Source organism: Moorella thermoacetica, from assembly GCF_001267405.1.
Lineage (GTDB): Bacteria > Bacillota > DSM-521 > Neomoorellales > Neomoorellaceae > Neomoorella > Neomoorella thermoacetica.
Genome location: NZ_CP012369.1, coordinates 1751707 through 2213079, shown reverse-complemented (window position 1 = coordinate 2213079; position 461373 = coordinate 1751707). Strand labels below are relative to the sequence as shown.

The window sequence follows — 461373 nt, the reverse complement described above, 5'->3', positions numbered from 1 at the left end:
GAGGATGTCTGGCGGTCCTGGCAGCCTGTACTCAGGGAACAGGAAGCCGGCCGGGCGCCGGGAGAAAACGCCGGCCTTTTTGCCGGCCCGCTGGAATACGCCATCCATCGCCACGATAAGTTTATCTTCCGGGTACCCCTGGAAGGCTTTTACTTCAACGAGAACGACTGCTGGGTGCAAGTAGAGGGGAACAGGGGCCGCGTAGGCATCAGCGACTACCTGCAGCAAAACCTTTCCGATATTACCTTTGTCACGCCCCCCGATCCGGGTACGGAAGTGGAGCAATTCGGCGAAATGGGTACCATCGAGTCGGCCAAAGCGGTTTATGAACTGGTTTCCCCGGTTACAGGCAGGGTGGTGGCCGTTAATGAAGCCATCCTAGAGGCGCCGGAACTCATCAATGAAAACCCCTATGAAAAGGGCTGGATTACCGAACTGGAACTGACCAATTTTGAGGCTGACCGCGAATTTTTACTGGACGGGCGGCGCTATATGGAAGTATTAAAGGAAAAGGTGGCTGATTTCAATGCCAGTAAATAGCTCCCGCAAAGTTTACGTCATCCCCTGCAGCGGTATCGGCAAGATGTACGGCCTCCTGGGCCGGGAAGCAGTACTGAAGACTGTAAAAGAGCTGCGGCCCGATAAAGCGGCGACCATGTGCCTGGCCCTTCTGGTTTATGGCGACAATGAGGCCAGGAAGGAGATCGCCGGCGCCAGGTGCATTACCGTGGACGGCTGCCCGAAGCTCTGCGCGGCCAAGAATGTCGAGCACGCCGGCGGCCGGGTGGTGGAAATGATCCGCGCCGTGGACGCTTTTCGCAACCACCGGGGCGTCGATGCCGGCACGGCCGCCCATCTGACGGCGGCAGGGTGGCAGATTGCCGACGAGCTGGCTGCCGACCTGGCCGGTAAAGTCGATCGCTGGTATGACGCCGGAGAGGAGCAATAAACGCCTGTTGGGGAGGAGAAAGCATGAGTGAAGAAGGAAAATTATCCATCGGCCTGATTTCCTGCAGCGGCGAGGCCTGCCCCGGGGGGACCATTTCCCGCCTGGCCACCCAGAAGGTGCTGCGGTCCATCAGGCCGGGCTATAATTTCGTAACTATTTGCCTGCCTCTGTTTATGGCCGGTGGCGAGGAAGAGCGCAACTTCGCCCGTGATTATCCCACGATAACCATCGACGGGTGCGAAAAATGTTGCGCTTTAAAGGCCACCGAAGCCCTGAGCGGGCCGGTAAGCGGCAAGGTGGTGGTTACGGACTTCAGTGCCGGGGAAAAGCTCGGCGAGGGGACGTTATCTACCGGGGAGCTTACAGCGGAGCAAAAAGCCATGGTCGACCAGGTGGCGGCAGCTATCTTGGAGCAAGTCGATAAAATTAACCGGGAGGAGTAAACAATGGCTAAAGTTAAGGTGGAGATTTATGATTACCCGAGTAGCGGGGGTGGCTGCGGTTGCGGTTGTGGCGGCGGTGCGGCCATGACCACGGCGGCGATTAAAAAGCAGGTTGGCGAGTTGCAGCAGCAGCTTGAGGAAAAGTTCGCCGGGCAGGCGGAGGCTGTTTACATCGACCTCCGGGCAGTACCCCGGGATCAGGTGCCGTCAGAGCTGCGGGCCCTTACTAACGGCCCTTACCCGGCGCCCCTGGTGGTGGTCGACGGCACGCCCCGCTATGCCGGTGATATTCCCTGCGAGGAGATAATAAAAGAAGTAGGAAATATTCTTGCTTAGTTGTCCGGGGTCGGACAGGGAGGATAGTAAGTTATCCCCCCCTTATCAGATTCCGGAAAAAAGTTGAGGCCGAATAAGAATGCCCTGGTAGGGGGTGTAAATAGTGGCCATTTACCTGGATAACGCCGCCACTACCTTTCCCAAGCCGCCGGCGGTCTGGCAGGCCATGGAGCATTTTATGAAGAATATAGGAGCCAGCGCCGGCAGGGGCGGCTACCGACGCGCCCTGGCGGCGGAAGAGATAGTCTTCCAGTGCCGGCGGCTACTGGGGAAGTTATTTAACATTAATGACGCCACCCGCATCGTTTTTACCGCCAATGCCACTGAGGCCATCAACCTGGCCCTCAAGGGCTGGTTGAACCCCGGCGATCATGTCATTACTACGGCTATGGAACATAATGCCGTCTGGCGCTGTTTGAAAACCCTGGAGAAGGAGCGCGGGATAAGCATTACCGTGGTGCCCTGCCGGGAAGACGGCGAACTGCTACTGCCAGAGCTGGATGCGGCCTTCCGTAAGGAAACGCGCCTGCTGGCCTGCACCCATGCCTCCAATGTTACGGGAACGGTGATGCCGGTGCAGGCAATTACTGCCGCAGCCCACCGGCACGAGGTGCCTGTCCTGCTGGACACCGCCCAGACAGCCGGAGTATATCCCATAGATGTCCAGGAACTGGATATCGATTTCCTGGCCTTTACCGGTCACAAAGGCCTGCTCGGACCCATGGGTACCGGCGGCCTCTATATACGTCCCGGTTTCGATCTGCGTCCCCTGAAGGAAGGGGGTACCGGTTCGGTGTCCCGCCTGGAGTACATGCCTGAGGGCCTGCCGGATCGCTTCGAGGCCGGGACGCTGAATGTTGTCGGCATTGCCGGCCTTAAAGCCGCTGTGGAATATGTCCTCAACCAGGGGATCAGCCGGATCCGTTCCCACGAGGAGGTTCTGACGGCCAGGATGCTGGCCGGGCTGGAAGAGTTACCTGCGGTGACCGTCTATGGTCCGAGGGAAACGGCACCCAAGGTGGGCGTGGTTTCCTTTAACATTAAAGAACTGGCCCCGGAAGAGGTAGCCTACGCCCTGGACGAGGGCCACGAAATTATGGTCCGGGTGGGCCTGCACTGCGCGCCTCTGGCCCATAAAACCATAAGCACTCTGGAGCGGGGAACGGTGCGGGCCAGCGTAAGTTATTTTAATACCACGGAAGAGATAGACGCCTTTTTAACGGCGGTAAGGGAAATTGTAGAATTAACAAGCTGAAGTATTGAGAGTACTTGTTATCATAAGGCCCGAGCATTTCTTTCCATTTCTTATGGTGCAGGATTTAGGCAATATTAGAAATATGGGAGGCGGCACCCGTGTTTCTGGAAATGATTGACGTCACCAAAGTGGAAACCTGCCTGGCCGATGCGGAAAAGATCCGCCTGCAGGCGGTTTTGAGCCAGGATATTGAGGAGTTATTACCTTACCTCAATACCGTGATTAAAAATGCCGTATATAACCATTACACTAAAAACTTGACCTTTTTGAAAGAATTCCGCTTAATTACCCTTTACCCCCGCAAGCTTACCATGGCCAAAGCGGTCAATATGACGGACGCCCTCCAGGTGCTGGATTGGCTCAAGGATTTAATCAACGATACCCACCGGCGGCAAAAGGAAATCCAGCCTTCCTTCGCCAAAAAGGATAGGCCCACAGCGCTCAAAATATACAAATGGCTGCCCGGGACTAACTGCCGCCGATGCGGCCAGTTGACCTGCCTGGCTTTTGCCGCCAGATTGCTGAGCGGTGAAAACACTCTGGCGGATTGCCCGCCCCTGGCGGAGGAGGAAAATAGTGAACGCTTCAACGCCCTGCAGGGGATGCTGGGGTAAGCCGTTATAGATTTGCCATCTGCCGCCGGTAGAATTCCGCTTTGTTTTCCTCTCCGATGAGGCGGTCGATAATATAAGCAATCGCCAGTATCCCGGGGATATTGACCAGCCAGCGGGTTAGGGCGAACTTTATGCCCAGGGCTGACATTTCAAACAGGAACATGGGGATTTTTAAAGTCGACCAGGAACAGAGGAAAATAATAATGTTGCTGTATTTGGTGCCTTTCTTCGCCATGACGGCGGCCACCGGGAAGGCGCCGTAGAGTGGCCCGGCGGCGGCCGCCCCCAGTACTATGCTTAGGACAATGCCCTCTAAGCCGGATCCTTCACCCAAGTAGCGGATAATCGTTTCCCGCGGTACCCAGACATCTAAGAGGCCCAGGAGAAGAAAAATCGGCGGGATAATGGAGAGCATTTCGGCAAAGTTACCGGCGGTGTATTTAAAAATTGCTAAGCCTGTGCCGGGATAAAAGACGGTTATTACCACATCAAAGAAGATAATTAGTAAAAAGTAATGGTAAGTCTTAATTAAGTTAAGTAAGTTCACGCTCCCACCACCATCCCGATGATAATAGCCACGATAAAGGAAAATACATAGCTCAAAGAATTGCGGAGGATAGTTTCTTTTTTACCGAAATACCTGCTTTCCAGGGGAGCGGTTACAACCCCCACCATCATCAGGGTCGAAACAAAGACGGCCATTTGCATGATACCTGCCCCTCGGTCCAACAGGGATTTGGCCAAGGGGAAGGCAACAAAACCGGGTATGAGGGTGATGGAGCCAACTATGGAGCTTGCCAGCATGCCCGGGAAGCCGCTGTTTTTGCCCACCAGGGCGGCAATGGTATGAGGTGACAGGTGGGTCAACATAATCCCTATCAAGGCCAGGACGACAGCAAAGTCAGGCAAGATGTTGGTAAAGGCCTTCCACCCCTTGATTAAAGCCAGCCGGGTTTTATGCCGGTCTTTCCCGAAAGAAATTAACAGCCCGCTCAAGGCCAGCAGGTAAAGAAGCAGGGTAAACATGGCATCTCTCCTTTAGGGGTTATAGCGTCTTGTTGACGGGATGGAATTATTGGTTTATCCTATTACTGTATATTAACACACATATGTAATTAGCAGATAGGGAGTGAGCCCATGTGCGGTCATGGGTCCGGCGGGCATCACAGTCGCTGCGACTGTCGCGGCGCCCGCATGGAAGGCTTTTTGCAGCCCTGCTTATTGTTGCTGCTCTATGAGAAATCCACCCACGGTTACGAGCTGATGGAAAGCATGAACCGGCTGGGATTATGGGAAGGCGTCCCTGATGCCGGGGCTGTTTACCGCAACTTACGCCGCCTGGAGGAAGACGGCCTGGTACGGTCCCACTGGTCGACCGGCGGCCCGGGACCGGCCCGGCGCCGGTATGAGATAACCCCGGAAGGGGTAGATTACCTCCATGACTGGGCGGTGACCATCCGGCGCAATAAAGCCGCCCTGGAAACTTTCCTGGCGCGATATGAAAAACTTTTTAGCGGGCACGACACGGATGTGGCGAAGGGGTATTAAGCCCCTTCACCCAGTTCCTTCAGCCTTTCCTCCACGGCTTTTACTTCGGCCTGCAGTTCCTTGAGATACTCTTCCAGCCGGTCTTTTTTCTCCGCGGCGGTTAAAAAGTGGCGGCGGAAGCCGCCGGCGTGATGATTGTGGCAGCAGCCTCCCCCCTGCGGGCCCCAAGCATGGCAACGGTTATGACTGTAAGTGGCAGAGCTACACATTTTCCTTTTCCCCTCCTTTTTAATTAGCCTATATATGTCGTTAACATATATAGGCTAATTACATGATACTACCGGTCAATGCCTGTGTCAAGGGGTATTGGTCAACCGGCAAAACTTACGGCGGCCCCCTTGAATTTTCTTGACAAAGCCTTTAATTTTAATATAATATAATTAATTACTTATATATGGAGGTGAAGGGGGTGACATTGAAGGAGTGGGAAAAGGCTTTTAAAGCCCTGGGCCAGCATTTGCGGCTGCGGATTATCGCCCTGCTGGCCGAACAGGAACTGTGCGTCTGCGAGCTGGAAGAGATTTTGGGCATCACCCAGCCAGCTATCTCCCAGCACCTGCGGGTCCTGAAGGAAGCGGACCTGGTCTGGGAGGAAAAAGTGAGCCAGTGGGTATTTTACCACTTGAAAAAAGAAAAACTGGCCGCGGTCCTTCAGAGCTGGCTGGCCTACCTGGATGTACCCCTGGCGGAAAAGAAAGAGTTTACTGCCGACTACGATAAGCTGCAGCAGCTCCTGGAAAACCCCAAGGTTGCCTGCCGCCCGCCCCGGAAGAGGTATAAGTAAAGACGGCAACTGTTAGGGCGCGTTTATGAAAATAGGGCTATTTTCGTACTAACGTAGCAAAGAAAGGATAAGAAGGAGGATTTCAGTTAATGGCACCAGTAAATAATTATCAACCCGTGGCCAGGTTATCCCTCCTGGATCGCTTTTTGACCCTGTGGATCTTCCTGGCCATGGCCCTGGGCGTGGGCCTGGGTTATATGGTGCCCGGGGTAGCGGATGCTCTGAATAAAATGTCTGTGGGCACAACTTCCATCCCCATCGCCATCGGCCTTATCGTCATGATGTACCCGCCCCTGGCCAAGGTCAAGTACGAGGAACTGGGCAAGGTATTCCGCAACGGCAAAGTTATGGCCTTATCCCTTATCCAGAACTGGATTATCGGTCCCATCCTGATGTTTGTCCTGGCCATTCTCTTTTTGCACAATTATCCGGAATACATGGCCGGCCTCATTTTAATCGGCCTGGCGCGCTGCATCGCCATGGTCATCATCTGGAACAGCCTGGCCCGGGGCGACGCCGAGTACGCCGCCGCCCTGGTGGCCTTGAACTCCATCTTCCAGGTTATCTTTTATTCAATTTACGCCTATATTTTCATCACCCTGCTACCTTCCTGGCTGGGTTTTCAAGGAATGAAAGTCCACGTTTCTATCGGCGAGGTGGCCACCAGCGTGGCCATCTACCTGGGCATCCCCTTCCTGGCCGGGGTGTTTACCCGTTTTACCCTCATACCGGCCAGGGGCAAAGAATGGTATGAGAAAACCTTTGTCCCCAAAATCAGCCCCCTGGCTTTAATCGCCCTGCTATTTACTATTGTGGTCATGTTTTCCCTGAAAGGCCAGTATATCGTTTCGTTACCCATGGATGTAGTCAGGATCGCTGTACCCCTGATCTGCTACTTTGTTATTATGTTTCTCATTTCATTTTTCGTCAGCATGCGCCTGGGGGTCAACTACGAGCAAACCACGACCCTCTCCTTTACGGCCGCCAGCAATAATTTTGAGCTGGCCATCGCCGTGGCCGTGGCCGTCTTCGGCATTAATTCCGGCCAGGCCTTCGCAGCGGTCATCGGGCCCTTAATTGAGGTGCCAGTGATGATCGGCCTGGTGAACGTCGCCCTGGGTTTCCAGCGGCGATATTACGGCGTAGGGGGATAGAGAAAGCTAAAAAAGTTATGAGGTCTCGGGAAATCGGAGCCTGGCTACCCCCCGGACCTGCTCCATTGAGATGTCGACCGGGCAAAGGTCAGGCGCCGGGAAGCTCCTCTGGTAATAAGGTAAAGTTATTGGCCTTCAAGGCCTGCCAGAACTTTTTATCCCAGCAAGCTACGGTTATATTATCCTTTACCTGTTGCTTTAACATCAATACTGCTGCCAAATGAACGGCATCAAAACCACGCAGTTGATGCCGTTCTGCTAACTCTCCGGCCTTATCTATCAAGGCGTCGGATACTTCTATGGCGAAGTAATTACGCCAATCATCCTTGAGAGCTGTAACGGCTTGGGTATATACTGCATCATCGAGAGCTCTTTCCCGGTGACCGCGGGCCAGGGCGGCTCTTGCTTCAGCGTAGGCAATTTTACAGGTAGCCACAATGAGGGAATTGGCCGCGAGTTCTTTGACCTCCGGGGTGCCTTCCTCATAAATATACAGCTTCACCAGGGCGCTGGTATCAAGGTAAGATATCACCGGCGATCTTCCTCTACTATTTGGGCAATGGAAAAGCCTTTTTTAATTGGCAAATATTGTTTGGTTCCTAGTGGCTTGCCGCCAGCCCACGATGCCAGGCCTTTATCTAACATGGTAGTAATACCGGAGGGTAGTTTATTTTCTATCGGCACCAGCCTGGCCACAGGACGGCCACGAACGGTAATAATCAGGGTTTCCCCTTCTTTAACTCGCTTGATATACTGGCTCATGGATGCCTTCATCTTTCTAATACCGATCTGTTCCATTTTTCCACCTCCATGTGGTCATATTATAGCGCCGGCGAGACTACCTTTCAATATATTGCCATGTTATTCCTCTGCCGTTTTCATCCTCTACCGGTATCGAATTAGCAGTATGGTCGAACACCTGATGTGATTACTATGCTGTTTAAAGACGAATGGGCCATCAATGAGCGGCCGTCACATATGTTTCTAGTTCCCCGGTAACTAACACCTTTACCGTAGTCATTTGCCTGCACGGCCTTTGGCGGGGCAAATACGACGGAGGTACCGGCAACCTGTTTTGCAGTCCATCCCATGATGTTGTGGTGGAAAATGGGGTATAATAAAAGCGAAGCTATTTGAAAGGAGTTGGTTTCATGAGCACTGCCGAAATTTCCCGCGCCCTGGGCAAGATCACCTGCCCTTGCGGCCTGGTAGGGGTGAAACAGGGGGAAAAGCACGATCTGACCACTGTGGCCTGGTTTAGCCAGGAGTCGTCCAACCCGCCCCAGGTAATGGTGGCCCTTCACCCCAACCGCTACGTGCTGGAACTCCTGGATGCCGCCGGAGAGTTTGTCCTCTCCATTCTGGCTGATGATCAGGAGAAAATCGCCGTCTTCTGCGGTAGCCATTCAGGCAGAGACGTCGATAAAATCAAGGAACTGGGCCTGGCTACCGTGCCGTCGGCGGTAGTTACCACACCGGGGGTGAAAGACGCCCTGGCCAACCTGGAGTGTAAAGTGAGTAATCGCTTCCAGAGCGGCGATCATATCATTATTACCGGCCAGGTGGTAGCGGCCCAGGTCAACAGTGATAAAAAACCCCTTCTTTATTACGAACATAATATCACCCACTGGGGCCGATAGGGACCGGGCTTCGTCCACCGGGTGGCGGACCGAGCTCGGCTGGCAGGGAGTCGTTTAACGCCCGTCTGGAAATAACAGTATAATAAAAGCCCTGCAGCTTTGGGGTTGCTGCAGGGCTGTATTTTTAGACGAAGATGCCGGCAGTATCAATGGCCATTAAACGTTCCAGGTAGGCGCCGCTGCGGGCCAGGGCTTTTTTAAGTTTTGCTTCAACTCGCCGTGGGTGCGGTCGCTGGCAGTGAGCTTGCCATCGGCCATCGCTGGCCATCGTGGACCAGCCTTAACTCCAGGTCGGCACCCATGTCCCTTGCCCCCTCACTCCGTGCAGACGGCTAACGCCGTTTCCGCCAGGTGGTCCGGGCCAGGGTCAGCTCCAGATCCCTTTCAGGACAGGAGAGACGGTGGAGGTAACACCTGTCGCCCTCTACGGCCGGTATTTCCTGGCATTCGCAGTGGATATGCTCACCGTAGCGGGCATCTTTTTTATATAAGACTTCAATGGTAGCCGGGAAGGCCGTCCGGTGGACCTCCAGGGGGACACCCTCCAGGATCCAGCCGATATACCTCTTGTTATTGGCATGATGATTAGTATCCAGGTCGGCCATCCGGACGGTGAATTCCCCGGCTGTCGCCGGTTTTTCCAGGGACGGCAGGTCGGTGAAGACGCCGGGGACGGCTACTTCCGGGTAAAGGCCGTAGGCTCCGGTTACCTGTGGTGGTATGCGCAGGGGTTTCTTTTTGTGTATATCCAGGAAGACCCAGACCGATGCGGCCCGGCCAATGAGGTTTCCCCCGGCGTCGTGGATATAAAAGTCACGGTGGGCGAAGCAGCGCTGGAAATTCTCCACCCAGGTGGTTATGGTGATATGTTCCCGCCAGCGGGGATAGCGCTCCATCTGCAGGTGATAGCGATAGACAACCCAGCCCCGGCCGGCAGCTTTTAACTTATTAATCCCTATGCCTGCTGTTTCTGAATGTAAAGTGGCTGTTTCTTCCAGGTAACCCAGAATAGTTACTGGTGAGGCCTCAAGCAAAAAATTAGTTTCATAATAGCGCACTTCGTAATCTCTCTGGTAGGTGCTGGTTGGCATGGCAATCACCAGGTCTATTGTAGCACATAATCGCCCCCGGGACTACCTGTACAACAAACAGATGGCCTCAGGCGGCACCATTAATGGAAAAATTAACAGGCCGGTATTTTTTAAAGAAAGGATTAGTAGGAGTTAATTATAATGTTGAGGGTCGATAGCGCAGGGTCCTGCTGGCGTTGAAGATGGCTGCCAGGGCCACGCCTACATCGGCGAACACGGCTTCCCAGATTGTCGCCACGCCCAAGACCCCCAGGATCAGGAAGAAGGCCTTGATACTCAGGGCCAGGACCACGTTCTGCCTGACGATAAGGCCGGTATACCTGGCGATCTCGATAGCGTCGGCCAGCCTGGAGGGTGCGTCCTCCATGAGAACCACGTCGGCAGCTTCAATGGCGGCATCGCTCCCCAGGCCGCCCATGGCCACTCCCACGTCGGCCCGGGTAATAACCGGGGCATCGTTGATACCGTCACCCACAAAAGCCAGCTTCTGCCGGCGGCGGTCGGGGAGGCTGGCCTCCAGCTCTTCCACCTTTGCCACTTTATCCTCCGGTAACAATTCCGCAAAGTAAGCGTCTATACCCAGGTCCCTGGCAACCCGGCGGGCCACGGCCTCCTCATCGCCGGTAAGCATCACTATTCTCTTTACCCCTAATTCCTTGAGCCGGGCAACGGCCTCACCGGCATCGGGCTTCACCTCGTCGGCAATGACGATGTAGCCGGCAAAGGTCCCGTCAATGACGACGTGAACGCCGGTTCCTTCCACGCTGCACACCTCATGGACAATCCCTTCCCGGTGTAGCAGGCGGTCGTTCCCAGCCAGGACCTGTCTCCCCTTGACCACGGCCCTGATGCCGTGGCCGGGGATTTCATGGTAGTCTTTTACCTGGTCGGGAGAGATCTCGCTGCCCCAGGCCTCCCGGATGGATTGGGCAATGGGATGATTGGAATAGAGTTCGGCAGCGGCGGCTGTGTACAGGAGTTCCTCTGGCGTAAAGCCGTTGTAAGGAACTACCCGGCTGACCCGGAAGACGCCCCTGGTCAGGGTTCCCGTTTTATCAAAAACGACGGTATGCAAAGCCGGAAGGGCGTCCAGGAAACTGGCACCCTTGACCAGGATGCCCCGGCGGGAAGCGCTGCCAATACCACCGAAGTACCCCAAGGGAATTGAAACCACCAGGGCACAGGGGCAGGAGATAACCAGCAGCACCAGGGCGCGGTAGATCCACGTTGAAAAAGCGGCCTCAGGCAGGACCAGGGGAGGGATTACGGCCAGGGCCAGGGCTCCCAGAACTACCGCCGGGGTGTAGTAACGGGAAAAGGCGGTGATGAATTGCTCCGTCGGGGCTTTACGTGTCGCAGCGTTTTCCACCAGCTCCAGGATGCGGGCCACCGAGGATTCCTCGAAGGGCCTGGTCACCCTGACCGTTAAAAGACCATGACCGTTGATCATCCCGGCCAGGATTGGCTCACCCTTTTCCACCTTGCGGGGGACAGCTTCCCCTGTCAGGGCCGAAGTGTCGACAAAGGAAACGCCGTCCACCACCTCGCCGTCCAGGGGCACTCTTTCGCCCGGCTTGATGACAATAGCCTGTCCTACCTCCACCTCTTCCGGCCGTACCCGTTTGGTTTCCCCGTTCAGTTTCAGGTTGGCGTATTGCGGCCGGATATCCAGCAGGGCGGCGATAGAACAGCGGGAACGATTGACGGCCCGTTCCTGGAAATATTCACCTACGGCGTAGAAAAGCATGACCCCCACCGCTTCGGGCAACTGGTGGATGGCAATGGCCCCGGCGGTAGCCACGGTCATCAAAAAGGTTTCGTCGAAGAATTGGCCCCGGGCCAGGTTCCTCAGGACCGTCCGTATCACCGGCCAGCCTACCAGGAAATAGGCTGCCAGAAGGACGGCATATTCCGCCCAGAAATAGGGGGTACGGTGGAGCCGTTCATTAAAAATAAGTCCCGGCACCAGGAGTAACGTAGCAATTATGATGCGATAGAGGTTTCTCCTGGCTTTCTCATTTTCCTCCCTGGTCTCATCCCCGTCCGTTTCAATTAACCGTACTTCCGGTTCCACCCGAGCAATAACCTCCCGGGCTGCCGGCAGCATCTCCGGGGGTAGGTCCAGGCTCCGAGCGGCAAAGTTAATGGTTGCTTTTTCCAGACCTTTAACCCGGCGCAATTCCTGTTCCAGCCTGGCGGCACAGCCGGCGCAGTCCAGGCCGGCCAGTTTGTAACGCATAACTTTCAACTCCCGTCCTTCTTTAATTTATGTCCGCGTTTTTAGTTTATCTGTACTCGGCAAAGTGTTCCTGGGCCTCGCGGATCAGGTGGACGATATGCTCGTCGTCGAGGGAGTAATAGACCATCTTGCCGTCCCGGCGGTACTTGACCAGGCGCAGGGCTTTTAGCAGCCGCAGGTGGTGAGAAATGGCCGGTAAACTCATGTCTAAGATGGTGGCTATATCGCAGACGCACAATTCCCGGAAGGAGAGCAGGTAAAGGATCTTGGTCCTGGTTTCATCCCCCAGCACCTTGAAGATTTCCGACAGCCCGGCGACCTCCACCACCTTCTCCCGCAGCCCCTCCGCCCCTCCGGAGGGACAAAAGGTATCACATAGATCATGGTTCGCTTCCGGCATAGCTATCACCCTATCATAAAATACGATTAAGCAATTGTTTAAACGTATTATATTACCTGTCTTCCGTGCCGTCAAGGAGAAAATACCCGTTCGGCCCCGCTGGCCAGATTCAACTTCCGGCTTAGTTTTACCAGGCGAGTCACATAGAAAACCAGTATTTAAGGCATGCTATTTTCCGGAGGTGGTCCTGTGCCTGGACGTAAAAAAGCCAGGGGCGAGGAGAAAAGCAAGGATAACCCCGCCGCCTGGCAGAATATCGAATCCGAGGAAGACCTGGCCCTCGAGTTTATGGACGCCCTTTTAGACAGGTGCTGCCGGGAGGATGGCAAGCCTGTTTAGGAGCCCCTTGCTGGGGCTTTTTTGTTTGCCACTTTGCAGCCGCAGCGGTTGGACACGGTCATTACCAGGACTGCTTCGCCCCGGCCTGCCGCTACCTGGAAGAGTTGCCTGGCCGCCCGCCAGACGGCTTCCTCCTCACCGCGGATAATAGTGCCCATGGCGTTGACCTCTATTTCCACCCCGCACTGCTCCAGCACCGCCATGGCTTCCTTGATCACCGGCGTATAGGCCGGGGTTCCCAGGGGATAGAGGGACAATTGACAGGCAATCATGATGACTGATACCCCCTTGGTCCCAATCAGTTGATTATAGCTTAAACGCCCTCCGGCCGCGTCTTTTAAGGGGAACCGGAGATCGCCCTAAACGTAACTGTGCAAACCTGACAGGAAGAGGTTGACGCCAAAGTAGGTGAAGAGGACCGCCAGGAAGCCGATAACCGCCATCCAGGCCGCCCGGTGTCCCTTCCAGCCATAGGTTAAGCGGGCATGGAGGTAAACGGCATAGATGAGCCAGGTGATCAGGGCCCAGGTCTCCTTTGGGTCCCAGCTCCAGTAACTCCCCCAGGCCCGCTCCGCCCAGACGGCCCCGGTAATGAGGACCAGGGTCATAAAGGGAAAGGCGAAGGCTATGGCCCCGTAGATCAGCTCATCCAGGATCTTTAGATCAGGTAGCAACTGGTAGAGGCGGCTGGAAAAATTCCCGGCCGTTTCCTTGCGTTCTTTAATAAGATACATGATAGCCAACCCGAAGGAGATACCGAAACCACCATAGGCCAGGATGGCTGTCAAAACGTGGATCTGCAGCCAGTAACTCTGCAGGGCCGGCACCAGGGGCCTGATCTCCCGGGGGAGAACGGCGGCATAACCCAGGAGAGCGAAGATAAGGGGGAGAACAAAGGCCCCCAGGGCTTTAATGGCGTAGAGCCTTTCGACAACCAGAAAGACCAGGGCTACACCCCAGGCAAAGAGGGAAGTGAACTCATACATATTACTGGAGGGCAGCCGCCCGGCGGCGATGGTCCGGGCGACCAGGGCCATGGTATGCAGGGCAAAGGCGGCAGCCGTCACGAGAAAGGCCAGGCGGCCGGTTGTTTCCCGGCGTCGGGTGAGGGCGATAAAATAAAGGACCGTGCCCAGGAGGTATAAAATCACCGCCGGGATGAAAAAAAGGTTTTCCCAGGTACTGACCATCACTGGCCCCCCTCTGTTTTCTCTGGTGTTAATCTAAGCCAGCCCGTCTTTTTATGTACCTCAGCCGGGATTTACCGGCCGGTTGCTTCCGCCAGCAACTCCTTGATATCTGTTTCCAGGCGTGCCTGTGAGCGGGGAGCGGCCCCGGCGAGCGAAACATGACAACCGCCATCGGCGGGGATAGCCAGGGCCCATATCTGCCGCCTCCGCATGTAAAACACTAGGAAAAGTCCCAGCAACAGCAGGGCTGCTCCGGTATAAACAACGGGAATGCCCGGGTCATGGGCAATTTTTAAACCCGTATACTGGCGGTAGCCGGTAAAGGTAACCTCAAGGCCGTCCCCGAGGGACACCGGTTCGCCCAGTCTGGTCACACTATAATTAGCCACCCTGGTACCCTGCATCAGAATATAGCCCACCCGGGGGTTAACGGGCCGGGGGCTCTTACTGCCGGGGTGGCCGGCAGGGTCGACGGTGTAGTCGGGGTAAAAGATAGGTTTCAAGCGCAGGTCTCCCGCCAGGCTTATGGTCTGCCGGTCCGGGAGCGCGAACCTGGTCGTTTGTCCCCGGTTTACAAGTACCCCATCTATGACCCAGCCGTAGCTGGCCTGGTAAAGGGTGACTCCCTTATAGGTCAGGGGTGCATTGACGGCAATAACCCGGCCCTCGACCTCCCGCCCGCCCTCGATGACTGTTAGGGTGCTATAATACTGCCTGGGGGTTAAACCGTCACTGTAATAATCAATCCGAAAATCATCCAGGCGGACGGCAAAACCGGCCCGGGGTATTGGCACCGTAGCACCGGCGGGGATGTTTACATAACCTCGATACCCCGCCAGGCCGCTGTAGAGGCCGCCGGCAACAATAAGCACCACGCTGAGGTGGGTAAGCAAAGAACCCAGGACCCCGAAACGGCCCCGGTCGGCGTATAGATAAAACCTGCCTTCCTCCTCCGAGGTAAAGACCCGGTAGTGCCGCCGCCGGCAGCCGGCCACCAGGGAGGCTACCGTTTCCCCGGCGCTCCGGGTAGAAAAGCCACTGGCACCGGCGGGTGCGCCGGTATAATCATCTTCCCGGCAACGATAATGAAAGGTAGTAACCTGGCGCCACAAGGGGTTCCACCGGTTCACGACGCAGGCCAGGAGGCTGGCCGTCAGGAGAAAGGTCAGACCCAAAAATATCCAGGACCGGTAGACCTTATCCAGCTGGAAGAAGCGGATAATCCCGGCACGCCACGGCCCATAGGCATACTGGTAGAAGGCCGGGGGATTCCCCTGGGGGATAATGGTCTCCAGGACCGCGACCCCGGCCATAACCAGCAGGAGCACGAGGGCCAGGCGCATAGAGATCAGGCCCTGCCAGACTTTCCGGATGATACCAGACAGGTTGGTTGACGGCATTTTACGGGCTTACAGCCCCGGTTACCCGGTACCCGAAAATCCGGGCGGGGGTAGTCTGCTGCGGGTAACCGGCAGCGGGCAAGGCCCTTCCTCCCCTCAGAATTAAAATTCCACATTCAGCCGCCGGAATCCTGCAAAACGGGGCTAATAGTTTCCTGACTGGCGGCTGGCAGTAAATAACGACCGGCAAGATGCCCCTGTTATCAGTTATCTCGCCGGGAAGGGGTGTTATCCCTTTATGGCCGGCCCGGTCCGGGTCCGGATAAAATCCTGCCCCGGATATTTCCTAAAAGGATTTTTTAATGCTGGTCGCGAATAAACCATCAATAATCCGTAGTATTATCATTTGTGGAGGAATCCTGTTGGACCAACTCGACCGCCGGCTCCTCAACCTCATTCAGAAAGAATTCCCCCTGGTGGCGCGTCCCTACCAGGAGATCGGGTGCCGCCTGGGCCTCAGCGAGGACGAGGTTATCCGGAAGATTAGAAAGCTAAAAACCGAGGGCATTATTCGCCGCCTGGGCGGCGTCTTCGAACTCCGCCAGCTGGGCTATACCAGCACCCTCTGTGCCCTCAAGGTGCCACCCGGCCGCCTGGAAGAAGTGGCAGCGGTGGTCAATTCCTTCCCCGGCGTCACCCACAACTATCTCCGGGAACATGACTATAACATGTGGTTTACCCTGATTGGCCCCGACCGCCGGCACCTGGAAAATGTTATCAGGGCCATTAAAGAACGTACCGGTATAACCGAGCTCCTGGAACTCCCGGCCGAACGCCCCTTTAAGATTCGCGTCAATTTTGACCTGGAGGCTGAGGATTAAAAATGCCGCGCCAGCTCTCTGAAGTGGAAAAAAATATTGTCCGCATCTTCCAGGGAGACCTGCCCCTGGAGCCCTACCCCTTCCGCCGGGCGGCCCGGGAGCTGGGCCTTAAGGAGGAAGAACTGCTGGCCCGCCTGAAGGCCCTCCAGCGGGAAGGTATCATGCGCCGTTTCGGCGCCGCCCTGCGCCACCGTAAAGCAGGCCTGGTGGCCAATGCCATGATCGTCTGGCAGGTGCCGGAGGCCGAGGTTGCCGCTGCCGGTCGGAAACTGGCCTCTTTCCGGGAGGTCACCCATTGTTACCAGCGGCAAACCCGGCCGGAGTGGCCTTACAATCTCTATGCCGTGGTCCATGGCTACAACCGCCAGCAGTGTGAGGTGCTGGCCCGGCGGCTGGCGAACGCCATCGGCCACTACAACTACCGGCTCCTTTACAGTACCGCCGAACTAAAAAAAGAGAGTATGCGCTATTTTGTAGAAGACTGAGGGCAGCCTTCAGTAACGGAACCCATTTATCCCAGGATAATATTAAACAAATAACCTACCAGCATGATAGCTACTGTTATAATCCCGATAAAAATAGCAATCAGCCGCCGTTTTAAAACCTTGCGCAGGATTATCATCTCCGGCAGGGACAGGGCGGTAACGGACATCATGAAGGCCAGGACTGTTCCCAGGGACATACCCTTTTCCATCAGGGCCTGGACAATGGGGATGGTGCCGGCGGCGTTGGAATATAAAGGCACCCCTATGGCCACGGCCACCGGTACGGCCAGGAGGTTACCGGGGCCGGCATAGCGCAGCAGCAGCGTTTCCGGCGCGTAACCGTGGATAAAGCCACCGATGCCAATGCCGATGAGGACAAAAAGCCAGACCCGCTTCAGGATCTCTTTCACGTACCCCCGGGCATAGTTGACCCGGTCCTGCCAGGTTAAGGTGGCTAAAGTCGCCGTTTCCCCCAGCTTAATTTCGTAGACATAATCTTCAACCTCGCGTTCCAGGTGCAGGCGGCCGATGACCAGGCCCCCGGCTATGGCCACCGCCAGGCCGCTGGCAATATAGATAAGGGCTATCTTCCAGCCAAACATCCCCCACAGCATGACCAGGGCCACCTCGTTTACCATGGGTGACGAGATCAAAAAGGAGAAGGTAACCCCCAGGGGTACCCCGGATTCCACGAAGCCGATGAAGACCGGCACTGCTGAACAGGAACAAAAGGGGGTGACGATCCCCAGAAGGGAAGCCAGGATGTTACCCACATACTCATGCCTGCGGCTCAAGATGGCCCGCGTCCTTTCCGGCGGGAAAAAGCTGCGGATAACGGACACGATAAAGATAATCACGGCCAGCATGATAAAGATTTTGACCGAATCGTAGATAAAGAAATTCAGGGCCTCGGCCAGCCTGGTGCCGTGGGCCAGATTGAAAAGGCGGTAGACAATATAATCCGCCAGGGCCTTGAGCATAATCTTTCTTCCCCTCTTTAATGGCTATTCTTCTGCAACTCCGCCATGGTCGAAGCTATTTCCTGGGTAAGGATAGTCCCCACCAGGTCCAGTACCTGGAAGATCTCCGGATGCTTCACCCGGTAAAGGACCTTTAACCCCTCTTTGCGGGAGACGACGATGTCCTGCTTGCGCAAAACGGCCAGATGTTGGGAAATATTGGGTTGCTCCAGGTCCAGGTCCTCTATAAACTCGCAGACGCACTTTTCCCCCTGGCGGAGTTGCTCCAGGATCTTCACCCTGGTCGGGTGGGCCAGGGCTTTAAAAAACTCCGCTTTCATACTATATATCCTTTCAGCCAAGGTTGCTCCTCCTTTTATATTAGAATATATGCATATATAGTTTAATCCCCTTCCCGTTACCTGTCAAGGAAGAATTCTGGGCGTTATGACCTCGAGAAGGCAACGGAGGCCTTTTTAAGACCATCCCTGTAGCTGCGCAGGTTACCTTGATACGGTAGTGTAGGTGCTTAAGACTTCTAAATTTAAAATTCACCCAATAGCAACTATAACCTGTTTATCACCGTGAAACTTAAATGTTGGTTGATGTTGCTCTTTGTATCTCTTTCCATCTTCGTGATGTCGTTTTTTGAGGTTTTTAGGTGGTTTTTGTACCGGAATCCATGGAAATATGCTATAATAAATCATGAAATATGTTGTATGAAGTCGAAATATGTTATAATAAATAATGAATGTAATGTACGAGGAGGGTGACAGGGCTTGGCTACTTAGATAATATGCGGGAAAATGGGGTCGCGGAGGATGTGTCGCTTGGGTGCGACTTAATAAAATGGATTAAAGCAATTTTACGCGAAACGGATAACGTGAAAGAAATATTTTTTGCTATTATATTGTAGCCTCCCTTGACATGGGGCCTCATGTCCGTGTATCTATGGGTGGGAAAGTGGCGGCCGGTTTTGCTTGCTGCCCCTTGCCAGACCAGAGAAGGTTAACACGGGCATTATTCATGTCAAGGGTCTCCGCTCCGCCCCGATAAACGGCTGCAACATAAGTCATAGCTCAGGGTCATGAACTAAACACGCAGGACTAATTCAAACTTGCTTTGCGGGAGGAAATAAAGCTCAATGGCCTTCAAACTACCAAAAGAAGTAGCTATGGATATAGTTCAAGCAGGAGTAAAGAAAGCCGCTTTGCCTGTTAACAAAACCCTGGTCCTTGGCTTTCTGGCAGGAGCCTATATTGCCCTGGGAGGATTACTTGCCGTTCGCGTAAGCGGTGCAGTCCCTAATGAAGTGTGGGGCAGCCTGCAAAAACTTATTTTTGCCGGCGTTTTCCCGGTTGGCCTGATGATGGTCATTATCGCTGGGGCAGAGCTCGCTACCGGTAACTTCATGACTCAACCTTTAGCCTTGCTGGAAAGGAAAATTGGAGTTAATGGTGTTTTCAAGAACTGGGTTCTTGCCTACCTGGGTAATTTCATCGGGTCTATTTTTGTTGCCTTTTTCCTTGCGTACATGACGGGGTTGACTCTGGAACCTGTTAAGACCGGAGATGTAGTGGCCAAAATGCCCTGGGCGGCATTTATAGTTAATCTTGCTAATGCCAAAACCGCATTGAACTGGTGGGAAGCTTTCTGGCGAGGAGTTGGCTGCAATTGGTTGGTTGCCCTGGCCGTTTGGATGGCCTTCAGCGCCAACGACATTGCTGGCAAGATTTATGCCATGTGGTGGCCGATTATGGCCTTCGTGGCTGTGGGCTTTGAGCACTCGGTGGCCAACATGTTTTTCATACCTCTCGGTATTTTTGTCGGTAACAATCCCGCCTATGTAGCCTTTACGCATACTGCGCAAGGTATCGCCACCCAGGCTCCCGTCTTAAAGGCGACGTGGGAAACATTCTTTGTGAACAACCTCATCCCGGTAACTCTGGGTAATATCGTTGGCGCGGGTTTATTTGTTGGAACGGTATACTGGTATGTTTATTTAAAAGCAGAAAAAGAACGTTCTGTGAGGTTTTCCAAAGCCGCTTAAATTAATCACCGTTGCAATCATAGTAGGCAGCCCCATTCAGTCTAACTGGTCTGACAAGCATAACACCTGATATCTAACCCTAATATGTCTATACATCTTTAGGTCTATGTATCTAGCCTACTCCGGGCTCAACGCGGGGGGTCAAGGAATAAGGGATTAACAATACCGCGGCTCTTTCCCGTGGAGTTCATAAGAATTATTAGGAGGTTGCTCGATGAAAAAAGTGGAGCCAGAACAGGTATTGACAGTATGTCCATACTGCGGCACTGGCTGCGGCCTGAACCTTACCGTTCAGGATGGCAAAATTACCGGCGTCGCTCCGGACCGTCTCCATCCAGTGAGTGAAGGTGAGCTCTGTGTAAAGGGCTATTATGGTTACCAGTACGTTCAGGATTCCCGGCGCCTGACTGCTCCTTTAATAAAGAAAGACGGCGGATTTGTTGCGGTTTCCTGGGATGAAGCGCTGGAGTATGTTGTCAGCCGCCTTAAAAAGATTAAAGAAGAGTCCGGTCCGGATGCTTTTGCCCTGTTTACTTCGGCGCGAGCCACCAATGAGGACAATTATGCCGCCCAGAAGTTTACCAGGGCGGTAATGGGTACCAATAATATCGATCATTGTGCCCGCCTCTGACACGCGCCTACTGTCGCCGGTCTGGCGATGACACTGGGCAGCGGGGCAATGACCAACTCTATCGCCGAAATAAGCACTTACTCGGATGTTATTTTTATCATAGGTTCCAATACTGCTGAATGCCATCCCCTGGTGGCCAGGCATGTCCTAAAAGCCAAGGAGCGTGGGGCAAAGCTCATTGTAGCCGATCCGCGTCTGACAGAAATGGCCAACAAAGCCGATATTTGGCTCAGGGTACCTGTCGGTTATAATATTCCCCTTATCAACGGCATGCTCCATCTCATTATAAAAGAGGGGCTGGTTAAAAAGGACTTTATCCAGAAACACGCCGAGGGCCTCGACGAACTGGTGCGGGCAGTGGAACAGTACACCCCGGCTTATGTGGAGGAGCTTACCGGAATTCCTCAAAGGGACCTGATTGAGGCGGCGCGCCTTTACGGTCGCGCCCAGGCAGCAATGATTTTGTACTGCATGGGCGTTACGCAGTTTAGCCACGGTACGGGTAACGTAGTCTCCCTTTCTAACCTGGCCGTAGTCACAGGCAATCTGGGACGTCCCGGCACCGGCGTGTGCCCCCTCAGGGGTCAGAATAACGTCCAGGGCGCCTGTGATATGGGCGGATTACCAGATGTTCTCCCCGGTTACCTTAACGTCACCCGGGAAGAGTGGCGGCGCCGCTTTGAAAAAGAGTGGAAGGTGAAGTTGCCCTCCAAGCCGGGTATCCGGATCCCGGAAGTCCCGGAGGCCATATTAGAGGGAAAGATCCGGGCCCTGTATATCTTTGGTGAGAATCCTATAATGAGCGATCCCGATAGTGACCACCTGCGTCATGCCCTGGAGCATCTCGACCTCCTGGTCGTACAGGATATTTTCCTCACAGAGACCGCCCGCCTGGCGGATGTGGTACTGCCGGCTGCTTCCTGGGCGGAAAAGGACGGCACTTTCACCAATACCGAGCGCAGGGTGCAGCGGGTACGTAAAGCGGTGGACCTACCCGGCGAGGCACGACCGGACTGGCAAATCTTTGGAATGTTAGCTCAGAAAATGGGGTATATGGGATTAAATTACAGTAATTCCCAGGAAATCTGGGATGAGGTAAGACGCCTGGTGCCGGAGAAGTTCGGCGGCATAAGCTACGCCCGTCTGGAGAGTGTCCGGGGCATTACCTGGCCCTGCCCGCAGGAGGAACATCCAGGAACGCCCATCCTTTACGAGGGAGGTAAATTCCTCACACCGTCCGGTAAAGCACGGCTTTATCCAGTAATATTCTATGCGAAAGCCTCCAATGGCGCGTCGAAGGAGAAGGCAAAAGCTGGCAATCAGGTCATTGTTGGCACTATTGCCGAGTTGCCTGACGAGGAATATCCTTTTATCCTGACCAACGGCAGGCGAGTATATCATTATCATACGGGTACTATGACCCGTAAATCATGGCTCCTTGACCAAATTGGACCTAACGAATTGGTGGAGATCAATCCCCAGGATGCCAGGAAAATGGGCATCAACGACGGCGACTTTGTCAAGGTATCCACCAGGCGAGGCTATGTGGCAGTACGGGCATGGGTGACCGAGCGGGTACCCGAGGGGACTATTTTTATGACCTTCCATTACTGGGAAGCCTGCTGTAATGAATTGACCAATACAGCCAATGATGCTATTTGCTCTACGCCCGAGTTTAAGTTGGCGGCTGCCAGGATGGATAAAATATCACCGGAAGAAGCCCGAGCTATTTATCTAGAGAAGAAGGCCAAATACCTCGTTGATCTGGAAAAAGCTAACGTACCAAAAACGGTAATAGGGGAGGGAGGAAGGGTCGATGCCTAACCGTTTTGTAATTGCCGATCCCGAACGTTGCTTGGGTTGTTATACCTGTATGGCAGGATGCGCTCTTGCCCATAACAAGCAGGGGCTACAACCCTTCCCGAGACTGTTTGTTACCCACACCCCGGATGGTACCATGCCCGTCCAGTGCCGCCATTGCGAGGACGCTCCCTGCGCCAGGGTATGTCCTGTTAAGGCTATTGAAATTAAGAACCAGATGGTTTATTTAAATGAGGGCCTCTGTATCGGTTGCAAGATGTGTGCCCTGGTCTGCCCTTTTGGCTGCATCGACATTCAGGGGACACCGGCTCCCTCGGTCGAAAAAGATGGTCTGCTGAACTCTTATTTGATACCTCTACTGGCCGGGGCTACAGGGCAGAAAACCATTGCTACCAAGTGTGATCTCTGTTATTTCGATGCTGAGGGTCCCGCCTGTGTAAGAGTTTGTCCGACGCGAGCTTTGCGTCTCGTTGAAGGTGAAGAAATTGAACGGCTGAGCAAGTTAAAGAGGCGTACCAGTATTGTGGGCGTGACCTCCATCTTAGCAGAAGGGAGAAAAAGTTGATGCTTACGCAACAGCTTCTGCTACTCTCTGTGCTCTTGTACGTTGCCGGAGCCCTTGCCTCCCTGGCTCTTAATCGGGCCGGTAAAATTGCCAACTATGCTTCAGGTATAAGTGCCCTTGCAGCAGCAGGTACCGGGATGGCCTCGGCCGTCCAGGTACTTGCCGGCGGAGCAGCTTTTACCTGGGAAGCGGCGGGGTTTATACCCTTTGCCAAGTTTATTATAAAGGTTGATCCCCTCTCTGCCTTTATGTTACTGGTTATTTCCCTTCTGACAGGGGCTACGGCTCTATATTCCCTCTCGTACCTGGATGAGTATACCGGTAAAGGCGCAGGGGTTATGGGTTTTTTCAATAACCTCTTTATTGCCTCTATGGTATTAGTGGTCATTAGTGGGAATGCTTTTTATTTTCTAATTTTCTGGGAACTGATGACGCTGGCCTCTTATTTCCTGGTTAGCTTTGATCAGGAAGACAGTGAAGCTGTCAAGGCCGGGTTCATCTATCTTTTTATGGCCCACGCGGGAACGGCTTTGATTATGCTGGCTTTTATCTTATTCTTTGTCTATACAGGTACCTTCGATTTCGCTTCCTTCCGTGGGGCGAACCTCCCGGTGTTTACAAAGAGCTTGATCTTCCTGCTAGCTTTCCTGGGATTCGGGGCCAAGGCCGGTATTATTCCGCTCCATATCTGGCTGCCGAAGGCTCACCCGGCTGCTCCGTCCAACGCTTCCGCTCTCATGTCGGGTGTCATGATTAAAACCGCTATCTATGGTATTCTCAGGGTCAGTGTCGATTTCCTGGGGGCTTCTGTTTGGTGGTGGGGATTTATTGTCCTGGCCTCCGGAGCGATTTCAGCAGTTCTGGGTGTTCTCTACGCCCTGGGGGAGCACGATATAAAGCGGCTGCTGGCCTATCACAGTGTTGAAAACGTTGGGATTATATTGATGGGAGCCGGCGCCGGCATGATCGGCATCGCTGCCGGCCAGCCTGTTTTAGGAGTACTCGGGATCCTGGCAGGCCTCTACCACTTGTTAAACCATGCCGTCTTTAAAGGCTTGCTCTTTCTTGGGGCAGGTTCGGTAATATATCGAACCCATACGAAACATATGGAGGAACTTGGCGGACTGGCCAGGCGCATGCCCTGGACGGCACTCGCTTTTCTGGTTGGTGCTGTAGCCATCTCAGCCATCCCTCCCCTCAACGGATTTGTCAGTGAGTGGTTTACCTACCAGTCGTTGTTTATTGCGAGCACCAGCAGCATCCTGGCTGTGAGAGTGTTTGCGCCCCTGTTTGTTGTTATGTTAGCCCTGACGGGCGCGCTGGCGGCGATGTGTTTTGTGAAGGCATATGGGGTTACTTTTGGCGGTCCCTGTCGCAGCGGGCATGCCCGTGAGGCCAGGGAGGTTCCCATACCGATGCTTGCCGGGATGGCAATTCTGGCAATTAGCTGCATTATCCTCGGTGTGGGTGCACCGGTTGTTGCTCCTTATATTGGAAAGGTGGCTTCGGCATTATTAGCCATTACTGCGGTCCAGGTAAGCGACGGTTTGCTGGTATTTCCTGCAAACAGCATGCAGGCCATGCTCTCCACACCGCTCATCGCCATTCTCCTCGTTGGTCTTGCTACGTTACCCTTGTTAATTATCGGGATCCAAGGTGGTTTCCAGGCCGGACGGCGTATCGATGCTGAGCCGTGGGCATGTGGATACAAGTATTCACCGCGGATGGCCTATACCGCAACTGCCTTTGCTCAGCCGTTGCGCGTACTTTTTCGGCCGGTTTATTCGCTCAGGACCACCCTCGATGGACCTGGCTATACCGTTGCATCGTATTTCAAAGGAGCAGTGGTCTACATCGCCAGTGTAGAATCGTTGTGGGAACGTTACATTTACGCTCCTCTGGCACGGGGCACGGTATATCTGGGTAAAAAATTGCAGGCCTTCCAGATAGGGAACGTCAGGCTATATTGTCTCTATATAATCATAACCCTCGTAGTCCTGTTATTAGCGACGGTTAGATAGGAGGAGAAAGAAATGCCCGGTATCAAATTGTTCCTCGTCGGCCTGATGCAGGCCCTGTTAGTCCTGCTGGTAGCACCTCTTTTCGCGGGCCTTACCCGTGTCTTAAGGGCAAGGCTGCATTCCAGGAAAGGGGCCAGTATTTTTCAGGACTACCGGGATATTTTTAAGCTCATAAAACGGCAAGAGGTGGTCCCCGCACAGGCCAGCTGGGTTTTTCGTTTTACCCCCTATGTAGTGATGGCAACCACGTTGCTCATTGCCATGGTGATCCCGATTTTAACTCTTCAGTCGCCCCTGGGAATGGCCGGTGATTTGATCGCGGTTGTTTACCTGTTCGCCCTGTTGCGCTTCTTTTTTGCCGTCGCAGGTCTGGATTCCGGTAGCGGGTTCGCCGGCATAGGAGCCAGCCGGGAGATGGTGCTGGCCATTCTGGTGGAACCTACCATTATTTTGGTGTTATTCGTGCTTGCCCTTCTGACCGGCTCGACCGATCTGGGAGCCATCAGCCAGAAGGTGGCGTTCGGTTCGATATCATACTATAGACCGGCAGTCTGGCTTGGCATGCTGGCCTTTGCTGTCGCCACTTTCATCGAGACCGGCAAGCTGCCGTTTGACCTGGCGGAAGCAGAACAGGAGCTTCAGGAAGGCCCCCTCACGGAGTATTCCGGGCGCTCCCTGGCCATCTTGAAGTGGAGTTTGAGCATGAAGCAGGTTGTGGTAATCGCCCTGTTTCTCGCCGTCTTCTTCCCCTTTGGGAGCGCCGCGGCGGTTAGCACTTCCTCTCTCCTGGTGTCTGCGGCTGCCTTTTTATTGAAGGTTACTGGTTTTTACGTGATCGCTGCGTTGATGGAAAACAGCTCGGCCAGGTTGATTATTTATAAGGCCCCTGAAGTGACCTGGCTGGCTTTCGGTATAGCCCTGCTGTCCTTCGTTTTCTACCTGGTCAATGTTTAAGAGTGGAGGGGATAAGGTAGTGTCCGGCACTAGTGTAGTCAATACCCTGGCTGTACTGCTCATCCTGACCTCGATGCTGGTGGTGGAAACCAGGAAGCTCCGGATGGCAGCATATATGTACAGCATCCAGTCCCTGGTTCTGGTGGCGATTTTTCTGTCCCTGGCGGTATTTATGCATGCCGAACCATTGTACATCTGGTCGATTACGGCACTCATCACCAAGACCTTCCTGGTGCCATACCTAATACTCAGGACTATTAAAAAGGTAGGAGACCAGGAGGAAACCGGGCTGGCCCTCACAACAGCAACGTCTGTTTTTCTGGCGGCGTGTATGGTTGCTTTATCTTTTGTTATAGTAGAACCTTTCCAGGTCCAGGCCATACTGAAATTGAAGGTTGCCCTGGCAGTTTCGTTAGCTCATTTTTTACTCGGCGTTCTCTGTATACTTGCCAGGAAGAATGCGCTCAAGCAGATTTTGGGCTACTGCCTGATGGAGAACGGATCCCATTTGACCCTTGCAATCATGGCCTATAACGCGCCTGAAACAGTGGAGATAGGTATCCTGACTGACGCTGTTTTTGCCGTGATTATCTTGACGATTATTGCCAGGAGACTCTTTAAAGCCTTCAACACCCTGGACACGGATAAACTTACATTATTAAAGGGTTAGGTGATAGGAGTGGGGGAGAATATTTTATTCTACTTGCCCGCGGTACCGCTAGGAATAGCCGTGCTGGCTTTTGGTATAAGGTCGCGCCGTATTGTAGAGCTTTTGCACCTTGCGGGGATAACTATCGTAGCTTTTCTCTCTTTGTTGCTGGTACGCAGCGTTTTAAGGGGTCAAACGCTCTTTGCTCTTAATCAAATGCTCTATGCAGACAGCCTGACGGCGATTCTGGTCCTTATTATTGGGGTACTGGGATTTCTAGATGGATTTTACTCTATAGGATACCTGCGACACGATCTAGAACATGGTGAAGCAGATGAGAGGAGCGTCTGCTCTTATTACGGTTTCTTTCATATATTTTTGTTCACCATGCTTCTGTCCGCTATATCGAACAATATTGCCATTATGTGGGCTGCGGTTGAAGCAACCACCTTGGGCTCGGCCTTTTTGGTCGGGTTTTACAAGTACAAGACTTCGGCTGAAGGTGCCTGGAAGTACGTCCTGATTTGTAGTGTTGGCCTGGCCTTTGCTTTATACGGAACTATCCTGACTTATTCCGATGCCTTTACCATATTGCAAGATGCTCACCGGGCGATGCTGTGGACGGAGATAGCGGGGATGGCCCATAGCCTTGATCCGCAGGTAATGAAACTGGCCTTTGTGTTTATTTTACTCGGTTTCGGCACCAAGGCCGGCCTGTTTCCTATGCATACCTGGCTGCCCGATGCCCACAGCGAGGCCCCGAGCCCTGCCAGTGCCATGCTGTCGGGTGTGCTGCTAAAGTGTGCCCTGTTTGCGATAATAAGATACTATGCCATTGCCTTACAGGTTCTAGGGAGGAGCTTCCCCCAAACCCTACTCCTTATTTTCGGTCTTCTCTCTGTATGCGTAGCGGCCTTCTTTATACTGGTGCAAAACGATATCAAGAGGAAACTGGCTTACAGCAGTGTCGAGCATATCGGTATCATCACTACAGGTTTGGGCGTGGGCGGTGCTCTGGGTATATTTGCTGCCCTTCTTCATGCCATCAATCATAGTATTACCAAGTCCCTTTTGTTTTGTGCCTCAGGAAATGTTGTTATTAAGTATGGCACCAGGGATTCCCAGAAAATCCGGGGTCTGCTTAAGGTGGCTCCCTTTACCGGGTTGATGTTCATGGCAGGGCTCCTGACAGTAGCAGGTTCACCACCCCTCAATATCTTCGTCAGTGAGTTTATGACCCTGACGGCCGGGCTCAAGGGTGGCTATCTCTGGCCGATGATACTGTTGCTTATCGCCCTGGTGATTGTTTTTGCCGCGCTAGTTATCCTGATAAGCGGTTCGGTTTTCGGTTCCCCTCCGGAAGGTCTATCCCGGGGTGAGGTCGGGTGGCTGACCCTGCTGCCTTTTGGGATTCTGTTCCTGCTGATGGCCGGATTGGGGATATATATACCTGCACCGTTGAATCAATTGCTGCAGAGTGCAGTTAACGTTGTCCTGGGAGCGAGGTAATAAATATGGTAGAATATGCCGTAGCAAGCATTTTAATCCCCATACTGGGAAGCGTCTTGGCTGTAATCATGCCAGGCAGCTATGTAAAGAGAATAAGCCCGCTGTTTGCTTTCCTGACTTTTGCCAGTAGCCTGCTTCTAATGATTGATTTTACCCGGGCGGGAGGAGCCAGCATCACCCAGGGGTTGTTACAGTTTGGCGGCATGCAGGTACTCGGCGTTACAATCGACAAGGTCAGTGTCCTGATCGGTTTTGCCGTAATCTTTATGGGCCTGCTGGTCTGTGTTTATTCCCTGGGGTATATGACCACCAGCAATAAGGAACACCCTGTTCACGGTGGCACCAAGAGATATTACGCTTTTTTGCTGCTCTTTATCGGTTCCATGGCGGGGCTGGTATTTTCTTCCACAATAATCGGGCTGCTGGTGTTTTTTGAGCTAACCGGTGTTTGCTCATGGGGTCTGATAGGATTTTATGACACATCAGCAGCACGCCGGGCGGCCCTCAAGGCCCTTATAATAACCCACGTGGCTTCTATTGGTCTGTATGTGGCGGCCATCTATTTATTCATTAACAGTGGCAGTTTTGAGCTGGCGGCCCTCGCTGGATTGAAGGATACAGCCAAGGTTGTAGTATTCCTGGGTATACTTGTTGCCTCCTGGGGCAAGTCGGCCCAGTTACCTCTTCATTCATGGCTTCCTGACGCTATGGTTGCACCTACACCTGTCAGCGCCTATTTACATGCAGCATCAATGGTGAAGGTCGGGGCCTATATTTTTGCCCGGACCCTGTTATCAGCAGGAAGTGTACCCCAGGTCATCGGCTACATCGGTGGGATTATGGCAATAGTTACCCTGGCGTACGGCTTTGCAATGTATTTCCCCCAGCAGGATATGAAAAAACTGCTGGCCTATTCTACGATAGCTCAGCTTTCATATATATTTCTTGCCCTGTCCATTTCGGTTTTCGGTTCGTCCATGGCCTACAAAGGGGCAGTGGCCCACATTTTCAACCATGCCTTTGCCAAGGGACTGTTCTTCCTCGTGGCAGGGGCCCTCAGCTATACAACCGGTACCCGGATGCTACCTCAGCTGCGCGGGATATTGAGCAAAATGCCGCTGGTGGGTGTTAGTTTTGCTGCCGCTGCTCTTGCTGTTGGAGGAACGCCGCCTTTTAACCTCTTCTTTAGCAAGTTTAGCATTTTCGTAGGCGGCTTTGAGGCGGCGAAAAACCATCCCATCGTGCTCCTGCTCGTCCTGGTGGCGGTTGTTGAGTCAGTCGGGAGTTTTGCCTGGCTTTTGCGGTGGTTCGGTACCTGTGTAATGGGTAAACCTTCAGAGACAGTTGCCGGCGCGATTACTCTCCCCCTGTCAATGAAAATAGTACTCCTGTTGCTCGTGGTTATGACGCTAATCTCTCAGTATATCGCCCTGGTATTCCTGGGATAGGGGAACATTTATCATGACCAAAACGGCTGAGATGCCCTTGAAGATTGATTTGGCAGTTTTTTGGGGGAAATTATATCGGGAGGTAGATGAAGATGGGACAGGGTTCTGAGTCCAAGCGGGCACAAAAATATATAAAAGATTTGCGGTCGAAATTCCCGGGGGCGATCCTGGAGGAAAGCTCCCAGGCTCCAGACCAGATTACTGTGACAGTGAAACTTAACGACCTTCCCGGCATCGTGGAAGAGCTATATTATCGTCATAATGGCTGGCTATCCACCATGCTCGGTAACGACGAGCGCGAGCTTAACGGTTGTTTCGCCCTCTATTATGTCTTGTCCATGGAAGGGAACAGCAACAAAAGGGAGAACACCTGGATAACCGTCAAAGCCCTGGTACCCGAGAAAGAGCCGCAATTTCCATCGGTAACTCCCCGGGTGCCGGCGGCGGTGTGGTATGAGCGGGAAGTGCGGGACATGTTCGGCCTGGAACCGGTGGGAATCCCAGATGCGCGGAGGCTGGTCTTGCCTGATGATTGGCCGGACAACTTGCATCCGTTGCGAAAAGACGCCATGGATTACCGGTACCGCCCGGAACCTGTTGAGGAGAACTACAATTTTATCGAAGTCGAAGGGGAGGGAATTGTGGAAGTTCCACTGGGACCCCTCCACATCACCTCCGATGAACCCGGACATTTCCGCCTCTTTGTTGACGGGGAGTACATCGTGGATGCTGACTACCGGCTCTTTTATGTACACCGGGGTATGGAGAAACTGGCCGAAAACCGTATGGATTACGACCAAATTACCTTCCTGGCCGAGCGGATTTGCGGCATCTGCGGCTACGCCCACAGTGTGGCGTATGCTGCGGCGGTGGAAACGGCCAACGGAATTGAGGTGCCGCCGCGGGCTCAGTATATCCGCACCATTTTGCTAGAAGTGGAGAGGTTGCACAGCCACCTCTTGAATCTGGGGCTGGGGGCCCATCTGGTGGGTTTCGATTCGGGTTTCATGCATTTCTTCCGGGTACGGGAGAAGGCCATGCAGATGGCCGAGATTCTTACCGGGGGCCGGAAAACCTATGGAATAAACCTGATTGGCGGCGTTCGCCGGGATATTTTCAAAGAAGAGCGGGACCAGGTCTTACGGCTGATTGCGGAGATCCGGACCGAACTGGATGAACTACTTGATATCCTGATAAACACCCCCAACTTCATCTCGCGGACCCAGGGGGTAGGCCGCCTGGAACGCCAGGTAGCCCGTGACTTCAGCCCGGTTGGTCCTAATATGCGGGGTTCCGGGTACGCCCGTGATACCAGAGCGGACCACCCCTACGGCGCTTACGACCGGGTATCCTGGGAGGTCATTTCCAAGGACGGTTGCGACGTACTTTCCAGGGAACTGGTCCGGGCAGCAGAGCTGTATGAGTCCTTCAATATAATCGAGAGGTGCTTGACCGAAATGCCCCCCGGCCCGGTTCTCACGGAAGGGTTTGCGTATAAACCGCATACCTTCGCGTTGGGATATACTGAAGCCCCGAGGGGAGAAAATGTCCACTGGCTGATGACGGGCAACAACCAGAAACTTTATCGCTGGCGGGTACGGGCTGCCACCTACAATAACTGGCCGGCGTTACGGTATATGTTTAGAGGCAACACCGTGTCTGATGCCCCCCTGATTGTGGCCAGCATCGATCCCTGCTATTCCTGCACCGAAAGGGTCACTATGGTCGATGTGCGTAAAAAGAAGGCGAGAACGATTGAATACAAAGAACTGGAGCGTTACTGCCGGGAAAGAAAATACTCGCCGCTTAAATTTTAGCCTCGTTGATATACTGGCGGAAGAAGGGGGATATATGAATGCTAAAACTGCTTAAAAAAGCACTGCAGGTCGGGGAAGCCACGGTTGAGTATCCCTTTAAGCCAGTAGAAGTGGCTCCTGGCTTTCGCGGTAAACCGGAATATAACTTTGACAGGTGTATAGCGTGCGGTGCCTGTGCTACTGCCTGCCCGCCCAATGCCATTACTATGGAGTATGATCTTAAGCAGGGCACGAAGACGTGGAATATCTTTTACGGTCGCTGTATTTTTTGCGGCCGCTGTGAGGAAGTCTGTCCCACAGGGGCAATAGCCCTTACAACCGAGTTTGAACTGGCCGTTGCCAGCAAGGAAGACCTCTACTACCGGGCTGAAGTTCAACTTCGCAAGTGTAGCTGTTGTGGTGAATACTTTGCCCCTTCGCGCGAGCTGGAATATGTAATGTCTACCCTGGAGCAGTCAGGATTACCGGAAGGCGACCGGCAGGGCTGGAGGCAGCTTCTGGAAAAATGCCCGCAGTGCCGGCGCCGGCAGGCGGCGGTGAGCGTAGCTGAAGCCACCGGTTCTAGGGACAGGGTGCAGGGAGGTGGACAATAGGATGGAACAGGAAGTAAAGCTGGCCGAGCTGAAGGCGAAGCTAAAAAATGTCATTAAACGCTCCGTCTACGTGTACCGGGTGGATTGTGGCGGTTGCAACGGGTGCGAGATTGAAATTTTCGCCACTATCTCACCTGTTTATGACCCGGAAAGGCTGGGGTTCAAGGTAGTAGCCTCCCCACGGCATGCCGATATCCTCCTTTTTACCGGCCCCATGACCAGGGCCATGCGTTTGCCGGCCATTCGGGCGTATCAGGCGGCACCTGATCCCAAGATAGTAGTGGCTTACGGAACGTGTGGCTGCAGCGGCGGTATCTTTCACGATTGTTACTCTGTATGGGGTGGGACCGGGAGTATCTTTCCTGTGGATGTATATATCCCCGGCTGTCCTCCAACTCCCGGGGCAACGATCTACGGTTTGGGCCTGGCCCTGGATCTACTTCAACAAAAAATGAAGGGTGAACAATACACAGAAAAGGAGGTGGCCCGGATCACGTCGCAATATGCGGGAGTTTCTCCCGACCTGGCCAGAGATATCGAGAGGGAGGCCCGTCGTTTAAGCGGTTACCTCCATGGCCGGCGTATAACCGAGAAATACCTCCAGTTCGTACGCGAGGATCCCCTGGCGGTCGACCAGAAAATTAAAGAGCTGGTAAAGCAGGAGAAGGATTCACGGCTGGCTGAAGTTTATTTGAGCCTGCATAAAATTTATCTGGACTATTTAGGTAAGACGGAGAAGGCGGGCCATCATGCCGGGTAGGGTCGAATTTTATAAGCTATGTAAGAGATTTGTGGATGAAAAGGACGTTCCGGCTGAGGTTCAGCAGCTGGAGTACTATGCCCTGGCTATTGGCCACCATATAGGAGTTGTTGATTGCCTGGCATCCATTATGGCTATGGATAAAGAGGCCTATTTTAAATGGATCAGCAAACTTCCCCGGGGAAAAGCCAGGAGCAAGCTGGAGGGCCTGGCCAGGTGGGGAGAGCTGGAGATAAATAAAGAGCATGTCCCTGCATTGATAGCGGCCCTGGAAGAAGCTAATGCCAGTTTTCTCCCGGAAGAAAAACAATGGACCGACTGCCTGCTCCGGCTTCTTTATGCCATGGAGAAAGAACCGGCTATATATCTGGTGGTGAGGCTGAGTGAAGGGGCTAGTGATTACTGTAGGCAACGAACTGATGGGCGATGATGGAGCCGGGCCGTTGCTGGCCCGGCTCTTGGAACAAAAACGCATTCCCGGTTGGGAGGTAATTAACGGCGGGCCGGCGCCGGAAAATTACCTGCACCAGGTACGGGATCTCAAACCGGGAGCGGTTGTGGTAGTGGATGCCTGCGAAATGAATCTGCAGGCCGGGAGCATACGCCTCATATCTGAGAAGGATATTGCCTGTGAGTTTTTCCTGACCACCCACCGGTTACCCCTGTCATTTTTCATCTCGGCTTTGAAAGAATTGGTGCCGGAAGTCTATTTTATAGGTATCCAGCCGGCGGTAGTCGCCTTCGGTTTGCCGGTTTCGCCTGAAGTAAAACAAGCCGTTGAGACTGTATATCAAAAGCTGCAGGCCGGGAAGCTCGATTTTCAATGTCTTGGACAGTTAGGAGAGAAAGAAGATGCATGAGCTGGCCCTGACGGCGGAGTTACTCAGGTTGTTAGAGAACAATGCGCGCGAGAAAGGTATAAAGCATATCAAGAGAGTAAAGCTGGTGATAGGAGCATTGAGTTCAGTGCTGCCGGAGGCCGTAGAGTTTTCTTTTAACACCCTGAAGGAAGGACCATTATTTGAAGATGCTAAGTTAGAAATTGAGGAAAAGCCGGTCCGGATCCGCTGCAGGGACTGTATGGCTGAAAAAGCCGTGGATCACTTTTATCCTCTATGCCCTTCCTGTGGGTCAGGAAGGGTTTCTATCATTGAAGGAAAAGAATTTTATATTGACTTTTATGAAGGGGAATGAATTCAAGGGGAACCCTTTAAACGGATGGAGGGAATATCAAATTGAAGGTAGTAATGGCTCAAAAAATTCTCCAGGCTAACGAAGAAATCGCGGAACAGAATCGCAAGCTTCTCGACAGGATATTAACCGTTAACTTGATTAGTTCGCCCGGTGCGGGTAAAACCACCCTCCTGGAAAGAACGATAGCTTCGTTAAAGAAGGATCTTGCCATAGGAGTAATTGAGGGTGATATATCCACCACCCTTGATGCCGAGCGCATTGCCGGGCAAGGGGTGGAAGTAGTCCAGATCAATACAGAAGGAGCTTGTCACCTGGATGCCAGGTTGATTTCTAAAGCACTGCAGGAGCTCGACCTCTCCGGCCTGGACCTTATATTTATCGAAAACGTAGGCAACCTGGTATGCCCGGCCGAATTCGACCTGGGAGAGGATTATAAGGTGGCCCTGCTGAGCGTTACTGAAGGCAGCGACAAGCCCGCCAAGTACCCCCTGGTGTTTCACGAAGCCAGGGCAATGGTCATTACCAAAGGGGACCTCTTGCCGTATACTGACTTTGACTTGAAAGCAGTCGAAGAAGAGATTAAGGCAGCCAATCCTGCTGCGAAGTTTTTCGTAACCTCAGCTAAAACCGGCGAGGGCCTGGAGGCTTGGTGTTTATGGCTCAAAGAAGCAATGCAGAGAAAAAGGGGATTGTCCGCTATCGGATAATCGTCAAAGGGATCGTCCAGGGCGTAGGGTTTCGCCCCTTTATTTATAACCTGGCGAGGCTCTATCGCCTGAAGGGCACTGTTGCCAATACCAGCCAGGGCGTGCTTATCGAAGCCGAAGGCCAGGAGGAGACAGTACACGCTTTTCTGGCCAGTTTAAAGGAAAAGCATCCCCCGTTATCGCGAATAACAGCTTTAGAATGGGACGTCCTGGAACCCTGTGGCTATAGTTCCTTTGCTATTATCCCCAGTGGTGAAGGGCTCGGAAAAGAAGCCTTGATTCCCCCTGATGTAGCCCTGTGTGCTGATTGTGCCCGGGAAATAATGGACCCCCGGGACAGGCATTACGGCTACCCCTTTACCAACTGTACCAATTATGGACCGCGATTTACCATTGTACGGGGCGTACCTTATGACCGTGCGAAAACCTCCATGGCCCGGTTTCCGATGTGTCCGGAATGCGCCCGGGAATACCACGATCCGGGCAACAGGAGATTCCACGCCCAGCCGGCCGCCTGCCCGGCCTGCGGGCCGCAGGTGGAGCTGGTGGACAGGCAGGGGCGAAAGGTGGAAGGCAACTGGTTGGAGCTGAGCTGGAGATTCTTGCAAGACGGCAAGATATTAGCCGTAAAAGGGCTGGGAGGCTTTCACCTGGTATGCGATGCCAAGAATAGGGCAGCTTTAAAGACCCTCCGCCGGCGCAAGGGCCGTGAAGCCAAACCCCTGGCGGTAATGTGCCTCCTGGAGACGGCCAGGAAGTACTGTTACGTTGGTCCGGAGGAAGAAAAACTCCTGTCTTCTCCTCAAGCACCTATTGTTATCCTTACCAAGCGGGCCGACTGTAATTTGCCGGATGAGCTGGCCCCGGGGATGAAGACCCTGGGTATAATGTTACCTTATACACCGCTGCACCTGATGCTTTTAAACGGCCCCCTGGAAATTTTAGTCATGACCAGCGGTAATCGCAACGGTTTGCCCCTGGCAAAAGACAACGGGAGAGCCCTGGAGGAACTGGGCGGTATAGCCGACTATTTTCTCTGGCACAATCGCGAGATTGTCAACCGCTGCGACGATTCCGTCGTAGCGGTGATAGGTGATACGGCTCAGATTTTGCGCCGCTCGCGGGGATATGTCCCCTCGCCCGTTAAGGTTGCGGTTAAATCCAGTTCCCCTGTGCTGGGCGCCGGTGGGGACATGAAAAACACCTTTTGCCTTTTAAAAGGCAATCAAGCCTTTGTCAGCCAGCACATCGGCGACCTGGGCAGCAGGGAAGGTGAAGCACACTTTTTCGCCAGCCTGGAGAATTTAAAAAACCTCATCGGCTCCGAACCTGAAGTGGTCGGTTATGACATGCATCCCGGCTATCGTTCCTCCCGCCTGGCGGCAGGAATTCCGGCCAAGGCACACTTTGCCGTTCAACACCATCACGCCCATATGGTTTCTTGCCTGGCCGACAATGGCGTGGATGAGGATGCAATCGGGGTAATCCTTGATGGAACCGGATACGGAACCGACGGACGTCTCTGGGGTTTTGAGATCCTTACCGGGGATTGTGCCGATTTTACCAGGGAGTATCACCTGGCCTATGTACCGTTGCCCGGTGGCGAGCAGGCAGTACGTTACCCATGGCGGACAGCAGTAGCCTATTTAATGAAATACCTTTCGGCGCAAGGCGAGTCGCTTGCCGACCGCCTTTTTCAAAGCAGGGGGCAGGAGCTTGAGGTTATCAAACGTCTCGTCGCCACAGGCTTTAATTCACCTTTAAGCTCGAGCTGCGGTCGTCTTTTTGACGCCGTATCGGCCCTCCTCGGCCTCTGCTACCATAATAGTTACGAAGGACAGGCGGCAATCGAGCTAGGAGAAATGGTCCTGGACCCGGCGGAGGGCAAAAGATTAATACCCTATCCTTTTTTTATCGAGGGGAAAGTTATCCATCCGGGCGGGGTCATAGCCGGCGTGGCGGCCGACCTGGAACGGGGAGTTGCCAGGGAGATTATTGCCACCCGTTTCCACAATACGGTCCTGGCGATGGTACGCGAGGCGGTACGCCGGGTTGCTGAAAGAACACATATAAAAACTGTAGCCCTTAGCGGTGGTGCCTGGCAAAACCGCTATCTTTTCAGCCTTGCTAAAGAAATCTTGCCTGGCGACGGTTATCGCCTGCTGGTCCACCGGCAGGTACCGGCCAATGATGGGGGGCTTTCCCTGGGCCAGGCAGTAATCGCTTGCCGGAGGTGGCAACAATGTGTTTAGGTATTGTGGGTAAAGTAATTAAGGTATCTGCGGCTGATGAAACCGCGATAATTGATGTTCACGGCGCCCGCAGGGAGATATCCATAGCTTTACTGGGGCAGGTAAAGGTTGGCGATTATGTGCTGGTTCATGCCGGATTTGCCATTGAAAAGATTGATTTAAAAGAAGCCGAACAGATGGTAAAAATGTGGGAGGAACAATTAAACGATGTCACCCCTGGACAGGTTTTGTGATACGGAACTAAGCAGGAAACTCATGGGCCGGGTTGCCGCCCTGGCAGATGAGGTTGCGGAACGCCTTGGGCGGCCGGCAGTTTTTATAGAAGTATGCGGTACACACACAGTGGCTATTTCCCGGCTGGGATTGCGGAGCTTGCTGGCAGGTCGCGTAGAATTGCGAAGCGGCCCCGGGTGTCCTGTTTGTGTAACTGATCACCAGGAAATCGATATGATGGTCGATCTGGCCCGCCTGCCCGGGGTTACGCTGGGAACCTTCGGGGATATGTTACGCGTTCCCGGCAGCCGGTCTTCCCTGGAGAGGGAACGCGCCGGCGGTGCCGACGTGCGCATTTTTTACTCGCCCCTGGACGCAGTGGCCTTTGCTGAAGCCAACCCGGAAAGAGAGGTCGTGTTTTTAGGGATTGGTTTTGAAACGACTGCCCCGGCAGTCGCTGCAAGCCTTGCGAGGGCCCGGGCTAAAGGGGTGAAAAACTTTAGTCTATTTTCGGCCCATAAACTCATCCCCCCGGCCCTTCGCGCCGTTCTCAGTGACCCCGAATTAAAACTGGACGGGCTTATCTTGCCGGGTCATGTTAGCGCCGTTACTGGCAGGCGGGCGTTTGACTTTATCGTTAAAGAGTATGGCCTGCCGTCAGTAATCAGCGGCTTTGACCCCATGGATATTCTGATTGCCCTTCACGAGCTTTTGCTTCAATTGCTCCGGGGCGAGGCCCGGGTTGCCAACAAGTACACGCGGGTAGTGCGGGAAGAAGGTAACCTGGATGCTCGCAAGCGCATTGCGGAGTGTTTCGAGGAGGTCGATGTCCCCTGGCGCGGCCTTGGAGTTATTCCTGAAAGCGGACTTTCACTACGGGAAACTTTTCGGGATTTTGATGCCCGATTTAAACTAAATATAGAACCGGCCCCGCCAACACCTCTTTACCCGCCAGGTTGTGCCTGTAAAGAAATTTTACGGGGAAAACTTTTACCCCCGGAATGCCGGCTATTTAGTAATGTATGTACACCTGTCCATCCTGTAGGCCCCTGTATGGTTTCCAGTGAAGGGGCCTGCGCGGCTTACTATCGATTTGAACGTTTTTCTCCAGTTGGAGGTGGCATTTAGGATGAAAGAGAATGGCAGGGATATTGTTTTGCTGGCTCACGGTGACGGGGGTGCCCTTACCCATGAACTCATTAATAACCTTTTTCTTCGTCACTTTGAAAGCAATATCCTGAAAACGCTCACCGATGCGGCGGTTTTTTCCGGAAATGAAGGGAGAATGGCCATCACTACGGATTCCTTTGTTGTCGATCCGCCTTTCTTCCCCGGGGGGGATGTGGGAAAACTGGCGGTTTGCGGTACGGTAAATGATCTGGCGGTCAGCGGCGCCCGGCCCATCTATCTCACGGCTTCTTTTATTTTAGAAGAAGGACTGCCCCTTGCCGATCTTGAAAGCATTGTCCAATCTATGGCCGGGGCCTGCGGGGTCGCGGGCGTAGAAATTATCACCGGGGATACCAAGGTGGTTGAAAAAGGTCATTTAGATAAAATTTTTATTAACACCACCGGTGTCGGTTATATTTTTCCAGGAGTAGATTTGGGTTACCACCGGATTAAACCCGGTGATAAAGTTTTAGTCAACGGCAGCCTCGGGCAACACGGTATCGCGGTACTTTGTAAACGGTATGGCTTTGATTTTGCAGGACAGGTCGTGAGCGATTGTGCCCCGCTGAACGGCATAACCAGCCTGCTTTTAAAGGAAATCCGGGGGATCAAGATAATGCGGGATCTTACCCGGGGTGGCCTGGCAACAACCGCCAAAGAAATTGCGTCAGCCTGCGGTTTAGATATCTGGCTGGACGAAAATTGTATTCCTGTCGATGCCGGGGTAAAGGGTGCCGCCGAGATGCTGGGACTGGATCCCCTCTACCTTGCCAACGAGGGGAAGTTTATGGTTATTGTCAGCCCGGAAGAAGCAGAAAAAGCTGTAGCGGTAATGCAAGGGCATGAATTGGGAAGGGATGCTAGTATTATAGGCGAAGTCAAACCTGGCAAGGGGAACGTTTATCTCTCCACCTCCCTTGGAGGTACTAAACTCTTAGATCTTATGGCTGGAAGTCCTCTACCACGAATTTGTTGAGTATTGACCTGCCATCCAACGGAACCTCTCCAGGTTTGTCTACCCGCAGGTTCTGCCTCCGGTTATGATGGACTGCTGTAGCAGGAAGAAGTAAAATCGGTTGAGGAAAAGCGTCAGGAGGGATACCCTGATGACAGTTGAAATGCCATTTATTGATTATCCAGTGACCTTAATTAGTCGCGGTGAAGTCCAACGAGAAAAAAGCACTGTTACCGTAGAATTTCCGTTGCAAATAGTAGTAAACGGCCAGCTGCTTGTAAACCTCCTCTGTACCCCGGAACATATGGAGGAGCTGGTGACGGGCTTCCTTTATTCTGAAGGCATTATAACATCGTTAGCGGATATACTCCATCTTAAGATAGAAAATGGAAAGGCTGAGGTCCAAATCAAAGGCGAGTTCAGAGGGGGTGAAGGGTGGATACCCACGCTTACCACGGGTTGTGGCCAGAACGTAAGCTGGCAAAATAAGAAAACAAGGGACTGCATATTTGAAACCCGGATCAGTTCGCAAATAACTGTAGCCGCCGAAGATATCACTGGCTTGATTGATGAACTCCAGAGAATATCAGTCCACTATCGCAAGACCCATGGGACGCATGGGGCGGCACTGGCGGATAAAAGTGGTATTATCATTTTTAGGGAAGATATCGGTCGCCATAATGCCATTGACAAGGTAGCAGGTAGTGTTTTATACCAGGGATTAACTACCGATGATAAACTGCTTCTTACCACCGGTCGAATTTCATCTGAAATTCTCACCAAAGCAGCCAGGCTAAAAGTACCGTTCCTTATTTCCCGTTCAGTTCCCACCGACTATGCAATTCAGCTGGGCGAACTTCTGGGGATTACAATTGTGGGTTTTGTCCGGGGCAAAAGTCTCAAGGTTTACAGCCACAACTGGCGAGTGAATTAGCTATATGGTAACTACTGTTAATGAAGTTGTGGCCTTTTCATGCTGCGGGTTGACTGAGCTTGCGAACTGGTTTAGTTGAATAAAGGTAGGTGGTATATAATGAAAGCCGGCGGTATAATTTTAGCAGGCGGAAAAAGTTCGCGGATGGGTACTAATAAAGCTTTACTGCCTGTTGGCGCGAAAACGATGATTGAGACGATAATAAGCGTGCTCCGTCCTCTTTTTCCGGAAATAATTGTTGTTACCAATGAGCCGGAATTATACCAGCATTTGGAGGTGAGGCTGGTCAAGGATATAATTCCGGCCAAAGGACCTTTAAGCGGTATTCACGCCGGGCTCTCGGTCTCTCCTTACAAGTATAATTTTGTAGTGGCCTGCGATATGCCCTTTATCGAGCCCAAGCTGATATCGTATATGGTTGAACATGCAGATGGTTATGACGTGGTAGTACCCAGGGCAGGAGAGTACCTGGAACCTCTGCATGCCGTTTATTCCAAAAATTGTATTCCCTTTATCGAAGATTGCTTGAAGAAAAATGTTACTAAAATCATTGCTTTTTATCCTGAGATCCGTTTGTACTGCCTGGACGTGGAAGTGTTAAGGCGTTTTGGTGATGTGACCAGGATGTTTTTTAACCTCAATACTCCGGCTGATCTGGCACAGGTTTCTATGAAGAAAGCCAGTAAGGATTGGTAACAGGGATCGTGAAGTCATTTGCGGATATGCCTCAAGCTTCCCGCTGACAGGCTACGAAACGCTCAATGCTGCGATCATACGTCCGTTCTACTTCCGGCGGGAACAGGCAGCCCGGTAACTCGCCGTACTGGCGGTGAAAGGTTATACACTCACAACATTTACCCTTACGGCTGCACGGTTCATAAGTGCAGGTGCACTTTTCCGTATTGGCTTTAATGCTGCACTGGGCCACTTGCATCAACCTCCCTGGCAATTATAGCATACGCTGCCCTATCCCCGCTACTGCCTCAAAGAGGATTATTGCAGCAGCAGGGTATGGCCTTTAATTCCTGCCGGATGGATTAGTTAATACCCAGGAGGCTCTTTAGCTTCCGGGCCTGGTTGCGGCTCACAGGGACCTCGCTTTGCTGTTTGTCGGCCATGATCAGGGTATAAGTACCGTTAAAGAAGGGGACCAGCTCGCGCACCCGGTTCAGGTTGACAATGTAGCAGCGATGGCAGCGGAAGAAACTCCGGGGGTCCAGGCGGCTCTCCAGCTCCTTGAGGGTGAAACGGGTCAGGTACTGATCGGTCGAGGTCTTCAGGTAGACGTTATCCCCCTGGGTACAGGCGTAAATAAGGTCATCCTGGTCCAGGAGGATGGTCTTGCCTTCCTTTTCCACCGGGAGGCGGTTCAGACGACCTTTGCCACCATGAGCGGCCTCGCCGGCCGGTACCGCCGGCTGCTGGCGCTGTTCCACCAGGCGCCGGACCTTATCGATAGCCTGGCGCAGGCGTTTTTCATCGAAGGGCTTTAAGAGATAGTCTACAGCATTGACCTCAAAGGCCTGCAGGGCGTATTCCTCATAGGCCGTGACAAAAATAATAAAGGGCGGGTTGGGTCGTTTCTGGATGGCCCGGGAGAGCTCCAGGCCGTTCATCCCGGGCATGTTGATATCGAGGAAAAGGATGGTATAATCAAGGGCGCTGACCAGGTTTAAGGTCTCCCGGGCATTGGTAGCCTCGCCGACAACTTCGATATCCTTAAATTCCTGGAGCATAAAACGGAGTTCCTGGCGTGCCGGGTATTCGTCATCGACAATCAAGGCTTTAAGCGTCATTGGCTAGTAGCTCCTTTGCCGGGGTTTCCGGGACGGTTTCTTTGACCATGGCTGCTTTCAGAAGTGGTACCCGCAGGATCACCGTGGTACCTTTACCAACCTCGCTCATCAGGCGCAACCCGTAATCCTCACCATAAAGGCTCTGAAAACGCAGGTTAACGTTACTGAGCCCCACGCCGTTGCCTGACCCGTATCCCGGTTGCGTCACCAGGTTGATCTTTTCGGCCGGGATGCCGACGCCGTCGTCCTTGACGGCCAGGTGGAGTTCGTGCCCCGCCAGGCGGCCGGATACCTTGACCGTGCCCCGCCCTTCTTTGGCCAACAGACCATGGTTAACGGCATTTTCCACCAGGGGTTGCAGGCTGAGGACTGGAATATGGTACTCCAGCAGTTCCGGCGGCACGTCCTCAAGGTAGCGGAATTTATTGCCGAAGCGTGCCTTTTCCAGTACCAGGTAGGTACGAACACAATCCAGCTCTTCCTGCAGGGTAGTCAAGCTGCCGTGGCGGCTCAAGGTTTGCCGGAAGAGTTTGGCCAGGCGGATGAGCAGGCGCCGGGCCCGCTCCGGGTCCGTCCGGCTGAAGCTAATGATGGTGTTCAGGGTATTAAAGAAGAAGTGAGGGTTAATCTGGGCGTTGAGGGCCTCCAGCCGCGCCTCGGTGAGGAGCTGGCGCTGGCGGTCCAACTCGGAAAGCTCTATCTGCAGGCTCAACAAATTGGCCAGGCCGACGGCCAGGCGGACAATCTCCGGCTGGAAAACCCCCTCCCTGGTCTGGTAGAGTTTGAGGGCGCCGACAATCTCATCCCGGCACTTCAGGGGGACGATAACCGCCGATTTCAGGGGACAATTGCAGCCTGTACCATACCGGGGGCAGCAGAGGCCCTGGGGAGTGTGGACAACCTTCATGCGCCCGGTGGCAATGACCTCTTTGGTGGCTTCCGTGAGAATCCGGTCCCCCGCCTGGTGCTGGTCGCATCCTACGCCCAGGAAGGTCAGGACCCGCTCCCGGTCGGTTATGGCTATGGCCGGCACTTGGGTGAGGTCCTGGATTATATCGGCCGTTTTGGCCGCCGTAGTTTTATTTAACCCGCCGCGTAAAACCGGCAGGGTCTGGTCGGCAATCTGCAGGGTGGAGACAAAAATACTGTCAGTATTAAAATTGGCGTCTTCCTCTATCGGCCGCTGGGGTAAAGAACAGGATAGCCCCTGGAAGTATATTGCCAGGCCTGCTCCCAGGGCGTTCAAAACCACGAAGGCAAGGAAAACCGGGAAGGGCGGTACGCGGAAAAAAAGTACTGCCGTCAGAACTTCGCTGATGGTTAAAGTAGCAAAAAGCAGGTAAACCTTACGGCCCATACCCGCCCTCCTTAATATTAGATAGATAATAAGAAAATTTAGAAAGAAAATCCTAACCTTTGTAATTTCATGCTACACCGAAGCGGCCTTTTTGTCAATCGGGCATAAAAACCTCCCGGGTTACCGGGAGGTTCGGTTTCAGGCCTCATCGGCGTATGGGAAGTGGTGGCTGTACCTACCAGATAGCCGCCCGTGGTATGGACCACACCTTTGGGTTTGCCGCTGGTGCCGCTGGTATGGAGGATAAAGAGGGGGTCCTCAGCCTCCATGTGTTCCGGCGGAGTGTACAGGGGAGCCGCGGCCATGAGTTCGTGCCACCAGAGGTCCCGGCCCGGATGCATATTTACCCTTTCGCCGGTACGCTTGGCGACAATGACCCGCTCGATACTGGGGGCTCCGTCCAGGGCGGTATCGGCGCTCTCCTTTAATCCAACTATCCGGCCTTTACGGAACCCCCCATCGGCGGTAATGAGTATTTTGGCGCCAGTATCATTGATCCGATCCCGCAGGGCGGCGGCACTGAAGCCGCCGAAGACCACGTTATGGACGGCGCCGATGCGGGCGCAAGCCAGCATGGCGATGGGTAGTTCCGGGATCATGGGTAAATAGATGGCAACCCGGTCGTCCCGTTTAACCCACAGGGAGCGCAGGACGGCTGCAAACTTGTTTACCTCCCGGTAGAGGTCGCGGTAGGTAAGGACTACAGCATCCCCGGGTTCCCCTTCCCAGATAATGGCAGCCTTGTTCCGGCGCCAGGTCTCTACATGCCGGTCCAGGCAGTTATATGAGGCATTTAGGGTACCGCCGTTGAACCACCAGGCCAGGGGGTAATCCCATTCCAGCACCCGGTCCCAGCGGCGGAACCAGTGGAGCCTGGCGGCCTCCCGGCCCCAGAATTCTTCCGCACTTTCACCTTCCCGGTAGAGGTCGTTATCCCTGGCGTTGGCCGCCGCCGCAAAGGCCGGCGGGGGCGGGAAGGAACGGTTTTCCTTTAATAAAGCTTCAATGGTCCGGGCGTCTTTACCCATTGAGGTCACTCCCTTCGTGTATTTCTATCTTAAGACCGGGACTAAAAAAAGGAAAGGCTTTCGGCGTTAAAGGTCGCCCGGACGGCCTTAAATGTAAATAGGGGGGACTGAGCGGGCAGGGGAGGAGGTAACGGCCCTGGCTTACCTGTCCGCGGCCTTAGCCGTCCTTTTCGGGGCGCACCCGGGTTGTTTCGCCGCCCGGACCGGGTCCCTGGGCCGCACAGATGCATGTAGCGTTGTTAGTGGTCCTGCCGGCCAGTTAATTTCTACAAAAAGAGAAGGTTTTTCAACATTGTTGCCGAATAAGCTTTAAGGGAATTAAGGAGCAGGTAAATGGTTAGGATGGGATTATGCTAGAGGCCGGGATAGACATCATTGAAATCAGCCGTTTGGAGCGCTCTATAAAACGCCACCCCCGCCTCCTGGCCAGGGTATTTACACCGGCGGAGGTAGCCTATTGCCTGGCCCGGCACCGGCCCGGGGCTTCCCTGGCAGCTCGTTTCGCGGCCAAGGAGGCGGTAATGAAGGCCCTGGGGATAGGGCTGGGCCGTTGTTCCTGGCAAGATATTGAAATCACCAGGGAACAGGGTGGGCGACCGCGGGTAATCCTCCATAACCGGGCCCGACAGCTGGCCCGGGAACTGGGGGTGGGTGAGATAACCGTCAGTCTCTCCCACTGCCACGCTTACGCCGCAGCGGTAGCTCTGGTTGAAAGTTCATTTTCGGAAGAGGGTTAAAGCCATGTACCTGGTAACGGCAGCAGAGATGGGACAGCTGGATCGCCTGGCGTCCAGCGAGTACATGATACCCAGTATCGTCTTAATGGAAAACGCCGGCTTGCGGGTGGTAGAATCCATCGAGCGCCACTTTCAGGGCCAGGTAGCCAACCGCCGGATTTTAATCTTCTGTGGTAAAGGCAACAATGGCGGCGACGGCCTGGTGGTCGCCCGCCATCTCCTGAACCGGGGGGCCGAGGTCAAGGTCTTTCTTCTGGCCCGGCCGGAGGATATAAGGGGCGACGCCAGGACCAACCTGGAGATTTACCAGAAAATGGGCGGCAAGCTGCTATTGCTCCTCGGGGAGAGCCACCTGCAGCGGGCCGACATCGCCCTGCTCTATGCCGACCTGGTGGTGGACGCCATCTTTGGTACGGGCTTTAAAGGGGCGGCCATGGGGCTGCCGGCCGCCGTCATTAATATGATCAATAAAGCCCACCGGGAGACGGTGGCCGTGGACCTGCCCTCCGGGCTGGAGGCGGATACGGGGCGTTGCTTCGGACCCTGCATCCAGGCCACCTGGACGGTTACCTTCGCCCTGCCTAAACTCGGCCTGGTCGTCGAGCCAGGAGCCAGCCTGACCGGCCGCCTGGAGGTAGCCGATATCGGCATTCCCCAGAAACTCGTAGCCACCCAGCATTTTAACCGGCGGCTCCTGACGGCCGCCTGGTGCCGCTCCCAGTTGCCACGTCGGGAGGCCAGCGGCCACAAGGGTTTATATGGTAGGGTCCTGGCGGTGGGCGGTTCACCGGGTCTTACCGGCGCTATTACCCTGGCGGCTACGGCCGCTTTAAAGGCCGGGGCCGGCCTGGTAACGGCTGCCGTCCCCCGGGGGGTTCAGGGTATCCTGGCCATGAAAACTACCGAGATCATGACCATGTCCCTGCCGGAGACGCCGGCGGGGGCCTTAAGCCGTGACGCCCTGGACCCGCTCCTGGAGCGCCTGGCAGAAGTCGACGTCCTGGCCATCGGCCCGGGCCTTTCCCGGGACCCGGCTACGGTAGACCTGGTAAAAGAGTTGCTTCCCCGGGTACAGGTGCCGGCGGTGGTAGACGCCGATGCCCTGAACGCCCTGGCGACAGATACGAGGGTCCTGACCGGCGATCATGGCCCCCTGGTCCTGACCCCGCACCCCGGAGAAATGGCCCGCCTGCTGGGAACTACCGCCGCCAAGATCCAGGAAGACCGCCTGGAGATAGCCGCCAAGTACGCCCGGGAATGGCAGGCGGTCCTGCTGTTGAAGGGTGCCCGGACAGTTATTGCCTGGCCGGACGGGCAGGTATATATCAATCCTACCGGTAACCCCGGCATGGCTACCGCCGGCAGCGGCGATGTATTGACAGGGATTATTGCCGGGCTTGCAGGTCAGGGGCTTAAGCCCGGGGTGGCTGCCGCCCTGGGAGCCTATCTCCACGGGGCGGCCGGGGATGAAGCAGCCAGGCAGCGGGGCCAGCGGGCCATGATGGCCGGGGATCTGTTGGACTTTTTGCCATACGTCTTGCGTAACCTGGAGGAGGAGGTAGAGACTATTGTCGCGGCCGGTTTGGGCCGAGATTGACCTGGAAGCAGTGGCCCGCAATGTCCGGGCCATTAAAAAGATACTGGCGCCGCAAACAGAAATTATGGCCATCGTTAAAGCCAATGCCTACGGCCACGGGGCCGGGCCGGTGGCCAGGACAGCCCTGGCTAACGGCGTCAGCTGGCTGGGTGTAGCTACCCTGGGTGAAGCCCTGGACCTGCGGCGGGAAGGAATTACTGCCCCGCTTCTTATTTTGGGCTATACCCCGCCGGAGGATGCCGGGCGGGTGGTAGAGGCCGATATTTCCCAGACGGTCTTCAGCGTTGACCAGGCCCGGGCCCTGAACGCCGCCGCCGCCGCTGTAGGTACCAGGGCCCGCCTGCATTTAAAGATCGATACCGGTATGGGCCGGCTGGGTTTTCTGCCCCGGGAGGCGGTGACTGCGGCCCGGGCTATAGCGGATCTGCCCCATGTCACCCTGGAAGGTATTTTCACCCACTTTGCCGCGTCCGATGCCGCTGATAAGACCTACACCCAGCGGCAGCTGGGCTTATTTCAACAAGTGATTGCCGAACTGGAGAAACAGGGCATAACCTTTCCCTGGCGCCATGCAGCCAACAGCGGGGCCATCATCGATCTCCCCGGGACCCACTTTAACCTGGTCCGCGCCGGGATTATCCTTTATGGCCACTATCCCTCGCCGGAGGTCCAGCGGGAGAGGCTGGCGTTAACGCCGGTGATGACGCTAAAAACCAGGGTAGTCCTGGTAAAGGAGGTGCCGGCCGGGTCGTATATCAGCTATGGCTGCACCTACCGCACCCCCGGTCCGGCCAGGATTGCCACCCTCCCGGTGGGTTATGCCGACGGCTATTCCCGTCTCCTTTCCAACCGGGCCGAGGTCCTGGTCCGCGGTCGCCGGGTACCGATCGTCGGCCGTATCTGTATGGACCAGTGCATGATAGATGTTACAGCTATACCGGAAGTCCGGGTTGGTGATGAAGTAGTCCTCTTCGGTCGCCAGGGAGGACAGACTCTGACGGTAGAAGAGGTGGCGGCCTGGATGGGGACCATTAACTACGAAATCCTGTGCCTGATATCCAAGCGCGTGCCACGTGTATATCTTCATAGTTAAAAAATAGCAGCCTGAATGTTTCTTGCGACCTTGCACTGGTAATCCTTTACCGCTATAATTAGTTATATCGTGCCGGTAATAAAACCATTTGAGGGGGTGCCCTTTTTTGCCAGGTGTCAAACGGATTATGATCAGCTTGCCGGAGAGCCTCCTGGCCGAGGTTGACGGCCTGGCGAACCTTGAAAAGCGTAACCGCAGCGAGTTTATCCGGGAAGCTATGAAACTATATATTACCGAGCGTAAAAGGCGCAATATCCGGGAACAAATGAAACGGGGATACCAGGAAATGGCACCTATCAATTTAGCCCTTGCAGTGGAAAACTATGATGTAGAGAATGAAGTACAAAGATACTACGATAAAAGCCTGGCGGAGTGTAAATAAGATGCTGGTACGGCGCGGGGATGTCTTTTACGCCCATCTCAATCCGGTGGTCGGTTCCGAGCAAGGCGGAACCCGCCCGGTACTTATCATTCAAAATGACATTGGCAACCAGTATAGCCCCACTACTATTGTGGCCGCTATTACTTCCCAGATTGCCAAGGCCAAACTGCCCACCCATGTGGAAATCAGCGCTGCCAAGAGCGGCCTGGAGCGCGATTCTGTTATTCTGCTGGAACAGATCCGCACCATAGACAAGAGCCGCCTCAAACAAAAGGTGGCCGTCCTGGATGATGAGATCCTGGAAAAGGTGAACCGGGCCCTGGAAATAAGCCTGGGACTGGTGGAAGTATAAACGGGAGGAGATCATGGCAAAACCCAGAATCGGGCTTACTTGCGATCTGGATCCCGAAAGGGGCAGGATTGTCCTGCGGGAGGGTTACTGCCGGGCGATCCTGGCTGCCGGGGGCCTGCCGGTTCTTTTGCCCAATGTTCCCCCGGAAAAGGCGGCAGGATACCTGGAAATAGTTGACGGGCTCCTTTTAACCGGCGGCGGCGATATTGAGCCGTCCTTTTTTGGTGCCCGAGCAACGGCCAGTCTCCATAAGGTCCTGCCCCAGCGCGATGCCTTCGAACTGGCCCTGACCCGGGCCGCCCTGGCCGGAGGGAAACCCATCCTGGCCATTTGCCGGGGTATCCAGGTGTTGAATGTGGCTGCCGGCGGTGATCTATACCAGGATATCCCCACCGAGGTACCGGAGGCCCTCAACCATGACCAGGAGCAGCCCCGGCACGAGCCATCCCACCTGGTCACTACAATACCCGGCACCCGCCTGGCGCGGCTTTTAGGGCCGGAGGCCGGGGTCAATAGCCTGCATCACCAGGCGGTGCGGCGGGTGGGGGATGGCTTGCGGGTCGCGGCCCTGGCGCCTGATGGTGTGATCGAGGGTATAGAAGGCCAGGGAAAAAGTTTGGTCCTGGGCGTCCAGTGGCACCCCGAGGACCTGTATCCTGGGGATGGTCGTCAGAAAGCTTTGTTTGAATATTTTGTCGAGATAGCCGGGGGATAACGTTTGCCCCAGATATTTTTTCCATAAGTTTGCAGGAAATTGGTCACTGGTTGTCGAACCATATATAAGGAAAGGGAGGTAAAGCTCTCCACGGCTGTTTACTGGAACCGATCACTAATATTTTTTTAACAGGGAAGGCGTATCGAACTTGCCACGGTTGCTGGTAGTTGATGATCAAAACGGGGTTCGTGCCCTTTTGCAGCTGGTTTTCGGGGAAGAGGGTTACCAGGTGGCCCTGGCCGTCAATGGCCGGGACGCCATCCGCCAGGTGGAACACTGGCGCCCGGATGTGGTGGTAATGGACGTTAAGATGCCCGTCATGGGGGGGCTGTAGGCCCTGACGAGGATTAAGGCCATGGCGCCGGGAACGGCAGTGATTATTATGACGGCCTATGTGGAGGAGGCTTCCCTGGAGGAAGTCTGGAGCCTGGGAGCTGATGATTTTATTTATAAACCCTTCGACCTGGAGGAATTAAAGGCCAAAGTCCGGCGCGTCCTGCCCGTTGAGGAACCAGATTGCAGGAAACTGGCACCCTGATAACGAAGTATAAAGCCGCCTGGCTATCCCACCGGGTGGCTTTTAAATTGCTGGGAGCGGTTAAGGAGGAGACCAGGATGATGCCACAATGGGACCTTTATGTAGTCATCACCACCAAACTCGGTGGCGGCCGGCCGACCCTGGAGCTGGTGCGCGGGGCCCTGGCCGGCGGGGCTACAGCCATCCAACTGCGGGAAAAGGAATTGCCGGCCCGGGAACTGGTGGAACTGGGCCGGGCCATCAGGGAATTGACCAGGGATGCCGGGGCTACCTTCATTGTCAACGACCGCCTGGACATAGCCCTGGCAGTCGAGGCCGACGGATTGCATATCGGTCAGGAAGATCTGCCCGCTCCGGTGGCCCGGAAGCTACTCGGGCCGGAAAAAATTCTTGGGGTATCAGCGGGAACGACAGACGAGGCCCGGCAGGCCGAGGTCGACGGTGCCGACTACCTCGGGGTGGGCAGTATTTTTGCCACCGGCAGCAAGGGGGATGCTGGTAGCCCTATTGGCCTGGAAGGATTGCGGGCCATTCGGGCTGCAGTTAAGATCCCTATAGTCGGCATTGGCGGTATCAACCCTGATAATGCCGCCGGGGTAATAGCTGCCGGAGCCGATGGCGTATCGGTGATCTCGGCGGTTATAGGGGCCGCGGACGTAGCCGCCGCCGCCCGCCGGCTTCGTGAGGTGGTAACCAGGGCCAGGGGAAAATAAATCAGCCGGCAGGATTATGGCTGCCGGGGGCGAAGAAATTAACCGGTGATCATTATGGACCTTAAGGGTCTTAAAGCAAAAAGCCCGGCCTGCCGGGGCTGCAGCCTGCGTACCGGGACCAGGCAGGTAGTCTCTGGCAGCGGAAACCCCGGCGCCGGCTTGATGCTGGTGGGCGAAGGGCTGGGGGCCCGGGAAGACCGGGTGGGCCGGCCCTTTGCTGGCGCCGCCGGACAGCTCTTGGGACGGTTGCTGAAGGCCGCCGGTTTCCGGCGGGAAGAGGTTTATATTACCAATATCGTCAAATGCCGCCCGCCGGGAAACAGGATGCCCGAATCGGCAGAGGTTGAAGCCTGCCGGCCGCTTCTGGACGCCGCGATCGATTTCGTCAGGCCGCAGATTATCGTTTGCCTGGGAGCCCTGGCGACCCGTACTTTAGTGGCACCCGGCGCGAGCATTACCCGCCTGCGAGGCCGATGGATTGAGAAGGACGGTATTCGCTACCTGCCGACCTTTCACCCGGCGGCTCTCCTCCGGGACGGTGGTAAAATACCACTGGTGGAGGAAGACTTCAGGAAACTCAGGGCTGCCTACCAGGCCCTGCACACGAAACAACTGGCCCTGACTTTTTAGGGGAACCCTGAAGGGGCTAACGCCCCCCTGAAGCTTGTACCCCCAGCCAGCAGGAAGCCAACCAATAATCGCCCTGATTTGGCCGAAATCTATCTCCGGAGGAGGTCGGTTTACACTCCGGTGGGGAGTGTAATAATAAGGTACTGGGTGAGAGATATGGAAATATGGTTAAAGGATGCCGGAGCGACCCGGAAACTGGGAGAGGAACTGGCCGGTATCCTCAATCCCGGCGACATTCTTATTCTAAACGGGGAGCTGGGGGCCGGTAAAACCACCTTGACCCAGGGCCTGGCGCAGGGGCTGGGGGTAACCACGCCGGTTACCAGTCCTACCTTTACCTTGATTCAGGAATATCGGGGCCGTTACCCCCTTTACCATATCGACCTCTATCGCCTGGAGGACCCGGAGGCCATGCTGGACCTGGGCCTGGAAGAGTATTTTGGCGGTGAGGGTATAACCGTGGTCGAGTGGGGAGGACGCCTGGACCCTTATTTGCCGCCGGCCTTCCTGGAAATTAAACTGGAGTATGCGCCGGAGGGGCGCCGGGCCATTATCAAGGCGCGGGGACCGGCCTATGAAAGAGTGCTGGAGGAGTTGAAAAAGATTGTTGGTCCTGGGGGTTGATAGTGCCACCCAGGTTGCCGCGGCAGCCATTGTCGACGATAAGCAACTGGTGGCTGAACTTTTTTTTAATACCCGCAAGAATCACTCCCAGCGTTTGTTACCCATGATCGCTGCCCTGCTGGCGGAAACCGGGGTCGAACTGGCGGACCTGGATGGCCTGGCCGTAAGCCTGGGACCCGGGTCCTTCACCGGCCTCCGCATCGGCCTGGCAACGGTTAAAGGCCTGGCCCAAGCGGCCGGTAAACCCCTGGTTGGTATACCGACCCTGGATGCCCTGGCCTGGAACGCCTGGGGAGTGCCGGGGTTGATTTGTCCCGTAATCCAGGCCCGGCGCCTGGAAGTATATACCGCCCTTTTTCGCTGGCAGGAGGGAGAGTTATGCCGTTTAACCCCGTACCAGGCAGTAGACCCGGACTCGCTGGTATCATTGCTAAAGTCCTGCACTACACCGGTTTACTTCTTAGGCGATGGAGTAGCCCCCTACTGGGAGGTATGGCAGCAACTGGGATCCCGGGCTCACTTTCTCCCGCCGCCAAACAATTTATCCAGAGCGGCACCGGTCGCCATCCTGGGAGGGGAACGCCTCCGGACCGGCCGGCCCGACGATCTTTCCCGATTAAAGCCACTCTACCTCCGGCCGGCACCGGCGGAGAGGCAGGCCCGTTGACCGTCCAGATTTTGCCCATGATCAACGAGTATCTAAACGGGGTGCTGGCCATCGAGCGGGTTTCCTTTCCCACACCCTGGACGCGCCACTCCTTCCAGAATGAGATTTATAATAACGATTTTGCCTATTATTATGTGGCCCTGGACGGCCAGAAGGTCATCGGTTATGCCGGCATGTGGATCATCCTGGATGAGGCCCACATCACCAATGTAGCCGTCCACCCGGACTACCGCGGCCGGCGCCTGGGCGAAGTGCTGCTGCGGGTCCTGATGCAGGAAGCCGTCTACCTGGGTGCCGACCGGATGACCCTGGAGGTACGGGTCTCCAATCACTCCGCCCAGCGGTTGTATGAACGCCTGGGTTTTGTCAGGGCCGGGGTCCGCAGGGGCTACTATAACGACAACCGCGAAGACGCCATTATCATGTGGAAACACCTTTTTGAGGAGAATGGTAAAGGAATTGGCGACAGAAACGAATATCCTGGCCATCGAGAGTTCCTGTGATGAGACGGCGGCGGCCATTGTCAGCGACGGCACCAGGGTTCGGGCCAACATCATCGCCTCCCAGATCGCCGTTCACCGCCGCTTTGGCGGCGTGGTGCCGGAAATAGCTTCCCGCCACCATATGGAGAATATAGTACCGGTGGTATCGGAGGCCCTGGCTACAGCCGGCCTGGCCTTTAGCGATGTGGACGCCGTGGCGGTGACCTATGGTCCCGGACTGGTAGGGGCCCTGCTGGTGGGTGTCGCTTACGCCAAGAGCCTGGCCTACGCCCTGGGTAAGCCCCTCATCGGTGTCCACCACCTCCTGGGGCATATCTATGCCGGTTTTCTGGCCTACCCTGGCCTGCCCTTGCCGGCGGTCTCCCTGGTGGTCTCGGGCGGGCATACCAACCTGGTCTACCTGGAGGATCACACCACCCGTCGTATCCTGGGGTCAACCCGGGATGACGCCGCCGGGGAAGCCTTCGACAAGGTGGCCAGGGTCCTGGGGTTGCCCTATCCGGGCGGGCCGGAGCTGGAAAAACTGGCCCGGGAAGGCAATCCCCGGGCCATTCCTTTCCCCCGGGCCTGGCTGGAGGAAAACAGCCTTGATTTCAGCTTTAGCGGCCTGAAATCTGCGGTCATCAACTACCTGCACCACGCCCGCCAGGTGGGCCAGGAGGTTAACCGGGCCGACGTGGCTGCCAGTTTCCAGGCGGCGGTGGCCGAGGTCCTGGTGACCAAGACCCTGCTGGCGGCTACCAGCTACCGGGCCAGGTCTATCCTTCTCGCCGGTGGGGTGGCGGCCAATTCGGTCCTGCGCCGGGAACTTCGTTCAGCCGGGGAGCAGGCGGGCCTCCCGGTCTTTTTTCCACCGCGGGAACTCTGCACCGACAACGCGGCCATGATCGGCTGTGCCGCTTATTACCAGTACCTGCGCCGGGATTTTGCCCCTTTAAGCCTCAACGCTATCCCCGATTTACCCCTTAATTGAGAATCTCGCCATTTCGGGGGCAAAAACCCAGCAAAATCAAGGCCGGACGGGATTTGACATAATAAGGAAGTCAAAAATAGTCCAGGTTAAAACCTAGTAATTTCAAGGCTTCAAAAACAGTCCGTTAGCAAACGGTTAGCAAAGCGAGCATGGGGCGGTCGTATGGACAAAGCGACGATTTGACCGCCGGGCGGCGGCTCCGGGGTAGGAGCGCCGGCCGGCTTTTTTATTTTTTGGAGGTCAATTTCGCGAGGCTAAAATACGGAAGGAGGAACTCCTATGAATAACATTCGCCACACCACCTCCTTTTCCTGCCGGGTGATCTCATGTTAAGGCTAAAAGATCCGCAACTCACCCTGTGGGATGTCCTGTTGCCATCTGACCTGGTCCAGCTCAATCCAGAACTGGCCAGGGTGGATGAACTCCTGGATGACGATAGGTTTATGGCTCCATTCATCAGCCGGTTTGAGGCGCGCCTGGGCAGGCCAACTATCCCCATGGAAACCTACCTGCGCCTGATGTATCTGAAGTACCGTTATGGCCTGGGTTATGAAGTTTTAGTCCAGGAAGTAAATGACAGTATTAAGTGGCGGCGCTTCTGCCGTATTCCCTTAACCCAAAAGGTACCCCATGCTACTACTTTGATTAAACTCACTAAACGCTGTGGTCCCGGGATTGTAAAAGAACTCAATGCCGCCCTGGTTCAGAAAGCCAGGGAGGAAAAGATTATCCGGGGAAAGAAGCTGCAGGTAGATACCACGGTAGTGGAAGCCAATATTCACCATCCCACGGATGCCGGCCTGCTGGCTGATGGAGTACGGGTTATCACCCGTACCGTAAAAAAGATCCAGGAGGCAGGTATAGCTGTAGCAGGGGCCTTTCATAACCGGCAACGTTCCATTAAAAAACGCATTTATGCCATCAATAAAGTGTTAAAACGCCGCAGTAACGAAGCCTATCAAGAAGTCCGGGAAATTACCGGCACAATCCTTAAAACCACGCGGAGGTTATTACCGAAGCTGCCAGTATTGTCAGGGAGGCCAAGGATACCCTCCAGCAGCAAGGGGATCAAATTAAAGGGAAAATCCATGCCCTGGTCCAGACGTTAGCAGAAACTATCAGCCGCACGGAAAAGATTGTAACCCAAACGGCAGCCGTCCAGGAGGGGAATTTGCATCTTCCCGACCGAGTGGTGAGTATCTTTGATACCGAAGCCCGGCCTATTAAAAAGGGTAAGGCCAATGCCCCGGTAGAGTTCGGCTATAAGGTGTTGCTCCAGGAAGTGGAACACAAGATCATCATCGGCTATAAGGTGTTGCAGGGGAACCCCGCGGATGACACCTTACTCCTTGGCGCAGTAGAGGATCATATTAAAACTTTCAACCATCCACCCCGTGCCCTCGCTGCCGATAGAGGTTTCGGCGGTTCAGGAAAAAGTGGTTGCCATCAACTTGGGGTAAAGCAGGTCAGCTTACCCCGGAAAGGTAAAATCAGTAAAGCTCGCAGAGCCTATCAATTGCAAAGCTGGTTCAAACGCCTCCAACGTTGGCGCGCTGGAGGGGAGGCTACTATTAGTCTTCTGAAGCGCAAATATGGATTACGCCGTAGCCTTTCCAGGGGATATGAGGGTACCACCACCTGGGTCGGTTATGGAATTTTGGCCTATAATTTACACCGGTTGGCAACAATGGTATAACAAGATGGGTGAAACAGTTAGAATTCTACTCGATCTACAGTCCGGAAATAACATTTCCCCTATGTGATGCAAAAAGTGGACTTTTTCAGGGGGAGCTATGTAGGTAACCTTAGTATGCAGCCTTAGAAGGCAACCTCTCAAAGTAAGAACATAACCTTTCCGGAAGGATATATGGCAGGGATTCTCAGGAGAACCGACACACCAGCCCTATGCAAAGTCTTTCGCCACTTAAAAAATGCCTGAGCGTATGCAGAAATTAGGTTAAGAGACCGGGTTTCTGTTCCTAAACCCTTTCCTTTCAGACTTCACGTTAACGCCAAACCCGACGAGTTTGAAACAGTTCTTGCACATAGCCCCAAAGTGAAACCGGAGAGCTAATCAATTGATAGATCAAAACATAAGCAAAAAAGCCCAGCCTGTTTTTCCTGACGCGGAGGTCGAGCTGGCCAAACACTCTTAGTTGGTAGGTATACATAATAAGGCTCACGCCTATATTGAGGGGCAAGACGAAGAGGGTATAAGGTCCGACGATATAATATTTACCAAAACATGCGAGTATGAGGCCAGGAATCCATACCAGCGTGTAAAAGAGGTCAATAACCGGAATTACCAAGTCTATTCCGGTCAGAAACTTTTTTAAGTAGCTCGGCTGGTACCAAGGGGGGACATTCTTCATACCTTCGACCATCCCCCTTGCCCAACGGCTCCTTTGCCGGACAAAATGCCGCACGACTTTAGGAACGGCTGTAAAGGCCACTGCCGTGGGCTCGAAATAAACTCTGTAACCGGCTTGCTGTAACTTCCAAGTGAGCACAATATCTTCTCCAATAGTGTCCGGCCACCCACTGACTTGGCGCACAGCCTCGGTTTTGTAGAGACTGAAGGCTCCTTGGGCAACCAGCGTTCCCTGGTATAGCCCCTGCGTCCGCTTAATGGAAGCAATACCCAAAAAATAATCCCATTCCTGGATCCTTGTTAAAAAGTTGTCCCTGCTATTGCGAACGAGAACGTGGCCGGCCACTGCCCCTACATCCAGGGGCGAACTCAGCAACCTGGCTACTATGTGTTTAACCGCGAAACGGTGAAGCAGGGTGTCCGCGTCCAGAGTTATAAAATACGGCGTTACTATTTTGGCTAGCCCGGCATTCAATGCAAAATTCTTGCCCGGGCTTTCTTCCCGGAGGCACAAAAGGTTTAACTTGAGTTCCCGTGCTTTTGCCAGCGCAACATCGGCTGTCCCGTCTGTAGAACCGTTGTCGACCAAAACTACTGAAATTGGCCCCCTGTAATTCTGATTAGCAATATATTGGAGGGTCATCCCAATGTTCGATGCTTCGTTACGAGCAGCGATTAATATCGTTATTGGTAAATCAGGGTCGGACACTTTGAAAGGAGGCTGACGGTCAACCAGTAAACTGACGGCCAGAAAAGCAACCAGGTAACCTGGGACGTAAGCGATAAAAGTGATTACCAGAATCGCAGACACAAAACCTATTACTTCGCTCAAATCACGTAACCAGGGCAGGGACAAAATTACAGATAGGCTAACCCATACAAGAGCACCAGTTTGACTTATCCAGAACTTTTGAGCGACCGATATGTACCTCCGGGTTGATGGAGCAGGGCGAACACCAAAAGTTTTACCTTTTACCGGTGCTGGAGAAGGATTTTGAGTTAAATGAGTGTAAAGCACCACTGAATTTGTGGTCACTGCAGAACTACTCCCTCACGATAACTCCATCAGATAGCCGAAGTAGGATTATTTTATTCTTCTGGTGAGGTACCTGTAATTCCTATAAACTTGTAGACATGGCCCCTCCATTTCCTGAAGCTACTTCATTCTACAAATTCCTTCCATTTTCCTGCTTTTGGAGCTAAATTTTGACATGGTTACCTTAAAGGCAACCCCTCAAGGCAATGTGCCTTGCCTTGATGCATGCCCCCTTCATGCGCCGGAGATGCCTCTGATAACGTTGGGCTAAGACGGGGAAAAACGCTCAAGACAACGCGGAAGGTCCGGCAGGAACTTCTTTCCACTGCAGGGCGACGGCGGCAAAATGCCTTGTCCTATAATACTTGATAAATATTTCACATTCTTACCTTTAACAGCGGTGGAATAAAAATTTAAAGAAAAATGGGTTAAACGCATATTTTCTTAAGGCAGCCTCTGTCGTTTGGTGCAAGTGCCGATTTTTGCCGAAGGTATAAAAATATTTCCCCGGGCATAGATGACCCTTCAAAAAGCCAGCAAGCGGCTTTAAAAAGGGTTATACAGGGTTGATATTTCCTGGAATACTCCTGGGAAAACGAGGGCAAAATTGCCGGCAAGGGGCGGCACGGCTCCGGCAAGTTATAATAACAAGGCCCGCCCCGGTGGATAAGGCGGGCCTTTTCCTGAATTTACGGCCAGCAAAAAATCACTGTTCCAGCTGTTTCTTTAACACGGCGATCTCGTCCGGAGTAAGCCCCGTAGCTTTAACAATGGTCTCTATATCGACGTTGAGCAGTAGCAGGTTCCGGGCTACTTCTCGTTTGCCCTCCAATTTCCCTTCCAATTTCCCCTTCTGTTCGCCTTCTTTTAAGCCTTTTAACAAAGCCTGCTGTTGCATCTCTTCCAGGGTTAATTCCAGATTGTAAATCATCCGTTCCACCTCCCAGGGATTGCTTGCGTCCAGGATGCGGTCAACCTTTTCCTTAAAACCTTCAGGCATTCTGGGCTTGACGACGTTCTTCAGCCAGCTGGTGATATGGCGGAACTCGTCAGGCGTGAGCCGCCTTAAGACCCCCGCCAGTTTCTGCAGCCGTCCAACCAGCTCTTCCGGCCGCATCTTTTGGTCCAGGAGAAAGACACCGGCGATCAGGTTTGCCGCTCTGATCAGCTCTTCTTCGCTGTAACGGTTGACATCAAACAGCAGGTAATGAAAGTCCAGGAGATGCCCGCTGAAATCCTGGTAACTGTCCAGCATTTCTTTGAAGGAGAGCGCCGCCGTCCAGGATCCGGCCCCGTTGTAGAGCACCGCCGGGATGATGGGCGGCAGGCGGAAATGCTTGCTCTCCCGCTCGTGCTGCGGGGTGTTGGTGTAGATTTCCCGCCAGATCTCGACCATATAGAGCAGCAGCCGGAAGGGTATCAGGTAGTCTACCGTTGACTGCAGTTCCAGCAGGACGTAAAAGATGACGTTTCTATCTTTCGTCTTAAGCCGGTAAACGATATCGGCTTCTTTCTCGCTGAAATCCTGGAGGACGTAGGATTTGTTCACCAGGATGAGATCTTTTTCGTCGATAGCCTCTACCCAGGTTTCCCGGACGAAGGTTTTCAGCAATTCCAGGAAAACTCTCTTGTCGGAAAGAAGCTGCCTGTAACCCTTGTCGTGGGGGTGGTGGGGAGGCCGGAGCTGCCCTGCGTTTTCCGGCAAGGGATCACCTTCTTCTGAATTTTATTATAGCATATTTTTGGAACAAGGGGATACTTTTCGGAAAGCCGCCTTCAACCCTTTCCAGGGCCGGAAGGAACTTTTTTAACCTGTAGTAATAACGGCCACAAAAGCCCGGTTACTGTCCTCTTGACAGTTCCCGGCAAAATAGAGGATTAGTCCGTGGCCTATTACCTGGAATACCGGGTAAGGAAAAGCATACTTCTCCTGGCAGTTAAACGTAGATGGTAAGAACTTTTTTGTGAAGATAGGATAACCTTGGAGGAAACTGGCAGTTTGTGTCGAATTTCTAACTTTGATTAGAATAGTGGGAACGGAAGCATAGCAAGTATGATAGCTTTTAGAGTCGGAAGCCGGGGCAAATATTTCGGTCCGGCCTTTGTCCTTGGTTAAACAAAGGGAGAAAACTCTTTGATAAATTCGGAATAGATTCCGGAACCGAAAACAGTCTCAAAGGGAGAGGTGAAAACCTTGCTAGCCTTGCCGGAAAAGAGCGTCCTGCTGGTGGAAGACTCGACCCTCACCAGGTTTTCCTCCAGGAGAACACTGGAGGAGAAGGGCTACCTGGTGGACGAAGCCGCCAGCGGCCAGGAGGCGCTGGTTAAGGCCAGGGGAAAAGGAGAACCGTACGACTTGGTGATCCTCGACATCCACCTCCCGGGAATGGACGGCCTGGGAGTGCTAGAGAAACTTAAACGCCTGCCGGAGTATCGCTACGTCCCGGTCATGGTGGTAACGGTCGAGAGCAACGCCGCCGTGGTCAAGAAGGCGATAGATCTGGGGGCGGTGGAATACCTCTGCAAGCCCTACTCGGTAGAGGAGCTGGTGCGCCGCGTAGAGAAACTGATAGGTCCTGGCGCCAGAGGAGAGGTTGCCCCCGCGGAGCTGCTGCACAAAGTACTCAGGAATGAGATCAACCGGGCGAACAGGGGCGGGCTAAAGGTAGCCCTTGTTCTGGCCCGGTATGAAAGGTTGGGCAAGGGAAAGATTGGTGAATGCGCCAGGCAGGCGCGACGGCGCCTGCGCGAGATAGACACCGTCATAGAGCTCAGTAAGAGCACGCTGGCGTTGATTCTCCCTCATACGGGGAAAGAAGGCGCGCAGGTGGTGACAACGAAACTGGAAAGCTTCCTGCCCGGTACGTGGAGCTACGGGATTGCGGTATATCCCGACAACGGGAAGGACGGGGAAGAGCTTTTCGCCTACGCCGAAGTTGCCCTTAAAGAGAGCTGGGAGAAAAAAGAGCCGGGTGCGCCAGCACAGCAGCAGACCTCTGACACTTAGCACCCCAGGACTTATTTCGCAGTCCAGGCTCTCAGCCCCCGGTCAACGGCGCAGTGTTACAATTAAAGAGAGTTATGGAGATAGATACTTAAAAGCTGTATTGGGTCAGGCCATCATAGAATCACAAAATTATACGCATTTAACTGCAAGGCTTAACCCTCCACCAAATGCCCGAAGCGTGGGTTGCATGGAAAAATATGTACTGAAACGGCAATGGGGGAGTTTAAAAAGCCTTAACCGTCTTTAAAGCGACTGTATAGCGATAAAATTTTCTGCTGGGGAAAGGGAATGAGCGTCGAAAGGGTCTATCTCATCGACTGGCTGCGAGTGGCCTGCAAAGGGAGTAAGTTTTTTATTTACCTCCTAGTACTCACCTGGCTGGTATATTTTATCCTTACCTCTCAACTGAGAGCTAGAACGAGAACGGCCGCGATACTGCTTTTTATCGGCCTGCCCTTGGTGCTGGCCGGCATTTCCCTGGACCTTCTGGGAGAGTTTTTTCACCTCTCTACATTGCTCAAAAGAATCGTGGGCGAACTTATTCTTTCCAACACCGGTACCTTTTTAGTCCTATATTCGATGATGTTGATGATCATGGAACTGGTCCAGGCTTCATGCCGTTACCAGCGCGAGGCCGAAAGCGACCCCCTTACCGGCCTATACAATCGGCGGACCTTTTTTGCCTCGGCGGAGAGCGTGCTAAAGGAGGCCCGGGAAGGGAAGCGCAGCCCGATGTTGGCTATTTTAGACCTGGATAACATGAAAAAAATCAACGACACCTGGGGACATCAGTATGGGGATGAAGCCCTGAAACGGGTAGCTCAGGCCATCCAAAAAAGCGTTCAGGAAGGGGATGTAACGGCCCGCTATGGGGGCGACGAATTTGTCATCCTCTTCCCAGGCAAAGGGCCGCGCCTGGAAACACTCCGGGCCCGACTTAAGAAGCATCTGCAGGCGCTACGGTTGTCCGGTGCGGAGATACCCTTGAGCCTGTCGGTGGGGCTGGCGCGGTTCCCGGCAGACGGGAAAGACGTAGATACGCTGCTCGCAGTGGCCGACGCCAGGATGTATGCGGACAAGGAGGGAAAGAAAGGCCGCCGAAGGGCCGGCATTTAGCAGTCCTGCGTGATTGCCGGTCCGGCAAGCAGGCCTTTTCTGGCAACCACTCCCAGCAGGAGGTATGTGGGTCCTTTCATGGAAAGAGGAAAATTAATGCAGTACTACGAAGAACTGAAACACATCGGCTTACAAAGACTGCAAGAGAGCATGAGCCAGGCCCTGGGGCTGGCAGCTTCGGTCACCTACCCGGACGGACAACTCCTCACCAAAACCTCCAACCTATGCTCTTTCTGCGCCCTCCTTAATGCTAATTCAGAAGGAAGAGCCAAGTGTGGGGCTTCACGTGTAATCTTTGCCAGGGCTGCCGTGGACGCAGGGAGAGCGATTCTCGACACCTGCCATGCCGGGCTGGTACATGTGGCAGTACCCCTCCGGGTAGCAGGAAAAACAGTAGCGGTACTGGTGGGCGGCAGCGTAGCACTTAAGCCGCTCACAGAAGAGGAAGTAGCCGAACTTGCCCGGGAGACAGGCATAGACCAGGAAGAGCTCTGGGTAGCGGCCCAAGGGGTACCTTTGTGGTCTGAAGAACGGCTGCGGACAGCGGCGGAGATGATAAGGGCAGTAACGGAAACTTTGGCCCAGCTGCTATACACCAAGCAGGAACAGCAGAAAAAGGCAGACGAACTCAGCGCTCTCTTTGAATTCAGCAAAACAGTTTCAGGTAGCCTGCAGGTGGCCGAAGCTGCCCGGCAGGGACTTCAGGCGGTGCTGGAATTGACTGGTGCCACCAGCGGGTCGGTGATAATGCTGGGCGAAGCGGAACCAGGGGCGGCGACTCTTGAGGTGGCGGCTACCCTGGAGCCGGACAACGAATTAAGGGTTATACCTGCAGGGGAAATAATAGCCGCGGTTGAGCGGGAAGCTGTCGCCGCGCACTTTGAGAGCCGTCCCGGAGAAAGCACGCCCGAAGAAAAGCGGCCGGCAGTTGCAGTACCTCTTACAGCTGGGGGCAAGGTGACGGGGGTACTCACCTTAGCAGGCAAGTCAGGGGGGCAACGCTTCACCGGAGAGGAAGCCATCTTTTTGACCACCCTGGGCACCATTCTGGGGCTGGCGCTGGAAAATGCCCGGCTTTTCCGGAAGGTGCGGGAAAGGGCAGCGATGCTTGAACGGCTAATCGAAGTAGGGCAGGTGTTATCGAGCCACCTTGATGTGGATCTAGTGCTTGAATCGGCCCTGGCAAGTGTAAGGGACGTGCTGGATGCACGGTGGTGTGCGCTGCGGGTGCTTGACGAAAATACCGGCGAACTGGTGCTGAGGGCTAGCCTGGGTATGAACCAGAAGTTGCAGGCGAGGGTAGCCCGCGTTCGGCCGGAGGATAACTTGCTGGGTGAAGTGTTGCAAAAAGGGGAACCTGTAGTGTTGGAGGACCTGGCTACAGACAAATCCGGAAGGCATCTACCTTACTGTGCCCTGGAGATGCGGGCCCTGGTTGTGGTGCCTGTGAAAGCAGGCGGAAAGATCCTGGGCACACTGAAGCTTTATTCTCCTGTACCGCGTCGCTGGTCGGAAGAGGAAGTTGAGTACCTGGGTACCGTGGCAGCTCAAATCGGGCTGGCGCTGGAAAACACCCGCCTTTATTCATCCCTGCGGGAGTACTACTTGAGTACCGTACAGTCGCTGGCAGCGGCATTGGAGGCCAAGGACGTATACACGAGGGGGCATTCCATCCGGGTAGCCAAATGGGCACGCTCCTGCGCCCGTATGCTGGGACTTGGTGCTGAAGTGGAGGAACAGGTTTATCTAGCCGGACTTTTACACGACCTGGGCAAAATTGGTGTACAAGAGGACATTCTTCTTAAACCGGGCCCCCTCACCCCGGAAGAAAGAAAAGAGATGCAGGGTCATCCCGAAGTAGGAGCCAGGATCCTGGAACCGGCCCGGTTCCCTGCGGCGGTCATTGCAGCCGTACGTCACCATCACGAAGACTATGAGGGTGGGGGTTATCCGGCTGGCCTTTCAGGAGAGGAGATCCCGCTTCTAGCGCGCATTATTCGTGTTGCTGATGCCTACGACGCCATGACCTCCGCCAGGCCATACAGAAAAGCGTTCGCCCCGGAGAAAGCGCGGAATGAATTGAAAAGGTGTGCAGGTCAGCAATTTGACCCCCAGGTGGTAAAGGCATTTTTACGGATTCCGAAAGAGGAAATGGAGAATATTTCCATGGGGGGGGGGGTACCCTAATAGCTTTGCTGGGCGAAATACTTTTTTTACTGAGGCGGCTGCACTGACCCAAATTGGGTCATATCATGGCGGGGAGAACAACGACCGTTTGGGCTAAGCAGGCGGGATGGCTTATACTGGAGAGCACACGTGCAACCGCGGCGGTAACAAACAAAAGCCTACCTCCCCAACAAGCTGAGTTCTTGGCGCGCGCTGCCAAATTGGTCAGCTCTAAAAATTGCGAGGTCATCTGAATAATGAGTGTAGAGCAGGCTAAGGCCTTGTCTGAGTTCTGTAAAACTGTGATATATTTTCTATCAGCCATAGGCATGGGGATTTGCCTTCATAAAGGGCGTAACCGGAAAGGACGCGGGCCAGAGAAATTGTTGCTGCTAGGACTATTAACTATGGGTACCGGCACTTTTCTGAGTGCGTACTGGGTCAAACTTGGTCTTCCCGAAAGCTGGGGAAGGATCCTGGGCGACCTGGTGCTGGTGAACGCCGGCACGGCAGTGACTATATTGGCCATGTACTTCCTGACCCTAAAATTCCACCTGGTAGCCCTGGCGCTCAAGAAAGAAGCAGTTACCGACCCTTTAACAGGCCTTTACAACCGCAGGACCTTTTTCCGGGAACTGGACTGCAGGTTAGAACGAGGCGGCAGTTTTGCGGTGGCCGTCCTCGACCTGGATAACATGAAACAAATAAACGACACCCTGGGCCACCAGATAGGGGATGAAGTTTTGCGAGCAGCTGCAAGAGCCCTTAAAAAGGCAACACGTGAAAAAGACATAGCTGCCCGGTACGGGGGAGACGAATTTGTAGTTCTGTTTGCCGGTAAGGGCCCGCGAGTAGAAAAGTTCAAGGCCAGGCTTAAAGAGAACCTAATGGCGGAGCTGCCTTATACTGGGGAGATTGAGGTTGGCCTTTCTACCGGGGTAGCCTACTGCCCCGAGGACGGCGAAGATGCCCGCTCTCTTCTTTCCGCTGCTGACGCACGCATGTACGCTGAGAAAGAAGCCAAGAAGAACCGCTATTATGCGTTTGGCCTGCTGGCTGAAAACAGTAAGCCATAGGAATTCGGAATAACCCGGAAGAGACCCTTTACAGTAGTGGAAGGGAGAAGGGATCTATTTTAGCAAGTCCGCTCGGTCACGCGCTACGGGTATGTTCTGAAGGGTGCCCCGGAACACGTGCTGGTGTCCACCGTAGAGATGGCCCTGAAGCTCCATGAAGCCCTCTCCCTGGCGCAAATGTACCGCAGGATAGTCGAAGACTCCTTGACGGAGGTCTATATCTTTCATCCCGATACGTTGAAGTTCCTGGCGGTCAACCGGGGGGCCAACGAGAACCTTGGCTACGCCGAAGAAGAACTTTTGGACATGAACATCCTGCAGCTAATGCCGGAATTTGACCGGGAGAGCTTCAGAGCCCTTTTGACCCCTTTACAGCAGGGCCAAAAAGAAAAGATCATCTTTGACGCCAAGCACCGCCGGAAAGACGGCTCCCTCTACCCGGTGGAAACGCACCTGCAGCTCTTCGGCCATGGGAAAGGCAGCATATGCGTGGCCTTTATATTAGATTTGACAGAACGCAAGAAAATGGAAGAAAAGCTGAGGGAGCAAGGAGAGTTCCTGCGGTCGCTCCTGGCCGCCCTGCCCGTCGGGATCTTTATCATCGACCCCGTCTCCCACCGCATCGAGAAGGTAAACCTGGAAGTGGCCGCCATGATTGGAGCCGCACCCGAAGAGATCGAAGGCAGATCCTGCTGGGAATTTTTCATACAATCCGCAGGAAGCTGTCCTATTACTGCCTCGAATGAAGAGGTTGACCGCTCCGAACGGCTTTTACGCCGGAAGGACGGGCTGGAGATCCTCGTGCTAAAGACGGTCAAGCGCGTGCGGACGGACAGCGGGGAGAAACTGGTGGAAACCTTTATAGACATCTCCGAACGCAAACACCTGGAGGAAGAGCTTTACCGCCTCTCCATCACCGACCCTCTGACCGGCGCTTACAACCGCCGCTATTTTTTAGAAATGCTGGAAAGAGAAGTTGAGCGTATACGGCGGACCGGGAATCCCTTCTCCCTGATCATGTTTGACCTGGATCACTTCAAAAGTATAAATGACCATTTTGGACATGCCGCAGGAGACCGGGTGGATTCAGGTGGCCGCGCCGGCATAATTGAAAGCCGCGCTGGTGTATGATATATTGGTCATATAAGCCTTTAAAGCATGTGGTGGAGAAATAGACTTTTCCAGGCAGAGCAACCCCCAGGTTGGGAGGGAAACGGATTGGACAAGAAGATAATCTTCTTAGTCGAGGAAGCCCCGGAAGGCGGCTATACGGCACGCGCCCTCGGCCACTCCATATTCACGGAGGGCGAGGCCCTGGACGAAATAAGGAGTAACGTCCGTGACGCGGTCCGCTGCCACTTCGGGGACAAGGACGTGCCGCGGGTGATCCGGTTGCACATCGTGAAAGACGAGGTTATGGCGGTGTGAGGCTGCCCAGGGACGTAAACAGGGTGCCGCTGCACAGCCCCCTAAAAGTCGGAACGTTAAGCGGCATCTTGGCCGATGTGGCCGATCACATGCAAATTTCCAAGGAAACTTTGGTCAGGGAACTTTTCCACAAGCGATAATAACCCCGGCACCTGGGAAAATTGCCGCGCCCCCGGGAGAGACAGACACCCCCCTCCGGGGGTTCTGCTTTTATTTGGGAGAAAAAAGGACAAGCCGCCAATTAAAACGGAAAGGAGCGACCACCATGACCGAAGCTCTCAATAGCTATTTTTTCTACCTCAAAGAGACCGACTCCTCTCACCATACCATCACCGGCTACCGCAAAGACCTCCAAGCCTTCGCCCGGTGGTACGGCGAAACGTGCGGGGAGGAACCGGAGCCGGAGAAAATAACCAGCATCGACCTCCGCGAATACCAATCCTGGATGCGGAACGTGAGAAACCTCAAACCCAACACGGTCAACCGCAGGATGAAGGCCCTAAAGTCCTGGCTCTCCTGGTGCGTTAAAGAAGGCCTGGCCCCCAGGCTGCCGGACTTCCCCAGGGGCGTGCTGGAAGCCAGAGGCGCGCCGGAGGCCCTGGACAGGGCAGAAGTGAACAGGCTTCTGCGGGAGGTGGAGAAGGAAGGGAACGCCAGGGACGCCGCCCTGGTGAGGCTCATGCTCTCCTGCGGGCTGAGGGTGTCCGAAGCCGTATCCCTGCGGGTTGAAGACGTGGACGTGGGGGAAAGGCACGGGATTATTACGGTGAGGAGCGGTAAAGGCGGCAAGTACCGGGAAGCGCCGGTGCCTCCGGCCGCCAGGAAGGCCGTCAGGGAATGGCTGGCCGCCCGGGAGAAAAAGCACCCCGGCTCGCCCTGGCTCTTCCCGGGGTCTTGCCCGGAAAAACACCTTACCGCCTGCGCCGCCTAGCGGGTGGTGAAAAAGTACGCCTGGAAAGCGAGGATACCCGATTTGCACCCCCACACGTTGAGGCACACCTGCGCCACCAACATGCTGCGGGCCGGGGCGAACCTGGTGGAAGTGGCATCTGTCCTGGGGCACGCCCGGCTGGACACCATGGCGGTCTACACGAAGCCGTCCATGGCCGACCTGGCCAGGGCCCTGGAGAGGGGGGAGGCGTAGGCGCCCCTTCCCTCGGGGTCCCAGGGTGTGCCGCCTTGGTATCTGGCCTGTTTCTGCGTGAAGGAAGAAATCGACCTTTGAGTCGAGAAGTACGGCAGAAAGGGGAAGGCATCATGGGCGACTTTTGGAAGGAAAAAGGGCAGAACGCCCACGGAATGGCGGCGGTCGGTACGGCTTCGTTTGGCGGAGGTCTCTGGAAGGTTAATACCTTAAGGCCGCCATGGCGTCAGCGGTAGGCGAGAGGCAGGTCGTGGCGTTGCTGCTCGCGGTCATATTTTTCTTGTTTCCGGCTGGGTTCCCCGCGGGCTGGGCCGTAAGGTCGAGGTGAAGTACGGGCGCGAAGACAAGGGTTTGCTCGTGATCGCGGTGCGGTCGATTGCTTGACCAAGCCGCGCTTCTGCCTTTATATTCTGCCAAGCACCCTTAGGAGCCGCAGGATCATTACCGCAGCCTCCGCACGGGTGACATGGTTCTCTGCACGGAAGGTATTGTCGGGATACCCGACAACGATGCCTTCCGCCACAGCAACGCCGACGTCCGATTTGGCCCAAGCCGGGATCATGACAGCGTCGGTGAATTTAAGCTCCATCGGGGTGACCTCCCCGAGTTTTTTCCGGAGGACGCGCGCCACTAATACAGCCATTTCTGCTCGTGTGACGGGGCGGTCGGCTTCGAAGGTCATTGTCCCATCCGGCTGAAGGTAGCCCTTAACCAGGCCTTCCTTAACCGCTATACTTACCGCGTCCTTGGCCCAGGTCGGGATGGTTGCATCATCCTTGAACTTTAGCTCCTGATTGTTGGTTGGTGTGAGCTTTAGGGCGCGCACCAAGATAGCCGCAATTTCGGCACGGGTCACTTCCAGGTCGGGCCTGAAAGTCCCGTCTGGGTAACCGGAGACAACCCCCGTCTCAACCAGCCTGTCCACCGCGTCGGCCGCCCAGTGGCCCTGCATATCCTTTAAACTTACCACTGGAGGCTGGTTTGCGGGGGGAGTTTCGGGTTTAAGTTTGATCAAGTAAACATCACTATCGGTACTGCGAGAGAATGTGTAACCCGCAATAATGTAACCACCGTCGGTCGTCTGCTGGACGGAACGTCCTTCCCCTCTTAAGGTCTTTTTCCAGAGCAAGTTACCGTCGCCATCGGTCTTGATCTGAGAATAATCGCCTACACCTGCAACAATGTAGCCGCCGTCGGTCGTCTGCTGGACGGAATAGCCTCCCTCCCAATAATTTCCCCCAAGGTTCTTTTCCCAGAGCTTGTTACCGTTGGCATCAGTCTTGATCAAGTATACGTCATCGTTACCGACACCGTAAGAGCGCGTGAAACCTGCAATAATATAGCCACCGTCGGTCGTCTGCCGGACGGAATAGCCTTTATCCCAATTACTTCCCCCGAAAGTCTTCTCCCAGACCATGTTGCCTTTAGCGTCGGTCTTGATCAGGTAAACGTTACCCTTCCCGACACTACCAGGGTCTATGTAACCTGCAATAATGTAGCCACCGTCGGTCGTCTGCTGGACGGAATAGACTTCAGTATAATTACTCCCAAAGATCCTTTCCCAAAGCGTGTCGCCATTAGTATCAGTCTTGATCAGATAAACGTTGTAAGTGTTTGTGTAACCCGCAATAATGTAACCCCCATCGGCCGTCTGCTGGACGGAACGCCCTTTTCCTCCTAAAGTCTTTTTCCATAGCCAGTAATTGTTGGTAGTATCCTCGTTAATCAGCTCTGCCCCTAACGTCTCTGGCCAATACTTTTCCCAATCCTTGGTGATATCGATCTCTTTAATCAGCTCTCCCTTTAAGGTCTTTATCCGGGCTATTCCGCCTTTGACCTCAATTAGCTCTTCTCCCTTAAAAACCTTTTCCCAGAGCTTGTTACCGTTGGCATCAGTCTTGATCAAGTATACGTCATCGTCACCGCCACCGTAAGAATGCGTGGAACCTGCAATAATGTAGCCGCCATCGGTCGTCTGCTGGACAGAATAACCTTCATCCGAACCGCTTCCACCAAAAGTCTTTTCCCAAAGCTTATTGCCATTGGCATCAGTCTTGATTAGATAAACATCGCCAGCGCCGCGAAATTGTGTGGAACCTACAATAATGTAGCCACCATCCGATGTCTGCTGGACGGAATAACCTATCCCTTTTCCGAGGGTCTTTTCCCATTCAACTTCCGGACTCTGCATTGTACTAGTTTCATCCGCGCCCCACGCAAGGCCAAAACCCGAAACAAGGAAGAAAACCAATAAAGGCACTATAAATAACCTGTATCTGCAAACCCAAAACATTACCTTTACCCTCCTTTGAACCTTTCTATAGGTTTTACTTACGGACGCCTCGCATGTTGGTGTCTCGTCCCACCTCACAGCGTAAAATTTCGGTTTCGGCTACCTTACACCATAGTATTAGTCGAAGGCCTCGTTGTAAAAGCTGGGGTTTAAAATTTCTATTCTACACATTCCTTCTTTTTCCTTCTTTGGACGTTTAAGATAAGACAATAATACTATTCCCTCCATGTAGCTCATCCGATGGGTACTTTAGGAAGGAAGTATGGCACCTCTATTTACTCCAAGGTCCTGTGGCGTGTCACCTCGGTGTCCGGCCTGTATACTACCGAGAACAGGAGATAGATTGCCAATGGAGAAGTCCGACAACCGAACCAAACTAAGCGGCAGAGGAGGAAGTCTCACGAGCGAGTTTTAGTTAGCACGAAAATAGACCTAATCAAGTGATCTTTATCAAGTAAATATGTCTACCGAGCAAGGCGCAAAAGGGTAACAAGAAATATAGCAGATGCATGAGCTTGCATCAGCTGGGTTAATTTCTTCTGGGGATATAACTGTTAAACGACCTGGTTGACTTCCCTTATCTCAAGCCCCAGCTTCCGGGCCTCTGCAATAATTTTTTTGATCCGAAACCTTTCTTGCTTTTGTTTGGCTTTCTCAAATGAAGTCTCGTCGTAGTCTGTACCGTTTTTTAGTAAGTTGTAAATGATCACCAGGAGCTTTCTGGCTAGAGCGATAAGGGCTTTCTTGGCCCCGCGGCGTTGCTTGACCTTCCAGTACCAGGACGATAAATAGCTGTTGCGTACTCGGGTGATGCACCAAGCAACTTCGCAGAGGATTCGCTTTAGATAGGTGTTACCGTGGGTGGTGCGAGTGGACTTTTTTTCCTGCACTTTCATTATTGCCGGGACTTAAGCCCGCCCAGGAACAGATATGTTCCGCAGTTTTAAAGCGGCTCATATCAATGCCGATTTCCGCCAGAATAGCGGCGGCAGCGGTTTTGTCAATCCCCGGGATGCCGTCTAGTTGCTCCAGTTGTCTTTGGTATTGGCCCAATTTTTCCTCCAGCTTTTGCTCTACCTGGTGAAGATGCTTGTAGTGCTGATCCAGCCAGCCCAGCAAAAGCTTGAGGAACTCCCTTTGGTGAACATCCATTTTGCCATTGACAGCCTGCTTGATTTCCTGGAGCTTGCACTTGGCACGACCCTTTACTAAAGTCTCTACTTCCCGGGGGATATCTTCCCATGACGGCAAAGGTGATCCATAATCGCCCGGCCCGATACCCCGAAGATATCGGTGAGGAAAGTGGAGAGCTTGAAACCGCAGCTTTGTAAGTGCTTTTCGATGCGGTTCTTTTGCGACGCAATCTCTTCGATAATACTTTTGCGGTACCGGGTTAGATTACGGAGTTCCCGGATAGGTTTGGAGGGAATAAAACTTCCTTCCAACAATCCGGCGCGCAAGAGGGTGGCTATCCATTCGGCGTCTTTCATGTCAGTCTTTTTACCGGGAACGTTTTTCATGTGCCGTGCGTTGGCAACAATCAAAACTATACTGCCGTCAAAGGCTTCTTCCAGGACGTTATATACAGGCTGCCAATAAACCCCGGTGCTTTCCATGGCCACATGCCGGCAGTCCTCCGCTTCCAGCCAGGCTTTCAGTTCTTCCAGTCCGGCCAGAAGGGTGGAAAAGGTGCGGATAATTTTTGTCGGTTCCTCGCCAACATTGCCTTTTAATAGGCAGGCGACGACAGTTTCTTTGTGGACATCGAGACCGCAACAGATTTCCAGGATGTCTTGCATGAGCTTCCTCCTGTCTCATTGGATTTCAGGGATGATTGCCCGAGAAAGTAAGAAGTTTAGCACCCGTGCTGTTCCCAAGTCCTTAAGAACAAGGGGCGACAATTGGCTGTGCTCAAAGGCAATCAGGTTAGGTTAGAGTCCGAGGTTATACCATCAAAATATACTCAACCTTTGTCCCTGATAAGTCCAATGTGGCAGAAAATCAGGCCGTTGTAATCACTTCTTCCTATTTTCATGATTGGTTGTGCCCCACTGGGCATGGCCGGTTAGAAGGAAAAAAGCCAGATCACGCTGGGGATGACGGCGCTCGGTACGGCTTCTTTCGGAGGGGCCTCTGGCTGGCCGACCTGAAGGCGGCCGCCTCGGCGGCCGGGGGAGAGAGGCAGGCCGCGGCGTTGTTGCTGGCGGTCATGTTCTCCCTGTTCCTGGCCGGGTTCCCAGCGGGGTGGATGGCAGGGGGCCGCTTCGAGGAGACGCCCCTTCCCATGTGGCTCTCCATGGCCGGGGGGTGGGTGGCCCCAGTCGCGGCCTGGTTCGCGGGCCTGGAACCGGCCTGGCCTTCCTGCTGGCCGGCGGCGTTTGCCCTGGCCTTCGCGGGGAGCTGGGCCGGGCTGGGGCTGGGGCTGCTCCTGGGGCGGAGGCGCCGGGAACAGTAAATAAAGCCCTGCGGCAGGGTACGTATTTACGTTCTGAGAGGAATTTTCACTCATACTCCCAGGGTGGCTGCACGCTGGCGGCCGGCGGAACGTGGGCGCGGGAAAATTTTTTCCCGTGCCTTTTTATTTTTTTAGAAGGGGAGGGGAAACCCCAAAAAACGGCCTCAATATCTAGAGCTTTTGAGGTATTCCAGCGTTTCTCTCATTTTTGGCTCTTCTACGGACCTTCAGGGAGCCAGACGGCTACCCGGAAGGGCTTTTTTTATGATAAAACCTTTCGGGCAAGCGAGGTGAAGGCTTACATGGACGAGGAACTGAAGAACCTGCCTGTATTCCTTACGGTCGAAGAAGCGGCTAAAACCCTGCGGTTGAAGCGGTCTACGGCGTATGAGTACGTCCAGCAGGGGTTCATCCCTTCAATCAGGCTAGGGCATTTCATCCGAGTGCCGAAAGCCCGCATCTTGGAGATGGCTGGACTTCTGGAGACAGAGAACCGACGGAAGGAAAAGGGCCAGGGGGCGGCGAATTTATAAGCCGTCCCCGTCCGGCCTTGAAAGGAGGATAGCGTCATGCGGGGACACATCAGGAAGCGGTCCGAAAATTCCTGGACCGTAGTAGTGGAGATGCCCCGTGACCCGGAGACCAAAAAGCGGCGGCAGAAATGGGTGACCGTCCACGGGACCAAGAAGGAAGCCGAAAAAGTGCTGGCGGAATTGTTATTAGAGGCTGGACAGAGAAATTATAGCGTTGAAGCAGAAAAAATAACGGTGGAAATGTATTTAAAACGGTGGCTGGAGGCGATAAAAAGCACTATCCGGGAAAGCACTTACGGCCACTATGGAAACGCAGTTGCGGCCTTCATCCCTTACATCGGCCAAATCACTCTTGCAAAGCTTAACCCTCTGCATATTCAAGAGGCTTTAAGTAAGATTTTGGATACCCGAAGCTCGGGTACCGCACGCGAATATCTGGCAATAATTAAATCCGCTTTTAATCAAGCGGTAAAATGGGAAATATTAACCAAAAGCCCTGCTATGGGCATAAAATTGCCTAAGTATGAAGTCCCGGAGAAAGAAGTATGGACTGAAGAAGAAGTTAAATACTTTTTTGCAGTCAGCCAAGGAATATAGATACTTTCCAGTTTTTTGGCTGGCCCTGTACACTGGCATGAGAATAGGGGAAATTTTAGCTCTTCGTTGGACCGACGTTGATTTGAGCAAAAAGATTATTTATGTCCGCCGCACTGTATCAGGGACCGGTTATCAGCCTCCAAAGAACAAAAGAAAAAGGCATCTCCCTATTGACCAGGATACCGCAGATCTTCTAAAAAAACATCGCAAGCGCCATATGGAGGAATGCTTGCGTTTTGGCAGAAATGGACGCCAGACATATTGGTTTTTATGACCAAAAGCGGCAGCCTCGTTTTCTAGAGATTGTTACAGTTCATTCCAATCTGCTGTTAAAAAGGCAGTGAAAAAATTTAAGATAAAACCTTTAACTGGTTTACATTAACTTCGACACACTCACGCCACAATCCTGCTTAGGCAGGGCATAAATCCAAAAATTGTGGCCGAAAGATTGGGACACGCCAGCGTAAAAATTACTCTAGACACTTATTCCCACGTCTTGCCGGACACCCAGGAAGAGGCGGTGCAAGCCATCAGAAATGCCTTAAAGAATGATGGTTAGCAACGGTTAGCAAAAGCGGTTTTTCGATCCTAAAACCCCTTGCAAATCAAGAGGTTTAATAGTATCCCCGATTTACCCCTTAATTAACAGGGACCGGGACCGTCCCGGGACCGGAATGTTTGTTTCTGTGGACGATTCTACCTGTGGATAATGTGTATAAATCTGTGATTAACCTGGAATCATGCCCTCCCCTGCTGTGGATAATTTTCCAGGGATTCCGGTGCCTATGCAAAAACCAACAGTGGATAACTGCCTTTATGCCTTGATACATAAGGATTTTAACTGTGGAAAAGCTTGTTGATAATTTTCCCGGCTCCATGTTTTTCTCATATAGTTTTTAAACTCCGGGAAGGAATTCGCCGGGGGAATGTCTAAATCCTATGAGTAGACTTTTGCCCGTTCAGGCGGGCCCGGGGAGCGCCGAGACTTGAAAAAGCAACTGCGGCGGCAAATTATCACCAGGCGTAACTCCCTGTCCCAGGCGGCCAGGGAGGAAAAAAGCGCTGTTATCACCCGACGGGTCCTGGGACTACCTGCCTGGGAAAAGGCGCGCCTTGTGATGTGCTACGTTTCCTTCGGCAGCGAGGTACTGACACCATCCCTTATCCAGGCTGCCCTGAGCCAGGGCAAGAGGGTAACCGTACCCCTGTGTATACCGGAGGGTAGACGCCTCCTGGCTTCAGAAGTCCTTGATTTCCCGGGGGATTTACAGCCCGGGACCTGGGGCATCCTGGAACCGCGGCCGGAAACCTTGCGCCCTGTAGACCCGGGGGACATCGATCTGGTCCTGGTACCCGGGGTGGCCTTTGATCGCGCCGGCAACCGGCTGGGCTACGGGGGCGGCTACTATGACCGCTTCCTGGCCACCCTGCGCCCTGGAGCCCTGACTATCGCCCTGGCCTTTGCGGAGCAGATAGTCGCCGACGTTTATCCCGAGGTCCACGACCGGCCGGTGGATATGGTGGTTACTGATCAGGAAATTATCAAACCTGGGAAGGATGAAGGTATTTGCGCAGATGGACCTGGGTTGTCTTAACCGCCATCCTCCTGGTGGTACTGGTAGTGACCGGGCGCCTGGACAAGCAGGATAGACAGCTTTCCTTCTTGATCCCGGGGGTGGCGGGGAACTCAATCTCGGGTAGTGATGATAAAAGTTGGAAAGAATACCAGAATAATTATGACGGTTTTAGCCTGGCTTATCCGGAGGACTGGCAGCAAGAAGTCATTCCCGGAGTGGCTACTATCCTGACGAAGGCCGGTTATGTCAAGCTTACCGTCCTGGCCCAGCCCCTGGGGAAAATTAGCGCCGAAGAGTACGTCCTTTACAGTAACCGCAGCCTCCAGGAGGGATGGGGCGGTATCAAACTTCAGGACCAGAAAAAGTTGAATCTAAGGGGTTACAGCGCCTGGCAGTTTGACTGGACCCGCCCGCAGCTGGGACCCGGGGATTTAAACTACTACCGCGAATACGACCTGGTGGACGGGAAAACGGTTTATACCTTTATGTTAAAGAGCAACCAGGCTAATTTTGCGGCGGCAACAAAGGATTTAAACCGGATTATCCTGACCTTTAAGCCCCTGCCGGCTGCGGGAGCCCCTCCCTTGCCGCCGGCACCGCCGGTGCGGCGGGAGGTTGCCATCGAAGGCCAGCACCACCGCCTGGTAATCCCAGCCGACAAGACCCTGTGGGGGATTCTCAATCCCCACAAGCTGGGCCAGATGCAATACTTTGATAAGTTGCTGCCCCTGGAGAAACAACTGGACTTCAAGTTCCAGTTCTTGATTACCTATGCCGCCTTTGATACCAAATTCAACACAGCGGAATTACAAAAAATCTATAACGACAACCGCGTCCTTATGGTTGCCCTGCAGCCCTGGTGGTACGGTAAGAAGAACGATACTTCCTTGATTGGTCTCGTCCAGGGCAAATACGACTCGATTTTACGGGTGTGGGCGCGGCAGTTTAAGAACCTGGGCGACCCGGTCTTTGTCCGTTTCGGCAACGAGATGAACGGCGACTGGTCTACCTGGTCGTCCTGGTACACCGGCAAGGATACGGATATTTATAAAATGGCCTGGGAACATGTCTATAACCTCTTCAAGGCTGAAGGGGCGAACAATGTAATCTTTGTTTTCAACCCCCACGACCGCTCTTTCCCCAACTTTAAGTGGAATAACTACCTGCTTTACTATCCCGGGGATAAAACTGTGGACTGGATCGGCTTGACGGGTTATAACAACGGTACCAGCTATGCCGCCGACGTCTGGCGGGACTTCGACGCCATCTATGACCCCCTTTACCGGGAGTACATGCACTACTTCCCGGACAAGCCCTTTATGATTACGGAGTTCTCGAGCAACGAGGAGGGCAGCGATAAAGCAGCCTGGATTCGCCAGTGCTTCCAGCACATGGCCACCCGCTACCCAAACATCAAGATCGCCGTATGGTTTAACCAGGTCGATGGCAAGTGGCTGTACAACCTGGATTCTTCGCCCCGGAGTTTTGCCGCCTTTAAGGAAGGCCTGAAGGATCCCCACTACCAATTCCAGGCGGTAGTCCCGCGGTAGGCAGGAGAGACATTCATGTCGTGTCCGGGCGGCGCTGTCAGGGACCTAGAGCTACAGTTGGCCCTCCCGGGCAGCAAGGGGCCCGGCCAAAATCGAGGGGCTATAGGGGATTTAAGGACAAGGGATGTGATTTCTTGCAGGGTAAAAAGAGGTTATTCTTTTCCCTGGGTACAGTTATACTGTTAGTTGCCCTGGCGGGCTGGCGTGTCTGGGCCTGGCGGGCCACAACATCTTCCGGGCCGGACCCGTCCCAATTCCCGCCGGCGCCAGCGCCGGCGGCCGGGGCCAGCTACGACGTCCTGGTCGTTGGCGGTCAGCCGGAAGGGGTGGCGGCGGCCATCGCCGCCGCCCGCCAGGGGGCGAAAGTCCTCCTGGTGGAGAAACGTGACGGCCTGGGCGGTCTCTTTACCTACGGCTGGCTGAACTTTATTGATATGAACTACGGTCCCCATTATGAACTTTTGACCCGGGGGACCTTCCAGGAGTTTTACCGCCGGGTCCACGGCAGCGTTTTTGATGTGGCCGAGGCTAAAAAGGTCCTGGCGGATATGGTCGGCCGCTACCCGAACCTGGCCTTAAGCCTCAATACCTCTTTTAAGGAACCTATTCTCGAGGACAACAAGCTGGTAGGCATCAAGGCCGTCAAAGACGGCCGGGAGCTGCCCTTTTACGCCAGCCGGGTCATTGACGCCACCCAGAACGCCGATGTCGCCGCCGCCGCGGGCGTGCCCTACACCGTGGGCGCCGAGGATATTGGGGAAAAGGACCGGCGCCAGGCGGTAACCCTGGTCTTTCGCCTGGGCGGTGTGGACTGGCAGGCCCTGGCGAGGGCCGTGGGCAGCCAGATCAAGGACGCTAAGATTTCCGACCGGGCGGCTTGGGGATTTGGCAGTATCGCCAGAGGTTACCAGCCATCCACCCCCCGGTTGCGCCTGCGGGGGTTTAATATTGCTCGCCAGGACGACGGCAGCGTCTTTATCAACGCCCTGCAGATCTTTGGCGTTGACGGCTTGAGCGCTGCTTCCCGGGAAGAGGCTATAAAGCTGGCCCAAAGGGAACTGCCGGCTATTACCGATTTTTTACGGTCCCACATGCCCGGTTTTGCCGGCGCCCGGCTCCTGGGCGCGGCGCCGGAACTCTATATCCGGGAAACCCGGCATATCAAGGCCCTTTACCAGCTGGACTTGAACGACGTCCTTTTTAACCGTTACTTTCCCGATGCCATTGCCCTGGGCTCCTACCCGGTGGACGTCCAGGCCACCTCGCCTGAGGATACGGGTTATGTCTACGGCCGGCCGGAGGTCTACAGCATTCCCTTCCGCTCCCTGGTGCCGGAGAAAATCGATAACCTCCTGGTGGTGGGGCGTTCGGCCGGCTACACCCACCTGGCTGCCGGCAGCGCCCGGGTGGTACCCATTGGCATGGCTACCGGCGACGCCGCCGGGGTGGCGGCCGTTTATTCTCTGCAGGTAAATAAGAACTTTCGGGAACTGGCGGCCAGCCCCCGGGACATTAAGGCCATCCAGGACAAACTGGTGAAGATGGGGGCCTACCTCAAGGATTATCATATAAAGAACCCCCTGGAGAATCACTGGGCCTTTGAAGGTTTAAAATTTGTCAACCACTGGGGCCTGATTGTCGCCGGTTATAATAACGACTGGAAGCTGGACACCCCCATCAGCCGTATCAGTTTTTATTATATGACGGCCAATGCCTTAAAGAGGGCGGCCGGCCGGGCCAACCTGGTGGCAGCCAGGGCGGAGGTTTTAAAACCCTACCTGGAAGGCGGCAACTTGAACCGGGGTGACGCAGCCAAACTTCTCTTGACCTACCTGGGGGTAGACGCCAGCACTCTGGACCCCGGAGCAGCCGTGGCCATGGCTGGAGAAAAGGGACTTCTGCCCCTGGAGCATACGAGCAGCGATCCGGCCGGGGCAGTTACCGGAGCCGAAGCTTACTACGCTACGGAAAGATTATGCGCCCTGCTGGCCAAGGGAAGCTCCAGGTAAGGCTTGATTGATTTTTTGCAGGGCATGAGAAATTGCACCGTTCCACCGCGGAAAGAAGGCCGACAGCCCCTCACCGCCCATAAATTGTAAGAGCCGGGATTGACAGGCATTTGGAAAGAGCGCCCTTGTCACTCGTTTTAGGTTATGCTAAAATGAACATAACTCTATAAACCTCCGAGCCAGTGGGCCTAAGGTTTTCGGCTATGGCTGCTGGCCTCCTGCCTGCTTGCCAGGCAGCGACGGGGTAGGCGGGGAAACCGGCCTGCCTCCCGGAATGGGAAAGGAGTATTTGACCCGGTGGTCAACCGGGCCGGATAGCTTCAGCACCCTTTCCGGGTGCCTTTAATTTTTTGCGAGCCGTTTAAACGGCCCTGCTACGAACGAAAACCCCGGGCTGGTATGTGCTGGTAGGAGGCGATCCCGGCTCGAAGGCAAACAGGGCCAGCCAAGGAGGAGTTATTTTAGAGGAGGCTTTTTATCATGGTCAACCAGGACGCCATTCGAGCGGCGGTAAAAGAAGCAGCGGACGGCCACGGCGGCAAGCTGCCCTGCGCCGTAGCCCAGGAGGTTGCCCGCCGCCTTAAGGTACCAATGCGGGAAGTAGGCCGGGCAGCCGATGAGTTGAAGATAAAAATTATCCAGTGTCAGCTGGGGTGTTTCGAGTAGCAGGGGGAGAGGCATGGAACTTTTTCAAGTAATAACCCTGGCGGAGGCCCGCAGGCAATTGGGGCGCTACTGGCCCCTACCTGGGCGGCGGGAGATGGTTGTACCCCTGACGGAAGCCCTGGGACGGGAACTGGTACGACCGGTGGTGGCCGGGGAAGATGTCCCCGGTTTCGACCGCGCCACCATGGACGGCTATGCCGTCCGGGCGGTTGATACCTTTAGCGCCCGGGAAGGTGAACCCGTCCTTTTGCGCCTGGCCGGGGAGGTACCCATGGGGCAAAAAGCCGGAGTCAGGGTTAACCCCGGAGAAGCCGTAGCCGTGGCCACAGGAAGTATGCTACCGCCCGGGGCGGATGCGGTGGTTATGATCGAAAACACCGAGGTCCTCGAGGACGATCGGGTCGCCGTCTATAAGCCGGCAGCCCCCGGCCAGGACCTGGTACGGCAGGGATCCGACGTCCGGGCCGGTGCCACCGTCCTCGAGGCCGGCCATCGCCTGCGCCCCCAGGACCTGGGCGTACTGGCCAGCCTGGGCATCAACAGGGTTCCGGTATACGAACCCTGGCGGGTGGGCATCCTGGCCACGGGGAATGAAATCGTCCCCCCGGAGGTCCAGGCTGGTCCCGGCCAGGTGCGGGATATTAATTCCTATACCCTTTACGGCCTGGTACGTGATTGCGGTGCTGAAGCCACCCTCTACGGCATCGCCCCCGACGACCTGGAAACCTTGACAGCCCGGGTCCAGGAAGCCCTGGCGGAAAACCACCTGGTGCTCCTCTCCGGAGGAAGTTCCGTCGGCACCCGGGATTTAACCGTGCAGGTCCTGGCTGGCCTGGGACAGCCGGGTATCCTCTTCCACGGCTTAGCCATTCGCCCGGGTAAACCAACCCTGGCGGCCCTGGCCGGCACAAAGATGGTCTTCGGCCTGCCCGGTCACCCGGTTTCCGCCATGGTGAGCTTTAAGGTCCTCCTCGAACCCCTGCTACGTTACGGCGGTTATGAGGGCCCGGCCGGCAGGGGGACGGTCACGGCGACCCTGGGCAGTCCAATTCCTTCTACTCCCGGCCGGGAGGACTATATCCGCGTCCGCCTGGAAGCAGGCCCGGATGGGTTCCTGGCCGTACCGGTACCAGGAGGTTCGAGTATAATCTCATCCATGATCCAGGCCGACGGCCTGGTAACCATTCCCCTGGAGGAAGAGGGCCTGGAAGCCGGTACGAAGGTAGAGGTGGAACTCTTTTAGGTACTTGATGCCGTTAAAGTTGTTAAATTTTACTTTATGATACAATGGTCCATAAAACGGAGAGAAAGCGGAGAGAAACCGGAGAGGGTCCGGAAAGTCTGATTAAGTTGTATTAAACCCCTGGAGGAAGGGTTGCTATTGGCACGCAAGGTCTTTGTCCCCAGCCGGCCCTGGCAGGAGGCCCTGGAGGAATTTCTGGGAGCTTTAAGGTCCAGCGGCTACCTGGCCGGGTTGCCGACTGAAGAAATAGACGTTACCCAGGCCCTGGGACGGGTGACGGCGGCTCCTGTCTATGCCGCCATCTCCTCGCCCCATTATCCGGCCGCAGCCATGGACGGCATCGCCGTCCGGGCGGAAACGACCTTTGGCGCCAGTGAACAGGAACCCCTGGAACTGGCCCTGGACCGGGAAGCCGTGGTTGTAGATACCGGCGACCCCCTGCCGGAAGGCTTTGATGCCGTCATTATGGTGGAAGAGGTTGCCTTCCAGGATAAAACTACCGCCATTATCAAGCGACCGGCCGTCCCGGGGCAGAATGTCCGGCCTGTGGGGGAAGATATCACCGCCGGGGAGATGCTGGTGCCGGCAGGCCACAGCCTGACCCCTTATGACCTGGGTGGCCTCCTTGCCGCCGGGGTTACCAGGGTGACCGTCCGGCCCCGGCCGCGGGTGGCCATCCTGCCCACGGGTACGGAGATTGTACCGCCGAATCCCAACCCGGCCCCCGGGGAGATCCTGGAATCCAACGGCACCATGCTGGCCGCCCTGGTGAGCCAGTGGGGCGGCGTGCCGGAGGTTTACCCTATCACCCCTGACGATTACCAGCTTTTAAAAGAACGCCTGGACCGGGCCCTGGAGGAAAAGGACCTGGTGCTCATCAATGCCGGTTCCTCAGCCGGCCGCGATGATTATACGGCCCGCCTGGTAGAAGAAACGGGACACCTCCTGACCCACGGTGTGGCTACCAGGCCGGGCAAACCTGTAATCCTGGGGATCGTCAGGGATAAGCCGGTGATCGGCGTGCCCGGTTACCCGGTATCGGCCGCCCTCTGCGCCGAACTCTTCGCCAAGCCGGTCCTTTATTACCGCCAGGGTATCAAACCACCGGCACGGGAACAGGTGCGGGCCGTCCTGGGCCGTAAGATCCATTCCCCCCTGGGCCGGGAAGAGTTTGTCCGCGTCCGCCTGGAATGGGAGGGGGACAGGCTGGTGGCTACTCCTACTTCGCGGGGGGCAGGAACGATCATGGCCCTGGCCCGGGCCGACGGCATAGTGGTGGTCCCGCGTTTGTCCGAAGGTTTCCCCGCCGGGCAGGAAGTAACGGTCAATCTCCTGCGGCCCCTATCAGGCCGCTAGCACCCTGCCCGGTACATATATTGGGGGCTGGCAGGTTGCATTTTCAGGGAATGCGTTAGCAGGGAGGCCCCGGGCGGTATTTGTCTAGAGGCAGGACCATGGAGCCCGGGCAAGGATCATTTCCGGCAGAAAGAGGGAAAACCGGTGCAGGACACCTTTCAACGCCAGATAAACTACCTGCGCATCGCCATTACCGATCGCTGTAACCTGCGCTGCCGTTATTGTATGCCGGCCACGGGGGTGCCCTTGAAGGGTCACGAGGATATCCTGCGCCTGGAAGAGATCGCCACCCTGGCCCGGGTAGCTGCCGGTACTGGTATCAGCCGGATTCGCCTCACCGGGGGCGAGCCCCTGGTCCGGAAAAACGTGGTGACCCTGGTGCGGGAACTGGCGGCCATTCCCGGCCTGGAGGAGATCTCCCTGACAACCAACGGCATCTTCCTGGGGGCCCTGGCCTTTTCTTTAAAAGAGGCCGGACTGAAGCGGGTGAATATCAGCCTGGACACCCTGAAGAAGGACCGCTACCGCTATATCACCCGCCGCGGCAACATCACCAGCGTCTGGCAGGGCATCCGGGCGGCCCTGGCCGCTGGCCTGACGCCGGTTAAACTCAATGTCGTCATTACGCGGGGCTTTAACGACGATGAGATCCTGGATTTTGCCCGGCTGGCCAGGGAAGAACCCCTGCATATCCGTTTTATCGAGCTCATGCCCATTGGTACGGCGGCCGCCTCCGGTACCGCTTATGTGCCGGCGGAGGAGATTAAGGGCCGGATCAGCCGGGTTTACCCCCTGGAACCCTTCCCGGACCTGGCAACCAACGGGCCGGCAGCCAATTTCAGGCTGGTCGGCGGCCGGGGAAGTGTGGGATTTATCACCCCCATGTCCAATCACTTCTGTTCCCGCTGTAACCGCCTGCGCCTGACGGCAGACGGCAAGCTCAGGCCCTGCCTCTACTGGGACGGGGAGATAGATATCAAAGGGCCTTTGCGTGCCGGGGCTCCGGAGACCGAACTGGCGGCTATTTTTGCCCGGGCCGTCAGCTTGAAGCCCGCCGAACACCACATGGAGAACGGCTGGCGCCAGCCCCGGGCCATGTCCCAGATAGGCGGCTGAAACGTGGGAAGTGAGAGGGAGGAACTTCCGCTATGAGCAATCCTCTTACCCACCTCGATACAAAAGGGCAGGCGCGCATGGTTGACGTCGGCGCCAAGGCAGTCACCGAAAGGATGGCTGTCGCCAGGGGTCGGGTGCTCATGAGCAAGGATACCCTGAGCCTGATCATAGAGGGTGGGATGCCCAAGGGTGACGTCCTGGCCGTGGCGCGGGTGGCCGGCATTATGGCCGCCAAACAGACAGGGAGCCTGATCCCCCTCTGCCACCCCCTCCCGGTGAGCGCTGTCAGCGTCGATTTTCGCCCCGACCCGGAGGCCGGGGCTGTCGAAATCGAAGCCCGGGTGAAGACGGTCAGCCAGACGGGGGTGGAGATGGAAGCCCTGACGGCAGTGAGCGTGGCCGCCCTGACTATCTATGACATGTGCAAAGCCGTTGAGCGGGGTATGGTTATCGATAAAATCAGGCTAATCGAAAAGACTGGTGGCCGCAGCGGCCACTTCTTGCGGGAAGGGGAGCAGCCATGGGCAGAATCGTAGCCGTCTGTACCTCGGCCAACAAGGGTGAGCGAAAAAAGAATATCGGCCGGGGGATGCTCATTGCCAACTACGGCCTTAAGGGGGACGCCCACGCCGGGCCATGGCACCGCCAGGTGAGCCTGCTGGCCATGGAAAGCATCGCCAAAATGCAGGCTAAAGGCCTGAAGGTCGGTCCCGGCGACTTCGCCGAGAACCTGACCACCGAAGGCATTGACCTGGTTTCCCTGCCGGTGGGCACCAGGTTAAAGATCGGCCCGAGTGTCCTGGCCGAGGTTACCCAGATCGGTAAACAATGTCACAGCCGCTGCGCCATTTACCAGCAGGCCGGCGACTGCGTCATGCCCCGTGAAGGTATCTTCGTGGCCATCCTCACGGGCGGACCGGTTCAGGTGGGCGACCATATCGAGGTGGTGGCCTCGTGATCCGGGTAGCAATCCTTACGGCCAGCGATAAGGGCTCCCGGGGCGAGCGGGAGGATAAGAGCGCGACCATTATACGGGAGATGGTGGCGGATCTCGGCGAAGTGGTGGCTTATGCGGTCGTTCCCGATGAACGCCAGCTCCTGGCCGCTAAACTGCGGGAGTTCTGCGATGAGGTGGGAGCCGACCTGGTCCTCACTACCGGCGGTACCGGTTTTAGCCCCCGGGACGTCACCCCCGAGGCCACCCGGGATGTCATCGATAGGGAGGTACCGGGCTTGCCTGAGGCCATGCGGGCCGCCGGCCTAAAGGTAACCCCCCAGGCCATGCTCTCCCGGGCCATAGCCGGCATCCGGGGGAAGTCCCTGATTGTCAACCTGCCCGGCAGTCCCAAGGGGGTGCGGGAAAACCTGGCGGCAATATTGCCGGCCCTGCCCCACGGCCTGGCCATCTTAAAGGGCGAGGCCGGCGAGTGCGGGCAGCCTTAAGGGAAGGGCGCCGTAGCCACTTCCGGTAATTAAGAAGCCTCGCTATGCCATGGGCATAGCGGGGCTTTTTTATTTGATATAACAGGTTTAAAGTACTACACAACGGTTATCACTAAAAATGTTTGGCAAAGGAGGATATAAATTTCTTATGTCGAATAAAAAAATAAAATAAAATAAAATTTTGAGAAGGCTTGCAGGCATGATTGAAAACGCCGTTGTTACCAAAATAAATACCAATAGAGGAAGTATCTCAATATCACTGTAAAAAATACTAATCCTCTAGCTCACACATACAAAACCCCTTTTCGCGTACCTTACCTAGCCGGGACTGCCCTTCGTGGATTTTTCTGCTGGTTATTAGAGGGAGAGCCCCCTTTTCCCTGCGCCATCAAAGTTTTTGGTTACACTACCCCGTGCTCGTCCACGGTCGCTGGTTGTGAACACCCGCTGGCTCTGAGATATGAGCCTTGCCGGTTGTAAATCAGGTAGCTAGTATTTACAGCTATATTTCTTACGGGGGGCGTTTAAAAATGGGCAGAAGTGCAGGCCTGTACAGCGATGGTATCATTGATAGGTTGGCTATCAATCGCCTGAATTTAGCCACCCCGGCAGTAAAGACCCTTTTCCGGTGGGCGGCGGTTTTATCTCTAGCTATTATTACGATTTTAAACCATTATGCCCGGGGCCTGCCTTTCCACTTTCTCCTTGACTTCCTCTACCTCGTCCCGGTAACCGTCGCCGCCCTCAATTCTTTACTCGAAGGCCTGGCGGTTGCCCTGGTGGCTGGTAGCCTGCGTATGCTTACGAACCCTTTAGTTTTTTCTATTATTAAACCCAGCGATTATGTTGATTTTCTAGTGGTAACCGGCTTTTACCTGGTCGACCCGGTGACTATAGAGCTATTGAGACGCCTGGCATGGCAGCGGCAGCAGCTCCAGCGTAATCTGCAACTGACGACGGCTGCCTTGCTCGAGGCCCTGCAGATGCGCGACCAGTATACCGGTTGGCACTCACGCCAGGTAGCCATTTATGCGCGCCGGATAGCCGCCAGCTTAGGTTTATCGCCGTACCACCAGGAGTGCCTTTACCTGGCCGGGCTGCTCCATGACATCGGGAAAATCGGCGTTGATGACGCCTGCCTGAACAAACCCGGCCTGCTGACGCCGGAAGAATGGCAAAACGTCCGCCGCCACCCCGGATTGGGATACAAGATAATAAGAAAAGTAACCAGTCGAGAAGAAGTTATTGCCCGGGCAGTCCTGTATCACCACGAGCGCTATGACGGCCGCGGTTATCCCAGAGGGCTGAAAGGTACAAGCATCCCCTTGGAAGCCCGCATTTTAAGTGTGGCCGACTGCTTTGACGCCATGACCACGGACCGGGTTTACCGGCCGGCCCTGTCCCCGGCTGAGGCTGTCAAGGAACTAATGCGCTGCGCCGGCAGCCAGTTTGACCCTGGCATAGTCGAGGTCTTCTACCGCATCCTGGCCGCGGATGGCCTGATACAGAACCCGGAGGAGGGGTAAAGCGGCACATGGCCTTTAGTAGTTTGCGCAACAAGATGTAGACCAGGGACAGGCGGACGTTTTGAACCGCAAATCTGGTTCCTCCGGGCAAGCGGGTTTGGCTAGTTTTGCCGGGGTACTTGTATTTTAGGGCGAGAAAGCATATTATAGTACCTGTAACCTAGCACTCTCTAAAATAAAGTGCTAACAGACGAAAAAGGAGGCTAATGCATGAGTTTTCAACCTTTGGGCGACCGCGTCCTCATTAAACCCCTTGAGGCCGAAGAAAAAACAGCGGCTGGCATCGTCCTGCCGGATACCGCCAAGGAGAAACCCCAGCAGGGGGAGGTAATAGCCGTTGGCCCCGGCCGTTTGCTGGATAATGGGGAACGGGTAAAAATGGAAGTCAAGGCAGGGGACCGGGTCCTCTACGCCCGGTATGCCGGCACCGAACTAAAACAGGGCGACACCAAATACCTGGTCCTCAGCGAGCGCGATATCCTGGCGGTAGTTGAATAGGGAGGGAGATACATAATGGCCAAACAAGTAGTTTTCGACCGCGAAGCCAGGGAGGCCCTGGAAAAAGGTATTACCAAACTCACCGAAGCCGTCCGGGTCACCCTGGGACCCCGGGGACGCAACGTGGTCTTGGAAAAGAAATTCGGGGCCCCTACCATTACCAACGACGGCGTGACCATTGCCAAGGAGGTTGAGCTGGAAGACCCCCTTGAGAATGTGGGCGCGCTGCTGGTGCGGGAAGTAGCCTCCAAGACCAATGATGTCGCCGGCGATGGGACTACTACCGCCTGTGTTCTGGCCCAGGCTATTGTCCGGGAGGGCATGAAAAACGTGGCCGCCGGGGCCAATCCTATGTTCATGAAGCGGGGTATTGAAAAGGCGGTGGCGGCCGTGGTGGAGAACCTTAAGGCCCAGGCCCGGCCGGTGGAAACCAAGGACTCCATCAGCCAGGTAGCCTCCATTTCTGCCAATGACCCCCAGATCGGCGCCCTGGTGGCCGACGCCATGGAAAAGGTGGGGAAGGACGGCGTCATAACCGTGGAGGAATCCAAAGGTATGGAAACCGCCGTGGACGTCGTGGAAGGCATGCAGTTCGATCGCGGCTATATCTCTCCGTATATGGTCACCGACAACGAGCGCATGGAAGCCGTCCTGGAAGAGCCCTACATCCTCATCACCGATAAAAAGATTACCGCCGTGGCCGACCTGGTACCCGTCCTGGAACGGGTAGTACGGACGGGTAAACCCCTGCTTATAATCTGCGAGGATATGGAGGGTGAAGCTCTGGCCACCCTGGTGGTCAATAAGATCCGGGGCACCTTTACCTGCGTGGCCGTCAAGGCGCCGGCCTTCGGCGATCGGCGCAAGGCCATGCTACAGGACATCGCCATCCTGACGGGTGGCCAGGTTATTACCGAAGAAGCCGGCTTGAAACTGGAGAACACCACCCTGGATATGCTGGGCCAGGCGCGCCAGGTCCGGGTGGGTAAAGAGGAAACCACCATCGTCGAAGGTCGCGGCAAAGAAGAGGCCATTGAAGCCCGGATAGCCCAGATTCGCCGCGAGTACGAGGAGTCGACCTCGGACTACGACCGGGAGAAACTCCAGGAACGCCTGGCCAAACTGGCCGGCGGTGTGGCGGTCATTAAAGTCGGGGCCGCTACCGAGACGGAAATGAAAGAAAAGAAAATGCGCATCGAAGACGCCCTCGCAGCCACCCGGGCGGCGGTGGAGGAGGGCATTGTCCCCGGCGGCGGCACCGCCCTGGTACGCGCCCAGACGGCCCTGGATGGTGTCCAGGCCCAGGGTGACGAACTGACGGGGGTGCGTCTGGTCTACCGCGCCCTGGAAGAACCCATGCGCCAGATTGCGGCCAATGCCGGCGTTGATGGATCGGTGGTAGTGGAGAAGGTGCGCCAGAGCGGTGACAGCATGGGCTTTAACGCCGCTACCCGGGAGTATGTCAACCTCTTTGAAGCGGGTATTGTCGATCCCTTGAAGGTGACCCGTTCCGCCCTGGAGAATGCTGCCAGCATTGCCTCCCTGGTCCTGACCACTGAGAGTCTAATAGCCGACATTCCGGAGGAAGAACCGCCCGTTCCCGGCGGCGGTATGCCTCCCATGTAAAGGCGAGAAAATCAACAAGCCCCGGCGTTTTTTAAACGCGGGGGCTTTTTCTTGCAGGAAAAGGGATTTTGGTGGCGAATATAGAAAAGATTTTTGGTAAAGGATGAAGTGCATGCAGAAACTGGAAGCGGAAGTAGTGGCCTCCATCAGGATAGGTCCGGACATCTGCCTGCTGCGGTTGAAGGCCCCGGCTATCGCCGCTACCGCCCGGCCGGGCCAGTTTGTCCACCTGCGCTGTGGAGAGGGCCTGGATCCCCTCCTGCGGCGCCCCTTAAGTATCCATGACTCAGGTGACGGGGAATTAACCCTTTTCTACCAGGTCAAAGGCCGGGGCACGGCCTGGCTGAGCCGTCAGCATCCCGGCAGCAAGGTAGATCTCCTGGGACCCCTGGGCCGGGGTTTTACCCTGGTGTCCGGCCGGCGGCTGGCCCTGGTAGCCGGGGGCCTGGGAATGGCACCCTTATTTTTCCTGGCCCGGCAGGCCAGGGAACTGGGCAACGAGGTCGACTTTTTTTACGGTGCCCGGAACAGTCGGGGGTTGCACCGGCTGGAGGCTTTAGAGGACCTGGGTATCCGGTTGTTTATCGCCACCGACGACGGGAGCGCCGGTTTCCGGGGACCGGTGACGGCCCTCTGGGAAAAACAGTTAAAGGATAACCACTACGACCGGGCTTACGCCTGTGGTCCCCGGCCGGCCCTGGCGGCCTTTGCCCGCCTGGCGGCAGCGGCGGCCGTCCCGGCCGAGGTTTCCCTGGAAGAGAGGATGGCCTGCGGCTTCGGCGCCTGCCGGGGTTGTGTCACCGCCCTCCGGGACAGCCGGGGGGAGAAGTATTACGAAAATGTCTGCACCGGCGGTCCGGTCTTCGATGTCGCTGCCGTATGCTGGGAGGGTTAGTATGGAGCAGGCTGAGAAGAGGCCCGGAGTGAATCCTAAAGAAGAAGACGAGAAGTTGGGGGCCAGAGGTAAGGGACTTGCAGGAACAGGCTGCGCCGGTTCCGGGCTAAAGTCACGATCTACTCCTCAAGAGCCGGAAACCGGTGCCGGGGTCAACCTGGAGGTACAGCTTGGGGACCTGACCCTGCCGAACCCCGTCATGCCGGCCTCCGGTACCTTCGGCTTTGGCGAGGAATACGCACCTTTTCTGGACCTCAACCGCCTGGGGGCCCTGGTTGTGAAGACCATTACCCTGGAGCCGACCCCCGGCAACCCGCCGCCGCGTTTAATGGAGACTCCCTCCGGTTTACTCAACTCCATCGGGCTCCAGAACCCGGGCCTGGAGGTTTTTCTCCGGGAGAAACTGCCTTATTTGCGCCGGTTTACTCCCCCGCTGATTGTAAATATTGCCGGCAGGACGGTAGAGGAATACGGCGAGCTGGCTGCCAGGCTAAGCGCGGCGGAGGGTATTGCCGCCCTGGAGGTCAACATCTCCTGCCCCAATGTCCGGGAGGGAGGTATTGTCTTCGGCACGGTGCCGGAAATGGCCGCCCGGGTGACGGCAACGGTAAAAGGGCAAACCCACCTGCCGGTGATAGTTAAACTGACGCCCAATGTTACCGATATTACGGTCCTGGCCAGGGCGGTGGAGGACGCCGGGGCCGATGCCCTTTCCCTGATCAATACCCTTCAGGGTATGGCCATCGACCTGGAGACCCGACGGCCGGCCCTGGCCAATATCGTCGGGGGCCTGAGCGGCCCGGCCATTAAACCGGTGGCCCTCTGTGCCGTCTGGCGGGTGGCCCGGGCGGTAAAGATCCCGGTAATCGGCATGGGCGGTATCGTGACCGCCCGGGATGCCCTGGAGTTCCTCCTGGCCGGGGCCAGGGCCGTGGCGGTAGGCACAGCCGGCCTGGTGAATCCCCGGGCTATAATCGAAGTGATTGACGGGATTAAAGCCTACCTGCAGGAACAGGGTTTGCAGGATGTCAACGAACTGGTAGGCGCCTTGCGAATTTAAACCTTGGGGTGAAAATATTTATGTTAAGTCGTGAAGAAGTCCTGGATATCTTCCGCCGCACCGGGGTCCTGTGGGAGGGGCACTTCGTCTTGACCTCCGGTCTCCACAGCGGTCGTTATCTCCAGTGCGCCCGGGTGCAGCAGTTCCCAGAGGAAAATACCCTTCTCTGCCACGAGCTGGCCGCCAGGTTTAAGGACCGGGGTATTACCACGGTCATCGGCCCGGCCATCGGCGCTATTATCATGGCTTATGAAATGGCCCGCCAGCTGGGGGCCCGGTGCCTCTTTACCGAGCGGGAAAACGGCGTCATGACCCTGCGCCGCAGCTTCACCCTGGAACCCGGGGAAAAGGTTCTGGTGGTAGAAGACGTCATTACCACCGGCGGGTCGGTGCGGGAAGTAATCGAGGTAGTGAAACAGCACGGAGCCGTGCCGGTGGGAGTCGGGGTGCTGGTGGACCGCAGCGGCGGCCGGGCCGACGTCGGCGCGCCCGTGGAGCCTCTGATTACCTTTGATATTGAGACGTATCAGCCCGGGGATTGCCCCTTATGCCGGCAGGGGGTGCCGGTGGTTAAACCGGGGAGCAGGCAGCTTAAGCCTTAGAGCGGGGACGGGGTGGCAGCCAGGAGAAGCCGCCCCGTCTTTAGTTCTCCCGGCAAGGACTATGACTTGGCGGTGAAAGTCCGCTACTGGCGAAGCAGAACAGCTCGTTTACAGAAGGCAAGGTTGTACGCCGCGAAACAGAATCTGGAGGATGCCAAAGGCAAAACTACTGTTCGATGAACACTGTAGATTCTCACTTTATTCCCAAAAAATTTCTCACAATAAATTAGGTCAGGAAAGCAGTAAAATCTCCCGGATTCTCAAATTAAATTGGTCACGCCAAATTATGATTTTCTTAACGCCTTAGGTCTCTTCCATCTCAACTCGTCGGGAGGAGGTATATGTGTTGATTATGGGAATTACTGTAAGAGAAGCGCTGCGCTTGCCTCAGTTGGAGGGAGCAGTACTTGTCGGTGGTGAACAGGGACTTGATCGTATAATCAATTCTGTGAACATCATGGAAGTACCGGATATAGGAAATTATATAAAACCCGCAGAGCTTTTGCTGACAACCGCGTATCCTATTAAAGATGATATCAGAGCTCTGGAAAATTTGATACCCGAATTAAACAAATGCGGATTGGCCGCGCTGGCCATAAAGCCGGAACGCTATATCCGTGAGATTCCAGAGATTATGATTAAGCAGGCCAACAAATACAAGTTTCCCTTGATTAAATTGCCCAATAGCGCTTCATTTAACGAAATTATAAACCCTATTTTAACCGAAATTTTAAACCGCCAGGCGGCCATCCTGCAAAGGAATGAACAACTTAGCAAAGCACTAACCGGTATAGTACTATATGGCGGAGGGCTGGCTGAGATCGCGCGGACCCTAGCTGGCTTACTGGGGTTGCCAGTCTCCATTCATGATCCTGCCTTCCGAAAGATAGCTTCATGGTTAGCGCCCCGCGATTTCGGTGCTGATAATAACCGGGCACTGGCTGAACTTGTAAATGACAGCAAACAGCTGGCAGAAGCCTGTAAGTGTGGTAGGGAACAATTGGTATTTAACTGTGCTGGTGGGTTATATGCCATATGCCGCCCTGTCACAGTTGCTGAGGAAATTTATGCATACTTGTTTATCTGGGGGCCCTAAAAGCCTATTTCTGAACGGGAAATAACCGGCATTGAGCAGGCGGTTACTGTTATTGCTTTGGAAATAAGCAAGCAACGGGCTGTCTTTGATGTCGAGAGCAGGTTTAAAAGCAGCTTTATTGAGTATCTCGTGGATGGTAAAATTACCTCAAAGGAAGATGCGATTATTTTGGCCGAAAGATTTGGGTGGGAGATTGCTAACGGCTTTACAGTCATGTTATTTGAATGTGATGATTTGCAGTCGCTTTACGATCAGGAGCCAGTATTTGCCCGCAAGAAACGGCTTAAGATAATGGAGATAGTGAATACAGCGGTTGTTTCGTTATCTCCGGGGTCAGCGGTTGTCGAGAGAGGGAGGCGGTTAATGGTGTTGCACCGCCCTCTGCCAGGAAAAGATATCAAACAGTTGCGGAGAAATTCCGAGACTTTGGCCCGTTCCTGTTGTGAAGAGCTAGCGAAGCGGTTAGATACACGAATACTCGTCGGGATTAGCCGCTTTATCGCCGACCCCATGAAGATTGCCGAAGGTATAAACCAATCCCACCAGGCACTGGAAATAGGGAGACGTGCTTACGAACGGGGTCAAGTTTTTCACTTTGACGACCTGGGTGTCTACCGCATTTTATTGACTTCTGATGCTGCAGAGATGCAACGTTTCTATGACGATATCTTAGGCCAACTGGTCTCTTATGATGAAGAAAATAAAGCCGGTCTAATTACAACGCTGGAGATGTTATTTGCTAATGATATGAACCTGCAGAAAACAGCTGATGCCTTGTTTATTCACTATAATACTTTGAGATACCGCATAAACCGGATACAACAAATTACTGGCCTTGATTTAAAGTCTCCGGATGATCGCCTGAGCCTGCAGCTTGCCCTTAAAATCCTGCACATGAAAGGAAATTAACTTGAAATTTGGAGCCACCGCTTATATTGGTGGTGTTTTTTATCTAAAAGTTATGCTTCACTTGCGCGAGATTGTTTAACTTTGTTGATATTTGACTAATTGACACGGCAATCTTTTGTATAAATTTAACATAGAGGCGGTTGGCTCATTAATGTTAAATTACAAATGTAGGGGACAGGTAATTGGATCTAATTACCAGAAATGCTTTTGCAGTGGAGATTTGCTTTGGGCAAAAATCCGGAAAATTACTTAGTAAAGAAGGGAGTTTTAATAATAACAAAATATGGAAGTGATAGACGGTTCCACTAATACTTATTAGGAGGGAAAAAAATGAGTGCAATTGTACTTTTGCCGCTTCTTGTTATCATCGCCGTCCTTGTTATGAGGAAGCATATGATAGTCGCGGGTATCAGTGGTGCAATTGTTGCTATGATTATCGGTCATATGGGCCTGGCGTCGGCGACAAAAATAATAATGGATGCTATTCCCGGCATGATGTCTATGACGACACCGATAATGTATTCCGCGACGGCCCTTGCTGTTGCCAAGACGGGAGGATTTGATGCTCTGCTTCGACTTAGCCGGAAAATCACCGGCAATAGAGTATATCTAGTGGCTGCTGCTATCGTGCTCATTCAGGCGCTAGCAACTTACGCTGCTGGTCTTGGGGCAGGAAATACAATGGTAACCGGCCCATTGGCATTTGCTGCGGTAGGAGCAGTTCCAGAACTAATTGCAGGTATGGCGATTGCAACAGCAGCGAGTTTTGAGACATCCCCAGCTTCTGCCGAGAGTGCCACAATTTCTAAAATCGCAAAGATGGATGTTGGTACCTATGTTAATCAAATGTTTCCATTTACGATCTTATTTTGGATAATTGGTATCACCCTGGCGGCTTATGGAGTTTGGCGAAGGGGACGTATTTTAAACGAAGAAAATAATGAACCCATGTCCATGGGACAGATAGTAAGAACTGCTCTTCCACCTCTCTACTTTATCATTGTAGTTGTCGCCGGTAAGTATTTAAATATGCTATTTGGTGGTTATCATGTCTTTACAGCACCTTTTAACATGATCAGCACTCTTGTGCTAGCAACAATTTTAACAAAATCCTCTATGGATAAGATGGCGGAGAACTTAATTCAAGGTTCTTCTTTCATCCTCACACGTTTGTTTGCAATCGGTGTTTTCCTGGGTTTCATTAATATCCTTTCAGAAATTGGTACCTTTAAATATATAGCTCAGATTGCGGCTAGTGCCCCATCTTTTATCTTCGTATCGACAGCAATTTTGGCTGGCTTCATCGTAGCTGTACCGGCTGGAGCGTATAGCGTTGGCGTAATTAGCCTGGTGGTTCCCGTTCTGGCTGCTGTTGGCCTTACTCCTTTGCAAATGGGACTTGTGGCCCTGGCTATCGGTATGGGTACGCAGATGAGCCCTGTACAGATTAATGTTGCTGCTCTCTCCCAGACATTCGAAATGGAAATTGAAAGCGTTGTCCGCAATAATGCGCCATATGTGTTTGGAGTCCTTGTGTTACTTATCATATTAGGTCTCTTCCTTTAAGTGAAGAAAGGGTGCATACCTTGGAGGCTCTTTCTGTAGGTATCGGAGCCTGGGCGACTCTAGAAGGACTGACTTCTACTGAAGTAATCTCCATATCCAAACGTTCACTTTATTGCCGAGCCCCGGCTGGTCTCGTGTGCGTAGGTAGCCAGTCTATAGGGCGCGGGCCCATTAATGTGCTGCTGAGCGAACATGAATGGAACGCCTTATACAATCGCATCCTGGTTGGGGAACAATTAGTTTTTAGTAAAGGTCCGACTTCTAGCATTGACACGGTATTATTAATGAGGCGTTGCATTTATGCAGTACGTATTTACTCACCATGCGATTTTGGCCTGAAGCATGTGTCTCTGGATTCCTTGTGGTCGCTTTTATTTACCTACGGTAAGGGACCGATGCTTTGCGCCTTTAACGGCAGTGCTTCCCCTGCCAGTGACCCTATCGATAAGGTTGTGATACAAAGGGGTAAGCAGGGCATCGAACTCCTCCGGATAAGCTGGAACCGAGACGAATGGCAGTTTATTGCGGATGTAGCAGTAAAAACTCTTTTGGGCTTGGGACCAGGTTTGACTCCCTCGGGGGATGATCTGCTTGTGGGTTACATGAGCGGGTTGGATTTAATATCGACCATAAGTTCCCGCGCCCGGGAGATTAAAAAAATGATGCAGTCCAACGTGCTGTCGTCCCTTGCACGTACAAACGAAATTAGCCAAACACATATCAGGTGGGCTTGTAGAGGGTACTATATGGAACCGCTCACAGCCTTGCTAAAGGCAATTGCGGGGGGGGAGCCAGAAGCAGTTGGCAATAACATGAAAAAATTACTAGCAAGGGGTGCATCTTCGGGTACAGATACAGCTATTGGATTGCTGTTGGCCCTAGAAAACGGAAAGGAGATGCAGCGTAGTGGTTATTCGCTGGCTAATTAAACCTAAGATGTATCAGGATTCTGTAAAACTCATGAAGTTATCTGCTGAACTCCGTAAGCAGGACGGGGTAAAGCAAGCATCTGTGATTATGGCGACGGAGATGAATAAGAGCACTTTACAGGATATAGGTATGTTGGTGCCAGAAGTAGCTGCTGCCAATGCCGATGATCTGGCGATAATCGTGGCGGTAGATACAGAAGAGCAGGCACAAAAGGCTGTGGAGTTGGCGGAAAAACTTCTCAACCGTGCTGAAGTGCAACAGGGTGAGACTAAACAGCAATTTCCTAAGACCTTACGAAGTGCAGTAGAGGCTTTACCTGGTGCAAATCTGGCCCTTATCTCTGTACCAGGAACATATGCGGCAGCTGAGGCGCTTAAAGCACTGAACCTGGGACTTAACGTGCATCTATTTAGTGATAACGTTACGCTTGAAGATGAGGTCCGGCTCAAGCAAATCGGAACTAAGAAAGGACTGCTGGTAATGGGGCCGGATTGTGGCACGGCAATTATTGATGGGGTGCCCCTTGCCTTTGCCAACGTTGTTGCTCGTGGCAAGATAGGGATTGTTGGCGCTTCAGGAACCGGTATCCAAGAAGCCACTGTTCTGATCGAGCGTTTGGGAGGAGGTATTTCCCACGCCATAGGCACTGGAGGCAGGGACCTCTTAGATGAAGTTGGCGGGCAAATGATGCTTCTCGGTATTGATCTTCTTGAAGATGACCCTGCGACAGAGGTTATTTTATTGATCTCAAAACCTGCCGGACCACGGACGGCAAATAAAATACTGGATAGGGTTAAGCAGTGTAAGAAACCTGTAGTAGTGAATTTGCTTAAAGGCGATTTAAATGCCATCCAGTCAGCTGGTGTTGTGGGTGCCGCAACCATCGAAGATGCGGCTTACAAGGCAGTCGCTTTGGCCAATGGAGAAGAAGCAGTTGCCATGCCGGAAAATTACTGGGGAGATTACTCAAAACAGATCGCCATGCTGGAAAGCCAGCTGGGCCCGAACCAGCGTTATATTCGTGGCCTGTTTACAGGGGGCACCCTAGCCGACGAGGCAATGGTGATACTCAGCGATATCGTCGGTGATATCTTCTCCAATATCCCATTAAAACCAGAACTAAAATTACCTTCAGCAAGGAAAAGCCACAAGCATACCATTGTGGATTTAGGGGATGACGAGTTTACAAGAGGGCGTCCCCATCCTATGATAGATCCCCTTCCTCGCAACGAACGTTTAATGCAGGAGTATGCTGATCCGGAAGTAGGCGTTATCCTTTGTGATGTAGTTACAGGTTATGGGAGTCACGCTGACCCGGCAGGGGAACTGGCCCGCGCAGTGGCCCGTGCCCGGGATGCTTATCCGAGCAATAATCCGGCAGTAATTGCCTTTGTGTGTGGTACCGAAGCCGACCCGCAACCTCTTAGTGAACAGGTCAAAGTCCTCGAAAAAGAAGGGATTTTCGTCTTACCATCCAATGCGGAAGCAGCACGGGCGGCGGGAAGGATTATCAAGTTACACGAAAGCCGGAGGGTTTAATCATGACTTTAAGTAGAGATTTAATAAATGGTCCTGTCAAGGTTGTTAATGTAGGGCTTGAGTCTTTTGCCCATGACTTGACTTCGCTGGGCGTCGCTAATATACATGTAGAATGGAGACCGCCCGCCAATGGCGACCCGCATCTTGTCCGACTGTTGGCCTTGATTGAAGAAAATATTGATGTTATTAACACCGCCAATCAAAAAGCTATCAATCGTTTACTGGAAGCGCAACCGAAGCTTATCGATATCAAGCTTGCTGGCGAGGTAATACCTGGCTTCGAGCGCAATATGATATTGCACTCTGGTCCGCCGATTACATGGAGTAAAATGTGCGGGCCTATGCGGGGTGCTGTTATTGGTGCACTTATCTATGAAGGCTTGGCAGATAATGCAGAGCAAGCCGAGAAATTGGCTGCTAGTGGCGAAATAAAGTTTGCTCCCTGTCACGAATATAGCGCTGTTGGTCCTATGTCCGGGATTATTTCAGCTTCTATGCCAGTTTTTGTTGTTGAAAATGAAACCGCTGGAAACCGGGCATACTCAAACTTTAATGAAGGCTTGGGCAAGGTCTTGCGTTTCGGTGCCAATTCTCCCGAAATTATAGAGCGTTTGCGCTGGATTCGTGATGTCCTGGCACCGGCGTTACGCAATGCCATTTTGGCATGTGGTGGTGTAGACCTCAAGACTCTTACTGCCAAAGCTCTCCAGATGGGAGACGAATGCCACAATCGCAACCTGGCGGCAACTTCCTTATTGACACGTACCTTGATGCCTGCATTAGTTAAAACCTGTCCACCTAACAAACTGGAGGAGGTTGCTTCTTTCCTGGCCAAAAACGATCATTTCTATCTTAATATTTCCATGGCCGCCTGTAAGGCAATCCTCGATGCCGCACATGGAATCCCTGGAAGTACACTTGTTACGGCTATGGCACGTAATGGGGTAGAGTTTGGTATTCGCGTCAGCGGGCTTGGTAATGAGTGGTTTACAGCTCCGGCGCCATATGTTAAAGGGCTCTATTTCCCTGGGTACAACGATGAAGATGCTAACCCTGATCTAGGAGACAGTGCTATTACTGAAACGTGCGGTCTTGGCGGCTTTGCTATGGCAGCGGCACCAGCTATTGTGCAGTTTGTAGGTGGTACCCCTCAGGATGCCCTTAACTATACCCTAGAGATGTACAATATTACTTTGACCTCAAACCCTGCCTACACTATTCCTAATCTCGGTTTTCGGCCAACCCCAACAGGGATTGATGTTTTAAAGGTTGTTGAAACAGGCATTAATCCAATCATCAATACAGGTATTGCCCACCGTGAGGCAGGTGTGGGGCAGATAGGGGCCGGTCTTGTCCGGGCGCCTATGGAGTGTTTTGTAGCAGCACTGCATCGTCTCGCTGAAACTATTTCCTAACAGGTGGCGAACGATGCGTTTATAAAAAATGAGGGGGTTTTAACATGCAAAAAGTTGAAGTCTTTCGTATCCCAACAGCCTCACCTGATGATATCAGCGGGTTGGCTACTTTGATTGACTCAGGGAAGATTAATCCGGCTGAAATTGTAGCTATTCTGGGCAAGACGGAAGGTAATGGTTGTGTTAACGATTTTACTCGCGGTTTTGCTACCCAATCTCTAGCAATGTATCTAGCAGAAAAATTGGGAATAAGCCGCGAAGAAGTTGTAAAAAAAGTTGCGTTTATAATGTCAGGCGGTACTGAGGGTGTTATGACGCCGCACATTACTGTCTTTGTCCGAAAAGATGTCCAGGAACCAGCTAAGCCAGGAAAGCGCTTGGCAGTAGGCGTAGCTTTTACGCGGGACTTTCTGCCGGAAGAATTGGGCCGGATGGAACAGGTAAACGAAGTGGCTCGAGCTGTAAAAGAGGCTATGAAAGACGCCCAAATAGATGATCCCCGCGACGTTCACTTTGTTCAGATAAAGTGCCCGCTTTTGACTGCTGAAAGAATTGAGGATGCCAAGCGACGCGGGAAAGATGTTGTGGTAAATGACACTTATAAATCAATGGCTTACTCACGTGGCGCCTCAGCTCTCGGAGTGGCCCTCGCACTGGGCGAGATATCTGCGGATAAGATTAGCAACGAAGCAATTTGTCATGACTGGAATCTCTACTCTAGTGTGGCTTCGACGTCAGCGGGGGTTGAACTTCTTAATGACGAAATTATCGTAGTAGGAAACTCTACCAATAGTGCCAGTGATTTGGTTATAGGCCACTCTGTTATGAAGGATGCCATTGACGCTGATGCAGTACGTGCTGCCCTTAAAGATGCCGGTTTAAAATTTGATTGTTGCCCGCCAGCAGAAGAGCTTGCTAAGATCGTTAATGTACTGGCCAAGGCTGAGGCCGCATCTTCTGGTACAGTAAGGGGTAGGCGTAACACGATGCTTGATGACTCTGATATCAATCATACCCGCTCGGCGCGAGCAGTAGTAAATGCTGTTATTGCCAGCGTGGTAGGAGATCCTATGGTCTACGTTTCCGGTGGTGCAGAGCATCAAGGGCCTGATGGCGGTGGCCCAATTGCTGTTATTGCCAGGGTGTAGGAAGGCAAGGGGGCCATTATCAATGGCCCCCTGAATGGCATCTTGCAGCTTAATATAACTAGATTAAAGGTGAAGGTCATGCTCGTATTTTTCTTTTTGGCCCTTGGTATCGGAGCTATATGGGCGCTTCAGCCGGTGATAAATGCCGGGTTGGCCCGATCAACTGGCCCCCTGATGGCATCCACAATTTCTTTTTTAATTGGTTCATTGCTGCTAATAATATCAGTTGTGATTACTCAATGGTTAACAAAAGACCCCCTCGATTTCGCAGCACTTAGTCGTGTTAACCCTGTATATTATATGGGAGGGGCAATCGGTGCTGCTGTCGTACTTGGTATGACGACGATTATTCCCAAACTCGGTGCAGGAGGGGTACTTTCTGCGGCGATTACAGGTCAACTTATTATGGCGGCAATAATCGATCATTTTGGTCTATTAGGCGCTCCTCGTATAGCTCTTAACTCGCTGCGTTTAATAGGTATAATCCTTCTATTAATTGGTGTAAACTTAGTAATTTACAAGTAGACACTCCTGCCGTTCAAATATCGTCAACGAAAGACTATACCATGTATACTCGCATTGCCATAATTACTTGAATTAAGGTAATGAAATTATGAAGAGGGGGAAAACGGTGAGTAGTCGTTTTATTGGTGTGGACGAAAAACCTGCCCTCCCATACTTAATTATGTATGGGATCCAGCATGTCCTGGCTATGTTTGCCGGTATCGTAGCTGTACCCCTAATGGTTGGCACTGCATTAAAATTACCCGGCGAACAGATTACTATTCTCGTTCAAGGTTCGCTTTTAACCAGTGGGATTGGGACATTAGTCCAATCCCTTGGTATTGGTAGGCTGGGTGCTCGCCTCCCTATATGTATGGGTACAGCATTTGTCTTTATATCGCCATTTATAAGCGTAGGTTCTCAATTGGGTATCCAGGCTATTCTTGGAGCAGTTATTGTTGGTGGTATCGTTGAATTTGTTTTTAGCTTTTTCGTTTGGCGTATTCAGAAATATGTACCTCCAGTTGTTACAGGGACCGTTGTTGTCTTGATTGGTATGGGATTGATGCCCCTAGGTTTTACTTGGCTAGCAGGTGGGGAAAGCTCGCTGTTTGGTCAGCCAATAAGTTTTGCTATCGGTGGTTTAGTTTTAGTTATACTGATTTTGATTAACCAATTTACAAAAGGATTTTGGCCTTCTATATCTGTTGCTCTGGCCATTGTTGTAGGTTACCTGGCTGCTGGTATCGCTGGTGTTTTGAATCTTGGGTTGGTCAAGGAGGCAACATGGTTTGCTATACCAAAAGTTTTTTCCTTTGGACTGCCAAAGTTTTCGTTTCCTGCTATTTTAGCGGTTCTGGTAGCACAATTTGCCTCTATGCTGGAGACTATAGGGGATACTTATGCAACAGGCTTAGTAGCTCATAAGGAAATAGGTCGGCGCGAGTTATCCGGAGCAATCAGTGTTGACGGTTTGCTGTCATCAATTGCAGTTTTATTCAATGGGTTATCAATCACTTCCTTTAGCCAGAACATTGGGGTCATAAGTATTACAGGAGTGGCCAGTCGCTTTGCTGTAGCTGTCAGTGGCATTATATTATTGCTTATGGGCCTCGTACCAAAATTTGCGGCTCTGATTGCAAGTATGCCCGCGCCAGTACTTGGTGGTGCTGCCCTGGTAATGTTTGGCGCAATTGCAGGATCAGGTATTTTACAGTTCCGCGAAGCAAAAGTTTTTGGGGAACGGGAGATTTTCATTTTTGCTATCTCAGTTGCCCTGGGGATGGGTTTTGGGTTGCATCCAGAAGGTGCACTAGAGCATTTACCATCTTACCTTACAGTTATCCTGGGATCCGGTGTTGCGGTAGGGGGGATAACGGCCATTATACTTAATCAGCTATTGCCACTCAGACAGAAAGAAGAATAAAGAGATCCTCGCTATTTCGTGTGGGTAAACACTTGATTTTATAACTCTAATTGCGGCCTTTAATCGGAGCAAAGCGCAGAACCTTGACATGAAGAATGCCCTGTTAACCTTGCTTGGTAATAGGCAGGAAGAGGCTAATTTCAGGTTTCGGCTATTGGAATATATTTGGAGCTACACAAATGATATAGTGAAGAGCCAACATCTTATTATTGAGTAAATAGTTAATAAAATAAAAAAACAAAATTTAACAGGAGAGTGGATTAGATATGGAAAGACTGGCAGTAATAGCTATAGGTGGTAATTCGTTGATTAAAAACAAAAAGCTCATTAGTTTGTATGACCAACTAGCAACGATGAGGGAAACCTGCCGTAATATTGCAGATATGGTAGAAAAGGGCTGGAATGTAGTAATTACTCATGGCAACGGACCACAAGTGGGCTTTTTAATTCGCCGTGCGGAATTGGCGTGTGGGGAACTTCCCTTGATACCTTTGGAGTTTGCGGTGGCCGATACCCAGGGAGCAATAGGTTATATGATCCAGCAGTCATTAATGAATGAATTTCGCCGCAGAGGGATCAAAAGGCAGGCCATTACCATTGTGACTCAAGTAGTAGTTGATCAAAACGATGAGGCTTTTCAGAACCCCACTAAACCCATCGGCAGTTTTATGACCAGGGAAGAAGCTCAACGGCATGTTGAGGAAGACGGTTGGGTGGTAGTGGAGGACGCTGGCAGAGGCTGGCGGCGGGTAGTACCCTCCCCCGAACCCAAAGCCATTGTTGAAATCAGAGCTATTAAAGATTTGATTGAGGATGGATATATTGTCATTTGTACAGGAGGTGGCGGTATCCCTGTAGTAGAACATGATGGCAACCTGAAAGGAGTTGCTGCTGTTGTTGACAAAGATAATGCCTCCGCCTTGTTAGCTAATGAGATTAAAGCAGACGTTCTTGTAATATCTACAGGAGTAAATAAAGTGGCTATAAATTTTGGCAGGCCCGACCAGAAAGAACTGGATAGGTTAACAATAGCCGAAGCCGAAGCCTACATGGCTGCAGGGCATTTTCCACCAGGGAACATGGGTCCAAAGATTACGGCCCTGCTAAGGTACCTTAAGAATGGCGGTAAGGAAGGAATCATTACCTCACCAACAGAATTAGTAGCTGCCCTTGAAGGAAAATCCGGTACTAGAATTGTACTTTAAACCCACATTCCGCATAAATCCGTGATAGCTCCTAATGGAAGATTCTGGAAACAACTTCTTGCCCATCGCCTCTTTCAGTATAGGGGCAGTTCGCGATAGCCGTTAATCCGATGAAAACTCTTTTCTGCCTCCAGATAAGAGGCTGCAATCCAGAGTATTTGTTCGCTGCTCTTCTAACACTTCTAAGCTCTTAACGGTGCGGCATTAGGTGCGAGTGTCATTAGCCGATTCAATGATAGACCCCGCTTACGGGGTTATTTTTATGGGTCGCAGTGCCGGCTGGCGGCAGCTAAGAGCCCTAGCCTTATGACCGACTAACGCTTGATTGGTTTAATTATTCCCCCGTCCCACCAGACGGCGCCGGCATCCCCAAAGGGCAAGAAAATAAACCTTTGGCAAGAATTTAACCTTGCCGTTCAATTTATCTTAAAATAAACTTAAAAATGAACCAACTTTAATATTTAAGGAGGAATGACAGATGGCTGTCCTGGAGGAAATGAAAGAAGCCTTGATGGCTGGTAACGCCAACAAAGTGCGGGAACTGGCCCAAAAAGCCCTAGATGAAGGCATTGAGCCCACGACGATCATTAACGACGGCCTGATTGCAGCCATGAACATTATTGGTGTCAAATTTAAGAATAATGAAGTCTATGTTCCGGAGGTCCTGGTAGCGGCCCGGGCCATGCACGCTGGCATGGATGTGGTCAAGCCCCTCCTGGCCGGCGGCGACATTAAGGAAAAAGGCACCTTCGTTATCGGTACGGTCAAGGGTGACCTTCACGATATCGGCAAGAACCTGGTCATCATGATGATGGAAGGCGCGGGCTACAAGGTTATCGACCTAGGTATTGACGTGCCGGTAGAGAAATTCGTCCAGGCGGTGGAAGAGCACAAACCCCAGCTGGTAGGCATTTCCGCCCTGCTGACATCCACCATGATGCAGATGAAGAAGACTGTCGAAGGTCTGGCTGCTTACAGGGATAAGATCAAGATTATGGTCGGCGGCGCCCCGGTAACCCAGAAGTTTGCCGATGAAATCGGAGCCGACGGTTACGCTCCCGATGCTGCGTCGGCCGTTGACCTGGCCGCACAACTCCTCGCTTCGTAAAATATAAGGGAGGCCAAGTGATGCTCGTTGTCGGAGAGTTAATTAACTCCAGCCGCAAAGCCATTGCCCAGGCTATTGCTAACCGGGATAAGGATTATATCCAGGAACTGGCCAGGAAGCAGGCCGAGGCCGGAGCCGATATTATCGATGTTAACTGCGGGACAAGCATCGGCGAAGAAAATAAGGTAATGACCTGGCTCGTGAATATCGTCCAGGAAGTCGTTGATGTTCCCCTGTGTATTGATAGCCCCAGCGCCGAGGCCCTGGCTGCCGGCCTGGCAGCCCATAAGGGCCAGGCAATGGTAAACTCCATCACCGCCGAGAAGCAGCGCTGGGAGGAAGTTTTGCCTTTAGTGCAGAAATATAAGGCTAAGGTTATCGCCCTTTGCATGGATGACGGCGGCATGCCGGATTCGGTAGAGGACCGCCTTCGCGTTGCTGGTAAGCTGGTACCCGGGCTGGTAGAGGCCGGCATACCGGAAGACGATATCTACCTTGATCCCCTGATTAAACCCCTGGGAGTTAACAGCCAGTACGGCGTGGAGGCTCTGGAATCGGTTGCCGCCCTGCGGCAAAAATACCCCGGGGTTCACACCATCTGCGGCCTTTCCAACGTTTCCTATGGCCTGCCGGAAAGGCGACTGCTGAACCGGGCCTTTATGGTTATGTGCCTCACTAAAGGTATGGATTCCTTTATCCTTGATCCCCTGGATATGCCATTAATGGGCCTGTTGCGGGCCGCCACCGCCCTGTACGGCCAGGATGAATACTGCCTGGAGTATATATCTGCCGCCCGGGCCGGGAAGATTAAGGCCTGATCTGGCAAGCAACTTGCGGCCGCAGGAGGGAGGTTTCCCTACTGCGGTTGTTTTATTAGGAGGAGTAATATGGCATCCTTTTCCCTGGAAAATCTAATCCAGGCTGTAATCGACGGCAACGCTGTCAAGGTCCGGGAAGAAGTAAAAAGGGCCTTGGCAGCGGGGATCGAACCGGCCCGGATCATAACCGATGGCTTTGTGGCAGCCATGGATGTAGTGGGGGAAAGGTTCGAACGCAACGAGATTTACGTAACTGACTTGATTATTACCGCCCGGGCCATGCATACCGGCCTCAAGGAACTTAAGCCCCTGATGCTGGCCGGTAAGGTGCAACCGGTGGGGCGGGCCATTGTCGGTACTGTCCAGGGGGACATCCATGATATCGGCAAGAATCTCCTCGCCATCATGCTCGAGGCATCGGGCTTTGAGGTTATCGACCTGGGCGTGAACGTAGCCCCCAGCACCTTTGTGGAGGCGGTCATTAAGCACCGTCCCGATGTCCTCTGCCTCTCGGCCCTCCTTTCTTCTACCCGCAAGGGTATGGAGGAAACTATTACTGCCCTGCGGGAGGCCGGCTGGCGGGATAAAGTAAAGGTTGTCGTAGGCGGCACCCCCCTGAATGAAAAGATTGCCGCCAGGATGGGAGCTGACGGCTACGCCCCCGATGCCACGGCGGCTATACCTCTGATTAAGAGCCTGATCGGTGCCGACCGCAAGCGCCGGGCCGTCCTGGCTCCGGCTACCCTGGACCTGTTTTTCGGGGAGGGTTCCCTGGAAGACCTGCAGCGTGCCTTTACCCGGATGACAGGCCTGCATCTGGTCATGGTGGATGCCGCCGGCCGCCCATTGACTTCCCTGGGCGGTTTCCTGGAGTGTTCCCGCCATTGCCACCTGCTTAAGGAAAACCCGGCCAGAGCCCAAGATGTCACCACCCTCCAGGGCAATTTTAAAGAAGCTTTTATTTATCGCTGTCATGCCGGGTTGGTGGAAATTTCCTACCCTCTGGCCAATGAGGATGGGACGGTGGGGGCCGTCCTCTGTGGCCATTGCCTCTTGAGAGGCGACCCTGACCCGGCCGATTTGAAGGCAGCCGTCCCAGTCTTATCCCTAACGGACCTGGAAGCTGTTTGCGGTCTTCTCTCCTTTGTATCCGGCCAGATCATGCAGCTCAACACCGTTTTACTGGTCAATAAGGAACTGGAGGACCAGCAGGCGAGCTTCATCCACTTCCTTAAGCGGCAGCACCAGCTGGAACAGGCCCTGAAGGACGCCGAACTCAAGGCCCTCCAATCCCAGGTCAACCCCCACTTCCTCTTTAATTCTTTAAATACCGTAGCCCGCCTGGCCCTCCTGGAAGGGGCGGCCAATACGGAAAAAATGGTCCGCGCCCTGGCCCGCCTCATGCGCTACAGCCTCTACCAGGTCAAGGGAACGGTTTCCCTGGCAGAAGAAATAGCTGCCGTGCGCGACTACCTTTTTATCCAGGAAACGCGGTTTTCAGACCGGGTCCGGAGCCGGGTGAAAGTAGAAGAGGCCGCCATGCAGGCCCGGCTGCCCTGCATGGTCCTGCAACCCCTGGTGGAGAATGCTATTATCCATGGCCTGGAACCCAAGGAGGAGGGAGGGGAAATCACCGTATCCGCCCGCCTGGTGGGCGACCAGGTCCGGGTAGAAATCAAGGATGACGGGGTCGGAATACCGCCGGAGGTGAAAAAGGCGATCTTTGACCTGGAAGTCCGGCGGAGCGGTAAAGGCCAGGTAAGCGGCCTGGGGATAGTCAATGTCTACCGGCGCCTGCAGCACCATTTTGGTAGCAACTGCGCCCTGGATGTAGCCAGTATACCGGGAAAAGGTACTTGCGTCCAGCTGACTTTTCCTTATACTGTGGATTAGGCGTGGGAAAGAGTAAGTTTCCGAGGGGGGCAGCAACCAGCCTTGGCCACGGATATCAAGATCCTGCTTGTCGACGACGAACCCCTGGAGCGCCAGGCCATCCGCTTTTTGCTGGCCAGGGAGCGCCCTCATTACCAGATTGCCGGGGAAGCGGGTAATGGAGGCGAGGCGGTCAAACTGGCTGCCAGGTTGCGACCGGACATCGTCTTCCTGGATATCAAGATGCCCGTCATGGATGGGTTGACCGCCGGTCGGGAGATTCGGGCAATCCTACCCGAGGCCAGGTTGATTTTTGTTACTGCCTATGGCGAATTCGATTATACCCGGGAAGCTGTTGCCCTGGGGGCATCCAAATATTTACTAAAGCCGGTGGCGGCCGAAGAAATGCTTCCCCTCCTGGATGAACTGGCTGCCGGCGTCGCCGCCGCTCGCCGGCGCCAGCAGGAGACAGCAAGGTTGCGGGCCGCTCTGGAGGAAGCGAAGCCCTTTATTCGCCTGGGCTTTATCATGGACCTGATCAACGGTAATATCACCGACGCCGAAGCCGTCAGCCGGGCGCGCTTCCTGGGGATCGCCACCTTGCCCCGTCTGGCCATGTTGGTGGATATTGATAATTTTGCCGCTCTGGCCCGGGAGGGGACAGAGGTAGAACGGCAGATTTTAAAGCAACAGGTCAAGGAAAGTCTGGAAAGGGCGACTGTGTCCTGGCCCGGGGCCCTGGTCGCCCCGGTAACCAGGGATGAGTTCGCCATCCTCCTGCCCCTGGACCACCTGGCCCCGGGTGCAGATAGCCACCAGGCCGCCATCGAGCTGGGAGAAGGCATTTGCCGGCAGGTACGCCGGGATACCAGGGCTACGGTAACGGTGGGTATCGGCCGGCCGGTGGCAAAGGTTGCTGAACTGGCCCGTTCCTACGCCGAGGCGGTGGCGGCGGCAGAATTCCGGCTATTTTACGGCGGGGACCAGGTTATCCATGCTGACGACGTTATTGCCCGGCCCAGTGCCGGCCAGTTCCTGCCGGCTCCCGAGGAGCAGGAATTAACCCAGGCCATCCGTATGGGTGATAGGCAGGCTGCCTACCGCCAGGCTAAAAATATTTTGATGCAACTCCTCCTGGAGCAGGAAAAACGGCCGGCTATATTGAAGATGAAACTCCTGGAACTGAATACCCTGGCGGCCAGGGCCGCCCTGGAGGGCGGTGCCGACCCGGAGGCGGTTTCCGACCTTGCCCTGGCCAGCAGCACTGAGTTTCTTACCCTGGACAACCTGGCTGATATGCGGGAGCGCATCCTGGAACGTTTAATGGCCCTGGTGGCCCAGGTGGCGGAAACCCGGGAGCAGCGCAATTCCTCCCTTATTGACCGGGCCAGCAAGTATATTGAGGCCAATTTCAGCCAGGATCTCACCCTGGAAGAGGTCGCCCGGCAGGTATATCTTAGCCCCTGTTATTTCAGCAAGCTGTTCAAGCAGTTCAAGGGCTTGAATTTCATAGATTATCTAACAAAGGTACGCCTCAAGGCGGCCAGGGAGTTATTGCTGAACACCAAGCTCCCGGTAGCGGAAATCGCCACTCGCGTTGGTTATCGTGATGCTCGCTATTTTGGGCAGGTGTTTAAAAAGCAGGAAGGCTACACGCCCAGTGTCTTCCGGAAAATAGGGGGTGCCCACTTTGGCAAGAGTACTAGTTGATTTCCAGCCAGTGGGCCGGCGGGTAGAGGTTGACGCCGGCCAGACCATTTTGTCTGCTATCCAGCAACTCGGTCTCTCCCTGGGGGCGGGGGGGCTGACCGCTCCCTGCGGTGGCCGGGGCCTGTGCGGTCGCTGCCGGGTGCGGATTGCGTCCGGGGAGGTAGGGGAAGTAAACCCGGCGGAGCGGCGCTTCCTCACACCGGCTCAACTGGAAAAGGGTTATCGCCTGGCCTGCCAGGCAACGGTCATCGGCCCCGTCAAGGTAGAGATCCCGCCGGAATCTATGCTCGGAGTTCAGAAACTTCAGGTCGAGGGGCTGGATATTGCAGTTACTCCCGAGCCCCCTGTTAAAAGATACAACCTGCCGCTAAGTAAGACGACCATTGAAAACCCCCTCCCCCTCTGGCAGCAGGTGACCGGCGAGCTGGAAGCCACCTACGGCCTGGACCGGCCCGGCGTGGACTTTGGCCTGGCCCGGGAATGGAAGCCAATGGCTACGGAGGGAGAATGCGTGGTAACGGTGCGCGGGCCGGAGGTTATCAATATTTATACCGGCCGCCTGGCCCCGCCGCCGGTGGGTCTGGCCGTCGACCTGGGGACCACCAAGGTGGCCGGCTTTCTCATAAACCTGGAGACAGGTGCTACCCTGGCGGCCGACGGTATTATGAATCCCCAGATTACCTACGGCGAGGATGTCATGGCCCGGCTGGGCTATGCCCTGGAGGGCGAAGAAGAGTACCGGCGCATCCAGGAGGTGGAGATCGAGGGATTGAACCGCCTGGCCGCTACCCTGGCGGCGAAGGCCGGGGTGGCGACGACGGATATTGAGGAAGCCGTCATTGTCGGTAACACCGCCATGCATCACCTGCTTCTGCACCTGCCGGTAGAGCAGCTTGCCCGGGCGCCCTATGTACCCGCTTTGACTACACCGGTAGAAATAAAGACCCGGAACCTTGGCTTAAACTTAAGCCCGGGGGCCTTTGTTTACCTGCAACCGGTAATCGCCGGTTTTGTTGGCGGCGATCATGTGGCCATGATCCTGGGCAGCCGGATTGATGAAGCCCGTAAGGTCACCCTGGGACTGGATATCGGCACCAATACGGAGATTGTCTTAAGTTATGGCGGTAAAATGCTCTCCTGTTCCTGTGCCTCCGGGCCGGCTTTTGAAGGCGCCCATATCGCCCAGGGGATGCGGGCCGTTACCGGGGCTATTGCCGCCGTCCGCTTAAGCGACGACGGCCGGGATGTTTTCTGGGAAAGTATTGGTGGCGTACCACCCCTGGGTATCTGCGGTTCCGGCATCCTGGACGCCGTGGCCGAGCTTTACCGTACCGGCATCCTCAACGCCAGCGGTCGGCTGGACCTCAACCACCCGCGGGTGAGGCGACCTGCCGGAGGTGGACCGCCGGAATTCCTCCTGGTACCGGCGGCGGAAACCGGCATCGACGGCGACCTGGTGGTGACCCAGAAGGACATCAATGAGATTCAGTTGGCCAAAGCCGCCATAGCCACCGGGACCCTCCTGCTCCTGGAGGCAGCCGGGTTAACAGTAAAGGACCTGGAGGAGGTCGTCGTGGCCGGCGCCTTTGGCACCCATCTTAAGCTGGAGAGCGCCATCACCATCGGTATGTTTCCCAACCTGCCTTTAACCGCCTTCCGCCAGGTTGGCAATGCCGCCGGCACCGGAGCGCGGCTGGCCCTCCTTTCCCTGACGGAGAGGAAGCGGGGCGAAGCCATTGCCAGGCAGGTCGGCTATCTTGAGCTCATGACCCGGCCGTCCTTCCACGAAGTATATGTTAAATCCCTTCTCTTGCCCTGAAAATAACGGGCGAAGCCCATAAAGGCCGGTTTACTATTTCAGATTTTTTGCCTTTGATTACTGACTGATGGGGGCGAGGCCTGTGAACCATGTGGAAAGGGTGCAGGTAACCCTGGCCCGGGGCCGGGCCGACCGGGTACCCCGGGGGGAATTCGCCATTGAGCCGGGGCTGGTTGCCGCCCTCCTGGGCCGGGAGGGCCCGGTTGGCTTTAGCGAAGAGGCGGCCGCTAGGGAACTCCTGGGGATGGACCTCCTGGCCCTGACGCCAGGGGCACCCCTGGAGGAACAGGGGGACGGCAGTTACCGGGATGTCTGGGGCTGCCGTTACCAGAAGTGGGGCGGCCTGATGGTACTCCAGGCCCCTGCTATCCAGGACATCCAGTCCGCCGCCGGCTATACCCTGCCGGACCCCGGCACCTTTGACCTTGAGGCCATCCGTCGCTGGCGGGAGGAAACGGATTTTTTTGTTATGGCTTTTGTCGACGGCCCCTTTCAGGGGACCGGGAGGCTCTTTGATTTTACCACCTTTCTCCTGGCGACGGCCGCCAGGGAAGAGGCCGTCGAGGAACTGGCCGCGGCCGTCGTGGATTTCAACCTGGAACTGGCCCGCCTCTGCCGCCAGGCCGGGGCCCACGCTATTATCATCGGCGACGATATCGCCTACAGCCAGGGTACCTACATCCGGCCGGACATCTGGCGGGAGCTCTTTTTACCCCTTTTACGGCACCAGGTGGAGGGGATTAAAGCCCTCGGCCTGCCGGTCATCTATCACTCCGACGGTAATCTGAAAGCCCTCTTGCCCGACCTGGCGGCTCTCGCCCTGGATGGCCTTCAAGGCCTGGAACCGACTGCCGGCATGGATATCGGCACCCTTAAAAAGGAATACGGGGAAAAGTTGTGCCTCATAGGCAACTTTGATCTGGACCTCCTGGTTTCTGGCGACCCGGAGACCATAACTGCAGCGGCAGAGCGTTTGCTGGCCGAAGCAGCCCCGGGCGGCGGGTATATCTTTTCTACCGCCTGCGGCATTTTAAACGCCTCCCTGCCGCCGGAGAACGTCCGGGCCCTGTACCGGGCCGTAGCCGATGGAGACGTTTATTGATTTCCAGCATTATCCTGGTATATCCCTTCCCGCCCGCCATACCATTAAATAAGACGGTAGATAGGACACCAACCGCAAGAGAAGCAGAAGGTGGCTGGAAGGGGTAGTATAGTGGTTCAGAAGTTTTTACGCTGGCAGGTTATCTTGCCTCTAGTCGCCGCCGTCCTGGCCCTGGCCGGAGGGTGGGCCTATTCCTATTACCTGCGGGAGGTAAAGGTCGACCCCCAGGAGCTTATCGTGCAGGCCCTGGATACCACCAACCAGGCCGACAGCTACCGTTTCCACGTGGAGGCCAGCCTGGTTACAAATGGCAACAAGGTGGCCCTGAGCAGCCTGGACGGGGAAAGGGCCAGCGACGGCAACCTGTATTTAAAGGGACAGATGACCGGCCAGCCGGTGGAGATCTACCAGATCAAGGATACGACCTACTTTCGCGACCCGGCTTCCAAGCGCTGGATGATTACCCCGGGAAACAGCCCCCTGGAACAGGAAAAGTTCATGGCCGAAATCAACCCCCTGTCCATTTTAAAGATCATGCAGGTCAACGATCTCCAGTACCTGGGCCGCCAGAAGAAGGTCCCGGGGCGACCCTACCTCCTGACCTGCAAACCACTGGTCAATAACCAATTCCTGAACAGCTACTGGCAGGACTTCAACTACCAATTCTGGGTGGAGCGGGGCAGTAACTACATCCGCCGGGTATCATTGGAGGCCGCCCACCGGGAACACCCCCAGGATAAACTAACCATGACCGTCGATTTTTACGACTTCAATAAGCGTATCAACATCAAACCACCCCAGTAGGGCGGTTTTTATTTTTTATTCCTTAACCCCGTAAAGCAGCCTTTTCGTCCTGGTAACGGGACCGGAGCAGGGTTGTCATCGGGCCGGGACGGCCGTTGCCGATGGGTCGGCCGTCCACCCATGTCAGGGGAAGGATTTCCATCAGGCTGTTGGTGAGGAAGGCCTCCCCGGCGGCCAGGAGAGCCTCGGGCTTTAATGGTTCTTCCTTCACCGTCAGGCCCAGGGCGGCAGCGAGTTTTAGGACCCGGGACCGGGCCAGGCCGGGAAGGGGGCCGCTGGCCAGGTCGGGGGTAAAAAGGGTATCTTCCCGTATGATAAACAGGTTGCTGCGGCTACCCTCAGCCAGGTAGCCGTCCAGGTTTAAGAGCAGGGCCTCCCGAGCTCCCTTCTCCCGGGCTTCGGCCATGGCCAGGAGGTTTTCCAGGTAGTTCATGGTCTTGAGGCCGGCCAGGGGGGAGTGCTGGTTGCGGCAGATGGTGACTATGACAGCCCGGTAACCCTCCCGGTAATCCTCCGGCGTATAGGGTAGACCGTTCTCGGCCGTAAACATCAGGTTATAACCCTGGCTACCCTGGAAAAAGTTCAGGCGACCGCGCCCGTTGGTAACCTGGTTGGCGGCAATGGTAGCCTGGATGGCTGCCGGCAGGCCGGAAGAATCGGGTACAGGCCAACCCAGGCGCCGGGAACTGCTGGTAAGACGGTCAAGATGCTCGGTGAGAAAAAGGGCCCTGCCGTCTTCGATGCGGATTGTTTCAAATAGCCCCGCCCCGTACAGGAAACCGGGGTCGGCGGGGTTAATTGCCGTTTCTGTCAGGGGCCGGAGGGAGCCATTAAAGTAGACGACTGCTGCAGGCATGGTTGTATTCCTCCGAACATAGTTTATTGGCCGGCCAGATTTTTTACGTTCGCCCCCTGGTCTTTGCCGGAGCCGTCACAGTTTCAGGCCTTCCTTTCAGGTCCAGTTCCTGCAATTTTATAACTCCAGCGCCTGGATGAGGCCCCGGGCTTTGTCCAGGGTTTCCTCGTACTCTCCCCCGGGATCGGAGTCGGCTGTGACGGCGCCCCCGACCTGGAAATAGGCCTGGTTGTTTGCCAGGAGAAAGGTGCGGATAACGATATTCCAGTCGGCTTCGCCGTCAAAACCCAGGTAGCCGATGGCGCCGGTATAGACGCTACGCCGCACCGGCTCCAGTTCTTCGATGATCTCCATGGAGCGGACCTTGGGGGCGCCGGTGATGGAGCCGCCGGGAAAGGTGGCCCGCCAGAGATCCACCATATCCTTTCCCGGTTCCAAGGTGCCGGTTACGGTGCTGACCAGGTGAAAGACGGTGGCATACTCCTCCAGAACAAAGAGTTCCGGCACCCGTACCGACCCGGCCCGGCAGACCCGGCCCAGGTCGTTCCTTTCCAGGTCGATGATCATCACCAGTTCCGCCCGGTCCTTGGCGCTCTGCCACAATTCCCGGCGCAGGGCGTCATCCTCTGCCGGGGTATGCCCCCGGCGCCGGGTACCCTTAATCGGCCGGGTCTCCACCTGGCCCCGGCTGACCCGCAAAAACCTTTCCGGTGAGGCACTAACAATGGTCCCTTCCCTGAGCGGCAGGTAAGCGGCAAAGGGAGCCGGGTTGACCCGCCGCAGGCGGCGGTACAGCTCCCAGGGCTCCAGGCCCGGGGGCGCCTGCAGGCGCTGGGACAGGTTGACTTCAAAGATATCCCCGGCGGCAATATACTCCCTGGCCCTGTCGACGGCCCGGCAGTAGGCTTCCCGGGTAAACAGGGAGCTGATGGGCGCCCGTCCGCCGCTGGCGGGGGAAGGGGGCGGCAGGGGGCGAGCCTTTGCCAGGAGGGCGGCTGTTTCCCTTGCCCGGGCCAGGGCTTCCTTTTCAGCGGCCGGGCTGGATGCCGGGAAACCGCTGGCAGCGACATAGACCCTCCCTTCCTGGTGGTCAATGGCCACGATGGTGTCATAGAAGGCCAGGTAACCCTCCGGGAAGGGCAGGTCATCGGCGGCCAGAGACGGCAGCTTTTCGATGTAACGGCCCAGGTCGTAGGCCAGGTAACCTACAGCCCCACCGGTAAAAGGTACAGGTTGATCGTGCCGCGGTAACCGGTAACGGGACAGGAGGGAGCGGATGATCTCCCAGGGATTGCCGGGAATCCTTTCAACCATTGCGCCGGGCCGGAAAAGCCAGGCCTCGTTGCCCCTGGTTTTTAGGACCAGGAACGGTGCGCTACCAAGGAAAGAATAGCGACCCAGGCGGGGGTGAAAGAGGGCGCTTTCCAATAGGAAGCTATTTTCCCGGCCGCCAGCGAGGGCAGCATAGAGGGCCTCCGGGTCGGCAGGCGCTTTGACCTCGATAACAACGGGCAGCAATGCTCATGCCTCCTGTGAGTCGAGGAAAATGCCGTCTCATACTTCGAGGAGCCCGGGGCCGGGTTGCCATGGCGACATAATAAAAAAACCAGCACGAATCCTGCTGGTCCTCACCCCGAAAGCTCCGAGTCGTCTCAACTATTCTCATCTCGCCTGATTCTAGCGACTAACCTCGACTCCTATTCAGTTGTCACTTTTTTGATTATAACATACATGCTGTGGAAGGGCAAGGGGGAAAAGGCGAAGGATTGAAATAAAGAACCCGGACGGTGAAATTACCGGGACCCTCTGTGGCGGCCTGATGCTTGAATACCGGAACGTGCTGCCCTGCCATCGTGGCGAGGCCACCCTCTTTTAGAAAAAATCGCCGTAATGCTCCAACCACCAGCGAACGTAAGTATCCTCCGGGTCCTCTTTTTCCAGGGTGAGGCCGGCTGCCAGGAGGGAGTTACGGCCGGGCGGCTTGTGGCGCAGGAGGTACTCGTAGGGTTCGGTAATTAGCAAAAACTTTGCGTCTTCACCGGCACCGGCATTGGCATCAGGATGGTACTGCCTGGCCAGGCGGCGATAGGCCTTTTTGATGGTGCGCACGTCGTCGCCTTCTTTTACTCCCAGCACCTCTCGCGCCCTTGCGGCCAGGGTTTCTGCGCAAGCCTTCATTCTTATCGCCCTCAATTTACGCTTTTGCAATTAACCAGGCAGGATTTTAACGCTATATAGCGAAGATAACAAGGTTATGGTAAACTGTCAAGCGGTATATTAAATACAGCAGGTTACTCCGGGGGAGGAAAAAAGAGTGCACGAAGATATTGCCGAGGTTCTGGTCAGCGCCGCCGATATTCAAAAAAGGGTGAAGGAAATGGGTGCGGCTATTAGCCGCGATTACGCCGGGAAGGACCTGCTGGTGGTCGGTATTCTTAAAGGGGCGATTATTTTCCTGGCCGACCTGGTGCGGGAGATCACCATTCCCCTGCAGCTTGATTTTATGGCCGTTTCCAGCTACGGGTCCGGCACCAGCACATCGGGGGCGGTCCGGATCTTGAAGGACCTGGAGGTACCGGTGGAGGACAAGCATCTTCTGATAGTTGAGGATATTATCGACACCGGCTTGACCCTGAAATACCTGCTGGAGAACCTCAAGGCCCGCCAGCCCTTGAGCGTCAAAGCCTGCACCATCCTGGACAAACCGGAACGGCGTCTGGTAGATGTTCATGTTGATTACAGCGGTTTTTGCATTCCGGATTACTTTGTCGTTGGTTACGGCCTGGATTACGCCCAGAAATACCGTCACTTGCCGGATATCTGCGTTTTAAAACCAGAGGTTTACAGACGGAAGAAATAGTGAGGTTGGATAGATGATTGGAGAAAACAAACAGCTTGCAGAAATAGTACTGGTGCTGGATTTCGGCGGCCAGTACAACCAGTTGATCGCCCGGCGGGTCCGCGAAGCCGGGGTTTACTCGGAGATGATACCCTATAACACGCCCCTGGAAAAGATCCTGGCCCGGCGACCCCGGGGGATTATTTTTTCCGGCGGGCCGGCCAGCGTCTATAGCCTCGGGGCACCCCGTATCGACCGGGCCCTCTATGAAAGCGGCATTCCCATTTTGGGCATCTGTTATGGTATGCAGCTCATGGCCCATGACCTGGGCGGTAGGGTAGAGGGGGCCTCGGGACGGGAGTATGGTAAAACCCAGCTGGAAATAACAGCAGCAGATCCCCTTTTCGCCGGTTTACCTGAAAGTATACAGTGCTGGATGAGCCACGGCGACTATATCAGCGCCCCGCCGCCTGGCTTCCAGGTGACGGCCCGCTCGGCCTATACCCCGGTGGCGGCTATGAGCGACCCGGCCAGGAAGCTTTATGGCGTTCAGTTTCACCCGGAAGTAAAGCATACTCCCATGGGGCAGGAGATACTGCGTCGTTTTCTCTTCCAGGTATGCGGCTGCCGGGGTGACTGGTCGGTGAGTTCCTTCATTGAAGACCAGGTGGCGGCCATTCGCCGGCAGGTAGGTAACGGCCGGGTCCTCTGCGCCCTGAGCGGCGGGGTCGATTCCTCGGTGGCTGCGGCCCTGGTCCACCGGGCCGTCGGCGACCGCTTGACCTGCGTGTTTGTTAACCACGGTCTCCTGCGCCAGGGGGAGGCCGAACAGGTGCAGCGGGCCTTTGGCCAGGCCATGGGCATGAACATCGTCTATGTCGATGCCAGCCGGCGTTTCCTGGAGAAACTCACCGGCGTTACAGACCCGGAAGAAAAGCGCAAAATTATCGGCCATGAATTTATCCGGGTCTTTGAGGAGGAAGCCAGGAAACTGGGACGGGTGGATTTCCTGGTCCAGGGCACCCTTTACCCCGATGTCATTGAGAGCGGTACCGAAACGGCCGCCGTCATCAAGAGCCACCATAACGTCGGTGGCCTGCCGGAAGATATGGAACTGGAATTAATTGAACCCCTGCGCCTTTTATTTAAGGACGAAGTGCGCCGGGTAGGGGAGGAACTGGGCCTGCCGGAGGAGATTGTCTGGCGGCAACCCTTCCCGGGGCCGGGCCTGGCTATCCGCATCCTGGGGGAAGTCACCCCGGAGAAACTGGAAATCTTACGTCAGGCTGACGCCATTGTCACCGAGGAGATCCGGCGAGCCGGCCTCTACCGGGAAATCTGGCAGTCCTTTGCGGTATTGCCCTCCATGAAGAGTGTGGGTGTTATGGGCGACGAGCGGACCTATGCCTACCCCATCGTCCTGCGGGCCGTGACCAGCGATGACGCCATGACTGCCGACTGGGCCAGGCTCCCCTACGACCTCCTGGAGCGTATCTCCTCCCGGATCGTCAACGAGGTGCGTCATATCAACCGGGTCGTTTACGACATCACTTCCAAACCCCCGGCGACCATAGAGTGGGAGTAGGATAAAAAAATTGACCCCTTATCCTGCAACAACAGGTTAAGGGGTCTCCTTATTTTTCTGTGGCGTAAGTCGACATGAGAGTTCTAGGCGCGCCGAACAGACTACTCTACCTTAATCTACCTTACGCGCCTGGCACCGACATAGCGTGGTCCCCAATAGTACGGGTCATCGATACTGTCGATGGCCACGCCGCGATTGGTAGCGCTGATAAATTTACCGTTGCCCAAGTAAATACCTACATGGCTGATATCCTGGGAATAAGTATGGAAAAAGACTAAATCACCCGGCTGGAGATCCCCTTTATCAATATGGGTACCCAGGGAGGCCTGGTCGCTGGCCGAGTGAGGGAGATTAATGCCTACACGTTGAAAGACGTAAAGCGTAAAGCCCGAGCAGTCGAATCCTTTTGGGCTTGTCCCACCCCAGCGGTAGGGACTGCCCACATACTGGCGGGCGATGGCGGCAATACGGGCACCCATAGTAGAGGGATCGATGCTTATACCGCGGGAGGCTGTGGGTGCTTCATAACGACTGGCAAGGGATGTTTTGTTAGTGGGTATTTCCAAAATTTGACCAATATAAATCAATGAGGAATCAAGGTTATTGGCTGCTTTAATTTGTTCTACCGTTACTCCATAACGCCGGGACAGGGCCCACAGGGTGTCACCCTTTTTCACTTCATAGGGCTGGGCCAGGGCCACTCCGGCGGCGGCCAGGCTCAAAGCTCCGGCCAGGGTGGCAGTCAGGCAATACTTCGACCACTTCTTCAATTATCTAAGACCTCCACTCTCGCACACCTACGAGGTTAGTTGACGGGTTCGGACCGAGAGTTAGCCCGGAGCCTTTGGCTCTTCACCCCAAAAATATCCCCCGTTTCCCGCCTACCCGGGAATTCGGTGCTAAAAAATATGGCTTTTATATTATATCGTCGAAAAAAGTAATAGTAAAAGACCTGGATGCTCCTTCAGACATCATTGAATGCCAGGAACTCGAATAAATTGCCTGATGGTACATTTTTCTTAAGATCCATGCCTTAAAAGCTCATCTTATGCCTTACGCCCATCAGGGTGGTGTTTTGTCAATTAAGAATGTGCATAGGAACCACTGGTTTTTATATAAAGATGAAGAAATTATATTTAGTCCATACTCAGAAAACTGGTGCAGGGAGGAGGGAAGAAAGGGCACCGCTGAGGTGGACGCAAGTATTTAAATTTAAGGAAGGGGAGGTCTATGAGTAAATCCTTGTCACCCTCAACAGGATGGTGGCGTTATCGTTACCTGGTGGCAGCTATTGTTTTCTTCGGGTATAGCATTCAGTACCTAGACCGGGTAAAAACGACAGTGTTAGTTCCGCTAATTAGTCAGAGCTTGCACCTGACCCATAGCGATGTTGGTAACGCCATGTTTTTATTAATGATTTTTTATGGCCCAACCCAGATATTATCGGGATTTCTTTGCGATCGCTTTGGTCCCAAAAAAGTTTTGGTATTCTCCCTGATCACCTGGAGCATATTCACGATATATATGGCGTATATGCAGAACGCAACTGAGTGGTATATCCGTAATGCCTTGTTTGGTATTTTTGTAGGTACTGAATTTGTACCCAGTGCACGCTTGATCGCGCGCTGGTTTCCTAAAAGAGAACGGGCCCAGGCCCAGGGGGTCCTCTCCTGGTCCTGGATTATTACCCCTGCGTGGGCTCCTTTGCTAACAACGTTTCTAGCCTCCTATTTTAACGATTGGCGTCCTGTTTTTATATGGCTAGGTATTTTTGGCCTGGTACCCCTGGTAATAGTACTTCTCTTCATTTACGATCGTCCCGAACAGGTACGCTGGCTGAGCGACAGGGAAGTTAAAGAGAGTTACGCCGACGAACTTGAGAGTGGCATCTTAAAAGAGGCGGCAATAAGCCGTGAGAACCTGGCCAAGCAGGCCAAAAAAGCCGAAATACCCTTGCGCGATGTCTTGTTAAACAAGAGCTTCATAGCAGTAGTGCTATCTTACCTGGCCTGCCAGATGACCTTCTGGGGGATAGTAACCTGGTCGCCAAGCTATTTAAGTGAAGTGTTTAAATTTAACCTGATGAAAATGGGCGTCTGGGCTTCGATTTATTTTGCAGCCGGTGTCATCGGCGCCTTCTTGAGCTCCCGGATTTCCGATAAATTCTTTAATGGCCGCCGCCGGCCCATGATAATTCTTTCGTTCCTCGGCACTATCCCCTTTATCCTACTTTTGGCTATGTCCCGGCCGGGAATCAGCCATATGGGGCTGATGCTAATCCTAGCCGGAGCCGGATTTTTTGCCAATATGATCTGGGGTCCTATTTTAGCCTGGCCGACTGACGTTTTTAGCCCGGAGATGTATGGGCGGGCCCTCGGCTTTGTGACGGGTATAGCCTATTTTGGGGCCGCTTTTGCTCCTCTTATTATGAGCCGCCTAATCATTAAAACACCTGCAGGTGTTTCTTATACCTATGCCTGGACTTTTATTGCTTTTTGCGCAGTTGCAGGTTTAATTGCTTCTGCCATTGTCAGAGACCGGCAGGATATAAGTAACAACAGTATTTCCCTGTCGGAATAAACCTTTCGAGGTGAGAACTTTGCCTGCCATGACCCCCAAAGAGCGTTTCTTGCGTGCCTTAAACCGCGAACATGTAGACCGCATCCCGGTAGGTAACCCGGTATCAGTAGCTACGGTGGAATCCATGGAAGCCTGCGGCGCCTATTTCCCTGATGTCCATTTGAACCCGGAGAAAATGGCCACCCTGGCAGCGACGGGGTATGAAATCCTGGGCTTCGACACCATTGCCCCTTATTTCAGCGTCCAGCAGGAAGCTGCGGCCTTTGGCCTTAAAATGAACTGGGGCACCGTCGACTCTATGCCAGATGTCCTGGAGAACCCCTTTGAAGACCCAGACGACATTATCATCCCGGCTGACTTTTTAGAGCGACCGCCCATTCGTACCGTACTTGAGGCACTGAAAATCCTCAAAAAAGAGTACGGCGATCACGTCTGCCTGGTGGGTAAGGTCATGGGACCCTGGACCCTGTCCTACCATCTCCACGGCGTGCAAAAATTCCTCATTAAGACCATCCTGGAACCGGATAAAGTGCGCCGTTTCCTCGATAAGCTAAAGGACCTGGCGGTGAAATTCGCCAACGCCCAGTTTGCCGCCGGGGCCGACGTGGTGACGGTGGCCGACCACGCCACCGGCGACCTGGTAAGCGGTACCTGCTACCGCGACTTTCTCCTGCCGATTCACCAGGAGATGACACGACAGCTCAATGGACCGACTATCCTGCATATCTGCGGCAATACCACCGACCGTCTGGATTATATCGCCCAGGCGGGGTTTAACTGCTTCCACTTTGACTCCAAGGTCAATCCGCGACAGGCCCACGAGATTGTCAATGGCCGTATTGCTTTGACGGGCAGTATCAATAACCCGAAAACCCTCTTTAATGGCACGCCGGATGATGTCCGCCGGGAGGTCTTTGCCAACTGCGAGGCAGGTATCGAGATTATCTCTCCCGAGTGTGCCGTGCCTTTGCGGACTCCCAATGCCAACTTGAAGGCCATTGTTACAGCAGTGGAGGAATATTGCCGGAACCATTAATGTTAACGCGAAAAGGTACTTTAAAATATGGCTAATCAAGATGAAGTACTGGATCCGGCAGGGCCCCGGCTTAATGCGGGGGTCCTTGCTTTCTTTTGTCACCGGCAGGATTAGAGGAAACTATCGCGAATTTTTTATACAGATGTTCAGAAAAAAGTCGATAAAAAGACGACCGGGCTCGAATGATTCTTTCCTAAAGTAGGGATCTCCTTCCCGGAAAGGGGGATACCTATGTTAAACCAGGAATTAATCCAGCCCCTGCTGGAACGGGCCGCAGCCCTCTGGCAAACAGCCATTGACGTCGTTGACCCTGGGGGTCAGGTAGTAGCCAGCTCGGAACCTTCACGGTTGCATTTTTACCATCCGGAGGTGCTAGGACTTTCACTTACGGAAGATGGAGTTCGCGTTCAAGGTGAAAGTTACTATCTTCCCCTGGTAATAAATGACCGCGTGGCCGGCTGGCTGGTATGGCAGGGGGGTGTTAAGGGCGAAGTTGCCACCCTGTTGCAGGCCGCTCTGGAGGAAATCTTGGCGGCGGCCAGGCGGCGGGATCAGCAGTATTTCACCGCCCGGGAGGAAGAAGCCCTGGTTGCCGATCTTCTGGCCCGGGAGGCGGCCTCCCGGGTTGAGGAATTAAAGGTAAGGGCGCTGAATTCGGGTTATGACTTGAACCTGCCCCGGGCGGTTATAGTATTACAATTGGAACCCAGGGAAAACCGCTACTTCAACATTAATTTGCACCTGGGGTATGATGTTACAGAGGAGCAGTTAAAGGAGGAAATCCTGGAGCAAATAAAGGGCGATCTTTACCTGACCGCCCAGGATCTAGTGGCTTATTATGGCAGAGAGATGCTGGTCATTTTTAAGGCTTTTTTAGAAGTAGAGAATATGGGCCGCCTCTACCAGGCCCTGGAGGTTATCTGTCGGCACCTGTATGAGTTGATCAAAGATAACCGTCTCTTTGCTGTCCGGGTGGCCTACGGGAGCATTGTCACGGAAATCGCTGGTTTAAGGCAGTCCTATAAGGAGGCAGCCGAATTGATTGCCCTGGGCCATTCCTGCGGTCATAATAGCGGCTATATTGATTTCGAAGACATTCTTTTTGAGGCCCTGGTGTGTTCCCTGCCGGGGCGGTTGAGGGGTAGATATCTGGAACCCCTTTATCAGAAAATTGTAGCGGCTGGCGAAGAAGGTATCCAGTTGCTGGAGACGGTGGAAGCCTGCATCGACAACAATATGAATATCAAGCAGACGGCTGAGCAACTATACCTGCACCGCAACACTGTAACCAATCGCCTGGAGAGAATCAAGCTCCTGACGGGCCTGGACCCGGGAACGGGTTTTCGCGCCCTTTTCTGGCTGAAAATGCTGGCCGTCTACAGGAGATTGGTGCAGACACGGGATGAGGCGTAATAGTTATTCGGGACGGAAAGAAGACCTCCCTGGTAATGTAATGTACAGGGTCATACCCTACTGCGCTATCGGGATGCTTTCAAAGAAGATCAAGACCAGGCTGCAAAAATTAAGCACGGGTAGTTAATTAACAGGCAAAGGAGGTGGGTGTCAGTGTCCGCCAGCGAGCAAATGGCAGGTAGTGAGAGGGTGATAGCAGCCGTGCAGGGGCAGGAGGTTGACCGCTTCCCCCTGGTTACGCCGACCTCGGTGGTGACGGTAGAAAGCATGACCGTCACCGGTGTTTATTTCCCGGAGGCCCACACCGACCCCTATAAAATGGCCGCCCTGGCTGCGGCCGGCCACGAATTACTGGGCTTTGATACCGTCACCCCTTATTTCAGCATCCTGCTTGAGGCGGCGGCCCTTGGGTGCGAAGTGGACTTGAACTCGGTGGACGCCATGCCAGCCATTAAAATTAACCCTCTGAAGAACCTTTTGGAGAGGAAGTGGGACTGGCGCCCGCCTGCCAATTTCCTGGATCGGCAACCGGTAAAAGCCCTCCTGGCTGCTATCAGACTATTAAAAAAGCGCTATGGCAGGCGCGTGGCCGTGGTGGGTAAGGTGATCGGCCCCTGGACCCTGGCTTACCATCTGTGCGGGGTTCAGGACTTCCTCCTAGGGCTGGTTCTGGAACCGGAAGCCGTCCGGGAACTCTTAGAGCGGTTGCTGGCCGTTCCTTTGCGTCTGGCAGTAGCTGAGATTGAAGCCGGGGTTGATGTCCTCACCTGGGCTGATCACGCTACCAGCGACCTGGTCAGCGCTGCTGCTTACCGGGATTTTCTCCTGCCTCTCCACCAGAGGGCTATGGAGCAATTAGCCGGTAGTTGTCCGGTGATTTTGCATACCTGTGGCCGGGCTACCGACCGGGTGGCTTATTTCGCCCGGGCTGGGTTTACCGCCTTTCATTTTGACTCCCGCAACCCGGTCGGCGATCTTCTGTCCCTGGCCAATGGCCGGTTGAATCTCATCGGTGGCATCAACAACCCCCAGACCTTGCTGAACGGTAAAGTGAAGGAAGTTAGAGCAACCATCGAAGGCCTGTTACAGGCGGGTATCAAGATGGTAGCCCCGGAATGCGCCGTGCCCCTGCGGACACCCAACCAGAACCTCCGGGCCATAGTTCAGGCGGTGCGCGACTTCAGCCGCCGCCACCGGAAGGTTTGAGAAAAGTGGAATTGCCCCTGCGTATAAGGTATGGTAAAATGTATACACATTAGAGGACTATGTTTTCATAACTCTTACGGTGTGATAAGCATTGATGGAAGAAGAGAGTAAACTTATTGACGGACTCATCATCAATTTTCAAACCCGGGACCGCAGGCCGAGGCCGGGCCTCTTTTTCATCGTCTCCGGGCCATCCGGGGTGGGCAAGAACACCCTCCTCAACTATGCTCTTCCCAGGGTAGATGGGATTTATTACCTGCCTTCCATAACCACCCGGGCGATGCGTTCTGGGGAAACCCAGGGCGCGCCCTATTTTTTTGTCACCAAGGCTGATTTTGAAGCCTTAATAGCCGCAGGAGCTTTCCTGGAGTGGAAGAAGATCCATACCGGCGATTATTACGGCACCCACCTGCCGACAATTACTTACGCCCTGGCCAACGGTTATGACATTATCACCGACATGGACGTCCTGGGATGTATGGAAGTCATGGAGCGGTTTCCCGAAAATGTCGTTTCCATTTTTATCGCCCCGCCTGATCGGGAGGAACTGCGCCAGCGCCTGGCCGGGAGGGAAAAGGACGCTTCTGTCGTCGCCAAAAGGCTGGAGCGGGTGGAAATGGAGATGGGCTATATGAAAAAATACCGGCACGTCATCGTCAATGACGATCTTGAACGTGCCGGCGGGGAACTGGTCCGGATCCTCCACAGCTACTCTGAACACAAGTAGGTATGGTTTAAATTCTGGTAGTCCACGACTAATATGGGGCCCGGAGGTGATTGCCTCTCCGGGCTTTTTGTTAGGGTAGCGCCTCCTGCTGCAGTTGCCACAAATGGCGGTAAAGGCCCTCCTGCCGGAGAAGTTCTGCATGCCGCCCCTGCTGGACCAACCTGCCCCTGTCAAGGACCAGGATTTTATCCATGTCTTCCAGGCCCACCAGGCGGTGGGTGATGACCAGGGTGGTGCGCCCCTCCATCAGGTGGCGGATGGAATCCATTACCTCTCGTTCTGTTACGGCATCCAGGCCGGTCGTAGCCTCATCGAGGATGAGGATGGGGGCGTTTTGCAGCAAGGCCCGGGCTATGGCCAGTCGCTGGCGCTGGCCGCCGGAGAGCTTAAAGCCTTCTTCGCCGATCAGGGTGTCGTAGCCCCGGGGCAGGACCTGGATAAACTCATGCAGCCGGGCTTCCCGGGCCGCCCGCTCCATCTCCTCCCGGGTCGCGTCCGGTCGGGCCAGGAGCAGGTTTTCGGCGATGGTGGCGTGAAAGAGATGGGTTGGCTGGGCCACAACTCCGATGAAACGCTGTAGCTCCTCCGGTGGATAGGCCTTCAGGTCGTAGCCACCCAGGAGTATGGCTCCTTCTTCATAGTCCCAGAAGCGCAGGAGCAAATTAACCAGGGTACTTTTGCCCGCGCCGCTGGGGCCGACGATGGCTATCCGCGCTCCGGAGGGGACGTCAAAATCGATGCCGTCCAGGGCCGGTGGTTCCCCGGGGCCGTAGCGGAAACGCAGTCCCTGGACCCGGAGGGAAAAGTCCCGGGGGTGGGGAACGGGGCCGGCCGGGTCCCCGGCGGGTCGGGTGTCGCTAAGGGCGAAGATACGGCGGGCGGCGGCCAGGCTCCCTTCCAGGTGGGGGAAGAGCATGGGCAGGGGCTTGGCGGCTTCCAGGGCGGCGGCGGCCGTCAGGGCCAGCATGGCCAGGTAGACGCCGTCAATTTGTCCCCTGTTTACCAGGGGGATGGCCAGTACCAGGACGGCCCACAGGGCCAGGTTGCTTGCCAGGCTGGTGAGGGCGTTCGCCAAACCGTTCAGGCCGGCTTTACGGCCCTGGAGATGCAGGTACTGACGGTCCAGGGTGGCGATGTACTCCTGTTGTTGCCGCCCATGATCGAAGACCAGGATGTCGGCCAGGCCCTGGACGGTGTCCACCAGGGCGGTATTCAGGGCCGCCCGGGCCTCGCCCTGGCGCCGCATGACGCCCCGGCCGACAATTGTGACGCCCACGGGGAAGATAACCCCGGCGGCCAGGAAAGCGCCCATCCAGGCCAGGGCCAGGGTCCGGCCGAAATGGGCCAAAAACAGGAAAACCCCGGCGGCGACCGGCAGGGCGACCAGGGGTGGGTTCAGGACGCGAAGGTAAAAATTCTCCAGGGTGGCAACGTCGGCTACAGCGCGGCTAAGCAAATCCCCGCTGTGATGGCCCTGCAAACCGGCCGGGATCAGGGGTTCCAGGGTCCGGTAGAAGGCAACCCGCAACCGGCCCAGGATGCCAAGGGTTATACTATGGTTTACATAACGTTCCAGGTAGCGACATACGGCCCGGGTGATGCCGAAAAAGCGCACCCCGACTATGGCCAGCATTAGTTTTCCGGCCGGCGGGTGGAGGGCAGCGCTGGCGATAAGGAAGGCAGCCGTGGCCATGAGGCCAATGTTACTGGCGATGGTACCGGAACCCAAAAGGGTGGCGCCGAGGACGGCCTGCCAGGCCGGTGCTATTAAACCCAGCAAGCGGACGAAGGTGCCGACCGGGTCAATCTTTGAATATGAAACCCCAGAGTCTGCTCGGTGACCCCCGGGATCTGTATTCTCCCTGGCGGCGGGAGAAGCAGAGGGAGGCGGGGGTAACATAACCTGGCGGGTTAAAGAGTCCATAGGGCTTACCTCAACTTTCTAACCAGCTCGGGGCAAGGCTACCGTGATGTCCGGGTAACTTTCCGGGGAGTAACATCTCCAGGTGCTATTATGCTAGCGACTAAACCTTCACGGCTATCCTGTCCCCTGCGGGCATTTACGCCGCCCCCCTGGAGGCCGTAACCAGGCGATAATACAGACCCCGGCGGGCCAGGAGCTCTTCATGCCGCCCTTCCTCTATTACCCTGCCGGAGTCCAGGACAACGATGCGGTCGGCCCGGACGGCGGCGCTCAGACGATGGGCGATGATCAGGGACGTGCGCCCGCGAAGGAGGCGCTCCAGGGCGGTCTGGATGATCTGATCGGTGGCCGGGTCCAGGCCGGCGGTAGCTTCATCGAGAATCAGTAAGGGCGCCTCCTTCAGGAAGGCGCGGGCGATGGCCAGGCGCCGGGCCTGGCCGCCGCTCAAACGCAAGCCCCTTTCGCCTATGGGGGTAGCGTAACCTTGCGGCAGGGCGTTGATGAACTCGTGGGCGCCGGCCAGGCTGGCCGCCGTCACCATTTCCTCCCACGAGGCATGCGGGCGTCCCAGGAGGATATTGTCGGCTATAGTGCCGCTGAAAAGGTAGGGATGCTGGGGCACCAGGGATACCTGGCGGCGCCAATCTTCCGGGGGAACCCGGTCTAAAGGATGGCCGTCGGCCGTTATGCGCCCGCGATCGGGCTCCAGGAAGCGCAAGAGCAGGTGGGCGACGGTGCTTTTACCGCTGCCACTGGGTCCGACCAGGGCCACTTTTTCCCCGGGGCGGAGTTCCAGGGAAAGGCCCTGCAGGGCGGGCCGGTTCCCCGGATCGTAGGCATAATAAACATCTTCCAGGATAATATGAAGGCCGGGCCGGAGCAGGCCTTTTTCTCCAGCCGGGCGCCCTCCATCTCCGGCGGCGCCAGGGATGCTTTCCCCGTCGGATCGGATCCCGTGCTTCAGACAAATGCCAGCCACCATTTTTTTATCCTCCGATAGCTCTGTCGCCCTGCCTGGATGGCCCGCTATGAAGGGCGCAACCACCTCATCCTGGCCGACGGCGCTACCTGCTTTACCGCCTTCACCGGCGGGAAGGGGCCGGGAGAGGAGGTCAAAGATACGGGCGGCTGCGGTAACGCCGGCCAGGCCGGCATGGTACCGACTGCCCAGGAGGCGCAGGGGCAGGTAGAATTCCGGCGCCAGCAATAAAAGGAAGAGGGCTTCCTGAAAGGGCAAGCGGCCGTAGAGGAGGCGCAGGCCAACAGAAACAGCCACCAGGGCAGTGCCTAAGGTGGCCGCCAGCTCCAGGACCAGGGCCGAGAGAAAGGCCACCCGTAGCACTCCCAGGGTGGTGGACCGGAAACGGTCACTGAGGCGGGCCAGGACCTCGGCCTGGGCCTTGCTGCGGCCGAAAATTTTCAGGGTGGTAAGTCCTTGTAGCACATCCAGGAAGTGGCCGCTCAGGCGGCCCAGGGTCTCCCATTGGTTGCTGGTTAGCCTTTCCGCCTGCCCGCCGATAAGGAACATAAAGAGGGGGAGCAGGGGGGCGGTGCCAAGGAGGAACAGGCCGGAGAAAAGGTCCAGGGGAAAAACAAAACCCAGGACAGCCATGGGCATCAGGGCCGCCAGGGCCAGGCGGGGCAGGTAGCCGGCAAAATAGGTCTCCAGGTCCTCAACCCCCTCAACCAGGACGTTAACCAGTTCCCCGGTATGCCCATCCTTTAAAGGTACCGGCCCCAGGGCCAGGAGGTGGGCCACCAGGCGGCGACGCAGGTCATACTTGATCCGGGCCGCGGTCCGGTGGCCGGCCACTTCCATCCCCCAGGCGAAAGCCGCCCGCAGAAAAATGAGCCCCAGAAGGATTAAGAGCCACGGCCAGACCCCCGGCAGATCCCGCCCTTCCAGGAAGACACCGTTGACCACCCGGGCCAGGAACCAGGCCTGGAGAATGGCCAGGAGGCCGGCCCCCAACCCCAGCTCCACCGTAAGGGCCAGCTGGCGGCGTACCCTGCCGGCCTCACGTAACAGGTCATGATTAAGCAGCAAATCTTCTCCCCCTAGATCCCACTTCTCACTTCTAACCTCTCAACGCTAATACTCCAAGTCCCTGGCTTTAACGCGCTGGCGGAAGACCCAGTAAGTCCACCCCTGGTAGGCCAGGACTATGGGTACCAGAGTCAGGGCGACGACGGTCATAACTTTAAGGGTATAGGGGCTGGAGGCGGCCCGGTAAATGGTGATGCTCCATTCCGGATTCAGGCTGGAGACCATCACCCGCGGGAAGAGCCCGCTGAAAAATCCCGCCGTGACCAGGATTACGGTCAGGCCGTTCATCAGGAAGCCCGGGCCGTAGCGCCGGGTATAAAGACCGGCCAGGGAGAGGAGCAAGGTAATGAAAGCACTCCCGAGAAGGATCCCGGGGAGGAACCGGCTGAAAATATCGGTGACCCCGTAACTCATAATTACCAGCAGGAGGAGGGCCAGGGCCGCACCGGCTCCAGCCCTCAGGGCCGCCTGCCGGGAACGCTCCTTTAGTTCACCTTCACTTTTCAGGGCCAGGAAAAGACCTCCTTGCAGGGTAAAGACCAGGAGGAAGGCCAGCCCCCCCAGCAGGGTGTAGGGCGAGAGGAGATCGAAAAAGGTTCCTGCAAATTGCATCCTGGCGTCAATAGGCACACCCCGGATGAGGTTGGTAATCGCTACGCCCCAGAGGAGGGCCGGCAGTAGACTCCCCACGAAGAGCAACCAGTCCCAGAGGTTGCGCCAGGCAGGTTTTTCGTCCTTGCTGCGGAACTCGAAGGCCACACCGCGCAGGATCAGGGCCACCAGGATCAAGAACAGGGCCAGGTAGAAACCGCTGAAAAGGGTGGCGTACCAGTGGGGGAAGGCGGCAAACATGGCCCCGCCGGCGGTGAGCATCCATACCTCGTTGCTGTCCCAGAAGGGGCCAATGCTATTAATAACCATTCGGCGCTCAAGGTCGTTTCTCCCCACGAAAGGCAGCAGGATCCCGACGCCATAGTCGAAACCTTCCAGGAAAAAGAAACCGGTAAAGAGAACGGTAACCAGGATGAACCATAGGATGTTCAGATCCATAACGACACCTCCCCGGAAGGATGCATCTTACCGGCAGGGGGCTGCTCTACTACACCCTGGCGGGCGTATTTGGCCAGGAGGTAGACATCCACCACAGCCAGCAGGCCGTAAAGCAGGGTAAAGGCCACCAGGGTCGTCAAGATAGCGGTAGCGGATACCCCTGGTGAGACGGCTGCTTCGAGCCGTTGCAAACCGTAAACAATCCAGGGGTAACGGCCGACTTCCGCCACGAACCAGCCGGCAGTGTTAGCCAGGTAAGGGATCGGGATACTCCAGAGCAGGGCTTTGAGGACCAGGGGCCTACTTTCCAGTAGTCCCTTACGCCATAGATACAGGCTATACAGGGACAGCAAAATCAACCACAGCCCGGCGGCAATCATTAAGCGAAAGCTCCAGAATACCGGGGCCACCGGCGGTATATAATTGCCCGGGCCGTATTGCTCCGCGGCTGCGGCCTGGAGTTCCTTCAGGCCCTTCACCTCGCCCCGGAAGCTATTGTAAGCCAGGAAACTCGTCAGGGCAGGGATTTTAATCTCCAGGTTGTTTTGCTGGTTTTCCTGGTCGACCAGGGCTACCAGGGCCAGGGGCGCCGGGTCGGCACTGTCCCAGAGGGCTTCGGCCGCCGCCATTTTCATGGGCTGGGTAGCGACCAGGTGCTGCCCCTGGAGGTGTCCGATACCCGCCACCAGTAGGCTACCGATGAGGCCCATGATAAGCGCCAGCCGGAAGGAACGGCGGAAGGGCTCTAATTGGCTTTGCCGCAGCAGGTGGTAGGCACTGATCCCCATGACGAAAAAGGCCGCCGTCACAAAGCCGGCCAGGACGGTATGGGGAAACTGGTAAAGGACGTGGGGGTTGGTTAGTAGGGCGAAGAAATCCGTCATCTCGGCGCGGCCGTTACGTAAGGTAAAACCCACCGGTTCCTGCATGAAGGAGTTGGCCACCAGGATCCAAAAGGCGGAAAGGTTAGAGGCAAAGGCTACTAGCCAGATACAGGCAGCATGAAGGGCCGGGGAGAGTTTTTCCCAGCCGAAGATCCACAGGCCCAGGAAGGTGGATTCCAGGAAGAAGGCGGCCAGGGCTTCCACAGCCAGGGGGGCACCGAAAATGTCACCGACGAAGCGGGAGTACTCGGACCAGTTCATGCCGAAGTGAAACTCCTGAACGATACCGGTCACCACACCCATGGCGAAGTTAATCAGGAAAAGGCGGCCCCAGAAGCGGGCCATGTTCTTGTAAGTTTCATCACCAGTACGGACGTAGATGGTCTCCATGATGGCCACCAGAATAGAAAGTCCCAGGGTCAGGGGGACGAAGAGGAAATGGTAAACCGAGGTTATGCCGAATTGCCAACGGGCCAGCAAGAGTGCATCCATAACTTTTCTCCTCCCCTCAAAATACATCAAAGTATACCCAAATAGTATAGTTTATTTGAAAATAATCCCTCCTTTCAAGGCTTTACTCAACTTTTCCCGGCCAGCTCGGCAAAGTTGTAACGCTTCAGTTCCCGGCGCAGGGCGTCCTGGACTGCGCCCAGGGCCCGGTGTACCGGGCAACAAGGAGCGCCGTGTTTATTACAGTACTCCGGGTCCAGAAGGCAGCGGTTAACGCTAACCGGTCCTTCTACTGCTTCGACGACATCCAGCAGGGTAATTTCCCGCGCCGGCCGGGCCAGGGCAAAACCGCCGCTGACACCGCGGTAGGATTGCACTATTCCGGCCTGTACCAGGGAACGCATGATTTTAAGCAAGAAGCGCATGGGGATATCTTCGCGGGAAGCAATCATCTGGGCTTCGGCGATGGTGCCCGGTTCCAGTTTCGCCAGGTACAGGACGGCGCGGAAGGCATAATCGGTGGCCTGGTTTAAGCGCATGTAAAACTACATCCAGTCTAAAGTATATTCATTTGGTATAGTTTATAGTAATAATAACTCATTCTATTTTTCCTGTCAAGTTTTTCTATTACCATCCTGTTAATGCAGGGCCAGGCGGTCCAGCTCTTTCAGCTTATTGCTGAACCAAGCGGCATGCAGGTCTTCATCAATGAGGTGGCTCCAGAGGAGGTTAAAAAGGGTTTTTTCGGCAACTTTCAGGATTAGCCGTTTGTAGTCAGCCATGGCCTTTTCTTCTAAAGTAATGTTGGCCCAGAGGAGGGTGCGGGTATTGGTCCAGTTGAGGATAGTCCCGGTTGCCACCCCCAGAAGGGGAGCAATGATGGCTCCCAGGCGGGTCGGGGTGGCGCCGCGGCGGCTGATTTCCGCTTCCAGGTTGATTACGTGTTCCTGTTCCATAGCCGCTACCCGGGTCAGCACCTGCCGCAGGTAAATGTCGGTTGCTGCCCGGGCCTGGCTCTTATAGAGGTCTACCTGCTCGATTTCCAGGCTGTAGAACCAGTTAAGGCTGCGGATGAGGTCCTTTTCTTCCAAGCATGGCACCCCTTAATTAACCTTTACCGGAAAGGGTATAGTTATACGGCCGGGGCAATCTTTTTTCATTCAGGGCAAGCATTTTTCAGAATTCCAGTTTCCAGGGCCTCTGCTGGCGTCAAAGCAGGTATGGACAACTGCTGGAGGAAATGCCTGGCGTTCCAGCTAACATAGTGCGATACCAGTGGACCCATGTTTCGTACCGTATAGATAATCAGCGCATCGTCAAAGCTGGCCTTTTTGCTTATGATCGCCAGGATACTTTTTACTGCTAGGCGCGGCAGGTACTCCTTTGAGGGGGGATAAATTTGCAGGTTGTAATGGGTCGGCAAATGAAAATAAAGGGTTAATAGCTGCTGCTCGTTTAAGTTATAGGCAAGGATGCCACATACATCTAAAACATTTGTTGATTGTCAATAGAATTGACCCACTATGTGCAAATAAAATTGACCCACTGGGGAACAAAAATAATAAGCTGCAAGTCATGCGCTAAAGGGAATGAAGGTGTAGCCTCCGATTTAACGGTCGTTGGCTGCTTTCAGTTTACCCTTGAGCCGGTAGCTAGTGCCGTTAATATAGAAAATGCGGGCATGATGCACAAGCCGGTCAATTATGGCCGCGGCTACCACCTGGTCGGAAAATATCTCCCCCCATTCGTTGAAGTTGTAGTTGCTGGTCAGGATAATACTCCCCTTCTCGTAACGCATGGAGACCAAGCGGAAGAGAAGATTGGCCTGTTCTTTAGTTACAGGCATGTAGCCGAGTTCGTCGATGATTAGAAGGTTTAGCCGGGAGTAACCCAATAGCTTGTCAAGGAGACTGCCGTCTTTGGCGCTCAAAAGTAGTTCTTCCAGTAGTTTCTGAGCCGTAATAAACACTACCCGGTATTTGGCCATGCAGGCCTTGATACCTAAGGCTACTGATAGATGGGTCTTGCCGACCCCGGGCGGCCCCAGGAAGATGATATTCTCCTTTTTCTCCACGAAATCCAGGGAGCTTAAAGAGATAATTTCTTTTTCCCGGATTGAGGGTTGAAAGCTAAAGTCAAATTCCTCCAGGGTTTTGATAAAGGGGAAACGCGCTTTATTGATTTTCGTCTTGACCGTGCCTTCGTTTTTCCTTTTTAACTCCTCTTCGAAGAGAAGGGAGAGGTATTCGGTATAAGAAAGGTTGTTTTGCGAGGCTTTTTCTGTTATCTCCTGGTAATGGGCAAGCATCCCCTTTAGTTTTAAGGCCTGCATCTGGCTTTCCAGGTAAGCGGTTAATTTGTTGCTCATGATACTGCCGCCACCTCGCTCTCCTTTAGGGCATAACAGGAGAGGTCCCGTTTGATTTTACCTGGCGGCATATTGACACTTGCCGGGTCACAGGCACAAGAAAGCGGAGCGATTTCCTTGCGCTCTAAAAGCCTTTTTACGCTGTTTTTGTGATAAGAACCGATTTTCAGGCATTCTTTGATGGCTGCTATGATATCTTCTGGGGTATATATCTCCTGATAGCTTAAGATTTCCGCCAGGTGCCAGTACAGGTTGGCGCCATTTTTATCACGCAGGCCTTCCAGATACCTTTGGCCATCCTCGCCAAAGGCGCTGGTGAACTTCTCCACCAGGGCCGAGCGTAGCTTCAGTTTCTTTTCCTGGTATTGACGGTTGATGGTTTCGTGTTCGGGGTGAAGGGGACGGGCGGTTTGTTTTTTAAGGTCAAGGTCAAACTCCGCTAAAAGCGCACCTTCCTCGTCATATACCTTTAAGCGCCGGCCGTAGATGTTTTCGACCCACACCCTCCTTAAGCAGTAGCGCATGGGTACGGGGTAGAGATTGCCGTCATGGGATATATAGCCGTCATTGCTCACCTTCCGGGGTTCTTTATGGTGTAATAAGGCCGGTTCGACAGCCGGTATTTTAACAAGGCACCCTTTTTCCTCGGCAAACATTTCTTCCGGCGGCCGGCCTAAGGTGCTGTGGGGCCTTTTGTTGTAGGCTTCCTGGAACTCGGAAAGCTTTACAGCGAATTCGTTTAAGTTCCCCACCTCCAGGCCCCGCAGCAGGTGTTCCTGGACATAGTAAAAGGGGCGTTCTACCTTTCCCTTGGTCCGGGCACGGTAGTTGGCGCAAGGACAGGGCTCAATGCCATACAGCCCGCAGAATTTTAAAAACTCGTCATTATACCGGACAATACCGTCCTTCTGGTGGGTGATAACCATTTGCTTGCCGTTGTCTATCACCAACTCCGGGGCATAACCGCCGAAGAAGTCAATGGCTTCAATCAGAACCCGGATCACATCGGCGGTGGTGATGCTTAAAGAGAAGGTGTAGAATTTCATCCGGCTGTAGGATAAGACCACTTCGTGGAGATATATTTTCACGAGCTTCCCGTCAACTGGTAGCGTCCACACCTTCCAATCGTACTGCATCTGTTTACCTGGGCCTGTTTCCACCCGGGTGGTGGCTAATTTAGCGGTCCTGTCATCTTCCTTGATGGCCCTAAGATAACGGTGGACGCTGGCCAGGGAGCCTTGATAGCCCTTATCTTTCAGTTCTTTGTAAATCCTTGTGCCGATATATCCTTTGGCAAGCATAACCTTTATTTCTTCCAGAAACTTGTCCAGTTCTTTGGTATACTCCCTGGCTTTAAACTGGGGAGGGCCGGCTTCTTTAAGGTACTTCCTGACGGTATTCCTGGACACCCCAACATCCCTTGCTATTTGCCTGATGCCGACCCCTTGAGCGTGCAGTGCCTTGATGCGCTGCCATTTGTACATGCTGACCACCTCTTTTTCCTCCCCCTCTCAGGGGAGATTTTATCACAAGGTGGGTCAGTTTTATTTGACGATCCTGGGTCAATTCTATTTTACGATCTACAAACATTGAAGATAGATGTAATACCCTGTTGCTTGCCGTGCTTGAGCCCGGCTAAAAAAGCAGCGTTTTCTTTATACTTAGGGTCACGGCGATAGCGCAGGTCGATTAGTAATACATCAGAATCTACGAATATCACTTTTGCCGCCTGCTTTCCTTGAGAGCTTCGTGCCACTCGGGGTAATATGGCTCGCTGGCTTCCAGGGCCCGTTCAATATCTGCCCACGCCTCATGATAGGGGAGAGGGGAAAATTCTTCGGGAGTGTCATTTTCAAAGGGTATTAGCCATGCCACAGGCTTACCCCGATGTGTAATGGCAAAACGTTCCCCGGCCCTAACCTTCTCTAATATCTTTCCAGCATAAACACGTAGTTCCTTGCTGGTAATAAATTCCAATGCGTTCCCCCCAAGAAGGTATTAGTTAGAACTTAAGTTTACCTTAAGTATATGCTTGAAAATAATTCCAGTCAAGGAATCCCCAATATCCTTATACATTAAAACTCGCCCGATACCTGTTGCAAAAAACGCATTAGCCCCGGTTACGATACCGGGGCTAATGCAGCGATACAACCGCCAGAACGGCTGTCAGGAGCAGGCACGAAGAGATTACCTTTATGTCCAGTAACTGGAAGGTCGAGGTGTGCAGGCTGGTACGGGGGCCGGCGCCAAAAGCGCGGGTTTCCATGGAGATGGCCATGGTCCGGGCCCGCTGGACAGACATGAGGAGGAGAGGGATGGCTAGGGGGATGAGGGCCAGATAGCGCTTGATAATATTACGGCCTTCCAGGTCGTAGGCCCGGGCCCGCTGGGCCTGGATGACCAGGCTCAATTCTTCCTGCAGGGTAGGAATAAACCTTAAAGAGGTTACCAGCATCAGGGCGTAAGTATAGGGCACCTTGAGTTTTTCCACAAAGGCGACAATCATATCCTTGGGCGGGGTGGTGGCGAGGAGAACGGGAATGGTGGAAGTCATGGCCAGCATCCTTAAAGCGAGCATGGTGCAGGCCTTGAGTCCCACGTCGGTGATGCGGCCGATGCCGGTGCCTGGTACCAGGGTAAAAACAACTTTTTTATTGGTATTGGCCGTATATGTTATCAGGATGAAGTAGACAGGGGCCTGGGCTTGCTGCGCTCCCTGCCTGTAAGCCCCGGCGCCATTGTGGCCAGCAAATTTGCCGGCGGCCTGTTGCTAACAATAGGCGGCAGCCTCCTGGTAATCGCTGCGGGCGGCCTGGCGCACTGGCTGGGCTGGTTTGCGCCCCGGGGCGGGGTCAGTCTAATCATATCCCTGGCTTTCTCCCTGGCCCTGGTGCTGGTTCTGGAAGGATTGTTTTTCCTGGTCTTCTTTACCTGGGATTATAAACGCGCTTCTAATGTGATGCTGTTACCCCTTTTGGGCCCTTTACCCCTGGCGTTCTCTTCCTTTTTCCGCCCGGTCATCAGGTGGGTGGTGGATCGTATAAGTGTAGATTCCTGGTACTACTTGATGGGCTTGCTGCTGGCATCCCTGATCTGCTACCTGGCCTTCGGGCTGCTGGCCGCATGGGCGTTCAGCCGGAGGGATGTAGGATAGGATATTCTCTGCTATAAATTTCCCCGGCCGGCAGGAGAAATCTGGCAGGGTAGAGAATTATTAAACAATAAGAGAGGTACAGGGGGAAGAACAGCGAAAGGGGAGAAGGGAAAAGTATGAAAAAGTGGTTTCAGGCGTTGATACTGGCTGTGGGCCTGATCCTGGCCCTGGCGCCGGCCGCCCTGGCCGGGACGGTCACCGGCGACCAGCTCCGCCAGGTATTTCCCCAGGCTCCGGCGCCGGGGAAGACCATAACCCGGGGTGAGTTTGCCGCCCTGCTGGCCCGGGCGGCGGGGATGCAGGTGAAGGGTAACCAGGCTGATATCCAGGGGGATGCCTGGTACAGCCCGGCAGTAATGGCTTTGAAGGAGAAGGGCGTCATCAGGGGCTACCCCGACGGCGGCCTGCACACCGACCAGCCGGTCAGCCTGCTGGAAGCGGCGGTGATGGTTTCCCGGGTCCTGGGGTTGCCGGACGGTGTCGCCGCGCCGGAGGTAAAGGGGTCCCTGGGGCGGGAGAGCTGGGGTTATACCCCCTATGCCTGGCTGGTACGGGCCGGCCTGCTGCAGCCCGGCCAGGACGCCGGGGGATTCCTTACCGTGGACGAAGGCATTGCTTTCCTGGCCGGGGTTTTTGGCAGCGATCCGGAGGCGGAAAAGATTGCTCAGGCCGCCCAGCAGGCCCAGGCTAAGGTCAAAGACCTGAAATTCGCCGGCAGCATGGCTATAAGCGTGCGCCTGCGGCCGGGGGTGGCCGGGGAAGTGCCGGCAGTTTTTTCCATGCAGGGCAATATCATGCAGGGCAATATCGAGAGCGAGTTCAGCTATCCCCTGAGCCTGCACCAGAAGGTGGACATGACCCTTCGCTTGCCGGTAGAGAAACTGCCCGGTAAAGACCTGTCAACGGGCGGTAAGATGCAGATGACCATGGAACAGTACCTGGTGGACGGGACGATGTACCAGAAGGTAGAGGCTCCCGGTATGGAAAAACCCCAGTGGATGAAGCTGCCCAAAGGAGCCCTGCCGGACCTGGAAGCCTTGGTGGAACAGAGCAGGAACTCGGCAGGGTTACCGCCGGGGCTAAAGGACAGCTTCCATTTCCAGTACTTGGGTGAGGGTATAGAGAACGGGCATAAGGTTCACCGTATCGCCTACTACGGCCGGATTGACGACTGGCAGGCCCTGATAAAGGCCCTGCCCGGAGGGTTGACCACGGAGATGGAGCAGGCCCTGAACCAGGCCGGCGGCGTCTTGAAGTCCATTTCCTTCTGGGGTGTGGAAGCCATCGGCGTGGAGGACAATCTTACTTATGCCTCGGAAATGACCAGCCTGGTCGCTTTTGCGGATAAATACCAGGAAGAAATTGTGCCCCTGGAAACAATGACCATCAACGTGAAGGTTACGGATTTTCAGTATAACAGTGGCGTAAAGATCCAGGTGCCTGCCGAGGCCCTGACGGCACCGGAAGTACCCCTGACACCCTCACAACCGGATGCAAAATCATCCGGGAGCCAGCAGATGTAAGGGTGAGGCTATAAACGGCAGAGCGGGATATTCAAGCCCCAGCCGGCGCGTGATTCGGCCGTTGCAGGTCAAAAAGGACTAGGGGGCCACGTATCCGGAAGGACGTGGCCCTTTTTCTGTACCCTTTTTGCCCCGGCCGGCGTCTTTTGTTTATAACCGGCCAGCAGTAGGCCGGATGCCTCGCGTGTGGTCAGCAGTACCCGGTCCCTGTCCCCGGAACCCTTTACGGGTTTGACTGTCGGGATGATAGTCCTGACCTGCGCCGGGATGGTACTTATCGTAAATAGGATTTATAACCAGGCTGGTTAAACCGGTCAGCGACAGAGCGCGGTTCCGGTGGCGCATCACGCCCTGCGGCAGGTCTTTCGGGGACCGGTTGCCGCCCGCACAAAAAGACCCCCTGCCTGGCAAGGGGGCTTTCATTACCAAAAATCTCGTTCCTCGTTTAATCAGTCCCTGTGGAGGTCAGGGTTCTATTTTCGTGCCCAGCACATGTAAAAATTTGGCCAGCCACTCCGGGTGGGCGGGCCAGGCCGGTGCGGTGACCAGATTCCCATCTACTACCGCTTGATCTACCTCTACCTCCACCCACCTGCCGCCGGCGTTTTCAACCTCCGGTTTCAGTGCCGGATAGGCGGTGCAGGCTTTGCCCGCGAGAGCGCCGGCGGCCGCCAGCACCTGGGGACCATGACAGATGGCGGCTATCGGCTTGTTAGCCCGGGCAAAGTGGCCTACGATTTCCAGAACTTCAGGATTGAGGCGGATATATTCCGGCGCCCGTCCCCCGGGGATTACCAGGGCGTCAAATTCTGCGGCCTTAATATCGTCGAAGGACGCATTTAAGGTAAAGTTATGCCCCGGTTTTTCGCTGTAAGTCTGATCGCCCTCAAAATCGTGGACGGCTGTCCGCACCCTTTCACCGGCCTTTTTCCCGGGGCAGACGGCATGGACGGCATGCCCGACCATCAGCAAGGCCTGGAACGGCACCATCACCTCGTAATCTTCCACATAATCACCGACCAGCATCAAGATCTTTTTGCTTCCCACGGCGGCTCCCTCCTTGAATTTTTGATAAGGATTCGACGCGGGACAATCTTTTCCTTTTTTGGGGTTGTAAATCTTACGTGCAGGTTCAGGGAGAAGATCACCAGGATCGCTGCAGGTCTTCCTTTGTGGTACAATACAGGCTGCGCCAGGGAGGCGGCATGATGGGGAGGGCGGTAGCGATAATTAATCGGGGTTATTATCTAAACATCTTGATATGCTAGCTGCCAGGATTTTATAATTTAAGCGGGGGAATAATTTCTGCCGGAAGTAATGCAGGTTTAATAATGCTGGAAGCAGTAACCAGAGAGCTGGGTACTCCGGGAAATATAGCTAAAAAGATAAGGGTAAACCAAAGATAATCACAAGCCGGGTGACTTACGCTGAGCACAACCTGCAGATGTGGAGTAGTATCCGCAAGATGGGAGCGAAAATACCACGGGGGCGATGATTTTGCGTCTAGGTGCGGCCCAGATGTTTATCGCCGACAGCATGGCGGTCAATGAGGCGACAATCTTGCGCCTGGCCGGGGAAGCAGCCGGGCGGGGCGTGGAACTGCTGGTTTTCCCGGAAATGGGCCTGACGGGGTATAACCCGGCTGCCCTGGGCCGGCCGGGGTTTAAGGAAGAGCTGGAGGGCGCCCTGGCCAGGATTGCCAGGAGAGCAGCAGACCTGGGGGTGGGTTTGATTGTCGGCCGGGCCGAGTTTGCCGGCGAACGATTGTTCAACTCCGCCTCGGTGTTCCTGCCCGACGGCAGCGTCCATACCTACCGCAAGATCTACCTGACGGACGCCGAGGCCCGCTATTTTACCCCGGGCACCGGGCATCTGGTCTTTAACTATAAGGGGAGCAAATTCGGGGTCATCATCTGCCGCGATCAGAATTACCCCGAACTGGCCCGGCAGATAGCGGCGGAAGGAGCACGGGCCCTCTTCATCCTTTCCGCCCACTACTACCAACCGGGCGAGGCCCGCTGGAAGCTGCCCAAAAACCGTGCCCTGCCCATCGCCAGGGCGGTGGAGAACCACTGCTACGTCCTCCTGGCCAACGCCGTGGGCAGCCACATCGGTATGGTGAGCCTGGGAAACAGCCTGATCGCCGACCCCGAGGGCGGCCTGGTAGTTATGGCTGATGAAGCCTCGGAGACGCTGCTGACCTGCGACCTGCCGGGGGACAGCCAGTGTAGCTGAAAGGGGTAAGACCGGCTGGTGCAGCAGCAAAAACGCCGGTTCCATGTGGCCAGCCCCTACCGCGACACCCTGCGGAAGGCCAGATAAGAATAAACCGTGGTACTAACTACGGCTATGGCCGGGCCGGCCATGCCCAGGATGAAGTTTGCCGGCGGTGGCAGGAAGGCCGCGACGATAAACATGAACCCGGCCAGGATAAAGGTATAACCGGAAAAGCGGTGGGTACGCCGCCAGACTTCCTCATTGGCCAGGGTCCAGGGTGTACGGATACCGAAGAAGTAATTGAGACGCGCCTGGGGCAGGTAGTTGCCGATCAGGATAAAGAGCAATCCTATCGCCAAGGGTACTACCCGGCCGACCAGGTTGGCCGGGCCGCCCAGGGCCACGACCAGGGTGGTGGCATAAATCCCCCCCATAAAGAAGACCATCCCCAGGCGCACTACCTGGTAGGCCCGGTCAAAGCGGGGATAGTTTTCCCGCTTGGGATCCAGGTAAGGGACAAAAAGCAGGAGCAGGTAAATGCCCCCGGTCATCAGGGGCAGGGCGAAGGCGCCCCAGAAGCGGTTGAAGTAATTATCCACTTCACCCCGGAAGTTCCAGTGGGACGGGACCAGGTCCGGGAGATGGGGGTAGACCAGGATGCCGGCGACCAGCATGGCCACCAGGACCATCAGGGCGGGCCAGTCACGGGTTATCATTTCCTTGCTAACGCGGTACTTATTTTCCATCTTTAACTCCCCCTTTTCTGGCTGGCTGTCGCTCCGTTATTATCCCCAGCATGTCGAAGAGCCATCCTGCAATGTCCTGAAAAACAGTGGTGTTCAGGGAATAGATGACGTACTGGCCCTTTTTCTCATCCTGCACCAGCCCCGCCTCCTTAAGGACATTGAGGTGGTGGGAAATGGTCGGCCAGGAGAGGTCGAAGGCTGCGGCAATCTCTCCGGCGGCCATATCCCCCCGGGCCAGCCGGCGCAGGATTTCCCGGCGGGTGTCATCGCCCAGGGCCTTGAAGAGGGTGTTTAACCCCATGGCCTTTCATCCTTCCCTTCCGGGATATTTAGAAACAAATCTAATTAACCACAATATAACTTTCGCCAGCTTGTTTGTCAAGGGAAATGGCTATTAGAAAAACAACAAAGAGGGGGGCGCGCTAGTGGTCTAACCGGCCACTCCTCCTTTAAAGAAGTCGACGGTCAAGGATTAATTGCGCCAGGGGTATCCCGCAAACACCGGCGATTATTAAAAGACTCGGGTAGAGGGGCAGGCAGTACTCCCATATGTGGCGATAAAATAATTCGAAGGCGGCCGGGCTGAGACGGTAAATGATAGCGAGGAGGCATGAACTCCCGAAAATTACCGGTGCCAGCGGGGCCAGCAGCCAGAGAAGCACCATCATCAAGACGAAAACGGTTAACAATTTAAAGGCAGGCAAGGCTTCACCTTCCAGGAATTATTTTGCCTTAAAACGATTGCACAAATGTTATTAAATTGGCAAAGTTATTGCGGATTGTTTCCTGGCGTTTTTGTACTATACCGGCACGGCGGTTAAAAGGGGTAAAGGGCTCAAGTATTATCAGCGAATCTGTCTGGCAAGGCCGCCGCCAAACATGTTAACTAAAAAGCTTCAGCTCCGGTTGACCGGAGCTAAAGCTTTAGTAGCCAGATGGTTAATTGCTCACAGTCCCCAGGGCTTTATTCAATGCAGTGACGCCTTCGACAGGCAGGGAAACCCTGCCGGCATCGCGGCCTTGTTCATCATAGCCCCGGGCGAAGAGCGCGGTAGCCAGGATGGTTTCTTTAGGGATGGGGAAGATCCAGACCTGTTCACCGCTGGTTTCCGCTTGCTTGCCGGCCTGGCCGAGAAGGGTATAATCCTTCTCCGTTATCCCCGTTCCTGTCGGTATAGCCCAGATCTCCACCCAGGCCAGATGCTGGCCCTTAACCACCAGGTTGGGCCTGGCAATGGTAAAGCTGGTAAGCTGGGTGGCAGGGGCCGGTATGCCACCGGCCGGGGTGACGGACCGGACCCGCAGCAAGGGACCGCGCATATACATGCTGGGTTCCCCGCTTATTACCCCGGCTACGATTACCTCCCGGCCGGCGTATTTTTCTAGATCCTGGGCTGCGACAGGATAGCCCTTATCCGGAACCAGGACCAGGCGCCCCCGGGCGGTTTCCAGCTCATAGTGACGGCCTTCCACGTCGCTGACTACGATTTTCCCGCTTACCCGGGTGGTTTGGTCCAGGTAGTAGATGCTTATCCAGGCGGGGTAGTAGTTGCCGTAGTAGCCGGGCGAGCCGTTCAGGTTCCGTACCAGTTCTACCGCCGGGCCGCCGGCCAGGGGCTGCCGGTAAAGGGAACCGCTGTCGCGGCGGTCCAGGCGCAGGTAGGTGAGATTCTGGCCGTCCGGGGAGACGGAGGGGTAGTAGTCGGCGGTGCCAGCCGGGCCGGAGGTTACGGGCACGGCTTTACCATCGAGCTTCTGCCACCAAATGCGCTGGCCGGGCACCAGGACCCGGGCGTCGTTTTGCCGGTTGCCCTCCCAATACTTATTTTCCGGGCCGCGGCAGTAGAGGACGCCGCTATCTGCGGCTGGCAGCCACACCGGCATAGTATCTACCTGGCCGGTCTGGCCGTAATCGGTGCTCTTCCCCCCGGCCTTCAGGTCGACGATGGTTAGTCGCTTTCCAATAGTGGCATCCCGGCCGCCGCCCCGGATATAGGCCAGCCGGCTGCCGTCCGGGGACCAGGCCAGCCACCCGGAGTAATTAAGGGTTACCCCCAGGTCCAGGGGCTTGCCGGGCTGCTCCAGATCCAGGACCTGAAGGTCAACGGCGTCGGCGGGCAGGGACGCCGAGTTGGGGTGCAGGTGATAGGCCAGGTAGCGGCCGCCGGGCGACCAGCTAAAACCATAAGCAAAGGAGGGGTAGACCTCACCTATGGGGGTGCCGGCCTCGCCCAGGGTTAGAATGTTGCTGCGTTCGCCCTTCAAGGTCAGGCGGTCAATGCGCAGGGGTTCATCCTGCGTGCGCGGCAGGGAGACGGCTAGGCTCTGACCGTCCGGGGCCCAGGCGAAGTCTTCCACCAGCTCACCTTTGTCCGGTATCAGCGTCGTTACTCTAGCCTGGCCGCTTTCTATAGCGGCGAGCTTCAGGTTCATATCCGGGGCGTAACCGCCACCCGGCCCCTGGGTACTGTAGGCCAGGATGCTGGCCACCGGCGACCAGGACGCCTTTGCCAGCACCGGCCGCTGGTCTACCTGGAAGGCGCCGCTACCGTCGGCCCTCACTACCCACAGGTAGGGCTTGCCGGCCCGGAACTCCGACGTCTCCCATTGCAGGTAGGCCAGCCACTGGCCGTCGGGGGACCAGCCCAGAATTTGCACGGCGCCGTCCTTCGTCACCGGCCCGGCCCCGGCCTGGCTGCCGTCCAGGAGCCAGAGGTGATTGTTGGCGGTGAAGGCCACCCGGGCCGGGAAGGGTGCTGCGTATACCCGCTCCGGCACTGCGGGCGGCGGGGTGGTGATGGCGACCGTCAAGGTCAGGGCGTTCCAGGAGACCCCGGCGCCCAGGGATTCCGCCAGGAAGCGTGCCGGCGCCAGGACACGGCCGTTACGTACCTGCACGGGTACGGACAAGGATAGCCGTTCCTCATTCTTGTATACATCTTTGCTGCCGGCCACCATTTTGATGGTCGTTTGCGGCCCTGTTATTATTACCTCATTGGTCCCTTCGTTCCAAGTCACCCGGGCTTGGAGGGCTTCCGCCAGGGCCCGCACGGGTGCCAGGACGTAGCCGTCCTGGATTATGGCCGGCTCCTCCAGGTTGAGTTCCTGGCCGTCGACAAAAATAGTGATACCTCCCGTCCCGGCCAGGCCTGGGGCGGGGAAGAACCCCGCCAGCAGGAAGAATAAGGCCAGCAGGACCAGGGACTTAAAGGGTTCTTTAGCGTAATGCATGGAAGAGCCTCCTGTTATCTACATTGAGATTTAGCCTGGCAAAAACAGTCCTGTTAGGGTAAGCCCTGACGATCGCCGGTGGTGACCGGCCGGGATTTTTACCTGGCACCGCCATTACCCCTCTCTGCCTTTTTTTGCTTCCATGATACCCAGACGCCAGGAGAGGGGAAATGGTTCCAGTTTTTAGTGATATTTTCCGGTGGAACGCCGCAGGTCTACTTCCTTGCGCCTGGCGTATGGGCTTTAACCGGGGTGGGAGATACTAGTGGCAAGCCAGGAATAATAGGGGGTTGCGGCATAAAAATGGGCCAGGGCCGGCAATATATACGGTCCCAATTGCTGAAGCGACAGCTCCACTTGACCAACCTGGACAAGGTTTTCTGGCCGGAAGGTCTGACCAAGTTTGATCTTATCAAGTATTATGTCGACATGGCTCCCTTTCTCTTGCCCTACCTCCGGGATCGCCCCCTGGTCCTTAAGCGCTACCCGGATGGCATAACAGGGGAGGCCTTTTACCAGAAAGAGTGCCCTGCCTATGCCCCGGACTGGGTTACGACCCTGCCTGTCTATCATGCTGATAGCAGCAAGACTATTAATTATGTTCTCTGTAATAATGAAGAAACCCTGATCTGGCTGGCCAATCAGGGGTGTATCGAGGTCCATGCCTGGCTCTCCAGGGCCGGCCGCCTGGAATACCCCGATATCGCCGTCATGGATCTGGACCCAAGTGCGGGGGCAACTTTTAAAGATGTCTTGGATATCGCCCTCCTGGTCCACCAGGCTTTAAAGGAGTTTAACCTCAGCGGCTATCCTAAAACCTCCGGTGCTACTGGGTTGCATATCTTTATCCCCCTTGAACCTCGCTGGACCTTTCACCAGGTGACAGCCGCCATGGGGTACCTGGCGCGGCTGGTCGCCGGGGTTTACCCCCGCAAGGCCACCACCGAACGGTCGATCCCGAAGCGTAAAGATCGGGTCTACCTGGACTACCTGCAGAACGTCCGCGGACGGTCCATGGCCTTCCCCTACAGCCTGCGACCCTTACCCGGGGCGCCGGTTTCAACGCCCCTGACCTGGGAGGAGGTAAAGAGGGGGATGTTCAGCCCCAAAGACTTCAACATCCACACCGCCCGGGAGCGCCTGCAGGCGTATGGCGACCTTTATCGGGGTTTTCTGGCGCAACCAAACGATCTGGAACCGCTGCTTAAACTGGCCGGGGTTTAAACTTCGGACGGATGTCCCTATCAGCCAACCTCTCGGAGCAGAACTATATCCATTAACGTTATTGGCAAACCGGGAAACAGAGAAGACTTGAAGACAGGCGAAGAGGCAAAATTACCTTTCTTATCTCCTGCTCCTTGTTAAAATTTAGAAACGTATTACCACAAAAAAGGAGCAGGTGATGGTCACCTGACGTAAAGGTTGTAATTGCCGCTTGAGGCAAATAAGCCCCCGGGCTCCGTCAGTAATGCACTCCGGGGGCTTCTGATTTTTACTGCAGGTAATCTTCCAGTTCCTTCAGGTCGTTGATATCAAAAATGCTATCGATAATCTGTTGCAGGACATAAACGTCCTGCTCTTTGATTCTGGCCAGATACTCCCGGGGTATTTTGCGGAACTTCTTTCTTAAGAGCCTGATGGTCACGTCCAGTAAGGATTCCTGCTGTCCCTTTTCTATACCCTTTTCCATACCCTTTTCCATGCCTTTTTCTATGCCCTTTTCCATGCCCTTTTCAAATATCCGCTGGTAGCCGGCGGATTCCTCGATGCTAAGCATTTGTTCCACTCCCGGAAAACAAGGTCAATTGCTTTTTTGTCGAAAACCAGGCCGGCGAATATCTCCGCCCGCAACAGCACGGTTTTTTAGTTTCCAGGTCCAGGTCGCTGTTGATAATATCCTCCGCGCAGCGCCGGAGGAATTCCTTACCACCTTTTTGGCGCTTTTCCCTGTCCACTACAGGTAGCAAGGAAAGCATTGGAAACCCTGTTTTTCTCCCTGCGGTTAATGTCTGTGCTTTAGGGAGATGCTTCTTTAGCTTCTGTAGCTAGAGATTTCATTTCATTTAAAATGAAGACGGCCGTAATTATGACCGAAAGGCCATCGGCAATGGGAGCCGTTCGCCAAACGCCGTTTATGCCCCAGAAGTGAGGAAGGATAAGCAGCAACGGGATGAAAAACAGAACCTGCCGCGACAGGCTGAGTATTGCCGCCTGTACCGCTTTGCCCACGGCCTGGAAATATTGCGAACATACGATTTGAAAACCGAGCATAAAGATCATGCAGAAAAACACGAGCATCGCGTCGGCAGTCATTCTGGTAAGAGCGATGTCGCCTTTGGTGAATATTCCTGCGATCTCGACTGGCCAGATACGCATAACCAGATAACCTGTTACGGAAACGCAGCTACCGGCAAATATCGCCTTTTTTAAGGTTGCCTTAACCCGGTCAAACCGGCGGGCGCCATAATTAAACCCGATAAGTGGTTGCGCACCCTGGCTGATGCCCAGAATGGGCATGAACAATAAAGTGATAATGCTCATAAGTATTCCAACCGCGGACAAACCTAAATCACCGCCATATGTCAAGACGGATTTATTCAAGATTACCTGTTGCAGGCAAGTGGCTAGTTCCATTGCAAACGGGGCAAAGCCTATGGAAACAATGCTTAAGAGAATTGGCAGCCGTGGCCGAAAGTTTCTTAACTTTAATTTGATCAGGCTGCGGCCGGTTAAATAATAGCTTAACACCCATATCGTAGAGAATAATTGACCTAGTACGGTCGCCAGAGCCGAGCCTTTGATCCCCATTCCTACTTGAAAAACGAATGTATAATTTAAAACCCCGTTGATTAGAGCACCCAGTACCTGGGTGGACATGGCCATCACGGGATTGCCTTCCGCTCGGATAAAATTGTTCATGCCCATGCTAAGGCCTCCAAATACCGAACCCAGCATAATAATATGCATAAAATCACGGGCATAAGGCAAAACCTCGGAACTGGCCCCGAACAGTCTTAAAATAGGTTCTGGAAATAACAGATAGATAATCGAAAAACAGAGAGGTAATAATACCAGTAATGAGGTAGCGTTGGCTGCTACCACTTCCGCCTCTTCCTTTTTTTGTTCCCCCAACCGGATGGAAATCAAGGCAGTAGCTCCTACCCCTATCAAAAGGGACAACGCCAGTAGTATTATCATCAAGGGGAAGGCTACGGTGGTAGCGGCGATTGCCAGAGTACCGACCCCGCGTCCCACGAATGCCCGGTCTACAATGTTATAGAGAGCATTGCACATCATTCCTACAATAGCCGGCCAGGAAAACTGCCACAATAGGCGCCCGACAGGACCAGACTCGAGTTCCTGAGAACGTTCGACTGTCAAGAAACATCTTCCTTTCACAGGTGTTCGATTATTTCTACTGCCCTTCTCAAGTTCGCTATCAATTCCTCCACCTCCGGTCTGTCAAGCTTCTTCAGGATATTGAGGAGTATTTCTTGATGTTCGGCCATAACCCTTTCCATGTGAGCTTTGCCCCGGTCGGTGAGCAAGACCGGGGTTTTCCGCCGGTCGCTGGGTGTATCCACACGGGCAACAAACCCCATCTCTTCAAGAGAATCCAAAAGTGTAGTAAGGCTTCCCTTCTCTAGATCAAGCTTCCTGCTAAGTTCGCTTGGAGTGGCTTCTCCTTCGAAGTAAAGCAAGGAGATTAACTTTTCCTGGTTCTTCTTTAGCTTCGTACCCCGGCTCCCGCCAGCTCTAAAAGCACAAAGAAACTTCTTATTATTAAGCCCCATAAACCTTATAAGGGTGCTGTGTAACTCCCCGGCCAATTCCTTATCTACACCTTCTCCTGGATCTGGTTCCACAGCTCTGGCCTCCCTCTTCATTTTCGGCTGTTCTTCTCAACTTCTTTTAGTTAGAATTATTACAGTAAGAATTCTAACATAAATGGAAACCTGAATCAATATTTAGCCCTCTCTACTTTGGGCAAAAAAAGGCTCGGCCTGAACGGCCGGGCCTTTTGATGGATTAAGTTGGTTTGAGTTGAACCCAGGTTTTGATGCCGGCCCCGGCCAGACTTTCTAGGGCCGCCAGGCGCCGGGAGGGAGAAGGCGCGCCGGGCTCCAGCATACGGGCCAGTTTTTCATCCAGGGTAGTAATGGTAAAGCTGACCTCGGCAGCAGGCATTGATTTTAAAAGCTCTGCATCTCTTAGGACCAGGTCGGATTTGGTAAGGATGGAGACCTTTAATCCGCTTTTGGTTAACAATTTCAGGCAGCTTTGCGTTAGGCTATATTTCTTTTCTATTGCCTGGTAGGCATCGGTAACGCTGGCGAGCATAACCCTGCCCTTTTTAGGCCGCCGTAACTGGCTGGCCAGTACGGCAGTGAAGTTGGTCTTGACCTGGACGAAGGAGCCCCATTTTTCCTGGCGGTTGCTGAAGTGCGCCATGCAGCTGGCGTAACAATAAATACATCCATGGGAGCAGCCGCTATATGGGTTCAAACAATAATCAATGCCAGGGATGCGGGAACGGTTGAGGGCGCTGCGACAGGCGGTCTCATATAATTTAAACATGGCAGTCTACCTTCCTCCATTGTCCCGGATACGGTGTGGTACACCTGTCCTGCAATAGTCCCCGGCCCGAATGCAGGCTGCAGAAGTTTACACTACTTTGAACAGCTTAATCGGCCGTACCCAGGGTATGATTAAGGCTGGTGGCCCCGGTGAAGGGCAGGGAAACCCTCTCGATCTCCAGGCCCTGCGTATTGAAGCCTTTAGCGAAAATCTCTGTGGCCAGGATGGGTTTGTCAGGAATAGGGAAGGTCCAGAGCTGCTGACCTGCTATTTCCGACTTTTTTACGGCCTGACCCAGGAGTTGATAATCCTTCTCGGTTATCCCCGTCCCGGTGGGAACGGCCCAGATCTCCACCCGGGCCAGGTTTTTTACCTGGACCACCAGGTAGGGCCAGGCAATGGTAAAGGAGGCGATACCAGCAGCGGAGCTTTCCTCGTCGCTACCCGCCGGGGTAGGGGACTGGACCAGACTGACGGAGTTTACCCGCATAAGGGGCCCCCGCATGTAGATATTGGGCTCGCTGGTGAGGGTCCCGACCACCATCACCACCTTGCCGGCGTATTTCTCGAGGTCTTTAGCCACGCCGGTGGAACCCTCTTCCGGCAGCAGCACCAGGCGGCCCCGGCCGGTTTACAGTTCAAAGTGACGGCTTTTGACGTTGCTCACCACCAGCTTACCGGTGGCCATGGTTTTATTCAAGTAGTAAATGCTTACCCAGGCCGGGTAATAGTTGCCGTAGTAACCCGCCCAGCCGTTTATGTTTCGTACCAGCTCCACCGCCGGACTGCCGGCCAGGGACTGCAGGCATAGAGAGCCGCTGCCGGCGCTGTCCAGGCGCAGGAAGTAGAGGTCCTGCCCGTCCGGGGAGACGGAGGGGTAGCAGTCGGCGTTTTCGGGCGGTCCGGCTGTCAGGGGACGGGCCTGGCCGCTATTTGCCGCCAGCCAGATGCGCTGGTCGCTCCTCCCTGGTGGTGTTACTGGAAAAAGAGCCATCCTGGGCGCTGCGGGTTAAAACTTGGGGCTTATGTCTCCTGCCGGTAGTGCTCCTTATTGGCCATACCGTTGTCTGGGCTGTGGTACTGGGCGGAACTCTGCTGGTCATGTTCCTGGGAGCCGGTTTTTCCCGGATAAAAATAATAGCCGGCTTCGTAGCTGGCCTCCTGGCCGCCTTTCTCTACCTGGCGACCCTGGCTCCCCCCTATATTACGACCCGCCTGTTATATGGCTGGCTAAAACCCCTGGCCGATCCCACGGGTGCGGGGTATCTACTACTTACCATTCGCCAGCATCTCGCTGCCGGGGGGACCTTCGGCGCCGGGATAGGCAACGACCAGGCCGCCTTGCTCCCGCCGTTGCCGGAAGCCTCCCGGGAACTCATCCTGGCTCCCGTGATGCAACAAACGGGCTGGCCCGGCGGCCTAATTCTGATGACCTTCCTACTGGCTCTGCTTCTCTATATATTCCGGGCCTTCAACCGGACCGACGACCTCTATGGCCGCGTCCTGGGGTACGGGATTACCGCTTTTCTAGGAATCCGCTTTGCCTGGAATACGGCCATGATCTTCGGCCTTTTACCGGTGGCCGGTATCGGCCTGCCTTTTGTCAGCTATGGCCCTTCTTTCCTGGCCCTGGATTTCTGCTTGGTGGCCCTGGCCTTGAACATCACCGCCAGGCAGTCCGGCCGGGCACTTATCCCGGACGGTGGGGGGAACGACCCGATCTGATGGGCAGTAGTCAATCTAACAAATTATCTGCCTGCACCAGTGCTTTAAAAACGTGAGCAATCTAGCCGGGCAGGCCAAGCAGAAAAGGAGCAGAAACAAATGATATTCCTTAAATTCTGGGGCTTTCTTTCGGTGGCTTTACCATTTAAAGCTTCTCGCCAAAACAAACGCCTAAATAAGCACGGGCCCCTTGACTCTCCCCCAAGGGGAATCTTGTAGAATAAAGCTGGAGGCCAGCCATGGAAAAGTATCCTATCGGGACGTTAGCCCGTAAAAGCGGCGTATCTGTAAAAACTATCCGTTACTACAGCAATATGGGACTGCTCCCACCCGTCGAGGTTACCGGGGCAGGCTACCGGCTGTACAGTGACCGGGAATTGCTGCGCTTACAGCAGATCACCATCCTGCGCTTTCTTGGCGCTTCCCTCAAGCAGGTTAAGGCGGTATTGGCCCAGGAGTTAGCTTTGCCCGACCTTTTGACCGCCCAGATTGCAGCTGTGGATGCCGAGATTGAACGCTGGCGCAGGCTACGAAGCATTATCACCCGGGCCAGTGAAGGGCTCCGTCACCAGGAGCAACCATGGCACTACCTCCGTAATTTAATGGGGGTGATTAAGATGACACAGGAAGAAAGAGCGCAATGGTGGGGTGAGTGGTGGCGTAAGCGCTTGGCCGACTCCCCCTTGCCGGAAGAATTCGTGCAAGGGTTTGTCCAGGATATTCAAAATAGCATCACGGCCGAACCTACCGAAGCCGAAGAGGATTTTATACTGGCGGCCCAGGAGGGTAGAAAAGAAACCTACGTTGCCAACACTGTAGAGCGGTGGACCAAAGACCATCATCATATGAGTTACGATGAATGGCTAACACGTGTAAGGGAGATTTTTGGCCGCTTCCGCGCCCTTGTCGACGCAGCTCCGGACGATCCTCTGGTACAAGCAGCGGTGGAAGAGTATATTCGATTAAGCGGGCCTTTAACCGCAACTACGGTTAAACGGCTGCTGGACAACATAAACCGGCCCGTCATCCGCCGCATGGCCCAAGCTGCAGACTTGCTCGACACCACCCAACAGATGGAGCGGGTGTATCAGCTTATCCAGGATGCCCTTAAAATTCGCTTGCGACGCCTTTCACCGGGGGAGATCCAGAATTGACCGGTAGCCCGGCGGAAGTTGGAAGCAGTTCCTGTGCAGACGGTCTAAAGTGTTGAGTAAAAAAAGGCCACCGGGGAATAACCCCCTGTGGCGGTTTTGTTTCTTCCCGGATCAGACACCGGCATGCTATGCACATGATCCGATTGATCTTTACTGCAGGTAATCTTCCAGTTCCTTCAGGTCGTTGATATCAAAAATGCTATCGATAATCTGTTGCAGGACATAAACGTCCTGCTCTTTGATTCTGGCCAGATACTCCCGGGGTATTTTGCGGAACTTCTTTCTTAAGAGCCTGATGGTCACGTCCAGTAAGGATTCCTGCTGTCCCTTTTCTATACCCTTTTCCATACCCTTTTCCATGCCTTTTTCTATGCCCTTTTCCATGCCCTTTTCAAATATCCGCTGGTAGCCGGCGGATTCCTCGATGCTAAGCATTTGTTCCACCTCCCGGAAAACAAGGTCAATTGCTTTTTTGTCGAAAACCAGGCCGGCGAATATCTCCGCCCGCAACAGCATGGTTTTTTTAGTTTCCAGGTCCAGGTCGCTGTTGATAATATCCTCCGCGCAGCGCCGGAGGAATTCCTTACCACCTTTTTGGCGCTTTTCCCTGTCCACTACAGGTAGCAAGGAAAGCAATCGCTGGTGGGGGCTGTTTTTTAATTCTTCATAGGTTATATTACCCACATCGATAAGGTGGTAACGATAATCCAACAAGTTTTGGTCGCCCAGTCGATACTCAAGTTGACTGGTCATGTTCATTTGCCACTGGCCAAAGTAGATGACTATTTGGTAGACCGGCAGGTGGTAGGTTTTGTGGATTTCCAGGGCGTAGCGCAACATACGGTAGGGCATCTCATCATCATTACGGCTCTGGAATTCCAGGTGGATGGCCAAAGGACCCTGCTGGCTTTCAGCCTTCATTACCAGGTCGGAAACCCTGGTTTCTACCTGGGGAAACTCGATTTTTAAGTCGCCTGTTACCCTGGCCTCAAAGTGGCCAAAGTAGTTGATGAGTTCCTGGGTTTCATCGGCGAAAAGGTCCTTGATGGTGATATCATACCTGTTACCACTTTTCGGCTGCAAATAAACCACCACCTGCCTTAAGTTTATTAATGAATTATTGCCGGGGCAAGTCTGTTCGGAAATCTTTATGATGGTTTACAGCTCACCGTGTTTTCTGCTCCCTGCTTCTGTGTTAAAATTAGGAACGAATTACCATAAAAAAGGAGCAGGTGATGGTCCGGTATGAAGGTATCGCGTATAGTTGTCATTCTTTTATTCTTATTGCTGCTCCCGCCCGCAGCCGCCTGGGCCGACCCCTGGCAGGACTACCGGCGTGCCGGGGAATTGGAGGCCGGTGACCCGGTCACGGCCGAAAGCCTCTACCGCAGCGCCGCCGCTGCTTTTGAGGCCAGCGGCGACCTGAAGAACGCCGGCCTGGCCTGGCAGAAGATCTTTCACCTCTGCGACCGCCAGGGGAAATTGGCCGAAGCCGGGGCCGCCTACGTGAAGGAGGCCGCCCTCTTCCAGCAGGCTGGGGTACCCGACTGGGCCTGGGGGGATACAGCCCGGGGCGAGAGCCTGAAATCGGTACTGCGTCTCTTTTTCCCGGTGCCGGACCCCGGGCGGATAACCCTGGCTAAATTTGAGCCGGCTGCCGGCACCTACCTGGGCCTTTACGAAGAGCGGGGGCCTGCCGGGAACGACTACAACCGGGTCAAAGACCTTTACGGCCGGCAGCACGCCCTCTTTTTAGGCTACGGCCACATCTACGGGCCGGGCAACTTTGTTTTGCCCCGGGATGCCATGGAGAAGGCCCGGCAGGTCCCCGGCGCGGGCCTGGTCCTGGCCCTGGAGCCCAACGGCGGCCTGGAGGGCCTGCGAGAGGGGGATTTGGTGGCTATCGCCCGGGAGCTCGCCGCCTTTAAAATCCCGGTTTTTCTCCGTTTCGCCTCGGAAATGAACATGGAGGGCACCAACGCCTGGCATGGCGACCCCGCTACCTACGTCACCTGGTTTCGCCGGGCGGCGACCATCATGCGCCGGGAAGCCCCCAACGTGGCCCTGGTCTGGAACCCTTTTGATATCGTCCAGCCGGAGGGGGTCAAAGCCACGGCCCTGGAATATTACCCCGGCGATGACTATGTCGACTGGGTGGGCGTCAACTTCTACAGCGACTACTACCTGAGCGGCCGCGCCGACCAGCCGGGGGCGGGTCTGGATCCCCTGCAACGCCTGGACTACTGGTACCGCATTTTCGCCGGCCGCAAGCCCCTAATGGTGGGCGAGTTCGCCATCGCCCACACGGTGTTGAGCCCCGGCAGGGCCGATGTCAGCCGCTGGGCCGCCTTCAATATTCGTAAATTCTACCGCACCCTGCCCCTTCTCTACCCGCGGGTCAAGGCGGTGGTCTACTTTGATCTCAACGAAAGCGACCCCCTCTACACCCAGGCGAAGGTGAGCGATTATCGCCTGGATGACAACCAGGAGGTGTTGACCGCCTACCGGGAGGCCATCGCCGGCCCCCACTACCTGGAGCAGGTCGGCCAGGAGGCCCCAGGGACTTACCGGGAACTTGAGGACGGTATGGCCATCCAGGGGGAAATTACCCTGGGGGCCGCCGTCAAGCTCTACGACCCCTTCATCAGCAGGGTGGAGTATTACTTAAATGGTGAGCTTCTGAGTAGCCCTGCCAGCCCGCCCTACCAGTTGACCGTTGACTTCAACCGCCTGCCCGGAGAAGGCAGCCTCGTAGTTAAGGCCTATGACAGCCAGGGCCGGGAAGCCATTAGCCACACCTTTACCGTATTCGGCAGCGCCATTCCAGTGGCCACTTTTACCCCCGGGCAGAAGGGCTACACCATTAATGGCCAGGCGCAGGAGATGGATGTCGCTCCCTTTATCGAAAACGGCCGCACCTACGTCCCCCTGCGCTACCTGGCTCTGGGCCTGGGTGTTCCCGAGGAGGGGATTGGCTGGGATCCCTCCAGCCAAACGGTGACTTTGAGCAGCGCCGGCCATATCCTGAAGTTTTATCCCGGCCGGGCGGAAATGGAACGCGACGGCCGCCGGCAAGCCCTGGATGTAGCTCCCCTGAACCGCGCCAGCCGGGTTTTCCTTCCGGCCCGCTATGTCGCCGAAGCCCTGGGGTACCGGGTCACCTGGTCCCCGGCCCGGCAGCAGGTGCTGGTAATCCGGGAATAATAATACTAGCTTATAATTCCATAAATGATGTAATTGCCGGTTGAGGCAAATAAGCCTCCGGGCTCCGTCAGTAACGCACTCCGGGGGCTTCTGATCTTTACTGCAGGTAATCCTCCAGTTCCTTCAGGTCGTTGATATCAAAAATATTGTCGATAATCTGCTGCAGGACATAAACGTCCTGCTTCTTTATTCTGGCCATGTACTCCCGTGGTATTTTGCGGAACTTCTTGCTTAAGAGCCTGATGGTCACGTTCAGCAAGGATTCCTGCTGGCCTTTTTCCATACCCTTTTCCATGCCTTTTTCTATGCCCTTTTCCATGCCCTTTTCAAATATCCGCTGGTAGCCGGCGGATTCCTCGATGCTAAGCATTTGTTCCACCTCCCGGAAAACAAGGTCAATTGCTTTTTTGTCGAAAACCAGGCCGGCGAATATCTCCGCCCGCAACAGCACGGTTTTTTTAGTTTCCAGGTCCAGGTCGCTGTTGATAATATCCTCCGCGCAGCGCCGGAGGAATTCCTTACCACCTTTTTGGCGCTTTTCCCTGTCCACTACAGGTAGCAAGGAAAGCAATCGCTGGTGGGGGCTGTTTTTTAATTCTTCATAGGTTATATTACCCACATCGATAAGGTGGTAACGATAATCCAACAAGTTTTGGTCGCCCAGTCGATACTCGAGTTGACTGGTCATGTTCATTTGCCACTGGCCAAAGTAGATGACTATTTGGTAGACCGGCAGGTGGTAGGTTTTGTGGATTTCCAGGGCGTAGCGCAACATACGGTAGGGCATCTCATCATCATTACGGCTCTGGAATTCCAGGTGGATGGCCAAAGGACCCTGCTGGCTTTCAGCCTTCATTACCAGGTCGGAAACCCTGGTTTCTACCTGGGGAAACTCGATTTTTAAGTCGCCTGTTACCCTGGCCTCAAGGTGGCCAAAGTAGTTGATGAGTTCCTGGGTTTCATCGGCGAAAAGGTCCTTGATGGTGATATCATACCTGTTACCACTTTTCGGCTGCAAATAAACCACCACCTGCCTTAAGTTTATCAATGAATTATTGCCGGGGCAAGTCTGTTCGGAAATCTTTATGATGGTTTACAGCTCACCGTGTTCTCTGCTCCCGCTGGGGTATAAACCTCATTGCTCTATCCCGCGGAAGCGTTTTTCGGCCATACCCTCCAGAAAGTGAGTTGCCGCCAGGCCGACAAGCACCAGCTCCAGGGCCAGCAGGATCACTATGCTGTTATACCCCTGGCCCAAGCGGGACAGGAGGAAAGCAGATATTGTCATGATTGGTAACCCCGGAACCAGGAAAACCCATTTAAGTATCGCTCTGGGCCTTAAAGCCTGTGTCCACGGCTACTCGGTCCGCTTCTTTACCGCCGCCGGCCTGGTGACCAAACTGGCTGAAGCCCAGGACGAAAAAAGGCTGGGCCGCATGCTCAAAGAACTCTCCCGGGTTAACCTGTTAATCGTGGATGAGCTCTCTTATATCTCCCTTCCCCGTCAGGGTGCAGAGTTGCTCTTTCAAGTTATTTCCGAAAGGAGTGAGCGTGGGAGCATAATTATTAACACCAACCTGGATTTCTCCAAATGGGAGGAAATCTTTGGGGACCGTATGTTGGCAGCAGCCCTGGTAGACCGGGTTACCTTTAAGTCCCACATCTTGAACATGAACGCTGAATCCTATCGCCTGAAACAGCTCCAAAAAGCCAGGGCCAGCTAGGACAGCTGTTCGTCGTTCGCGCGGCCTACCCCCTCCCTAGGGAAGGGGTAGGCACCATCTCTCCATCTCAACTTTTCCACATTGAGTGGATCACTTTTTTATCATAAGTGGATCAGATTTACTTTGTCATAGTTGATCATTTTTGGATTGACAAATGCAGCCAGGAGCCGGACCAGACCTTTACCCGGTAACTGCCTTTTCCCGGCCGTGTTGCGCAGGTTTATTTTCAAGATGGTGATTAGCAGGGCCAGCCAGGTCTGCGCTGGCGCCAGGTAGCCATAACTTCTGCCTCCAAAACCTGGCTGGCAGCGGCAACGCTATTTTTTCCCTTTAAGGAGATGTTGTATCTTTTCAGCGGATGTTTTACAATTATTATAATGGTAAAACAAAGGTGGGATATCGCAATGCCTATGGTAAAGATTTCTGCAAAAGGGCAATTAGTAATTCCGGCCCTGTTGCGCCGCAAATACGGCCTCCAGGCTCCGGGGCGCGCTTTAATTATCGAAAAGGAAGGGCAAATCATCATTACTCCTGCTCCCTCTGACCCGGTAATTGAGGCCAGAGGTATGTTGAAAGGAAAACGATCACTTACCAGTACTTATGCGTCCTATAAGCAGGAGGAACGCCGGTTGGAGGAAAAACATGAGCAGCGACTACCCTGAAAGCGCCGGGGATTATATCCTGGATGCCTATGCCGTTATTTGCTACCTGGAAGATGAGACTGGTGCCGAAAAGGTGGCCGAATTATTACAAAAAGCTCGGGAAAAACTGATCAAGCTTTTGTTGACCTGGGTAAATTTAGACGAAGTATATTATCGAGTATATCGTAGAAATGGAGAAATAGAAGCTAAAAAAGTGTTAGAGACCGTAAAAAAATGGCCTGTGGAATTCCTCGTGGGTGATGAAGAATTGACCCTTGCTGCTGCGAAAGTAAAGGCTTTACATCTCCTTTCCTATGCTGATGCCTTTGCCATAGGTGCTGCCTTACAATATAAAGCCACAGTTGTCACCGGTGATCCGGAAATAAAGGAAGCCAGCAATGAATTGGGCTTCCCTTTGTTATGGTTGAAATAATTAATTGGGAAAAAGGTGACGGCCCGGGGTAAAGGCCGCCACCTTTTTGATTGGCTAATCAGTTATACCCAGGGCTTTGTTCAGTTCGGTAACGCCCGTGAAGGGCAGGGATACCCTGCCGGCCTCCCGGCCCTGGTCATCAGAGCCATTGGCGAAGATCGCGGCGGCCAGGATGGTTTTCTGGGGAATAGGGGAGGTCCAGATCTGTTGGCCCTTATCTTCCGATTGTTTGCTGGCCTGGCCCAGGAGTTGATAATCTTTCTCTCGTTTTTATCCTGATTTTACAGACGCCGGAAGGGAGGCATTGGTTCCCGTCTTTATGGCAAATTTTTACCCAGGCTCTAGCATGTCCATGGGATAACCGCGATATTAAAAAGCCCCCTGATACGACCCGGCGTATGAACTTTAACCGGGGGTTGGGGATACTACCGGCAGGCCGGCAGGACAGGGGGTGGTGGCAGGGAAATGGACCGGGAAATGACAACAGGACAGCAGGTTAACGGGGAGCCCTATATGCTGCCCCGGTTGCCGGGACAGCAGCTCCGGCTGACCAACCTGGACAAGGTCTTCTGGCCGGAGGGGCTGACCAAGTTTGATCTCGTCGAATATTATGTCGACATGGCCCCCGGCATCCTACCTTACCTGCGGGAACGTCCCCTGGTCCTGAAGCGCTACCCGGACGGCATTACAGGGGAGGCCTTTTACCAGAAAGAGTGCCCTGCCTATGCCCCAGAGTGGGTGGCGACCCTGCCTGTCTATCACACCGATAGCGATAAAACCATCAATTACGTTCTCTGCAATAACGAAGCAACCCTGGCCTGGCTGGCCAACCAGGGGTGCATCGAGGTCCATGCCTGGCTCTCCCGGGCCGGTCGCCTGGAATACCCGGATATCGTTGTCATGGACCTCGACCCTGCGGACGGCACTACCCTTGTCGATGTGCTGGAAATCGCCCTCTTGGTCAACCGGGCTTTAAAGGAACTCCACCTCACCGGCTACCCCAAAAATTCAGGCGCCAGGGGCCTGCATATTTTCATCCCCCTTTATCCCCGCTGGACCTTCCGGGAAGTTACGGCTGCCATGGGATACCTGGCGCATCTCATTGTGCAGGTTTACCCCCGCAAAGCCACCACCGAGCACCTTATCCACAGGCGCCGGGGCAAAGTCTACCTGGATTACCTGCAAAATGTACAGGGGCGGTCCATGACCTTTCCCTACAGCCTACGGCCCCTGCCCGGGGCCCCGGTTTCCGCCCCCTTGACCTGGGAAGAAGTGGCGGCGAAAAAGATTTATCCCGGAGATTTCAATATCATCAGGCGCCGCCTGGAAGAATGGGGCGACTTGTACCGGGAACTCCTGGAGCACCCCAATGATTTAACACCCCTGTTAGAGCTGGCCATATAAAGCAGCAGGGTATGCTTAGCTTTGGCAACCGGTAGGTTTATGTTAAAATGAAATAAAGCCGCGGTGAATTATAAGCAAGGGGGAAGTTAGATGTTGATAAAAGAAACCGAGCTTCCCGGTATCGGGAAAAAATTCCAAATTGAAACCCGCAGCGGGGATAAGATGGTAATTGTCGTACACGATGATGGCCGACGGGAAATTTATCATTTTGACAGTAATGACCCGGAGGAAAGCATCTCCATGGTCACTCTGGATGACGCGGAAGCGCGCCGTGTGGCAGGTATTCTCGGCGGTATGGCCTACGTGCCAAAAGCACTGGAAACGGTTGAAATGGCCCTGGATGACATGGTTTTTGAATGGTATAAAGTGGAGAAGGATGCCCAAGCAATAGGGAAAACTATCGGGGATTTAGAAATCCGCAAGAAAACTGGCGCTGCCATTATAGCTATAATTAAAAAAGACGAAAAAGTCCTCAACCCGGGACCGGAAGAAATCATCACCCCGGGAGCAACAATTGTGGTTTTAGGGGACAGGAAGCAGGTAAAGGCTTGTAAAGAGCTGATTTTGCACGGGGGGATATAGTTATGCCCGAACAGGTGCTCCTTGAAATCGGGCTAGCATTAGCTATCGTAGCTTTTGCCGGGATCCTTGCCGCCAGGTTCCGCGTTTCTATTGTACCGCTCTTGATCCTTGCCGGTATGGTTGTCGGCCCTCATGCGCCGGTAATTGGTATCCTGGATTTTCGCTTTATTAAAAGCGCGCCTTTAATAGATTTTATGGGGCGGGTAGGGATACTCTTTCTCCTTTTCAGCCTCGGCCTGGAGTTTTCCGTCGGGAGATTATTAAAGGCAGGCCGTTCTATACTGGTGGGCGGGTCCATCTATATGGCCATAAATTTTACCCTGGGCATGGTTCTACCTATAATTTGGGGTTGGCCGTTGCGGGAAACCCTGGTGGTAGCCGGGCTTATTTCTATTTCCTCAAGCGCCATTGTTGCCAAGGTTCTGGTTGACCTAAAGCGAACGGCACGGCCGGAAACCGAGATGATCCTGGGGCTTATGTTATTCCAGGACGTATTCGTAGCAGTGTATCTATCCATCATTTCCGGTCTGGTCCTTACAGGTTCGGCCTCACCGGCGAGCGTGTTGAAATCTACCTCCCTTGCCCTGGGATTTATGCTGGGCTTAATTCTCGCCGGCCGCAAACTGGCACCGTTAATTAACAGGCTGCTTAACGTTCCTTTCGATGAAGTTTTTATGCTCATAGTCTTTGCTTTCCTCACCCTGGTAGCCGGTTTTTCAGAGACTATCCATGTGGCGGAAGCTATTGGCGCCTTGCTGGTGGGTTTAATTTTAGCCGAGACAGACCATCTCGACCGCATCGAGCATATTGTCGTGCCGTTCCGTGATTTTTTCGGGGCCCTGTTTTTTTTCAGCTTCGGTTTGAGCATCGACCCTTTAACCTTGGGAGGGGCCGTCGGGCCGGTTTTGACTGCCGTAGCGGCAACATTAACAGGCAATTTTCTTGCTGGTATTCTTGCCGGACGAATGGCCGGTTATTCGTACCGGGGGTGTACCAATATCGGGCTTACTATTACTCCCCGCGGAGAATTTTCTATCATCCTCGCCAATCTGGCGAAGACCGGCGGATTACTGCCGGTGCTACAACCCTTCGCAGCCCTGTATGTGTTGCTTATGGCTATTCTGGGTCCTTTACTTACGAAAGAATCTAAATGGATATACAACCAACTGGCTCACATCTTTGGTTGGCCTGCCTGGAAAGAGATAAATAAACCCGATAGAACGATATAATTAAGAGGAGACTTGGATAGGCTCCTTATTAAGGTCGACCAGGTTGATTTTACCGACATCGTAGGCGGCAAAAGAAAGACCGGCAAACCGAATTTACTCCTATGTTGAAGAAGTGGTCTTAGCTAACCGAGCTGCCGGGAGCGGGTACTCCTTATGCTTGCTCACCCGGTAACTTTCAGATAGAATCACTAGCGTTGCATAAAAATCTTTAACCCATTGCAAGGCAATATATGGTAGTTGATTAAATGTAATATAACAACAATAATGGTGTATACAACCATGATATTTTCCCTTGCCTGGTCAAAGGACTTAGGGCATCAGGGGTAGTCCTTATCCACATATTGCCAGTATCAAACTTGCTAGAGAACTAAAGGGTCACAAGTTACGTCGTTAAGATAGCCTGCTTCGCCCGCCAAAACCTGCCTTACGGTTTCCTGGTAGATTCTTTCGTAATCTACCCTTCGTCGATCCCGGGTACTATGTTGAGGCTTACGATGTAGGGCTTGGACGAAGAATGTAAAGGGTTCGTAGAGACAGGTACGAATTAAACGTTTAATGGTTAGCAATGGGCCCCGGTAACCGGCTTTTAACTGCAGCATGACCATCAAACAGTAGGTTATTAGCGCTATGAAGAGCTGGTTTTCTACAGCTTGTTCGCTTTTGCCATAAAAGTGTTTTACCTGGAGGTGTTGCTTGATCCATTTGAAGAAGAGTTCTATCTGCCAGCGGTTACGGTAAATCTCGCTTAATTCTTCCGCCTTTAGTTGAAAATCATTGGTGACGATCACTACCGGTTGCCCTTGGGTATCTTCGGTCGTTATCAGCCGCAGGGGATGCTTCATTTTGGTAACGCCGTCTTTGCCCAGGTAAACGATCTGATCCTTTTTAACCTTGCTATAAGAGTTTACCGGCAAGTCGGCAATCACTTCCACTATGGCATTACCCTTTAAGCGGCTGGCAAAGCGGATGCCTTCTTCACAGTACCTGTCAAACTTTTTGTAGTCAACGTAGCCACGGTCAAAGACGTTTAAAGCATCTTTTTCCTCGACTACGAGAATATCCATCTGGGTTTTATCTGCCGGCCGGGCCGGGGTGATGACTGCTTTATCAGGTAGAACTTCTTCTTCAAAGAACCTTAAGCGCAGGTGGAGCTTGACACCGCCTTTAGTCTTGCGGAACTCGGCCCAGCGGTACTGGGTCAGGCAGAGGCTAATGGTGGTGGAATCAATGAGGTAAATACGGCCTACTGCGTTCCTTAAGTTTACTAAGCCGATTTCTTTGCCTACCTGGGTGGTGAGATAACTGAATAATAGCCGGATAAATTCCGGGGATAAATCCCTTAAACGGCGGGATATCTGGGAAAAACTAATGCTCTTCAGGTTGATAGCCTGGCTACATTGTGGGTCGTGGAGACTGTAGCTGATATCCCGTAGGCCATCTAGTTGTTTAAGCTGGGCGAAGGCTATCAGTTCAATCTCTTAAGCCCCGAAATTAGATTGGACAATCTTCCAAATTCATGAGACTATAAGGTCAGGAGGTTGTTCAAGTGGAACGTCGGAAATTTACCCTAGAGTTCAAGCGCCAGGTCGTCGAACAGGCCATCGCTGCCGGAAATAATTCCGTCGTTGCTCGGAAGTATGATATCCGGCCGAATATTGTCAGCCGATGGGTTCGTCAGTACAAAGCCGGCCAACCCATGCAAGGCAGTAGCCCAAAGGGAAACGCCACCCACGTTACTCAGCAGGAACACGCCCGACTCGTTGCAGAGAACCGTGAGTTAGACAAACAGAATACCCATCTAAAGCAACTTCTGGGCGAAAAAGACCTTGAAATTGCTATATTGCGTGACCTATTAAAAAAAGCCAACCCTCACTTGCAGATAAAGTAGCCATTGCGCACAAGTGGATCACAGCCGGGTACAACGCTACTCTCGTGCTGCGCATAGTGGGGGTTTCTCGATCCACCTATTATTATCAATTAACACATGAACCCAAGCCGCATACCACGACGGGTGGACGTCCGTTTCCTGGTCATTCACTGACTGTGGGCGGCCGCAAGGTCAGTGATGAACAGATTAAGGAATGGATTATGGAGTCTATTTCCGGTGATGGTTACGCCTACGGGTACCGTAAGCTCACTCATATGCTTCGACAAGATCATGAGCTGGTGGTGAACGAGAAAAAGGTATACCGCTTGTGTAAGGAACTGGATATTCTGCGGCCACAACGGAACCTCCGTCGGAAACACCCGCGGAATTTGGCCCAGAACCGCACTATCACAGCGCCAAACCAGCTCTGGGAGGTCGATGTCAAGTACGGATACATTGCAGGAGAAGACCGGTTTTTCTTTGTGCTGTCGTACATTGACGTCTATGACAGGCAGATTGTGGGCTATCATATTGGTCTAACCTGTGAAGCCAGACATGCCGTTGAAACTTTTCGAGCAGCATTGTGGAAACGTCAGATTCTTCAAAGGAATTTACCATTACCCATCATCCGTTCGGATAATGGACCCCAGTTTGTAAGCCATCTGTTTGAATCGGAATGTGAGCGATGGAATGTCCTACACGAGAGAATACCGCCCAAGACACCGAATATGAACGCATATATCGAATCGTACCATCGGCTTCTTGAGGATGAATGCTTGTCGATGGGCGAGTTTGGGACCTACGCGGAGGCATATCAGGCGGTCGTGGAATTCGTTAGCCGTTATAACAACCGCCGATTGCACTCTAGTTTACACTACCTGTCGCCGGCCAAGTTTTACCGTCGTCATATCGAGACAGGATTGCAGCCCAGATATCCCGTGAGGGTGTGACGTAAATTGGTGCGTATCCGGAAGCCTTTGCCCCTTAAAAGCTTGAAGAAAAATTGCAAGAGAGCTTAATGTCGGGTGCATATGTCCAATCTGCGGGGGTTAATCCGCAATGAGTTGAAGGGTTGTTAACTTCTTTACGTATTTATCCACCTCCAGGCCCTCGGTTAAATGCCAAAAAAAGTTGTCGGAAATCGGAGCAAACAGTTGATGAAATGTGGATAATGTGGTATCCTTGCCTTGCATTTTGGCCTCCTTATATTAGAGGTTGGGGCAAGGACTACCCTTAGTCTCTAGTATAAGGAGTTTTTTCTTGCAAGGCCAGGTTATTTTAGGAATTTGGCCGTTTTTAGGGCGTTATTGCCATTGACATGTTAATATTTTCTTTATGCAACGCTAGTGAGATAGAATAAAGAAAAAACTGCCGGTAAAAAGCAGAACCAAGGGAACGGAGGTGTAGGAAAATGGGAGTTAGTCTGGCAGAACTAGCGGTGGGTCGAGAACGGTATACTTATGAAGACTATTGCCGCCTCCCGGAGGGGTCACCCTATCAGCTTATCGGGGGGGAACTGGTAATGACACCTTCGCCTACACCCTATCACCAAATGGTATCCATGAAGTTGGAATTAAAAATGGCGGGCTTTGTCCTGGACAAAGGGCTGGGCATTGTGTTGCATGCTCCCTTGGACGTCTACCTAGACGATACGGAAACCTATCAACCGGACATAATTTTTATTTCTAACGAAAAGCTACCTATTATAGATGAAAAACGTATCAACGGCGCCCCGGACCTGGTGGCGGAGATACTCTCCCCCAGTACGGGTTATTACGACCTGCGCAGCAAGTACAAGGTCTATGAAAAGAAAGGCGTCAGGGAATATTGGATTGTCGATCCCCAACATAAATCAGTGCAGGTTTTTTGCCGGCAGGAAGGAAAATTTGTCCTCGATCAGGAAGCAGAGCAGCAGGGGACGGTTAAGTCGCGGGTGATAGTTGGCTTTGAGGTACAGGTAGAAAGTATCTTCTAAATTTATCCTGGTACAGACTTCGTATAACGGCCCGGGGGCCGGATTTTTATTTTGAGCACGGTGCTGGCAGCCATGGAACTGGCTCACACCGGCGATTGCCTGCTGCCGGGCTGAGATACTACAGGTAAAGCCCGGGCAGGAGGTGAGCCCTGGCCCATATCGAGGACTGCGGGCCGGGCAAGGGTTTTAAGATCCCGCCCTCAGCATAGCCTGTTTTATTGCTTCGATTGATAAATCAAGGTTATCTTCATCCACACCTACCATTGTAAGGGGTATGCCCAGTTTTTCCATCTCCTGGCGCAGAACCCTAATCATTACCCCTTCACCTTTAACCACCATGCTTTCAGTAAGCTTCTTTATTCCTATTTCACCTCCTCAGTCCCCCGAGCAGGTCAAATTCACCCCGCAAGACGGGCTCTTGTCAATACCTATAAGGAGGTCCACCCTGTACCCGTTGCGGACATATTCCTGGATCTCCCTCAGGGTAGGAACCAGCATAGAGCGGACAGCTTCGGTAAAAAAGGGGTTTGCATATTGTTCGACTACCTGCCCCCACCTTCTCAGTCCCATTGCCCTCAGCTCCGGGCAGGGGAGCTGGATAATCCCATAATGGTGGGCGAGGAGAAGCCCGACAACCTGCTGCAGCGCGGCAGGATAGCTAGCTGTTCCCTCGATTTTGGCGTTGGTGTTGAGGATACAATGGCTCACCAAAGCTATTTTGCGGCTACGCCTAATTTTCATCACCTCCAGTCTAAGCCAGGATGTCATGAGAAGGTTGCTGCAAGTGATAAAAAGAAAGCCATTCCCTTATTATTTACTATGGTTAGTGGTTATTGTTATTTAGGAGCCCCCTTATAAACGGGTGTCTGCTCAAGCTTAAATTCCGGAACTGGGTAGAAAAGAAAATATCTTGCGGGACCCCCTGCAGAACTATTTCGCCATGATCAAAGAAAGCTACTCGATTGGCGTAAAGCAGGGTTACAGTTGGATCATGAGCCACTAGGATTATGGGGTTGTCCTTTTCTTGCCGTAGCTCAAGTATAATTGACATGAGTATTTCTACATTCCGATAGTCCAGGGATTTGAAGGGTTCATCAAGCACTATTATCTCTGGCCGGTTGATCAAAACCGACACTAAGGATACTATTTGCCGCAGCGAATAAGGTAAGGAATGCGGGTGGCTAGCGGCTATTTGGGCCTGCCCAATTTTGGCAAGCCAATGGGCTGCTTCCTTGAGAGCTTCATTCCACCGTGCGCCACGCGCCCTTAAGCTACAGGCTATTTCGCGGTCCACTCTTTCATTAAATATCTGGTCGTCGGGATTTTGAAATAACATGCCGATTTTCTGAGCCAGCAGGCCTACGGGTAGCCGCGAGGTTTCTGTCTCGCGCAACCAAACCCGCCCCTCCTGGGGTCTTAAAAGGCCGACCGTATGCTTGAGCAGAGTAGTTTTGCCCGACCCGTTGGGGCCCATAATTGCCACTACTTCGCCCTTACAGACTTCTAAAGAAACATTTTTGATACCATGCCCGCTGTCAAAAAGATGCGTGACGCCTTCAAAAAAGAGCTCCCTGGAACCGGAGACGGTCAAAATAGGAGCCTGAGATCGCTGCCGCCAGCTGATTCGACACTCCGGCACCATTCCAGCGATTTTTTCAGCATTGCCGGACCTGTCCTGCGCAATCACGGCCCCGTCCCTGATTAGTATGATCCGGTCAGCAAAATAACGGGCATACTCAAAATAGCGAGTTGCAATGAGAACCGTACCCCCTGAAGCTGCTTTCCTTCTTAAAAGGGAAAGCATCGCCTCAGCCGCTTCCGCATCCGCCTGTTCAAAAGGCTCATCGCACAGTATAACTGGATAATCAACCGCAATGGCGGCGGCAAAAGCCACCTTTTGACGCTCGCCTCCGGACAGGCTGCTCATCTGCCTGTTCAGTAGATGACATATTCCTAGTTCTTCCGCCAGGAGTACGATCCTCTTTTCGACCTCCCGGGATGTCAACCCGGAATTTACCAAAGGGAGCGCCAATTCGTCGTATACCCGAGGCAAGAGATATAAATCGGAATTCTGGAGGATCACGCCTGCAGGCGCACGCTCGTTGCCCTCCGCGTTCAGGCTTTTGTTGGCCACCAGGATCCGGCCCCGCCATTTACCGGGCAGCACTCCGGGAATTAAACCAGCAAGGCACCGCAGGAGGGAGGTCTTGCCGCTTAAATTGCCGCCAACTAAAAAGGCTATCTCCCCCTGATATACGGTTAAATTGACACCTTGCAAAGCCGGTCTGGGGTTCCCGGGATAAAAAAGGCTCAAAGACTCAACTTGGATGCCTGCCTCTTTCATCTAATACCACCTGTATGCCACAAGCACATTGGCCAGCAGGTATACGGCGGACAGCCCGATGGCCACCTTTTCGCTTCGTTTAGCCGGCTCCCGGGCCAGCCCGATGTGGCGCCCGCTGTAACCGCGCAGATATAGAAGCTGGGCCAGGCTATACGCATGATTAATAGAGTGGATGACTATTGGGACCAAAACTGCCAGGTAAGCCCTTAGCCGCGCCGGGAGCGAATTGGTCTTAATCAACCCCCGCACTTCCTGAATTTCCAGAGTGGTAATAAACTGTTTCTGCAAAGCGGGCATTATTGCAAGGAACATGCTGACTATCATTCCCAGATCCGGATGAATTTTGTTGAACAATTTTACGAACTCAAAAGGCGGGGTAGTAGAGATTAGGTAATGCAAAATAATTAAAATACACAATAAACGCAATGCCAACCTCAGGGCATATACTGTCCCCTCCAGGTCGAACACCCACCAGTAATGCTGGTTGGCAGGATTAAAGAGACTATGAATTATAAGCATTGCCGCCAACAAAGAGGCACATGGCCATAGGCGCTTTACTACCTCTTTAAAAACACCGGTAAACGTAGCAAAAATCAAAAGGGCGACGAGATTGGCAGCCAGTTGCTTCCAGGTGGGGATTATAGTAACTGCCAAAAGCGCGATAATTGCCATTATCGCGCGTGTCTCAACCCTGATTGTCATATTAGGTCGATTCACTATCCTTATCTGAAGTTAAACACTAGCCCTTTTCATTTTCATGGCGGGAGGAAACTTACGTATTACCAGCATGACCATATAAGCGCTCAAAAGTTTATCGACAAGGTTCGCTGGAATACGGGCCAGAAAAGCAGATGTAAATATTCCCATTTCTTTTTTTAGAAAAATAGCATACAAAATATCCACACCGCCACCGGTAACACCTCCGAAAAGGTACACCGCGATGGGCGTGCCTACCACCGGGCAAAGTATTGCCAGGATCAATCCGGCCAGCAAAGGGGTAACATAATCTTCAAAGCCGCGTTTTAGCGACAGGTAGCCTACAACTAGACCGATGACTGCATTGACAACACCAAAAGGTATGCTTGCCGGATCAGTTAATACACCCTGGATAATATTGCCAAGAAGCCCGGTCAAAGCCCCCGGCCAGGGACCCAGGAGCACCGCCGCAAGCATAGTGCCGACGCTGTCCAGAAAAATCGGGAGTTTAACCGTGGAAGATACCATACTGCCAATAATATTGATGGCAATGCCTGTAGAAATAATAGCCAGCTTTACAGGTTTGTTCACAATATCTCCTCCCAAACCAAAATGTGGTACGGCTTTGCCTGTCTGCACCGCCAATGCTATTATATATTCGCATGTGTAATCTGTAAAATAAAACTTTGTTATATGTGTCGTTGAACCGTCATAGGTGAGGCAACAGTCCCAACTTTTTTGCCGCCTGTGTCGGGCAGGGCCTGGAGGGGGGTATGGCCCGCTCTGTACCGTGGACTGCCTGAAGCAGCCTCCGGACGGGCGCCTGTGCCATCCCGCTTACCGGGGCCTGCGCTGGGACAGGGAGCTGCGGGAATAAAAATATAAGGGTACTAATAATTGGCTGGTATTGGTGCACAATAAATTTAGTAAATACCTAATACCAGGAAAAACGGGAGGTTAACTGTGGTGGTAGCCTATACCAGACTTTTTGAGCCGATAAAGATCGGCAAGGTGGAGATTAAGAACAAGATTGCCATGGCCCCCATGGGTGTCCTGGGCCTGGCCACCCAGGACGGCTGTTTCTCCAAGCGAGTGGTTGACTACTACGTGGAGAGGGCTAAAGGCGGCACCGGGCTGATCATCACCAGCGTCACCAAAGTCGATAACGAAATCGAGAGGTTCAAAGCCGGTGCGGTGCCGGTGGCCACGGCGAACCCCCTGCACTTTATCGCCACGGCGGGTGAATTGACGGAGCGGGTTCATGCCTATGGTACTAAGATTTTTTTACAGTTAGGTATGGGCTTCGGCCGGGTGGCAGCGCCCATTCTCCTAGAAAGCCATCCTGTGGCGCCGTCAGCCCTCCCTAACTTCTGGGATCCATCCATAACCTGCCGGGAGTTGACCACGGCGGAGGTCGAGACCCTGGTCCAGCGGGCAAGTGAAGCGGCGGAGATCGCTGTGGAAGCCGGCTTTGACGGGGTGGAGATCCATGCCATGCACGAAGGCTACCTCCTCGACCAGTTCACTATCGCCCTGTTTAACAGGAGGGGGGATAAATACGGCGGCGCTTTAGAGGACAGGCTGACCTTTCCCATTGAAATCGTCCGCGCTATTAAAGACAGAGTGGGCAAAGATTTTCCCGTGGTGTTGCGTTTCAGTATCAAGAACTACATCAAGGACTGGCGCCAGGGCGGTTTGCCCGGTGAGAACTTCCAGGAAAAGGGCCGGGACGTGGAAGAAGCCCTGGCGGCAGCAAAGATCCTTGAAGGAGCGGGTTATGACGGCTTTGATGCCGATGCCGGCTCCTACGATGCCTGGTACTGGGCCCACCCGCCGGTTTACCAGAAGCATGGCTGCTACTTGCCCCTCACTCAGAGGTTAAAGGAAGTGGTGAAGGTACCGGTGATCGTGGCCGGCAGGCTGGAGATACCGGAGCTGGCAGAAGAGGCCCTGGTCAAGGGCCAGGCCGATATGATCGCCATCGGCCGCGGCCTTCTCACGGACCCTTATTGGGTTAACAAGGTCATGACCGGGAGGAGCAAGAATATCCGGCCCTGCATCGGTTGCCACGACGGTTGCCTGGGACGGGGCTTCCTGGGCCGGCCCCTTTCCTGTACGGTGAACCCGGCCTGCGGCCGGGAAGAGGAGTACGCCATCGACCGGGCGCCGGAAGCCAAACAGGTCATGGTTATCGGCGGCGGAGTGGCCGGTATGGAGGCGGCCCGGGTGGCCGCCTTGCGGGGGCACAGGGTAAGCCTTTACGAGAAAAGCGACCGCCTGGGGGGCCATGTCGTCGAGGCTGCGGTACCGGATTTCAAGGCTGATGACGGACGCCTGCTGGAGTGGTACAAGACTGAACTCGGCGAGCTACAGGTGGAGATCCACCTGAACCAGGAGGTAACGCCGGAGTTCGTAGAGGAGAAAAACCCTGATGTAGTCGTCGTGGCCACCGGTTCCACGCCGGCCATTCCCGATATACCGGGCGTGAATAAAGATAAGGTGACAACGGTTTCCGACCTCCTCCTGGGTAAAAAGCAGGCCGGGGACAGGGTTGTTATTATCGGCGGCGGGCTGGCCGGGTGTGAAACGGCCCTCTGGCTCGCCCAGCAGGGCAAGGACGTCACCATCATTGAGATCCTGGATGACCTGATGCGGGCCGGCATCCCCGTTCCCTATATGAACCGGATGATGCTCCTGGATTTGCTAAAAATGAACGGCGTCAAATGGCTGACTGAGACCAGCGTCCTGGAGGTAACCGACGACGGGGTGACCCTCATCGGTAAAACCTACCAGCGCAGCCCCCTGCCGGCCGATACCGTTATCCTGGCTGTGGGCTTTGCCGCCGATCAGCGGCTCTATAACGCCTTGCGGGATAAAATCCCCAACCTGTACCTCATCGGCGACTCCCGGGAGCCCCGGAATATCCTGGCGGCCATCTGGGAGGGTTATGAGGTAGGGCGAGGGATTTAGATGGCGGAGAGCCCCGATTTCACCCTGCTAACCCCAGTCGCCGGCGCTAATAAAGGCATGGCGCCGCTATAGGTGTTTAACTGGAAAGAGGCCCCTGGCGTCGCCTGCAGGCGTCGCCGGGAGCCTCTTTCCTTTTACCAACCGGCACCGATAAACAACTCCGCTGCTTGTTTATTTGCCGGCCAGGTTTTCCTGGTAGTCATAGATCATCCGGGTGATCGTAGCGATATTGGCGAAACCCTGGTCAGGGTCGGGGACATTCTGGGAAAGGACAGTGATAATGAAAGGCCGGGAACCGAAGACCACGCCGACGTCACCGGGGCTGCCCCAGACGAAGCCCTCCTTGTGGGCTACAGTAACACCGGCGGGTATTTTTAAGGGTATACCTTCGTTATAAATACCGTTGGCCATATCGTCCAGCAGCCGGCGGCCGTTGGCGCTGGTATTGGCAGAGTTCAAAGCTGCCTGGACATAGATAGCCATATCCCGGGCGGTACTCAGGTTTTGCCCGCCCGGGAAGACTGTCTGGCCACCAAGGCTTTGCATATAATTGGCGATGCTCCCTTTGCCTACGAAATTGCGCAGCATATTATAAGCAATGTTGTCGCTGGCGGTAATGGCCAGGGTCGTCAAGGTACGCAGGGTGAATTGATCCCCGTCCTTGACGCTGAACTGCAGGATGCCGCTACCGCCCTGGTAATCAGTGGCACTGTTGTAAGTCAGCTTTTGCTGCCAGTCCAGGACACCCTGGTCCACCAGGCTATTGATGAAGAGGACGGCCGGTAGTTTCACCGTGCTCGCTGCCGGCAGGGGAGTGTCAGCATTGATGCCGAAGGACTGGCCGGAGGCCAGGTCTTTAAAGTAGATACCATAGGTCCCGGGCTTGTCCGCCAAATAGTTCTGGATCTGCTGCTGCAGGCTCGTATAATCAGGGGCTTGAGGAGAGGCGCCGCCGGGAATGGTGAGATTTTGGCCGGGATAAATAACATCGCTACTAAGATTATTGCCGGCCTTCAAGTCGGTGATGCTGGTACCGAAGCGCTGGGCGATATACCACAGGGTATCGCCGGGTTGAACCTGGTAATTTAAGGCCCAGGCCGCCATGGGAAAGGCTACGATAATTGCCAGGGCGCCGGCCAGAAAAAGAAACTTGAACTTAATGCGTCGGAACATCAAAGCACCTCCTGAGGATAATAGGGAAGAATCGGGACCGGGATTGTCCCATATAAATATTAAAACATAAAAGCGGCGGTGAAAGATTAAAAAAGTATTAGTTTCACCAGCGTAATTTTTACCGGCGGAGGAAAGTCCTACAGTAGCTACCAGCTATAAGGGGAAGCTGCTGGCTGAAAATGGTGATGTGATGCTTTTTCACAGACGACCTAAGCCTGCCGGACGGTCTTTTGTCCCTGAAAGCGTTGAGGAATGTTCAGCCATGGCCCCCGACGGATCCTTTTGTCTACCGGTTTTATGAGGTCGTAATGCTTTACGGGCCGGTAATTAAAGATGTGGCCCACGAGATGTTTGGGGATGGAATTATGAGCGCCATAGATATGAAGCTGGATCTCAAAAAGGTTGAAGAACATGGGGCCGAAAGGGCGGAATTCACCTTTAATGGTAAATGGCTGCCATATAGAAGGTTTTAAACAACATAGGGCAGCTCCCACTATCATTTCTCCCGACATCTAACTTTCTATAAGAAAGCGATGGATCAAGCCATCGCTTTCTTATGGCTTTTATATTGACAGTTGTTGCCCCTTTTGCTATTATGGGGGCGAAAAATAAATATGGCAATGGCCTGTATAATTGGGGGAATAGGGCTCCCAAGTTTCTACCGGGCAACCGTAAATTGCCCTGGCTACAGCCTGAAAGTGTACCTCAGGGTTCCGCGCGAAGGTTATTTCGCGGCTAGGTCCGAGTGGTACAGGCACTTTTGTGCTACACCGGAGGGATAAAAACCCAGGCGGGTAGGTTTCAGTGTTGCGTGACCTACCCCGGCCTGGGTTCTTTAGTTTGCCGGCTGGTGAGAGGGATTTAAACTGTGCTTTATGATCTTTATGTCCAGAAATCGGATTGGAAGCGGAGAGAAAGCGGAAAGGAACCGGCGGTGAGAGTTAAATTATATTTAAATACAGGGTGGTAGCAAAAAGGATAGAGGGGGCTGATCAAATAGATGCTAAAATATAGGGAAGGAGAAGAAATTTGATGAACCTGGCACATGTTGGTATTGTTATGGGCAGCGACTCCGACCTGCCAATTATGGCCCGGGCAGCGGCCATGCTGGACCGTTTCCAGATTCCTTATGAAGTAAGAATCCTCTCGGCCCACCGTTCCCCGGACGCCGCCCTGGATTACGCCCGCAATGCTGCCGGCCGGGGGCTCAAAGTCATTATCGCCGGCGCCGGGGGCGCGGCCCACCTGGCCGGCGTCCTGGCCGCAGTCACCACCCTACCGGTAATCGGCGTCCCCATCCGCACGGCGGCCCTGGGCGGCGTCGATTCCCTCTATGCCATGGTCCAGATGCCCCGGGGCATCCCGGTGGCCACGGTGGCCATTGACGGCGCAACCAACGCCGCCATACTCGCGGCCCAGATCCTGGCCGTCCACAATGACGCCCTTCAGGAGCGGCTGGCGGCCTATAAGCAGGAACTGGCCCAGGAAGTGGCGGTCAAAGATGCCCGGCTGGCGCAACTGGGTATTGAAGGTTATCTGGGGGAGGAGAAAAAATGATCGAGCGCTATACCCTGCCGGAAATGGGTAAAATTTGGGAACCGGAGCACAAGTTCCGCACCTGGCTGGCCATTGAGATCTATGCCTGCGAGGCCTGGGCGGAGCTCGGCCGGATTCCGCCGGCCGCCCTGGAAGAGATCAAGGCCAGGGCCGATTTCGACATTGACCGGATCAATGAAATTGAAGCCACCACCCGCCATGACGTCCTGGCTTTCCTCACTGCCGTTGCGGAGAAGGTCGGTGATGCCTCCAAGTATATTCATCTTGGTATGACATCCTCAGACGTCCTGGATACGGCCCTGGCCGTACAGATGCGGGACGCCGCCGACCTGCTCCTTAAGCGCCTCCGGGATCTGCGGGCCGAACTGGTGAAAAAGGCCATGGAGCATAAATATACTTTGATGATCGGCCGCACCCACGGCGTCCACGCCGAGCCCACCACTTTTGGCCTCAAGATGGCCCTGTGGGTTATGGAGGTTGATCGGCACCTCATCCGGCTGGAACAGGCTAAAGAGATGATCAGCGTCGGCAAAATCTCCGGCGCCGTGGGTACTTTCGCCAATATCAACCCCCGGGTGGAGGAGCACGTCTGCCGTCGCCTGGGGCTCAAGCCCGCCAGCGTCTCCACCCAGATAATCCAACGGGACCGTCACGCCCAGTTCCTGGCCACCCTGGCCATCATCGGCAGCTCCCTGGAGAAAATGGCCACAGAGATCCGCAACCTCCAGCGCACCGACATCCTGGAGGTGGAGGAGCCCTTCGCTAAAGGTCAAAAAGGGTCTTCGGCTATGCCCCACAAACGAAACCCCATTATATCGGAACGGGTGGCCGGCCTTTCGCGAGTGTTGCGGGGCAACGCCCTGGCCGCCATGGAGGACATCGCCCTCTGGCACGAGCGGGATCTCACCCATTCCTCCGTTGAGCGGGTGATTATCCCCGACAGCACCATCCTGCTGGACTATATGCTGGTAAAGTTTACCGGGATTATCGCCGGCCTTAACGTCTACCCGGAGAACATGCGCCGGAATCTCGAGGCCACCCACGGCCTGGTCTTTTCCCAGCGGGTCCTCCTGGCCCTGGTGAATAAGGGCGTCCTGCGGGAAACGGCCTACGCCTGGGTGCAGCGCAACGCCCTCAAGGCCTGGCAGACCCGCCAGCCATTTAAAGAACTGGTCCTTAAGGACCAGGATATCATGTCTCGCCTGGATCCGAAGGAAGTAGAGGCCCTCTTTGATTACGACTACCACCTGCGCCACGTAGATTATATCTTCCGCCGCGCCGGTTTGGAGTAGCGGCGGGCGGACAACGTCCGGACCGATGCAAGGGGCTGGGGGTTACAGTCGAAGGTCGACTCGGTTTAAAACATCTGATACTTCCGCGAAGCCGAAAGCTCACCCCCGCCGCCAAGCAAGGCTCCAGCACCAAAGTTTGCTAGCCGAGAACCAACCGGAGGGCGGAGACTTACCCTCCCGCCTCCAGGAAGCCGACCAATAATTTCCTTATTTGGTATAGATTATTTCAAAGGAGAGGGATGACATGCCTGTTAAAGGCGAACTACTGTATGAAGGTAAAGCCAAACGGGTTTACCGGACGGACGACCCCGACCATTACCTGGTGGAATTCAAGGACGAGGCCACCGCTTTTGACGGCTTGAAAAAGGGCACCATAGCCCGCAAAGGAGAGATTAACACCCGGCTATCGGCCCTGTTCTTTCAAATGCTGGCCGGCCGGGGTATCCCCACCCACTTTATCGAGCAGACCGGCCCCCGGGAGATGCTGGTCCGAGCGGTAGACATTATCCCGGTGGAAGTGGTCGCCCGCAACATTGCCGCCGGCAGCCTGGCTAAACGCCTGGGCCTGGCTGAGGGCGAGCCCCTCAAACGACCGGTCCTGGAGTTTTACTACAAATCCGACGAGCTCCACGACCCAATGATTAACAACTACCACATCGCCGCCCTGGAACTGGCCGCCGGCGACCAGGTAGAAGCAATGGAAGGTTACGCGTGGAAGGTAAACGAATTGCTGACGGAATTTTTAAAACCGGCCAACTTGGTCCTGGTGGACTTTAAGCTGGAGTTTGGCCTGCACCACGGCCAGGTCCTTTTGGCGGACGAGATCTCCCCCGACACCTGCCGCTTCTGGGACAGCACCAGCGGAGAAAAGCTGGACAAGGACCGCTTCCGCCGCGACCTGGGCGGGGTAGAAGACGCCTACGAGGAAGTTCTGCGCCGGGTGGAGAGATTGTGCCTGAACCTTGAAAGTGTAGGCTGAGGCAAGGGGCTGGCAGATACAGGCGGAGGGTAGAACCTATTTTCAAAGGAGCGTCATCTATGTTACTGGCCAAGATTCACGTTACCTTAAAGCCAGGTGTCCTTGATCCCCAGGGCGAGGCCGTAGGTAAGGGCCTCAAGGCCATGGGCTATGGTGGCGTCGCCGCAGTGCGCGTTGGTAAATACCTCGAAATCATGCTGAACCTGGACGACCGGGAAGAGGCCGGGCGGCTGGTAGAGGAGATGTGCCGGCGCCTCCTGGCTAATCCGGTAATCGAGGAGTATCGCTATTCCCTCGAAGATGTTGCCGGCGTTTCCACAGAGGGGCCGCTCATGAGGGACGCCACGAAAGCATCGCAGCGGTGAACGGAATGGTGATATTTTTGCAGGATCCCTCATGAGGGACCCTGCCCTCTCCAAGAACCCTGAAAATTTATGGAGGAACAGCTATGAAATTCGGCGTTATCGTCTTTCCCGGCTCCAACTGCGACCAGGACGTCCACTACGCCCTGGGTAGCGTCCTGGGCCAGAACGTTGACTATCTATGGCACGGCGACACCAGCGTTTCCGGCTACGACTGCCTGATCCTGCCCGGCGGCTTCTCCTACGGCGACTACCTGCGGGCCGGGGCCATTGCCCGCTTTGCCCCCATTATGCCGGCAGTCATTGATTTCGCTCGCTCCGGGGGTCTGGTCCTGGGTATCTGCAACGGTTTCCAGATCCTCCTGGAGGCCGGCCTCCTACCGGGTGCCATGATGCGTAACGCCTGCCTCCAGTTTCGCTGCCAGTGGACCTGTTTAAAAGTGGATAATAACGCTACACCCTTTACCAATCGCTTCCGGGAGGGGCAGGTCGTCCGTATCCCCATCGCCCATGGTGAAGGCAATTACTACGCCGACGCAGCCACCCTGGCCCAACTGGAAGCCAACCGGCAAATTATCTTTCGCTACTGCTCCCCGGACGGTGAGGTGACGCCGGCGGCCAATCCCAATGGTTCGGTGGGCAATATCGCCGGCATCATCAACCGGGAAGGCAACGTTCTGGGAATGATGCCCCATCCGGAACGTTGTGCCGAAGGGATCCTGGGTGGTAGCGACGGCCGGGAACTGCTGGCGTCCATTGTTGACTGGTGGGAGAGGGGAGAGCGCCTTGGAGCCTGAAATCTACCGGAGAATGGGCCTCACTGATGCAGAATTTGAGAAAGTTAAGGCCATCCTGGGCCGGGAACCCAACTACGTCGAACTGGGCATGTTTGCCGTTATGTGGTCAGAGCACTGCGGCTATAAAAGCTCCCGTTCGGTACTGAAGCTGTTCCCGACGAAGGCCCCCTGGGTCCTCCAGGGCCCGGGGGAGAACGCCGGCATCGTGGACATCGGTGACGGCCAGGCCGTGGTCTTTAAAATCGAAAGCCACAACCATCCCTCGGCCATAGAACCCTTCCAGGGGGCGGCCACCGGGGTGGGGGGCATCGTCCGCGACATCTTTGCCATGGGGGCGCGGCCCATTGCCGTCCTCAATTCCTTACGTTTCGGACCCCTGGACGACTCCCGCACCCGGTACCTCATGGGCGGGGTGGTGGGCGGCATCGCCTTTTACGGCAACTGCCTGGGCCTGCCCACGGTGGCCGGGGAGGTTTATTTTGAACCCTCGTATGCCTGTAACCCCCTGGTCAACGTCATGGCCGTGGGCTTAATCGAGCAAAAGAATATCCGCCGGGGTACGGCTGCCGGAGTGGGCAACGCCGTCATGCTAATAGGTGCTCGCACCGGCCGCGACGGCATCCACGGGGCCACCTTCGCCTCCGAGGAATTGAGCGAGGCTTCCGAGGAGCGACGGCCCTCCGTCCAGGTAGGCGACCCCTTCCGGGAAAAGCTCCTCATCGAAGCCTGCCTGGAAATAATAAATGAAGATTTAATCATCGGCATGCAGGATATGGGCGCCGCCGGTATTACCAGCTCCTCCTGCGAGATGGCGGCCCGGGCCGGCACCGGCATGGAGATTGACATCGCCCTGGTGCCGCGGCGGGAAGAAGGTATGACCCCCTACGAGGTCATGCTGTCGGAATCCCAGGAACGGATGCTCTTGGTACCCAAAAAAGGCGCTGAAGAGAGGATCCGGGCCATCTGCCGGCGCTGGGGCCTGGAAGCGGTAATCATCGGCCGGGTAACGGGCGACGGCCTGATGCGCATCATGGAGAACGGCCGGGTGGTGGCCGAGGTGCCGGCCAAGGCCCTGACGGACCAGTGCCCGGTCTATGAACGGGAACGCCGCCGGCCGGCCTACCTGGATGAAGTACGGCAAAGGGACTTAAGCCGCCTGCCGGAACCGGAGGATTACGGCCGGGTGCTCCTGGGGCTGCTGGCGGCGCCGAACCTGGCCAGTAAAGAGTGGGTTTACCGCCAGTATGATTATATGGTCCGGACGGATACGGTGGCCGGGCCCGGGGGAGACGCCGCGATCTTAAGGGTTAAAGGCACGAGCAAAGGCCTGGCCCTGACGGTGGACGGCAATGGTCGCTACTGTTACCTGGACCCGGAGCGGGGCGGGGCCATCGCCGTTGCCGAGGCGGCCCGGAACCTCGCCTGTGTGGGGGCGCGGCCCCTGGCCATCACCGATTGCCTGAACTTCGGTAATCCCGAAAAGCCCGAGGTGGCCTGGCAGTTCTATCAGGCCGTGAGCGGCATGAGCCGGGCCTGTGAGGTTTTGCGGACCCCGGTAACCGGCGGTAACGTCAGCTTTTATAACGAAACCGAAAGCGGAGCTATCTACCCCACCCCGGTGGTGGGCATGGTCGGCCTGCTGCCGGATATAGAAAAACGCTGTGGCATTGGTTTCCGCCGGGAAGGCGACCTGTTGATCCTTATGGGCGAGACTTACCCGGAGATAGGCGGCAGCGAGTACCTGGCCACATTCCATGGCCTGGTGGCCGGAGAACCGCCTGCCCTGGACCTGGAGCGGGAAAAGGCCGTCCAGGCCCTGGTCCGGGAGGTTATCGCCGCCGGGCTAGCAACAGCAGCCCATGACTGCGCCGAAGGGGGTCTGGCCGTGGCCCTGGCAGAAAGCGCCCTGGCCGGAGGCCTGGGGGCGGAGGTGGAACTGGCGAGCGACCTGCGGCCCGATTTTCTCCTCTTCAGTGAGAGCCAGTCCAGGATACTGCTGGCGGTAGCACCTGAGGCCAGGGACAGGGTGCTGGATCTGGCCCGAGAAAAGGGCGTGCGGGCATCGGTCATTGGCCGGTGCGGGGGCCACAGCCTGGTGGTAAGGATAAACGGCAGGACATTGTTCAATCTAAGCCTTGAGGAGATGGGGAAACAATGGCGGGAGAGCATACCGGTGCTGATGGCCCGGTAAGGATGTCATCCTGGCACGAGGAGTGCGGTGTCTTTGGCATCTACGCTCCGGGCCAGGACGTGGCCCGGCTGGCCTACTACGGACTCTTTGCCCTCCAGCACCGCGGCCAGGAGAGCGCTGGTATCGCCGTGGCCAACGGCCGCCATATCGCCGTCCACAAGGGTATGGGGCTGGTGGCGGAGGTCTTTAACCGGGACAACCTTCGGGCTTTACATGGTGACGTGGCCATCGGCCACGTGCGTTACTCCACCACTGGTGCCAGTTCCCTGGTCAACGCCCAGCCCCTGGTCTTCCGCTACCTCAGGGGCATGGTGGCCATCGCCCATAACGGTAACCTGACCAACGCCAGCGAGCTGCGGCGGGAGCTTGGAGCCAGCGGGTCTATCTTCCAGTCCTCCACCGATAGTGAAATCATCGTTAACCTTATCGCCCGCCACAGCCAGGAGCCCGTCGAAGCAGCCTTGCTCCATTGCCAGGAAGAGCTTCGCGGTGCTTATTCCCTGGTGGTCATGACCGAGGAACAACTCATCGGCGTCCGTGATCCCCATGGTGTCCGGCCCCTGTGCCTGGGCAGGATGGATGGGGCCTGGATCCTGGCCTCGGAGTCCTGCGCCCTGGATACCCTGGGGGCCGATTTTGTCCGCGATCTGGAACCCGGGGAGATTGTCATTATCGACAGCCGGGGGGTGCGTTCCCTCCAGGGACCCCGGGCGGCCCACCGGGCCCACTGCATTTTTGAATATGTCTACTTTGCCCGGCCGGATAGCATCCTGGACGGCGAGACCGTCAACCTGGTGCGGCGGGAACTGGGCCGGAATCTAGCCCGGGAATACCGGGTGGCGGCCGACGCCGTCATTCCGGTACCCGACTCCGGTATTGCCGCCGCCGCCGGCTATGCCGAGGTGGCCGGCCTGCCCTTTGTGGAGGGGTTGATGAAAAACCGCTACGTCGGCCGGACCTTCATCCAGCCCACCCAGGAGATGCGGGACCTGGGGGTGCGCTTGAAGCTCAACCCTATCAAGCCCATCTTAAAGGATAAAAGGGTTATTATAATTGATGACTCCCTGGTCCGGGGAACCACCAGCCGGAGGATAGTAGCCATGCTGCGCCAGGCCGGGGTCCGGGAGGTGCACCTGCTGGTGGCCTCGCCGCCGGTCCTGTATCCCTGTTACTACGGCATTGATACCAGCGCCCGGGGAGAGCTCATTGCCGCCCGGTATCCCCTGGAGGACATCCGCCGCCATGTGGATGCCGACAGTCTCCACTACCTCAGCCTGGAAGGGTTGTTTCGTTCCGTGCAGAGGGGGATGGAAGACTTCTGCGCCGCCTGCTTCACCGGCCGCTACCCCATCCCCATCCCTTCCCCGGAGGAGGCTACCAAGTACAGCCTGGAAGGGTAGGGGTCAAGGTTTAACAGGCTGGCTTTTGGTTTGCAGGACTAACTTTACTGAAGAGCCGCTCATGGCGGCACGCCGCCACCAACGAGGGCATGAAAATGCCTGGTTGGCATTTGTCGGAAGCGAGGGAGACAATGCCAACCGGCGATAGAGTTATTTTCGGAGGGGGACATTATGGTAGCTGGGGAAGGCTTCACCTATGCTGCCGCCGGCGTGGATATCGCCGCCGGCAACCGCGCCGTCGAATTAATGAAAGAGCATGTCCGCCGGACCTTCCGGCCGGGGGTGCTGGGGGACCTGGGTGGCTTCGGCGGCCTCTTTGCCCTGGAGGCGGGGCGTTACCGGCAGCCGGTGCTGGTGGCCGGGACCGACGGGGTGGGGACGAAGCTGAAGATAGCCTTTAGCCTGGACCGGCACGACACCATCGGCATCGACGCCGTGGCCATGTGCGTCAACGACATCCTGGTCCAGGGGGCCGAACCCCTCTTTTTCCTGGACTACCTGGCCGTGGGCAAAATGGTGCCGGAAAGGGTGGCCCGGATTGTCGCCGGGGTGGCCGAAGGGTGCCGCCGGGCTGGTTGCGCCCTCATCGGCGGCGAGACGGCCGAGATGCCCGGCTTTTACCGGGAGGATGAATACGACCTGGCCGGATTTGCCGTCGGTGTTGTGGAACGGGAGGAGCTTTTGGACGGTAGCCGCATCCGGCCCGGGCAGGTAGTCCTGGGACTGGCATCCAGTGGCCTGCATTCCAATGGCTTTTCCCTGGCCCGGCGGGTTTTGTTGGTGGAAGCCGGTTATACCCTGGAACGGAAACTGCCGGAACTGGGCCGAACCCTGGGAGAAGAACTCCTGGAACCGACGCGGATTTATGTGGCCAGTATTTTACCCTTGCTGAAAGAAGGACTTATAAAGGGCCTGGCCCACATCACCGGCGGTGGGCTGATTGAGAACCCGCCGCGCATCCTGCCGCCGGGTTGCAGCCTGCGCCTGGATCGGCGCAGCTGGCCGGTGCCGCCCGCTTTCCGGCTCATCCAGGCTACCGGCAGGGTGCCTGAGGAAGAAATGTACCGCACCTTCAATATGGGTCTGGGGATGCTGGTGGTGGTTGAGGAAAGCGACGCCGGCAGGGTAAAGTCCCGGTTGGAGGCCGCAGGCGAGAAGGTTTTTGTCGTTGGTGAGGTTATTCCCGGCCGGCGGGAAGTGGAATTTGTGCCCGGTTTGCAATAAGGGGGAGGAAGGGCTCATGGTTGCGTCAACTTTACCCATTGGCATTCTGGTTTCCGGCCGCGGCAGCAACATGGAGGCCATTGCCGCTGCTATAGAGGCTGGGGAGGTGCCGGCCCGCATCCAGGCGGTCATAAGCGACCGGCCGGAGGCCCGCGCCCTGGAGCTGGCCCGGGAACGGGGGTTGAAAGCCTTCTGCCTCGCGCCCGGGGAATATCCTTCACGGCAGGCCTATGACCTGGCCCTGGCGACGGCCCTGAAAAAAGAGGGGGTGGAACTGGTAGCCCTGGCCGGTTTTATGCGCCTCCTGGGCCGGGAGTTTCTGGAACAGTTCCCGGGAGCGGTCATCAACATCCACCCGGCCCTGTTGCCTGCTTTCCCGGGGCTTAACGCCCAGCGTCAGGCCCTGGAGTACGGCGTCAAGTTTTCCGGCTGCACCGTCCACTTTGTCGACGCCGGCATGGACACCGGCCCCATCATCGCCCAGGCCGTAGTACCGGTCCGGAACGATGATACCCCGGAAACCCTGGCCGCCCGCATCCTGGCGGAGGAGCATCGCCTCTACCCCCGGGTGATCAAGTGGTTGGCCGAAGGCCGGGTAGAACTCCGGGGCCGGCGGGTAATAGTAAGAATTTGAAGGAGCCGCTCTACCATCGAACAGGAAAATTTGATGTTACGCCATGGTGGTGCGTCGATTTTATCCGGCCCAAGGCCTGCGGAGCGAAGGCCTTGGAATTGGGCGCAACCAGCGCTTGAGGGGAACCTTTAGTGGCATGGTAGAGTTAGGGATGTTTCAGCAATTGAAAGGGAGGCAGGTTTAAAACATATGTCTAAAAGGGCTCTAATCAGCGTCTCCGACAAAACCGGTCTGGTGGAACTGGCCCGCGGCCTGGTGGAACTGGGCTGGGAACTCCTTTCCACCGGCGGCACGGCCCGCACCTTAATCGCAGCCGGCCTGCCTGTGACCGAAGTGGCAGCCGTCACCGGCTTTCCCGAGATCCTTGACGGCCGGGTCAAGACCCTGCACCCGAAGATCCACGGCGGCATCCTGGCCCGGCCGACCCCCGAACACCTGGCCCAGCTCCAGGAGCAGGGCATCCAGCCCATCGACCTGGTGGTGGTCAACCTCTACCCCTTCCGGGAAACTATCGCCCGGCCCGGAGTGACGCCGGCGGAGGCCATTGAAAACATCGACATCGGCGGCCCGGCCATGGTCAGGGCGGCGGCCAAGAACCACGAGAGGGTGGGTATTATCGTCGACCCGGCCAGTTACAATGAGGTGTTAACGGAACTGAGGGAGAAAGGAAGCTTGAGCCCGGAGACCAGGCGCCGCCTGGCGGCGGCGGCCTTCGCCCATACCGCCGCCTACGACGCGGCCATTGCGGCCTATTTCCAGCGCCTCATGCGCAATGAAGAACCCTTCCCGGCCAGCTTCGTCTTAAGCGGTGAAAAGGTCCAGGACCTGCGCTACGGCGAGAACCCCCACCAGGGGGCCGCTTTCTACCGCTTGCCCGCCCCACCCCCCGGCACCCTGGCCGGGGCCCGGCAGCTCCAGGGCAAGGAGCTTTCATATAATAACCTCATGGACCTGGACGCCGCCTGGAACCTGGCCTGTGACTTCAAAGAACCGGTGGTGGCGATCATCAAACATACCAACCCCTGCGGGGTCGCCCGGGCAAGTACCCCGGCTGCGGCCTACCGCCTGGCTTACGCTGCCGACCCCGTTTCCGCCTTTGGCGGCATCGTCGCCTGCAACCGGCCGGTGGACGGCGAAATGGCCGGGGCCATGACGGAGATATTCCTGGAAGCAGTCATCGCCCCGTCTTTTACCCCGGAAGCCATGGCGATCCTGAAAAGCAAATCCAACCTGCGCCTTCTGGCCGCGGGTGAGAGGGCGGGTTGCCGTACCCGGGAATACCAGATAAGGCCCGTCAGCGGCGGCTTCCTGGTCCAGGAGCCGGACTACCATGTCCTCGAGCCGGAGAGCCTCAAGATGGTAACCGCCCGTAAACCTGAAGCCAAAGAGATGGCCGACCTGCTCTTCGCCTGGCAGGTAGTCAAACACGTCAAGTCCAACGCCATCGTGGTGGCCAGGGACGGCGTCACCCTGGGTATCGGCGCCGGCCAGATGAACCGGGTGGGGGCGGCTCGCATCGCCCTGGAGCAGGCCGGGGCCCGGGCTAAAGGCGCCGTTCTGGCTTCCGACGCCTTCTTCCCCTTCGGCGACACCGTGGAACTGGCGGCCGGGGCCGGGATCACAGCCATCATCCAGCCCGGCGGCTCTATCCGCGACGAGGAGTCGATCAGGGCTGCCGATGCCGCGGGTATAGCCATGGTTTTCACCGGCATCCGCCACTTCCGGCATTAAAGGAGGGCACTGGAAGATGCGTATCCTGGTAGTTGGCGGCGGCGGCCGGGAACACGCCCTGGTCTGGAAGATTGCCCGGAGTCCCAGGGTTACGGAAATCTACTGCGCCCCGGGCAACGCCGGCATCGCCGGCCTGGCCTACTGTGTGCCCATTGCTGCCGATGATATTACCGGCCTGCTGGACTTCGCCCGTCGGGCTGCCATAGATCTCACCGTCGTCGGTCCCGAGGCCCCCCTGGTGGCCGGTATCGTCGACGCCTTCCAGGCGGCCGGCCTGCCAATCTTTGGCCCCTCCCGGGGAGCGGCCCGGCTGGAAGGAAGCAAGATTTTCGCCAAAGAGTTGATGCAGGAAGCAGGCATCCCCACGGCTGCCCACGCTACCTTTACGGAGCCCGGTCCGGCCCTGGCCTACCTGGAGGAACACCCCGGACCGGTGGTGGTCAAGGCCGACGGCCTGGCAGCCGGCAAGGGCGTGGTGGTGGCCCCGGACGCGGCTACGGCCCGAGCAGCGGTCCGGGATATGTTTGGAGGCAAATTTGGTCCCGCCGGCCGGAGGGTAATCCTCGAAGAACGCCTGGAAGGGGAAGAAGTCAGCATCCTGGCCCTGTGCGATGGGAAAACAGCTATTCCCCTCCTCCCTTCCCAGGACCATAAGCGGGTGGGGGAAGGGGATACCGGCCCCAATACCGGCGGCATGGGCGCCTACGCGCCGGTGCCCTTCTATACCCCGGAGATTGCCGCCCAGGTGGAAGAAAGGGTTCTCCGGCCGGTTATCCGGACCATGGCCGCAGCCGGGCACCCCTACCGGGGCGTCCTTTACGCCGGGCTGATGCTTACCCGGGAAGGTCCCAAAGTCCTGGAGTTCAACTGTCGCTTCGGCGACCCGGAAACCCAGCCCCTGATGCTCCTTTTGGCAAGCGACCTGGTGGAGCTGATGCTAGCTGCCGTCAACGGTGAGCTGGCGGAAACGAGGATCGCCTGGTACCCCGGTGCCGCCGCCGGGGTGGTCCTGGCGGCGGGCGGTTATCCGGGCCCGTACGCCAAGGGTGATTTTATTACGGGATTGGAGGCAGTGGCACCGGGGGTGGAAGTCTTCCACGCCGGCACCGCCCTGGTGGACGGCCAGGTCGTAACGTCCGGGGGCCGGGTGGTGTGTGTAACCGCCCGGGGTAAAGATTTACGGGCCGCTTTGGACCGCGTTTATGACAGTATCAGGGCCATCCACTTCCAGGGAATGCACTACCGCCGGGATATCGGCCGTTGGGCCTTGGAGGCAACTTAAATAATTTAAATTTAAGATAAAAGCCCCTTTCGGCAGAAAGCGAAAGGGGCTTTTACGAAAAGTCATTTTCGAGCCCCCCTGCTCTTCCCCGGGCGCATAATTTCTCCTCTCCCGGCCAAGGATAACTTATATGAAAAGAACTGACTTCGGGTTTACTACTGTTATCCCGCGTACAGGAGGGAGAAACTTTGCCCGGTCCTTACCGTAGACCCCTGCGGGCGGCCCTTTTCCGCCGCCGGCAAAAGCCGACCCAACAGGGCAAGCAAGATAACAATAAAGATAAACAGGGCCAGCCTGGCAGCGGGAATAAACACACGGCGCCTTACCCGCCCCTGGAAGAGTACCGGCTTACGGCCGAGCTCAAGCTCAACCTGGAGCAGCTACAAAATATATTCGCCAAGTGCAGCGATGTGGTCCGTCGCGATTTTTACCTGGGCCAGGCCGTCAAGGTAGCCCTTTTTTATATCGACGGCCTGGCTGATAAAAAGCTGATCGAGGACACTCTGGTGCGGACTCTGCAGCAGGCACCTGCGGAACTGGCCCGCTCCCTGGCGGAAAGAACCCGGGACCTGACGGCGGTTATGGAGATGGTCATGCCTATGACGGACGTGGCCGTGGTTGACAACATGGGGAGTTTGGTTAAGCACGTCCTCAACGGTGATACAGTCTTGATCCTAGACGGGTTTAACAAGGGCCTGGCCTTGAGCACCAGGGCCTGGGAGCACCGTGCCGTCGAAGAACCCATTACCGAAAGCGTAGTTCGTGGCCCCAGGGAGAGTTTTATCGAGAGCCTGCGCACCAACACCTCCCTTATCCGCCGGCGCCTGAAAACCCCGTCCCTGAAGATGGAGACTGTCTGCCTGGGTCGCTACACCATGACCAACATTGTCATTACTTACATAGAGGACCTGGCTGACCCGGCGGTGGTGCGGGAGGTGCGCCGGCGCCTGGAGCGCATTCAAATTGACGGCGTCCTGGAGAGCGCCTATATTGAGGAACTGATCGAAGACAACCCGGATTCCCCTTTTCCCCAGATCGACCACACGGAGCGACCGGACAAAGTGGCTGCCGCCCTGTTGGAGGGGCGGGTGGGCATCCTTATTGACGGCACGCCCTTCGCCCTCATTGTGCCCACCGTTTTTGTCCAGTTCCTTCAGGCCAGCGAGGATTACTATGAACGCTATTATCTTTCCAGTTTCTTACGTTTAGCCCGATTCGTAGCCCTGAATATCGCCCTCTTACTGCCGGCTGTGTACGTGGCCGTCACTACCTTTCACCAGGAGATGCTGCCTACTAACCTGCTGGTGAAGGTGGCTTCCCAGCGAGAAGGGATTCCCTTCCCTGCCTTGGTGGAGGCCCTGTTGATAGAGCTGACCTTTGAACTCCTGCGGGAGGCCGGCGTGCGCCTGCCGCGTCCGGTGGGCCAGGCGGTGAGCATTGTCGGCGCCTTGGTCATCGGCGAGGCGGCAGTCAGCGCTAGCCTGGTTTCCCCGGCCATGGTCATTGTCGTGGCTATGACGGGGATCAGCTCCTTTGCCACACCCTCTTACTCCATGGCCATTACTTTGCGCCTGCTCCGTTTCATCATGCTTATCCTGGCGGGAACCCTTGGCTTTTACGGTATCATGCTCGGCCTGCTGGCCATCCTTGTACACCTCAATACCTTGCGCTCCTTCGGCGTACCCTACCTGGCGCCGGTGGCACCCTGGAATTTTAGTGACTTTAAAGATGTCGTGGTCCGGGTGCCCCGCTGGGCCATGAACTCCCGGCCCAGCCAAATCGGCTACCGCGACCCCGTCCGCCAGGGGGCAGGTCTGAAGCCTACGCCGCCGGCCAGTTCTAATCCTGCGCCTGAAAGGGGCGAGTCTTAATTGCGGGAAGAGGGTTATATCAGCCCCCGCCAGGCAAGCGTTCTGCTATGGTTTGCCATCCTGCCCACGGCCATCCTCTTTTTGCCGGCCCTTCTGGCTTTACGTGCCCGTCAGGACGCCTGGTTGGCGGTTATCCTGGCTACAATGGCCGCCGGAGTGCCGGCACTGGGTATTTACCTGCTGGCCCAGCGCTTTCCCCATTATACCCTGTTTCAATACTGCGAGTTGATTTTAGGACGCTTGGCCGGCAAAATGGTGGCCATGGTGTTTGTCCTGGGTTTTTTCTTACTCAACGCCGTGGTCATCCGGGAGTTCAGCGAGTTTCTAACGACCGCGGTAATGCCGGAGACGCCGTGTTTATTCTTTGCCTTCAGTATTGTCGCCGTGGCTATTTATGCCGCCCGCAACGGCCTGGAGGTTATCGCCCGCTGCACAGATTTTATCATGCCCCTGCTGGTCGCTTTTATTTTTGTGATCCTTCTCTTTTCGACTCCGGAAATGTCTTTAAGGAATATCTTTCCTTTTCTAGAAAACGGCATCCGGCCGGTCCTGGGAGGAACCCTAATCACCTGGCCCTTCCTGGGCCAGGTGATTATCCTGGCCACTTATGGTGCCTTCGTCAACCCACCCCGGTCCCTGGGGTGGAGCCTCATTAGCGGTCTGGTGGGGATCGCCTTTTTCCTCGGTCTAGTTACTATGGGCGTAATCCTCGTCTTTGGTGCCTGCGAAGCCAGCAGCCTGACCTTTGCCGGTTATAACCTGGCCAGGGTTGTCTCCCTGGGCCAGTTTTTGGAGAGGATAGAGGTCCTTTTCCTGGCTATCTGGGTCGCCGGTGTCTTTATTAAAATAACCTTGAACTTCTATGTGGTCGCCCTGGGCCTGGCTACTGTTACCGGTCTGAAAGAGTACCGGCCCCTGGTGGCGCCCCTAGGGGCCTTAAATACGGCTCTAGCAGCATTTATGTATAGAAACATCAGCGAGATCCGGCAGGATTTATTGATGGTAGAACCTGGTTGGACCTTGACCTGGCAATTTATTCTACCCCTGCTGTTGCTGCTGGTAGCCTGGGTGCGAGGGCAAAGGAGGACTGGCGCTTGATGATCTGGTGCCGGCGGGTACTGGCTGCTGTCTTGCTGATCCTGGGCCTGCCCACCCTATCTGGTTGTTGGAGCCGGCATGAGATTGAGGAACTGGCTATTATCATGGCGGTAGCCCTGGATAGTGCTCCCGGGGGCCAGGTACGCCTGACTACCTTTGTAGTTATCCCCAGGGCCGTAGGCGGCGGCCCCTCCATGGGCGGCGGTGGTGGCGGTGAACCCAAAAAAGCGGGCGAGGTCGTCAGCGCCGTTGGTAGCGACTTTGCCCAGGCGACCAGGCGCCTGGAAGGACAGGTGCCGCGGCGCCTCTTTTGGGCCCAGAACAGGGTGATAATTATAGGCGAGGACCTGGCCCGGCGCGGCCTCAATTACTTAGACCTCTTCCTCCGTGATCGCCAGATGCGCCTGACAACGCCTATTTTAATCACCAAGGGCGAAGCGCGTAAGGTGCTGGACCTGCCGCCGGGGATCGAGCTGAATCCCGGTACCATCCTGACGGGGATCTTGCGTAATCGCACCACGTTTAAAGTGGAGTTAAAGGACCTCCTGGCTATGTGGGAGGCGCCCGGAGACAACCCGGCCCTGCCGGAGGTGGTTATGACGCCGACACCGGAGCAGGAGAGCAAGGAAACAGGCGGCGAGGGTCGGGACGCTAAAGGAGGCGGCAACGAAGGAGGAGGGAAAGGGAAAACACAACCCGAGGCTGTGGTAATTAAAGGCGCCGGCGCCTTCCGTTACGACCGCCTGGCTGGCTGGCTCGACGAAAAGGAGGCTAACGGGCTGATGTGGCTGCGGGGAGAGGTAACGGAGGGGGTTGTTACGGTACCCCTGCCCGCCGGAGCCACGGGAACGGGGCAGGGTACGGCTGGTGGCCTAAGTTCAACCACGGGTAAGGGAGGCAGTCCCGGTCAGGGACAGACCCCCGGCGCGGAGAAGGGGGGTAACCGGGATCTGCCCCTGGCGCAAACCACCCTCTCCGCGCCGGCTCAGGTTTCCGTCGTCTTTCACCGCGTTAGCGCCAAAACCAAGGCCCAGGTTCAGGGCCAGCAGGTTACCTTTATGGTGGGGATCCGTGGTCAAGGAGACTTGATAGAGGTGACGGGTAACTTTAATCCCGATAACCAGGAACAGTTGCTCTCTCTCCAGGAGGCCGTCAACAAGGCCATCGAGGAACGCGTTCTTCTCGCCCTGCGTAAAGCCCAGCAGGAGTTCCAGACGGATATCTTCGGTTTCGGCGAGATCCTGCACCGGAGCAACCCCCGTTACTGGCACCAGGTCCAGGATCATTGGAACGAAGAATTTACCCGGGCGCGAGTACAGGTGCAGGTGGAGTTACAGCTACGAAGGACGGGCATGACCAACAGGACCCCTGGTAGAGTGGGGGCCGTGGGCGGTAAAGTCTCCACCCAGGGCATGACGAGATAGACTTTTTTAAGAGCCTTGGCAGGCTGTCGGCCGTGTTTGACCATTGCGGGTGTCTCCCGGCCGGATGAGTGTTTCCTACCGCCGGCACGGCACCAGCAGGCTGTTTTCAGGTACAGGCGTAAAGATAAAACTGCGCTGGGGGTATTACTAATGATCGCTTTAATTATCCTGGCTTTCCTGGTCATCGCCTACCTGGACGCTCCGGCCCTCTGGCAAAAAAAAGAGTGGCGGGAGCTGGCTGTTATGGGCATTGTCTGGTCCCTCGGCCTGGCCCTGAGCCTGGGCCTGGCTTTCCATTTACCAGTTCCCAGCCCGGCTAAAATGCTGGCCCGTTTTTTTGGCCCGGTAACCTCATGGCTGACCAGGTTGATTGGTTGAAGGGACAGGGGCTGTTAGGAGGAAAAATTCAGGCTGGTAGCGAAAAGTAGTTGCTGGGGTTTATAGAGTATCTCTCGGGAATTTTATCAGGGACTTGATTGCTGCCGTGGTCATGCTGCCGTTTATACGGGGGAGGGTGCTTTATGGTAAGCGATAAGTTGCGCGATCCTCAGGTTGATGATCTCTTCCGGGCCATCCTGGCCCTGGAAGATATTGATGAGTGTTACCGCTTCTTTGAAGACCTCTGTACTACCGCCGAAATCAAAGCCATGGCCCAGCGCCTGGCCGTAGCTCGTCTCCTGCGCCGGGGAGTGACCTATACGGCCATCGCCGAAGCCACCGGGGCCAGCACGGCCACCATCAGCCGGGTCAAACGCTTTTTAAACTACGGCGCTGATGGCTATAAATTAATCCTGGAGCGCCTGGAGGGTAATGGTAAGTAGGACCTCTGTAGACGTCCGGTAGCGGGCCGGGACGGGGTTTGGGCGGAGGGCACTGACAGGTGGCCGGCAGGCCCGGGTGTAAATGGCAGCTTTTCTGTATGCGACTGCGTTTAAGGGTACCAATCGGGAGTGAGGGCTGTGGATGGCGGCAACGGGCCTTTGCCCGGAGGGACGGCTTGTGCTATTATTACGTTAATACGTTAACATAGTAAAGTAGGTGCAAACGGGTTGGCCAGCAACCTTCCCCTCCAGCTACCGGCCGGGGTAAGTGATCTTCTACCGCCGGAGGCGGCCGCCCTCCGGCAGCTGGAGCAGCGACTGTTAAATTGTTTTCGCAGCTGGGGTTACCAGGAAGTAATGACCCCGACCTTTGAATTCGCCACTACCTTTCAGGCCGGCTCCCCGGCCGGGGAAGAAGGGGCCCTCTACAAGTTTATCGACTGCCAGGGGCGGGTCCTGGCCCTACGGCCGGAAATGACCGCCCCCATTGCCCGCCTGGTGGCAACCTCCCTGCGGCGCCGGGAACTACCCCTGCGCCTGGGGTATAGCGCCCGGGTCTTCCGCTATGAGGAGCCCCAGGCCGGCCGCCGGCGGGAGTTTCACCAGGCCGGCGTCGAACTTATTGGCGCCGGGGGAGTGGCCGGAGATGTCGAGATTATCGCCCTGGCGGTGGAGAGTCTGGCGCAGGCCGGTCTGGAGGATTTCCGGCTGGGCCTGGGCCAGGTGGCCGTGACCAAAGGCGTTCTCCAGGATCTGGCTCTGCCGCCCGAAGCGGTGGCCGGTATCAAATCCGCCCTGGCCAGCAAGGACCTGGTAGCCCTGGAACGGATCTATGATGAGTACCATCTGGAAGGTGAACGCCGGCGGCGCTTGGAGCTGCTGGCCACCATCCACGGTGGCCGGGAAGCCCTGGAGGAAGCCCGGGCTTGTTTCGGCCGGACGGCTGCGGCCGCTTCCCTGGCAGAGTTGTCCCGGGTCTGGGAGGCCCTGGGGGCCGCCGGCCTGGAGAAGTGGCTTTTTATCGACCTTGGTATTCTGCGGGACTTTGATTATTATACGGGCATTGTCTTTGAAGGTTATGTGCCGGGCCTGGGAGCCCCGGTTTGCGGCGGCGGCCGTTATGACGGCCTGCTGGCCCAGTTCGGTTATCCCTGCCCGGCTACGGGTTTTGCCCTGGGCCTGGAGCGGTTGCTCCTGGCCCGGGGAGAGACGGCACCGGCCTCGCTTGCGGGAGGCTACCTGGTGGCCGGGCGGGACCTGGCTGCCCTCCTGAAAAGGGCGCGGGAATTGCGCAGCAAAGGAACGGCGGTAGTTCTCGACGGCGAGAGCCGGAGCCGCCAGGAGGCGGCAGCCCGGGCCGCCGCCCGCGGCTTGAACCTGGAATGGATCGGGGAGTAAGTATTTTTGGAGGAGCCCTTCATGGTGGCTGACGTCCCCGCCAGCGAACCATAAAATGTAGGCTGAGGCAGAGGGCTGGAGGGTACAGGCGGAGGGCGACTTGGTTCGAGGCGTCAGATACTTACGCGAAGCCGAAGCGAGGCGGCGGTGAACGGGATGGGGATCGCAAAGTGGCTTGAGGAATGAGAAGTACCACACCCCGTTATGAATGATCAAAGAGATAAAGCCGAGCCACCCCCGACGCCGAGCAAGGCTGAGCGCTAAGTTTGCTAGCCGAGAACCACCGGAGGCCGGAGCTGTACCCTCCAGCCCCCAGGCTGGATGGTATTGACTTCCATTTTTACCAGAAGTCTATTTTCGGAGGAAGTAATGGTAACCAACCTGCTCACCCTGGCCCTGCCGAAGGGTAAACTGGGCCAGGACGCCCTGCAATTATTACAGGCAGCCGGGCTACCGGTAGAAGGGGTAGCTACCGAGGCCAGACAGCTGACCTTTACTTTTCCCGCCCCGGGGATACGCTATCTGATCTGCCGGCCCACCGATGTACCGACCTATGTCGAATACGGGGCCGCCGACCTGGGCATCGTGGGGAAGGACACCCTGGCCGAGGCCGGGGCCGATGTCTTTGAACTGGTGGACCTGGGTTTCGGCTACTGCCGCTTTGTGGTGGCCGCCCCCCGGGAGCGCTGGGAGGAGGCCGGGCGATCCCTGGAAAACTTGCTGGCCGGCAGCCGGCGGGTGGCCACTAAGTTCCCCCGGGTGGCGGCTTCCTTTTTCCAGGAACGGGGCCTCCCGGTGGAAATCATTAAATTGCACGGCAATATCGAGCTGGCGCCCCGGGCGGGACTGGCGGACCTGATTGTCGATATTGTATCTACCGGCCGGACCTTAAAGGAGAATGACCTGGTGGAGGTAGCCCCCATTTTTTCTTCTACCGCCCGCCTGATAGCCAACCGGGTCAGCTACCGCATAAATTACCGCCGCCTGACATCGGTGGTGGAAGCCCTGAAGCGGGCGGCCGGCCAGGGGGGAGAAAAGATTGCTACCACTAATTGATGGTAAAGAGGTAAAGCGCCGCTGGTCCGGGCGTCTCCTGGCCCGGGAAGGGGTGGCAGCCAGGGTGCGGGAGATTATTGCCGCCGTGAAGAGGGAAGGCCAGGCTGCGGTGGAGCGCTATACCCTGGAACTGGACGGTGTCGACCTTAAGGAGGCTGGCTTCCGGGTAACCAGAGAAGAGATTGGGGCCGCTTACAGGGCCGTTAGCCCGGACCTTCTGGAAGCCCTGAGGATCGCCAGGGACAATATCGCCACTTATCACCGCCGCCAACCCCGCGGTTCCTGGATGGAGACGGCAGCGGACGGCACCATCCTGGGCCAGATCTGCCGGCCCCTGGGACGGGTGGGGCTTTATGTGCCAGGTGGCACGGCGGCTTACCCTTCGTCGGTATTGATGACCGCTGTACCGGCCCGGGTGGCCGGGGTCAGGGAGATTGCCCTAGCGACACCGCCGCGGCGGGACGGGACACTACCGCCCCTGCTCTTGGTGGCGGCAGCGGAAGCCGGAGTAGAAGAGATCTACAAAATGGGGGGCGCCCAGGCCGTGGCCGCCCTGGCCTACGGTACGGAGAAAGTGGCCCCGGTGAATAAGATCGCCGGGCCGGGGAATATCTACGTTACCCTGGCGAAGAAGGAAGTCTACGGCCAGGTGGATATCGACATGCTGGCCGGGCCCAGTGAGATTGTCGTGATCGCCGATGGAAAGGCCCGGCCGGACTGGGTGGCGGCCGACCTTCTCTCCCAGGCCGAACACGACGCCCTGGCCGGGGCAGTCCTCATCACGCCGGATGCCGGCCTGGCCCGGGCGGTGGGGGAGGAAGTTACCCGCCAGCTCGAAGCCTTGCCCAGGCGGGAGATTGCCAGCCGTTCCCTGGCCGATTACGGCGCCGCCGTAGTGGTGACGGGCCTGGACGCTGCCATGGACCTGGCCAACTCCCTGGCCCCGGAGCACCTGGAGCTGTACGTATCTGAACCCTGGTCATGGCTGGGCCGGGTGGAGAATGCCGGGGCGATTTTCCTGGGGCCTTATAGTTCCGAGCCCCTGGGCGATTACCTGGCCGGTCCCAGCCACGTCCTACCCACCGGCGGCACGGCCAGGTTCTATTCACCCCTGAGCGTAGACACCTTTTTAAAGAAAAGTAGCTTGATTGCCTGCAACCGGGCGGGCTTCCGGGCTGCCGCGGGATATATCCAGGCTCTGGCCCGGGCCGAGGGCCTGGAGGGGCACGCCCGGGCCATCGAGCTACGGGAGGAATGACCCGTCATGAGTCGCGAGGCCCTGATTGAGCGCCAGACCACGGAAACAAACATTCGCTTGAAGGTTGCCCTGGACGGGAGCGGTACCTGGCAGGGGAGCAGCGGTATCCCCTTCTTTGATCACCTCCTGGCCCAGATGGCCCGCCACGGCCTCTTGGACCTGAAGGTCTGGGCCGAGGGAGACCTGGAGGTAGATAACCATCACACCGTCGAGGATATCGGCATCTGCCTCGGACAGGCCGTAAAAAAGGCCCTGGGGGATAAGAAGGGGATTAGCCGTTACGGCAGTGCCCTGGTGCCCATGGACGAGGCCCTGGTGCTGGTAGCCCTGGATTTCAGCGGCCGTCCCTACCTGGCCTGGGGCCTGGAACTCCCCCCGGGCCGGATTGGCAGCCTGGAGACGGAGCTGGTGGAGGAGTTCCTGCGGGCCATGGTGAATAACAGCGGGCTGACCCTCCACGTCCGGCAACTGGCCGGCCATAACGCCCACCACCTGGCGGAAGCCCTGTTCAAAGCCCTGGGTCGGGCCATCAGGCAGGCCGTCACCCTGGACCCGCGGGAGCAGGGGATACCCTCCACCAAAGGTATCTTGTCGTAAGAAGGGCATCGTGGCGGCAAGACACCAGGCGCCAGGAGTGAACCCCGGGCCGCTTAGGCGAGGAACAGGGAGCGAAGGAAGACCAAGCCGGCTAATGAAAGAGTTAATTCCGGAGGACTAAAGAAGTGCGGCCGATTGCTATCATCGACTATGGTATGGGCAACCTTTTAAGCGTCCAGAAGGCCCTGGACCGCCTTGGTTACCCGGTCGAGGTAACCGACGACCCAGGAGAGATCACCGCTGCTCCCGGTGTCATTCTGCCCGGGGTGGGGGCCTTTGCCGACGCTATGGCCAACCTGCAGCAGAAGGGGCTGGTGGCAGCCATCCGCGAGGTTGCGGAGCGGGGCGTGCCCTTGCTGGGCATCTGCCTGGGGCTACAACTCCTTTTCTCCACCAGCGAGGAGGGGGGGCAGGTAGCCGGCCTGGATCTCCTGCCGGGAGAGGTCAAGAGGTTACCGGCCGGCATAAAAGTTCCCCATATGGGCTGGAACCAGGTCCGTTTCCCGCGGCCGGGGGCCCTCTTCCGGGGAATCCCCGGGGGTACAGACTTTTACTTTGTCCATTCGTATTATATTGTACCCCGGGAGGAAGAAGTGGTAACCGGCACCACCGAATACGGCCTGGAGTTTGCCGTCAGCATCCAGAGGGGCAACCTCTTCGGGGTCCAGTTTCACCCGGAGAAGAGCAGCCGCCGGGGCCTGGAAGTTTTAAAGAATTTCGGGGAGTTGGTGCGCCATGCTGGTAATGCCGGCCATTGATTTGCGGGAGGGGCGATGCGTGCGCCTCTACCAGGGACGTATCGAAGCCGAGACCGTCTATTCCACGGATCCGGTGGCCGTTGCCCGGGGCTGGGTGGAACGGGGCGCCCGCTGGCTCCATGTGGTGGACCTGGACGGCGCCTTTGCCGGCCGGCCGCGGAACCTGGAGGTTATTGCAGCCATTATCAGGGCCGCCGGGGTGCCGGTCCAGGTGGGCGGCGGTATCCGCAGCCTGGAAAGCCTGGCGGGTGTCCTGGCAGCCGGGGCCTCCCGGGTGGTCCTGGGGACGGTAGCCATTACCAACCCGGAAGTTGTGGCCACGGCGGTGGAACGTTATGGCGAACGGGTGGTTGTCGGTATTGACAGCCTTGACGGCCAGGTGGCCATCGAGGGCTGGGAAGCTACGGTAGCCAGGGGAGCAGTGGAGTTTGCCCGGCAAATGGCGTCCCTGGGGGTCACGCGGGCCGTTTTTACCGACATCGGCCGCGACGGCACCCTCCAGGGGCCCAACATTGCCGCCACCCGGGAGATGGCGCGCAGCGGCGGCCTAAAGATCATTGCCTCCGGGGGTATTGCCAGCCTGGACGACCTCCGGAAGCTCAAGGAACTGGCAGCCGAGGGAGTGGAAGGGGCCATCCTGGGTCGCTCCCTGTACAACGGCAATTTCACCCTGGAAGAGGCCCTGGCCGTAGCCGCAGATGGAGATTAAAGGGCGGGGTGAATTCGCCTTTTGTAGAGCCAGCGGAAAGAGGCGGTATAGGTTGTTGACCAAAAGAATTATTCCCTGCCTGGATGTTGACCACGGTCGGGTGGTCAAGGGTACTAACTTTTTAAATTTGAGGGACGCCGGCGACCCGGTGGAGCTGGCGGCCGCCTACGACCGGGAGGGCGCCGACGAGCTGGTATTCTTGGATATTTCAGCCTCGGTGGAGGGCCGGGATATTATGATCGACGTGGCCCGGCGCACGGCGGCCCAGGTCTTTATCCCCTTCACCATCGGCGGCGGCTTGCGCTCCCTGGAGGACATCCGGGCCATGCTGGCCGCCGGGGCGGACAAAATTTCCCTGAATACGGCCGCCGTCCTGGACCCGGACCTGGTGGCCACGGCGGCCCGACGTTTCGGCAGCCAGTGCGTGGTGGTGGCCATCGACGCCCGGCGTACCGGCCCGGGTCGCTGGGAGGTCTATACCCACGGCGGCCGGAGGCCGACCGGCAGGGATGCCGTGGCCTGGGCCCGGCAGGTGGAGGAACTGGGGGCCGGGGAGATCCTGCTGACCAGCATGGACTGCGACGGTACCCTGGACGGCTACGACCTGGAACTGACGGCCACCGTCAGCCAGGCCGTGAATATCCCGGTTATCGCCTCCGGCGGGGTGGGCAAGCTGGAACACCTTTATGAGGGTTTGACGGCAGGAAGGGCCGACGCTGTCCTGGCGGCTTCTATTTTCCATTTTGGCACCTATACCATCAAAGAGGCCAAGGACTACCTGGCGGCCCGCGGCGTCCCGGTGCGGTTATAGGAGGTAAACCTCATGAGTGTCACCATCCCTGAGGATATTCACTTTAACGCCGAGGGCCTGATCCCGGCCATCATCCAGGACGCGGCCAGCGGCCAGGTCTTGATGCTGGCCTACATGAACCGGGAGTCCCTGGCCCGGTCCCTGGCTACCGGCGAGACATGGTTTTACAGCCGCAGCCGCCGCGAACTCTGGCATAAGGGCGCCACTTCCGGTCACCGCCAGTATATTGAGTCTGCCAGTTACGACTGTGACGCCGACGCCCTGCTCTTTAAGGTGCGCCAGGTGGGTGTGGCCTGCCATGAAGGGGAGTTCTCCTGCTTCCACAACCCCCTCCCCCTGCAAGTCAGCCGGCCCAGGGAAACCGGGGCGGGAGGCGACGCTCAAGCAGCCGGCGCGCCCCGCGGGGCGGCTTTCCCCTTACCGGAAGGGGTGGGGAAAGCTGCAAATAAAGGAGAGGCCGGCCGGGTCGTAACCACAACCGCCGGGGAGCAGCAGGAGGCCGGCTCTTACTGCGACCACACCAGCGGGCAAGAGAAGCAGGGCCGTAGGGAGGGAAACACCAGCAGCCAGGTTAATGCCGACCTGGGAACCATCCTGTCCCAGGTCTTCCAGGTCATCAAGGAGCGCCAGGCGACTCGACCTGAAGGGTCCTATACAGCCTACCTTTTTAATAACGGCCAGGATAAGATCCTCAAGAAGATAGGCGAAGAGGCCGGCGAGACCATTATTGCCTCTAAAAACGACAGCCGGCACGAGATACTATACGAAATGGCCGACCTTTACTACCATACTCTGGTCCTCCTGGCTTACCACGGTCTGGAACCTGAGCAACTGGCGGCTGAGCTGGCCGCCCGCCGCTGACGGCGCCAGTGACCTGCCGGCGGCCCGGTGATCCCTCCAGGTCCGGTGCTGCTGCCCCTGCCGCCGGCAGGTTACCGGCAGGGAACGCCAGTTACGGAACTTATAGATTTTTTCCTGGTGAAAGTTGAATATTTGTGTTAATATAGAGAAAAATGCCCGGGGGTGGGGGATCATGGTACTCAAGTGGCAAACCAAACTTCTGTATTTTATCCTCCTACTACTCCTGGCTCTGGCGCCGGGTACTGTGGGAACGGCCCTGGTGGCCATCCAGGGTATTAGCTGGCAAATTCTCCTTTTGCCGGCTGTCGTCGCCGGTGCCCTGGGGCTGATTTTAAGCCTGGGTATCCTCCTTAACCTGTACATAAAGTGGATGCGGCCCCTGCACCGGGTCCTGCAGTTCCTTAATTTACTGGGCAAAGGCGACCCGGTCCAGGCCGAGAAGTCTTTACAGAACGCGCGACTGGGGGAGAGCTTCCAGGGGCCGGTAACTGCCGTCCTGGACAGTTTTTACCGCCTGGTGGGTCGCTTACAATTAACTGCCGATGAGCTGGCCCATTTTTCCCGTAACCTCGAGGAGAGTTCCAGTACCACTTCCCGTAACCTGGAGGAAGTAACGGCAGCCATCCAGGGGATTACCAGCGGAGCCGATGAACAGGCCGGTGCAGCCCAGCGGGTAGCGGAGAATATCAATGTTTTACATAATTTAGCAGAAGATATTAACGATCGGGCCGCCCTGGGGATGGAGATGGGGGAGGAAGTCAATAGGAAAGAAAAGGAAGGTCGGGACCTCCTGGAGCATTTGCTCCAAGAGATAAAGGCCGGGGCCTCCTCCATCCAGGAAGCTGCCGGGCGGATGCGGCAGCTGGAAGCCAAAATGGACCAGATCAACACCCTGGTCCAGGCAGTAACGGAGATCGCCGACCAGACCAACCTCCTGGCCCTGAATGCCGCCATTGAAGCCGCCCGCGCCGGTGAGCAGGGTCGAGGTTTTGCTGTGGTGGCCGAAGAGGTGCGCAAGCTCGCAGAACAGTCGGCGGCAGCCGCCCAGGATATAACCTCCCTGGCTGCCTCCATTGGCGATGAAGCGCGCCAGACGGCAGCCCAGGTGGATAAGAATGTGGAATTGGTCCAGAGCAACATCCAGCGCGGCGCCCAGGTGCGGGAGAACTTTAGCGTTGTCAGTGAGGCGATAAAAAAAGCCGCCGAAGTCATGACCAATATCAGTCACCAGGCCCAGAACCAGCTGACCAGGGTAAAGGAAGTCGGCGAGGCCGCCGGCCGTATGGCCGCCGTGGCTCAGGAGACTGCCGCCAGCATTGAAGAAGTAGCGGCGGCTACCGAAGAGCATAAGTCCACCATGGCCGTAGTGGAGGAGCATACGCGCCAGTTTACGGATATGGCGCGGAATTTCTTTACCATGGTCGCCTCCTTTACCAGGGACGGCTGGGATGAGGACCTGCGCCGGGAACTCATTCGCCAGGGACAGGAGGTGCTGGCAAGGCTGGCCGCCGACCCGGGAGTTAAAAAAATGGAGGCGACAACCCTGGCACCCATCCTGGATGACACCTTCAGTAAATCACCTTTTATCCAGACATTGATTGCCGCCCTGCCTGATGGTACGGCTATCTATAACCGGCCGGAGTCGACTATAACAAACTGGGCCTTCCGGCCATGGTTTCAGGCGGCTGTCAGGGGTGAAAACTACGCTAGCGAGCCCTACGTGACCCAGTGCACCAACCGGGTGGCCGTTACCATCTCTGTACCCATTTTCGGTGATGAAGGCCGCATCGCCGGGGTCCTGGCGGCCAACATAGCCCCGGCGCGGAGATAATCTTCCGGCAACACAGTACGGTAGGTGCCGTTCTCGCCCCCCTGAGGGGGCTTTTTTTATCGCCCATGGCTGCTGGGCCTAAGGGCGGCAGCGAAAATTTTTAGCACTAAAGGGTGCGGCAGGGCATAAGATGATTACAGGTTTAAATTTAATCGATGGGGTGAAGCCGATGAGCGTTGATCTGGAGACCCTGCGCCAGCGCCTGATGGAAGCGGCCATGAACGGAATTTCTCCCGGCCAGGTATTTAAAGAACTGGGTATTACACCCGACAACCCTCAGGTTCTGCAGGCCCTAATGGCCCAGGCCGGTTTTGACCTGAATACCCTTTTTCCCGATGGCCAGGTAGATATGCCCGGTATGGTCAACAACCTGACCAAAGACCTGAGCCCCGAGGTCAAACAGCAGCTCTCCCAGGTGATCCACGGCCTGGCCAGTGAAATAAACAACGGCCAGCCATTGCCGCCGGATGTTGAAGAATTTCTTAAAGGATGGGGTAACAGTGATTAGCAAGCAGGCCCCAAGAAAGCACGCCCATTAATACATGAATTTTTCTTATCCCCGAAGGACGGGGAGGGTGGGTCAGGCCCGGCGACAAACCCGGGGTCGAGCCCAGGTAGCAACCTGCTTTTGATCTCACTTTTCAAACGTACTGAGTTTTCCCTCCTCGCCTTTGCTATTCCCACGCCGATGCCACCGGGCAACTGATAGTTTGAGGATTAAGGAGTTATGAAGAAGCAGCTATTACCTGGCTCAAGCAGTAATAGCTGTTTCTTTTATAAAAAAACCGGCCCCGGGTCTTTCCGACCCGGGACCTTTATATAAAAACCCCGGCGGGGCCGGGGTTTTCCCGCTCAAGCATTGGCGGCATTGAGGGGGATTAGGAAGAAAATAAAGAAGATGGGGATGATGATAATCGGGATTATGAAAATAAATATCCACCAAAAGTTAAAGTCATGGTTGCCCACTAATAATCCCTCCTATTTAGCGTTTAACGGAAAGAGGAAGAACAGGAAGAAGAAGGGGATAATAATGATGATGGGAATAAGGATGATAATAAACCACCAGAAGAACTCTTGCGTCATTAGAATAGCCTCCTTTCCTTTTTGGGGAACCCTTTCTAGACCTAGCATATGCAGGTTGGATGATAGTGGTTAAAGGGAGGGAGAAAAATTCTTGCGGTTGACCAGGTACCTCCAGGAGAACCCCTGCATAGGATGCAGCATAATCATGATATCTAATTCCTGGAGGGATTGTCCGTGTGGCCGGTTTTACTGGCTTATTATACCGGCGTAGCGACGGCGGCAGGTGCCATGATCGCCTGGTCCGGCAACAAAAAAGTAGGTAAGCGGAAGATTATCCTTTTTCACCAGGAGAAACCCCTACCCAGTTGCCGCGCCCTGTTGCAAAAGAGGGGCGGCCAGGTATTAAAGGAATTACCCCTGGTGCATGCCCTTGTGGCCCGACTACCTGCAAAGGGAAAAGTAATTGAAGAACTGGGTTTACACCCTGACATTCGCCTGATTGAAGACGATTTTGAAGTTCACACGGTGGAGTTGCCGGCCGCCCGGATACGGCAGGAGAAACAGATAGTTCCTTGGGGCGTTGAGCGCATCGGCGCTCCGAGGGCCTGGCAGGTGGCTGCCGGGGAAAAGGTGAAGGTGGCGGTCCTAGACACAGGCCTTGATGCCGGGCATCCCGACCTGGCGGCCAACGTCCGCGGTACCCAGAATATAAAATTTCCCGGCTGGCGGGCCGGAGACGGGAACGGCCACGGTACCCATGTAGCAGGGATTATTGCCGCCCTGAACAACAGCTTCGGGGTGGTAGGGGTTGCGCCCCGGGCCGAGATTTATGGAGTAAAGATTTTTAACCGTCAAGGTGACGGTTATATATCCGATATCGTAGCCGGCCTGGACTGGGCGCTAAAAAATAAGATGCAGGTAGTAAACATGAGCTTTGGCACCAGCCAACCCAGCCAGGCCCTGGAGGAGGCCGTCCGCAAATGTGTCCAGGCGGGAATGGTGCTGGTTGCGGCGGCCGGAAACGAAGGCAGGGACGATAGTGTTCTATATCCGGCCCGCTATCCGGGGGTCATCGCCGTTTCGGCCGTCGATAAGAAGGATAACCTGGCCAGCTTTAGCAGCCGGGGAACGGAGGTAACGGTCACTGCTCCCGGAGTCGATATCCTATCTACTTACCCGGGGGGCAAATACCGGACTATGAGCGGAACTTCCATGGCCTGCCCCCACGCCGCCGGGGTGGCGGCCCTGATTCTGGCCCAGGATAGGCGCCTATCCGGCCGGCAGGTGGCCAGGATAATCTGCCGCACGGCCATTAAGTTACCCGATCTGTCACCCCGGGAACAGGGGGACGGTTTGGTCAACGCCACCGCCCTGGCGGCCGTAGCCCGCTTTATTGGGGAAACGGGAACGGCAGGCGAGGAGTCGGTCGGCTAAAAGAGTTACTAATTCTAGGTTTTGGAGTAAACGACCGTTGGCGCGGTCGTCTCTTTTTTTGTACCGTAAAATTTTTTTAAAAAAATATTAAGAACCAGCAGGAATTTAACTGAAAGTGGAGAAATATATAGGCGTATCGGAACCGATTTCGGAAATATCCCACCAGCAATCTAATGACGCACTGAAATGACTGCAAAATCTGTCCAGAACCGATTTCGGTAGAAGACATTCTTTTAAGCTAGAAAAGAGGAGGAACCATGCAAGATTTAAGCTACCAGGCCACCCGCCGCTCGCCGGAAGAGTTGATCAGGCACTTGCAGAACTTTGAGCTCAACCTCCGCTTCTCAGCCGGAATTTGGTTTTTTTCCGGCAGCAACAGCCGCTTCCATATCCGCTACGGCCAAGAAATGAGCATTGAGGAACGCTTGGAGAAATTCGCCAGCCTGAAGGAGTACGGGCTGGAGGGTATCGAGGCCCATTACCCCAATGAGATTAACGAACATAACCTGCCGCTTTATAAGGATTTTTGCCGGGACACCGGCATGAAGGTGGTCACCGTTGTACCCAACCTTTTCTATGAAGAACAGTACTGCTACGGTTCTTTATCGTCGCCCCTTCCGGCTGCCAGGCAGTCCGCCATCCAGCGCGTTAAAGAAACGCTAGAAATAAATAAGGAACTGGGGACAGAGTCCATGTTGTCTGGCCGGGTATCGACGGTTACGAAAATCCTTTCGGTATCGATTTCAGCGAGATGCGCCGTCGGTTCGCCGCCGGCCTGGCAGAAGCTATGGACGCCGTACCGGGAATTAGGGTGGCGATGGAGCCCAAGCCCTACGAACCCCGGGGCAGAATAATCTATGGCACCACACCGGAAGGAATTCTCTTGGCGGAAAAAGTAGAAGGATTGTTACAAAATCCTGTTAACAAAGAACTGCTGCAGCAGGGTTATACCCTGCTGGGACTCAACCCGGAAATCGGCCACGTCATCATGGGTTATGAAGACCTGCCCTATGCCTTGAGCCTGCCCCTGGAATACGGTCGCCTGGTGCATACCCATTGGAACAGCCAGCCCCTGGGTAATTACGATCAGGACCTAAACGTCGGTGTAATCGCGCCCGAACAGGCCGAGGCCGCCCTTTACGTCTTGAAGATGCACGGTTATCAGGGGTGGTTCGGTCTGGATATCAATCCGGAGCGGATGCCGGTGGAAAGGGCGGTTATTAATAGCATGGATGCCATCCGGGCCATGAACGACCGCATCAACAATCTCGATCACGAGCTGGTAGTTGCCTGCGTCCAGGACCCGGAACGTTATACCGGTTACTTAGAAGCTCTCCTTATCCGGGCCCGGGCTAGAAACCCTGAGATCCTCAGCCCCTTAAGCCTCCAAGGAGTATAATCCGCCAGTAATTTTAAAACAGTTACCGGACGACGACTTCCATTTCAGCATAGACGTTTTCAGAAGGGAAAAGGAATTATGCCGTATCTTCTCGGGATTGATATCGGTACTTCGGGCACCAAAGCCCTCCTGGTGGAGGAAACCGGCAGGGTTGTAGCTTCTGCCTATAAAGAGTATCCTTTGAGCCAGCCCCGGCCGGGGTGGGCCGAGCAGGATCCGGAGGAGTGGTGGCGGGCCGTGGTGGAGGCGGCCCGGGAAGTCCTCGCCCGGAGCGGTCTGGCAGGCGGCGATGTTGCCGGCGTGGGTCTTTCCGGCCAGATGCATGGGGCGGTAGTTCTTGACGCTAATTACAGGGTTTTACGGCCGGCTATCCTCTGGTGCGACCAGCGAACGGGAGCAGAGTGCGCCTGGATGTACGAAGAAATAGGGCAAGAAAAACTCTACCGGTGGACGGGAAACCCGGTCCTGCCAGGCTTTACGGCGCCCAAGCTGGTCTGGCTTAAGCGCCATGAACCGGAAACCTATAGCAGGATACGCCATGTCCTGTTGCCCAAGGATTATATTCGCTTCCGCCTGACAGGGGAACTGGCTACCGAGGTATCTGACGCTTCCGGAACCCTGCTCCTGGATATGACCCACCGGTGCTGGTCCGGTGAGATACTGGCCGCCATGGGCCTCCCGGAGGAATGGCTGCCCCGGGTATATGAATCGCCGGAAGTAACCGGACGCATAACCCCTGAGGCCGCTGCCCTCACCGGTCTAATGGCGGGAACGCCGGTGGTAGGCGGAGGCGGCGACCAGGCCGCCGGGGCCATAGGTACAGGAGTCGTAGTAGAAGGAATTATTTCCACTGCCCTGGGTACGTCGGGTGTAGTTTTCGTCATGACCGATCGGCCCCACACCCAGCCGGGGAGCGCCCTGCATTCCTTCTGCCATGCCGTGCCGGGCAAGTGGCACCTGATGGGTGTGATGCTGGCCGCCGGGGGATCCTTGCAGTGGTTCCGTAATCAACTCGGTAGCGAGGAGGTGCGGGAAGCCGCCGTAAAGAATATCGATCCCTACGAAATGTTGACAGAACAGGCGGCTGAGGTCGGCACCGGCGCAGGAGGATTGCTGTTCCTCCCTTACCTTCTGGGAGAAAGGACGCCCTACCCTGATCCGGCGGCTAGGGGCGCTTTTATCGGCCTGACCATGCGTCACCGGAAAGGCCATCTGGTACGGGCCGTCATGGAGGGGGTTGCTTTCGGCCTGAGGGACTCCTTGGAGCTGCTCCGGCAGGCCGGGGTGAAAGTAGAGGAAATCCGGGTTTCAGGCGGCGGCGCCAGAAGCCCCCTGTGGCGCCATATCCTGGCCAGTACCTTTAAGTATCCAATAACCACGGTGAACAGCACCGACGGTCCGGCCTTCGGCGCCGCCCTGCTGGCTGGCGTGGGGGCGGGCATTTATCCTTCCGTCGAGGAAGCCTGCAGGTTGACCATTAAAGTGACCAGCCGGGTGGAACCGATAGCACCCGAAACAGATGCCTACGATAGGCTGTATGAAATATATAAATCCCTTTATCCTCTCCTGCGCGACACGATGCACGATCTGACAAAATTTACGGAGTGAAAACGATTTGCCAAATATCTCTGATGTTGCCAGAAGAGCCGGAGTATCACGAACTATGGTATCCAGGGTCCTCAACGGGAAAGACGACGTCAACGAAGAAACCCGGCGCCGGGTACTGGAGGCCATTAAGGAGCTAAACTACCGCCCCAGTGCCCTGGCCCGCAGCCTGGTGAAACAAAAGACCGATACCATTGGCGTTATCCTGTCGGATATCACCGATCCCTTCTTTTCCCTTATTATCCAGGGGGTGGAAGATGTAGCTCATAAATTCGGTTACGGCATAGTTTACGCCAGTATGCGCTGGGACCCGCAAATCAAGCATAACTATGTAAGTTTCTTGCGCAACGGGCGGGTGGACGGTCTCCTTATGATGGGCCATACAGTGGGCAATGAAGACTATGTACGGGAGATGGTAGAGGATAAGTTTCCCCTGGTCCTGGTTGAATATTGGATTGAGAATCTCAAGGCCAACTTTATATCCATTGATAACAAAGGGGGGGTTACCTGGCCACCAGGCACCTGCTGGGACTTGGGCACCGCCGCATTGCCCATGTAGCAGGGCATAAAAACGCCCGGGTATCGCAAGAACGCCTGGCCGGTTACCGCCAGGCCCTGGAGGAAGCCGGCAGGCCCTACGACGAAAGCCTGGTAGTTTACAGCGATTTTACCACCGAAGGAGCCATACCGGTTGCGAAAAAACTATTATCCCTGCCTGAGCGGCCGACAGCCATCTTTGCGGCCAACGACCTGATGGCCTACGGCGTCATCCATGCGGCCCGCGAACTGGGATTAAGGGTTCCAAAGGATCTGGCGGTGGTCGGCTACGACGACATCGAGCTGGCTTCCCTAGTAACACCACCCTTAACAACCATCCATCAGCCCCGCTATGAAATCGGCTCCATGGCCGCCTGGTCCCTGATCCAGCAGATCGAGAATAAAGAAATGCAGCCGACGGTAACAGAGTTTAAGACGAGCCTGGTAATTCGGGAATCCTGCGGCGCTGTTTTCCGGCGCGGCGACCAGGGGTATGTAGAAGGAGGCAAGCCGGCATGAATCCTTGCTGGTGGCGGGAAATAGATTTCCGTGGCTGGAATGGGGCTGTCGAGTTCGGAAATGACCTGATCCGGGTGGTTATGGTCCCGAACCTGGGTGGAAGAATTATGGCCTACGATCTTGGTGATTATTCCTTTCTTTACGTTAATAAAGAGTTAGAGGGTAAACTTTTCACGCCCGAAGAAAATTACGGTGATGGTTCCATTGCCGCCTGGAAGAATTACGGTGGCGATAAAACCTGGCCAGCACCCCAGGGGTGGGATACCGAGGAAGAATGGCACGGGCCGCCGGACCCGGTACTTGACAGCGGGGTATATACTGGGCGATGGCTGGAATGCAGCCCGGAAAAAGTAAGCTATGAAGTGGAGAGCCCGCCGGATCCCCGCACGGGAATTAAGCTCTTTCGTAAGGTTACTATCCGGCAGGACAGCAGCAAGCTGTGGCTGGAGCTGAGGATGAAGAATATCAGCTCCCGGCCAGTGGCGTGGAGCATCTGGAATGTAACCCAACTGGATACGCGGTTGAGGAATGGCAAAGGGTATGATCCTAATTGTCGCCTTTATATACCATTGAACCCTGTGAGCAGGTTTGCAAAAGGATACCGGGTAATCTTCGGCGAAGAAGATAACCCGCAATGGGGCCAACGGGAAGGCAATGACCTCTTAGTAATACCTTACCTATTTTACGTCGGTAAAATTGGCGTCGATTCACCGGTGGGTTGGATGGCTTTTGTCAATGATACTGAAGGCTATACCTGGTGCCTGCGCTACCCCTACTATCCGGAAGAGAAAGATGCATATCCCGACGGGGGTTGCTCGGTAGAATGCTGGACGGTGGGTCGCGGTGTAGTGACCGGTAAGGATTATTCCCAGGAGACCGGTTATCATATAGAGGCAGAAGTACTGGGGCCAGTAAGAAAGCTTAAACCAGGTGAAGAGCAGTTTTTAGAACTGGAAATGGGGGTAGCGAAAGGGGGCGGTAGATTTAAAAAAGTCACAGCAGGGGGTTATATTATCATGGGAGGTGGTGCCAGGTTAGAAAAAGGGAAATTAATAATAAATCTTTCTGGCGGTGTTTTTTATAAAGGAAGGTTGCAGGTAGTTGTAACTGATGCCAGGCATAACGTTATTTTGCAACAAGATTTAGGAGAAGTATCTCCCCACGAAGAGGTAAAAGTTAACCAAAAAATAGATCTTCCATTTTCCAGGGTAGTTTTTCCATCCCTGCAAGCTCATTTAATCATTGACCATCCGGGGGGTATGGATGAATACTACCTAGCGTACCTCTAATTCTAAGAAAAAGATAAATCTGTCTTTAATTCTAAATGTGAAAAGGGGGAGCTTTAAGAGTGCTAAAAAAGAAGGCTACCAGGATAATTGCCTTGGCTGCAGTTTTAATCCTGCTGGCTATGACCCTTATAGGTTGCGGTCAAGGCGGAAATTCGAGCAAAAATGGAGGTAATCAGGGCGCTTCGGCTAAAAATGGCGATAAGATAAAGATAGGTCTCTCAATGGATGATTTACGCCAGGAACGCTGGCAGCATGATAGAGACTTGTTTGTTGCTAAGGCCAAAGAACTCGGAGCTGAAGTACTGGTACAATCAGCAAACGGTGATGATGCTACCCAGCTTTCCCAGGCTGAGAACCTCATTTCCCAGGGTATTAATGTCTTGGTTGTAATACCCCATAATGGAGACGCCATGGCCCCTATTGTCGAAGCAGCGCATAAAGCCGGGGTAAAAGTGCTGGCATATGATCGTTTAATAAGAAATGCAGATGTAGATCTCTATATTTCCTTTGATAATGTCCGCGTTGGTGAATTGCAGGCAGAGTACCTGACCAAAAAGGTTCCTAAAGGTAAATATTTCCTTATGGGTGGATCGCCTACAGACAACAATGCAAAATTATTTAGACAGGGACAGATGAATGTTCTTAAACCACTTATTGATAAGGGAGACATTAAGGTTGTTGGCGATCAGTGGGTTAAAGATTGGCTGCCGGAAGAGGCCATGAAGATTATGGAAAATGCCCTGACTAGCAATAATAACCAGATTGATGCTGTAGTCGCATCTAATGACAGTACTGATGGGGGAGCTATTCAAGCTTTAGCTGCCCAGAATCTAGCTGGTAAAGTGGCTATTTCTGGCCAGGACGCAGATCTTGCTGCCTGCCAGTGTATTGTTGAAGGAACTCAATCTATGACTGTTTATAAACCTATTACGACTCTGGCTACCCGGGCGGCGGAGGTTGCGGTGGCGCTGGCCAAGGGTGAAAATATTGGGGCTAATAATAAAGTAAATAACGGGAAAATAGATGTACCCTCAGTGTTACTGACACCCATTATGGTGGATAAAGATAATATGGTCCAGACGGTAATTAAAGATGGTTTCCATAAACTTGAAGATGTTTATAAAAACGTCCCCAAAGAAAAGTGGCCTAAGCAATAGGCAATCAATTAATTCAATTAGGCAAGAGGCCACCGTATGGCCTCTTGCCTGTTAAATTTAAACAAACGCCGAGTCTATTGGGAAAGAAGGGGTCTATTATGGACCACTATATTCTAGAAATGCAGGAAATTACAAAGCAATTTCCCGGCGTCAAGGCTCTAGACAAAGTTGATTTTAAGGCCAGGAAAGGTGAAATACATGCTTTATGTGGCGAAAATGGGGCTGGTAAATCTATTTTAATGAAAGTCCTTAGCGGTGTATATCCTTATGGCACCTACCAGGGAGAAATTTTGATTAACGGTCAACCCCAAAAGTTCTACACCATTAAGGATTCAGAAAGAGCCGGGATAGCCATTATTTACCAGGAGCTGGCTTTAGTTAGCGAATTATCTGTTGCGGAAAACATTTTTCTGGGCAATGAGCCTCTGCATCACCACTTAATTGATTGGGATAAAATGTATATAGAGGCAACGAAATGGCTCAAAGAGGTTGGCCTGGATGTCAGCCCGGGAACTAAAATTAAAAACCTGGGTGTAGGGCAACAGCAACTAGTTGAGATAGCCAAAGCTTTAGCGAAGAACGCCAGCATTCTTGTTCTAGATGAACCTACTGCCGCTTTGACAGAAGCTGAAGTAGAAATTCTGATGCATATTTTACACCAGCTAAAAAGTAAGGGAGTAACATGTATTTATATATCCCATAAGTTAAATGAAGTCTTTGCAATTGCCGATAATATTACTGTCCTTCGTGATGGTAGAACCATTGGTACGGTGAAAAAAGACGAAACGAGTCAAGATAAGATCATAACAATGATGGTTGGCCGGGAACTGAACAGGCTTTTTCCCTATATTAACCATAGTCCCGGAGCAATTACTTTGGAGGTTCGTAACTTTAGCGTCTACAACCCAGATAACCCCCGCAAAAAAATAGTAAAAGATGTTAACTTTTATGTCCGCAAAGGGGAAGTCCTGGGTATTGCCGGACTTATAGGATCGGGTCGTACGGAACTAGTTACTAGCATTTATGGTGGTTATCCAGGAAAAAATGAAGGAGAAATATGGCTGGATGGGAGAAAGATAAAAATAAAGAATTCTGAAGATGCCCTTTCGAATGGGATTGCTCTCGTGCCGGAAGATCGCCGGCGTCAAGGGCTGGTACTGGATATGGATATCTGCAAAAATATAACCCTTGCCAGCTTAAAAAGATCATATAATATTATGCTTAACGAAAGCGCGGAAATTAGAGATGCGGAATTCTTTGTTGATAAATTGAAAATAAAGAGCCCCTCTGTAGAAGCTCGTGTGGGAAACTTGAGTGGTGGGAATCAACAAAAGGTAGTCCTGGGTAAAGCCCTGATGACTAACCCCAGGGTTCTAATTCTTGATGAACCAACGCGGGGTATTGATGTGGGGGCTAAATATGAAATATATAATCTAATTAATAGTTTAGTTAGTCAGGGTGTAGCCATAGTTATGGTGTCATCCGAGTTACCTGAGATATTGGGTATGAGCGATCGTATTTTGGTGTTATGTGAAGGTAGAATAACTGGCGAGTTTTCCCGTGAAGAAGCTACAGAAGAAAAAATAATGGCCTGTGCAACTGGAGGTAAGTAAAGTGTTTAATCTTATTAAAACTATTTCCCCTGCAGAAACGGTACAATCTAAACCTAAAGCGAATGGGTATTTAAGTAGAATAGATATACGCGCTTATACAATGATATTAGCCTTATTGGGTATATGGGCTATTTTCACTTATACTACCCAGGGTGCTTTTTTGACTTCCCGTAATCTATCAAACCTCTTCAGGCAGATGTCAATTACCTCTATTTTAGCGATAGGTATGGTCTTTGTAATAGTAGCCGGTCATATTGACCTTTCCGTAGGTTCTCTCATGGGACTTACTGGAGGGGTAGCGGCAATTTTACAGGTCTGGTATGGTTGGCAGACCATTCCTGCTATTTTTATAAGCTTTTTAATTGGTCTGCTGGCCGGCTTATGGCAGGGCTGGTGGGTTGCCTATAAAAAGGTGCCTGCTTTCATTGTCACCCTGGGCGGTATGATGGTATTTCGGGGAATTCTAATAGGAATTAGTCATGGCGAAACAGTTTCGCCTCTCATGGATAGTTTTAAACAAATAGGCCAATCCTATGTACCTGAAAGTACAGGCTTCTTATTAGCATTCCTGGGTATTATTTATGTGATCTATGTTACTGTAAAGCAACGGTATACTAGAATTAAGTATGGTTTTACTGTGCCTTCTTTAGCTCTGGAAATAATGCGTACCATTTTTTACGCCTTTCTCATTGGCCTTTTTGTCTATCTAATGAATGATTACCAGGGTATACCTGTACCTGTCCTAATCGTAGTGGCGATGGCATTTATTTTTACGGGTTTAGCAACGAAAACTCGCTTCGGGCGTTATGTCTACGCAATTGGTGGTAACAGTGAAGCAGCACGTTTATCCGGTATTAATATTCGATATAACATCCTGGCCGTTTTTGTTATCAGTGGGTTAATGGCTGCCTTAAGCGGTATCCTGTTAACTGCAAGATTAAACGGTGCTTCAGTAGCTGCAGGGCAAAATGCTGAGCTTGATGCCATTGCAGCGTGCGTTATAGGTGGTACAAGTCTTATGGGTGGTACAGGTAGTATTGGTGGGGCGATGATAGGAGCACTTGTTATGGCCAGTTTAGATAATGGCCTGAGCATGATGAATACCCCGACCTTCTGGCAGTTTATAGTTAAAGGTTTGATTCTTGTGCTGGCGGTATGGATCGATATCGCAACTAAAACAAGGGCTCAAAATTGATCGAAACAGACTTTAAGTGCCCAATTAGTTGCGATGCCCCGCATATGTAATAAGCTTGGATATAAATTATATGTGCTTATATCCTAACTTGGAAGGAAGCCGGAAGTCTTTTCCATAGTTGCCTGGGTTGCCGCCCGCGTTGCAGGCAAATACGGGGAACAGAAGGCGTAGAAATTAGGATTTGGCCGGGGCAGGTCGCTGGTGTTGTGCAGGCTGGTAGGGAGAGGCAATCAGGACAATGGGAGCTTAACGAGGTAAAAAGAGAGAGCCGCCATAATGACTGGAGGGTATTATGGCGGGATTTTTTTGCCTGGCTCTCTCAAGACCGGATCATGGTCAGGATCATTTTAAAATTTGTTAGCGCCCGCAGGGCATGGGGCTGGTTGGCGGGCATGATTACGGCTTCTCCCGTCTTTACATGGAGAGGTTTACCGGCGATGGTAATCTCCACTTCCCCGTCGAGTACGTGGACCAGGGCGTCGTAGGGTGCCGTATGTTCGCTCAGGCCCTGGCCGGCGGCGAAGGCAAAAAGGGTTACCGTCCCGGCCTTTTTATCAATAATCGTCCGGCTGACGATAGAGCCCTCCTGATAATCGACCAGCTCGCTTAAAATGGCTGCCCGGGCGTCAAGGGGCCTGCTCCCAGCTTGCTCTTTGTCTTGCATTATTTCATGCACCTCCAGGTTGTTGTTATATTTTACTGGTTATTATACCACCGGGAAGGGGCGAAAAAAATACGGAGGATTTGAACCTGGCTGGTGACGGTAATAGCCAGGCCCATAATCTGTTTGGCAAAATATACCATCTATATCAGGAGGGAAAGCAACTCCTGGCCCGGGCCGCCAGGGGGATGCCTAAAGCCCTGGCGGTAACGGGGTCCAGGGCGGCCAGGTCGGACTTGTCGACCTGTTTGACGGATTTCTTGCCCAGGGCGCGTACGCCTTCCATGATTTCGGCGTTGCAGGACCATAAGAAATTGGCGAGATTGTGGGCCGCCCTGTCTTCATCCAGCTGATCCTGGTAGCGGCCCTGGGCAAAGACAACCTGGACCGGGGGTTCCCAGGGCATGGCCTTTAAGACCTGGGTGTGGGTGAGGGCGAAGAGGGCTATGGTACCGATGTAAACGGCGTCGGCACCCAAGGCCAGGATTTTTAAAAAGTCGCCCGGGGTAACCAGCCCGCCGCCGGCTATCAGGCTCACTCTGTCCTTTACCCCCTGTTTTTTTAGAAAAGTAGCCGCACGGTTGACGGCATAGACCGTGGGCACGCCAAAGTCATCCTGGACGATGGGCGGTGAGCCCTTGGATGCCGCCCCGGCTCCATCGATGGCAATAAAGTCGACGCCTGCTTCCAGGAGGATGGCCAGGTCCTTCTCCAGGTCATTGCCGGCGCCGATTTTAGCGCCAATGGGAACGCCCCCGGTCAGGTGGCGTAACCTGGTGACGAGGGGGGGCAGGTCTTTTTTAGGGTCTTTTATACCGGGCATACGGGCATGGGTGACAGCCGCCTGGCCGGGCTTGATCCCCAGGAGGCGACGACCTTTGGTAGGTATCTCGCCGTAATTGGTGCTGTGGCCCAGGCCACCTATGGCTGCCTGGCCGAACTGGATTTCTACCATGTCGGCCTGTTTGAGTATACGGGGGTTGTGGTTCCAGCCTCCGCGGTTGTACTGGACGATAAGGTGCCTGGCAGCCTGCCTCTCGGAAGGCAAGAAAGGCCCTTCACCGGTATTAGTGGCGGTACCGGCCAGGCTGGCTCCTCTCGCCAGGGCTATCTTGGTCTTTTCGCTTAAGGCCAGCCCGTAGGCCATGCCGGAGATGATGATCGGCATGCTAATATTAAGGGGCTTGGCCGCCCGGGGCCCCAAGGTTACCTTTGTATCAACGGGAACACCCTCTTCAACAGGAAGCCTGGCCAGCTGCGCCAGGTTAAAAACAAGGCCGTCCGTACCGGGGAAACGCCGGGGGCTGCCAAAGGGCCTCTGGATGAGTTTCCCCTGCTGAGCCCGTAAATTGGTCTCGACAATTTTCTGGAGACCGGTACGGTTTGCGGCCGAGACAAATTCCCAGAAATTCTCTTCATAAGGATCGGTCATCACGGTTTTAAGGAAAGAATCGTGAATGCGGTTCAGCAGGGGGCGGCTGAAAAGCCATAGCCCCAAACAGGTCAGGCCGGCCGAACCCAGCGCTACTTTCCAGAGGTTGGTATTCCCGGTTTTTCGATTTCCCATTAAGCGCTCCGTTCCTTGATGGATGAATGTATTATCAGTATCTCCCTCAAGGCGAAAATTATAGGTGCCGCCAGGAGTTGTCCGCGGTTTACCGCTACTTCCCTGTTTTCCTTTGACCAGCCGGGTTTTTAACTGGTCCAGGTAATAGCACCTGTTCCGGAGCCTTTTACAAAAGGCGTATTTTTACTCCCCGGGCGAGTTCTTCGCCGGCTAAATTATAAAGTGTATCCAGGAGGGCTACCTGGAAGCTGGCCGGACCCTGGCTAACTGCAGCCGCCCTTTCTGCCGCCAGCCCATAATAGGCGAGGGCAGCGGTACTGGCCGTTACGCCATCTTCCTCCACGGCCCGGAAAGCGGCAATTATCGAGGTGGCAGAACAGCCGGTACCGGTAACAAAAGTCAGCAGCGGGTGCCCGTTGTCCACGGCAATCAAGCGTTCTCCGTCACTAATGTAATCGGTAGCTCCCGTAACCGCTACCACAGTATTTAAATCCCTGGCTACTTGCTTGACCATTTCTGCCACCCGGGCAGGAGCCCCTGCGGCATCTACTCCTTTGGTATGCCCGCCAAAACCGCCTATGCTGGCTATTTCCGACGCATTGCCGCGCAAGATGTCGATATGCAATTCCTTGATAATTTTTTGCGCCGTCCGGGTGCGGAAGGGCGTAGCCCCGGCTCCTACAGGATCGAAAACTACAGGGATGCCGGCATTATTGGCTGCTTTACCTGCCAGGAGCATCGCTTCTACTACATCTCCCGTCAAGGTTCCCATATTCAATACGACCGCCTGGGCCAGGCGGGCCATATCGGCTACTTCTTCCCTGGCATAGGCCATGACTGGCGAGGCGCCAATCGCCAGTGTAACATTGGCCGTAAGATTAGTTACAACTAAATTAGTAATATGATGTACTAGCGGCCGTTGTTCATGTACCCTTTGTCGTCTCGAAGCCACCTGTTCTCCCCAGTTCATAATTTCCTTCCTTTCAACGAACTTTTTAACTTGTTGCACTTTAGTATACCATAATGTGGGCGTTGTTCACAGCTCGTCTAAAACCGGGCCACATAATTTCCTCCCAAAACGGAGATAATCATTGTCAGGTAACCTCTTCGCCAAAAATTATTTTCAGGAGGAGATTTACACATGGCCGCTCAGTACGGAGCCCACGAGGTAATGGAGGTTCACGAGGTTTTAAGCGATACCATCGACGGTATCAATCAATTCCAACTCTACCGCCCCCACACCAGGGACCAGCAGCTCCGGGGTATCCTGGATAAGCAGATTCAATTCATGACCCAGGAATACAACAATATGGTTCAGACTATCAACCAGCGGGGTATGGGCCAGGCGGTGCCCTACCGTCCCGTAAGGACCGCCAGCCCGGTGTACGGTCTGGACAATCCGGGTACCCTGACGCCAAATTCCTCCTTAAACGAGATGGACGACCGGGATGTGGCCAGCGGCATGCTGGGGTGCCACAAGTCTTCGGCCACCATGCGAATGATAGCCGCCCTGGAGTGCGCTGACCCCGAACTGCGGCGTATAATCCAGCAGGGGGCTATCAATTGTGCCGAACAGGCCTACGAGGTGTGGCAGTATATGAACCAGAAGGGGTATTACCAGGTGCCGACGATGCAAGAAATGACCACCAGCACCATGATGAATACTTATTCCCCGGCAACTATGGGGGAAGTAAGGCCCCACCAATTCCAATAACTAAAATGCCTGTTTACGGGTAGATTGATAAATGATATACCCCTGGAGATATTTAATACTCCAGGTCTTTTTATATCCGGCCTGGTGCAGGAAGTCCGGAACAGCCAGATAGGCTAGCAGCCCCGACTGGCGAGCAGTAGCTGTACTGCCCTGGCTGGTGCTTTCTGCGCCTGGAGAGGAGAATACCACATAAAGAAGGAAGCCCTGGCTTAGCCGGGGCTTCCTTTGCTGATGGGCGGGTTGAGGTTCATTTTTAAAAGTTGAGCCAGCATGCGTCCGGTAAAGGTTTGAAATTCCGGGGTCTGGATGAGGTTCCACATTAGCTGAAGGGAGGAAGCAGGCAGGGGCATACCGGCAGGGGCACCGGTATCGCCGGCCGTTTTAATCCCCATCTCCGCTTCCAGGGTGCTTTTCGTTACATTGAGGATGTTGTCGGCTGTGGTGATGCCCATATCAGCATAGCTGAGGAAGGTGCGAATCCTCTCGATCCAGCCCTGGAGCTGGGCCAGGAACTGGTCAATACTACCATTCAGGAGGGCTTCCTGGAACAGGGCCTGGCTGCGGGCAGCCAGGGTCAGGGGCTCTCCCCGGGGCCGGGGATCGCCTGCGGCTCCTTCCTGTCCAGGTTCATCACTGCTGTCCTTAAAGAAGCCGAAGGTGCCTTCCGTCTCCTGCTGGCTACTGCTGACTTCAAGGAGGCAGGAGTCTACTTCCGGTTTTTCTTGACCTGGCGGGTCGTTGCTTAACCGGGCTTCCATCTTTTTAAGCCGGGTTTCCATCAGTTTCACCCCTCATTTTTCAACCTGCTGCATTATATGCATTACCTTCCTGGAAGGGGAAAAAGAAGGCCGTTTCCTTGCAGGTTTTTTGGCTGCCGGGGCGAATATAACCAGGGCTTAGGAGTGTGAAGGTATTGGCAGATTTTATGGCTTTACTCAATGGTCCCCAGCAGGAGGCCGTCAAGCACCGGGGCACACCCCTCCTGGTCCTGGCCGGAGCCGGCAGCGGCAAGACCCGGGTCCTTACTTACCGGGTGGCCGCCCTGATTCAGGAAGGTGTTCGCCCGGAAAACATCCTCGCGGTTACCTTTACCAATAAAGCGGCCCAGGAAATGAAAGAACGCCTGGAGGGCCTGGTAGGGGAGGCGGCCCGGGGCCTCTGGGTCAGCACCTTCCATTCAGCCTGTGTCCGCATTCTGCGGCGGGAGGCCCACCTCCTTGGTTATCGGCCGAATTTTGTCATCTACGATACCGACGATCAGCAGGCGGCCCTTAAAGAGGTCTTAAAAGAGTTAGACCTGGATGATAAAAAATATCCGCCTCGTTCCCTGGCTCAGGTCATTAGCATGGCCAAGAACGACCTTAAGACACCGGAGCGTTTCCTGGACGGCGCGGCCACCTTCCGGGAGCAACAGCAGGGGCAGATTTACCGCCGTTATCAGGAGAAGCTGCGGGAATTAAACGCCATGGACTTTGACGATCTTATCATGCAAACGGTCTTTCTCTGGCAGCAGAATCCCCTGGTATTACGTTACTACCAGCAGCGCTGGCAGCATATCCTGGTGGACGAATACCAGGATACCAACCACGCCCAGTACATCCTGGTGCGTCTCCTTGCCGGTAAAGGGGACAACCTCTGTGTCGTCGGCGACCCGGATCAGGGTATCTACGGCTGGCGGGGAGCTGATATCGGTAACATACTGGCCTTTGAGGAGGACTTCCCCCGGGCCCGGGTGATTCTCCTGGAAGAAAACTACCGGTCCACCCGGCCCATCCTCCAGGCCGCCAATGCCGTTATCCAGCATAATGAGGGGCGCCGGGAGAAACGCCTCTGGACACGGCGGCGGGAAGGAGAGCTGTTGCACCTGTACCGGGCGACTGACGAGCGGGATGAGGGGCGGTTTATCGCCGGCGAGGTTTACCGCCGGCACCAGCAGGAGGGGCGGCCCTTCAGCGACTTTGCCGTCCTCTACCGCACCCATGCCCAGTCGCGGGCCCTGGAAGAGGCCTTTATCCAGGCCGGTGTCCCCTACGAGATTGTCGGCGGCCTGAAGTTCTACCAGCGCAAGGAGATTAAGGATATCCTGGCCTATCTGCGGGTAATTGCCAACCCGGACGATAGCCTCAGCCTGTTGCGGATTATCAACGTCCCCCGGCGGGGTATCGGCGAGGCCACCCTGGCCAGGCTGGAAGCCGCCGCTACCAGTGAGGGGGAGAGCCTTTACCGGGTCCTGGAGCGGGTGGACACCATCCCCGGCATCCCGGCCCGGGGCCGGCAGGCACTGCGGGAACTGGTGGAAATGCTGGATAACCTTCGCCAGCAGCAGGAAAAAATAACGGTGACGGACCTGGTGGCTACCATCTTGCAAGAGACGGGTTATCAAGCAGAACTGGAGGCGGAGCGGACTCCTGAGGCCCAGGCCCGGCTGGAGAACTTGAAGGAATTCCAGACGGTGACCCGGAGCTACGACCAGGGGGCTCCGGAATCATCCCTGGGAGATTTCCTGACCCAGGTAGCCCTGGTGGCGGAGAGTGACACCTATAGCGGCAATGCCGCGGTGGCCTTAATGACCATGCATACGGCCAAGGGACTGGAATTCCCGGTGGTCTTCCTGGCCGGCCTAGAAGAGGGGGTTTTCCCCCATTTTCGCTCCCTGGACGACCCGGCGGAGATGGAAGAAGAACGGCGACTCTGCTATGTGGGCATGACCAGGGCCAGGGAGGTCCTGTATCTCACCCATGCCTGGACGCGTAACCTTTACGGTAGCACCATGAGCAATCCTCCCTCCCGGTTTCTGGATGAGATACCGGCCGACTTGATCCAGGGCGAAGGAACCGGCCTGCGGTCCGGGGTCCTTAGCCGGACCAGTGAGGAACGGGATGACCGGGGCCGATCAACCCGGCGCCAGCCGGCACCGGCAAGGAGCACCCGGGCCTCCTGGCAGGTGGGGGACAAGGTCCAGCATGACGCCTGGGGCCTGGGCGTCATAGTAAAGATCAGCGGCGAAGGCGATGATGCCATCATCAGCGTCGCCTTTCCCGGGCGGGGCATCAAGCAACTGGCCCTCCGCTACGCCCCGATTAGGAAGGCTTAAGTACGCGTAACCCTATGGGAGCTCTTTATGGAGACGCGCCGCTGCTATCCTGGGAAGTTCAGTTTTCAGGAGTTGGCAGAGAGCCGTTGGGTAACTATTTGCGTGGTGGGACATAGCAGCGGCTGCACAGGAAATATTATCTCCGGGGGAATAGGTATGGATTTAGCTGCTGCCCGGCAACGGGTGGAAGAATTGCGACGCCTGATCGAAGAACATAACTACCGCTACTACGTCCTCGACCAACCCTCGATCAGCGACCGGGAATACGACGCCCTGATGCAGGAACTCATAGCCCTGGAGGAGGCTTACCCCGAACTCCGGACCCCGGACTCCCCCAGCCAGCGGGTAGGGGGTGCACCCCGGGAAGAGTTCAACCAGGTGCGCCATCCCCAGGTACTGCTGAGCCTCAACGACGCCTTTAATGAAGGCGACCTGCTGGAGTTTGACCGTCGCGTCCGGGATTTGGCGGGCCGCCCGGTGGAATACGTCATCGAGGCTAAAATTGACGGCCTGGCTGTAGCCCTCACCTACAGGGACGGCCTTTTTACCCTGGGCGCCACCCGGGGAGACGGCCAGGTGGGAGAGGAGGTCACTGCGAATCTCAAAACCATTCCCGCCCTGCCCCTGCGCCTGCGCCGGCCACTGCCTTTTCTCGTGGTCCGAGGGGAGGTCTACATGCCCAAGGTCGCCTTTACCGCCCTGAATGCCGCCCGGGAGGAAGCCGGGGAACCCCTCTTTGCCAACCCCCGTAACGCGGCCGCCGGTTCACTGCGCCAGCTGGACCCGAAAATAACGGCCAGTCGCAGCTTGAGCCTCTTTGTTTATCAGGTAATCAGCCTTACCGGGGCGGAAGTTGCCACCCAGGCCGGGGCCCTGGACTTCCTGGCGGAGCTGGGCTTTCCCGTCAACCCTTACCGGGTCGTGGCCCCGGACATTCAGGCCGTCCTGGAGGAGGTAAAAGCCTGGACGCCGGAAAGGCGGGCGAGTTTACCCTATGAAATCGACGGCCTGGTCATCAAGGTCAACGACCTGGCCCTTCATTCCATCCTGGGGGCGACGGCCAAAGCCCCCCGTTGGGCTATGGCCTATAAATTCCCGGCTGAACAGGCCACCGCCAGGGTGGAGGGGATTATCCTGCGGGTCGGGCGCACGGGGGTTCTGACCCCCACGGCCGTCCTCACCCCGGTCCGCCTGGCCGGAACCACCGTTAGCCGGGCCACTTTACATAATGAAGATTATATCCGGGAGAAGGACATTCGCATCGGCGATACAGTCATTGTTCAGAAGGCCGGCGATATCATCCCGGAGGTGGTGGCTGTTATACCGGAGCGGCGTACCGGGTCGGAAGAGGTCTTTACCATGCCGGAGCGCTGCCCGGCCTGCGGGGCTGCGGTAGTGCGGCCGCCGGGGGAGGCGGCCCACCGCTGCACCGGCGGTCTGGCCTGTCCGGCCCAGGTCCTGGAGGGGATTATCCACTTCGCTTCCCGGGGGGCCATGGACATCCAGGGCCTGGGTCCGGCCATCGTGGCCCAGCTCCTGGAAGCCGGCCTCATCCACGACGCCGCCGATCTCTATTATTTAAAGGAAGAAGACCTGTTAAAACTGGAGCGCTTCGGCCAGCAGTCGGCCAGCAATCTTCTGGCAGCCATTGCTGCCAGTAAAAAGCAACCCCTGGAACGCCTCATCTTTGCCCTGGGTATCCGTAACGTCGGTCAGCGGGCGGCCCGGGTCCTGGCCGATCATTTCGGTTCCCTGGATAAACTGGCCGCGGCCACGGTAGAGGAATTGACCGCCCTGCCCGATATCGGCCCCCGTATTGCCGAGAATATCCGGGAGTTTTTTGGCGAACCCCGGAACCGGGCCGTACTGGAAAAGCTTAAAAAGGCCGGGGTGCGGCTGGAGGCTTTGAATGCAGCAGCCCCGGCCGGACCCTTAACCGGCAAGGTCTTTGTCCTCACCGGCACCTTGCCGGGTATGACCCGCCAGGAAGCGGAGGAACTGATCACCAGGGCGGGGGGTAAAGTCAGCAGCAGTGTGAGCCGGAAAACAGACTATGTAGTCGCCGGTGAAAAACCTGGCTCCAAGTTAGACCGTGCCCGGGAACTGGGAGTGCCGGTAATCAACGCGGATGGGTTGCGACAACTCTTGCGCCAGTAATCCTTTTGGGAGGCCCCGCGTTTGTTGCTTTATGCCGGCATACTCTTCGGCGGCGTCCATTTCACCGAGCGTTAGGTAAAGGGGCGGGGAGATGCAGCAAAAATGGTATCTAAAAGATCGGGTAATACCCTTAACGAGGAACCACGTTGGAAACAAGCCTGGTTGATGCCACCTGACAATGTATAATATAATGTATATACGAAGGGGGCGATAGGCATGGAAAGGATGATCCGTAAACAACTATATCTAAGTCCTGATCAAAACTTTATTCTCAAAGAGACCGCCAGGGAAATGGGGATAACGGAAGCGGAATTAGTCCGCCGGGCTATTGATAGGCATATTGATACTTTTAAGTGGCAAAAGAAAGACAGTAAAGCTTGGGATAAGGAAAGAGAGTTTATCCAACAATGGATTAAACAAGGGCCGGTTAATGGCAAGCGCACATGGAAGCGTGAAGACCTGTATGAGCGCTAAAATATTTGTTGATACCAATGTAATGGTCTATGCCTATGATCGTTCCGAACCAGAAAAACAAGAAAAAGCCTTACAGGTACTTGAGTTTTTAGCAAAGAGAAGAATTGGCGCCATTAGTGCCCAGGTGCTAGCTGAATTTTTTGTGACCGTCACCCGTAAAATACAGCAACCCCTAACAGCAGAACTGGCTTATCAGCGGGTCCAAAACTACCTTGCTTCCTGGACGGTTCTTGATTTGACAGGCTTAATTATTATTGAAGCGTCCCGGGGTGTTCGCGAATATCAGCTATCTTATTGGGATGCCCAAATTTGGGCAACGGCCCGCTTAAACCAAATTAATATTGTTTTGAGTGAAGACTTTAATCCGGGTTCTACTTTGGAGGGCGTTTCTTTTGTTAACCCGTTTGACGGGGATTTTAGCCTGGAATCCGTGATCTAAATCTCCATCTTCTTGGTAGACGGGTTAAAGCAGCTATTGCGCCGCTAACGATTGGCCGCTAAAGATGGGGGGGGGTTAGAGAATGATACCCATAAGGATTTTCGCCGTTTTACCCTTCCTGGTGGCCCTGTTTTTCGCCGTAACCGGTTTGTTCCAGTGGCTCTATCACTATGCCGGAGGTGTTTAATTTAAAAAAGGTCACTTTCTGGCAGGCCCTGTGGTTGTTGCTTATTCTCGGTATTCTTTTCGGCGGTGCATGACGACGGCTCAACATTGCCGTCAGCCAGCCTCTTTGCTATAATTAGGCAGAAAGTACGCTGGAAAAGGTGGTTAAAGTATGCCCATTAGCACTGCAGAAGTCGAGCATGTGGCCCTGCTGGCCCGTCTGAAGCTCTCTCCGGAGGAAAAGACGGCCTATACCGAGCAGCTCAATGCCATCCTGGAGTATATGGATAAATTAAACGCCCTGGATACCAGGGACGTGGAACCCACCGCCCACGTCCTGCCCCTGCGCAACGTCTTTCGCGACGATTGTGCCCGGCCCGGACTGCCCCGGGAGAAAGCCCTGCAGGGGGCTCCCGAAGTTAGCGAAGGCCAGTTTAAAGTACCGCGGGTAGTATAGGCCGGGAGGTAGAAAAGATGGAATTATATTACTTAACAGCCCATGAATTGAGCGACCTGTTGAACCGTAAGGAAATCAGCTCCGAAGAAGCCACGGCGGCCATCATTGACCGGATTGAAGCCGTCGACGGCCGGGTCCAGGCTTATCTAACCCGGACGGCGGAACAGGCCCTGGAAGAGGCCCGGGCTGTGGATGCCGCCCGGGCCCGGGGTGAAACCCTGGGACCCCTGGCCGGGGTGCCCATGGCCCTGAAGGACAATCTCTGTACGGAGGGGGTGCGGACCACCTGTTCGTCCCGGATGCTGGCAGACTGGGTGCCTCCCTATGACGCCACCGTGGTCCGGCGTCTTAAAGAGGCCGGGGCGGTGATGCTGGGCAAGCTCAATATGGACGAGTTCGCCATGGGTTCTTCCACGGAGAATTCCAGTTTCTTCCCCACCCGGAATCCCTGGGACCTGGAGCGGGTGCCGGGAGGTTCCAGCGGCGGCGCCGTGGCGGCGGTGGCTGCCGGCGAAGCCTATTTCGCCTTAGGGTCGGATACGGGCGGTTCCATCCGCCAGCCGGCTTCCTTCTGTGGCGTCGTGGGGATGAAGCCCACCTACGGCCGGGTATCCCGTTACGGCCTGGTGGCCTTCGCCTCCTCCCTGGACCAGATCGGCCCCATTACCCGCGACGTCACCGATTGCGCCCTGGTCCTGGAGGCCATTGCCGGGCATGACCCCCTGGATTCTACGTCCGCCGATCTGCCGGTGCCCGATTACCGGTCGGCCCTGAAGCCGGAAGTGAAAGGCCTGAAGATAGGCGTTCCGCGGGAGTATTTCGGCGCTGGCATGGAACCGGAGGTGGCGGCCATTGTCCGGCGGGCTATTGCCAAACTGGAGGAACTGGGAGCCGTTTGTGAGGAAACCTCCCTGCCCCATACCGAGTACGCCCTGCCGGCCTATTACCTGGTGGCCCCGGCCGAGGCCTCGTCCAACCTGGCCCGTTATGACGGCGTCAGTTACGGCCTGCGGGTGCCGGGCAAGGATATTATCGAGATGTACATGAATACCCGCAGCCAGGGTTTCGGCCCCGAGGTCAAACGGCGGATTATGCTCGGCACCTATGCCTTGAGCTCGGGCTACTATGATGCCTATTACCTGAAGGCCCTTAAGGTACGAACCCTTATCCGCCGGGACTTTGAAACGGCCTTCGAGAAATACGATCTCCTGGCCACGCCTACCTCCCCGACGGTGGCCTTCCGCCTGGGTGAAAAGGCGGGAGACCCCCTGGCCATGTACCTGTCCGACCTGTGTACCATCCCTATTAACATGGCCGGGCTACCGGCCCTGTCTTTGCCCTGCGGTTTCAGCCAGGGACTACCCGTCGGCCTGCAGCTGATTGGTCGGCCCTTTGCCGAGGCCACCCTGTTGCAGGCAGCTTATGCCTTTGAACAGAGTACGGAATACCACCGGCGGCGGCCGGAACTGGGGGTGGCGTAATGGAATACGAAGCTGTAATCGGCCTGGAAGTCCATGCGGAACTGAAGACGGCTTCCAAGGCTTTCTGTAGCTGTAGTACGGCCTTTGGCGGCGAGCCCAATACCCACGTCTGCCCTGTTTGCCTGGGGCTGCCCGGGGTATTGCCGGTTATTAACCGCCAGGTGGTTGAGTTCGGTCTGAAAACGGCCCTGGCCCTCAACTGCCGGGTGGCGCCCTTCTGTAAATTCGACCGCAAGAACTACTACTACCCCGATCTCCCCAAGAACTACCAGATTTCCCAGTACGACCTGCCCCTGGCTACCGGCGGCTACCTGAAGATCAACGTCGACGGCCAGGAGCGGGTAATCGGTATCACCCGGGTGCATATGGAAGAAGACGCCGGCAAACTCGTCCACGTGGACGGACCCGGCGGGGGTTACTCCCTGGTGGACTACAACCGCACCGGCGTACCCCTGCTGGAAATCGTCTCCGAGCCGGACCTGCGCTCTCCGGCGGAGGCCCGGGCTTATATGGAAAAGCTCAGGGCCATCCTCCAGTACCTGGACGTTTCCGACTGCAAGATGGAAGAGGGATCCTTGCGCTGCGACGCCAATGTCTCGGTGCGGCCCCGGGGTTCTCAAACCTTCGGCACCAAGACGGAAGTAAAGAATATGAACTCCTTCCGCGCCCTGCAGCGGGCCCTGGAGTACGAGATTGAGCGCCAGATTGCCATTCTGGAGGGCGGCGGCCGGGTCGAGCAGGCGACCATGGCGTGGGATGAAAGCCGCGGGGTAACAACCGTTATGCGGACCAAGGAGCAGGCCCACGACTACCGCTACTTCCCGGAACCGGACCTGGTACCCCTGGAAATCGACGCCGCCTGGATCGAACGGGTACGCCGGGAGCTTCCGGAGCTGCCCGATGCCCGTTGCCGGCGTTTAATGGATACCTTCGGCCTGCCGGCCTACGATGCCGGGGTGATAACCAGCTCCCGGGACCTGGCCGACTACTTCGACCGGGTAGTGGCCCGGTATCCCGATGCCAAGGTTGTCAGCAACTGGATCATGGGCGACTTCTTACGGCTGTTAAACGCCCGGAACCTTGAGCCCGGCCAGGCGCCGGTACCACCCGAGGAACTGGCAGACCTCCTTGAGTTGCAGAAGGAAGGCACCATCAGCGGTAAGATCGCCAAGCAGGTCCTGGAGGAGATGTTTGCCAGCGGCAAAGGCGCCCGCCAGATTGTCCAGGAAAGGGGCCTGGTCCAGATCAGCGACACCGCCGCCCTGGGGAAGATTGTCGACGAGGTGCTGGCAGCCAATCCCAACGTGGTGGAGGACTACCGCAACGGCAAGGAAAAGGCTCTGGGCTTTCTGGTGGGCCAGGTAATGAAGGCGACAGGGGGGAAAGCCAACCCCGGCCTGGTGAACAAGCTCCTTAAGGAAAGGTTATAGGGAGGCCTGCCCTTGTTTGCCGGCGTACTTTTTGATTTTGACGGCACCCTGGTGGATACTTCCGAGCTGGTTATCAAGTCCTTCCAGCATACCCTGGCGCCCTACCTGGGCCGGGTGGTGGCCCCGAAGGAGGTTTACCCTTACTTTGGTGTTACCTTGAAGGAGGGCCTGGCCGCTTTCATGCCCGACCACCTGGACGAGATGCTCCATGAGTATCGTCGTTATAGTGCCGCGCACTTTGATGACCTGGTCCGGCCCTGTCCTGGGGTCCGTGAGGGTTTGCAACGATTGCAGCAGGCCGGTATTAAACTTGGAGTAGTCACTTCTCGATTACGTGATACTACCCTCTACGGTCTGGAACTCTGTGGCTTGACTTCTTTTTTCCCGGTGATCGTTGCCGCCGAGGACGTAACCAGCCACAAGCCGGGCCCGGAGCCTGTCCGTTACGGCCTGGAACTCCTGGGAGTGGAGGCGGGGGCGGCAGCCATGATCGGCGACAGTCCTCACGATATCCAGGCGGCCCGGGCAGCGGGCGTCACCAGCGTGGCCGCCGGCTGGAGCAGGGTGCCCCGGGACCAGATCCTGGCCGCCGGCCCGGAGGTACTGGTGGCCAGCATGACTGAGTTTGTCGATTTCTGCCTGGACGGTCCTAAGGGGGGGAGGCTGGCTCAGAATGGGTAAACTGGCTTTTTTCCAGGAGCTGCTTGCGGCCCTGGAAGAACAGCGACCAGCGGTAGCGGCTACAGTGGTCAAGGTAGAAGGAGAGGTCCCTGGTATGGCGGTCGGTTCTCACTTCCTCTGGATGCCTGACGGCCGCTACGAAGGGCCGGGAGCAGCCGTCCTGGAGGAGACCCTGGGCGAGGTGGCGCCAGAGGTCCTGGCCGGGCACCAGCCCCGGCTGGAAACCGTGAAGGTTAAAGGTGGTAACATCACCCTTTTCCTGGAGCCGGTGCTTCCTGAACCCCGGATTTTAATCCTTGGCGGCGGCCATGTAGGCCAGCAGGTGGCGGCAGCGGCCAAACTGGTAGGTTACCGGGTAACGGTGGTGGACGACCGGCCCGATTTTGCCAACAAGGCTTTATTTCCGGCTGCTGATCGGATCATCTGCGCTCCCTTTACCACCGCTCTCCAGGAGATCGAGATCAATCCATCTACATTTATCGTCATTGTCACCCGGGGCCACCGCTATGACTATGAGTGCCTGCGGGCGGTCATCCAGGCCCCGGCGGCTTATATCGGCATGATTGGCAGCCGGCGCCGGGTCCAGGGGGTAAGGGAACGCCTGCTGGAGGAGGGGGTCGATCCGCAGGCACTGGCGAGGGTCCATGCTCCCATAGGCCTGGATATCGGCGCCGAGACCCCTGCCGAGATCGCTATCAGTATCCTGGCGGAGATTATCCGGGTGTACCGCCGGGGAGTTTAGATATTGCCGCCAGTCATGAGCTGGCGGTAATTTTTTAACCATCGGGTTACTTCTGCTAGCCTTTGCTTACTTGCTCATGTTTATGACCGCCCAAGCAAGAAAAAATGGATTAAAATCTCCTGAAAAAGGAGGAAAAAGTGTTAGCTGCGTTGTAATTATCTTTAATGACTTGCAGCAGCCTAAAGCAGGGGGGCGAAGGATATGGACCGGGAGCTTATCGGTGAAGTCATTAAGTCATTGCAACAGGGTAAGCGCTGCGCCCTGGCGACCATTATCCAGGTTAAGGGTTCGGCCCCCAGGGAAGCTGGTACCAGGATGCTTATCAGCGCCGATGGCCATATCCAGGGTACAGTGGGCGGTGGTTGCGCCGAAGCGGCCATTCGCCAGCGGGCTCTAATGGTCCTGGACAGGGGGCGCCCGGAGATTTATCACCTGGACCTGACGGCCGACACGGCCGAAGACGAAGGCATGGTCTGTGGCGGCGTCATGGACGTATTTATTGAACCATTGGAGGTAATAGGGGAGTGCTAGGGAAAAAGATACGCCAATTGCGCCGGGAGCGGGGGATGAGCCTTAAGGATGTGGCCGAAAAAACGGGCCTGACTTCTAGCTTCCTGAGCCAGGTTGAACGGGACCTTGCAGACCCGTCAATCACATCCCTGCGTAAGATTGCCGAGGCCCTGGATATTCCGATCTTTTATTTTCTCTTAAACCCTGAGGATCATAGCCCGGTGGTCAGGAAAGACCAGCGCAAGGTCCTGCGCTTTCCCCAGTCCCACCTGACCTATGAACTGCTGTCTCCGGATCTGAACCGCAATATGGAGGTTATGATGGCCCGCCTGGAACCGGGGGCGGCCAGCTGTGACGAGCCCCTGGCCCATCCGGGGGAGGAGTGCATCGTCGTGCTCCAGGGGGTTATGGAAATAGATATCGGTGGCGAGGTTTTCCGGGTAGAAACGGGGGATAGTATCTACTATTACGCCTCAATCCCCCATAAACTCTGGAGCGTTGGCGAGGAAGAACTGGTCTTTATTTCCGCTATTACCCCGCCGCAATTCTAGGGGAAGGACTTGTATCTCAATGCAACTGCGCCAGGCTTTAGATTTACAAGCCAAGGAGATTATTACCATGGTGGGGGCCGGGGGTAAGACTTCGGCCCTTATTTGTTTGGCCCGGGAGCTGGCGGCCGCCGGGAAACGGGTAATTGTAGCCCCTACCACCAGGATGCTCCCCGGCCAGCTTTCCCGCCTGGCCGAACCTATTCTCAACAGTGACGGTAACTGTTTAACGAAAACTGTCAAGTACCGCTTGCAGAGAGAAAATCTGATTACCTGCGGTTCCGGTATCGATGACCGGGGCAAGGTAATAGGTCTTGACGCGGCCACGGTAGCGGCCCTGGGCGATCTGGACGTCGATTACCTGCTCCTGGAAGGTGATGGGGCGGCGGGCGCCCTCCTCAAAGCCCCGGCGGCCCATGAGCCGGTCATCCCGCCGGTCACGACCATGGTGATCGCGGTAGCCGGCCTGCCGGTCCTGGGCCAGCCCCTGGCCCCGCCCTTTGTCCACCGGCCCCGACTAGTGGCCGGACTCCTGGGACGGGGAGAGGACTGTCCCCTGGCGACAGCCGATGTAGCCAGGGTTCTGGCCTACCCGGATGGGGGCCGCAAAGGAGTACCGCCGGGGGCCCGCTGGCTGGCCCTCCTCAATCAGGCCGAGGGTTACGACCTTTTACGTCGGGGACGAGAGGTAGCCGCCGCCATCTTTAACGCCGGCGGGGAAAAGGTGATCCTGGGTGCGGTGGCTACTGCAAACCCGGTACGCCAGGTCCTTGGGGGCCCGGACCCTCCGGCCGGCAAGGTGGGGGTTATCGTCCTGGCCGCCGGCGCCGGGGAGCGGATGGGTGGTGGTAAGCTTTTATTGCCCCTCAAGGGCCAGCCCCTGGTACGCCGGGTGGTGCTTACCGCCCTGGAAGCCGCCGGGGACAAAGTCGTTGTCGTCCTGGGCCATGAAAGCGATAAAACGGCTGCCGCCCTGGCAGGTTTAAAGGTAGATTTGGCCATTAACCCAGCCTATCGCCTGGGCCTCAGCACCTCCCTGCAAGCCGGCCTGGCGGCCCTGCCGCCCCGGACCCCGGCGGCCCTCTTTGTCCTGGCCGATCAGCCGGGAGTTACGCCGTCTGTCCTCAGGCAGCTTTTAGAAGCCTACCGGCCGGGGGGCAGGAGGATAATTGTCCCGGTTTACCGCGGCCGGCGGGGGAATCCTGTCCTTATCGATCGCGGCCTCTGGCCGCAAATCCTGAACCTTAAGGGAGACATCGGCGCCCGGGAAATTATCCGGGAATATCCAGAAGAGGTCTTGCCGGTGGAAGTCTCCTGCCCGGGGATTTTTCAGGATATCGATACCCCGGCTGATTACCGGGCCTGGTTGCAGGAAAATAGTCCTTGCTAAAATAGCGGACAGATGTACAATATAGTTAAATGATATTTAACTCTGACCGGTACGCAAAGGCAAAGCGGGTGCGATAAGAGCTATTTTTTAGGAGGAGCGAGGAGAGCAGTGGCCCGGGAACTAGTAGTTATTAAAGGGGCCGGCGACCTGGCCAGCGGGGTGGCCCACCGCCTGCACCAGTCCGGCTTTCAGGTGATCATGACAGAGATCCCCAGGCCGACGGTAATTCGCCGGGCAGTGGCATTCGCGGAAGCTGTATATAGCGGGGAAATAACGGTCGAAGGGGTCACCGCCCGCCTGGTTTCCGATCCGGAAGGTGCCCTGAGGGTAACCTGGCAGGGGGAGGTTGCCGTCCTGGTGGACCCCCGGGCGGAGGTTATTGCCGCCCTGAAGCCCCGGGTAGTTGTCGACGCCATCCTGGCCAAGACCAACCTTGGGACGCGCATCGACCAGGCTCCCATTGTCATTGCCCTCGGTCCCGGCTTTACCGCCGGCACGGACGCCCATGCGGTCATTGAAACCCAACGCGGCCACTACCTGGGCCGGGTAATCTGGCAGGGGGCGGCGGCGGCCAATACCGGCATCCCCGGTGAGGTCATGGGCTACAGGGAAGAAAGGGTCTTGCGAGCACCGGTAGCAGGTATCTTCAAGAGCTGCAAGGCAATCGGCGACTCGGTAAAGGCCGGGGAAACGGTGGCTACAGTTAACGATGTTCCACTGCGGGCGCAGATCGGCGGCGTGTTGCGGGGTGTTCTCCACGATGGTCTCGAGGTGACTGCAGGCCAGAAAGCCGGCGATGTCGACCCCAGGGGTGAGCGGGACTACTGCTTCACCATTTCTGATAAAGCCCGGGCCATTGGCGGCGGCGTCCTGGAGGCTATCCTGCACCTTAAAGGCTATATATCCTGATTTTTTTGTCCAGGTAGTAGATAAATGGTGAGACGGGTGAAACGCCATTCGCCAGCCCCTCTCTTTCGCCAGAAACAAAACTGTGTTAGAATAGGTTTACTTGTTTTATCTCTGAGAGGGGGTAGTAGAGGTGAGTGTGGCCCAATTAAAGGAGAAACCCCAATATTCCAGCAGTCAGCTCCTCAAAGAAACAGCCGTAGCCTGGCTGGAGCGGCGAGGGGTGACCCTGGAGGATATCGCCCGCCTGGTATATGATGTCCAGAAGAAATATATCCGCGAATTGACCCTCGCGGCCTGCCGTGAAAGCGTAGAACGCGTGCTGGAAAAGCGGGAGGTCCAGAACGCCGTTTTTACCGGGATAGCCCTCGACGAAATGGCGGAGCAAGGGCAACTGGCCGAGCCCCTGGCTTCCATGCTGAAGAGTGACGATGGCCTCTACGGTATTGATGAGGTCATGGCCTTGAGTATCGTCAATATTTACGGCTCCATCGGTTTCACCAACTTCGGCTACCTCGATAAAGTCAAACCCGGCATCATTGGCGTTGTAAACGATAAGAAAAATGAGAAGGTCAACACCTTTCTCGACGACCTGGTAGCCGCTATTGCTGCCGCTGCCTCCTCCCGCCTGGCCCATCGCGACCGGGACGGGCGCTTGAATAGATAAAGACTAAGATCTATAAAATTAAAATAAACCCTCCTAAATTTTAGTCCCAGAAGGAGGGTTTATTTTATACATGTCGAACTATACAATAAGTGTGGATGAAGTTTTTTGCATTCAGTAACATTACATTTAACTGGAGGGATTTATATGGCGGGCAAGATTCCCTTTGGCCCCACCTTTGCCGAAATGGCTGATCCGTCGCTGATCGATCCGGCCCTGCGGCAAAGGGCCCTGAAGGCTCTCAAGGAGGATGAACTGGATCCTGTTAACCTCTTCAACATTACCTGGAAGGACGCCAACAACCAGGTAAGAAAGATGGTCCTGCCTCCCGAGGTGACCGGGGTTGATGCCAATATCGTCGTTCTCCTGGGGCGAGGCTTCCCATCCGGTTCCCATAAGGTTGGCCCGGCCTACGCTACTTTGATTGAAGGCTGTGTTGACGGCGTCATCAAGCCCGGCGAGCATACCATCCTGGGACCTTCCACGGGCAATTTCGGCATCGGTGTCGCCTATATCAGCAGGCTCCTCGGTTTCCGGGCGATAGTTATTATGCCCGACAACATGAGCAAGGAACGCTACGAGCGCATTCGTAAATACGGCGGCGAACTGGACCTGACCCCAGGTACCGAGTCCGACGTCATCCTGACCCTGCAGCGGACCTATGAATTAAAGAAAGATCCCAAGAACTTTGCCCTGGCCCAGTTTGAACTCCTGCCCAATTACCGCTTCCACCGGCATGTGACCGGTAATGCCGCCATCGAAGCCGTGCAGGGCATCGGTAACGGCCGTATTGCCGCCTTTACCTCGGCGCCCGGTTCAGCAGGGACCCTGGGTGCCGGCGACCAGATTAAGAAGGTTTTCCCCGAGTGTAAAGTCGCAGCCCTGGAGCCCTATGAGTGCTCCACCCTCTATAATGGCGGTCGCGGCCAGCACCGCATCGAGGGTATCGGCGATAAGATGTGCACCCTCATCCACAATGTCTTGAATACCGACTTTATCGTCCTGATCCATGACGAGGATACCGTCCGCGGCTTGAAGGTCTTCCAGGATGGGACGGAGACCTTGATCAAGATGGGGGTCAAAGAGGCCGACGCCCTGGCCCTGCGGGATAACTTCGGTCCCTCCGGTATCTGCAACATCCTGGGGGCTATTAAAATAGCCAAGTACCTGCGCCTTGGTCCCGGTGACAATGTAGTTACCGTAGCTACTGACGGCTTTGATCGTTATCCTTCGGTACTGGAAAACCTGGCCGAACGTACCCTGGAGATTGAGGACTTTGTCCTGGAGCGCTGGTTTAATGACATTTTCCTCAAGGCCAGCACCCATTATATTGTTGATACCCGCAAGCCGGAAGTCAAGGAACGCCTCTTCCAGCAGAAGGAAAAAGACTGGTTGCCCTTCGGGTATACCAGGGAATACCTTGACTCCATGAAGAGCCAGTCCTTCTGGGACGACGAGTACGCCAAGATTGAATACTACGACGCCAAGATTAAAGAGATGCGCTAGGGAAGCTTTGAGAGATACAATTTAACGGGGGATATGTCCCGGTGCGAGCCAGGTCATAGTGACCAGGGGCATATCCCATCCGTGTATTTTCAGGGGGAATCGTGCCTGGCAGACTGGCAGGCTGCCAGTATACCAGATGGGGGGGAAGGATATGCACCTGCAATTGCTAGTAAATGGACAGCAGCGGGAAGTGGATGTCAATGAGGAAGCCACCTTGCTGGAGGTATTGCGGGAGCATCTGCGCCTGACGGGAGCCAAAAACGGCTGCGGTGAGGGTACTTGCGGCGCCTGCACGGTAATCATGGGAGGCAAGGCGGTACGGGCCTGCCGGACCCCGGTGGCCAGGGCCGCCGGCCAGGAGATTATAACCGTTGAAGGCCTGACGCCACGGGAGAAGGAGATTTACGCCTGGGCCTTTACGGCGGCCGGGGCCGTCCAGTGCGGCTTTTGCACCCCGGGGATGGTTATGGAGGCCAAAGCCCTCCTGGACCGGCAGCCGGATCCTGGCGAGGCGGAAATCCGCCAGGCCCTGAAGGCCCATCTCTGCCGTTGTACCGGCTACCAGAAAATCATTACCGCCGTACGCCTGGCAGGACAGGCCTTGCGGGGTGAAATCGAGCCCTACCGGGGCGAGCCGGCGGGCCTGGGCAAGGCCTTCTTCCGTCCCGATGCCCCACCCAAGGTCCTGGGGGAAGCCGTCTTTGTCGACGATATGCAGGTGCCCGGTATGCTCTACGGCGCTGTTTTCCGCCTGCCTGTAGCCAGAGCGAGGATTAAAGGCATAGACACCACGGTCGCCAGGAAACAGCCCGGGGTAGTGGCCGTCCTCACGGCGGATGATATTCCCGGCAAGCGTTACCAGGGGCATATTTTTAAAGATTGGCCGGCCCTGGTGGCTGTGGGCGAAGAAACCAGGTACGCCGGGGACGCCCTGGCCCTGGTGGCAGCTAAATCAACCCGGGAAGCGCGAGCGGCCCTTGATTTTATTAAAGTAGATTATGAAGAACTACCGCCCCTGACCTCGCCGGAAGAGGCCCTGGCGCCGGGAGCGCCGGCCCTGCATCCCCGTGGCAATCTCCTGAGCGAGACCCAGGTGAAAAAGGGCGACGCCGAGGCCGCCCTGCGGTCCTGTGCCCATGTAGTCACCAACACCTACCAAACGCCCTTTACAGAACACGCTTTCCTGGAACCGGAGAGCGCCCTGGCCGTTCCGGAAAACGGCGGCCTGACAGTTTACACCAGCACCCAGGGGGTCTACGAGATCCATGCCCAGCTGGTTTCCCTCCTGAACCTGCCGCCGGATAAGATACGGGTAATAAACAGGTTCGTTGGCGGCGGTTTTGGCGGCAAAGAGGATCTGAGCGTCCAGCATCACGCCACCCTCCTGGCCTGGGCGACACAGAGGCCGGTTAAGCTCACCTGGACCAGACGGGAGAGTATCCTCTGCCACCCCAAACGCCATGCCATGACCATCACCATGACAACCGGCTGCGATGCCGCTGGGAACCTGGTAGCCCTGGTGGCCGACCTGGTGGCCGATACCGGCGCCTATGCTTCCCTGGGAGCCCAGGTGCTGGAACGGGCCTGTACCCACGCCACCGGTCCTTACCGCATCCCCAACGTTACCATTCGCGGCCGGGCCGTCTACACCAATAACCCGCCGGCCGGTGCCTTCCGGGGCTTTGGCGTGCCCCAGTCCAACTTCGCCATGGAGACCCAGATGAACCTCCTGGCAGCAGCGACCGGCCTGTCTCCCTGGCAGATTCGCTGGCAGAACGCCCTGGAGCCGGGGGACACCCTGGCCACCGGCCAAGTGGTCAGTGAGGATATCGGCATTAAAGAGACCCTGCTGGCGGTCAAAGAGGCTTACGAATCCAGTCCCTGCGCTGGTATTGCCTGTGCCTTTAAGAATGTCGGTCTGGGGGTGGGCACCCCGGATACAGGCCGGGCCAACCTGGCTGTCGAAGGGGGGAGGGTGAGGATCTATTCCAGTGCGGCCTGTATGGGCCAGGGCCTGGAATCCGTTCTTATTCAGATAGTTGCTGAAACCACCGGTTTGCCGGCGGAGGTTATTGACTGCGTCCTCTCCGACACGGCCCTTACTCCGGACGCCGGCTGTACCACCGCCTCCCGCCAGAGCCTCTTTACCGGCGAGGCCACGCGCCGGGCGGCGGCGGCCCTGGCGGAAGCCCTACGGGGCCGTACCCTGGCTGAACTGGAGGGCCGGGTCTTCCGGGGCGAGTTCCACGGGGTTACCGATCCCCTTAATTCTACCCGGGAACACCCCCTGACCCATGTGGGCTACAGCTATGCCACCCAGGTGGTACTCCTGGACGACGCCGGTAAGGTAAGCAAAGTGGTGGCTGCTTACGATATAGGACGGGCCATCAACCCCTTGAACCTGGAGGGCCAGATTGAGGGAGGTATCGTGATGGGCCTGGGCTACGCCCTGACGGAAGATTTTCCCCTGCGGGAGGGCATTCCCGAGCGTCAGACTCTGGGCCGCCTGGGCCTCCTGCGGTCCCACCAGGTGCCGGCCATGGAGGTCCACCTCATAGAGAAGGGCGGTACCCCTTATGCTTACGGGGCCAAGGGTGTCGGCGAACTGGCCACCATTCCCACGGCAGCAGCGGTGGCCGGCGCCTATTACCGCTTCGACGGCAAGGTGCGCTTGAGCCTTCCCCTGGAAGGAACGCCGTACACCCGGGGTTAGGTTGAAGATAACGTTGTTACGTGGCAGCGTGGGATAGAACCCTCCGCGGACAGTAGAGATACCTTGTGGGAAGAGAGAGTTTTTACGGGAGAGATGACTCAAGATGAGCAATATAACCCAACTACGCTGTATAAACTGCAGCCGTACCTATCAACCCCGGCCCGGCTTTTATACCTGCCCCATCTGCGGGTCGACGGACGGCATCCTGGATGTCGAATACGATTACGATTATATAAACAAATCCATCTCCAGGCAGAGCCTGGCCAGCAACCGGGAACATTCCCTCTGGCGTTACCGTCCCTTCTTGCCGGTGGCCCAGGAGGGACCGCTGCCCCCTCTGCGGGTGGGTTGGAGCCCCCTGTACCGGGCCCGGCGCCTGGGGGACGAACTGGGGTTGAAAGAGCTATATATCAAGGACGATGGGATTAATCCCACGGGGTCTTTAAAAGACAGGCCTTCGGCCGTGGCGGTGGCCCGAGCCCTGGCCGAAGGAGCTAAGGTGGTCGCCTGCTCTTCAACCGGCAACGCTGCTTCCTCCCTGGCGGGGGCAGCAGCTTCCGTGGGCCTGAAGGCGGTAATCTTTGTACCGGGACGGGCACCGCAAGGGAAGGTAGCCCAACTCTTGATTTTCGGGGCCACCGTTATCAGTGTTCAGGGATCCTATGAGGATGCCTTCAAGCTTTCGGCGGCGGCCATAGCCGAGCACGGCTGGTACAACCGCAATGCCGCCATTAACCCTTATCTGGTAGAAGGCAAAAAGACAGTTTGCCTGGAAGTGGCGGAACAGCTAAACTGGGAGGTACCCGACTGGGTGGTCCTTTCCGTGGGCGACGGTTGTACCATGGCCGGTGCCTGGAAGGCCTGGGTGGACCTGAAAAAGGCCGGTTGGATTGACAAACTGCCGCGGATGCTGGGGGTCCAGGCCGAGGGTTGCTGCCCCATTACCAGGGCCTTCCGGGAGGGAACCAGGGTAAAACCCATGCCCGAAAATACCCTGGCGGACAGCATCGCCGTCGGCGTGCCCCGCAATCCAGAAAAGGCTCTGCGGGCCGTAAGGGATTCCGGGGGTACGATGATCAACGTCAGCGATGAAGAAATCCTTGCAGCCATGCGCACCCTGGGGCGGACCAGCGGCATCTTCGGCGAACCTGCCGGTGCAGCCGGGACCGCCGGCCTTATCAAAGCCGTCCAGGAAGGAATAATTAAATCCGGAGATAAGGTGGTCGTCCTGGTAACAGGCAACGGCCTCAAGGATGTGGCCAATGCCATCAAAGCGGCCGGAGAGCCTATCCGGGTGGAGCCCTCCCTGGAGGCCTTAAAGGAAGCCCTGGCTCGGTACGGGAAATGAACCGCGGCCGGGAAGAGACAGGTAGGGCGGATATATAATGTAGATTACAAAGGAGGCGCCGGAGAAAATGGATCTCTTGCTGAAGGGCGGCTGGGTTGTTACCCAGGAGCGGGTGGAGCAGGCCGATATAGCCGTCGAAGGGGAGAAAATTGCCGCCATAGGCCCGGACCTGGAGGCCCGGGCGGCTGCCGTCAGGGATGTCACCGGGAAATACATCCTGCCCGGCGCCATCGACGCCCACGTCCACTACCAGATGCCCATCGGCGAGCTCCTGACCGCCGACGACTGGTTCACCGGTACCAGACTGGCAGCCTGCGGCGGGGTTACCACCGTCATTGATTATGCCGAGCCCGCCGGCCCGGCCGAACCCTTGACGGAAGCCCTGGCCAAACGCCTGGAGGAAGCCCGGGAGCAGGCGTGCGTTGACTATGGTCTGCACCAGGTGGTGCTGCCCGGCCAGGAAGAAGACACCGGTGAGCTGGCAAAGGTAATAGAGCAGGGAGTCACCAGCTTTAAAGTCTTTACCACCTACAAGCAGTGCCTGGGTTACGCGGCCATCGGCCGCCTGCTTAAGCAGGCCCGGCGGTTGGGAGCCCTGGTGACGGTTCACTGTGAGGATCATGATCTGGTAACGGCCAGGCGGAGGGAACTGGAGGCTACCGGCCAGACAGACCCGGCCTACCACGCCAACAGCCGGCCCGCAGCGGCCGAAGTAAAGGCCATAGAAAAGGTTATCCGCCAGGCAGCCGCGGCCGGGGCGCCAGTTTATATCGTCCATGTCTCCACCGGCGGGGGGGCGGAATTAATTGCCACCGCCCGGGCCCGAGGACAGCAGGTCTTTGGTGAAACCTGCCCCCACTACCTCTTACTAACAGAGGAGAGGTATGCCGGTCCGGACAGCCGCCTCTTCCTGATGTGCCCACCCCTGAGGACGGTAAAAGATAACCGGATTCTCTGGCAGCACCTGGCCAGTGGTGATCTCCAGGTGGTAGCGACTGACCATTGCAGCTACAGCCCGGAACAGAAGGCTGCCGGAACGGCTTTTTATAACACCCCCTCGGGCGTACCGGGGACGGAGACCCTTTTACCCCTACTTTATTCTTATGGTGTACGCCAGGGGCGGCTGACCCTGCCGCAAATGGTCCGGGTGCTGGCCACCAACCCGGCCCGCCTTTTCGGTCTTTACCCGCGTAAAGGTTGCCTGGCGCCGGGCAGCGATGCCGACCTGGTGGTCTTCGACCCCAGCCAGGAGGTTATACTCAAGGCTTCTGACCTGCATTCTGCCGCAGCTTATACCATCTTTGAGGGCTTTGCTCTCCAGGGGTACGTGGAAGCAACCTATCTACGGGGTCGGCTTATTTATGACCTGGGCCGTTTCCTGGGCCGGGCCGGTCAGGGAGAGTTTATCCCTGGAAAAATTACCGTCCTGTAATTATTCCGGCCGGGCCCCGCCCAATCTCGGCCTTCTCCATTCCGGTGGCCCGGGCCACGTCCATGTCTCCATCCTCCCATATTCGGCCGCAGAGCAGGCCCAGACCTGTATCGATGCCATGCAATATTTTTATTTCCAGAGCACCCTGCAAGCAGGAATTTACTAAAAAAAGTTGAATAAGATTAAACGTGACTTAATTTTGGGGTGGCTTCAAGATTCCGGCACCAGAGCCGGTCACTATCCCGCGGGGGTTGCTGATAACCTCCAGGCAGGAAAGCCGCCTGGCCGACGTCAGCCCGATCATTGACCTCGGGCCCTGGGAGGACTAAACTATAGCCGGGAAGAACACGACGAAATCAAGATTGGTGCCTGGCAAGCCGGTTTTTACCTGCCTCCCACTTCCAACTTTACACCTCACCCTTCTACTTTGGTAACCGGCAGAGCCCGTAGGGGTACTTGCTGGTAGATAAATAATCATTCATTATTAAATGGAGGGACAAGAATGCAGACGGATCTACGCGGGAAACACTTGATCACCTTGCAGGAGTGGACCAGGGAAGAAATCGATACGCTCCTCGACATCGCCTTTGACCTCAAAAGACGGAAGGCCCTGGGCGAAAAACACCACCTCCTTGAGGATAAGACCTTTTATATGCTTTTCTTCGACAATTCCACCCGCACCCGTAATGCCTTCGAGACCGGTATGACTCAGCTGGGCGGGCACGCCATTTACTTGACCCCTAAAACCACCCAGATCGGCCATGGCGAAACCCCCAAGGATACGGTAGAGGTCCTGGGCCGTTTCGGCAACGGCATCGGGGTCCGCAATTGCACCTACAAAGTGGGCAATGCCTACATGCGGGAACTGGCCAAGTACTCCAAGATCCCTGTAATCAACATGCAGTGCGACCTCTATCACCCCACCCAGGCCCTGGCTGACATCATGACCATCCAGGAGAAGTTCGGTAAGAATACCCGGGGGTTAAACTTCACCATTTCCTGGACCTATGCACCCAAATATATACGGCCCCTCTCCATGCCCCAGTCCCTCATCCTCCTAATGAGCCGCTTTGGCATGAACGTAACCCTGGCCCATCCGCCGGAGTTCCATTTGTTGCCGGAATTCATAGAACAGGCCAAGAAAAACGCAGCTGAAAACGGCGTCAAGTTTAATATTGTCAATGATATGGACGAAGCCTGCAAGGACGCGGACATTATTTACGCCAAGAGCTGGGGCCCAATCGCTTATACCGGTAGCGACACCGAAGGTGCCGAGCTTATCGACAAGTACCCCAACTGGGTCATGGACAGCCGGCGGATGGCTTTGGGTCACAAGGAAGCCATTTACATGCACTGCATGCCAGCTGACCGGGGCATTGAAGTGACGGAGGAAGTCATGGACGGGCCGCAGTCAGTCATCTATGACGAAGCCGAGAACCGGCTGCACACCATCAAGGCCATCCTGGCGGCTACCCTGAAGTAGGCCTATCCTTAACGTAAGAACCATCTTTATTGCAGTAAACAACGATATTTACCAGGCGACGATGCCGTCACCCCTTTAACTAAAGGAGTGGCGGCTTTTTATTTTAAGCATTCCGGCGTTGTCAGCGGGGATTTCCAGTTTATAGAAGCTATCATCGCCGCAGGTAAAGAAAGGTTGCGGGGTTAACCTGCCAAGAGCGAACAGCGCCGTAATAATTTTTAGAGCCAGTACAGGATAACAAAACAGCTGGCCGCCCAGAGGAGGATGGTGGCCGCCAGGGGTTTGTCCTTCAGAACCAGGCTTTCCGGCTCCCCGCCCCCCTGGCAGCGATAAGTCAGGTAGAGATAGCGACAGATCCCAAAGAGGACCAGGGGAACGGTGTACATCAGATAAGGACGCGGTGCACCAATGAAGGTGTAGATAGCATAGACAACGACGGTGGCCGAGGTTACGGTGGCGATCATCTGGTCCAGGAGGTTAACGGAGTACTCGGACAGGATGCCGCGGTGGGCGGTGGCATTGTCCAGGGAAACGAGTTCATGGCGACGCTTGCACAGGGCCAGGAAGAGGGCCAGGAGGATAACGGCGATGAGCAGCCAGGCGGAAACCGGCACCATAATGGCCGCCGCTCCAGCTACCACCCGCAGGACGAAGCCAAGGGCCACCACAAAAACGTCAATGATAACCATGTCCTTTAAATAAAAAGAGTAAGCCACGGTCTGAAGGGCGTAGGCCAGGCTGACCAGGCCCACCTGCCAGCTCAGGGCGAAGGCCCAGAAAAGGCTCCCGGCCAGGGTGATACCGGCAGCCACGGCGGCCGGCAGGGGGGGCAGCAGGCCGGCGGCTATGGGCCGGTATTTCTTTCGGGGATGGAGGCGATCCCTCTCCCGATCCACCAGGTCGTTTACCAGATAGGTACTCCCGGAAAGGAGGCAGAAGATGATGAACACCTGGATGGTTCGCACCAGCGGGTGGAGTTCCAGCAAGTGGCGGGAAAAAAGAATGGCGGCAAAGACAAAAGCATTTTTGGTCCACTGCTTCGGTCTGAGGCTCAAGAAGAGGTATCGCCAGAAAAAACGGGACGTTACAGTCCCGGCCCGTCCGGAGGATTCGAGCAAGCTCATTCGGAAAGTTGACCTCCAGTCTTGCTGCTTATCTCTACCTATTTTATCCTATTTGTCTTGGGGATAACAATACCAGTTGAACAAAAAAATGGCCAGGTAGCCCTGGCCATTCTGGCAGCATTTAAGCCATCAATTTATTTTTAACTTTGGGGATTACAATAGGCATGGTCACAACCAAAGTCAAGATGAACACCCATACCGCTCCTCCCACCCTGGCTACAACGGTGTAGGTTTTCCCGGTCAGGAAGGTGAGGGCCAAGAAGAGGAGGACTGCTCCCAGGGAGATGCCGGTGTAGATTACCGCAGCTTGCCGGGCGGCTTTATTTTCAAGATCGGTCACGTCGGGTCACCTCCTTTAGCCTGCCTGGGGTGCCGGCCGGTGCCGGGGTACAGCTTCCTCCCGCTCCGCGCGGAGGGAAGGCCGGAAGCGCTTCAGGGTCAAGGTATTCAGGGTCACGGAGATTGAACTCATGGCCATGAAGAATGAAGCCAGCTCGGGGCTGACGATTAACCCTGTGATGGGGTAGAGGATGCCAGCGGCGATGGGAATACCCAGGGAATTATAGAGGAAGGCCCAGATAAGGTTCTCCTTGATCTTGCGCATAGTGGCCCGCCCGATCTCTATGGCTCCCACCACGTCACGGATGTCGTCCTTGATGAGGATAATATCCCCCGTCTCCTTGGCCACATCGGTACCTGAGCCGATGGCGATGCCCACGTCAGCCTGAGCCAGGGCCGGGGCGTCGTTGATGCCATCCCCCACCATGGCCACTTTAAGGCCCTTTTCCTGGAGCTTCTTCACTTCTTCGGCTTTGTCCTGAGGCAGCACCTCGGCCAGGACGGTCTCTATACCTACCTGGCGGGCGATGGCCGCAGCCGTCCGCCGGTTATCACCGGTGATCATGGCCACCTGGATACCCATCTTGTGCAGGCGTTCAATGGCAACCTTTACGTGCTCTTTTAAAGTGTCGGCCACAGCGATGATCCCGGCGGCCCTGCCGTCTACTGCCATTAACATGGCGGTTTTGCCTTCTTCTTCGAGTTTCTCCATGTGCCCGGCCAGGTCGCTGATGGCGATGTTACGCTGCTGCATCAGCCGGCGATTGCCCAGCAGGATTTCTCGCCCCTGGTAGATGGCCCGGACACCATGGCCCGGGATGGCCTCAAAGTCTTCTACTTCCTCTAATTCTAAGCCTTTTTCCACGGCGTTGCGGACAATGGCCTCGCCCAGGGGATGTTCGGAGGTTTTTTCTGCCATAGCGGCCAGCCGCAGGATTTCTTTTTGCTCAAAACCTGGAGCGACAATCACATCGGTGACCGAGGGCTCGCCTCTGGTCAAGGTCCCTGTTTTGTCAAAGACAATGGCATTGAGCTTGCTGCTCGCCTCTACCGCATCGGCACCCTTGAAAAGGATGCCATTCTCAGCACCCTTACCTGTACCGGCCATGACGGCGCTGGGGGTGGCGAGCCCTAAGGCACAGGGGCAGGAAATGACCAGGGTGGTTACCGAGAGTAACAGGGCGAAGCCGAAGACACCCACCTGGGCCAGGCTGTAGGGCGACAGGATAAAGTGGCTGTCAGGCCGGAAGAAGGCGTCGTAGCCAATAAAGAACCAGAAAAAGAAGACGATGAGGGCCAGGACGTGGACGCCAGCGATGAAGTGGCCGGCTACAAAGTCGGCCAGCCTCTGGATAGGAGCCTTGGAAGCCTGGGCCTCTTCTACCATCTTGATTATCTGAGCCAGGGCCGTCTCGCTCCCCACTCGGGTGGCCCGGAACTTGAAGGACCCGGTTTTATTGATGGTTGCCCCCACTACCTGGGCACCGGGGCGTTTTTCCACCGGGATGCTCTCGCCGGTGATCATGGATTCATCGACTGCCGAATATCCTTCCACGACTTCCCCGTCTACCGGGATGCTCTCGCCCGGTCGGACGACGACGATATCCCCAACCTCGACCTCATCGGCAGCAATCTCCATCTCCTGGCCGTCCCGGATGACCCGGGCTGTTTTGGCCTGCAGGCTCATGAGCTTGCGGATGGCCTCGGAAGTACGGCCGCGGGTGATAGCCTCCAGGTAACGACCCAGGACAATGAAGGCGGTTAAGAGGGCGGCGGACTCGAAGAAGGTGGCCCCGCGCCCGCCGAAACCGGCCTCCGGCCACAGGGTGTTGATAGTGGCGATGATGTAGGCGGCGCCAATACCGGTGGCGTAGAGGAGGTTCATATCGGTAGCCCCGCGCTTGAGGCCGTTCCAGCTGTGGACGAAGAACTGCCAGCCGGGAATAAAGGCTACCGGCGTAGTCAAAGCCCAGAGGACATAAACATTCCCCAGCCATTTGGGTACGAAGTAGGGGAAAATCCACATATCACGGAACATGCCGATCATCACCAAGGTCGCCAGGGGCCAGGCGATCCACATATTGCGGCGCTGGTACCTGATCTCCCGTTCCCGGGCCTCTTTCTCCCGGTCCAGGGCAGCCTGTCCGGAGATCTTCTCCGTAGCTTCATAACCCAGGGCGTTGATTTCCTTTTTGATGCGCGCCCGGTCCACTGTACCTTGGTAATAACGGATGCGGGCTGATTCGGCCGGGAGGCTGACCGCCACCGAGGTTACTCCGGGTATACCTTTGACCACCTTTTCTACTTTGGCCACGCAGGCGGCGCAGCTCATGCCCCGTACCGTTAAGAGCATCTCCTCCTCCGGCACCTCGTAGCCTATCTCCTGGATGGTCCTGGCTATCTGGGGGATGCTTACGCGGTCGGGGTGATATTTTACCGCGGCCCTGCCGGTGAGGAGGTTTACCCGGGCCTCTTCAACACCCGGCATATTCTTCAAGGCCTTTTCCACTTTGGCCACACAGGCGGCGCAGCTCATACCCTGAACAGGTAAGTTTACCTGGGCCAGATTGCTTGTTACATTAACAGTCACTGGGTTCACCTCCGGTAAAATACGTTAAAAATCCTTTTATATCATGTAGACCTGAGCGACCTGATCAATGTTAGTTACTACATGCTACCTTACCCCTTTCCTTTTAGTATTATTACCGTAGTAAAATTACCTCGCGGTTAAGGCCGTTACAAACCAGGAAATTTTTCCCGAAACTACCCCTTGGGGGTATTTACAACCTGATTATATTTCGCCATCTTGTAGATGTCAATGAGTTTCACAAAAAGTACACATTTTTTGGTGGGGCTTTCCAGTTTCACTCATAATTATAAAGGCCTTCCCTTCCTGGGAGGAAGGGAAGGCCCACGTAAAGTGAACACAGCGGGCAGTTTAACGTCATGCCCGGGACTTAATTCAGCAGCCTTCCTTGCAGTGGGCGACTGCCCTCAGCAGCCAGCGCTTCCTGGTCAATTCGCTCCCTCCTTTTACTTTAAGGCATTATAAATTTTACCAAAAACCTCCCTACCCTGTCTATAGCCTGGCGGTGGGGACGCTATTATGGCCCCAGGCTATAGAATGTTACTAGGGACAGGCTGACCAGTACAGCCAGGATTAAAAGCTGCCACGCAAGTCTGTCTTCTATAGCTGCTAGCATGTCCCCGGGCCGGGGTGCGGTAGCCGCCACAGGGGCGCCGGAATTTGCTTGCTGACCCGGGCGTTTTTTCAGGATTATACTGGCCAGGACGGCGGCAAAGATAAAGGTCAGGCTGGCCGCATGAGCCACTGAGAAGGGACCCCAAATCAGTGGGTTGTAACGGATCAGCTCCACTACTCCCCGGATGGTGGCATAAAGTATGGCGAAGCGGATAAAGAGCTGGCCGTCGTAGGCGACATTTTTCCGCCGCCAGAGGTAGAAGAAAAGAAGGTAGTCGAGGAGAAACTCATAAACCTGGGCCGGGTGGAGGAGTTGCCCGTTAACCATGACTCCCCAGGGCCAGGGGGTGGCCATGGGGCGACCAAAGACGTCGCACCCTACCCGGCCGATGGCTATCCCCAGGGCCAGGCCTGGCGCCACCACATCTGCCAGGCGCCAGAAGGGCAGCCGGTAAAGGCGGCTGAAGATCACCCCCGCTAGCAGGCCCCCGATAAGAGCGCCATGAATGGATAGACCGCCGTCTTGAAGATTTTTCCTACCCGGGGGAGTCAAGGAACTTCACAAAAACTACATAAATCCGGGCGCTGCGGCTATCACATTTGTGGAGATTTTGTGAAGAGCTCCCGTTCATGGCAGCACAGCCTCGAACTGTTAAGCCAGGATCGTTTTTATGTCGCGGCCATCGCCATTGGTTTTGGGATCCAGACAGGCCTTTATAATTATATCCGGAGCCGGCAAAAAATTCTCCACGCTGGCGGTGCCGGTGCCGTGGCCGCCACTGGAACCGGAGCTTCCACGGTTTCCATGGTAGCCTGCTGCCTGCACCATATCGGCGAGCTGTTACCCGTTATAGGAGCTTCCGGGGCCGCCATTTTTTTAGAACAATACCGTTACCCGGTCATGTGGCTGGGTATTGCCATCAATTTACTGGGTATATACCTGCTGCTGCGGCTTATGGCCAGGCATAACCTCTGGCCTTTCAGGATCGCCATTATAAAATAAAGTATCCCGTTTTCTAAAGGAAAACAAACGCATAGAAGGGAAGGTTACTATGGCCAAACAAAAGCATCGCTTTTTACTCTTTTTTAGCCTGCTGGTATTGGTTGCCCTGGTCATGGCCGGGTGTGGCCAAGGGAAAACGGAAACCCAAAATGCCCCTTTAACCCTGGGACAGGCACAAAAGCCCCCGGCCGGGCAGGCAGGAACCGGCCGGCCGGTTGAAGCTTCTTTTTATGAACGCCGGGATAGCCAGGGCGGGGTCACTGTTGAAGTTACCTGGCTGACCCCGGAATACCTGCAGGCCCGCAGTCTGAAAATGATCCCGGAGCAGGAGAAGGATCTATCTACCAACCTGATATTTAACATAGCTTTGACCACCCATTCCGGTGATTTGCGGGATTTTGATTTTGCCGGGGCTATACGCCTTAAGGTCAACGGCCGCGATGCCGGACGTGGCACCTGGGAGTTTGTCAGCCAGGACGGCCACCACCCGGAAGGCATGATACGTTTTAAGGCCCCTGGAAATGAACCCCTCAGGGAGTTAACCTTAAGCATTAATAACCTCCGCGGAGTACCGGTACGGGAGTTTAAGTGGCAATTGTAACTTGCTGGAGCAGCAGGCGTCATATTTGAATGCGCCTGCTTTTTTGGGTTTAAAAACAGGGCATACCCCTTCAACAGTAATTTGTTTTACCTGTGCCCCCGGGGAGAATCCAGTGCCTGCTCCAGGTCGGCCTGCAGGTCTTCCGCCTCCTCCAGACCCACCGACAGCCGTACCAGGTCGGGGGTGATCCCGAGTTCGCGCTTTAGCTCTCCCGGCAGGCTGCCGTGGGACATGGTGGCCGGTAGGGAGATGATGCTCTCCACAGCCCCCAGGCTGGAACCAATGACCGGCAGTCTGACGTTGTTAATGACCTGGCGGGCCAGTTCCGGCGTAGCCAGGCGGAAGGAGAGTACGCCCCCGCCACCGTCGGCCTGGCGAAAGTGCGTTTCCCGGCCCGGGTGCCCCTCCAGGCCCGGGTAGTAGACGGCCTTCACTTGCGGGTGTTTGCGTAACCATTCCGCCAGTACAGTCGCCGTCCGTTGTTGTTGGAGCAGGCGCACCTTCAGAGTCTTGATGCCCCGTAAAATCAGCCAGCACTCATGGGGGGCCAGGACGGTCCCCAGGGTGTTTTGCAGCAGGGTCAGTTCCCTGGCCAGGCCGGCGTCCCTGGTGACAGCCAGGCCTGCCAGGCAGTCGCTGTGGCCGCCCAGGTATTTGGTGGCGCTGTGGACGACGATGTCAATTCCCAGTTCCAGGGGCCGCTGCAGGTAGGGAGTCATGAAGGTATTGTCTGCTATGGTTATCAAGCCGTGTTCCCTGGCCAGGGCGGCGGCCCTGGCCAGGTCGGTGATTTTCATCAGCGGGTTGGAAGGGGTTTCGAGGTAAAGCCCTTTGGTAGAAGGCCGGATCTGGGCCGCCACTGTCTCCAGGTTGGTGGTATCCACGAAGGTTACTTCCAGGCCGAAACGCGGGAAAACCTCGGCCAGGGCCCGGTAGGTGCCGCCATAGATATCCCTGGATACCAGCAGGTGGTCGCCGGACGAAAAAAGGCTTAAAGCGGCGGTGATAGCTGCCATTCCGGAAGCAAAAGCAAAACCGTAATTACCTCCTTCCAGCTCGGCGATGGCCTCTTCCAGGGCCCGCCGGGTAGGATTGCCGGAACGGGTGTATTCGTATTCGCCCGGCTGATCCAGGCTTTCCTGGGCAAATACCACGCTCTGGTGGATGGGGATACTCACCCCTCCGGTAGCAGAATCCATAGATAAGCGGTGATGGATCAGTCGCGTTCCTCTCTGCATACTCTGTTTACCCCTCTTCTTTAAAGTCCCTGTTTACCTTGCGTTAATTTTAAGCCGCCGCCCAGGGTAAAAAGGGTTTAACAGGCCAGAGCCTGGTCCAGGTCGGCCTTGAGATCGTTCAAGTCTTCCAGTCCGACTGACAAACGTAACAAACGATCATTGATGCCCAGTTTAAGACGCATCTCAGCAGGGATTTCGGCATGGGTCTGGCGTTCCGGAAAAGTGATCAAGCTTTCTACCCCACCCAGGCTTTCCGCAAAGGAAATAATTTTTAAGCGCTGTAAAATCTGCTCCACCAGTCCGGCGTGCTTGACTTCAAAGGAAAGCATGGCCCCGAACCCGCTGGACTGTTTTTTACATATTTCGTGACCGGGATGATGGGGGAGGCCCGGATAATAAACCCTGGTCACCAGGGGGTGTTCGGCCAGCCACCGGGCCAGCTCAAAAGCGTTGGCCTGGGCTCGCTCCAGGCGTACGGCCAGGGTTTTCAAGCCCCGGATTACCAGCCAGCAGTCCTGGGGACCGGGAATCGCGCCGATGGTATTTTGGATAAAGGCCAGCCTTTCGCTGAGATCCTCCCGGGCGGCTATCGCTGCCCCCATAACTACATCATTGTGACCGCCTAAATATTTGGTGGCGCTGTGGACCACCAGGTCCGCTCCCAGTTCCAGGGGTCGCTGCAGGTAAGGGGTCATAAAAGTATTATCTACAATAGTCAACAGGCCCCTCTGGCGGGCCAGGGCAACCACGGCGGCAATATCGGTGATTTTCATTAGTGGGTTGGTAGGTGTCTCCAGGAAGATGCCTTTCGTATTGTTCCTTATAGATGCAGCCAGGGCAGCCAGGTCAGTAGTATCTACAAGGGAAAACTCCAGCCCCAAGGGAACCGCTACTTGGTTTAGCAGCCTGTAAGTACCGCCGTATAAATCCTCAGAAACCACCAGGTGGTCGCCGGGCCGGAAAAGGCAGAGAACGGCGGTAATGGCGGCCATGCCGGAGGCAAAGGCCAGGGCGCGACAGCCTCCCTCCAGCCCGGCCAGGCCTTCTTCCAGGACCTGGCGGGTAGGGTTGCCTGTCCGGCTGTAGTCAAAACCAGTACTCTGCCCCAGGGCCGGGTGACGGAAGGTAGCTGACTGGTAGATAGGCGTGCTGATAGCTCCCGTTTTACTATCATACCCTACTCCCAGCTGGACCAGCTCTGTAGCCAGACGCATTTTATCCAACTCCCCCTATGACAAAATAAAAGCTCTTCGCAGACGAAAAGCTTTTTTCAACTCTCATCTGCCAGGAGAAATCCTGCAGGAATTGGCACCGTACCTGGGTTCTAAGAGGCCGGTTGCCGGGCTTCATCGGGCCAGTCCCTCCGCCAGCTCTCGATAAGAGTTTCCGGGTATTTATTTTTTAGTTTTTTAATCAGCTTAGTTATATTTATTATATCCTCTATATCTAAAGCGTCAAGGGGAGAAGCTTAGAGAAACTTTTCCCGATTTCCGGGTTAACGCCGGCTTAAACGGGCGACAATCCGGTCACCTACTACCTGAATGATCTGGACCATAATGATTAATAAAACGACGGTAATAACCATAACGTCATTTTGGTAGCGCTGAAAGCCGTATTGATAAGCAAGGGTGCCCAATCCACCGCCGCCGACTACACCGGCCATGGCGGAATAGCCAATCAAGGTAATGGTAGTTAAAACAAAACCGGATACCAAGGAGGGGGTAGCTTCCGGAAGCATCACCCGGACGATAATTTGCCATGGAGAAGCCCCCATAGATTGAGCCGCCTCAATGACCCCCCAAGGTATTTCCCGCAGGGAGGTTTCCACCAGGCGGGCGACAAATGGTATAGCGCCGACAGACAGGGGTACGATAGATGCAGTTGTACCGATAAAGGTGCCAACGACCTCCAGGCTGATGCAAATAAACAGCCTGGTGGATTCATACAATTATATCTCCCTGAAGTATGCCCTGGCCCTGGGGGCCCATGATCTGGACAAGGTGGAGGGTAAGATCGCTTTTAATCTTACCACCGGGAAGGAAAGATTTCACCCCCTGGGTGCCACCGGACCTGTACCCGTATCGCCCGGGGAATATGCCTATATGGACGCAAGGGAAATCCTTTGCCGGCTGGAGGTCAAGCAGTGCGAGAAAACCAAAATCACTCCGGAAACGACAAACGCCTTCTTTATTATCCAGGGAAATGCCGCCACCCCCATGGATTATTTATACCGGGCGGCGGATGAGTTGATGGGCCTTATCGTCACCTACTGCCAGGGGCAGGTTAGCCTGGCTACCATCGAGTATACCGGCTCAGAGTAAGCTGTAACCGAGATTCAGGGCTTTAACATTTTCTTCGCCGAAAACCCGGATGCGTTCCAGCATGGCCTTCCTGACGACCTCCGGTTCCAGTACGCCTGCCATCAACCTGGTCAAAGCGCCCAGGAAAATGGCGTTGGCGAAGATCTCCCGGCCCAGGTTTTTAACGGCCAGGTCCCTGGCCGGGAGGGCGATATGCCGTACCGGTAGGCTTAAGTCAGGCTCCAGGTAACCGGGATCATAAAGGATTAACCCATCCCTGACCAGGTGCTTAAACCTGTTGTAAGCGGCGCTGGATAAAGCACAGAAATAATCGGGCCGCTCTACCACCGGGCTGTCTACCGGCTCGCCGGCAATAACCACCTGGCTGCGCACGTAACCGCCCCGGGTTTCCGTCCCGTGGCTGATTAGCATTGTCGTATGGAGTCCCTGGTAAACGGCGGCCAGGCTCAAAGTCTGGCCGATTCTTACCACTCCCTGACCGCCGAAGCCGCTGATTAAAACCTCTATTCTTCCGGCCATCACCGGTTCCCCCCCTGCTCCTGGACTTCAGCCACCCATGCCCGCAAGTTCTCACAGAATTCCGGACGGCTGTTGCTGGCGTCATAGTAAATACCAGTCCGCAGGGGAAAGTCAACCTCCGGTCCTGCCTGATCCATGGCAGCGGTACGCTCCCTAAACCACTGGTATATGGCTGCTGGCCGGCGCGTCCCCAGGGCCCTGGCACCAAAGTTGGTCACACAGGGGAAATAAACATGGACCAGGGAAAAGCCGTTATTGAGAAGCGCCTTTTTGATACTCAAGACGGCGTTCCGGCCCTCGAAGCTGGTGTGCCGGGCTAAAAAGGTAGCCCCCGCCGCCTTTAGTACCGCCAGGATATCCCTGCCGCCCTGGACCCAGTTGGGTTCCCACATGCCTAAAGGGCTGCTATCGGTACAGTAACCAGCCGGCGTGGTCCACCCGTACTGGCCGCCGGTAGACTGGTAGCCCAGATTATCACAGACGATGACAGTCAGGCCTACATTGCGCCGGGCACAATTCAAAAGGTGCAGCAGGCCGATGCCAAAGGCATCGCCGTCGCCGACGGTGAGGATGATCTTTTTCTCCGGGGGCAGGGCGAGGCGCAACCCGGTAGCCAGGGCATAAACCCGGCCATGGGTCCCGGCAAAATTGTCACCCTTCCAGGTGTTAAAGGTCTGGCGTCCGGCACAGCCTATCCCAGTACCCCAGACAATGTCTCCCGTCCCCAACCCCAGCTCGTCAATGGCCAGCAGCACCTTTTTGTGCACCTGGCCCAGACCGCAACCGCTGCAGGCCGTGCTGGGAATTTTCCTGGGGCGCAGGTATTTCCTGGCCAGATAATCCATCCTACCACACCTCCCTTTCCCTGGGGTTACAGGGAAGGGGCCGGTCGTTGACCAGGGCCCGGATCAGTTCTACCAGTTCCGCGACCCGCGGCAATTCACCGCACTTGCCCAGGAAGTGAATTGCCGACCCCTTTGGTGTCGCCCGCTGCACCTCACGCACCAGTTGCCCGTCGTAATTCATTTCCACCACCAGGTATTTAGCTTGCCAGCTGAAGATCTCCTCAGGGAAAGGCCACAGGGTGACGAGGCGAAGGCCGCCAACTTTGAGACCTTGCTCCCGGGCAACTTTCACGGCGCTTTTTACCACCCGTGAAGGACTGCCGTAGGCCACCAGGATGACCTCCGGTTCGTCATCGACAAAGTACGCCTCATACCTGGTAAGCAAATCTTTATGGTTTCTAACTTTATAAATCAGGCGATAGGCATGCTTGTGCTGCCACTCCACCTCTTCTGTATCGTAACCCTCGGCGGTAGGCGTCCAGTCGGAACAGGCAGCGCCGGTATTATGACCCAGGACTACCGGGGGAACATCAATGGCATCTGTGGCCGGGTAGAACTCCGGCCCCCTGTTTACCCGGCGTTCTATCACCTTCAGTCCCATGGCTTCCAGCTCCGCCCCTGTCTCGGGAATCAGCAGGGTCTCCCAGCCGTCGGTAACCAGCTGGTCCGCCAGGATGGTCACGGGCATGCGAAACCTTTCCGCCAGATAAAAGGCCTGGACAGTAATGGCGAAGGCTTCCTGGACGCCGGCCGGAGCCAGGACGATGTTTTCAAAATTGCCCCCGTGGGTCAGATAACGGCTCAGATAAAATTCACCCTGACCGGGAGCACCAGTAATGCCGCTTACCGGCCCCACCCGCTGGGAATTAACTATAACCAGGGGAATCTCGCTGGATATAGCCCAGCCGAAAGGGTCGGCATAGAGGATGTAACCCGGCCCGGAAGTGGCCGTCATGGCCTTCATCCCCCCGGCGGAAGCCCCGATACAGATATACAACGCCGCCAGTTCGTCTTCGGCCTGGAGGTAAAAACCGCCTGCCCGGGGTAACCGCCGGGCCATATTTTCAGCTATCTCTGTAGCCGGGGTAATGGGATATCCGGCAAAGACCCGGCACCCGGCAATGATGGCTCCTTCGGTTATGGCCCCGTTCCCGGTTTCCAGCAAACGTTTCATACTCCCAACCCCTTATCCGGCTCATCGATACTGATGGCAAAATCAGGACAGATATAAAAGCATTGCCTGCAACCTGTACATCTCTCCGGATAAACGGCCTGCATGGGTTTATACCCCCGTTCGTTGAAATAAGCAGCAGGGGCAAAGACATCCCGGGAGCAGACGACGGTACAGTAGCCACATTCTTTGCATGCCCGCGGATCGACTTCGACCATGCCATATCCCTCCCTTACCTGTGATATACGCCGGCCTTAAGCTCAAATCCGGACGGACCGGCGCCAGAAACGGGTGCGCCTTTCCAGGGGGGCAAAGATTAATTCTTCCACTACCAGCATGATTGCCCCCAGGACGACCATGGTAATAATCGTGATATCCGTACGGCCGGTACCCCTGCCTACTCCCAGCATGTAGCCCAGGCCGTTGGGTACCCCGACCATTTCGGCGGCGATCACCACCCGCCAGGCAAAGCCCAGGCCGACCCGGAAACCGGTTACCAGGTAGGGTATAAGGCTGGGAAGTATGACGCGGGAAAGGAGTTGCCATGGACCGGCCCCCATGGTACGGGCAGCCTCGATGAGGGTCTGATCGACATCCTTCATCCCCTGGTAGGTATTGATTAAGACGGGGAAGACGGAGCCCATGGTGATGATGAAAATCGCCGCTTTATCACCCAGGCCGAACCAGAGGATGGCCAGGGGGACCCAGGCTATGCCCGAGATGGGTCCGAAGATCCGCACAAAAGGTTCAACCAGGTTGTTTACCAGCGGCACCAGGGCCATGGCCAGGCCCAGGGGTACCCCTATTGCTACCGCAATGGTAAAGCCGAGGCCTACCCTGGCCAGGCTGATTAGAACATGCTTTAGTAAGTAACCGGACACCAGGGTTTCAAAGATTGTTACCAGGATCTTTCCCGGCGGTGGGAGGAGAAGCAGGGAATAATCCCTGGGAACCCGGCCGAACAAGCCTGTAATAGACGCCGTATACCAGATCAGGATAAATACGCTCAAGGCCAGGACGCCCTGCCACAGGCGCTGCCAGTCGTCTTTGCGCATTTTCATCGGCCTCTACTCCTCACCCCGTTATTCCCTGGGTAAATAACTACTGTCAAACAGCTTGCCAGGAGAAGGGATTTCCTGCAAATAACCCAGTTTTTGCGACCATTTTAAGGTTTCCAGGGTGGCCGGGATGTCAAGCTGCCAGGTATAATCGATTCTCTGGCGGGCGCTGGCCACAATCTCCTTATCAAGATTTAATTCCCTGGCAATCAAGGCGTTGGCTTCATCTGGACGGTTGTTTATAAAATCAACGGTTTCCTTGTAAGCGGCCAGGAATTTCTTCAATTCATCCGGATGCCGGTCAATAAAAGACTGGCGGGCGACGACCACGTTGACCGGATAATAGGCCGCGCCGGACTTTTGCTTCTTCCATTCCGCCGCGGCATCGTAGAGCACCCTGATCCCTTTAAACTCCCTTTCGGCCCGGGAAGCGAAGGGTTCCCAGGTAAGGACCGCATCCACCTCTTTGGACACAGTCAGGGCCGCAGGCATATCGGCCGGCGCCATGCCGGGTAAGAGCTGGACGTTCTTCTCCGGGTCCAGCTTGGCCTCATCTTGTAAGATGCGGCTACGGAGGAGGGTGTCGCTAACCGTCCCCGTCCTGGGCTCGGCTATTTTCTTTCCCTTTAACTCCGAGAGGTCTTTAATCCCGGCATCTTCTCTGGTCAGCAGGACATGCCCGCCGCCATTGGCCGAGGCAACTACCTTTAAAGGTACTCCCTTACCCTGCCAGATAGCTGCGGGAGCGACGCCGGTAAAGGCGATATCCAGTTGCCCGGAAGCGAAGGCCTCCATCAGTGTGGATCCGTCCTGGAAGTCCACGATATCAACCTTTAGCCCTTTTGCGGCGATTATCCCCCGGGTTCTGGCGATATAAGGGACAACAGTCCCCAGGGCGCGGTTGGTTCCTACTTTAATGGCCGCAGGTTCTCCGTCCCTGCTGGCTGTCGCCCCCTTACCGTTACCGCACCCGGCCAGGCTGGTTACCATCAATAAGGCTATTAACGTTAAACCAATGGCCTTTTTAATCATCTTTTAGCAACCTCCTCACCATTTATGGGGCGGGTGCCAGCCCCAGCCCCATGGGCGGCTCCCTGGAATTTTTTAAGATACAGGTCCACCAGCTTCAGGCGCTGAATCTTTCCGCTCGGCCCCCGGGGAAAATCCCGGATAAAGATGACCTCCCGGGGGACCTTAAAATCCGCCAGGTAATCTCTTAAGAAGGATATTACCCGATCTTCCGCCAGGCTTTTTCCCGGGCGCAGTTGGATGAAGGCTACCACCTCTTCACCGTAGAGGGGATCGGGGACACCTACTGCTGCCGCTAATTCTACTTCGGGTAAACGGTATAAGATCTCGTCGATCTCCCGGGGAGAAAACTTCTCCCCACCCCGGTTGATAAGTTCTTTGCGCCGTCCGGTAAGGAACAGGTACCCATCGGCATCAAGGTAGCCAAGGTCGCCGGTATAAAACCAGCCTCCTTTGAAAGAAGCGGCAGTAGCCTCTTCATTATGAAAGTAACCCCGGCAGACATTTTCCCCGCGAACTACGACTTCGCCGGTGACACCGGCAGGTACGGTCTCTCCATTTTCGTTCACCACCCGTACCTGATTGCCAACAGGCAGCCCCACGGAACCCGGCTTTCTCACCGCCGGGGGCAGGGGATTGGTGGTTACCTGGCTGGCGGTTTCCGACAGGCCGTAAGCCTCGATAACAGGGACGGCGAACCGGGCTTCAAATTCCCGCAGGACGGCTACCGGTAAAGGTGCCGAGGCGGAGCGCGCAAAACGCAAAGAAGAGAGGGCCGATCTATCCGGCAGAGGATGGGAAAGAAGGATGGACAGGATGGTGGGAACGGCGCTGAACCATGTAACCCGGTAGTTCCGGACCCAGTCCCAGAACCTGCTGGCCCTGAATTTATGGGGCATCACTACCCGCCCGCCGGAAAAGATGGGGGTGATCAGGGTCACAACTTCCCCATTTATATGATACAGGGGCAGGATACACAGGGCAGTATCTTCCGGCGTTAACCGGTGTCCTTTCTGGATATACCTCGCCTCGGCCAGCAAATTACCGTGGGTTAGCATCACCCCTTTAGGCTTTCCGGTAGTACCGGAGGTGTACAGGAGGAGGGCTAAGTCGTTCCTGCCAAGAGGGGACGCCTCAACTGCTCTGTCATCCCCCTTACTCCCGGATGCCAGCTCCAGGGCCAGCAACCTGCCGCCCTGCACCCCCAGGTCCAAGCGGCGAACAGGTAACCCCTTCAGGAGGGGGTAAAATACTCTGTACCATCCGTCGTCAGTTAAAACCAGGCTGGTCCCGGCATCTCCCAGGAGCCGGGTCACCTCTGCCGGTTTTAAATGCGGGTTGATGGGTACGACTACGCCTCCGGAGGCCATCACCCCGGTAAAGGTGACGGCGTAATTCAGGCCGTTCGCCATGAGAAGGGCCACCCTTTCTCCCTTGCGCATACCTAATGCCAGCAGTGCTTTTTCCAGTCTCCTGACGGCCAGCAGGTAGGCGTCATAAGTTAAATCCACGCCATCTTCCGGTGAGGAAAGAAATATCCTCCCGCGGTACTGGGTGCCCCTGGTTATTACCAGCTCTTTTACCGAGGCGAACTCCATAATAATCACCCCCTGCATATTTTAGATGGCATACTCCACTGGCGGGTCGTATGTTGTATATTGCTTTAAAACAAGGTTGCGGATCTGTAAAAATGTGAATTCCGTACGTCGCCTGGGTCTTTGCAGGGGAACAGGAACAATACTTTTTACTTTACCTGGCCGGCAGCTCATCACTACAATCCGGTCGGCTAAGTATACTGCTTCCTCTACATCATGGGTGACAAAAATGACAGTGAACCTGTTTTGCCGCCAGAGGGTTATTAGTTCATCCTGCAACTTCATCCGGGTAAAGGCGTCCAGGGCGGCAAAGGGTTCGTCCATGAGCAGTATTCTGGGTTTTAATGCCAGTACCCGGGCGATACCCACCCTCTGTTTCATCCCGCCCGATAGCTCGTGGGGATATGCCTTTTCAAAGCCCTTTAACCCTACCAGTTGGAGACATCTCTCTACTTCTTCCCGCTGTTTTTGGGGATCGATGCCTTTTGTTTCCAGACCAAAAGCGATATTCTTTTCCACCGTTAGCCAGGGGAAGAGGGCGTAGTCCTGAAAGACCATGGGCCGGTCCGGATGAGGTCCCTGGACCTCCTGGCCGTCCACGCTGATCACCCCTGAATCTACCTTTTCCAGCCCGGCCACCATTCTGAGCAAAGTCGATTTGCCGCACCCGGAAGGTCCGAGGAGGCAGACAAACTCATTCTCTTTGACCACGAAAGAAATATGGTCCAGGACTTTGAAGCTCTCCCCGTTATTATTGTTCAAGGCAAAGGCTTTGGTAACATTATCCAGCAAAATCTCCATCTGTTGGTATCTCCCCCCATTTGATAGATGCATGCCTGGATGATGGCAGGTCCTGATCCTTTTTATGTTCCCGATAAAAGGGCTGCCACCGCTTTCAACCCGGTACATTTTCACAGGTCCGACGACCGGTGTCATAACAAAAATGGAGACCCGCTATTCCATAAGGAAAACGGGCCTCCAGTTGTCTGGTCAGCCTCGGTATCTACCCAACAATTACAGGTGCTCTTTGATCGCCGGCGCCGGAAATACCGTTATTTACCTGGACTTCTAATATCACCTCTTACTTTCCAATTCATTCCTTGCCCAGCCTGACCTTCTCCGTATAATCAATCTGAACAATACGGCCATCCTGAATAATAATAGTGATGGATCCGTATCTCACCTGGCGTAAAGCCTTAAGTACCTCCTCCAGAACTCTCTGCTCCCGGGTTGAAATCTCTGCCTGGCACCGGTAATCCGTCAAGGGCCTTTCCGGCATCTGGCAATCATCCCCCCATTCTAACTTTTATGGACTACCCAGGGATTTACGGCAGCAGATATCGTTCATCCTCAGCCTTAATTATATAGTATTCCAATCACTTTAGTATACTTTGATTCTAACTTTCCTGGTATTCACTGTCAAGCTTTTTTTAAAAAAATACCAGATAGGTTATGGTCGTATTACAAGCCGGCATCGGGATACTTGCTTTGGGGCGGCAAGAAGAATATTCCTTTCAAGCGATAGATGCCCTTGATAATAAATCATTCTCGGCGCGCAAATTGGCCTGAACGCGTTGCAGTCAACGGGGCTCACTACCCAGGTGGTTCTCCGGGGCCTCTTCGCCATAATCGAGGCCTACTTAATCTACTGGCCCCTGGTTTACTTTATTGCCCGGAAATACTTTAAATTTACCCCAGAGTGGGCGGTTCCCCTGGCCTCGGGTATCTCTATCTGCGGTGTGTCGGCAGCCATTGCTACCGGCGGCGCCATCAAGGCCCGTCCGATGATCCCCGTCATCGTCTCGTCCCTGGTGGTCATTTTCGCCGTGGTGGAGCTGATCATCCTGCCCTTTGCCGCCCAGGCCTGGCTCTACAGAGAGCCGATGGTCGCCGGGGCCTGGATGGGCCTGGCCGTGAAGACCGACGGCGCGGCGGCGGCCAGCGGGGCCATGGTGGATGCCCTCATTCGCAGCAAAGCCCTGAGTGCCCTCGGAGTCAAGTGGCAGGAAGGCTGGATGCTCATGGCTACCACCACCGTCAAGGTCTTTATCGACATCTTCATCGCCATCTGGGCCTTCATCCTGGCCATAATCTGGTCCTGGAAGATCGACCGGCGGGAAGGGGAGCAGGTAAACGCCGGGGAGATCTGGCTGCGGCTCCCGAAGTTCGTCCTGGGTTACGCCGGCCTCTTTGTCCTGGTCATCCTCCTTGGCGTCGCCCTTAAGGGTACACCAGGTATCAAGCTCCTGAATGCCGGTATTGGGCAGGCGGGCATAAAACCGATATATTTAATACAAATTGGAGGGCTAAGAATGGCCTAACAAACGAAGAAATAGAACGTTACAGCCGGTAAATATTTTGCGCAACGTTGGCGGGTAAGGTATTGATTGTTGGTGCCCGTTACCGCCGAAGTTGAGGTAAACGGGCATATGCTTCCCGCTGCCCGGGCCGGATGCCGGCCGCATTGTACCGTGCAGCCGTGCTGACCATCGGTATTATTAATGTGAGGTAACCATGACGCGCACTACCCGGGCCTTAAACCAGGTTACCAGGCAGCAGCTGGAAAAAAGATATGCAGTCCGTTAGCCTGGGGCATAAATGGTTGGTCTTCTGTAATCGGGTCGATTATCGCCATGATGGTTGCCATTACCGCCGGCTTCCGAATGGTCCTTTTTGCCGGGGTGATGATATATGCGCTGCTTGCTTATCGCTACCGCCAGGGATTACAGTACTTATAGCTAATATTAACATAAATAGAAGCAATTTACTATAACGCAAAATACCACGTCCATGCCAAATTGTCTCTTAATATTGACAGGAGCGGCTTTTAACATGGCCGCTCTTCTCCATTATTTTATTCTAGTTTATTCTATCTGGGTTTTTCCTGATTGGGACTGATCATTTTTGCTGGTAGCCTTGTGCTCCCCATGCTGACATTCACCATGATTGTGACCGCCCATCATGAAAAGGTGCATCAGGGGACATAGTAAGAATAACAGCCAGGTCCAACTACCACCTGCAGTGCTATTATTTGCAGCTGCACCGCGGGCCAGTAAGAAAAATACAGCCACAATCATCAGGCCACAACCCAGGAGCATTAGCAAGCCGTGCTTTCTGTGATTCATCCCCATCTCTCCTCTTGGAAGTGAATTAGACATAAGTCTAGTCCCAGCATATTACCCTATATGGGTATGTGTCAAGATGGGTATGCGATCTTTCAGACTTTCTTCATGTTTTCTTCATAATATCTTCACAGCTCAAGGTTACTTATGCCTTTACCTTACTGGAAGCTACACGACCTGGTAGAGAAGCAAAGAGCGGTAATTATCAGCAGCTTAATAAAAGCGTCCGGGGTCCGGATAAACCAGACCCCGGGCGACTTTAACCTTAAAAATTTAAATATAATATTCCGGCTCACACGGCTTGCCTTCCTGTTTCATCTGAAAGGCGGTGAAGATCTGATCCCGCAGGGCGGCAAAGTCCGGCGAACTTCGGTCCCGCGGCCGGCTGATGGGGATGGGAATGACGGTTTTAATGCGGCCGGGGTTGGAGGTAAAAAGCACTACCCGGTCGGCCAGGTAGACTGCCTCATCGATGTCGTGGGTGACAAAGACAATGGTCTTCTTTTTCTGCTGCCAGATACGCAGCAATTCTTCCTGCATTTTAATCCTGGTAATAGCATCCAGGGCGCCGAAGGGCTCATCCATAAAGATGACCTCCGGGTCGACGGCCAGCGCCCGGGCCAGGGCTACCCTCTGTTGCATGCCGCCGGAGAGCTGGCGCGGGTGATGGTGGGCGAAGGGCAGCAGCCCTACCAGGCGGATATATTCCATGGCCAGGGAGCGCCGCCGGGTGATAGGCACCCCTTTTAGCTCCAGGCCGTATTCTACGTTCCCCTGGACCGTGCGCCAGGGAAAGAGGCCATAATTTTGAAAGATGGTGAGGTAGCGGGGGTCTGGCCCTGTCACCGGGCGGCCGTCAATATATACCTGCCCCTGATCCGGCATCTCGAATCCGGCCAGGATGTTCAGGAGGGTACTCTTACCGCAACCGCTGGGCCCGAGGAGGCAGACAAATTCACCTTCCTGCACCTCCAGGGTGACTTCCCGGAGCACCGGTAGGCTGCGGCCGGCCTTATCGGTGTAGGCCATGGTTACTCCCCTGGCTTCTATTTTTATCGCGGCCAACGTGATCCCTCCTCTTCCATTATGCCCCAGCGCCGGCAGGCCAGGCGTTCCAGCCAGCCGAACAGGCGGTCAATGGCCAAACCAAGGAGCCCGATGACCAGCATCCCAGCTATCACCAGCCCGGTATCCATGCTGTTGCGGGCGTCGATAATGAGAAAGCCCAGGCCCGACCTGACCCCCATCATCTCGCCGGCAACCAGGAAGATCCAGGCAGTACCAAGAGCGAAGTGGAGGCCCATGGTAATGTAGGGAAAAGCGGCGGGGACGATTACCCGCCAGAGAATGTGGCTACCCGAGGCACCGAAATTTTTTGCCACCTTTATATAAACCGGGTCTACATTTTTCACGGCCGCGATCGTACCCAGCAGGATAGGGTAGAAGGAGGCCATAAAGATGATGACTATGGCCGGCAGGTCCCCGATGCCGAACCACAAGGTGACCAGGGGCAGCCAGGCGATGGGTGAAATAGGTCGCAATACCTGCACCAGGGGGTCGACTGCGATCCACAGCCGCCGCGACCAGCCCAGCAAGAGCCCCAGGGGAATGGCTACGACGGCAGCTACCAGGTAGCCGCTGAAGAAGCGGAAGAGGCTGACGGCAATATGCTCTCCCAGAACTCCCTGGTGAAGCTGCTGGCTGAGGCTCTGGAGAACATCCCCGGGCCAGGGAAATAGGTAGCGGGGATACAGGCCGGTCCAAGCAAAAACCTGCCAGAGAGTTAAGGCGCCGGCCAACCCGGCCAGGGAGAGAAAAAAGCGTTCTACGCGCTGCAAGGGACGATTCTCCTTTCATCAGGGGCAGGGGCGTTTGCTACAGAGATCTGGATCAATTTTTCGGCGTAGGTAATATGGCCTGCCGGGCGAAGCGGTCGTCGACCAGTTCTTCCAGTTTAATTTCTCCACCAGGTAACAGGCGTCCCGGCTGGCCATCCCAGGGTATTTCTTTGAGGTACTGTTCGATCCTGGCCAGTCCCTCTGTTGTAGGCATGAGATCGCTATAATCGATCCACTGCAGGGACTGCTCCAAGGTTTCCCTGGCCACTGGTATATACGGCCGGGCCATTTCGATGGCCGTCCTGCGATCGCTCATTATATAATGACCGGTGTCTACCAGGCTGCCGACCAGTTCCTGGACGGCGGCCGGATTTTCCCTGACCAACTGCTGGTTTATAACCAGGCCACAGCACTCCCAGCCTGGGATTATATCTTGGGCCCGTTTTAGTACCCGTCCCGTGCCAGCTACCACTGCCTGGGCGCCGAAGGGTTCGGCTACCACGTAGGCCGCCACTTCGCCCCTGGCCAGGGCGGCGGCCATTTCCGGCGGGGCCATTTCTACCTCCTGGACGTCGCTGTAAGCCAGGCCCGCCTGCTGCAGGGCCTTGTATAAAAGAATATTATGACCGGACAGGCGGTGGGGGATGGCCACCCTTTTTCCTTTTAAATCTTTTACATCTTTAATCGGAGGGGCGGCCACCAGAACATCACCGTTTTTGTGGCTTAACAACACTACTTCAACGGGAATACCTTTGGCCTTACTTGCCAGAGCCAGCTCCAGCATGGTGATAGCTCCCTGGATCTGGCCGGAATTTAAGGCCTCAGTAAGATCCGGCCAGGAGCCGAATTTAACCAGCTCCAGCCGGAAGTTGTTAAAGTCGGATTTATGCCGGGCATCGGCCACTACCAGTGGAAGGGAATGGGTAATGGGCAGGTAGCCTATTTTGATTACGGGTTTTTCGCCAGAAGTTGCGGTTTTTTGGGAACCGCAGCCGGCCAGAAGGCCGGCGGTCAGCGTTAGGACCAAAATCAGGGTAACAGTTCTTGGCATCACCTTCATAACCTTTTCCGCTCCTTTGGATGCTGTAAAAGAACAATTCGATCAGAGCTTTCGACGGCCTAAAAGAAGGGGCGGCTACTTCCACCCCAGCGCCAGCCTCTGGCGCCTGATTAGCATGCGGATGGTCTGGGCCGCCAGCTTGGGATAGGGTTCGGTATAGATCCGTGCTCCTACTTTTTCATATAAGCCGTCGCCGGCAAAAAAGTCAGCTACCGGGTTGCTACCCCGGTCGTATTCGTCGGGGGCAGCCCCTGCCACGGGCCGGGGCAGGGGAACGGGGATGGGACCGGGGAAACCGATGACATTGGATATACCGTGGGCCAGAAAGGTTACCCCTTGTCCCACCGTCTTTTCATTGCCGGGTTCCGGCCCGACAAAGACAAAGGGCATTTTTGGCATGGCTACGCCAGCCTCCTCGGCCAGGTCGATAAAAAGCCGGAGGGTTCTGGTATTGTCCACACAGCCCCCCACCGCCAGGACCGGCGGGATGCCCCTGGACCGGCAAACCTCCTGGAGGCCGGGACCGGCCTGGCTGGCTGCTGCGGGTGAGCACAGGCCGGCGTTCAGGAGGGCGTGGGAGCAGCAGCCGGTAGTGGTAACCAGGATGTCGCTTTCGATAAGCCTCCGAACGATGGTAACATGGTTGAATTCATACGGTACCTTCGGCGTATTGCAACCCACCACCGTAGCGATGCCTTTAATTTTTCCTTCCCGTAAAAGCTCTAGCAGGCCTTTAAGGCCCCCGAAGGTGTCAACTATCGCCTCGTAACTCCAGCCGACCATGGCTTCTGTGGTTTCCCGGGGAATATGCATTTTACTGCGGTCACGGTGGGCGAAGGCTTCTACCGCCAGGCGCGCCACCTTGAGGGCGTCTTCGTCCAGCCCTTCGGGATTTTCCGGGTCGAAGGGAATGTGGATGGCCCCGGGGATACGGTTGGAGTTGCAGGTGGTGATTACCTGGGTGCCAAAGCAATCGGCAACTATCTTCATACCGGGAATGACGCACTGCATATCTACTACTACAGTGTCAACGGCCCCGGTTCCCAGGGCTAGCTCCTGGCCCATGATGTTGGTCACCGTAGGAACACCGTAACGGGCCAGTAATTCTTCACCGGTACAGCACATGCCACCGACGACTATACCCTTGGCCCCTGCCTTTCTGGCCAACTCCTGGATTTCGGGGGTGCGGATTTTCTCCAGGATTTTTTCCACCATGACCGGGGAATGACCGTGGATAAGGATGTTAACGTGATCTTCCTTGAGGATGCCGTAATTTACCGTGGCTACCTTCGGCCGGGGTATGCCGAAAAGCATCTCTGTAGCCAGGGAACTACCGAACAGAGTACTGTAGCAATAGGCCAGGGCCGCCCGGAGCTCTTGCTCTGTCAGGGAAGTCCAGTCACTGGTTCCGCCCAGGGTTGTCATATGCAAGGTTTCCATAATTTCATAGGCTCCGGAGCGGGGCAGCACCCCGAGGGTTTGCCAGGTTTCTATCCTTTCCCGGGGCGCGTAGGCCGTCAAGATGCGGATGGGGGTCATGGTCAGACGGCCCAGGTCCTCCAGGAGTACCTCCGCCACTTCCCGGGCTATTTCCTTTATCGTTCGCCCGTCGGTTGTAAGCCCGAGGCGGTTGGCCACATCCAGCACCCGTTCCTCTCCCTTCAGAGGCAAGTTAGCCTTCCCTTCGGCGGCCGCCATTATCGTAAGGATTACTTCATGGGCGTGGCGGCCATGGGCGGCCAGGCCGGCCACAAGGGAGCGTACCAGGTTGGCCATGATGACGGTGCTCAGATCCCGGCCGCAAATTCCCCTCTGCCGCTTATTATCCAGGCGGCAGGGACCCCACTGGCACATGCGGCAGCAGAGACCCCGCAGGCCGTAACCACACATGGGTTGCTGGGCTTCGTACCTATCCAACCAGGTTTCAACGCCTTCTTGATGCAGGTACTCAAGGAGGTCTTTACTGGCCGGGTTGGGAGTTAATCGGAGCACATCTTCACGTCCAGGCATTTCGGCGTTCAGTATGGGATAGGAGTATTTCATCAGTGATTGGCTTCCTCCATAAATAGCTTTTAATATTTTTATGTTGACCTTTAAATCTCCTGGAAAAGCGAGGTAGACAGGTAGCGTTCACCGGTGTCGGGTAGCACTGCCAGGATACGCTTGCCGGCGTTTTCCGGGCGGGCGGCCAGGCGCAGGGCTGCCCAGCAGGCGGCCCCGGAAGATATGCCGACCATAATACCCTCTTCCCTGGCCAGCCGTCGAGCAGTATCAATGGCTTCCTCGTCCGTAACCTGGATAATCTCGTCGATAACGTCGATATTGAGAATTTCCGGAACAAACCCCGCGCCTATACCCTGGATTTTATGGGGTCCGGCCATACCGCCGGAAAGGACAGGGGATGAAGCCGGTTCGACAGCTACTACCTGCAGTCCGGGTATCCGTTCTTTTAAAACTTCGCCGGTGCCGGTGATGGTCCCGCCGGTACTGACACCACAGACCAGGATATCCAGCTGCCCGTCGGTAGCGTCATAGATCTCAGCAGCGGTAGTATGGCGATGGGCGGCCGGGTTGGCGGGATTTTCAAACTGCTGGGGGATGAAGGCCCGGGGATAGGTGGCAGCCAGCTCTTCGGCCCGGCGGATGGCCCCCTTCATCCCCTCGGCCCCCGGCGTGAGGACCAGCTCGGCACCGAAGCCCTTGAGAAGCTGACGCCGTTCCTGGCTCATGGTTTCCGGCATGGTTAGGATCAATTTGTATCCCCGTGCCGCGGCCACCATGGCCAGGCCGATGCCGGTATTGCCACTGGTCGGTTCAATAATAACGGTGTCTTTGTCCAGGAGCCCCCGCTCTTCGGCGTCTTCAATCATGGCTAAGGCGATACGATCTTTGATACTTCCGCCGGGGTTAAAAAGTTCCAGCTTGACCAGAACTTCTGCTTCGCTTGGATTCATACGGTGGAGCTTGACGATCGGGGTACCACCGATAAGCTGGGTGATGTTCTGGTAAATACGACCCACCAGTATCCTCTCCTTTACAAGCAACTCAATAGTACAATATTCCTGTCAAGTTACTTGAAATTGTTTTTAAAGTAATTCTATCGATTTACTATACACTGGTCAATACCTGGCTAAAAAATATTTTATCGGAGCTTGATTGTCATATGGTCAGAGTGTAAATAGACTGGGGAAAATGTTAATATATGAAGAGAAACATTTGATATAAAATTTTCCCTGTCCATTGACAGGATATTGTTAAAAATATTTTCTTGACCTTGGCGTTAGATCTTGATATAATCAATGCAACCCGATAAGTTTACTCAAGATTGGGGGCGGGGGCATGGCCTTATCAAATGAAGAGATAGAGCGCTACAGCCGGCAAATTATCCTCAAGAACATCGGCGGCCGGGGTCAGGAAAGGCTCAAACAGGGAAAAGTCCTGATTGTCGGCGCCGGGGGCCTTGGCTCGCCGGTAGCCTACTACCTGGCGGCGGCCGGGGTCGGTACCCTGGGGATAATCGACAGCGATAACGTCGACCTGTCCAACCTGCAGCGCCAGATTCTCCACACCACCGGTCGTCTCGGGCAGCCCAAGGCGGAATCCGCCCGGGAAACCCTCCTGGCCTTAAATCCAGCGCTGACCATAAACACCTACCCGCTGAGGCTGGGTAAAGAGAATATCCTGGATATTATCCGCGATTATGACGTTATTGTTGATGGCGTCGATAACTTTCCTACCCGTTATCTGCTCAATGACGCCTGTGTCATGACGGGTAAAACCCTGGTCGAGGCGGGCGTTCTGCAGTGGGACGGGCTGGTCATGACCATCAAGCCCGGCCAGGGACCCTGCTACCGTTGCATCTTTCCCGACCCGCCTCCGCCCGGAGCCGTACCGAGCTGTCAGGAAGCCGGGGTGGTCGGCCCGGTACCAGGCGTTATCGGCTGTATCCAGGCCACGGAAGTCCTGAAGATATTGCTGGCAACGGGGGAAACCCTTACCGGCAGGCTATTGATTTATAATGCCCTGGAGATGCGCTTCCGCGAGATCAAGGCCGAACGCAATCCCGACTGTCCTGTCTGCGGCGATAACCCCAGCATCCGGGAACTGGAAGAGTATACTTTTGTTTGCGAAACTCAATGCGGCAGGTGAAGCCTGCTATGACCAACGATTATAAGGATATTGATTTTAATCAACTAAAAAAGGGCGGCTTTATCAGACAGCAGGGTCCCGACCTTTTTATCATGCGGCTACGGAGTATCGGCGGCCATTTGACCAGCCGGGATCTGGAGAATATCGCCCGGCTGGCCAGGAAATACGGCCGGGGCGAGGTGCACCTGACCACCCGTCAGGGTGTAGAAATTCCCGGCGTCAGGCTGGCGGATTACCAGGCGTTGATCGCCGAAATCCAGACCCTGCAACTGTTGCCGGGTGCCTGCGGCCCGCGGATACGATCTATCGTCGGTTGCCCGGGGAAGGAAGTCTGTCCCAACGGTGTGGTAGACACCCGGGAGATGGCCCGGCAAGTGGATCAGGCCTTTTTCGGCCGCGATGTACCGGTTAAGTTTAAGATTGCCATCGCCGGCTGCCATAACGCCTGCACCAAACCGCGGGAAAACGATATCGGCCTGCAGGGTGTCGTTTACCCCCAGCTGGCGGCCGACCGCTGCAGTTTGTGCGGCCTTTGCCAGTCCATATGCCCCGGGGGCGCTATTAAGATTATTGCCGACAGGGTAACCATTGATCGGCAGAAATGCTGTGGTGATGGGGCCTGCGTAGCCTCCTGCCCAACGGGCGCCTGGACAGCGGGTGCCAGGGGCTTCGTCCTTTATGCCGGAGGTAAAATGGGACGCCGGCCTCGGCTGGGGGACAGGCTGTTTGATTTCATCCCGGAGGACGAGGTAATCCCTCGCATCAACTCTATCTTACAGGTTTTTATCAAATACCGGCAAGGAAACGAGCGCCTTGCAGACACAATTGAACGCCTTGGTAGTGGTGGATTCCGGGAGTTAATTCCCCCTCAATTCAGGGAGGAGGTCGCTGCAGGTGGCAGAGATTAGAGCAACGAAGCGCCTGGATATTACCGGGGATTGTTGCCCCATAACCTTTGTCAAAACTAAACTGGCCCTGGAAGAGATGCAGCCCGGAGAAATCCTGGAGGTCTTGCTCAAGGATGGAGAACCCCTGGCCAATGTACCCCGGAGTTTAAAGTCCGAGGGCCACAAGATTCTCCAGGTCAAGAAAATGGGCCCCGATACTTATTTATTAATTGTTGAAAGGGGTAAGGCAGAATGAAGATTATTTTCAACCGCCAGGAAAAAGAGGTTGCAGACGGCATTAGTGTAAATGAGCTGGTGCAGCAGCTTAATTTTAATCCTGTAACCGTAGCCGTTGAACTGAATGGGCAGCTCCTTTTGCATGAGGAGTATAGCCGGAAACTGCAACCTGGCGACAGAGTCGAGCTGGTGTTAAACATGGGCGGCGGTGCCTGATAAAAGCCGGTCACTGCCGGCAGGGCTGTTTAGTTTAAGCCCGGTGGGGGAACCCTTTGTTAATACAAGAGAAAAAGAGCGCAGCCGACCTTACAGATAGAGGCCCTTTCCCATTAAGGGACAGGGGCCGGAAAAAATATTTTTTACTCCTCCCGGCTTTGCCAAATGGGGTTTTTATTTAAAAATAAATTTCATAATTTTTTAATAATAACTTTCGGAGGCTCTCCGCGCGGGAGCCAGGTAAAAAGTGCACCGAGGAATAATGCCCCTGCGGTTCGGAAGCAGACATATTCGGCCGGGTAAGCAGGAAAAGGCAATAATTTTGTAGAAACCCATAGAAGTTAGGAAGGATAATAGTAAAACCTGTAACTAGCAGGGTCCAGAAAGGAAGGGAAATCGGCATGCGTGTCGCTACCGACATTGGCGGTACCTTTACCGACCTGGTCTATCTGGATGAGGATACCGGCCGGGTAGGGGTAGCCAAAACAGATACCACCCCGCCGGAGTTTGAGCAGGGGGTAATCAACGCCATCAAGAAAGCCGGCTTAACGGAGACGGGGATAAATTTTTTTGTCCACGGCACTACCGTTATAATCAACGCCCTGACGGAGCGTAAAGGGGCCAAGACCGGCCTCATTACCACCAGGGGATTCCGCGACGTCCTCGAATTGGGGCGGTCCAACCGGGCGGATATTTACAATGTGTACTATAAAAAGCCCGTTCCCTTTGTGCCCCGTTACCTGCGGCTGGAGGTAGAAGAACGCATCAACTACAAGGGCGAGGTCCTCGTCCCCTTAAAGGAAGATGACGTGCGGCGCTGTATCGCCCAGTTTAAAAAAGAAGGCGTGGAAGCCATTGGCATTTGTTTCCTTCACTCTTACGCCAACCCCGAGCATGAGCGCCGGTGCGCGGAGATTATCCGCCGCGAGTGGCCGGAAGTAGATATCACCGTTTCCCACGAGATCAGCAAAGAATGGCGCGAGTACGAGCGGACCAGCACCGCCGTCCTTAACAGTTATGTACAACCTGTAGCCGCCAGGTATATCGACTCCCTGGACCGGGAATTAAATAAACTCCAGGTCAGTAACAGGCGCTACATCATGCAGTCCAACGGTGGCACCACTTCCTTTGCCCGGGCGAAGGAAGCGCCCATCAACATGGTCGAATCCGGGCCGGTGGCCGGCGTCTTCGGCGCGGCCACCCTGGGAAAGCTGATCGGAGAAAAGAATATCATCGCCCTGGATATCGGCGGGACCACCGCCAAGTGCTCGCTGATCGAGAACGGCGAGATGAAGGTGACTACCGACTACAAGATCGAGTGGTCGCGGGAGTCCGCCGGGTATCCCATTAAAATCCCTGTGGTAGATATTATTGAAATCGGCGCCGGCGGCGGGAGCATCGCCTGGATTGATGACGCCGGATCCTTGCACGTCGGCCCCCGAAGCGCCGGCGCCCTGCCCGGGCCGGTAGCCTACGGCCGCGGCGGCACCGAACCAACGGTGACCGACGCCAACCTGATTGCCGGCCGGATCAACCCGGAGTACTTCCTGGGGGGAGAGATTAAAGTCGATCTGGCAGGGGCCAGGGAGGCCATGGCCAGGATTGCCGCCCCTTTCAACCTGACTGTCGAGGACGCCGCCCTGGGGGTCATCCGCCTGGCCAACGCCAACATGATCAATGCCTTGAAACTCATCTCCGTCCGGCGGGGTTATGACCCCCGCGACTTTACCCTGGTGGCTTTTGGCGGCGGCGGTTCCATGCACGCCGCGGCCCTGGCCCGGGAGTTAAAGATCAAGAGGGTTTTAATTCCCGTAGCCACGTCCGTCTTCTCCGCCTGGGGCATGCTGATGACCGATCTGCGGTACGATTTGATCCAGACGACCATCCGCCGGACCAATAGCATCACCCCGGTGGAATTGCAGGCCATCTGGGATTCCCTGGAGAAGGAGGCGGTCCGGTACTTCCAGCAGGAAAACTTGGGGACTACCGATCTGGTCTTCTCCCGTTTTGCCGATATGCGCTACCTGGGCCAGGAACATACAGTTAAAGTGCCCGTACCCGGCGGCAGGCTCGATGCCGCGGCCATCAAAGAGATCGAAGAGCGCTTCCATGCCCTCCACGAACAACACTACACCTTCCGGCTGGAGGATTCCCAGATTGAATTTGTGAATTTCCACCTGACCACCTTCGGCAGGGTGAAGAAGCCGGAACTGGCCCGGCTGCAAACCGGCTCCGCCGACGCTACCAGGGCCCTAAAGGGACATCGCCCGGTCCACTTCGATGCGGAAGGCTGGCAGGAGAGCGCTATTTATGAACGGAGCCTCTTAGGTGCCGGGGCGACCATCACCGGCCCGGCGGTAGTTGAAGAACCGGCCTCATCCACCCTCCTTTTCCCGGGCCAAAAGCTGACTGTCGATCCTTACGGCAACCTGATTATTGAAACGGGGGTGTAACCTGTAACTATGGAAGAGAAGAAACGCGCCGGCGCCCTGCGGGATGTTGATCCCTTTACCGTGGAAATTATCAAGGATTCCCTGATAGCCATTGGCGATGAGATGTTCGTGGCCCTCCAGCGCACCAGCAAGAGCACCATTATCTACGAGGTCCTCGACTATGCCTGCGGCCTCACCGACAACCAGGCCCGGTTAATTACCCAGGGCAACGGGGTGACCGGTTTTCTGGGTACCCTGGATTTTTCCGTCAAGGACGCCATCAATAAATTTGCTGCCCGGGGCCTCTTGAACCCCGGGGATGTCATTATCACCAACGATCCTTACGGCGGCGGCGGTACCCACCTCTCCGACGTCTGCCTGGTCATGCCCATCTTCTATGATGGCGAGATCGTTGCCTATTCGGCCAACAAGGCCCACTGGACCGAAGTGGGCGGTAAGGATCCGGGCAGCTGGACAACCGACTCCACCGAGGTTTACCAGGAGGGGCTGCAGTTTCCCTGCATTAAAATATTCGAAGGCGGCAAGCCAATCCAGAGTCTGGTGGATCTCATCGCCGCCAACGTGCGCATGCCGGATATGACCCTGGGGGACCTCTGGGCCGGGGTCGCCGCCCTGCGGGTGGGCGAGAGACGGTTCGTGGAGCTCTGCGATAAATACGGCAAGGACCTGGTCCTGGCCAGCATCGAGCAGCTCCTGGACAACGGGGAGCGGCTGGTACGCCTGGAATTAGCCAAATTGCCCAAGGGCGTGTACGAGGCTGAAGACTACATCGATGATGACGGCCTGGGTAACGGCCCCTTCCGGGTCTGCGTCAAAGTGACCATTACTGACGACGAGTTCATCTGTGACTTCCGGGGCACCCATCCCCAGGTGCCCGGGCCGGTGAATTGTAGCTATACCGGCCTGGTGGCCGGGGCGCGGTGCATCTTTAAGGCCATTACCAACCCGGCCATACCTGCCAATGAGGGGACCTTCCGGCCCCTGAAGATCATTACCGAGCCCCGGACCATTTTTACGGCCGAGCGGCCTGCCGCCGTCTCCACCTACTGGGAGACTATGCTCTACGTCACCGATCTCATCTGGAAGGCCTTGGCGCCGGCGATACCGGAGCGCTTAACTGCTGGGCACTTCCTCAGCGTCTGCGCCGATGTCCTGGCCAATATCCACCCCGACACCGGCGAACTGGCCCTCCTGGTGGAACCAACGGCCGGGGGATGGGGCGCCGGCAAGTATAAAGACGGCGAGAACGGCATGGTCTGCATCGGCGACGGTGAAACTTATATTATTCCGGTGGAGGTCGCCGAAACACGTTACGGTTTTCTGGTCGACCAGTACGCTTTAAATACCGCCGGTGGCGGTGCCGGCGAGAAGCGTGGCGGCACAGGGGTCATCCGCGACTATCGCATCCTGGCTGATGAGGCCTACTTCACCGCCACCTTCGGCCGGCACAAGTTCCTGCCCTGGGGTATGGACGGTGGCAAACCGGGCACGCGGAACGAAGTGCGGGTTATTTCAGCCCACGGTGAACCGGAACGGGTCTTTGGCAAGTGCGCCCGCCTGCGCCTGCGCCGGAACGATGTAGTCCGCCTGATTACCGGCTGCGGTGGAGGATATGGCAACCCTTATCGCCGGCCGGTGGAGAAGGTCCAGGAGGATGTCCGCAACGGGTATATCACCCTGACCCAGGCCTGGGAAGATTACGGTGTGCGCTTGAACCCCGAAACCCTGGCGGTCGAGGAACTGGCGCCCCAGCGGCAAGATAATAGAGCAAAGGATTAGAGTAAAGGCCCGGTGCCGGTTTTTCCGGTCGCCGGGCTTTCTGGTTTTGCTTCGTTCACCGCCGCAAAGCTCTCGGCTTCGCGTAAGTATCTGACGCCTCGATCCAAGTCGCCCTCCGCTTGTACCCTCAAACTCCTTGCCTCAGCGTATATTTTTTGGGGTTCATGGAAGGGGGCGTTAGGGCTACTCCGGGCTGTTACTGACTAACCATGGCCATTTTGATATAATATAAAATGTAATAGAAAGGGGGCGAGTCTATGGACTGGTCAATGGGCCTGCATCTTGCGGAAAGATTGAGTATGGTTGCCACAGCGGCTTTTATCCTATCTCGTACCCCGGCCCTGGGACGCATCTTATCCCGGCAGCTTACCAATCGGGACAGGCTATTGCTGGTCCTTGTCCTTGGCGGGATGGGGATAGTTGGAACCTATGCCGGTATCCCCATTCACGATGCCCTGGCCAACTCCCGGGTGGTGGGAGTGATGGTAGCTGGCCTGCTGGGCGGTCCCTTCGTAGGGGCGGGAGCCGGCCTGATCGCCGGCATCCATCGCTATTTAATGGGGGGCTTTACCGCCTTCGCCTGCGGCCTGGCGGCAGTAGCGGAGGGGACCCTCGGGGGACTGGTACAGCAGTGTTACCGTCGTTCACCGGTGCCCTGGCCTATGGCCTTCGCCGCGGGCCTGGTAGGGGAAACCATGCAGATGGTCATCATCCTCCTGACAGCCCGCCCCTTTACTGAGGCCTGGGCTCTGGTTCAGATTATCGGCCCCCCGATGATTATTGTCAATTCTATTGGCGTGGCCATTTTCATGTTTATTGTTAAAACTGCCGCCGAACAGCAGGACCACATCGCCGCCTGTCAGGCCCAGCGGGCTCTGGATATTGCCAACCAGACATTACCTTTCCTGCGCCATGGCTTGAACCGGGAGTCGGCCGAAGAGGCGGCAAGGATTATCTTTAATTCCATTAAAGTGGCCGCCGTAGCTATTACCGACAGGCAGGAAATTCTGGCCCATGTGGGAATGGGCAGTGACCACCATCACCCGGGTATGCCTATCATGACCAGCGCCACCCTCCAGGCCATAGCCACCGGAGAGTTGCAGCTGGCCCGGAGCCGGGGTGAAATCGGCTGCCGGGAGAAGGACTGTCGTTTGGCTTCGGCGGTGGTGGTGCCTCTCAAGAGGCGGGAAGCAACCATTGGCACGTTAAAGCTTTATCACGAGCGGGAGAATAGCATTACCACGGTGGACCTGGAACTGGCCCGGGGGCTGGCCCACCTGTTTTCTACCCAGCTGGAACTGGCAGAGGTGAAATACCAGGCTCAGCTACGTTCCCAGGCAGAACTAAAGGTCCTGCAGGCTCAGATACACCCCCACTTCCTCTTTAATGCCTTGAATACCATTAGTTCCCTGATCCGTACCAGACCCGAAAAAGCAAGGGAATTGCTGGCGAAACTGGCCAGTTTCTTCCGCTATAGTTTAAGAAGGGACGATAACCCCATTCCCCTGGCCGAAGAGCTGGCCCACGTAGATTCTTACCTGGCTATAAAGGAAGCGCGTTTTGGTAATAAGCTGGAGGTTATCCGCCAGGTGGACCCCGCCACCCTGGCTTTCCCTGTCCCTGCCTTCACCCTGCAACCGGTAGTGGAAAACGCCATCAAACATGGATTACAACCCAGAACTCAAGGGGGCAGGGTGATATTGAACGCCAGCGATCGGGGAGCGGATGTAGAGGTCAGGGTAACGGACGACGGGGTGGGTATTGCCCCGGAAGAAATGAATAAAATTTTTCTCCCTGGCTACGGTCGCGGCCACGGCCTGGGCCTGTCTATTGTTAACGAGCGTTTAAAGGCCCTTTACGGGCCGGAATACGCCGTCCGGGTGAAGAGTGTCCCCGGCCAGGGTACCGAGGTGGTCCTGCGTTTTCCTAAAAAAGTTGAGCACCGGGAGGTGAAGGAGGAAGATGACCTTTACCGCCGTTGTGGTTGATGACGAGCCCCTGGCTCGGGATGAACTAAAATACCTGCTGTCTGCCTACGAAGAATGCCAGGTCATCGGCGAAGCTGAAGACGGGGGGGAAGCCCTGCAACTGGTGGCCAGGCTGCATCCGGATGTAGTTTTCCTGGATATCGAGATGCGGGGCATGTCCGGTTATGATGCCGCCAGGAAGATGCTGGCTGAACCCAAACCGCCCCTGATTGTTTTTGCGACCGCCTACAACGAATACGCTGTCGGGGCCTTCGAACTGGGAGCGATAGATTATTTATTGAAACCCTTTGTGGACGAACGCCTGGCGAAAACCATTGAGCGGATTAAAAATCTCAAGGCGCGCCAGGAGGACTGGCAGGAGGCAGTGGCCCGGGTCGCCCGGTTGCTGGAAGATAATCAGCAGTCAGTAAAAAAATTGCCCGTTGAGAAGAACGGGGCTATCAAACTCCTGGATTACGGCGACATTTTTTATGGCCGCGCCCGGGGCGGCGGGGTGCAAGTTTTTACTACCGATGATTCCTATACCTTTAGCGGCACCATGGCGGAACTGGAAGAACGGTTAAACAGGGAAGGTTTTTTCAGGGTGCATAAGAGCTTTCTGGTTAACTTAAGAAAGGTGGAGGGGGTGTTACCCTGGTTCAAGGGCACCTACTGGCTGGTTATGGGTGACCGGAAACGGACCCAGATTCCGGTAAGCAAAGGTCAGGTGAAGGAGCTAAAGGTTCTGCTGGGTCTCAACTAATACTCAACTAATAACGACAGCTACAGGCGAGAATCTCGGGCAAGAGCCCGAATTTTCCTACAATCGTTGCCTTCATCAGCCCCTCCTCAAAGGGGCTCTTTTTATCGGTCCATATTTCTGTTTGACCCCCTTTTTGTTCTGTTCATTAAATTATTGTTACTTGCCTTTTAAGACAGTTTTATAATAAAAGCAAAATCGGCCGGTTTTAATCAAGCGAAGGAGAGACGGGTGAATGAATGCACTGGTACTGTTAATTATAGCGGTGCTGGTATTTGTCCTGGCCTACCGCTTTTACGGCGCCTTTATGGCCGCCAAGGTCCTGGCCCTGGACCCGGGGCACCAGACCCCGGCCCTGATCCATAACGACGGCCGGGACTATGTGCCGACCAACCGCTGGTTGGTTTTCGGCCATCACTTTGCAGCCATAGCCGGCGCCGGACCCCTCATCGGCCCGGTCCTGGCGGCCTAGTTCGGCTACCTGCCCGGGTTCCTGTGGATCCTCATCGGCGCCGTGGTCGCCGGCGCCGTCCATGATATGGTGATCCTCTTCGCTTCCGTGCGCCATGACGGCCAGTCGCTGGCGGAAATAGCGCGCAGCGAAGTGAGCAACTTTTCCTACTGGATGGCTTCAATCGCCCTTTTGTTTCTTTTAATTGTCGTCCTGGCCGGCGCCAGTGTCTCGGTAGTCAATGCCCTCTATCAGAGCCCCTGGGGGACTTTTACCGTAGGCGTGACTATCCCTATCGCCATTTTTATCGGTGCTTATCTGAAATGGCTGCGCCCCGGCCGTATCGGGGAGGCTACTGTTATCGGCGTAGCCCTGATTGTCGCCGGCGTCGTCCTAGGACCGGTCATCCAGCATTCGTCCCTGGCTCCCTTACTAACCTTTGATAAACAACAGCTCTCCCTGCTCATCGCCGCCTACGGTTTTCTGGCGGCGGTGCTGCCGGTATGGCTCCTGCTGGTACCCAGGGACTACCTGAGCACTTATATGAAAATCGGCACCATGTTATTGCTGGCCGTTGGCGTCATTGCCGTCAACCCCGTCCTGCAGATGCCTTCGGTGACTAAATTTGTGGCCGGCGGCGGCCCGGTCATTCCGGGCAAAGTTTGGCCCTTTATGTTTATCACCATCGCCTGCGGGGCCCTCTCCGGTTTCCACGCCATGGTCTCCAGCGGCACTACGCCGAAAATGATCACCAGTGAGGCTGACATCAAGGTTGTCGGTTACGGGGCCATGCTGGTGGAAGGCTTTGTGGCCCTCATGGCCCTGATCGCGGCTACCGTCCTGGCCCCGGCAGACTACTTTGCCATTAACAGCGCCCCGGAGGTCTTTGCCAAACTGGGTATGCATGTCCAGGACCTGCCCGTGCTTTCCCAGCTGGTGGGAGAAAACCTGGCCGGCAGGCCGGGCGGCGCTGTATCCCTGGCGGCGGGCATGGCCCACATTTTCTCCAGCATCGGCGGTTTAAGGCACCTGATGGGTTACTGGTACCATTTCGCCATTATGTTTGAAGCCCTGTTCATTCTGACGTTGATTGACGCCGGTACCCGGGTCGGGCGCTACCTGCTGCAGGAAATTGGTGGGGTAATCTACAAACCTTTGAAAGACACCAATTGGTGGCCGGGTATTATCCTCACCAGTGGTATCTTTACTCTAGCCTGGGGTTATCTCCTTTACGGAGGTACCATATCCACCATCTGGCCCCTTTTCGGGGTAAACAACCAGCTCCTGGGAAGCATGGCCCTGGCCATCGGCACCACCATGCTCATCAGGATGGGTAAGGTCCGCTACGCCTGGACGACCTTTATCCCTATGGTCTTTTTGACGGTAACTACTATAACCGCAGGTTATCAAAATATCTTTATAAACTATCTACCGGCCCATAATTACCTGCTGGCAGTAATTTCCATCATTATGCTTCTGATGGTCATCGCTATCATTATCGACTCTGTAAGGGTGTGGTTCCAGCTCCTCTCCGGGAGCAAAACGGAACTGGAAAAGGGCCGGGCTGCTTCATTAAACGAAACCGGTTCGGCCCACACTTATTAAAAGTTAAAGAGCGGCATTATGCCGGCCCGGGTTAACCAACCCGGGTTTTTTACTTGACCGGAAACCCCCTCCCTGGTATTATCGAGGTAAACTGAGATAATTAGTCAAGATTTGAGGTTGGCTAAGAGCCGGAGGTGGTTTTCGTAATGGTAAGCGCCGGCGATTTGCGTGCCGCCGCAGAGGCCCTCAAACCCCAGCTGGTGGCCTGGCGGCGGCGGCTGCACCAGTATCCGGAACTGAGCTTTGAGGAAAGGGAAACGTCGGCGATGGTGGCCGGGGTGTTACGCGAACTGGGGCTGCAGGTCAGGAGCGGCATCGGCGGTACCGGGGTGGTGGGTGTCCTGGCCGGGGCCGGGGAAGGCCCCGGCGTCGCCCTGCGGGCCGATATGGACGCCCTGCCCCTCCAAGAAGATACCGGCGAGGAGTTCGCCTCCCGCTATCCTGGCCGGATGCACGGTTGCGGCCACGATGCCCATATGACAATGGTCCTGGGGGCGGCGACCATTCTGGCCGAACGGCGCCAGGAACTCCCCGGGCCGGTAGTTTTCATCTTCCAACCCGGAGAAGAACTGCCCCCGGGCGGCGCCAGCCGGATGCTGGCAGCCGGCGTCCTGGACGACCCCCCGGTCAAGGCCGCCTTCGGCCTCCACGTCACCGCTTACCTGCCGGTGGGTACGGTAGGTGTTCGCAGCGGGGCCATCATGGCTTCGGCTGACAACTTTACGATTAAGATCAAGGGGCGTACCAGCCACGGAGCCTCACCCCACCTAGGGGCTGATGCCATCGTCGCCGCCGCCCAGGCCGTTCTGGCTTTACAAACCATTATTTCCCGGCACCTGGACCCGGTGCAACCGGCGGTCCTGACCGTGGGGACCATAAAAGGCGGGGAGAAGGAGAACATCGTTGCCGGTGAAGTAACCTTGACGGGTACCACCCGGGCCTTGAATAACGTTATGCGGCAGCAACTGGAAAAGGACATGCGCCAGGTCCTGGCCGGGGTGGCGGCCGCCAGCGGTACCGAGATTGACCTCGATTACCTGTGGGGTTACCCGCCTTTAGTCAACAATGCCGGCCTGACTGAACTTTTTCGCCGAGTTGCCGGGGAAATCCTGGGGCCGGATAAAGTCCTGGAGCTGGCCAACCCATCCATGGGGGCCGAGGATTTCGCCCGCTATGCGGAAAAAGTACCGGCAGTATACTTTAACCTGGGAGCGGCTATCCCCGGTGCGGAACCCCACCCCTGGCACCACCCGCGCTTTAACATTAACGAGGATTGCCTGCCCATCGGCGCCGGGTTGCTGGCGGCGCTGGCTGTTCGGACCCTGGAGGATTTTTAGCCGGCCAAAGCGGGTTGCTCCGGGTCAAAGAAGATGCCTACCAGGCAATGAAGCCATCTACTGCTTTAGGGATAGTGGATGGCTTTTTCTTTTAGTGCCGCTGTACCATGCACTTTAACTTTCCCCTTGGAATGGCGGACAAGGGTCGATTTCCATGGGACCCTGGCCTCGGGAAAGGCCAAGCGAGCGGCGGAACAGCCGGGGTTTATTACGGTAAAAGCGAAGGCCGATTTTCTAAAAGCTATAAGCAAAAATTTAGGGCGGGAATATTTCTGCCTTTTTATCGTTAGAGGCAGGATTTTAACCTTTTTTAGCGAATATCAAATTTAAGTATCATTTAATTGTAGAGCCTTGATGTTAACAGGAATTTTTCCCAGGGGGTGGAAGATTGCTGGCCATTACCCAGTTAGCAGGATTAAATCCAGTCGTGACGAATATTACTATTAGACTCGTATAACCCCGGCGATGGGGCCGGGGGTCTCTACCAGGTGACCGGAATCACCTCGGCTACGAGGGTGAGCGGCAGCTGGTTTCTTTATATCCATTTTTTGGAGTTCGAGATTACCAGGGGGGTAACGAAGATGCCCGGGTTTAAGCTTAAAGTCAATGGCCGGGAGTACCAGGTCGAGGCCCCGGCGGATATTACCCTGCTGGAGCTGCTGCGGGAGTATCTGGGCCTCACCGGTACCAAGGAGGGGTGTGGCAAGGGAGAGTGCGGCGCCTGCACCGTGCTCCTGGACGGCCAGGCGGTTAATTCCTGCCTGATTCCCGCCGCCAAGGCGGAGGGAGCCGAGGTCCTGACCATCGAGGGCCTGGCCTCGCCGGACGGTAAACTCCATCCCCTCCAGGAGGCCTTCATTACTGAGGGGGCTGTCCAGTGCGGCTTCTGCACCCCGGGGATGATCTTGAGCGCCAAGGCCCTCCTGGACAGCAACCCCCGCCCTGGCCGCGAGGAGATTAAGATGGCCCTTTCAGGCAATCTGTACCGCTGCACCGGCTATGCTAAAATTATCGCGGCCGTGGAAAAAGCAGCAGCCGTTATGGCAGCGGCGGGTAGAAAAAATTAGAACCTGATTTTATGGAGGGGGTAAAATGGCTTCTACAGCAGTGGGGAAGAGTGTCACCAGGGTTGATGCTGTGGCCAAAGTTACCGGGCAAGCAAAGTATACCGGGGATTTTATGTTCAGGGACATGCTGGTCGGTAAGGTCTTAAGAAGTCCCTATGCCCATGCCATCGTTAAAAACATTGATGTCAGCCAGGCCAGGGCTTTACCCGGCGTGGAAGGGGTCCTGACTTATAAGGATGTACCGCGGAATAAATTCCCCACTGCCGGGCATCCCTATTCCCTGGATCCGGCCCACGGCGATAAGGCCGACCGTACCATCCTGACCGATAAAGCCCGCTTCGTCGGTGACGCCATCGCGGCGGTAATAGCCAGGGATGAGCTGACGGCCGCCGAGGCCCTGAAGCTTATTAAGGTAGAGTACGAGGTGTTAGAACCCCTCCTCACCCCGGAGGCAGCCATGCGGGAGGGCGCGCCCCTGATTCATGAGGATTGCCCTGGCAACATCCTCAGTGCCAGTGGCTATGCCATCGGCGACGTCGACGAGGCTTTTAAAGAAGCCGACTATATCTTTGAGGATGAACTGGAAACTAACATTGTTCAGCATTGCCAGCTGGAAAATCATATATCCTGCGCTTATGTCGACAGCGACGGCCGCATAGTGATTATAACCTCCACCCAGATCCCCCATATTGTCAGGAGAATCGTCGGCCAGGCCTTGGGTATCCCTTGGGGCAGGATCCGGGTAATCAAGCCCTACGTCGGGGGCGGCTTTGGTAGCAAACAGGATGTCTGCACCGAACCCCTGGCCGCAGCCATGACCCTGGCCGTGGGGGGAAGGCCGGTAAAACTGGAACTTTCCCGGGAAGAATGCATGATTGCCACCCGCACCCGCCATGCCTTCAAGTTTAAGATCAAAACCGGGGTTTCCCGGGACGGCAGGTTAATCGGGATGCATATCAAGGCCATTTCCAATACCGGGGCCTATGCCTCCCACGGTCATTCCATCGCCATGGCCGGTGGTTCCAAATTCAGGATTCTTTATCCCATGAAGGCTTTGAAATATGAACCATTTACAGTTTACACCAACCTGCCGGTGGCGGGAGCCATGAGGGGTTATGGATCGCCCCAGATAACCTTTGCCGTGGAAAGCCATCTGGATAACATCGCCAGCAAACTCAATATCGATCCTATTGAGTTCCGTCTGAAAAACCTGGTTAAAGAGGGTTATGTCGATCCTTTAAATGGCAACGCGGTGCGGAGTTGCGGCATTCGCGAGTGCATTGCCCGGGGCAAAGAGTTGATCAAGTGGGACGAGAAAAAAGCGCGGTATAAAAACCAAACCGGCAGCAGACGCCGGGGCCTGGGCATGGCCTGCTTCAGCTACGGTTCCGGCACTTACCCGGTGGGGCTGGAAATAGGAGGGGCGCGGATCGTCCTGAACCAGGACGGTTCCGTCCAGCTACAGGTTGGAGCTACAGAAATAGGTCAGGGCAGCGATACCGTCTTTGCCCAGATGGTAGCCGAGGTCCTGGGTATTCCGGTGGATATGGTCCATGTCCTTTCCACCCAGGATACAGATATTTCCCCCTTTGATACCGGTGCCTATGCTTCCCGGCAGACCTATATCACCGGTATGGCGGTGGCCAGGGCGGCCGCGGAGGTCAAGGAGAAGATCCTGGATTTTGCCTGGGGGATGACCGATATCCCAGCCCATGCCCTGGATATTAAAGATGCCAATATCGTCTATAAACACTCGGGCGAAGTGGTCATGCCCCTGGCCGAGGTGGCCCTGCATACCTATTACGACACCGTTTTCGCCAAACCGATAACGAGCGATACCTCCAATAATGCCCGGGTCAACGCCTTTGTTTTTGGCGTTACCTTTGCCGAGGTGGAAGTAGACCTGAAAACCGGCCGGATCGAGGTCCTGGAGATATATAACGTCCACGATTCCGGCAGGATTATCAACCGCCAGCTGGCGGCAGCCCAGGTCCACGGCGGCGTGGGCATGGGCATAGGTTATGCCCTCTCCGAGCAATTGCTCTTTGACGAGAAGACCGGCCAACCACTGAATAACAATCTGCTGGATTACAAACTGCCTACGATTATGGATATTCCCGCAATCGGCGTAGATTTTGTGGAAACCTTTGAACCTACCAGCCCCTTTGGCTGCAAGGCTTTAGGCGAGCCGCCGATTATTCCTGTGGCCCCGGCCATTCGTAATGCCGTTTTCGACGCCACGGGCGTGGCTTTTGACAGGTTGCCCATGAATCCCCAACGGGTTTTCGAAAAGTTCAAGGAAGCCGGGTTAATATAGTAAGGTGGTGAGGGCTGATGTTCAACATCCAGGAATATTTTGAGGCTGCAACAGTAGAGGAAGCCACGGCGTTGCTGGCGGCCCATCCCGGCCTGACAGTCATCGCTGGCGGTACGGACGTTTTGATAAAAATGCATCACGGCCGGATAGCGAAGGCCGGGTTGTTGAGTATCCGGGGTATAAAATCCCTGGAGGGTATCCTAAAGCTCGAGGATGGCACCATCGTCATCGGGGCGCTTACGACCTTTACCCGGATTATCAATGATCCTGTTATCCGGGCCCATATCCCCGTCCTGGCCGAAGCCGCGGCTTCCATGGGCGGTCCCCAGATTCGCAATGTGGCCACCATCGGCGGCAATATTTGCAATGGCGCCACCTCCGCCGACAGCGCTTCGACCCTGTTCGCCCTGAATGCCAGGTTAAAATTACAGGACAATCAAGGGCAGAGGGTGGTCCCCATCCAGGAGTTTTACCTGGGTCCGGGCCGGGTTGATTTAAAGCCCGGGGAGCTCCTGGCGGAGATTATTATTACGCCTGAGAATTACCGCGGCTATGGCGGCCATTATATCAAGTTTTCCCAGCGCCGGGCCATGGATATTGCCACCCTGGGGGTGGCGGTGCTCTGTAAAATCAAAGACGGCACTACCTTTGCGGATGTAAGGATTGGCCTGGGGGTAGCCGGGCCGACCCCCTTGAGGTGCCCCGAGGCCGAAGCCTATGCCAGCGGTCAACCAATCTCCGCAGCCACCATCGCGGCTATCGGACGGTTGGCCGTTAAAGCGACGCAGGCCAGGACCTCCTGGCGGGCTTCGAAGGAATACCGGGAACACCTGGTGGCCGAGCTTACCGAGAGGGCATTAAAAGCGGCCGTCGTAAAAGCAGGGGGTAGGGAAGTTGCTTAAAAAAATCTCCTTCACGGTCAATGATACACCGGTAACTTTAGAAGTTGACGCTGGCGAGACATTGCTGGAGGTACTGCGCAACCGCCTGGGGTATACCGGGGTGAAAAAGGGATGCGGTGTGGGCGAATGCGGCGCCTGCACCGTGCTTATCGACGGTACTCCGGTGGACTCCTGCATCTACCTGGCTGTTTGGGCGGAAGGGAAAAAGATAATTACCATAGAAGGCATAGCCAAAAACGGGGAACTCTCCAGGGTACAGAAAGCCTTTATAGAAGAGGGCGCCATCCAGTGCGGCTTCTGCACGCCAGGCTATGTCCTTACCGCTACAGCCTTGGTAGAAAGCGGTAAAAAATATTCTCGGGAAGAAATTAAGCGGGAACTGGCCGGCCATCTCTGCCGCTGCACCGGTTATCAGAATATCCTCAGGGCCGTGGAGAAAGCCTTAAACGATTAAGTCAAAGGAGGGGGAACCTATGCTTCTCATCGGTAACGGCCGCCTACTTTCCCTGGTGCCGGGGAAACCCTACCAGGAAGACGGAGCGGTGGCCATTGACGGCGACCTGATCGTCGCCGTAGGGCCCACGGCTGAACTTAAAGCGCGCTACCCGGCAGCCGAGTGGCTGGACGCCCGGGGCATGGTCATTATGCCCGGGATGATCAATACCCACATGCACCTGTACAGCACCTTTGCCCGGGGCATGGCCCTGAAGGACCCGCCGCCAACCAATTTCCTGGAGATCCTCCAGCGCCTGTGGTGGCGCCTGGACAAAGCCCTGACCCTGGAAGACGTTTACTACAGCGCCCTCCTGCCCCTGATCGACTGCATCAAGAGCGGAACTACCACCATTCTGGATCACCACGCCAGCCCCTATGCCGTTACCGGCAGCCTGGAGATGATCGCCCGGGCCGCCATGGAGACGGGGGTACGCACCTGCCTGGCCTACGAAGTCTCCGATCGCGATGGTAAGGAAATTATGCGGCAGGGGATTGCGGAAAACATCGCCGCCATAAAGAAATACCGGGGCAAAGAGGGTTTAATTTCAGCTACCTTTGGCCTCCACGCCTCTCTGACCCTCTCCGACGCCACCCTGGAGGCCTGCCGGGAGGCCGAAGGGGAGGTGGGCAGCGGCTTTCACATCCACGTGGCCGAGGGGATCCAGGACGTCGAGGACGCTTTAGCCAAATCGGGGAAGCGGGTGGTGGAACGCCTGGCTGTTAACGGCATCCTGGGACCCAATACCATCGCCGCCCATTGCGTGCACGTGACGGACAGGGAAATAGCCATTCTGAAGGAGACAGGCACCCTGGTGGTCCACAACCCGGAATCAAATATGGGCAATGCCGTCGGCTGTGCTCCGGTTGGCGACATGCTGGCCGCAGGTGTCCCCGTCGGCCTGGGAACGGACGGCTATACCAGCGATATGTTCGAGTCCCTAAAGACCGCCAACGTCCTGCGCAAATTCGTCTCCGGCGATCCGGGCGCCGGCTGGGCAGAGGTCCCGGCCATGGCCTTTGAAAACAACCGCCGCATCGCGAGCCGCTTCTTCCCCCACCCCCTGGGCCGTCTGGAGCCAGGTGCCTATGCCGATGTGATCCTGGTGGACTACCAGGCGCCAACACCCCTGGGAAGGGACAACTGGTTCGGCCACCTCCTCTTCGGCTTCAACGGCGGCCTGGTGGATACTACCGTTGTCGGCGGTAAAGTACTCATGCAAAGGCAGCGCTTGCTGCACCTGGACGAGGCGGCCATCGCCGCCCGGGCCCGGGAACTGGCGATCAAAGTCTGGGAGCGGTTTTAACGGGGAGGGATTCCATGCCCGAGAAGTATCTCTTCGCCACTTCCCCGGCCGACTGCCTGGCCCTGCTGGCCGCGAACCCTGGGGCGCGCCTCATTGCCGGCGGTACTGACCTGGTCATCGACCTCAAGGAAAAAAGGCGGCAGGTTACCACCCTGGTGGATATCACCAGGATACCCGAATTAAAAATAATTACCGAAACAAATGGTAAGATTATCCTGGGCGGGGCGGCCACCCACACCCGCGTGGCCACCTCATCCCTTATCCGGCAGAAGCTCCCGGCCCTGGCTGCCGCCGCTGCCGCGGTCGGATCCCCCCAGGTGCGCAATGTCGGCACCCTGGCCGGCAATGTGGTCAATGCCCAGCCGGCGGCGGATACGGCTGTGGCCCTGGTAGCCCTGGGAGCCGTGGCCACCATCCTGGGAGCGGAGGGGGAACGCCAGGTGCCGGTGGCCGACCTCTACGCCGGTGTGGGCCGCTCCCTGGTAGATGCCGGCCGCGAGATTATAACCAGATTTACCGTGGACCTGTGGGGGGAGGGCGAATCCTCGGCTTTTGTCCGCCTGTCGCCCCGGCGCGCCCTCTCCCTGCCCATGCTAAACGTGGCCGTCCGGGTGCAGGTCAGGGAAGGGATATGCACCAGGGCGCGTATCTCAATCGCCCCGGTGGCGCCCCGGCCCTTCCTGTGCGAAGAAGCGGCCGCCAGCCTCGTGGGCCGGGAACCCACGGCGAAAGCAATTGCCAGGGCGGCTTCCGTAGCTAAGGAGGCAGCCCGGCCCAGGGACAGCCTCCTCCGGGGTTCCGGCGCCTACCGGAAGGACATGACGGCTGTGCTGGTAGCCAGGGCTTTAAGCGAAGCTTTTTCCCGCGCAACCAGCAGGAAAATAGAAAACGATGTCGAATAGATACAAAAAATACCTGGTGAAAAGTTATTACTGCAGGCAAAGACGTCTACATCAGGGTAACGGGGCCCTCATTGTAGACGTTTTTTTGCGCCCTAAAAAGAAAAACCAGGAGGCCGGGAACTCACCCTCCTGGCTTTGTAACCGCCGGGAAACCAGGCGGTAATCTACCGCAGCTCCTTTACGGCAGCCGCTATTTTCTCCAGGGCTTTCTCGATGTTCTCCACCGAGTTGGCATAGGAGAGACGCAGGTAGCCTTCCCCGTATTTACCGAAGGCCGTACCGCTCAGGGCGGCTACGCCCGCCTTTTCCATCAGGAAGGCTTCCAGCTCCTGGCTGGAGAGGCCCAGACCCTTGATGTTGGGGAAGACGTAGAAGGAACCCAGAGGCCGTTTGCAGGTAATACCGGGAATGCTGTTCAGGCCATCAACAATGATGTCCCGCCGCTTCTTAAATTCGGCCACCATGGCCTCGGCGGCGTCCTGGGGTCCGGTCAGGGCCTCCTGGGCAGCCTTTTGGGTAAAGGCGGCGGTGCAGGAGTTGGAGTTGACCATCAACTGGGCGATGCGGTCGGCGAGCTCCCGGTGCATCAGGCCGTAGCCGATCCGCCAACCGGTCATGGCGTAGGTCTTGGAGAAACCGTCCAGGATAATGGTCCAGTCCTTCATACCCGGCTGGGCGGCAATGGATACGGGACGGGCACCGTCGTAAACGATGCGATCGTAGATCTCGTCGGCCAGGACGACAATGTTCTTACCCCGGACCAGGTCGGCGATGCGGCCGATATCTTCAGCCGTGAGGACGCCGCCGGTGGGGTTGGCGGGGGAATTGATGATCAGGAGTTTGGTTTTGGGGGTGATGAGCCCTGCCAGTTCATCTACATCCAGGCGGAAGTCGTTTTCTTCCCGGATGGGCAGGGGAACTGCCTTGCCGCCGACGAAGTTGATGACGGATTCATAAATAGGGAAGCCGGGATTGGGGTAGATGACCTCGTCACCCGGGTTTACCAGGGCCAGGATGGTAAAGAACATTATGGGTTTACCCCCGGGAACGATGACGACTTCTTCCGGGTCGTAATGAACGCCCTTCTGCCGGGTGGCATACTCAGCAATGGTCGCCCGGACTTCCGGCAGCCCGGGGGCGGGGGTGTAATGAGTATAACCTTCGTTCAGGGCCCGGATGCCGGCGTCGATTATGTTGCGGGGGGTAGCGAAATCGGGTTCGCCGATTTCCAGGTGGATGATCTCCTTGCCCTGGGCTTCCAGAGCTTTGGCCTTGGCCAGGACCATAAAGGCCGTTTCGGTCCCCAGATTGGCCATTTTGTCGGCAAAGATTTTTTCGAACATGGGCTTTCTCCTCCTAATAAAATCCTATCTATTTACCGTGTTGCCGGTAGTAAACTTCGGGGTTCAGGCACTGGGGCGGTAGTTCACCCCGCAGGGCGGCCAGCAGGTTGTTGGCGGCCATTAAGGCCATATTGGTCCGGGTTTCCCAGGTAGCGCTGGCGATGTGGGGGCAGAGAACAACATTCTCCAGGTCAGCCAGGCCCGGGGCCAGTTCCGGTTCGTTTTCGAAGACGTCCAGGCCGGCGCCCCAGATTTCCTTCTCTCGGAGGGCTTTGACCAGGGCCTTTTCATCAACGACCGGGCCACGGGAGGTGTTAATGAGGATGGCTGTTTTCTTCATCAGTTTTAGTTCCGGAGTACTGATGAGGTGGGTGGTCGAAGGCATTAAGGGAACGTGCAGGGAAACAAAATCAGCTTCCTTGAGGAGGGTCTCCTTGTCGACGAATTGACCGCCGGTGGCTTCTTCGAAAGCCTTGCTTGGCTGGACATCGTGGTAGAGGACCTTCATATCAAAGCCCCTGGCTTTGCGGGCAAAGGCGGTGCCGATACGGCCGGCGCCGATGACGCCCAGGGTTTTACCGGTAATTTCCTGGCCGAGCATCAACAGGGGGCCCCAGCCCTTGTATTTACCGGCCCGGGTAAACTTGTCGCCTTCCACCACCCGCCGTGCCACAGCAAAGAGCAGGGCCCAGGCCATGTCGGCGGTGGCTTCGGTGAGGACGCCCGGGGTATTGGTGATCATGATCCCGTGCCGGGTGGCTGCTTCCAGGTCGACGTTATTAAAGCCGACGGCTAAGTTGGCGAAGATCTTGGCCCCTTTAGCTGCGGTAAAGACCTCGTCGTCCAGGATGTCCGTCAGGAGACAGAGGATGCCGTCGCGACCCCGGACCTTTTCCAGCAATTCAGCCCTGGTCAGGACCCGGTCTTCAGGGTTGATCTCCAGGTCGCAGTACTCGGCCAGGAGATCCAGGGCCGGTTGTGGGACCAGACGAGTAACATAGACGTTCCATTTAGACATTAAAAATCCCTCCAGAAATTAAGTACGACTTTATTGGCATTTATATTCGACGTTAAGATGTGATCTCCTTTAAAAATAAAAAGTTTAATACAGTATACTTTTAAAAAGACATGTTTTATCCGGTCGATTTTTGTGAACCTGGAAGGATTTTAAGATTGAACAGCGAATTATATTTTATTAATAAAAGTGGGAGTCTTCTTTTAGGTTTCTTCGTATAGTCCCGGAGATTGGTCCGGGGGTTTCTACCAGGTGACCGGAATCACCTTGGCTACGAAGGGTTATTTCCTTTGTGGCTATGGAGGTACCCGGTTTTTCGTTTTTAGCTCCGGGGCATGGTTCATGTAAAGGGGGTGATGGGTACGGGACTATATATTAATGTAGAAACAAAATAGGAATGAGAGAGCCCCATTAATACCAAGGAGGTGTGAGCCGCGGTTACGGTACCGCGGGCGAGTATGAAGAAAGGTTTGCGCGTGCTGTTGATGTTGCTCCTGGCCCTGGCGGTGGCTGTCGCTGCCGTGGGTTGCGGCGGCCAGAAGCCGGCTGGCGAGAGTAAAAGCGGAGCTAATACGGCGAGCGGCGGGCAGGATCAAAACCAGAAAATGAAGGTGGCCTTTGTTTACGTAGGTCCAGTCGGTGATGCGGGCTGGAGCTGGGCCCACGACCAGGGCCGGAAATACCTGGCGGAAAAGCTGCCCTGGGTGGAAACCACCTACATGGAGAACGTACCTGAAGGGGCCGACGCGGAGCGCGTCCTGACGGAGCTGGCCGAACAGGGTAATAAGATAATTTTTGCCACCAGCTTCGGCTATATGGACTACGTTATCAACGTGGCCAAGAAATACCCCAATGTCATCTTTATGCACTGCTCGGGCTACAAGACGGCAGAGAACGTCGGTACCTACTTTGGCGCTATGGAAGAGGCCCGTTACCTCTCGGGTATGGTGGCCGGCAAGATGACCAAGAAGAACGTCCTGGGCTTCGTAGCCGCCCACCCCATCCCGGAGGTTATTCGCGGCATCAACGCCTTCACCCTGGGGGCGCGCTCGGTTAACCCCAACGTGAAGGTCAAAGTAGTCTGGACCAATACCTGGTATGACCCGGCCGCCGAGAAGCAGGCCGCCCTGAGCCTGCTGGATGCCGGAGCCGATGTCATCGCCCAGCACCAGGATACCCCGGGCCCACAACAGGCAGCCCAGGAGAGGGGCGCCTACGGTATCGGCTATGACAGCGATATGAGCCAGTTCGCTCCCAATGCCACCCTGACTTCGCCCGTCTGGAACTGGGGTCCCTACTATGTAAAGATAGTGGAAGCCGTCAAGAACGGTACCTGGAAACCGGAGCAATACTACGGCACCATGAAGGACGGGATCGTCGACCTGGCGCCCTTCAACAAGATGGTGCCCCAGGATGTCCGCGACCTGGTAGAAAAGAAGAAACAGGAGATCATTGACGGCAAATTCTTCGTATTCCAGGGGCCCATCAAGGACCAGAGTGGCAAAATCCGGGTCCAGGAAGGCCAGAAGATGAGTCAGGAAGATATCCTGGGCTTCAACTGGTTTGTAGAAGGCGTCGAGGGTGAAATCCCGAAATAATGGTCTCTTGGGAGCTGGGGGCCGTGGGATTTATTTCCACGGCCTTTCCTGTAGCCAATGGGTTAAGTGGCATAATAATAATTAATCGAAAATTTAGCTATAAGTAACTGCAAGGGGCAGGAATTTTACCGACCGTAGCGAATGATGTAGCTATATGTTTGGTAAGAGGCGGTTTTACTTTACGTTGCTATATACCTCCGGGGAGGTTAAATTTCATGGCAGTACCGCTGGTTGAAATGCGGGGGATAACCAAGGTTTTTCCGGGCGTGGTGGCCAACGAGGGGGTCAACCTGGCCGTCCACGCTGGGGAAATTCACGCCCTGCTGGGGGAGAATGGGGCGGGAAAAAGTACCCTGATGAGTGTTCTTACGGGCCTGTACCGGCCCGATGGCGGGGAGATCTACCTGGACGGCCGGAGGGTCAATTTCCGCTCGCCCCGGGACGCCATTGAGGCGGGTATCGGCATGGTCCACCAGCACTTTCGGCTGGTGGCGCCCTTCACGGTAACGGAGAATGTGGCCCTGGGGCTTAAAGGCGGCCTTAAACTCAACGTAAACCGGCTGGCCGGGGAAATAGCCGCGCTTTCTAAAGAATACGGCCTCCAGGTGGACCCCCAGGCGCGGATCTGGCAGCTTTCAGTGGGGGAACAACAGCGGGTCGAGATCATCAAGCTCCTGTACCGGAAGACCCGGGTCCTGATTCTCGATGAACCGACGGCCGTCCTGACCCCCCAGGAAGCCCGGGATCTGTATCGGACCTTGAAAAGAATGGCTGCCCAGGGCTGCGCCGTGATCTTCATTACCCATAAACTCCAGGAAGTTATGGACGCCGCCGATACCATTACTATTCTCCGGGGTGGCAAGACGGTGGCCACAGTGAAAAAGAGTGAAACCAGCGAAAAGGAACTGGCCCGGATGATGGTCGGCCGGGAGATTGTCTGGCAGGGGGATAAGCCTGTAGCTAAAAAGGGCGAAAAGATCCTGGAGATCAGAGATTTAAGGGCTCTAAACGATAAAGGCCTGCCAGCTCTACGGGGTATCAACCTGGAGGTCTTTGCCGGTGAGATCCTGGGTATTGCCGGGGTGGCCGGCAACGGCCAGCGGGAGTTGGCCGAGGTCATCGCCGGCTTGCGGCCCTGCCAGGGCGGCAGCATTACCGTTTCCGGGCAGGAACTAGGCCAGTGCGACCCCTGCCGGGTAATCCAGGCCGGAGTGGGCTATATACCCGAAGATCGCCTGGGTACGGGCCTTATACCCAACCTGGGAGCTGTCGACAACCTGCTCCTGAAGGAATACCGCCATCCCCGCTGGGGTAGGACCATCATGAACCGGAGGGCAGCGCGCCAATGGGCCGGCGAACTGGTGCAACACTTCAAAGTAAAGATGGCCGGTCTGGACGCCCCGGTGAAAATGATGTCCGGCGGCAACCTGCAGCGGCTGCTCCTTGCCCGCGAGATTTCCTCCCGGCCGCGCCTGTTGGTGGCCGTCTACCCGGCCCGGGGCCTGGACGTTGACGCTACGGAAACGGTCCACCGCCTGCTCCTGGAGCAGCGGGCCGCCGGTACGGCCATTCTTCTGATTTCCGAGGACCTGGAGGAGCTCTTCCGCCTGGCCGACCGCATAGCCGTAATGTATGAAGGCCAGATTATGGGCTTGATGCCCACTGAAAAGGCCAGCGTGGAGGAGCTGGGCCTGATGATGGCCGGGGCGAAAAGAATGGAGGTCGGAGCCTGATGCCAGCTACAGCCGTACCCAAGAATACCAACCGGAGTTCCGGGCCGGGATCTGGACCCGCGTTAACCTTAGAAAAGCGCCTGGAACCCTCGCGCTTTATGGCCGTGGTAGTACCCGTTATATCCGTCATCCTGGCCCTGGCCGTCGGGGCCATCTTCCTGGCGGCCACCGGCTTTCAACCAATGAAGGTCTACCAGAGCATGCTCAACGGTGCCGTCGGTTCCAAGTACGGTATCTCGGAAACCATCGTCAAGGCTATCCCCCTGATGCTGGCGGGCCTGGGGGTTTCGGTGGCCTTCCGCATGCTCCTCTGGAACATCGGCGCTGAAGGCCAGTTCTATATGGGCGCCTTTGGCGCCAGTTGGGTGGCCCTGACTTTTCCCCATTTACCGGCTTACATTATGCTGCCGGCCATGTTCCTTGCCGGGGGCTTGATGGGGGCCCTGTGGGGATTGCTGCCAGCCTTGCCCCGGGCCAAATGGGGCGTCAACGAGGTCATTACCACCCTGATGCTCAACTATGTAGCCATCCTCTGGGTGGACTACTTGGTTTACGGTCCCTGGAAGGACCCCAAGGGTTTTAACTTTCCCCTCACGGCCACCTTCAGCGATGCCGCAGCGCTACCTACCATTGCCGGCACCAGGGTGCACGTGGGATTGATCTTTGCCCTGGTGGCGGCCGTGCTCCTCGCCATTATCCTCTGGCACACCAGGTGGGGTTATGAGATCCGGGTCATCGGCGAGAGCGCCCGGGCCACCCGTTACGCCGGCATGAATATCGAACGCAATATTATCCTAGTTATGCTCCTTAGCGGCGCCCTGGCCGGGCTGGCCGGCATGAGCGAGGTGGCCGGCATCACCCACCGCCTCCAGCACGGCATCTCCCCGGGATACGGCTATACCGCCATTATCATCGCCTGGCTGGCCAAGCTGCACCCGGCGACCATCATCCTGGTTTCTATCCTCTTCGGCGGTCTCATTGTCGGCGGGTACAGCGTCCAGACTTCCGGGGTACCGGCGGCCACGGTATCAATGCTCCAGGGGGCCATCCTCTTCTTTGTCCTTGGCGGTGAGATCCTGACCCGTTACCGGTTGCACTTCGGTCGTAAGGAGGGAAAATAATCATGGAGAATTCGGTTTGGATTGCCACCCTGGCGGCGGCCATTACCGCCGGCACGCCCATCCTTTTTGCCGCCCTGGGGGAGATCATCGCCGAAAGGGCCGGTGTCCTCAACCTGGGCGTGGAGGGCATGATGCTGGTCGGGGCGGTGACCGGTTTTATGGTCGCCGTTAAGACCGCCAGCCCATGGCTGGGTTTCCTGGCAGCCCTGGTAGCAGCCGGGGCTACGGCGGCAATCTTCGCCGTCCTGACTATAACCCTGCGGGCCAACCAGGTGGTGACCGGCCTGGCCCTGACTATCTTTGGCACCGGTTTAAGCGGCTTCCTGGGTAAGCCCTATGTAGGCATCCCCTTGCCCGTGAGCTTTAAACCGGTTGCCCTACCGTTGCTATCCCAGATCCCCTTTATCGGCCCCATTTTTTTCCGTCACGATCCCCTGGTTTACTTAAGCTATATCCTGGTACCCGCCCTCTGGTATTATTTCTACCGTACCCGGCCGGGCCTGAACCTGCGGGCGGTAGGGGAAAACCCGGCGGCGGCCGACGCTCTGGGGGTCAATGTCTTTGCTCTGCGTTACATCTACGTGATCATCGGCGGTATGCTGGCCGGGGCCGGGGGAGCCTTTCTTTCCCTGGCCTACGCCCCCAGCTGGCTGGAAAACATGACGGCAGGCCGCGGCTGGATTGCCGTTGCCCTGGTGATCTTCGCCGTGTGGGACCCGGTTAAAGCCCTCCTGGGTTCCTACCTCTTCGGGGGTGTTGATGCCCTCACCTACGGCCTCCAGGCGGCGACCAAGATTGCCATCCCGTCCTTCTTCCTCAAGATGCTACCATACATCCTGACGGTAATCGTACTGATTTTTGCTACCCGCCAGACTATCGTCAAGCATGTAGGGGCGCCCGGGGCCCTGTCCATACCCTATGACCGGGAGGAAAGGTAGTTAAAAAAGGCCTGGCGATAAGCAGGATTAAATAATTTTAGCTCGAATTAATATATATAAAATAAGGCCTTGCCAGGGGGGAAGATTCATGAGCGGCGCTATGCGGCCGATACCCTTTAAGAAGCTCTTGGACTGGATCCTTGAGGAGAACCGGAAGTTTCACAGTATTTTTGGCCTGCCGCAGGAAAAATTTTACCGGGCACAGCCCGGGGTTTACTGGCAATTATTTGGGGAATATTTGGAAAACGTTATCGGACCTGCCGCCGGTCCCCATACCCAGCTGGCTCAGAATATTGTCGCGGCCTACCTGGCCGGCGGCAGGTTTTTCGAGTTAAAGACGGTTCAGGTACTCGACCGGCTGGACATCCCGAAGCCCTGCATCAACGCGGCGGATGAAGGCTACAACGTGGAGTGGTCAACCGAACTGGCCATTGAGGAAGCCTTTGAGGAGTATGTCAAGGCCTGGTTCCTGCTCCACGTTTTACAAAAGGAACTATGGGGCACGGACAGGCGCGGCTTCATGTTCAATATGAGTGTCGGCTACGATTTAAAGGGGATCAAATCCCCCAAAGTCGACCGGTTCATCGAGAGCCTGAAGGACGCCTCGAAGACGGCCATCTTTCAGGAGTGCCGGGCGGTTTTGCAGGCCGAGGTGGACCGGTTTACAGCGGTAGATGCTGAATTTATCGATGGCATCTCCCCCCATATCTGCAGTTCCGTCACCCTTTCAACCATGCACGGCTGCCCGCCGGCGGAGATCGAAACCATCTGCCGTTACCTCCTGGCGGAGAAAAGGCTGCATACCTTTGTCAAGCTGAATCCCACCCTTCTGGGCTATAAATTTGTTAAAGATACCCTGGCCGGCATGGGATATAGCTATGTCCAGTTAAAAGAAGAATCCTTCAGCCACGACCTGCAGTACACCGACGGTGTAGCCCTGATCGGGCGGCTACAGGAGTTCGCCCGGGAACAGGGTCGGGGCTTCGGCGTCAAACTATCCAACACCCTGCCGGTGCAGGTAACCAGGGGCGAACTCCCCGGGGAGGAGATGTACCTGTCAGGCCGGGCCCTGTACCCCCTGACCTTAAACCTTGCCGCCAGGCTGGCACAGGAGTTTAACGGCCACCTGAGAATCTCCTATGCCGGCGGTGGCGACGCCTTTAACCTCCCCCGCCTCTTCGCGACGGGGATCTGGCCCCTAACGGTGGCTACGACCCTTTTAAAGCCGGGGGGTTACCTGCGGTTGCAGCAAATAGCCGCAGAACTGGCAACCCGGATGCCTGACACTGCCGGCGAGGTTATCGATGTAGCACAACTGGCCGGCCTGGCGGCGGGCGTCACCCGGGACCCCGACTTCCGCAAGGAGAAACGAGGGGTCGCCAGCCGCAAGCTCACCAGGAAGTTACCCCTGACTGATTGCTTTTTGGCGCCGTGTACCGCCGGCTGTCCCATCGGCCAGGACATACCGGAGTATATCCGGCTGGTGGGCGAAAAGAGGTACCGCGAGGCCTACGAACTTATTATCGAGAAAAACCCGCTGCCTTTTATCACCGGCAGCATCTGTACCCAGCACTGTGCCGCTAAATGCACGCGCCTGGATTACGACGAACCGGTGCGCATCCGGGAAATGAAGAAGGAGGCGGCCGTAAAAGGTTACCGGGCTTCCCGGCCCCGGTGCGGGCCGGCGCAAGGAAAGGCTTCCGCCCGGGTGGCCGTAATCGGGGCGGGGCCTGCGGGTCTGGCTGCCGGCTACTTCCTGGCCAGGGCCGGCCTGGGGGTCACCATTTTTGATAAAAAGGGAAAACCTGGTGGTACAGTGACCCATGTGATCCCCGATTTCCGTCTTTCTGAGGACGCCATTGCCAGAGACCTGGAGCTGGTTAAGGGAACTGGTGTCGAGTTTAAACTGGGCGTCAGCCCCGACTTTAACGTCGCGGAGTTAAAAAGGGCCGGTTACAAATACGTCTTCCTGGCCCCCGGGGCGGGGGCGTCCAGGCCCCTGGAACTTAGAACCGGCGGCGAAAGGGTCATGGGCGCCGTGGAATTCCTGGCCAAGTTTAAAGAAGACAGGCAGAAGGTCCGCCTGGGTAAAAGGGTGGCCGTCATCGGCGGCGGCAACACGGCCATGGATGCCGCTAGGGCGGCCCTGCGGGTCCCAGGTGTCGAGAAAGTTACTATTATCTACCGCCGTACCAGGGAGTATATGCCGGCGAGCAGGGAAGAACTCCGGGAGGCCCTGGCCGAGGGCGTAGTCCTCAAAGAGCTCCTCGCCCCTTACTCCTGGTCTGAAGGTGTCCTCCGTTGCCAGCAGATGGAACTTGAGGCGCCGGATGCCTCGGGACGGCCGGGAGTTGCCGTTAAAGCAGGGGAGCTTGTGGATATTCCTGCCGACGCCGTCTTAGCAGCCATCGGCCAGGATGTGGACTACGGTCTCCTGGAGAAAAACGGTATCGCCATCGACGAAGGGGGGAGGATTGTCGTTGACCCCGCCACCAACGAGACCAGTGTGGCCAATGTCTTTATCGGCGGCGACGCCCTGCGCGGACCGGCGACAATAGTTGAGGCCATTGCCGATGGCCGTAAAGCGGCCAGGGCGATTCTCACCCGGGAAGGCCTGACGCCACCTGTTCCCGGCGCGGTGCCCTTTGACCGGGAGTGGAGGCTCCGGGAGGTTAACCAGAAAAAAGGGAACCTGGCCGGGGCGGCAGGAGACCCTGGACTGGAGCCGCAGCGCTGCCTGGAGTGCGGTTTTGTCTGTAATATCTGCACGGAGGTATGTCCCAACAGGGCCAACATTGCCATCCAAACACGTAATGGTGGCTTCCGGGATCAAAACCAGATAGTGCATGTAGATGGTATGTGCAACGAATGCGGCAACTGCGCCACCTTCTGCCCTTATGACGGCGCACCCTATAGGGATAAATTAACCCTCTTCTGGAAGGAAGAAGACTTTGCCGGCAGCCAGAACAACGGTTTCCTGCTGTTAGCGGGCGGCGCGGAACTTGTCTTTAAAGTCCGCCTCAACGGCCGGGTGCAGGAGGTAAAATTCGACCCTGCCGGCAAGGCTAATGTGGACCTGGAGCAAGGGGTATTAGACCTTATCCTGGCAGTATATAAGGGCTACAGGTATCTGTTTTAAAGAGATACCCGTTGCCAGCCGGGGCTGAAAATAGTTACTGCCAGGTTGTTTAAAAGACAGTCTCGCATGACCGGGTACCGCCATTTAAGGGATTGAATGGCGGTACCTGCCTGTTGGCAGGAAAGAACTTAACATAACGCGGCGACATAACAGGTTTGGGGGGCCTATCGGTTTACTTAAAAATTTCTTGCTACCGGCAGGAAAAATTAAATTCATATTGAATAAATAGGTATAAAGTAAAGCGTGGTTACATGGAGGGATAGCAATGCCCCGGACCGTAGTTATGGCCTTCGGTGGTAACGCCATTACCCGCCCTGGCGAAAAGGGGACCTTTGCCGAGCAGAAGGCCAATGTCGCGGCCACCTGCCGGCAGCTGGTCGATCTCGTCCGCGAGGGGTATCGCCTGGTTTTGACCCACGGGAATGGTCCCCAGGTGGGCAATATGCTAATTAAAAACGAAATTGCCAAAGATATCGTCCCGGCCATGCCCCTGGACGTCCTGGTGTCCAACACCCAGGGATCCATCGGTTACGCCATTCAACAGGCTCTGGGTTATGAACTGGCGTGTCACGGGTTAAAGGTACCGGTGGCCTCCATAGTTACCCAGGTGGTGGTTGCCGCCGACGACCCGGCCTTCCAGAATCCTACCAAGCCGGTGGGTCCCTTTTACAGCCAGGAAGAAGCCGTAAAATTGATGCAGGAACGAGGCTACAGGATGGTGGAAGACAGCCACCGCGGCTGGCGACGGGTAGTCCCCTCACCCAGGCCACTGGAGATAATCGAGCGGGAAGCCATCAAGGCCCTGATCCGGGCGGGCATCATCGTAGTGGCCGCCGGGGGCGGCGGCATCCCGGTGGTGCGCCGGGACGACGGTAGCCTGGCCGGCGTTGAGGCTGTGATTGATAAGGACCGCGCAGCCACCATCCTGGCCAGCCAGGTAGAGGCCGAGGTCCTTTTCCTGCTCACGGACGTGGAGCGGGTCTGCCTGGACTACGGCCTGCCTACCCAGCGGGAGGTAGAGAGGTTGACTGTCAGTGAAGCCCGCCGCTACCTGGCCGAGGGCCAATTCCCTCCCGGCAGTATGGGCCCCAAAGTAGAAGCAGCCATCGCCTTTGTCGAAGCTGGGGGCGAGAAAGCCATTATCGGTTCCCTGGCCCGGGCCGCAGAAGCAGTGGCCGGCCGCTCCGGGACGGAGGTTGTCGCCGGGTAAGGAGCAGGCAATTGAAATCCAGCTAATGGGCTCTATTTAGTTCACCGCCGGTGGATAGGTTAAATCCATGCAATAAGGTTAGCGGTGTTATGGGAGGAATAAAACCTTGCCTGATGGAAGAACGGGGTATAATATAGGCGGTGGAATCAGGTGACCGGTTTTATTTCCGGTTTGGTGTCGATAGAGTTCAGGAGGATATAACCCGGCCACGGGGGGACCAGTGTGGATGCCTTTCAAATCATCGGCCCGGTAATGATCGGGCCTTCCAGTTCCCATACCGCCGGGGCGGTGCGTATCGGCCGCCTGGCCCGGGCCATCCTGGGCGAACAGCCCTTGCGGGCCGAGATCCTTCTCCACGGCTCCTTCGCCCGCACTGTCCGCGGCCACGGCACCGATCGGGCCCTGGTAGCCGGGCTCCTAAGTTTCGATGTTGCCGACGAAAGGGTCAGGGAAGCCCTGGAGCTGGCTCCCCGGGAGGGGCTGGAGGTCACCTTCGGCGAGAAAGATCTGGGTGACGTCCATCCCAACTCCGTACAGTTAAACCTGGAGGGCCGGGAAGGGAAAGTCCAGGTGGAGGCCTCCTCCCTGGGTGGGGCCCAGGTAGTAGTTAATAAGATTGATGCCTTTGAGGTGGAAATATACGGGGACCTGCCGACCCTGGTGGCAGCCTATCCCGACCGGCCGGGGGTAATAGCGGCGGTGGCCGCTTTGCTGGCCGGGGTGGGAGTAAATATTGCCGGCATGCGAGTATCCCGCCGGGAAGCAGGTGAACAGGCCCTGATGGTCGTCGAAACCGACCAGGCAATTCCTCCGGGGCTGGTGCCGGCCATGCGGGCCCTACCAATGATGGAGCGGGTGATCCAGATTGACCCGGTATAATTTTCAAAGCATGGCTGAACTCCTGCAGATAGCCGCGGATGAAGGGCTGACCCTGGCCGGGGTAGTCATCCGCTACCAGGAAGACCTGGAGGGTAAGAGCCGCGAAGAGGTGCGCCGGGCGATGGGGGAGAGGCTGGCCGTTATGCGGGCGGCTGCCAGGAAAGGGTTGCATGAAGACATCCGTTCCCCCAGCGGCCTGGTAGGCGGGGGCGGAAAACTCCTGGAGGAAAGGCGCCTGGCAGGGCAGAGCCTCTGTGCCGCCACCACCGCCCGGGCCATTGCCCTGGCCATGGCCGTAGCTGAGGTCAACGCTTCCATGGGCCGGGTGGTAGCCGCGCCGACGGCTGGCTCCTGCGGCATCCTTCCAGGGGTCCTGCTGGCCCTGGAAGCGGAAAAGGGGCTGGACGAAGACCTGCTTATCGATGGGCTCTTTGCGGCCGCCGGTATCGGCATGGTGGCCGCCGGGCAGGCCTCCCTTTCGGGGGCCGCCCTGGGGTGCCAGGCCGAGGTAGGGGTGGCCGCCGCCATGGCGGCAGCGGCGGCCGTGGAAATGACCGGAGGGGATGCGGTCCAGGCCGCCAACGCCGCCGGGGTCGCCCTGCAGGGCCTGATGGGACTGGTCTGCGACCCCGTGGGTGGCCTGGTGGAGGTCCCCTGCGTCATGCGCAACGCCATGGGCGCGGCCCAGGCCCTGGTGGCGGCCGACATTGCCCTGGCCGGCGTCCAGTGCTATATACCTTTTGATGAAATAGTCGCAGCCATGGTCCAGGTCGGTCGCGCCCTGCCGCCGGAATTACGGGAGACGGGTGCCGGCGGGATAGCCGCCTGTCCCACCGCCCGGAAACTGGCCCGGCAGATCGGGATCAAAACCCTGGACAAGGATTCTCTCCAGGAGAATCTTTCGGTAGCAAGCCCTGGTATCCCTTAAGGGTTACCGGGTTTTTGTATTAGTCAAAGAAATACGGTGAATTTCACTAGGTGATTACGATTCCAGTGCTATCCAATCCCCCCAAAGACACCTGCAAACTTGATTAACTTCACCCGCAAAAAATACCTGCAAAGTTTCCTGACATAGCAGGAATTTCTCCTACCAAAGCGAATATCATATTTACACAACTACATACCGGGCGGATGAGGGGAGTGGAAGAGACCCTTTAAAGGGCGCCGAAGGAGCAATTTTCCCCGGCAGGTGACGGGGGAAGGAACCTCTCAGGCAAAAGTACCGCTCCCGGACCCAACTCTGGAGAGCTTCCTTAAAGCCGGTTTCAACACCCGACCTTAGGGTCGGCGGGTAGCCGCTTGGCCCGGAAACAGCCGGCTTCAGGGGACACCAAAGGGGAAGGCAGGCAACTGCCTAATCTCTCAGGTACCAGGACAGAGGCCATCACCGTTAAGGAACGGTGATGGCTTTTTTTGTGGACATACTAATAGAAGTGAGGTGGAGTTATCAGTGGCCGATTTAAAAAAGACGCCCCTCTACGGGGAGCACGTGGCTGCCGGGGCCAAAATGGTGGAATTCGGCGGCTGGTTGATGCCCGTCCAGTACAGCAGCATTATTGAGGAACATCAGCGGGTGCGTAACTGTGCCGGGCTCTTTGACGTCTCCCATATGGGGGAGATTACCATAAAGGGACCTGACGCCCTGGCGCTGGTCCAGAAGCTGCTTACCAACGATGCCGACCGGGCCACCGGGGACAGGGTCATCTACAGCCCTATGTGTTACCCGGACGGGGGCGTAGTCGACGACCTGCTGGTCTATCCCCGGGGAGAAGGAGAATATCTCCTGGTAGTCAACGCCGGTAACATTGACAAGGACTTTGCCTGGATCCAGGAGAACGCTAGCGGTTTCCGGGTTGAGGTCAGCAATATCTCCGCAGCTACAGCTCAACTGGCCCTCCAGGGGCCACGAGCCCTGGAAATTCTCCGGCCCCTGACGAGGGTCGACCTGGCCTCCCTGGGTTATTACCGCTGGACCGAGGGCCAGGTTCTGGGGGTTCATTGCCTGATCTCCCGCACCGGCTACACCGGCGAAGACGGTTTCGAGCTTTACTTTGAGGCGGCCGCAGCCCCTACCATGTGGCGGAATATCCTGGCCGCCGGCAGGGAGGCAGGCCTGGTCCCGGCCGGACTGGGGGCCAGGGATACTCTAAGGCTGGAGGCGGCCCTGCCCCTTTACGGCCACGAGTTGGGCCCGGACATCAGCCCCCTGGAGGCCGGTTTGCACCGCTTTGTCCGCCTGGAGAAGGGCGAATTTAACGGGAGGGAGGCCCTGGCAGCCCAGCGGGAAGCCGGGGTCAGGAGGCAACTGGTGGGACTGACCATGATCGACCGGGGGATCCCCCGGCCGGAATACCCCGTCCTGGCGGCAGGCAAGGAGATTGGTTACGTTACCTCAGGTTCCCTGGCGCCAACCCTGGGACAAAATATCGCTCTGGCCCTGGTGGCGGCAGGAACTGTCTCTACCGGCGGCGAAGTAGAAGTGAGCATCCGCGGCCGTGTCAACCGCGCCCGGGTGGTGAAACTCCCCTTCTATCGCCGCCCCAAAAAGTAAGCCGAAATCTTTTTAAAAGGAGGAATTAATGGCATGAATTTCCCGGCTCATCTGCATTATAGTAAAGACCATGAGTGGGTAGAAGTCGATGGTAACCGTGCCCGTATCGGTATTACCGACTATGCCCAGGAGTCCCTGGGGGACATAGTTTTTGTGGAACTGCCCCAGGTAGGGGATGAACTGGCGACGGGCGACAGCTTTGGGGTCGTCGAGTCGGTAAAGTCGGCTTCCGACGTCTATGCGCCGGTGGGCGGCAAGGTGGTGGCTGTTAACGAAGCCCTCCTGGACGCCCCCCAGGACATCAACGCCGACCCCTACGGCAAGGGCTGGATGATTGAACTGGAATTGAGCGATCCGAGTGAAGTAGAAAGCCTCATGGATGCCAGTGCTTACCTGGAACTGGTAAAGGAGGAGAAGGGGGAGTAAGGGGATGACCTACATTCCCACCACGGCGGCGGAACAGCAGCAGATGCTGGCGGCCTGCGGTGCCCACCGGATGGAAGAGCTTTTTAGTGATGTACCTGCCAGCGTACGCCTGGGCCGGGAGCTCAATCTCCCCCGGCCCATGGCGGAGGCTGAAGTATGGCGCCACCTGGAGGAACTGGCCGGGAAGAACAAAAAGCTGGTCTCCTTCCTGGGCGCCGGAGCCTACGAACACTACATTCCCAGCGTGGTAGGACACCTCCTGGCCCGCTCCGAGTTTTACACGGCCTATACACCCTATCAACCGGAGATCAGTCAGGGGACCCTCCAGGCTATCTTTGAATTTCAATCGTTAATCTGTGAGCTTACGGGCCTGGATGTAGCCACCGCTTCCCATTACGACGGGGCCACGGCCATGGCCGAGGCGGCCCTGGTAGCTTGTAACGCCACCCGGCGGCAGAAAATTTTGGTCTCCCGCTCCGTGAATCCCCAGTACCGGACCGTCCTGAGCACCTATGCCAAGGGTCAGGGGGTAGAACTGGCGGAGGTGCCCCTGCAGGATGGTCGGACGGACCTGGAGGCCCTGGAAAAACTGGCGGGCAAGGACGTCGCCGGGGTAATCCTGCAGAATCCCAATTTCTTCGGCCAGATTGAAGCCATGGCCGAAGCAACTGATCTGGCTCACAAGGCCAGGGCTTTAGGTATTGCCGTCGTCGATCCCGTTTCCCTGGGGCTGCTGGCGGCTCCGGGGGAATACGGCGCCGATCTGGCCGTAGGCGAGGGCCAGAGTCTGGGTAACCCCTTGAACTTCGGCGGTCCCTATTTGGGTTTTATCGCCGCCAGGGAAAAGCTGGTCCGGCGCTTGCCGGGCCGCATCGTCGGCCAGACCAAGGACGTGGACGGCAAACGCGCCTATGTCCTGACCCTCCAGGCCCGGGAGCAGCATATTCGCCGGGAAAAGGCGACGTCCAATATTTGTTCCAATGAAGCCCTCTGCGCCCTGGCGGCCACCATCTACCTTGCCGCCATGGGCCGGGAAGGCCTGAAGGAGGTGGCCAGCCAGTGCCTGTTGAAGGCCCATTATGCGCAAAAGAAGCTGGCCGCCCTACCAGGGGTAACGCCGGTTTTTAACGGTCCTTTTTTCCATGAGTTTGTCCTGCAGACAAAGCTTTCACCGGCAACTGTAGCCCGGAGACTGGCGGAAAATGGTTTTGCCGCCGGTTTCGACCTGGGTCGCTTCTATCCCGAACTTAAAAATGCCCTGCTCTTTACCGTAACCGAAGTCCGGACCAGGGAGGAAATAGACGCCCTGGTGGCGGCCATGAGGGGGATACTGGCATGAAGACGGAACCCTTACTATTTGAACTCGGTGCCCCCGGAAGGCAAGGTTACACCCTGCCGGAATGTGATGTACCGGGGAAAGTGGAGGATTACCTCCCCGAAGCAACACGCCGCCGGTCCGATGCTGCCCTGCCGGAATTGAGCGAAGTAGAGGTCGTCCGCCATTTTACCCATTTATCCACTATGAACTATGGCGTCGATACCGGTTTCTACCCCTTAGGTTCCTGTACCATGAAGTATAACCCCAAGATCAATGAAGCGACGGCCAACTTGCCAGGCTTTACGGGACTGCACCCGCTGGTGCCGGTTGAGGCGGCCCAGGGGGCCCTGGAACTCATGTACAACCTGCAGGAGTATCTCGCGGAAATCACCGGCATGGATGCCATCACCCTGCAGCCGGCCGCCGGCGCCCACGGAGAGTATACCGGCCTGGCTGTCATCGCCGCCTATCATCAGAGCCGCGGTGACCGGGAACGGCGCCAGGTGCTGGTGCCGGATTCCGCCCATGGCACCAACCCGGCCAGTGCCGCCATGGCCGGCCTGGAGGTAGTCCAGATACCCTCCGACGAGGGGGGGCTAGTGGATCTTGAAGCCCTGAAGGCTGCCGTCGGCCCCAGGACGGCGGCCCTGATGCTGACCAACCCCAACACCCTGGGCCTCTTTGAGAGCAATATCGAGGCCATGGCAGCCATCGTCCATGCAGCCGGCGGCCTCCTCTATTATGACGGCGCCAACCTGAACGCCATCATGGGCCTCACCAGGCCGGGAGATATGGGCTTTGACGTAGTTCACTTAAACCTCCACAAGACCTTCTCCACCCCCCACGGCGGCGGTGGTCCCGGCAGCGGCCCGGTGGGGGTGAAGGAGCACCTGGCTGCCTTCCTGCCGGTGCCGGTGGTGGCTCGCCGGGAGGACGGCCAGTATTACCTGGATTACGACCGGCCCCAGAGCATCGGCCAGGTACGTTCCTTCTATGGTAATTTCGGCGTCATGGTCAAGGCCTACACCTATATCCGCTCCCTGGGGGCCCCGGGCCTGAAGAGGGTCAGCCAACAGGCGGTTTTGAATGCCAACTACATGCTGGCGCGCCTCAGGCCCTACTTCAAGGTGCCCTTCGACCGGCTGTGCAAGCACGAGTTTGTCATCGCACCGTCCCAGGAGGTAACTGATGCCGGCGTTCATACCCTGGATATAGCCAAACGCCTCCTGGACTACGGTTTCCATGCGCCTACCATCTACTTCCCCCTCATTGTCCGCGAGGCCATGATGATCGAACCGACGGAAACGGAGCCCCGGGAGAACCTGGACGCCTTCTGCGACGCTTTGATTGCTATTGCTAAAGAGGCAGTTGAGAACCCGGAGGCTCTGCACCAGGCGCCCCATAACACCCCAGTGCGGCGCCTGGACGAGGTGGGCGCTGCCAGGAACCCGGTTTTACGCTGGCGGGGCAGGTAGTAAAAGACAGGAAGACGATTACTTTTACTATTGGCAGGCTTAAAGCCTGCCGGCTTTTTTATCAGCGTTTTGGCGAACCTGTACGGCACACCCTCGGTTATCTTTGTTAAGTAGGTATTCTTTTTTTTCAATCTGTGTTATAATACAGAAGAACGGAATCAATAAGGAGTGCGATAAACGTGAAACAGGAATATGCGGTAATTCAGCAGATACAGAAGAGGATGCTTATCAGTATAGGCCAACTGGCGAAGAAACTGGGCCTTAAAGAGGGGGATTATGTACGTTTAGAGTTGGAGGAAAATAGCAACAGCCTTCGCCTTGTCCCGGTTGACTGGCACCCTAGGGAACAGGAGTATTTCTGGAGCGGGGAATGGCAGGAGAGGATGAAGAATAGCTTGCGGGATCTGGCAGAGGGGCGGGTTAAGACTTACAGCGATGTTGAGGAATTGCTAGGAGAACTGGAGAATGCCACAGATAATAAGAACTGATAGTTTCTTGGAACAGTTTCAAGAGTTAAGCAAGGAAGCTCAAAAGCACGTGTTGAAAACTATACTTTTTCTGGCTCAAAACCCGAGCCATCCTTCTCTGAAGGTACATCGTATTAAAGGAACACCCTTTTGGGAGGCCTATGCCAGCATCAGCATCAGGGTGATTTTTGAGCGGAACGGTGATACTTTGGTTTTATTAGCCTGCGGATATCATGATATCCTTAAAAAGTATTAATGTCATGCAGTCCGTTCAGGTCCATGGAGGTATATTTATGCCAGCTGAAACCTGGCGCCTGCTCGATACCGGCGTATCCGATCCTTACACCAATATGGCCATAGACGAGGCCATCCTCCTGGAGCACCGGGAGGGAAAAACGCCGCCTACTTTACGTTTTTACGCCTGGTCGCCGCCCACTATCTCCCTGGGTTATTTCCAGCAGCTAGAGAAAGAAATCGATCTGGAGGCCGTCAAGGAGCGGGGCCTGGGGCTGGTCCGGCGCCTGACGGGCGGCCGGGCCGTTCTCCACGACGATGAAGTAACCTACAGCGTGGTAGCCAGGGAGGATCATCCACTGATGATCGGTGGCATCCGCCCCTCTTACCTGCGCCTGGCAAAGGCTCTGGCCGCAGGGCTTAGAGAGCTGGGGGCGCCGGTGGAGATCGCCTCGGGCCGTAAGGGTGGTCGCGAGGAGCATACCACAGCCGCCTGTTTTGACGCCCCCTCCTGGTACGAGATAACCTGCGGCGGCCGCAAGCTGGTGGGTAGCGCCCAGACCCGTAAAGGCGGCGTGGTCCTCCAGCACGGTTCGATAGTTCTCACCCTGAATGGCGACGATCTCTTCGCCGTCCTGAAGATGCCCTCGGAGGCCGTACGCCAGCGTCTCCTAGCGAAGTTTTATCACCAGGCCTGCGGCCTGGAAGAAGTTCTGGGCCGCAGGGTCGAGGCCGGGGTAATAAAGGAGAATATTGTCCGGGCCTTCACCAGGCTCTACGCCGTGGAATTTGTCCCGGGCGGGCTGACGGAGGGAGAAAAAGGGCGCCTTAAGGAACTGCGGGCGAAATACGCCGCCGCTGACTGGCTCAAGAGACGGTGAAGTATACTGGATTCTCGCTAATATCGGGCAGGAAACGTTATTTTTTTGCGGAATACATCTAGAATATGCCGGCGTAAAGCCTTCAAAAAAGGGGTGAAAAAATGGGCGGACAGATTAAAATCGTCGATACCACCCTCCGGGACGGCGAACAAACAGCCGGGGTGGTCTTTGCCAACAGTGAAAAACTGCGCATTGCCAAGATGCTGGACGCTATCGGTGTCGATCAAATTGAAGCCGGCGTACCGGTCATGGGCGGTGATGAGAAAAAGGTCATCAAGGAGATTGTCGATGCCGGTTTGCGGGCGAGTATCATGGGCTGGAACCGGGCTGTCATTGACGATGTCCGGCATTCCATCGATTGTGGCTGCGATGCCGTAGCCATCTCCATTTCTACTTCTGATATCCATATCGAACACAAACTGCGCAGCACCAGGGAAAAGGTCATTGAGTCCATGTCCCGGGCCTGCGAGTTCGCCAAGAAGCACAACCTCTACGTCTCCGTCAATGCCGAGGACGCCAGCCGCACCGATCCCGATTACCTATTACAGTTTGCTCGGGCTGCCCGGGAGGCCGGCGCCGACCGCCTGCGCTTCTGCGATACGGTGGGCATAATGGATCCCTTCGGCACTTATGAAAAAATAAAATGGTTGATCGAAGAAGTGGGCCTGGATGTAGAGATGCACATGCACAACGACTTTGGCATGGCAACGGCCAATACCCTGGCCGGCATCCGCGCCGGGGCCAAGTACGCCGGGGTGACGGTGGTGGGCCTGGGCGAACGGGCCGGCAACGCCGCCCTGGAGGAAGTGGTCATGGCCTTAAAATATCTGGAAAATATTGACTTAAAGTTTAAAACCGAGCAGTTCCGCGAGCTGGCCGAGTACGTTTCCCTGGTGGCACGCCGGCAACTACCGGCCTGGAAAGCCGTTGTGGGCAGCAATATGTTTGCCCACGAGTCCGGTATTCATGCCGACGGCGCCCTGAAGGACCCGCGCACCTACGAAGTAATGACGCCGGAAGAGGTCGGCCTGGAACGGCAGATTGTCATCGGCAAGCACTCGGGCACGGCGGCCATTAAGGCCAAGTTTGCCGAGTACGGCGTGCACCTGGAAGAAGCAGACGCCGCAGCTATCCTCGCCAGGGTGCGTGCCCTGGCGGTGGAACTCAAGCGCCCCCTCTTTGATAAGGAACTGGCCCACATCTATGAGGATTACCAGGAAGCCCGGAAAAAGGCGGCCGTGACCGCCGTATAGCCCGGCCCGGCTCCAGGGAAAGATAAACTATAGAAATTTTCCCTGGGAGGTAATCACCTTGGGCGATAAAAACCGCAGCCGCTTTGTTAGCGACGAGGGCACCAGATTGCAGCAGATGCGGGCTGCCGAATACCCCGGCGGGGTGGTGGTCGACCCCGTACCCATCACTGCGGGCGATGAAGTTACAATCCTCTACCACGGCCTCCTGGATGCCTGCGGCGCCGACCAGGTATGGATGCATACCGGTTACGGCGACGCCAATAACTGGCAGAATGTCTGCGATTACCGCATGGAGCGCACCGGCTACGGCTGGGTGAAAAACATCCGGGTGGAAGATACCAGTCGCCTGAATATCTGCTTTAAAGACAGCGCCGATAACTGGGATAACAACAACGGTCTCAACTGGAGCTTTGAAATCCATAACGGCGAGCGCCCTGGCCGACGTTAGCAATTAACCCCTTGCCGGAAGTGCAAGGGGTTAATTATTAGCTTTCCCGGGGTCCTGATATCCCGGGGTTTTTGGATTTTACCCTACCTTAAACATGGCGGCCCGCCTCTTCTCCAGGGCCTCGCGGTACATTTCCTCGTAGTGACCGGCCGAAGCGCTCCAGGAGAAATCGGCGGCCATGCCCCGCCGCATCAGTTTACGCCATTCTCCGGGTTCGTGGCGGTAGACGTGCAGGGCGCGGTTGATGGTATCCAGGAGGGCCTGGGGCTGGTAATCACGGAAGGTAAAGCCGTTACCCACTCCCGGATACTGGTGCAAGTCTTTGATGGTATCCTCCAGGCCGCCAGTTGCCCTGACCACCGGGACGGCACCATAGCGCAGGCTGATCATCTGCCCCAGGCCGCAGGGCTCGAACCGGGATGGCATCAGGAAGATATCGCACCCGGCGTAGATATGCTGGGCCAGGACCGGGTCAAAGCCGATTTTCACGGCCATTTTATCGCGATATTTTACCTTATATCGGGAGAAAAGCTGCTGGTAGTAGTCCTCGCCGCTGCCCAGGAGGACGAACTGCAGGTCCTGTTGCATCAATGGGTCCAGGATAGCGGCCAGGAGGTCGAGACCCTTCTGGCTCACCAGGCGGGAGATCAGGCCCAGGACGGGGACGTCCCTGACGGGCAGTTCCATCTCCCGCTGCAGGGCCGCCTTGTTTTCCCCTTTCTTCTCCAGGTGATCGGCGTCGTAATTGACTGCCAGGCGCCGGTCGGTGGCCGGGTCGAACTCCTCATAGTCGATGCCGTTCAGGATGCCCCTCAGGTCGGCTGCCCTTTTACGGAGCAGGCCGTCCAGGCGCTCCCCGTACTCCGGCGTCTGGATTTCCAGGGCGTATTTCTTGCTGACGGTGTTCACCAGGTCGGCGTACAGGATCCCGGCCTTCATATAGCTGACCTGCCCGTAAAACTCCAGGCGTTCCGGGACAAAGAATTCCTCGCTGAGGGCCATGGTCTTGAGGATGTTGCGGGGAAAGGTACCCTGGTACTGCAGGTTATGGATGGTATAGATGGTTGCCGTCTCCCGGTAAAAAGGGTTGTCCTCGTGCTTTACCTTGAGGAACAGGGGTATGGGACCGGTCTGCCAGTCGTTACAATGGATGATATCCGGCTGAAACTCCAGCCAGGGCAGCATGGACAGCACGGCTTTGCAGAAGAAATTGAACCGTGCGGCGTCATCGCCGTAACCATACATGCCATCACGGTAGAAAAACTTGTAGTTGTCGATCAGGTATACCGGGATCCCGGCTTCCCCGGGCAGTTTCCCCTGGCGAATGACGGCTGTCTCCAGGCTGCCGTCCATCTCTACCGGCAGATCGGTGAGGTAGTTAACCTCCTTGACCTGGCGGTAACGGGGCATGGCTACCCTGACCTCGTGGCCCTTGGCCGCCAGGGCTTTGGGCAGGCTACCGGCCACATCAGCCAGGCCGCCGGTTTTGGCCAGGGGTGCAACCTCGGGAGAAACCAGCAAGATCTTCAAGGGTTTGTTCATCGCGCTTCCTCCTATCTGGGATGCCGGGAAGTGGGAGGCGGGAAATTTTCTGCCTTGCGCAATTTTACCAGTTCGCCCGTTCACGGCTGCTCCCTACGGTTAGCTTAAGCCAGTGCCTCCTGATCCAGTTTAATTTCATTGAGAGACTGGGCCGCAATTTCCGGCGGGGTGGGGTTGATATAGATACCTGTTCCCCACTCAAACCCGGCGACGATGGCCAGCCGGGGCAATAGTTCCAAATGCCAGTGATAGATAACGTCGTCCTGATGTAGGGGGGCCGTATGGAGGACCAGGTTAAAGGGCGGGTCACCAGCCGCCTTTTTCAGCCGGCCCAGGGTTTCCTGTACGATGGCGCCCAGTTGCTTAAGCTGCACGTCGTCGCAGTCGCCGAAGCCTGTCTGGTGCCTGCGGGGTACGATCCAGGTCTCCATGGGAAACCGGGAGGCAAAGGGACAAAAGGCCAGGAACTCACTATTGAAGCCGGTGACCCTGGCCCCGGCTTCCAGTTCGGCCTCTACGACATCGCAGAGGAGGCAGCTCTCTTGTTCCTGCCAGTAGGACTTAAATCTATCCATTTCCTGGCTGACGGTAACTGGTACCAGGGGAGTGGCGATTAACTGGCTGTGGGGGTGTTCCAGGGAGGCTCCGGCCGTGCGGCCATGGTTTTTAAAGAGCTGGATATATTGTAGTTTCTTATCCCGGCTCAATTGCAGATAACGCTGGCGCCAGGCCTTAAAGACCTGGACGGCATGATCCGGGGCCATATCGGGGAAAAAGGTGTTGTGATCGGGACCCTCGATTATGACTTCGTGGGCACCGGTGCCGCTCATGGTCCGGTATAAACCCCTATTTTCTATGGTTACATCGTCGCCGGGGGCCAGGGCGGCAAATTTATTGGGGACAACCCGTACCCGCCAGCCGGGGGTGTCGGGGGCGGTGCCGGCGACCCGGAAGGCCAGCACCTCCGGCGGGGTTTCTCTTTCATGGCCGGGGCAGAAAGGACAGCCGGTGCTGCCATTCTTTTCTTGATGCGGAGGCTTGAAGTCCGAAGGCCTTTTGGCCCTTTCGGTGGCAATGATTACCCAGCGCTGGCTCACCGGGTCCTGGCGTAATTCGGGCATGCTGGAACCTCCAAATTAATAACCTGTTACTATGTTTTATCTATAGGGCAGTAATTATGCGCCACTGCGTTCCCCGGTTGGCGGCTTTGACCGAAGGCTTGTTTGGAAGTATTAAAGCCGGCCGGCATTGCCAGAATAATAGAGAGATGCTAAACGAAGGTGGCAGGTTATGCGGATCTTGATGCTTTCCTGGGAATACCCGCCCCAGAGTGTCGGCGGCTTGGCCCGCCATGTGGAGGATCTGGCTATCTCCCTGGCGGCCCGCCATGATGTTCACGTCCTGACTATTGGCCGACCCGGAGAAGCTTTCGAGAGCCGGGAGAACGGGTTGACCGTCCACCGGGTGGAAGCCTACCCCGTTCATCCCCCTGATTTTCTCGTCTGGGTGCTGCAACTGAATGCCCGCTTTATGGAAGAGGCCATGATCCTCATGCGCCGGTACGGCCCCTTCCAGATTATCCACGCCCACGATTGGCTGGTGGCCTTTACCGGCCGGGCTTTGAAGCACGCTTATCATTTACCCCTCATCGCCACCATCCACGCCACCGAGGCGGGCCGCAACCGCGGCCTCCACAACGACATGCAGCGCTACATTAACAGCGTCGAATGGTGGCTGACCTACGAAGCCTGGCGGGTCATTGTCTGCAGCCGGCATATGCGCCAGGAGGTCCAGGGGTTATTCCAGCTGCCGGCTGACAAGATTACCATTATACCCAACGGAGTGTATAGCAAAAAGTTCCGGGCCGGGACAGTCGACCCGGAGGTCCGGCGGCGTTACGCCGCGCCTAACGAGAAAATCCTCTTCTTTGTCGGCCGCCTGGTGATCGAAAAGGGAGTCCAGGTGCTCCTGGAGGCCATGCCTCGCATCCTCTCCTCTTGCCCGGAGGCCAAACTGGTGGTTGCCGGCCGGGGACCCATGGAAGGCCAGCTCCAGAACCGGGCCCGGGAACTGGGAATCGGCCACAAGGTCTGTTTTGCCGGCTATATTGACGACCGGACCCGCAACCAGCTCTACCGGGCCGCCAGGGTGGCTGTCTTCCCCAGCCTTTACGAGCCCTTCGGTATCGTCGCCCTGGAGGCCATGGCCGCCGGGACGCCGGTGGTGGCCAGCGAAACAGGCGGCCTGGCGGAGATAATCACTCACGGCGTTGACGGCATGCGCGCCTATCCGGGCAACGCCAATTCCCTGGCCGACAACATCCTGGCGGTCCTGCAGGATGACGCTCTGGTTGCGAAACTCAGCGCCAACGGCCGTCGCCTGGTAGCAGAGGTTTACGACTGGGAAAATATCGCCCGGCGCACGGCTGACGTCTACCAGGAGGTTTACAACCAGTATCGTCGCACCCCCTGGCCGGAACGGACCCCGGTAATAGCCCGCCTGTGGCGCTTCGTCCCTTACGTAGCCGGGGACCAGGACAGAGAACAACCACTGCCCCTGGGGGGGCGCTATGACCTGGCCCGGTACCGGGCTACTCTGGTAAACCAGCACCGGGGCAGGAGCGAGGGGTAGGTTCACCTTCCCAGGCCCGGGAAGAGTTCCAGCAGGCCGGAAGCGCCCATCTGGACGGCGATCACTGCCAGGAGGAGACCCATGACGCGGCTGATGATATTCATTTCCATGGGTCCCAGGTGACGGGTAATAAGGGTGGCATAACGGAAGATTAAGTAGGTGCCCAGGGTGACGACGGCTATAGCGGCAACGGTCAGGAGGATGGTCCGGAGCCGCCACTCGGAGCCGACCAGGAGCATGACGGTGGTGATGGAACCAGGACCGGCAAGGATAGGAGTGGCCAGGGGAGTAATGGCTACATCGTCCCGGGCCATGATGTCTTCATGGATATCCGGCGCCAGGCTGCGGCTGTGAATGTTACGACCCTGGAGAATTTTATAGCCGATGCTAAACAGGATAATACTGCCGGCAACCCGGAAGGCAGCCAGGGTGATGCCGAAGAAGAGGAGGATATTATTACCCAGGAGGACAAAGAGTGTTAGGAAGCCGAAGGCGGCCAGGGTAGCCCTTCTGGCGGTGGCGATTTGATCGGCCGTTGCCTCCCCTTCGACCAGGGAGAGGAAGATAGGCAGGTTACCAATGGGATTAAGGATGGCCAGGATTGATACGACGGCATGTAAGAAAAAGACAGACAAAGGTATTCCCCCCGATAAGACTCGGATAACCCGGTTTAGCTCCCGGGTTATTTTTATTATAGCCATAAGGAACTACTCGGCATATTTATGCCTTCGAGATTAATATATACTGGCTGGGAGATTTTTGCCAGCGGCGGGAACTTTAACGCGCCTTAAGCGTCTGTATAAAGGCAAGGATCAGGGAGGAACTGGAAAGGAGGGAGGGGAGTTAAAAAATACTAGTCGACACCTGTTAAAGGAATTGTTTACTAAAGAATAAAAGGATCCGCCTCCTCAACTGGATCATGTCGCGCGGGTGGAGGGGATTTACCGGGTGCCCTATACCGACGCCGGTTCCCTGTCATCTGATTCCCTGGGTTACGTCGCCCTGTCCTGGGGTCTGGGTATCCTGAAGGGTAATGGTTCTACTTTTGAGCCCGGCCACCAGGTCACCAGGGCTGAGGCGGCGGCCGCCCTGGTTCGCACCCTGGCCGTTAAAATGTAGCTAACGTCGGACTGCCCCCGTACCCCGGGGGCTTTAAAGCAGGCGCCCTTCTGGCCGAATTGTCTCATCCAGGCCTGGGAGTAATTGCTTGCAGCGGAGCTTGCCAATCTGGTAGTTAAATAAAAGGTGGTGGAAAACGGAAAATTATTTTTAAGCAAGGGCATACTAAATAAATAACTTGGAGGTGTAGCCATGACCGAACTGCTCAACAACCAGGATTACCGTAAAGAAGCCTTAAAAGAAATTATCCGGGAATTGCACCGGGGCAAGAGCGTGGAGGAAGTGAAGGCCAGGTTTAATGAACTGATCAAGGATGTGGCCCCGGCGGAGATCTCCCTCATGGAGCAGGCCCTGATCAACGAAGGCCTGCCGGTGGAGGAGGTCCAGCGCCTCTGCGACGTCCACGCGGCGGTCTTTAAAGAGTCATTAGAAAGGGCGCCGCAACCGGAAACCATCCCCGGTCACCCGGTGCATACTTTTAAAGAAGAAAACCGGGCCCTGGAAGATTTAATGATCAGAGAGATTCAACCGCTCCTGGCTGAATTGCGCCGGGCGAACCCGGACGTTGAAAAAGACCTGGCCATAAAGCTGGCGGAAAAACTGAATCTTCTCCAGGATGTCAACAAGCATTATAGCCGCAAGGAGAATCTCCTCTTCCCTTACCTGGAGAAGTACCAGATAGTAGGGCCGCCCAAGGTCATGTGGGGCGTCGACGACGAGATCAGGGACCTCTTAAAGGAAGCCCGGGACCTGGCCGTCAATTACGTACCGGATAAAAAAGAAGAACTCATTACCAGAACAGAAGCCGCCCTGGCAAAAATCAAAGAAATGATCTTTAAAGAAGAAAGGATTCTCTTCCCCATGGCCCTGGAGACCCTGACCGAGGACGAGTGGTACCGGATCATGCTTGACAGCGCCAGTATCGGTTATTGCCTCATCGAGCCCCGGGAAGACTGGCGGCCGGCGCAGGTCAAACTTGACCAGAAAGAAACTGTCGCCAGCGAGGAAACCAGGGGATACATTAAGTTTGCTACCGGTATCCTGACGCCCCGGGAGATCAGCTTGATCTTCGATCACCTGCCAGTAGACATAACCTTTGTCGACAAGGATAATGTGGTCAAGTATTTTTCCAATACCAGGGAGCGCATCTTTACCCGCAGCCGGGCGGTTATCGGCCGGCGGGTCGAAAACTGTCATCCCCCGGCCAGCGTCCAGGTGGTGGAGAAACTCATTGCCGACTTCAAAAGCGGGCGTAAAGACCGGGAAGCCTTCTGGCTGCACCTGGGTGATAAGTATGTGTTTATCCAGTATTTTGCCGTCCGGGACGAAAAAGGCGACTTTGCCGGCACCCTGGAGGTGACCATGGACCTCAAGCCTCTCCAGGCCATTAGCGGTGAGAAGAGGATTATGGATTAGGACTGTTATGGGCAGCAAGCCAAGCGGGCTATAATCGCTGGATTAATGCTGCCGGGAAAAGTTAATTACGGACTATTTCAGGTGCCAGGTGGATACACCTGGCACAGGAGTTTTATCCTCCTATATCAGCTTTGGAATATTTTCTTCCATAGCTGAAGTAAATAACGAGGCCTATTACCATCCAGATACCAAAGCGGATGAAGGTAATCGGTGGTAGGCTGCTAATGAGAGCAATTCCACCTACTGTACCTAATGGTGCTACCACCCAGATGGCTGGTACTTTAAAGGGACGCCTAGCCGCGGGCTGGCTGTACCGCATTACCAGGGTACTAATAGCTGTAAGGGTAAAGGCGGTTAGTCCCCCGATATTTGCCAGTTCAGCCAATTCGCCGATAGAGAGGAAGCCGCCACCAATAAGGGCTACTGAAAATATGATCAAGGTGGCAATATAGGGGGTTCGCCTTGTTTTGTGTACCCGGGCAAAGATGGGTGGGAGAAGCCCATCACGACTCATGGCAAAAAGAATGCGGGTCGCACTTAAACCATTGCCCATCATGACTGTAAATAGCCCGAAAATGGCTGCAATGGCAATGATTCCTCCCCCCCAGCTTTTGCCTATTGACACTAGGGCAAAGGCTGCCGGATCGGGAACGTCTAGCTTGGTATAAGGAACAACACCCGTTAGTACGGCGCTAACAACAATATAAAGAATAGTGATAAACCCCAGTCCTGAAACGAGGGCTATTGGGACATCCCGTTGGGGATTTTTTGTTTCCTCAGTAACTGTGGTTACACCATCAAAGCCTGTAAAGGCGAAAAAAGTAAGGGCGGCGCCGGTCATTACTCCTTTCCACCCAAAGGGAAGAAATGGATGCCAGTTTACCGGCTTAATAAAGGGAATTGCCAGTACTAAAAAAAGGGCCAGGGCGCACAGTTTACCGAGACTTAAATAGGCATTTATTTTACCTGCTTCCCTTATACCACTATAGACAATATAAGTTACAAGTAAAATAGCTATTATTGCCGGGGCATTTATGAAACCACCATGGGCGATATCCGTAGTAATCATTTTGGGAAGATGGATCCCGAAACCCCTTAAAAATTCTACAAAATAACCAGACCAGCCTACCGATACGGTACTAGTTATAGCAGTAAATTCGAAGAGCAAATCCCAGCCGACGATCCAAGCAAAAATTTCACCTAAAGCGAGGTAAGCATAAGTATAGGCACTACCTGCCACCGGAACCATAGAGGCAAATTCCACATAGCACAGGCCCACACAGATACATACTAATCCACCAAGGAAAAACGATATGCTTACTGCCGGTCCGGAATATTTGGCAGCAGCTACACCCGGGAGCACAAAAATACCGGCGCCAATGGTTGCCCCTATTACTAGAAAGAATAATTCCAGAAGATTAAGATCCCGCCTTAATTTATATTCTTTCAGCTCCGCCAGTTCCGTTGCTTCAGAAATACTTTTTCTACGAAATAGCAAGGTCATTATAATCTCCCTCCAGATTTACCATTTAAATACTATCCTAAATAGCCAGCAAGTAATGCCTGCATGATTGCTATGAGGCCTTTATAAAAAAGAAGAAAGACACCCCATTAAAATCTAGAAGGCTAATTTGGTAAAGGAATTCAATGAAAGGGGATGCCTTCAAGAAGATACTACAACAAAGTAATTATGGTCAAGTACCTCCGTTAGCCAGGCGTGCAAGAAATCTCGATAAGGAGAACATTAAAATGCCGGCAGGAGAAACCGGGGTAAAAAGGATTAAGGGCCTCCATAAAGAATTTATAAATGATAGGGTTGAAAACTAAGGGGAGGAACTAAATGCTCTGGTTTCTTCTGGGCACACTGGCCCTGCTCACCGGGTCCTGGCTCATGGCGGCCCGGATGGCGTTGAAAAAAACTCTCGACCGCTGGCTGGCCGTAGGGGTATTGACCATGGCCGGGCAGGTACTGATCCTCCTGCTCGCCGGTCAAGCCCTGCGGCATCTTAACCGCGGCGTGGTATTGCTCCTGGCCCTGGGCTGGGCGGGGCTCGGGTTGCTGATCCGGAACAGGCAGGGGAGTAGATCCGGTGAGATTTTCTCCTTTGAAAGCGGGGCGGCCGGGGATATAGGAGAACCCGGGAACGCCGAGATTTTTTCCAGTTCCCTCATCGCAGTAACCGGTGTCATTCTGGCCTTTAGCCTGGCAGCCCTGGTCCTGGGGTGGATTTACCTGCCGCCCTTCGCCTGGGATGAGATCTGGTATCACCTTACTCCTATGGCCGCCTGGTTCAAACAGGGGGCCATTACCCGGCTGCCGGAGGCCCTACTCTGGCAGCACTACGATCCCACCCGGGTAACCTCCAGAAAGCTCGCCCTGGATTTAAGCGTGGCCTTTAATTGGGCCAATGTTTACCCCCTTAACGCCGAATTAAATGCCCTATGGATCATGGTCCTGACGGGTAACGACCTCCTGGTGGATGCCACCCAGTTCCCTTATGTTGTAATCGGCGCCCTGGCCACCTTCGGCCTGAGCAGGTCAGGGGGTGCCGGACGGAATGCATCGATTCTGGCTTCTATGCTCTTCCTTTTGACCCCCATGGTTCTGATCCACCTGCGGGTAGCCTATGTCGACGCCGCCTTCGGCTCTATGGTAGCCGCCGCCCTTTATCTTTTTTTAAGGTGGCAGGAGGAGCGCAATCTGGAGTATGCCCTGATCCTGGGCCTGGCCATTGGGCTGATGATGGGGATTAAAGCTACGGGCATCGCCTTTGCCGGTGTCTTCGTCCTGGCTATACTGGCCTCAGGCTTCTGGCAGTACCGGCAAGGGGTATCCGGCAACAGAGCTCTCTGGCTCCAGATAACAGTGATTTTATTGTCCCTGATGGCCACGGGCACTTTTTGGTACTTGCGAACCTGGTGGTTTTACGGTAATCCCGTTTACCCCGTAGAGATTCAAGTGCTGGGATGGAAGCTTCCCGGCATGGGCAGTGTCTCCAGGTTATTTATGGCCGCGAATACACCGGAAGCCTACCGGGGCCGCAACATCATCCTCAATATCCTTACTTCCTGGTTGGAGCTTGGTAACGAATCCTACAATTATTATTCCCGCACCCGCGGCCTGGGACCGGCCTGGGCGGCCCTGGCCCTCCCCGCTATCCTACCCTTCGCATTTTCAGCCTGGCGCCGGCGCCGGGCCCCGGTACTCTGGATGGTGGGCCTGACCCTTATTTTTTTAATCCTCCAGCCGGCTGCCTGGTGGCCGCGCTATGTCCTTTATGTAGTGCCGGTGGGACTGGCGGCTATGGCCTGGGTTTATGACCGCCTCGACCCCAGGTTGAAAATGGCTGTGGCCGGAATCATGATTCTGAACCTGGTGGTGGCCACCGGTTTGACTCTGGTAGAAACCCTGGATAAGCTACCTGCAGCCATGCGCCTGGACCCAGCTCACCGGACCTTTGGGGAACTGTACTTCAGTGACTATGCCTGGGTGGACCAGCTGCCTCCCAGCCGGATTGGTTATACGCCTATGGCCTGGATCTACCCCCTGTATGGCGGCCTGCGTAACCAGGTGGAGCTGGTCGATGGAACCACGGCGGAGTCCTGGCGGGAGGCCATCATCTGTCAGGGCCTGGATTTTGTTGTTACCAACACCCAGTATGGCGACTACGATAGATGGGCCCTTTCACTGCCTGATTTATTAACACCCTACAGGAAAGGGGAGATGATTAATGTCTACCGGGTCAGGCCCGGCCGGGGACGACAATGACAGGCTTTCTGCCTTCTGGTCCCTATTCTATATCTCTGCAGCCCTGGTAATTACCTTTCTTTATTACCGCAACCTGGGCCTGTGGCGCCTCTTTGAACATGCCCGCAGGTGGCTGGAGTGGGTCAGGGTGATGCTTGGGGTATAACCCGGACAAATAAAGGGTACGGTAGGAAAAAGGATAAAGTAAGCCAGGGTGATTTTAAGGGTGACTGTTGAATTAAAACGGGTTGTCTTCGAACCGGAAGCTTTGAACTATCCCCTGGGGCGAAAACTATATCAACGCTTCCATGAAGAAAGAGTCGAAGTATTGATGACCCCATCTCACAACCGTGTTACTTGTATCCCGGGCAAAACAGCCCGGGAGAGTTTTCTGGAAGCTAAACGTACCCTGGTAGTAGGGGTGCGAAGGAGCAGGGATTTTCAAACCTGCAAGCCCTCGGCCCATTACCAGTTACCCCTGGTCACAAGTTGTCCGGCCATGTGTGAATACTGTTACCTGTTTACTCATTTTGGGCGTAAGCCCTATCAAAAGATTTATGTTAATATCGCTGAAATCCTCGCTCTGGCCCGGGATTATATTAACCGGCGCGACCCCGAAGTAACATACTTTGAAGCTTCAGCCACCTCAGATCCCGTGCCGGTAGAAAAGTATACCGGCAGCCTTGCCGCTGCTATTGAATTTATGGCCAGGCAACCCCTGGGGCGCTTGCGGGTTGCTACTAAATTTACTGATGTAGACGGGCTATTAAACCTGGACCACCGGGGCCATACCCGCTTTCGCTTTAGTATCAATGCAGAAAACATAATTAAGCGTTTTGAGCATGGTACCCCGCCCCTGGGGCAACGGCTGGCGGCGGCGGCACAGATGGCCGGGGGAGGTTACCTGACAGGTTTCATTATTGCTCCTATATTTTATTTGGAAGGGTGGCAGCAGCAATATCGCCATCTTTTTCAAGTAATTGCCAGGCAACCGTTGCTTGCCGAATCGAATGACCTGACATTAGAGCTAATAACCCATCGCTTTACCAAACGGGCCAAGACTTCCATTGAAACGCTATTTCCCAATACAAAATTGCCTCTAGATGAAGAAGAGAGGACTTTTCGGTATGGTCAATTTGGTTATGGTAAGTATGTTTACCCCGCTGAAGTAAGAACGGCGCTGGAGGCTTTTTTCAAAGAAATGGTAGCTACTTATTTACCGAGGGCTAAAGTTGAGTATTTTATATAGATAAATTGACCCGTGGGAGGCATAGAAATTCTTATGATGCGGAACGGTTGGTAAGGATGAATTCCTTGTGGCTTAGGGCCTCGGCATCCACATCAATGTCCTCGCTCATGGTGGCTACATTGACAGGGTTGGCATAGATCTTGATCACCGGGATGACGGGGTTACCTACGATATTACCCTGGCCGGGGGTAAAGAAATGCAGGACCGAGCCGCCGGCGATATTGCCCTCGGTTGGCTGGGAGCCGCGGAGGTCGACGTACTGGGAAATGCGAAATCGGGAGGTTCCCAAGTATAAACAACTAGCCCTCAAGATACCCTATGGTCAAGGATACCTTGTCGGCGAGTTGCCAGAGGGTATAAAAGTTAAGGAGGTCGTGCCCAGTGAGATAGCCGGGGTACCTGATCCGTCGGCCGATGTGCGCCGGGCCCTGGAGCAACCCATCGGCAACCATGGGGTGGAGGAACTGCGGGGGGTCCGGCAGGTGGTGATCGTCGTCAGCGACCTCACCCGGCCGGTGCCCAATGATGTTATTTTACCAGTTTTATTAGAAAAACTAAACGCTATCGGCATCAAAGACGAACAGGTCACCATACTGGTGGGGACCGGACTGCACCGGCCGGCGCCACCAGAGGAGTTTCCCCTGATTGTGGGTCCAGAGGTAGCCGCCCGGGTAAAGGTGATCAGCCACGACGCCTATGCTCCGGGGATCCTGCAGCAGATTGGTGTTTCCTCCCGGGGGACCCCTATCTGGATCAACCGCCACTACCTGGAGGCCGACGGCCGGATTCTGATCGGCATGATTGACCCTCACCAATTTGTCGGTTACACGGCCGGGTCCAAGTCACTGGTCATTGGCTGCGGTGGTGAGGCCACCATACGCGCCAACCACGCCCACCTGGTAGAGCCGGAAGCAACCCTGGGACGGATAGAGGGCAACCCGGCCCGGGAGGATATTGATGAAATCGGCGGCCTGGTGGGTATTAACCTAATTATTAACGTTATCCTGAATAGCCATAAAGGGATTGTCCGGACAGTAGCCGGCCATTACCTGGCGGCTCACCGAGCCGGGGTGGCCGTTGCCCGTCAGGTAAGCGAAGTACCGGTACCGGCACTGGCCGACGTGGCCATTGTTTCTCCCGGCGGTTTTCCCAAGGATATCAACCTCTACCAGGCCCAGAAGGGCCTGGCCCACGGTACTAGATTGGTTAAAGAGGGGGGAGTGATCATTCTCTGCGCCGAATGCCGGGAGGGTGCCGGGGAGAAGGGCTTCATCGACACCATGCAGGCTGGCAATACTCCGGAGGAGGTAATAAAGGTCTTTAAACAAGGCGAATTTCAAATGGGCCGGCACAAAGCCTTCCTCTGGTGCCGTTCCCTGGTCCGGGCACGGGTAATCCTGGTGAGCGACGGCGTGGACGACAACCTGGCCCGGATAATGATGGTCCGGAAAGCCCCCGACCTACAGGCCGCCATAAACATGGCCTTGAAGGAATTGCCAGATGCAGAGGTGGTAACTGTTATGCCCAAAGCTAACTCAACAATCCCGGTATTTTAGATGCTGGTTTTTCTGGGAGTATATAGTAATAATAGAAAAGGCGCCAAAGGGGCATACTGCCTCTGGGAAATTTTTAATCCGGAGGCAGGAGGTAGAAATATTTTATGAAAGCAATCATCATGGCCGGCGGGGAAGGGTCGCGCTTGCGGCCCCTGACCTGCAAGCGGCCCAAACCCCTGGTGCCGGTGGCCAACCGGCCGGTGATGGAGTACTGCGTGGACCTGCTGCGTGAACTTGGTATCAAAGAGGTAGGGGTGACCCTGCAGTACCTGCCGCAACTTATTGAGGAATATTTTGGGGACGGCAGTGATTTCGGCCTGCACCTGCATTACTTTGTCGAGGATAAGCCCCTGGGTACCGCCGGGAGCGTCAAGAATGCGGCCGCTATTTTAGATGAAACCTTTGTGGTGGTGAGCGGCGACGCCCTGACGGATTTTGACCTGCGGCCGGCCATTGCCCGGCATAAGGAAAGCGGCGCCCTGGCCACCCTGGTACTTACTGCAGTGGATAACCCCCTGGAGTACGGGGTGGTTATCACCAACCCCGACGGCAGCATCCGTTCCTTCCTGGAGAAACCGAGCTGGGGCGAGGTTTTCAGCGACCGGGTCAACACAGGCATCTACATCCTGGAGCCGGAGGTCCTGGAACTGATCCCCGAGGGCCGGCCCTTTGATTTCAGCAAGGACCTCTTTCCCCGGCTGTTAAAGGAAAAGCGACCCCTCTACGGGGTGACCCTTTCCGGCTACTGGTGCGATATCGGTAACCTTACCCAATACCGCCAGGCCCAGGAGGATATCCTGCGGGGCCGGGTGAAGGTCCGGGTGGTGGGCCAGGATAAGGGTGGCGGTGTGGTGATGGGTGAAGGGGTGGAGATTGCCCCCGGGGCGCGGATTGAAGGCCCGGTCCTTATCGGTGGAGCCTGCCACATTGCCACCGGGGCCGTTGTTGGCCCCTTTACCGTTCTCGGGCCCTACACCCGGGTGGAAGAAGGGGCCACTGTCAGGCGATCCGTCCTTTGGGACAACGTTTATACCGGTGAAGGGGCCAACGTCAGGGGGGCGGTAGTTTGTAGCCGGGCCAGCCTCCAGCGCCGGGTACAGGTCTATGAAGGTGCCGTCATTGGCGACGGCACCCAGGTGGATGCCGGGGCCGAGGTGCGCCCGGAGGTCAAGGTCTGGCCGGAGAAAACCCTGGGCCGGGAGACGGTGGTCCATGAGAGCCTTATCTGGGGCCGGGGTGTAGCCCGCCCCCTTTTTGTCGGCAGCCAGGCCCCTGGTTACCTGCACGGCGACCTGACTCCCTTCCAGGTAACAAGGCTGGGTATGGCTTACGGCGCCAGTTTCCCTCCCGGCACTACGGTGGGCCTCAGCACCTTCGCCGGCGGGGCCGGGGAAATGCTTTATAAAGCCCTGGCCGCCGGCCTAATGGCTGCCGGGGTGCAGGTGGCCGATCTGGGCCGGTTGTTGACGCCCATACACCGTTTTGCCGTCCGTTCCCTGGGGCTCGACGGCGGTTGCCATATCAAGCGAGATGCAGCGGAAAGGGACAAGGTGTGGCTGCACCTGGTAAACTCTCGGGGCCACGACTTAAACCCCGCAGCGGTGCGCAAGATTGAGAACCTCTACTGGCGGGAGGACGGTCGCCGGGTGCAGGAGGTCCCGGCCAGCATTTATTTTCCGGGCCTTGAAGGGGCCTACCGGGATTGGTTGCTGGCGACCCTGGGAGACCATGGCCTGAAGAAAAGGGCCCTGCGGGTAGCCCTGGGGGGACAGGGACAGGTAGCCGGGGTGGCCGGCACCATCCTCCAGGACGCCGGGGCCGAAGTTATTCGCCTGGACCTGGATCCCGCCAAAACCTGGCAGGCCGTCCAGGAAGATTTGCCCTACTTCGCCGGGGAAATCCGGCGTTATGGCGCTGATCTGGGGGCGGCCCTGGACTCCAATGGCGAGGAATTGATCCTCTTCACCGGCGAGGGACGGCGGGTGGCCCCGGCGCAGCAAATGACCCTCCTGGCCCGGGTTTACCTGGAGACCCACCGGGGAGCCAGCCTGGTTTTACCCGTGACGGCACCGCGGGTGCTGGAACAGGTCGCCGGGGGTCTCCACGGCCGGGTGGAGCGGGTGAAGGGCCATCCCGGCATCTATCATGAGGCCATGGCCCGGGCGGACGGGGAAACAGCTTTAGGTCAGCAGCACCTGCAACTGGACGCCCTGGCGGCCCTCGTGCACATCCTGGACTGGCTGGCCAGCAGGGAGGAAAGCCTGGACTCTGCAGTGGCCGCCCTGCCTCCGGTTTACACCGCGAGCCGTACCGTAGCCTGCCCCTGGGAGGCCAAGGGGAGGGTCATGCGCACTCTCATCAGCGAGGAACCGGCAGACGGGGTGGAGCTCCTCGACGGGGTCCAGGTGCGCCATGGGAAGGGCTGGTCCTTGGTTCTGCCTGACGGGGAGACGCCCCATTACCACATCTATAGCGAGGCCTTTTCCCAGGAGGCGGCCGAAGAGCTGGCCGGCTTTTATGAGGAACGCCTCAAGGAGCTAATCGCCAGGGAAAAAAGTAAAGGGAGGTAGGCCCTCCCCGGGCTCGCCGGGAACCCCGGGATTAATCATTCCCAGTGTTTCCTGGTGCTGCGACCCGGGCGGCAGGGATGTTTGACCTCGACATATGGAGTAATTTAGGGCCGGCTACAAAGGCGCGGCCTTTTTTTATCGACAAATATTACTTGCTAGTCTTATTACCTGGTGGTAAAATATAGCTAGCAGGAGGTGGAAAAATGCTACAAATTCGCTGGCACGGCCGGGGCGGCCAGGGGGCCGTAACCGCGGCTCGAATTTTCGGGCTGGCGGCAGCCCTTTACGCCGGGTGGCATGCCCAATCCTTTCCTTCCTTTGGAACCGAGCGCCGGGGCGCGCCGGTAACAGCCTTTACCCGCCTGGATGACAGGCCGATCCGCGACCGCAGCCAGATTTATAACCCTGACTATATTGTCGTGCTGGACGCCACCCTGCTGGAGACTACCAACGTCTTTGCCGGGCTGGCCCCCGGAGGAGTAGTACTTATCAATAGTAGCCGGGATGTGGCCGGCGGGCGTATTCCAGCCGGAGCCAGGCTTCATTACCTGGATGCCACCCACCTGGCCCGGGAAGTCCTGGAGGCTCCCATCGTTAACACGGCCATGGTGGGAGCCCTGGCGGGATTGAGCGGGCTGCTCCCGGTAGAAGCGGTGACCAGGGCCATCGCCGATGTCCTACCGGAGGGGCTGGTAAACAAAAACGCTGCGGTGGCCCGGCAGGCCTACGAATTAGTCGGTGAAGGGACAGGAAAGCCGGGTGCCGCCTACCATGACAGCCGGCTGGTGTAACCGGCGGTTGTCTAATTTTTTGGGAGGAGGCTTTACCGGTGTTGAGGGAAGAGGAATTAAAGAAGGGTCCCAACCTTTATACACCATTTTTAGGTACAACCACTGGATCCTGGCGCTTGCTGCGCCCGGTCCTGGACCGGGAGCGTTGTAATAATTGCCTGGCATGCTGGCTCTTCTGTCCGGAGGGGTGTTTTCGCCGGGGAGAGGAGGCAGTTACTTTAAATTTGGATTTTTGCAAGGGCTGTGGCATCTGTGTGACGGAGTGTCCCCGCCAGGCCCTGGCCCTTGTGGAAGAAGGTAGTAACGATGCGCGTCTACTTGAACGGTAATGAAGCGGTGGCGACTGCCGTCCGGCTTGCCAGGGCGGAAGTGGTGGCCGCTTATCCCATCACTCCCCAGTCGACTATTGTCGAGAAGATCGCTGAATATATTGCCAACGGGTCCATGGCGGCCGACTACATACGAGTGGAATCGGAACACGCCGCCCTGGCGGCCTGCTACGGCGCCGCCGTGACGGGCACCCGGGTTTTTACCGCCACTTCCTCCCAGGGGCTGGCCTATATGTTTGAAATGCTACATTACGTCAGCGGCTGTCGGGTGCCCCTGGTCATGGCCGTGGCCAACCGCGGCCTGGCGGCGCCGTGGACCATCTGGGCCGATCACCAGGATGCCATAGCCTGCCGCGACACGGGCTGGATCCAGCTCTATGTGGAAACTGCCCAGGAAGCCCTGGATACCTGCCTCCAGGCTTATAAGATAGCAGCCCACCCGGAGGTGCTGACTCCGGTCATGGTCTGCCTGGACGGTTATGTCCTATCCCATACGGAAGAAATAGTAGACGTGCCGGAGCAGGAGGCGGTCGACGGTTTCTTGCCGCCATACCGGCCGGAATATGCCGTTGACACCGCAAGGCCCATGGTTTTTGGCATCGGCGCCGGGCCGGAGCTTTACCCTGCCTTTAAATACTACCAGCATCAGGCCATGCTCCGGGCCCAGGAGGTAATAGAAGATGTCGACGGAGAGTTCGCCGCCCTGTTCGGGCGCAGTTACGGCGGCCTGGTAGACCCCTATTATTGCGACGAGGCAGAAGTGATCCTGGTATTGATGGGTGCCACCGCCGGCACGGCCCGGGAAGTGGTCGACGATCTGCGCCGCCAGGGGGAACCGGTGGGATTTTTACGCCTGCGGAGTTTCCGGCCCTTCCCGATAGCAGCCCTCCGGGCGGCCCTGGCGGGGACCAGGGTGGTGGCCGTTCTGGACCGGGACTGCTCCTTCGGTTACGAAGGAGTGCTGGCTACGGAGGTCAAGGCCGCCCTCCAGGGCGTACCCGGAGCACCGGTGGTGGCTGGCTTTACCGGCGGTCTGGGGGGCCGCGATATTCGCCCTGAGGATCTGGCCGGCATTTTCCGCCACTGTCTGGAGGCTGTCCGGCATCGGAACAGGGGCGAAGGATTGGTTGTCAGCGGCGGCTGGCAGAAGTAACCCGCTAGCCGGTCCGGGCTATGGGCGGCTGCAGTGAAAACGGTAAAGCGGAGGGTATTTGTTATGGTTAAGATAAAAGAACTCCCCGACAATGAGCTGGTCCAGGGTTCCTATGCCTGTGCCGGCTGCGGCGGGATCCTGGCCGTGCGTATGGCCCTGAAGGTCCTGGGGCCGGAAACGGTGATTGTCACCACACCGAGCTGTCTCCTGGGGGTGACCACCTTTTACCCCCAGCTGGCCTTTAAAGTGCCCTGCGTCAATGTCACCTTCCCCAGCACGGCGGCGGCCATTTCCGGAGTGGTGGCGGGTTTGAGGCGCCGGGGCAAGAGCGGGGTGAAAGTCGTGGGCCTGGCCGGCGACGGCGGCACTGTGGACATCGGCCTCCAGGCCCTCTCCGGGGCCATAGAGCGGGGCGACAACTTTATCTTTATCTGTTACGATAACGAGGCCTACATGAACACCGGCGTGCAGCGGAGCGGCGCCACCCCCCTGGGGGCGCGGACGACGACCACACCGGTGGGCAGGGCCGGCCGGGGTGAAGACAGGCCCAAGAAGGACATGCTGGCCATCGTCGCCGCCCATAACGTCCCCTACGCGGCCACGGCCAGTATCGGCTACCCCCAGGATTACCTGACCAAGGTGCAGAAGGCCATGGAGATAGAGGGACCGGCTTACATTCAGGTCCTGGCCCCCTGCCCGCCGGGGTGGGGTTACAGCAGCCACCTGACCGTAAAACTCGCCCGCCTGGCCGTCCAGACGGGCCAGTGGCCCCTGGCCGAATATGAAAGGGGGCGGCTGACCGTTAAAGAGGTTGCCAATCCCCGTCCCTTAAAAGAGTACCTGGCCCCCCAGGCCCGTTTCGCCCACCTGTTGGCTTCCAAATAAAAATATTGCCCTTTAGCTGGCCTGTGAGGCTTGTTTCCCGGAGAGGTCGGGGGCTGGCTTTTACTGAAGTTGATATGGTATACTAATGCCGGTGGCGGTACTCTGCCGCCGTCTTTTTATGAAGTTTTATGCACGGGCGGAACCCAGCAGATGACTCTGCCAGGTACTGGCCCCGTATCATCTGTTCGCCGGCGGCCTTAAAAATCAGGAGGCGCTAAATTTTAGGGCAAGGTCATGGCGGGATAAAGAAGGAAATATAGAAGGAAAATGGTTTAAGGGATGGGGAGAAAGAATATGGCCAGCAGTATCTTGCGCAAAAAAGATATCGCTACAGCCATGGAAATGGCTGCCATGGACCAATATCGGCTTCGCCGGGAGTTGAAGGCCATGGATCTCTTTTTTCTGGTAATAGGTATTACCATAGGTGGGGGGATATTCGTCCTGCCGGGGGTCATGGCGGCGGAACACGCAGGTCCCGGGGTTACTATTTCTTTTTTAATCGGCGCGGTGGTAGCCATCTTTACCGGCCTGTGTTATGTTGAGTTTGCTTCTATGGTCCCGGTGGCGGGAAGCGCTTATACTTATTCTTATATTGCCCTGGGAGAGATATTTGCCTGGATCATCGGTTGGGATGTCCTCCTGGAGTTCACCCTGGTCTGCAGCGCCGTGGCTGTGGGCTGGTCCGGCTATATCGTTGAGTTGTTAAAGGATATGGGCCTGAGTCTGCCCCCGGCCTTTACTACCGATATAGCCCACGGCGGTATAGTCAACCTGCCGGCGGTTTTCATCCTCCTGGTGGTGGCTTATATTATTTACGGCGGTATCAGCCTGACAGGTAAGGTCAACGATGCCATTGGGATTATAAAGCTCCTCACCGTGGTGTTTTTTATTATCGTGGCCCTCCCCTTTGTTAAACCGGTAAACTGGCAACCCTTTTTGCCCTTCGGCTGGCAAGGGGTTATGACTGCTGCCGCCCTGGGCTTCTTTGCTTACGGTGGTTTCGACGCCGTCACAACTGCCGCCGAGGAGACCCGGAACCCCAACCGCGATATACCCTTAGGCCTGATCCTGGGACTGGTGGTAGTGGCTTCTCTTTATGTTCTTGTCTCCCTGGTGCTGACGGGGGTTATTCCTTACACCAAACTCGATACCCCGGCACCTGTGGCTTTTGCCCTCTCCTACCTGGGCAAACGCTGGGGCGGGAGTCTGGTAGCCGCCGGGGCCATCTGCGGCCTTTTTACAGTTATGATGGGGGCTATGCTGGGTGGGAGCCGCATCCTGTTCGCCCTCAGCCGCGACGGTCTATTGCCGCCGGTTTTTTCCCGGGTACACGCAACCAGGCGTACTCCCTACGTTGCCACATTGATCGTCCTGACAGTGGCCGTCCTGACAGGCGGTTTCCTCTCCCTGGGAGAATTGGTGGAACTGGTGAATATCGGCATGCTCACCGCCTACCTCCTGACCTCTATTTCCATCCTGGTCATGCGCTTGAGATACCCGGAAATTGAACGACCCTTCAGGGTTCCCGCCGTATGGTTGGTGGCGCCGGTAGCCACCCTGGGAGTCGTGGCCCTGACCTTCAGCTTGCCAGGAGCGACGTTGGTTAGATTTGCCATCTGGTTTATAGTCGGGATGCTTATCTACTTTGGCTATGGTATCAGGCACTCGAAGCTGGCTAACTGGGAAAATAATTAATCTTCATGGCTTCCCGGACCTGGGCCATAGTTTCTTTCGCCACCGCCCGGGCGCGCGCCGTCCCGGCCAGGAGGATTTCATCAACCAATTTAGGGTTGGCTTCGTACCTGGCCCTTCGTTCCCGCATGGGCTCCAGCAGTTCGTTGAGGGTGGCTGTTAACCGCTTTTTACAGGCCACGCAGCCGATGGCGCCTTTTTTACAAGATTCTTCGATCTCCGGAATCACCGGCTTATTGAAAGCGGTATGATAAGCAAAAACGGTACAGATATCGGGGTGGCCGGGATCGGTAGCCCGGATGCGGGCCGGGTCAGTTACTGCATTTTTGACCCGGCGTTCGACCTCTTCCGGCGGGTCGGATAGGTTGATGGCATTATCCAGGGATTTGCTCATCTTGGCCGCTCCATCCAGGCCAACCAGACGCGGCACTTCCCCTACCAGGGCCTCGGGCTCTACCAGGACCGGGCCGTAGAGGCTGTTAAAGCGACGGACAAGCTTCCGGGTCAACTCAATGTGGGGCAACTGGTCCTCACCTACGGGCACCAGGTTGGCCTTGCAGAAAGTAATATCCGCCGCCTGGCTTACCGGATAACCCAGGAAGCCGTAGGTCATGTCGGTATAGCCCCTTTGGGCGGCTTCTGACTTGATGGTCGGGTTATGGCGCAGGGTATTGACGGTGATAATCATGGAGTAAAAGATAGTTAGTTCGGCAATTTCCGGTACCAGAGACTGGACGAAAATGGTGCTTTTCTCCGGGTCGATCCCTGCCGCCAGGTAGTCCAGGGCGACTTCCCGGACATCACGGGCCAGCTTTTCGGGTTCCTCGAAATTGGTAGTCAATGCTTGCACATCGGCGATAATCAGAAAGGTATCATACTCATCCTGTAACCGCACCCGGTTGATGAGGCTGCCTACATAATGTCCGAGGTGCAACTTCCCTGTCGGCCGGTCCCCGGTCAGTATTCGTCCTTTTTTCTTGGTTTGGATTTCAGCCATTTTCTATTCCCTTCCATAATTAATTTAAGCTCGTTTTTAATCAAGTCCCTACGGCATTATACCACGAACCGGGCCTTACCAAAAGTGCCGGCCGGTTTTTCTATCGCCAGGATACCGTTATAAGTATCGCTTGGTGTTAGATCGCAACCGCCCCCGGCCGGGGAGCGGGGTAATTGTGGAGTAAGCGGGTTGTTCACCCGCTTTTTTTGATCTAAACTACGGTAGAAGATATATTTTTCAGGAGGTTAACCTATGGCCGACATGTCAGACGCTCCCCTGGTAGTCCAGAGCGACAGGACCATTCTGCTGGAGGTTGATAACCCCCTTTACCCGGAGGCGCGGGACGCCCTGGCCCGTTTTGCCGAACTGGTGAAGAGTCCCGAACATATTCACACCTATCGCCTGACGCCCCTTTCCCTCTGGAACGCGGCTGCCGGCGGGCTGGATGCGGCCACTATCATCCAGGTGTTGGCGGATTACAGCAAGTATCCCCTCCCTGCCAATGTGGTTGCCGATATCCGGGAATATGTCGGCCGTTACGGCAAAGTCAAGCTGGTAGCCCGGGGAACTGGATTGCGGCTGGTCACAGCCGACCCGGGGATAGCCGCGGAAATCTCGAATAACAAGCGCATCCAGCCGTATATCAAGGAGCGTCAAGATGCCTGCACCCTGGCCATCGACCCCTGGCAGCGGGGACCGGTCAAACAGGCCCTGATCAAGATCGGCTATCCGGTGGAAGACTTGGCTGGCTATATTCCCGGGGCACCATTACCATTTAGCCTGCGCGAAAGGACTTTGAACGGGGAGACCTTCAGCCTGCGCCCTTACCAGGCGGAGGCGGCGCGGGTCTTTTATGCCAGAGGTAGTTCCCGGGGCGGGAGCGGGGTAATCGTCTTACCCTGCGGTGCGGGTAAGACCGTTGTCGGTATTGCCGCCATGGCCCTCTGCCAGTGTTACACTTTAATCCTGGTGACCAGCGTCACGGCTGCCCGGCAGTGGCTGGCGGAGATCCGGGATAAGACGGACCTGCCCCCGGAGATGCTGGGCGAATATACCGGGGAGAAAAAGGAAATAAAGCCTGTGACCGTGGCTACCTATCAAATCATCACTCACCGCCGCCGGCGCAACGAGGACTACCCCAATTTCCAGCTTTTCAACCAGCAGGACTGGGGCTTGATAATTTACGACGAAGTCCACCTGTTGCCGGCCCCCATTTTCCGCATTACGGCCGAACTCCAGGCGCGCCGGCGCCTGGGCCTGACGGCCACCTTGATCCGGGAAGACGGCCACGAAGACGACGTCTTTTCCTTAATCGGTCCCAAGAAATATGATTTACCCTGGAAGCAGCTCGAGGCCCAGGGATGGATCGCCAAAGCCACGTGCTATGAGGTGAGGCTAAATCTACCGCCGGAGATGCGCCTGGACTACGCCTCCGCCGGTGAGCGGGACAAGTACCGCATCGCCGCCACCAACCCGGTAAAAGAGGCTGTGGTTGAGAACATTATAAAACGCCACGAGGGCGAACAGGTCCTGGTAATCGGCCAGTATCTCGAGCAACTGGAACGCCTGGCCCGGCGGCTGGGGGTACCCATGATAACCGGGCAGACCAGCAACCGGGAACGCGAGAGGCTCTATCAGGCTTTCCGCGAGGGGACTCTGAAGTGCCTGGTGGTTTCCAAGGTGGCAAATTTTGCCATCGACCTGCCGGAGGCCAGCGTGGCCGTCCAGGTTTCGGGAGCCTTCGGCTCGCGCCAGGAAGAGGCCCAGCGCTTGGGCCGGATTTTAAGGCCCAAGAAGGGGGGCCTACCCGCCAGCTTTTATACCCTGGTTACCCGGGAGACGGTGGAGCAGGAGTTTGCCGTCCACCGGCAGCTCTTTCTCACAGAGCAGGGTTACCGCTATGTGATAATTGGGCCGGATCTGGAGCAGGAAGGAGATAAGGTTTATCCGTTGAAGACGCCCACGGGAAGCGAGCCGGCCGTGGGGGCGGTAATAAAGCAGGAAAATCTCGATGGCAAGGTGATCGATTTAATGGCCTGGCGCCAGAAGGCCGGCCGTTAAAAGGAGAGAAACGTATGGATAGTTATCAGGAGATACTTAAGGACGCGCCGCTGGATTTCCTACAGAAGCTGGCCGGGAATCTGAATTTGGCGACAAAGGGTGGAAAAAGAGCAGGCAGGGGTTCAGAGGACGGCTGGCAGGCATTATACAATAAATTGGTGGCGTATTATAGTTCCCCGGACAACCTGGAAACCCTCTGGCAGAAAATCGGGCCTTCAGGCCAACTGGCGCTGGAAACAATCCATTTTAGCGAACCTTATTACGATGAGGTGAGCAGGGTCCATGAGAGGCTCAACAAAATCCTCGGAAAAAGGGCGGCAAGGGAGGCGCGGGAACTTCTCCTGGGTTGGGGCCTGATATTTTTAAGTGAAAACGAATACGGACTGGATTATTACGATCTACCTCTAGAAGTACGTAAATTTATCAACTATAAAGTACTTCCCCTGCTGGTAAAAAAAGACGGCATCCCGCTACCGGAACAAAGGGAAAACCACGGTCTCTTTTTCTGGCTGGATTTTTATATTTTACTGGCCGGGGTCCTGCAACGCGAGGTCAGGGTGACCCAGACCGAGCGTGTTTTTTATAAAAGGGACCGCAAGAAGATCATGCTCTGCCAGCACTACCCTGATGACGAAAGCCGCTACCTTTTGCTGGAAGAGGTGGCCTGGGCGAATGACTTTTTAGTTGAAAAAAATGGTTGCGCCCGGTTGAGCGCGAAAACTTGGCAATGGTTGCAGCTACCGCGCTATAAACAATGGCTTACATTTGTCGACTGGGTAATAAACCGTTATTTCCAATGCCGTAATATTTGGGCCACCCATATCCTGGGATTTCTGTTAACATTACCGCCGGAGAAATGGCTCTCCTTGCCAGCCCTTTACCAGCTAATCCATAAGTATAACACGCCCTCCCAGGCGAATTATATCCTGGCGAATAACAAGGAGTTGTTGCAAAGATTTCTCTGGCTGGGCCTGATTGAGGTTGCCGGCGGTTTGGAACAAGGATGCATCAGGATAACCGATCTTTTCCGCCGCTACTTTAATGTTTTGCTCCAGCACGACCAAGAAGTAGAAGAAACGGACGGGGAGGTTTTCAGGGAGGCGATAGAGGGTTTCTTTCCGGAAGCATCCAGTTTTATCGTGCAACCCAATTTTGAAGTCATCGCCCCCATGGAACTCTCCCCCAATCTGTTCATGCAGCTAAGCACCTTTACCGATCTAGTCAGCGCCGACCGCATGTTTATTTTCAGCCTCAATGAGAAAGCATTTTACCGGGGTTTTACCAGGGGCCGGCAACCGGAAGAGATGCTAAAATTCCTGCAGGAACACAGCAAGTATGAATTACCGCCCAATGTTCTTACAACGGTGGAGGAATGGGCGGCAAAAATGGGGAAGGTCTCCTTAGTGAAAGGGGTGCTGGTGCGTTGCCAGAAGGAAGAACTGGCGGAACAGGTGAAAGCCCTGCTGGAAGCCAGGGGGTGGCTGATCGAGGCCATAACGCCGCAGGTCTTCCTGGTGCCGGAGAATAGGGGTGAAGAATGCCTGGAGTTGCTGGAGAAACAGGGCTTTATGCCCCATCCCCAGCTGATTGCTTTGCGGGCGGGAGGGGAGGACGACGTCGACCTCGATGAAAGCCCGAATACCTTGCTGGCCCGGTTTATAGAGGCTGCCTTAAAAAAAAGAGGGTAACAGGCTTAAAATTAACATGGCCAGCACATAAGTGGTTATCAGTACGTAAGGGCGGTCGCGATCAAAGATAAAGGCAATAATCGAGGCGGCGACGCGGGAAATCATTCTAACCATCTTCGGGAACGGCGCATAAGCTATAAAGAACAACTTTCAGGGAGGATATAATATGGAAGAAGCACAAAACTTCTGGCTATCTCCTCCCGTGCCTCCCGGCGGGCACCGGTTGCCGCCCTTACCTTATCCTTATAATGCCCTGGAACCGGTCATCAGCGAAAGGCAGTTGCGTATCCATCATGACCGCCACCACCTGGCTTATGTTGAAGGGCTCAACAAAGCGGAGTTGAAGATGGTTGAAGCACGGCAGAAAGGCGACTTTGCCCTGGTGAAGCATTGGGAACGGGAGCTGGCATTTCACGGGTCCGGGCACATCCTGCATAGCATCTACTGGACGGTAATGGCCCCCTGGTCGGGGAGCGGGCCGGGGAGTTTAGTACGGGAGAAAATAACCAGTTACTTCGGCAGTATTTCCGCCTTCCAGGAACAATTTACGCGAGCGGCCACTGATGTGGAGGGCTCCGGTTGGGCGCTCCTTGTCTGGCAGCCGGCCTGGGGTCGCCTGGAGATCTTGATGGCGGAAAAGCATCAGGATCTGACCCAGTGGGGAGCCATTCCCATCCTGGTACTAGATGTCTGGGAGCACGCCTACTACCTGGATTACCAGAACCGGCGTGCCGACTACATCAAGGCCTGGTGGCAGCTCGTCAACTGGCCGGAAGTGGAAAGGCGCCTGCAGATGGCCCTCCCGGCCGGGATGCCCTTAACCTTGAGCGGTTACCTGAATCCGTAGCCTTTCCCCCGAATCCGGAGGAAAAACACCGGGCCGGGACATTAAGAGATTGCTAGCCTCACCAGCCGGAGACATAGGGAAAAAGGCCGGCCTTTAAGGGCTGGGTTTTGCTATTTACCTGCTGGCGAAAATCCTATAGTTTATATCCGGAAAGATATTATTGGCCTCCTCCAGGGCCTGGACCTTTGCCGGGTCCAGGTCGTTTTTATTAATCCCACGGGTGAGCTCCCAGAAATTGAGCAGGTGTTTTTTTGTCCGGCTCACGGCGTACTCGACCATGGTGCCGGTTTTCATGATGAAGGCCCAGTCGCTGCTCTGGGCCACCAGGAGTTCCCTGGCGGCCTGGTTCAAGGCCCGCAGCAGGATGCCCCCGGCGGTAGGGTGCTGGTTGGCCAGGCGGATCATTTCGGCGGCGGCATGGTGCAGGTGGCGGTAGATCCAATGGTTGGAATCTTCCAGCCAGACCTCGTTATAACCGTTGTTACCCCAGCTGGACATGCAGGGCGTGGCCGGCTGGTTGACGGGAAAACGCTCCAGGTACTCGCTGGGGGTGATAAAACTAAAGGGCTGGGGGGCGAGACCCGCCACCTGGCGGAAAAGGGATTCCAGCCACTGGGGTCCCTCGAACCACCAGTGACCGAAGAGCTCGGCGTCATAGGGACAGATGATTAAAGGCGGCCGGTCCATATAAGTGGCCAGGTAATTGATCTGCTGCTCCCGGTTGAACAAAAAGTTGCCGGCATGGGTATGGGCTTTGAAACTGGCCCATTCCGGAACATAGGGTTCTTTATAGCCGGACTTGCCGGTGATGCGATAATATTTAAGACCCGTATCCAGACGCAGGCCGGAGGGATGGATGTAGGGTTTAATGTACTCAAAATCTAGGTCGTAGCCAATGTCCCGGTAAAATTCCCGGTAGTCGAAATCCCCGGGGTAACCTTCCTGGGCGCTCCAGACCTGTTCCGAAGACTCCAGGTCACGGCCGAAGGCCGCCACCCCGGCAGGGGTGTAAACGGGGGCGAAGATGCTGTAGCGTGGCCGCGGTGTGGCGTAAAGGAGACCGTGGGCGTCGACAAAGAAGTATTTAAGGCCATAATCACGCAGAATGGCGTCGTCGCCCGGGTTATAGGCGCACTCCGGCAGCCACAAACCCGCCGGCGGCCGCCCGAAGAGGCGGCGATGGTTGTTGACCGCCACTTCCACCTGGGCCCGGACCACCTCCCGCTGCAGGCCTATGAGGGGCAGGTAGCCGTGGGTGGCGGCACAGGTGATTAGCTCTACCTTGCCGCTATCCTGGAGCTCCCGGAAAGCGTTGATCAAATTGCCGCCATAAGTCTGGTAAGTACGGGCGGTATTTTCAAATAGGTCCTGGTACATACGGGCCACCAGGTGAAAGCGGGGGTCATTCCGCGTACGCCAGACCTCCCGGGCAGCCAGTTCCCGCAGGCGTTCCAAGTAGCGGCGGTAGTGTTCTTGAACCAGGGGGTCGGCCATCATGGTCACCAGGGGCGGGCTTAAGGAGATGGTGATTCTGTAAGGCACTCGGTCCCGGTTCAGGCGCTGGCAGATATTTATTAAGGGTATATAGGTTTCGGTGACGGCTTCGTGGTACCATTTTTCCGCTAAGGAAAAATCGTCTTCCGTATCGCGGACATAGGGTAAGTGGGCATGAAGTACCAGGGCGACATAGCCACGGGGCATGGGCTTCTTCCTTTCGTGCTTCTATGTAGATTAGGACGGGCCAACCATAAAGGTCCGTCCTTATTTCTGGGTTTTAACCAGCTGCAGGGAACTTGGGCCCGTGCCTTTTTCATAACGCTCCACCGCCGTCCAGCAGGCTTCGATGGGGGGCCACAGGGGATCGATGACACTGCTCGGTTTATCGGCCGGGGTGGTGACGATATTTGACCGGACCAGGGTAATAAAGCCATAGTTGGGAATTAGACGTCCCAGGTCGACACAAAAGGTGCTGCAAGGTTTACCTGTATGGATATACCAGTTGTCAGCCAGATCGGTGATGGCGATCTCAAAAAAAGGCGCCCGGAGAAAATCATAGGGGTGATCAGTCAGGTCATAAACCCTGAGCAAGGGACGGGAATTTTCCCAGGCGGCAGGGCCGAACTGGCGGCGCAGTTCTTCTTTTTTAGCGTCGCTTAATTCCCAGTAAGCATAGAGCCAGTAAGGATCTTTGACCATCAGGACTATCTCGTCTTTACCGTATTTTGCTGGTAAATCCCGTGCCGGCGGTGCCTCCGCCGGTAGTGGTTTAGCTACCGGACTGTTACCCTTGCGGCGCCAGTACCAGAGAAATACCCCGGCCAGTAAAGCCAGAATGAGCACTGAAACTACAGTGACCATGCCATAAACCCCGCTCTCTGGTGGAATAATGCTAAAGGATTGTTTAAATTCATCGCTTAGTATATCCACTTGCCTTCACTTTATTGCCGTTAAGATGAGGAAAGTGGGAGACCCGATACCGGAAACCAGATCAGTTAACAAATCGAGGAATTAAAAAAGGCTTTAACCATGATATTTACCCAAGATACTTTTAAAACCGGCATTTTTGATGTATATTTAGAGTAAATACCCGGGGTGGGCGATCGGGATGATGTGTTGGAAAAATTCGGGATGGAGTGAAACATTTGGAAAAAGAAAACAAACTGCCATGGGGACTGAGGGATACCCTCCTGGTACTCCTGGGACTGTTGGTAGCCGGTTACGGCAGCGGACTGGTATTTCGCGTTTCTGGTTGGCAGCTTTCCCTGGTTTACCGTTACCTGCTGGTGGGCCTGGCCCAGGCTATCGCCGTACTGGCTGGCCTCCACTATTTCGTCCGCTGGAAAAACGGCCTGGGTTTTAGCGCCCTGGGTCTCAAGGCCGAAGGTGCCGGTCGGGCCTTTGTGGCTGGTCTGGCAGGAGGTCTTGGTTTATTTTTTCTGGTAATAATTACCGGAGCTCTGCTCCAGACTATGTTTCCCAACCCATCACCTCAGCCCTTTGCCGACCTGGTGACTAACGCCAGGGGGCCGGCCGACCTTGTTATTCCCTTATTCCTGGGAACGGTCCTGGCCCCCCTCACAGAGGAACTATATTTCCGGGGATTTCTCTTCCCGGCCCTGAGGGACCGTTACGGTTTGCGGGCCGGTCTGATGGGGAGCGGGGCCATTTTTGCTCTCCTGCACCTGGATCTCTGGCGTTTCCTGCCCCTGGCTCTGGGCGGCATTGGCCTGGCCTACCTATATGATCGTACCGGCAATATCCTGGCTTCTATTATTGCCCATGCCACTTGGAATACGATTATGATTCTTCTCCTTTACTTTGCTCTACGGTGGGTTTAACTGTGGACTCGGCTATTACCATTATCGGGTTAAACCATGAAGGCGCCGGGATCGGTCATCTGCAGGACGGACGGGTTATCTTTGTGCCCGGAGCCCTGCCGGGGGAACAGGTCCTGGTGGAAGTAGTCAGCGTTAAAAGGAATTACGCCAGGGGTCGGCTGGTAGAGGTCGTAGAGGCGTCGCCGGACCGGGTGTTGCCCCCCTGCCCGGAAGCGGCCTCCTGTGGCGGGTGCGATCTGCAACACCTGGACTATCGGGCCCAGTTGCATTGGAAGCGTCGTCTGGTAATCGATGCCTTGCAACGCCTGGGACATCTGAGGGATATCCCGGTGCTACCCGTTCTGGGTATGGCTAATCCCTGGGGTTACCGCAACAAGGTGCGGCTGCATGTCCGCCGGGGGCGGCTGGGCTTTTACCGCCCGGGAAGCCACGAGTTAGCACCCTTCTCCTGCTGTCCATTGTTACCCCCCGGCCTTCTGAAGGCGGCCCGGGCGATCGTGCGGTTGCTGCCGGAACTGCCACCCGGCCTGCAGCATGTAACCCTGCGCCAGGGCCTGGCTACCGGGGAACTGCTGGTTGTCCTGGAGGCTTTACCTGGATGGCAGGGCGATAGGGAACTGGCGGAGAAACTGGCCGGCAGATTCCCGGAACTGGTGGGGGTTGTATCCCTGGCTGGCGGCGGCAGGAGCAGGAGCGGTCCAAAGGATTTTGCCGGGGAGCCTGCTTTAGAGTGCAGCGGCTGGGTAAAAACAGGCGGGAAAGAAGCAAGGCGGGCCCGGTACCAGGAAGGATTCGTGCCCCGCAGGCTAGGTGGCCGGCCCTTCACCCTCTATGGCCGTGATTACCTGGAGGAACGCCTTGGTGACCTCCGCTTCTATATATCAGCCACGACCTTTTTCCAGGTTAATTCGGCCCAGGCGGAAGTCCTCTATAACAAGGCGGCAACCTTTGCCGGCCTGCAGGGCGGGGAAGAGGTTCTGGACGCCTACTGCGGCAGCGGTGCCATTGCCCTGTGGCTCAGCCGCCAGGCCGGGCGGGTGGAGGGGGTGGAAGTAGTCCCGGAGGCCATTGTTGACGCCCGGCGCAATTCAATTTTAAACAACCTGGCCAATGTCCACTTTCGTACCGGCGCTGCCGAGGCGGTCCTGCCCCGCCTGGCAGGAAAGGGTTACCGGCCGGAGGTAATTATCCTGGATCCGCCCCGGGCCGGATGCGACCGCCGGGTGCTGGCGGCCGTGGCGACTATGGAACCCCGGCGGGTGGTCTACATCTCCTGCAACCCGTCAACTTTAGCCCGCGACCTGGCACACTTACGGGAAGCTGGCTTTAAGCCCGGCCCGGTGCAGCCGGTGGACATGTTCCCCCATACCCACCATGTGGAGTGTTGCTGCTTTCTTGTAAAGGAGAGAAATAACAGCCGCTGAGAAGGCGGCCCCCAACAAGAAACCATTTAATATTTATTATAATTTGTAAATTGTAATTAACGGAGGTTCCACCTCTCCTTGCGTCCGTTAATCGGAGCGAAGGTAAGCCCCTTGACAGGGAGAAGGCTAGCGTCAGGCCATCTCCCTGTCAAGGGGCAGCGAACGAAAGTCTTTACCCACACGAAATAGCGAAGAACCTACTGGGGCTTTTAAATTGTTTATGACGTCGGCAGGCTCGCGTTACCGTGTTAAAAGGCGTCCTGGTAAATTGCCTTAACCCTTTCCCTGTCGGCCGTTACCGGGGCCATACTCAGGAGAAGCTCGAGACTCGGGGTGGTAAAGGCCAGGTCAGTTAACCTGGCGATATCTTCCGCTTGAAAGCCCGCATCTTTTAGCTTCATGGTAATACCGGCTCCGGCAAGCCATTTTGCCACCCCGCTGGCAGCCTTTTCTGCTTCACCGGGAACGCCTTTGAGATCGGGAACAATGGGCTCCAGTATCTCCGCCAGTACCTCCGGGGTTGCCGGGTAAATCTGCTTGACTACGGCCGGCAGCAGCATACCCAGCCCCAGACCGTGGGCGAGCTCCGGTTTGACGGCGCTCAGGGGGTGTTCCAGGGCGTGGGTGAAGTGGAGCAAACCGTTGTCAAAGGCTATTCCGGCAATCAGGGAAGCATAGAGGAGATAATACCTGGCCGTCAAATCCGCCGGATGGGACAGGGCCTGGGGCAGGTATCGGGCGATGAGCCGTACCGTTTCCTTGGCCAGGATAATAGTATAGGGGCTGGCTACTTTGCTGGTGGCTGCTTCGACGACATGGTTGAGGGCATCAACAGAGACATAAGCTGTCTGGTCGGACGGCAGTTTTACCATGAGGGCCGGGTCGTCAATTGAATATAAGGGGTAAATGCAATCATAGGCAATAGCGGGTTTATATGCCTTTTCAGGGATGCTGACAACGGCAAAGCGATCGGCTTCCGTCCCCGTACCATGGGTAAGATTAATAGCGATGATAGGTGCGGCCTTAACAGGTGTAAATTCTAACTGGTAGAGCTGTCGGGCATTTTTGTCGGGGTAGGAGAGCAAGACGGCTACGCTTTTAGCGGCATCAATGGGGCTACCCCCGCCGATGGCCAGGACGGCTCGGGCACCGAATTCCCGGGCTTGTTTGGTTGCCTCGTCAACCTGGTCTACCGTCGGGTTGGGCGTCACCTGGTCGTAATGGATATAGGTTATCTGGTTTTTATTTAAGGCCGGAACTATATATTCCCACGCGCCGGTGGCTTTATAAGCCCCCTTGCCGGTTATTACGATGATCCTATCGTATCCCTTTTCCTTAAATTCCCTGGCTATGTCGTCAATCTTTTTAATAGCTCCAACTCCAAAGTAGACGGTTGTTTTAGCCCGGATTTCCCGGACTTCGTTGATGTTTATTTTTGTTTCCCACATTAGGGCAACCCTCCGGTAATTTTAAATCGTACCTTTTCTATTCTACCATCTAGGCGTAGGAGCATCAATATAACAGGTAGTTTAAGCTCATCCATACCCTATTTATTTACAAGAGCGGCCGGTGAATGTTAACATAAAGAGAGAATCCTGCGGGCGTTAAGGTGAGGGGAGAAAAGTGAAGGAGCATCTGGACTTCTGGGGGGCAATTCTCGCCGCCCGGCGGCAGGGGATGATTTATGTTGACGCCGGGGGCCTTATTAAGGTGGCCAATTCCCTGGCGACCGCCATCCTGGGATTGGACGGCTGTGATCTCAGGGGCCGCCGCCTGACGGAAGTCTTTCCTGAGACCCGCCTGGCCGAGGTCCTGACCCGTAAGGGCCCTCTCCTTGGGACCAGCTTTACCGCCGGCAGTAGAATCTATCGGGTCGATTATTTCCCCGACGATGGGGGAGGTGTCGTCCTTCTTTTCAGTGACGAGCAGCCTGAGACGAATTCCCTCAAAGCCCTTAACGAACTCTACGCCTCCCTCCTTGACGATTTTCCTCTATACCTGGTGGTCGTCGACGGCCGGGGGGTGGTGGTCGCCATTAACCATTTATATGCCAGCCTCCTGGGTGCAAAGGCCGGTGCCCTGATCGGCCGGGAAGTAAAGGATATTTTGCCCTTTACCTCCTTGCCGGAGGTCCTATCTTCGGGGATGGCGGTAGCCGGCCGGGAAGTGGCCTTCCGGGGCAAAAAATTGCTATTATCGGAAGTGCCGGTTAAAGATGGGGCCGGGCATCTCCTGGGAGGAGTCGGTAAGGCCCTGGATCTCGAGGACCTGGCAGCCGCCGGTTTCAGCGACCTCGCCCGCCGCCTGCAGGTCCTGGAGGGCAAGGTTCTTTTCTACCAGCAGGAACTCCAGTCAATCCAGGGCGACCAGGACGCCTGGCAGGGCATCCTGGGGGTGAGCCCGGCTATGGTCCGGCTAAAAAAAATGGCGGCCCGGGTAGCCCGCGGCGAGGCTAACGTTTTGATTACCGGCGAGAGCGGTACCGGGAAGGAACTGCTGGCCCAGGCCATCCACCGGGCCAGTCCTCGCCGGAATGAACCATTGATCAAGATCAACTGTGCCGCCATCCCGGAAAACCTGCTGGAGGCCGAACTCTTCGGCTACGAAGAGGGGGCCTTTACCGGCGCCGCCCGGGGCGGCAAACCGGGCAAGTTTGAACTGGCTGACGGCGGTACCATCTTCCTGGATGAAGTCGGCGACCTGCCCCTCAGTATGCAGCCCAAGCTCCTGCGGGTCCTGCAGGAAAGGGCCTTTGAACGGGTCGGGGGACGCCGGACCATCAAGGTTGATGTAAGGATTATTGCTGCCACCAACCAGGATCTCCTGGCCCTGGAGGCGGCCGGCAAATTTCGCCTTGACCTTTACTACCGCCTGGCGGTGGTTACCCTGACGGTACCACCCTTAAGGGAACGGCCGGGGGACCTCGAAATACTGGTGGCGGCCATTATCCGGCGTTTAAATGCACGCTACCACCAGACGGTCCGGGGCCTGGATCCGGAGGTACAGCGGCTTTTTTCCCGCTATAGCTGGCCGGGGAATGTCCGGGAGCTGGAAAATGTCCTGGAGCATGCCTTTAATTTCCTGGATCCGGGGGAAGAAATAATTACCTTGAAGCATCTCCCGGCCACCATGCAAAGGACGATTGGTGGCGGGGGTGGCCTGAAGCTGAAGAGTGCTGTCGCTACGGCGGAAAGGGAAGTTATCTTAAAGGCCCTCGCGGCCGCTGGTGGAAACAAACAGGAAGCGGCCCGTCTCCTGGGTATTCACCCCTCCGGCCTTTATCAAAAGCTCAAGCGTTATGATATCAATTAGATCGTCTGGCCCTTGCCGGGAGAGTCAGGGGAGGGATCGTGCGTGGCAATGGCGGAGTTAGAAGAGGGTATAGTCAGCCTTTTTCAGGACCGGAAAGGGACTGCCGTGGATCGCTGGGTGGCCACTACCTGCGGTTATTGCGGTACCGGTTGCGGCCTTTACCTGGGGATTAAAGACGACCGGGCGGTTGCTGTCAAAGCCGATACCGAGGCGGCGGTAAATAAGGGCCACCTGTGCCTCAAGGGCCTTTATGAGTGGAAAACCCTGCACCACCCGGAGCGGGCGAAGGTACCCCTTTGCCGCCGGGGTAGGGAAATGCATCCCGTGACCTGGGAAAAAGCCCTGGAGGAGACGGCGGAGCGTCTCCGGCAAGCCCTGGCAGCCGGCGGGCCGGAAGCCGTCGGCATTTACCACGGCGGCCAGCTGACCCTGGAGGAATACTACGCCATCCACAAGCTGGCTAAAGGCGTCCTGGGTACGCCCAATATCGATGCCAATACCCGCCTCTGCATGGCCTCCACAGTGAGCGGCTATACCCGCTCCTTTGGTGTTGACGCCCCGCCGGGGTGCTATGAAGACCTGGATGTGAGCCGGCTGGTATTTATCTTCGGGGCCAACCCGGCGGAGATGCACCCCCAGCTCTGGCAGCGGATTTTACGCAATCGCAAACTTAACGGGGCCAGAATCATGGTGGCCGACCCGCGCCTCACCCTGCCGGCCCGGGTGGCCGACCTCCGCCTGCGCCTGCGTTGCGGCAGCAACATCCCCCTGCTGTACGGCTTGATTAATATTTTGATTAAGGAAGACATGCTGGACCGGGACTTCATCCGGCGGGCCACGGCAGGCTTTGAGGATCTGGCCCGGGCCGCTGCCGCCTTCCCGCCGGAGCGGGTGGCCGATCTCACCGGCGTGCCGGCGGCGGATATTGTGGCCGCCGCCCGTCTCTTCGGCCGCTCCCCCAGCGCCGTGACTGTCTTCTGCCAGGGAGTCAACCAGACCAGCCAGGCGGTTGATGCGGTAACTCTAATCAACTCCCTGCACCTCATCACCGGCAAAATCGGCCGGCCGGGGTCGGCGCCCTTCTCCCTGACCGGCCAGGCCTCGGCCCTGAGCATGAGGGAGATTGGCGGCGGCGGTTCTTTGCCCGGTTTCCGCAACCCCGAGAATCCTGAACATCGCCGCCAGGTGGCAGATTATTGGGGTATCCCGGAAGAGCGGCTACCCCGGCGGGTCAATGATATCAACCGTATGCTGGAGCTGATTGATACCGGCAGGCTAAAAGTCCTGTGGGTCATCGGCACCAACCCCGCCGTCTCCCTGCCGGATCTGGGTTTCAGCCGCCGCCAGCTGGAGAAGGTCTTTTTGATTGTCCAGGATATCTTTTATCCTATGGAGACGGCGGCTTTCGCCGATATCTTCCTGCCCGGTGCCGGGTGGGGAGAAAAGACAGGGGTCGTTACCAACTCGGAACGGCGTCTGAACCTGGTCCGCCGGGCCGTGGCCCCGCCAGGAGAGGCGCGGGACGACCTGGCCATCGTCAGCAGTGTGGCGCGCTACCTGGGTGCAGGGGGCCTCTTTGCCTGGCAGGGGCCAGAGAATGCCTTCCGGGAATTGCGCGAGCTAACCCGCGGCCGGCCCAACGACATGACAGGGGTGGATTATGCCCTGCTGGAACACTTGGGGGGAGTACAGTGGCCCTGCCCGGAGGGCGGCCGGGGTACGCCCCGCCTTTATACTGACGGCGTCTTCCCTACCCGGGCGGAGGAGGCCCAGGGTTACGGGGAGTTTAATCACCCGGAGGGCAGGGCGCGCCTCTGGGCTGTTCCTTATGCACCGCCGCCGGAAGTACCTGACGGAGAATTTCCCTTCTGGCTCAACACCGGCCGGATTATTGAGCATTACCATACCCGTACCAGGACCAAGCGTATCCCTGAACTCCAGGCCCTGGTACCCGGGGCCTATGTGGAAATTAACCCGCACGATGCGGCACGTTTAAAAATATCTGAGGGCGAGGTGGTACGGGTGGTCTCCCGCCGGGGCTGGATTGAGGTGCCGGCCAGGCTTACAGATGTGGTAGCACCGGGGGAGGTTTTTGTCCCCTTCCATTTTGGCGACCTGGACCCGGGTGAGGGGGGCCGGCAGCAGGCGGCCAACCACCTCACCGGCCGGAACGTCGACCCCCTTTCCGGCCAGCCCCTGGCCAAGACCGGGGCCTGCCGTATTGAGAGGCAGGAAGCAGGAAGCATGGGGCAGGAAGGCCAGGGTGAAAACTGTAGTGGCTAAAAAGTTTCTATAAATCTAGAAAGGGATTCTAAGATTTTAGAGACATCCTCAAACTAAGGACGTAAAAGTCCCCGGAAAACACACTCCGGGGCTTTTTGTTTTGCTGGCACGAAACTTGCTATAAAAACATGTATAAATACGTTACTTTCACAAGGCAGGGGAGGGTAATAAATGACCGGAAATACTACGGGAGGCAATTATTTGGGGGCATAGTTATACCTTTAACGGCCGGGGTATTATTTTAGAAAAGTGCGATATTAATGCCGTTATGGGATGCCGGAAGCGGGTCCCGGAATGCACTGTGGAGGTGACAAGCAAAGTTATGAAGGATAAAAATGAAAAGCAAGGATTTAAGCTGAGCCGGCGCCAGTTTTTAAAGGCATCGGCGGCGACGGCCGTCCTCGCGGGTACGGCGGGGGCTACGCGATATTTTATCCCGAAAGCCGGGGCAGAGAATACGTCCCCGTTAAAAGAAGTTAAATACGTGCGCACCACCTGTTCACCCAACTGTACCCTGGCCTGTGGTATCAGGGCCATGGTGGTGGATGGGCAGATTAAGGCCCTTTTACCGTCCAACGACTACCCCGAGCCCGAATATGGGCCCAGGGGATGCCTGCGGGGGCTCTCCTTTATCAACCTAATCTACGGTCCTGACCGTATAAAAAAACCATTAATCCGGACCGGGGAACGCGGTGCGGGGGAGTTCCGGGAGGTCTCCTGGGAAGAGGCCCTGGACTATACGGCAAAACGCCTGAAGGAGATTGCCGCCAAATACGGGCCGGAATCCATCGGCTTTATTTTCCAGGTCGGCGGGACCGGTCACGTCCAAAAGGGGGCCTGGATTGCCCTGGCTACGATGGCGGGGTGGAGCCTGATCCACCCTTACGACCAGAACGGCGACCTGCCCATGTTCTGGCCCCAGACCTTCGGCGTCCAGACGGAAGAGCTGGAACCCCTGGAATGGCTTAATTCCCGCTATACAGCCATCTTTGGTTCCAACATCATGGTTACCCGGCTTATTGATGCCGACTTCCTGATCAAAGCCAGGAATAATGGAACTAAGGTGGTTGTTTTTGACCCCAACTACAGCCCGACGGCCGCCAAGGCCGACGAATGGGTCCAGCTTAAACCCAGCAGCGATGCGGCCCTTGCCCTGGGGATGGTCAGGGTAATCATTGAAGAAAAGCTCTATGACGAGGCATTCATCAAAACCTACAGCGATATGCCCCTTCTGGTTCGTCTTGATAACGGGCGGCGCCTGAAAGCGGATGAGGTTAAGGGCCTGGCCAGACCGGACGGACTACCGCCCTACCGGGAGGCCTTTGTCGCTTACAACGGGAAGTTACTGGCCGTGCACCCGGAAAAGCTGGAGCTTCCCCCGGATGTAATCCTGGAGGGAGAAATTGAAGTCGAATTAAAAGATGGCCGGCTGGTCAGGGTTAAACCGGTCTTCCAGCTGTTAAAAGAACATTTAGCCAGCTATACACCGGCCTATGTAGAGCAGGAGACTGGTGTTCCCGGGGATACGGTGGTCCGCCTGGCCCGGGAGATGGCGACAACGAAACCGCTCCATGTCATCTATGGTGCCAGCAACTACCAGTGGTATCACGGCGACTTGAAGGGCCGCGCCCTGGCCCTGTTGCCGGTGCTGACCGGCAATATCGGCAAGCCGGGTGCGGGTATTTCCACCTATGCCGGCCAGTACAAGATCCGGTTCAATGTCAAAGAATGGTGGTTCCCCGGGTCGCCCAGATGGCTTCCCTGGCTTTATATCCTCCATGGCCCGACCCCCGGTATGAAAGCCAGGTGGCCCAAGAACGGGGTCAAAGCCCTGATCTTTGGCTGGGGCAACCCCTTCGACCAGCATAATATGGCCGACCGCCTGCGGCAGATGGCAATAAAGGGCGAACTGGAATTCATCGCCGGCCTGGATTTTTCCCTGACCACCAGCTGCCGTTACAGCGATGTCGTTTTCCCGGCCGCCACCTGGTATGAAAAGACCGAACTGGTAACCACTCCTTTGCACCCCTACATGCAGCTGCAGCAGCCGGCTATCAGGCCTCTTTATGAAGCCAGGTCCGAACTCTGGATGGCCAAGGAACTGGCTAAGAGGCTCGACCCCGGGTTTGCAAAACACTTTTTCCCCGAGCTGGATGAGAACACGGCGGCGGAAAAAGCGGTTGAGCTACTCCTTGCCACCGGCGGCCCGCCGGTGGCCGGGATCACCCTGGAGCAGCTGAAAAAGGGGCCGGTGCGGCTGAAATCGGAGGTGCCGGGAAATCGCCAGATTCCCTTTTACGAACAGGTACAGTTTAAAAAGCCCTTCCCGCCCGTCAGCCGGCCGGCGGCAATTGAAGCTACGGCTCAATTTGTTAAAAGCGGCAGGATCGAGTTTTACAAAGATGAAGACGCCTTTATCGCCCTTGGCGAAACTTTGCCCGTGCACAAGCCGCCCTTTGAGGATAGCGAGTATGCCTTGAATCCTGAAATTAAAGGCAAGTACCAGTTTGCCTATATCACCCGAAATTCCCTTTACCGGGTCCATTCGACCCATTCCAATAACCTCTGGATGAACGAGCTGCAGGATAATAAGCCGAAGGTCTTCTTGAACCCCCAGGACGCTGCCGCAAAGGGTATTAAAGAAGGCGACCTGGTCGAAGTTTACAATGACCGCGGCCGGGTGCGGGGTTATGCCGCCCTGGACCCGGGCCTGGGGAGAAAAATAGTCGTTTTTGAGCAAGGCTGGTGGAGCCGCTATCTTAACGGTGATTCTTATAACTCCCTGACCTATCCTTTTATCAAGCCCACCCATGAGGTCTACTTCGTACCGGGGATATGGGCCCCCAATACAGCCTGGAACGAGGCCCTCTGCGATGTAAGAAAGGCAGGTGAGGTATAGTGAGACTGGGAATGGTCATCGACCTGGACCGCTGCATCGGCTGCCGTACCTGCGCGGTGGTTTGCAAAGGGCACAACTCCCAGCCGCCGGGTATGTGGTGGAACCGGGTTTTTACTCCGGGAAGTCCAGAACACCAGCTTCCCGTAGCGCAAAACGGGGAAGTGGAGATGTATTTCTTACCCGTATCCTGTCAGATGTGTGAAAATGCGCCCTGTGAAAAGGTCTGCCCGGTGGGGGCGACCTACACCGACGACCGGGGCCGGGTGCTGGTGGACTATGAGCGCTGTATCGGCTGCCGCTACTGCATGGCCGCCTGTCCCTACGGCGTGCGCCAGTTCAACTGGGAGGACCAGCAAAAGGCCAAAGCGAAAGCGGGTTATATGCCGGGGTATGATTACGGCTATCCTTTCGAGCATCGTGACGGCAACGGCCGCCTGGTTTATACGCCGGATCGTCCCAAAGGTATTGTTGAGAAATGTACTTTCTGCGTGCAGTATACCGATAAAGGGGAATTACCAGTTTGTGTCCAGGCCTGCCCGGCCGGGGCGCGCTTCTTTGGCGACCTCGATGAGCCCCGGTCGGAAGTAAGCCGCCTGGTGCGGGAGCGGCAGGCCCTGCGGTTGAAGGAAGAGCTGGGAACAAAGCCCAAGGTATATTACCTGCCACCGACAAGACCGCGGAAGTAAAAGGAGGGAGACCTTGTGAGGAAACTAAATATGGCTTTTGTCCCGGGCCTGATTCTTTTGCTGGTAAGTTTATTTACCTGGGGCTACCAGCTTAAAAACGGCCTGATTGTGACCGGTATGCGCAATCCCTTTAGCTGGGGACTGTATATTGCCACCTTCGCCTTTTTTGTGGGGATTGCCGCCGGGGGGCTAATCGTTTCTTCTTCGGTTTACCTTTTCAATCTTGAGCAGTTGAAGCCCTTTACCCGCATTGCTTCCCTGTCCGCCTTTGCCAGCATTATGGCTGCGGCGGCAGTCATCCTGCCGGACCTGGGGCGGGTAGACAGGATTTACAACTTGCTGCTGCACCCCAATTTCCGGTCGCCTTTAATCTGGGACGTAATAGTTGTTTCCGCCTACACCGTTTTAACTTTCTTGAGCGTTTATTTTCAGCTTTTACCGGACTGGAAAAAGGAAGGATGCGGTTTTCTCAACGGCTGGACAAGGAAGCTTTCCCAGGAGGAGGTAGAAAGCATTGCTGCCAGGTGGTCCCGGCGGGTAGCCATAGTGGGGCTCCCGGTGGCGATTCTAATTCACACCATCACGGCCTTGATTTTTGCCACCCAGGCTTCGCGCGGCTGGTGGTATACGGCGATTTTACCCCCGGATTTCATCGCCGTGGCGGTGGCTTCCGGGACGGCCCTGGTGCTGGTGATTGCCATCCTGGTGGTCGGGAAAGAGGGGTTTAACCAGTATACAGGCGCCTTTAATACCCTGGCCCGGATTATCGCCGGCGCCCTGGCCGTCCACTTCTTTTTCGTAGCCATGGATCTCCTCATCCACTGGTGGTGGGGCAGCCCCGAAGCCTTAAGCACCCTGGGCCTGGTTTTCAAGCGTTATGGCCCGGTCTACCTGGTGGAAATCGCCCTGCCGGCCCTGGTCATGGTTTACTTCTTCAGCGAAAAAGGCGGTCGGTCGGCCGGTTCCCTCTTGCTGGGATGCGCCCTGCTTTTTACCGGCGTATTTGCCCACCGGCTGATGTTAATGTTCCCGGCTTTTAACCAGTTTCCCTTAAGCCTTTCCCTTCCCGGCATGGAGGTCGAAGGCTGGCATTACCCCATAGCTGTAGGCGTATTTAAAGCAGGAGCGCCGGTATTTGCCGGCTCCTGGCCCTACGTGCCCACTATCTTTGAATTGGCCGTCGACCTTTTGCCCTTTGGCCTGGCCCTGCTGGTCATTTCCTTGATGGTAAGTTCTTACAGTTTCCTGCCCCAGGAACAATCCCATCGTTAATAACCATGGCGCATAACGCAGGTTTTGCCCGAAAAAGAGGGAAGTAAATAGCAAAAAGTGTTTAGCCGGGACGATGGTCCCGGCTGTATTATAATAACCCGTATTTCTTCCTGATTACCCCGGCAACTTCTTTGAGCAGCCGGAAGGATTTTTCGACGGAAGCGGCGCCGTCGGCATTTACCAGGCAGCAGCGGGCCGGCGCCAGCCAGGCCTGGGTTATAATAGTTTCTTTGCTAATCCCCTGCCCGTGCAAATAATCCCAGAGATTTTCCAATTGGGCTACCAGCTTTGCAATCGTTACCTTTTCTACCTCTTCGGTCAGGGTGGGGGTGATGCCCCAGGAGATAATACCGCCCCTTTGCAGGAATTCTTTTACTTCTCCGGTGTAACGGGTAAAAATGTGCCCCCACTGCAGGGCATCGAGGGAGATAATGTCAAGTTCCAGGCCCAGCAAAAAGGACCAGTCGGGATTGCCGCAGAGATGTACCCCTTTAGGTCCGGGGAGCATGGCCAGGAAATGGCGGTAATCCTCCCTGGCTCTTTCCGAACTGTAGCCGGTAAGGGCCATAAAGACCAGTTCCAGGCCCGGTTCATCTACCCAGACAAAAGCCCGGGGGTTTTTGGCTACCAGGTCCCGGTACTGGGCCTGGATTTTTTTAGTTATAAAATCATAGAGGAACCCCCTGACTTCGTCGTTATAGATGATCGGCGCCTGTTTTTCGTCAACTATTTTGAGACCAAAGCTAACGGGGCCGATTGACTGGCCGCGAATGGCGGGATAGTGAGCTAAATCTTCCGCCAAAAAACGCCGGTAAACCCTGGCGTACCTGGGTGAGAGGCGAAAGTAATCCGGATCTTCCCAGTTCTCGATATAAGCAGGAAGTTCTTCGTAAAAGTCTTTTATATTGAAGCGGATAACCTGCGCGTTAAAATCCAGTTTAATGCCGGGTAGGTGCTCTGATACCTGGGCATACATATCTTCATAAAAGCTCAGTCTGGGTAGTTGCGGCCAGAAGGGTATATCCAGGGACAGGGCCAGTCTCAAGGCTGTATCCGGATCGACATGGGGAAGAATACCCATGGCCGTTGTTAAACAATTACCGGGGAGTTTCATGGAGCGGTTTTCCCTTCTCATGGTGATTTGCTGCTCTTTTAGATCATATGCCAATTTTACCCCTTTTTCCTTGCTGCGATTGTGAGTATGATTGTTTTGCCAGTGTGATCCTTATCACATACCGCTTATTGCAGGTTGGTTTATAATGGAATCCATAAAGAGAAATTAGCCGGAGCCTTGACCAGGCGCATCCGCGCCGAAGAGGGAAAGCTTTACCCTTTAGCTAAAGGTATATAGGCTTGGGCGATTTATACCCTTGACAGGGAAGTTATTCCCAGCCATAATGTAAGTGAATATTTACTTATAGAGGAGGGCGGCGATGAAACGGAAGCATTCACTCCAGCACTGGCGCCTGGGGGTGCAAATCCTCGCGTTTCTGTTGTTCGTTTACCTGCTAATAAGCGGGAAAAACAAGCTCTGGATGCTGATCATGATGACTTTCCTGCTCATAACTCCGTTTTGGGGGCGCCTCTACTGCGGCTGGCTCTGCCCCCTTAATACCCTTTTGCGCCCCGTCAACTGGCTGGTGAGTAAAAAGGCCCGGCGGTTGGCCAGAGACATACCACCTGTAGGCAAGAGCCCGTGGTTGCGGGCTGTAATTTTTATCCTTTTCCTCCTTGTTTTCTTTATGACGCTGCGGGGTATTATCAAAATAAACCTCATTGTGCTCCTTGCCCCCTTCGCCATTTTGACCACCCTCTTTTTCACCGGGGCTGCCTGGCATCGTTACCTTTGTCCCTTTGGTGTACTCTTTAGCTTGCCAGCAGGCGTCAGCCGCTGGAGATTCCATATTAACCCGGATCGCTGCCTGGCCTGCGGCCGCTGCCGGCGGGTATGCCCGGCGGGGGCCATCGCTACCAATGAAGCCCCGGGAAAAAGCTACCGCATACTGCCCCGTTACTGCCTTTTTTGCTTCGCCTGCCTGGAGGTTTGCCCGCGCAGCAGCATTGAGCTAACTGCTGCCAGGCCGGCTAGTTCCAGGGAGAATATGACGAGAAACCTTTGAGGCTACCAGCAGGGGAGGTGACAGCATGACTGTGAAAGAGACCAGCGCCACCAGGCAACAACAAATAATAGCCGCCGTCATGGATATTATAGCTAAGCGCGGGCTGGCAAATCTTACTACCGCCGCCATCGCTCAGGAGGTAGGGTTCAGCGAGGGGGCTATTTTCAAGCATTTTCCCGGTAAAGAGGCTATCCTGGCAGCAGCCGTTAAGAGTGTCGGCGGCCGTTTGGCCAGCAAGGCTGCAGCCATAGCCGGTCGCAAGGACGTGCCGCCGGGGGAGAAATTGAAATTAATTTTAGATCTGCATCTGTCCCTGGCGGCAGCCAGCCCGGCTATGCCGCGCATTCTCTTTTCCGACGAATTATATACCAGCTATGCGAGCCTGAAGGAAATCATCAGGGGGATTATTGCCGGCTATACCCGGGCCCTGGAAGCGATTTTTAACGAGGGGATGGAAACGGGCGAATTTAAGCGTTTTTTTCCGGCCCATACCCTGGCCTTTATCTTTATTGGCCTGATTCAGAGTACCATAATTCGCTGGCGGCTTGATGATGGCATTGATCCCCGGGAGCAGGGTCAGCCCATCTACCGGGCTATCATGTTTATGGTCGGACGGTAGCCAGGTCAAGGCTGGCCGCAGGTGAGTTCTTTGCTATTGCCGGCCCCAAATTAGTTGCATACTAAATGGCATTACTAGCTACTAACCTTAAGGAAGTAATCGGTTACTTACAAAAGGTTTTCATACGGAGGAATGCCTTGATGCTAGTCAAAAAGTGGCCCCCCTTATTGAAAAGATTGTTAATAGCCGGCGCCATCATTTTTGCCGGCGTCGCCTTTGCCCTTATTAGCCGTAGTCCTAAGCCTGCCACCGTCGGCATATACGAAGGGCATCCGGTTCTCTACGGTTCCGGGGTGATCGAGACAACCGAAATTGGTGTTGGCGCTGAAATTCCCGGCAGGATCCGTCAGGTGCTGGTGCAGGAGGGCCAGTTTGTAACGGCAGGGAGCATTATTGCTGTTTTAGATGACGCCGAGCTGCAAGGACAGGTGGCCCAGGCCAAAGCCGCGGTTGCCGGGGCCGAGGCCCAGCTGGCCCAGGTCAGAGCTGTGTATACAGCCGAACAGGCCGGGGTGGAAGGGAACATTCAAATGGCCCTGGCCGCCTTGCAGAAGCTGACGGCAGGTGCCCGCCAGCAAGAGATTGATGCCGCCCAAAAAAAAGTCGACCAGGCCAGGGCTAAATTACAAAGCGCCCAGGAACAGCTCCGCCGCATGGAAACGCTGCACCAGCAGGGGGTTATCTCCGACGAGCAGTACCAGCAGGCCAAAACCAATTATGAAGTTGCCCGGGCCGATTTGGGAGCGGCCGAAGACAATTTGTCTTTGCTTGTCTCCGGTTCCCGGCCGGAAGATATAGCCGCCGCCAGGGCCAATTATGAAGTCGCTCTTGCCGGTCGCTCCCAGGTAGAGGCCCGCCGGAAAGATGTAGATGCCGCAGCCGCAGCCCTTGATAAAGCAAAGGCGGCGTTAAAGACTGCCGAGGAGCAACTGGCCAAGGCAACTATCCGGGCTAAAACCAGCGGTGTTGTTCTAAGGTGTAATTTTAGTGCCGGCGAGGTTGTGAATCCCGGTATTCCCATCGTTACCCTAAGCGATCCCGCGGACCTCTGGCTGGCAATCTACGTTCCCGAGACGGAAATCGGTAAGGTAAAGGTGGGCCAGCAGGCAGTCGTAACGGTGGATTCCTTCCCGGGTAAACGCTTTAATGGCAGGGTGAAGGAGATCGCCGGCCAGGCCGAATTTACGCCCAAAAACATCCAGACCAAGGAAGAGCGGGTAGACCTGGTGTTTAAGGTGAAAATTTCCCTGGCTAACGAAGAACAACTGCTAAAACCGGGTATGCCGGCGGATGCCATGGTTTACCTGGACAGCCAGGAGGCAAATTAAACCATGGTTAATGACAATCCTGCCATGATCATTGCAGCGCGCGGTCTGGTGAAAAGCTTCGGACCGATCCGGGCCGTGGATCACATTGATTTACAGGTGGAGAAGGGGGAAATTTTCGGCCTGGTAGGACCGGACGGGGCCGGGAAGACAACGACCATGCGCATGCTGGCAACTATCCTCCCGGCTGATGCCGGAGCAATATCCGTTCTGGGTTATGACGGCCGGACGGAAGCTGAGCGCATTAAGGAGCACATTGGTTATATGCCCCAGCGGTTCAGCCTGTACGGGGATCTAACAGTGGCGGAAAACCTGGAATTCTACGCTGAAATCTATGAAGTTCCCCGAAAGGTGCGGGAGCAGCGCAAAAAAGATCTCCTGGCGTGGGCCAACCTTACCCGGCATAGCTATAAACAGGCCGATCAGTTGTCGGGGGGAATGAAACAAAAACTGGCCCTGGCGTGTAACCTGATCCACGAACCCGCCGTTCTTTTCCTGGACGAACCCAGCACGGGAGTAGACCCGGTGGCGCGGCGCGATTTCTGGCGCATCCTCTTCAGGTTGCGCGAGGAGGGGGCGACGATCATGGTCAGCACGCCTTATATGGATGAGGCCGAGCGTTGCGACCGCATCGCCTTTACTTATAACGGCCGCATCCTGACTTGCGGTACCCCGGCGGCAGTTAAGAATTTATTCCGGGGCCAGCTCCTGCTCTTGCGTGCGGAGACTATTGCCATGCTCCACGCCGCCAGGGACTACCTCCGCCGGGAACAATTGCTGGCTGATGTCTTGATTTATGGCGACGCTTTGCACCTGGTGACCGACGATGCCCTGGAAACGGCAAGGCTTCTACCGGGGCTCCTGGAACGCCAGGGTATCCGGGTTACCCATCTCCAGCCTATTCCTCCTTCTCTGGAAGATACCTTTGCTTACCTGGTCAGACAGGCAGGAGGATTCGCGGGGAGGGAGTCCGCTTGATAACCCAAAGCGCACCCGCGGCGATCATTGTCGAAGGCCTGACCAAACGTTTTGGCGATTTTACCGCCGTTGAAGACGTTTCTTTCCGGGTACGCCGGGGAGAGATCTTCGGGTTTCTTGGCCCCAATGGTTCCGGTAAGTCCACCACCATCCGGATGCTCTGCGGCCTCCTATCACCCACCAGCGGCAGGGCTTCTGTCCTCGGCTATGACATCGTACGGGATGCCGAGGCAATCCGCTTGAACATCGGCTACATGTCCCAGAAGTTCAGCCTTTACGAAGACCTTACTGTGGAAGAAAACCTGGAATTTTACGCCGGCATCTACCAGTTGTCCCCCCGGCGTATCAAACAGCGCAAACAAGATATCCTGGCCATGGCCGGCCTTTTGGGACGGGAGAAAAGCATTACCGGAACCCTTTCTACAGGCTGGAAACAAAGGCTGGCCCTGGGCTGTGCCCTGATTCACGAGCCGGGGCTGGTTTTTTTGGACGAACCCACCGGGGGTGTCGACCCGGTGTCGCGGCGCAATTTTTGGGATTTAATTTACGATCTCTCCCGGTCCGGCATTACTGTCCTGGTAACAACCCATTATATGGATGAAGCGGAACACTGTCATACCATCGGTTTTATCTATAATGGTAAACTGATAGCCCTGGGGACGCCGGAGAACCTGAAGAAAACAAAAATGCGGGGCCAGATACTCCAGGTCGAATGTGCCCCCCTGCTGCCGGCCCTGGAGGCAATTAAGGACGTACCGGAAGTGATAGAAGCGGCCATGCACGGGGCGGGCCTGCACGTAGTGGTAGAAGATATAGCCAGGGATACTCCCGTGGTACGCCAGGCCTTGAAGCGGGCCTATGTCCGGGTGGAGGCCATCACGCCGGTAGAGCCGGCCCTGGAAGACATTTTTGTCTCCCTGGTCGAGGCCCAATCCCGCTAGGAACTGCGCGCCGCCCTCCGGCGGCACCCGTCTATAAACAAAGGTTGAAAAAAGGAGGGTGCGACAATTGAGCTGGAAACGCATCTGGTCCATTGTCCGCAAGGAGTTTATTCATATCCGGAGAGACCCCCGGACCATCGCCCTGATTTTACTCATGCCCATCATGCAGATGTTTCTTTTCGGTTATGCCGTTTCCACCAATGTTGAGCACATCAAAACAATAATCTGGGATCAGGCCAGGGATCAACGGAGCCGGGAGCTGATCCAGGCTTTAGTCCAATCTAATTACTTTGATGTCGTGGCCTACGTCGAAAGCCATGACGATATTCGTGGCTGGGTGGACCGGGGAAAGGCCCGGGTAGGCTTTGTCATCCCGGCCGATTTTTCCCGGCGTATTGACCGGGGGGAAACGGCTCCCGTCCAGGTGCTGCTGGACGGCTCTGATCCCACCACGGCCAGCACCGTGCTGTCGGCGGCAGGGGCCATTGTCCAGGCTAAATCCGCTCAATTAACGGCGGTGACTTTAGAAAGGCGCGGGATGGCGAGCGGTAAGCTGGGCCTGCCCAGGATAGATCTCCGGCCCTGGGTATGGTACAACCCGGAGATGAAAAGCGTCAATTTCAACATCCCCGGCCTTATTGGCGTAATCCTGCAGAATATTACCATGATGCTTACCGCCTTTGCCGTTGTCAGGGAGCGGGAAAGGGGGACCCTGGAACAGCTCATCGTAACGCCCATTAAACCTTTTGAATTGATGTGGGGTAAAGTTATTCCTTATATTGTCATAGGTTTTGCTGATTTACTGCTGGCAATTATCGTAGGAATTTTATGGTTCGGTGTGCCTGTCCATGGGAACCTGTTGCTTTTGCTGGCCCTCTCTTTTATCTTCCTGGTAGGTGCCCTGGGTATCGGCCTCCTTATTTCGACTATTTCCCGCACCCAGCTCCAGGCCATGCAGCTGACGATGTTTTTGGTTATGCCCAACATCCTGCTGTCCGGGTTCATGTTCCCCCAGGATGCCATGCTGGGTTTTATTCAAAAAATTAGCGCCCTCATCCCCCTGACGTATTTCATTGAAATTTTACGCGCCATTATTCTCAAAGGCGTCGGCATAGGTTATCTGTTGTTCCAGGTCTTCTATTTGCTGGTTTTTGGGTTGGCTATCATGGCCATTAGCGCCCTGAAATTTCGTAAGAACCTGGAATAGAACTTCCCGGGTTTTACGGTCTCCACGTAAAAAATTAGGGAGAAGAATTGCGGTTTTTACCGCGTCTTCTCCCTATACTTTATCGAGAAAAAAAGCTTTGGTACGGCGCCCGCTGTATCGGGGCTGTTATCGGGAGCCAGGTTTACCTGGTTTTTTGTTTGCATTTTCGAGGAATTTCTTTAAAACCACCACATGATTATAGTTCTCATCGCGGGCCGCATAAAGAAGGGTTACCGTTTCTTCCTTGGCTTTCTGCCGCAGTATAGCCAGCAAATCACCTTTAAGGTACAGCTCTCCTTCATAGCGGCGGCGAAATTCCTCCCATCGGGCCGGGTCATGGGCGAACCATTGCCGCAACCCGGGGCTGGGGGCGATGTCTTTTAACCAAAGATCCACCTCCGCCTTTTCTTTGCTCATTCCCCGCGGCCAGAGGCGATCAACCAGGACCCTTAGCCCATCATCTGCCGCCGCTTCTTCATAAATGCGTTTCAGCTTGAACATCCTTGCACCATCTTTATTTGGCCATTTTTTTCGGGTTAGGTATCTTCATGACCAATACACTGAAATGGGTGCCGGCATTGGCGGCCAGGGCATGGGGGATACCGGCCGGGCTGACTACTATCTCCCCGGCGCTGACTTTAGCCGTTTCCGGGCCAACAGTCACCGAACCCTCGCCTTCAATGATATGGAAGAGAACGTCTACTGGGGTGGTGTGGGATGGTACCTCGTCGCCGGGGCTTAGGGTCAGGTTCATGATATTTATGTGAGGTAAATCTACCACGGTGCGGGCTTTTACCCCCCTGGGGGTTACCTGCTGCGGCTGCTCGGCAATGCGGATAATCTCCATGGTTATTAAGCCTCCCCGGCGGCCCTGCGGCCGCCCTATATTTTTATCTATAATTGTAGGCTTCCCTGTAGGGAAAGCAGTGATGTTGCGCACATAATCCAGAGTAAAATTTCACAGGTTAGCTTTACTGTAGGACCAGTTAGTAGGCAACCAGTTTTCCCGCCAGGACGGCCTTTTGTACTCCAGGATAAATCAGCATTATACGTTAAAGAACTTTTACCGCCGGCCAAGGATCAATAAGAAAAGAGCGAAATAAAGATGTTGGGCTCAAAGGTTATGCCCGGTACTCATGCCGGGCGGGGATTTACGTCAGTAATGTAGAAATAAACCGGGCTTTGACAGTATATGGAATTGATGTTAGAATAGTTTCAGAGAAAGGGGGCACCCCGGGATGTCTGTTAGCAAAGAGTTACTTGAGACCTTAATTCGTTTAGAGCCAGCCCAAGAACCTAATGAAAGTTTACGGAAATTGCTCCGGCAAAAAGTACTGAGTGATATCCGTAAATATGAAGTAATAAGCACTACTTTCCAAAAAAAAATATGGTACCGATTTTAAGACCTTCCGACAATCATTACCACAAGGAGATTGGGAAGTTGAGCAGGATTATTTTGACTGGGAACTGGCTGAAACGAGGTTAGGGGAACTACGTAGTGAACTGGCTAGGCTGAGTAAACATGAATAATTGGATGGCTTTGCTTCAGGAAGCGGAGACTATTGCTAGAACACGCGCAATTAGTAAACTAATCATTATGGAGCGGGGTTACCAGGTATGTAAAAAGGGGCCAGGGAAGTGAGCTTGACAGAGTTCTGGGATGAAGTTGAAGCCATTATCCAGAATTTAGGGTTGGCTTCAATGTTATAAGCGCCACCCCCGCCATAACATATAGTGGGGGTGTTTTTATGGAAGCTGTTATCCGCCAGGAGGCCGGCTGGATCCTCGCTCAGCAACTTCCCAGCGGGGCAGTAGTTACTGCTTACCCTGGCCGGCCGAAGATTGTGCCCTATTTTGCCCATCTGGCTCTCTACGGCCTGGCGGCCTGGGGCTTGAGTCTACCGCGGGTGCGAGCCTACCTGGACTGGTACCTGACCCATCTGGAAAGGCCAGATCGCTATGGCGTGACGGGTACAGTTTACGACTATTATTTAGAACGAAAAAGTATAGGGGAGGGGGTAGGGGACGCGGCCAGTACGGAAGTGCCTGCTTACAGCTACGATTCCTCCGACTCTTACGCCGCTACCTTTCTCACCCTGGTTCGGTGCTATTGTGAAGCCAGCGGCGACAGGGAGTGGGTCGCGCACCACCTGCCGGAGCTCGAACTGGTAGCCGGGGCGATGCTGGCAACCTTGCAAAAGGATAACCTTACCCTGGCCCGGCCGGATTGGAAGGTTAAATACCTGATGGACAACTGTGAGGTTTATCAGGGGTTAAAAGATTACGCCTGGCTGCTGGCGCGCGTCAGGGGGTACGCCGGAGAAGCACGGATGCCAAACGGACATCTGGGGGCGGAGGGGGAGAAAAAGGTCAGTAAGTACGCCCAAGAAGCCGGTAGATATGCAGCCCTGGCCGCAAGAGTAAAAGATGCCATCCAGGCTAAAATGCTTCTCGATGGCGGCTACTGCCCGGCTATTTACCGCGCCGGCCTGCGCAAGCGGCCCAACTGGAAAAAGTGGTACCCCGACGCCCTGGCGCAGCTCTTTCCCATTATAACCGGCGTCCTCACGCCCCGGGAAGAGGCCGCCAGGCGCCTGTACGCCAATTTCCTGCGTAATTATCCCCACTGGTACCGGCAGACGGCGCCGGAGAATTTTATCACCACGCTGGTCGCCTACGCGGCCACCCTGATGGAAGACCGCTGGCGGGTGCGCCAGTATGTGGAAGGGCTGGAGGAGAATATTATTGCCCGGGGTCACCCCTGGCCCTACCACGCCGCCGAGGCCGGCATCCTGCTCTTGGCCCTAAAAACTTATCTGGCTGGGGGTGTAAAGGTATAAAATAGTGCTTAAAAGCCCTTCATAGCTGTGAGATTTCAACTAGTTACTTATCAGATATAAAAAGGCCGGTACGGCATTTTTATACCCTGGCAGGATTTTGTACCCGCAGGGAGAACATAAAAACGAGGGGAACAGGGAGGTGTTAATCGATGACGGACTTGACCCGTTCCTACCAAGTTGCCATCCCTCCTACACCCCGCATCTTAATAGAGGAAGGTGATACAGATGCCCCTGCCACCCTTTATTGAAGCCCTAGCGGAGCGGGATCCGGAGTTTTACCGGGCCGTTAAAGCTGTAGCGGAAACGGCCATGGCCCCCGGCGCCCTGGACGCCAAAACCAAAACCCTCATCACCCTGGCCCTGGACGCCGCCCACGGCGCCAGCGAGGGGGTAGCCGTCCTGGCCAAACAGGCCCGGGAGCTCGGCGCCAGCGAGGAGGAAATCAGGGAAGCCCTGCGCCTGGCCTACTTTGTCGCCGGCAACGGCGTCCTGGCGGCCGGCGGTGCCGCTTACAGGTAAGAGGCCGCTTCAGGCAAAGGAATCAGGCCCATCCTGCTAGAGGCAAGGAGGTTATGTCCAGCCCCCTCACCCTTGCGCGGTCCCCTTCCTTGCGTTATACTCTATTCGGCAAAGGATAATAAAGAATAAGTTGACGGAAGGAATCCCATGGACCAGCAAAAGATACGCAACCTGGCGATAATCGCCCACGTCGATCATGGCAAGACGACCCTGGTCGACGGCATGCTGAAACAGAGCGGCATTTTCCACGAGAAGCAGGTGGTCCAGGAGCGTATCCTGGACCGCAACGATCTGGAACGGGAACGCGGCATCACTATCATGGCCAAGAATACCGCTGTCTTTTACCGGGGTTACAAGCTGAACATCGTCGACACCCCCGGCCACGCCGATTTCGGCGGCGAAGTGGAGCGCATCGTCCAGATGGTGGACGGGGCCCTCCTACTGGTGGACGCCTTCGAGGGCCCCATGCCCCAGACTCGTTTTGTCCTGAAAAAGGCCCTGGCGGTGGGTCTGAAACCCATTGTGGTCATCAATAAAATGGACCGGCCCAACGCCCGGCCGGGGGCGGTGGTCGACGAAGTCCTGGACCTTTTCATCGACCTGGGAGCCACCGAGGAGCAGCTGGATTTCCCGGTGGTCTACACAGTAGCCCGCCAGGGAACGGCCAGCCTGGACCCGGACCAGCCCGGGAAAGACCTGCAGCCTCTGTTTGACATAATCGTCCAGCATATACCAGCCCCCGGCGGGGACCCGGAGGCAACCCTGCAGGTAGGAGTCAACCTCATTGATTATGACACTTATGTCGGCCGCCAGGCCATCGGCCGGGTATATAACGGCACCATCCGCGCCCGGCAGGAAGTGGCCGTTGCCCGGCCCGACGGCAGCCTGGTCCGGGGGCATGTGGCTGCCCTGCATGTTTTTGAAGGTCTCAACAAGGTGCCGGTGGATGAAGCCGCCGCCGGGGAGATCGTCGTCGTCAGCGGCCTGGAGGACATCAACGTCGCCAATACCATTACCTCGCCGGAGGACCCCCGGCCCCTGGACTTTGTCCGTATCGACGAGCCCACGGTGGCTATGACTTTCATGGTCAATAAGAGCCCCTTCGCCGGCCGGGAAGGGGAGTATGTAACTTCCCGGAAGCTCCGGGAGCGCCTCCTCAGGGAGGCGGAATCGGATGTCAGCCTGCGGGTGGAGGAAACGGATTCCCCTGACGCCCTGCTGGTTTCCGGCCGGGGCGAGCTGCACCTCGCCATCCTCATCGAAACCATGCGCCGGGAGGGGTATGAATTCGAAGTCTCCCGGCCCCAGGCGATTATTAAAGAAATAAAGGGCGTCAAGTGCGAGCCCGTTGAAGAACTCATTATAGAGGTTCCGGAAACCTATATGGACATCGTCATCGAGCGCCTGGGTCCCCGCAAAAGCGAGATGGTCAACCTGGAAAACAAGGGGGACGGCCAGGTGCGCCTGACCTTTCATATCCCCACCCGGGGGCTCTTCGGCTTCCGTTCCGAATTCCTTACCGATACTAAAGGTCTGGGCATCATGCACCACGCCTTTCACCATTACGCCCCCTATGCCGGGGAGATTGCTACCCGGACGCGTGGTTCTCTGGTGGCCTTTGAAACCGGGGAAACAACCAGCTATGGCCTGGAGAACGCCCAGGAGCGGGGCGAGCTCTTTGTCGGCCCTGGGGTACCAGTCTACCGGGGGATGATTGTCGGCGAGCATTCCCGGCCCGGCGACCTGATGATCAACGTCTGCAAAAAAAAGCAACTGACCAACGTCCGCAGTTCTACCGCCGATATTGCTATCAAACTGGTCCCGCCCCGGGAGATGACCCTGGAGCAGTGCCTGGAATTTATCGCTGCCGACGAACTCCTGGAAGTGACGCCCAGGTCCCTCAGGATGCGAAAGAGGGATATATAACGGAGCAGGCAGCAGGCGCTTCGGTCGATCGCGATTGCCTTCGCAGCCGTCGCTAACCCCTTCGCAATAGGTGTACTGTATACATGCCGGGATTCTGTTGACCTTCCCTTGAGCTGTATGGTATATTGCAAAAGATCATACAGAGGGAGAAGGAAGGGAGAACCAGTGGGAAATACTTATGGCTTAGAGGGTTTAGGTCTTATCAATCCCGGTAATATCTATCGTAACCTCCCGGTGGCCCGCCTGGTGGAAATGGCCCTGGCCCGGGGCGAGGGAGTCCTGGCTTCCAACGGGGCCCTGAGCGTCAGGACCGGGAAATACACTGGTCGTTCCCCCAACGACAGGTTCATGGTGGATACTCCTTCCGTTCACGATACCATCAGCTGGGGCGCTGTTAACCAGCCACTGGAGGAGGCCAGGTTTGAGGCCCTGTTTCGCCGCCTGGCGGCCTACCTCCAGGGGCGGGACCTTTTTATCTTCGACGGTTTTGTCGGCGCCGATCCCGCCTACCGGATGCCCATCCGGGTGGTCAACCAGTACGCCTGGCAGAACCTCTTCGTTCACCAGCTCTTTGTCCGGCCTTCGGCGGCGGAACTGGAGGCCCACGAACCGCAGTTTACCGTCATCTGTGCCCCCGGTTTCCAGGCCACTCCTGAGGTCGACGGTACCCGCTCGGAAGCCTTTGTCGTCCTGAATTTCGACCGGCGGCTGATTATCATCGGCGGGACTTCCTACGCCGGGGAAATGAAGAAATCTATCTTCACCGTGATGAACTATCTTTTACCGGAGCGGGGCGTCTGTCCCATGCACTGCTCGGCCAACATGGGGCCGGCCGGGGATACGGCCCTCTTCTTCAGCCTCTCCGGGACCGGCAAGACCACCCTCTCGGCCGACCCGGAACGGCGCCTTATCGGCGACGACGAACACGGCTGGTCGGATCATGGTATCTTTAACTTTGAAGGCGGCTGTTATGCCAAGTGCATTAAACTCTCGGCCGAGCACGAACCCCAGATCTGGAACGCCATCCGCTTCGGCAGCGTCCTGGAGAATGTGGCCGTCGACCCGGACTCCCGGGCCATAGATTACGATTGCGACGCCCTGACGGAGAATACCAGGGCAGCTTACCCGGTAGATTTCATTCCTAACGCCGTCATCCCCGGTATAGGCGGTCACCCGCGAACCGTTGTTTTCCTTACGGCCGACGCCTTTGGCGTCATGCCGCCCATTGCCAAACTGACCCGGGAACAGGCCATGTATCACTTCCTTTCCGGTTACACCAGCAAGCTGGCGGGCACAGAGCGGGGAATCACCGATCCCCAGGCCACCTTCTCCACCTGTTTCGGCGCGCCTTTCCTGCCCAGGTCGCCCCGGGTCTATGCCGACCTTCTGGGGGAAAGGATAGCCAAACACGGGGCCAGCGTCTACCTGGTCAATACCGGTTAGACGGGGGGACCCTCCGGCATTGGCCGGCGCATGAGCCTGCCTTACACCAGGGCTATGGTCAGGGCGGCCATCAAGGGCGAGCTGGAAGGGGTAGAGTTTGTCCCTGATCCGGTTTTCGGCATCCTGGTGCTTACCTCGTGCCCCGGAGTGCCGGCCGAGGTCCTCAATCCCCGTCATACCTGGCAGGATAAAGAAAAATATGATGCCATGGCCCGCAAGCTGGCCGGTCTCTTTGCCGAGAACTTTACCAAATTCCGGGATGTACCGGAGGAGATCCGGGCAGCCGGGCCGGTTGTTCGGTAGGTAAATGCGCGGAACCCCTTAAAGCGAAAAAGCCGGCTTAAAAACCGGCTTTTTCGCTGTATTTTTTACTGGCCTTTTACCCCATTATTTTCCTCCCTGTTGGGAGCGCCTGGGCGGTATGGGTGTTTTGGCTTACTTATCGTCGCCAGTAACCTGCTTGACGACTTCGACGCCCTTCAAGGTATCCGACACCGGGCAACGCTCTTCGATCAGGTCCAGCAGGCGCTTAATATTGCGTTCCGGGGAAGGTGAGTCTATATGAATGCGGTAACGAATCTGCTGGTAACCCTTGCGGACATCGCGGTTCTTCCCCAGGAAGCCGTCGGGGTCCAGATCGCCTTCCAGCTCTACGCGGAAATCCTTTAGTTCAACATGGCAGGCCGGGGCAAAGGCAGCGGCACAGATGGACATACAGCCTCCCAGAGCGCAGAGGAGGAGTTCTACCGGGTTCATGGCCTTATCAGTGCCGCCCAGCTCCTGGGGCTCGTCGACGGCTACCTGGAAGCCCCGGGCCTGGCCCTGGCAGTACAGGCCTTCTCCGGTCCAGCGCACGGTGGCAGTAAAGGTGGTTTTAGCCATACTAGTCATCCCTTTCGTAAATAATATATTGCTACCTTGTCCATTATATCACGATATTTGGCTTATGTGAAGCAGATTGTGATTATCTTTGTCTGGGGGATAAAGGTTATGCAGAGGGACAGGGTAGAAGCAATTTTGCATTTATTACGGGCTGCCTACCCGGGAGCCCGCTCCCGTTTGAATTTCCGTAACCCCTTCGAACTCCTGGTGGCGGCCATCCTCTCCGCCCAGACCACCGACGATCAAGTTAACAAGGTAACAGGCGAGCTTTTCCGGCGTTATCCCACGCCGGAGGTCCTGGCGGCAGCAGACCCGGAGGAGGTGGCTGCTTGTATAAAAAGCCTGGGTCTTTACCGGACGAAGGCCGCCCACCTGGTCGCGGCCTGCCGCACCCTGGTCAGGGAGTATGGCGGCCGGGTTCCGGATAAACTTGAGGACCTCCTGCGCCTCCACGGGGTGGGGCGGAAGGTGGCCAATGTGGTCCTGAGCAACGCCTTTGGCCGGGATGTAATCGCCGTTGACACCCATGTCTTCCGGGTGGCCAACCGGTTGGGCCTGGCCCGGGCTGGCGATGTCCGGGAGACGGAAAGGCAGCTCATGGCCGCCCTGCCGCCGGGCAGCCGCGGTGAAGCCCACCACCTGCTGATCTATCACGGCCGGGAGGTCTGCAGGGCGCGCAACCCCCGCTGCCGGGATTGTACCCTGCGTAGTTACTGCCGGGAGGCGGGAGGGTTACCTGAGTGATCCGGATCACAACAGTTTTAAAAAGGGCATCACACCAACCATCCATCCTTCGGGATAGAATATGGCTAGAAGGATTGATAATGGAAGGTGGTATTTATGAAGCGTAAGATTGTCCATATTGACGACGAAAAGTGTACCGGCTGCGGCTTGTGCGTCACCCCCTGCGCCGAAGGCGCCATTGAAATTGTTAACGGCAAGGCCCGGGTCCTCCGGGAGGAGCTGTGCGACGGCGCCGGGGTTTGCCTGAACGTCTGCCCCACCGGCGCCCTGACTATCGAAGAGCGGGAAGCGCCGGCCTTCGACCCGGCGGCCGCCGCGGCCAACCTGGCTGCTAAAAGGAATAAAGGCGAGGCTCCCCGGTGCGTCCGGTGCGGCGCCGGGGAGGGGGAGGCCGTTCTCCTCTTTGCCCGCCACCGGGGCGAGAGCACCTGGGTCTGCACCCGCTGCCTGCCGGTCCTGATTCACGGCTAAAGACCAGCAATATTTTTTAAGGGAACCACCTGGCCCGCCCGGCCGGGTGTTTTTTTTCGTGTCCCGGCCGGGTATCCTCCTGCGGGCATCCGGTGAAGCGATGGATCTGAGGGTAGCTACTTAAATAGAATTATGAAGGTTGTTTTTCTTTGGGAAAAAGGTTAAACTGGAAGTAAAGTAACTCCAGTTATCACCCTGGTATTAGCCTTCGGGAGGCGGCAGCATGGGCGGGATAGTCAACACTGCTACTGGAAGGTGCCGTCAGTGCTATTCCTGTGTCCGCAATTGCCCGGTCAAGGCCATCAGAATAAACAAGGGCCAGGCGGAGGTTATCGCCGAACGCTGCATCAGCTGCGGCATGTGCCTGGCTTTTTGCTCCCAGGGGGCCAAACAGGTAGCCGGCAGCCAGGCGGCCGTCCTGGCAGCGTTAAAGGAGCACCAGGAGATGGTAGCCTGCCTGGCGCCGTCATTTCCAGCGGCTTTTCCTGGTTGGACCGCCGGCCAGGTGGCCGGCGCCCTGAAGAAACTTGGTTTTGCCCGGGTATGGGAGGTGGCCGTGGGGGCGCTGCTGGTTGCCAGGGAGTATCAAAGGGTGCTAAAACAGAGGAATACTCCCGCCATCAGTACGGCCTGCTATGCGGTGGTCAATCTGGTCGAGAGGCACTTCCCGTCCCTCATTCCTTACCTGTTACCGGTAGTCTCCCCCTCCATAGCCCTGGGAAGGCTTCTTAAAAAACACCTGGGTCCCGTGAAAGTGGCTTTTATCGGCCCCTGTATCGCTAAAAAAGAAGAGATTCTGGATCCGGAGGTAGCCGGCGCTGTAGATTATGTACTGACATTTGCGGAAATTAAGGAGTTACTTGCCGTTGAGCATCTGGAACATCCCGGGGTTGCGGCAGCCCTGGACAGCCCGCCGGTGGCAGTCAGCCGGCTTTTTCCCCTGCCCGGGGGACTCAGCCGGAGCATGGGCGCGATCCCGGATATTGCCGACCAGGATCTTTTGCTGGTTGAAGGGAAAGAAGGTGTGCTGGCGGCCCTGGAGGGCCTGGCACGGGGGGAGATCCGGCCCCGCTTAATCGACGCCCTTTTTTGCGAAGGCTGCGTCATGGGTCCCGGAATGGGTGTTGTGGTCAACCAGGTAAAGAGAAAGGAGCTGGTAGCCGCCTACTACCGCCGCTGTCAGGAGGCGCGCGAGCCGGAAATCCTAGCCCCCGACCTGGCGCGGAGCTTTCACAATAAACAATCGTCCCTGCCCCTCCCCGGCGAGAAAGATATTAAACGCATCTTACGGCTGACCAACAAATTTACGCCGGCCGATGAACTGAACTGTGGCGCCTGCGGCTATCACTCCTGCCGGGAGAAAGCCATAGCCGTTTACCAGGGCCTGGCGGAGATCGATATGTGCCTGCCCTATCTCCTGGAACAGAAGAGCGACCTGCTGTCCCGGGCGGCCAGCAACCTGATGCATTTCGTCAATCTATATAAAAGTCCCGGCGACAGGCCCGGCCCCGGGGTCATGGAATTGCTCCAGGAAAGAAACATTATTGTCGCCAGCCCGCGGATGTTAAGGGTCCTCTACCTGGCGGAACGGGTAGCCAGGGTGGATTCCACGGTGTTAATCCTGGGGGAATCCGGCGTCGGTAAGGAAGTAGTCGCCCGCCTGATCCATGCCTTAAGCGAGCGCGGCAAGGGGCCGTTTGTGAAAATAAACTGCGGCGCTATTCCGGAAAACCTGCTGGAATCCGAGCTTTTTGGCTACGAACGGGGGGCTTTTACCGGGGCCAACCGGGAGGGAAAGATGGGCCAGCTGGAGTTGGGCGAGGGGGGAACGGTATTCCTGGACGAAATCGCTGAACTCCCCTTAAAGCTACAGGTTAAGCTCCTGCAGGTCTTACAGGAGCAGCGCCTGGTACGGGTGGGGGGGATCAGGGAGATCAAACTCAATATTCGCATTATCTCGGCGACCAATAAAAACCTCTTGCAGATGGTCCGGGAAGGGACCTTCCGGGAGGATCTGTATTACCGCCTGAATGTAATCCCCCTGACCATCCCCCCTTTACGGGAACGGCCGGAAGATATCGAAGCCCTCATCGACCATTTTATGGACCGGCTGAACCGGCGTTACAAGCAAGAAAAAAGGATTAGCCGCCGGGCCAGGAGGTATCTCCTGGCCTATCCCTGGCCCGGCAATGTAAGGGAACTCCATAACGTCATCGAGCAGCTTTTCGTCCTGGTAGAAGGGACGGAGATTCTACCTGAGCATTTACCCTATTATATCCGCGACGACCCGGCGAGATATAGCTCCCATATGCTGGTAAAAGATATTATACCCATGAAAGAAGCCATTGAAGAGGTTGAAAAACAGTTGCTGTTAAAGGCCCTGGAAAAGTACAGGAGCACTTACCAGGTTGCCGAAAAGCTGGGGGTAAACCAGTCGACTGTAGTGCGCAAAATCAAAAAGTACGGGCTGGAGCATCAATAATCCCGGCGGTGAATTACTTGGGCCAGAGTTTTCCGGCCAGCTCTTCCAGGCCCAGGGCCTCGGTCCAACTGACGGCCGCAAAGCCTTTTTCCGTCTTAATCTGGGGCTGGGGCGGTTCCTCGCAGAAAATGAGGGTCAGGGCCAGACGGCCACGCAGGCACATGGGCCGGCCCGGTGCCGCACCGCCGGCAGCCACGGCCACCACTTTGCCCTCCTTCCTCAAGAGGTAAAAGTGGCAGCCGTTGGCGCAGAAGGGACAGGTGACGGCTTCCGGCTGGAATTCCCACCAGCGGCCCTTGCCGGCCAGGTATTTGTCCCGCAGGGCGCCGGTAGGACAGACGGCCACACAGTTCTGGCAAAAGACGCAATCGGATTCCCCCAGGGATACATCCAGGGGCGGAACAACCCTGGTGGCCGGGCCCCGGAAAGCAAAACCGAGGACAGCCTGGCCGCGGATCTCCTGGCAGGCCCGCACGCACTTGCCGCAAAGAATGCACTTGTTGGGATCCCGGATGATAAAGGGGTTATTATCGTCCAGGGGAAGCTGGTCCCTCGTTCCCTCGAAGGGCGTTCTCTTGACCCCGTAGCGATAGGCGTAGTCCTGGAGGCGGCAGTTGCCGCTTTTTTCGCAGGTCAGGCAATCCAGGGGATGGTTTGCCAGCAGGAGTTCAATGATGGTCCGCCGGGCTTCGACTACCGCCGGCGATTCCGTCAGGACGGTCATGCCCTCTTCTACCGGGGTGACACAGGCGGCAGGCAGGTTTTTCCTCCCCCGGACTTCGACCACACAGAGGCGACAGGCACCGAAGGGGGAAAGGCGTTTATCGTGACACAGGGTAGGTATAGTGATATTTAGCTCCCGGGCCGCCTCCAGGATGGTAGTCCCGGCCGGCACCCGTACTTTTTTATCATTGATGGTTAAAGAAACACCTGGCATTTTTTCACCCCCATCTACTCAACATAAATAGCTTTCTGGCGGCATAGATCCAGGCAGGTACCGCAGCGGGCACACAGTTCCAGGTCAATGGTATGGGGTTCCCTGGCCTCGCCGCTGATGGCACCCGCCGGGCAGCGGCGCCGGCAACGGGTGCAACCGTTGCATTTATCAGGGTCGATGTGGTAGGTAAGGAGTTCCCGGCAGCTTTTCGCCGGGCACCTGTGGTCCCGGATGTGGGCTTCATATTCGGCGCGGAAATAGCGCAGGGTGGACAGGACCGGGTTGGGCGCCGTCTGCCCCAGGCCGCAAAGGGCCGTACCCTTGATAACCCGGGCCAGACGCTCAAGTTGCTCGAGGTCGCCCTCCCGGCCCTGCCCCCTGGTGATGCGGGTGAGGATGGCCAGCATCTGCTGGATGCCCTCCCGGCAGGGTGTACATTTACCGCAGGATTCCGCCTGGGTAAAATTGAGGAAGAAGCGGGCTACTTCAACCATACAGGTACTATCGTCCATTACTACCAGGCCGCCGGAACCCATCATGGCCCCGGCCGCGGTAAGGGAATCGTAGTCCACCGGGAGATCCAGGTGTTCGGCCGGCAAACACCCGCCGGAAGGACCACCGATCTGGACTGCTTTGAACCCCCGGTCCTCCAGGATGCCGCCGCCGATGTTAAAGATAATCTCCCTCAGGGTGATGCCCATGGGGACCTCAACCAGGCCGGTGTTTTTGACTTTCCCCGTCAGGGCGAATATCTTGGTGCCCTTGCTTTTCTCCGTACCCAGGGAAGCATACCAGCCGGCACCCCGGCGTAAGATCAACGGCACGTTGGCATAGGTTTCCACGTTGTTAATGTTGGTGGGCTGGCCCCAGAGGCCCTGCCGGGCGGGGAAGGGCGGCCGTGGCCGGGGCATACCCCTCTCCCCCTGGATGGAGGCCAGGAGGGCTGTTTCTTCCCCGCAGACGAAGGCCCCGGCCCCTTCCCGGATGTAGAGTTCGCAGCTAAAATCGGTTCCCAGGATACGCTCGCCACAAAAACCCCTTTCCCGGGCCTGGGCCAGGGCGATCCGCAACCGCTGCACGGCCAGGGGATACTCGGCCCGGACGTAGATATAACCCTCCCGGGCGCCGATGGCGTAGGCGGCGATGAGCATGCCTTCGAGGACGGCGTGGGGGTCGCCTTCCAGGACGCTGCGGTCCATAAAGGCGCCGGGGTCGCCCTCATCGGCGTTACAGACTACATACTTCCGGTCGCCGGGGGCTTTAAAGGTGTACTCCCACTTCAGCCCGGTGGGGAAGCCAGCACCGCCGCGCCCCCTTAAACCAGACTCCTTGATTATATTGATGACTTCTTCCCGGGGCAGGGCGAGGGCCTTTTTTAACCCCTGGTAGCCTTCGACGGCCAGGTAGGCGTCGATATTTTCCGGATTGATATGACCGCAGTTTTTCAGGACATGGCGCGACTGCTGCCGGTAGAACTTAATCTGGTTATAGGCGGCTATCTTTTCCTTCGTCACCGGGTCCTGGTAGAGGAGGCGTTCAACGAGGCGACCCTGCTCCAGGTGTTCGGTGACGATGGCTTCCACGTCTTCCTCCCGCACCCGGCAGTAGAGGATGCCCTCCGGCTCGATAATCACCAGAGGCCCCTGCTCGCAGAAACCGTGGCAGCCTGTATTATCCACCTGGAACCTTTCTTCCAGGTGATGCGCGTGCAAGGCGGCCTTCAGCCGGGCGGTAACCTGGCGAGAGTGGGAGGCGACACACCCGGTCCCGGCACAGACTAGTATACGGCCCATGATGACTCCCCCTACTGGTACTTTTCTAGGATGCCGGCGATCATATCGGGTTTTAAGTGGCCATAGGTATCCCCGCTGATGCTCATTACCGGGGCCAGGGCACAGGCCCCCAGGCAGGCCACCGGTTCCAGGGTAAAGCGCAGATCGGGCGTTGTTTCCCCGGCATCGATTTGTAAAAGCTCTTTGATTCGATTTAAGATACGGTTGCCCCCGCGGATATGGCAGGCTGTTCCCTGGCAGACATGGATAACATGCCGGCCGCGGGGTTGCAGGTGGAACTGGGCATAAAAGGTGACGACGCTGTAGACGGTGCTCAAGGGCAGGTCCATGGCGGCGGCAATCTCCTTTAAAGCCTCCGGGGGCAGGTACCCCAGGGCTTCCTGGGTTGCCTGCAATACAGGGATCAGGGCGCCCTTTTCTTCCTGGTAGCGGGCCACAATTTGTTTTATGGTCTCGGCTGGCATCGGTTGTACCTCCCTCCTACTCCCCATGAGGGGCTCCCCTGATGTCTATCACTTGCCGGCGGGCTGAGGCGTTCCCGGGGCCGCTTCCTCCAGCTTTTGCGCCCCCAGCTCGCGCCGGCAGGTAGGGCATAAAGCCTCGGCAGGGCCGGGGGTGCCGGTCCCTCCTGCCAGGGGAAGATAGGGCAGGCTGGGACGACCACAAATCCGGCACTGGGGATACTTTAAATGCCACTCTTTCTTTTGTTGCCCGGGTCCCCGGCTCAAGGCCCAGACGGGGCATTTGTCGATGCAGGTTCGGCACTCCCGCGGGCAGAGTTCGGGTAGAAAGCGCAGGATAAGGGCCTCGCCGTCGCTCTCGCCCTTAAGGGCCCCGGTCCCGCACAGGCGGGTGCATATTTCGCAACGGACACACTTTTCAGGATCGAGGATTAAAGCAGCGGTAGCTATCATGGAGCCATCCTTCTTTCTCCGCTAGGCAGACTGGTGGATATGAACCCAGTTCATCAAATCCTGGACGGAGGCCAGGCGATGGTTTTGAATCAAGTTGCGGAGGGAATTGCCGTCCAGCAGGGAGAGGGCCCTGGAGGAGCAGGCCTCCACGCAGGCCGGTCCCCCCGGACGTCCTTCGCAGAGATCGCATTTATGGGCCACCACCTTGTGCTCCTTTTCCCTGTAGACCAGCTCAATAGAGCCAAAGGGGCAAACGATGGCGCAGGTTTTACAGCCGATGCACCTATCGGAGTTAATCAGGACCACGTTGTTTTTCTGGGTAATGGCCCCTACCGGGCAGGCCCGGGCACAGGGCGCGTCTTCACAGTGGCGGCAACGGACGGAGAGGGAGGCACCGCCACTTTTAACCACAAAGACCCGGCTGTACAGGGGTTCGGTAACCATACCGGCGGTGAGGACCGGTTTTTCCATATGGGCAATGGCGCAGGCGACCTCACAGGCCTTGCACCCGGTACAGTTGCGCGGGTCGGCGAGAATCAGGGAGTTAAACATTCTCTTCTGACCTCCTGACAGTGTAATGGGTATGGAGCAGGGCGTGGGATAGCTCGCCCAGGGGCTGGCCTAAAAAATCGGCGTAGAGCTGTTTGATGGCTGGATTTTCATGGGCCTTGCGCACGGGGAGATCCCGGTCGTGGTTGTAGATGCTGGCCGCCCGCTGGCGATAGATGGAGCCGCGATAGGTTTCTACCAGGATTTTCGGTTGGCCGCCGCCGCTGAGACAACCGGCGGGGCAGGCCATGACCTCCATAAAGTGGAAGCTGGCCTTCCCGGCTATCAGGTCGTCCAGGATGGGGACGACATTCTTTAACCCGGCCACGATAATAATTTCCAACTGTTCTTTGCCGAGGTTGATATTGACCTTGCGGGTACCGGCCATACCCCGTACCTCATGGAACTCAATCTCCTCCAGGGGCTTACCGCCTACAACTTCGGCCGCCGTCCTTAGAACGGCCTCGGTGACCCCGCCGGTAACGCCGAAGATAGCCCCGGCGCCGCTGTATTCGCCCAGGGGCTGATCGGGTTCTTCCTCTGCCAGGCTGTGCCAGTCAATACCCTTATCCTTAATGAGGTGGGCCAGTTCCCGGGTAGTCAGGACGGCGTCGACGTCGCGGCCATAGCTACCACCAAGCTCGGGACGGTTACATTCAAATTTCTTGGCTATGCAGGGCATGACGGCCGTTACAAAGAGGTGCCGGGAGCGCAGATCGGGGTCAAGCTGGCCGGTGTAGGTTTTAAAGATAGCACCGGCCATTTGCTGGGGTGATTTACAGGTAGAGAGGTTGGCGATTAGCTGCGGGTAAGCCTGCTCGACAAATTTAACCCAGGCCGGGCAGCAGGAGCTAAAAAGGGGTAAAGCACCGTCGCCCTGCAAGCGCTGCAGCAGCTCGTAGCCTTCTTCCATCACCGTTAGGTCGGCGGCAAAGTTGGTATCATAGACATATTTAAAGCCCAGGCGCCTCAAGGCGGCGACAATACGGCCGACGGTAACGACCTGGGGTGATAGGCCGAAGTCCTCCGCCAGGGCGAACCGGATCGCCGGGGCGAACTGCACGGCATTAAAAAGGTCCGGCCGGGCCAGGGCTTCCCGGACCAGCTCCTCGTGGCTTTCGTTATAGGCCGCGAATAAGGGTTCGGGGGCGGCCGCCGGGAGCAGGCGGCGTTCGCGGTTTTTAGCAGCCATGGTCTCGGGGCTGGTCGTATAGGGGGAAGCATAGGCGCTGCAAATTTGCACACACTGGCCACAGTTGACGCAGATTTCTCTATTGATTATCTGGGGTTCACCCTGGTTGCCCTCAATGGCCCCTGTGGGACAGATTTCGGCGCAGCGGCGGCAACCGGTACAAAGATCCCGATCAATATAAATCATGATAGCCATCCCTCCTGATGAAGAAATTTAGCCCCCTGACTGAAAGTTATTGCAAATTTCATGCCATAGGGTAAGAATAGAGGGAAGAGTGGTTCTATTAAATCTCCGGGGAGTGTTTAATGCCGACTCGCATTAAGTAATGCACGCCTGCATTAAAACCCGGACCGGAAGGCGCCGGGATCAACCAGGAATTACCTGGCACAATCCTTGCTTGAAAATCTGGCGGGAGGTGTTGATCATGCAGACGAGGAGGGAGCTTCGTTTTTGTCCCAGGTGCGGGCAGGAGCACCATCAGCAGGTGGACAGGTGGCTTCTTTGTGGCCCTTGCTATCATGAGGTAAACATCCTTCGCCACCTGCCCAGGACAAAGCCGCTCCAGCCGGCCTATTATTGCGTCTTTCCCGGCAAAAATTCATGATGCGGCTTCAGGAATGAGAAGTAGCACGCCCCGTCATGTTTGATCAAAAGAACAGAGTTCTGCCACCCCCGCCGCTTAAGCAACTGAGCGCTATTTTCGGAGGAGAAAGACGGCAAGGCCCGGCAGCACCCGCGCCGGGCACAGAAAAAGCCCCGGGCCGCCCGACGGCGGACCCGGGGCTTTTTCTGTATCCTAGGTGCTCAGTAACCTGGAATTTACCGGTCTGCCTGCTGTTTGGTGTAGTTCAGCAGCCCCCCGGCCAGGATGACGGTCTGCTGGCGGGGGGAGAGGTCGTGACGCACTTTAAAAGTAAAGCCCTTGCTGGTGTCGGTAACCGTTATTTCCTCCGGCTCAAGTCCCTGGCTCAGGTCGATGGCCAGAGTGTCACCGGCTGCAATCCGGTCGTAATCGTCCGGGTCGGCAAAGGTCAGGGGCAGGATGCCGAAATTCACCAGGTTGCTGCGGTGGATGCGGGCGAAGGATTTGGCGATGACCGCCTTGATGCCCAGGTACATGGGGCAGAGGGCGGCGTGCTCACGGCTCGAGCCCTGGCCGTAGTTTTGCCCGCCAACAATTATTCCCTGGCCGGCTTCCTTGGCCCGCCGGGCAAAGGTCGGGTCCACTCCCTCAAAGGCGTGCTCGGCCAGGGCCGGGATGTTGGAACGCAAGGGTAAATATCTGGCGCCGGCCGGGGAAATATGGTCGGTGGTAATATTGTCGCCGACTTTCAAAAGGACCGGAGCGGTAATAACCTCCGCCGGCGGCTGGGGCAGGGGCAGGGGCTTGATATTGGGCCCGCGCCGGATCTCCACCCGGGAACCGTCCTCCGGCGGGAAGATGAACATACCGTCGTCCACCGGGAAGCTTTCCGGGAGGGCCACCTCTATGGGTTCACCAAGCTCCCGGGGATCGGTCAGGTAACCTTTAAGGGCCGTGGCTGCGGCCACCTCCGGGCTGGCCAGGTAAATTAACGCGTCGGCCGTACCGCTGCGGCCCTGGAAGTTACGGTTGAAGGTGCGCACCGAAATGCCACCCGAAGGCGGGGCCTGTCCCATACCGATGCAGGGGCCGCAGGCGCATTCCAGGATACGGGCGCCGGCGGTGATCAGGTCGGCCAGGGCGCCGTTTTTCGCCAACATGCGGAAGACCTGGCGCGACCCCGGGGCGATAACCAGGCTGACATCCGGATGGACTCGTTTACCCTTGAGGATGGCCGCCACCCGCATGAGATCGGTGTAGGAAGAGTTGGTGCAGCTACCGATGGCCACCTGGTTGACCTTGATCGGGCCTACCTCCCTGACAGGGGCTACATTATCCGGCATGTGGGGTCGGGCCACCAGGGGTTCCAGGGCGGCCAGGTCGATATCGATGACCTGGTCATAGGTGGCGTCGGCATCGGGCAGGAGTTCAACCCAGTCGCCGGCGCGGCCCTGGGCAGTCAGGAAGGCCCTGGTAACCGCGTCACTGGGGAAGATGGAGGTGGTGGCCCCCAGCTCGGCGTCCATATTGGTAATGGTCGCCCGTTCCGGCACGGAAAGGGTGGCCACGCCGTCGCCGCCGTACTCGATGACCTTGCCCACACCGCCTTTAACGCTTAATCTACGTAAGACTTCCAGGATGATATCCTTGGCGCTCACCCAGGGGGCCAAACGCCCGTGCAAATTGACACGGACGACGGCCGGCATGTTAAAATAGAAAGGACCGCCGGCCATGGCCACGGCTACATCCAGGCCGCCGGCGCCGATCCCTAAGGCGCCCAGGCCCCCGGCAGTGGGGGTATGGCTGTCGGACCCCAGCAGGGTCGTTCCGGGGACGGCGAAGCGTTCCAGATGGACCTGGTGGCAGATACCATTGCCGGGCCGGGAAAAGATAATGCCGTATTTGGCGGCGATGCCCTGCAGGAACAGGTGATCGTCGGCGTTTTCAAAGCCGGTCTGGAGGGTATTATGGTCGACGTAACTGACGGAAAGCCTGGTCCGCACCCGGGGGACGCCCATGGCCTCCAGTTGCAGGTAAGCCATGGTACCGGTGGCGTCCTGGGTCAGGGTCTGGTCGATGCGGATGGCAATCTCCTCACCCGGTACCATCTTGCCGGTCACCAGGTGCTGGCCGATTATCTTCTGGGCTAGATTCTGGCCCACTGCAGGTTCCCCCTCTCACATTAAACAATCTTTTATAATATAACAGAAACGGGTGGGAATGTGAACCCGCCCGGGGAGATGGGATGACTATTATGGTTATCGGTGTCGGCACGGCTACCCTGCGCCTGGCCGGGGCACGGAGCTTGAAGGACAAGCGGCGGGTGTTGAAGAGCATCCTGGCGCGTTTACATAACCGTTTCAATGTCGCCGCCGCCGAGGTGGATTACCAGGACAGCCACCAGAAGGCCGAAGTAGGCATCGCCTGCGTCAGCACCAGCGGCAGCCATGCCAGCCAGGTCCTGGCGGCCGTAATGGGCTTCCTGGAGGCTGAAGATGCGATTGAGCTGCTGGCGTATCATACAGAGTTGCTGTGACTACCTGATCTACAAAGGAGCCGTTCATAGTGAAAGGAAACCCATTTTTTCGGAGGGCCCTCCAGGGTGCTGACGACCCCGCCAGATTGTACCCTCCAGCCCCCATGAAGCTGGAATATAACTCAACCAGCAATCGCCATTTTTAGTAACTATTATTATCGAAGGAGTCAGAGTGATGCCCTTGCACGTTGTCCTCTATCAGCCGGAAATACCCCAGAACACCGGCAATATTGCCCGTACCTGCGCCCTAACCGGGACGTTCCTCCATCTGATTCATCCCCTGGGCTTTCGCCTGGATGAGAAACACCTCAAGCGAGCCGGCCTGGATTACTGGGAGGAAGTAAATATTCTCGAACACAGCACCTGGGCAGCCTTCCGGGAGGCTTATCCCGATGCCAATTGCTACTACCTGTCCACCAAGGGTCAGCGCCGTTATACAAAGGTTGATTACCGACCGGATGATTTCCTCGTCTTCGGTCCCGAGACCCGGGGGCTGCCGGCCAGTATCCTGGAACCGGCGGGCGACAGGGTGCTCCGGGTGCCCATGCGGCCGGGCCTGAGATCCCTGAACCTGGCCAACAGCGTGGCTATCGTCCTCTACGAAGCCCTGCGCCAGTTGGATTTTCCCGGCCTCCTTCCGTAGCCACATGGTGTTACTGCCAGGCGCGGCAGGCATCGTTTACGCCAGTAATTAGAGGCAGGTCGTGCCTTCTCGATAAAAGCGCCTTCAAAGTCCTTGTTAAATATTAAAAAAGCCTATCCTCCCCAGGATAGGCTTTTAACTTCTTACATAAGTGGTCGGGGCGAGGTGATTTGAACACCCGACCTCACGGTCCCGAACCGTGCGCTCTAGCCAAACTGAGCTACGCCCCGTCAGCAACCTACTACTCAATTATAATGCCCTTGAATGCTGAAGTCAAGGATTATTCGAGGCGATTGGCGTACCTTCCTGCCCCGAAAAATCCCGCAAAAAGAGCCGGGGTGATGTACCCCGGCTGGAGGTGATGTACGCCGTTTATGGGCTACAGGCCTGCCAATACAAGCAGATACCTACTTGAAGTAACAGGCCAGCAAACCTTCCAGGGCCCGGGCGTGGCGGCCTTCGTCCCGGGAGGACTCGTCGAAGAAGTCGTGGGCGTGGTCGATGTTATTCTCCTTGGCCTTGACGGCGGCCTCCCTCTTGCCCTTATTTGCTCCCAGCTCGCCGGCCAGCATCTTTTCCAGGTTTTCCTTGGTGCTGGCGCTGATCTTGCCGTTTAGCTCGGCAAAATGGGCGGCGTGCTCGGCTTCCTCCCAGGCGATTTTCTCCAGGGTCAGGGCCACCTCGGGATAACCCTCCCGCAGGGCCTGGCGGGCCATGGCCAGATAGAGGCCGACTTCCATAGTCTCGCCTTTGAAATTGGCCTCAACGGCATCCTCCACTACTGTCCCTTTGGTTACACCCAGCTTGACATCATTGACCAGTTCTGCCATTATGATAACCCCTTTCTGTAATAGTAATGGTTACTGTTAACGTTTACGGTCTCATTATATATAATACCCCAACTCCTGTCAACCCTTTCAGGCAAAAAAATTATTCTGGAGGATAAGTGTTAAAACCGGCTAATAGCAACGATAAGTATTATATATTTTACACTTGCTCCTTCCAGTGCTATCCTGGGTTTAAAATTGCATGGAAGGGGATGAACAATATGTCTACAAGGAATCCAACAATGACTGAAGGGAACCAGGGCTTGGGTCTTATCCAGGGGGTGGGCCTGACTGTAATTCTTACCCTGGTTGCCAGGCAGCTTGCCATGTTACCGATTCTAAAAATCATGGGCAGCATGGTTCTTGCTATCCTTCTGGGTGTTGCCTGGCGTTCCCTTATGGACATTCCAGCAACGGCAGAGGTGGGCATTAATTTCGCCAGCAAAAAAATTCTCCGTTATGGCATTATCCTCATGGGACTGCGTCTGGATATCCCTAAAATTATTGCTGCCGGCCCGCAGGTAATTCTCCTTGACATCCTGGCCATCTTAGTGTCTATGGTAGTAATTATTTTCCTGGGGCAGAGGATGGGGCTTAATAAAAAATTAGCCGCCCTCATAGCTGCCGGGACGGGTATTTGCGGGGCAGCAGCCATTGCCGCCATAGCCCCGATAGTCAGGTCCCGGGATGATGAAACTGCCGTGGCGGTGGCTATTGTCGCCCTGCTGGGAACCCTATTTACGATTCTTTACACCCTGCTTTACCCGGTACTTAATTTAACTTCCTTCCAGTATGGTTTATTATCCGGCAGCAGCCTACATGAACTGGCCCATGTGATTGCGGCAGCCCAGGCCGGGGGCAGCGCCAGCGCTGATATCGCTATCCTGGTAAAACTAGGGCGAGTGGCCTTCCTGGTGCCGGTAGCTCTTGTGCTAGGATTAATTTTTGCTCGTCAAAATGAAACTGGCGCCGGCTGGCATTGGCGCCAGCTCCAGGTGCCATGGTTCATTTTGGGTTTCCTGGTTTTTAGCGGTATCAACACTATGGCTATTCTGTCAACTCCCCTTATCGCATTTTTGATCCAGGTCGGTGTTTTTCTCCTGACCGTGGCTATGGCCGGCCTGGGCCTTAACGTAAGCCTGGAAATGATCAAAAAGGTCGGCAGCCGGGGCCTGGTAACCAGTTTGCTGGGTTCCGTTGTCCTTAGCTTAACTATCTTTCTGGTTATTGCCAGTTTGATTAATTAAAAAGGGCGCCTGGGACGTAAGAAGGCAAAGAAATATCGTCATCGAAGGGGTTGCCAATAGTGAGGCGTTTGCCGTTTTCGCGAATATGGGCCTTACGGGCTTTCCGATACCTGGAATTAAATGGGGGTCCTCCAGGAATCCCTTCTGCAAAAGCCAGGCTAAAAAAGCCGTGTTCGGGAATGGGAAGATATAAATTCTCCTAAAAATTGGTAGATAGTAAAAAAGCTAGGAAAGCTTCGGCTGCGGCGCTACGAAATTTATGCCTGTTGTAGGCGATGTGGAAAGTGCGCCGGAAATCAATTCCCTGGAGTCTTACTTCCCGGAGCAGGTTATACCTGATCTCTTTTTTTATTGCCAGGCGGGAGATAATGGCGACACCCAACCCCGCTTCGACTGCTTCTTTTATGGCTTGGGTGCTACCCAGCTCCATTACCACCTTCAGAGTGGATAATTCTAACCCCGCTTTCCTTAACCCCGCCTCGGTTATCTGCCTGGTGCCTGACCCTTCTTCTCGCAGGATGAGGGGTTCTTCCCTTAATTCTTCCGGAGTGATTTCTCTGCGTCCGGCCCAGCGGTGTTCCGGGTGAATAATGAGCACCAGTTCATCCTGGAAGAGATCTTCCTGAATGAGATTGGGATGCTTCGCCTGGCCTTCAATGAGGGCTAGATCCAGTTCACCATCCAGGGTCCGGCAGATGATTTCCTGGGTATTGGCGATTCGCAAAGTTATTTCCACGTCGGGGTACTGCCTTTTAAATTCCCCGGCAATAGAAGGCAGAAAGTACTCGCCGATAGTCAGGGTGGCGCCTACCACCAGGTTGCCCTTTACTTTGCCGCTGATATCTGCCAGGGCTTTTTTGACTTCGTCATATAGCCTGCTCAGCTCCAGGGCGTAATTATAGAGAACTCGACCGGCCTCAGTAAGGGTAACCTGGCGGTTATTGCGATCCAGGAGACGGGTGCCGAAATATTCTTCCAGAGATTGGATGTGCAGGCTGATAGCCGGCTGGGTCAGGTGTAATACCCGGGCGGCCCGGGAGAAACTCTTTTGTTCGGCTACGGCCTTGAAAGTGAGTAACTGGTTGTCGAGCAAGGTTATCACCAAAAAAACTATAACAGTTTTTTAACCCTCGGTCTATCAATTATTGGACACAGTTTTAACCATGAAATATGTGTCTCCGGAAGGATAGAAAGGAGGCTTAGTTATAGTAAGTTCCGGGGACGACGGCTTTGGTCCTGGTAAGCTTTTACCAGTTTAGCGGCTGCCTGGTTCAGGCACAATAAGGATACCATGGCCAAACAGTATTCTACCTGGCAGATTGCCGCTACTTATATCGGCACCGTGGTGGGGGCCGGGTTCGCTTCCGGCCAGGAAGTGTTGCAGTTCTTCGGGTACTTCGGGCTGCGGGGCATCCTGGGCCTGATCCTGGCCACGGCTCTATTTATCTTTTTTGGCTACACCGTCCTTAGGCTGGGCTTTCAATTAAAGGCGGAGTCCCACCTGGAGGTGATGCACCGGGCCGGCGGCGCCTTCATCGGCCGGGCGGTAGATGCCGTCACCACCTTCTTCCTATTTGGCGCCCTGGCCGTCATGGCTGCCGGTTCGGGGGCCATTTTCAGGCAGGAATTCCATCTGCCCGTGCTCCTGGGCAGCAGCCTGCTGATAGCCATCACCCTGGTAACTGTCCTGGCGGGCATTGAGAAGGTGATTGACTCCATCAGTTTGGTAGCCCCGGTCTTGATAGCCTCTGTACTTGGCATCAGCCTGGCCACGGTGGCTAAAAACCTGCCCGCCCTGGTAGCCAACCTTTCCTGGGAGGAGACTTACCAGGCCGCCGTATCTTCCTGGCCCCTGGCGGCCCTCCTCTATGCTTCTTACAACCTGGTATTATCCATTGCTGTCCTGGGCCCCCTGGGAGCCCTGGCCCGGCAGGAGCGCCTCTTGCCGGGGGCCTTCCTGGGGGGCCTGGGCCTGGGGCTGGGAGCCATAGCCATTACCCTGGCCCTGATCACCACGGCCCCGGCAGTAACGGCCCTGGAAGTGCCCATGCTGTATATAGCCGGCAGTTTCAGCCCCGTCCTGCGCATTTTTTACAGCGCCGTCCTGCTGGCGGAGATCTATACTACTGCTGTCAGCAGCCTCTAGGGTTTTGCCGCCCGCCTGGCCGGACCGGGAGGAAATAACTTTCGCCGGCTGGCTATAGGAGCCAGTGCCGTGGCCCTGGCAGCCGGCCAGGCCGGCTTTTCCCGCCTGGTGGCCACCCTTTTCCCCCTGGTGGGTTATGCCGGTTTCCTGCTCCTCGGAGGCCTGGCCTATTACGTTCTAAAAGAAATCCTGGCTCTACGACCGGCATTTCCAGGTCGCCTGGTCCCTGCCCCGGCCCGCAGGCCGATTTTGGGGGCGGTTTTAGAGAGAAGGGGAAAGGCGGGCGAGAAGGAACGCCCTTAGGCAACCTTGCAATTACCTCGCGCGCCGGGTGCACGGGAGAGAGAAAAAACCTCAACCGGCATTCCCTCAGAGGGTCTACCCGGGGGAAGGGGAAATAGCCCGGCCTAGCGAAGCGGGAAACCGGTTGCAATATAAGGAAAAGCGCCCCCGGCAGAAGGGGAAACGGCTGGACGAAGGTGAAAACTGGTGGGTAAAAAGAAGGAAAACCCGGAGATACTGGCTATAAAACTGGAAGTAGCTGCTGAACTGGGACTGCTGGATAAAATAGAGCAGTGTGGCTGGGGAGCCCTGAGTTCTGCCGAGAGTGGCAAAATCGGCGGGCTGCTGGCCCGGAGGTTAAAATCAGGATAGTGGTAAAGAACGTAAAAGCAGCATCTTAGCACAGGGAGGCATCAAACGTGGAGTCTAAAGAAAAACGACCGCCCACCAGCAGGGAGGACCGTATCTTAAGACCAGAGGATTTCCCCCAGGGGAAGATTGGCTCCGCCTATATGGCCACCATTGCCGGGCAACCGGCCATCAGGGATGTGGCCGATGAGGAGGAAGAGGAGGACAGGCCCTGAGCCTGGAGGTGGACAATCACTTTGTCGCTTATGAGAAGAAGGGTGACCTTGAGTTTGAACTGGCGGCCGTTTACCTTGATGGTACGGCCGTCGATCATAGCCGGGATCAGGGCCGGATTTAGCCGTTGAACGTCTTGGCCCTTTAAAGGGGAGAGGATGTTCTGGACTTCCCTCGTGATGGCCTGGGTGGCGGCCCGGCTTTCTACAGCCGTTGGCCTGTCACCCTCAAAGGTTATTACCGGTTCGATGGCTACAATTACCTGGTGCCTTCGCTGGGAAAGACTCTCCTTTAACTGGGCCAGCTCTTCACCTGCAGCCTCCAGGCGTTGTTCCAGCTCGGCCCTGGCCAGGTGCAGCTGTTCCTGCTGGCGGGCCAGGAAGAGATTGGTGAGACTGGCCCCCAGGAGAAAGCCCAGGATAAAAATGGCCAGGTAGCGCATCACTTACCTCCGGCAAGGTTCTGAATGAGCCAGTAACCCACCTGGGCCCCGAAGAAGGCAATAATAATAAATAATAGCTGCTTGAGCAGGATGCGAAACTGGCCTTCCAGGAGGCCCTGGCCTAAAATCTCAATGGCACTGAAGGTACCGCCCATGGCAGCGGCAATGGCCCAGATCTTGATCTCCAGGGCCAGGCGGGTCATGGTTCTTAAGGGAGGTTGCCCGACCAGGATGGCCGCCAGGGAGCCCACTATGGCCGCTCCCAGGACGACTCCCAGGGCGGTAAAGAAGATGAGCAGCAGCTTGGGTAAAAAACCGTCCATTTATAAGTGGCCTCCGAAACAGGGTACACTAGGAAGGGGGCGGCTTCCTAAATATCTTACGTCTCTTTAGATGGGGTTATGCCAGAAAAGGAATCTGCCCCTGGATGTAGAAATTACTCCCCATGAAGTCTTTCGTCCACCTCCATGTCCACAGTGAATACAGCCTCCTGGATGGAGCCGGCCGCATCAAGGATCTGGTCCGGGCCGCCGGGGAAATGGGTATGCCCGCCCTGGCCCTCACGGATCACGGCGTCATGTACGGCGCCGTGGAGTTCTATAAAGCGGCCCGGGAACAAGGCATCAAGCCCATTATCGGCTGCGAGGTTTATGTGGCTCCCCGCTCCCGCCACGACCGGGAGCCCCACCGGGATGATTACCAGTACCACCTGGTCCTCCTGGCCACCGACGCCACGGGTTACCGCAACCTCACGGCCCTGGTCTCGGCTGCCTTCCTGGAAGGTTTCTATTACAAGCCCCGGGTGGACCGGGAGCTTTTGAGCCGCCACAGCCAGGGTCTCATAGCCCTGAGCGCCTGCCTGGCTGGGGAAGTGCCAGCCCACCTTTTAAAGAACCGGGAAGATGCGGCCTATGAGGCGGCTACCTGGCTGCGGGAGGTCTTTGGCCCGGAGAATTTTTACCTGGAACTCCAGGACCAGGGCCTGCCGGAACAGCGGCAGCTCAACCGCCGGCTGGTAGACCTGGCAGCCAGATTAAAAATTCCCCTGGTCGCCACCAATGACGTCCACTACATTCGCCAGGACCAGGCCCGGGCCCATGACGTCCTCCTCTGTATCCAGACAGGCAAGACCCTGGACGATCCTAACCGCCTGCGTTTTCCCACGGCCCAGTTTTATTTAAAATCTCCTGCCGAGATGGACAACCTCTTCCGGGAGGTACCCTCAGCCCTGGCCAACACCCTGGCCATCGCCGAGCGCTGCCATTTCGACTTCACCTTCGGCCGGTTACACCTGCCGGCCTACCAGGTGCCGGCAGGAGAGGACGCAGCCAGTTATCTCCGCCGCCTGAGTTACGAGGGCCTTAAACGGCGTTACCCCCATGACGATGGAACGGCCCGGCAGCGCCTGGAGTACGAGCTGGGTATAATCGAGCAAATGGGCTATCCGGGCTATTTCTTGATAGTTTGGGATATGGTCAATTTCGCCCGCCGGCGGGGGATCCCGGTGGGGCCGGGTCGGGGTTCGGCCGCCGGCAGCCTGGTGGCCTACTGCCTGGGGATAACCTCCATTGATCCCCTGCGCTACAACCTCCTCTTTGAACGTTTTTTAAACCCCGAACGGGTCAGTATGCCGGACATCGACATGGACTTCTGCTTCGAACGGCGGGATGAAGTCATCCAGTATGTCCTGGAGAAGTACGGCCGTGACCATGTGGCCCAGATCATTACCTTCGGTACCATGGCCGCCCGGGCGGCCGTCCGGGATGTGGGCCGTGTCCTGGGTTTGCCCCTGGGTGAGGTGGACAGGATCGCCAAGATGGTGCCCATGGAGCTGGGTATTACCCTGGAGAGGGCCCTGGCCACCAGCCCGGATTTAAAAGAGAGCTACGAAGGCAACCGGGAGGTGCGGGAACTCCTGGATACGGCCCGGGCCATCGAGGGTATGCCCCGCCATGCCTCCATCCATGCCGCGGGGATTGTCATCACCCGGGAGCCTTTAATTCATTATCTGCCCCTGCAAAAGACAGGGGATGCCGTTACCACCCAGTACCCCATGCAGGCTGTGGAGGAATTGGGGCTATTGAAGATGGACCTGCTGGGCCTCCGCACCCTGACGGTTATCGGCCACGCCCGGGAGGCCATCCGGCGCAACCATGGCCGGGAACTGGACCTGGAAAGCCTGCCCCTGGATGACCGGCCAACCTACCAGCTTCTGGCCAGCGGTGAAACCAGCGGCATCTTCCAGCTAGAAAGTAGCGGCATGCGGGCCATCCTGAAAGAACTCAAGCCGGAGCGCTTTGAAGATATCATCGCCCTGGTGGCCCTCTACCGGCCCGGGCCACTGGGAAGCGGTATGGTCGAAGATTTTATTAAGCGCAAACACGGGGTTACCCCCATCAGTTACCTGCACCCGGCCCTGGAACCGATACTCAAAGACACCTACGGGGTTATCCTCTACCAGGAGCAGGTCATGCGCATTGCCAGCGAGTTGGCCGGTTTTACCCTGGGCCAGGCCGACCTCCTGCGCCGGGCCATGGGGAAAAAGAAGCCCGAGGTCCTGGCGGCCCAGCGGGATCGCTTCCTGGCCGGGGCAGAGGCCAAGGCTATACCCCGGGATGTCGCGCAGAAAATTTTTGAGCTGATGGAATACTTCGCCGGCTACGGCTTCAATGCCAGCCATTCGGCGGCCTACGCCCTGGTAGCCTATCAGACGGCCTACCTGAAGGCCCATTACCCGGCCGAGCTTATGGGCGCCCTTCTTTCCAGCGTGGCCGAGCACCTGGACAAGATGGAGCCCTACCTGGCTGAGTGCCAGCGCCTGGGGATCGCCGTCCTGCCGCCGGATGTCAATGAATCAGGGGTCGATTTCACCGTCACTGGGAGGCAGATCCGCTTTGGCCTGGCGGCCGTTAAAAACGCTGGCCGGGCCGCCGCCCTGGCCATTATTGCCGCCCGGGAAGCAGGCGGTCCCTTTACCTCCCTCCTGGACTTCTGCCGGCGGGTGGACAGCCGCCAGGCCAATAAAAGGGTGGTGGAGAGCCTCATCCGCTGCGGCGCCTTTAATTCTATCAACCCCAACCGCCGCCAGCTCCTGGCCGGCCTGGACGAGTGCCTGGAAGTGGCCGCCAGGCGTCAGGAAGACCGCCGCAGCGGCCAGGTTTCCCTCATGGACCTGGTGCCTGAAGAGGTTAACGATCCCCCCCTGCCCCAGGTAACCGACTTCTCCCGGGCCGATATACTGGCCATGGAAAAGGAACTCCTGGGCTTTTACCTGAGCGGCCATCCCCTGGAACCCTATGCTCCGGTATTAAAAAAGCTGACCTCCCATTCCCTGGCCGATCTGGCGGAGATAGCCGATGGCAGCCAGGTTACCATCGGCGGCCTGGTCAGCGGCCTGCGCCGGCTGGTAACCCGTAAGGGTGATCCCATGGCCGTTCTCACCCTGGAGGATTTCAGCGGTCAGGTAGAAGCTGTCCTCTTTCCCCGGATGTACAGCCAGGTACGTTCCTGGCTCGCTCCCGACCGGGCCGTCCTGGTCCAGGGGCAGGTCGATAAACAGGAAGAAGGGGTCCAGGTCCTGGCCAACCTGGTCCGGCCCCTGGCGCCGGAGGCCGGCGGGGGAGACCGGACCCTCCCTCCTCCGGCAGGGACCCACGGGACATTACCGGAGGCCCGGCAGGGTGGGGGACGTCTCTACCTCAAGCTATCTAGTGAGGGACAGCTAACAGCCCTGAGGGATACTTTAGCCGCCCACCCGGGTCCCTGTCAGGTATATCTCTATCTGGCCGACAGCCGTAGGACTATCGCCTTACACAGGCGTTATTGGATAGAACCGGTGCCGGAGTTGATGGCAAGTTTGGCCGGGCTTTTAGGCGGGTATGATAAAATTAAGCTGGTGCAGGAAAATAGAATTTAACCCGGCCCAGGAGGAATATAAAGAAACAGGTGGAATTAGAAAGGTAAAAAGAGTTAGCCATTGTGGCACGGCATCCACAAACAAATACCATAAAAATTTAGCCCTGACATTTGTTTGCAGCAAGGCAGCACAAAGCCAGCCAAAGAAGAGAGCGTTTTTCAAAGAGCCCATCCTGGGGCTGGCGCCCCCGCCACAAACCATGAATATGTAAACGATTTGGGGTACAGGCGGAGACGACTGGGTTCGAGACGCTAGTAAACTTTGCGCGAAGCCGATAGTTCCGGCGGCGGTGAACGGGATGCCATATAATCGGAGGAGGAGGTGATAGCCAGTTGAAGGTGGCTGTATATCCAGGCACCTTTGACCCGATTACTAACGGGCACCTGGATATTATCCGGCGGGCGGTAAGTATCTTTGACCGGGTTGTGGTGGGGGTGGCTGCCGATAATTATAAAAAGACCCTGTTTTCCCTGGAAGAAAGGGTGGAGCTGGTCAGGACCGTCACCAGGGATATACCCGGTGTAACGGTAAAGTCTTTTTCTGGACTCCTGGTCGATTTTGCCCGCCGGGAAGAGGCCGTGGCTATCGTCAGGGGGCTGCGGGCAGTTTCCGATTTTGAATATGAATTCCAGATGTCGATAATGAATAAAAAGCTGGCCAGTGACCTGGAGACGGTTTTTCTCATGACGGCTACCGAGTATTCCTTCTTAAGCTCAAGTATCATTCGCCAGGCAGCCTCCCTGGGGGGGTGTATCCATGGCCTGGTGCCACCTGAAGTCGAGCGAGTTTTGCTAAAACGTTACGGTTTTTTGTAGGGAGGTGAGTTGATGGAGGACAGGGAAAGCGTTACCGCTGCCGACTTTATTGTCATCAAAGCCCTGGAGAACGGCGTAACCATTATCGGCCTGACCCGGGGCAGGGACACCAAGTTTCACCATTCCGAGAAACTGGATAAAGGCGAAATCATGATTGCCCAGTTTACTGAACACACCTCTGCCATGAAGATTCGCGGCCGGGCTCTGGTGATGACGAAATACGGGAGTTTAGAAGCGGGGGAGTGAGCGGCATGTGGACCGTGATTTACATTGCTGCCAACCGTAAACTGGCCTTACGCCTGAAGGAGACCCTGACCCAGGAGGGAGTCATGGTAAACTTAAGACCCATTGGCTCTTCCCAGGCAGAGGACCTGGTTGGGTATGAGGTCCTGGTGCCCGAATCCGAGGCTGAGGAAGCCAATGAAATAATCAGTGCGGCCCTGACACGCTAGAGGAGGGAAATAATTGCGCACTATCGGTGTTTTGACCAGCGGTGGTGATGCCCCGGGAATGAATGCAGCTATCAGGGCGGTAGTCCGCCAGGCTGCCGCCCTGAAGATAGACGTGATCGGCATTTCCCGGGGGTACGCCGGGTTGATCCAGGGCGATTTTCGCCGCCTGAATACCGGTTCGGTAGCCGGGATTATCCACCGGGGCGGGACCATCTTGCTGACGGCCCGGTCGGAGGAGTTCCGCACCGAAGCCGGCCGGGCCACGGCCCTGGATAACCTGCACCGGGAAGGCATTGAAGGTCTCGTAGTCATCGGTGGAGACGGGTCCTTCCACGGCGCTGTTCACCTGGCCAAAAAGGGCCTGCCGGTAATCGGCATCCCCGGGACCATTGATAACGACATAGCCGGCACCGATTACACCATCGGCTTTGATACGGCCGTTAATACGGCCGTAGAGGCCATCAGCCGGATCCGGGATACGGCGACTTCCCATGAACGCATTTTTATCATCGAAGTTATGGGGCGTCGCTCAGGCCAGATTGCCCTGGCGGCGGGGATAGCCGGGGGCGCCGAATCTATTCTCATCCCCGAGTACCCCGTTAACTACGACCGGGTGGTGGAGAAATTAGAACAGGGCCGCCACCGGGGTAAACTCCATAGTATTATCGTCGTAGCCGAAGGGGTGGGCAGTGCCCTGGAGGTAAGCGAAGAAATAGCCCGGCGAACCAGGCTGGAGAGCCGCGTGACCATCCTGGGCCATATTCAGCGGGGTGGAGCGCCTACGGCTTTTGATTGTATGCTGGCCAGCCGGCTGGGCGCCCGGGCGGTGGACCTCCTGGCCGACGGCGCCAGCAGCCGCATGGTGGGCATCGCCGCCAACGAGCTGGTGGACCGGGACCTGGAGACGGTTCTCCGGGAAAAGAAGAGTATCGATCCTGAACTGTACCGTTTAGCCGAAGTACTGGCACTATAAATAGGCCAGCGAGGGGGCAAATATGCGGCACACGAAGATTGTCTGTACCATGGGCCCGGCCAGCGAGCGGGTCGAGGTAATCAAGGCTATGATCCGGGCGGGGATGAACGTAGCCCGGTTCAATTTTTCCCATGGCAGCCACGCCGAGCACGGGGCGCGGATGGCTGCCGTGCGCCAGGCGGCAGCTGAACTGGGCGCCAGGGTAGCGTTAATGCTGGATAATAAGGGGCCCGAAATTCGCCTGGGAGAGATCCAGGGCGAGGTCACCCTGAAGGACGGCGACCAGGTGACCCTGACCACAGAACCTATTATTGGTGACGCCAGGCGTTTGCCGGTGAGCTTTGCCGGTCTGCCGGGGGACGTCCGGCCGGGCCAGATCATTCTCCTGGACGACGGCCTGGTGGAGCTGGAGGTCCTGGCGACCACCGCCACCGAGATTCACTGCCGCGTCCGTCACGGCGATGTTATTTCCAGCCATAAGGGCGTCAACGTCCCCGGGGCCGAGATCAGCCTGCCTCCTTTTACCGAGCAGGATATTAAAGACCTTGAGTTCGGCCTCCAGCAGGGGATAGATTTTATCGCCCTCTCCTTTGTCCGGACGGCCGGGGATGTCCTGGCAGTACGCCGGGAGCTTGAGAAGCGCAACGCCAGGGTAGCCATTATCGCCAAGATAGAAAACCATGCCGGGGTCAATAACATCCACGAGATCCTTGAGGTGGCCGACGGGGTCATGGTGGCCCGGGGTGACCTGGGGGTAGAGATCCCCGTGGAAGAGGTCCCCCTGGTGCAGAAAAAGATTATCGAGGCGTGTAACCTGGCCGGCAAGCCGGTTATCACGGCCACCCAGATGCTGGAGTCTATGATTCATAACCCGCGGCCGACCCGGGCCGAAGCCAGCGATGTGGCCAATGCCATCTTTGACGGAACGGATGCCATTATGCTCTCCGGGGAAACGGCTACGGGCCGTTATCCGGTAGAGGCTGTGGCGACCATGGCCCGCATCGCCCGCCGGGCCGAGAGGGGTTTGCCCTATGGTGACCTGTTGACGAAAAAGGGTCTGGCTGCCGAGCGGACGGCCACCGATGCCATCAGCCACGCGAGCTGCACCATTGCCTATGAACTCGACGCCGCCGCCATTATCACCCCCACGGCTTCCGGTTCCACCGCCCGCCGGGTGGCCAAATACCGTCCCCGGGCGCCTATCCTGGCCACCAGCCCCAACGAGAAGGTTTTGAACCAGCTCTGCCTGGTCTGGGGGGTTGAACCCCTCCTGGTGGAGCCGACAAGCGGCACCGACGAAATGGTTAATGCCGCGGTGGCGGTGGCCATACTCTCCGGCCGGGTGAAACAGGGCGACCTGGTGGTTATTACTGCCGGCGTGCCTGCCGGTGTTCCGGGTACCACCAACCTCCTCAAGGTCCACATCGTCGGCGAGGTCCTGGTGCGGGGACGGGGGATCGGCAAAGAAGTAACCAGTGGCCCGGTCCGGCTGGTAAAGACTGCTGCTGACGCCGTGGCAAGGGTCAAAAAAGGCGACATTCTGGTGACCACTGAGACCGGCCCTGAATTCCTGCCAGCTATGGAAAGGGCGGCAGCAGTAATTACGGAAACCGGGGGGCTGAGTTCCCATGCCGCGGTAACCGGCCTGAGCCTGGGTATACCGGTAGTCGTCGGGGCAAAGGGGGCCACTGAAAAGCTAACCGATGATCTGGTCGTAACCATAGACGTTGTCCGCGGCCTGGTCTACCGCGGTCAGACGCGGGTGTTGTGAGGCAAAAAACTTGGAGGAGGAGAAACAATGGCTGATTTAGACAAGTCCCTCATGGTCAAAAGGTTGACGGAAGTTCTCCACCTGGATACGGGCATCGTGGGGATCAAGCTCTACCGGGACAGGAAAGACCTGCCCCGCCGGCCTTATAACTGGAAGGTCAACATCTGCCAGCTGGTATCGGCCGCCCGTTACCAGGGTAAAGCCAGTTCCGGCACCCCGGACCTCATGGTCTGCGCCATCGGCGCCGCCTATACCGGGCTAATCAAGACCCCGGAGCGCTTCACCAGCGGTAAAGCCGCCCTGGGGCGTTATGTGGCCGACGTCGAAGCCGGCAGGCGTTTCATGGCCAACACCTACAAACTGGGGGACAATGGTAAGGTCTACGACGCCATTTACATCGCCCCCCTTGAGAGCTATAAAACAGAAGACCCCGACGCAGTGGTCATCTACGCCAACCCGGCCCAGATGATGCGCCTGATCCACTGCTGCCTTCACGAGACCGGGGAACCCGTCAAAGCCGATACGGTGGCCGAGGCCGCCCTCTGTTCCTCCATCGGTTTTGCCGTAAAAGAACAAAAGCCCATCATCGGCTTCCCCTGTGGCGGCGACCGCACCTTCGGGGGTACCCAGAAGGATGAACTTGTTTTCGTGACACCTTACAATATGCTAGGAACCCTGGTAGAGAATATGGAGAGCCTGCTCATGAGCACGGGCCAGTTGTATCCCGTGGCCCCCTTTAATAACTTCACTCCAGTGATGGTCCAATCTTATACCATGCAGCCGGAGGATCTGGAAGAGAAATAGCCCTAATTGCGGCTACTTTTCGGGCTCAGATAGGGGTCAATGACGATTCTTGTACCAACCAGGCGGGCTATCTCCGGATAGGGATGCCTGGTTTTTTGTTCCGGGGAGCGGGCGATGATCCCGGCAATACCGAGTTGTTCCGGTTCCATGCGATAGGCCACAATTGCTGCGCTTCTGTCTCCCTGGCTCCCGGCATGGGCGTTGCCCTTCAGGGTACCCATGATCAGGATATTACCCCCGGCCCTGATGGTCGCCCCCTGGTGGACATCACCCAGCCACATGACGTGGCCTGGGTAGTTTATTTCCTGACCGTTACGCAGGTTGCCCTCATCCAGCAGAGTCGGCAGTCCGGTGCTAGTCAACGCCACCGGATCCGGATGCGCAGCCTGATTCCCGCCCGGGCGACGGCGGGAGGGTAGGGTAATATTATTTCCCGGGACAAGGCCATGTTCCCGACAGATAGCTTCTAATTCCGCCGTTTCCTGACTATTTAAAGGGGAAGTCGGCACGAGGGCAAAGGCTGCCCCCCGGAAGAAGCCCCTGGCAGCGGCAAATTTCGCGGCCAGGTTGGCCTTGATTTCATTAAAATCCCTGCTGGCATCAAGCAAAATAAGCAGGCCTCCACGGGTTCCCTTTATAGTAATACAATCCTGGGCCATAATAGCTTCTCCTTCCTGGCATATCCGTTCTCCACGGGTGGGACGGTCACCCGGGATGTTTCGGCATAAATTCTATTTTGCTGGAAAGATTCGCCTTAAAGGGCCGTTTTTCCTGCTGAAGGCAAAAACTTTCCCGAATTTGCCGTTCCCGGGCGATTGCCGTCAAACCGATTGCCATTCCAACAAGCCTTTGCCCGGCTACCCGACTGCCGCCGGGCAAGGTCCTACTGTGGAGTGAAACTCTAATGGCGAGGACTAAAAGCCTTAAAATCGGCTTTCTTATTACTATTTTTACCGGGGGTATACTTTTACTTGTGGCTTATGGCCCTGGCTGGTTACAACCGGTCCGGGTCTACCACCAGGTTCGGGTAGGCCTACTGGCAGCAGATGATGAAAACTCTTCGGATATCCTGGCGGCTTACCAGGCAGTCTTAAAGGAGGAGGGCTTCCCGGTAGCACGGATCAATCCAGACGATTTAAACCTGTCTCCGGGGGAACTGGTAGCTCGTTACCCCGCCCTGATCCTGCCGGAGGGTTTAAACCAAGCTCTGCCGCCGGAGGTCCCCCGCCTGTTAAGTGACTACGTCCTGGCCGGTGGTAATGTTTTACTGGTCTACGACCCCGGTATCAGGGCCGCCGGTGGCGGCAGGCTGGCCGAAACGGTCCTGGCCCGCCTGGCCGGGGTAAACTACGGCCTGCCGGACCCGGGTGGGGAGAGCTACAGCGGTTACTGGCAGTTTTCTTCGCTCCGGGAAGCCTTAGCCTGGGGAATTACGCCGGGGAAGCTTTCCCGGGGTAATGCCGTTAGCAGTTACGGTTATGGACGGCTAAACTACCGGCACGTCCGGGCCAGACTCCTGGACGCCCGGGCCATAGCCTTTGACACCAGGGGTGGCTGGAACCCGGTGATCACCGATAAACTCTACCCCTCCGGGGGAGCTGTAGTTTATGTCAACCTGCCCCTGGCCTTCTACAAGCAGATGTCCGACGACCTGGCCATGCGTTCCGTCCTTAGAACCTTTCTGATTAAGTACGCCCGCCTGCCGCGCCTGGTCAACACGCCCGGGGGTAAGGGCGGCCTGGTTCTCAATTTTCACCTGGATAGCAACGCCCATATCCTGCCCCTGCGGGCCATGATCCAGCGGGGCATCTTCCGGCCGGACTTGCAATACTCCATCCATATTACCGCCGGTCCCGACACCTACCGCCCGGGGGACGGCCTGGGCTTTGACGCTCCTTCACCCGTAAAAGGGAGACCATGGGTCGAGGTACTCCAGAAATACGGGGCTATCGGCTCCCACGGCGGCTGGATCCATAATTACTTTGCCGCCAATCTGGAGAAATTCCCGCGCCAGGAGGTATGGCGGTACCTGGCTTTAAACTGCGACACCCTGGCGGCCATCACCGGGAAGCCGGTACGGGAATACAGCGCCCCGGTGGGCAACCATCCCCCTTTTGTCAACGAATGGCTGCAGCAGCACGGCATCCTGGCCTATTATAGCCCCGGGGATACCGGTTCGGCGCCTACCCGCAGTATCTTCCAGGGTCGCCAGGTCAGCGGCAGCCTGTGGTCCTTTCCCATTACCCCTTACGGGCAATACGCGGCCCTGGAAGAACTCATAGCCGCCGGGGTGCCCCTGGCGGAAGTCGAGGGTTGGCTGGATAACCTCCTGGACTTCATCGAGGAAGAACGCGTTATTCGCCTCATCTATACCCACGCCAACAGGAAGGAGTATGCCCTGGAGGCTTTGTCCCACCTGGCGGGGCGGGCCGCCCGCGACCAGGATGAAGGCCGCCTGCTCGTATGGCCTATGAGCCGTTTCGCAACCTTTTTAAACCGCTATGAGCAGACTGAAGCCACCTTTAGCCACGGGCCGGCCGGATGGCAGGTGAGGCTGGCCAACCGGGCCGGCCTGGAGGATATTACCGTGGCCCTTTATGTCGGCGCCAGGCGTTACCGGGTTCTCGGTCGCAATCTGTCCTGGCGCCAGGAAGGAGAGTGGCTGTACCTGACGACTACGGCCAACATGGCTGAGAATCAGATTTATGTCCGGGAACAAAATTAAAGGCCGCGGTGGTTTCGTTCTAGAATCCGGGGAACTCCTTCATGGCGGCCAGTTCCATCGACCAAGGAAATGGATGTTGGGCCGAGGAGGGGCAGGCTCCCGGAAGTTTAGTGGGGAACAGGCCCGGGAAAAGGCGCGGCCAAAGTTGCACGCCCCGGGGGCCGGGTTCGGCCGCGACGAAGCGTGCGAATTTTTACTTGTGCCACGGCGCCGGAACAGGTATAATTACCTTAGGTAAGAGTTATTTTTGGAACAGGTAGGCCATGAAGGCCTTCTGGCCCGCTAGGAAGCGGGTTAGTAGCCTCATGGCCTTTTCCATTGGCCATGGGGGACCTCAAGGAGGTAGGAGATAGTGCATATTCCCGACGGTTACTTAAGTCCCCAGACCTGTGCGGTACTGGGTGCGGCCATGGTGCCTGTGTGGGGCACGGCCGCCCGCAAGGTCAAAGCCACCCTGAAGGCCAGGCAGGCTCCCCTCCTGGCCATCGGCGCCGCTTTTTCCTTCACTATCATGATGTATAATATCCCCATCCCCGACGGGACGACGGCCCACGCCACCGGCGGCGCCCTATTAGCCATCCTCCTGGGCCCGTGGGCGGCGGCTATCGGCATCTCTATCGCCCTGGCCATCCAGGCCCTTTTCTTCGGCGACGGCGGCATCCTGGCCTTCGGCGCCAATGCCTTTAATATGGCCTTTATCCTTCCCTTCGCCAGTTACTACATCTATCGCCTCTTATCCGGCCGGACAAGCCTGCACTCCGGCTGGCGGGCCGTGGCGGCCGCCATCGCCGGGTTTGTCGGCCTTAACCTGGCCGCCCTGGCCGCAGCGGTGGAATTCGGCCTGCAACCCCTCCTCTTCCATACGGCCAGCGGTGTTCCCCTCTACAGCCCCTACCCCCTGGCCTTAGCCGTCCCGGCCATGGCCCTGGCCCACGTCCTGATAGCCGGGCCGGCCGAAGGAATAGTCACCGGCCTGGTTATTCGCTACCTGCAGCGGGTTAATTCCGGTCTGCTGCGGGTTTACCCGGCGACAGGAGCTGTGGTGGCAGCTCAAGCGACGGGTGACGGTGCCAGCCTTAAGAAACTGGCCTGGGGGTTGGTTATCCTCGTCCTGTTATCCCCCCTGGGGTTGCTGGCTGCCGGTACCGCCTGGGGCGAGTGGTCACCGGAAGACCTGCAACAAATCCTCGGTTTCGTTCCCCCGGGTCTGGCCCGCCTGGCTACCACCTGGACTCATGCCCTTTTCCCGGATTATACCGTCCCGGGCCTGGAGGGGAGCTTTTGGGCCCAGGCCCTGGGTTATATCATCACCGCCATGGTTGGGCTGGGCATAATCTTCCTTATCTTCCTGGCTTTTAACCGGCTCCTGGCCCGGCCGGGGAAGACAGGAGCCGATTATCATGGCAAATAAAAGCCTGCCGGCCTGGCTCCTGGCGGAGGAATATTCGCCTGTGCGTCCCGGGGGGAGAAAGAGACGGCCGGGTTTTGCGGAAAAAACCCTCCGGGACCTGGCCCACCTGGGGCAGGAGGTCCTTTTCTCGGAGGAACTGGCCGGTCGCAGGGGCTGGTTGCAGGACCTGGACCCTCGTTGTAAACTCCTGTCTCTGCTATGGCTAATGGTGGTGGCCGGGCTGGCCCGCCATCCCCTGACTTTAATCGTCATCTACCTGGGGGTCATCCTCCTCGCCGTCCAATCCCGGGTGCCCGCGGGACCTTTCCTGAAACGGGTGTGGCTCTTTGTACCCCTGTTTACCGGCATTATGGTTTTGCCTTCCCTATTTAACTGGGTCCACCAGGGTGATCCCCTGGTGGTCCTTTTTCGCCTCCCAGCGCCCCTCCGCCTGGGTCCCTGGCAGGTCCCGGCGCTGCTGGCCATTACCCGCCAGGGGTTAGCCGGTGCCGGTATGCTCATCTTGCGGGTGGGGGTGGCGGTTTCCTTGGGCCTGCTGGTTACCCTGACCACTCGCTGGGCCGTCCTGCTGCGAGCCCTACGGGTTTTGCGGGTACCCAGGATCTTCATCCTGACCCTGACTCTAACCTACCGCTATATCTTTCTCCTGCTCAAGTTGACGGAAGAGATGTTTGTGGCCCGCCAGAGCCGGCTGGTGGGCCGGATGGACAGGCGGATGAATTATCGTTTCCTGGCCGGTTCCATGGGTAACCTGCTGGCCAGGGCCTACTTTCTAAGCGAAGAGGTTTACCAGGCCATGCTGGCCCGGGGTTTTAAAGGTGAGGTGCGGACGAAGGAAGATTGGCGCCTTACCCTGCCGGATTACCGGCGGGCAGCAGGGATTATCCTGGCGGGAATAATTTTGCTGGGTGGGGATCACTATCTTGGGTGGTAAGATTTTATACGATCTGCAGGATGTCAGCTATGCCTACGAAGAGGGGCGGCCGGTTTTAGATGGTATCAGCCTGACCATTGACATCGGGGAAAAAGTGGTCCTCCTGGGGGCCAACGGCTCGGGCAAATCTACCCTGCAACGGATCCTGGACGGGCTTATCTTTCCCCAGCAGGGGACGGTGCGGTTTGCCGGGAAAGAATTGACCGAGGAGAACCTGGAGGACGAGGATTTCTTTCTGGCTTTTCGTCGCCGGGTGGGTTTTGTCTTCCAGAATTCTGAAGCCCAGCTCTTCAACCCCAGCGTCCGGGAGGAACTGGCCTTCGGCCCCCTGCAACTGGGACTCTCAGCCGCCGAAGTTAACGCCCGGGTGGATTCGCTCCTGGAGCTGTTTGAACTGGAAGACCTGGCCGACCGGCCCCCCCATAAGCTGAGCGGCGGGGAGAGGAAAAAGGTGGCCCTCGGGGCCGTCCTGGCCAGCAATCCCGAGGTCCTTATCCTCGATGAGCCTACGGCCGGGCTGGACCCCCGCAGCCAGCGCTGGCTGGTGGAAATGCTGGTTAAATTAAACCAGGCCGGGAAGACCATTATCACGGCCACCCACGACCTGGCCATCGTCCCGGTGATAGCGGACCGGGTTTTCGTCCTGGGTGAGGACCACCGCCTGGCCGGTGAGGGCTCGCCCCTGGAGGTTCTAGCCGACCGGGAACTCCTCCTCAGGGTCAACCTTATTGACGAAGCCTTCCACGAGCACCATCACCAGGGCTACTTCCACCTCCACGCCCATTGAGTGCCGGACTGCTTAATTATTGTTAAGGCGCGTTGCTTTGAGATATAGCCGGCGCTTAAAGGTTATATCCCCGTACAGGCAAGTGATTGTGCGGTAGCGGAACCTAGCTATCCTTATACCCCTTGGGTTTTGCCGGTATAATGGCATCATCTAAGGCCTCCAGTACGGCTACCAATAACCGCCTGGCTATTTGCAGGATAACTTCTTCCAGAGTGTTGAAATTCTCGCTACCATCTAATAAACTAAAGATGGTAGCGGTACTGGTACTACCGTTTACCATAAAGAGACAGACCTCACTCCTTTTACGGTGTTTTTCTTCCTGTGAGGTCTCTTTTCTCTTTTTTTGCTCCTTTTTCCTCCTGCATACTGTAATTTTACACTAACGACTCAGCAGCGCATTATCAAATTTTTGCTTTCTGTAAATCAAAAAATGAGTAATTAACGCAGCAAATTGGAACGCAAGCCCTACCATGCAAACACCGTACCATCCATAATGCTGCCAACAAAAGGTGCCAAGGAAAGAGCCTGCTGCTCCACCGATAAAATATGAAAACATGAACACGGTGTTATTGCGACTCCGTGTTGAGTCACCAAGTGCTTGGACCCTTGCCTGATTGGAAACTTGTCCACACTGATTGCCAAGATCAAGCACGATAACGCCGATGATAAGGCCCCAAATATTATACCCGAACAGGCTAAAGCATAGATAGGCAAGAGTCGATAGGATGACGCCAATACCTACTGTAAAACGCGGGCTTTTTGTGTCAGCTGCTTTCCCAATCAGAGGTGCTGCGAGCGCACCGGCTACTCCTGCTAACCCGAACAAACCTGCTTCTCTTGTACTCATACGATAGATCGGTGTTTCAAGAAGGAAAATCAGAGAAGTCCAGAACGCGCTGAACGAACCAAACATGAAAAAACCATTGAGGGCCGCTTCACGCAGAGGGCGTTCTCTCTTAACGAGACCAGGTATTGATTTGAGTAGCTCTTGATATGAAATCTTTGAAGACGGCTGGCTTTCCGGAAAAAAACACCTGATTAGAACCAATAAAATAATGATAAATCCGGCTGCAAAAAGGTAAACTGCTCGCCAATTCAAAGCCGCGCCCACAAGGCCACTGAATGTCCGGGACAGCAAAATTCCGATAAGCAGACCGCTCATGACATAGCCAATAATTTCCCCCTGCTCTTCCGGACGTGAAAGATGGGCTGCATAGGGAACGATAAGTTGTGGCACGATTGTTGTAATCCCAACGGCAAACATCGCAATTAGCAGCACAGGATAGCACGGTGATAAACCAGCTGTGAGCAGTGATATAGCAACCAAAAGCAGCATATGCAGAATAAGGGAGCGGCGTTCACACATGTCTCCCAGTGGAACAAATAACAACAGGCCAAACGCATAACCCACCTGTGTGAGCATGGCTGCAATACCTGCCGCGCTCTGTGAGACATGAAAAGTAGTCGAAATCTGCCCCTCCAGCGGTTGTATGTAATAAAGGTTTGCGACGGAAACGCCACAGACAACCGCCATCAACAATATAAACGATCTTGTCATAATAAATTGTTTTTCCTTGAGTTTACTGTTCAATCTTAGAACCCCCTATGAGTATTTGTATAGGTACTATACACTCTATGTATAAAAAAATCAGCTTTCTTTTAACGCCTTTTTAAACTGTAAGAGAAAGTCTATCAGGAACTTTAATTGATCTTTGTCCGAGTCGGTTAAGATTTCGGATATGATTGTGTTGTACCTTTCGTGGGCGCACTTGTGGTTGAAACAAGCTGTTTCCCCTTTGGGAGTGAGGCGCATGACGACTTTAGATCCTCTGGTTTGTTTTACCTCTTTTACAATCATTTGCTTGCGCTCAAGTCTTTTCACAGTTTGTGACGCCGCACCCCTTGTGATACCTAATTTGCGTGCAATAGCAGAAATATGAAGATCCGGATTATCCTTGATGCACTGGAGCATGTGTATTTCGGAATGGTAAAGCTCCGTGTCAGTACCGAAAGTACGGGCCTTACTGTCGTTTTCATAAAACTCACATATCATCTCCAAAAGCAGTTCGCAAATCCTCTCTATATCATTTTTCATATTTACTATTGTATAGCATGTATACATCAATGTCAACACGTACGCCGCTATTATGTCACCGGACTGTGATATTGTCACCCTGTAAGCGGACTGAGAAAATGTCACTATGAGAGGAGAAATCTTTTTGAGTGCCAAAGAGTCCCGCAGGGTGTTTGTGATTGAACAAGCCACAGCCGGGAACAATGGGAACTACGAGAGCCGGTAAGATACCGTTAGAAGAAGAGCTGCCCTTCTGGAAACCATTCCCGGAGTGGGCAGGCGGACCACAGAACAAATCCTAGTAGCCTCAAAAACAAAGCTAATTCTTATAGCATGACAGGATTACTAGTAAAGAATTGGCAGCTGGCGAGAATGTTTATGGTGGCTAAATGCGGTTCGCCTTTTTACTGGTCACTACTCTGGATTGGGGAGTAGGTGGCTTTTTGGGTTGCCCCTTGGGAGAGGTGCTTGCCCCGGCAGTAGCCCGGATGAGGGCATCTAGTTTAGCCGGCGTAATAGCCGGGCCGCCGGCGTTGACCCGGGGCAGGGCCAGGGGGTTACTCTGACGGGTAACGACCCCATAATGGGTGGTAAAGACGATTTTAAAACCGGCATCAACAGCGGCCTGGATGGCCGTCTGGCCGCCGGCACCGAAGGGCAGGGCCAGGGCATAGACCGGCTGCTGGAGATGGCTTTCTATTTCTTCCCGGGAACGCTTCAGGTCCTGGTAGACCATATTTCTATAGTCGCTCAAACTCTGGCCCTTGAGGGGGCCGTTGAGGAGAGGCCCGTTTTTGCCGCTGGCCAGGGGGCCGAAGTCATGGAGATTATAGGTGTGGGACTGGGTGGTAAAGCCAGCGGCGGCCATCTCCCTGGCCCCGTCCCAGCTATAGTACTGGAGGTTGCCCCGCTTTTGCCCGACGTATTTCACAATGGCAAAGGCTACAGCAGGCATATGCCTTTTCTGTAATTCCGGCAAGGCATACTGGTGGACACTCTCATAACCGTCGTCAAAGGTGATGAGGACGGCATTATCGGGTACTGAACCGCCATTTAAGAAGTCGCGCAACTGGTCCAGGCTGATGACGTGGTAACCCCTGGCTAGGAGCATATCCAGTTCGCTGGCGAAACGTTCCGGGGAGATAACTAACCCCGGTTCTTCTTTAACATCAATATGGTGATAGATAAGGACGACGATCTTATTCTGGTAGTAAACTTCATTGGACTGTACCCCGGCCAGCTGGGCCTGCCCGTTTTGATGGGGAGTGGCGGTAGCCAGTTGGGCAGGGGCGGGCTGGTTCACGTTATCGCTGCTAGCGGCAGTGGTAGCAGCCGGGCTCCGGTTCAGGCGGGAAGATATTTGGACATATGTAAATGACAATGACAGGAGCAGGACTAAAGCAATAATGGCAGCGGCTTTTTTGGGCAAGATCGAACCCTCCCGGGGAAAAGTATTTAATTAAAATTGGGAACGTTGATAGCCGTCTGGCTGCCAGCGAAACTTTACTTGAGAATAAGTTTAGCACAAAGGCTCCGCTACGGAAACTACCCCTGAAAAAATCTTTAACCGGCCGATCTATATAGTAAAAGCTCCTGGCCGGGAGAAAAAGGAAAGGGGAATATTATGCTTAAAAGAGCAAGGCTAGTAGCTTTAGTACTGGTTTTAACCCTTGCCGGTGGCCTCGCGGCCATGGCGGCACCACCTGATTGGGCCGGGGCCAATGGTCAAAAGGCCGGGCACCAGGAACAACCGGCCGGGGGCGACCGCCAGCAAGAGGCCAACCGGGAACAGGACTGGGAGCGCCTGCGGGATGGTAGTTGCCTGGATGGGAATAGCGTCTGCCAGCAGGTATACAACGCCACGGGGAATAACGGCCTGGACCTGAAATTGCAGGTCAAGGCGCGGGTTCATGTTCGCCTCCACGGCCAGGAGGTTGACTGGGCGGTTCCTCCAGTTATCAAAGGGGGACGTACCCTGGTGCCGGTACGGGCCCTGTGTAACGGCCTGGGGGCCGCGGTGGATTGGGACCAGGATACCAGGACCATTACTATAACCAGGGGTGATACGGTAGTAAAGCTTGCCCTGGACAGCCGGGTTTTCACCGTTAACGGCCAGGAACAGGTACTTGATGTCCCGGCCCAGCTAATCAGCAACGCAACTTTCGTACCCCTGCGTTTTGTGAGCCAGGCGTTAGGGGAGAAGGTCAATTACCAGCAGGGGGCCGATGAGGGAGCTATAGTCGACATCGCCCCCGCTACCGGGGCCTAACCGGGGAATCCCGGCTCCTACCAAATAGGAGGGATCACCTGTAAAGGTGGTCCCTTTTGTTTTGCCGGGCAGTTATACCTGTTTACTCCTGGTAGAGAACGGCCCCGGAATTGGCGTCCAGGGGCAGGCTGATCTGGCCGCCCTTCACCTCCAGGAGGCGGTTGCTCAGGCCGTCCCGCCAGGTACTATCCTCAGCCAGTCCCGCGACGGCTGCCGCCAGGGTAACCGTCTGGGGGAGGTCGCTGGCATTGAGAATTATAATTACCTTCTCTCCCTCCAGGCGCCGGGCATAGGCGTAGACCTCGGCCTGGTCGTCGGTAAAAAGGGGCTGGAAAAATCCCCGTCGCAAAGGCCGCAACTGGTGCCGCAACCTTATCAGGCACCGGTAAAAGTTCAGGAGATCCCGGTCCCAGTCCCGGGGTTCCCAGGGCATGGTCCGGCGGCAGTCGGGGTCCGGGCCGCCGGTGAGGCCTACCTCGTCGCCGTAGTAGATCAGGGGCGCACCGGGATAGGTGAGCTGCAGGATGAGGGCCGGTCGCAGGTGGGCTACGGCCTCGGCGTAGCTGCCGGAGTGTCCGGGAACGCCGGCCAACCCTTCCTGGAAGGCGGTGATAATTCGCGCCGTGTCATGGCTGCCCAGGAGGTTTAACAGGGCGAAATTGGCCGCCTCAGGGTAGCGCAGGCGCACCAGGCCCAGGAGCATATCCAGGGTGGAAATGGGAAAAAGCCTCCGGGCGAAGTATGCAAGGACCAGGTCCCGGAAGAGGTAATTCATCACCCCGTCAAAGTAACGGCCGTTCAGCCAGAAACGGGCGTCGCGCCAGATCTCGCCGACAATGTAGGCTTCCGGATTGGTCCCTTTAACCTGCTGGTAAAACTCCCGCCAGAAGGGCGGCTCGATCTCATTGGGCACGTCAAGGCGCCAGCCGTCGGTACCGGCATCCCACAGCCAGTAGGTCGCCACGTGAAGAAGGTAATTACGAACCTCGGGGTTTCTGACGTTGAGCTTGGGCAGGCTGGGGATATCCCACCAGCAGGCATAATTGGCCCGGGGTTCACTCCGTACCGGGAAGTCATAGAAGTAGTACCAGTCCTTATACGGGGAACCGGCTCCCCGGGCGACCACGTCTTTAAAAGCAAAGAAATCGGTCCCCGTATGGTTGAAGACACCATCCAGGATGATGCGTATGCCGGCGCCATGGAGGGATGCCACCAGGCGGCGCAGGGTATCGGTATCTCCCAGGGCCGGGTCCACGGCCAGGTAATCGCGGGTGTTATAGCGATGGTTGGAGGAGGCGGCAAAAATGGGGTTGAGCCACAGGACATTGACCCCCAGAAACTTTAGATAGGGTATCTTCGCCTGGATACCCTCCAGGTCGCCGCCGAAGAAGTTTTCCCTGGTAGGGGCTTCGCTCCAGGGCCTGGTTCCCGGCGGGTCGTTGGCCGGGTTGCCGTTGTAAAAGCGATCGGGAAATATTTGATAGGAAACGGCGTCGTAGATCCAGTCGGGAACGGTAAAGATATCTGCCGGGGTCCACTGATAGGTAAAGGGGCGGCCCTGTTGGCCGGTACCACCGGCAAAGATATAGCGGTCATCCCCATCCCCTTCCCGCAGCCGGAAAAAATAACGGCAGCGCCAGGGACGGGAGAGGCTGATCTCAGCCTGGTAATAAAGGTAACGGGGTGTTCGGGCATAGGCATGCATGGGGGCCGTTTTAAGGCCCCGGTCTTCATAGATTACCTGGCAGCTTTGCTGTTCCCGGCGGCCAATTTTTAAGCGCAGGAGGAGCCGGTCGGGTGCCAGGGGCTGGCAGAAACGGATTCCCGGGCGATGGTGGAGCAAAGGCAAAACCCCCTCTTCTCTATTATAGTATAGACGTACCTGACCTAAATTACGAAGTTTTTGGCGGGGCGGTTCTGCCGGGGCAGTGGGTCTCATAAAATAGACATGGATTTTCTGGCGGCCGCCGGCGGGGAGGGAGGTATTAAAGTTTATAAAAACCATGGAAATAGCAGGTTAAACCCGTAGAGTTTATTATGGACCAGAATTTAACAAAAAGCAAGGGTGGAGACGGTTCGACTGGCATTAAAGAATATGGTAAATCCTATTTATATAAGTTATATGGTTATAATTATTATTTAAAGGTAGCCAAAAATATTAAGACTAAGTTAAGAGGGGAAAACGGTGCTTGATCTGGCCCATGGCTACCACCAGAACGCCCTGATATGCCTGCCCCAGGATTTACACACCCTCTATGTTTACTGGGATTTTACCCCCGCCCGAATCCGGATCCTGGTAGACTTTTTCCACCATGTGCGGCCGGAGATGGAACTGACCCTGCGTCTCTGCCGCCAGGATTGCCCCCTGCCGGAGCAGCAGTTGACCCTGGAAAGCCTGGAGCCCGGCTGGCGTTACTTTTCCAACCTCGACGATCGTGCCGCTTATCACCTAGAACTCGGCGCCCAGAGCCCGGAGGGGGAATTCGTCCTCTTTTCCCGGACCCCGGTTTTCCAGATCCAGCCCGGCCGGACGGTAGAACCTGCCGGGGCCCGGCAATTACCTCCGGGTCTGAACCCTGATTGGACAATCCCCCCGGAGGGCCAACAGTCCGGGAGTAACTTTAGCTGGTCCTGAGTTGAAAAAGACTTTCGTCCTGAGGGTAGCTATTACACTCGACGGTCTTACCACGTTAGGAGCTATTATTTTGGAGGTCTGATACTTTATGGTTACCCGGTCGGGTGATAACCTAGGTTATCTGTCGCTGGTGCTCCATGCTCATCTGCCCTTTGTCCATAACCGGGAGCCCTATGTCAGCCTGGAAGAGAAATGGCTTTTCGAAGCCCTGACGGAGTCCTACCTGCCCTTGATCCTGAGCTGGGAGGAGCTGGCCGGCGAGGGGTTAGACTTTCACCTCACCCTCTCCCTGTCGCCGCCCCTCATCAGCATGTTGATGGAACCTGCCCTGGGGGAGCGCTACGGTCGTTACCTGGATAACCTCAGGGAACTGGCCGGCCGGGAAATTGAGCGGACCAGGGGTGACCCGACTTTCGCCCCCCTGGCGGAGTTTTATCACCGGCGCCTGACTCTCGTCGACCGGGCCTTCAAAGAAACCTACCGGGGGAATTTACTGGCGCCTATAAAAAGGCTGCGGGAACAGGGTCGCCTGGAACTGATAACCACCGCGGCTACCCATGGTTACCTTCCCCTGATGCTTACCGATGAGGCCAGGCGAGCCCAGGTGCGGGCAGCCCTGGATCTTTTCGGCATGACCATGGGCTTTGTCCCGGACGGGCTCTGGCTGCCGGAGTGCGGCTATACCCCAGGGATTGAAAAAATCCTCCGGTCCGAGGGGATTAAGTATTTCATCGTCGCCAGCCACGGCATGTTAAATGCCACCCCCGTGGTAAAATCGGCTGTTTATGCTCCGGTCAGGGTGGGCGGCGTGGCTGTCTTCGGGCGGGACTGGGAGACTTCCCACCAGGTTTGGAGCCGGACCGAGGGTTATCCCGGAGATCCGGTGTACCGCGAGTTCTACCGGGATATTGGTTACGACCTGGATTTCAATTACCTGGCACCCTACCTGGTGGGGGGGATCCGGGGAGATACCGGCTTTAAATACTACCGGATTACCGGTAAAACCGGGGTCAAGGAGCCCTATGACTACCGGGCCGCCCGGGAGCGGGCCCGGGAGCATGCCCGGGACTTTATCGCCAACCGGGAGAAACAGCTGGCTTACTGGGCCGGCAGGACCCAGGATAAGCCTGTCGTCGTCGCTCCCTATGACGCCGAGCTCTTTGGCCACTGGTGGTTTGAGGGGCCGGACTGGCTGGCCGATGTCCTGCGCCTGGCAGGCGAAAGCCGGGTCTCCCTGACCTCTCTTTCGGCTTACCTGGAGCAGTATCCGCCCCGCCAGGAAGTGACCATGGGTCCTTCCAGCTGGGGAGAAGGGGGTTATAACCACGTCTGGTTGAACCAGGCCAACGACTGGCTTTATCTCCACCTCCACCGGGCGGAGAGGGCCATGATCAAGCTGGCTGCCGCCAATCCCCGCCCCGGCTCCCTGCAGGAGCGGGCACTGAACCAGGCTGCCAGGGAATTGCTCCTGGCCCAGAGTAGCGACTGGTCCTTTATCCTCACCACCGGGACGACGGTGGACTATGCCCGGCGTCGCCTCCGGGAACACCTGGGGGCTTTTTTTAAACTCTGCCAGGATTATGAGCGAGATCGCCTGGATGAAGATTTTCTGGCCCGCCTGGAGGCGGCGGACAATATCTTCCCCGGCCTCGATTTTCGCCTCTACCGGCCAGCCGGAAGGGGAGTAGCCTGCCGGCCCGAGGTTCATAATAAAACCAGGCCGGGAATTCTTATGCTTAGCTGGGAATTCCCACCCCGCCATGTTGGCGGCCTGGGTATCCACGTCCGGGACTGGGCCAGGCCCTGGCCCGCCAGGGGGTGGATGTCCACGTCCTGACCCGGGCCCCAGGCGACCGGAGGGTTTCAACCGTCCAGGAGGGTGTTTACCTGCATTATGTGCCCACCTACCAGCAGCCCGACAAAGAAATTAATTTCCTCTCCTGGGTGTTGCAGTTTAACCTGGCCCTGGCCGATGCCGGCCAAGAGGTGCTGGCCGCCTATCCCGGCCGGAATTGGATCCTCCATGCCCACGACTGGCTGGTGGCCTACGGCGCCCGGGAACTCCAGGAGTCGGCCAGGGTACCCCTGGTAGCCACCATCCACGCCACCGAAGCCGGCCGTAACCACGGTCTCCATAACCGCATCCAGCAGGCCATCCACCATATTGAGTCGGGGCTGGTGAACGGTGCAGACCGGTTAATCTGCTGCAGCCGCTATATGGAAGAAGAAATCAGACGCCTGTTTCAGCCCCGGTCGGAGATAACCGTGATTCCCAATGGTGTCCGGCCCATACCCCCGGTTCCCCCCTGCCGGGACAGCCAGACCATTCTTTTTGTGGGCCGCCTGGTGGTGGAGAAGGGGGTCCAGGTCCTCCTGGCCGCCCTGGCGCGCCTTAAGCGACTTTACCCGGGAGCCAGGTTAATCGTCGCCGGGGCCGGTCCCTACGCTGGAGAACTGCAAACCATGGCTAACAACCTGGGTCTGGCCGACAGGGTTGAGTTTACCGGTTTTGTTTCCGAGGAGGTTCGTAATCGGCTCCTGGCCCGGTCCCGGGTGGCCGTGTTCCCCAGCCTCTATGAGCCCTTTGGTATTGTCGCCCTGGAGGCCATGGCTGCCGGGATACCGGTGATCGTATCCCGGACGGGCGGCCTGGCCGAGGTGGTGGAAGACAACCGTACCGGCTTGACCTTCAACCCCGGAGATGTCGCCGACCTGGAGCGTCGCCTGGTAACAATTTTCCAGAACCCCGACCTGGCCGCCGAGCTGGGCCGTAGCGGCCAGGCCCGGGTTTACCGGGATTATACCTGGGAGGCCGTGGCCCGGCAAACCCTGGCCCTTTACCGGGGCGTTCTCCGGGAGAACTCTTTGATCGCCAGTTAGGATCTATGCCCCATGGGGTATCATAAACGATATGGTAAAGAACATATGCTTTCATTTGCCGCCGATCATCACCGGGTGACTATCATAAAAGCATTGAAGGAGAGAAAATGATGCCTTCACCCCATATCTTCTTTGTCCAGCCGGTTTTGCCGGAAAAACTTAAGCCCCTCCGGGATCTGGCCGCTAGTCTTTACTGGCCCAGGTACCCGGAAACAGCGGCCCTTTTCCGGGACCTGGACCCCGACCTCTGGGAGGAGACCGGTCATAACTCCGAACTCTTACTGAGGTTACTGCTGGCGGCCAGATTAACGGCGGTCGCCAGGGACCCTCAATATACCGGCAGGCTGGAACAGGTGTGGCAGCAGTACCGCACCTACCTGGGCGCCCCGGTGAACCGGGGCAACCTTCCCGGGCTGGAAAGCAATCAGGTTATTGCCTATTTTTCTGCCGAGTTCGGCCTGAGCGAGGCCCTGCCCATATATGCCGGGGGGCTGGGGTTCCTCGCCGGAGACCACCTGAAGTCGGCCAGCGACCTGGGCCTGCCCTTGGTAGGGGTAGGCCTCCTGTATCGCGAGGGTTACTTCCGCCAGCGCCTCGACCGCCGGGGGCAGCAACGGGAGGTTTATTCCCGCTATGATTTCTACCAGCTACCCCTGGAACTGGAGCGCCGGGCCGACGGCTCGCCCCTGGAGGTGCAGGTGAACTTTCCGGACCCGGATCGCCAGGTCCGGGCCAGGGTCTGGCGGGCTCGGGTCGGCCGCCTCAACCTTTACCTCCTGGACAGCGATTGCCCCGGCAACCTGGAGGCGGACCGGTTGATTACCGACCGGCTTTACGGCGGCGACCTGGAAAAACGGATTCAGCAGGAGATCCTCCTGGGCATCGGCGGCGTGCGGGCCCTGGCGGCCCTGGGTATCAACGCCACTATCTTTCACCTGAATGAAGGCCATTCGGCCTTCCTGGGCCTGGAAAGGATCCGGCAGTTGCAGGCGCGGTATGGACTAGATCTGGCGTCGGCCCGGGAACTGGCTACCTGCAGTAACATCTTTACCACCCATACCCCGGTGCCGGCCGGTATCGATGTCTTTCCCCCTTATCTAATGGACAAATATTTCACCGAATATTACCAGTCCCTGGGTCTTTCCCGCCACGAATTCCTGGCCCTGGGCCGGCAGGACCCCAATAACCAGCAGGAACCCTTCAATATGGCCGTACTGGCCTTACGCCTGTCGGCCTGGGCCAACGGCGTCAGCCAGCTCCACGGCCAGACGGCACGCCGGATGTGGCAGGTAATTTGGCCGGGAGTGCCGGTAGCCGAGATTCCCATTGGCGCCATTACCAACGGTGTCCATACCACCTCCTGGGTGGGAGAAAAGATGGCCGCCCTCTACGATCGCTACCTGGGAACGGCCTGGCGGGAGGACCCGGCCTCCCCGGCCAGCTGGGCGGGGGTGGCAGGCATACCGGCCCGGGAACTCTGGCAGGTTCACGAAGAACAGCGGCGGGAACTCCTGGCCTTTGCCCGGCGGCGATTGGCGGCCCAGCTCCGGGAGTGGGGGGCCGGGCCCAGGGAGATAGCCGCCCTGGAAGGGGTTCTCGATCCAGGGGCATTGACCATCGGTTTTGCCCGCCGTTTCGCTGCCTATAAACGGCCGGCCCTGCTCCTGCGTAACCCGGAACGTTTGGCCAGAATCCTGGGGGACTCCCGGCGGCCGGTCCAGATCATCTATGCCGGCAAGGCCCACCCCAGGGACGAAGAGGGGAAGGAGCTCATCCGGCAGATAACGGCCTTTACCAGGGAGGAGGCCTTCCGTGGTCGTTTGATCTTCCTGGAGGATTATGGCCTGCAGGTGGCCCGTCATCTGGTCCAGGGTGTCGACTTGTGGCTGGGTAACCCGCGACGGCCCCTGGAGGCCAGCAGTACCAGCGGCATGAAGGCCGTTCTGAACGGCGCCCTCCATGCCAGCACCCTGGATGGCTGGTGGGCCGAAGCCTGGACCCCGGATACCGGCTGGGCCATTGGTTCCGGCGCGGTTTACGAGGATACCGGCTACCAGGACGCGGTAGAAGGGGAGGCCCTTTATAACTTGCTGGAGAAGGAGATAGTCCCCCTCTTTTACGAGCGAGACGCCGGGGGCCTGCCCGCGGCCTGGGTGGAGATGATGAAAAGGTCCATCAGGGCCTACGGGCCGGTGTTCAATACCCACAGGATGGTGGCGGAATACAGCCGGCAGTTTTACGAACCTGCCGCCCGGCTTTACCAGAGGTTGCAGGCCGGCAACCAGGAGCGGTTAAAGGAGTTGGCCGGCTGGCGGAGCCGGGTCCGGGACTGGTGGCCGGCCGTGAGGATTGAGGGGGTGGAGGACGACAGGGAAGGGGATCTGATCGTGGGTGGTAGCCTGAAGGTCCGGGCCCGGGTTTTCTTGGGCTTCCTACAGCCGGAGGATGTGACGGTAGAACTCTATTACGGCCCGGTTGACGCCGGCGGTGAAATTGTGACCGGAGAGAAGGAGACCATGATCCAGTACCAGGATCAGGGCGAAGGAAGGTACCTGTATAGCGGCGTCATCCCCTGCCGTCGAGGGGGACGCCAGGGCTACAACCTGCGGGTGTTGCCGCGTCATGCAGACCAGGTTCATCCCTACCAGAGCGGCCTGATTCTTTGGGGTTAGGGAAAGGGGGATAAAGGTTATGCTGGCCAGGGATATCATGACCACCAATGTGATTACCATTACCCCGTCGGCAAGGATTTATGAATTGACCAGGTTGCTGGCGGAGAAACAAATCAGTGGGGTGCCCGTCTGCGACGGCGATAACCACGTAGTGGGCATTGTCGGTGAAGCGGACCTGCTGGGCCTGGTCAATGGTCACCTGGTACGTGACATCATGAGCCAGCCGGTTATCGGCGTCGATGCCGAGGACCCCGTGGAAAAGGTGGCCGCCATCCTCCACGAAAAAAGGATTAAAAGGGTACCTGTTTACAGCAACGGTCGCCTGGTGGGGATTATCAGCAGGGCAGATATTGTCGCCGCTATGGCCAGAGAAAATAAATAAGGCAACCGACAGGGCTTTGCCTGCGAGGATGGATGGAACCTTGTCAGATAAAGAGTTGCGTCTTTTGCACCGACTATGCCGGTGGTACGGCGTGGAGCCTGCCTATCGCGATGGGGAGGGTAAACTCAGGAGGGCCGGGCCGGAGTCGTTGCTGGCGGTATTGCGGGCCCTGGGGGCACCGGTGGCAGGCCTGGCTGACCTTCCCGGTGCCCTCCGGGAGCGGCGGCAGCAATACTGGCGGCGCTGTTGTGAGCCGGTAGCCGTAGCCTGGGCCGGCCGGTTGTCGCATATGGAACTGCGTCTCCCGGCCGGTCGGGCAACCGGGCCCCTGGAGTGCCGGCTGCGGCTGGAAGACGGCCGGGTATGGCGGATGGTAATCGATCCGGGTAGCCTGCCCCTTCTCCGGACTACCGTTGTGGAAGGGGTAGCCTTTGAGGCCAGGCAGCTCACCCTTCCCGCCAGGCTGCCCTGGGGCTACCATCACCTCCATCTGCGCCTGCCGGGCCTTACCCGGGAGGTATTGCTTATTGCCGCCCCCTCCCGGGCCGGTGCCCCGCTAACAGGCCAGGGGGAACACCTCTGGGGGTGTTTTTTACCCCTCTATGCCCTCCATTCCCACCGTAGCCTGGGGGCCGGGGATTTTGGCGACCTGGAGGCTCTATCCCTCTGGGTCAACAGCATGGGGGGCAGTTTTACCGGCACCCTGCCCTTCCTGGCGGCCTTCCTGGACGAGCCCTTTGCCCCCAGTCCCTATCAGCCGGTTAGCCGCCTCTTCTGGAATGAGTTTTACCTGGATATTTCCCGTCTGGAAGAGGTGCAGCAGTGCCGGGAAGCCCGGGATTTTCTAAACTCGGCGGCGGTGCAGAAGGAGATAGCCGCTTTACGGGCCGCTCCCCTGGTAGACTACCGCCGGGGGATGGCCCTGAAAAGACGCCTGTTAGCTCTCTGCGCCCGTACCTTTTTTACCGGTGCTCCCGGCCGGAGGGAAGAGATGGCGGCCTGGCTGGCCGGCAACCCGGCGGCCCGGGACTACGCCCGCTTCCGGGCCGCCGTCGAGAAACAGCACGCCACCTGGCCGGAGTGGCCGGCCCCGATGCGGGATGGTAACCTCGGCGAGGGAGATTACGATCCGGAAGCCATGCAGTACCACCTGTACGTCCAGTGGCAGGCCCACCGACAGGTGCAGGCCCTGGCAGCCCGCGCCCGGCGCTCCGGTCCGGGTTTATACCTGGACCTGCCCCTGGGAGTCCACCGGGAGGGTTATGATGTCTGGCGTCATCGCCGGGCCTTCGCCCTGGCGGCCAGCAGCGGGGCCCCACCGGATGCCCTCTTCCGCCGGGGTCAGGACTGGGGGTTTCCCCCCTTCCACCCTGAGGGAATCCGGGAAGACGGTTATCACTATTACATCGCCTGCCTGCGCCATCACCTGCGCCACGCCGGCATCCTGCGCCTGGATCACGTCATGGGGTTGCACCACCTCTACTGGATACCCCGCGGCCTGGCGGCCACGGAGGGGGTTTATGTGCGCTATCACGCCGGGGAATTTTACGCCATCCTGTCCCTGGAATCCCGGCGCCACGGGGCCCTCCTGGTGGGGGAAGACCTGGGGACGGTGCCAGCTTACGTGCGCCGGGCCATGACCAGGCACAATATCAGCCGCATGTATATCTTGGCCGTAGAGTATACCGGGAAAACGGGCCGGGCCCTGGGACCGGTGCCCCCAGAGAGCCTGGCCGGCCTGAATACCCACGACATGCCGCCCTTTGCTGCCTTCTGGCGGGAAAGGAAAAAGAACAGCCGCCAGCTGGCGGCCCTGCCTGTCTTCCTTTATAACCGGGGTCGCCTGGAAGTGCCAACGACGGCGACCAGAAGCCTTCTAAGGGGCTGCCTGGCGTACCTGGCCGCCAGCCCGGCGCGTTTGTTGCTGGTAAACCTGGAGGATCTGTGGCTGGAGACGGAACCCCAGAATATCCCCGGCACAAGCACCGAGTACCCCAACTGGCGGCGTAAGGCCCGCTACAGCCTGGAGGAGTTCAGCCGGCAGCCAGGAGTAGTGGCTCTCCTGCGGGAGGTTAACTACTGGCGAGGTACAGCTAAATAAGGGCAGGGCAGCAGTAAGGGCTTCCCTTCAGGGAAGCCCTTACTGCTGCCCTTGTTTTTGCCCCTGCTGTCGCCCCGGTTGCTGCCGCAGGGAAATGCATACCCCGCCCAGGACCAGGATAATGCCGGCCCAGTGGTACCAGCTCAGTTTTTCTCCCAGGAACAAGGCTGCCAGGGCAATGGCAAAAAGGGGGTTCAAGTTATTAAACATGGCTACCGGCCCACACCCTATACGTTCGACGGCCTCGAAGGTAAGTAAAACCGCCAGCCCGGCGATGATACAACCCATGTAGATGAGGAGCAGCCATCCGGAGGGGGGCAGGTACCAGCCCTGGCGGCTAACCTCCCAGAAACCGGCGGGCAGCAGGAAGAGGGTACCGAAGAACAAGGAATAGGTGCTGGTAACAATAGGCGAATAACGTTCCACCATGCGTTGCCCCAGGATGTTGTAGAGGGAAGCTGCTGTGACATTCGCCAGGAGGACCAGGTCCACCGGCTGGAAGCGCATGGCAAGGAGCTGGGCCAGGGAGCCCCGGGTTGAGACCAGAGCCAGGCCGATGAAGGCCATAATGATGCCCGCTACCTGGTAACGGGAGGGTTTAACGTGCCAGCCGATGGCCAGTAGGACCAGGGTAACAGCGGGAAAGGTAGCGAAGATAATGGCGGCATTGACGGCCGGGCTGTTCTGCATGGACCAGGAGAAGGTATCGTAAGCGATGCTAATGCCCAGGAAACCCATCAGGGCCATGTAAGGGAGGTCTGCCAGGCGCGGCTTACCCCCGGCCTTCAAAGCAAATAGCAGCAGCACCGGCAGGCCCAGCAACCCCCTGGCCGCCGCCAGGGCCAGAGGCGGTACCAGGGGAGCGATCACCCGGCCGGCGATGACGTTACCCCCGTAAAGGAGGCTGGCCAGGATAATGGCAATATAACCCAACCTGCGGTCAGCTCCGGCGGCACATCCGGAGGTAATTGGCCGAATTGCTGCTTCTTTGATAGCCATTTAATTAATCCTCCCATAAATGGTAAATAGCAACGTCCTCTAAAAGCTTAGCACCGTGGACGGACGGCTAGCAAAGCTACCTGGGATGGGTTTGGGGCGAAAAAACGCCCGGAACAAATGCCTGGCTGGAAAAACCTTTATCAGGGGCAGCCCGAGGCGGACGTTTAGCACTTTTGCCAACCAAGGATAACCTATTGTTCCCGGAAGACATTGACGTCGTCCCCCAAAAGGTTTAAAATCGCTGTTGAAGAATTGAATTACCGTTCATTGTTTGAAAATTGGAGGAAGAACTTTTGGTTTACCGGCGGACAAAAAAGGTGGATCAAAAATTGGAAGCGCGCCTGCAGGCCATTATGCAGGCGGCGCGGGAAGAATTCGCCCGGAACGGTTTCTACGGAACCTCGATTAAAGATATCGCCCGCCGGGCGGGGGTGGGCATCGGTACGATTTATTTATACCTGCGTAATAAAGAAGCCCTCTTTGCCGCCCTGGTCAACGAAGCCTATGAAATGGTCCTGGACCGTATTGCCCGGGCCCGCAAAAACGCTACCGGCGGGAAGCAAAAGCTCCGGGCCTCTATGGAGGCGGCCCTGGCGGTCTTACAGGAGAACCGCGACCTGGCGCGGGTAATGCTTGTCCAATCGCCGGCGGGCCACCCGGCAGTGGCGGAACAACTCTACGATTTGCTGCGCCGTCTGGCCAGGCTGGTGGAGGAAGACGTGCTGGAGGAGATCGAGAGAGGGGAACTACCGCCCCAGGATGCCCATGTCGCGGCCCTGGCCTTTGTAGGTACCTTTTACCAGGTAGTCATCAGCTGGCTCAAGGAGGGTATCCCGGCCGACCTGACGGCGGTCGGCAAAGAGCTGATAGCCTATAACCTGCGCGGTTTGGGTTACCCAGTGGAGGGAGTAATTGAGAATGCTTGAAGAAAAGATCCAGGCAGACATCGGCTTTATCGGCGGCTCGGGCACCTTCAGCCTGAACTTTCCTGACGCCTTAAGGGATCCCGGGACGGAGGTGCTGGCCCGGGAGGTGGTTTTTACCACCCCCTGGGGTCCCAGTGCACCTCTAACTCTTTTTACAACCGGCGACCCGCCCCGGCGCGTGCTGGCGGCCAAAATGCATGGGAGGATTCCCGGCGTCTCCTGGGGCGAGAGTTCGCAGCGCCTGTTCCACGCCTTTATGCAGGCTAATGTGCGGAAGATTATCGCTGAAGGCGGGGTGGGGAGCATAAATCACCTCCTGGACCTCCGGGACATTGTTGTGGTCACCGACTACATTGATTTTTCCCTGCGCCGGGATGTGGGGCTCCAGGAGGGCTATCTGTCGATAATGCGCCGGCCTATCTGCCCTTCCCTGCACAGGACCCTGGTAGAAACGGCTAGAGAGTCTCCCCTCGGCCGGGTCTTTGACCGCGGCGTTTACCTGGTGACGGATGGGCGCCACTTTGAGAGCGCAGCCGAGGTAAGCCTCTTCCGCCAGTGGGGGGCGGACGTAGTGGGCCAAACCCTCTGCCCCGAAGTCTACCTGGCGAGGGAAATGGGGGCCTGTTATGCCGGCATCTATCTGGTTGTAAATTACGGGGAGGGTGTGGTGAAACCCTGGGAGCACAGGGAGTTGAAGGAGCTCTTTTTTGAGGCCGCCCCTGACTTCGGCCGCATCATCCTGAAAGCCCTGGGACGGGTATCCCTGGACAGCGATTGCGGCTGCGCCGACCTGCGCAAGCCGACTCTTTTACGCCCGGAAAATATCGGCAAGCACCCCTTATGAAAGGAGTGGGAAAGGCCTTGCCCACCACCACGGCAGAATTTATACGCCGGGAGCTCTCCCGGGGGGAACTGGCGGACATAGCTGCCAGGGTATATGCCGGGGAAAGGCTGACCCGGGAGGACGGTATACGTCTCTGGGAGAGTCAGGACCTCCTTGGTATTGGCTACCTGGCCGACCTGGCCCGGCAGCGGACCTGCGGTGATACCGTATATTTTATTAATAATGCCCACATCAATTATACCAATATCTGTCAAAATCTCTGCGATTTATGTGCCTTTGGGAGACAGACAGGTACTCCGGGGGCTTATACCCTCACCCTGGCGGAGATTGAAGCGAAGGCCAGGGCGGCGGCTGCCGCAGGTGTCACCGAGATCCATATTGTCGGCGGCCTGAATCCGGAATTACCCTATGATTACTACCTGGAACTAATCCGAACCGTGCGCCGGGCGGCACCCGGGGCCTGCATCCAGGCCTTTGACGCTGTGGAAATTGACTTTATAGCCTCCCGGGCCGGGCGCCCCGTAGCTGACGTCCTCCAGGAACTCCGGCAGGCGGGCCTGGACTCCCTTCCCGGGGGTGGGGCCGAAGTTTTTGCCCCGGAGGTGCGCCGGCGCCTTTGCGCCAAAAAGATCGATGGACAGCGATGGCTCCAGATCCACGAGACGGCCCACCGGCTGGGCATACCCACCAACGCTACCATGCTCTACGGCCACCTGGAGACGGCAGCCGACCGGGTGGATCACCTCCTGGCCCTCCGGGAACTCCAGGACCGGACAGGGGGCTTCCTGGCTTTTATTCCCCTGGCCTTTCACCCGGCCAACACGGCCTTCAGCAACCTGCCGGGAACCACCGGCGTAGATGACTTGAAGATGTTGGCCATCAGCCGCCTGCTTCTGGACAACTTCCGTCACATCAAAGCCTTCTGGATTATGATTGGGCCGAAGTTAGCCCAGGTGGCCCTGCATTTTGGGGTAAACGACCTGGACGGTACCGTCCGGGAAGAGCATATCTTTCACGACGCCGGGGCTGAAACGCCCCAGTACCAGCCTGCTGAAAGCTTTTTACAGAGTATCCGGGCGGCCGGCCGGATCCCGGTGGAAAGGGATACTTTATACCGGGAAATCCGCCGCTATGCCTGAAAAGGAGGATAGCTATGGACTGGCCCCGGCTGGGACGGGTGGGTTACCTGAACTGCCTGCCCCTGTTTTACCCCCTGGAGACAGGGCGGGTAAAATTACCGGCCAGAATAGTTGCCGACCACCCTGCGGTTTTAAATAAGGCCTTCCGGCAGGGGGAATTAGAGGTCACGGCTGTCTCTTCCCTGGCTTACGGGCAGTTTGCGGAAGACGCCCTGGTCCTGCCGGGATTATCTATCTCCTGCCGCGGCAGGGTTGGCAGCGTATTCCTTTTAAGCCGGGTTCCGGCAAAGGAACTCGGGGGCCGCCCCCTTTCCCTCACTCCCTATTCGGCCACCAGCGTGGTTTTGTTGCGTATCCTTCTGCAACGGCTTTATCATGTTGCGCCGGACTTTTTTACCCGCCCGACCGGCAGCCCCCCGGATTGGGGGCGACCGGAAGCCCTGCTTACCATCGGGGATGAAGCCCTGCAGGTCGTCCGGACAGGCTGTTATCCTTTCGTCTACGACCTGGGTGAAGAGTGGTACCGGTTAACCGGCAAGCCTATGGTCTTTGCCCTCTGGGTGGCCAGGAAAGATTTTGCTGCTGCCCACCCGGAAAAGCTGGCCGCAATCTGGCGGGCCTTACAGGAGGCCAAGGCCTGGGGAAAAGGCCACCCGGGCACCCTGGCAGCGACAGGAGCCCGGCACCTTGGAGTGGAGCCGGAATTTATCGAGGATTATTTCGCCCTTTTAAACTATGACCTGGATTGGCCGCACCTGGAGGGGCTTTTAACCTTTTACGGCCTGGCCCATGGGGAAGGATTCCTCGCCCATCCGGTGGCTCTGGAGATCTGGGGGGTAGACAATGAAAGAAACTATCGCCTGCAAAGTGCTTGACGGTGAGCGTTTGAGTTTTCACGAAGCGGAGCGTCTTTATCAGGAGGCCGGCCTGCTGGAACTGGGTTACCTGGCCAACCTGGTCCGCCAGAAGCTGCACCCCGAAGGGACGGTCACCTTTGTCGTGGACCGGAATATCAACTATACCAATATTTGCGTCAATGCCTGCCGTTTCTGTGCCTTTTATCGCCTGCCCGGGGATCCGGAAGGCTACCTCCTCAGCCGGGAGGAAATCGGCCGTAAAATCGAGGCGACCCTGGCTGCAGGGGGAACCCAGATCCTGATGCAGGGGGGCCTGCATCCCGATCTAGACCTGGCCTGGTTTGAGGACCTCTTCTCCTGGATTAAATCCCGCTATCCGGTCACCCTTCATTCCCTATCTCCGGTAGAAATCGATGACCTGGCCCGGAAGGAAGGGCTGCCGGTGATAGAGGTTTTGCGGCGGCTGAAGAAAGCAGGCCTCGATTCCCTGCCGGGCGGTGGGGCGGAGATCCTGGTCGACAGGGTTCGCGGCCGGGTTAGCCCCAAAAAGACCGGTGCGGCCCGCTGGCTGGAAGTGATGCGCGCCGCCCATGCCCTGGGGATGAAATCAACCGCCACCATGGTTTTCGGGTTGGGGGAAACTATGGCTGAGCGGATCGCTCACCTGGAGGCTATCCGGCAGCTCCAGGATGAAACGGGAGGTTTTACAGCCTTCATCCCCTGGAGTTTCCAGCCAGGCAATACCGAACTTGGCGGCGTGGAAGCTAGCACCACCGAATACCTGAAACTCCTGGCCCTTTCCCGGCTTTACCTGGATAATATCCCCAATATCCAGGTCTCCTGGGTAACCCAGGGAACCAAGGTGGCTCAGGCGGCCCTTTTCTTTGGCGCCAACGATTTCGGTTCCACCATGCTGGAGGAAAACGTAGTCCGGGCGGCTGGTGCTTCCTTCCGTGCCGATCGGGAGGAGATCCTTCGCTGCATCCAGGCGGCCGGTTTCCGGCCCGCCCAGCGCGATAATGAATATCATATTTTGCGCTACTACGAGGCAGGGCAGGTTAACCGGTGAACCCATTTCCCTTCCGGCTTCGCCAGAACCCCGGCTTCCCGGGCCTGGGCACCGGTTCCGGGCCATGCCTACCGGTTCACCGTGATGGTGAGTGCCTCTAAAAAATATAAAACCCCTCCCCTCAGGTTGGCTCCTGAAACGGGCAGGGGTTTTATTTTCGGCGCCTAACCATTTATGGCAGCCTCCCGTGCCGGGAGGCTGCGGCTCTCTGGTGCCGAAGGCGGGGGTCGAACCCGCACGGCCTCGCGGCCACCGGATTTTGAGTCCGGCGCGTCTGCCAATTCCACCACTTCGGCATATCGTGCTTTCATTTTAACACAGGCTTTATATTCTTGCAAGGCCTAAAGGATAAAGGTCAGGGGGTGTCGAATAGGAAAAGTACTGGAAAGGAGCGGGTACGCCATGCCATCCGATGAGGAGTTGCTGGCCCGCAGCAGGGACGGTGACGCTGAGGCCTTTGCCCTCCTGGTGGAACGCTACCAGCGGATGCTCTTTACCATAGCCTACCGTTTCCTGGGCAATACCGAGGATGCCGGCGACGCGGCCCAGGAAGCCTTGGTGCGCGCCTTTAAAAACCTGGCGGCCTTTCGCGGCCAGTGTTCCTTTAAGACCTGGTTACAGCACATTATCGCCAATGTCTGCCGCGATGAGCTGCGCCGCCTGAAACGGCGACCCACCCTTTCCTTAGACAACCTCCTGGAAACCGGCGGTGGGTTCCGGGAACTATCAGCTGGCAAGGTTACCTCGCCGGAAGAGGTTTTCTTGACCAGGGAAGGGGAGGACCGGTTACATAGACTTATCCAAGCCCTGACGCCGGAATATCGGGTGGTTGTTATTATGAGAGACCTCCAGGGTTTCAGTTACGAAGAGATAGCCAGCCACCTGGGTTGCCCCGTGGGGACCGTAAAATCCCGCCTTAGCCGGGCGCGCCATTTTCTACGGCAGCACCTGGTACAGGAACGGGAACATGTAGCCGGTCTCGGCGTCTATATGGCTAAAGGGGGTGAGGGGCGTTGAATTGCAGTCAGTGCCGGGAACTCATATCACCATACCTGGATGGAGTCTTGAGCGAAACAATACAACGGGCCCTGGAGAACCACCTTAACTCCTGCCCGGCCTGCCGGGAAGAACTGGAGGCTATGGGGCAGACAATCGAGATTATCCGTGCCTGGTCCGAAGAAGAACTCGACCTGCCACCCGGTTTTGAGGAACGCCTGCGCTCACGCCTGGAGGAGTGCCGGCAGCCGTGGTACCGACGCCTCTCCCGGAACTGGCTTTCCCTGGCGGCAGCGGCGGCCACTATCATGGTGGTAGCAATTACGGCCCGGGCGGATTACCTCCACCTGGGTTCCTCCAGGCAAATCGCTGTCCCCCATGAGAAACAGGTGCAGGAATTGGCCATGACCCGGGGAGACCAGCAGGTGACTCCCCTCAAGGCTCTACCACCGGTTACCTCAACGGATGCCCCGCAGCAATCAGCACCGAAAGTAAAGGTAAAAGCAGCTACTACCTCGGTACGATCTGCAGTGAGGAATCTGGAGAGTTCCCACCCCGATCCGGAACAACAGCAAAGGAAAATAGTCCCTGGAGGGACCTTCAACCTCAATTCCCGGGGCAGAGCAGAGCGAGCAGCTCCGGAGCAGCAGACCGGGGGACAATCAGGAAAGGGTCAGCCGGACCAGGATAAAGATAAGGGAAAGGAGAAGGGGCCGGGTCAATCCCGTACTGTACTGGAAGCAGGGAAGAAAGAAGTTACCCCGAGGGCTGGCGAGGGGGTGGCAGGGGGAACGTCAACCATTGCTGGCGATGGGCCGGGAACCGTCAAGACCCCGGCCGGTGATGGGAAAGAGGTCCCACCTTTACCACCGGCCGGTGGGAAGGCAACGCTCCAGGACCTGACGCCAGGGGTTGGGCGGCAAAACTCGGCAGCGTCTCCGGATAGCGACCTGCAAAACCGGACTCTTACCCAGCCACCCCCCGCACCTGTTGCCCCGGCAACTATCCCTAAACCGCCCTCGCCTTGAGGGCGGTTTTAAAATTTCTGTTTGCTGATCCCCGCCAGTTAATTGCTTCCGGCAGGGGAAAAAGATAAAATATAAGCAGTTCTAAGCTAAAAGAAGGGTGATTAATGCCCACCAAAACCGCTAGACTTCTCCTGGTCGACGGCAACAGCGTCATTCACCGGGCTTTTCATGCCCTGCCCCCCCTGCAGACCAGGGAAGGTATTCGCACCAATGCCGTCTACGGCTTTGCAACCATGTTGCAAAAGGCCAGGGAGATGTTTAAACCCGATTATATTATTGTCGCCTTTGACCATAGTAAGGTTACCTTTCGTAACGAACTGTACGATGAATATAAAGGAACCCGGCCGGAGACCGACCCTGAGCTCAGGCCCCAGTTTGCCCTGGTCAAACGCCTCCTGGCAGCCTGGAACCTGGCCAGTTGTGAGGTTGAGGGCTACGAAGCCGACGACCTTATCGGCACCTTAAGCCGCCAGGGCGCCGCCACGGGCCTGGAAGTCCTCATCCTCACCGGGGACCGCGACGCCCTGCAACTAGTGGGAGAACGGGTGAAGGTCCTCCTTATGCGGCGCGGCCTTTCCCAGGTAGAGGTCATCGACCGGGAAGCAATCAAGAAAAACTATGGCCTGGAACCGGAGCAGCTCATTGACGTCAAGGCCCTGATGGGCGACGCCTCGGATAATATTCCCGGCGTACCGGGGGTGGGGGAGAAAACGGCCGTCCAGCTCGTCCGCCAGTACGGCGACCTGGAAGGAGTCCTGGCCCACAGCGGGGAGATAAAAGGACGCCGGGTAGCGGAGAACCTGGTGACCTTCGCCGACCAGGCGCGCCTGGCCCGGCGCCTGGCCACAATTGACTGCCAGGCTCCTGTGACCCTCGACCTGGCAGGGTGCTGCAACCAGTCGCCGGACTACGAGGCCGTCCTGGCCCTTTATAAAGAACTGGAGTTCCACAGTCTGGTCAAGGACGTCCTCAGGGCCATGGAACAGGAAGGCAAGAAGGCCTCGCAAGAAACGACTGCTGTCCGGGGACTGTCGCTGCCGGACCCACTCACCCTGGACAGCCTGGAAGAACTGGCGGAACTGGTGGCCAGGTTGGTCGGGAAGACGGATGTGGCCCTGGAATTGATTCTTAATAATCCCAGCTACCTGGAGGCCGCAGCCGTCGCCGTAGGGCTGGCCTGGGAGGATGGGGTGGCGGTTCTGGGTACAGCCGGGATAGAGCCTGCCGCCCTGGCCGGTACCCTGGAACCATTGCTCCGGGTCAACCCCATCTTCCACGACGCCAAAAGGGCCCTGGTCTGGTTCAGCAATGCCGGGGCGGGGGTTGCCGACCCCGGCGGCGATACTATGGTGGCCGGTTATCTCTTAAACCCCTCGGCCTCGCGCCATGACCTGCCCGAACTCTGCCTGGAACACTTGAACCTGGCCCTGGTGGAGGGGGATTCCCCGCAACTGGCAGCGGCCCGGCGGGCCGCTGTCATCAGGTTGCTCCACCGGGAACTGGCCAGTAAACTCCAGGTTGCCGGGATGGAGAACCTCTACCGGCGGGTGGAGTTGCCCCTGACCCGGGTCCTAGGGGCCATGGAAAGCTACGGCGTGGCCGTCAACATGGAAACCCTGGATCTCATGGGAATAGAGCTGGAGGGTGGGCTGGCCGCCCTCACAGAGGCCATCTACGAGCTGGCCGGGGAAGAGTTTAACCTGAATTCCCCCAAGCAGCTGGCCGTTATACTCTTTGAAAAGCTCGGACTGCCGCCGGTAAAGCGTACCAAGACCGGTTTTTCTACCGATGCCGCCGTCCTGGAGGAACTGGCCTGCAGGCACCCCATAGCCGCCAAACTGGTCGAGTACCGCCAGCTGGCCAAACTGAAATCGACCTATGTGGATGGTCTTAAACCCCTGGTCAATCCCCGCACGGGGAGCCTGCATACCAGCTTTAACCAGACGGTGACGGCCACCGGCCGCCTCTCCAGCAGCGAGCCCAATCTCCAGAATATCCCGGTGCGCCTGGAACTGGGCCGGCGCCTGCGCAAGGCCTTTGTACCCCACGGTCCCGGCCGGTTGCTCCTGGCCGCCGACTACTCCCAGATCGAGCTGCGCATCCTGGCCCATATTTCCGGCGATGAAGCCATGATTGCAGCCTTTCGCCGGGGGGAGGATATCCACGCCCGGACTGCGGCCGAGGTCTTCGGCGTCCCCCTTGGTGAAGTGACGCCGGCTATGCGCCGCAGCGCCAAGGCGGTGAACTTCGGTATTGTCTACGGCATCAGCGACTACGGCCTGAGCCGGGATCTGGGGATAAGCCGCAGCGAAGCCCACGATTATATCGAACGTTACTTTCGGCGTTACCGGGGCGTCAAGGCCTATCTGGAGGAGATCGTAGCCCGGGCGCGGCAGGAGGGCTATGTCACCACCCTCCTGGGCCGCCGCCGTTATCTGCCGGACCTCTTTAGCTCCAACCGCAATGTCCGCAGCTTTGGCGAGCGCACGGCCATGAATACGCCTATCCAGGGCACGGCCGCCGACATCATCAAGATGGCCATGGTGAAAATCTTTCGCCTCCTGGAGGCACAATACCCGGCCGCGCGTATGATCCTCCAGGTCCACGACGAACTCATCTTTGATGTCCCGGATGACGACCTGCCGGCCGTGGCCGGCCTGGTCAAGGATACCATGGAGCATACCCTGGAACTCCAGGTCCCCCTCCAGGTAGATTTAAAGGCCGGGCCCAACTGGTATGACCTGGAGCCGTATAAGGAGTAAAAGGAAAATGCCCGAACTACCCGAAGTAGAAACCATTAAACGGACACTGACTCCCTGCTTACGGGAGCAAAAAATCGCCAGGGTGGAGGTCTACCACCCTGGCGTTATTGCTGCCCCCGACCCGGAGACCTTCAGCCGGTTACTGGCCGGCAGGATTATTACCGGCCTGGACCGGCGGGGCAAGTACCTACTGGTGCATCTTTCAGGAGAATACTGTTTGGTGGTTCACCTGCGCATGACCGGGCGCCTGGTTTTTACTGAAGGGGCAGCCCCCCTGGCTCCCCATACCCACGTCGTTTTTAGCCTGGCTGGGGGACCTTCTTTACGCTTTGTAGACACCCGCCGCTTCGGCCGTCTCTACCTGGCCGCGAAGGCGGAGGTAGAAACGCTGCCCGGCTTGCGGGACCTGGGGCCGGAGCCCCTGGACCCGGCCTTTGACGCCCTGGCCCTGGCGGCTATTCTAGCCGGCCGGCGCAGGCCAATTAAACAGGTCCTCCTGGACCAGCGCCTGGTGGCCGGGATCGGCAATATCTATGCCGATGAGATGCTTTTTGCCGCCGGCATCGACCCCCGGCGCCCGGCGGCCTCCCTGAATCATGAGGAGGTGGCTCGCCTGCGCGGGGCTATGCAAAGGGTCCTGGAGCAGGGGATTGCCAACCGTGGCACCTCAATCAGGGATTATGTTGACGGCAGCGGCCGCCAGGGGAGCAACCAGGAGCACCTCCAGGTTTATGGCCGGACAGGCCGACCATGCCCCCGCTGCGGGCAACCCCTGGAGAGGGTGCGCCTCGGCGGCCGCAGCACCCATTTTTGCCCCCGCTGCCAGGTATAACCCCTGGCAGTTGACCGGCGCCCGGGGAGACCTGCCCTGCTCCTGGTACAAGAAAAAGGGCAGGGGCCGTGGCCAGAACATGACAGGCACGAATCCCACCTGAGTGCGTATATTGTTTAGGGAACAACAGGGTAAAGGGTGGGATAATTTACCATGTTTCTGGCAACGATATTCCTGGCCCTTGCCATTAGCCTGGATGGCCTGGGTGTAGGGTTGGCTTACGGTCTCAGAAAGATCAAGTTACCCTGGCTTTCCCTGGTCCTGGTAGCCATGGTTTCTGTAGTTGCCAGCTTCCTTTCTATGGCAGCCGGGCACTTGATAACCATGGTATTTAATCCGGTCCTTGCCGGGCGCCTGGGGGCGGGTATATTATTAACCCTGGGTTTAGTTATTATCTTAGAGGCCTACCTGAAAAGGGAAGGGGCCGGCGCGGAGGAACAGACCCTGCTGCGCTTCCGCCTGCCCCGGCTGGGCCTGGTGATTCAAATCTTAAAAGAACCATCCCGGGCCGACCGCGACCTTTCCGGGAGCATCAGCAGCCAGGAGGCTTTGACCCTGGGCCTGGCCCTGGCTCTGGACGCCCTGGGAACAGGCATCGGCGCCGCAGCCGCCGGCTTTTCCCTCTTTCTGGCCCCCCTGTGTATAGGCCTGTGCCAGCTACTCCTGGTGCGAGCGGGGCTCTTCCTGGGGGAATACTGGGGGCTGGAGAATCTCGGCTGGCGGGGAGCGGCTATACCGGGTTTAATCTTAATCGCCATTGGCCTCTGGCGATTATAGGAGTGCGAGGGATGTTTATTATCGGTCTTACCGGTGGTATTGCCAGCGGCAAGAGTACCGTAGCCGGTATTCTCAAGGACCTGGGAGCAATTATAATCGATACCGACCGGGTAGCCAGGGAGGTAGTGGCCCCCGGCCGCCCCGCCTACCGGGAGATTGTGGCCGCCTTTGGCCCCCGGGTCCTGCGACCTGACGGCCAGCTGGACAGGCCGGCCTTAGCTCGGATTATTTTTAATGACGCTACCGCCAGGGAACTATTAAATGCCATCACCCACCCCAGGATCCGGGAGCTGGTCCAGAAGCGTTTGGAAGATTTGCGCCGGGCCAACCCGGAAGCAATAGTGGTGATTGAGGCGCCCCTGTTGTTTGAAGCCGGGATGGAGGGGATGGTGGATGCCGTCTGGGCAGTCACCGCCCCGGCTCCGGTGCGCTTAAAGAGGTTGATGGCCAGGGACAAGCTCTCCCTGGCTGAGGCAGAGAGCCGCCTCCGGGCTCAAGGTGAAGAGACAGCCAGGTTGCGCCGGGCCACCAGGGTGATTCCCACCGGCGGTGACCTGGAGGCTACCCGGGCTTCCGTCCGGGCGGCCTGGCAGGAACTGCAGCGCCACCTGGCAGATGATCCAGAGCCCGGAGGTGCCCCATGGGTTTAGGAAGGCGTTTACTGTGGCTGCTTTTTTTGCTGGCCCTTCTCGCTTTTCTCCTGCCCCGGGCCGGCCGGTTACTTTATCCTTTACCCTACCGCGATAGTATTACGACCTACGCCCACCGGGAAGGGCTGGACCCACTGTTGGTGGCTGCCGTAGCCAGGGTGGAAAGCAAGTTCGACCCCCGGGCCAGGTCCGAACAGGGGGCCATGGGTTTGATGCAGCTCATGCCGGAAACCGCCCGGCTGGCGGCGGGACACCTGGGTATGCCCTTTGCACCGGACAGGCTCTACGAGCCGGACTACAACCTGCGCCTGGGCAGCTGGTACCTGGCCCGCCTTCTGGATGAATTTGGCGATGTCAACCCGGCCCTGGCGGCCTATAACGGCGGCCGCGGCCACGTCCATGAGTGGCTGGATAGCGGCGTCTGGGACGGGAGTTACGGCAACCTGCGGCAGATACCCTTTCCCGAAACCCGGGAGTTCGTCCGCAAGGTCCTGCGGGATTACCGTATCTATCGATTTTTATATTCTGACGTTCGCTAGCAGGGAATCGCCGCCGGAGGCCGAATAATATAGGGAAACCTCTGGTAAAATGAATTCTGGCGTCGAGGAGTGGATACTAATGGGGACCGAGGTCATCACTTCCCTGGAGCAGGTACAACAATTAGAGGTCAAACCGGACCGGCGGTTCTATTCGGCCGAGCACGGGGAGATTGCCAGCGGGGCGACTACGGATATTTATTTTGTCCGCACCTATGAGATTCTTAAAAGCCTGGGCAAGGTCGACACGGTAGTTACGGCCGAGATCTTTCCCCGCCGGGCCGGGATCCTCTGCGGGGTCAATGAGGTCCTGGAGCTTTTGCGGGACAAAAAGGTGACCGTTTACGGCCTGCCGGAGGGGAGCCCCTTTGAGCCGAAAGAGGTGGTCATGCGCATCCAGGGTCCCTATAGCGAGTTTGGCCTCTTTGAAACTACCTTGCTGGGAATGCTGGCCAGCTCCAGCGGCTGGGCTACGGCGGCCCGGGAAATCAGGGAAGCGGCTGGTGAACATCCCTTTGTCTGCTTCGGGGCGCGCCACGTTCACCCGGCGGTGGCGCCGGTCATGGAGCGGGCGGCCATTGTCGGCGGCGCCGACGGGGCGAGTTGCATCCTGGCGGCCAAACTGGCCGGCCGGGAGCCCCAGGGAACGGTACCCCATGCGGTATTCCTGATCATCGGCGATACAGTCGAGGGGGCCCTGGCCTACGACCGCCTCATGCCCCCTGACGCCAAGCGGACCATCCTGATCGACACCTTTAAAGATGAGGCTGAAGAGGCCCTGCGGGTAGCCAGTGCCCTGGGGCCGGCCCTGGCCGGGGTACGTTTGGATACCCCCAGCGAGCGAGGCGGCGTCACCCCGGAACTGGTCCGGGAAGTGCGCTATCGCCTGGATATGGCCGGCTTTAACCATGTGGGGATTTTTGTCTCCGGAGGCCTGACGCCGGAACGTATCCGGACCCTTATCGAAGCCGGGGCCGACGCCTTCGGCGTGGGCAGCTATATTTCCGGCGCGGCCCCCATTGATATGACCATGGACTTAAAGGAGGTCGACGGCCGCCCGGTGGCCAAACGCGGCCGCCTGCCGGGGATCATTCCCAATCCCCGGCTGGTGCAGTTGAAATAGCTCCGGCGGGCCGGCAGGGGATATAAACCCGGCAATTACTTGACAGGAACAGCAGGAGAGTTTATAATAAACCTTGCCAAATGCGGCGATGGCGGAACCGGCAGACGCGTACGTTTGAGGGGCGTATGGGTACACCCGTGCGGGTTCAAGTCCCGCTCGCCGCACCAGTATTGATTGCAAAGGGGTGCCTGATCGGCACCATGCGCCTAACAAAAATCCTCCTTAAAACTGTGGCGTACAGTTTTAAGGAGGATTTACTATTTTTCGGGGAAATGCTTCCTGTAAAGACTGTTGATATCCCCTTGGAGGCCCGCTACAACAATGGTAAAACCCGGTACCACCGTTTTCAATGACCCCGTGCAGGGGTCTTATCTTTTTCCCTTGATGAATATACATTAACGATGTTGATCGCGAGGGGGATGAAGGTGGTCCGGGTTTTATTCTTGCGCCGGCGGTGGATGAAGCTGGCGGGTTCAGGCGTCATCCTCTTGGCCGGCATGGTCTTTTTCCTGCTTAATCAGAAAGGCCTGCCGGTAATAGCGCCTTCCGCCCCGGGGGAGTTGACGGAGCACCTGACAACCATTTTTACGGCCCGGGCCAGGGCCCTGGTCAACGGTAATTATGAAGGGCTGGAGGCTTTTTATGATGCCACGACGACCAGCGGCCGGTTTGCCCTGAACCATGAAATCGGCCGCATTAAATACGTCCAGGAATGGTTGCAAAAACGCCAGGTAACCTTGACTGGCAGTCACCTGGACCTGGCCGTTGTCGACAGCGGTAGCGAAGGGGATAAGGGCTGGGCCTCGGTATCCCAGCATCTGATCCTCAGTTACCGGCACCAGGGGGAGCCGCAAGAAACAGTCAACCGGATGGGGTTTCGTACCCTCCACTGGGTGGAGCTGGTCAAGCGGGACGGCCGCTGGCTGATCAACCGCGACTGGTACTGGGACCCTTTTGAAACCGACGACCTGAAACCAGAAATCGCCCCCGGCACGGCTGTATGCAAGGCGCTGCCGCCGCCGGTAAAGGGTAAATACCGCCGTGAGGCGGCGGTGGTCTATGCCGACCGCTACAGCGGCGTGCGCCTGGGTCCCGGGGACGGCCGCTACAACCGGAATTACCGTGACTTTACCGGCCTGGGCGGCGATTGTGCCAGCTTTGCCTCCCAGGTCTTGAGCGACAAAGAAGCCGGCGGCATACCCCGGGACTGGGTTTGGAATTACCATAACGGCGAGGGCAGCCAGGCCTGGGCCCAGGCAGCCGCCCTGGTCTATTACCTCCTGGACAGCGGCCTGGCGGTGCGCCTGGCAAGAGGTGATTTCCAGGAAGTAACCCGGTCCACTTCTAATTACCCCTACGGGGCGGTCAACGCCCTGCAACCGGGTGACATCATCGGTTATGAAGAAGGGGGCGAGTTAAGCCATGTCTCGGTGGTTGTAGGCCGGGACTCGGCCGGATATGTCCTGGTCGACAGCCATACGGCCGACCGTTACCATGTCCCCTGGGACATGGGTTGGAAGAGCGGGACCATCTACTGGCTCCTCCAGGTAGTCTATTGATCTTTACCCGTTCTCGCCTGCGGGCAGGGCCCGGCGCAAATTTGCCTGCCGCCTAAAAACTACCGGCAGAAAAGGGGAAGAGTAACATGACAGAGGCCAGTGGAACTTCCGGGCAACAAAAAAGGCGCCGCTAGGCGCCTTTTTTAAAATCCGATCCAGGTAACCACTTCATCCAGCTTTTTACGGGGTGCGGCTACCGGGCTTTCAGCCGGGTAACCCAGGGGGGTGATGGCGACGATTTCCTTGTCATCGGGAATGGCCAGGACTTTGCGCAACTCGGCCTCATTATTCAGGGGTCCGGTCATCCAGCAGGTACCCAGCCCCTCGCTGGTGGCGGCCAGCAGCAGGTGGCTGAAGGAGGCGGCCACGCTTTCCAGGTTCATTTTGCGGAGAGCAGGATGGCCGTGGGTCGGGCTCAGGGCTACAATGACCACCGGCGCCCCGCCCAGGGTTTTGGCCCACTGCAAAAAGCCTTCCTGCTGGGGGCTACGCTGGCCCGCCGGAGGCATACCGAATTCAACGATCCGGCCGTAACTCCGGGCCACCTCGTCCTTCTTGGGGCCGGTGACGACCAGGAAGTGCCATTGCTGCCAGTTGAGGCCCGAGGGAGCCCAGGTGGCCATCTCCAGGATTTTCGTTATTACTTCCCTGGGCACCGGGTCGGGTTTAAACTTGCGGATGCTCCGCCGCGTCTTGATGGCTTCGTACAGTTCCAAGTTGCTCATCTCCTTATTTACATTTTCTTAAGGTATATTTTTCACCTTTTGCTAGCTCTTGTCAAGAACACCCCGGCACATAAAGCAGTCCCGGAAATCTTAAACTAAACTCTGAAGGAAATAAAGGGTTGCCAAATGCTAGCTGAATGGAGGTGACGGGATGCCACCGGGAGAAAACACCTGGGAGAAGTGGAAGGATACCCTATCCCTGGTAGTAAACCTGGGCAATAAAATTGGTTTGGAAGAAAAGACCATGGATCGGATAGCCCTGCGTCTGGGGAACTGGTTGGCCGACCATATCGACCCTATGAACCGGGAGCAGCGGCTTCTCAAGGAACTCTGGGATGTAGCCCATGAGGATGAACGCCAGGTGCTGGCCGCCCTGGTTACCAGGATGGTGAGCGACGGCCGCCGGCAGGAGAATATGGTACACTAAAAAGGGAACCTTAAGGCTCCCTTTTTAGTGTACTGTCGTTCTGGCGTACTTCCTAGACTTCTTTAATGGCCTCGGTGGGGCAGGAATTAACGGATTCCCGGGCGCAATCCTCGGCACCTTCAGGTACCTCATCTACAATAACGTGGGAAAGCCCTTCATCATCCCAGTCAAAAACGCTAGGACACAGGTCGATGCAGGTACCGCAGGCAATGCAGAGATCCTGGTCAACGGTGACTTTCATATTCTTCCCTCCATATCTTGTCTCCCCAAAGTATTAGCTATTTTTTACCGCCAGACGCCATTTCATACTAGCGGGTCGCCTCTTTGGTCCGTGGAGTTTTAACCCACGTCTGGGGCTGGCGGTTCAGGGCCTTCATGATGGAAGCCGCCGTATATGGCAGGGGCAAAAAGAAACTGGCAAAGGGCAGGGCCAGGAGCTGCAGGAACCCGATAAACTGCTGCCACCAGTTAACCGGCGCCATCAAGCGGTGGAAGTGGCCGTAAGCATAAAAGGTAAAGGCAAAGTAGATGAAAACCAGGTAATGGAGGACCACGCGGATTTTAAAAGGGACGATCGAGAGATCAAGCCCGCCGTTCAGCCCCAGGATGACAATGGATAAAGGCACCAGTACCGCGCCCTGATAGAGGAGCCACTCGCCCTGGCCCTTCCAGAAGAGGTTGTGGAGTAGTGGGCCCCTCTTATCCCAGGAATACTGGTAGGCATAACGGAATTTATCACAGACCTGGAGGTGACCGCTACCCCAGCGCAAGCGCTGCCGGAAAAAGGCGTACAGGGTGGCCGGCGTTTGTTCGGTGCTGAAATAAGGGAAATACTCGGCCCACACCCCTGTCTCCAGGAAGGCCCGCACCCCCAGCTCGAGGTCTTCCGTCAGGGCGCGGTGATCATAACCCCCGATACGCTCCAGGAGGCGCCGGCCGACGAAGAGATTGGTGCCCCCTACGAAGGGCAGCTTCTTCATTAGTATGGGCAGGTAGATCTCATGGGAGATGGCCTGGTAGATGGCGGCGATCTTTGTAATAATACCCAGCTGGTAGAAATTACGCACCTGGAAGACGGGACCCTGCCAGATACGCTCCCGCGGGTCATGGAGCCAGGACCAGGCTATGTAAAGGAGAACATCAGCCTCTGGATGGCTCTCGGCGTCATAGAAACCACAAATAGTCGTCCGCGGGTCGACAAACTCCAGGCCGTAGTTCAGGGCCCGGCCCTTGGTGGAAGGGATGCTGTGCCCCCGCCGTGAACCCCGGAAGCGGCCGTCAAAATCGTAGGGAACGGTACAATGCTTCAGCTGGGGCATACCCGGGCGCGCTGCAAACTCACGGATCTTGGCCTCGACCACTTCCATGGTGGTAGGCCCCTCGCCCTGGCCTTCGGCCTTGGCCAGGGCTTCCTTTTCATCGGTGATTACCAGGATCTCATAACGATCATTGGGGTAGTTTAAGGAGGCCAGGTGTTCGATGGTGTTGGCTATAACCTCGGACTCGTTGCGGGCCGGTACCATAATGGTAAAGAAAGGGATCTCCAGGCCCTTCGCGGCGGCCAGGGCCTTTACCTTTTCAGCATCAAGGGGCAGGCGTTTACGCCAGTGATACTTGACGGCATACCATTTCCAATAGAAATATCTCAGGAAGAGGCCGAAAAAAAGCAGGTAGAACCCCACGGTAATTAAATAAAGGATTTGCGCTGGACTTATCGTTTCCCAATCCATATTTGTTCCCCCAATCAGGGTATTCAATACCGCATCCAATTATAACATCGGTACCGGCTTCCACCAATTGGTTGGAGTAACGGTACAAGGACCGGAGGCCTTATTACGACACCAGGAAGTTGATTTACGGCCTTCAGGTCGCTATTGCTGGTTCTAAGCGCCTGGTCCTCTTGATGGCTGTATTATATTGACGGCGAAATTATAAAAATAGTATAATCAAAAAGAGGTGTTTCCTGTGGTCGACGTATCCCTGGTCATAGCCTTCGGTGCCGGCTTGCTCTCCTTCTTTTCTCCCTGCATTATACCCCTCTTACCGGCATACTTTACTTATCTCGGCGGTTCGGCTGTAGCCAGCGGCCAGGTACAGGACCTGGGCCGCTCCTTCTTAGCCGGGCGGGCGGCCCTTTTTACGGCCGGTTTTGCCCTGATTTTTATTCTCCTGGGGGCCTCGGCAGGGGGCCTGGGTTACGTTCTCCAGGCCTACCGGCCGGTGCTGAACCGTCTCGGTGGAATTTTAATAATAATATTCGGTATGCAGGTGGCCGGAATTGGGCGTATACCCTTCCTGGCCCGGGAGAAAAAGTGGGAGCTCAGGCCCCGCACCCCCGGGGCGGCAGCTTCCTTTCTCCTGGGGATGGCCTTCGCCGCCGGCTGGACTCCCTGCATTGGCCCGGTCCTGGGCTCTATTTTAATTTATGCCGGCAGCCAGGCCACCCTTCTCCGGGGAATGCTGCTCCTGGCGGTCTATTCCCTGGGCCTGGCCGTACCCTTCCTGCTGGCTGCCCTGTTCCTGGGACCGGTTTTATACTCCCTGCGGAAGTTTTCCCGTTATTTGCCGCAAATATCCCTGATAAGCGGTATTATTCTTGTCGTTATGGGGGTTCTGGTCTTTTTGGGCCGTTTGAACACCTTTATTTAAGACTGGAGGAATGTCACTATGCAACCTAAATGGCGGGTGCCATTGCTGATTATCCTGCTCATGGTTGCCGTCCTGGCCCTTGCCTTTTTCCTGCCGCACCGGGGCGACCAGGTACGTGCGCCGGACTTTACTCTGCCGGCCCTGGATGGTAACCAGGTGGATCTAAAGAGGTTGCAGGGCCAGGTGGTGGTCTTAAACTTCTGGGCCACCTGGTGCCCCTATTGCGTAGCGGAAATGGAGGAACTGGATGCCGCTGCCGGGAGGCTGGCACCCCGGGGAGTAAAGGTCCTGGCCGTTAATATCATGCAGCGGGAGACAATCCAGGGTATCCGTGCCTTCCTGGGGGAAAAAAGACATAATTACCTGGTCCTCCTGGACCGGGGCAGTAAGGTGGCAGATGCATATGGGGTAAGCGGCATACACACCACCTTTATCATTGATCGCCAGGGCCGCCTGCGCCGCGTCAAGAAGGGTCCCCTGGGCCCGGGCGAACTGGACCGCCTGCTGCAGGACATTATCTAAATGTGTATAAATAAAACCGGCAGGGACCTTCGTTCCTGCCGGTGACCTCCTGGCCGCTACGACCGTCGTAATTGGCGGGATTAAACGGCTTTTTTAAATACCGATGTAGCCGCGCATCATGCCAGGGCGGTAATAGGCAGAATTTTGATTCCCCTGGCCCGGGTTAGAGCCGGCACCACCGATGCCCCAGCCACCCATCATACCGTAGCCGGCGCCATGTCCACCGCAAAAACCGGGTCCGAAACCTGGACCAAAGCCATTTTCTTCCCGATATTTCTCCATTTGCTGGATGTGCTGCTTCATCAGGTCACCCTGCTCTTTGGTCAGCTGGCCGCTCTCCACATACTTGTCGATGATCTGCTGACGCAACTGGGCGATTTGCTGGTAGAGGGCGTTTATGTCCGCCTTCTGCTGGTCCGTCATGGCTGCAAAGGCCGCCGGCGCCAGCACCACCAGCATTAAAACTGCGGCGAGGACGATAGCGATTTTTTTCTTCACCTGCGCCACCTCCTTTCAGCTTCTAGTTTAACCCCGGGATATCATAAAATTATGGTGATAATGTTAAGAAAGTGTGAAACTTGACAGGGCAGGACCTTTTAACTTATACTCGATTTAGAAATACTATAGTAGACTTAAGCCATGGCCCAGAGGAGCGAAAAAAATGCGCGTATGTGGTAAACGTATCCGGGAACTGCGGGAGGAACGCGGTTATTCCCTGCAGGACCTGGCGCAGCGGGCGGGGGTTTCGGTATCTTACTTGAGCGAAATTGAACGGGGGGCCAAAAGGCCCTCCTTAAAAACCCTGGATAAAGTAGCCCGGGCCCTGAACCTCCCCCGGGAACAACTCATAGAAACCGGTGGTGAAGGCGGGCTGGCACCGGGTGAGAGGATCCGTCTCCTGCGGGAGCGGGCTGGCAAAAACCTGAATACCCTGGCCGAGGCTGCCGGTATCTCCGTTTCCTACTTAAGTGAAATTGAGCGGGGCAATGTTTACCCCGCTATTGATACCCTGAAAAAAATCACCGCTGCCCTGGAGGTTCCTTTAAGCTCGGTTATCGGTACCGGTGGTTCCCTGGGCCACAAATTACGCCAGGCCAGGGAAGAAAGGGGCCTTACCCAAGCCGAGTTAGCCAGGGCTGCCGGCGTCTCCGCCGGGCTTATTGGCCAGATCGAACAGGGTAAAGTACAGCCCTCCTTAAAAACCCTGGAAAGGGTGGGGGCGGTGTTGGATATTTCACCCTGTTACTTTATCGCCGATGATGCCGGAGTTGACGAGGTATTAAACCAGATGAGCCCCGAGTTACGCCAGTTGCTTATCGAACCCCAGGTCCAGTCCGTACTGCGGCTGATCTGCAACTGTAACGAGTCCGAACTGCGATTTATCCTCAACTTTATCCAGCTCTATAAGCGCAGCCACTAAAGGCTTAGCTGGGCGATTAGTTGCTGCAGGGTGGTTGCCGAGTGTTTCAGGGCCGCCTTTTCCCTGGCCACCAGGGGAATGGCCAGGACCTTTTCCCGGCCCTCGTTCCCTACCAGGCAGGGCAGGCTCAGGGCTACCTCGCCGTCGATACCGTAGAGGTCACGAATGACGCTCGATATGGTGAGGACACTGTGCTCGTTACGGAGGATGCACTCAATAATCCGGCTCAGGGCGAGGGCTACCCCGTAGGAAGTAACCCCTTTTCGCTCGATAATCTCATAAGCCGCCTCCCTGACCTGATGGCTGATCTCTACCCGGAAGGCTTCTTCTTCCCGCATGCCGTCCATAAGGTAGAACTCCTCCAGATCGACGCCGGCCACATTGGCCAGGCTCCAGACCGGCACCTCGGTGTCGCCGTGCTCGCCGATAACGTATGCGTGGATATTGCGGGGATCTACACGGTAATGGCGGCTCAGGAGGTGACGGAAGCGGGCGCTGTCAAGGACGGTGCCCGAGCCCAGGACTCTATTCTCCGGCAGACCGGAGATCTTCCAGGCTACATAGGTAAGGATGTCTACCGGATTGGCCACCATGAGAACGAGGGCCTCAGGACAGTAGTGCAGAATCTCGGGCAGTGCCTGGCGGACAATGGCTGTATTGCGGTGGATCAGGTCCAGGCGAGTCTGCCCTGGCTGCTGGTTGGCACCGGCCGTGAAGATAACAATCCTGGAACCGGCACAGTCGGCAGGACGGCCGGCATAAACCTCTACCGGCCGGATCAGGGTCGCCGCATGGGCGAGGTCCATGGCTTCCCCTTCGGCTTTGGCATGGTTTACGTCCACCAGTACCATTTCCTTGACCAGGGGGCTGAAAAGGAGGGCAAAGGCCGTACTTGAACCTACATAGCCGGTGCCAATAATGGCTACCTTGGCCGGACCCTGCAAACCCATAATAAAACCACCTCCCCCTTATTCTTGGTCTCCGCGGATTAACCCCCGCAGATTGGACATATGCACCCGACATTAAGCTCTCTTGCAATTTTTCTTCAAGCTTTTAAGGGGCAAAGGCTTCCGGATACGCACCAATTTACGTCACACCCTCACGGGATATCTGGGCTGCAATCCTGTCTCGATATGACGACGGTAAAACTTGGCCGGCGACAGGTAGTGTAAACTAGAGTGCAATCGGCGGTTGTTATAACGGCTAACGAATTCCACGACCGCCTGATATGCCTCCGCGTAGGTCCCAAACTCGCCCATCGACAAGCATTCATCCTCAAGAAGCCGATGGTACGATTCGATATATGCGTTCATATTCGGTGTCTTGGGCGGTATTCTCTCGTGTAGGACATTCCATCGCTCACATTCCGATTCAAACAGATGGCTTACAAACTGGGGTCCATTATCCGAACGGATGATGGGTAATGGTAAATTCCTTTGAAGAATCTGACGTTTCCACAATGCTGCTCGAAAAGTTTCAACGGCATGTCTGGCTTCACAGGTTAGACCAATATGATAGCCCACAATCTGCCTGTCATAGACGTCAATGTACGACAGCACAAAGAAAAACCGGTCTTCTCCTGCAATGTATCCGTACTTGACATCGACCTCCCAGAGCTGGTTTGGCGCTGTGATAGTGCGGTTCTGGGCCAAATTCCGCGGGTGTTTCCGACGGAGGTTCCGTTGTGGCCGCAGAATATCCAGTTCCTTACACAAGCGGTATACCTTTTTCTCGTTCACCACCAGCTCATGATCTTGTCGAAGCATATGAGTGAGCTTACGGTACCCGTAGGCGTAACCATCACCGGAAATAGACTCCATAATCCATTCCTTAATCTGTTCATCACTGACCTTGCGGCCGCCCACAGTCAGTGAATGACCAGGAAACGGACGTCTACCCGTCGTGGTATGCGGCTTGGGTTCATGTGTTAATTGATAATAATAGGTGGATCGAGAAACCCCCACTATGCGCAGCACGAGAGTAGCGTTGTACCCGGCTGTGATCCACTTGTGCGCAATGGCTACTTTATCTGCAAGTGAGGGTTGGCTTTTTTTAATAGGTCACGCAATATAGCAATTTCAAGGTCTTTTTCGCCCAGAAGTTGCTTTAGATGGGTATTTTGTTTGTCTAACTCACGGTTCTCTGCAACGAGTCGGGCGTGTTCCTGCTGAGTAACGTGGGTGGCGTTTCCCTTTGGGCTACTGCCTTGCATGGGTTGGCCGGCTTTGTACTGACGAACCCATCGGCTGACAATATTCGGCCGGATATCATACTTCCGAGCAACGACGGAATTATTTCCGGCAGCGATGGCCTGTTCGACGACCTGGCGCTTGAACTCTAGGGTAAATTTCCGACGTTCCACTTGAACAACCTCCTGACCTTATAGTCTCATGAATTTGGAAGATTGTCCAATCTAATTTCGGGGCTTAAGAGTCCGCCCAGCGGTTTATGCGGCTAAGTCCTGGAACTATTTTTTGCAAACGGAGCCAGGAGCAATGAATATCAACCATTTAATTACTTTCATTACAACCGTCGAAAAGGGAACCCTGTCGGCGGCGGCCGAAGAACTGCACCTGACCCAGCCGGCGGTGAGCAAGCAACTCCAGGCCCTGGAAGACTACTTCGGTCTGCGCCTCCTGGAGCGCCGCGGCCGGGAAGTGCGGCTGACGGCCGCCGGGGAGATCTGCTACCGCCATGCCAGGATAATCGCCAGCCATCTAAACCAAACCCGGCGGGAACTGGCGGAGCTAACCCAGCTGGTGCGGGGCCGCCTCCTCCTGGGGGCCAGTACCACCCCCGGGCAGTATATCTTGCCCCGGCTGATAGGTGCCTTTCGCCGGGAATACCCCAGGGTGGAGGTTATCTTGACAATCGCCGACACCCAGGAAGTGGTGCAGCGCCTCCAGGAGGGCGAGATTGATCTGGGGGTGGTCGGCGCTGCCGGCGGCCGGGGAAAGAATCTTTCTTACAGCCGCCTGGCGGGGGATGAACTGGTACTTATCGTCCCGCCGGGGCACCGCCTGGCCGGGGCAACGGCCATATCCCCCGGGGAGCTCAAGGAAGAACCGCTGGTCTGGCGGGAATCCGGTTCCGGGACCCGCAGGGTGGTAGAGGAGCGCCTGGCGGCGGCGGGTTTTACCGTCGATCCAGAGCAAATCGTTATGGAACTGAGCAGTACGGAAGCCATTGTCAGCGCCGTGGAGGCCGGCCTGGGCATCTCCCTGGTTACCTCCTGGGCGGTGGAAAAGAGCGTCAAGCTGGGACGCCTAGCAGTCGTCACCCTGCAGGGCGTAGACTTAAAAAGGGACCTGTACCTGGTCCGGCGCCGTCAACCTTTAAGCCCGGCTGCTGAAGCCTTTGTCAATTTCGCGGCCGACCACCAGCCCCGGCCGCTGGTATCTTGACGCCAGGACGGGAAACAGGTATTATTAACTTAAATTAAAATTTAAATTGAATAGTCATCTCCGAGCCGGTGCTCCTAAGGGCTGTCGCCTATGGAACACCGGCCTGGGTTTCGTACCCACGGGGTAGGTCGGGAAACGGGCCTGCCTCCCTTTGCTCGGAAAGGAGATTCCCCATGGCTTCTGGACAACGGAGTCCCGGTATCCTTTGCGAGCCGGGCTTTTTTATTTATTCCGGCGGCGCCAGGGGGCCGTAATGGCAATTTAAGGCGGATAGGGCCTCACAGTGGCTGACGCCCCCGCCAGTGAAGAATGAAAATGTGGGCTGAGGACCATTTTGCCAGAAGTATATTTTGGGAGGAGCCCAAGAGTATGAAATTACGGCGCGCATCAATATTAATAGCGAGTACCCTGATTGCCGCCCTGGCCCTGGCCGGCTGCCGCCAGGTTGCAACACCGCAGCCCCGGCAACAGGGGCAACAGCCCGGGGGGCAACTGGTAGTCTTTGCCGCGGCCTCCCTGACGGACGCTTTTGGCGAGATCGGCCGGGCCTTCGAGAAGTCCCACCCGGGCGTTACGGTCAAATTTAATTTCGGCGGCTCCCAGCAACTGCGGACCCAGATCGAGCAGGGCATGAGCGCCGACGTCTTTGCCTCGGCCAACCAAAAATACATGCAGGAACTTGTTGCTAAAGGCCTGGTGGAACCACCCCGGGATTTCACCGCCAACACCCTGACCGTCATCGTGCCTAAAAATAACCCGGCCGGTATTAAAAGCGCCGCCGACCTGGCTAACAAAGGGAAACTCGTCCTGGCAGCACCGGACGTCCCCATAGGCAAATACAGCCGCCAGGCCCTGGAGAAGCTGGCCACCCTCTACGGGTCCGATTACCCCAAACAGGTGGAAAAAAGGGTGGTCTCCCAGGAAACTACCGTACGCCAGGTGGTGGCCAAGGTGGCCCTGGGGGAAGCCGATGCCGGTATCGTCTATGTCACCGACATCAATTCTTCCTACCGGGATAAGCTGGATACCATACCCTTTCCTCAAGAGGCTAATGTCCGGGCCACCTACCCCATAGCAGTAGTCAAGGATTCCAAACAGGCCGGACTGGCCCGGGAACTGGTAAACCTGATCTTAAGCCCCGACGGCCAGAAAATTCTGGCCAAGTATGGCTTTTTGCCTGTTAAAGAGGGAAGTTAGAACCCGATTTCCGGAGGAGCCCCGTGAAACGCCTGACCTTCCTGCCGGCCCTGGCCGGCCTTGTTTTCATACTTTATATTGTCCTGCCGGTGGTCAGCATCTTCCTGAACATTAACTGGCCCCGGTTAAGTACCACCATCAGGATGCCGGTGGTTTTACAGGCCCTGCAACTCAGTGGCCTGACGACCCTGGTAGCCACGGCCGTAACCATCATCCTGGGTACGCCCCTGGCCTACTTCCTGGCCCGGCGCAGCTTTCCCGGCAGGGAGGTTATCGATACCCTCCTGGACCTGCCCCTGGTGCTGCCCCCGGCTGTGGCCGGGGTGGCTCTCCTCATGGCCTTCGGCCGGCGCGGTCTCCTGGGGGCACTACTGGCCGGGTGGGGGATCTCTCTGCCCTTTACCACCGTGGCCGTTATCCTGGCTCAGGTTTTTGTCGGCGCCCCCTTCTTCCTGAAGACGGCCAGGAATGGTTTCGCCGCGGTGGATACTTCCCTGGAGGCCATTTCCCTGACCCTCGGCAAAACGCCCCTCCAGACCTTTTTTCGGGTGACCCTGCCCCTGGCCTTCCCGGCCCTGTTCAACGGAGCCATTATGACCTGGGCCCGCGCCCTGGGGGAATTCGGTGCCACTATCATGTTCGCCGGCAATATGCCGGGGGTTACCCAGACCCTGCCCCTGGCCATTTATATGGCCATGGACAGCAACATGGAGGCGGCCCTGGTAATGGCTGCTCTCCTGGTCCTGGTTTCCTTTGCCGTGCTCCTGGCGGTAAAGAAAGTTGCCCGGGGAGGTGACGGCCATCCTTACCCTTAATGTCCACAAAACCCGGGGTGATTTTAAACTCCAGGTCGCTTTAACTATGGGCGAAGAGGTCCTGGTCATCCTGGGGCCTTCCGGAGCCGGCAAGTCAACCATCCTGAATATGATTGCCGGCCTGGTAACCCCCGACGGCGGCAGCATAATCTGCCGGGATACGGTTTTTTTCTGCCACGAAAAGGGGCAGAAGCGGGTCAACTTGCCGCCCTACCGCCGGGGCACCGGTTACTGCCTGCAGCACCCCGGCCTCTTTCCCCACCTGGATGTAAGTGGTAATATAACTTACGGGGCGCCAGCCGGCATGAACCCGCGGGAGAGGGAGACGCGCCTGCAGGAACTTCTGGCGCTCCTGCGCCTTGAGGGGTTGGAGCATCGCCGGCCCGGCGAGCTCTCCGGCGGCCAGCAGCAGCGGGTAGCCCTGGCGCGGGCCCTTTTCAGCCGGCCGCGGATACTCCTTTTGGATGAGCCTTTTGCCGCCCTGGACAACCTCATCCGGGCCAGGCTGCGCTATGACCTGCTAAACGTGCGCCGCTCCTTCCGCGTCCCTATGATCCTGGTGACCCATGACCTGGAAGAAGCCTATATGCTGGGCGACCGGATAGCCGTCATGGATAACGGGCGGTTACTCCAAATCGGCAGCCGGGAGGAAGTCTTTTACCATCCTGCCAACCGCCGGGTGGCCCGGTTTGTCGGCTTTCGCAATATCTGGACCGGCCGGGTCCTGGCCGCCGACAGGGAAGGAGATACCCTCCGGGTGGCCGGGGAGAAATTCCAAGCCCAGCTGCCCTATGCTCCCCTGGAGCCCGGCCGGCGGGTGGCCTTTGGCATCCGGCCGGAGGACGTTATGCTCATCCGCCCGGGGCGGATCTTAAGCCGGCCGGTGCGGGAGAATGTTTTTCAGGTAGAAGTGACGGCCGTAGTACCCGAAGTCCATACCTGCCGCGTCTTTCTACGGCTGGAGCAGGGCAAAACCTACGATATCGAAATGCTGCTGCCACGGCATGTCTATCAGAGGGAAAAAATAACCCCCGGGGATCGCATAATGGTTTCTTTAAAGAAAGAAGCCCTGCATGTGTTGCCAGAATAATTCCGGTTCTTCCTCCGTCGTTTTGCTCCCCTCCTCTCCCCGCCGTCCTTGCGGGGGGGCGTCCTATAGCTGGAGCCTGGAGGCTCTATTTTCATCCATGGATGGGGCCTTAGTAGCAGTATGGGTGCCTTGTACTCCCGGCGGAGATTAAGTATAATCACAGCATGAAAAGCAGTTAGAACTGGAAAAGGGATGACTGGGAAAGTGCCTGCTAACCTGCCACCGGCGGGGGGGATCGTCCTGGCCGGGGGGAAGAGTACCCCCATGGGCACCAACAAAGCCCTGCTGCCCCTGCGGGAAAAATCTCTCCTGGCCACGATGGTAACCGTCCTGCGGCCGCTATTTAACGAGATAATCGTAGTAGCCAATACCCCTGATGTATACCGTCTGGCAGCCTTCGAAGCCTGCCTGCTAAGGCAAGAATACCAGGCCTTTGCCTTTTACCCCGGCGTCAGGGCGCAGTACATATTTAAGGATGGAAACAGCCGTGGCTGGAGTAAACGCTTCCTTTAGCCTGGAGGAAGGGCGGGAACTCCTCCTGGCCGGGTTAAAACCGACGGGAAGGGTGAAAATAAAACTGGCTGAGGCCCCGGGCCGCATCCTGGCGGAACCGGTGGTGGCGCCGTGCTCCTTCCCGCCTTTCCCGCGTTCCCGGGTGGACGGTTACGCCCTGGGACTGCCCCCGGCCGCCGGCGGGGCATCGGGAAAAATCTACCGGCTGGTGGCTACAGTAGCGGCAGGTAGCTGCCCGGCTGTCACCCTGGGACCGGGTACGGCGGCGGCTATTTTCACCGGCGCCCGGCTCCCGGAAGGCACAATAACCGTTATTCCCAGAGAACTGGCGGAGCGCCAGGGGGACCTGGTCATAGTGCCGGAGCTGCCCCCGGGGGGCAGGTTCATGGAAGCTGCCGGATCGGAGGTGGCGGCCGGGGAAAGGGTCCTGGCCGCCGGCACTGAACTGGGACCGGCGGAAATCGGCCTCCTGGCCGCCCTGGGCCTTACGGAAATAACCGTCTACCGTAGTCCCAGGGCGGTCCTGGCGTCCAGCGGCAGCGAACTGGTGGAATTGCCTGGCCTCCGGGGAGGCTGCCCCGGCGGCCGGCAGGCAGGTGGCGAGGCGATAAGCCCTGTTGCCAGCCAGGTTCGAGCACTCGGGCCCCGCATTTATAATAGTAATTTCTATGCGCTGGCGGCAGCCGCCAGCCGCGATGGCGCTCGGGTAATCCCCCTCGGGCCGCTGGCCGATGAACTGGAGGAACAGGTAGAGGCTTACCGGAAAGCCCTGGAGGAGGGCGATGTACTTCTAACTACCGGTGGAGCCGGCGGTAGCATCCGTGACCTGACGGCGGCGGCCTTTACCGGTGCCGGGGGAGAAATCCTCTTTACGACAATCCGGATGCGCCCGGGCCGGCGGGTGATAGCCGCCCGCCGGGGGGATAAATTACTCCTGGGCCTGCCGGGCAATCCACCGGCAGCGCTGGTGGCTTACTACCTCCTGGCGGCACCGGTGATTCGCGCCCTGGGGGGGAGGGAAGTCCTACCGGCAACCTTCCCGGCGGTACTGACGGCGGCCATAGATAAACCGAGGCCCGAACGGGCCTTTATCTGGGCCCGGGCCTGGCCCGGTACGACCGGCTGGCAGGTAGCGCCCCTGCCGCGTCGCCCGGGGGGTATCCGCGCCGCTATTGGGGCCAACGCCCTCATTGACCTCCCCGCCGGCCCGGCTCCTGGAGCCGGGGAAGAGGTAAGGGTGGTGCTGCTTACTGCCCGGGGTTCACAATAAGGCCTGCCTGATAATAAGTAGATTGCCTGATAGTCTTAGGGGGTACAATCATGAGCGATTCCAAAGATAAGCGGATCCCGGTTATCTCTGTTGTCGGTAAGTCGGACGCCGGCAAGACGACCCTGCTGATCAAGCTTCTGCCGGAATTGAAACGGCGGGGTTACCGGGTGGCAACCATCAAGCATGATACCCACGGCTTTGACATCGACCGGCCCGGTAAAGATACCTGGCGCCATGCCGAGGCCGGCGCCGATGTGGTGGCCATTTCTTCGCCTACGAAGATGGCCCTCATCGAAAAGGTAGAAAGGGAAATGCCCCTGGACGCCATAGCCGAACGGATTCAAAACGTCGATCTCATCATTACCGAGGGGTATAAGCGCGGGGATAAGCCCAAGATCGAGGTTCACCGGGCGGCCGTCGGCGGCGAACTCCTCTGCGGGCCGGAAGAACTCCTGGCCGTGGCCACCGATGAGCCCCTGGACATAGACGCTCCCTGCTATGACCTTGATGACGCTGCCGGCCTGGTGGACTTGATTGAGGCCAGGGTCCTGGCACCGGCGGGCCTGGTGCGGCCGGGGAGCCGCTAAACCAGCCTGCCGGCACGACGGGCTTTCCTGCCGAGCGATGAACGCCCGAACTGCACCCCGGGCTTTCAGAAGGCCCGACATAATCTGCTGACCCTTTACCCCTCGGAGCAGTATACATATAATAATATGTAAAAACGTGGGGGGGTCAGAGGATGGGCCGAATTCTCAATGCCTACGACCGGGCACTCTTGGAGTTGCAGCAGAACCTCCTGCATATGGGGGATTACGTTGTCGGCCAGCTGGACCAGGCCCTGGCGGCCCTGAAGACCCAGGACGTCAAAATGGCGCGCCAGGTCATCATGGGTGACGATGCTACCGATGACCTGGATCATAATATCGAAATGTCCGCCCTGGATCTATTCTCCCTGCAGCAACCCTCCGGCGAGGACCTGCGTACCCTGGCTACAGTCTTGCGCGTCAGCAGAGAATTGGAGCGCATTAGCGATTATGCCGTCAACATCGCTGAGGCGGCTGAACGCCTGGCCGAACTGGGGCCATACTTCAAGCCCCTGGCGGATATTCCCCGGATGAGCGACCTTGCCCGGGCCATGTTGCAGAGGAGCCTTGAGGCTCTGGTGGACCGCAACCTGGATCTTGCCCGGGAGGTGGTGGAGGCCGATGACGCCGTCGATCGTCTCTTTGAGGCCCTTTATGATGAACTGGTGGGTTATATGAAAAGGGGTCCGGAGTACGTCGACCAGGCCAGTTACCTGGCTCTGGTGGCCCGTTATCTGGAGCGCATCGCCGACCACGCCGTCAACGTCGCCGAAATGGTTGTTTACCGGGAGACTGGCCAGCGCCGGGCCTTTAAGGACCGGCAGGGCCCGCAAAAAAAAGCCCCGTAGAATAGGTAATGGAGGTCAGTGATGCTTTTTACCGTTGCGACCGGGCTGCTGGGAGGCCTGGCCTTCTTCCTTTATGGCATGAACCTCATCAGCACCGGCTTGCAAAAGGCGGCCGCCCGCCAGGTGCAGCAACTCCTGGGGACGGTGACCAGGAATCGTTTCTACGGCATGCTGGCCGGGCTGGTGGTTACCATCTTCCTGCAAACCAGCGCCGTCACCACCGTGCTTCTGGTAGGCTTCGTTAGCGCCGGCCTCATGAGCCTGGGCCAGGCCCTGGGGGTCATCCTGGGTGCGGCTATCGGCTCCACCCTTACGGCCCAGCTCATTGCCTTTCGCCTCAGCGACTATTCCCTCTGGGCGGTGGTTGCCGGTCTCATCCCATATCTCGCCGCCCGGCGCCTGCGCTGGCGTTACCTTGGCCAGGCCATCCTCGGGTTTGGCCTTATTTTTTATGGTGCCGCCCTCATGGGTACGGCTATAGCGCCCTTTAGCACCATACCCGGTTTTACCGCCGTCCTGCAGCGCCTGGCGGCCCATCCCTGGATGATGATGCTGGCGGCCACCCTCTTTACGGCCATTGTCCAGGGCAGCGCCGCCCCGGTGGTGGTGGCCATGACCCTGGCGGCCCAGGGCGGCCTGGCCCTGGAACCGGCCCTGGCCCTGGTCCTGGGCGCCAACCTGGGGACCACAGCCACGGCCTTTATCTCCAGCATCGCCCTTTCCCGGGAGGCCAAGCGAGTAGCCCTGGCCCATTTCTTTTTTAAACTCGCGGGCGTTCTCCTCTTTTTACCCTTCCTGGGCCTCTATGCCGGCCTGTCCCGCCTTACTTCCACGGACGTTGCCCGCCAGGTGGCCAACGGCCATACCCTGTTTAACATTATAAACATGCTGGTCTTTATTCCCTTTACGCCCATGGTAGGCCGCCTGATGGAAAGGCTCCTGCCCGATGCTCCCGAGGAGGAAAAGGTAGCCAAGTATCTGGACACCTCCCTTCTGAACGTGCCGGAACTGGCCCTGGCAGGGGTGACCCGGGAACTTCTGCGCATGGCCGGGATTATCAGGGAGGAGATGTTCCCCCGGGTCATGTGACCCCTGGCCGAACGGGAGGTTGACCTGTTGGAGAAACTGCGCCGCCTGGACGGTACCCTCGACTACCTCTACAAGGCCATCGCCCGGTACCTGGCCAATATGAACCATGATAACTTGAGTGAGGAACAGATGGTGGCCCAGACCAGGCTGCTTTACATTGCCAATGACCTGGAGCATATCGGTGACGTGACTGTGGAGATGGCCCGCCAGTGGCGCAAGATCGAAACCAGTGGCATAGAGTTTTCCCCTGAGGGGCAGGCTGAACTCCAGGAGATGTTTACAAGGGTTAAAGAGAACTTCACCTCCGCCATCCAGGCCTTCGCCAGTGATGACCAGGCCCTGGCCGCCCGGGTCATCCGCGGCCACCCGGAGATCCTGCGGCTGGAGAAGAATCTGCGCTACTCCCATTTCCAGCGCCTGCAGCGGGAGAATCGTCTCAGCCTGGAAACCACCTCCGTCCATATGGAGCTCATTAACCACCTCCTGCGCCTGAACATCCATAACGTCAGCATAGCCCAGGCAGTGATGGGTATTATTTAAACCCCTGGCGGAAAATAACTTGTGGCGACGGGCGATTTTTGTTAAACTACACCCTGAAGAAAGGAGAGATTGGCTTTGCGCGGTATTTGGTTTTCAGAACTACAGACACCGGACCTGGCGATTTCCGTTCGTCTGAACCAAACCCTGCATCATGAAAAAACCCCCTACCAGGAGCTGGCCGTGGTGGATACGGAAGCCTACGGCCGCATGCTCCTTCTGGACAATATTATCCAGACGACCGTTAAGGACGAGTTCTTCTATCATGAGATGATCGCCCACGTGCCCTTGAATACCCATCCCAACCCCAGGACCGCCCTGGTTATCGGTGGCGGCGACGGCGGCGTGGTCCGGGAAATTGTCAAACACCCTTCAATTGAGAAGGTTACCCTGGTGGAGATTGACGCCCGGGTGGTGGCCAATGCCCGCGAGTACCTGCCGGAGATCGCCTGCGGCTTAGACGACGCCCGGGTGGAGATCCGCTTTGAAGACGGCATCGAGCACGTCCGCCAGCGGGAGAATACTTATGACGTAATTATCGTCGACTCTACCGACCCCATCGGGCCGGCAGTGGGCCTCTTCAGCGCTGAGTTTTACCGTAACGTCTACCGGGCTTTAAAAGCCGATGGTGTATTCGTCGCCCAGACGGAATCCCCTATCTTTAACAGCAGGCTTATCCGCCGGATCCAGCGCGACCTCAAGGAGATCTTCCCCATAGCCAGGCTATACCTGACCACGGTGCCCACCTATCCGGGTGGTCTTTGGGCCTTCAGCCTGGGGAGCAAGAAGTATGACCCTCTGGAGGTCGATTGGAGACAGGCCCCCAAGATTGCGACCCGTTATTATACCCCGGCCATTCACCAGGCCGCCTTTTCCCTTCCCCCATTTGTCCAGGAGTTCCTGGAGGCCCCGGAGGAAGAAGAGTTTTAGCAGCGGCGATTTTGGGGCGCCAGGAACGGCTCCATAGTTCGGGGAGGGAGTGTTAAATTCCCATGAATAACTCCGCTATCTTAGAAGGCTTTACCAGGGGCCAGGGATTCCTGGCCAGCAGCGACGATTTTGCCGGGGCCCGTGCTGTCCTGGCCGGCATTCCCTTTGATGCCACCACCAGCTTTCGTCCCGGCACCCGCTGGGGCCCCCGGGCCATCCGTTCCGTATCAGAAGTCCTGGAGGAATACAGCCCCTACCTGCAGCGGGAGCTGACGGGAGTTCCCTTTTACGACGCGGGAGACCTCGACCTCCCGCCGGGCAGGGTGGAGGCCAGTTTAGAACGAATGGAGGCGGCGGCCGACGCTATTTTTGCCGCCGCCAGGATCCCATTTTTTATGGGGGGGGAGCACCTGGTGAGCTATCCCCTCATCCGGGCTGCCTACCGGCACTATCCCGATCTGGCCGTTCTCCATTTCGACGCCCATGCCGACCTGCGGGAGGATTACCTGGGGGAAAGGTTCTCCCATGCCACCGTCATGCGTCTGGTGGCGGAGGAGATCGGCCCCGATCGCCTCTACCAGTTTGGCATCCGGTCCGGTACCTGGGGCGAATTCGCCTACGGCCAGGAAGAAACCAATTTTTTTATGGACGTGATTACCCCGCCCCTGGCCAAACTGGTACCGGAACTGGTCCGGCGCCCCTTGTATGTGACCATAGATATCGACGTGGTCGACCCGGCCTTTGCCCCCGGTACCGGTACCCCCGAACCGGGGGGCTGCCCGCCGGGGGAGATCTTTAAAGCCATCCAGATCCTGCAGGGGGCCAATGTAGTCGCCTTTGACCTGGTGGAGGTCTGCCCGGCCTACGACCAGAGCGACATTACCGCTATCCTGGCGGCCAAGATTCTCCGCGAGGCCATTCTGGCCTGGGGAGGGAAAAACGACCAGGCCTGACCGCAGCCGGTTTTTACCGCCGGTAATTACGCCGGTGAAAGGAGCGCCCCCTGCCGGGCCCGGGAGCAAAAAATATTTGACTTCGCCCCAGGTACCATGCTATAATATCTAACGCGGCAGGTACACAGGGGCGGTTAGCTCAGCGGGAGAGCACCTGCCTTACAAGCAGGGGGTCGGCAGTTCAAACCTGCCACTGCCCACCATAAATGGAGCCGTAGTGTAGCGGTTTAACATGTCGGCCTGTCACGCCGAAGATCGCGGGTTCAAATCCCGTCGGCTCCGCCATTTATGCCTCGGTAGCTCAGTTGGTAGAGCAGAGGACTGAAAATCCTCGTGTCGGCGGTTCGATTCCGCCCTGAGGCACCAGCAAAAAACTCCTTCCTGGGCGGGAATCAGGAAGGAGTTTTTTTATATCTTTTCACATGTAACCCTACCCCATTGCCGCAGGGACGACAAAGCCCTGTACCCGGTGACGATGGCCGTCAACTTCATTGGTTTCAAAGTAGACATAGTGGGTATGCATGCCCCCCGGCAGGTCGATGGCCGGGCCGGTTATCGTATAATAGGAGTGAGTGTGCCCATGATCGAAGGTGGTAATACCTTGAAGGATATGGTCATGGCTGTTATTGACCGGTCGGGGTAAACCAGTTACGCCGGGATGCATATGGGCATGGCCCAGTTCGCAACTGGTCTTGCCGCTGTGGTCATGGACATGCTGATGATAATTAAAATTATTGCACAAGACGGTGGCTTCGGGAACTGGCATTTAAGTCTCCTCACAGTATTTACCTAGATGGAATAATCTTGGTAATATAATATGGGGCTGGTAACTCTTGTGTGCAATAACGAGTTTAGATAAAGGTGGTTGTTTATATGGCAAAGCTGGAATACATAGAATATAAGAATCGCCTGAGGCGTTTCCAGGAGTCCCTGCAAGCTCTGGACCTGGACGGGGCCCTGGTCTACCAGGCCGCCGACCTGTACTACCTGACAGGAACGGCCCAGAGCTGCCACCTTTTCGTTCCGGCTGCCGGGGAGCCCCTCCTCCTGGCCTACCGGGATTTTGAGCGGGCACGGGAGGAATCCGCCTGGCAGGTCAGGCCCCTGGGTAGTTTTAAGGATATCCCAGGTCTCCTGGCGGAGGCCGGGTTGACCGGGCTGCGGCGCCTGGGACTGGAGCTGGACGTCATTCCCTTAAGCCTTTTCCGGCGCTACGAGGCCCTCTTGCCCGGCGTTCAGTGGGCCGACATCGGCCAGGTCCTGCGACGGCAACGAATGGTCAAATCGCCGGCCGAACTGGAGGCCCTGCGGTGGTCCGCCGCCAAACACGCAGAGGTCTTCCGTTACATAACTGCCAGGATCCGGCCTGGTATGACAGAGCTGGAGATTGCCGCCGAGTTTGAAAGCTATGCCCGCCGCCTGGGCCACCAGGGCGCCAAGCGCTTCCGGGGTCAGGAGCAGGGCATGATTCCGGGCCTGGTTGCCGCCGGGGCCAACTCCGCCCGGACCTCCTGCTTCAACCTGCCTCTGGCCGGCCTGGGCCTCTCACCCCTTTACCCTATGGGAGCCAGCCAGCACGTCTGGGAGGAAGGTGAACCCCTCCTTATCGACTACGCCGGGGTTTACGGCGACTACACCGTCGACCAGACCAGGATCTACCTTGGTAAGGGGGTACCGGAAGACTTACGGCAGGCCCAGGAAGTGGCTATGGAGATTGCCAGCCGGGTGGCGGAAGAGGCCCGGCCCGGAGTAACGGCCGGCGCCCTCTACGACCTGGCCGTGGCCATGGCGGCCCGCGCTGGTTTGCAGGAGCACTTTATGGGCTACGGCCGGCAGGTGACTTACATCGGTCACGGCGTCGGCCTGGACCTGAACGAGTGGCCGGTGATAGCCAGGGGGGACAAGACTGTCCTGGCCGCGGGCATGGTCTTCGCCCTGGAGCCCAAGTTTGTCTTCCCGGGGATGGGCAGCGCCGGGGTGGAGGATACGTATGTGGTTACTGATAGGGGAGCGGAAAAGTTGACATATTAGGTAACAGTTAGCCGCAGCGTCGTCCGTTGAGCAAGTTTATTAGTTTTAACCAGTTATACAAATATACCGGCAGGATAAAACGCTGCCGGACATGTTCCCGGCCGGCAGCGCCCAGACGTCTCCCGAGGGTGGGGTTGACCAGCAGGCGTTCTACCTGTAAGGCCACCTCTTCCACCGTGCGGGCAGTCAGTCCGGTTTCCTCATCGAGCACCTGGTAGGCCAGGCCACCGGTGGGGGTAGCTACCAGGGGTTTACCCTTCCACAGGGCCTCGGTGGCCGTTAAACCAAAACCCTCGCGTAGTGACTTTTGCACTATCACATCGGCACGCCGCTGCAAAACGTTTATTTCCAGGTTTGCGTCGGGATTTAACGAAAGTACGGTAATGTCCGGGTCGCCCTCGGCCAATGCCCGCACCTCTTCCAGGATAGTAGCCCCTTCCGGGTCGTCATCGGCGCTCCCGCCGGCCAGGATTAGGCGGCAGGCTATATTTTTCCTGACCAGTTTAAAGGCCTCGATTACACCGGCAGGATCTTTAAGCCGGTCGAAACGGGACACCTGGAGGATTACCGGCGGACCTTCCGGATCTACGCCCAGCTTTTCGAGCACCGCTTCGTAATCAGCGGGAGACACCTCCTTGTTTTTGTCAGACAGGGGGTCGATAGCCGGTGGCATGAAGTACTGGAGGACGGGCAGGTCGCGGGCGTATTCTGGCAGGTGAAATACGGCTGCATCGCAGGTGGCCACCATTGGCGCCAGAAAATACCATACTTCTGGTACGGCATAACGCGGGTCGACGTGACAGTACCAGAGCCACCGGCCCCTGGTCCTGCCGCGGAAGGCGGTTAGCCCCAGGGGTTGCTGGTCATGGATTACCACCAGGTCGGCATCTCCATCCAGGAGGTTCTGATTTTTTTGGGCTATGGCCAGATAATTCTCCAGCATCTCGCCGGTGATATTTACCGGCTGGCCATGCATACCGTTGTGAAATAGCTTGGTGGTATGGAAAAATTCCGTGGTGCCGGCTAGGACCTCCCAGTTGACGGTCAGTCCCACGTCTTCCATCAGGGGGACCAGGGAGCTTAAGATTTCTGCCACCCCGCCGCCGATAATAGTGGAGTTGATATGCCGGACGTTGTAGCCTTGTAAACTTTCTCCCAGGGATCGGATTTCGTCAATCAGGGCGCTTCCAGCTACGCCTTCATAATCTTTAAGGCTTAACTGACGAATCATGGCTTATGCTTCCTTCCTTTATCCATTAAGGCAGGATGGTTATTGGTCTTCGGTCAGTAAAGCAACTGGAAAATTGCGCCAGGTGTCGGCCAGGGTAAGAACTTTACCTTCAGGCGAAGGGATAGAAGCCAGAACCTCTCCTGTTAAGATATTATGCCAGTTGCCCGGGGCCTGTTCAGGTAGCACAAGGTTTGTTCCTTGCCATAGAGTTTCCCCTGGGAGAAACCCGGGGGCCGGCAACCCACCATTTGCTGGTATTACCTTGCCCGTCAGCATCCGGGCCGGTAGGCGGGGAACGACCACCAGAGCCCACTCCCTGCCCAGATGCCTGGCGAAGGCGCAGGCGTGTCCCGAGCTGGACCCGGTGACTGCCAGGGGGATATATTCACCCGTCGCAAATAATTCCCGGTGGTCGCAGCGAAAGTGAAGGGATTTATAAGTCAGGTAGAGCTTTACCCGGCCATCCTGCCAGCTGGTCAAAAGGTTTCTCACCAGAGCCAGCTGGCCTTTTGTCTCTTCTTCTTTGAGCCTTTGTAAAAGCCTGGCCCTGGTTTTAAAGTCAACCGGACGCCGGTTGTCAGGATCAACCAGGCTGAGGTTCCACAGTTCTGTACCCTGGTAGAAATCAGGCACCCCCGGACTCGTTATCTTCAGCAGTATCTGGGCTAACGAGTTCCAGGCACCATAAAAAGCAACGACTTTTTGAAAGCTGAGGAAGTCCGGCAGAAACCGGTTTCCTGGCTCCGGCGTTAAAATAGAGAGTACAAACTCTATCAGGGCGTTTTCGTAATCGGTATCAGGGTCAAGCCAGCTGGTCCGGGTTTTGGCCTCCCGGGCCGCCTTGACCATATAAGTCCGGAGCCGTTCCTTAAAAGCGGGTATTTCTTCTTCTAAAAGGGGCCAGGCGCCGATTAGCGTCTGGTAGATAAATAGCTCCATATTGCCATCAGGTACAGGCTCGCCTTTTATATTTAACTTTTTGGGCCCATTCCAGCGACGCCAGCGCTCAACCCTCTCTACCCAGGCGTTAGGGATTTCCGTTAGAACATTAATCCGCGCCCGGACATCCTCACTGCGCTTGGTATCATGGGTGGACGTGGCGTTGAGGGTATGGGGCCAGCGCTCCTGCCGGGTTTTATTGCGGCGGTGGAACTCAGCCACCGATATGCACCTGGTCCGGGGACTGCTACCTACCTCATTGAGGGAAACCAAAGGGTTGTAGATGTAGAGGGAGGTATCCTCGTAACCCTTGGCCATAACCGGTCCCGTAAACTGTTGCCAGCGCATTACGAAACGCAGCCAGGCCTGCCGTTGTTCGGGGGGCAGGGAGACGGGAAAATCCAGCAACAGCACCTGGCGCAGGAAACGACAGGCCGGGCCGGCGGCCGGGCACCTCCGGACGGCCTCGGCTATGGCAGTTTCGATGTAATGCCGGTCCTGCGGCGCTACCGTGAAGTCGTGGATGTAGGTCCGGTATATACCCAGGCTGGCAGTGACTGCGACCAGGGCCTCTTCCAGCTCTGCTAAGATAAGGTCGTGGCCCAGGCGATCCTCTTCAGCCAGGCGTCCCAGCTCCCCTACCAGGTTACGCACCTCGCTGGCGAACAACCTGGTCATTACCAGCTTCTTCTGGTTATAGACCACCCTGGTAAAGTCGGTTTCGGCGCCGCTGTACCTGGCATAAAACTCTTCCAGGGCGGCGAGCCCTTCTTCGTCAACGAAGAGTCCGTTCAACGAATTTAAAAAATCGTAGCCCGTTGTTCCCTGAGTACGCCAGGTTGCCGGCAGTTCCTCCCCGTCGCTTAGTATTTTCTCTGCTACCACGTAAAAACCGGGAGAACTTCCTGCTGCAGAAAGGTGTTCCTGCAGCCTGTTGAGGTACTCCTGGGGGTCATACAGGCCATCAATATGGTCGATTCTGAGGCCGGTAACTTGCCCAGCCCCGACCAATTGAAAAATCAGGGCGTGCACCGCCTCAAAAACCCTTTTGTCTTCCATGCGGATAGCTACCAGGTCGCTAACGTCAAAGAAGCGCCGGTAATTGATTTCTTCATTGGCCACCCGCCAGTAGGCGAGCCGGTAGGCCTGTTCCGCCAGGATACCCTCCAGTTGATTGAAACTTTGCGGGTCACCTTTTTTACCATTTAATTTGCGCAGGTTCCTGTCAATAAATGCTTTTACCGCTGGGTTGGTATTGTATAGATGCCAGAAGCTTTTCCAGGCCTGTTGCCAGGGAGTCGACAGCTCGCCAGCCCGGGGGAGAGGGAGCGCCGAGAGGGAAGCAAGCAGGTCCCGCAATTGTGATAGCGCCTGTTCGGCAGCACCCCCGTCTTCGGCCAGGGTTTGCGCCCAGCCGCCTAGAATCCGGCGGGAAGAAAAGGGACTAAGAGGGAATTCCTTTTCATAGTAGCAGACTCGGAACCCATCTTCTGCCAGTTTCAGGGCCAGTTGCTGGTTTTCCAATACTTTCCCGAAGGGTTCACCCAGGACTGGCAGGAGGACTTTGTTTACCAGCCCCGGCCTGGCTGGTTGCCAGTCAATATCAAAGTAAGCTGCGTAAGTAGAAGCGCGCCCATGGCGGAGGACGTCCCGCCACCACGGATTATCAACGCTGGCTGCCATGTGGTTGGGCACGACGTCCAGCAACAGCCCCATCCCATGCTGCTTCAGGGTGTCAGCCAGGGAGGTAAAATCCTCCCTGCTTCCCAGTTCCGGGTTTAACTGCCCAGGGTCAGTCACGTCGTACCCGTGGGGGCTATCCTTCCTCGCTTTCAGCAGGGGGGAGGCATAAATATCGGTAATACCCAGCGCCTGCAGGTACGGTACCACCTCGCGTGCTTCGATGAAGCCAAACTGCCGGTTAAACTGCAGCCGGTAGGTAGCGGTGGGAATGTGCGGGCTAGCCATTTTTGCCTCTCCGTACCTGCAGTTTGTCACCCAGGGAGTTGAACAGGTCAAGCCACGCCCGGGCTTCCCCATCCCCCTGCCGGGCTTTCTCCCGGTATCCGGGGTAAACTGTCTGCAACAGACGGTAATAAGCGTTTTGGACTTTCCAGAGGTTTACTTCAAAGGGTAACGAGCGCACCAGGCTGATCACCGCGTCCAAACGCCCGATGAAGACCTGGTCGTCAGGTTGGCCTAGCAGTTTCTCAGCCATCTGTTTCAGGGTCTGTTCCAGGACATACCCCAGACCTTCGCCGTCGAGGGGAACACCGGCCATCTCGGCTTCCCCCAAGAGCGCTTTTATGTGTTCCAGGTCCAGATTGTCACCTGCGAAAGCCTGGCGGAGGCTGGTGTTCAAGACGAACTCGGCAGCGGCTTGCAGGGCCCGGGGCTGGGGGATATTTAAATCCTTTAAGAACCGCATTAAAGGAGCATGACGATCGTAAATGCGCCGGTAATCTTCCGCCGCTTCCGCCAGGGTGGACTCCAGGATGATATCCAGTACCATCCGCTGTTTGTCCCGGAAAAGCTGCCTTAAGGAATAGGTGGCCCCTGCAAAGTGTTGATCCAGGAGCCTGATGACCTCATTGAAATCGGCCCGGTCGAAGGCACCGGTTAATTCCTGTACCATTCGCTGGTAGGAATCGTCATTGGTGTAAACCTGGACACCGCCACTAACATTATGGTTACCTAAAGTAACGGCGCCATAACTAATCTTGATCGACTCCTGGGTAATCTGGGAGGTGACCTGCGCCCGGCCTACAGCTAACCTGGCTGTACCTGCTAAACGATTCTGGTAGTCTTCACGGTAGACATCGTAGCAAAAGATGCGGGAATGCTGGTCATAGGTTTCGTACAGGGAACACAGGGCATAATGGGCACCTACCTTAAGCAAGTCGACCATTGCCGGCTTGACGAATTTTTCATAGATATGGGCTCCGTCACGGTGTTCAGGGATGTTGCTCTTGGCCTGGGCCAGCATCTCCATAAAACGGGGCTCTGGCGACTCGTTAAATAGTTCCTGAGCTAATTGAATCACACGGCCGGCGTATTTAATAACCTGCACTGTCTCAATGCCTGAGATCTCATCAAAGAACCAGCCGCAGCTGGTGAACATTAACATGGCGTGTCGCTGGAGCTCCAACAGCTTCAACACCGTAATTTTTTCTTCCTGGTTTAGTATACGGGTGGCATGTTGTCCGAGGAAGCGGTCGAAGTTTTCCGGTGAACGGTCGAGGATGACCGCGATGTAGTCGTTACGCGCGGCCCAGGGATCTTTTAGAAACTGGCGCGCCCTTCCCTCAAACTTGGGTGCCAGGGTGTTCCGCAGCCAGTTGAGGCTATCGCGCAGGGGTGCCCGCCAGGCCTGGCTCCACCCTGGATGCATACCCGTGTTACAGCCACAATTAGTTCGCCACCTTTCCACTCCATGGGCACAGCTCCAGGAGCTATTATTATTTATCTCCACCTCATGGGTGGGCGGGTGTTTTTCCAGGTATTCTCCATAGTTGGTTAGACGTGCCAGTTTATTGGCTTCAATATAATCCAGGGCGTAGGCCAGGGCCATATCCCCGTGGCGGTGGTGGTGGCCGTAGGTCTCCCCGTCAGTAGCAATATTGACAAGCTGGGGCGCGTTGCGTCCCTCGTTAAAGACACTCAGTAGACGTTTGGCAAAGCGTTCGCCGTTATCGAGCAGTTTCTCGAAGGCTACGGCGCGGGCGACTTCGCCATTATAAAAGAAGACATTGATGGTCCGGTCCGTATTGGGCAGGCGGACCTGATAAGGCATGGTGGTATCTAGGCCGCCGTGGACCTCCTGCCAGTTATCGCTACCCAGGGGACGGATGCGGCGGGCCTGCCAGTGGGCCAGGATGGTAAAACGGATGCCCTGCTGGGCCAGGATGGCGAGGGTTTCCAGATCAACGGCGGTCTCAGGTAACCACATTCCTTCCGGCCGCCGGCCAAAGCGATGCTCAAAATCTTTAATCCCCCAGATTACCTGGGTGTATTTATCACGCGTGTTGGCCAGGGGCATGATCATGTGGTTATAGGCCTGGGCCAGGGCGGAACCGTGTCCCGAGAAGCGCCGCTGGCTTTCCCGGTCGGCTTCAATGATCGCCCGGTAAACCTCCGGGGCATTGGTTTCCATCCAGGAAAGGAGGGTGGGACCAAAGTTGAAACTGATTTTGCTATAGTTGTTGACGATTTTCCTGATCCACCCGTCACCATCAAGAATGCGTGAGGCGGTATTAGGTTCGTAGCATTCAGCGGTAATCCGTTCATCCCAGTCGTGGTAGGGGTAAGCCGAGTCCTGGAGCTCGATGTCCTCCAGCCAGGGGTTTTCCCGTGGCGGCTGGTAAAAATGGCCGTGGATGCAAATGTACCGTTCCATTAGTCAGCCTGAGCCTCCTTTATTCGTTCAAACAACAGGCATGCTCCCGGGGTTAAAGGCACCTGCATTTTTCCCTGGGATACGAGCAGGGCAGGTATGGTACTACCATCGCCCAGCCAGCGCTCTTCAGCGGCATCCAGGCGTTTGCGCCAGCGACCTGCCGGCAGGGGCAGGGTAGGGGCCGTTGCGGTGTTGCTAAAGGAAAATATGATGCCCACCTCACTATCCCTACTCCAGCGGCGTACGAACAGGACCAGGTCCTCCTCGCAGGTGATAACCTCCATATTTTCCAGGTTTAGCTCCGTAAGGGAGGGTAGTTCCCGGCGTAACTGGATTAGCTGCCGGTAGAACTCCCAGAGTACCCGGTGCTGTCCCTGAAGGCTGAGGCCGTGGTTAAGACGGGAACGTCGGAAGGTGGCCTCATCCTGGGGATCGGGCACCTCGCCTGTCCAGTTGTGGCCGGCGAATTCTTCCCGCCGCCCCCGGCGTACCGCTGCGATCAGACGGGGATCGGAATGGCTGGTAAAGTATTGAAAAGGTGCTGTTTCACCGTATTCCTCGCCCATGAAGAGCAGTGGTACGAAGGGGGAGAGGAGCACTACGGCGGCGGCCAGTTTGAGTTTGACGAAGGGAACCAGGGTGCTTAACCTTTCACCCCGGGCCCGATTACCTACTTGATCATGGTTCTGGGTAAAAACCACGAACTGGTTACCCTTGCACGGATGCGGCCGCCGGCCGTGCCGCCGCTGCCGGTAGGCAGAGTACTGACCGGTGTAAACATAACCTTCCCGGAAGGCCCGGGCCAGGTTGCCGAGGGTGCCGAAGTCACGATAGTAGCCGTTTCTTTCCCCCGTCAGCAGCGCATGCAGGGCGTGGTGAAAGTCGTCGCACCACTGGGCATCAAGGCCGTATCCCCCCAATTCTTGCGGCCGGATTACCCGGGGGTCGTTCAAGTCACTCTCGGCAACAATATAAACCCGGCGATCCAGCCGTTCGGCCTGAAGCTTCACGGCAGCGGCCAGTTCCTCCAGGAAAGGTAACGCAGACTTATCCATAATGGCATGAATGGCGTCCAACCGTAAGCCATCCAGGTGAAACTCGGTTAACCAGTAAAGGGCGTTTTCGATAAAGAAGCGCCGGACTTCGTCGCTGCCGGGTCCATCAAAGTTGAGGGCCTGTCCCCAGGGGGTACGGTAACGATCGGTAAAATAAGGCCCGAATTTGGCCAGGTAGTTTCCTTCCGGGCCCAGGTGGTTGTAGACCACATCGAGGAATACGGCCAGGCCGTACCTGTGGCAGGTATCCACCAGCCGCCTGAGCCCCTCCGGTCCACCGTAAGAGTTCTGGACGGCGAAGGGGAAAACGCCGTCGTAACCCCAGTTGCGGCATCCCGGGAACTGGGCCACGGGCATTAATTCAATGGCGGTAACCCCCAGGGTGCGCAAATCGTCTAGGTGGGCGATGATGGCTTCAAAAGTGCCCTCCGGGGTGAAGGTCCCTACATGCAGCTCATAAAAGATTAAATCCTCACCCTTGGGCCCCGGCCAGCAGCGATCCGACCAGGAAAAGGCTTTGGCGTCTACTACCTGGGAAGGGCCGTGGACCCCCCGTGGCTGATAGCGCGAAGCGGGGTCGGGTAACTGCTGCCCGTCCAGGAGGTAGTAATAGAGACTACCTGGTACGACCCCCGCTACCTCGCCCTGAAAGTAACCACGTTCTTTTCGGGTTAAAGGTTCGAGTCTTTCTTCAGGTGCCACGATCTGTACCGCGACGCTTTCGGCCAGGGGTGCCCAGAGGTGGAAGCGGCAGCGGCCATCCCCCAGGTAATTGGCGCCCAGGCTAACACTATAGGTCATGGCTCCTCACCTGCCTTTACTAAAGGGGACCAGGTAAATGAGGTCTTTTTCCGGACTGGGTGCATAATATGGGTATTTTTAAGTATGCCAGGGCCCTGCTGGTATAGGCCGGAGTACCTGGGATTACCGGGATATAATCGGCCTGCTACCACCGGTATAAAAGTATTATGCCCAGCCGCTATCACGATATAACCAGGTTAGCTGTACAGCCTGCAAGCTACTACTTCAAACGCTTAAACCTGCAGTCTAGCAATAAAAAAAACTTCCCGGTAAATCCGGGAAGTTTCCTTATCCTGGTGCGAGAGGCGGGACTTGAACCCGCACGGACCAAAAGGTCCACGAGATTTTAAGTTCCACGAAGTCTTTCTTTGCCAGTACCTGCCAGTCCGGGAGTGTCCAGTTTTCAAGGCTTTGCAGGTTTTGGAGATGTTTAATAGGTCCATTTTGCCCGTAGTGTTTACCTGGTTTAGCAGTCAAATAGCAGTCAAACCCCTTGGCCGTAAATCCCCGGTAGGTGGGAGACGTAACTAAGTTGTAGTGTGAGCATCTGGAATAGATTGATAAGGGCGATATCTGTGTTAAATTACACTATTTTGTGCAGGCATTGCTGGTTTCTGGTGCCAGCAACGCCTTCGCCTTACACCGATATGTTTTTATCGCTTCCATCAGTGTCAACTTCTCCTGGCATAACTGAACGTTTGCGAAACCCCCAAATAATAACCCAATATGCTATTGACAATATTAAATAAAAGTAACCTATAACTTCACTAAAAGTCAATAAACGATCAGCATTTTTGAGCATCTCTTCGGCTTCATCTTTGCTAATCGCTGGTGGTGTAGGGGCGTTCCCTATTTTTTCTACAGCCTTCTTTTGCGCCGTTGTTTGAGTACGTTTATTAAGATCCTCTGCCGCTGCTTTTATATCGTTGTAAGTTAGAGTATTTGAACGCAATAAAGAGGTTAATGCTTCCGCCATTAATTTCTGATTGCTTTCCTTAAACTTAGCCGCCTCGTCTGATTTAAGCCAGTCATCAACCGCTTTTTGATACGCCTTCTGATACGCTTCAACACGCTGTTGATAATCAAGGGCCGCTTGATATGCTTTTGACCCTTCTTTATACCGCATGTTACCGACAACAGCCGCCGCCACCCCAAAACCAATGGCTACTATCGTAATCGCCAACCATATAGCAAGAGCCTTCCGCACTCATACCACCTCCCTAACCATTTATTTACTGCATACGGCTTCTAAATCCTGCTTGATAAGAGGGCCGTTTTCTCTGGTATCGCTAAAAAATTTTCTACCCCCTAACCCCTACTGCAACACCGTCAACGGTGCAACAGGTGCCAGAAAACCTAGAGATTGTAAGGCTTGAGACTGTTGCAGGAGGTGTTGCAGTTCGGAAGGGTATTGCAACAGCAACCCGTAGGCTGGATATTAAGGGAATGTTAAGATGCTGTTGGCTACAAATGCTTGTTTTTTCTATGTGATTATGGTAGTGGTAAAAAATTATTAAAAATCGTGGGCGAGGGAGTTGACGTTAAGAGAATGTTAAGATGCTGTCCAAGACAATTACTTACTTTTTCTGTGTTATTATGGTAGTGGTGAAAAAATAATATTAAAACTCTCAAGCCCCTGAAACCAGGGGCTTTAATTTTGGGGGTGTATACGTTAAATGCCAAAACCTATAACTGACGGAAGGAGTGTTAACGCTATGAGCAACCCGATTGAGGCAATTATCCAGGGCGCGGGTAAAAGTCGTAGGCGGCTGGCAGTGGAGTGGGGCGTTAACTACTATTTGCTTGGGGCGACCTTGCGTGGTTTCCCCTCCAGAATTCCACGGAGCTTGCGGGAAGCATTAGGGAGACTTGGGTTTGACGTTGATAAACTTGAAAATCAATATGAGGCCTGGCGAAGGACGTTGAACAGGTAGTTGCCAAAATAAACCTGGGGAGGTATGGAATATGGGTAATATAGTTACGCTGGTGAAAAAAGATAACGCTGGCAAATTCGACTGGGCTCCGTTGTACGAGGCTTACGTCAGCGGCGCGAACGGCGACCCGCTAAACGAACGCGATGATGGTTGGATGGATGGGTGCTGTCCTCTACATGACGACACCAGACCGAGCTTCTCTTTTAACCGCTGGTCCGGGTACTGGCTCTGCCGGGCAGGGTGCGGCGCGGGTTGGCCGCTGGACTTTTTGGAGGCGGTCGCTGGCCTCGACGGTGACGATGCACTAGAGGAAATCCGGGAATTGTGTGGGTCCTTGCCGCCGGAGATAATCCCCGGCCCGCTTACCTTGACGGCCTACGCTGTCTACTGTAACCTACCGGTATCCTTCCTTCAGAAGTTGGGACTGGCGGAATGTGCTAAAGGCGTCAAAATACCCTACTGCACCGTGGACGGCCAGGTTTTCCGCTACCGTTACCGCCTGAGTTTGAATAAACAGGGCAGCCGGTTCGCTTGGGGTAGCGGCAAGGGTATCCTGCCATACGGTTTGGAGAACTTGCATTTGGCTAAGAAGGCAGGTTATTTACTCCTGGTCGAGGGAGAATCTGATGTGCAAACTCTGTTGTATGCTGGTATTCCCGCTCTAGGAAGTCCCGGAGTTGCTGCGTGGCAGAAGGAATGGTCAGCTTTAATCCCTGAAGGAGTGCAAATTTACATCTGGCAGGAACCGGATGAGGGTCACGTCCTTGTGGAAAAGGTTTTACGTGCCTTCCCGGACGCGAAAATTATTAAAACCACTGTGGAGGAAAAAGACCCCCGGCAGGTATGGTTGAACTCCAGGGATAAGGCAGATTTCGTGCAGCTTATTAACGAGTTATTACAAACAGCAACCACGGCAGATGACCTGCAGGAAGCCGCCAGGAGGACAGAGCGGGAAGCGGTCTGGCAGAAATGTAAAGACTTAGCAATGGAGCCTGATATCTTAACACCTGTTTTAAATACCCTTAGTCAAGTCGTTGCTGGCGAACGCGAGGCCTTGGCCATCCTTTACTTAGCGTTGACCTCACGGTTATTACCTCGACCCATTAACCTCCTGCTTCAGGCCCCACCGGGGGCAGGCAAAAGTTATTTGGTAGACTGTGTTTTACAGATGTTTCCAGAAAGTGCATATTATAAATTGACCGCTTCCAGTGAGCGGGCTTTTATTTATTCGGATGAAAATTTCGCTCACCGGACAGTTGTCGTAGCCGAAGCAGCAGGCTTGCATTCGGATGGTGTCGCGGGAACAATTATACGTGAGTTAGTTTGGAGTAGCCAGTTGGCTTATGAAGTTGTAGAGAAAACCCCTGACGGCCTGCGGCCACGTAAAATTATCAAAGATGGCCCAGTCGGCCTAATTACCACGACTGTTAAAAATGTTGAAGGCGAGCTAGCCACACGCCTACTGGTCGTGGAACTGAAAGACACCCCGGAGCAAACCAGGCTAATTCTGGAAGCGGAAGCACGGGAAGCTGCTGGACAGGCTACCATGCCAGATTTAAGCCATTTCGCGGCCCTACAGAAGTGGTTGGAGCTAAATGGGCCAGCGAATGTAATCGTACCCTACGCTGAAACCCTAGCCAGGCTATTGAAGCCAAGCAGCGTACGGTTGCGCCGTGATTTCCGGCAGTTGTTGACGTTGATAATGGCTAACGCCGTGCTACACCGGGCGAGCCGCCAAACTTCTAGCAGTGGAGCGATAATCGCCTCCATCGACGATTACGCGGCCATTTACCCCCTGGCGGTTGCTCTGTTCGCCAGCACTGGCGAAGCCACCCTAACGCCGCAGCAACGTGAGGCGGTAGAAGCCGTTCGCCGGTATTACGAGCAGTACCATACGTCGGTCACTGTCAAGGCTTTAAGTAAATTACTGGGGATCGATAGGACTTCCACTCAACGCCGGGTAGCTGCGGCTATCAAGAAAGGTTTCCTGGTAAATCTGGAAGATAAACCCCACAGACCAGCGATGTTAGTGCCAGGCGATATGGCGGCTGAGGAAGACAACTCTTTACCAGAGCCAGAGATGGTAGCCAGGATGTCCAGCTAAAAATTTTTCCCCTATACCCCCCGACTGCACACATGCACACTGGCTTGAATTTTAACCAGAAACCCTTCTGCCGCAAGGGTTTTTTAGTGTGCAGGTGGGGTTGCACACTACCTGCACACTCCATGCACACTCCCTTTTTCTCGAAGTAGAGTGCAACCAGTGTGCAGGTAGTGTGCATGGGGGTATGCACACTGCTCAGGCCTTGCGCCGCAACGGTTTCAGGGCACAGAGTGCATGTGTGCGGGGTGTGCATGGGGGTATAAGAGGGTAGAAAAATTTTTTATAATGCCCTCCCCAGGAATTGGGTGTTGCAGCTACTGTTGCAACACCCTCCTTTTCTGCAACACTGACTGCAACAGGCTAAAGCCTTATATACCAAGGCTTTCCGGGTTTCCGTTGCAGTGTTGACCCCGTTGCAGTAGGATATAAAGGGTAGAAAATTTTATGAAAGGAATGATGGCCATGTTCAAACGGTTTAAGGAGCTTTGCAAAATCGAGCCTGAATTGTGGGAACTCTACCAGGAGGCGAAATCCTATAAGCCTACGCCTGATTTCTGCGCTAACTGGGTGTGGTACTGCCGGGGAGGGCTGAAGGAGCGGTTGCTGCCCCTTGTGGGCTGGCTGGCCTCTAACCCCGCCCTGCGGACTTCGGAAGCCTACGACCTGGCATATCACACAATTTACAACGCCTTGCCCGACTGCCAGCACGAAGAAGAAAACATTTACTGCTTCTAAAAATTTTGGGGAGGTAAAATTATGCGAGTAAATTCTGAATGGGTAAAACAAGGTTACGCCGACAGTACGAACTCCCGTGCCCTGCATGACTGGTTCGATTACTGCGCCCGGAATTCCATGCCCTACATCGTGGTATGGAGGAAGAAGAAATACGCTAAGGTCACTTCCGACCTGATAACAGTGGAGCCGGACGGCTGCCTGAACGAAACCGGGTATCTCGAAGTTGCCAGGCTGTATTACCTCTATGGTGTTGGTAAGGACGATTATTTCGGCACCATACTGACCCAAGCCGAAGTACCGCTCAAATACGCTGATGAGTACGCCGCGAAGTTGGTCGCAATCCTATCTAACCCAGCAAACCGGAAGACTTTAGACAATGAGTATACCGGCAGTCTGGTACGTTCTTTCATAGAAGATATACGCCATACCCTCGACAAGCGGGAATGGCAAGTCGCCTGCCGTACCAAAACGCCGTTAATTGACCTCGGCTGGCGGGTAGCTGATGGCCGCCTGGTCAAAGGGGGTGCTGCCTGATGCCTACGCAGTTCAGGCTAATTCGTTTCCTCTCCTACACCGCCGTCGCGCTTATAGCCCTGGCCATCGTTCAATTCCTGTGGTATTAGCGTATGGGCCAGGTCACTCCTGGCCTTTTACGCTAGCTATAATCATAGTGTAAATATTGATTAGTATAATAAACCCAAAAAGGTGGTTATGAACAATGGTTCGATATGTAGAAGACTTCCCGCAACTGCGTGCCGGGCCGCTCCAGTCCAGGCGTAACGGGACGGAAAGCCTTACCACGGGAGGTGTTAGGGTGGGCCTGCGGATATGGCCGAACTTTGTTAACGCGGTATGGTGCATAAACGGTAAACGCTACGCCCAGGCCATCAAGCGAGTGCGGTTGCCTTATCGGGGAGGTGGCTTTGCTACCCGGTTTGAGTGCCCCACCTGTGGAAAAGTGACGACCGTATTATTCCTCGCTCCTTGCCCTGGTAAGTTTGTCTGTCGGGACTGCGCCAGGGCCACCCGCTACCGGGCCTGGAAAGAAAGCGGCAAGGTGCGGCAACCGAAAAAGGCTGACAACTGGCTCAAGTGGTTTTCGAGACAGGCCACAAAAATCCTGGCGAAAGGAGGGAGAAGCGAATGACGGTTTTGGATTACGCCCGCTGGCGTGCCGTTAAGGAAGTTCCCGGAATAATCGACACCTTGGCGGCCAAAGCGAAACAAGGCGATGCAGCGGCGGCCAGGCTTATGCTGGAGCTTGCCGGGGTGCTACCTGGTGGGGAAGGGGGTGACGGCGATGGCGAAGAAAAACAGCCTCGCAACGGTTCCCAAAAACAATCAGAAGCTGCCGTCAAGTGAGGTCCTGGAGCAGCGGCGGCAGCTAATCGTTGCCGAAGCCGTTGACGCATCTCCACGAGTGATGCGGGTTGTGGTGGATATGGCCCTGGGTGGCGACCTGGAGGCGGCCAAACTGGTGTTAAAGGTGGCCGGGCTGGATTTGAGCGGAGGTAGCCGGGCGAACGTCCAAAATGCTATTTAGATCAACATCACGGCTGAGGAGCAAGCGCAACTAGAGAGGGACTTCCCCGATGTCTGATAAGGCCATACGTTACGTTCAAGGAAATAATTTTTAGGAGGTCGATTAGCATGGCCTCGGATATTCTAGGATTAGCTAAAAAAAGCCGTAAATTGGATGCGTAACGCTGGAAAATAATCTATCCACAGGAAGGGGGTACGTCAAAGTATAAAATGCTACTGTCTCCCCCTGTGGTAATCGCGCTTTCCACAGTGGGGGCGCGTTGACATATATCATCAATTTTTAAGGAGTGATGGCTTATGTGGGCTGAATTAGGGAGTTTGGTAAGCGCTGGACTTGGCTTGGCATCGACTTATTCTAATCGGAACAAATCGAGTAGTTCGCGTAGCTCTGGTAGTTCTAGTAGTTCAAGCAGTAATGCCCGTAACCAGGCCATAGCTAATCGCCTATCAAGTAGCGGTGGTAGTAGCAGTCGTAGCAGCCTTCCTGATTACAATACCTGGGCTGGCATGTCCCATGATGAACGGGTAGCGGCCTTAAACCGGGCTGGAATTGACCTAGGGACTTGGAGCAGCATGTCCCACGACCAAC

The 461373-nt window shown here is 56.3% G+C and carries 429 protein-coding genes, 6 tRNA genes, 15 pseudogenes and 8 riboswitches (1 of these 458 only partly in view); of the genes and pseudogenes, 316 read left to right on the top strand and 134 right to left on the bottom strand.

From position 1 onward, the window contains the following. From gcvH (MOTHE_RS11010) to MOTHE_RS10985, 6 genes are all read left to right on the top strand, one after another. A protein-coding gene (gcvH, locus tag MOTHE_RS11010) for a glycine cleavage system protein GcvH (RefSeq protein ID WP_053095119.1) crosses the window boundary here: on the top strand, positions 1 to 540 show its 3' portion. The gene continues 333 nt to the left of window position 1, outside the view; 540 of the gene's 873 nt are visible here — the last part of the coding sequence; its start codon lies beyond the left edge, outside the window; its stop codon occupies positions 538 to 540. After that, entirely contained in the window at positions 527 to 949 is a 423-nt protein-coding gene (locus MOTHE_RS11005; RefSeq protein ID WP_011393704.1) for a putative zinc-binding protein, read from the top strand. The genes gcvH (MOTHE_RS11010) and MOTHE_RS11005 overlap by 14 nt, the downstream gene beginning before the upstream one ends. A gap of 23 nt (positions 950 to 972) precedes the next feature. Further along, the gene (locus MOTHE_RS11000) at positions 973 to 1392 is read left to right on the top strand and encodes a putative zinc-binding protein (RefSeq protein ID WP_011393703.1); all 420 of its coding nucleotides are present in this window, start codon (positions 973 to 975) and stop codon (positions 1390 to 1392) included. Positions 1393 to 1395: 3 nt separating this feature from the next. Continuing rightward, positions 1396 to 1728, top strand: coding sequence for a hypothetical protein (locus MOTHE_RS10995; RefSeq protein WP_011393702.1), 333 nt, complete (start codon positions 1396 to 1398; stop codon positions 1726 to 1728). 103 nt (positions 1729 to 1831) lie between these two features. After that, on the top strand, positions 1832 to 2983 hold the full coding sequence (locus tag MOTHE_RS10990) for an aminotransferase class V-fold PLP-dependent enzyme (RefSeq protein ID WP_011393701.1): 1152 nt from the start codon (positions 1832 to 1834) through the stop codon (positions 2981 to 2983). A gap of 98 nt (positions 2984 to 3081) precedes the next feature. Further along, complete coding sequence (locus tag MOTHE_RS10985; RefSeq protein WP_011393700.1) at positions 3082 to 3597, top strand: (Fe-S)-binding protein; 516 nt, start codon at positions 3082 to 3084, stop codon at positions 3595 to 3597. Positions 3598 to 3601: 4 nt separating this feature from the next. On the opposite strand, the gene MOTHE_RS10980 is transcribed toward MOTHE_RS10985, so the two are convergent. Both MOTHE_RS10980 and MOTHE_RS10975 read right to left on the bottom strand, forming a co-directional pair. After that, entirely contained in the window at positions 3602 to 4144 is a 543-nt protein-coding gene (locus MOTHE_RS10980) for a permease (RefSeq protein WP_053095118.1), read from the bottom strand. Continuing rightward, positions 4141 to 4623, bottom strand: coding sequence for a permease (locus MOTHE_RS10975; protein ID WP_011393698.1), 483 nt, complete (start codon positions 4621 to 4623; stop codon positions 4141 to 4143). The genes MOTHE_RS10980 and MOTHE_RS10975 overlap by 4 nt, the downstream gene beginning before the upstream one ends. Before the next feature lie 111 nt (positions 4624 to 4734). Here MOTHE_RS10975 and MOTHE_RS10970 point away from each other — a divergent pair, with 111 nt between their 5' ends. Next, complete coding sequence (locus MOTHE_RS10970; protein WP_011393697.1) at positions 4735 to 5145, top strand: PadR family transcriptional regulator; 411 nt, start codon at positions 4735 to 4737, stop codon at positions 5143 to 5145. Here MOTHE_RS10970 and MOTHE_RS10965 read toward each other — a convergent pair. Next, a complete protein-coding gene (locus MOTHE_RS10965; protein ID WP_053095117.1) occupies positions 5142 to 5354 on the bottom strand; it encodes a DUF5320 domain-containing protein in 213 nt (70 codons plus the stop codon). The genes MOTHE_RS10970 and MOTHE_RS10965 overlap by 4 nt on opposite strands. Positions 5355 to 5554: 200 nt before the next feature. Between MOTHE_RS10965 and MOTHE_RS10960 the strand changes: the two genes are divergently transcribed. Then, positions 5555 to 5929 carry an ArsR/SmtB family transcription factor gene (locus tag MOTHE_RS10960; protein ID WP_011393696.1) on the top strand — a complete coding sequence of 125 codons (375 nt, stop codon included), beginning with the start codon at positions 5555 to 5557 and terminating at the stop codon, positions 5927 to 5929. An 89-nt stretch (positions 5930 to 6018) separates the two neighbouring features. Continuing rightward, the gene (gene arsB / locus MOTHE_RS10955) at positions 6019 to 7083 is read left to right on the top strand and encodes an ACR3 family arsenite efflux transporter (RefSeq protein ID WP_053095115.1); all 1065 of its coding nucleotides are present in this window, start codon (positions 6019 to 6021) and stop codon (positions 7081 to 7083) included. 88 nt (positions 7084 to 7171) lie between these two features. Here the strand turns inward: arsB and MOTHE_RS10950 are convergent, their stop codons facing one another. Both MOTHE_RS10950 and MOTHE_RS10945 read right to left on the bottom strand, forming a co-directional pair. Next, on the bottom strand, positions 7172 to 7615 hold the full coding sequence (locus MOTHE_RS10950) for a type II toxin-antitoxin system VapC family toxin (protein WP_011393694.1): 444 nt from the start codon (positions 7613 to 7615) through the stop codon (positions 7172 to 7174). Next, entirely contained in the window at positions 7612 to 7881 is a 270-nt protein-coding gene (locus tag MOTHE_RS10945; protein WP_053095114.1) for a type II toxin-antitoxin system Phd/YefM family antitoxin, read from the bottom strand. Before MOTHE_RS10945 ends, MOTHE_RS10950 begins: the two co-directional genes overlap by 4 nt. 353 nt (positions 7882 to 8234) lie before the next feature. On the opposite strand from MOTHE_RS10945, the gene MOTHE_RS10940 reads away from it, so the two are divergent. Then, a complete protein-coding gene (locus tag MOTHE_RS10940) occupies positions 8235 to 8723 on the top strand; it encodes a flavin reductase family protein (protein ID WP_011393692.1) in 489 nt (162 codons plus the stop codon). Between the two features lie 124 nt (positions 8724 to 8847). Here MOTHE_RS10940 and MOTHE_RS13355 read toward each other — a convergent pair whose 3' ends face one another. The 4 genes from MOTHE_RS13355 to MOTHE_RS10925 form a co-directional block, all read right to left on the bottom strand. After that, positions 8848 to 8991 (bottom strand): hypothetical protein, encoded by a 144-nt coding sequence (locus MOTHE_RS13355; protein ID WP_155768229.1) that lies wholly within the window; start codon positions 8989 to 8991, stop codon positions 8848 to 8850. Between the two features lie 64 nt (positions 8992 to 9055). Further along, positions 9056 to 9814 carry an acyl-[acyl-carrier-protein] thioesterase gene (locus MOTHE_RS10935; protein ID WP_053095113.1) on the bottom strand — a complete coding sequence of 253 codons (759 nt, stop codon included), beginning with the start codon at positions 9812 to 9814 and terminating at the stop codon, positions 9056 to 9058. A gap of 136 nt (positions 9815 to 9950) precedes the next feature. Beyond that, the gene (locus tag MOTHE_RS10930; protein ID WP_053095275.1) at positions 9951 to 12053 is read right to left on the bottom strand and encodes a heavy metal translocating P-type ATPase; all 2103 of its coding nucleotides are present in this window, start codon (positions 12051 to 12053) and stop codon (positions 9951 to 9953) included. 46 nt (positions 12054 to 12099) lie between these two features. Next, complete coding sequence (locus tag MOTHE_RS10925) at positions 12100 to 12453, bottom strand: ArsR/SmtB family transcription factor (RefSeq protein WP_011393689.1); 354 nt, start codon at positions 12451 to 12453, stop codon at positions 12100 to 12102. A 189-nt stretch (positions 12454 to 12642) separates the two neighbouring features. Here MOTHE_RS10925 and MOTHE_RS13350 point away from each other — a divergent pair, with 189 nt between their 5' ends. Continuing rightward, entirely contained in the window at positions 12643 to 12792 is a 150-nt protein-coding gene (locus MOTHE_RS13350; RefSeq protein WP_155768228.1) for a hypothetical protein, read from the top strand. Here the strand turns inward: MOTHE_RS13350 and MOTHE_RS10920 are convergent. The 3 genes from MOTHE_RS10920 to resB all read right to left on the bottom strand — a co-directional run bounded on the left by MOTHE_RS10920 (position 12789) and on the right by resB (position 15382). Further along, complete coding sequence (locus tag MOTHE_RS10920) at positions 12789 to 13064, bottom strand: thiamine-binding protein (protein ID WP_011393688.1); 276 nt, start codon at positions 13062 to 13064, stop codon at positions 12789 to 12791. The two genes, MOTHE_RS13350 and MOTHE_RS10920, sit on opposite strands and share 4 nt — an antisense overlap. 87 nt (positions 13065 to 13151) lie before the next feature. Then, complete coding sequence (ccsB, locus tag MOTHE_RS10915) at positions 13152 to 13982, bottom strand: c-type cytochrome biogenesis protein CcsB (RefSeq protein WP_011393687.1); 831 nt, start codon at positions 13980 to 13982, stop codon at positions 13152 to 13154. A gap of 71 nt (positions 13983 to 14053) precedes the next feature. Then, the gene (gene resB, locus MOTHE_RS10910) at positions 14054 to 15382 is read right to left on the bottom strand and encodes a cytochrome c biogenesis protein ResB (RefSeq protein ID WP_236683245.1); all 1329 of its coding nucleotides are present in this window, start codon (positions 15380 to 15382) and stop codon (positions 14054 to 14056) included. 302 nt (positions 15383 to 15684) lie between these two features. On the opposite strand from resB, the gene ahbA reads away from it, so the two are divergent. Then, positions 15685 to 16203 (top strand): siroheme decarboxylase subunit alpha, encoded by a 519-nt coding sequence (gene ahbA / locus MOTHE_RS10905; protein WP_080997200.1) that lies wholly within the window; start codon positions 15685 to 15687, stop codon positions 16201 to 16203. Between the two features lie 2 nt (positions 16204 to 16205). Continuing rightward, a complete protein-coding gene (gene ahbB / locus MOTHE_RS10900; RefSeq protein WP_011393684.1) occupies positions 16206 to 16688 on the top strand; it encodes a siroheme decarboxylase subunit beta in 483 nt (160 codons plus the stop codon). A 26-nt stretch (positions 16689 to 16714) separates the two neighbouring features. Here the strand turns inward: ahbB and MOTHE_RS10895 are convergent, their stop codons facing one another. Beyond that, positions 16715 to 17668: a permease gene (locus MOTHE_RS10895; RefSeq protein WP_011393683.1), complete on the bottom strand. Its 954-nt coding sequence runs from the start codon at positions 17666 to 17668 to the stop codon at positions 16715 to 16717. A gap of 17 nt (positions 17669 to 17685) precedes the next feature. Further along, entirely contained in the window at positions 17686 to 18009 is a 324-nt protein-coding gene (locus MOTHE_RS10890) for an ArsR/SmtB family transcription factor (RefSeq protein ID WP_025773408.1), read from the bottom strand. Positions 18010 to 18791: 782 nt separating this feature from the next. On the opposite strand from MOTHE_RS10890, the gene MOTHE_RS10885 reads away from it, so the two are divergent. The 21 genes from MOTHE_RS10885 to mobA (MOTHE_RS10780) all read left to right on the top strand — a co-directional run bounded on the left by MOTHE_RS10885 (position 18792) and on the right by mobA (MOTHE_RS10780) (position 40586). Then, the gene (locus MOTHE_RS10885; protein WP_011393681.1) at positions 18792 to 19697 is read left to right on the top strand and encodes a formate/nitrite transporter family protein; all 906 of its coding nucleotides are present in this window, start codon (positions 18792 to 18794) and stop codon (positions 19695 to 19697) included. Positions 19698 to 19911: 214 nt separating this feature from the next. After that, a complete protein-coding gene (gene fdhF, locus MOTHE_RS10875) occupies positions 19912 to 22152 on the top strand; it encodes a formate dehydrogenase subunit alpha (RefSeq protein WP_080996792.1) in 2241 nt (746 codons plus the stop codon). Continuing rightward, positions 22145 to 22714, top strand: coding sequence for a 4Fe-4S dicluster domain-containing protein (locus MOTHE_RS10870; RefSeq protein ID WP_011393679.1), 570 nt, complete (start codon positions 22145 to 22147; stop codon positions 22712 to 22714). Before fdhF ends, MOTHE_RS10870 begins: the two co-directional genes overlap by 8 nt. Next, positions 22714 to 24735 carry a hydrogenase 4 subunit B gene (gene hyfB / locus MOTHE_RS10865; protein ID WP_011393678.1) on the top strand — a complete coding sequence of 674 codons (2022 nt, stop codon included), beginning with the start codon at positions 22714 to 22716 and terminating at the stop codon, positions 24733 to 24735. Before MOTHE_RS10870 ends, hyfB begins: the two co-directional genes overlap by 1 nt. 12 nt (positions 24736 to 24747) lie before the next feature. After that, positions 24748 to 25689 (top strand): respiratory chain complex I subunit 1 family protein, encoded by a 942-nt coding sequence (locus MOTHE_RS10860; RefSeq protein ID WP_011393677.1) that lies wholly within the window; start codon positions 24748 to 24750, stop codon positions 25687 to 25689. Between the two features lie 19 nt (positions 25690 to 25708). After that, a complete protein-coding gene (hyfE, locus tag MOTHE_RS10855; RefSeq protein ID WP_011393676.1) occupies positions 25709 to 26359 on the top strand; it encodes a hydrogenase 4 membrane subunit in 651 nt (216 codons plus the stop codon). Then, on the top strand, positions 26360 to 27847 hold the full coding sequence (locus MOTHE_RS10850; RefSeq protein WP_011393675.1) for a hydrogenase 4 subunit F: 1488 nt from the start codon (positions 26360 to 26362) through the stop codon (positions 27845 to 27847). A 5-nt stretch (positions 27848 to 27852) separates the two neighbouring features. Then, positions 27853 to 29295, top strand: a complete 1443-nt coding sequence (locus MOTHE_RS10845) for a hydrogenase 4 subunit D (protein WP_053095111.1) — start codon at positions 27853 to 27855, stop codon at positions 29293 to 29295. 92 nt (positions 29296 to 29387) lie between these two features. Next, positions 29388 to 31112 (top strand): hydrogenase large subunit, encoded by a 1725-nt coding sequence (locus tag MOTHE_RS10840; protein WP_053095110.1) that lies wholly within the window; start codon positions 29388 to 29390, stop codon positions 31110 to 31112. A gap of 38 nt (positions 31113 to 31150) precedes the next feature. Beyond that, positions 31151 to 31705 (top strand): formate hydrogenlyase complex iron-sulfur subunit, encoded by a 555-nt coding sequence (locus MOTHE_RS10835; protein WP_011393672.1) that lies wholly within the window; start codon positions 31151 to 31153, stop codon positions 31703 to 31705. 1 nt (position 31706) lies between these two features. After that, positions 31707 to 32465: an NADH-quinone oxidoreductase subunit B family protein gene (locus tag MOTHE_RS10830; RefSeq protein ID WP_011393671.1), complete on the top strand. Its 759-nt coding sequence runs from the start codon at positions 31707 to 31709 to the stop codon at positions 32463 to 32465. Further along, positions 32455 to 32895, top strand: a complete 441-nt coding sequence (locus MOTHE_RS10825; RefSeq protein WP_011393670.1) for a formate hydrogenlyase maturation HycH family protein — start codon at positions 32455 to 32457, stop codon at positions 32893 to 32895. The genes MOTHE_RS10830 and MOTHE_RS10825 overlap by 11 nt, the downstream gene beginning before the upstream one ends. Further along, positions 32849 to 33325 carry a hydrogenase maturation peptidase HycI gene (gene hycI, locus MOTHE_RS10820; RefSeq protein ID WP_011393669.1) on the top strand — a complete coding sequence of 159 codons (477 nt, stop codon included), beginning with the start codon at positions 32849 to 32851 and terminating at the stop codon, positions 33323 to 33325. Before MOTHE_RS10825 ends, hycI begins: the two co-directional genes overlap by 47 nt. Next, the gene (gene hypA, locus MOTHE_RS10815) at positions 33318 to 33659 is read left to right on the top strand and encodes a hydrogenase maturation nickel metallochaperone HypA (protein WP_011393668.1); all 342 of its coding nucleotides are present in this window, start codon (positions 33318 to 33320) and stop codon (positions 33657 to 33659) included. The genes hycI and hypA overlap by 8 nt, the downstream gene beginning before the upstream one ends. A gap of 41 nt (positions 33660 to 33700) precedes the next feature. After that, a complete protein-coding gene (hypB, locus tag MOTHE_RS10810) occupies positions 33701 to 34366 on the top strand; it encodes a hydrogenase nickel incorporation protein HypB (RefSeq protein WP_025773396.1) in 666 nt (221 codons plus the stop codon). After that, on the top strand, positions 34315 to 36618 hold the full coding sequence (gene hypF, locus MOTHE_RS10805; protein ID WP_053095109.1) for a carbamoyltransferase HypF: 2304 nt from the start codon (positions 34315 to 34317) through the stop codon (positions 36616 to 36618). Before hypB ends, hypF begins: the two co-directional genes overlap by 52 nt. Next, the gene (locus MOTHE_RS10800; protein ID WP_011393665.1) at positions 36609 to 36851 is read left to right on the top strand and encodes a HypC/HybG/HupF family hydrogenase formation chaperone; all 243 of its coding nucleotides are present in this window, start codon (positions 36609 to 36611) and stop codon (positions 36849 to 36851) included. The genes hypF and MOTHE_RS10800 overlap by 10 nt, the downstream gene beginning before the upstream one ends. A 22-nt stretch (positions 36852 to 36873) precedes the next feature. Continuing rightward, a complete protein-coding gene (hypD, locus tag MOTHE_RS10795; RefSeq protein ID WP_235551374.1) occupies positions 36874 to 37959 on the top strand; it encodes a hydrogenase formation protein HypD in 1086 nt (361 codons plus the stop codon). Position 37960: 1 nt separating this feature from the next. Beyond that, entirely contained in the window at positions 37961 to 38977 is a 1017-nt protein-coding gene (gene hypE, locus MOTHE_RS10790) for a hydrogenase expression/formation protein HypE (RefSeq protein WP_011393663.1), read from the top strand. 130 nt (positions 38978 to 39107) lie between these two features. Next, on the top strand, positions 39108 to 39890 hold the full coding sequence (gene fdhD, locus MOTHE_RS10785; protein ID WP_011393662.1) for a formate dehydrogenase accessory sulfurtransferase FdhD: 783 nt from the start codon (positions 39108 to 39110) through the stop codon (positions 39888 to 39890). Positions 39891 to 39989: 99 nt separating this feature from the next. Then, a complete protein-coding gene (gene mobA, locus MOTHE_RS10780) occupies positions 39990 to 40586 on the top strand; it encodes a molybdenum cofactor guanylyltransferase (protein WP_011393661.1) in 597 nt (198 codons plus the stop codon). Positions 40587 to 40617: 31 nt separating this feature from the next. On the opposite strand, the gene MOTHE_RS10775 is transcribed toward mobA (MOTHE_RS10780), so the two are convergent. The 4 genes from MOTHE_RS10775 to MOTHE_RS10760 form a co-directional block, all read right to left on the bottom strand. After that, positions 40618 to 40824 (bottom strand): DUF6485 family protein, encoded by a 207-nt coding sequence (locus MOTHE_RS10775; RefSeq protein ID WP_011393660.1) that lies wholly within the window; start codon positions 40822 to 40824, stop codon positions 40618 to 40620. Between the two features lie 103 nt (positions 40825 to 40927). Beyond that, positions 40928 to 41686: a LytR/AlgR family response regulator transcription factor gene (locus tag MOTHE_RS10770; RefSeq protein ID WP_011393659.1), complete on the bottom strand. Its 759-nt coding sequence runs from the start codon at positions 41684 to 41686 to the stop codon at positions 40928 to 40930. Beyond that, positions 41676 to 43043: a histidine kinase gene (locus MOTHE_RS10765; RefSeq protein WP_011393658.1), complete on the bottom strand. Its 1368-nt coding sequence runs from the start codon at positions 43041 to 43043 to the stop codon at positions 41676 to 41678. Before MOTHE_RS10765 ends, MOTHE_RS10770 begins: the two co-directional genes overlap by 11 nt. A 38-nt stretch (positions 43044 to 43081) precedes the next feature. Then, complete coding sequence (locus MOTHE_RS10760) at positions 43082 to 44071, bottom strand: AMP-binding protein (protein WP_011393657.1); 990 nt, start codon at positions 44069 to 44071, stop codon at positions 43082 to 43084. A 350-nt stretch (positions 44072 to 44421) separates the two neighbouring features. On the opposite strand from MOTHE_RS10760, the gene MOTHE_RS10755 reads away from it, so the two are divergent. The 14 genes and pseudogenes from MOTHE_RS10755 (at position 44422) to MOTHE_RS10690 (ending at position 55291) form a co-directional block, all read left to right on the top strand. Beyond that, positions 44422 to 44808, top strand: coding sequence for a holo-ACP synthase (locus tag MOTHE_RS10755; protein WP_011393656.1), 387 nt, complete (start codon positions 44422 to 44424; stop codon positions 44806 to 44808). Positions 44809 to 44812: 4 nt separating this feature from the next. Continuing rightward, complete coding sequence (locus MOTHE_RS10750; RefSeq protein WP_011393655.1) at positions 44813 to 46405, top strand: NAD(P)H-hydrate dehydratase; 1593 nt, start codon at positions 44813 to 44815, stop codon at positions 46403 to 46405. Further along, positions 46377 to 47498 carry an alanine racemase gene (gene alr, locus MOTHE_RS10745; protein WP_053095108.1) on the top strand — a complete coding sequence of 374 codons (1122 nt, stop codon included), beginning with the start codon at positions 46377 to 46379 and terminating at the stop codon, positions 47496 to 47498. The genes MOTHE_RS10750 and alr overlap by 29 nt, the downstream gene beginning before the upstream one ends. 106 nt (positions 47499 to 47604) lie before the next feature. Next, complete coding sequence (locus MOTHE_RS10740; protein WP_011393653.1) at positions 47605 to 47880, top strand: CopG family ribbon-helix-helix protein; 276 nt, start codon at positions 47605 to 47607, stop codon at positions 47878 to 47880. 1 nt (position 47881) lies between these two features. Further along, positions 47882 to 48232 (top strand): type II toxin-antitoxin system PemK/MazF family toxin, encoded by a 351-nt coding sequence (locus MOTHE_RS10735; RefSeq protein ID WP_011393652.1) that lies wholly within the window; start codon positions 47882 to 47884, stop codon positions 48230 to 48232. Positions 48233 to 48245: 13 nt separating this feature from the next. Continuing rightward, on the top strand, positions 48246 to 48947 hold the full coding sequence (locus MOTHE_RS10730; RefSeq protein WP_011393651.1) for a gamma-glutamyl-gamma-aminobutyrate hydrolase family protein: 702 nt from the start codon (positions 48246 to 48248) through the stop codon (positions 48945 to 48947). A 148-nt stretch (positions 48948 to 49095) separates the two neighbouring features. Next, positions 49096 to 49485 (top strand): annotated as a pseudogene (locus tag MOTHE_RS13955) (response regulator). Positions 49486 to 49565: 80 nt separating this feature from the next. Then, positions 49566 to 50198, top strand: coding sequence for a thiamine phosphate synthase (thiE, locus tag MOTHE_RS10720; protein ID WP_011393649.1), 633 nt, complete (start codon positions 49566 to 49568; stop codon positions 50196 to 50198). Positions 50199 to 50252: 54 nt separating this feature from the next. Further along, the gene (locus MOTHE_RS10715; protein ID WP_011393648.1) at positions 50253 to 50828 is read left to right on the top strand and encodes a uracil-DNA glycosylase; all 576 of its coding nucleotides are present in this window, start codon (positions 50253 to 50255) and stop codon (positions 50826 to 50828) included. Between the two features lie 156 nt (positions 50829 to 50984). Then, entirely contained in the window at positions 50985 to 51452 is a 468-nt protein-coding gene (tsaE, locus tag MOTHE_RS10710) for a tRNA (adenosine(37)-N6)-threonylcarbamoyltransferase complex ATPase subunit type 1 TsaE (protein WP_011393647.1), read from the top strand. Continuing rightward, positions 51433 to 52119: a tRNA (adenosine(37)-N6)-threonylcarbamoyltransferase complex dimerization subunit type 1 TsaB gene (tsaB, locus tag MOTHE_RS10705; protein WP_011393646.1), complete on the top strand. Its 687-nt coding sequence runs from the start codon at positions 51433 to 51435 to the stop codon at positions 52117 to 52119. Before tsaE ends, tsaB begins: the two co-directional genes overlap by 20 nt. Continuing rightward, on the top strand, positions 52116 to 52622 hold the full coding sequence (gene rimI, locus MOTHE_RS10700; RefSeq protein ID WP_011393645.1) for a ribosomal protein S18-alanine N-acetyltransferase: 507 nt from the start codon (positions 52116 to 52118) through the stop codon (positions 52620 to 52622). Before tsaB ends, rimI begins: the two co-directional genes overlap by 4 nt. Beyond that, positions 52567 to 53595, top strand: a complete 1029-nt coding sequence (tsaD, locus tag MOTHE_RS10695; protein ID WP_011393644.1) for a tRNA (adenosine(37)-N6)-threonylcarbamoyltransferase complex transferase subunit TsaD — start codon at positions 52567 to 52569, stop codon at positions 53593 to 53595. Before rimI ends, tsaD begins: the two co-directional genes overlap by 56 nt. Positions 53596 to 53921: 326 nt before the next feature. Further along, a pseudogene (locus MOTHE_RS10690) lies at positions 53922 to 55291 on the top strand (ISNCY family transposase). Positions 55292 to 55601: 310 nt separating this feature from the next. Here the strand turns inward: MOTHE_RS10690 and MOTHE_RS10685 are convergent. Together MOTHE_RS10685 and MOTHE_RS10680 are read right to left on the bottom strand one after the other, a co-directional pair. Then, a complete protein-coding gene (locus MOTHE_RS10685) occupies positions 55602 to 57002 on the bottom strand; it encodes a glycosyltransferase family 2 protein (protein WP_080997199.1) in 1401 nt (466 codons plus the stop codon). 706 nt (positions 57003 to 57708) lie between these two features. Continuing rightward, complete coding sequence (locus tag MOTHE_RS10680) at positions 57709 to 58707, bottom strand: Rpn family recombination-promoting nuclease/putative transposase (RefSeq protein ID WP_011393640.1); 999 nt, start codon at positions 58705 to 58707, stop codon at positions 57709 to 57711. 480 nt (positions 58708 to 59187) lie between these two features. Between MOTHE_RS10680 and MOTHE_RS10675 the strand changes: the two genes are divergently transcribed. From MOTHE_RS10675 to MOTHE_RS10640, 8 genes and pseudogenes are all read left to right on the top strand, one after another. Next, positions 59188 to 60009: a GGDEF domain-containing response regulator gene (locus MOTHE_RS10675; RefSeq protein WP_011393639.1), complete on the top strand. Its 822-nt coding sequence runs from the start codon at positions 59188 to 59190 to the stop codon at positions 60007 to 60009. A 288-nt stretch (positions 60010 to 60297) separates the two neighbouring features. Further along, complete coding sequence (locus MOTHE_RS10670; RefSeq protein WP_011393638.1) at positions 60298 to 61125, top strand: GGDEF domain-containing protein; 828 nt, start codon at positions 60298 to 60300, stop codon at positions 61123 to 61125. Positions 61126 to 61221: 96 nt separating this feature from the next. Continuing rightward, positions 61222 to 63312 (top strand): HD domain-containing phosphohydrolase, encoded by a 2091-nt coding sequence (locus MOTHE_RS12960; RefSeq protein ID WP_144420094.1) that lies wholly within the window; start codon positions 61222 to 61224, stop codon positions 63310 to 63312. Between the two features lie 365 nt (positions 63313 to 63677). After that, positions 63678 to 64367 (top strand): GGDEF domain-containing protein, encoded by a 690-nt coding sequence (locus tag MOTHE_RS10655; protein WP_162490094.1) that lies wholly within the window; start codon positions 63678 to 63680, stop codon positions 64365 to 64367. Between the two features lie 138 nt (positions 64368 to 64505). After that, positions 64506 to 64895 (top strand): annotated as a pseudogene (locus MOTHE_RS14355) (PAS domain S-box protein); the annotation flags it as partial. After that, positions 64893 to 65450: pseudogene (locus MOTHE_RS14350) on the top strand (GGDEF domain-containing protein); the annotation flags it as partial. The pseudogenes MOTHE_RS14355 and MOTHE_RS14350, both read left to right, overlap by 3 nt. A 135-nt stretch (positions 65451 to 65585) precedes the next feature. Continuing rightward, positions 65586 to 65795 carry a 2-oxoisovalerate dehydrogenase E1 subunit beta gene (locus tag MOTHE_RS10645; RefSeq protein ID WP_011393634.1) on the top strand — a complete coding sequence of 70 codons (210 nt, stop codon included), beginning with the start codon at positions 65586 to 65588 and terminating at the stop codon, positions 65793 to 65795. Between the two features lie 265 nt (positions 65796 to 66060). After that, positions 66061 to 66939: pseudogene (locus MOTHE_RS10640) on the top strand (tyrosine-type recombinase/integrase). Between the two features lie 403 nt (positions 66940 to 67342). Here the strand turns inward: MOTHE_RS10640 and MOTHE_RS10635 are convergent. Then, the gene (locus MOTHE_RS10635) at positions 67343 to 69232 is read right to left on the bottom strand and encodes an S-layer homology domain-containing protein (protein WP_011393633.1); all 1890 of its coding nucleotides are present in this window, start codon (positions 69230 to 69232) and stop codon (positions 67343 to 67345) included. 554 nt (positions 69233 to 69786) lie between these two features. Continuing rightward, a pseudogene (locus tag MOTHE_RS10630) lies at positions 69787 to 71031 on the bottom strand (IS110 family RNA-guided transposase). 242 nt (positions 71032 to 71273) lie between these two features. Here MOTHE_RS10630 and MOTHE_RS12955 point away from each other — a divergent pair. From MOTHE_RS12955 to MOTHE_RS10450, 38 genes and pseudogenes are all read left to right on the top strand, one after another. After that, on the top strand, positions 71274 to 71687 hold the full coding sequence (locus MOTHE_RS12955; protein WP_162490092.1) for a hypothetical protein: 414 nt from the start codon (positions 71274 to 71276) through the stop codon (positions 71685 to 71687). Between the two features lie 290 nt (positions 71688 to 71977). Then, on the top strand, positions 71978 to 72220 hold the full coding sequence (locus tag MOTHE_RS10620; RefSeq protein WP_011393631.1) for a helix-turn-helix domain-containing protein: 243 nt from the start codon (positions 71978 to 71980) through the stop codon (positions 72218 to 72220). A 36-nt stretch (positions 72221 to 72256) separates the two neighbouring features. Continuing rightward, on the top strand, positions 72257 to 72817 hold the full coding sequence (locus MOTHE_RS10615) for a tyrosine-type recombinase/integrase (protein WP_053095101.1): 561 nt from the start codon (positions 72257 to 72259) through the stop codon (positions 72815 to 72817). Beyond that, entirely contained in the window at positions 72744 to 73091 is a 348-nt protein-coding gene (locus MOTHE_RS14310) for a site-specific integrase (protein WP_080996791.1), read from the top strand. Before MOTHE_RS10615 ends, MOTHE_RS14310 begins: the two co-directional genes overlap by 74 nt. Before the next feature lie 120 nt (positions 73092 to 73211). Beyond that, positions 73212 to 73376 (top strand): annotated as a pseudogene (locus MOTHE_RS13950) (site-specific integrase); the annotation flags it as partial. 427 nt (positions 73377 to 73803) lie between these two features. Continuing rightward, positions 73804 to 74412 carry a 5-formyltetrahydrofolate cyclo-ligase gene (locus MOTHE_RS10610; RefSeq protein ID WP_011393630.1) on the top strand — a complete coding sequence of 203 codons (609 nt, stop codon included), beginning with the start codon at positions 73804 to 73806 and terminating at the stop codon, positions 74410 to 74412. Further along, entirely contained in the window at positions 74385 to 75944 is a 1560-nt protein-coding gene (locus tag MOTHE_RS10605; protein WP_053095100.1) for a glycoside hydrolase family 26 protein, read from the top strand. The genes MOTHE_RS10610 and MOTHE_RS10605 overlap by 28 nt, the downstream gene beginning before the upstream one ends. Before the next feature lie 134 nt (positions 75945 to 76078). Then, the gene (locus MOTHE_RS10600; RefSeq protein ID WP_053095099.1) at positions 76079 to 77953 is read left to right on the top strand and encodes an FAD-dependent oxidoreductase; all 1875 of its coding nucleotides are present in this window, start codon (positions 76079 to 76081) and stop codon (positions 77951 to 77953) included. Positions 77954 to 78113: 160 nt separating this feature from the next. Continuing rightward, positions 78114 to 78255, top strand: a riboswitch (molybdenum cofactor riboswitch). Between the two features lie 178 nt (positions 78256 to 78433). Further along, complete coding sequence (locus MOTHE_RS10595; RefSeq protein WP_053095098.1) at positions 78434 to 78619, top strand: hypothetical protein; 186 nt, start codon at positions 78434 to 78436, stop codon at positions 78617 to 78619. Positions 78620 to 78632: 13 nt separating this feature from the next. Then, entirely contained in the window at positions 78633 to 79862 is a 1230-nt protein-coding gene (locus MOTHE_RS10590) for a molybdopterin molybdotransferase MoeA (RefSeq protein WP_053095097.1), read from the top strand. 138 nt (positions 79863 to 80000) lie between these two features. Continuing rightward, positions 80001 to 81218, top strand: a complete 1218-nt coding sequence (locus tag MOTHE_RS10585) for a molybdopterin-binding protein (RefSeq protein ID WP_200901606.1) — start codon at positions 80001 to 80003, stop codon at positions 81216 to 81218. A gap of 144 nt (positions 81219 to 81362) precedes the next feature. Beyond that, the gene (moaA, locus tag MOTHE_RS10580) at positions 81363 to 82334 is read left to right on the top strand and encodes a GTP 3',8-cyclase MoaA (RefSeq protein ID WP_011393625.1); all 972 of its coding nucleotides are present in this window, start codon (positions 81363 to 81365) and stop codon (positions 82332 to 82334) included. A gap of 32 nt (positions 82335 to 82366) precedes the next feature. Then, positions 82367 to 82870, top strand: coding sequence for a cyclic pyranopterin monophosphate synthase MoaC (moaC, locus tag MOTHE_RS10575; RefSeq protein ID WP_011393624.1), 504 nt, complete (start codon positions 82367 to 82369; stop codon positions 82868 to 82870). Then, positions 82855 to 83292 (top strand): MOSC domain-containing protein, encoded by a 438-nt coding sequence (locus MOTHE_RS10570; protein WP_011393623.1) that lies wholly within the window; start codon positions 82855 to 82857, stop codon positions 83290 to 83292. The genes moaC and MOTHE_RS10570 overlap by 16 nt, the downstream gene beginning before the upstream one ends. Then, complete coding sequence (locus MOTHE_RS10565; RefSeq protein WP_011393622.1) at positions 83289 to 83777, top strand: MogA/MoaB family molybdenum cofactor biosynthesis protein; 489 nt, start codon at positions 83289 to 83291, stop codon at positions 83775 to 83777. Before MOTHE_RS10570 ends, MOTHE_RS10565 begins: the two co-directional genes overlap by 4 nt. Before the next feature lie 530 nt (positions 83778 to 84307). Continuing rightward, positions 84308 to 85303, top strand: coding sequence for an HD-GYP domain-containing protein (locus MOTHE_RS10560; protein WP_011393621.1), 996 nt, complete (start codon positions 84308 to 84310; stop codon positions 85301 to 85303). A gap of 210 nt (positions 85304 to 85513) precedes the next feature. Continuing rightward, positions 85514 to 85801 carry a co-chaperone GroES gene (gene groES, locus MOTHE_RS10555; RefSeq protein ID WP_011393620.1) on the top strand — a complete coding sequence of 96 codons (288 nt, stop codon included), beginning with the start codon at positions 85514 to 85516 and terminating at the stop codon, positions 85799 to 85801. A 15-nt stretch (positions 85802 to 85816) separates the two neighbouring features. Then, entirely contained in the window at positions 85817 to 87427 is a 1611-nt protein-coding gene (groL, locus tag MOTHE_RS10550) for a chaperonin GroEL (RefSeq protein ID WP_011393619.1), read from the top strand. A 112-nt stretch (positions 87428 to 87539) separates the two neighbouring features. Continuing rightward, complete coding sequence (locus MOTHE_RS10545) at positions 87540 to 88322, top strand: dihydroorotate dehydrogenase electron transfer subunit (protein ID WP_053095096.1); 783 nt, start codon at positions 87540 to 87542, stop codon at positions 88320 to 88322. Between the two features lies 1 nt (position 88323). Next, positions 88324 to 89382, top strand: a complete 1059-nt coding sequence (locus tag MOTHE_RS10540; RefSeq protein ID WP_011393617.1) for a dihydroorotate dehydrogenase — start codon at positions 88324 to 88326, stop codon at positions 89380 to 89382. A 20-nt stretch (positions 89383 to 89402) separates the two neighbouring features. Beyond that, on the top strand, positions 89403 to 89984 hold the full coding sequence (gene pyrE, locus MOTHE_RS10535; protein WP_011393616.1) for an orotate phosphoribosyltransferase: 582 nt from the start codon (positions 89403 to 89405) through the stop codon (positions 89982 to 89984). Between the two features lie 352 nt (positions 89985 to 90336). After that, entirely contained in the window at positions 90337 to 91080 is a 744-nt protein-coding gene (locus tag MOTHE_RS13530) for a PucR family transcriptional regulator ligand-binding domain-containing protein (protein WP_236683322.1), read from the top strand. A 57-nt stretch (positions 91081 to 91137) separates the two neighbouring features. Then, a complete protein-coding gene (locus tag MOTHE_RS13525; RefSeq protein WP_053095094.1) occupies positions 91138 to 91989 on the top strand; it encodes a PucR family transcriptional regulator in 852 nt (283 codons plus the stop codon). A 330-nt stretch (positions 91990 to 92319) separates the two neighbouring features. Continuing rightward, positions 92320 to 93555, top strand: coding sequence for a TRAP transporter large permease subunit (locus MOTHE_RS10520; protein WP_011393614.1), 1236 nt, complete (start codon positions 92320 to 92322; stop codon positions 93553 to 93555). A 176-nt stretch (positions 93556 to 93731) separates the two neighbouring features. Further along, positions 93732 to 94484, top strand: coding sequence for an oxamate carbamoyltransferase subunit AllH family protein (locus tag MOTHE_RS10515; RefSeq protein ID WP_053095093.1), 753 nt, complete (start codon positions 93732 to 93734; stop codon positions 94482 to 94484). Continuing rightward, positions 94462 to 96024, top strand: a complete 1563-nt coding sequence (gene fdrA, locus MOTHE_RS10510; protein WP_053095092.1) for an acyl-CoA synthetase FdrA — start codon at positions 94462 to 94464, stop codon at positions 96022 to 96024. Before MOTHE_RS10515 ends, fdrA begins: the two co-directional genes overlap by 23 nt. Before the next feature lie 2 nt (positions 96025 to 96026). Then, positions 96027 to 97439, top strand: coding sequence for a YlbE family protein (locus MOTHE_RS10505; protein ID WP_011393611.1), 1413 nt, complete (start codon positions 96027 to 96029; stop codon positions 97437 to 97439). A gap of 44 nt (positions 97440 to 97483) precedes the next feature. Next, the gene (gene atzD, locus MOTHE_RS10500; RefSeq protein ID WP_011393610.1) at positions 97484 to 98587 is read left to right on the top strand and encodes a cyanuric acid amidohydrolase; all 1104 of its coding nucleotides are present in this window, start codon (positions 97484 to 97486) and stop codon (positions 98585 to 98587) included. Between the two features lie 78 nt (positions 98588 to 98665). Further along, entirely contained in the window at positions 98666 to 99112 is a 447-nt protein-coding gene (locus tag MOTHE_RS10495) for a DMT family transporter (RefSeq protein WP_069591528.1), read from the top strand. 106 nt (positions 99113 to 99218) lie between these two features. Beyond that, entirely contained in the window at positions 99219 to 100517 is a 1299-nt protein-coding gene (locus MOTHE_RS10490) for a nucleobase:cation symporter-2 family protein (RefSeq protein WP_162490089.1), read from the top strand. A 266-nt stretch (positions 100518 to 100783) separates the two neighbouring features. Next, positions 100784 to 101722 (top strand): carbamate kinase, encoded by a 939-nt coding sequence (gene arcC / locus MOTHE_RS10485; RefSeq protein ID WP_011393607.1) that lies wholly within the window; start codon positions 100784 to 100786, stop codon positions 101720 to 101722. 478 nt (positions 101723 to 102200) lie between these two features. After that, the gene (locus tag MOTHE_RS10480; RefSeq protein ID WP_011393606.1) at positions 102201 to 102830 is read left to right on the top strand and encodes a corrinoid protein; all 630 of its coding nucleotides are present in this window, start codon (positions 102201 to 102203) and stop codon (positions 102828 to 102830) included. Between the two features lie 20 nt (positions 102831 to 102850). Next, complete coding sequence (locus tag MOTHE_RS10475) at positions 102851 to 103648, top strand: methyltetrahydrofolate cobalamin methyltransferase (RefSeq protein ID WP_011393605.1); 798 nt, start codon at positions 102851 to 102853, stop codon at positions 103646 to 103648. A gap of 69 nt (positions 103649 to 103717) precedes the next feature. Beyond that, the gene (locus MOTHE_RS12935) at positions 103718 to 105541 is read left to right on the top strand and encodes a histidine kinase (RefSeq protein ID WP_080997198.1); all 1824 of its coding nucleotides are present in this window, start codon (positions 103718 to 103720) and stop codon (positions 105539 to 105541) included. A gap of 42 nt (positions 105542 to 105583) precedes the next feature. Next, on the top strand, positions 105584 to 107230 hold the full coding sequence (locus MOTHE_RS10465; RefSeq protein ID WP_053095091.1) for a response regulator transcription factor: 1647 nt from the start codon (positions 105584 to 105586) through the stop codon (positions 107228 to 107230). After that, entirely contained in the window at positions 107202 to 109049 is a 1848-nt protein-coding gene (locus MOTHE_RS10460; protein WP_373878642.1) for an ASKHA domain-containing protein, read from the top strand. The genes MOTHE_RS10465 and MOTHE_RS10460 overlap by 29 nt, the downstream gene beginning before the upstream one ends. An 82-nt stretch (positions 109050 to 109131) precedes the next feature. After that, on the top strand, positions 109132 to 110151 hold the full coding sequence (locus tag MOTHE_RS13945) for a uroporphyrinogen decarboxylase family protein (RefSeq protein WP_053095090.1): 1020 nt from the start codon (positions 109132 to 109134) through the stop codon (positions 110149 to 110151). 90 nt (positions 110152 to 110241) lie between these two features. Continuing rightward, positions 110242 to 110955 carry a LolA-like protein gene (locus MOTHE_RS10450; protein WP_162490088.1) on the top strand — a complete coding sequence of 238 codons (714 nt, stop codon included), beginning with the start codon at positions 110242 to 110244 and terminating at the stop codon, positions 110953 to 110955. Between the two features lie 22 nt (positions 110956 to 110977). Here MOTHE_RS10450 and MOTHE_RS10445 read toward each other — a convergent pair whose 3' ends face one another. From MOTHE_RS10445 to MOTHE_RS14120, 3 genes are all read right to left on the bottom strand, one after another. Further along, a complete protein-coding gene (locus tag MOTHE_RS10445) occupies positions 110978 to 111811 on the bottom strand; it encodes a branched chain amino acid--2-keto-4-methylthiobutyrate aminotransferase (RefSeq protein ID WP_011393599.1) in 834 nt (277 codons plus the stop codon). A gap of 117 nt (positions 111812 to 111928) precedes the next feature. Continuing rightward, on the bottom strand, positions 111929 to 113329 hold the full coding sequence (gene pabB, locus MOTHE_RS10440; protein ID WP_053095088.1) for an aminodeoxychorismate synthase component I: 1401 nt from the start codon (positions 113327 to 113329) through the stop codon (positions 111929 to 111931). A 354-nt stretch (positions 113330 to 113683) separates the two neighbouring features. Next, positions 113684 to 113989, bottom strand: a complete 306-nt coding sequence (locus MOTHE_RS14120) for a DnaJ domain-containing protein (RefSeq protein WP_011393597.1) — start codon at positions 113987 to 113989, stop codon at positions 113684 to 113686. 136 nt (positions 113990 to 114125) lie between these two features. Between MOTHE_RS14120 and hpt the strand changes: the two genes are divergently transcribed. Continuing rightward, complete coding sequence (gene hpt, locus MOTHE_RS10430) at positions 114126 to 114671, top strand: hypoxanthine phosphoribosyltransferase (protein ID WP_011393596.1); 546 nt, start codon at positions 114126 to 114128, stop codon at positions 114669 to 114671. Between the two features lie 13 nt (positions 114672 to 114684). Then, positions 114685 to 116235: a glutamine-hydrolyzing GMP synthase gene (gene guaA / locus MOTHE_RS10425; protein WP_011393595.1), complete on the top strand. Its 1551-nt coding sequence runs from the start codon at positions 114685 to 114687 to the stop codon at positions 116233 to 116235. A gap of 116 nt (positions 116236 to 116351) precedes the next feature. Here the strand turns inward: guaA and MOTHE_RS10420 are convergent, their stop codons facing one another. Then, positions 116352 to 117005 (bottom strand): C40 family peptidase, encoded by a 654-nt coding sequence (locus MOTHE_RS10420; protein WP_011393594.1) that lies wholly within the window; start codon positions 117003 to 117005, stop codon positions 116352 to 116354. A gap of 9 nt (positions 117006 to 117014) precedes the next feature. Next, positions 117015 to 117144, bottom strand: a riboswitch (cyclic di-AMP (ydaO/yuaA leader). A gap of 372 nt (positions 117145 to 117516) precedes the next feature. On the opposite strand from MOTHE_RS10420, the gene MOTHE_RS10415 reads away from it, so the two are divergent. The 5 genes from MOTHE_RS10415 (at position 117517) to gmk (ending at position 123197) form a co-directional block, all read left to right on the top strand. After that, complete coding sequence (locus tag MOTHE_RS10415; RefSeq protein WP_236683240.1) at positions 117517 to 118815, top strand: MFS transporter; 1299 nt, start codon at positions 117517 to 117519, stop codon at positions 118813 to 118815. Between the two features lie 10 nt (positions 118816 to 118825). Further along, positions 118826 to 119851: an MtaA/CmuA family methyltransferase gene (locus tag MOTHE_RS10410; RefSeq protein WP_236683238.1), complete on the top strand. Its 1026-nt coding sequence runs from the start codon at positions 118826 to 118828 to the stop codon at positions 119849 to 119851. A gap of 231 nt (positions 119852 to 120082) precedes the next feature. Further along, positions 120083 to 121264, top strand: a complete 1182-nt coding sequence (locus tag MOTHE_RS10405) for a PucR family transcriptional regulator (protein WP_011393591.1) — start codon at positions 120083 to 120085, stop codon at positions 121262 to 121264. A 153-nt stretch (positions 121265 to 121417) separates the two neighbouring features. Continuing rightward, positions 121418 to 122470 carry an MtaA/CmuA family methyltransferase gene (locus MOTHE_RS10400; protein WP_011393590.1) on the top strand — a complete coding sequence of 351 codons (1053 nt, stop codon included), beginning with the start codon at positions 121418 to 121420 and terminating at the stop codon, positions 122468 to 122470. A gap of 94 nt (positions 122471 to 122564) precedes the next feature. Next, positions 122565 to 123197 (top strand): guanylate kinase, encoded by a 633-nt coding sequence (gmk, locus tag MOTHE_RS10395; protein WP_011393589.1) that lies wholly within the window; start codon positions 122565 to 122567, stop codon positions 123195 to 123197. Between the two features lie 70 nt (positions 123198 to 123267). Here the strand turns inward: gmk and cydC are convergent, their stop codons facing one another. The 11 genes from cydC to MOTHE_RS10340 all read right to left on the bottom strand — a co-directional run bounded on the left by cydC (position 123268) and on the right by MOTHE_RS10340 (position 134597). Further along, positions 123268 to 125121 (bottom strand): thiol reductant ABC exporter subunit CydC, encoded by a 1854-nt coding sequence (gene cydC / locus MOTHE_RS10390; RefSeq protein ID WP_201776957.1) that lies wholly within the window; start codon positions 125119 to 125121, stop codon positions 123268 to 123270. A 136-nt stretch (positions 125122 to 125257) separates the two neighbouring features. Next, complete coding sequence (cydD, locus tag MOTHE_RS10385) at positions 125258 to 127165, bottom strand: thiol reductant ABC exporter subunit CydD (RefSeq protein ID WP_053095270.1); 1908 nt, start codon at positions 127163 to 127165, stop codon at positions 125258 to 125260. Between the two features lie 48 nt (positions 127166 to 127213). Continuing rightward, a complete protein-coding gene (gene cydB / locus MOTHE_RS10380) occupies positions 127214 to 128218 on the bottom strand; it encodes a cytochrome d ubiquinol oxidase subunit II (RefSeq protein ID WP_053095084.1) in 1005 nt (334 codons plus the stop codon). Continuing rightward, positions 128209 to 129594 (bottom strand): cytochrome ubiquinol oxidase subunit I, encoded by a 1386-nt coding sequence (locus tag MOTHE_RS10375; protein ID WP_011393585.1) that lies wholly within the window; start codon positions 129592 to 129594, stop codon positions 128209 to 128211. Before MOTHE_RS10375 ends, cydB begins: the two co-directional genes overlap by 10 nt. 86 nt (positions 129595 to 129680) lie before the next feature. Further along, on the bottom strand, positions 129681 to 130091 hold the full coding sequence (locus MOTHE_RS10370) for an RrF2 family transcriptional regulator (RefSeq protein WP_011393584.1): 411 nt from the start codon (positions 130089 to 130091) through the stop codon (positions 129681 to 129683). Between the two features lie 99 nt (positions 130092 to 130190). After that, on the bottom strand, positions 130191 to 130652 hold the full coding sequence (locus MOTHE_RS10365; RefSeq protein WP_420890989.1) for a ferritin-like domain-containing protein: 462 nt from the start codon (positions 130650 to 130652) through the stop codon (positions 130191 to 130193). Positions 130653 to 130708: 56 nt separating this feature from the next. Then, entirely contained in the window at positions 130709 to 130975 is a 267-nt protein-coding gene (locus MOTHE_RS10360; protein WP_053095083.1) for a hypothetical protein, read from the bottom strand. 186 nt (positions 130976 to 131161) lie between these two features. Further along, positions 131162 to 131920, bottom strand: a complete 759-nt coding sequence (gene istB, locus MOTHE_RS10355) for an IS21-like element helper ATPase IstB (RefSeq protein ID WP_011391832.1) — start codon at positions 131918 to 131920, stop codon at positions 131162 to 131164. After that, positions 131917 to 133404, bottom strand: coding sequence for an IS21 family transposase (gene istA, locus MOTHE_RS10350; RefSeq protein ID WP_011392192.1), 1488 nt, complete (start codon positions 133402 to 133404; stop codon positions 131917 to 131919). Before istA ends, istB begins: the two co-directional genes overlap by 4 nt. Positions 133405 to 133636: 232 nt before the next feature. Continuing rightward, a complete protein-coding gene (locus MOTHE_RS10345) occupies positions 133637 to 133897 on the bottom strand; it encodes a type II toxin-antitoxin system Phd/YefM family antitoxin (protein WP_011393581.1) in 261 nt (86 codons plus the stop codon). 157 nt (positions 133898 to 134054) lie between these two features. Beyond that, entirely contained in the window at positions 134055 to 134597 is a 543-nt protein-coding gene (locus MOTHE_RS10340) for an energy-coupling factor transporter transmembrane component T (protein ID WP_255302987.1), read from the bottom strand. On the opposite strand from MOTHE_RS10340, the gene MOTHE_RS10335 reads away from it, so the two are divergent. Together MOTHE_RS10335 and MOTHE_RS10330 are read left to right on the top strand one after the other, a co-directional pair. Next, positions 134574 to 135074, top strand: a complete 501-nt coding sequence (locus MOTHE_RS10335; RefSeq protein WP_162490169.1) for an ABC-2 transporter permease — start codon at positions 134574 to 134576, stop codon at positions 135072 to 135074. The two genes, MOTHE_RS10340 and MOTHE_RS10335, sit on opposite strands and share 24 nt — an antisense overlap. A gap of 116 nt (positions 135075 to 135190) precedes the next feature. Beyond that, the gene (locus MOTHE_RS10330; protein ID WP_011393579.1) at positions 135191 to 136597 is read left to right on the top strand and encodes an S-layer homology domain-containing protein; all 1407 of its coding nucleotides are present in this window, start codon (positions 135191 to 135193) and stop codon (positions 136595 to 136597) included. A gap of 465 nt (positions 136598 to 137062) precedes the next feature. On the opposite strand, the gene MOTHE_RS10325 is transcribed toward MOTHE_RS10330, so the two are convergent. Next, the gene (locus MOTHE_RS10325) at positions 137063 to 137644 is read right to left on the bottom strand and encodes a DJ-1/PfpI family protein (RefSeq protein WP_011393578.1); all 582 of its coding nucleotides are present in this window, start codon (positions 137642 to 137644) and stop codon (positions 137063 to 137065) included. 450 nt (positions 137645 to 138094) lie between these two features. On the opposite strand from MOTHE_RS10325, the gene MOTHE_RS10320 reads away from it, so the two are divergent. Further along, positions 138095 to 138832 carry a carbon-nitrogen hydrolase family protein gene (locus MOTHE_RS10320; protein ID WP_011393577.1) on the top strand — a complete coding sequence of 246 codons (738 nt, stop codon included), beginning with the start codon at positions 138095 to 138097 and terminating at the stop codon, positions 138830 to 138832. Positions 138833 to 138888: 56 nt separating this feature from the next. Here MOTHE_RS10320 and MOTHE_RS10315 read toward each other — a convergent pair whose 3' ends face one another. From MOTHE_RS10315 to MOTHE_RS10300, 4 genes are all read right to left on the bottom strand, one after another. Further along, positions 138889 to 139560, bottom strand: a complete 672-nt coding sequence (locus tag MOTHE_RS10315) for an SdpI family protein (protein WP_011393576.1) — start codon at positions 139558 to 139560, stop codon at positions 138889 to 138891. Beyond that, positions 139550 to 139861, bottom strand: coding sequence for an autorepressor SdpR family transcription factor (locus tag MOTHE_RS10310; protein WP_011393575.1), 312 nt, complete (start codon positions 139859 to 139861; stop codon positions 139550 to 139552). The genes MOTHE_RS10315 and MOTHE_RS10310 overlap by 11 nt, the downstream gene beginning before the upstream one ends. 148 nt (positions 139862 to 140009) lie before the next feature. After that, positions 140010 to 140264 (bottom strand): hypothetical protein, encoded by a 255-nt coding sequence (locus tag MOTHE_RS10305; RefSeq protein ID WP_053095079.1) that lies wholly within the window; start codon positions 140262 to 140264, stop codon positions 140010 to 140012. A gap of 235 nt (positions 140265 to 140499) precedes the next feature. Next, positions 140500 to 142791, bottom strand: coding sequence for a stalk domain-containing protein (locus MOTHE_RS10300; protein ID WP_053095076.1), 2292 nt, complete (start codon positions 142789 to 142791; stop codon positions 140500 to 140502). Between the two features lie 303 nt (positions 142792 to 143094). Between MOTHE_RS10300 and ligD (MOTHE_RS10295) the strand changes: the two genes are divergently transcribed. Then, on the top strand, positions 143095 to 144015 hold the full coding sequence (gene ligD / locus MOTHE_RS10295; RefSeq protein ID WP_011393573.1) for a non-homologous end-joining DNA ligase: 921 nt from the start codon (positions 143095 to 143097) through the stop codon (positions 144013 to 144015). Between the two features lie 268 nt (positions 144016 to 144283). Here ligD (MOTHE_RS10295) and MOTHE_RS13935 read toward each other — a convergent pair whose 3' ends face one another. From MOTHE_RS13935 to MOTHE_RS13340, 6 genes are all read right to left on the bottom strand, one after another. Next, the gene (locus MOTHE_RS13935) at positions 144284 to 144568 is read right to left on the bottom strand and encodes a DUF4351 domain-containing protein (RefSeq protein WP_235551364.1); all 285 of its coding nucleotides are present in this window, start codon (positions 144566 to 144568) and stop codon (positions 144284 to 144286) included. A gap of 239 nt (positions 144569 to 144807) precedes the next feature. After that, entirely contained in the window at positions 144808 to 146172 is a 1365-nt protein-coding gene (locus tag MOTHE_RS10285; RefSeq protein WP_011393572.1) for an MATE family efflux transporter, read from the bottom strand. Positions 146173 to 146186: 14 nt separating this feature from the next. Continuing rightward, positions 146187 to 146678 carry a MarR family winged helix-turn-helix transcriptional regulator gene (locus tag MOTHE_RS10280; protein ID WP_071556373.1) on the bottom strand — a complete coding sequence of 164 codons (492 nt, stop codon included), beginning with the start codon at positions 146676 to 146678 and terminating at the stop codon, positions 146187 to 146189. Between the two features lie 142 nt (positions 146679 to 146820). Next, complete coding sequence (locus MOTHE_RS10275) at positions 146821 to 147369, bottom strand: SPL family radical SAM protein (protein ID WP_011393570.1); 549 nt, start codon at positions 147367 to 147369, stop codon at positions 146821 to 146823. Positions 147370 to 147475: 106 nt separating this feature from the next. Beyond that, a complete protein-coding gene (locus tag MOTHE_RS10270) occupies positions 147476 to 147982 on the bottom strand; it encodes a hypothetical protein (protein WP_011393569.1) in 507 nt (168 codons plus the stop codon). A gap of 18 nt (positions 147983 to 148000) precedes the next feature. Continuing rightward, positions 148001 to 148363: a TolB-like translocation protein gene (locus tag MOTHE_RS13340; RefSeq protein ID WP_053095075.1), complete on the bottom strand. Its 363-nt coding sequence runs from the start codon at positions 148361 to 148363 to the stop codon at positions 148001 to 148003. On the opposite strand from MOTHE_RS13340, the gene MOTHE_RS10260 reads away from it, so the two are divergent. Next, on the top strand, positions 148339 to 149094 hold the full coding sequence (locus tag MOTHE_RS10260) for an FtsW/RodA/SpoVE family cell cycle protein (protein WP_338104118.1): 756 nt from the start codon (positions 148339 to 148341) through the stop codon (positions 149092 to 149094). The genes MOTHE_RS13340 and MOTHE_RS10260 overlap by 25 nt on opposite strands. Before the next feature lie 239 nt (positions 149095 to 149333). Continuing rightward, a complete protein-coding gene (locus MOTHE_RS10255; protein WP_011393568.1) occupies positions 149334 to 150248 on the top strand; it encodes a MerR family transcriptional regulator in 915 nt (304 codons plus the stop codon). Between the two features lie 150 nt (positions 150249 to 150398). On the opposite strand, the gene MOTHE_RS10250 is transcribed toward MOTHE_RS10255, so the two are convergent. Beyond that, a complete protein-coding gene (locus MOTHE_RS10250) occupies positions 150399 to 151340 on the bottom strand; it encodes a DUF4351 domain-containing protein (protein WP_236683318.1) in 942 nt (313 codons plus the stop codon). Positions 151341 to 151493: 153 nt separating this feature from the next. Here MOTHE_RS10250 and MOTHE_RS10245 point away from each other — a divergent pair, with 153 nt between their 5' ends. Continuing rightward, positions 151494 to 153452: a stalk domain-containing protein gene (locus MOTHE_RS10245; RefSeq protein WP_053095071.1), complete on the top strand. Its 1959-nt coding sequence runs from the start codon at positions 151494 to 151496 to the stop codon at positions 153450 to 153452. Positions 153453 to 153549: 97 nt separating this feature from the next. Here MOTHE_RS10245 and MOTHE_RS10240 read toward each other — a convergent pair whose 3' ends face one another. Both MOTHE_RS10240 and MOTHE_RS13520 read right to left on the bottom strand, forming a co-directional pair. Next, positions 153550 to 154479, bottom strand: coding sequence for a DUF4351 domain-containing protein (locus MOTHE_RS10240; protein ID WP_235551361.1), 930 nt, complete (start codon positions 154477 to 154479; stop codon positions 153550 to 153552). Positions 154480 to 154587: 108 nt separating this feature from the next. After that, a complete protein-coding gene (locus tag MOTHE_RS13520) occupies positions 154588 to 154740 on the bottom strand; it encodes a hypothetical protein (RefSeq protein ID WP_162490005.1) in 153 nt (50 codons plus the stop codon). Here MOTHE_RS13520 and MOTHE_RS10235 point away from each other — a divergent pair. From MOTHE_RS10235 to MOTHE_RS10205, 7 genes are all read left to right on the top strand, one after another. After that, positions 154739 to 155176 carry an ATP-binding protein gene (locus tag MOTHE_RS10235; protein WP_025773299.1) on the top strand — a complete coding sequence of 146 codons (438 nt, stop codon included), beginning with the start codon at positions 154739 to 154741 and terminating at the stop codon, positions 155174 to 155176. The genes MOTHE_RS13520 and MOTHE_RS10235 overlap by 2 nt on opposite strands. Positions 155177 to 155580: 404 nt before the next feature. After that, complete coding sequence (locus MOTHE_RS10230; RefSeq protein WP_025773298.1) at positions 155581 to 155838, top strand: AbrB/MazE/SpoVT family DNA-binding domain-containing protein; 258 nt, start codon at positions 155581 to 155583, stop codon at positions 155836 to 155838. Then, entirely contained in the window at positions 155819 to 156250 is a 432-nt protein-coding gene (locus MOTHE_RS10225; protein WP_011393562.1) for a type II toxin-antitoxin system VapC family toxin, read from the top strand. The genes MOTHE_RS10230 and MOTHE_RS10225 overlap by 20 nt, the downstream gene beginning before the upstream one ends. A gap of 15 nt (positions 156251 to 156265) precedes the next feature. After that, on the top strand, positions 156266 to 156529 hold the full coding sequence (locus MOTHE_RS10220; protein WP_011393561.1) for a hypothetical protein: 264 nt from the start codon (positions 156266 to 156268) through the stop codon (positions 156527 to 156529). 186 nt (positions 156530 to 156715) lie between these two features. Further along, a complete protein-coding gene (gene ligD / locus MOTHE_RS10215) occupies positions 156716 to 157654 on the top strand; it encodes a non-homologous end-joining DNA ligase (RefSeq protein ID WP_080997197.1) in 939 nt (312 codons plus the stop codon). Between the two features lie 90 nt (positions 157655 to 157744). Next, the gene (locus tag MOTHE_RS10210) at positions 157745 to 158236 is read left to right on the top strand and encodes a cation:proton antiporter regulatory subunit (protein WP_011393559.1); all 492 of its coding nucleotides are present in this window, start codon (positions 157745 to 157747) and stop codon (positions 158234 to 158236) included. Positions 158237 to 158238: 2 nt separating this feature from the next. After that, entirely contained in the window at positions 158239 to 159465 is a 1227-nt protein-coding gene (locus MOTHE_RS10205) for a cation:proton antiporter (protein WP_053095070.1), read from the top strand. Between the two features lie 359 nt (positions 159466 to 159824). On the opposite strand, the pseudogene MOTHE_RS12930 reads toward MOTHE_RS10205, so the two are convergent. Then, positions 159825 to 160940 (bottom strand): annotated as a pseudogene (locus MOTHE_RS12930) (IS4 family transposase); the annotation flags it as partial. A 71-nt stretch (positions 160941 to 161011) separates the two neighbouring features. Here MOTHE_RS12930 and MOTHE_RS10195 point away from each other — a divergent pair. The 3 genes from MOTHE_RS10195 (at position 161012) to MOTHE_RS10185 (ending at position 163307) form a co-directional block, all read left to right on the top strand. Then, on the top strand, positions 161012 to 161353 hold the full coding sequence (locus MOTHE_RS10195; RefSeq protein WP_011391837.1) for a transposase: 342 nt from the start codon (positions 161012 to 161014) through the stop codon (positions 161351 to 161353). Next, positions 161317 to 162282, top strand: coding sequence for an IS3 family transposase (locus MOTHE_RS10190; RefSeq protein WP_139560386.1), 966 nt, complete (start codon positions 161317 to 161319; stop codon positions 162280 to 162282). The genes MOTHE_RS10195 and MOTHE_RS10190 overlap by 37 nt, the downstream gene beginning before the upstream one ends. 461 nt (positions 162283 to 162743) lie before the next feature. Beyond that, positions 162744 to 163307, top strand: a complete 564-nt coding sequence (locus MOTHE_RS10185) for a Uma2 family endonuclease (protein ID WP_011393557.1) — start codon at positions 162744 to 162746, stop codon at positions 163305 to 163307. Between the two features lie 186 nt (positions 163308 to 163493). Here the strand turns inward: MOTHE_RS10185 and MOTHE_RS13515 are convergent, their stop codons facing one another. The 5 genes from MOTHE_RS13515 to MOTHE_RS10165 form a co-directional block, all read right to left on the bottom strand. Beyond that, positions 163494 to 163646, bottom strand: coding sequence for a hypothetical protein (locus MOTHE_RS13515; RefSeq protein WP_162490087.1), 153 nt, complete (start codon positions 163644 to 163646; stop codon positions 163494 to 163496). 36 nt (positions 163647 to 163682) lie between these two features. Beyond that, a complete protein-coding gene (locus tag MOTHE_RS13510) occupies positions 163683 to 164048 on the bottom strand; it encodes a CD3072 family TudS-related putative desulfidase (RefSeq protein ID WP_053095066.1) in 366 nt (121 codons plus the stop codon). Between the two features lie 82 nt (positions 164049 to 164130). After that, on the bottom strand, positions 164131 to 165651 hold the full coding sequence (locus MOTHE_RS10175) for an ABC transporter ATP-binding protein (RefSeq protein ID WP_011393555.1): 1521 nt from the start codon (positions 165649 to 165651) through the stop codon (positions 164131 to 164133). Then, the gene (locus MOTHE_RS10170; protein ID WP_011393554.1) at positions 165652 to 166353 is read right to left on the bottom strand and encodes an energy-coupling factor transporter transmembrane component T family protein; all 702 of its coding nucleotides are present in this window, start codon (positions 166351 to 166353) and stop codon (positions 165652 to 165654) included. Positions 166354 to 166383: 30 nt separating this feature from the next. Further along, positions 166384 to 166986, bottom strand: coding sequence for a CD3073 family putative ECF transporter S component (locus tag MOTHE_RS10165; protein WP_236683316.1), 603 nt, complete (start codon positions 166984 to 166986; stop codon positions 166384 to 166386). 324 nt (positions 166987 to 167310) lie between these two features. On the opposite strand from MOTHE_RS10165, the gene MOTHE_RS10160 reads away from it, so the two are divergent. Then, positions 167311 to 169317 (top strand): oxidoreductase, encoded by a 2007-nt coding sequence (locus tag MOTHE_RS10160; RefSeq protein ID WP_011393552.1) that lies wholly within the window; start codon positions 167311 to 167313, stop codon positions 169315 to 169317. 171 nt (positions 169318 to 169488) lie between these two features. Here MOTHE_RS10160 and MOTHE_RS10155 read toward each other — a convergent pair whose 3' ends face one another. Beyond that, positions 169489 to 170490: a serine hydrolase gene (locus tag MOTHE_RS10155; RefSeq protein ID WP_011393551.1), complete on the bottom strand. Its 1002-nt coding sequence runs from the start codon at positions 170488 to 170490 to the stop codon at positions 169489 to 169491. A 230-nt stretch (positions 170491 to 170720) separates the two neighbouring features. Here MOTHE_RS10155 and cynS point away from each other — a divergent pair, with 230 nt between their 5' ends. The 37 genes from cynS (at position 170721) to MOTHE_RS09975 (ending at position 210203) form a co-directional block, all read left to right on the top strand. After that, a complete protein-coding gene (cynS, locus tag MOTHE_RS10150) occupies positions 170721 to 170963 on the top strand; it encodes a cyanase (RefSeq protein ID WP_011393550.1) in 243 nt (80 codons plus the stop codon). A gap of 132 nt (positions 170964 to 171095) precedes the next feature. Continuing rightward, positions 171096 to 171198: riboswitch (purine riboswitch) on the top strand. A gap of 324 nt (positions 171199 to 171522) precedes the next feature. Then, entirely contained in the window at positions 171523 to 172047 is a 525-nt protein-coding gene (gene purE, locus MOTHE_RS10145; protein ID WP_011393549.1) for a 5-(carboxyamino)imidazole ribonucleotide mutase, read from the top strand. Further along, positions 172044 to 173339: an adenylosuccinate lyase gene (purB, locus tag MOTHE_RS10140; RefSeq protein ID WP_011393548.1), complete on the top strand. Its 1296-nt coding sequence runs from the start codon at positions 172044 to 172046 to the stop codon at positions 173337 to 173339. Before purE ends, purB begins: the two co-directional genes overlap by 4 nt. 244 nt (positions 173340 to 173583) lie before the next feature. Next, complete coding sequence (gene purC, locus MOTHE_RS10135; protein ID WP_011393547.1) at positions 173584 to 174318, top strand: phosphoribosylaminoimidazolesuccinocarboxamide synthase; 735 nt, start codon at positions 173584 to 173586, stop codon at positions 174316 to 174318. Between the two features lie 59 nt (positions 174319 to 174377). After that, positions 174378 to 174683 (top strand): phosphoribosylformylglycinamidine synthase subunit PurS, encoded by a 306-nt coding sequence (gene purS / locus MOTHE_RS10130; RefSeq protein WP_011393546.1) that lies wholly within the window; start codon positions 174378 to 174380, stop codon positions 174681 to 174683. Between the two features lie 83 nt (positions 174684 to 174766). Continuing rightward, entirely contained in the window at positions 174767 to 175477 is a 711-nt protein-coding gene (gene purQ / locus MOTHE_RS10125; RefSeq protein ID WP_011393545.1) for a phosphoribosylformylglycinamidine synthase subunit PurQ, read from the top strand. Beyond that, a complete protein-coding gene (purL, locus tag MOTHE_RS10120; RefSeq protein ID WP_011393544.1) occupies positions 175467 to 177668 on the top strand; it encodes a phosphoribosylformylglycinamidine synthase subunit PurL in 2202 nt (733 codons plus the stop codon). The genes purQ and purL overlap by 11 nt, the downstream gene beginning before the upstream one ends. Continuing rightward, a complete protein-coding gene (gene purF / locus MOTHE_RS10115) occupies positions 177632 to 179068 on the top strand; it encodes an amidophosphoribosyltransferase (RefSeq protein ID WP_162490084.1) in 1437 nt (478 codons plus the stop codon). Before purL ends, purF begins: the two co-directional genes overlap by 37 nt. A gap of 171 nt (positions 179069 to 179239) precedes the next feature. Beyond that, entirely contained in the window at positions 179240 to 180292 is a 1053-nt protein-coding gene (purM, locus tag MOTHE_RS10110) for a phosphoribosylformylglycinamidine cyclo-ligase (RefSeq protein ID WP_011393542.1), read from the top strand. 16 nt (positions 180293 to 180308) lie between these two features. Continuing rightward, entirely contained in the window at positions 180309 to 180926 is a 618-nt protein-coding gene (purN, locus tag MOTHE_RS10105) for a phosphoribosylglycinamide formyltransferase (protein ID WP_011393541.1), read from the top strand. 189 nt (positions 180927 to 181115) lie between these two features. Next, complete coding sequence (gene purH / locus MOTHE_RS10100; RefSeq protein WP_053095064.1) at positions 181116 to 182657, top strand: bifunctional phosphoribosylaminoimidazolecarboxamide formyltransferase/IMP cyclohydrolase; 1542 nt, start codon at positions 181116 to 181118, stop codon at positions 182655 to 182657. A gap of 16 nt (positions 182658 to 182673) precedes the next feature. Beyond that, positions 182674 to 183939 (top strand): phosphoribosylamine--glycine ligase, encoded by a 1266-nt coding sequence (purD, locus tag MOTHE_RS10095; RefSeq protein ID WP_053095063.1) that lies wholly within the window; start codon positions 182674 to 182676, stop codon positions 183937 to 183939. A 188-nt stretch (positions 183940 to 184127) separates the two neighbouring features. Beyond that, the gene (locus MOTHE_RS10090) at positions 184128 to 185810 is read left to right on the top strand and encodes a spore germination protein (protein ID WP_011393538.1); all 1683 of its coding nucleotides are present in this window, start codon (positions 184128 to 184130) and stop codon (positions 185808 to 185810) included. Then, complete coding sequence (locus MOTHE_RS10085) at positions 185811 to 186908, top strand: GerAB/ArcD/ProY family transporter (protein ID WP_011393537.1); 1098 nt, start codon at positions 185811 to 185813, stop codon at positions 186906 to 186908. After that, a complete protein-coding gene (locus tag MOTHE_RS10080; protein ID WP_053095060.1) occupies positions 186908 to 188332 on the top strand; it encodes a Ger(x)C family spore germination protein in 1425 nt (474 codons plus the stop codon). Before MOTHE_RS10085 ends, MOTHE_RS10080 begins: the two co-directional genes overlap by 1 nt. A gap of 150 nt (positions 188333 to 188482) precedes the next feature. Next, on the top strand, positions 188483 to 188710 hold the full coding sequence (locus MOTHE_RS10075; protein ID WP_011393535.1) for a hypothetical protein: 228 nt from the start codon (positions 188483 to 188485) through the stop codon (positions 188708 to 188710). A 143-nt stretch (positions 188711 to 188853) separates the two neighbouring features. Then, the gene (locus MOTHE_RS10070) at positions 188854 to 189153 is read left to right on the top strand and encodes a YerC/YecD family TrpR-related protein (protein ID WP_011393534.1); all 300 of its coding nucleotides are present in this window, start codon (positions 188854 to 188856) and stop codon (positions 189151 to 189153) included. Between the two features lie 228 nt (positions 189154 to 189381). Further along, on the top strand, positions 189382 to 190551 hold the full coding sequence (hisZ, locus tag MOTHE_RS10065; protein WP_053095058.1) for an ATP phosphoribosyltransferase regulatory subunit: 1170 nt from the start codon (positions 189382 to 189384) through the stop codon (positions 190549 to 190551). A 369-nt stretch (positions 190552 to 190920) separates the two neighbouring features. After that, a complete protein-coding gene (gene hisG / locus MOTHE_RS10060) occupies positions 190921 to 191607 on the top strand; it encodes an ATP phosphoribosyltransferase (protein WP_011393532.1) in 687 nt (228 codons plus the stop codon). Beyond that, positions 191591 to 192865 carry a histidinol dehydrogenase gene (hisD, locus tag MOTHE_RS10055; RefSeq protein WP_053095051.1) on the top strand — a complete coding sequence of 425 codons (1275 nt, stop codon included), beginning with the start codon at positions 191591 to 191593 and terminating at the stop codon, positions 192863 to 192865. The genes hisG and hisD overlap by 17 nt, the downstream gene beginning before the upstream one ends. 6 nt (positions 192866 to 192871) lie before the next feature. Then, positions 192872 to 193462: an imidazoleglycerol-phosphate dehydratase HisB gene (gene hisB, locus MOTHE_RS10050; RefSeq protein WP_011393530.1), complete on the top strand. Its 591-nt coding sequence runs from the start codon at positions 192872 to 192874 to the stop codon at positions 193460 to 193462. A gap of 125 nt (positions 193463 to 193587) precedes the next feature. Further along, positions 193588 to 194220: an imidazole glycerol phosphate synthase subunit HisH gene (gene hisH / locus MOTHE_RS10045; RefSeq protein WP_011393529.1), complete on the top strand. Its 633-nt coding sequence runs from the start codon at positions 193588 to 193590 to the stop codon at positions 194218 to 194220. Next, positions 194198 to 194929: a 1-(5-phosphoribosyl)-5-[(5-phosphoribosylamino)methylideneamino]imidazole-4-carboxamide isomerase gene (hisA, locus tag MOTHE_RS10040; protein WP_011393528.1), complete on the top strand. Its 732-nt coding sequence runs from the start codon at positions 194198 to 194200 to the stop codon at positions 194927 to 194929. The genes hisH and hisA overlap by 23 nt, the downstream gene beginning before the upstream one ends. A 52-nt stretch (positions 194930 to 194981) precedes the next feature. Next, positions 194982 to 195740, top strand: a complete 759-nt coding sequence (gene hisF, locus MOTHE_RS10035; RefSeq protein WP_053095046.1) for an imidazole glycerol phosphate synthase subunit HisF — start codon at positions 194982 to 194984, stop codon at positions 195738 to 195740. Between the two features lie 12 nt (positions 195741 to 195752). Further along, a complete protein-coding gene (gene hisI / locus MOTHE_RS10030; RefSeq protein WP_011393526.1) occupies positions 195753 to 196601 on the top strand; it encodes a phosphoribosyl-AMP cyclohydrolase in 849 nt (282 codons plus the stop codon). A 172-nt stretch (positions 196602 to 196773) separates the two neighbouring features. Continuing rightward, the gene (locus tag MOTHE_RS10025) at positions 196774 to 198432 is read left to right on the top strand and encodes a methyl-accepting chemotaxis protein (RefSeq protein ID WP_011393525.1); all 1659 of its coding nucleotides are present in this window, start codon (positions 196774 to 196776) and stop codon (positions 198430 to 198432) included. 169 nt (positions 198433 to 198601) lie between these two features. Then, positions 198602 to 198940: a hypothetical protein gene (locus tag MOTHE_RS10020; RefSeq protein ID WP_162490082.1), complete on the top strand. Its 339-nt coding sequence runs from the start codon at positions 198602 to 198604 to the stop codon at positions 198938 to 198940. A 749-nt stretch (positions 198941 to 199689) separates the two neighbouring features. Continuing rightward, positions 199690 to 200889, top strand: a complete 1200-nt coding sequence (locus MOTHE_RS10015; RefSeq protein WP_011393523.1) for a S8 family peptidase — start codon at positions 199690 to 199692, stop codon at positions 200887 to 200889. 257 nt (positions 200890 to 201146) lie between these two features. After that, on the top strand, positions 201147 to 201743 hold the full coding sequence (locus MOTHE_RS13930; protein WP_236683234.1) for a hypothetical protein: 597 nt from the start codon (positions 201147 to 201149) through the stop codon (positions 201741 to 201743). Then, on the top strand, positions 201641 to 202288 hold the full coding sequence (locus tag MOTHE_RS13925; protein WP_236683232.1) for an apurinic/apyrimidinic endonuclease family protein: 648 nt from the start codon (positions 201641 to 201643) through the stop codon (positions 202286 to 202288). Before MOTHE_RS13930 ends, MOTHE_RS13925 begins: the two co-directional genes overlap by 103 nt. 78 nt (positions 202289 to 202366) lie before the next feature. Further along, positions 202367 to 203896, top strand: coding sequence for a xylulokinase (gene xylB, locus MOTHE_RS10005; protein WP_053095037.1), 1530 nt, complete (start codon positions 202367 to 202369; stop codon positions 203894 to 203896). A 7-nt stretch (positions 203897 to 203903) separates the two neighbouring features. Beyond that, entirely contained in the window at positions 203904 to 204452 is a 549-nt protein-coding gene (locus MOTHE_RS14035) for a LacI family DNA-binding transcriptional regulator (RefSeq protein WP_259372343.1), read from the top strand. Next, positions 204401 to 204949, top strand: coding sequence for a substrate-binding domain-containing protein (locus MOTHE_RS14030; RefSeq protein WP_162490163.1), 549 nt, complete (start codon positions 204401 to 204403; stop codon positions 204947 to 204949). The genes MOTHE_RS14035 and MOTHE_RS14030 overlap by 52 nt, the downstream gene beginning before the upstream one ends. Beyond that, a complete protein-coding gene (locus MOTHE_RS09990) occupies positions 204946 to 206238 on the top strand; it encodes a DUF4380 domain-containing protein (RefSeq protein ID WP_011393519.1) in 1293 nt (430 codons plus the stop codon). Before MOTHE_RS14030 ends, MOTHE_RS09990 begins: the two co-directional genes overlap by 4 nt. A gap of 59 nt (positions 206239 to 206297) precedes the next feature. Continuing rightward, positions 206298 to 207395 (top strand): D-xylose ABC transporter substrate-binding protein, encoded by a 1098-nt coding sequence (gene xylF, locus MOTHE_RS09985; RefSeq protein WP_162490081.1) that lies wholly within the window; start codon positions 206298 to 206300, stop codon positions 207393 to 207395. Positions 207396 to 207493: 98 nt separating this feature from the next. Continuing rightward, positions 207494 to 209008, top strand: a complete 1515-nt coding sequence (locus MOTHE_RS09980; RefSeq protein WP_053095019.1) for a xylose ABC transporter ATP-binding protein — start codon at positions 207494 to 207496, stop codon at positions 209006 to 209008. 1 nt (position 209009) lies between these two features. Then, a complete protein-coding gene (locus MOTHE_RS09975; protein WP_011393516.1) occupies positions 209010 to 210203 on the top strand; it encodes a sugar ABC transporter permease in 1194 nt (397 codons plus the stop codon). Positions 210204 to 210522: 319 nt separating this feature from the next. Here the strand turns inward: MOTHE_RS09975 and MOTHE_RS09970 are convergent, their stop codons facing one another. The 3 genes from MOTHE_RS09970 to thiM form a co-directional block, all read right to left on the bottom strand. Further along, positions 210523 to 210867 (bottom strand): cupin domain-containing protein, encoded by a 345-nt coding sequence (locus tag MOTHE_RS09970; RefSeq protein ID WP_011393515.1) that lies wholly within the window; start codon positions 210865 to 210867, stop codon positions 210523 to 210525. Positions 210868 to 211012: 145 nt separating this feature from the next. Next, positions 211013 to 212431, bottom strand: a complete 1419-nt coding sequence (locus tag MOTHE_RS09965) for an FMN-binding glutamate synthase family protein (protein ID WP_011393514.1) — start codon at positions 212429 to 212431, stop codon at positions 211013 to 211015. Positions 212432 to 212597: 166 nt separating this feature from the next. Then, on the bottom strand, positions 212598 to 213401 hold the full coding sequence (gene thiM / locus MOTHE_RS09960) for a hydroxyethylthiazole kinase (protein ID WP_011393513.1): 804 nt from the start codon (positions 213399 to 213401) through the stop codon (positions 212598 to 212600). A gap of 171 nt (positions 213402 to 213572) precedes the next feature. Here thiM and MOTHE_RS09955 point away from each other — a divergent pair, with 171 nt between their 5' ends. Beyond that, a complete protein-coding gene (locus MOTHE_RS09955; protein WP_011393512.1) occupies positions 213573 to 214145 on the top strand; it encodes a spore coat protein in 573 nt (190 codons plus the stop codon). Between the two features lie 209 nt (positions 214146 to 214354). Here the strand turns inward: MOTHE_RS09955 and MOTHE_RS09945 are convergent, their stop codons facing one another. Continuing rightward, complete coding sequence (locus MOTHE_RS09945; RefSeq protein WP_162490080.1) at positions 214355 to 214933, bottom strand: hypothetical protein; 579 nt, start codon at positions 214931 to 214933, stop codon at positions 214355 to 214357. Between the two features lie 137 nt (positions 214934 to 215070). Here MOTHE_RS09945 and pcrA point away from each other — a divergent pair, with 137 nt between their 5' ends. From pcrA to hydA, 18 genes are all read left to right on the top strand, one after another. Next, positions 215071 to 217239, top strand: a complete 2169-nt coding sequence (pcrA, locus tag MOTHE_RS09940; RefSeq protein WP_053095266.1) for a DNA helicase PcrA — start codon at positions 215071 to 215073, stop codon at positions 217237 to 217239. Positions 217240 to 217395: 156 nt separating this feature from the next. Continuing rightward, positions 217396 to 219396 (top strand): NAD-dependent DNA ligase LigA, encoded by a 2001-nt coding sequence (gene ligA / locus MOTHE_RS09935; RefSeq protein WP_053095010.1) that lies wholly within the window; start codon positions 217396 to 217398, stop codon positions 219394 to 219396. 216 nt (positions 219397 to 219612) lie between these two features. Then, positions 219613 to 219870 carry a ribbon-helix-helix domain-containing protein gene (locus tag MOTHE_RS09930; protein ID WP_011393508.1) on the top strand — a complete coding sequence of 86 codons (258 nt, stop codon included), beginning with the start codon at positions 219613 to 219615 and terminating at the stop codon, positions 219868 to 219870. Beyond that, positions 219848 to 220309 carry a PIN domain-containing protein gene (locus tag MOTHE_RS09925; RefSeq protein ID WP_201776955.1) on the top strand — a complete coding sequence of 154 codons (462 nt, stop codon included), beginning with the start codon at positions 219848 to 219850 and terminating at the stop codon, positions 220307 to 220309. The genes MOTHE_RS09930 and MOTHE_RS09925 overlap by 23 nt, the downstream gene beginning before the upstream one ends. A gap of 337 nt (positions 220310 to 220646) precedes the next feature. Next, positions 220647 to 220931 carry an Asp-tRNA(Asn)/Glu-tRNA(Gln) amidotransferase subunit GatC gene (gatC, locus tag MOTHE_RS09920; RefSeq protein ID WP_011393506.1) on the top strand — a complete coding sequence of 95 codons (285 nt, stop codon included), beginning with the start codon at positions 220647 to 220649 and terminating at the stop codon, positions 220929 to 220931. A gap of 17 nt (positions 220932 to 220948) precedes the next feature. After that, positions 220949 to 222412, top strand: a complete 1464-nt coding sequence (gene gatA, locus MOTHE_RS09915) for an Asp-tRNA(Asn)/Glu-tRNA(Gln) amidotransferase subunit GatA (protein WP_011393505.1) — start codon at positions 220949 to 220951, stop codon at positions 222410 to 222412. Beyond that, positions 222412 to 223842 (top strand): Asp-tRNA(Asn)/Glu-tRNA(Gln) amidotransferase subunit GatB, encoded by a 1431-nt coding sequence (gene gatB / locus MOTHE_RS09910; protein WP_011393504.1) that lies wholly within the window; start codon positions 222412 to 222414, stop codon positions 223840 to 223842. The genes gatA and gatB overlap by 1 nt, the downstream gene beginning before the upstream one ends. A 12-nt stretch (positions 223843 to 223854) precedes the next feature. Beyond that, the gene (locus MOTHE_RS09905; RefSeq protein WP_011393503.1) at positions 223855 to 224523 is read left to right on the top strand and encodes an HAD family hydrolase; all 669 of its coding nucleotides are present in this window, start codon (positions 223855 to 223857) and stop codon (positions 224521 to 224523) included. Beyond that, the gene (locus tag MOTHE_RS09900; RefSeq protein WP_053095008.1) at positions 224516 to 225265 is read left to right on the top strand and encodes an XdhC family protein; all 750 of its coding nucleotides are present in this window, start codon (positions 224516 to 224518) and stop codon (positions 225263 to 225265) included. The genes MOTHE_RS09905 and MOTHE_RS09900 overlap by 8 nt, the downstream gene beginning before the upstream one ends. A gap of 201 nt (positions 225266 to 225466) precedes the next feature. Then, entirely contained in the window at positions 225467 to 225796 is a 330-nt protein-coding gene (locus MOTHE_RS09895; protein WP_011393501.1) for an XdhC family protein, read from the top strand. Then, a complete protein-coding gene (locus tag MOTHE_RS09890) occupies positions 225790 to 226326 on the top strand; it encodes a helix-turn-helix domain-containing protein (protein ID WP_011393500.1) in 537 nt (178 codons plus the stop codon). Before MOTHE_RS09895 ends, MOTHE_RS09890 begins: the two co-directional genes overlap by 7 nt. A 19-nt stretch (positions 226327 to 226345) precedes the next feature. After that, positions 226346 to 227713, top strand: a complete 1368-nt coding sequence (gene mocA / locus MOTHE_RS09885) for a molybdenum cofactor cytidylyltransferase (protein ID WP_011393499.1) — start codon at positions 226346 to 226348, stop codon at positions 227711 to 227713. A 108-nt stretch (positions 227714 to 227821) separates the two neighbouring features. Next, complete coding sequence (yqeB, locus tag MOTHE_RS09880) at positions 227822 to 228622, top strand: selenium-dependent molybdenum cofactor biosynthesis protein YqeB (RefSeq protein WP_011393498.1); 801 nt, start codon at positions 227822 to 227824, stop codon at positions 228620 to 228622. A gap of 130 nt (positions 228623 to 228752) precedes the next feature. Further along, complete coding sequence (locus MOTHE_RS09875; protein ID WP_011393497.1) at positions 228753 to 229286, top strand: phosphatidylglycerophosphatase A family protein; 534 nt, start codon at positions 228753 to 228755, stop codon at positions 229284 to 229286. A 144-nt stretch (positions 229287 to 229430) separates the two neighbouring features. After that, positions 229431 to 230789, top strand: coding sequence for a PLP-dependent cysteine synthase family protein (locus MOTHE_RS09870; RefSeq protein ID WP_053095006.1), 1359 nt, complete (start codon positions 229431 to 229433; stop codon positions 230787 to 230789). 151 nt (positions 230790 to 230940) lie between these two features. Beyond that, positions 230941 to 233502, top strand: coding sequence for a selenium-dependent xanthine dehydrogenase (gene xdh / locus MOTHE_RS09865; protein WP_080997196.1), 2562 nt, complete (start codon positions 230941 to 230943; stop codon positions 233500 to 233502). A 103-nt stretch (positions 233503 to 233605) separates the two neighbouring features. Beyond that, on the top strand, positions 233606 to 234850 hold the full coding sequence (locus MOTHE_RS09860; protein WP_011393494.1) for a threonine synthase: 1245 nt from the start codon (positions 233606 to 233608) through the stop codon (positions 234848 to 234850). Positions 234851 to 234917: 67 nt separating this feature from the next. Further along, on the top strand, positions 234918 to 236282 hold the full coding sequence (gene hydA, locus MOTHE_RS09855) for a dihydropyrimidinase (RefSeq protein ID WP_053095005.1): 1365 nt from the start codon (positions 234918 to 234920) through the stop codon (positions 236280 to 236282). Here hydA and MOTHE_RS13335 read toward each other — a convergent pair. Next, entirely contained in the window at positions 236269 to 236406 is a 138-nt protein-coding gene (locus MOTHE_RS13335; protein ID WP_158499116.1) for a hypothetical protein, read from the bottom strand. The two genes, hydA and MOTHE_RS13335, sit on opposite strands and share 14 nt — an antisense overlap. Before the next feature lie 378 nt (positions 236407 to 236784). On the opposite strand from MOTHE_RS13335, the gene argF reads away from it, so the two are divergent. Then, on the top strand, positions 236785 to 237765 hold the full coding sequence (gene argF, locus MOTHE_RS09850) for an ornithine carbamoyltransferase (RefSeq protein WP_011393492.1): 981 nt from the start codon (positions 236785 to 236787) through the stop codon (positions 237763 to 237765). Between the two features lie 218 nt (positions 237766 to 237983). Here argF and MOTHE_RS09845 read toward each other — a convergent pair whose 3' ends face one another. The 4 genes from MOTHE_RS09845 to MOTHE_RS09830 form a co-directional block, all read right to left on the bottom strand. Then, positions 237984 to 238889, bottom strand: coding sequence for a decaprenyl-phosphate phosphoribosyltransferase (locus MOTHE_RS09845; protein WP_011393491.1), 906 nt, complete (start codon positions 238887 to 238889; stop codon positions 237984 to 237986). A gap of 121 nt (positions 238890 to 239010) precedes the next feature. Beyond that, positions 239011 to 239229 carry a hypothetical protein gene (locus tag MOTHE_RS09840; RefSeq protein ID WP_025773240.1) on the bottom strand — a complete coding sequence of 73 codons (219 nt, stop codon included), beginning with the start codon at positions 239227 to 239229 and terminating at the stop codon, positions 239011 to 239013. Between the two features lie 15 nt (positions 239230 to 239244). Next, on the bottom strand, positions 239245 to 241818 hold the full coding sequence (locus MOTHE_RS09835; RefSeq protein WP_011393490.1) for a heavy metal translocating P-type ATPase: 2574 nt from the start codon (positions 241816 to 241818) through the stop codon (positions 239245 to 239247). Between the two features lie 514 nt (positions 241819 to 242332). Continuing rightward, entirely contained in the window at positions 242333 to 242983 is a 651-nt protein-coding gene (locus tag MOTHE_RS09830; RefSeq protein WP_011393489.1) for a prolipoprotein diacylglyceryl transferase, read from the bottom strand. 60 nt (positions 242984 to 243043) lie between these two features. Here MOTHE_RS09830 and MOTHE_RS09825 point away from each other — a divergent pair, with 60 nt between their 5' ends. Both MOTHE_RS09825 and MOTHE_RS09820 read left to right on the top strand, forming a co-directional pair. Then, a complete protein-coding gene (locus MOTHE_RS09825; protein WP_011393488.1) occupies positions 243044 to 243433 on the top strand; it encodes a hypothetical protein in 390 nt (129 codons plus the stop codon). A 49-nt stretch (positions 243434 to 243482) separates the two neighbouring features. Continuing rightward, complete coding sequence (locus tag MOTHE_RS09820) at positions 243483 to 244034, top strand: hypothetical protein (RefSeq protein WP_011393487.1); 552 nt, start codon at positions 243483 to 243485, stop codon at positions 244032 to 244034. 86 nt (positions 244035 to 244120) lie between these two features. Here MOTHE_RS09820 and MOTHE_RS09815 read toward each other — a convergent pair whose 3' ends face one another. From MOTHE_RS09815 to MOTHE_RS12920, 3 genes and pseudogenes are all read right to left on the bottom strand, one after another. Beyond that, a complete protein-coding gene (locus tag MOTHE_RS09815) occupies positions 244121 to 245272 on the bottom strand; it encodes a trans-sulfuration enzyme family protein (protein ID WP_011393486.1) in 1152 nt (383 codons plus the stop codon). Positions 245273 to 245349: 77 nt separating this feature from the next. Further along, positions 245350 to 246486, bottom strand: a complete 1137-nt coding sequence (locus MOTHE_RS09810) for a trans-sulfuration enzyme family protein (RefSeq protein WP_011393485.1) — start codon at positions 246484 to 246486, stop codon at positions 245350 to 245352. A 60-nt stretch (positions 246487 to 246546) separates the two neighbouring features. Then, positions 246547 to 246655: riboswitch (SAM riboswitch) on the bottom strand. A 112-nt stretch (positions 246656 to 246767) separates the two neighbouring features. Continuing rightward, a pseudogene (locus MOTHE_RS12920) lies at positions 246768 to 247178 on the bottom strand (methionine ABC transporter permease); the annotation flags it as partial. Between the two features lie 28 nt (positions 247179 to 247206). On the opposite strand from MOTHE_RS12920, the gene MOTHE_RS09800 reads away from it, so the two are divergent. Next, on the top strand, positions 247207 to 247593 hold the full coding sequence (locus MOTHE_RS09800; protein ID WP_158499115.1) for a B3/B4 domain-containing protein: 387 nt from the start codon (positions 247207 to 247209) through the stop codon (positions 247591 to 247593). On the opposite strand, the gene MOTHE_RS09795 is transcribed toward MOTHE_RS09800, so the two are convergent. The 9 genes from MOTHE_RS09795 to MOTHE_RS09755 all read right to left on the bottom strand — a co-directional run bounded on the left by MOTHE_RS09795 (position 247585) and on the right by MOTHE_RS09755 (position 255089). Then, positions 247585 to 248112 carry a 2-oxoacid:acceptor oxidoreductase family protein gene (locus tag MOTHE_RS09795; RefSeq protein ID WP_011393484.1) on the bottom strand — a complete coding sequence of 176 codons (528 nt, stop codon included), beginning with the start codon at positions 248110 to 248112 and terminating at the stop codon, positions 247585 to 247587. The genes MOTHE_RS09800 and MOTHE_RS09795 overlap by 9 nt on opposite strands. Continuing rightward, on the bottom strand, positions 248112 to 248957 hold the full coding sequence (locus MOTHE_RS09790; protein ID WP_011393483.1) for a thiamine pyrophosphate-dependent enzyme: 846 nt from the start codon (positions 248955 to 248957) through the stop codon (positions 248112 to 248114). Before MOTHE_RS09790 ends, MOTHE_RS09795 begins: the two co-directional genes overlap by 1 nt. A gap of 1 nt (position 248958) precedes the next feature. Beyond that, the gene (locus MOTHE_RS09785) at positions 248959 to 250131 is read right to left on the bottom strand and encodes a 2-oxoglutarate ferredoxin oxidoreductase subunit alpha (protein ID WP_011393482.1); all 1173 of its coding nucleotides are present in this window, start codon (positions 250129 to 250131) and stop codon (positions 248959 to 248961) included. Beyond that, positions 250128 to 250346 (bottom strand): 4Fe-4S dicluster domain-containing protein, encoded by a 219-nt coding sequence (locus tag MOTHE_RS09780; protein WP_011393481.1) that lies wholly within the window; start codon positions 250344 to 250346, stop codon positions 250128 to 250130. Before MOTHE_RS09780 ends, MOTHE_RS09785 begins: the two co-directional genes overlap by 4 nt. A 42-nt stretch (positions 250347 to 250388) precedes the next feature. Beyond that, the gene (locus MOTHE_RS09775) at positions 250389 to 251189 is read right to left on the bottom strand and encodes an ABC transporter permease (protein ID WP_053095001.1); all 801 of its coding nucleotides are present in this window, start codon (positions 251187 to 251189) and stop codon (positions 250389 to 250391) included. Positions 251190 to 251210: 21 nt separating this feature from the next. Continuing rightward, positions 251211 to 252218, bottom strand: a complete 1008-nt coding sequence (locus MOTHE_RS09770) for an ABC transporter substrate-binding protein (protein ID WP_011393479.1) — start codon at positions 252216 to 252218, stop codon at positions 251211 to 251213. Then, positions 252215 to 253813 carry an acyl--CoA ligase gene (locus MOTHE_RS09765; protein ID WP_011393478.1) on the bottom strand — a complete coding sequence of 533 codons (1599 nt, stop codon included), beginning with the start codon at positions 253811 to 253813 and terminating at the stop codon, positions 252215 to 252217. The genes MOTHE_RS09770 and MOTHE_RS09765 overlap by 4 nt, the downstream gene beginning before the upstream one ends. 21 nt (positions 253814 to 253834) lie before the next feature. Beyond that, entirely contained in the window at positions 253835 to 254611 is a 777-nt protein-coding gene (locus tag MOTHE_RS09760) for an ABC transporter ATP-binding protein (protein WP_011393477.1), read from the bottom strand. Between the two features lie 292 nt (positions 254612 to 254903). Continuing rightward, positions 254904 to 255089: a YezD family protein gene (locus tag MOTHE_RS09755; protein WP_011393476.1), complete on the bottom strand. Its 186-nt coding sequence runs from the start codon at positions 255087 to 255089 to the stop codon at positions 254904 to 254906. 262 nt (positions 255090 to 255351) lie between these two features. Here MOTHE_RS09755 and MOTHE_RS09750 point away from each other — a divergent pair. Beyond that, positions 255352 to 256077, top strand: a pseudogene (locus MOTHE_RS09750) (putative sulfate exporter family transporter); the annotation flags it as partial. Between the two features lie 597 nt (positions 256078 to 256674). Here MOTHE_RS09750 and MOTHE_RS09745 read toward each other — a convergent pair. From MOTHE_RS09745 to cysK, 6 genes are all read right to left on the bottom strand, one after another. Then, a complete protein-coding gene (locus MOTHE_RS09745; RefSeq protein WP_053094997.1) occupies positions 256675 to 256935 on the bottom strand; it encodes a DUF2933 domain-containing protein in 261 nt (86 codons plus the stop codon). 270 nt (positions 256936 to 257205) lie between these two features. Next, positions 257206 to 257988 carry an ABC transporter ATP-binding protein gene (locus MOTHE_RS09740; RefSeq protein ID WP_373878632.1) on the bottom strand — a complete coding sequence of 261 codons (783 nt, stop codon included), beginning with the start codon at positions 257986 to 257988 and terminating at the stop codon, positions 257206 to 257208. Further along, positions 257985 to 258770, bottom strand: a complete 786-nt coding sequence (locus MOTHE_RS09735) for an ABC transporter permease (RefSeq protein ID WP_011393472.1) — start codon at positions 258768 to 258770, stop codon at positions 257985 to 257987. The genes MOTHE_RS09740 and MOTHE_RS09735 overlap by 4 nt, the downstream gene beginning before the upstream one ends. A gap of 52 nt (positions 258771 to 258822) precedes the next feature. Next, entirely contained in the window at positions 258823 to 259830 is a 1008-nt protein-coding gene (locus tag MOTHE_RS09730) for an ABC transporter substrate-binding protein (protein WP_011393471.1), read from the bottom strand. Between the two features lie 75 nt (positions 259831 to 259905). After that, positions 259906 to 261840, bottom strand: coding sequence for an anaerobic carbon-monoxide dehydrogenase catalytic subunit (gene cooS / locus MOTHE_RS09725; protein WP_162490079.1), 1935 nt, complete (start codon positions 261838 to 261840; stop codon positions 259906 to 259908). An 83-nt stretch (positions 261841 to 261923) separates the two neighbouring features. After that, entirely contained in the window at positions 261924 to 262850 is a 927-nt protein-coding gene (gene cysK, locus MOTHE_RS09720) for a cysteine synthase A (RefSeq protein WP_053094993.1), read from the bottom strand. Positions 262851 to 263169: 319 nt separating this feature from the next. Here cysK and MOTHE_RS09715 point away from each other — a divergent pair, with 319 nt between their 5' ends. The 16 genes and pseudogenes from MOTHE_RS09715 (at position 263170) to MOTHE_RS09630 (ending at position 282658) form a co-directional block, all read left to right on the top strand. Next, complete coding sequence (locus MOTHE_RS09715) at positions 263170 to 263979, top strand: HesA/MoeB/ThiF family protein (RefSeq protein ID WP_011393468.1); 810 nt, start codon at positions 263170 to 263172, stop codon at positions 263977 to 263979. A gap of 8 nt (positions 263980 to 263987) precedes the next feature. After that, positions 263988 to 264887: a 4Fe-4S binding protein gene (locus MOTHE_RS09710; protein WP_011393467.1), complete on the top strand. Its 900-nt coding sequence runs from the start codon at positions 263988 to 263990 to the stop codon at positions 264885 to 264887. Beyond that, positions 264874 to 265122, top strand: a complete 249-nt coding sequence (locus tag MOTHE_RS09705; RefSeq protein ID WP_011393466.1) for a sulfurtransferase TusA family protein — start codon at positions 264874 to 264876, stop codon at positions 265120 to 265122. Before MOTHE_RS09710 ends, MOTHE_RS09705 begins: the two co-directional genes overlap by 14 nt. Further along, positions 265119 to 265319: a sulfur carrier protein ThiS gene (thiS, locus tag MOTHE_RS09700; protein WP_025773221.1), complete on the top strand. Its 201-nt coding sequence runs from the start codon at positions 265119 to 265121 to the stop codon at positions 265317 to 265319. The genes MOTHE_RS09705 and thiS overlap by 4 nt, the downstream gene beginning before the upstream one ends. A 401-nt stretch (positions 265320 to 265720) precedes the next feature. Next, positions 265721 to 267772, top strand: a complete 2052-nt coding sequence (locus MOTHE_RS09690) for a hydantoinase/oxoprolinase family protein (RefSeq protein WP_011393465.1) — start codon at positions 265721 to 265723, stop codon at positions 267770 to 267772. A 9-nt stretch (positions 267773 to 267781) separates the two neighbouring features. Next, positions 267782 to 269551: a hydantoinase B/oxoprolinase family protein gene (locus MOTHE_RS09685; protein WP_011393464.1), complete on the top strand. Its 1770-nt coding sequence runs from the start codon at positions 267782 to 267784 to the stop codon at positions 269549 to 269551. A 257-nt stretch (positions 269552 to 269808) separates the two neighbouring features. Continuing rightward, positions 269809 to 271539, top strand: a complete 1731-nt coding sequence (locus MOTHE_RS09680) for a sensor histidine kinase (RefSeq protein WP_053094990.1) — start codon at positions 269809 to 269811, stop codon at positions 271537 to 271539. Continuing rightward, positions 271514 to 272281, top strand: coding sequence for a LytR/AlgR family response regulator transcription factor (locus MOTHE_RS09675; RefSeq protein WP_053094988.1), 768 nt, complete (start codon positions 271514 to 271516; stop codon positions 272279 to 272281). Before MOTHE_RS09680 ends, MOTHE_RS09675 begins: the two co-directional genes overlap by 26 nt. 232 nt (positions 272282 to 272513) lie before the next feature. Beyond that, a pseudogene (locus tag MOTHE_RS14305) lies at positions 272514 to 274334 on the top strand (carbon starvation CstA family protein). 146 nt (positions 274335 to 274480) lie between these two features. Then, on the top strand, positions 274481 to 275671 hold the full coding sequence (locus tag MOTHE_RS09665) for a M20 family metallopeptidase (protein ID WP_011393460.1): 1191 nt from the start codon (positions 274481 to 274483) through the stop codon (positions 275669 to 275671). Between the two features lie 429 nt (positions 275672 to 276100). After that, a riboswitch (purine riboswitch) is annotated at positions 276101 to 276201 on the top strand. Positions 276202 to 276252: 51 nt separating this feature from the next. Next, positions 276253 to 276738, top strand: a complete 486-nt coding sequence (locus tag MOTHE_RS09655) for a (2Fe-2S)-binding protein (RefSeq protein WP_053095261.1) — start codon at positions 276253 to 276255, stop codon at positions 276736 to 276738. Positions 276739 to 276763: 25 nt separating this feature from the next. Beyond that, complete coding sequence (xdhA, locus tag MOTHE_RS09650; protein WP_053094984.1) at positions 276764 to 279055, top strand: xanthine dehydrogenase molybdenum-binding subunit XdhA; 2292 nt, start codon at positions 276764 to 276766, stop codon at positions 279053 to 279055. 17 nt (positions 279056 to 279072) lie between these two features. After that, positions 279073 to 279957: a xanthine dehydrogenase FAD-binding subunit XdhB gene (xdhB, locus tag MOTHE_RS09645; protein WP_011393457.1), complete on the top strand. Its 885-nt coding sequence runs from the start codon at positions 279073 to 279075 to the stop codon at positions 279955 to 279957. After that, positions 279950 to 280411, top strand: coding sequence for a xanthine dehydrogenase subunit XdhC (gene xdhC / locus MOTHE_RS09640; protein ID WP_011393456.1), 462 nt, complete (start codon positions 279950 to 279952; stop codon positions 280409 to 280411). Before xdhB ends, xdhC begins: the two co-directional genes overlap by 8 nt. A gap of 19 nt (positions 280412 to 280430) precedes the next feature. After that, on the top strand, positions 280431 to 281756 hold the full coding sequence (ssnA, locus tag MOTHE_RS09635) for a putative aminohydrolase SsnA (protein WP_011393455.1): 1326 nt from the start codon (positions 280431 to 280433) through the stop codon (positions 281754 to 281756). Between the two features lie 14 nt (positions 281757 to 281770). Further along, positions 281771 to 282658 (top strand): FAD binding domain-containing protein, encoded by an 888-nt coding sequence (locus tag MOTHE_RS09630; RefSeq protein ID WP_011393454.1) that lies wholly within the window; start codon positions 281771 to 281773, stop codon positions 282656 to 282658. 164 nt (positions 282659 to 282822) lie between these two features. Here the strand turns inward: MOTHE_RS09630 and MOTHE_RS09625 are convergent, their stop codons facing one another. Further along, entirely contained in the window at positions 282823 to 284001 is a 1179-nt protein-coding gene (locus MOTHE_RS09625) for a pyridoxal phosphate-dependent aminotransferase (protein ID WP_011393453.1), read from the bottom strand. Between the two features lie 28 nt (positions 284002 to 284029). Beyond that, positions 284030 to 285019, bottom strand: a complete 990-nt coding sequence (locus tag MOTHE_RS09620) for a 2-hydroxyacid dehydrogenase (protein WP_011393452.1) — start codon at positions 285017 to 285019, stop codon at positions 284030 to 284032. A gap of 190 nt (positions 285020 to 285209) precedes the next feature. Next, positions 285210 to 285310, top strand: a riboswitch (purine riboswitch). A gap of 164 nt (positions 285311 to 285474) precedes the next feature. Between MOTHE_RS09620 and MOTHE_RS09615 the strand changes: the two genes are divergently transcribed. The 17 genes from MOTHE_RS09615 (at position 285475) to MOTHE_RS09535 (ending at position 304687) form a co-directional block, all read left to right on the top strand. Further along, positions 285475 to 286614: a BMP family ABC transporter substrate-binding protein gene (locus MOTHE_RS09615; protein WP_025773197.1), complete on the top strand. Its 1140-nt coding sequence runs from the start codon at positions 285475 to 285477 to the stop codon at positions 286612 to 286614. A gap of 215 nt (positions 286615 to 286829) precedes the next feature. Continuing rightward, positions 286830 to 288347 carry an ABC transporter ATP-binding protein gene (locus MOTHE_RS09610; RefSeq protein ID WP_053094982.1) on the top strand — a complete coding sequence of 506 codons (1518 nt, stop codon included), beginning with the start codon at positions 286830 to 286832 and terminating at the stop codon, positions 288345 to 288347. Continuing rightward, positions 288347 to 289468 carry an ABC transporter permease gene (locus MOTHE_RS09605; RefSeq protein ID WP_080997195.1) on the top strand — a complete coding sequence of 374 codons (1122 nt, stop codon included), beginning with the start codon at positions 288347 to 288349 and terminating at the stop codon, positions 289466 to 289468. The genes MOTHE_RS09610 and MOTHE_RS09605 overlap by 1 nt, the downstream gene beginning before the upstream one ends. 2 nt (positions 289469 to 289470) lie before the next feature. Beyond that, positions 289471 to 290406, top strand: coding sequence for an ABC transporter permease (locus MOTHE_RS09600; protein WP_011393448.1), 936 nt, complete (start codon positions 289471 to 289473; stop codon positions 290404 to 290406). An 88-nt stretch (positions 290407 to 290494) separates the two neighbouring features. Next, a complete protein-coding gene (gene ygfK, locus MOTHE_RS09595; protein WP_011393447.1) occupies positions 290495 to 293545 on the top strand; it encodes a putative selenate reductase subunit YgfK in 3051 nt (1016 codons plus the stop codon). A 265-nt stretch (positions 293546 to 293810) separates the two neighbouring features. Next, positions 293811 to 294755: a carbamate kinase gene (gene arcC, locus MOTHE_RS09590; protein ID WP_011393446.1), complete on the top strand. Its 945-nt coding sequence runs from the start codon at positions 293811 to 293813 to the stop codon at positions 294753 to 294755. Between the two features lie 222 nt (positions 294756 to 294977). Next, a complete protein-coding gene (gene sdaAB, locus MOTHE_RS09585) occupies positions 294978 to 295634 on the top strand; it encodes an L-serine ammonia-lyase, iron-sulfur-dependent subunit beta (RefSeq protein WP_011393445.1) in 657 nt (218 codons plus the stop codon). Positions 295635 to 295644: 10 nt separating this feature from the next. Then, a complete protein-coding gene (gene sdaAA, locus MOTHE_RS09580; RefSeq protein WP_053095258.1) occupies positions 295645 to 296562 on the top strand; it encodes an L-serine ammonia-lyase, iron-sulfur-dependent, subunit alpha in 918 nt (305 codons plus the stop codon). A 203-nt stretch (positions 296563 to 296765) separates the two neighbouring features. After that, positions 296766 to 296869, top strand: a riboswitch (glycine riboswitch). Between the two features lie 215 nt (positions 296870 to 297084). After that, positions 297085 to 298185, top strand: coding sequence for a glycine cleavage system aminomethyltransferase GcvT (gene gcvT / locus MOTHE_RS09575; RefSeq protein ID WP_011393443.1), 1101 nt, complete (start codon positions 297085 to 297087; stop codon positions 298183 to 298185). A gap of 33 nt (positions 298186 to 298218) precedes the next feature. Then, a complete protein-coding gene (gene gcvH, locus MOTHE_RS09570) occupies positions 298219 to 298611 on the top strand; it encodes a glycine cleavage system protein GcvH (RefSeq protein WP_011393442.1) in 393 nt (130 codons plus the stop codon). Between the two features lie 4 nt (positions 298612 to 298615). Continuing rightward, complete coding sequence (gcvPA, locus tag MOTHE_RS09565; RefSeq protein ID WP_011393441.1) at positions 298616 to 299950, top strand: aminomethyl-transferring glycine dehydrogenase subunit GcvPA; 1335 nt, start codon at positions 298616 to 298618, stop codon at positions 299948 to 299950. Then, positions 299947 to 301404 carry an aminomethyl-transferring glycine dehydrogenase subunit GcvPB gene (gcvPB, locus tag MOTHE_RS09560; protein WP_011393440.1) on the top strand — a complete coding sequence of 486 codons (1458 nt, stop codon included), beginning with the start codon at positions 299947 to 299949 and terminating at the stop codon, positions 301402 to 301404. The genes gcvPA and gcvPB overlap by 4 nt, the downstream gene beginning before the upstream one ends. A gap of 179 nt (positions 301405 to 301583) precedes the next feature. After that, a complete protein-coding gene (locus MOTHE_RS09555) occupies positions 301584 to 301892 on the top strand; it encodes a transcriptional regulator (RefSeq protein ID WP_011393439.1) in 309 nt (102 codons plus the stop codon). Continuing rightward, positions 301870 to 302127, top strand: coding sequence for a type II toxin-antitoxin system RelE/ParE family toxin (locus tag MOTHE_RS09550; RefSeq protein WP_011393438.1), 258 nt, complete (start codon positions 301870 to 301872; stop codon positions 302125 to 302127). Before MOTHE_RS09555 ends, MOTHE_RS09550 begins: the two co-directional genes overlap by 23 nt. Before the next feature lie 37 nt (positions 302128 to 302164). Further along, positions 302165 to 302986: a lipoate--protein ligase family protein gene (locus MOTHE_RS09545; RefSeq protein WP_011393437.1), complete on the top strand. Its 822-nt coding sequence runs from the start codon at positions 302165 to 302167 to the stop codon at positions 302984 to 302986. 101 nt (positions 302987 to 303087) lie between these two features. Next, on the top strand, positions 303088 to 304239 hold the full coding sequence (nifV, locus tag MOTHE_RS09540) for a homocitrate synthase (RefSeq protein ID WP_053094981.1): 1152 nt from the start codon (positions 303088 to 303090) through the stop codon (positions 304237 to 304239). A 58-nt stretch (positions 304240 to 304297) separates the two neighbouring features. Further along, positions 304298 to 304687, top strand: a complete 390-nt coding sequence (locus tag MOTHE_RS09535; protein ID WP_011393435.1) for a carbohydrate-binding protein — start codon at positions 304298 to 304300, stop codon at positions 304685 to 304687. A 78-nt stretch (positions 304688 to 304765) separates the two neighbouring features. Here MOTHE_RS09535 and glgA read toward each other — a convergent pair whose 3' ends face one another. Beyond that, on the bottom strand, positions 304766 to 306229 hold the full coding sequence (glgA, locus tag MOTHE_RS09530) for a glycogen synthase GlgA (protein ID WP_011393434.1): 1464 nt from the start codon (positions 306227 to 306229) through the stop codon (positions 304766 to 304768). 104 nt (positions 306230 to 306333) lie between these two features. Further along, positions 306334 to 307350: a galactose-1-phosphate uridylyltransferase gene (gene galT, locus MOTHE_RS09525; RefSeq protein WP_011393433.1), complete on the bottom strand. Its 1017-nt coding sequence runs from the start codon at positions 307348 to 307350 to the stop codon at positions 306334 to 306336. A 169-nt stretch (positions 307351 to 307519) separates the two neighbouring features. Here galT and MOTHE_RS09520 point away from each other — a divergent pair, with 169 nt between their 5' ends. Beyond that, on the top strand, positions 307520 to 308860 hold the full coding sequence (locus tag MOTHE_RS09520; protein WP_011393432.1) for a glycosyltransferase family 4 protein: 1341 nt from the start codon (positions 307520 to 307522) through the stop codon (positions 308858 to 308860). Positions 308861 to 308862: 2 nt separating this feature from the next. Here MOTHE_RS09520 and MOTHE_RS09515 read toward each other — a convergent pair whose 3' ends face one another. Then, positions 308863 to 309495, bottom strand: coding sequence for a MarC family protein (locus tag MOTHE_RS09515; protein ID WP_011393431.1), 633 nt, complete (start codon positions 309493 to 309495; stop codon positions 308863 to 308865). Positions 309496 to 309808: 313 nt separating this feature from the next. Between MOTHE_RS09515 and MOTHE_RS13185 the strand changes: the two genes are divergently transcribed. Further along, entirely contained in the window at positions 309809 to 309979 is a 171-nt protein-coding gene (locus tag MOTHE_RS13185; protein ID WP_158499114.1) for an S-layer homology domain-containing protein, read from the top strand. 192 nt (positions 309980 to 310171) lie between these two features. Next, entirely contained in the window at positions 310172 to 311395 is a 1224-nt protein-coding gene (locus MOTHE_RS09510) for a DUF438 domain-containing protein (RefSeq protein ID WP_011393430.1), read from the top strand. A gap of 112 nt (positions 311396 to 311507) precedes the next feature. Here the strand turns inward: MOTHE_RS09510 and MOTHE_RS09505 are convergent, their stop codons facing one another. Then, entirely contained in the window at positions 311508 to 312899 is a 1392-nt protein-coding gene (locus MOTHE_RS09505) for an amino acid permease (protein ID WP_053094979.1), read from the bottom strand. Between the two features lie 143 nt (positions 312900 to 313042). On the opposite strand from MOTHE_RS09505, the gene MOTHE_RS09500 reads away from it, so the two are divergent. Genes MOTHE_RS09500 through splB form a run of 4 tightly spaced genes read left to right on the top strand, consistent with a single transcriptional unit; the run spans position 313043 to position 316392 of the window. Then, on the top strand, positions 313043 to 313222 hold the full coding sequence (locus MOTHE_RS09500) for a hypothetical protein (RefSeq protein ID WP_053094977.1): 180 nt from the start codon (positions 313043 to 313045) through the stop codon (positions 313220 to 313222). Between the two features lie 13 nt (positions 313223 to 313235). Further along, positions 313236 to 315164: an ArnT family glycosyltransferase gene (locus MOTHE_RS09495; RefSeq protein ID WP_011393428.1), complete on the top strand. Its 1929-nt coding sequence runs from the start codon at positions 313236 to 313238 to the stop codon at positions 315162 to 315164. Then, positions 315127 to 315309, top strand: a complete 183-nt coding sequence (locus MOTHE_RS09490; protein WP_025773177.1) for a hypothetical protein — start codon at positions 315127 to 315129, stop codon at positions 315307 to 315309. Before MOTHE_RS09495 ends, MOTHE_RS09490 begins: the two co-directional genes overlap by 38 nt. A gap of 60 nt (positions 315310 to 315369) precedes the next feature. Continuing rightward, entirely contained in the window at positions 315370 to 316392 is a 1023-nt protein-coding gene (gene splB / locus MOTHE_RS09485) for a spore photoproduct lyase (RefSeq protein WP_011393427.1), read from the top strand. Positions 316393 to 316423: 31 nt separating this feature from the next. Here splB and MOTHE_RS14025 read toward each other — a convergent pair. Further along, a pseudogene (locus MOTHE_RS14025) lies at positions 316424 to 316657 on the bottom strand (hypothetical protein); the annotation flags it as partial. A 1-nt stretch (position 316658) separates the two neighbouring features. Here MOTHE_RS14025 and larAH5 point away from each other — a divergent pair. The 7 genes from larAH5 (at position 316659) to MOTHE_RS09450 (ending at position 325371) form a co-directional block, all read left to right on the top strand. Further along, positions 316659 to 317948 (top strand): nickel-dependent malate racemase, LarAH5 family, encoded by a 1290-nt coding sequence (gene larAH5 / locus MOTHE_RS09480; protein WP_011393426.1) that lies wholly within the window; start codon positions 316659 to 316661, stop codon positions 317946 to 317948. A gap of 104 nt (positions 317949 to 318052) precedes the next feature. Continuing rightward, positions 318053 to 320518 (top strand): mannose-1-phosphate guanyltransferase, encoded by a 2466-nt coding sequence (locus MOTHE_RS09475; protein ID WP_011393425.1) that lies wholly within the window; start codon positions 318053 to 318055, stop codon positions 320516 to 320518. Positions 320519 to 320721: 203 nt separating this feature from the next. After that, entirely contained in the window at positions 320722 to 321309 is a 588-nt protein-coding gene (locus MOTHE_RS09470) for a 2-oxoacid:acceptor oxidoreductase family protein (protein ID WP_011393424.1), read from the top strand. A 38-nt stretch (positions 321310 to 321347) separates the two neighbouring features. Then, positions 321348 to 321638 carry a 4Fe-4S binding protein gene (locus tag MOTHE_RS09465; RefSeq protein ID WP_011393423.1) on the top strand — a complete coding sequence of 97 codons (291 nt, stop codon included), beginning with the start codon at positions 321348 to 321350 and terminating at the stop codon, positions 321636 to 321638. Next, positions 321616 to 322791, top strand: coding sequence for a pyruvate ferredoxin oxidoreductase subunit alpha (locus tag MOTHE_RS09460; protein ID WP_011393422.1), 1176 nt, complete (start codon positions 321616 to 321618; stop codon positions 322789 to 322791). The genes MOTHE_RS09465 and MOTHE_RS09460 overlap by 23 nt, the downstream gene beginning before the upstream one ends. 63 nt (positions 322792 to 322854) lie before the next feature. Then, positions 322855 to 323676 (top strand): thiamine pyrophosphate-dependent enzyme, encoded by an 822-nt coding sequence (locus MOTHE_RS09455; protein WP_011393421.1) that lies wholly within the window; start codon positions 322855 to 322857, stop codon positions 323674 to 323676. Between the two features lie 294 nt (positions 323677 to 323970). After that, entirely contained in the window at positions 323971 to 325371 is a 1401-nt protein-coding gene (locus tag MOTHE_RS09450) for an amino acid permease (protein ID WP_053094975.1), read from the top strand. On the opposite strand, the gene trpS is transcribed toward MOTHE_RS09450, so the two are convergent. After that, positions 325352 to 326365: a tryptophan--tRNA ligase gene (trpS, locus tag MOTHE_RS09445; protein ID WP_053094974.1), complete on the bottom strand. Its 1014-nt coding sequence runs from the start codon at positions 326363 to 326365 to the stop codon at positions 325352 to 325354. The two genes, MOTHE_RS09450 and trpS, sit on opposite strands and share 20 nt — an antisense overlap. 252 nt (positions 326366 to 326617) lie before the next feature. Here trpS and MOTHE_RS09440 point away from each other — a divergent pair, with 252 nt between their 5' ends. Both MOTHE_RS09440 and MOTHE_RS09435 read left to right on the top strand, forming a co-directional pair. Further along, entirely contained in the window at positions 326618 to 328426 is a 1809-nt protein-coding gene (locus tag MOTHE_RS09440; RefSeq protein ID WP_053094972.1) for a DNA repair helicase XPB, read from the top strand. 14 nt (positions 328427 to 328440) lie between these two features. Further along, positions 328441 to 330114, top strand: a complete 1674-nt coding sequence (locus tag MOTHE_RS09435; RefSeq protein WP_011393417.1) for a helicase-associated domain-containing protein — start codon at positions 328441 to 328443, stop codon at positions 330112 to 330114. On the opposite strand, the gene MOTHE_RS14300 is transcribed toward MOTHE_RS09435, so the two are convergent. After that, the gene (locus MOTHE_RS14300) at positions 330097 to 330219 is read right to left on the bottom strand and encodes a DUF1634 domain-containing protein (protein WP_158499123.1); all 123 of its coding nucleotides are present in this window, start codon (positions 330217 to 330219) and stop codon (positions 330097 to 330099) included. The two genes, MOTHE_RS09435 and MOTHE_RS14300, sit on opposite strands and share 18 nt — an antisense overlap. Before the next feature lie 61 nt (positions 330220 to 330280). Here MOTHE_RS14300 and MOTHE_RS09430 point away from each other — a divergent pair, with 61 nt between their 5' ends. Next, entirely contained in the window at positions 330281 to 330961 is a 681-nt protein-coding gene (locus tag MOTHE_RS09430; RefSeq protein ID WP_011393416.1) for a superoxide dismutase, read from the top strand. A 114-nt stretch (positions 330962 to 331075) separates the two neighbouring features. On the opposite strand, the gene MOTHE_RS09425 is transcribed toward MOTHE_RS09430, so the two are convergent. Further along, positions 331076 to 332662 (bottom strand): glycoside hydrolase family 57 protein, encoded by a 1587-nt coding sequence (locus MOTHE_RS09425; protein WP_011393415.1) that lies wholly within the window; start codon positions 332660 to 332662, stop codon positions 331076 to 331078. A gap of 60 nt (positions 332663 to 332722) precedes the next feature. After that, positions 332723 to 333388 carry a DUF4912 domain-containing protein gene (locus tag MOTHE_RS09420; RefSeq protein ID WP_011393414.1) on the bottom strand — a complete coding sequence of 222 codons (666 nt, stop codon included), beginning with the start codon at positions 333386 to 333388 and terminating at the stop codon, positions 332723 to 332725. Between the two features lie 206 nt (positions 333389 to 333594). On the opposite strand from MOTHE_RS09420, the gene MOTHE_RS09415 reads away from it, so the two are divergent. Further along, complete coding sequence (locus MOTHE_RS09415) at positions 333595 to 334299, top strand: CPBP family intramembrane glutamic endopeptidase (protein WP_011393413.1); 705 nt, start codon at positions 333595 to 333597, stop codon at positions 334297 to 334299. A 2-nt stretch (positions 334300 to 334301) separates the two neighbouring features. Next, complete coding sequence (gene rlmD / locus MOTHE_RS09410; protein ID WP_011393412.1) at positions 334302 to 335723, top strand: 23S rRNA (uracil(1939)-C(5))-methyltransferase RlmD; 1422 nt, start codon at positions 334302 to 334304, stop codon at positions 335721 to 335723. Between the two features lie 248 nt (positions 335724 to 335971). Here rlmD and MOTHE_RS09405 read toward each other — a convergent pair whose 3' ends face one another. After that, positions 335972 to 337171, bottom strand: a complete 1200-nt coding sequence (locus tag MOTHE_RS09405) for an iron-containing alcohol dehydrogenase (protein WP_011393411.1) — start codon at positions 337169 to 337171, stop codon at positions 335972 to 335974. Positions 337172 to 337346: 175 nt separating this feature from the next. On the opposite strand from MOTHE_RS09405, the gene MOTHE_RS09400 reads away from it, so the two are divergent. The 5 genes from MOTHE_RS09400 to nrfD all read left to right on the top strand — a co-directional run bounded on the left by MOTHE_RS09400 (position 337347) and on the right by nrfD (position 346175). Beyond that, positions 337347 to 339035: a sigma-54-dependent Fis family transcriptional regulator gene (locus tag MOTHE_RS09400; RefSeq protein ID WP_011393410.1), complete on the top strand. Its 1689-nt coding sequence runs from the start codon at positions 337347 to 337349 to the stop codon at positions 339033 to 339035. 48 nt (positions 339036 to 339083) lie between these two features. After that, positions 339084 to 341318: a molybdopterin oxidoreductase family protein gene (locus MOTHE_RS09395; RefSeq protein ID WP_011393409.1), complete on the top strand. Its 2235-nt coding sequence runs from the start codon at positions 339084 to 339086 to the stop codon at positions 341316 to 341318. A gap of 322 nt (positions 341319 to 341640) precedes the next feature. After that, positions 341641 to 344217: a molybdopterin-dependent oxidoreductase gene (locus tag MOTHE_RS09390; RefSeq protein ID WP_053094967.1), complete on the top strand. Its 2577-nt coding sequence runs from the start codon at positions 341641 to 341643 to the stop codon at positions 344215 to 344217. Then, positions 344217 to 344903 carry a 4Fe-4S dicluster domain-containing protein gene (locus tag MOTHE_RS09385; RefSeq protein WP_011393407.1) on the top strand — a complete coding sequence of 229 codons (687 nt, stop codon included), beginning with the start codon at positions 344217 to 344219 and terminating at the stop codon, positions 344901 to 344903. Before MOTHE_RS09390 ends, MOTHE_RS09385 begins: the two co-directional genes overlap by 1 nt. Before the next feature lie 15 nt (positions 344904 to 344918). Further along, the gene (gene nrfD, locus MOTHE_RS09380) at positions 344919 to 346175 is read left to right on the top strand and encodes an NrfD/PsrC family molybdoenzyme membrane anchor subunit (RefSeq protein ID WP_200901604.1); all 1257 of its coding nucleotides are present in this window, start codon (positions 344919 to 344921) and stop codon (positions 346173 to 346175) included. 88 nt (positions 346176 to 346263) lie between these two features. Here nrfD and MOTHE_RS09375 read toward each other — a convergent pair whose 3' ends face one another. Further along, complete coding sequence (locus MOTHE_RS09375; protein ID WP_011393405.1) at positions 346264 to 347289, bottom strand: uroporphyrinogen decarboxylase/cobalamine-independent methonine synthase family protein; 1026 nt, start codon at positions 347287 to 347289, stop codon at positions 346264 to 346266. 319 nt (positions 347290 to 347608) lie between these two features. Between MOTHE_RS09375 and MOTHE_RS09370 the strand changes: the two genes are divergently transcribed. From MOTHE_RS09370 to MOTHE_RS09345, 6 genes are all read left to right on the top strand, one after another. Further along, positions 347609 to 348295 carry a 4Fe-4S binding protein gene (locus tag MOTHE_RS09370; protein ID WP_011393404.1) on the top strand — a complete coding sequence of 229 codons (687 nt, stop codon included), beginning with the start codon at positions 347609 to 347611 and terminating at the stop codon, positions 348293 to 348295. A gap of 25 nt (positions 348296 to 348320) precedes the next feature. Beyond that, positions 348321 to 348914, top strand: a complete 594-nt coding sequence (locus MOTHE_RS09365; protein WP_053094965.1) for a TetR/AcrR family transcriptional regulator — start codon at positions 348321 to 348323, stop codon at positions 348912 to 348914. Positions 348915 to 349054: 140 nt separating this feature from the next. Then, the gene (locus MOTHE_RS09360) at positions 349055 to 350242 is read left to right on the top strand and encodes an HlyD family secretion protein (protein WP_011393402.1); all 1188 of its coding nucleotides are present in this window, start codon (positions 349055 to 349057) and stop codon (positions 350240 to 350242) included. A 3-nt stretch (positions 350243 to 350245) separates the two neighbouring features. Continuing rightward, entirely contained in the window at positions 350246 to 351217 is a 972-nt protein-coding gene (locus tag MOTHE_RS09355; protein WP_011393401.1) for an ABC transporter ATP-binding protein, read from the top strand. After that, positions 351214 to 352158 (top strand): ABC transporter ATP-binding protein, encoded by a 945-nt coding sequence (locus tag MOTHE_RS09350; protein WP_053094962.1) that lies wholly within the window; start codon positions 351214 to 351216, stop codon positions 352156 to 352158. Before MOTHE_RS09355 ends, MOTHE_RS09350 begins: the two co-directional genes overlap by 4 nt. 58 nt (positions 352159 to 352216) lie before the next feature. After that, entirely contained in the window at positions 352217 to 353365 is a 1149-nt protein-coding gene (locus tag MOTHE_RS09345) for an ABC transporter permease (RefSeq protein WP_071549753.1), read from the top strand. Between the two features lie 126 nt (positions 353366 to 353491). Here the strand turns inward: MOTHE_RS09345 and MOTHE_RS09340 are convergent, their stop codons facing one another. Continuing rightward, positions 353492 to 353866 (bottom strand): DUF488 domain-containing protein, encoded by a 375-nt coding sequence (locus MOTHE_RS09340; protein WP_011393398.1) that lies wholly within the window; start codon positions 353864 to 353866, stop codon positions 353492 to 353494. 13 nt (positions 353867 to 353879) lie between these two features. Continuing rightward, positions 353880 to 354212 (bottom strand): cupin domain-containing protein, encoded by a 333-nt coding sequence (locus MOTHE_RS09335; RefSeq protein ID WP_011393397.1) that lies wholly within the window; start codon positions 354210 to 354212, stop codon positions 353880 to 353882. Between the two features lie 901 nt (positions 354213 to 355113). On the opposite strand from MOTHE_RS09335, the gene MOTHE_RS09330 reads away from it, so the two are divergent. From MOTHE_RS09330 to pckA, 4 genes and pseudogenes are all read left to right on the top strand, one after another. Continuing rightward, positions 355114 to 356205, top strand: a complete 1092-nt coding sequence (locus MOTHE_RS09330; RefSeq protein ID WP_011393396.1) for a hypothetical protein — start codon at positions 355114 to 355116, stop codon at positions 356203 to 356205. 225 nt (positions 356206 to 356430) lie between these two features. After that, entirely contained in the window at positions 356431 to 356724 is a 294-nt protein-coding gene (locus MOTHE_RS09325) for a carboxymuconolactone decarboxylase family protein (RefSeq protein WP_011393395.1), read from the top strand. Positions 356725 to 356871: 147 nt separating this feature from the next. Then, on the top strand, positions 356872 to 358650 hold the full coding sequence (gene typA, locus MOTHE_RS09320) for a translational GTPase TypA (protein ID WP_053094960.1): 1779 nt from the start codon (positions 356872 to 356874) through the stop codon (positions 358648 to 358650). A gap of 117 nt (positions 358651 to 358767) precedes the next feature. After that, positions 358768 to 360396 (top strand): annotated as a pseudogene (gene pckA / locus MOTHE_RS09315) (phosphoenolpyruvate carboxykinase (ATP)). A gap of 132 nt (positions 360397 to 360528) precedes the next feature. On the opposite strand, the gene MOTHE_RS09310 reads toward pckA, so the two are convergent. Then, a complete protein-coding gene (locus tag MOTHE_RS09310; protein ID WP_011393392.1) occupies positions 360529 to 360975 on the bottom strand; it encodes an OsmC family protein in 447 nt (148 codons plus the stop codon). A 108-nt stretch (positions 360976 to 361083) separates the two neighbouring features. Here MOTHE_RS09310 and nth point away from each other — a divergent pair, with 108 nt between their 5' ends. From nth to MOTHE_RS09295, 3 genes are all read left to right on the top strand, one after another. After that, positions 361084 to 361719 (top strand): endonuclease III, encoded by a 636-nt coding sequence (gene nth / locus MOTHE_RS09305; RefSeq protein WP_053094959.1) that lies wholly within the window; start codon positions 361084 to 361086, stop codon positions 361717 to 361719. Between the two features lie 96 nt (positions 361720 to 361815). Continuing rightward, positions 361816 to 362190, top strand: coding sequence for an ATP-binding protein (locus MOTHE_RS09300; protein ID WP_011393390.1), 375 nt, complete (start codon positions 361816 to 361818; stop codon positions 362188 to 362190). 223 nt (positions 362191 to 362413) lie between these two features. Beyond that, a complete protein-coding gene (locus MOTHE_RS09295; RefSeq protein ID WP_053094957.1) occupies positions 362414 to 364672 on the top strand; it encodes a sigma-54-dependent Fis family transcriptional regulator in 2259 nt (752 codons plus the stop codon). Between the two features lie 13 nt (positions 364673 to 364685). On the opposite strand, the gene MOTHE_RS09290 is transcribed toward MOTHE_RS09295, so the two are convergent. The 7 genes from MOTHE_RS09290 to MOTHE_RS09260 all read right to left on the bottom strand — a co-directional run bounded on the left by MOTHE_RS09290 (position 364686) and on the right by MOTHE_RS09260 (position 372802). After that, positions 364686 to 365609 carry an NADH-quinone oxidoreductase subunit G gene (locus tag MOTHE_RS09290; RefSeq protein ID WP_011393388.1) on the bottom strand — a complete coding sequence of 308 codons (924 nt, stop codon included), beginning with the start codon at positions 365607 to 365609 and terminating at the stop codon, positions 364686 to 364688. Between the two features lie 14 nt (positions 365610 to 365623). Beyond that, entirely contained in the window at positions 365624 to 367402 is a 1779-nt protein-coding gene (gene nuoF / locus MOTHE_RS09285) for an NADH-quinone oxidoreductase subunit NuoF (RefSeq protein ID WP_011393387.1), read from the bottom strand. Positions 367403 to 367413: 11 nt separating this feature from the next. Then, positions 367414 to 367866 (bottom strand): NADH-quinone oxidoreductase subunit NuoE, encoded by a 453-nt coding sequence (gene nuoE / locus MOTHE_RS09280; RefSeq protein ID WP_036371195.1) that lies wholly within the window; start codon positions 367864 to 367866, stop codon positions 367414 to 367416. A gap of 48 nt (positions 367867 to 367914) precedes the next feature. Next, on the bottom strand, positions 367915 to 368316 hold the full coding sequence (locus MOTHE_RS09275; RefSeq protein WP_011393385.1) for a 4Fe-4S binding protein: 402 nt from the start codon (positions 368314 to 368316) through the stop codon (positions 367915 to 367917). A gap of 21 nt (positions 368317 to 368337) precedes the next feature. After that, positions 368338 to 368868, bottom strand: a complete 531-nt coding sequence (locus tag MOTHE_RS09270) for a 4Fe-4S dicluster domain-containing protein (RefSeq protein WP_011393384.1) — start codon at positions 368866 to 368868, stop codon at positions 368338 to 368340. After that, positions 368861 to 370243: a [Fe-Fe] hydrogenase large subunit C-terminal domain-containing protein gene (locus MOTHE_RS09265; protein WP_011393383.1), complete on the bottom strand. Its 1383-nt coding sequence runs from the start codon at positions 370241 to 370243 to the stop codon at positions 368861 to 368863. The genes MOTHE_RS09270 and MOTHE_RS09265 overlap by 8 nt, the downstream gene beginning before the upstream one ends. Positions 370244 to 370876: 633 nt before the next feature. Further along, positions 370877 to 372802, bottom strand: coding sequence for an aconitate hydratase (locus tag MOTHE_RS09260; RefSeq protein ID WP_053094955.1), 1926 nt, complete (start codon positions 372800 to 372802; stop codon positions 370877 to 370879). An 83-nt stretch (positions 372803 to 372885) separates the two neighbouring features. Between MOTHE_RS09260 and MOTHE_RS09255 the strand changes: the two genes are divergently transcribed. Beyond that, complete coding sequence (locus MOTHE_RS09255; protein WP_011393381.1) at positions 372886 to 373176, top strand: DUF503 domain-containing protein; 291 nt, start codon at positions 372886 to 372888, stop codon at positions 373174 to 373176. A 175-nt stretch (positions 373177 to 373351) separates the two neighbouring features. Beyond that, positions 373352 to 373819 carry a tRNA (uridine(34)/cytosine(34)/5-carboxymethylaminomethyluridine(34)-2'-O)-methyltransferase TrmL gene (gene trmL, locus MOTHE_RS09250; protein WP_011393380.1) on the top strand — a complete coding sequence of 156 codons (468 nt, stop codon included), beginning with the start codon at positions 373352 to 373354 and terminating at the stop codon, positions 373817 to 373819. A 152-nt stretch (positions 373820 to 373971) separates the two neighbouring features. Here the strand turns inward: trmL and MOTHE_RS09245 are convergent. Both MOTHE_RS09245 and MOTHE_RS09240 read right to left on the bottom strand, forming a co-directional pair. After that, positions 373972 to 374049, bottom strand: a tRNA-Pro gene (locus MOTHE_RS09245). 177 nt (positions 374050 to 374226) lie between these two features. Continuing rightward, a complete protein-coding gene (locus tag MOTHE_RS09240; RefSeq protein WP_053094953.1) occupies positions 374227 to 374649 on the bottom strand; it encodes a ferritin-like domain-containing protein in 423 nt (140 codons plus the stop codon). Between the two features lie 239 nt (positions 374650 to 374888). On the opposite strand from MOTHE_RS09240, the gene MOTHE_RS09235 reads away from it, so the two are divergent. Continuing rightward, positions 374889 to 375893, top strand: coding sequence for a YeiH family protein (locus MOTHE_RS09235; protein ID WP_236683225.1), 1005 nt, complete (start codon positions 374889 to 374891; stop codon positions 375891 to 375893). A gap of 199 nt (positions 375894 to 376092) precedes the next feature. Here the strand turns inward: MOTHE_RS09235 and MOTHE_RS09230 are convergent, their stop codons facing one another. After that, entirely contained in the window at positions 376093 to 376995 is a 903-nt protein-coding gene (locus tag MOTHE_RS09230; protein ID WP_162490078.1) for a selenium metabolism-associated LysR family transcriptional regulator, read from the bottom strand. Positions 376996 to 377184: 189 nt separating this feature from the next. On the opposite strand from MOTHE_RS09230, the gene MOTHE_RS09225 reads away from it, so the two are divergent. The 3 genes from MOTHE_RS09225 (at position 377185) to MOTHE_RS09215 (ending at position 378693) form a co-directional block, all read left to right on the top strand. Next, the gene (locus MOTHE_RS09225; protein ID WP_053094950.1) at positions 377185 to 378039 is read left to right on the top strand and encodes a YkvI family membrane protein; all 855 of its coding nucleotides are present in this window, start codon (positions 377185 to 377187) and stop codon (positions 378037 to 378039) included. A gap of 69 nt (positions 378040 to 378108) precedes the next feature. Continuing rightward, positions 378109 to 378342, top strand: coding sequence for a hypothetical protein (locus MOTHE_RS13710; RefSeq protein WP_053094949.1), 234 nt, complete (start codon positions 378109 to 378111; stop codon positions 378340 to 378342). A gap of 186 nt (positions 378343 to 378528) precedes the next feature. Beyond that, on the top strand, positions 378529 to 378693 hold the full coding sequence (locus MOTHE_RS09215; protein WP_011393375.1) for an alpha/beta-type small acid-soluble spore protein: 165 nt from the start codon (positions 378529 to 378531) through the stop codon (positions 378691 to 378693). 136 nt (positions 378694 to 378829) lie between these two features. On the opposite strand, the gene MOTHE_RS09210 is transcribed toward MOTHE_RS09215, so the two are convergent. Together MOTHE_RS09210 and MOTHE_RS09205 are read right to left on the bottom strand one after the other, a co-directional pair. Further along, positions 378830 to 379345: a sporulation membrane protein YtrI gene (locus MOTHE_RS09210; RefSeq protein WP_011393374.1), complete on the bottom strand. Its 516-nt coding sequence runs from the start codon at positions 379343 to 379345 to the stop codon at positions 378830 to 378832. Further along, on the bottom strand, positions 379345 to 379668 hold the full coding sequence (locus tag MOTHE_RS09205) for a YtrH family sporulation protein (RefSeq protein ID WP_011393373.1): 324 nt from the start codon (positions 379666 to 379668) through the stop codon (positions 379345 to 379347). The genes MOTHE_RS09210 and MOTHE_RS09205 overlap by 1 nt, the downstream gene beginning before the upstream one ends. A gap of 122 nt (positions 379669 to 379790) precedes the next feature. Between MOTHE_RS09205 and MOTHE_RS09200 the strand changes: the two genes are divergently transcribed. From MOTHE_RS09200 to MOTHE_RS09170, 7 genes are all read left to right on the top strand, one after another. Further along, positions 379791 to 383261, top strand: a complete 3471-nt coding sequence (locus MOTHE_RS09200) for a DNA polymerase III subunit alpha (protein WP_011393372.1) — start codon at positions 379791 to 379793, stop codon at positions 383259 to 383261. A gap of 332 nt (positions 383262 to 383593) precedes the next feature. After that, positions 383594 to 384076 carry a pantetheine-phosphate adenylyltransferase gene (gene coaD, locus MOTHE_RS09195; RefSeq protein WP_011393371.1) on the top strand — a complete coding sequence of 161 codons (483 nt, stop codon included), beginning with the start codon at positions 383594 to 383596 and terminating at the stop codon, positions 384074 to 384076. 12 nt (positions 384077 to 384088) lie between these two features. Then, positions 384089 to 384322: a trp RNA-binding attenuation protein MtrB gene (gene mtrB, locus MOTHE_RS09190; protein ID WP_011393370.1), complete on the top strand. Its 234-nt coding sequence runs from the start codon at positions 384089 to 384091 to the stop codon at positions 384320 to 384322. Positions 384323 to 384327: 5 nt separating this feature from the next. After that, a complete protein-coding gene (locus MOTHE_RS09185; protein ID WP_053094948.1) occupies positions 384328 to 384528 on the top strand; it encodes a glutamate decarboxylase in 201 nt (66 codons plus the stop codon). A 13-nt stretch (positions 384529 to 384541) separates the two neighbouring features. Further along, the gene (pfkA, locus tag MOTHE_RS09180) at positions 384542 to 385501 is read left to right on the top strand and encodes a 6-phosphofructokinase (RefSeq protein ID WP_011393368.1); all 960 of its coding nucleotides are present in this window, start codon (positions 384542 to 384544) and stop codon (positions 385499 to 385501) included. Positions 385502 to 385523: 22 nt separating this feature from the next. Further along, positions 385524 to 387272 carry a pyruvate kinase gene (pyk, locus tag MOTHE_RS09175; RefSeq protein ID WP_053094947.1) on the top strand — a complete coding sequence of 583 codons (1749 nt, stop codon included), beginning with the start codon at positions 385524 to 385526 and terminating at the stop codon, positions 387270 to 387272. Between the two features lie 27 nt (positions 387273 to 387299). Then, on the top strand, positions 387300 to 388076 hold the full coding sequence (locus tag MOTHE_RS09170; protein WP_053094946.1) for a DUF169 domain-containing protein: 777 nt from the start codon (positions 387300 to 387302) through the stop codon (positions 388074 to 388076). Positions 388077 to 388078: 2 nt separating this feature from the next. Here the strand turns inward: MOTHE_RS09170 and minC are convergent, their stop codons facing one another. Beyond that, entirely contained in the window at positions 388079 to 388735 is a 657-nt protein-coding gene (gene minC / locus MOTHE_RS09165) for a septum site-determining protein MinC (protein WP_011393365.1), read from the bottom strand. A gap of 245 nt (positions 388736 to 388980) precedes the next feature. On the opposite strand from minC, the gene MOTHE_RS09160 reads away from it, so the two are divergent. The 4 genes from MOTHE_RS09160 to MOTHE_RS09145 all read left to right on the top strand — a co-directional run bounded on the left by MOTHE_RS09160 (position 388981) and on the right by MOTHE_RS09145 (position 393933). Then, entirely contained in the window at positions 388981 to 390801 is a 1821-nt protein-coding gene (locus MOTHE_RS09160; RefSeq protein ID WP_011393364.1) for a hypothetical protein, read from the top strand. Positions 390802 to 391153: 352 nt separating this feature from the next. Continuing rightward, the gene (gene cbiM / locus MOTHE_RS09155; protein ID WP_011393363.1) at positions 391154 to 392212 is read left to right on the top strand and encodes a cobalt transporter CbiM; all 1059 of its coding nucleotides are present in this window, start codon (positions 391154 to 391156) and stop codon (positions 392210 to 392212) included. Next, positions 392202 to 393146, top strand: coding sequence for a cobalt ECF transporter T component CbiQ (cbiQ, locus tag MOTHE_RS09150; RefSeq protein ID WP_053094945.1), 945 nt, complete (start codon positions 392202 to 392204; stop codon positions 393144 to 393146). The genes cbiM and cbiQ overlap by 11 nt, the downstream gene beginning before the upstream one ends. After that, the gene (locus MOTHE_RS09145; RefSeq protein ID WP_011393361.1) at positions 393136 to 393933 is read left to right on the top strand and encodes an energy-coupling factor ABC transporter ATP-binding protein; all 798 of its coding nucleotides are present in this window, start codon (positions 393136 to 393138) and stop codon (positions 393931 to 393933) included. The genes cbiQ and MOTHE_RS09145 overlap by 11 nt, the downstream gene beginning before the upstream one ends. 27 nt (positions 393934 to 393960) lie before the next feature. On the opposite strand, the pseudogene MOTHE_RS13175 reads toward MOTHE_RS09145, so the two are convergent. The 4 genes and pseudogenes from MOTHE_RS13175 to MOTHE_RS09130 all read right to left on the bottom strand — a co-directional run. After that, a pseudogene (locus MOTHE_RS13175) lies at positions 393961 to 394213 on the bottom strand (UPF0236 family transposase-like protein); the annotation flags it as partial. 99 nt (positions 394214 to 394312) lie between these two features. Beyond that, entirely contained in the window at positions 394313 to 395491 is a 1179-nt protein-coding gene (locus MOTHE_RS09140; protein WP_053095254.1) for an MFS transporter, read from the bottom strand. Positions 395492 to 395581: 90 nt separating this feature from the next. Further along, the gene (locus MOTHE_RS09135; protein ID WP_236683223.1) at positions 395582 to 396067 is read right to left on the bottom strand and encodes a MarR family winged helix-turn-helix transcriptional regulator; all 486 of its coding nucleotides are present in this window, start codon (positions 396065 to 396067) and stop codon (positions 395582 to 395584) included. A gap of 325 nt (positions 396068 to 396392) precedes the next feature. Beyond that, positions 396393 to 397436 (bottom strand): polysaccharide deacetylase family protein, encoded by a 1044-nt coding sequence (locus tag MOTHE_RS09130; RefSeq protein ID WP_053094944.1) that lies wholly within the window; start codon positions 397434 to 397436, stop codon positions 396393 to 396395. A gap of 195 nt (positions 397437 to 397631) precedes the next feature. Between MOTHE_RS09130 and MOTHE_RS09125 the strand changes: the two genes are divergently transcribed. Further along, complete coding sequence (locus MOTHE_RS09125) at positions 397632 to 398276, top strand: copper amine oxidase N-terminal domain-containing protein (RefSeq protein WP_011393357.1); 645 nt, start codon at positions 397632 to 397634, stop codon at positions 398274 to 398276. An 82-nt stretch (positions 398277 to 398358) separates the two neighbouring features. Here MOTHE_RS09125 and MOTHE_RS09120 read toward each other — a convergent pair whose 3' ends face one another. After that, positions 398359 to 400119 (bottom strand): glycoside hydrolase family 13 protein, encoded by a 1761-nt coding sequence (locus MOTHE_RS09120; RefSeq protein ID WP_011393356.1) that lies wholly within the window; start codon positions 400117 to 400119, stop codon positions 398359 to 398361. 194 nt (positions 400120 to 400313) lie between these two features. Here MOTHE_RS09120 and MOTHE_RS13330 point away from each other — a divergent pair, with 194 nt between their 5' ends. From MOTHE_RS13330 to malQ, 7 genes are all read left to right on the top strand, one after another. After that, positions 400314 to 400469: a hypothetical protein gene (locus tag MOTHE_RS13330; protein WP_158499113.1), complete on the top strand. Its 156-nt coding sequence runs from the start codon at positions 400314 to 400316 to the stop codon at positions 400467 to 400469. Further along, positions 400462 to 400911, top strand: coding sequence for a DUF4912 domain-containing protein (locus MOTHE_RS09115; RefSeq protein ID WP_011393355.1), 450 nt, complete (start codon positions 400462 to 400464; stop codon positions 400909 to 400911). The genes MOTHE_RS13330 and MOTHE_RS09115 overlap by 8 nt, the downstream gene beginning before the upstream one ends. A gap of 88 nt (positions 400912 to 400999) precedes the next feature. Next, a complete protein-coding gene (locus MOTHE_RS09110) occupies positions 401000 to 402748 on the top strand; it encodes a glycoside hydrolase family 57 protein (protein WP_011393354.1) in 1749 nt (582 codons plus the stop codon). Further along, entirely contained in the window at positions 402730 to 403791 is a 1062-nt protein-coding gene (locus MOTHE_RS09105) for a glycosyltransferase family 4 protein (protein ID WP_011393353.1), read from the top strand. The genes MOTHE_RS09110 and MOTHE_RS09105 overlap by 19 nt, the downstream gene beginning before the upstream one ends. A 107-nt stretch (positions 403792 to 403898) precedes the next feature. Further along, entirely contained in the window at positions 403899 to 406463 is a 2565-nt protein-coding gene (locus MOTHE_RS09100; protein WP_053094943.1) for a glycosyltransferase family 1 protein, read from the top strand. Positions 406464 to 406482: 19 nt separating this feature from the next. Next, the gene (locus MOTHE_RS09095; protein ID WP_011393351.1) at positions 406483 to 406845 is read left to right on the top strand and encodes a CBS domain-containing protein; all 363 of its coding nucleotides are present in this window, start codon (positions 406483 to 406485) and stop codon (positions 406843 to 406845) included. A gap of 40 nt (positions 406846 to 406885) precedes the next feature. Further along, positions 406886 to 408946: a 4-alpha-glucanotransferase gene (gene malQ, locus MOTHE_RS09090; RefSeq protein WP_235551360.1), complete on the top strand. Its 2061-nt coding sequence runs from the start codon at positions 406886 to 406888 to the stop codon at positions 408944 to 408946. A 39-nt stretch (positions 408947 to 408985) separates the two neighbouring features. Here malQ and MOTHE_RS09085 read toward each other — a convergent pair whose 3' ends face one another. Then, positions 408986 to 409945 carry a DMT family transporter gene (locus tag MOTHE_RS09085; protein WP_053094942.1) on the bottom strand — a complete coding sequence of 320 codons (960 nt, stop codon included), beginning with the start codon at positions 409943 to 409945 and terminating at the stop codon, positions 408986 to 408988. Positions 409946 to 410262: 317 nt separating this feature from the next. Between MOTHE_RS09085 and MOTHE_RS09080 the strand changes: the two genes are divergently transcribed. From MOTHE_RS09080 to mqnC, 5 genes are read left to right on the top strand one after another with little or no spacing between them, the layout of a single operon-like run. Continuing rightward, the gene (locus MOTHE_RS09080) at positions 410263 to 410871 is read left to right on the top strand and encodes a TetR/AcrR family transcriptional regulator (RefSeq protein ID WP_236683220.1); all 609 of its coding nucleotides are present in this window, start codon (positions 410263 to 410265) and stop codon (positions 410869 to 410871) included. Next, positions 410864 to 411715 carry an MTAP family purine nucleoside phosphorylase gene (locus tag MOTHE_RS09075; RefSeq protein WP_011393347.1) on the top strand — a complete coding sequence of 284 codons (852 nt, stop codon included), beginning with the start codon at positions 410864 to 410866 and terminating at the stop codon, positions 411713 to 411715. Before MOTHE_RS09080 ends, MOTHE_RS09075 begins: the two co-directional genes overlap by 8 nt. Positions 411716 to 411732: 17 nt before the next feature. Then, complete coding sequence (mqnE, locus tag MOTHE_RS09070) at positions 411733 to 412854, top strand: aminofutalosine synthase MqnE (RefSeq protein WP_011393346.1); 1122 nt, start codon at positions 411733 to 411735, stop codon at positions 412852 to 412854. Positions 412855 to 412868: 14 nt separating this feature from the next. Beyond that, positions 412869 to 413729 (top strand): menaquinone biosynthetic enzyme MqnA/MqnD family protein, encoded by an 861-nt coding sequence (locus tag MOTHE_RS09065; protein ID WP_011393345.1) that lies wholly within the window; start codon positions 412869 to 412871, stop codon positions 413727 to 413729. Further along, entirely contained in the window at positions 413698 to 414780 is a 1083-nt protein-coding gene (mqnC, locus tag MOTHE_RS09060; protein ID WP_011393344.1) for a cyclic dehypoxanthinyl futalosine synthase, read from the top strand. Before MOTHE_RS09065 ends, mqnC begins: the two co-directional genes overlap by 32 nt. Before the next feature lie 209 nt (positions 414781 to 414989). On the opposite strand, the gene MOTHE_RS09055 is transcribed toward mqnC, so the two are convergent. Then, positions 414990 to 415076: transfer RNA gene (locus tag MOTHE_RS09055), tRNA-Leu, on the bottom strand. A gap of 106 nt (positions 415077 to 415182) precedes the next feature. On the opposite strand from MOTHE_RS09055, the gene MOTHE_RS09050 reads away from it, so the two are divergent. The 10 genes from MOTHE_RS09050 (at position 415183) to MOTHE_RS09000 (ending at position 425043) form a co-directional block, all read left to right on the top strand. Further along, positions 415183 to 415797 (top strand): RNA polymerase sigma factor, encoded by a 615-nt coding sequence (locus tag MOTHE_RS09050; protein ID WP_011393343.1) that lies wholly within the window; start codon positions 415183 to 415185, stop codon positions 415795 to 415797. Beyond that, a complete protein-coding gene (locus MOTHE_RS09045) occupies positions 415794 to 416804 on the top strand; it encodes a zf-HC2 domain-containing protein (protein WP_011393342.1) in 1011 nt (336 codons plus the stop codon). The genes MOTHE_RS09050 and MOTHE_RS09045 overlap by 4 nt, the downstream gene beginning before the upstream one ends. Before the next feature lie 104 nt (positions 416805 to 416908). After that, positions 416909 to 419566 carry a DNA polymerase I gene (gene polA, locus MOTHE_RS09040; protein WP_011393341.1) on the top strand — a complete coding sequence of 886 codons (2658 nt, stop codon included), beginning with the start codon at positions 416909 to 416911 and terminating at the stop codon, positions 419564 to 419566. Positions 419567 to 419573: 7 nt separating this feature from the next. After that, the gene (gene mutM, locus MOTHE_RS09035) at positions 419574 to 420398 is read left to right on the top strand and encodes a bifunctional DNA-formamidopyrimidine glycosylase/DNA-(apurinic or apyrimidinic site) lyase (protein WP_011393340.1); all 825 of its coding nucleotides are present in this window, start codon (positions 419574 to 419576) and stop codon (positions 420396 to 420398) included. A gap of 153 nt (positions 420399 to 420551) precedes the next feature. Then, positions 420552 to 421175, top strand: coding sequence for a sporulation membrane protein YtaF (ytaF, locus tag MOTHE_RS09030; protein ID WP_053094939.1), 624 nt, complete (start codon positions 420552 to 420554; stop codon positions 421173 to 421175). Between the two features lie 11 nt (positions 421176 to 421186). Beyond that, positions 421187 to 421825, top strand: a complete 639-nt coding sequence (gene coaE, locus MOTHE_RS09025) for a dephospho-CoA kinase (RefSeq protein ID WP_011393338.1) — start codon at positions 421187 to 421189, stop codon at positions 421823 to 421825. After that, positions 421816 to 422364, top strand: a complete 549-nt coding sequence (locus MOTHE_RS09020) for a lytic transglycosylase domain-containing protein (RefSeq protein WP_011393337.1) — start codon at positions 421816 to 421818, stop codon at positions 422362 to 422364. The genes coaE and MOTHE_RS09020 overlap by 10 nt, the downstream gene beginning before the upstream one ends. A gap of 79 nt (positions 422365 to 422443) precedes the next feature. Beyond that, the gene (locus MOTHE_RS09015; RefSeq protein WP_011393336.1) at positions 422444 to 423484 is read left to right on the top strand and encodes a nicotinate phosphoribosyltransferase; all 1041 of its coding nucleotides are present in this window, start codon (positions 422444 to 422446) and stop codon (positions 423482 to 423484) included. A gap of 82 nt (positions 423485 to 423566) precedes the next feature. Further along, positions 423567 to 423651, top strand: a tRNA-Leu gene (locus MOTHE_RS09010). A gap of 234 nt (positions 423652 to 423885) precedes the next feature. Beyond that, positions 423886 to 425043: an amidase domain-containing protein gene (locus MOTHE_RS09000; RefSeq protein ID WP_162490076.1), complete on the top strand. Its 1158-nt coding sequence runs from the start codon at positions 423886 to 423888 to the stop codon at positions 425041 to 425043. Positions 425044 to 425186: 143 nt separating this feature from the next. Here MOTHE_RS09000 and MOTHE_RS08995 read toward each other — a convergent pair whose 3' ends face one another. After that, a complete protein-coding gene (locus MOTHE_RS08995; protein WP_201776954.1) occupies positions 425187 to 425768 on the bottom strand; it encodes a nitroreductase family protein in 582 nt (193 codons plus the stop codon). 151 nt (positions 425769 to 425919) lie between these two features. On the opposite strand from MOTHE_RS08995, the gene MOTHE_RS08990 reads away from it, so the two are divergent. After that, on the top strand, positions 425920 to 426195 hold the full coding sequence (locus MOTHE_RS08990; protein WP_011393333.1) for a DUF3243 domain-containing protein: 276 nt from the start codon (positions 425920 to 425922) through the stop codon (positions 426193 to 426195). 52 nt (positions 426196 to 426247) lie between these two features. Here the strand turns inward: MOTHE_RS08990 and MOTHE_RS08985 are convergent. Beyond that, positions 426248 to 426439: pseudogene (locus tag MOTHE_RS08985) on the bottom strand (ferredoxin); the annotation flags it as partial. Between the two features lie 64 nt (positions 426440 to 426503). Continuing rightward, positions 426504 to 427925 carry a glycosyltransferase family 2 protein gene (locus tag MOTHE_RS08980; protein ID WP_053094936.1) on the bottom strand — a complete coding sequence of 474 codons (1422 nt, stop codon included), beginning with the start codon at positions 427923 to 427925 and terminating at the stop codon, positions 426504 to 426506. 235 nt (positions 427926 to 428160) lie between these two features. Here MOTHE_RS08980 and MOTHE_RS08975 point away from each other — a divergent pair, with 235 nt between their 5' ends. Continuing rightward, entirely contained in the window at positions 428161 to 428844 is a 684-nt protein-coding gene (locus tag MOTHE_RS08975) for a cytochrome c biogenesis CcdA family protein (RefSeq protein ID WP_011393330.1), read from the top strand. A gap of 18 nt (positions 428845 to 428862) precedes the next feature. Next, positions 428863 to 429366, top strand: a complete 504-nt coding sequence (locus tag MOTHE_RS08970; protein WP_011393329.1) for a peroxiredoxin family protein — start codon at positions 428863 to 428865, stop codon at positions 429364 to 429366. Between the two features lie 93 nt (positions 429367 to 429459). Here the strand turns inward: MOTHE_RS08970 and MOTHE_RS08965 are convergent, their stop codons facing one another. Further along, a complete protein-coding gene (locus tag MOTHE_RS08965) occupies positions 429460 to 429864 on the bottom strand; it encodes a YckD family protein (RefSeq protein WP_011393328.1) in 405 nt (134 codons plus the stop codon). 163 nt (positions 429865 to 430027) lie between these two features. On the opposite strand from MOTHE_RS08965, the gene MOTHE_RS08960 reads away from it, so the two are divergent. Then, positions 430028 to 430786 carry a helix-turn-helix domain-containing protein gene (locus tag MOTHE_RS08960; protein ID WP_011393327.1) on the top strand — a complete coding sequence of 253 codons (759 nt, stop codon included), beginning with the start codon at positions 430028 to 430030 and terminating at the stop codon, positions 430784 to 430786. Here MOTHE_RS08960 and MOTHE_RS08955 read toward each other — a convergent pair. From MOTHE_RS08955 to MOTHE_RS08945, 3 genes are all read right to left on the bottom strand, one after another. Next, on the bottom strand, positions 430783 to 431736 hold the full coding sequence (locus MOTHE_RS08955; RefSeq protein ID WP_011393326.1) for an L-lactate dehydrogenase: 954 nt from the start codon (positions 431734 to 431736) through the stop codon (positions 430783 to 430785). The genes MOTHE_RS08960 and MOTHE_RS08955 overlap by 4 nt on opposite strands. Positions 431737 to 431877: 141 nt before the next feature. Then, on the bottom strand, positions 431878 to 432789 hold the full coding sequence (locus tag MOTHE_RS08950; RefSeq protein WP_259372347.1) for an IS3 family transposase: 912 nt from the start codon (positions 432787 to 432789) through the stop codon (positions 431878 to 431880). 17 nt (positions 432790 to 432806) lie between these two features. Then, complete coding sequence (locus MOTHE_RS08945) at positions 432807 to 433148, bottom strand: transposase (protein ID WP_011391837.1); 342 nt, start codon at positions 433146 to 433148, stop codon at positions 432807 to 432809. Positions 433149 to 433281: 133 nt separating this feature from the next. On the opposite strand from MOTHE_RS08945, the gene MOTHE_RS08940 reads away from it, so the two are divergent. The 15 genes from MOTHE_RS08940 to MOTHE_RS08870 all read left to right on the top strand — a co-directional run bounded on the left by MOTHE_RS08940 (position 433282) and on the right by MOTHE_RS08870 (position 444382). Continuing rightward, the gene (locus tag MOTHE_RS08940; RefSeq protein ID WP_053094934.1) at positions 433282 to 434190 is read left to right on the top strand and encodes a selenium metabolism-associated LysR family transcriptional regulator; all 909 of its coding nucleotides are present in this window, start codon (positions 433282 to 433284) and stop codon (positions 434188 to 434190) included. A 46-nt stretch (positions 434191 to 434236) separates the two neighbouring features. Next, positions 434237 to 434372, top strand: a riboswitch (molybdenum cofactor riboswitch). A 187-nt stretch (positions 434373 to 434559) separates the two neighbouring features. Then, positions 434560 to 435387 carry a molybdate ABC transporter substrate-binding protein gene (gene modA / locus MOTHE_RS08935; protein WP_011393324.1) on the top strand — a complete coding sequence of 276 codons (828 nt, stop codon included), beginning with the start codon at positions 434560 to 434562 and terminating at the stop codon, positions 435385 to 435387. Positions 435388 to 435410: 23 nt separating this feature from the next. Next, positions 435411 to 436202, top strand: coding sequence for an ABC transporter permease (locus tag MOTHE_RS08930; RefSeq protein ID WP_011393323.1), 792 nt, complete (start codon positions 435411 to 435413; stop codon positions 436200 to 436202). Continuing rightward, entirely contained in the window at positions 436180 to 437292 is a 1113-nt protein-coding gene (locus tag MOTHE_RS08925; protein ID WP_011393322.1) for an ABC transporter ATP-binding protein, read from the top strand. The genes MOTHE_RS08930 and MOTHE_RS08925 overlap by 23 nt, the downstream gene beginning before the upstream one ends. Before the next feature lie 204 nt (positions 437293 to 437496). Beyond that, positions 437497 to 437805 carry a molybdenum cofactor guanylyltransferase gene (mobA, locus tag MOTHE_RS08920; protein WP_011393321.1) on the top strand — a complete coding sequence of 103 codons (309 nt, stop codon included), beginning with the start codon at positions 437497 to 437499 and terminating at the stop codon, positions 437803 to 437805. Beyond that, positions 437780 to 439075 (top strand): molybdopterin molybdotransferase MoeA, encoded by a 1296-nt coding sequence (locus MOTHE_RS08915; protein WP_011393320.1) that lies wholly within the window; start codon positions 437780 to 437782, stop codon positions 439073 to 439075. Before mobA (MOTHE_RS08920) ends, MOTHE_RS08915 begins: the two co-directional genes overlap by 26 nt. 50 nt (positions 439076 to 439125) lie before the next feature. Further along, positions 439126 to 439662: a molybdopterin-guanine dinucleotide biosynthesis protein B gene (gene mobB, locus MOTHE_RS08910; protein ID WP_011393319.1), complete on the top strand. Its 537-nt coding sequence runs from the start codon at positions 439126 to 439128 to the stop codon at positions 439660 to 439662. Between the two features lie 152 nt (positions 439663 to 439814). Next, positions 439815 to 440507, top strand: coding sequence for a phosphate signaling complex protein PhoU (gene phoU, locus MOTHE_RS08905; protein WP_011393318.1), 693 nt, complete (start codon positions 439815 to 439817; stop codon positions 440505 to 440507). A 21-nt stretch (positions 440508 to 440528) separates the two neighbouring features. Then, on the top strand, positions 440529 to 441596 hold the full coding sequence (locus MOTHE_RS08900) for a Na/Pi cotransporter family protein (RefSeq protein WP_053094933.1): 1068 nt from the start codon (positions 440529 to 440531) through the stop codon (positions 441594 to 441596). Between the two features lie 3 nt (positions 441597 to 441599). Then, a complete protein-coding gene (locus MOTHE_RS13495) occupies positions 441600 to 442136 on the top strand; it encodes a PhoU domain-containing protein (RefSeq protein WP_259372346.1) in 537 nt (178 codons plus the stop codon). A 75-nt stretch (positions 442137 to 442211) separates the two neighbouring features. Continuing rightward, complete coding sequence (gene speE / locus MOTHE_RS08890; RefSeq protein ID WP_053094931.1) at positions 442212 to 443063, top strand: polyamine aminopropyltransferase; 852 nt, start codon at positions 442212 to 442214, stop codon at positions 443061 to 443063. Between the two features lie 62 nt (positions 443064 to 443125). Next, positions 443126 to 444016 (top strand): agmatinase, encoded by an 891-nt coding sequence (speB, locus tag MOTHE_RS08885; RefSeq protein ID WP_011393315.1) that lies wholly within the window; start codon positions 443126 to 443128, stop codon positions 444014 to 444016. A gap of 128 nt (positions 444017 to 444144) precedes the next feature. Then, positions 444145 to 444219, top strand: a tRNA-Val gene (locus tag MOTHE_RS08880). 5 nt (positions 444220 to 444224) lie between these two features. Continuing rightward, positions 444225 to 444301: transfer RNA gene (locus MOTHE_RS08875), tRNA-Asp, on the top strand. 5 nt (positions 444302 to 444306) lie between these two features. Next, a tRNA-Phe gene (locus MOTHE_RS08870) sits at positions 444307 to 444382 on the top strand. 64 nt (positions 444383 to 444446) lie between these two features. Here MOTHE_RS08870 and MOTHE_RS12905 read toward each other — a convergent pair. After that, positions 444447 to 444782 (bottom strand): YmaF family protein, encoded by a 336-nt coding sequence (locus MOTHE_RS12905; RefSeq protein ID WP_025773076.1) that lies wholly within the window; start codon positions 444780 to 444782, stop codon positions 444447 to 444449. Positions 444783 to 444889: 107 nt separating this feature from the next. On the opposite strand from MOTHE_RS12905, the gene MOTHE_RS08865 reads away from it, so the two are divergent. Continuing rightward, entirely contained in the window at positions 444890 to 446047 is a 1158-nt protein-coding gene (locus tag MOTHE_RS08865) for a M24 family metallopeptidase (RefSeq protein WP_011393313.1), read from the top strand. A gap of 7 nt (positions 446048 to 446054) precedes the next feature. Here MOTHE_RS08865 and MOTHE_RS08860 read toward each other — a convergent pair whose 3' ends face one another. The 5 genes from MOTHE_RS08860 to MOTHE_RS08840 form a co-directional block, all read right to left on the bottom strand. Next, entirely contained in the window at positions 446055 to 447278 is a 1224-nt protein-coding gene (locus tag MOTHE_RS08860) for a glycosyltransferase (protein WP_011393312.1), read from the bottom strand. Between the two features lie 39 nt (positions 447279 to 447317). Beyond that, on the bottom strand, positions 447318 to 450185 hold the full coding sequence (treY, locus tag MOTHE_RS08855) for a malto-oligosyltrehalose synthase (RefSeq protein WP_053094930.1): 2868 nt from the start codon (positions 450183 to 450185) through the stop codon (positions 447318 to 447320). Then, positions 450178 to 452613, bottom strand: coding sequence for a DUF3536 domain-containing protein (locus MOTHE_RS08850; RefSeq protein ID WP_011393310.1), 2436 nt, complete (start codon positions 452611 to 452613; stop codon positions 450178 to 450180). Before MOTHE_RS08850 ends, treY begins: the two co-directional genes overlap by 8 nt. Then, positions 452613 to 454469 (bottom strand): malto-oligosyltrehalose trehalohydrolase, encoded by a 1857-nt coding sequence (gene treZ, locus MOTHE_RS08845; RefSeq protein ID WP_011393309.1) that lies wholly within the window; start codon positions 454467 to 454469, stop codon positions 452613 to 452615. Before treZ ends, MOTHE_RS08850 begins: the two co-directional genes overlap by 1 nt. Before the next feature lie 637 nt (positions 454470 to 455106). Then, positions 455107 to 455652 carry a hypothetical protein gene (locus MOTHE_RS08840; RefSeq protein WP_162490073.1) on the bottom strand — a complete coding sequence of 182 codons (546 nt, stop codon included), beginning with the start codon at positions 455650 to 455652 and terminating at the stop codon, positions 455107 to 455109. Between the two features lie 782 nt (positions 455653 to 456434). Here MOTHE_RS08840 and MOTHE_RS08830 point away from each other — a divergent pair. The 6 genes from MOTHE_RS08830 to MOTHE_RS12900 all read left to right on the top strand — a co-directional run bounded on the left by MOTHE_RS08830 (position 456435) and on the right by MOTHE_RS12900 (position 460785). Then, complete coding sequence (locus MOTHE_RS08830; RefSeq protein WP_011393307.1) at positions 456435 to 458507, top strand: hypothetical protein; 2073 nt, start codon at positions 456435 to 456437, stop codon at positions 458505 to 458507. Between the two features lie 453 nt (positions 458508 to 458960). Then, complete coding sequence (locus MOTHE_RS08825) at positions 458961 to 459242, top strand: hypothetical protein (RefSeq protein WP_162490072.1); 282 nt, start codon at positions 458961 to 458963, stop codon at positions 459240 to 459242. A 21-nt stretch (positions 459243 to 459263) separates the two neighbouring features. Continuing rightward, on the top strand, positions 459264 to 459776 hold the full coding sequence (locus MOTHE_RS08820) for a hypothetical protein (RefSeq protein ID WP_011393305.1): 513 nt from the start codon (positions 459264 to 459266) through the stop codon (positions 459774 to 459776). Between the two features lie 184 nt (positions 459777 to 459960). Further along, a complete protein-coding gene (locus tag MOTHE_RS08815; protein WP_053094928.1) occupies positions 459961 to 460389 on the top strand; it encodes a hypothetical protein in 429 nt (142 codons plus the stop codon). Beyond that, positions 460386 to 460604 (top strand): hypothetical protein, encoded by a 219-nt coding sequence (locus tag MOTHE_RS13170; RefSeq protein WP_053094927.1) that lies wholly within the window; start codon positions 460386 to 460388, stop codon positions 460602 to 460604. The genes MOTHE_RS08815 and MOTHE_RS13170 overlap by 4 nt, the downstream gene beginning before the upstream one ends. Continuing rightward, positions 460543 to 460785, top strand: coding sequence for a hypothetical protein (locus MOTHE_RS12900; protein WP_080997192.1), 243 nt, complete (start codon positions 460543 to 460545; stop codon positions 460783 to 460785). Before MOTHE_RS13170 ends, MOTHE_RS12900 begins: the two co-directional genes overlap by 62 nt. Positions 460786 to 461373 lie beyond the last annotated feature (588 nt).

Coding starts and splice junctions, on each gene's coding strand:
- MOTHE_RS11005 (WP_011393704.1), top strand. CDS start 527: ATGCCAGTAAATAGCTCCCGCAAAGTTTACGTCATCCCCTGCAGCGGT.
- MOTHE_RS11000 (WP_011393703.1), top strand. CDS start 973: ATGAGTGAAGAAGGAAAATTATCCATCGGCCTGATTTCCTGCAGCGGC.
- MOTHE_RS10995 (WP_011393702.1), top strand. CDS start 1,396: ATGGCTAAAGTTAAGGTGGAGATTTATGATTACCCGAGTAGCGGGGGT.
- MOTHE_RS10975 (WP_011393698.1), bottom strand. CDS start 4,623: ATGTTTACCCTGCTTCTTTACCTGCTGGCCTTGAGCGGGCTGTTAATT.
- MOTHE_RS10970 (WP_011393697.1), top strand. CDS start 4,735: ATGTGCGGTCATGGGTCCGGCGGGCATCACAGTCGCTGCGACTGTCGC.
- MOTHE_RS10965 (WP_053095117.1), bottom strand. CDS start 5,354: ATGTGTAGCTCTGCCACTTACAGTCATAACCGTTGCCATGCTTGGGGC.
- arsB (WP_053095115.1), top strand. CDS start 6,019: ATGGCACCAGTAAATAATTATCAACCCGTGGCCAGGTTATCCCTCCTG.
- MOTHE_RS10945 (WP_053095114.1), bottom strand. CDS start 7,881: ATGGAACAGATCGGTATTAGAAAGATGAAGGCATCCATGAGCCAGTAT.
- MOTHE_RS10940 (WP_011393692.1), top strand. CDS start 8,235: ATGAGCACTGCCGAAATTTCCCGCGCCCTGGGCAAGATCACCTGCCCT.
- MOTHE_RS13355 (WP_155768229.1), bottom strand. CDS start 8,991: ATGGCCAGCGATGGCCGATGGCAAGCTCACTGCCAGCGACCGCACCCA.
- MOTHE_RS10935 (WP_053095113.1), bottom strand. CDS start 9,814: ATGCCAACCAGCACCTACCAGAGAGATTACGAAGTGCGCTATTATGAA.
- MOTHE_RS10930 (WP_053095275.1), bottom strand. CDS start 12,053: ATGCGTTACAAACTGGCCGGCCTGGACTGCGCCGGCTGTGCCGCCAGG.
- MOTHE_RS10925 (WP_011393689.1), bottom strand. CDS start 12,453: ATGCCGGAAGCGAACCATGATCTATGTGATACCTTTTGTCCCTCCGGA.
- MOTHE_RS10920 (WP_011393688.1), bottom strand. CDS start 13,064: ATGATTGCCTGTCAATTGTCCCTCTATCCCCTGGGAACCCCGGCCTAT.
- ccsB (WP_011393687.1), bottom strand. CDS start 13,982: ATGGTCAGTACCTGGGAAAACCTTTTTTTCATCCCGGCGGTGATTTTA.
- resB (WP_236683245.1), bottom strand. CDS start 15,382: ATGCCGTCAACCAACCTGTCTGGTATCATCCGGAAAGTCTGGCAGGGC.
- ahbA (WP_080997200.1), top strand. CDS start 15,685: ATGCTGGTCGCGAATAAACCATCAATAATCCGTAGTATTATCATTTGT.
- ahbB (WP_011393684.1), top strand. CDS start 16,206: ATGCCGCGCCAGCTCTCTGAAGTGGAAAAAAATATTGTCCGCATCTTC.
- MOTHE_RS10895 (WP_011393683.1), bottom strand. CDS start 17,668: ATGCTCAAGGCCCTGGCGGATTATATTGTCTACCGCCTTTTCAATCTG.
- MOTHE_RS10885 (WP_011393681.1), top strand. CDS start 18,792: ATGGCCTTCAAACTACCAAAAGAAGTAGCTATGGATATAGTTCAAGCA.
- MOTHE_RS10870 (WP_011393679.1), top strand. CDS start 22,145: ATGCCTAACCGTTTTGTAATTGCCGATCCCGAACGTTGCTTGGGTTGT.
- hyfB (WP_011393678.1), top strand. CDS start 22,714: ATGCTTACGCAACAGCTTCTGCTACTCTCTGTGCTCTTGTACGTTGCC.
- MOTHE_RS10860 (WP_011393677.1), top strand. CDS start 24,748: ATGCCCGGTATCAAATTGTTCCTCGTCGGCCTGATGCAGGCCCTGTTA.
- MOTHE_RS10845 (WP_053095111.1), top strand. CDS start 27,853: ATGGTAGAATATGCCGTAGCAAGCATTTTAATCCCCATACTGGGAAGC.
- MOTHE_RS10840 (WP_053095110.1), top strand. CDS start 29,388: ATGGGACAGGGTTCTGAGTCCAAGCGGGCACAAAAATATATAAAAGAT.
- MOTHE_RS10835 (WP_011393672.1), top strand. CDS start 31,151: ATGCTAAAACTGCTTAAAAAAGCACTGCAGGTCGGGGAAGCCACGGTT.
- MOTHE_RS10830 (WP_011393671.1), top strand. CDS start 31,707: ATGGAACAGGAAGTAAAGCTGGCCGAGCTGAAGGCGAAGCTAAAAAAT.
- MOTHE_RS10825 (WP_011393670.1), top strand. CDS start 32,455: ATGCCGGGTAGGGTCGAATTTTATAAGCTATGTAAGAGATTTGTGGAT.
- hypA (WP_011393668.1), top strand. CDS start 33,318: ATGCATGAGCTGGCCCTGACGGCGGAGTTACTCAGGTTGTTAGAGAAC.
- hypF (WP_053095109.1), top strand. CDS start 34,315: ATGGCTCAAAGAAGCAATGCAGAGAAAAAGGGGATTGTCCGCTATCGG.
- MOTHE_RS10800 (WP_011393665.1), top strand. CDS start 36,609: ATGTGTTTAGGTATTGTGGGTAAAGTAATTAAGGTATCTGCGGCTGAT.
- hypD (WP_235551374.1), top strand. CDS start 36,874: ATGGGCCGGGTTGCCGCCCTGGCAGATGAGGTTGCGGAACGCCTTGGG.
- hypE (WP_011393663.1), top strand. CDS start 37,961: ATGAAAGAGAATGGCAGGGATATTGTTTTGCTGGCTCACGGTGACGGG.
- fdhD (WP_011393662.1), top strand. CDS start 39,108: ATGACAGTTGAAATGCCATTTATTGATTATCCAGTGACCTTAATTAGT.
- mobA (WP_011393661.1), top strand. CDS start 39,990: ATGAAAGCCGGCGGTATAATTTTAGCAGGCGGAAAAAGTTCGCGGATG.
- MOTHE_RS10775 (WP_011393660.1), bottom strand. CDS start 40,824: ATGCAAGTGGCCCAGTGCAGCATTAAAGCCAATACGGAAAAGTGCACC.
- MOTHE_RS10770 (WP_011393659.1), bottom strand. CDS start 41,686: ATGACGCTTAAAGCCTTGATTGTCGATGACGAATACCCGGCACGCCAG.
- MOTHE_RS10765 (WP_011393658.1), bottom strand. CDS start 43,043: ATGGGCCGTAAGGTTTACCTGCTTTTTGCTACTTTAACCATCAGCGAA.
- MOTHE_RS10760 (WP_011393657.1), bottom strand. CDS start 44,071: ATGGGTAAAGACGCCCGGACCATTGAAGCTTTATTAAAGGAAAACCGT.
- MOTHE_RS10755 (WP_011393656.1), top strand. CDS start 44,422: ATGCTAGAGGCCGGGATAGACATCATTGAAATCAGCCGTTTGGAGCGC.
- MOTHE_RS10750 (WP_011393655.1), top strand. CDS start 44,813: ATGTACCTGGTAACGGCAGCAGAGATGGGACAGCTGGATCGCCTGGCG.
- MOTHE_RS10735 (WP_011393652.1), top strand. CDS start 47,882: ATGCTGGTACGGCGCGGGGATGTCTTTTACGCCCATCTCAATCCGGTG.
- MOTHE_RS10730 (WP_011393651.1), top strand. CDS start 48,246: ATGGCAAAACCCAGAATCGGGCTTACTTGCGATCTGGATCCCGAAAGG.
- thiE (WP_011393649.1), top strand. CDS start 49,566: ATGCCACAATGGGACCTTTATGTAGTCATCACCACCAAACTCGGTGGC.
- MOTHE_RS10715 (WP_011393648.1), top strand. CDS start 50,253: ATGGACCTTAAGGGTCTTAAAGCAAAAAGCCCGGCCTGCCGGGGCTGC.
- tsaE (WP_011393647.1), top strand. CDS start 50,985: ATGGAAATATGGTTAAAGGATGCCGGAGCGACCCGGAAACTGGGAGAG.
- tsaD (WP_011393644.1), top strand. CDS start 52,567: ATGGTAAAGGAATTGGCGACAGAAACGAATATCCTGGCCATCGAGAGT.
- MOTHE_RS10670 (WP_011393638.1), top strand. CDS start 60,298: ATGAGCGTCGAAAGGGTCTATCTCATCGACTGGCTGCGAGTGGCCTGC.
- MOTHE_RS12960 (WP_144420094.1), top strand. CDS start 61,222: ATGCAGTACTACGAAGAACTGAAACACATCGGCTTACAAAGACTGCAA.
- MOTHE_RS10635 (WP_011393633.1), bottom strand. CDS start 69,232: ATGTTTTGGGTTTGCAGATACAGGTTATTTATAGTGCCTTTATTGGTT.
- MOTHE_RS10615 (WP_053095101.1), top strand. CDS start 72,257: ATGCGGGGACACATCAGGAAGCGGTCCGAAAATTCCTGGACCGTAGTA.
- MOTHE_RS14310 (WP_080996791.1), top strand. CDS start 72,744: ATGAAGTCCCGGAGAAAGAAGTATGGACTGAAGAAGAAGTTAAATACT.
- MOTHE_RS10595 (WP_053095098.1), top strand. CDS start 78,434: ATGGTCAACCAGGACGCCATTCGAGCGGCGGTAAAAGAAGCAGCGGAC.
- MOTHE_RS10590 (WP_053095097.1), top strand. CDS start 78,633: ATGGAACTTTTTCAAGTAATAACCCTGGCGGAGGCCCGCAGGCAATTG.
- moaC (WP_011393624.1), top strand. CDS start 82,367: ATGAGCAATCCTCTTACCCACCTCGATACAAAAGGGCAGGCGCGCATG.
- MOTHE_RS10570 (WP_011393623.1), top strand. CDS start 82,855: ATGGGCAGAATCGTAGCCGTCTGTACCTCGGCCAACAAGGGTGAGCGA.
- MOTHE_RS10560 (WP_011393621.1), top strand. CDS start 84,308: ATGGGCAGAAGTGCAGGCCTGTACAGCGATGGTATCATTGATAGGTTG.
- groES (WP_011393620.1), top strand. CDS start 85,514: ATGAGTTTTCAACCTTTGGGCGACCGCGTCCTCATTAAACCCCTTGAG.
- groL (WP_011393619.1), top strand. CDS start 85,817: ATGGCCAAACAAGTAGTTTTCGACCGCGAAGCCAGGGAGGCCCTGGAA.
- MOTHE_RS10545 (WP_053095096.1), top strand. CDS start 87,540: ATGCAGAAACTGGAAGCGGAAGTAGTGGCCTCCATCAGGATAGGTCCG.
- MOTHE_RS10540 (WP_011393617.1), top strand. CDS start 88,324: ATGGAGCAGGCTGAGAAGAGGCCCGGAGTGAATCCTAAAGAAGAAGAC.
- pyrE (WP_011393616.1), top strand. CDS start 89,403: ATGTTAAGTCGTGAAGAAGTCCTGGATATCTTCCGCCGCACCGGGGTC.
- MOTHE_RS13530 (WP_236683322.1), top strand. CDS start 90,337: ATGGGAATTACTGTAAGAGAAGCGCTGCGCTTGCCTCAGTTGGAGGGA.
- MOTHE_RS10520 (WP_011393614.1), top strand. CDS start 92,320: ATGAGTGCAATTGTACTTTTGCCGCTTCTTGTTATCATCGCCGTCCTT.
- MOTHE_RS10505 (WP_011393611.1), top strand. CDS start 96,027: ATGACTTTAAGTAGAGATTTAATAAATGGTCCTGTCAAGGTTGTTAAT.
- atzD (WP_011393610.1), top strand. CDS start 97,484: ATGCAAAAAGTTGAAGTCTTTCGTATCCCAACAGCCTCACCTGATGAT.
- MOTHE_RS10495 (WP_069591528.1), top strand. CDS start 98,666: ATGCTCGTATTTTTCTTTTTGGCCCTTGGTATCGGAGCTATATGGGCG.
- arcC (WP_011393607.1), top strand. CDS start 100,784: ATGGAAAGACTGGCAGTAATAGCTATAGGTGGTAATTCGTTGATTAAA.
- MOTHE_RS10480 (WP_011393606.1), top strand. CDS start 102,201: ATGGCTGTCCTGGAGGAAATGAAAGAAGCCTTGATGGCTGGTAACGCC.
- MOTHE_RS10475 (WP_011393605.1), top strand. CDS start 102,851: ATGCTCGTTGTCGGAGAGTTAATTAACTCCAGCCGCAAAGCCATTGCC.
- MOTHE_RS12935 (WP_080997198.1), top strand. CDS start 103,718: ATGGCATCCTTTTCCCTGGAAAATCTAATCCAGGCTGTAATCGACGGC.
- MOTHE_RS10445 (WP_011393599.1), bottom strand. CDS start 111,811: ATGCCTGCAGCAGTCGTCTACTTTAATGGCTCCCTCCGGCCCCTGACA.
- MOTHE_RS14120 (WP_011393597.1), bottom strand. CDS start 113,989: ATGAAGGCTTGCGCAGAAACCCTGGCCGCAAGGGCGCGAGAGGTGCTG.
- guaA (WP_011393595.1), top strand. CDS start 114,685: ATGATTGGAGAAAACAAACAGCTTGCAGAAATAGTACTGGTGCTGGAT.
- MOTHE_RS10405 (WP_011393591.1), top strand. CDS start 120,083: ATGTTAAACCAGGAATTAATCCAGCCCCTGCTGGAACGGGCCGCAGCC.
- gmk (WP_011393589.1), top strand. CDS start 122,565: ATGGAAGAAGAGAGTAAACTTATTGACGGACTCATCATCAATTTTCAA.
- cydC (WP_201776957.1), bottom strand. CDS start 125,121: ATGGACTCTTTAACCCGCCAGGTTATGTTACCCCCGCCTCCCTCTGCT.
- cydB (WP_053095084.1), bottom strand. CDS start 128,218: ATGGATCTGAACATCCTATGGTTCATCCTGGTTACCGTTCTCTTTACC.
- MOTHE_RS10375 (WP_011393585.1), bottom strand. CDS start 129,594: ATGGATGCACTCTTGCTGGCCCGTTGGCAATTCGGCATAACCTCGGTT.
- MOTHE_RS10370 (WP_011393584.1), bottom strand. CDS start 130,091: ATGCGCTTAAACCAGGCCACCGATTATGCCTTCCGCGCCGTCCTGTAC.
- istB (WP_011391832.1), bottom strand. CDS start 131,920: ATGAGCAACAAATTAACCGCTTACCTGGAAAGCCAGATGCAGGCCTTA.
- istA (WP_011392192.1), bottom strand. CDS start 133,404: ATGTACAAATGGCAGCGCATCAAGGCACTGCACGCTCAAGGGGTCGGC.
- MOTHE_RS10330 (WP_011393579.1), top strand. CDS start 135,191: ATGAAAAAGTGGTTTCAGGCGTTGATACTGGCTGTGGGCCTGATCCTG.
- MOTHE_RS10315 (WP_011393576.1), bottom strand. CDS start 139,560: ATGGAAAATAAGTACCGCGTTAGCAAGGAAATGATAACCCGTGACTGG.
- MOTHE_RS10310 (WP_011393575.1), bottom strand. CDS start 139,861: ATGGGGTTAAACACCCTCTTCAAGGCCCTGGGCGATGACACCCGCCGG.
- MOTHE_RS10300 (WP_053095076.1), bottom strand. CDS start 142,791: ATGCATTACGCTAAAGAACCCTTTAAGTCCCTGGTCCTGCTGGCCTTA.
- ligD (WP_011393573.1), top strand. CDS start 143,095: ATGGGCCAGGGCCGGCAATATATACGGTCCCAATTGCTGAAGCGACAG.
- MOTHE_RS13935 (WP_235551364.1), bottom strand. CDS start 144,568: ATGCTTAGCATCGAGGAATCCGCCGGCTACCAGCGGATATTTGAAAAG.
- MOTHE_RS10280 (WP_071556373.1), bottom strand. CDS start 146,678: ATGAAGAGGGAGGCCAGAGCTGTGGAACCAGATCCAGGAGAAGGTGTA.
- MOTHE_RS10275 (WP_011393570.1), bottom strand. CDS start 147,369: ATGTTTAAATTATATGAGACCGCCTGTCGCAGCGCCCTCAACCGTTCC.
- MOTHE_RS13340 (WP_053095075.1), bottom strand. CDS start 148,363: ATGGCTCTTTTTCCAGTAACACCACCAGGGAGGAGCGACCAGCGCATC.
- MOTHE_RS10255 (WP_011393568.1), top strand. CDS start 149,334: ATGGAAAAGTATCCTATCGGGACGTTAGCCCGTAAAAGCGGCGTATCT.
- MOTHE_RS10245 (WP_053095071.1), top strand. CDS start 151,494: ATGAAGGTATCGCGTATAGTTGTCATTCTTTTATTCTTATTGCTGCTC.
- MOTHE_RS10235 (WP_025773299.1), top strand. CDS start 154,739: ATGATTGGTAACCCCGGAACCAGGAAAACCCATTTAAGTATCGCTCTG.
- MOTHE_RS13520 (WP_162490005.1), bottom strand. CDS start 154,740: ATGACAATATCTGCTTTCCTCCTGTCCCGCTTGGGCCAGGGGTATAAC.
- MOTHE_RS10230 (WP_025773298.1), top strand. CDS start 155,581: ATGCCTATGGTAAAGATTTCTGCAAAAGGGCAATTAGTAATTCCGGCC.
- MOTHE_RS10225 (WP_011393562.1), top strand. CDS start 155,819: ATGAGCAGCGACTACCCTGAAAGCGCCGGGGATTATATCCTGGATGCC.
- ligD (WP_080997197.1), top strand. CDS start 156,716: ATGGACCGGGAAATGACAACAGGACAGCAGGTTAACGGGGAGCCCTAT.
- MOTHE_RS10210 (WP_011393559.1), top strand. CDS start 157,745: ATGTTGATAAAAGAAACCGAGCTTCCCGGTATCGGGAAAAAATTCCAA.
- MOTHE_RS10205 (WP_053095070.1), top strand. CDS start 158,239: ATGCCCGAACAGGTGCTCCTTGAAATCGGGCTAGCATTAGCTATCGTA.
- MOTHE_RS10185 (WP_011393557.1), top strand. CDS start 162,744: ATGGGAGTTAGTCTGGCAGAACTAGCGGTGGGTCGAGAACGGTATACT.
- MOTHE_RS13515 (WP_162490087.1), bottom strand. CDS start 163,646: ATGGTGGTTAAAGGTGAAGGGGTAATGATTAGGGTTCTGCGCCAGGAG.
- MOTHE_RS13510 (WP_053095066.1), bottom strand. CDS start 164,048: ATGAAAATTAGGCGTAGCCGCAAAATAGCTTTGGTGAGCCATTGTATC.
- MOTHE_RS10175 (WP_011393555.1), bottom strand. CDS start 165,651: ATGAAAGAGGCAGGCATCCAAGTTGAGTCTTTGAGCCTTTTTTATCCC.
- MOTHE_RS10170 (WP_011393554.1), bottom strand. CDS start 166,353: ATGACAATCAGGGTTGAGACACGCGCGATAATGGCAATTATCGCGCTT.
- MOTHE_RS10155 (WP_011393551.1), bottom strand. CDS start 170,490: ATGTTCCGACGCATTAAGTTCAAGTTTCTTTTTCTGGCCGGCGCCCTG.
- purE (WP_011393549.1), top strand. CDS start 171,523: ATGAACCTGGCACATGTTGGTATTGTTATGGGCAGCGACTCCGACCTG.
- purB (WP_011393548.1), top strand. CDS start 172,044: ATGATCGAGCGCTATACCCTGCCGGAAATGGGTAAAATTTGGGAACCG.
- purC (WP_011393547.1), top strand. CDS start 173,584: ATGCCTGTTAAAGGCGAACTACTGTATGAAGGTAAAGCCAAACGGGTT.
- purS (WP_011393546.1), top strand. CDS start 174,378: ATGTTACTGGCCAAGATTCACGTTACCTTAAAGCCAGGTGTCCTTGAT.
- purQ (WP_011393545.1), top strand. CDS start 174,767: ATGAAATTCGGCGTTATCGTCTTTCCCGGCTCCAACTGCGACCAGGAC.
- purF (WP_162490084.1), top strand. CDS start 177,632: ATGGCGGGAGAGCATACCGGTGCTGATGGCCCGGTAAGGATGTCATCC.
- purM (WP_011393542.1), top strand. CDS start 179,240: ATGGTAGCTGGGGAAGGCTTCACCTATGCTGCCGCCGGCGTGGATATC.
- purN (WP_011393541.1), top strand. CDS start 180,309: ATGGTTGCGTCAACTTTACCCATTGGCATTCTGGTTTCCGGCCGCGGC.
- purH (WP_053095064.1), top strand. CDS start 181,116: ATGTCTAAAAGGGCTCTAATCAGCGTCTCCGACAAAACCGGTCTGGTG.
- purD (WP_053095063.1), top strand. CDS start 182,674: ATGCGTATCCTGGTAGTTGGCGGCGGCGGCCGGGAACACGCCCTGGTC.
- MOTHE_RS10080 (WP_053095060.1), top strand. CDS start 186,908: ATGATCTGGTGCCGGCGGGTACTGGCTGCTGTCTTGCTGATCCTGGGC.
- MOTHE_RS10075 (WP_011393535.1), top strand. CDS start 188,483: ATGATCGCTTTAATTATCCTGGCTTTCCTGGTCATCGCCTACCTGGAC.
- MOTHE_RS10070 (WP_011393534.1), top strand. CDS start 188,854: ATGGTAAGCGATAAGTTGCGCGATCCTCAGGTTGATGATCTCTTCCGG.
- hisG (WP_011393532.1), top strand. CDS start 190,921: ATGGTAACCAACCTGCTCACCCTGGCCCTGCCGAAGGGTAAACTGGGC.
- hisB (WP_011393530.1), top strand. CDS start 192,872: ATGAGTCGCGAGGCCCTGATTGAGCGCCAGACCACGGAAACAAACATT.
- hisA (WP_011393528.1), top strand. CDS start 194,198: ATGCTGGTAATGCCGGCCATTGATTTGCGGGAGGGGCGATGCGTGCGC.
- hisI (WP_011393526.1), top strand. CDS start 195,753: ATGAGTGTCACCATCCCTGAGGATATTCACTTTAACGCCGAGGGCCTG.
- MOTHE_RS10025 (WP_011393525.1), top strand. CDS start 196,774: ATGGTACTCAAGTGGCAAACCAAACTTCTGTATTTTATCCTCCTACTA.
- MOTHE_RS10020 (WP_162490082.1), top strand. CDS start 198,602: ATGAGCGTTGATCTGGAGACCCTGCGCCAGCGCCTGATGGAAGCGGCC.
- MOTHE_RS13930 (WP_236683234.1), top strand. CDS start 201,147: ATGCAAGATTTAAGCTACCAGGCCACCCGCCGCTCGCCGGAAGAGTTG.
- MOTHE_RS13925 (WP_236683232.1), top strand. CDS start 201,641: ATGCGCCGTCGGTTCGCCGCCGGCCTGGCAGAAGCTATGGACGCCGTA.
- xylB (WP_053095037.1), top strand. CDS start 202,367: ATGCCGTATCTTCTCGGGATTGATATCGGTACTTCGGGCACCAAAGCC.
- MOTHE_RS09990 (WP_011393519.1), top strand. CDS start 204,946: ATGAATCCTTGCTGGTGGCGGGAAATAGATTTCCGTGGCTGGAATGGG.
- MOTHE_RS09980 (WP_053095019.1), top strand. CDS start 207,494: ATGGACCACTATATTCTAGAAATGCAGGAAATTACAAAGCAATTTCCC.
- MOTHE_RS09970 (WP_011393515.1), bottom strand. CDS start 210,867: ATGCAAGACAAAGAGCAAGCTGGGAGCAGGCCCCTTGACGCCCGGGCA.
- MOTHE_RS09965 (WP_011393514.1), bottom strand. CDS start 212,431: ATGGGAAATCGAAAAACCGGGAATACCAACCTCTGGAAAGTAGCGCTG.
- thiM (WP_011393513.1), bottom strand. CDS start 213,401: ATGAACTGGGGAGAACAGGTGGCTTCGAGACGACAAAGGGTACATGAA.
- MOTHE_RS09955 (WP_011393512.1), top strand. CDS start 213,573: ATGGCCGCTCAGTACGGAGCCCACGAGGTAATGGAGGTTCACGAGGTT.
- pcrA (WP_053095266.1), top strand. CDS start 215,071: ATGGCTTTACTCAATGGTCCCCAGCAGGAGGCCGTCAAGCACCGGGGC.
- ligA (WP_053095010.1), top strand. CDS start 217,396: ATGGATTTAGCTGCTGCCCGGCAACGGGTGGAAGAATTGCGACGCCTG.
- MOTHE_RS09930 (WP_011393508.1), top strand. CDS start 219,613: ATGGAAAGGATGATCCGTAAACAACTATATCTAAGTCCTGATCAAAAC.
- gatC (WP_011393506.1), top strand. CDS start 220,647: ATGCCCATTAGCACTGCAGAAGTCGAGCATGTGGCCCTGCTGGCCCGT.
- gatA (WP_011393505.1), top strand. CDS start 220,949: ATGGAATTATATTACTTAACAGCCCATGAATTGAGCGACCTGTTGAAC.
- gatB (WP_011393504.1), top strand. CDS start 222,412: ATGGAATACGAAGCTGTAATCGGCCTGGAAGTCCATGCGGAACTGAAG.
- MOTHE_RS09900 (WP_053095008.1), top strand. CDS start 224,516: ATGGGTAAACTGGCTTTTTTCCAGGAGCTGCTTGCGGCCCTGGAAGAA.
- MOTHE_RS09895 (WP_011393501.1), top strand. CDS start 225,467: ATGGACCGGGAGCTTATCGGTGAAGTCATTAAGTCATTGCAACAGGGT.
- mocA (WP_011393499.1), top strand. CDS start 226,346: ATGCAACTGCGCCAGGCTTTAGATTTACAAGCCAAGGAGATTATTACC.
- MOTHE_RS09870 (WP_053095006.1), top strand. CDS start 229,431: ATGGCGGGCAAGATTCCCTTTGGCCCCACCTTTGCCGAAATGGCTGAT.
- xdh (WP_080997196.1), top strand. CDS start 230,941: ATGCACCTGCAATTGCTAGTAAATGGACAGCAGCGGGAAGTGGATGTC.
- MOTHE_RS09860 (WP_011393494.1), top strand. CDS start 233,606: ATGAGCAATATAACCCAACTACGCTGTATAAACTGCAGCCGTACCTAT.
- hydA (WP_053095005.1), top strand. CDS start 234,918: ATGGATCTCTTGCTGAAGGGCGGCTGGGTTGTTACCCAGGAGCGGGTG.
- argF (WP_011393492.1), top strand. CDS start 236,785: ATGCAGACGGATCTACGCGGGAAACACTTGATCACCTTGCAGGAGTGG.
- MOTHE_RS09845 (WP_011393491.1), bottom strand. CDS start 238,889: ATGAGCTTGCTCGAATCCTCCGGACGGGCCGGGACTGTAACGTCCCGT.
- MOTHE_RS09820 (WP_011393487.1), top strand. CDS start 243,483: ATGGCCAAACAAAAGCATCGCTTTTTACTCTTTTTTAGCCTGCTGGTA.
- MOTHE_RS09815 (WP_011393486.1), bottom strand. CDS start 245,272: ATGCAGAGAGGAACGCGACTGATCCATCACCGCTTATCTATGGATTCT.
- MOTHE_RS09810 (WP_011393485.1), bottom strand. CDS start 246,486: ATGCGTCTGGCTACAGAGCTGGTCCAGCTGGGAGTAGGGTATGATAGT.
- MOTHE_RS09795 (WP_011393484.1), bottom strand. CDS start 248,112: ATGGCCGGAAGAATAGAGGTTTTAATCAGCGGCTTCGGCGGTCAGGGA.
- MOTHE_RS09790 (WP_011393483.1), bottom strand. CDS start 248,957: ATGGATTATCTGGCCAGGAAATACCTGCGCCCCAGGAAAATTCCCAGC.
- MOTHE_RS09785 (WP_011393482.1), bottom strand. CDS start 250,131: ATGAAACGTTTGCTGGAAACCGGGAACGGGGCCATAACCGAAGGAGCC.
- MOTHE_RS09780 (WP_011393481.1), bottom strand. CDS start 250,346: ATGGTCGAAGTCGATCCGCGGGCATGCAAAGAATGTGGCTACTGTACC.
- MOTHE_RS09775 (WP_053095001.1), bottom strand. CDS start 251,189: ATGAAAATGCGCAAAGACGACTGGCAGCGCCTGTGGCAGGGCGTCCTG.
- MOTHE_RS09770 (WP_011393479.1), bottom strand. CDS start 252,218: ATGATTAAAAAGGCCATTGGTTTAACGTTAATAGCCTTATTGATGGTA.
- MOTHE_RS09765 (WP_011393478.1), bottom strand. CDS start 253,813: ATGGAGTTCGCCTCGGTAAAAGAGCTGGTAATAACCAGGGGCACCCAG.
- MOTHE_RS09760 (WP_011393477.1), bottom strand. CDS start 254,611: ATGGAGATTTTGCTGGATAATGTTACCAAAGCCTTTGCCTTGAACAAT.
- MOTHE_RS09755 (WP_011393476.1), bottom strand. CDS start 255,089: ATGCCGGAAAGGCCCTTGACGGATTACCGGTGCCAGGCAGAGATTTCA.
- MOTHE_RS09745 (WP_053094997.1), bottom strand. CDS start 256,935: ATGAATCACAGAAAGCACGGCTTGCTAATGCTCCTGGGTTGTGGCCTG.
- MOTHE_RS09730 (WP_011393471.1), bottom strand. CDS start 259,830: ATGAAGGTGATGCCAAGAACTGTTACCCTGATTTTGGTCCTAACGCTG.
- cooS (WP_162490079.1), bottom strand. CDS start 261,840: ATGCCTGGACGTGAAGATGTGCTCCGATTAACTCCCAACCCGGCCAGT.
- MOTHE_RS09715 (WP_011393468.1), top strand. CDS start 263,170: ATGGCCTTATCAAATGAAGAGATAGAGCGCTACAGCCGGCAAATTATC.
- MOTHE_RS09710 (WP_011393467.1), top strand. CDS start 263,988: ATGACCAACGATTATAAGGATATTGATTTTAATCAACTAAAAAAGGGC.
- thiS (WP_025773221.1), top strand. CDS start 265,119: ATGAAGATTATTTTCAACCGCCAGGAAAAAGAGGTTGCAGACGGCATT.
- MOTHE_RS09690 (WP_011393465.1), top strand. CDS start 265,721: ATGCGTGTCGCTACCGACATTGGCGGTACCTTTACCGACCTGGTCTAT.
- MOTHE_RS09685 (WP_011393464.1), top strand. CDS start 267,782: ATGGAAGAGAAGAAACGCGCCGGCGCCCTGCGGGATGTTGATCCCTTT.
- MOTHE_RS09680 (WP_053094990.1), top strand. CDS start 269,809: ATGGACTGGTCAATGGGCCTGCATCTTGCGGAAAGATTGAGTATGGTT.
- MOTHE_RS09675 (WP_053094988.1), top strand. CDS start 271,514: ATGACCTTTACCGCCGTTGTGGTTGATGACGAGCCCCTGGCTCGGGAT.
- MOTHE_RS09665 (WP_011393460.1), top strand. CDS start 274,481: ATGGTAAGCGCCGGCGATTTGCGTGCCGCCGCAGAGGCCCTCAAACCC.
- MOTHE_RS09655 (WP_053095261.1), top strand. CDS start 276,253: ATGCCCGGGTTTAAGCTTAAAGTCAATGGCCGGGAGTACCAGGTCGAG.
- xdhA (WP_053094984.1), top strand. CDS start 276,764: ATGGCTTCTACAGCAGTGGGGAAGAGTGTCACCAGGGTTGATGCTGTG.
- xdhB (WP_011393457.1), top strand. CDS start 279,073: ATGTTCAACATCCAGGAATATTTTGAGGCTGCAACAGTAGAGGAAGCC.
- ssnA (WP_011393455.1), top strand. CDS start 280,431: ATGCTTCTCATCGGTAACGGCCGCCTACTTTCCCTGGTGCCGGGGAAA.
- MOTHE_RS09630 (WP_011393454.1), top strand. CDS start 281,771: ATGCCCGAGAAGTATCTCTTCGCCACTTCCCCGGCCGACTGCCTGGCC.
- MOTHE_RS09625 (WP_011393453.1), bottom strand. CDS start 284,001: ATGTTCGAAAAAATCTTTGCCGACAAAATGGCCAATCTGGGGACCGAA.
- MOTHE_RS09620 (WP_011393452.1), bottom strand. CDS start 285,019: ATGTCTAAATGGAACGTCTATGTTACTCGTCTGGTCCCACAACCGGCC.
- MOTHE_RS09615 (WP_025773197.1), top strand. CDS start 285,475: ATGAAGAAAGGTTTGCGCGTGCTGTTGATGTTGCTCCTGGCCCTGGCG.
- MOTHE_RS09610 (WP_053094982.1), top strand. CDS start 286,830: ATGGCAGTACCGCTGGTTGAAATGCGGGGGATAACCAAGGTTTTTCCG.
- MOTHE_RS09605 (WP_080997195.1), top strand. CDS start 288,347: ATGCCAGCTACAGCCGTACCCAAGAATACCAACCGGAGTTCCGGGCCG.
- MOTHE_RS09600 (WP_011393448.1), top strand. CDS start 289,471: ATGGAGAATTCGGTTTGGATTGCCACCCTGGCGGCGGCCATTACCGCC.
- ygfK (WP_011393447.1), top strand. CDS start 290,495: ATGAGCGGCGCTATGCGGCCGATACCCTTTAAGAAGCTCTTGGACTGG.
- arcC (WP_011393446.1), top strand. CDS start 293,811: ATGCCCCGGACCGTAGTTATGGCCTTCGGTGGTAACGCCATTACCCGC.
- sdaAA (WP_053095258.1), top strand. CDS start 295,645: ATGGCTGAACTCCTGCAGATAGCCGCGGATGAAGGGCTGACCCTGGCC.
- gcvH (WP_011393442.1), top strand. CDS start 298,219: ATGAATTTCCCGGCTCATCTGCATTATAGTAAAGACCATGAGTGGGTA.
- gcvPA (WP_011393441.1), top strand. CDS start 298,616: ATGACCTACATTCCCACCACGGCGGCGGAACAGCAGCAGATGCTGGCG.
- gcvPB (WP_011393440.1), top strand. CDS start 299,947: ATGAAGACGGAACCCTTACTATTTGAACTCGGTGCCCCCGGAAGGCAA.
- MOTHE_RS09550 (WP_011393438.1), top strand. CDS start 301,870: ATGCCACAGATAATAAGAACTGATAGTTTCTTGGAACAGTTTCAAGAG.
- MOTHE_RS09545 (WP_011393437.1), top strand. CDS start 302,165: ATGCCAGCTGAAACCTGGCGCCTGCTCGATACCGGCGTATCCGATCCT.
- nifV (WP_053094981.1), top strand. CDS start 303,088: ATGGGCGGACAGATTAAAATCGTCGATACCACCCTCCGGGACGGCGAA.
- glgA (WP_011393434.1), bottom strand. CDS start 306,229: ATGAACAAACCCTTGAAGATCTTGCTGGTTTCTCCCGAGGTTGCACCC.
- galT (WP_011393433.1), bottom strand. CDS start 307,350: ATGCCCGAATTACGCCAGGACCCGGTGAGCCAGCGCTGGGTAATCATT.
- MOTHE_RS09520 (WP_011393432.1), top strand. CDS start 307,520: ATGCGGATCTTGATGCTTTCCTGGGAATACCCGCCCCAGAGTGTCGGC.
- MOTHE_RS09510 (WP_011393430.1), top strand. CDS start 310,172: ATGACCGAACTGCTCAACAACCAGGATTACCGTAAAGAAGCCTTAAAA.
- MOTHE_RS09505 (WP_053094979.1), bottom strand. CDS start 312,899: ATGACCTTGCTATTTCGTAGAAAAAGTATTTCTGAAGCAACGGAACTG.
- MOTHE_RS09500 (WP_053094977.1), top strand. CDS start 313,043: ATGAAAGGGGATGCCTTCAAGAAGATACTACAACAAAGTAATTATGGT.
- MOTHE_RS09495 (WP_011393428.1), top strand. CDS start 313,236: ATGCTCTGGTTTCTTCTGGGCACACTGGCCCTGCTCACCGGGTCCTGG.
- MOTHE_RS09490 (WP_025773177.1), top strand. CDS start 315,127: ATGTCTACCGGGTCAGGCCCGGCCGGGGACGACAATGACAGGCTTTCT.
- larAH5 (WP_011393426.1), top strand. CDS start 316,659: ATGCGAAATCGGGAGGTTCCCAAGTATAAACAACTAGCCCTCAAGATA.
- MOTHE_RS09475 (WP_011393425.1), top strand. CDS start 318,053: ATGAAAGCAATCATCATGGCCGGCGGGGAAGGGTCGCGCTTGCGGCCC.
- MOTHE_RS09470 (WP_011393424.1), top strand. CDS start 320,722: ATGCTACAAATTCGCTGGCACGGCCGGGGCGGCCAGGGGGCCGTAACC.
- MOTHE_RS09460 (WP_011393422.1), top strand. CDS start 321,616: ATGCGCGTCTACTTGAACGGTAATGAAGCGGTGGCGACTGCCGTCCGG.
- MOTHE_RS09455 (WP_011393421.1), top strand. CDS start 322,855: ATGGTTAAGATAAAAGAACTCCCCGACAATGAGCTGGTCCAGGGTTCC.
- MOTHE_RS09450 (WP_053094975.1), top strand. CDS start 323,971: ATGGCCAGCAGTATCTTGCGCAAAAAAGATATCGCTACAGCCATGGAA.
- trpS (WP_053094974.1), bottom strand. CDS start 326,365: ATGGCTGAAATCCAAACCAAGAAAAAAGGACGAATACTGACCGGGGAC.
- MOTHE_RS09440 (WP_053094972.1), top strand. CDS start 326,618: ATGGCCGACATGTCAGACGCTCCCCTGGTAGTCCAGAGCGACAGGACC.
- MOTHE_RS09435 (WP_011393417.1), top strand. CDS start 328,441: ATGGATAGTTATCAGGAGATACTTAAGGACGCGCCGCTGGATTTCCTA.
- MOTHE_RS14300 (WP_158499123.1), bottom strand. CDS start 330,219: ATGATTTCCCGCGTCGCCGCCTCGATTATTGCCTTTATCTTTGATCGC.
- MOTHE_RS09430 (WP_011393416.1), top strand. CDS start 330,281: ATGGAAGAAGCACAAAACTTCTGGCTATCTCCTCCCGTGCCTCCCGGC.
- MOTHE_RS09425 (WP_011393415.1), bottom strand. CDS start 332,662: ATGCCCCGTGGCTATGTCGCCCTGGTACTTCATGCCCACTTACCCTAT.
- MOTHE_RS09405 (WP_011393411.1), bottom strand. CDS start 337,171: ATGTGGGAAACAAAAATAAACATCAACGAAGTCCGGGAAATCCGGGCT.
- MOTHE_RS09395 (WP_011393409.1), top strand. CDS start 339,084: ATGGCGGAGTTAGAAGAGGGTATAGTCAGCCTTTTTCAGGACCGGAAA.
- MOTHE_RS09390 (WP_053094967.1), top strand. CDS start 341,641: ATGAAGGATAAAAATGAAAAGCAAGGATTTAAGCTGAGCCGGCGCCAG.
- MOTHE_RS09375 (WP_011393405.1), bottom strand. CDS start 347,289: ATGAAACTCCCCGGTAATTGTTTAACAACGGCCATGGGTATTCTTCCC.
- MOTHE_RS09370 (WP_011393404.1), top strand. CDS start 347,609: ATGAAACGGAAGCATTCACTCCAGCACTGGCGCCTGGGGGTGCAAATC.
- MOTHE_RS09365 (WP_053094965.1), top strand. CDS start 348,321: ATGACTGTGAAAGAGACCAGCGCCACCAGGCAACAACAAATAATAGCC.
- MOTHE_RS09360 (WP_011393402.1), top strand. CDS start 349,055: ATGCTAGTCAAAAAGTGGCCCCCCTTATTGAAAAGATTGTTAATAGCC.
- MOTHE_RS09355 (WP_011393401.1), top strand. CDS start 350,246: ATGGTTAATGACAATCCTGCCATGATCATTGCAGCGCGCGGTCTGGTG.
- MOTHE_RS09340 (WP_011393398.1), bottom strand. CDS start 353,866: ATGTTCAAGCTGAAACGCATTTATGAAGAAGCGGCGGCAGATGATGGG.
- MOTHE_RS09335 (WP_011393397.1), bottom strand. CDS start 354,212: ATGGAGATTATCCGCATTGCCGAGCAGCCGCAGCAGGTAACCCCCAGG.
- MOTHE_RS09330 (WP_011393396.1), top strand. CDS start 355,114: ATGGAAGCTGTTATCCGCCAGGAGGCCGGCTGGATCCTCGCTCAGCAA.
- MOTHE_RS09325 (WP_011393395.1), top strand. CDS start 356,431: ATGCCCCTGCCACCCTTTATTGAAGCCCTAGCGGAGCGGGATCCGGAG.
- typA (WP_053094960.1), top strand. CDS start 356,872: ATGGACCAGCAAAAGATACGCAACCTGGCGATAATCGCCCACGTCGAT.
- MOTHE_RS09310 (WP_011393392.1), bottom strand. CDS start 360,975: ATGGCTAAAACCACCTTTACTGCCACCGTGCGCTGGACCGGAGAAGGC.
- nth (WP_053094959.1), top strand. CDS start 361,084: ATGCAGAGGGACAGGGTAGAAGCAATTTTGCATTTATTACGGGCTGCC.
- MOTHE_RS09300 (WP_011393390.1), top strand. CDS start 361,816: ATGAAGCGTAAGATTGTCCATATTGACGACGAAAAGTGTACCGGCTGC.
- MOTHE_RS09295 (WP_053094957.1), top strand. CDS start 362,414: ATGGGCGGGATAGTCAACACTGCTACTGGAAGGTGCCGTCAGTGCTAT.
- MOTHE_RS09290 (WP_011393388.1), bottom strand. CDS start 365,609: ATGCCAGGTGTTTCTTTAACCATCAATGATAAAAAAGTACGGGTGCCG.
- nuoF (WP_011393387.1), bottom strand. CDS start 367,402: ATGGGCCGTATACTAGTCTGTGCCGGGACCGGGTGTGTCGCCTCCCAC.
- nuoE (WP_036371195.1), bottom strand. CDS start 367,866: ATGCCAGCCGAGACCATAAAACAAATTGTGGCCCGCTACCAGGAAGAA.
- MOTHE_RS09275 (WP_011393385.1), bottom strand. CDS start 368,316: ATGATAGCTACCGCTGCTTTAATCCTCGATCCTGAAAAGTGTGTCCGT.
- MOTHE_RS09270 (WP_011393384.1), bottom strand. CDS start 368,868: ATGTTTAACTCCCTGATTCTCGCCGACCCGCGCAACTGTACCGGGTGC.
- MOTHE_RS09265 (WP_011393383.1), bottom strand. CDS start 370,243: ATGATTTATATTGATCGGGATCTTTGTACCGGTTGCCGCCGCTGCGCC.
- MOTHE_RS09255 (WP_011393381.1), top strand. CDS start 372,886: ATGACTATTATGGTTATCGGTGTCGGCACGGCTACCCTGCGCCTGGCC.
- trmL (WP_011393380.1), top strand. CDS start 373,352: ATGCCCTTGCACGTTGTCCTCTATCAGCCGGAAATACCCCAGAACACC.
- MOTHE_RS09240 (WP_053094953.1), bottom strand. CDS start 374,649: ATGGCAGAACTGGTCAATGATGTCAAGCTGGGTGTAACCAAAGGGACA.
- MOTHE_RS09235 (WP_236683225.1), top strand. CDS start 374,889: ATGACTGAAGGGAACCAGGGCTTGGGTCTTATCCAGGGGGTGGGCCTG.
- MOTHE_RS09225 (WP_053094950.1), top strand. CDS start 377,185: ATGGCCAAACAGTATTCTACCTGGCAGATTGCCGCTACTTATATCGGC.
- MOTHE_RS09210 (WP_011393374.1), bottom strand. CDS start 379,345: ATGCGCTACCTGGCCATTTTTATCCTGGGCTTTCTCCTGGGGGCCAGT.
- MOTHE_RS09205 (WP_011393373.1), bottom strand. CDS start 379,668: ATGGACGGTTTTTTACCCAAGCTGCTGCTCATCTTCTTTACCGCCCTG.
- MOTHE_RS09200 (WP_011393372.1), top strand. CDS start 379,791: ATGAAGTCTTTCGTCCACCTCCATGTCCACAGTGAATACAGCCTCCTG.
- mtrB (WP_011393370.1), top strand. CDS start 384,089: ATGGAGGACAGGGAAAGCGTTACCGCTGCCGACTTTATTGTCATCAAA.
- MOTHE_RS09185 (WP_053094948.1), top strand. CDS start 384,328: ATGTGGACCGTGATTTACATTGCTGCCAACCGTAAACTGGCCTTACGC.
- pyk (WP_053094947.1), top strand. CDS start 385,524: ATGCGGCACACGAAGATTGTCTGTACCATGGGCCCGGCCAGCGAGCGG.
- MOTHE_RS09170 (WP_053094946.1), top strand. CDS start 387,300: ATGGCTGATTTAGACAAGTCCCTCATGGTCAAAAGGTTGACGGAAGTT.
- minC (WP_011393365.1), bottom strand. CDS start 388,735: ATGGCCCAGGATTGTATTACTATAAAGGGAACCCGTGGAGGCCTGCTT.
- MOTHE_RS09160 (WP_011393364.1), top strand. CDS start 388,981: ATGGCGAGGACTAAAAGCCTTAAAATCGGCTTTCTTATTACTATTTTT.
- cbiQ (WP_053094945.1), top strand. CDS start 392,202: ATGGCAAATAAAAGCCTGCCGGCCTGGCTCCTGGCGGAGGAATATTCG.
- MOTHE_RS09140 (WP_053095254.1), bottom strand. CDS start 395,491: ATGACAAGATCGTTTATATTGTTGATGGCGGTTGTCTGTGGCGTTTCC.
- MOTHE_RS09125 (WP_011393357.1), top strand. CDS start 397,632: ATGCTTAAAAGAGCAAGGCTAGTAGCTTTAGTACTGGTTTTAACCCTT.
- MOTHE_RS13330 (WP_158499113.1), top strand. CDS start 400,314: ATGGACCAGAATTTAACAAAAAGCAAGGGTGGAGACGGTTCGACTGGC.
- MOTHE_RS09110 (WP_011393354.1), top strand. CDS start 401,000: ATGGTTACCCGGTCGGGTGATAACCTAGGTTATCTGTCGCTGGTGCTC.
- MOTHE_RS09100 (WP_053094943.1), top strand. CDS start 403,899: ATGATGCCTTCACCCCATATCTTCTTTGTCCAGCCGGTTTTGCCGGAA.
- MOTHE_RS09095 (WP_011393351.1), top strand. CDS start 406,483: ATGCTGGCCAGGGATATCATGACCACCAATGTGATTACCATTACCCCG.
- MOTHE_RS09085 (WP_053094942.1), bottom strand. CDS start 409,945: ATGGCTATCAAAGAAGCAGCAATTCGGCCAATTACCTCCGGATGTGCC.
- MOTHE_RS09075 (WP_011393347.1), top strand. CDS start 410,864: ATGCTTGAAGAAAAGATCCAGGCAGACATCGGCTTTATCGGCGGCTCG.
- MOTHE_RS09065 (WP_011393345.1), top strand. CDS start 412,869: ATGGACTGGCCCCGGCTGGGACGGGTGGGTTACCTGAACTGCCTGCCC.
- mqnC (WP_011393344.1), top strand. CDS start 413,698: ATGAAAGAAACTATCGCCTGCAAAGTGCTTGACGGTGAGCGTTTGAGT.
- MOTHE_RS09050 (WP_011393343.1), top strand. CDS start 415,183: ATGCCATCCGATGAGGAGTTGCTGGCCCGCAGCAGGGACGGTGACGCT.
- polA (WP_011393341.1), top strand. CDS start 416,909: ATGCCCACCAAAACCGCTAGACTTCTCCTGGTCGACGGCAACAGCGTC.
- mutM (WP_011393340.1), top strand. CDS start 419,574: ATGCCCGAACTACCCGAAGTAGAAACCATTAAACGGACACTGACTCCC.
- ytaF (WP_053094939.1), top strand. CDS start 420,552: ATGTTTCTGGCAACGATATTCCTGGCCCTTGCCATTAGCCTGGATGGC.
- coaE (WP_011393338.1), top strand. CDS start 421,187: ATGTTTATTATCGGTCTTACCGGTGGTATTGCCAGCGGCAAGAGTACC.
- MOTHE_RS09020 (WP_011393337.1), top strand. CDS start 421,816: ATGGGTTTAGGAAGGCGTTTACTGTGGCTGCTTTTTTTGCTGGCCCTT.
- MOTHE_RS09015 (WP_011393336.1), top strand. CDS start 422,444: ATGGGGACCGAGGTCATCACTTCCCTGGAGCAGGTACAACAATTAGAG.
- MOTHE_RS09000 (WP_162490076.1), top strand. CDS start 423,886: ATGTTGATCGCGAGGGGGATGAAGGTGGTCCGGGTTTTATTCTTGCGC.
- MOTHE_RS08995 (WP_201776954.1), bottom strand. CDS start 425,768: ATGAGCAACTTGGAACTGTACGAAGCCATCAAGACGCGGCGGAGCATC.
- MOTHE_RS08990 (WP_011393333.1), top strand. CDS start 425,920: ATGCCACCGGGAGAAAACACCTGGGAGAAGTGGAAGGATACCCTATCC.
- MOTHE_RS08980 (WP_053094936.1), bottom strand. CDS start 427,925: ATGGATTGGGAAACGATAAGTCCAGCGCAAATCCTTTATTTAATTACC.
- MOTHE_RS08970 (WP_011393329.1), top strand. CDS start 428,863: ATGCAACCTAAATGGCGGGTGCCATTGCTGATTATCCTGCTCATGGTT.
- MOTHE_RS08960 (WP_011393327.1), top strand. CDS start 430,028: ATGCGCGTATGTGGTAAACGTATCCGGGAACTGCGGGAGGAACGCGGT.
- MOTHE_RS08955 (WP_011393326.1), bottom strand. CDS start 431,736: ATGGGTTTGCAGGGTCCGGCCAAGGTAGCCATTATTGGCACCGGCTAT.
- MOTHE_RS08940 (WP_053094934.1), top strand. CDS start 433,282: ATGAATATCAACCATTTAATTACTTTCATTACAACCGTCGAAAAGGGA.
- modA (WP_011393324.1), top strand. CDS start 434,560: ATGAAATTACGGCGCGCATCAATATTAATAGCGAGTACCCTGATTGCC.
- mobB (WP_011393319.1), top strand. CDS start 439,126: ATGAGCGATTCCAAAGATAAGCGGATCCCGGTTATCTCTGTTGTCGGT.
- phoU (WP_011393318.1), top strand. CDS start 439,815: ATGGGCCGAATTCTCAATGCCTACGACCGGGCACTCTTGGAGTTGCAG.
- MOTHE_RS08900 (WP_053094933.1), top strand. CDS start 440,529: ATGCTTTTTACCGTTGCGACCGGGCTGCTGGGAGGCCTGGCCTTCTTC.
- speB (WP_011393315.1), top strand. CDS start 443,126: ATGAATAACTCCGCTATCTTAGAAGGCTTTACCAGGGGCCAGGGATTC.
- MOTHE_RS12905 (WP_025773076.1), bottom strand. CDS start 444,782: ATGCCAGTTCCCGAAGCCACCGTCTTGTGCAATAATTTTAATTATCAT.
- MOTHE_RS08865 (WP_011393313.1), top strand. CDS start 444,890: ATGGCAAAGCTGGAATACATAGAATATAAGAATCGCCTGAGGCGTTTC.
- MOTHE_RS08860 (WP_011393312.1), bottom strand. CDS start 447,278: ATGATTCGTCAGTTAAGCCTTAAAGATTATGAAGGCGTAGCTGGAAGC.
- treY (WP_053094930.1), bottom strand. CDS start 450,185: ATGGCTAGCCCGCACATTCCCACCGCTACCTACCGGCTGCAGTTTAAC.
- MOTHE_RS08850 (WP_011393310.1), bottom strand. CDS start 452,613: ATGGAACGGTACATTTGCATCCACGGCCATTTTTACCAGCCGCCACGG.
- treZ (WP_011393309.1), bottom strand. CDS start 454,469: ATGACCTATAGTGTTAGCCTGGGCGCCAATTACCTGGGGGATGGCCGC.
- MOTHE_RS08830 (WP_011393307.1), top strand. CDS start 456,435: ATGGGTAATATAGTTACGCTGGTGAAAAAAGATAACGCTGGCAAATTC.
- MOTHE_RS08825 (WP_162490072.1), top strand. CDS start 458,961: ATGATGGCCATGTTCAAACGGTTTAAGGAGCTTTGCAAAATCGAGCCT.
- MOTHE_RS08820 (WP_011393305.1), top strand. CDS start 459,264: ATGCGAGTAAATTCTGAATGGGTAAAACAAGGTTACGCCGACAGTACG.
- MOTHE_RS08815 (WP_053094928.1), top strand. CDS start 459,961: ATGGTTCGATATGTAGAAGACTTCCCGCAACTGCGTGCCGGGCCGCTC.
- MOTHE_RS13170 (WP_053094927.1), top strand. CDS start 460,386: ATGACGGTTTTGGATTACGCCCGCTGGCGTGCCGTTAAGGAAGTTCCC.
- MOTHE_RS12900 (WP_080997192.1), top strand. CDS start 460,543: ATGGCGAAGAAAAACAGCCTCGCAACGGTTCCCAAAAACAATCAGAAG.